Here is a 461,373-nt window from a genome sequence, read left to right on the forward strand (position 1 = left end):
GGGCTGTTCGCCCATTAAAGCGGTACGCGAGCTGGGTTCAGAACGTCGTGAGACAGTTCGGTCCCTATCTGTCGTGGGCGTAGGAAATTTGAGAGGAGCTGTCCTTAGTACGAGAGGACCGGGATGGACGTACCGCTGGTGCACCAGTTGTTCCGCCAGGAGCATGGCTGGGTAGCTACGTACGGACGGGATAAGCGCTGAAAGCATCTAAGCGTGAAGCCCCCCTCAAGATGAGATTTCCCAACTAGTAAGACCCCTTGAAGACGACGAGGTAGATAGGTTGGAGGTGGAAGTGCAGCAATGCATGGAGCTGACCAATACTAATCGGTCGAGGGCTTATCCAAATGACCCCAAAAAGTGAAGCGAAGCTTTGGAGCAACGCCGAATACTTTCCGGGGACCCCGATACCACATCGGGTAATGCTACGGATTCTAATCAACGCAAATTTCGTTTCGTATCTAGTTTTCAGGTGATCAAAACTGAATTGTAAGTGTACAAGCTATACTTGCAAGGAGGATGATCACGGCATTTGGCGATGCCGGATCCTGAATATACGTTTGGTGGCGATAGCGGAAGGGTTCCACGCGTACCCATACCGAACACGACCGTTAAGCCTTCCAGCGCCGATGGTACTTGGACCGAAGGGTCCCGGGAGAGTAGGACGTCGCCAAGCGGATACATATTCCCTGATAGCTCAGTTGGTAGAGCACTCGACTGTTAATCGAGTTGTCACAGGTTCGAGTCCTGTTCGGGGAGCCACTTATGGAGAGGTGTCCGAGTTGGCCGAAGGAGCACGATTGGAAATCGTGTAGGCGCCAAAAGCGTCTCGAGGGTTCGAATCCCTCTCTCTCCGCCAGCAAGGACTTCATATATGGCCCGTTGGTCAAGGGGTTAAGACACCTCCCTTTCACGGAGGTAACAGGGGTTCGAATCCCCTACGGGTCACCACTTTCTTAATTGCATCAGGGGATGAGAATCCCGTCGGTTCGTCGGAGGATATCTTCGTAAGCATTGACTTCGCAGTCTCGAACGAAGTGAGAGTATCCCCTACGGGTCACCACTTTCTTTTAAGATCAATCCAGACGGAGGCTTAGCTCAGCTGGGAGAGCATCTGCCTTACAAGCAGAGGGTCGGGGGTTCGATCCCCTCAGCCTCCACCATGATTTATCCTCAAAAAGTGAAGCACATGCTTCGTAGGTGATTCCGATTACTTTTCGGGGACCCCATACAAGCAACCCTTTATAATGACGCGGGGTGGAGCAGTTCGGTAGCTCGTCGGGCTCATAACCCGAAGGTCGTAGGTTCAAATCCTGCCCCCGCAACCAATTTATATCGCGATAGCGATAATGCCTCTTGGAACTGTGGTGTAGAGGCCTAACATGCCTGCCTGTCACGCAGGAGATCGCGGGTTCGAATCCCGTCAGTTCCGCCATTCTTATAAGCTTCAGGGATGAGAATCCATCATGGGTTCGTCGAAGCAGCATCTTCGTTAGTATAGACTTCGCAGTCTCGAACGAAGAGAGAGTATCCCGTAGTTCCGCCATTTACTCTTAGTAATAAGAGCCATTAGCTCAGTTGGTAGAGCACCTGACTTTTAATCAGGGTGTCGAAGGTTCGAGTCCTTCATGGCTCACCATCTTTACCAAGAGAGCATAAGACGGAATACATATTACATTGCGGACGTGGCTCAGCGGTAGAGCATCGCCTTGCCAAGGCGAGGGTCGCGGGTTCGATTCCCGTCGTCCGCTCCATTTTGCGCCCTTAGCTCAGCTGGATAGAGCGTTTGACTACGAATCAAAAGGTCGGGAGTTCGAATCTCTCAGGGCGTGCCATTTTTTAAACAATTACTTAACTCATTATGAAATTACATTGTGCCGGTGTGGCGGAATTGGCAGACGCGCGCGACTCAAAATCGTGAGGGAAACCGTGGGGGTTCGAGTCCCTTCACCGGCATTAAATAACGGGATGTAGCTCAGCTTGGTAGAGCACCTGGTTTGGGACCAGGGGGTCGCATGTTCAAATCGTGTCATCCCGATTCGATCGAAAGACTGCTTTCAGTGTAACTGAAGGCGGTCTTTCTTTGTTTTGGATTGAAAATGAGGCTGATGGCAAAAGCGGAACTGAATAATTTGGCAGCTTCCCGGTCACAATATGAAAAACATTGAATAGAAGGGGATAACCTTGAGTGTTTTTCATTTCTTTAAGAAGCTGTTCAGAAAACGCTGGAGACGCTGGAGACGCGCGATTTGGTCCTGTGCGATCCTATTGATCGCAGGTATCATGATATGGTCCGGCCAGAATATAAAGGATCAGATGAATAAGCTGCTCACTGCTGCATCCGACGATACGCCACTGGCCGTAGAAACGATGCATTACTTGCAGATTGAGGATGATAAGTTGGAAGAACGCCGGCAGGATCAGAGGGAATTCATGCAAAAGCTGAATACCTCGAAGGGAAAGAAGCATGTTCATGTTCGGATCACCTATGTATGTGGCATCGAAGAACAGGATATGGGAAAGCTTACGGCGGATGGTATTTATGAACTGATGAATAAAAATCCTTTATGGCAGGGACGATTGGATAACAAGGGTGAAGTCTGGCTGGAGCAAACCGTATCCGACCTTTCACCCACCTGTAAGAGGCAAGCCTATATGAGCATTGATTCCAACGGAAACTTAACCTTGTTTGATGGACCACCGGAGGAAGAGAAAGTGATGCGGACCTTCTTTCAGCTGGATGTCGGTTCGATGGAGTCGTCTTTGCCTAGAGATGTGATCCAGCAGCTTGAGGAAGGTATTCGAATTCAAGATATGGAAGAGTATAACAGTGTTCTGTCAACCTTTAGCGACTATGCCCGGGATATGGCTGAAAATGTCATGAACCCGACCCCATAGAACCTCCCAGCCTTGTCGCTTGGTGACCGAAAATGCTGCTGCCCGGAAATTTCCCGGGCAGTTTTTTGCGTTGCACAGGTATGTTAGCGGTCTCAATACAGAGGATACGTAACCGGTGCTTAAAGGATCAAAGTTTTTCCTCAACAGTGGTCGATCTTTTGTTATAATGAGAGAACGATACATATGTTCGCTTCATCAGAGGAGAGATTGGTTTGCGCATTTTAGGGATCGACCCCGGGATTGCGATTGTAGGTTTCGGGTTTGTAGATAAGGTTGGAAGTAAAGTCACGCCGGTACAGTATGGCTGTATCCAGACGGAAGCCCATACTCCGGATGAAGAGAGGCTGCACCACGTGTACGAGGGCATGGGGCAGCTTATTGATAAATATGAGCCTGAGGCCGTTGCTTTCGAGAAGTTATTTTTTAACCGGAATGTAACCACGGCGATGTCTGTATCACAGGCCAGAGGAGTGCTCATCCTGGCTGCGGTCCAGCGCGGGCTCCCGATTGCAGAATATACGCCGATGCAGGTGAAGCAGGCCATTGTCGGTTATGGAAAGGCCGAGAAAAAACAGGTGCAGGAGATGGTCAGGATGTTCCTGAAGCTGCAGAGCATTCCCAAACCTGATGATGTGGCGGATGCACTGGCTGTAGCGATCTGCCACGCTCATTCCTATACACTGAATTCCAAGTTAAATGAGGTATTGCGAAAATGATCGATTTTTTACGGGGACAGGTTGTCCATTTAGAGAGTGAATATATTGTATTGGATGTTCAAGGGGTAGGGTATCGGGTGTTCTGCCCGAATCCATATGCTTTTGCCAAAACCGAAGGAACTATTACGGTGTTTACCCATCATCATGTCCGTGAGGATGCCATCCTGCTGTTTGGATTTCCGACGCGGGAGGAACAGAAGCTGTTCCGTAAACTGATCGAAGTCTCGGGAATCGGCCCGCGTGTGGCGCTCGGCATATTGGGCGGGGGATCTCCGGACCATGTGGTTTCCGCGATCTACCAAGAGAATGTATCCTTCTTGATCAAGCTTCCGGGAATCGGTAAGAAAACAGCGCAGCGCATGATTCTGGATCTGAAGGACAAGCTCGAGGGATTCGGAAATGCGAGCATGATGACCGGTCTGTTTGCCATTCAGGAGCCTGAACCGGAAGCTGACGGCTCGGCGTGGTCTGAGGCACGTGAAGGACTGAAGGCTCTTGGTTATACGGATAGCGAGCTGGATAAGGTCTGGCTTAAGATTAAGGATTCTGCCGCAAGCGGTGAATCCGTTGACGTGCTGATGAAACGGGCACTGCAGCAGCTATACGCCGGCTAGAGGATCGCTGCAGGAGAGGAGTTTAATAGATGGATGATCGAATTATTTCCGCCAATCTGATGATGGACGAGCAGGCTGTCGAGCTTAGTCTTCGTCCACGTTATTTGGCTGAATATATAGGACAGAATCAAGTTAAGGAAAATCTCAAGGTATATATCGAAGCGGCAAAAATGCGTAACGAAGCGCTTGACCATGTGTTGTTGTACGGACCTCCAGGACTCGGAAAAACGACGCTGGCGAATATTATCGCCAACGAGCTTGGCGTTAATCTCCGTACGACTTCCGGTCCGGCCATTGAGCGTCCGGGAGATCTGGCTGCGCTTCTCACCAATCTGCAGGAAGGAGACGTCCTGTTTATTGACGAGATCCATCGCCTGCACCGGACGGTAGAGGAAGTGATGTATCCGGCGATGGAGGATTTTGCGCTGGATATTATGATCGGCAAAGGGCCAAGCGCACGCTCGGTTCGTCTAGATCTGCCACCGTTCACCTTAATTGGCGCCACCACCCGGGCTGGATTGCTCTCAGCGCCGCTAAGGGACCGATTTGGCGTGGTAAGCCGTCTGGAATTCTATACGGTCGACGAGTTGAGTTACATTGTGTCGCGCAATGCCGATCTTTTGGGGATCGAGATATTAGGAGAGGCAGCAGAAGAGATTGCCCTGAGATCGCGCGGGACGCCACGCATAGCCAACCGACTCTTGAAAAGGGTGCGTGATTACGCCCAGGTTCGAGGAGATGGCATGATCACGCCTAGCATCGCTCAGGAAGCGTTGAAGATGCTGCAGATCGACCCGATGGGTCTGGACTTTATCGATCATAAAATGCTGAATGCCATGATCAAAAGCTTCCGCGGGGGACCAGTAGGTCTCGATACCATTGCGGCAACCATTGGAGAAGAAAGCCAAACCATTGAAGATGTTTATGAACCGTATCTCCTACAGATCGGTTTCTTGCAGCGTACACCCCGGGGACGAGTTGTAACGCCCACAGCTTATCAACATTTAGGTATTCCCTTCCCTGAGGATCGTCGTTAGATTATAGAATCATTACATTCATACCAAATCCTAATAGCTACAGGAGGAAATACGTAAATGGATAGGAACTGGACGAAATCATTATTCGGTTGGACCACCAAAGGACTCTTGTCATTGGCTGTTGCCGGAACCTTATGGAGCGCGCCTGCGGTACATGCGGCCGCTCCTTCAATAGATACGATTCGTGTTGCGATGTTCCTGGATCTGGGAAGCCAGTATAAATCAATAACCAATGCCGTAACACTGAAATCCGCTGAGGCTCTGACGGCATCGCTGCTTGCATCCAGTGCACAGCAGGCTTTGATAAACATCCCAGCAAACCAGCAGGTCCGAATGAGTGTGGATACATACCGCGTCAAGGTGCTTGAGACCACGGATTGGAAAACGGCTTCGGAAGCAGCAAAAAAACTGCAAGCGACGAATGACAAACCGTTGCTGTTTGCGGACGGCAATGTTTACAAACTATATGCAGGTATGTACGAAACAGAGAAAGCGGCCTTGGACGGGGCTGCGCGAACGGCAAAGACGGCGGCTGCTCATCTGAATGGTCAAACGCCTTCGGTTAAAGGCGGGCTGCATCTGTCAGCAGGATCGTACGGATCGGAGGCTGAAGCCGAGTCTGTGCGTAAGACGTATGCGGATGCCGGCATGGATGCGTTTAATGTTGTGGTGCCCAGCGGAGGTGCATCCGCTTATGAGGTGTGGGTCGGCGAGGCAGCCAACACAGCCGATCTGGCTGCAGTCAAACAGGAAGCTTCTAAACTATCCGGCTCCCTCGTTGAACAGAATGCATCCGCTGCAGGTCTGATTATGAGACGAGATGTAAGTCTCAACCTGGCGACTCCTCAAGAGACACAGCATTATATGTTGTCGGGTGGTCAGTCCGTATTGCGGCTAGAAGGGACTTCAGGCGCCGGGACGAATGTGAAGGAACGATCGGATCGTTCGTATCGAGGCGTTTTGGAGATCGGACAAAAGAACGGTCAATTGTATCTTGTCAATGAGCTCCCGTTCCAGCAGTACCTGTATTCCGTCGTTGGAGCCGAGGTGCCGTCTACCTGGGGGACTGAAGCACTGAAAGCACAGGCTGTGGCAGCCCGCAGCTATGCGCTCTTCCAAGGTAATAAGTTCGAAGTAGCTCATGTCGTGGACACAACGTTAAGCCAGGCTTATTACGGGACCGCCTATGAGTATCCGAGCATTATTCAAGCAGTGGATGCAACCGACGGCGAAGTTGTCATGAAGGACGGTAAAATTGTGGAAACGGTCTTTTCATCCAATAGCGGAGGAATGACGGCAGATTCCACCGAGGTGTGGGGTAACCGTAACGATCTGTTTGCCGCGGTGGAAAGCCCTGGAGACTCCTCGTCCCAGGCAGCGCTTAAATCTTGGTATCATGTACTTCTTCCGAGTGGCGTTACAGGTTATGTACGTGAGGACAATGTGAAGGAAACCGGAAACAAAACATCGGCAGGACTCCTGTATATGACGGTTACCGCCAAGGATACGAACGTGCGTCCACTCCCATTGATCCAATCGAACGTTGAGCCTGTAGGCAAGATGAATCCGGGCGAAACGGCTGTCGTCCTAGAGAAAGTGGCGGAATCCAACAGCTATGACTGGGTTCGCGGTCCCTATACTTCGGATCAATTGCTTGCCTCTCTAAAAGGAAAAACCTCCAATAGCCTGCCTGCTTCCATTACTTCGCTGGATGTAACGGAGCGAGGCCCGTCTGGACGTGCCCTTGCGGTTAAAGCCAACGGTCAAGTGCTGGACGTGAAATATCCCGATATGTTCCGCTCGGCTTTTAACGGTTTGCCAAGCACATTGTTTGATATTGAATCAACCGGAAGTTATACTGTATTGAGCGCGAATGGTGCGGTATCAACGGTTTCAAGCGGCCAATCGGTGTCCGTCATCTCAGGGAGCGGCAACGGAAATGTCAAAGGTTCCGGCACCGTAGTGATGAATGGAACGGGGAAAGCGCGCGTGATTGAAAGCTCTCCCGGCTTTAAATTTACCGGCAAAGGCTTTGGTCATGGCCTGGGCATGTCTCAATGGGGTGCCAAGGGAATGGCAGACGAAGGGTATGATTACAAGCAGATACTCCAACACTATTACCGCAACACGACTATTACGAAGGACTGACCGACATGAATGTGGATTTGTATGATTTTGAATTACCCGAACATTTAATTGCGCAGACACCGCTGCTGGATCGAAGTTCCTCCAGGCTCCTCACGCTGGATAAACAGAGCGGAGATATACGCCATCAAACGTTTGCGGACATCATAGACTACCTGAATCCGGGAGATACGCTTGTATTAAACGATACCAAGGTAATCCCGGCCCGATTATTCGGTGCAAAGGAAGACACCGGTGCGAAGGCAGAGGTCCTTCTGCTGAAGAATATGGGGCAAGACCGGTGGGAAGCACTTGTAAAACCTGGCAAGAAGCTGAAAAAGGGAAACGTCATCTCCTTTGGCGACGGAAAATTAAAAGCGGTCATCGAGGAAGAAGGAGAGATGGGTGCCCGCACCTTATCCTTCTCGTATAAGGGGATTTTCCAAGAAATCCTCGATGAACTGGGGCAAATGCCGCTCCCGCCATATATTAAGGAAAAGCTGGATGACCGCGATCGTTATCAGACCGTATATGCGAAGCATGAGGGATCCGCAGCTGCACCGACGGCTGGCCTGCACTTCACGGAGGCTCTCCTGGAACAGATCCAGGCCAAGGGAGTGGACATCGCCTTCATCACCCTGCACGTCGGACTGGGGACATTTCGTCCGATGTCCGTGGATCAGGTTGAGGATCATGTCATGCATGAAGAGTACTATTCCCTCTCCCAGGAAACCGCTGAGCTGCTGAATGAGACGAAGCGGCGCGGCGGCCGGGTTATCGCTGTAGGAACCACTTCCTGCAGAACGCTGGAGACGGTTGGATCGGAGCGAAACGGCGAGCCTCTGCGAGAAAGCAGCGGCTGGACGAGCATTTTCATATATCCCGGTTATGCTTTTACCGTCGTGGATGCGCTGATCACGAATTTTCATCTGCCGAAATCCACGCTGGTTATGCTGGTTAGTGCGCTGGCCGGTCGCGAACACATTATGAAAGCGTACAAGGAGGCTGTTGAGAAGGAATACCGGTTCTTCAGCTTTGGCGACGCGATGTTTATCTATTAATTCGGAGGTTGGTTATCACCATGGCAGCAGCTGTTACTTATGAACATATTAAAACGTGCAAACAATCAGGTGCCAGGCTCGGCAGAGTGCACACCCCGCACGGCGTGATCGATACGCCGACATTCATGCCTGTCGGAACATTGGCAACCGTAAAAACCATGAGCCCGGAAGAGTTAAAAGCCATGGATGCCCATATTATTTTGAGCAACACCTATCACCTCTTCCTGCGTCCTGGACATGATATTGTGAAAGAAGCGGGCGGACTGCACAAATTCATGAACTGGGACCGTCCGATCCTGACCGATAGCGGCGGCTTCCAGGTATTCAGCTTGGCAGAAATGAGAAAAATATCGGAAGAAGGCGTACATTTCCGTTCCCACTTGAACGGAGATAAACTGTTTATCTCCCCGGAAGTTGCGATGGAGATTCAGAACGCGCTCGGATCTGATATTATGATGGCTTTTGATGAATGCCCGCCTTATCCTGCAGAGTATGAGTACGTTAAACAATCCACCGAGCGGACCTCTCGCTGGGCTGAACGCTGCCTGAAGAGTCATGCCAGACCGGAAGACCAAGCCCTATTCGCCATCGTTCAGGGAGGCATGCATGAGGATCTGCGCCGTCAGAGCGCCCGTGATTTGACTTCCATGGATTTCCCGGGTTATGCTATTGGTGGACTTAGTGTGGGAGAATCGAAGCAGCTTATGTATGAAGTGCTGGATTACACGGTGCCCCTGCTGCCGAACAATAAGCCTCGCTATTTGATGGGAGTCGGATCACCCGATGCGTTGATTGAGGGCTCGATTCGTGGTGTGGATATGTTCGATTGCGTGCTTCCGACGCGGATCGCTCGCAACGGGACAACGATGACAAGTCAAGGCCGTCTTGTCGTTCGAAATGCTCAATATGCCAGGGATTACGGACCGCTGGATCCGGAATGCGACTGCTACACTTGCCGTAACTACTCGCGTGCTTATCTGCGCCACCTGATCAAGAGTGATGAAACGTTTGGACTAAGATTGACGACGTATCATAACCTGCATTTCTTGATTAATTTGATGCGTAATGTGCGTCAGAGTATTATGGAAGATCGTCTGCTTGACTTCCGCGATGAGTTTTTTGATAAGTACGGCCTACATGATAATGAAAAAGGGTTCTAAAGCAAGCTCATGGCCATCATGATAAGTTTGTGAAAGGGGGGAAAGAAATGTTTGGAACTTCATTTGATCTCGCAGCAGGACAGACCCAAGGCGGCGGGGGCATTTTGGGATTGATTTTGCCGTTCGTGCTGATGTTTGTCATCTTTTATTTTCTGCTTATTCGTCCACAGCAGAAGAAACAGAAGACCAGAAACGCCATGCTTAGCGCCTTGTCCAAGGGCGACAAAGTGGTAACGATCGGAGGTCTTCACGGCACGATTGTGGAGATTACCGACGACATTGTGGTCTTGAAAGTGAACGATGTAACGAAGTTAACGTTCGACCGCAACTCGATAAGCCATAGTGTGAATGCGGATGCATAATGACGTATCACATACATATGGAATGTAATCGTTAAAACAAAGGCCGACTCCCTCATGGGAGCCGGCCTTTGTTTTATATGAGCGTGAAGAATGGGAAACAGAAGTCCTTAAGTAATGGAGGGCATTTGAGCCAGCGTTACTTTTTCAAATTGACCCCGAACATCCCCCCGATGGCGCCGCCAGCAAATACCGTAGCAATCAGCGTCAAATCTCCGAGAGACAAGGAGCTATCCAAAGCAAGAAAGCCAATGACGAGCAGTGTAACGCCGTATACCAGCCCTGTCAGACAGCCGTAATACCAACCTTTGTTTCCTGCGCGCTTGCCGCTCACACAACCTCCGATAAAGGCGGAGACGGCATGTACAAGAAACGTGTAGAACGATAAATCATCTTCGGCCAGCCCGCTGCCCCATAGAAGCAGGGATAACGCCAACGCGCCAAGAAACATCCAGAAAAAAGAATACAATAGTCCTGAAAGAATCGGATTGGTGATCCTGAAAGTGAAGACTCGCCGGATCGGTTCCATGAATCATCCCCCTTAACAAATCTTGATCATTAAATTGTATGGCCAAGCCTGTACATATAGTACAAACTGAATATTTTGCTGCCGGTTTAACATGATTTCCATTAATTAATCTGTTGTAATCGAATGGGAACAGCAGTAGCAGGCCAGAATAGCTGTACATGAGAATGTCAGGCAAGCTAGGAGGGATTGATTATGTCTCATATGACTATTCTGATTCTGCGGACCATTCTGATGTATGTGGTCATCTTTGTCACCATGAGAATCATGGGCAAACGGGAAATTGGAAAGCTATCCATCTTCGATTTGGTCATATCCATCATGATTGCAGAGATCGCCGTTTTTGTTCTTGAAGATATTAAAAAACCGATATGGGAGGGACTTGCTCCTATCGCCGTTTTGGTTGCCATTCAGGTAGGACTTGCTTATATCGGCTTAAAAAATCGAAATATACGGCTATTTGCTGACGGAAAGCCGAGCGTGTTGGTGTCCCGGGGCAGACTCCATCGCAAAGAGATGGCAAGGCTTCGCTATAATTTGGATGATCTGATGCAGCAGTTGAGAGGCAAAGACATTGACAGCCTCGCGGACGTCGAATTTGCGATACTCGAAACATCCGGCCAGCTTACCGTGATTCCGAAAGATACGGGCAGCAGCTCCGACAGCAGTTCGAATAGCTCTTCAAGTTCATCCAACACCTCAGGCGCCACCAACTCTTCATCCACTTCAAATCAATTCGAAAAAGAAAACCCTACAGTCGTAGATATTCCTTACGATAAAATTACGTATGAAGGACTGCCCATACCGCTTATATTGGATGGAAAGGTGCAGGACGAGAACCTTGAATTAATCCAAAAAACGCGGTTCTGGCTAAAGAACGAGATCCAGAATTTCGGTGCTAAGGATTTTAAGGATATTTTTCTATGCTCCATTGACCATAAAGGCCGGATTTACATTGACCGTAAAGACAGGATCTAACGACGGCTGAATTTATTGAACCAGGTGCCGACGACAGGCACACGTTCCAAATCTCGCGGTGTTACCAGCTTGGTCATAAAGATCATGATGAAATAGACCAGAATACCAGCTGCGATGGAAGCCCAAAATTGCAGCCATGGCGCGGTCGAAAACGGAAGATGTTTGTACCCATAGAGGACACAGGCACCCATAATGATCATAACCGCCCCGATTTTGACATAATCCAGCAGACGGAATCGAAAGCCGATCAGCCTCGATAGGCTGAAACCGTGGAGTAATGTAACGGCAATGCTGTTTACGATAATGGCAATGACGGCTCCTTTTATGCCAAAGGCGGGATTGGATGCCAAATACACAATGAGGCTCATTTTGATGATCGCCCCGAATAACGTATTCAGTAATGCCCGGCCTGGACGGTCCAGTGCTTGCAAGGCAGCTTGAAGCGGGGACTGCACATACAGGAACAAGGCAAACGGCGCCATGATTTTGAGCATATCGCTAATCTCCGCGTTGTTGTACAGGAGCAGGCATAATGGCTCAGCCAGGACAAACATAATGATGGCGAACGGAGCTCCGGAGACAAGCGCTAGCCGAAGGGATTGATTCATACGTTTATGGATCGTAGACCGGTCATTACGGGCGGCTGCTTCCGAGAGTGAAGGCACCAGAGAGATGGCCAGGGAAACCGTCAGTGCACCGGGCAGCAGCAGGAGCGGGATGATCATCCCTTGCAGTGCACCGTACTGGGCTGTGGCTACGGACGTCGCTATACCTGCCATGGCCAGGCTGCGATTAGTCAGAATCGTCTCCAGAAGGTAGGAAAAGGACCCTACCATCTTGCCCCCTGTAACAGGCAATGCAATACCGAGTAAACGTTTCAGAATGCCTTGATTCGACGGGGAGTCTTCTTCTGCTTTTTTTTCCGATACTGCTTCTTGGGGCTTGGGTAAAAGTTTACTCGTTCGTCGTCCCTCGCCGGAGTATTGCAGCAGCAGCGCGATCATGCCAATCAATTCTCCTACGGCTGTTCCGAGCATGGCACCCGCTGCCCCATAAGCAATGCCTTTGGGCATCAAGAGATGTGCAAACCACAGCATGCAAATAATGCGGACAATGGTCTCGATCACGGAAGAGCTTGCGGAGGGAATCATGTTCTGCTTGCCCTGGAAATATCCGCGGTAGACTGACGATACAGCAATGATGATCATCATGGGCGTCATACTGATAAAGGTCTGGTATACACGCTCGTCCGGCAAAAGCACGCCGGTTACCCAAGGGGCAAGGAGCAGACTGAGTCCCATAAAGAGAGTGCCTGCTGTAAGCGTCAGCATTAGACTGACATGCAGAATTTTTTGGGAAGCATCCCGCTTCCCCGCGCCTTCCGCTTCGGCAACCATTTTGGCAATGGCCAGCGGAATTCCGCCGGTAATGATGGTCACGAGCACGATAAAGAAGGGGTAGCCCAGTTGGTAAATTCCGACACCCTCGGGTCCGATGATCCGGGGGAGGGCGATCCGGGGAATAAAACCGAGTAGGCGGTTTAATATGCCGGCTGCAAGTAAAATCAGCGTTCCTTTAATAAATGATTGCTTGTTCACTGTCCATCCCACTCCCTGGTTAAGACTGAATACGATGACACGACATGGCTATTCTTATGGATATGCCCTACCTGTCCCATCTGATGACTTTACTTTTTTTTCAGGACATGGTAGGAATAGAAGGAAAGCAATGTATCATGTCGAATGTAACTTAGGGACAACAGGGAGTCAGTGAGGAGGCCATATGCATGGAACTCGAGCAAATGAGCGAGGAAGAATTGATGAGCACCATTGAAATGGTATGCTTGAGCAAGGTTGAGGAAATGCATTTGATTGGGTACGAGTATGTGACTAGCGACGATATATGGAACTGTGTCAGCAGCAAGTATGAAAAGGAAGGCGTTCCCTCCCTCCATAAACTGGTCAATGACATTCTGTCCTTGAAGGCGACAGCGTTAATGAACTATATGACAATATCAGCATATAAGGGATCTTCTTTCGATTAATCGAAGAGGTCCCTTTTGCCTTGCGGATATAAGGGTTCATTCATAAGCCCGACAAATTTTGATAAATTGACTGGGTTTTATGACATCGCTATAATAGGAATATTGAGTAAAAAGGGGGAACAAAGGACGGCATGAAGAGAATTATCAGTTTCGTCGGAACCGTACTCGTGATCACTGTATTAATGGCCGTTACAACTCCGGGCTTGCTGAAAGACGTCCGTCTAGGTTTGGATCTTAAGGGTGGATTCGAAATCCTATATGAAGCGGAGCCTTTGATGGAAGGGCAGCAAGTCACAAAAGAAGCACTGCAGGAAACCGCAAAGAGTTTGCAAAAGCGTGCGGATGCAATGGGAACATCAGAGCCTGAGGTTACGCCGGAAGGGACGAACCGGATCCGCTTAAAGGTGGCAGGCGTAACGGATGAGGCTGAAGTTCGAAAAACAATGAAAGAACCTGCAAACCTCACATTCCGAAGCAATGACGGCTGTAAAGAAGGCGAGGAGTTCTGTAAAATTGAGCTCCGCGGCGACGATTTCGTCGAGAACGGCGCATCGGTTGCCTATGATCAGCTTAATCAGCCTATGATAGATATTAAAGTGAAGGACAAGGGGAAGTTTGCTGAAATTACAGAACGTCTTCTCGGTCAAGAGCTGGCTATCTTCATGGACGACCAACTGCTGTCAGCTCCGACGGTGCGAGCCGTATTAACGGACGGTACCGCACAAATTACGGGGAATTATTCGCTGGATGAAGCAAAGCAGATCCGGGATACGATTAATCTCGGCGCCCTGCCGCTGAAACTGGTCGAGAAATACTCTCAGAGCGTAGGGGCTACGCTTGGCATGCAATCTCTTACAAAGACTTTACAAGCCGGTCTGATCGCTTCTGTTGCGATCCTGCTGTTCATGATTATCAGATATCGCGTACCGGGCTTGCTGGCAAGCTTTGCACTTATTTTGCATACATGGCTTCTGATCCTTGTTTTCGTATGGGCTGACTTTACGCTGACGCTCCCAGGTATTGCGGCATTTATATTAGGTATTGGTATGGCGGTTGATGCCAATATCATCACCTATGAGCGCATTCGGGAAGAGATCAGAACTGGCAAGAGTGTTCCATCCGCGGTCAAAGCAGGCGGTAAGTCATCCCTGCGAGCTATTATGGACTCCAACTTGACGACGATACTCGTTGCCGCTGTCATGTTCGGATTTGGTACCGGCGCGGTCAAAGGTTTTGCGCTTGTATTGATTCTGGAGATCATCGTGAGTATTGCCACGAATGTTTATTTCTCCCGTTTCTTGCTCAATCTGCTTGTGAATATTGGTTGGGCCCGCAAACCGAGCCATTATGGCGTAAAGGAGCGTGACATTCGTGAGCTTTAAGAACTTTGATTTCGTAGGCAAAAGCAGGTTTTTCTATATACTGTCCATTGCAATTACGATTCTGGGCTTGGTATTCCTCTTGACTCGTGGTCTTAACTACGGCGTTGATTTCCAATCCGGTTCGAACGTGGACATTTCCCTCTCCAAAACGCTGACTACGGAGCAGATTGATACCGTGTTAGAAGAGGCGGGAATCGGTGAAGATGCGAGCATTACACCTGGTAATGACCGCGTGAATATCCGATTCAGGGAGGTGCTGACCGAGGATCAGGATATGAAAATGCGTACCGGCATTGAGAAGCTGGATGAAAAGGCTACTTTCGAGGTCAACACGGTGGACCCCGAGATGGCAAAAGAGCTGGGCCGAAACGCAATTTATGCCGTATTGATCTCCTGTATCGGAATTATCATCTATGTCAGCATCCGCTTTGAATGGCGCTTTGCGATAGCAGCGATCGTAGCCCTTCTGCATGATGCATTCGTGGTTATCAGTATTTTCTCTATCCTCGGTCTTGAGGTAGACCTGACATTCATTATTGCTGTTCTGACGATTATCGGTTACTCAATTAACGATACGATCGTCATCTTTGACCGGATCAGGGAAAATCTAAGGTTTGCCAAGATCAAGCGGTACTCGGATCTTAAGGATCTGGTAAACAAAAGCTTATCTCAGACACTCGGCCGTTCGATATATACGGCACTGTCCGTGTTTATTGCAGCGTTCTTCATACTTCTGCTTGGCGGTGAGTCGATTCAGATGTTCTCGCTGGCGATTTGTATCGGGTTGTTATTCGGCGCGTACTCTTCGATCTTTATCGCGAGTCCGTTGTGGCTCCTCCTTAAAGGGCGCAATGTCAGCAATAAACCAAATTCGCCTAAGCCAAGCAAAGATAAGATTGAAATTTAATTCAGCCGCTGTTGGTGTAGCAGTCTAGATAGCAGAGGATCCTATACAAGTGGAAAGCCGCGTCGCTGGCGACGCGGCTTTCTAAAGTTAACAGCGTGATAAGCACAGGATCAATAGTGACATTGAGGGGGGCCTCAAGTGAGCAATGAACGTTTGAATCATACGGAGACTGTCCTTTGGACAGGCATTGTAGCGGATTTTGCATTGGCCTTGTGCAAAGGGATCGCCGGTTACTTATCCGGCAGTAAGGCTCTAATCGGAGATGCTCTGCATTCTGCCGCGAACGCCGTAACTTTACTGGTGGACCGTTTGCCAAGCCTCGGTATATTCGGCAATAAAAACTTAATTCGGGACAAACGGAACGTTTCGGGCACAACGGAGCCGGTGATCTCGATCCTATTTGCCGTTTTATTGATCATGGGTGGTATTCAAATTGCGGTATCCGCGATCCAAACCATGGCATCAGGCGACCTGGAGCCGCCGACCGAATCGGCATTGCTTGCAGTTTTTATATCACTCGCGGTGAATGAAGCCGTGTTTCAGTACCAATCCCGGCAGATAAAAAGAAACAATGACCCCAGGTACGAGGTGCTGTCCGCTGATCATCGATTTACCTTGTACTCTTCGCTAACGGTATTGATCGGCGTGTCACTAGCGATGGGCGGCTCCTACTTCGATTGGACACCCCTGCTCTATATGGATTCGGTTGCGGCTCTGATTGTGGCTTGTCTCGTGGTCCGCAAGGGGTATATATTAATCGTTCATTCCGTTTATGGTACCCTCGTGGAAGAGAAGCGGCATGAGCACGAAGCCGAATTCATGGATACGATTCAGCGGGTACATGGCGTGATCACGATCGAGGAACTGAAGGTTCAGGAATACGGGCAGATCCGTCATGTGAATATTGAAGTGAAAGTTACCGTGAATCCCCGGACGTCCGTGTTGGAGGCTCAAGAAATTGCCGAGCGCATCCGGAAGCTGTTAACTCATCGTTTTATTCAGGTTACGGATGCCAAAGTTCAAGTTGTACCCTATGAACCGGGTTATCCGTATAAATCGAACTTTGACTTGATGGACAACGATATGCCGACACTGCCGCAGTAGCGTCTGGAGCTAACAGGTATAAGACAGCAGGAAAAAGGCAGGAAAAGGAAGGTGAGTCCCTGTGCTGTATTCCAAATATGAATGGAGAATACGCTCGGCAGAGTCATCGATCACCGATAGGCTGGCCCAGGATCTGTCGTTGCCACCGATGGTGGCTTCGCTCATGGCGTCACGAGGGATACATTCAGCCGAGGATGGACGGAGATTTCTATATGGAACGTTTGAGCTGACGCATGACCCTTATCTCATGCAAGGGATGCAGGAGGCTGTACCGCGTATTCGTAAAGCGCTGGAGGATCGGGAGCATATTCTAATTTACGGCGATTATGATGCAGACGGTGTTTCCAGCACGTCATTGATGATTCATCTGATGCGTTACTTGGGCGCATCTTATGATATTTATATACCTCACCGATCCAATGAAGGTTATGGCTTACATAATCACGCGCTGGATTGGGCCCATCAGCAAGGGGTCAGTCTGGTCATTACCGTTGATACCGGGATTAGCGCAGTGGAGCAAATTGCGTATGCCAACAGCCTTGGCATCGACGTAATTGTCACGGACCATCATGAGCCGCCTGAGGTGCTGCCAGAAGCCTATGCGCTGATCAACCCGAAAATCCCTACATGTCCCTATCCCTTTAAGGGGCTGGCGGGCGTAGGCGTGGCTTACAAGCTGGCACAGGCTCTCGTTGGAGAACCGCCGGAGGAATGGCTTCAGATTGTATCTATCGGAACCATTGCTGACTTGATGCCGCTCACGGGGGAGAATCGGGTGCTTGTGAAGCACGGGATCGAATCGATGCGGAGTACGAAGTATGAAGGCATCCGCTGCTTGCTTGAGGTATCGGGAATTCATGTGGAGCAAGTGACAGCCGTTAATGTTGCATTCTCCATGGCACCACGGATTAATGCCAGTGGCCGTCTGGATCATGCAGGCCGTGCCGTTACGCTGCTTACAACAGAACACCGGGAAGAAGCGGAGCGGCTTGCCTGGGAATTGGATGGGCTGAACAAGGATCGGCAGCAAGTGGTCGAAAACATCGTCCAGGAAGCGCTGGGCATGGTTCAAAACCGCTGGAGAGGACAGGAGGTTCCTCCTGTAATCGTGTTGGCGGGTGAAGGCTGGAACGTTGGCGTAGTTGGCATCGTGGCCTCCAAAATACTGGAGCGATTCTACAGGCCTGTTGTTATTCTCGGGATTGATCCCGAGACGGGGAACTGTAAAGGTTCCGCCCGATCGATTCCGGGATTCGATATTTATGCGGCTCTGCATTCCTGCAAGGACGTCATGGACCACTTTGGGGGGCATCCATCCGCAGCGGGCATGAGCCTCCATCGGGACCGTTTGGAGGAATTTGAACAGGGACTTCATCGATATGCGGAAGAAGCGCTCGAAGAAGAGCATCTGATTGCAATCTGTGAAGCGGACCTGGAGGCTAGCTTGTCGGAGGTATCGGTGCCTGTTATTGAACAAATTGAACAATTAGGCCCGTTTGGCATGGCCAATGCTGTGCCGAAGATTGTCTTTCGGGATGTTGTCATCAAGGACGTCCGCAAAATCGGCAAAGAGGGGAAACATCTGAAGCTTCGTTTGCAGCAAAAGCGGGAGGTTATCGATGCAATCTCATTCGGCTGGGGACATCTAGCCGATATTTTGCCGGTGGGATCGGTTGTGGATGTGCTTGGCGAGCTTTCCGTGAATGAATGGAACGGGAGCCGTAAAGTACAGCTCATGATTCAGGATATCTGCGCCCCTTATCAACAGGTGTTTGACTACCGCGGGATCAAGGAGCCGATACAGGAAATTCAGAGGTGGAGAGCGGAGCTGGAGCCGCATCTGCGCTGCCCGGCAGTCCGTTCCGCAGTGGTGTACGCAAAAGATTCACATCCGGAAATAAAAAGTCAATTGTATGATATGTGCCTTTGGGTATATGATAGGAATGCTGGCATCATGCCGGATAATGATATTGCTGAGAACAGTCAAGAAGATATTTCCGTTTTGTTCGTACTGGATGTACCGGAGACGGCTGAACAATTGGATGCATTCATGTCAGCCTTCCATTCCGTTCCTAATATATTCATGCTGCATCCGACCCGGAACCTGCGCGAACGACTGCAAATTCCGGACCGCGAACAGTTTAAAAAGCTGTACGTTTCACTTGCCGGAATGACGTCCGCTCCCGTGTCGGAGAATGAGGTTGTAGGACGTCTGCAGAAGCAGACGTCCTTGTCCGAACGCATGCTGCTCAAAGTACTGGATGTGTTTGAGGAATTGGCGTTCATCCAGCGTGTTCAGGGACAGATTACCTTTATACCGAAGCCGGAGAAAAAACCGCTGGACGCTTCCCGTCACTTCCGTGAACTAAGCGATTTGGCAGATATGGAGCAGCATCTGCTGCATGCCGGTACGGAACAATTAACCCAATGGATGATGTCCCGCACAAAAGGCGTATCTTAACCGCAACTATACAGGAGGAGATTATTTTGGATTTTAAAGATTATATTCGTGTCATTCCCGATTTTCCGCAGGCGGGGATCAGCTTCAAAGATATTACTACACTGCTCAAGAATGGTGAGGTGTATCGCAAAGCCATCGAAGAATTGAAGGTCTTGGTATCCGATCTCAAAATTGATGTGATAGCTGGTCCCGAAGCCCGTGGATTTGTTGTAGGTGCACCGCTGGCTTATGCTCTTGGGGTAGGATTCGCGCCCATTCGCAAAAGCGGAAAGCTTCCCTACGAAACGATCGAAGTGGGATATGACCTCGAATATGGTAAAGATCGCTTGGCGATGCATACCGATGCAATCGAGAAGGGTCAAAATGTATTGATTGCGGATGATCTTCTTGCAACAGGCGGCACGATTGCGACTTCGGTTAACCTCATTCGTCAATTGGGCGGAAACGTTGTTGGAGCTGCATTCATGATCGAGCTGGCTGATCTCAATGGCCGTTCGAAGCTGGATGGAATCGATGTATTTACATTAATGCAATACGAGTAATCGACAACATTCTCCCTGATTTTCCCGGGAAATAATAAAATGCCCTGAGCAATCAGCTCAGGGCATTTTTCTATTTTGCAATCAAGTTGTCGTTTCAATCCGGCGTTTTTTCTACGAGCGGCTCATCATTTTTTTCATTGGAGAGGCCGGTAATCTCGAAGACTTTGAAGAGAAGGGCCATGAGAACACCTACGATGGTAGCCAGGGCCATACCCTTCAGCTCGATGGTAGTGTTAGGAATCTTCAATGTTACGCCGCTAATCCCTGTAACCAGGACCAGCGTAGCCAGGATCATGTTGCTTGCTTTGGAGAAATCGACCCTTTGCTCAACAAAGATCCGAAGACCGGAAGCTGCGATAACCCCGAACAGCAACAGAGATACGCCGCCCATTACAGGTGTAGGAATGTTCGCTACAACGGCGGAGAACGTACCGGAGAAGGAGAGCAGAATCGCAATAATGGCTGCTCCGGCAATTACGAATACCGAGTATACCTTTGTGAGTGCCATGACCCCGATATTTTCACCATAGGTGGTATTGGGTGTGGAGCCTACGAATCCTGACAGAATGGTGGATATACCGTTACCGAGAAGGGAGCGGTGCAGGCCAGGGTCTCTGGAGAGGTCTTTGCCCACGATATTGCTGGTGACCAGCAGGTGGCCGATGTGCTCAACGATCACAACGATTGCTACCGGTATGATGGACCAGATCGCTCCGTTATCGAAAACCGGGGTTGTCAGCTCCGGGGCCGACAGGAACTTCGCGTTCGCGATTTTTTCGGTGTCTACCACGCCTAGCGCGAAGGAGAGAGCATAACCGACAACAATTCCGATCAGGATGTGAATGATTTTGGCGAAGCCGCGGAACAGGATCGATCCGAGTACGGTGACGCCAAGTGTTACGAGTGAAATCGTAATGATTTTAGCATCAAGGGATTGTCCCTCTTCTGGTAAGAAGCCGGCCATACCTGCGGCAACCGGTACAAGCTCAAGCCCGATCATGGCAATAATGGCACCCATTACCGCTGGCGGGAATACAAAGTCGATCCATTTGGTTCCTGCATATTTAACGATAAGAGCTACCAGGGAGAAGATAATCCCTGTTACGATAAAGGCGCCCAGTGCCTTGCTATAGTTGGCTTCCGGATCGTCGGCGAGCACGAGCAGAACCGGCGAGATAAAGGCAAAGCTTGAGCCGAGGTAGGCCGGGATCTTCCCTTTACATAAAAAAATGTAGAGCAGTGTGCCGATGCCGTTCATCAGCAGGATCATGCCGGGATCCACGCCGAATAGGTTCGGTACAAGCACCGTACTTCCGAACATGGCGAACAAATGCTGCAGGCTCAGAAGAAAGCCTGGGCCAAACGGAAGTTTCTCATCTACTTGAATTTCTCGTTGCAAACCATTTCACTCCTCTTAGGACTTTAAATATAGGACCGTTCGCGTACGATCTTTAATAGATTAAATACAATCGTTCGTTTTTTCAACATTAATTTTTACAGTTCGTCAAAATATTCATTTCATGTCAAGTTTTGATGTCTCCGAGCCGGAAACGGGCATACTATAAGTGTCTGAACGCTCGACATGTTGACGTATAACGTCACAAGCGTCATAATGATAGGAAAACAATCACGAGGGAACCTGCACGTTTTGACAAGGGCGGGTTCCATTTTATATAGAAAGGGAAGAGAAGGACTCCAAAATGGGCATAGAGCGATTACTCGAAAAGGCCAGCGCCTATATAAAAGAACCCGATCTTCTCCGCATCCAGGAAGCTTATGAATTTGCGGAGCAAGCCCACCACGGACAAGTGCGGAAATCGGGAGAACCTTATATTCTTCATCCGCTTGCGGTTGCAGACATCGTGGTGAATATGCAGATGGACACGTTGTCTATTATTGCTGCGTTGCTTCATGATGTCGTTGAGGATACAACTGTATCGCTCGAGCAGATCCGTGAGCGCTTCGGGGATACCTGCGCACTGCTGGTGGATGGTTTAACGAAACTGGAACGTATCCAATTCCGATCCAAAGAAGAACAGCAGAACGAAAATTATCGTAAAATGTTTATCGCGATGGCCCGGGACATCCGGGTGATCGTGATCAAGCTGGCGGATCGGCTTCACAATATGCGCACGCTTAAGTATCAGTCCGAGGAAAGCCAGCGCCGTATTTCCTATGAAACGCTAGAGATCTTTTGTCCGATCGCTCATCGTCTAGGTATTTCCGCGATCAAGTGGGAGATGGAGGATATCGCGCTTCGTTACTTGAATCCGCAGCAGTATTACCGCATTGCGAATTTAATGCACAAGAAGCGGGCTGAACGTGAGCAGTATATCGACAATGTCATAGTCTGTATCCGTGAGAAGCTCGACGAGATGGGCATACAAGCCGACTTATCGGGCAGGCCGAAGCATATCTACAGCGTGTTTAAGAAAATGACGGTGAAGAACAAGCAATTCAACGAAATTTATGATCTTCTTGCAATCCGCATTATTGTGGACAATATCAAGGATTGTTATGCTACGCTTGGCATCATCCACACATTGTGGAAGCCGATGCCTGGCCGTTTCAAAGATTATATCGCCATGCCAAAAACGAATATGTATCAATCCCTTCATACGACGGTGGTCGGACCGAATGGGGAACCGACAGAGGTTCAGATCCGGACCTGGGAGATGCATCGTACGGCAGAGTACGGTATCGCGGCTCACTGGTCCTATAAAGAAGGTTCCGCAGGCAACGGAGGCAGCTTCGATAATAAGATGACGTTCTTCCGTGAAATATTGGAACTGCAGCATGAGACGAAGGATGCCTCGGAATTTGTAGAATCTCTGAAGATGGACTTTTTCTCCGATTTGGTTTTTGTGTTTACGCCAAAAGGCGAGGTGATCGAGCTGCCTTCAGGCTCCGTCCCTCTCGATTTTGCCTACCGAATTCATACTGAAGTAGGAAATCGAACGATTGGTGCCAAGGTCAACGGCAGAATCGTTCCGCTGGATCATCAACTCAAGACCGGCGATATCGTGGAAATTTTAACATCGAAACATTCGTACGGTCCGAGCCAGGACTGGTTGAAGATTGCCCAATCCTCCCATGCCCGCAGTAAGATCAAGCAGTGGTTCAAGAAAGAGAAGCGGGAAGAGAATGTGGAGAAGGGGCGCGATATGCTGGAGCGCGAAATCAAGCGCCTCGGTCTTGAGGTGTCCGAATGGACGACCGATGATAAATTAATGGAGGCGGCCAAGAAATTCGCCTTTAATGATATCGAGGATATGTTATCGGCGGTTGGCTTTGGCGGGATCACCGCCGCTCAAATCTGTACCAAAGTGACCGAGAAGCTCCGTAAGGAGCAGGAGGAAGCGAATCAGCTTGAATTGACCTCCGAGATGAAGGAAATCAAGCCGGCGGAGAAACGTAGCCGTCCGACTAACGGCGTGCGCGTGAAGGGGATTGATAATCTGCTGGTGCGCTTCGCGAGATGCTGCAATCCCGTACCCGGCGATGATATTGTCGGTTACGTTACCCGCGGACGCGGTGTATCGGTCCATCGTTCGGATTGTGCCAATCTGCCGTCCATGGGTGAAGGCGAGGATGCCGCGCGCGTCATCGAGGTGGAATGGGAAACGGCGGTTGAGGCTAACTACAGCGTCGATATCGAAGTGACGGGCCATGATCGCAACGGACTGTTAAATGAAGTTCTTCAGGCCGTTTCAGAGAGCAAAACGAATATTTCCGCTGTGACCGGCCGATCTGACAAGAACAAAATGGCGATGATTCACATGACGATTTTGATCCGCAATACGGATCACCTTCATTCCGTTGTGGAGCGAATCAAGCGGGTGAAGGATGTATATACCGTTCATCGAATCATGCAGTGACGCAAGTGATGGCACGGTAGCGTGGTTAACGGACTCCGGGGTTTCATGGACATGTACAGTCTCGGATGATTATACGAATGCGGTCTGTTATCCTGCGGGAGACAGGCCGTTTTATTTTTAAGATGTCAGTGTATAGACTTCGGAGGATCTGCTGCCTGATATCGCAAGAAAAACTACCGATAAACGCGGCCAGTCTTCTTAGAGAGCACATCGATAGACATTTTTCTTAAGATATCAGAGTATAAACTTCGGAGGATCTGTCTGCCTGATATCGCAAGAAAAACTACCGATAAACGCGGTCTGTCTTCTTAGAGAGTACATCGATAGACATTTTTCTTAAGATATCAGCGTATAAACTTCGGAGGATCTGTCTGCCTGATATCGCAAGAAAAACTACCGATAAACGCGGTCTGTCTTCTTAGAGAGTACATCGAAAGACATTTTTCTTATGGAAAAAAAGGAGCTAAACACAATGAGAGTGGTTATTCAAAGATGTAAGCATGCGCAAGTCACGGTTGACAATGAAATCGTTGGCCAGATTGAAGCGGGATTGATGGTGCTGGTCGGTGTGACGCACGAGGATGAAGAGAAGGATGCCAAATACCTTGCCGAGAAGGTTGCGGGGCTGCGCATTTTTGAGGACGAGGATGGAAAAATGAATTTTAGCGTCCAGGACGTGGGCGGAGCCATTCTGTCGGTATCCCAGTTTACACTTTATGGTGACACCCGCAAGGGAAAACGCCCGAATTTCATGGCCGCCGCCAAACCGGATGAAGCGAATGCATTGTATGAAGCGTTTAACCGCGAGCTCATAGCGAAGGGGTTGCAGGTTGAGACCGGGGTGTTCGGAGCAATGATGGACGTGTCGCTAACGAATTGGGGACCGGTAACCCTGATCATTGACAGCAGATCATAAGCGGCTAAAAAGACGGGCAGCATGCATCATATTGGAGAGATGGGGCATCCTGAGTGAACAAATGCTTGTGAGGCATTCACACAAAAAAAGGAGCCGTGTTTGCTATGCGCCAACCTCCCAAATTTTCGATATGGAGCAGTTTGCCCACGATGGTCGGGTCCGGAGACATTAGGGAAGCAGCGAGCACAGAGCGCATGGTTGCAGCTTCGGAAGATCCTGTACAGCTCATCAGCATAAAGGGACATATGCGGAAGCAGCTGCCGAGATCGTAGGACCCAATAGGATCGTGTGTCACTTCTGGTGACTTCATGAAAGAGCCTGAGAATATTCTCAGGCTCTTCTTCATAAGTTGTGAGTCCCACAGCCCCCCCTATCATGACCATGTACCTGAATGGTGCAGATCGCAGGGCTTCCGTCCATTCCGCTGTTATAATAAGGACATTCCAGGGTAATAACAAATCGAGGACAATCATGAAAGGAGACATGCCAGATGAGTAAAGTTGCATTTCTACTAGCTGACCAATTCGAAGATTCCGAGATGAAAACTCCTTATGATGCCGTGAAGGAAGCGGGGCATCAAGCTGATATTATTGGGTTGAAGCAAGGACAAGAGGTTAAGGGTAAACAAGGCAAGGCATCGTATACAACGGATAAAGCCATTGCCGACGTCAATATAAACGATTATGATGCGGTGGTTATTCCAGGCGGCTCTTCCCCGGAAAATTTGCGTCTGGATTCCCATATATTGCAGTTTGTTGCAGCAGCGGACAAGGCAGGCAAACCAATTGCCTCGATATGCCACGGGCCGCAAATTCTGGCAAGTGCCGACCTGCTGAAGGGACGCACGATCACTTCCTATCCTCCGCTTCAGGATGATATGGTGAATGCCGGCGCTAACTTTAAGGATGAGGAAGTCGTCGTGGATCGTAACTTGATTACGTCCCGGACGCCGAAAGACGAGCCGGCCTTTGTGCGTGAGCTGTTAAAGGCACTGTAAGAAGAAAGCAGCTGCATGCTGTATGGTTGTCCATGTTATACCGGTCTTTCAAACACTTGGGTTGAAAAAAAGGAGGAATGGACATGTCTAGACAAATTCAAGCTTATTTCAGAACGGAAGACGACGCTGAAGGCGCAAGGACGAGGCTGTTAACGTACAACACGGAGCAGCTGGAGGTGGGACAGCTTCAGGATTCGGTTCGAGGCGGAGGCAACATCCTCGTGCCGCTGGTGCCGTGGGGTAATTCCGGCACGGGTGGAGCGACTGCTGGGGCTACAACGATGGGAGCACCCGGCGGAGTCGTGGGGGCTCCCGGGGTCATCGTGGGCTCCCGTGACGCCAATGACAGCCGCGATATAGCGCAAGATCGGCCGCACGGCGATGACACACTGGGCGACACGTGGCGCGAAGCAGACGTAACGGACCGGGACTATGATGATCTGAGATATACGCTGTCCGTTAAGGTAAGGGACGAGGATTACGATCAGATCGTACATGATTTGCGGGCGAATAACGCTTATGTGGAGCGATTTGACTAATTAGCAAAGAAGCTAGCAGCGCGTTATTTCCCTTTTAGAAGATGGAAGATCATCATTCCCGGGGAGCTTACCTGGGAACGCAAAAGGGCTGTTCCGCTGATGGAGCAGCCTTTTTTGGTTATAATATTAAAAGCGCTTTCTTGCTTGTAACATAACTGTAATGTTTGTTCAATGTTTCTTTAATATTCCCTGTTTATAATAACAGCATGACCCCCTTTTTTATATAATATATGTTTTGGACCTACAACGTGGTTTGTAGGTTTTTTTCTTTTTTCGGGCAATTTCAACAAAGTTTCTTGACTTTAGTGTGGTAGTTCATTAGAATCTAAAAATATAATGTTTTGGGTATACTATATTTATCAATAACAGATTTCATGACGGGAACAAGTACTCCATCCCCACAAGACCAGAGAAGAATCCCTTGGCTGTAAGGATTCGCTTGATGAGTGGACGAATGACCTCCCCGAGAACAGACGGCGAAGCAAGCACCGGTTAACCGGTGGGATAGACAGTAGCCGAACTGCGCGGCCGGGCGTTATACGGATGAAGCGGATGATTGAACGCACTGATTAAAGGTGTGTCAACGCCGGAATGTGGGTGGTACCACGGGTGATTATATAACGATCTCTCGTCCCTGTTGTCTTAGGACAGCGGGGCGGGAGATTTTTTAGTTTTCACGGCTTATTGCGAAATGACTCCCCAGGAGTTTTTCCATAGTTAGTTCTAAGTTAGTTTCAAGAAGTGAACCAGATCAAGGCAATGGACATGTTCCAAGGGTGAAGATGTCATAGGACGTGGAGGGATGAAGATGGCAAACGAGAAGTTCGAGAAACCGACAGGCACGCAGGACATCCTGCCAGGTGCCGTCGAGAAATGGCAGTTTATCGAGGAGAAGGCACGCGATTTGTGCCGAAGATACAACTACCGCGAAATTCGCACACCGATCTTTGAGCAGACCGAGTTGTTCGAACGCGGGGTGGGCGAAACCACCGACATCGTAGAGAAGGAAATGTATACGTTCAAGGATAAAGGGGATCGCAGCATGACCCTACGTCCGGAAGGAACGGCAGGCGTCGTGCGGGCATATGTGCAAAACAAGCTGTATGGAGAGCCTGACGTCACGAAGCTGTATTACATGGGTCCCATGTTCCGCTACGAGCGTCCACAGGCGGGACGTTACCGTCAATTCCATCAGTTCGGCGTCGAGGTGTTCGGGACGGCAGATCCGGCTATCGATGCCGAGGTGATTGCGCTGGGATACAGCTTCTACAAGGAGCTTGGGCTGAACGGGGTAAAAGCAGAGATTAACTCTGTAGGGACGCCTGAGGTACGGGCGGCTTACCGCAGTGCGCTGCTAGCTTTCCTGGAACCGATGAAAGAGAACCTATGCTCGGATTGCCAGTCGCGCATGGAACGCAACCCGCTGCGCGTGTTGGACTGCAAGAAGGACCAAGGGAAGTTCGATGATGCGCCTTCGATTCTGGACAGCCTGGACGAGGAATGCAGCACGCACTTTGAGAAAGTGAAAGGGTACCTGGATGCGATGGGCATCGAGTATGAAATCAATCCAAGACTGGTTCGGGGATTGGACTATTATACGCATACCGCATTTGAATTCAAGGCCCAGGGCATCGGCGCGATTGATACGGTAGGCGGCGGAGGGCGGTTCAACGGACTGGTCGATCAGATCGGCGGACCGGATCAGCCTGGCATCGGGTTCGGGATTGGTCTTGAGCGAATCCAATTGATTCTGGAACACCAAGGGGTTAATCTGTCGGCAGCCAAGCCGCTGGATGTCTATCTGGTGGCGCTGGGTGAAGCTGCTGAGCAGGAAGTGGCCAAATTGATCTACGAACTGCGAAGCAAGGGCGTAGCTGCCGAACGTGATTACCTTGGCCGGAAAATGAAAGCCCAGATGAAGTCCGCCGACCGTTTGCAAGCTCGTTATACCGCCATTTTGGGTGAAGATGAACTGGCGCGCGGAGAGATTGCACTGAAGTCGATGGAGACCGGCGAGCAGCGTACGGTTAGATTGGACGCTCTGGTTCAAGAATTGGTTTAATCGTCGTATGAAGCGACTTAATTATAGTAAAGGGGAATGATAAACGATGAAAAGGACGCATCAATGCGGTCATCTGACAACCGCGAACATTGGAGAAACTGTAACACTGAACGGCTGGGTACAAACCCGCCGCGACTTGGGCGGCGTGCTGTTCATTGATCTTCGCGATCGGAGCGGCATCATGCAAATCGTATTTAACCCGGATTTCTCAGGCGAAGCTTTGGCTGTTGCCGATAAGGTCCGCAGCGAATTCGTAGTGGCCGTATCCGGTAAAGTCGTAAAGCGTGATCCAGAAACGTTCAACCCGAATTTGCCTACTGGCGAAATCGAAGTTCAAGTGACAAGCATTGAAGTGCTGAATGCAGCCAAAACGCCTCCGTTCTTTATCGAAGACGGCGTGGAAGTGGATGAGCAGCTTCGTTTGAAGTATCGCTATCTGGACCTTCGTCGTCCAGAGATGCAAAAAACGCTGATGCTGCGCTCCAAAGCGTCGAAAGTATTCCGCGACTTCCTCGATGACGAGGGCTTCGTGGACGTGGAGACGCCAATTCTGACCAAGAGCTCCCCGGAAGGCGCACGCGACTATCTCGTACCGAGCCGCGTACACGCAGGTGAATTCTTTGCGCTTCCGCAATCTCCACAAATTTATAAGCAGCTCCTTATGGTGAGCGGGCTTGAACGTTACTACCAAATTGCACGCTGCTTCCGTGACGAAGACTTGCGGGCTGACCGTCAGCCCGAATTTACCCAGGTCGACATCGAGACGTCCTTCATGGAGCGCGACGACCTGCTGAACATGATGGAGCAGCTGATGGTGAAGCTGTTCAAGGAAACCATCGGCGTTGAGCTTGCAACACCATTCCAGCGTATCAGTTATGCTGATGCGATGGGTAAATACGGCTCCGACAAGCCGGATCTCCGCTTCGGTATGGAATTGATCGAAATGAACGATATCGTTGCAAGCAGCGGCGTCAAAGTATTCTCTTCCGTCATTGAAAAAGGCGGCGAAGTCAAGTGTTTGAACGCTAAAGGCTGCGGGACTTGGACACGTAAGGAAATTGATGATCTGGGGCCATATGCAGCCCGTTACGGAGCGAAGGGTCTTGCTTGGATTCAAGTGAAAGAAGGCGAGTTCAAGGGGCCGATCGTGAAATTCTTCAGCGAGCAGGAAATTGAAGCGGTAAGGGAACGCACAGGAGCCGAAGACGGCGACTTGCTGCTGTTCTCCGCAGACAATAAAAAAGTGGTTGCCGACGTGCTTGGCGCGCTCCGCTTGAAAATCGGACGTCAGCTTGGCCTGATCAACGACAACGAGTACAAGTTTGCTTGGGTGCTGGACTTCCCGCTGTTCAGCTATGATGAAGAGGCGAAGCGTTATGTGGCCGAGCATCATCCGTTCACCCGTCCAAAAGACGAAGATCTGGAATTGATGGATACGGATCCGCTTGCCGTGCGCGCGGAAGCTTACGACATCGTTCTGAATGGATATGAAGTAGGCGGCGGTTCCATGCGGATATTCAAACGCGAGATCCAAGAGAAAATGTTTGCGGCTCTTGGTATGTCACCGGAAGTGGCGCACGACAAATTCGGTTATCTTATGGACGCCTTTGAATACGGTACTCCTCCACACGGCGGAATCGCCTTCGGGTTGGACCGTTTGGTGATGCTGCTTGCCGGACGCACGAACCTGCGTGAAACGATTGCGTTCCCGAAAACGGCAAGCGCAACGGATCTGTTGATGGACGCTCCTTCCCAGGTGGACGGAGGACAGCTGGAGCAGCTGCATATCAAACTCGCCAAGAAGCCGGGCGACGAGAAATAAGTCCGTTGTTCTTGATAAAGGAGGTTGCTTGAATTATGCTGCACCAATTTTCCCGTACGGAATTAGCCATTGGTCCTGAGGGCCTTGAAGTGATGAAGAACAGCACGGTAGCCGTGCTGGGTATCGGCGGCGTGGGGGGCATTGCGGTGGAAGCCCTCGCCCGTTCCGGGGTAGGCCGTATCATTCTGATCGACAAAGACGTGGTGGATATCACCAACATCAATCGGCAGATCCATGCCTTAACGACCACGGTAGGTCAGAAGAAAGCAGACCTGATGGTTGAACGTGTCAAATTGATCAATCCGGAATGTGAAGCGATCGCCCTGAACATGTTCTACACCGAAGAGACGTATGAAGAGTTGTTTAAATTCGATCTGGATTATGTGATTGATGCGTCGGATACGATTATTTATAAAGTACATCTGATCAAGGAATGCCTGCGGCGCGGTATTCCGATCATCTCCAGCATGGGGGCAGCCAACAAAATGGACCCCACGAAGTTCCAGGTAGCTGACATCTCCAAAACGTCCATGGATCCGATTGCCCGTATTGTACGCACCAAGCTGCGCAAAGACGGCATCAAGAGAGGGGTCAAGGTTGTTTTCTCACTAGAGGAGCCGATGAAGCCCCGCCAGGACGTTACGGAGAAGATTGTACCCGAGAATGCTCCTGAAATCCGGAAAGCGAAGCAGCCTCCGGCAAGCAATGCATTCGTTCCGCCTGTGGCCGGACTGATTATGGTGAGCGTAACGGTGAAAGAACTGCTTGAAAAAGGCGGCGTTTCGTTGTAACGAGGCATCCGGACAAAATTAAACTCGGCTCGAGAAAACGATAGATAAACGGAAGGCATGGAGTAAGAACAGCCTTTCGGCAAAGTTGAGCGTGGTTAACCAGACGCAGCGTCAAAGGACGCTGCGTTTTTTGCTGCCGTGGACGAAAGCGATCAGGACAACAAACCCAAACAATAAAATTCCTGTGACAGAGCTTTGCTAGTATATCCGGGCCAGTTGTGCTACAATGAAACTCCTTTTTGTGTCACGGCCCTTAAAGCCAGACTTCGATGCGAAAAAAATATGTTTCTTAGGAGGTAACTGAAAGTGTCAGAATCTTTTCAAAGTGCCTATCAAGAAGAAGAGTCAAGACTAAACGAGGTTATCGTTGAAATTGACCGTCAGCTTGAACGTTTGCGCGGCATTCCGGTATACACGGGCCATGATTTTACGGAGCAGGTGCTCGAAGCAGGACGGGAAGAGAAACGGCAGGCCCTCGCCAAAAGTTTGCCGGAGCCTTACTTCGGGAGGCTGGATTTTCAGGAGAGCGGAACGGGAGCGAAGAAACCGCTCTACATCGGGAAGATTGGCTTCGATAAGGAAGATGCCGGGGATCACCCGATGGTGATTGATTGGCGAGCTCCGGTCGCGAGTCTTTTTTATTCGTTTACCGGCGGTACCGACCCGGCTTTGTTCGAAGCACCCGAAGGAATCATCGAGGGGCTAGTCTATTTAAAACGCAACGTCGTGATCCGAAAGCAAATTTTGGAACGGGTATCGGATACGTACAATCGGGAAAGCGGCGGACCTGCCGTATCCGATGAGTTTTTGGTTTACCGTCTCGGGGAGAACAAGGATAACCGGCTGCGGGATATCGTATCCACGATTCAGGCCGAGCAGGACAAAATCATCCGGGCTGCCAAAAATACCGCACTTATCATCCAAGGGGTGGCGGGAAGCGGAAAAACGACGGTGGCGCTGCATCGGCTGGCATATTTGCTCTATCAGTACAAGGAGCAGGTAACCGCGGAGAAAATGATCATATTCGCACCCAACCTGATGTTTCTGGATTACATATCCGACGTGCTGCCTGAGCTCGGAGTCGGCGATATACAGCAGCGCACATTTGGCGATTGGGCAGCGGAGCTGCTCGATATTCAGCTCGCTTCGGATGATCATGCACAGACGCTTCATCGATGGTTCGAGACAGAGCCAGGTCAGGGTACCCCGGATATTGACGATAATGTCAGCGGGCGCTACAAAGGCTCATTGAGACTGATGGAGATCATCCGGCGCTGCGTGGAGTCCATCGAAACGGAGGCTCTTCCGGACGGGGACTTCTCTCCATGGGATGGGGCTGTACTGAAACAGGAGACGATCGCGGAATGGTTCTACCAGGAATATAAACCGTACCCGCTGGCCAAGCGGAAGGAACGGCTGCTGGCCAGGCTGCACCGCTGGGTCGAGATGGAGCTGAAGAAATCGCCATCAGCGGCCGTGATGAAAGAACGGAAGAAAAAAGCGGCTCAACGAGAAAAGGCTTATGGGAACCGATGGCCGAAATTTGAGCCGGTCTCATTATATAAACAATTGTTTGGGGCGGTTAAGGCAACCGGATCGTGGTTTGAAGAGCTATCCGCTCTGATTCCGTCCGAGGTGCTCGCCGCAACGCGTAAAGATCTGAAGAAAAACGTGGTCCGCGAAGAGGATTTGCCTGCCTTGCTGTATTTCCACTGTTTATTGAATGATATTACCGGAGAGCAGCGTTTTGACCATATCGTTATTGATGAGGCTCAGGATTTCTCGCCATTTCAGGTGGCTGTGCTGGACCTGTTCGTCAGAGGACATTCCTTCACCATATTAGGTGATTTGTCGCAGGGCATTCATGCCTATCGCGGCGTTCATGCGTGGGAAGAGATGAGCTCCCTGTTTAAGGAAGAGGAAACAGCCTATTTTGCCTTGACGCGCAGTTATCGCTCCACGATGGAGATCATCGAATTTGCGAACGGTATTTTGGAGAAGGGTGTCAGCAGTGATCTGCTTGCCGTTCCGGTATTCCGGAGCGGCGATACCGTTCGCCTGATTCCTTATGATTCGCCGAAATCCCGAACGAGAGATTTGGAACGGGCGATGGAGGCACTCATCGCTAAGGAATATCGGACGGTCGCTATACTCACTCGAACCTTGCGAGAAGCGCAAGAGCTGCATGAGCAATTCATTACTGCGTGGCCGATGCTGAATCTGATCGATGGCAGCAAAGGAACGTATCAGGGCGGTTATTCCGTGCTTCCTGTTTATTTGTCCAAGGGGCTTGAGTTCGATGCGGTGGTGGTGGCGGATGCAGATCGGGCGCATTACGCGGAAAAAGCATGGGATGCCAAGCTGATGTATGTGGGATGTACGCGGGCACTGCATGAGCTGTGGCTGCTGCATAATGAGCCGCTGCCAACGTATATCAGGACGGAGACTTCAGAAATTACTGCCAGCGGCTGGCCCGTGGAGTAAGGTGAGATTGTGTTACTAACGTTGTAATGCAGTGTGAAATGGAAAGATAGGAAGATGTCCCGTGGGGTGGCACATGTCTGCATGTGCTTTCTCTGCGGGACTTTTTTGTTCTGCTTTTTGCTTAACCAAGCATTTGGTAGGAAGAGCCCAGATTCTCGATATACCGGATTAAGGTCCAAACGGCGAGGATGAAAAGTGCAGCTGCCAAGATGATGAAGAGGGTCATTTTTCGCATAGGTTTTCGTTTCATTTCAAGAACCTCCCTTCGAGCTTTGGATGGTCTAGCGAGATTTCGTCTACCTCACTTCGGATACCCTGTATAATTTCTATATTATGTAACGCTCCGGAACGATAAAAGTTCGTTACCATGTTAAACGGGCGCGAATATCGATGGATTTCCGAATCACTAAAATGGATGTCATAGGGTTGCTACAGGCATGGCGAAACTGAATATGGTATGATAGAGTGTGACGGATTTGATTGAAACCGGCTTATCGTTACATTGATATCAGACAAGGAAGTGTAGCAATGGATTTATTCAGTATCGGGCGTGAAGGGGACCGGGATTCCCGGCTGCTGGCCGATCGGATGCGCCCTTCGTCGCTGGATGAATATATAGGACAAGAACATATTATCGGTCCGGGCAAACTGCTCAGACGGGCCATAGAGGCAGACCAGGTCTCTTCCATTTTATTGTACGGCCCGCCGGGATGCGGCAAAACGACGCTTGCGCATATTATCTCACAGCAAACGAAGGGGTACTTCGTTCGGCTGAATGCGGTGGAGGCCTCGGTTAAGGACGTCAGGGAGGTCATTGAGCAAGCCCAGAGCAACCGCAGTTTGTACGGCACCAAAACGATCCTGTTTCTGGATGAGGTCCACCGCTTTAACAGCTCAAGACAGGACGCGCTGCTGCCTGCCGTGGAGAACGGCACGATTATATTTATCGGCGCGACGACGGAGAACCCCTTTCATTACGTAAATGGGGCCTTGATGAGCCGTTCAACCTTGTTCCAGCTTGAGCCGCTGAATAAGAACCATTCCTTGATCGCGATGCAGCGCGCGCTATCCGATCCGGATAAAGGTCTTGGATTCATGGAGCTTCAGGCAGATGAGGAAGCATTGGAGCATATTGCAACGATGGCGAACGGCGACATCCGGCGTGCATTGAATGCGCTTGAGCTCGCTGCGATGACGACCCCGCCTGATGCAGGCGGCACGGTCCATATTACGCTGGATGTGGCCGAGGAATCGATCCGCAAGCCGCTCGTCAAGGCGGACGAGTCCACGCAGTATGACGTGCTGTCCGCCTTTCATAAAAGCATTCGGGGTTCCAGCGATGCGGCATTGTTCTGGTTCCTGTATGCGGTCGAAAAGCTGGGGATGGACCCGATGGTGTTCATCCGCCGCTTGATTGCTGCCAGCAGCGAGGATATCGGGCTGGCTAATCCGCAAGCGATGGTGCAGGCTGTAAGCGCACTGGACGCTTACCGGAATAACGGCTGGCCGGAAGCCAAGCTTAATATCGCCCAGGCTATCCTGTTTGCGGTGGAAAGTCCAAAATCCGATGGCGTTGTGACCGCCATATCACGGGCGATGTCCGCCATGGATGAAGTAAAGTCGGCGGAGGTCCCGCTTCATTTGCGTGATGCGCATTATTCGGGGGCGGTAAAGCTGGGGCATGTCGGCTATAAGTACCCCCATGATTATCCGGGTCATTACGTGAAGCAGGAATATTTGCCGAAGGAGCTTTCCCGCCGGGTGTTCTATCAGGCGACCGAGCAGGGGAACGAAGCCAAGATCGCTCACAACCAGCGATTACGACGCGAAGAATAAGGTCTTACTGCGATAACGGGATCTACGGCTGCTAGTATAGTTAAATGGAGGAAACGAATGATGAAAACAGGGAAACAACGGTTTGTCATCCTGCTGCTGTCCGTCGGTCTTATGCTGAGCGGCTGTTCGGGGAAAAGCGCCCAGGAACAGGTCGAAAGTGGACAAGCAACCGAGGCAGCGCATGAGCATGGACATCAGACGCAGCTGTCCAACGGGGATATCCAGGAGGCGACGGCTTCGATTGATGAGCTGCCTGCCTTTTTGAAGAGCCAGACCAGCGAGCTCCAAACGATCTATGCCTTGTCCGCGCAGGTCAGTGATGTCCTGAAATACATTCCTTGTTACTGCGGCTGTGGGGACAGTGCCGGTCATGAGAGCAACCTGAATTGTTTTATTGATGAGATCCAGGAGAACGGCACCGTGGTGTGGGATGATCATGGCACCCGCTGCGGGGTATGCCTGGACATTGCCGTGGAATCAGCTAAAATGAGCAGCGAGGGCAAAAGCCTGACGGATATTCGGACCGCAATCGACGAGAAATACAGCACAGGTTATGCTAAGCCGACACCAACCCCGCTGCCGCCTGCCGAAAGTTAATTCTACTGTGGTTAAACAAGAAGGTACCCGATGTGATCAATGGTCACTCGAGTGCCTTTTTTCTGTTGGGATTCATGTCCTTTAAGGACGTTATCAGGATTGGCTCATATGCTTCATAGGATCAGCAGACGTGATCTATCTCACAGCATCAAACTATATATGGATGTAAATTGATTAAACGAAACTATATATAGTGTATAAATGATCTGAGAAGAAGGAGTTGATTCGTTTCATGAAAGTCATGAAGAGAGACGGATGCCTGGTGAATTTTGAGATAAGCCGGATTGTGAAGGCAGTGGATAAAGCTTTTATAGCTGTTGAGGGGGTGTCCCGCAAGGAGGCTTCCCTGCAGCTTGGCGAGGAGGTTGCCCGCGTCACCGCGGGGATGGAGCAGGTGAGTGTGGAGGAAATTCAAGATATCGTCGTTGAACAATTGGAAAGCACAGGTTATGCAGCGACAGCGGCAGCTTATCAACATTACAGGGAGGCCCGTGATCTGGAGCGGATGCGGCGGGGAGAACTCTACAAGATCAGCAGGGATGTGATTGGGGTAACGAATCTGGATCTGCTGCGGGAGAATGCGAATCTGAACGGGGAATCCTTCAGTGGAAAAATGAGTCGGATCGGCTCTGAGTATGCCAAATGGATGGCAAGCAAATTTATCCTGCCCGGAGAGCTCATGAGAGCGGTCAGGGATGGTTATGTGTACGTGCACGACCTGGACCAGTATGCACTCGGTACGACGAACTGTATTTTCATCCCGTTTGACCGTCTATTGGCCAAAGGGTTCAATACCGGTAACGGATCGGTCAGGCCGCCGCAGAGCATCATGACCGCGATGGCGCTGGTGGCCATCATATTTCAATCTCAGCAGAACAGTCAATTCGGCGGCGTGTCCGGAAATAAAATCGATTGGGATCTGGCCCCGTATGTCGGCAAATCGTTTCGCCGGCATTTTCGGAAAGGGCTTGCCTACTTCGGAGAGGCGGAGCAGGGCAAGCATAGACCCAATGTACAAGTTCTTCCCGATAACGAATTATACATAGACAACAAGCAGTTGAAGGACTCTTATACGCGAATATATCATTACGCATATAACGAAACGGTGAATGAAGTAAAACAGGCCGCGGAATCCCTGATCCATAATTTAAACACGATGAGCAGCCGGGCCGGTGGACAGATCCCTTTTACATCGCTGAACTATGGCATGTGCACGTCAACGGAAGGAAGGCTGGTGTCCCATGCTCTATTGGATGCCACGATGAGAGGACTCGGCGGGGGAGAGACGCCGATATTTCCGCAGCATATTTTCCAGTGCAAGCAAGGGGTTAACCAGGCGGAAGGGGAGCCCAATTACGATCTGTTCCTGAAAGCCGTTGAGTGCTCAAGCCGCAGGCTCTACCCGAACTTTGTCAACGTGGATGCGTCGTTTAATCTGGTCTACTATAAGCCGGACGAGCCAGACACGATTATTGCCACCATGGGCTGCAGGACACGGACGATTTCAGACCGGTTCGGGCGAAACCGCCTAAGCGGAAAAGGCAACTTGTCCTTCAATACGATCAATCTGGTTCGTCTCGGCATCGAGCATGGCATCATCGAAGGCAAGCGGGATATGCCCGACCTGAGTCTCTTCTACGAGCAGCTGGATCAGTATATGACGATTGCGGTAGAGGGTTTGATTCACCGCTACGAGCTGCAGGCGGACCAACCGGCCAAAGCGTCCGATTTTATGATGCGGGAAGGCGTGTGGGAAGGCGGCGAAGACCTGGCCCCGGAGGACAAGGTACGCGAACTGATTAAGCACGGCACTCTGGCACTTGGATTCATTGGGCTTGCAGAATGCCTGAAGGCGTTGACCGGACTGCATCACGGAGAGGATGAGAACAGCCGCAGGCTGGGAATCGAAATCATCCGACATATGCGTCAATTCTGCGATGCGGTCAGTGAAAAATACAATCTGAACATTACGTTGTTTGCCACGCCGGCAGAAGGGCTGTCCGGAAAATTCACGAAGCTGGACCGGCAAACCTTCGGTGTGATCGAGGGTGTGACAGACCGTGAGTACTATACGAACTCGTTTCATGTTCCGGTGTACTATCCGATGGCCGCGTACCGCAAAATCCGTTCCGAAGCTCCTTTCCATGAGCTGTGTAATGCAGGAGCGATTTCATATGTGGAGCTCGACGGCAATGCCCGGCAGAATACGGCTGCTTTTCGGGACATCGTGCAGTTTGCCCTGATGCAGAACATTGGATATTTCTCCGTAAACCATCCTGTCGACCGTTGTCCGGCATGCAACTACGAAGGGATCATCGGAAGCTCTTGCCCAGGATGCGGCGCTACAGAAGACAATGGGAACTTCCAGCGGCTGCGGAGGGTGACGGGATACCTAACGGGCAATTATACGGAGCGCTTCAATTCGGCCAAGCAGGCTGAGGTCAGGGATCGGGTGAAGCATCTGTGAATGTGTGCGGATATATCCCCGAGAGCATTAATGAAGGCCCAGGACTTCGGGCAGTTCTATTCGTGAGCGGCTGCCGTCATGGCTGCGCCGGATGCTTTAATACGGATTCCTGGGACTTTGAAGCGGGGGAGCCGTTTACAGAAGAATTGTCCGCGTCCATACTGCAGGATATCGTCGACAACCCTTTGCTGGATGGCGTGACCTTATGCGGTGGAGACCCGTTCTTCTCGCCGGAGGAATGCGCGGCGTTTGTAAGCAAGCTCAGGACCCTCTGTCCCGGGAAAAGCATATGGGCCTACACGGGCTTCACCTTTGAAGCGCTGATGAGGCAGCCGAAGCTGCGCGAATTGGCAAAACAGTGCGACGTTATCGTGGATGGCAAATTCCAGTTGGAGCTAAGGGATGTCTCGCTTCCCTTCCGAGGCAGCTCGAATCAGCGTTTCATTGACGTATCCGCCAGCCTGGAACGCGGAGAAACGGTAGAATATGTTCTTCGCTAACATGTAAAAAAAAGCACACACTTTACGGAATCTTCCGTGTGAAGTGTGTGCTCTTTCGTTTAAGCCAGCGGATTAATAAGGAACTTTATCCGCCGTTTCGATCGTTCCGCCGCCAAGGCATTCGTCCCCTTGGTAGAAGACAACGGCTTGGCCCGGCGTGATTGCTTTTTGCGGCTTCGCAAACGCGACATGAACGGTTCCGTCTTCGCGCGGCGTTATCGTTACTTCCTGGTCCGGCTGACGGTAGCGGAATTTCGCGGTGCAGGTGTAGGCGTCTTTGGGCATAGCGTCTTGTCCTGCAATCCAGTTCATTCCGGAGGCAACGAGTCCGGTTGAATACAAACACGGATGATCGCCTTGAACAACGTACAAAATATTGTTAGTCAAATCCTTGTCGGCAACAAACCAAGGCTCTCCGGAGCCTGAGCCGCCAATGCCGAGACCTTGGCGTTGTCCCAGCGTGTAGTACATCAGGCCATCATGGCGGCCTTTCACCTCACCGGTGACAATGTCCACCATATCGCCGGATTGGGCGGGGAGGTATTGTCCAAGAAATTCTTTGAAATTCCGTTCGCCGATGAAACAAACGCCGGTGCTGTCTTTTTTCTTGGCTGTATACAGTCCGGCTTCTTCGGCGAGTCGGCGAACTTCCGGTTTCGGCAGATGCCCGATCGGGAACATCGCCTTGGAGAGCTGCTCTTGGCTCAGCGCATTGAGGAAGTAGGTTTGATCCTTGTTGCTGTCGACGCCGCGCAGCAGCCGGTACTGTCCGTCTTCTTCGATGACGCGGGCGTAATGGCCGGTAGCGACATAGTCGGCTCCCAGATCCATGGCCTTGTTCAGAAATTCGCCGAATTTGATTTCACGGTTGCACATGACATCGGGGTTCGGCGTTCTCCCAGCTTTATATTCATCGAGGAAATAGGTAAATACTTTATCGAAGTATTCCTTCTCGAAATTGACGGTATAGTAGGGAATGTCGAGCTGCTCGCACACGCGGCGCACGTCTTCAGCGTCCGCTTCAGCTGTGCAGTAGCCAAGCTCATCGGTATCATCCCAGTTTTTCATAAAGATGCCGATCACTTCATAGCCCTGCTGTTTGAGCAGGAGCGCTGTTACGGAGGAGTCGACTCCTCCCGACATGCCGACAACGATACGAGTGTTATGTTTTTCTTTTGACATCGTTATCACCATTTTCATATTGAATTGTGCCCATGGAGGTATTTTAACATATTGGAACAAGGTTCACACGTTTCATTTTGTCCACTCAGGGTGAACATTTTTCAATCTTTCCAGCTGGAATATTACCCATTGAGGTCCAGGATATGTTACCATAAGCTGAGGGTAATGATCGGAATACGGAGAAAAATACAGGATAAGCTGGTTCACACGTAGATTACGCCGTATTTATCGCTCACCCGCCACCTACAACTCATTACAGTATGGACATAATATACAATTACCGAAAGAGGTGTCACCTTTGAAGATATCAACAAAAGGAAGATACGGATTAACCATTATGATGGAGCTGGCCGCTAGGTTTGGTGAAGGGCCGACTTCGCTGAAGAGCATTGCCGAGAAGAACCAGCTGTCGGAACATTATCTTGAGCAGCTGATCGCACCGCTGCGGAATGCGGGGCTGGTCAAAAGCATCCGCGGCGCATACGGAGGCTATATCCTGTCCCGTGATCCGGCATCCATAACGGCCGGGGACGTCATCCGCGTACTGGAAGGACCGATATCCCCTGTGGACTTCACGGAAGAGGACGATCCGGCGAAGCGGGATCTGTGGCTGCGCATCCGCGACAGCATTGCTGAAGTGCTGGATTCCACGACGCTGGATTATCTGATCAACTATCAGGAACAGTCTGCTGCAGACAACTATATGTTCTATATTTGACAGGGATTAGACATCCCGAGTATTCAAAGGGATTGAGAGTTACTAAGGAAAAGCGTTACCCACAAGTTACCCACAGCACTTAATTGTTAATGGCCCATTCAAAATCGTCTGCAATTGTTAGCTGGCGATTTTGGGTGACGTGCAGATAAATAAGTGTTGTGGTTTTTGAGTCGCCTTTATGTCCTATTCTTGCTTGGATCTCCGGGAGGCTTACTTTTGGATTGGATGCCAGCAATGAGACGTGTGTATGTCTTAAACTATGAGGTGTGAGGCTGGTCAACAGATCAGCTTCTTTTAGTACGCGACGCATTATCTTAGGTATTGTGGTGATTGGGATCGGATATCCTGGAAACTCACTACTCCAAAAAACAAAATTATCATTTGGATTAAACTCTTTTGCGGATAGTTTCTCTGTTCGTTGCCAGCTTCTTAAAACTTCAAGGGCTTTGGCAACGGTATCCCCGTAACTTACCAATCGCTCGCTCTGATCATTCTTGGGCGGAGCGAATGAGTATTCTCTGACGTTGTCTCCTTCAAGCTGCTTGTTAATATCGATGGTACGGCGCTCAGCATCGATATCCTCCCACTGTAAGCCTGCTGCTTCGCTTATACGAAGCCCGGTATAGGCTAACACCAGAAACAACGCCCATAAATTTGGAGTTAGCATAAAACGGGCTACTTCTAAGAATTTTTTTAACTGGTTCTTCTCCAAAAACTTGGGGAGGACCTGTCTTTTTTCTCCTATTTTCCGAGGAGCCTTCTTTTCCTTTGGAATCACTGCGTCAGTGGTAGGATTCTCAGTAATTAATCTGATCCTTTTCGCATGCTTGAACATAAGACTGGCAACAGAGTGAATGGTGATAATTGTATTTCGTTTTTTTCCTTCCTCTTTAAGCTTATACAAAAAAGCCTGGTATTCGCTCATAGTTACATCCCGAAGCATGAAGGCGCCGAAGTTATCGAGAATTACGCCTAAAGCAAATTCTCTACTTTTAATAGTCTTTTTTCTCGGTTCTCGCTCGATGATGTATTCTTTCAACCATACTTTGCTCCATGCATTTACGGTCAAGTTCGCTTCGTATGTCAATGTTTTTTGGATTTTTCGAGCTTGAATAAGAATGCCAAAATCAACAGCTTCCTGAACAGTCTCAAAACGAGGCGACTCCATTTGCTTGGTTGTTTTTGTCTCCATACCGTTTATAACTTTTGTGGTTGGGACCCGGTAACGGTACGTGTATTTCCCGTCCTTTTCCCGGACATTTTTAGGTAAGCTGTCGTCTTTCTTTTTCTTAGCCACTGTGTACTCCTCCTTTCACAATAAGAACATATGTTCGGTTATTGGGTATATTGAAACAGCCCTGCGGCTGGAAAGCACAAAGATTAATAAAATTTATTCATTTCAGGAGGTATATTGTTTCTTCGTAGAAAATCCTCAATTGATTCGCCGCGCTCTATGTATTCTCTGGAAGTCAAAAGACGAATGGCAAACTTATTAGCTTGACGCTCAAACTTATCGGTGTTAAAAAAGGTTTTTTCATCAAGCCAAAAACGGTTTAAACCGGGATGAAGCCTATCGTGTCCTAGTTCGTGGGCGCACACAAAACGGCTCCAATGATAGTCAAGGTCCTTGTGGATGATAATATAACGTCTCTTTAATTTCTTAATATACAGCCCACGAGTGCCCTTGCCTAAGTCATGAAACCGTACCGAAATATTCAAGCGATCTGCAAGTTCAAAGGGATCGTTTGTTTTGTATTTTCGGACTAGTTTAAGTATGACGTTGTTCATTGCAAGCCTCCGCTATTCGTCGATGGGTTTTCTCTTGTTCTTCTTCTTAGCGTCCCAAAATACAGCTTCCATGACTTTCAACATCTTTTCTTTATCCTCATCATCTAGTGGTACTCCATCAAACATAATCGGTGCATCATCTTCTAGCATCTTCTTAAAATCCCGCTTGTCTTTTGCGGTAGCCCACTGAGGTGTCTTACTCTCTTCCTCTGTATCTGTAAAGTAATTTAGAGGTTTACCAAAATAATCGGCAATTAATTTAAGAGAATCTATTTGTGGGTGTTTGGTTTGGTTGTTTAGAATCTTAGATATTCCAGTATAGGAAACACCAGTTTCTTTTGCTAAACGATATTTTGATATACCCTTACTGTTCATTAGGGCTTGTAATTTTTCAGCTATACCCACAACGATACCTCCATATATTATATCTCAATTGAGTTATATCTTTATGGAGATATAATAAAACACAAAAGAGTGATACGTCAAGGAAAAAGGAGAAAAGAAAAGTAAAGTGTGGATTATATAACACTTTTGAGTTATAAATAGGTTTGAGTATAATTCTTTAGAGTTATATTATGTATTCAGGAGGTGGAAATACATGGGGTTAGCAATAGAAGAAAACATCCAGAAGATGATCGCCGAAAAGGGTTGGACTATTTATCGGTTAGCCAAAGAAAGTAACGTGGCTGTATCCGCATTGTACAACATGGGGAAGAAAAAACAAGGCCCAAACGCCGAAACGCTTGTTAAGCTTGCAAATGCTCTCGGGGTAACTGTTGATGAATTAGTCAGATAAAGATTCTAAAAAAATCTGAAAGGTGAAATCGAATGAGACTTGAAGCACACACAATCGAAAATCCTCTTTCTCGAAAAGTGGAATTAGGACCTACGCTTGATGTAATTGATGCAGCTAAATACCTCAATGTCAGTAAGTACACTGTCATTAATCGTATCAAGCAAGGGAAACTGAAGGCGTACAAACAGGGGATATACTGGAAAATCAAAAGAGAATGGTTGCTTGAGTACGAAGCAAGCTTGATCACCAATCATGACAATATGCTTGAGTTGGGGGTGTTTAAATGAGTAAGGTTTTAGACCTGGCTGCTGAAGAAATCATTGATTATTGCGCTAACGAGGCATGTGGCAAGGAAATCTACTTCGGGCAGCCAGTGACAAAGATCGGCCATGAACTGGTTTGTTCGGGTAAATGTCTGGTTGAGAAGATCGGCGCCGTAACTATTATCGCTGGGAGGGAGGTGAAACGGGAAGGTGAACAAGAGGTTACGGATCCGCAGCTGTAAAAACCTTATGGAGCTGATCGAGACAACAGAGTCTTCGTTGCTCCGGGAAGTGTATCGCCGGCAATACGTCAGCCTGGCTTCAAGGCTTAAAAAGAAAAATGCAGCTTGAACGGGGTAGGAGCCGTCAAACTGCACACAAATTCACTAAGTTAAGGCCAGTTTATCACTGGTTGAGAGGAGAAGCAAATGAAAATCTGTTACCGGGAAATCAACTTTCGCCCTAGCAGTCTTCAACTAATCGAACAAGTTAATGCCATTATCCATGAGTATCAAGAAATGGGCTACTCTCTAACTCTTCGTCAGGTGTACTACCAGCTGGTTGCCCGAGACGTTATCCCAAACAATGAAAGGTCCTATAAGAACCTCGGTAGTTTGATTTCAGATGGTCGAATGTCAGGGCTAATTGATTGGGAAGCGATCGAGGATCGGACAAGGAATCTTAAGAAGAATAGTCACTGGTCTTCACCGGGCTCAATTATTTATTCCGCTGCACGTTCGTTTGCTTATGACAAGTGGGAAGATCAAGACAATTACGTAGAGGTGTGGGTCGAAAAGGACGCGCTGGTGGGTATCGTCGGGCAAGTCTGTGATGAATTGGACATTCCATATTTCTCTTGTCGTGGTTACGTGAGCCAATCCGAAATGTGGGCAGCAGCTCAGCGGCTAGAAGATATAGCGGGTAACAAATATATTCACATTTTGCATTTAGGCGACCATGACCCGAGCGGTAAAGACATGAGTAGAGATATCTGTGATCGCTTAGAACTGTTTGGTGTATCTGTGGAATTTGATCGGATCGCCCTTAACTACGACCAGATCGAGGAGTACGGCCCGCCACCAAACCCCACGAAGCTATCTGATAGTCGTGCGACCGGCTACATAACAGAGTTTGGATATGAATGCTGGGAGCTTGATGCACTCCGTCCCGATGTCATTGACACACTTATCCGGGATAAAGTAACTGACCTATGTGATCTGGACTTGCTGCAAGCTGCAAGAGATCGAGAGGAAAAGTCCCGCGAAACCCTGAACTCAGTGGCCCGAAACTGGTCGGAAATTGAATCAAAGTATGGGGAGGAGTGATGCACTATGAGCACAATGAAAGCTACTGGAATTGTTCGTAGGATCGATGATCTAGGGCGCGTGGTGATCCCTAAAGAGCTACGCCGCACGTTTGGAATCGCGGAGGGAGATCCGATGGAGTTTTACACTGAGGGTGACAAGATCATTCTCATTAAATATGCTCCCGGCTGCTTCATTTGTGGGGAGTCAGAGCCTAAGAAGTTAAAAGATTTCCAATCCAAGTTAATCTGTACTGACTGCATTAAATCCGTCGTTGATCACTATAGTCAACAGCCGGCTAACAATTAATAATTCAATTCTCAGGAGGACTTATACATGCCCGTACAAATTACGATTAACGGCGATAACGCCGCACAAGCCATAGAGGAATTTGCTACATTGTCCGCTGCGTTCGGTGGGGCGGCTGCTCCGTCTGCTACCGTTACGGAAGAGCCTAAACAGCGCACTCGTAAAACCAACGAGGTAAAGAAAGAAGAGAAGAAGGAAACGCCGGTTAAGACTGCCTCCCAAGACGACGAAACCGGGACGGATGGCGACACCGAGGAAGTGGAGATTCCGACCGTTGTTGAGCTCCGGGCCAAAGCGCAGGAAGTCGGCAAAGATCCTAAGAAGAAGCCGGCCATCAAGGAGCTGCTGGGCAAGTTTGAAAGCGCGTCGATCTCGGATGTCCCAGAGGAGAGTCGCGTAGCGTTTATGGCTGAATTGGAGGCGCTATGACGCAGCCAGCACATGCCGAAAGGGCTCATGCCGTGCTCGGAGCTTCGGGCGCGGATCGGTGGATTAACTGTCCACCGAGTGCCCGGCTCCAGGAACACATTCCAGATAAAATTTCTGAATACGCCGATGAGGGAACAGCGGCCCACGAACTCTCTGAGCTGATTCTTCGCCGGAGGCTAACCCCCTGTAATGCAGCTGAACGCAAACGACTTGATAAGGCCGTGGAAGAATTCAAGAAAACCAACTCATATTACGGTCCGGAAATGGAAGACGCAGTGGCTGCCTATGTGGATGCTGTAGAGGAACGCTTCATGGCGGCCAAGGCTCGAACGAAGGATGCGGTGATACTTTTCGAAGAGCGTGTGGATTTCTCGGAATGGGTTCCGGATGGATACGGTACCGGTGACGTTGTGATTATCTCGGACTGGATGCTTGATGTCATTGACCTCAAATATGGTAAGGGCGTGCCGGTCAGTGCGATCGGTAACCCACAGCTCCGGTTGTACGGCCTGGGCGCCTGGTCGAATTGGAATTACCTTTATTCGATCAAAGAAGTCAGTATGACGATTGTTCAGCCGCGATTGGACAGCGTCAGTACCGATACCCTTCCACTTGGAGAGCTGATTGAATGGGCGGAGGTCGTTGTTAAGCCTGCAGCTGCACTGGCAGACGCTGGGGAAGGTGGATTCTTGCCAGGTAGTCATTGCCGTTGGTGCAAAGTGAAAGGGAACTGCCGTGCTCGGGCTGATGAGAATATGAAGGCCTTGGCGTATGAGTTTCAAGATCCGGCTCTTTTATCCATGGACGAAATCGGCTCGATTTTATTTGTAGCCGAGCAGTTGAAAGTGTGGGCCAAGGACGTCGAGGAATACGCTTTCGATCAGGCTAAAGCTGGTGCGAGGATCCCATCGTGGAAACTGGTGGAAGGGCGGAGCAATCGGACCATTACTGATAAGGCTGCCGCTCGTAAGGCCATGGAGACTGCTGAGCTTGAAGCGGATAAGTATCTCAAGCCGCAGGAGTTGCTTGGTATTGGGGATCTGGAGAAGAAGATCGGCAAAAAGGAGCTTGCTTCCTTGCTGGACGGTTTGATTGTGAAACCGCCAGGTAAACCGGTACTGGTCCCGGAGACAGACAAGCGGCCGGAGCTGAATAGCGTGGATCAGGACTTCGCTGGAGAGGAATTCGAGGTGTAGTCATGGGTGAAATAGCTGATTACCACATAGACCGAATGGCTTCCGGTGCTTGGTCAGTCGGAAGAACTAATTCAAATAAAAGGAGAAATGAACATATGGCAATCGATAATCAATCAACAAAGGTGATCACTGGAAAAGTACGTCTTAGTTACGCCAATGTATGGGAGCCTACTCCCGATGATAACGGAGTCCTCTGGTACAATTCGTCCATTTTGATTCCTAAAGATGATAAAGACACCCTACGAAAGATTAAAGCTGCGGTTGATGTCTTGAAGGAACAGGCGAAAGCTAAGTATGGCGGGAAGATCCCTCCTAAGTTCCATACCCCTCTCCGTGATGGCGATGAAGAGAGACCGGATGATGAAGCCTATGCAGATCACTATTTCTTTAATGCTAAAAGCAAAAATAGACCTGGTATCGCGAAGCCGATCGGTAAGGACAGCAGCGGAAAAACCAAATTTCAAGAGATCACAGACACAACCGAAGTATATTCCGGTTGCTATGCCAAAGTCAGCATTAACTTCTATCTATTTGACACGAAAGGAAACAAAGGTATTGCAGCCGGCCTCAATAACATCGTTAAAGTACAGGATGGTGACTTCCTGGGTGGCCGTAGCAGCCTGAACGACGATTTTGCTAGTGAAGACTTCGACGACATCGTAGATATGGGCGACGACGATTACTTGAACTAATCGATTTACTTCTGTGGAGGGGCTTGGCATACAGGCCCCTTTTTATAACCGCAAAATCGCAATTTGGAGGGGATTTCTTGAGTTTCCAGGTGAAATACCAGACTGAATATGGAAAATGGTTGTGTTATAAACATGCTGTAAAAAGAGCCCTAGCTGATGAAGATATTCACACTGTGGTTGATGAATTTGGATCTGAATATGACATGCGTAATACATGTTGCGTGGATTGTAACGAGGAGTGATTATACATGACGCTTCTCCAAATTGACCTTGAAACTTACAGCAGCGTGAACATTAAAGATTCAGGGGTTTACCCATACGTAGAATCCTCTGACTTTGAAATCCTGCTTTTCGGGTTTGCCTTCGATGATGATCCGGTGACCGTTATCGACCTTATGGATTATGAAGCCATACCTGGTGATGTAATTAAGGCACTCAAAATGGATGTTATCAAAACAGCCTTTAACGCTAATTTCGAACGCACGGCATTAGAGAAATACTTGGGTTATCCGATGCTACCAGAACAATGGCGCTGTTCAAGTGTTCATGCTCTTACCTTAGGGTTACCTGGAGATCTAGAAAGAGTTGCTAAGGTGCTGAAAGTGGATGAACAGAAAGATAGTGCCGGTAAGGCGCTGATTAAATACTTTTCAACGCCCTGCAAGCCAACCAAGGTCAACGGTGGGCGCACACGAAACCTTCCGTACCATGATCCGGAGAAGTGGCAGCAGTACAAGGATTACAACCGGCAGGACGTCGAGGCAGAACGGGCCGTTCGAAAGAAAATCGAGAAATACGAGATATCCGATTTTGAACATAAGCTCTGGGCTTTGGATCAAAAGATCAACGACAACGGGATTCTGCTTCATCCAGACTTACCAGCTCGGGCCATTGAGAGCGACAACGCTTTTAAGGAGCGAACGATCAAGGAGGCCAAGGAGTTAACTGGACTGGATAACCCCAACAGTGTTGCACAGCTGAAGGCCTGGGTGGAGGAAGAGGAAGGGATCCAGATCGACGGCTTAACCAAAGACACTATACCGGGGCTGATCAAGGAAGCGAAGAGCCAAAAAGTTAAAACGATGCTGAAGCTCCGTCAGCAGTTGTCCAAAACATCCGTGAAGAAGTTCGAAGCCATGCAGCGCGCACGCTGCCGAGACGGCCGGGTTAGGGGCCTGCTGCAATTCTACGGAGCAAACCGGACGGGGCGATGGGCGGGAAGGCTGGTACAGGTGCAGAATCTCCCGCAGAACAAACTGCCGGACTTGGACCTTGCAAGGGATCTCCTGCTAGCTGGAGATTATGAGATGCTGGAAATGTTGTTCGGTGCTCCGCCATTTGTCCTGTCTCAGCTGATCCGGACGGCCTTCATTCCTTCGCCGGGATGTCGCTTTATCGTTTCAGACTTCTCAGCGATCGAGGCGCGGGTGATAGCTTGGCTGGCGGGAGAGACCTGGAGGTTGGAGGTATTCAAGACTCATGGCAAGATTTACGAAGCCTCGGCTGCGCAGATGTTCCATTTGACCCTTGAAGAGATCACCAAGGACCTACGCCAAAAAGGAAAGATCGCGGAGCTTGCATTGGGTTATGGTGGCGCTGTTGGCGCTCTGGAGCAGATGGGGGCTCTTAAAATGGGGCTCACTCCGGATGAGCTGCCGCCACTCGTTAAAACATGGCGTGCAGCTAATAAGAAGATTACTCAGCTCTGGTGGGACGTGGACAGGGCCGCTATGACGGCAGTCCAAGAGCGAAGAATGATCAAGCTGCAGTATGGTCTGACATTTTACTGCGAAGGCGGCTATCTGTTTATCCGGCTGCCGTCCGGACGGCGTTTGTCCTACGTAAACCCTCGGGTCGTTGATGGGAAGTTTGATAAGCCGGCATTGATCTATGACGGCGTGGACCAGACAAAGAAGACATGGGGCAAGATTGACACTTACGGCCCAAAGCTGGTCGAGAACATCGTGCAGGCGATCAGCCGGGACTGTCTGGCCGTCAGTATGCTTCGATTGGACGCTGCAGGCTTTGAGACCCGGATGCATGTCCACGATGAGGTCATTGTCGATGAACCTTACGACAATGGCAGGGACTCTCAAAACGAGATTACCGAAATTATGGGGCAGCCGATCGAATGGGCGCCGGGGCTTCCGCTTCGTGCCGAAGCATTTGAGACGGACTTTTATAAGAAGGATTGATGGAATCATGTATGATTTTGATCCTTATTTTCAAGATATCCCTTGGGATTTGATATATGACGATAACGGTGAGCTGATCGGCGAGGTCTATATGGCCTTGCCGGTACCATCACCCAGGAGGTGTAAAGCGGTATGGGACACTACTTCTACATTACCCCTGAAGAATACGCCATTGCCGAAAAGAACGGGATAAGCTCCATGTTACTCGATTGGCGGCTTCGAACGGCAGGATGGCCGAAAGAAAGGGCTTTGTCAGAACCGCCTCGTAAGATGAACGTCCGTAAACACTGGATTGCCTTGGCAGAAAGTAACGGAATTAAGCGGCAGACTTTCAATAGGCGGCTTGAATACGGATGGGATCCTGAACGGGCGGCGACGGAGCCTGTTGCAGATAAATATACGCGTCAGAAGCTTTGTCTCTACGCTAAATCGTTTCAAGGCAAATACTCGGATGAAATCATAGCGACGGCAGCGAGTAACGGGATAAGCCGGGAGAACTTCTATGCGAGAGTACGCCGGGGCTGGACTGAGGAAGAGGCGGCTACAACGCCGCTTATCTCCTATGCAGATAATGGACGTCGGAGCATCCAGAAGATGAATGATCGTTATGGTGATATTAATAAATCTGTATTTCAGAAAAGAGGTTAATGGGATATGAATTACGTCGTGTGTCCAGAGTGTGGTAGCTACGAATATAGACATTCATACGCAGCTTGTAGTGGATGTAAGTCGGATGAAGATGAAGATACGGAGCATGAAGAATGACAAAGCCGAACCCTATGGACGAAATTCTGAAAATTTCACATCAGCTGCCTAGGGTTGTCCTGGAGGACATTAATAAGCGAATAGGCGACTGGCTGGCGATGGGCGGAGAGTCTACGGATCCATATATCGAACAGCAGCTAAGGTTTGCAAGACGATTTGTAAAGGAGACAACTCATGAATAACTTGAGCGATCATAAATTCCCGTCAATGTGCGACCTGTACAGCCGTAAGGCAGGAGCCAGATCATTTCAAATAGGGAATGGTGAAATATTCGTCAACTTCAATCGCCGGATGAAACCGTTCATTCGGGTTAACATCTACCCTGATAAATCGAAAACATTCCCATTCACGAAACGGGGGCACAAACAAGCATCTGGGTTCTTTCAAGGGGAGGTAACCCATGAATAACCAAGTAAAGCTAAACACAGCAATCGATGAATTGAAATTCGCTCTAGCAGCCACTGATAAAGATGTCCGTGACCACTATATTAACAATGCCATCAGATTCATTGAAGAAGCAAAGGTTCCACCAGTACCCACCATTAAGCCCGGAGACCTTGAACCTTAAAACGCAGGAGGAATGATCAATATGCCAATAATCAATCACAATGGAGCAATGCAAATAGAGATGGGTTCAGGAGACATCAAAGTGTCACCAGGATTACTACAGCTTGATTATCCTTGCGGTGTCGTGGTGTTTCAGGAATATGACGAAGCTCGGCCAATCGGGAAATGGGAGCCAAACGACAAGATCGTAGCGACTCCAGAAGAAACACCTCTCAGAATGACCTTTGATAAGCCAGAATCTATTGACGTAGTTATCTGGGCGCTCCAAGAAGCCAAACGGATGATGAAAGAGGACACCTGGGAGTCGTTACTTAATGATGATCGGCAAGCTAACCATTCAGAGAAAGTGAAATAGAACGTAATAGGGGTGGCATCATGCAGGAACTGGACATTAGCTTCGGCAAGCACCGGGCTGATACGAACTGGAAAACTGAATATTTGACTTGGGATGAGTTCGTGGACCGGCTGCGGAAGGTCCGGCGGACAGCAGAGACGATGGCCCAATACGACAAGATGAACACTACCGACCGTGGCAAGGCCAAGGACGGGTCCGCTTTTGTCGGCGGGCTTGTCCGCACGGGGCGCCGGAAAAAGGAGAATGTCGATAGCCGGAGCTTGATTACCTTGGATGTCGATCGCGGAGACGATGATTTTTTATTTTCGGCTGAGCTTGTGCTGGGAGGGACGGCCTACGTTATTTACTCCACACACAGTCACCGCCCGGAAAAGCCGAAATACCGCCTGATCATTCCAGCAGATCGGAACATGAGTCCGGACGAGTATGCAGCCGTTAGCCGTAAACTGTCGGAGCATATAGGTATGGAGTATTTCGACAAAACCACGTTCCAGGTTCACAGGCTCATGTTTTTACCTTCGTGCTCAAAAGATGCACCTGATCCGATCCTGGAAGTTTTCGAAGGTGATCCGCTTTCCGTGGATAGGATCCTGAGTGAGTATGTTGACTGGCATGACGTCAATTCCTGGCCGCGACATCCGGAAGATAAATCTCCTGCTCAGCTTGTAGCCAAGAGAGCGCAAGATCCTCGGGAGAAGTTCGGGACCATAGGCCTTTTCTGCCGAGCTTTCACTATTGAAGAAGGAATAGAAACCTTCTTATCTGATGTTTACGAAAAAGGCTCAATGCCAGATCGCTACACATATACCAAGGGGTCCAGCGGAAATGGTCTGGAAGTCTATCCGGATCAGGATCTTGCATTCTCCCATCAGGACAGTGATCCGATCGCAGACGGTCGCACTTATAATCTTTTTGACCTTGTACGAGTTCATAAATTCGGCCATCTGGACGAGCGAGTGAAAGATCATACGCCAGATGCGAAGAAGCCGAGTCACCTGGCTATGGAGCAGTGGGCGGCGCAGCGGCCGGAGGTAAAGAAGCTTGTCTTCGCAGAGCGCCAAGCGGATTTCGCTGAAATGGCAGACGAGTTTCCCGATGACGAGGACGACCCGGATGAATTGGATTGGGAGGATCAACTGGAGATTCATCATAAGACAGGGGAGCCACTGCCGACGGCGGGAAACGTAGAGCTCATGCTGTCGCATGGGCCGTGGAAGAACGTCCTGGCCTATGACGCTTTCGGGAATACAGAGGTGATCCGGAGGTCGCTGCCGTGGCGTGAACAGGAACGTCTTGGACGGTCATATGAACCTTGGCTGGGTGCAGATGATAAACGGCTCCAGCATTGGTTTGCCAAGGTACATGGCATCAATTCGGCCAAGACCATACAGAATGCCTTCACGGAGGTAGTCCATCGTAATACGTTCCATCCGATCAAGTCCTACGTCGAAAGCGCCGTATGGGACGGCCTGCCGCGTGCAGAACGGATATTTATCGATTACTTGGGTGCAGCAGACATCCATTACACCAAGCAGGCGACACGGAAGATGCTGCTGGCTGCTGTTGCAAGGCTATACCGTCCAGGATGTAAATTTGACCAGATGCTGGTTCTTGTCGGGCCGCAGGGGGCCGGGAAAAGCTCCCTGCTGGCGAAGCTTGGCCGTGAATGGTTCTCTGACTCCTTACGGACATTTGAGAATAAGGAAGCCGGTGAACACCTGCAGAGCGGATGGATCTTCGAGATCGGCGAGCTGTCGGCCATGAAAAAGACCGAGGTTGAAGAGGTCAAGGCGTTTTTATCCAAAACAGAGGACCGGTACCGGGTGGCCTATGACCGTCAGGTATCCGAGTTCCCGCGGAAATGCGTCTTTTTCGGGACGACAAATACCCGTGATTTTCTCCGGGATGCGACCGGGAACCGTCGTTTTTGGCCCATTGAGATATTCCCAGATCGGGCGACAAGAAGCCATTGGGAGGAATTAACCGAGGAAGAAGTGAGCCAAATATGGGCTGAGGTATTGAGCTGGTTTAAGGCGGGGGAAACCTTGGAGCTCGATCAGGAAGCCCGCATGGAGGCGGAACGACAACAAGCTGCACACATGGAGATGGATCCAAGAGAAGGCATTATTCAGGAATGGCTTGATATGCCGTTAGAGGACGACATGGGACGCCCTACTGATGACCTACGGGATCGAGTGTGTGCAGCTCAAATATGGACCGAATGCCTTGGTAAAAAGCGCGGCGATATGCGTACCTGGGAGTCAAAAGAGATTATGGACATAATGCGACGCTTCCCTGAATGGAAGGAGCGAAAAAGCAAAGCCAAAGTGCCTGGTTATGGGGTTCAAAGAGTGTTTGAACGAATCTAACCAATGGTTGCCTTGAAAGGTTGCCGTAAGATGATTTCACGGCAACCACGGCAACCGAAAAGTTGCCGCAATTGCCGAGAGGTTGCCGTGAAAATCGTTTTAAGGCAACCAGATAAAACCGCATAACATCAAGCCTTCACGTGTGCTGGTTGCCGTGGTTGCCGTAAAATCTACTATTTTAATAAAAATATAAATTAACCCGTATACGGGATACGCAAATATAACTTAAACGCGTAAAAACGCAGTACGTGCGCGTACAGGGCAAATCGGCAACCTGACGAAAGGAGCAAATATGAGAGAGTCTGCACTGGAGCGCCGTTTGGTCCGTGAAGTCAAACGGATCGGCGGGGAAGCGCCAAAATGGGTGAGCCCAGGAAATCGAGGAGTGCCTGATCGATTGGTACTTCTTCCTAACGGACAAACGATATATGTCGAGATGAAAGCACCGGGTAAGCAACTGGAGCCCTTACAGGAGCGTTGGAAGAGAAAGCTGCTTAGCATGGGGCACAGACATTATAAAATTGATTCAAACGAGGACATTGACCGGTTTATAGACGAGGTGAGAGCCAAATGAAGTTTAAACCGCATCAGTATCAGGAGTATGCTACCCAGCGGATCCTGGATACACCATACATTGCGCTGCTGCTTGAGATGGGATTAGGTAAAACAGTTAGTACCCTGACTGCCATGGATTTATTACTGAATGATTATTTCGAGGCTGGTCGTGTTTTGGTTATTGCACCCTTGCGGGTAGCAGATGACACTTGGGCCCGAGAGATTGAGAAGTGGGACCATCTGAGACATCTTCGGATCAGTAAGGTTTTAGGGAGTGCTGCGGTTCGACGCAAAGCCTTGAAAGCAGAGGCGGACATCTACGTGATCAATCGTGAAAATGTGGAATGGCTTGTCAGCGAGTACGGCAGCCAGTGGCCGTTTGATACCGTGGTGATCGATGAGCTTTCCAGCTTCAAAAATCCACAGGCAAAACGCTTCAAGGCCCTCCGCCGGGTCCGGCCAATGATGAAGCGTGTGATCGGCCTGACAGGTACGCCGGCACCAAACAGCCTTATGGATCTTTGGGCGCCGATGTATCTGATCGATCAAGGGGAACGATTAGGTAAGACAATAACCGGTTATCGCGATCGTTATTTTACACCAGGCAGCCGTAGCGGCCATGTGGTCTACGAATGGAAGGCCAAGCAGGAAGCAGAGGAACGGGTATACGAGGCCATTTCTGATATCGCCGTCAGTATGAAAGCCGAAGATTGGCTGGAACTGCCTGAACGGATTGATCGGACGATCCAGATCTCTTTAAGCCCGAAAGCGCAGGAGATGTACAAGAAACTGGAAAAGGAGCTGCTGCTTCCGTTTTTGGACGCTGATGTCGTGGCTAACACTGCGGCCGTCCTGTCTAATAAGCTTCTGCAGATGGCTAGCGGAGCGGTATACGACGAGGAAAAGGGCGTCAAGTTGATTCATGAAGCCAAGCTGGACGCCCTGGAGGACGTGATCGAGGCAGCCAACGGCAAGCCGGTTATGGTGTTCTACAATTTCAAGCATAGCCTGTCGCGGATCCAAGAGCGATTCCCACAAGCAAGAATCCTACGGAAAGGTAAAGACGGGAATGAGGATATCCGGGCTTGGAATAATGACGAGATCCCGCTGCTGCTTCTGCACCCGAAGTCAGCCGGACACGGCCTGAACCTCCAAGATTCAAGCTGCCGGACGGTTGTCTGGTTTGATCAGATATGGAGCCTGGAGGAAGACCAGCAGGCTAATGCAAGGGTCCACCGTCAAGGAGTACGGCACAACATCGTAGTAATCCGCTTGGTAGCCGAGGGGACAATGGATGAGGACGCCGTAGCAGCATTGGAGCGTAAGGCTGCCGGGCAAGATGCCTTGATGGAAGCCGTTAAAGCCAGAATAGAAAGGATGAAGGCATCATGACAATAGAACAACAGGTGATAGAGCAGCTTTCCCAATACCGTCAAAAGAAAGCCCGCATACAGGCACTATCGACGTATAGCGTGGGTGCCGGAATCACCGTATCCCGACTGAATGAGGATGACCAGCTGCAGGAGCTGCACCGCAAGTTGAGAGGGCTGCCATCATACATGTATCTCTCCAGATTTGAGCAGAAATTGGAGAGTGTAGCCCACGCTTATATGACCCGGTACCCTGCCGGTGTTAAAGCCCAGAAGCAAGCCATCCCGGTTCAAGTGATGGATCCAGAAGACACGGAGCTGCTTAAGGAGCTGCGGCGGAAGATTCAGAAGGTGATCGAGGCAAGAGGTTACGAGATCCGGGATAACGTGGAGGGGATCATAGAACGCCTGACGGAGCTGCAGGATCTACAGGCTGATCTTGAGCGGATGGATTTTATCCTATCGACCCTTGAAGAGTATAAACCCTATGCTGCTACGCTGCTGAGATGGATATACGTAGAGGGGATGGAGCTTAAGGAGCTTACTGAAAAACTTGAGTTATCTGAAAGCACAGTCAGACGGCGGATCCGAGTAGCTGAAAGGGAATACGCAAACTTGGCGCGATAATGACAGAAAATTGACCGCAAAATGACAAACATATGTTCTTGTTTTTCGTGTCAACCCCTGCTAAAATGATATTGTGCCCTTCATGTAAGGAGGCGGTCGTCAATGGACCAAACGAGCCGTTAGGCGGCCGTCTCTTTTTAAATTTTCACCGGTATAGCTCAACGGTAGAGCGCTGCGGGGCCCCTGTCAAAACAGAGAGCAGAGTGAGCAGGTTCAATTCCTGATGCCGGTGCCATCATTTCCGGATGTAGTGTAGCTGGGTAGCACGCTTGCCTTGGGAGTAAGTAGTGTGGGTTCAAATCCTGCCGTTCGGATTTTTCAAACCTTTTTACATCTCCCCTTCTTGCCGTCTCGGATCGAGGCGGTCTTTTATTAGGAGATGTTGACTTTGTTGTAGCGTCTCAAAAATTAATCTACGAAAATTATGACTGATTCTAAAGTAATAGGGAAATAGTAGTAGATTACGATGTTCACCTGGTATATTATTGGAATAAGTTAACACCATTAATATAAAAACCGGGGGTATAGTTTTGAGCAGAACAATTCACTTTTATAATTGTTTTATTAAATATAACGGCCGCAGAACGAATATTGACGTTACCAAGTTCATAGATAAAATTATGCTTCTTGACTCCGCAGGTAGGTACCGTTCAAAACTTAAAGGAGGAAGCATGTCAATGATTGACATGGCGCATCCTAACGTTTTAGATCCAACAACGGCACAAAATCGAAAAGTTGCGATTGGGAAGTATAGGGATAATAAACCTTATACAGGTCAACGAGGTACTGATACAGCTGATCGAATAGATAACGATGTGTTAGAAATTACTTCAGCCGTATTCATTCCACTTTCCAGGATGGTATTGATTGAATACAATCATTTTGGAGCTAGACCTGGGCATATTATTCAATATCTAAACACATTCTTACCTAACAGCGATGCTAATCGATGGGAGTTCGAATTGGTTGCGCAGGAACCCGATCGTGGAATTTCAGATGTTGAAGACTCAGATGATATTCGTTCTATAGAATTTAAACTTGATATCTCCCATGGGCCCATTCGAAATAAAGAAAAAAATGAGAAAAAGCGTGAAAGCCTTCTTATGGATATTATTGATGATTCGGTGAAGACACACGATGTTTTTGGAGCGAATGTTGCAACACTGGCATTTAGTAACGGTAGATCCAGAAAAGATAATGTGATTAAACCGGATCAACTTGTTGATCTTGTTAAAGAGTTGAACTTGGAAGATGAGCTTTTCGAATCCGTCAAAGTTCGATACAAGAGTCCTAAAACCGGTAATATTGAGAATATTGATCTTAAGAATGCTGGAATTCTCAAGAAGGTAATTATGAAAGATGAAGACGGGAATTCTGGATGGGAATTAGTTGCGGATGAAATGCAAATGGATTATTATGTAAACGGGAGAACGGGTGATTCCAAATACTTAGCACTGGGTCCTTTCGAGGTAAAGGCGCTTCCAGAGATCGTAACCGATTTTCCTGCAGACCAAGATAGCGAATGACTTGAAAAGGAGGAAGGAGATTGGATAAAAAAATTGACTTCCTTGAACGAAGGTTATTGAGCCTACTTACAGTAGGACTTTCTTTGATACTTATAGTAAATTTCTTGTTGGGTATCTACTATCCAGAAATTAGCCTTATTGGGTTAAATGAATTTCTGGCCACTAAAGTAAAAGATACATTAATTGCTAAGGAAGGGGTTCTAACAACTATTGCTGCTGTTTTTACAGGGATTTATTTTACGATCTTTACACTGTTTGGGAGCCTAAAGTTAGAATCGACTTTTGCTGCAATTTCACAGGCAAACTTCTTTAAATTAGTCAAATTTTTGTATCATGCGTTTGCAGGTTCTTTTGCTTATTTATTCTGGACTATTTTTGTCTCTTTCTTTTTGGAACCTCAGAAAAGCCACATGAATACATTACTGGTTATTACACTAATCATCTTTTTGTTTTACATGATGATGTCAGCCTTTAGATTCGGTGTCTATTGTTACTTAATTTATAAGAATGATTTGAAGAACTTGCACATCCAAATAGAACAAGAAAAATTGAAGAATTTTGAACGAGATGCTCTCTATGAGCGATTAAAGTTGTTTTTGGATGATTTCGATTATAGACAAAGTATTGAAAGAGCAGAACAAATGAAAGAGCATTTGGCAAACAGGAATAAAGATTAATTTGTGCTGTGATTATAATGATCACGGCCTTTTTTTATAGGGGGTGGAGTTGTGAAATTCCACAAAACCAACACAACGCCGGGGGTGGTGATCGTGTAAATGGCTGAATTGCATAAGCTGGCCGAGAAGGATTATCTGTCAGGCATGAAATATCAAGAGATTGCTGATAAACACGGCGTCTCGATTAACACCGTGAAAAGCTGGAAGCAACGGCATGGCTGGATCCGCGAAAAGGGTGCACACAAATCAAAAAGTGTGCACACAAACAAAGGCGGAGCGCCCAAGGGCAATAAGAACGCGGTGGGGAACCGTGGCGGTCCGGGCGGCCCTCCAGGAAACGATAAGGCCGTTACACATGGCTTCTTCCAGAAGTATCTGCCGGCTGATTCCCTGGAGATCATGGAACAGCTGCAGACGAAGGAGCCGCTAGACATTGTTTGGGATAACATCATGATCCAGTACACGGCTATCATCCGGGCGCAGCAAATTATGTACGTTAAGGATAGGGAAGACGTCACGACGACCAAGATCGAGGAGAAGGGCGGCAACGTTTGGGGTGAGCGCTGGGAGGTCCAGCAGGCTTGGGACAAGCAAGCCACATTCCTCCAGGCTCAAAGCCGGGCCATGGGTACGCTTCAAAGCCTAATCAAGCAATATGACGAGCTCCTGAAGACGGATCTGGCGACCGAAGAACAGGAGCTGCGGATCGCCAGGCTGAAAGGTGAAGTCGAGAAAATCAACAACGAATCGAATCCGGAAGTCGTTGTGTTTAAGGATGATCTGCATGAGTAGAGAAATCAGCTTACAGCAGACCGTCGGAAAAGGCTATGCCGAGTTCTGGCGCTACAAAGGGCGTTACCGGGTCGTTAAGGGTGGCCGCGGATCCAAGAAGAGCGTCACGAATGCATTATGGATCCCATACAACATGATGAAGATGCCGCTGGCGAATACGCTGGTCCTCCGGAAGACGTTCAATACTCATAAGGACAGCACATGGGCGCAGCTCAAATGGGCCGTTAACCGGCTAGGGGTAGCCCATCTATGGAATTTTAAGAAAAGCCCGCTGGAGGCTATATATAAGCCCACCGGTCAGAAGATTCTGTTCCGGGGCCTCGATGATCCGATGTCAATCACCTCTATCACGGTGGACACCGGCTATTTGTGCTGGGCTTGGTTCGAAGAAGCCTATCAAATCATGAACGAGGACGATTTCGACAAGGTGGATATGTCCATTCGGGGTGAGATGCCAGAAGGGTACTTTAAGCAGCTGACGCTGACATTTAACCCATGGAACGAAAAGCACTGGCTGAAATCCCGCTTCTTCGATAACTCGGATCCACACACGTTAGCCATGACGACAACGTACCGCTGCAATGAATTCCTGGGCGACGATGACCGTGAAAGATTCGCCTGGATGAAGAAGCATAAGCCGAAGCGTCACAGGGTTGAAGGTGACGGCGATTGGGGTATAGCAGAAGGCGCAATATTTGAAGATTGGCGAGAAGAGGAATTTGATTACCGGGCGATCGCTAAGCTTCCAGGATATCGCGCAGTGTTCGGCCTGGACTTTGGTTACACGAATGACCCGACGGCTCTCGTAGCTGCACTGGTGAACAAGGAAGAGAAGAAGCTTTATATCTTCGACGAGCATTATGAACACGGCATGATGAACGATGACATCGCGACCATGATCAAGTCCAAGGGGCATGCCAAGGAGCGAATTATCGCTGATTCCTCGGAGCCAAAGTCCATCGATGAGATTCGAGGGCTGGGCATAAGCCGGATCCGCGCTGCGGAAAAGGGTGGCGACAGCGTCAAGGTCGGCATTCAGTACCTGCAGCAGTACGAGATCATTGTCCATAAGTTCCGCTGCCCTAACGTCAGCATCGAGCTTTCGAGCTATGTTTGGGAGCAGAACAAAGCCGGCAAATTCCTGAATAAGCCGATAGATGACTTCAATCATACGATTGATGCGCTGCGGTACGCCATGGAGCAGATCCGGAAGCCAAGCAGTGTGTCATTCGACTAAGAAAGGAGGAAGCAAATGTTTTTTCATGGTCCTACTGCAACGGATTCGATACTGGCTAACCTCACACTTAACGCCCCGATGGGCATGGACCAGATTATCTACAACGCCGTAAAAGACTGGTTAAAATCAGATGAGCGTGCATGGATGATCACGGGAGAGCGGTATTATCGAGATTACCCGGATATTGTATTCCGCAAGAAATACACCATAGGCGCGGACGGTAAACCTGTAATCGTGGATAATGTAGCGAATAACAAGCTGGTCAACAACTTCACCAAAAAGTTAGTGGATCAAAAGGTGGGCTATCTTCTTTCTAAGCCTTTGACCGTTCAAACGGAAAATACACAGTATGAGGAGCTGCTGACCGACACTTTTTTCGAGAAGGAGTTTCAGCGATTACTGCAGCGTGTGGGTAAAGAGTCCATTCAAAAGGGGAAAGCCTGGATCCACGTTTATTATGATGAGAACGGGGAGTTCAAACTGAAGCGAATCCCAAGCCATGAAGTCATTCCGCTGTGGAAGGATGCGGACCATACGGAATTGGACGCGATCATACGGGTCTACTCATATACCACATATGAAGCCCAGAACCGTAAGGAAGTCACCAAAGTGGAATATTGGGACCAGTCAGGCGTCAAACGCCTCATCTATCAGGATGATCAAGTGGTGCCCGATATCGCAACATATGGCAATGGGTGGGCATCCGCACACTTTACGCTTATGAATCCGGACGAGACGGAGGCACCGTTTAACTGGACAAAGGTTCCGTTTATCTGCTTCAAGTACAACGCTGAAGAGCTTCCGCTGCTGCATCAGATTAAATCACTAGTCGATGACTATGATAAGCAGAAATCGGACAATTCGAACAACCTGGAAGATACGCCGAATAGCATTATGGTGCTGAAGAATTATGACGGGGTGGATCTGGGCGAGTTCCGGGAGAAGTTAACCCTTTACCGGGCGGTGAAGGTAACGGATGATGGGGGTGTGGATAAGCTTGATGTTACGATCAATACCGAAGCACACACTAAGCACCAGGACCAGAACCGCCGAGACATTTACGAGTTTGGCCGCGGCGTAGATACCCAGGCAAACAACTTCGGTGGAGATCCGTCAGGGATCGCGCTTAAGTTTCTGTACGCGGATCTGGACATGGACTGCAATCTGATCGAAACCGAATATCAATGGGCATTTGAGCAGTTGCTTTGGTTTATCGATGTCCATTTAGCCAATTCCGGACAGGGTGACTTCTCTAATGAGAAAGTCACTTTTATTTTTAACCGGGACATTGTGATTAACGAAACCGAAGCTGTTGAGAATGCACAGAAGAGCGTGGGGATTCTCTCGGATGAGACGGTTACGGCAAACCATCCATGGACGACAAATACCAAAGATGAGATGGACCGAAAGGCAAAAGAAGAGGCAGCTGCTCAAACGAAATTTGACCAGGGGCAATATGATGGGCTGCCTGATGAAGGTGGTGAAGATGATGATGTTGACGATGGAAACTAAACAAAAAGTCAATTTCTTGATTTGTGAGTTATCGACCCAACTTTATGAGCAGGTAAAAAAGGGAGTGGTGTGCTCTGAAGAGATTGTGGTGTTGGCTAGACTTGTTGAAGTAATGACTCCTATCGATGCTACTGATTCAGGCACCCCAGTGGTAGGATTCCACACCGGAAATCAAACGGCAGATGATGAAACGTCATGAAGTCGCAGGATTATTGGCGGAAGCGTGCTGAACAAGTTGCGAGCCGACAATTTCAGAAATCAGACCGATATGCTGCCGGTCTCAAGCGGCAATATAAACTAGCAGAGAAATCCATACAACGGGATCTGGAATCCTTTTACGCACGGTTCGCTGATAACAATGAGGTCAGTATGGCCGAGGCAAAGCGAATGTTGACAGCTGGTGAGCTGGCCGAGTTTAAAATGACGTTAAGCGAATTCCGGAAGAAGGCCAAGAACAATGCAGACGGCCAGTGGACCAAGGAGCTTGATAACGTCTATTACCGGACCCGTGTTACCCGTCTGGAGGCTCTGCAGCTTCAGGTGAGGCATCAGGTCGAAATGTTGGCCGCAAGCCAGCAGGCGGGCACAGGGAAGCTGCTGGGTGATATTTGCGAGGATACTTATCACCGAACCCTCTTCGAAATCAACAGGGGTGGTAAAGGGATCCTCGCTTCATTTGCTCGTGCCGATAAGGAAGCCGTGCAGGAAGTAATCAGCCGGCCATGGTATGGGAAGAACTACAGCTCCCGGATCTGGGACGACCGCGATAAGCTGCTTCGGGAGTTGCGGACCGCATTATCTCAATCCTTCATTCGTGGCGACAGTGCCAAAAAGGTCAGCGAGCTGCTGGCGAAGAGGATGGGCGTAGCGACTTCAACCGCTGAAAGGCTGGTCCAGACGGAGAGCGCCCACATTATCAACGAGGCAACGGCAGACGGGTACAAGAACAGCGGTGTCGTCGAGGAATATGAAATACTGGCTACTTTGGATAGTAAGACTAGTGAGACCTGCCGCGTCATGGACGGCAAGGTGTTCAAGTTGAGTGAGCGCGAAGTAAGCGTCAACTATCCACCGTTTCACGCCCGCTGCCGAACCACGGTTACTGCCTATTTTGATGACGAAGTGGATCCAGGCAAACGAATCGCCAAGGACCATACTGGCAAACGGATCTATATTCCAGCAGACATGAAGTATGAAGATTGGAAGAAGGAGTATATCGACTCGCCAAACACCCAGAAAAAGGATATACTCAAGGCAGATGACCAATTTAAGTCGATCATGGCCAGAACCGATGCAACGCCGGAATACAAGAAGGTTCTGACTGATCGGTTCAGCGCGGGTTCAGATGTAGCCAAGCGTGTTTTTACCGAATATGTTCTGGGTAACGTGATCAAGGACTCCCGCTTCAAGCAAGGAGCCCATTACTCGCCGGTTTCCCAGATCGTAAATATGGACTTTGCGGATGACTTAAAGAATCCTAGGGGAAGCGGAGCGACCTATTTTCATGAGCTGGGCCATTATGTTGATAATATGGCGGCGATCAAGCTAAAAGGTGCGACGTATGATGGCGTATCACATATAGACCTGAATGGTATTGAGGCGAAGGACTTCAAGAAGGCTGTTCTTCGAGACGTCCAGGATTATATGCAGAACTACACCAAAAATAAAGGCGTGGATTTGAGACAAGCACAGCTTGAGATTTCCATGATTCTAGGACAGGGCGATGGTGCGCTTCATTCAGCGATTTCGGATATTTACGGCGGGGTGACACGGAGAAGAGTCCAAGGGAAGTACGGTCACAGCCCGAAGTATTGGCAGCAGCTGCCTAACGCTATTGAAAAAGAGGCGTTTGCACACATGTTTGAAGCAAGTTTTGACCCTAGCGGTAAACGGGCAGCATTGATGAGGGAGTTTCTTCCGAAGTCATTTGCTCTATTTCAACAAATACTGGAGGAGATCTGATGGTCATTGTGACGGATGAGTTATGGGCCAAGATGCAGGAGTTTGAAAAGAAATTTCCAGACTCATGCGTACCGCTGGAGATGATTCCAGGTAGCGAGACGACGGAAGGTCTGATTCAGAAGATCGATAAGAGCCTGGATGCCGGCGAAGATCTGCTTCCAAAAGAATACGGATGGAAGTTTGATGGAAGCGAAATATATTGATTGGCACTCTCGAATTTATGAGAGTGCTTTTTTATGCCCAAAAACCATATTTAGGAGGCGTTCTGATGGGAGCTAAAGTATATGAGAAGCGTATTTCGGTGCAGGCCATTCAGTTTCAGGGGTTGGATTCAGCGCATATCACTGAAATCATTGCCTTTGTAGGCATGCCCATTTCGGTTGAATTCGGAACGTACGGTGTGCGCTTGCGTGTGATCCGTAGCAACTTTGACGTTATTGAAGCTTATCAAGGTGATTACATTGTCAAAGATACAGCGGGAGTTTTGAAACGAATGGACAAGGTAAGCTTTGAAGCTGAATACAAAGAGGTTACACCGTAGCAGGGCTGTGAATGAGACTTTCGCAGCCCTTTTGTATTGCCCACTTTAAAGGTTCGGGGTAAAACTGAACGCAAGCCGAGTGCTGGCGGGTTACCAGTCAAAAAACCTAATCGGGAGCGTGTTGAGAATGCCAGATTTGAAAGAAGTATTGGGAGAAGAGCTGTATAAACAGGTTGTTGAAAAGGCTGGGGATAAACATAAAATTGCTGTCGTTTCAGACGGCCAATGGTTCCCGAAGGAAAAGTTCGACGAGGCGAACACAGCAAAGAAAGCGGCAGAGGATGCCTTGAAGGATCGGGATACGCAGCTGGCCGAATTGAAGAAATCTGCAGGGGATAACGAAGCGCTCAAGGAGCAGATCAGCAAGCTTCAGAACGACAACAAGACGGCATCGGAGCAGTATGCCAAGGATATGGAGGATCTGAAGCTGGCGACAGCCTTGAAGCTGACGCTTGCCGGGGAGGCACATGACCCTGATCTGGTTGCTGGGCTTCTGGACAAAGACAAGATTGAACTGAATGAGGACGGCAGCATTAAAGGCGGCCTGGACGATCAACTTAAGGGTCTTCGTGAATCGAAGGCTTTTTTGTTTACCGAAAAGCCAAAGGGTCCGAAGTTCAAAGGTATCCAGCCACCAGAAGGCAGCGAGCCAAACCGGGAGCAATCGCCGCAGATGGCTGAGCTTACGGCACAATACCAAAAGGCGGTAGAGTCCAAAAATTTCACGCAACAAATCGCACTGAAAAATCAAATGTTCGAGCTGCAAAAAGCCGAAGAGAAAGGATGAATTTTAAATGCCAAACGTACCAGGGCAAGGTAATACTTTTAATCTTCCAAACTATGCGGGAGAGCTGTTCACAGCGGATGCGGAGAACACGCCGTTTCTTTCTGCTATTGGTGGTATGACCGGAGGTCTTCAAACTCAGAATTTCGAGTTTGCGACTTCTTCGCTGTACGAGTACCCAGCTGCTTCTCAGCCAGGGATTTCGGAGCAAGCTTCGGTGACAGCACCGCAAGCCATTTCCTATGTGCGGAATCAAAATACAAACGTAACGCAGATCTTTCACGAGAGCGTTTCTTTGACGTACGCAAAGCAATCTAATTCGGGTCGTTTGAGTGGTTTGAATACTCAAGGTCAAACCAACAATGCCCCGAGCGAAAAAGATTTCCAGATTGCCAGACAACTTGGAAAGATCGCCCGCGACGTTGAATGGTCGTTTATCAATGGGGAGTATCAAAAAGCCACAACAGCATCGGAAGCAAACAAAACTCGGGGGATGTATGAGGCTGCCGGCACAGCAATCGATGCTGCTGGTGCAGATCTGAAACGTGATATCCTTCAAAACCTGTGGAGAGAGATGTACACCAACGGTGCTGTATTCTCCAATGTGGTTTTGTGGACGAACGCTTATCTGAAACAGATCATCACGGACCTGTACTCGTATGCTCCTACTGATCGCAACGTGGGCGGTGTGAACATCAAACAGATTGAAACCGACTTTGGTAATATCGGTATTATGTTGAATCGCTTTAACCCTACTTCTGGCATTCTTGTTGCTGAGATGTCGGTGGTCGCGCCTGTATTCCAGCCGGTCCCTGGGAAGGGTAACTTCTTCTATGAGGAACTAAGCAAGAAAGGTGCAGCGGATGAAGGACAAATCTTCGGCCAGATCGGTCTGGATCATGGTCCGGCATTTATGCACGGCAAAATTGAAAATCTAGCGACAGCCTAATAAGGAGGACATGGAGCTATGGATTTAAAAGATGTAATTGCTCAAGCAGTCGGATTGCAACCTGAGTTGCGCCGGCTGCTTATTGATATTGTTGAAAATGCGGGGTCTGGAGGTCCGGTTACGGTAACCTGGGGAGACATAACGGGGAAACCGTCAACGTTTGCCCCAGCTGCACATACACATACGGCCGCTCAGATCAGCGATGCCTCAACTGTCGGACGACAGGTATTAACAGGAGCTGATGCTGCTGCTATCCGTTCAGCCCTAGCTATACCCGCAGCGCCTTCCAATGGAACCGCCGCTCAATTGGAGGCCGGAACAGACACGACTGGCCGTCTATTTTCGGCGAAGATGATACACGATGAAATTGCCCGGCAGATCGCTGCCAATACACCATAAAGGAGGATGAACATATATGAAATTCGTTGCGAAACCCAAATTGATCGTACTGGATAAAAAGAATGGTCAACCGATTGCGCGTTTTGATGATAAAGGGGTCTTTGAAACTAAAGATGCAGGCATCGCCAAAAAATTGAAGGCTGCAGGGTATCAAGGCGACGGCGAGGTTGACGAGAAGGAAGAAAATAAAGGCTTAGCTACACCTGGTAAAGACCCCTCTGCTTCCGACAATCCTAATAATCAGGTGAATCCTGATGATCCCAAGTAAACCTGAAGATCAACAAACCATATGGGCGATTATCAAGGAGCGTTTGCAGCTTCAGGATGACGCCCTTAAAGGGCTTGTCGTTTCCTATATTCGTGAAATCGGATATCGGATCATGCATTACTGCAATCTTGAGGAGATCCCCGAGGAATTATCCTTCACATGGGCAGCCATGTCGCTTGATGCCGCCAGGGTGGACTTGCCGAATGTGGATGAGATCAGCGACGGAGCAGGCGGGGGAGATAGCATCAAAATCGGGGATACTTCGATTTCACCGGCCAGTTCTTCTGCTGGTGTTAGCAACATGACCAAGTCATCCCTTGATCAAGTGGTTTTGAATTATCGCATGGATCTGAATCGGTACCGTAAATTGAGGTGGTAGGCTATGAACTTGCGGCAGTATCGCAGAAAGCTGGAGAAGACCTACACGGATCGGGCTGTCATCCAACGATATGAGGATTACGAAGAGGGTTCCGAAACCAAGCAGCGATTAATCACAAAATACCAGGATGTTCCTTGCCGGATCTCCCAGACAGGTCTAGCTCGCAATGGTCAAACTGAGGCCGAGAACCAGATCGATTATGACGCCAAGCTATTCATCGCACCGGAAGTCGAAATCCTTCAAGGCGACGAGCTGGAGGTTACTCGCAACGGCCGGAAGTATCACTTTACCGCCGGCGAACCGTTTCCGCCGTATTCGACCCATCAAGAAGTCAATCTAACCCGGAAGGATCGAGCCTAATGCCGAGATGGGGGAGCTTTGATTTTGACGATCTGGAACGCATGGCGAAGTCTTTCAAAAAGGCGCTGGATGAAAGGGTGATCGATCGCTTCATTCAGGACTTTTTGCTGGAGATGGCTTACCGTGCCGAGAGGAAGATCAAGAAGCGTACGCCAGTGGATTCAGGGGAGCTACGGAGGAATTGGCGAGTGGGCCGTGTAGAGCGGCGCGGCGATTCTTATGTTGTTGAGATATTCAATAATACCGAGTACGCCTCTTTTGTTGAAAACGGCCATCGGAACCGCGATAAAACCGAATGGGTGGAAGGACGGTTCATGATGAACATCTCCATGAAGCAGCTCGAAAAGGAGTTGCCGGTTTACCTGGAACGCAGGCAGGGGGAGCTGCTGAAACAAATTATGAACGGCCGCGGGCCAAGCCGGTGAGGTGATACTATGGATGCTGACCAATTGACACATGCCGTCATGAAAAAGCTGAAGGACACCTTTGGCTGGAAAGTATACGGGAAGAACAGGCAGGGCTTAACCGAGCCCTGCTTTATCGTGTTGCTTCTGAATGCAGACCATGGCCGGATCCAGGGACGGCGGTATGGACAAAACCACTATTTCAACGTGCATTACTTCTCAGCCACGAATGAGGATTTCATTTCGATCGCTAGCCAGCTGCTGGACGTCCTGGAGTGGATCGAGATCGACGGCATGAAGTTTAGGGGAACCGGCATGAACTTTGAGGTGATCGATGACGTGCTGCATTTCTTTGTAGATTACAACTATCACGTCATGAGGGTCAAAGAACCGGGAATCAAGATGAAACAAATGGAACAGGAGGGTCGCTTAAAATGAGTACAAAAGAGAGTAAGGCACAGACGCAACCAGCGCCACGTTATACGAAGGAGCAGCTGGTGGAAGCCAAACGGTTTACCACGTCAGAAAAAGACGTCCTGATGGGCCTGCTGTCGCCAGACAAGACGTATACGCTGGACGAGGCAACAACCGTAATCAAATCATTCAAAGAGAGGAAGGTGTAGAGCATGGCAGGAGGAACATGGAAAACGCAAAACAAGGACCGCGCCGGGGTGTATATCGTCTTTGAGACTACTGAGCAAACGATGGGTACCCTGGGTGAGCGCGGCGTCGCATCACTGCCGTTATCGCTGTCCTGGGGGCCGTCCAAACAAGTCATTACGGTAGAGGCTGGAGCGGATACGAAGGACGTTCTGGGTTACGATATTTCGGCTCCCGAGCTGTTACCGCTGCGAGAAGCTCTGAAGCGAGCCAGTAAAGTCTTGCTGTATCGTTTGAATGCCGGTACTGCTGCAACAGCCACGAATACAGGGCTGACAGTGACGGCAATACACGGAGGACTTCGCGGGAACGAAATCCGGATTATCGTACAGAACAATATCGACGACCCTGCGAAATTCGACGTCATTACACTGATTGCCGGAGAGGTGATGGATACCCAGATCGTGGCCGAGATCGAGGATCTGGTCGAAAACAATTGGGTTAAATTCAGCGGCACAGGCGCGCCGGACGTCACGGCAGGACTGAACTTGACCGGAGGCGCAGACGGTACTGTGACCAATGGGGACCACACGGATTATCTGACCAAGATCGAGGGCTATGATTTCAACACCATCGGTCTACTGAGTACCGACGCCACGCTGAAGCCGGTATACACGGCAGCCATCAAACGGATGCGGGATCAGGAAGGCAAAAAGGTGCAGGTGGTCATGGCCGACTATGCGGTAGCGGACTATGAGGGCGTCATTAGCGTCAAAAACGGCGTTATCCTCTCAGACGGTACCATCCTGGACAAAGTGAAGGCGGTCGCTTGGGTGGCCGGGGCTACCGCGGGAGCTGCTGCAGATGAGTCCCTGACATATTCCGCCTATGACGATGCTGTGGATGTGGATGTCCGCTACACGAACAGCGAGATCGAGGCAGCACTGCGAGGCGGCGAATTCCTATTTATCCACTCCTACGGCCGCGCTGTTGTCGAACAGGACATTAACACGTTCCGGAGCTTTACAGCGACGAAAGGCCGGGAGCGATCCAAAAACCGTGTGCTCCGCGTATTGGATAGCCTGGCGAATGATCTGAAACGAATCTTCGAGCAGTTCTACATCGGTAAGGTGGATAATAACGTGGATGGCCGGGCACTGTTCCGGAAGGAAATCGTTACGTATATCGATACGCTCGTGGGTATCGGTGCCGTGCAGAACTTTGATGCCCAGACAGACGTCACGGTACAGCAAGGAAAGACAGCTGACAGTGTGTATGTTGAACTCCGCGTGCAGCCGGTGGATGCGATCGAAAAAATCTATATGCGGGTATTTGTCCGATAAGGAGGGTTAAAGCATGGGAGGATTTTTGAAGGCCCAGGATACGATCTCCGGCCAGGAAGGCCGGGCCTACGCTACAATCGAGAACAGGGTTCATGAAATGTTCTACGTTAAGACGCTGGAGGCCACGGTAGAAAAGAATAAATCGGAAGTGAAGACATTGGGCCGCCGTGGAGTCCAACACAAAGCCACCGGGTGGAACGGCTCCGGGACAATGACGATTTTTTATATGACGACATTGTTTCGTCAACTCATGTACGATTACATGAAAACCGGACGGGATACCTTTTTCGATATCACAATTACCAACGAGGATCCATCGTCCTCCATTGGTGCTCAGACGGTAACACTCAAAGGCGTAAACCTGGACAGTGTGGTCATGGCATCACTTGATACAGAATCGGAGGCGCTGGAGGAAGAGGTTAGCTTTACGTTTGATGACGTTGATCTGGGTCAGTCGTTCCAGGAGCCAGTCCTGGGCACGTAATAATCTAAAAATCTAACGAATAGAAAAGGGGAATAACTATGTCTGATATGTCTATGTTTTTTGCGGATAATGCCGCATTGGAGGTAACGGAGGATTTCACTGTATCGGAGCGCTTTAAGGACGCGGAAGGAAAGCCGGTCAAATGGAAGCTTCGGAGTATCACAGAAGAGAAGAACGCCGAGATCCGAAAGGCAGCCACTCGGAAGGTAAAGGGTAAAAATGGGGTATACCTGCCGGAGATCGACCCGAACGATTACGTTGCAAGAGTAACAACCAGCTGCGTCGTCTTCCCGGATCTGCAGAACGCGGATCTGCAAAAGTCCTACAGCGTTACAGGCGCGGAGGCGCTGCTTCGTAAGATGCTGTTGCCTGGAGAATATGCTGCGCTGACCGAACGAGCTCAGGCAATGAACGGTTTTGACCGTGATGTTAACGAGCTGGTGGACGAGGTAAAAAACTAATCAAGGAGGGCGATGGTGACGCGAACTATGCGTACTATGCCCTCCATGAGTTGCACATCCTTCCACACCAACTTATGGCGATGTCAGTCCGGGAACGGGCTGCCATCTACGCTATGATTTCAATCCGGATCGAGAAGGAAAAGGAAGAGGCCAAAAAGCTCAAAGGTAAAAAGCGGTAGACCCAAGCCTGTAAAATTTGGTAGAATGATTGGGAAATATGACCTATTCAGGGGGACGAATTTATGAAAAAGTCATTGGGTTTATTTGCGGTACTCTTGTTGCTATTGGTTGCTGTCGTGGGATGTGGTTCGGCTGAGGCGGAGAATAAGGATCTGACGCTGGACAAATTTATCAAGGCTTATCAGGATGCAGGTATCGAGGTGGACTCTGATAAGAAGCCCATGTTCCAAATGATTGATGCAAAGGATGGCGTTATTTTTGATTTCGACAAGCAAAAAGTTGCAATCTATGAATACGAATCTAAGAAAGAAGCTGAAAAAGTTAAGTCTGAATCAGGTGATCTCATGAAGGACTGGCCTCAAAATGAGGCGTTTATTTTAGAGACAAGTAATGAAAAAGCTATTGAGATTTTTAATAGTGTAGAATGATAAATCGGCGCTCTCAGATTTGAGGGCGTCTTTTATTTTGCTTGAAAGGAGGTATGTCATGACGACGGTATCCTCTACGCTCAAGATGTTTGACTCAATGACCGGGCCTTTGAAGAACATTACGAATGCCCTTAACATCGTAATCAGCACGATGGAGCAAATGCAGCGGGCTACGAATCGGAACGCTAATATCGACCGTCAGCTGGCAGCTGCAAAAAACCAAATTGCATCTGCTGAAAGCCGGATTACTGAAGCGATCGAAGATTCTACAAGGCGGCAAGATCGATTTAATGATTCCGTGCGAAGGGGTCAAAGGGAGACAGGACGACTGGCCAGGACGATCAAGGGGGCTGTTGCTGCATATCTTACGTTTCATGGCGCTCAGCAACTCGGCGGCGCGACGATTGGCGGGGCGATGAAACAGCAAGAGATGCTGAACACCTTTACCTCCCGATCCGGCAACGAGAACTTAGGTAGAGCCATTTACAACCAAACCGTTCAACAGGCCCTCAAATACGGCCAAGACGTTGACGCGAGCTTGCTAGGGAGTATGTCATTTATGTCGGCAACGATGGATCCAAAGCAGTTAACGGACATTAATAAACTAGCTATGCGCCTTGCAAAGCTGAATCCGACTGAGGGTCTTGAAGGGGCGGCGTTTTCGCTGAAGGAACTCCTGAGTGGCGACTATACGTCCATCTCGGAACGCTTTAACATCAGTCGAAGCATGCTCAAAGACAGCGAAGCTCGGCTAGCCGGGATGAGGGGCGATGTTGACGGATTCATTAAAGGTATGGATAAAATGCTGGATCAGCAAAACCTGACCGAAGAAGCATTTGAGAAAATGCTGGATTCCCCTGCCGCAAAGTGGAATCGAATTCTCCAAACCTTCAAGTTTAACATGGCTTCCGCAGGTGAGGCCGGGCTACAGTCACTAGCTCCTCTATTCGACAAGATTAATGCCGGCTTTGAGTCTGGTGAATTCCAGAACACGTTTGATATGTTGTCATGGGCCATAGGGGGAGCAGTCCGGTCGCTCTTGTGGTTTTTAGATATGGCGACCCAGGTATTCTCTTTCATGAGGACCAACTGGCCGTTACTCCAGCCCATTGTCTACGGGGTGGTCGGTGCGTTAGGTGCTCTTGCATTGATCATGGCCGTGAACAAGATAGCCATGATTGTAGGCGCGGCTGCCACTGGCATACAGACGGCAGCGTTATTCATTCAAGCTGCAGCTGTCAATGGATTGCGTATAGCATGGGCAGGGCTAAACGCGACCATGAAAGCAAATGTGTTTATTTTACTCATTGCAGGTATCGTTGCGTTGGTTACTTGGCTCTATAACCTTTGGCAAACAAATGATCAATTTGCCGCTGGTTTCATGCGGGCCTGGAATGCGATCTTAAACTTCTTTGACCAGATACCTATTTTCTTTATGAAAATTGGAGTTGGGATCTCGAATGCTTTCCATGAAGCAAAAGTCGAAACGTTAAAAGCACTCGACCAGATGGTTAATGGTGCTATTGATAAAATTAACAGTTTGATAGAGAAACTTAGAAATATACCTGGTGTATCATTCGATTATATCGACGGCGTCACGTTTTCTGCAGAAGCTCAAATCCAAGCCGAAGCAGCACGCCAAGCAGGCGAAGCCAAGATAGCGGCAGCTCAACAGAAGGCTGAGGGGAAAGCAGCTGAACGAGAGGCTAAGGTCCAGAATTGGCTGGACGATCGCGCAGCCAAACGGGCTAAGGAGCAAGAAGAAGCAGAGAGGAAAAAGAAGGGTGCAGGCCAAGCCGGCGACTATGTAGTTCCAGAAATGAAGATGCCTAAATCGAATGACATTGATAAAGTCGGTAAGGTAAAGCAGGTTGATAAGGTTAAGGGTAAGGTGGACATCAGTAGCGAGGACCTGAAGATTATGCGAAATATCGCAGAGATGAAGAATATTCAAAACTTCATAACCCTGACACCTACCGTTAATCTGAAGACCGGGAATATCAACAACAGCGGCGATCTGGATTCGATTGTAACGAAACTGACAACTCGACTTGAGGACGAGGTCGCAGCTAGCGCCAAAGGGGTGTACAACTGATGGCGGATTACAGCATCGAGCTGAGCTTTAATAACCGAGCGGTGGTATTTCAAATTCCGGTCCTTCCGGAAGAAATCGAGATCGAGGGCGAAGGTGATGGGGAAGAGCACAACGTCGCCGGCCTTGGCTGGATCAATGCGATCGATGCGCCAAAGCTCAAGGAAATTACATTCAGCGGCGTGTTCCCCGCAGATATGTCAGACGCTATTCCATCTAAAGGGTTTGACGCCCCCGCTGACTACATTCGCCGGATTGAGGACTGGATGAACAAGAAGAAGCCGATCCGATTTATTTATATTAGCCAGGGTTTGAAGATCAACATACCGGTATCCATCGAGGAGTTCAACTATAAGGAAGTCGGCGGCGCGCCTGGAGACTTCGAATACACGTTGTCCCTTAAGGAATATGTGTTTTATTCGGCCAAAAAGGTGACGATCGCGAAGACGTCTGCCGCATCTCCCGGCAAGAAGAAGCAAGCCGCAGCCACTAAGCCAAAACGGCCAGACGAACGAGCCAAGCCAAAAACGGTCAAGGTTAAAAGCGGTGATTCGCTTTGGACGATCGCGAAGGCGAATCTTGGAGACGGCAGCCGGTACAAGGAACTCATGAAACTGAACAATATCACGGAAGCCCAGGCGAAAAAATTGAAGGTCGGAACCGTGATTAAGCTGCCGGGGTGATGAAATGAAAATCGTGATTGATAATAAGGATGGGAACGTTTGGGACGTATCGAATGTGGTTAAGGATATCCGTTATTCTACGTCCCGGATCGGGAAGGCTTCCTCTTTGGAGTTTACCCTTGTTGATAGCGGTATTTACCAGGATAAGAAATTTAATTACCAAAACGGGGATATCGTCCAATTTACCGACGGTACAAACAAAGTGTTCATGGGCTACATCTTCAAATTCGAGATGAGCAGGAACGGAGAGGCGAAGATACTGGCCTATGATCAGCTTCGCTACCTGAACGCGAATCATACTTATGTGCTGACAAACGTGACTGCGACCCAGATCATCCAGCGGATCGCCAAAGACTTCAACCTGAAGACCGGAAAGCTAGCCGATACCAAGTACAAGATCCCAAACTTCCTGCAGGATGATCAAACCCTCATGGATATGGTTTGTTGGGCTTTGGATACAACGCTGATTAAGTACAGCACCAATTTCGTGTTATATGACAACTTTGGGCAGCTGACTCTAGAAAACATTACACAGATGAAGTACGGCTTTGTCATAGGGGAAGGTAGCCTGATGACAGACTTCACCTATTCGAAATCCATCGACGAAGACACCTATAACCATATCGTACTCTATCGGGATAACGAGAAGTCTGGTAAACGGGAAACCTTCAAGATCGAGGACAGCAGCCGGATTAAAAAATGGGGGAAGCTTCAGCTGTATCAAAGCGTTAACGAGGACATGAACAAGGCTCAGATAAATGACCTTTTGACCCGCTTGATTACGGCCAAGAACCGGGAAACACGGAAGATGAAAATTGAGGCGATTGGCGACTTCCGGCTGCGTGCTGGAATGTACGTCAATATTCAGATTCAAAGCTTCGGGATAAATAAATTCTTTTTGGTTGATGAATGTACACACAGCGTATCTGGTGCAGTTCATACGATGACCCTTGATTTGAGGATGGTGTAAGTATGCTGGATATCATCAAAAAAGCGGCCGTTGAAGCGGTAGGCGCTGGTAATCCGGTCGCCATACAATTCGGAACCGTCATATCATTAAGCCCCTTGGAGGTTAGGCTGGATCAACGCCTGACACTCTCGGAGGCTTTTTTAATTGTACCGGAATCCTTGACCCGTTATGAGATCGATCTTCACCATACCCACGAATACACGGATGACTCCGGCACCGGATCTAGCACGAAGAAAACCGAGCCCGCTCTCCCAGTGAAGCCCATCGTCATACGTAAGGGACTGGCCGTGGGAGACGCTGTGATTCTGCTCCGTTTACAAGGCGGACAGAAATATTTAGTGCTAGATAAGGCGGTGAGTGAATGATACCTCAAAGCGATGTAGAAATGACCGAAGAGGAATTGGAGCCGGTCCCGTTACCAAGCAGAACCTACCGTTTCGATTGGAACAATGGCAGGGTTAGCAGCCGCAAAGTGGATGGGATAGAGGCAGTCAAGCAGACGGTGTTTAAGATCCTCTCGACCCGGCGTTTTGAACATCTCATATACAGCGGTGACTTTGGGAATGAGATGGACTTAAGCGCCGTTCGTGGCCGGGCGGTGTTTGAATCCGAGGTAGAACGTTGGGTGCGGGAAGCTTTAACACAGGATGATCGGATATCCGCCGTGACAGGGTTTAGCTTCAACTATCAACTGGATACCGCCTTGGTCCGCTTCACCGTTGAAACCGAGTTTGGGATGTACCAAGAGGAACGGGAGGTGTAACCATGTACGAACATCAAACATACGAAGCCATTTTAGAACGAATGCTGGACCGGGTGCCGGAAGGAATCGACAAGAGGGAAGGCAGCATTATTTATGACGCTTTGGCTCCGGCAGCCGCGGAGTTGGCACAAGTCTATATGGAGCTGGATCTTAACAATGCCTTATCCTATGCGGATACGGCTACAGGTGAGGATTTGGCCCGAAGAACAGCGGAGTTTGGCGTCAACCGGGAGCCAGCAACAAAGGCAAGGTGTGAGGGGAGATTTTACAATAATTCCAATCAATTGTTTGATATCCCCATCGGCAGCCGGTTTTCCATTGAGGATACCAATTATGTTGTGATCTCGAAAATTCGAACTGGCGTATTCTTGCTGGAATGTGAAACTGCGGGCGTGGTCGGTAATCAGAAGTTCGGTGCCATGCTGCCGGTAGACTACATTAACGGGCTTTCCCGGGCAGTCCTTGAAGAGATTCTTGTACCCGGCGCAGATGAGGAAACGGATGAAGATTTAAGGGCTAGATACTACCAAACGGTAAACGAACCGGATTTCGGCGGGAATGTCTCGGATTACAAGAAAACAATTAACGCGCTGGATGGTGTCGGAGCGACGAAGGTATCCCCGGTTTGGAAAGGCGGCGGTACCGTCAAATGTACGATCATTGGAGCGGATTGGAAAACGCCGTCCTCCGTGCTGTTGGAACAAGTGCAGACTACGGTTGATCCTATCGTTAATAGCGGCCTAGGATTCGGAACAGCCCCCATTGGGCACCGGGTGACAATTGTGGGAGTTACGACATCCCTTATTGACATTGTTACTACCGTCACTCTTGAGCCGGGTACGAGTCAGGGGCAGGTGCAGGGACCCATAGAAGAAGTCATTATGGATTATCTGATGGGTCAACGGAAAAGCTGGGCGACTCAAGATCAAATTATCATCCGGGTAGCTCTTATTGAGGCGGCCATCTTGACTGTGCCGGGTGTAATCGACATTGCCAACACAACCTTAAACGGTGCAGCTGCGAACATTACCTTGGGAGAAGAGGAAATCCCGGGTATAGGGACGGTGACAGTTCATGTCTGATCGGATTATGCCGTATCTTCCAGAGTATTATCAGGAATTTCTTGAATTCAAGGAGCTGGGCCAAACCGAAGATATAGAGCTGGATCAACTAGAAACGGCTGTTCAGCAGCTATTCGATGACCAGTTTGTCATGCTTTCAAGTCTTCAGGCGATTAAACGGCGGGAGCTGATGTTGGGTATTCAGGCCAATCCTACGACCGAGACATTAGACTTCCGGCGTCAAAGGATTCTGAACCGCTATCAGACCAAGCCTCCGTTCACCGTTCGATGGTTACAAGAGCAGCTTGATAGACTTGTGGGCCAAGGAATGACCATTGTATCCGTTGACGTGGATAACTTCATCCTGTACGTGACGACAAACATCGATAATGCCAACGTGTTCAGGGAAGTTCAACACACTATACAAACCATAAAGCCCGCGAACATGATCTATCAACAAAACACTTCCTTAAACGATGTCATTGACCTAAAAGAACGAATCGTTAAGCGGGATATCACATGGAATTATAAGCTGGATGGGTCGTGGAAACTAGGAGAAAAACCATTTGCTAATTTAGGCGCGGAGGTGTTACTTAAATGATCTCATCCCAAGTCTTAAACGATGTTGCTGAGTACGTCGATTCAAGAGTAAGCAAGGTGGTCCTTAACGGGACATACGAGATTACAGATTTTGAAGTTAAGCAGGTAACCGGATCAATGATGGCCCTTAACTATATCGTGCCAGCAAGTAGCATTTCCTTGGTAACTCAAATTGATTTAACGGGTGAAGCAGGGGAGCTCATCTCTTCTAATCCTGTTTACTTGCCGGTTTCATCAGACACACTCATATTACAAACAATAGAGGTTAAGGAGGGGAACTAACTGATGGCAAAAACAGACTGGACCATTCAAGATAGTGTACTTCCCAAGGATATGAATCAGATCGGACAGGAGATCAATGACTTGGGATTGAGTGCTACCGTTTGGCTTGGGACTACGGAGGGTTCCAATACGGCATACACCGTAACAAGCAGTAAGGTGTCAAGTTTATTTGAGGGGTTGCGTGTGTCATTTCGCGCCCACATAGCCAGTGGCACAAACCCCACACTGCAAATTAACAGCCTTGGTGCTGTACCCCTGAAAAAACCTAATGGTCGTGTGGCTAAACTTGATGCAGACGGAGTATACACGTTGGTTTATGACGGAACGGCTTTTATCTTACAGGGTGAAGGGGGTGAATACGGGAGTGCAACAGCCGCCGACGTATTAGCACCTAAAACGATAGGGACGGATAACGGGATAGTGACCGGAACAATTCCGACACAAGGAAATCAGTTTAAATCCGGATTATGGTCGAACCCAGACGGAGATGCCTATGTAGATACTTACGTCAATATAGACGGTGGTTATTACCCACCGGGAACGCAGGTGACAATACAGGCATACGATCCCAACCTTGTATCAAACAACATCCGGGCGGGGGCCAAAGTTTTGGGAGTGGACGGGGCCCCTAATGTAATTGATACTTATGACGATTATAATCCTGCGACTTCCGCCGACATAGTGAAACACAAGAGAGCGTTTGTGAATGGTCAATTTGTTTCGGGAGACATTGAAAATTACAAAGGCTTCGGGCTTACTGCTCAACTAGAACCTAAACCGGGTGCTTATGTTGGTGCCAAACCCCATCACTCGGGGCTGATGGACCAAACGACAGAATTTACAATTGGTATGCCTAACAAGTTGCCGGAAAACATCAGAAAGGGCGTGGATATCGGCGGGACGGTGGGAACGTTGGTAGAGGGTACGCCTTGGGCCACCGGTACTGCACCTGTAAGTAGTGGTCACCTTAGTTTTTGGGTTTCGGACACTCAAAGTCGAGATATGAACTATATACAAGTTTCCGGGTTGTCATTTCAACCGTCTGTTATAGTCGCTAAACAAGGTATAAATACAACAATCTTTAAACGTGGCTGGAACTTAACAGAATACAAGTATGACATACTCACGTTAGCTGTGTTTACAAATCCGATAGGTTCGTTTGCTGGCATGCCTGTTCAAAATCGGTCTCCAGTATCAATAACCAACGGTTCATTCTTGATTCCGATTCATGGTATTTATTCAGGAACGTTAGAATGGTGGGCATTTGCGTGAGATTGGTTAATGGTTTAACAGCATAACCGACACGTCGCAATAGTGAACGTGTCGGTTATGCCCCTGGGTGGTCCGGGGGCTATTTAATTTGTGGAGGGTGATACCATGTTATTTAATCAATTGAAGCTAATGGGGAGTACAGTGCTCTCGGCTGCAGCTGGCGCATCTGGTAAAGAGGCAGCAACAGGCGGTGTTGTAGCAGCGCTAGGATTGTTTGCAACGCTGCTTGGCGGTTGGGATAAGCCGCTTCAGTTCTTGATCGCATTAATGGTGGCTGATTACGTGACCGGCATTCTGGGGGCCATCAAGACGAAGAGCGTTAACAGCGAAGTCATGTTCTGGGGCGGCATTCGTAAGATCACGATTCTTTTCGTGGTCGGCCTGGCAGTGCTGATCGATGGTTGGGTTGGCGATGATTCGGCTGTGTTCCGCATATTGGCTGTTTATTTTTACGCTGGCCGTGAAGGTTTGTCAGTAATGGAGAATCTGGGGATACTTGGCGTGTACATCCCACCAAAAATTAAAGAGTTCCTGGAACAGCTTAATGAGAAGGGGGAGCAACAGAATGACAAAGCTAAATATCGTTGACCCTGGACTTAAATTTAAATATGCCTTAGATCCGCCGCCGTCAAAGGTGGTTTTTTTAGTTCAGCACCATATGGCTCATAAGACGTGGGGTATTCACGAGGTCCATGATTTTCATAAAAACTCCCGAGGTTGGAACGGGATCGGTTATAACTGGTGGATTGGGTTTGATGGAACGATCTATGAAGGGCGCGGCTTCCATTATGGGGCCGGGGTGTCAGGTCACAATCACGATTCACTCCATGTCGGGTATCAAGGCGATTTTACTCAGCAGCAGATGACCGACGCACAGCTTGCAGCGGGGATTGCGTTAAATGCATGGTTATTGGGAAAATACCCTTCGGCGAAAGTCGTCGGTCATAAGGAACTTGCTTCGACAGCTTGCCCAGGTCAATATTTCCGGATGGACGAACTCAAAAAAGGACTATCAAGAAAGGGAGCTGCCAACGTGAAACAAGATAGCGATAAAGTGAATGTCATTGTGAACGGGAAAAAGATCAAGGATGGAAAACTGATCGACGATGTGACCTATGTACCTCTTCGTGCAGTAGGCGAGGCGCTTAGAGCAAAGGTAGGCTTCGATAACAAGACCAAGACAGCCACGCTCGAGATGAAGGTATAAAGCATCATTAAGCGGCTATACTCATATTGAGTGATGTATTCCCTAATTCACTCTCCCTCTAATATGTCACGTTGGTTATAAGAGCAAAGACCCTACTGGCTTAGGCTGGCGGGGTTCTTTTTTGTTTATCCGAAAGTTTATTTATGCCACCACTTGATATATAATAATGGAAACAAACAGATCCTGAACAAGGAGGGAAATCTGGTGTCTAAGAAAATCCAGTATCTCGACTACGCCGTACAGGACAATGTTTTGGTACCACTGGTCTATCTTACTTCAGAACAGTTTGACCAGTTGATATTTGAATATGATTCCTTTAACCTAAAACAGGTACAGCGGCGTAAAAAAAGAGGGGCCTGATCTCGGCCCCTCTCCTGAAACTTATCCGCGACGCTTATGCTGCGTCATGCGGTGGTGCAGGTCATACGCCCGCTGTTCTGCATCCGTGAGGGCATACCGTCCAAGTATCTGTTCCTCACGATTTTTGAATTCCTCCTTGGTGATCCGTCCCAGTCCCATCTGGTCTCGGGTCACTCTAAGGAGGTGTTCTCGTTTTTGGAGCTTTTCAAAAGCATCCATTAGCAATTTTTCCATCCTTGTCTCTCACCTCCTTTCTGATTTAATTATATACGATATTCGTATAATTGTCAACGATATTCGTATAAAATATTCTATAATCGTTTACATTTAACGATAATCGTATATAATGAAAGTGAGGTGATCAGAATGTTCAAACTTAAGCTGGACAGAGTCCTATTTGAAAAAAGAATGAACGCGAATCAATTATCTGAATTGACCGGAATCCGCTATCCTACAATTCTTGACATGGTTAAGAACAAATCCAAAGCATGGTCTCCAGATAATTTAGATAAGGTATATAAGGCACTCGAATTAACTAGCGTTGCTGACTTAATTGAATATGTAGATGAAGAAGCCACCGAGGTATAGTGATCGGTGGCATTTTTTTGCATTGAAAAAGAACATTTGTTCCCATATAATACAAACAGATATTCTTGTTTACAGGAGGTATTCAACATGCTCCCGGACCCTGAACGTAAGCTATTACGGATATTGATCAATTACCCGAGCCCATTACATAAAAGCCGTATGCCTGATTTTAAACGCTTAGAGACGATGACCGGACGGAGGCGTCCAGATTTACTGAGTGGGCTCCAATACCTGGAAGATCAAGGCTTCATCGTGTGGCCTGATAAATCTGTGACAGACGGGATTCAGATCATCAAGACAGAAGAGCTGGGTAAATCACCGCCAAGGAAGGGGAACATGGATTACTGGACAAAATATTGAAGAAAAATAAAACCCTGCTGGCGTTTTGCTGGCGAGGTTTTTTAGTATGAAAAAGGACTCAGCAACTAAAGAGTTGGAGTCCTTTTTCAATGTGCGTTTGTGGATTTTCAGAACCCACACTTTACCCACAAAAAAGCCTGTAGGTTGTTGTTTTTCCTTGTAGGTTGTACTATGATGTAAGACGCTAAAATCTTGATTCTGAAAGGGTTGTTGTAGAATGAACTTTAATCTTGTACATCCTGTCAGATATATGTTCTATATTTAAGGGTGACGGATATGAGATCAGTATATTTGGATCATGCCGCATCAACCCCGGTTCATCCGGAGGTTGCCGAGCGGATGATGAAGGTGATGACAAGCCAATACGGCAATGCTTCAAGCGTTCATGCTTTTGGACGGGAAGCGAAGAAGATCGTGAATGGGGCGCGTGATCGAATTGCGTCCCTTTTAGGATGCCAATCGGACGAGCTGGTGTTCACGGCCGGCGGAACCGAGAGCGATAATCTGGCTATACTTGGATTGCTGGAGTCGCTAGGTGTGAAGGGCAAGCATGTGATTACGTCGGCGATTGAACACCATGCGGTGCTTCATACATGCCATGAGCTGGAACGGAGGGGCTGTGAGGTTACCTATGTCCCCGTCGACTCTACCGGGCGAGTCTCTGTGGAGGACATTGCGGGTGCAATTCAGGACAACACAGCGCTTGTCACCATTATGTATGGCAACAATGAAGTAGGCACCGTTCAGCCGATCAGCGAAATCGGCGAGCTCTGCCGCAGCCGGGGCATCGTGTTTCATACCGATGCTGTTCAGGCCTTGGGATCGGAAACGATCAACTGCCGCGAGCTTCCTGTGGATATGTGGAGTTTTTCTGCCCACAAAATCAACGGCCCCCAGGGCGTCGGAGCATTGGTTGTCCGCAGAGGTCTCAGCGTATCTCCGCGTCTGTTCGGAGGGCTGCAGGAGAAGAAGCGTCGCGCCGGAACAGAGAATATGGCTGGAATTGCCGGTTTTACAGCAGCAGTGGAATGGACCGTTCATAATATGGAGGCGCGTATCCGGCATTATCGCGAGCTGAGATCGACGCTGCTTGAAGGGCTTCGTCAGGAGATTGGCGAGGATGATTTTGTGATCAACGGAAATTCGGAACATTACCTACCTCACATCCTAAATATCAGCTTTCCCGGTGCCAACACGGAGACGATGCTGATGAACCTCGATATGGAAAGAATTGCGGCGGCAAGCGGCTCGGCTTGTACGTCGGGATCTCTGGAAATATCCCATGTACTCCAAGCAATGAAACTTTCTGATCCTGTTTTGCGCTCCGCGATTCGTTTTAGTTTCGGTTTGGGTAATACTACACAAGAAATGGAGTACACAGCCCAAAAAATTGGAACCATCCTTAATCGGTTACGTAAATAGATGTTAAGGGATTTCTCCTTCTAGGGAATAGGGGGTATGCGTTCGTCCATTTCATCCTTGGAAATGGCCCGTCAGGCTGACGAAATTTTGACCGGCGGCTGATTTCAAACCATGAAGGATGAGGAGGTGTCCACTGTATATGAAACTTCAAGAAATGATTGGACTGGCTGTATTCGACGTGGAGAACGGTAAGGAAATCGGCAAAATCCACGATTTTATACTAGATGAGAACTGGTTGATTACCGGGTTGGAGTTGGAAGGCAAGGCTTTGTTTTCCTCGCATGTGAAAAGCGTCTCATGGGAAGATATCGTAGCATACGGGGAAGATGCCGTCATGATCCGGAGCCAAGAGGCTGTCCGCAAGCTGGGCGCCAATGATATACCGCTTACGTACCTTTTGGGCAAGCGCAAACTGAAAGAGATGCAGGTCTTGACAGAGGATGGTATCCTGCTCGGGCGTATATCCGATGTTTATTTTGAGCAGGAACAGGGCAATACAATACTAGGGTTGGAAATATCCGATGGATTTGTCTCGGATTTGATCGAAGGTCGCAAATGGCTGCCTTGCACAGCGGAAATGGCTATCGGCGAAAGTGCCGTTATGGTACCCCCGATGAGCGAACAGCGTCTGGAAAAAGCCATTAATTCTGTGAACGGATAGGGTGAGGTAGGATGAAATGTCCAAACTGTAGTTCCAAAGATATTGGGAAAATCGGCTCCCACCAGTTTTATTGCTGGGGTTGCTTTATCGAATTGACAGTCAACGGAGAGAAAATGTCCGTATACCAGGTAGAAGAGGATGGGACGCTCAGCTCGCTGGATGATTTGTTCTTCGGTGATGAAATGCAGCCGGATTTCCCTCCTATGCACGCGTCTTCCTAAAGAACGCGTACATATTGTAAGATAACGACTCCTTGCTGAAGGCCTGTACGGCTGACGAAGCAGGAGTCTTTTTCACTTTGTCCGGCGGAAATGTTAGTTTATTTCTGGATGCTTGTACATATACTACAGGGTAGCTTTCGAAAAAGGAGGGTGCCTGTGTGGAACAGCTGACCGAGAACAAATGGTTTCGATTGTTGGTATGGTTAATGCTCGGACTCATCTCTCTTTACTTTGTCTGGCTGCTGCGTCCGCTGTTTCTGGATGTCTATCGATTTCTCAAAGCTGTCCTGGCGCCATTTCTGGTTGCCATGATCATATCTTATGTGCTCAATCCGGTTGTATGCATGCTCTCTGACCGCAAAGTTCCGCGGAGCATGGCGGTGCTGCTCATTTATGCCGTCTTTCTCACGTCGCTTGCCGTCATTCTGATGAACATGATTCCGATGCTGATTCGACAGCTGGAGGAGCTCAACGAGCACTTGCCTGAATTAACGATGAACGCCCAAAGCTTGATGACCAATCTGGACAGCAGGCTGCTGCCTCCGGGAGTAAGGACAGGCGTCAACAGCTGGTTCTTACAGATGGAATCGAGGCTGGCCGGAGGGATCTCGGATTTCATGGACAATATCGGCAACACGATTAATATCCTGTTTAACGTGTTAATTGTTCCATTCTTGATCTTTTACATATTAAAAGATTTTGAGGTGTTCCAGCGAACCGCAGTATCCTATCTGCCGCGGAGCCGCCGGAAGTCGATTGTTACGCTGCTTAAGGAAATCGACACGGCTCTTGGAAACTATGTTCGCGGACAATTCCTGGTATGCTTAATCATCGGCGTACTGGCTTATGTAGGCTATATGATCGTTGGTATGCCTTACGCACTGCTGCTGGCAAGCATCGTGGCGGTGTTTAACATCATTCCGTATTTGGGCCCTTTTCTCGGGGCGGCTCCTGCGCTTGTGATGGCGTCTACGATTTCCTGGAAGATGGTGCTGCTGGTGGTGGCCGTTAATATGATCTGCCAGACGCTGGAGAGCAACATCATTTCGCCCCAAGTGGTGGGGAAAAAGCTGCATATGCATCCGCTCCTGATCATTTTTGCGCTCCTTGTCGGCGGTCAAATCGCAGGAACCGTGGGCTTGATTTTGGCTGTTCCCGTCTTTGCCGTCATCAAAGTGCTGCTGCAGCATTTTTTCGCTTATTATGTCAGAAGGAAATCCGGCTGAAGACTCCAGTCTGTAGCGGCAATGTTCATGCATTGACAGATAGTTACGCCCTATATATACTTGAAATGATAAACCTATAAACGTACAAATCGATGAGAAAATCAAGTAGGCTTTGCGTACCTTGCCCAGAGAACAGGTTCCTGCCCGGAGAATTTCCGGCTGGCTGCGAGAACCTGGAAGCGAACCTAAGCCGAATGCTAATTTTTGAGTGTGATTCAAATTCACCGGGTGGCCCCCGTTATCCAGCCGTTACGAGGCGATCGTCACATATGTGATTCCAGGAGGACCCTGCTGGAGGATGAATGGACGATAACCAGGGTGGTACCGCGAGAACATCGTCCCTGAATTTAATTCAGGGGCGTTTTTTGTGTTCGGAACCAAGTGATCCGGACGCCATATTATGACTGGAGGAAGTGTAGAGATGAAAGCTAGTGAAATCCGTTCCAAATGGCTAGAGTTTTTTGCAGAGAAAGGCCACAATATCGAGCCAAGTGCATCGCTTGTTCCGCACAATGACCCGTCCTTGCTCTGGATTAATGCAGGCATGGCTCCGCTCAAGCCTTATTTTGACGGGCGTGTGAAGCCGGAGAATCCGAGAATTGCGAATTCGCAAAAATGTATTCGGACCAATGATATTGAGAATGTCGGCAAAACCCGTCGTCACCATACATTCTTCGAAATGTTGGGCAACTTCTCCATTGGGGATTATTTTAAAGAAGAGGTTATCACCTGGGCTTGGGAGTTCCTAACGGACAAGAAATGGATCGGCTTCGATCCGGAGAAACTGTCCGTTACCGTGTATCCGGAAGACGAGGAAGCCTTCAAATTGTGGAATGAAAAAATCGGACTGCCGAAGGAACGCATCATTAAGCTGCAGGATAACTTTTGGGATATCGGCGAAGGACCTTGCGGACCTTGTACCGAGATTTTCTATGATCGCGGTGAAGGATACGACACGGATGCTCCGGAATCCGAAATGTTCCCTGGCGGTGAGAATGAACGCTGGCTCGAAGTATGGAACCTCGTATTCTCCCAGTTCAACCACAACAAGGACGGCAGCTATACACCGCTTCCGAACAAGAACATTGATACGGGTGCGGGACTCGAGCGCTTTGCTTCCATCCTGCAAAACGTAGCGTCCAACTTCGATACCGACCTGTTCCAGCCGATCATCCAGAAGACGGCAGAGCTTGCCGGCGTTAAATACAATGAGAAGACGGAGTACGATATCGCGCTGAAGGTCATTGCAGACCATATCCGTACGGTTGCGTTCGCAGTAGGCGATGGCGTGCTGCCTTCCAACGAAGGCCGCGGTTATGTCATCCGTCGTTTGCTCCGTCGTGCGGTTCGTTACGGAAAGGTGCTCGGGCTGGACAAACCATTCATGTATACATTGACCGGTACCGTAGGCGATATTATGGGCGTATACTATCCAGAGGTCGTTGAGAAGCGCGCCTTTATCGAGAAGGTCATCGCAACGGAAGAAGAACAGTTCCACAAAACGCTCTCCGACGGCTTGAACATCCTGGCTGACGTTAGCGCCGAAGCGAAGAAGCAGGGCAAATCGGTCATCAGCGGCAGCGACGCGTTCAAATTGTATGATACGTATGGCTTCCCGTTTGATTTAACGGAGGATTATGCGTCCGAACACGGATTGACCGTGGACCGTGAAGGCTTTGATGCTGCAATGAAGGAACAGCGTGATCGTGCGCGTGCGGCCCGTCATGAAACGGAAAGCATGAAGATTCAAGGCGGTGTTCTTTCCGATTATACGGTTAAAAGTGAATTTGTTGGATATAATGACACCGTCAGCGAGGCGAAAGTGCTCGCCATTGTTTCCGGTGACAGCTTCGCAGACAGCGTCAGTGAAGGCGAGACCTGTCAGGTCATTCTGGACGTTACCCCGTTCTATGCCGAAAGCGGCGGTCAGGTCAGCGACCAGGGGATGATAGAAGGCGGATCCGTTCGTGCCCGAGTGGAAGGTCTTTTCAAGGCTCCGCATGGACAGCATGTGCATTTCGTAACCGTAGAGCTCGGCGAGCTTAAAGTGGGCGATACGGTCAAAGCGCAGGTGGACTCCGCTATGCGCAATGATATCGTCAAGAACCATACCGCCACACACCTTTTGCATAAAGCATTGAAGGAAGTGCTGGGCGATCATGTCAATCAGGCAGGTTCCCTTGTTGAACCGCAGCGTCTGCGCTTCGACTTCTCCCACTTCGGCAGCATTACGCCTGAGGAGCTGGCCGATATTGAGCGCCGCGTGAATGAACAGGTATGGAAGAGCATTCCGGTCGTTATCGAGCGCAAGGCGATTGATGAAGCGAAGGCGATGGGCGCTATGGCATTGTTCGGAGAGAAATACGGAGATATCGTCCGTGTCGTTCAGGTCGGAGATTACAGCATCGAGCTGTGCGGCGGATGCCATGTAGCCAACACCTCCCAGATCGGAATCTTCAAGCTGCTTGGCGAGAGCGGTATCGGCTCCGGCGTTCGCCGCATTGAAGCCGTAACGGGACGTTACGCTTATGAGCATCTGGAAGGCCAAATGGATCTGCTCAAGCAAGCCGCAGGTTTGTTGAAGAGCAATCTTGCGGACGTGCCGAAGCGGATTGAAGGCCTGAACCAGCAGGTGAAGGATCTTGCCCGGGAGAACGAGTCCCTGCAAGGCAAACTTGGAGCGATTGAGGCTAGCCAGTTGACCGATAAAGTGAAGCAGGTCGGGAACACGTCGCTGCTTGCAGCTGAAGTGCAGGCTGGCAGCATGGATGGACTCCGCGGCATTGCTGACGAATTGAAGGGCAAGCTGCCGGAGGCGATCCTCGTGCTCGGCTCCAAAGCAGGCGACAAGGTGAATTTCGTCGTAGCCGTTCCGCAGGATCTGGTGAAGCAGGGCTATCATGCCGGCAAGCTCGTTAAAGAAGTGGCTTCGATATGCGGCGGAGGCGGCGGAGGCCGTCCGGATATGGCGCAAGCCGGGGGCAAGGATGGTTCCAAACTGACCCAGGCGCTGCAGCACGCCGAGGATCTCATAGCCCGGGGCGTGTAACAGATTTGTCCAGATTGTGTACAGCTGGCAATCGTAAGCGGGATCCAACGTTTTGCTGTACACAATCCCGAATTTTTTGGAACACTCTCTAAATATTTCGCTTTCGATTTCCGTAGAGACTTAGGATTATGTTATGATATAACTAGATCAAGCTGGTAAATATTTATTCGACGAAGCATGGTAAACATGTTCTTTGAAGAAGCGAGGTGTGTCACACATGGACTCCATGGATAAGACTGTCAAGTTCAATGTAAAAGGTGATGAAAAGGAGGCTTCCGCCCAGGACATTCTACTTTCGGTGTACGATTCGCTGGTAGAGAAGGAGTACAATCCGATTAACCAAATCGTAGGGTATCTTTTGTCCGGGGATCCCGCTTATATACCTCGGCACAATAATGCCAGAAGTTTGATCCGGAAAAAAGAGCGAGATGAATTGATTGAAGAACTGGTCCGGTTCTATTTAGCCAGTCACCGTTAGGAGCACACAGGGATGAAGAAGATCATGGGATTGGATTACGGGGACCGCAGAATCGGTGTTGCCATAAGCGACGCGTTCGGATGGACGGCCCAAGGGGTTGAAGTTATCGAGCGCCGCCGTGATGAAGGCGAACTGGACAGAATTGCCGCACTCGTCAAAGATAACGAGGTCGGTGAAATCGTGGTCGGCTTGCCTAAAAATATGAACGGCACGATTGGTCCGCGGGGCGAAATCTGCATGGAATTCGCAAGCACATTGCGAGAGTCCCTATCCTTACCCGTTCACCTTTGGGATGAACGGCTATCAACAGTATCCGCTGAAAGGACATTGCTTGAAGCCGATGTCAGCCGAAAGAAGCGAAAACAGGTTGTAGATAAAATGGCGGCAAGCTTGATTTTGCAAAACTACTTGGATTCTAAAAGGTAAAGGTGAGGGTGATTACAATGGCTAATGAGCATATTGGTATGGAAGAAGAACCGGAAATTATTTATATTCCCGACGATGAAGGCAACGAGGAAGAATTCGAAGTCATCATGAAATTCGAAGTGGATGGCTCGGATGCTAAATATATGATGGTCGTACCAAGGGAGTCTGCCGACGAAGAGACAGACGAGGTCTACGCCTTCCGTTATGAGGAAGACGGAGACGACTTGAAATTGTTTATGATTGAAGACGATGAAGAATGGGCCATTGTTGAAGAAACCTTCAATACGCTCGTGGAAGAGCTGGACGGGAGAGACGAATGATGTCTGATTTTTCGGTTGAGAATATCGTATGGACCCAAGTACTTAAGGAAGCATTCGGTGAGAGTGTCGAGCTTGAGGACGATAAAGGCCATATCGAGGTTTATGATATTGCCGCCGAATTTGAAGTGGATGGTCAAGGGTATGCCATTCTGGTTCAGCCGGATCGAACCGATGAGGAGTACGAGGTGCTTCGTATCGTCAAGGGCGAGGACGGCGGATTGCAGCTGTCAACCATTGACGACGACGAGGAATGGGAGAATGTGTCAGAGCTCTATGATGAACTGACGTTTCCCGAAGGAGACGAGGATTAAGTTCCCTCCTGCAGGAGCACATGCTTAATTTTCAAATGAAAGTTCAGGAAGGGGCGGAGCTGTCCGCCCCTTTTGGTGTGAAGGGATGAGTAGATTGAAGAAACTGGCAATAGCAGTATTGGTCCTGATCCTCCTTGCGGGCGGGGCCGTATTTTACGTATGGAATGGTTTACAGCCCGTTCAAAGCTCGGAAACTCCCGTCGAATTCACCGTGGAGTCCGGCATGAGCACGTCCTCTATCGCCGATCTGCTTGAGGAAAAGGGACTGATCAAGAATGCCCTTATACTTAAAGGTTATTTAAAGCTTAGCGGGGAAGGAAGCCGTCTGATGGCAGGAACCTATGAGGCAACCCCAGGCACTCCGTTCAAGGAACTGTTATCAAAGATGAACAAAGGCGAAGTGAAGCCCGAGGAGATGGTTCGTTTCACGATCCCTGAGGGATATACGATCCTTCAAATGGCGGAGACCATCGCTCAAGAGAGCGGAATCGATGAGAAGGAATTCTTGAAAGTTGTGGATCAGCCGGCCGGCTGGGATGTTCCGATTGCTGGAGAAATTCCCCAGGAGGCAGGCCTCAGGCATCATCTCGAGGGATACTTGTTCCCTGCGACCTATAATCTGCCGAAAAAGGATATTACGGCAAAAGGTATTGTAGAAACCATGCTGAAAGAAACGGAGAAACGTTTGGCCGAAATTCCGGATTGGGAGAGTCAATTGGAGGCTCGCGGCGTAACGTTCCATGAACTCATGACCATCGCTTCGCTGGTGGAGCGGGAAGTGGTTGCAGATCAGGAGCGTGCCCTGGTGGCTGGCGTTATATATAATCGATTGGAAGAGGACATGAAGCTGGAAATCGATGCAACCGTGCAATATCTGTTGGATAAACCGAAGGAACGATTGCTTTATGCCGACCTTGAGGTTGAAAGCCCGTATAACACATATCGTCAAAAGGGTCTGCCGCCTGGCCCGATCTCGAGCCCGAGCCTGGAATCGATTCAGGCTGCTTTGAATCCGGAGAAATCCGATTATTTGTTCTATGTAACAAAGAAAGACGGTACACAAGAGCATCTGTTTGCCAAAACGTATAAAGAGCATTTGAAGAATATCGAGACCAGCAAGAAGATGGCACAACAATAATATTACGTGTTGAGCAAGTCCGCTGATACGCTGAGTGACAAGGAACAGATCCAGCTCGTACTCAGAAGAGTCTTGTTGAACAACCTCTAAGTAGGGAGGAATTTTTAAATGAGTATCAAACCTGAATTATTGGCAGCAGCCGGGTCTCTGGCTGATGCCGCTGCTTACCTGGAAGCGGGAGCCGACGCACTGCTCGTTGGCGAGGATCGATTCGGCATGAGACTGCCTGGCAGTCTGACATTGGACGAAATAATCCAAGTCGTACAGCTTGCTCATGAGCGAGGAAGCAAAGTGTACGTCAGCTTGAACAACTTGATGACAAATGATTTGCTGCCCGAGCTACCTGCCTATGTTAAGGCGCTCGGAGAAATCGGGGTAGACGCGGTGGAATTTAACGATCCATCCGTACTCACTACCGTAAAAGAGCTGGCTCCACAGGTAAAACTTCATTGGAACGCAGAAATGACCGCCACCAACTATTCAACGGCCAATTACTGGGGAAGCAAAGGCGCCTCCCGGGTTATTCTTGCGCGTGAATTAAATATGGACGAGGTAACCGACATGAAGCCGCAGCTTCAGCTGGAAGCACAGGTTCAGGTTCATGGCATGACCAACATCTATCATTCCAAGCGGCGCCTGGTGAACAGCTATATGCAGCAGCAGGGCAGACCGGTGCATGAAGGCAGCCTTGGCAAGGAGCGCGGTTTGTTTCTCATTGAAGCTGAGCGTCAAGAAGAGAAATATCCGATCTATGAAGATATCAACGGAACCCATATTATGAGTTCGGAGGATATTTGCATTCTGGAGGATTTGCATCTGTTAATGGCAGCAGGCATGGACAGCTTTAAGGTTGAGACGCTGCTGAAGCCGCGGCATTACAATGAGCTGGTGATTCGAACCTATCGCCAAGCGATTGATTTATATGCTGCAGATGCATCCACTTATGCTTTTCAGGAAGAGTGGATGGACGGAATTCGCGCGATTCAGGATCCGGAACGTGAATTGTCGTTTGGATTTTTCTATAAGGAACAAGTTTATTAAGGAGTGGACAGCATGGAAGCAATGGCACAGCCAAAGTACAAGGGCAAACGCTATCGCCTGGACAAGCCGGAATTGCTCGCCCCGGCGGGTAATCTGGAAAAACTGAAATTTGCGGTGCATTATGGCGCCGATGCGGTATACATTGGGGGCCAGAAATACGGGCTTCGTTCAAATGCGGACAATTTCAGTTTTGAAGAAATGAAAGAGGGCGTGGAGTTCGCCAAGAAATACGGCGCCAAAGTATTTGTGGCAACCAACATATATGCGCATAATGAGGACATTGAGGGAATTGAAGCCTACCTGCGAAGTTTGGAGGAAGCAGGCATTGCGGCAATCATCGCCGCAGATCCGGCAATTATTGAAGTGGCCAAACGTGCCGCGCCCAAGCTCGAAGTTCATCTGAGCACACAGCAATCCACGCTGAATTGGCAGGCCGTGAAGTTCTGGAAGGATGAAGGATTGCCGCGGGTTGTACTTGGACGCGAGGCGAGTCTGGAGGAAATCGCGGCGATTAAAGAGCATGTCGATATTGAGATTGAGGCCTTTATCCATGGCGCGATGTGCTCCTCGTTCTCCGGTCGCTGCGTGTTGTCCAATCATTTTACGGATCGTGATTCCAACCGGGGCGGATGCTGCCAATCCTGCCGTTGGAAATACGATTTGTTTGTGGATGGAAGAGAAGAGCAAGGCCAGTGGGTATCGGAAGAGCAGCAGTTGATGGAACAGCCGGCCCCTGCTCCGTCCCCATTCAAACCGGGCGTTACGCAGATCCCGTTGTTCCAGCCGGAAGACAACCAGTTTACGATGGGGTCGAAGGATCTCTGCATGCTCGAGCATATTCCGGATCTGATTGAGGTGGGAATCGACAGCTTCAAGATTGAAGGACGGATGAAGTCGATCCATTACGTAGCGACTGTGGTTAATGTATATCGACAGGCGATTGATTCCTATATGGCTGACCCTGATCATTATGTATTGAAGCCGGAATGGATCGAAGAAATTAATAAAGCGGCCAATCGACCGCTGAATACCGGGTTCTTCTATGATACACCGGACCATGAGGATCATATCTATGAACCCGAAGAGAAGGCGGTCCCTTATGACTTCGCCGGCCTGGTGATGGACTATGACGAGAAGTCGGGAACGGCTGTCGTTCAGCAGCGGAACCACTTTAAGCCAGGGGATGAAATCGAGTTTTTCGGACCGGAAGGAACCTTCTTTAAGCAGGCAGTTGGTCCTATTGAGGATGAGAACGGCAGTGAACTTGATGCAGCTCGCCATCCTTTGCAGCTCATTCGCATGAAGGTGGATCAGCCGGTGCGCCATTTTGATATGATGAGAAAGCGTAAAGGATAACAAAAAATAGATCTAAAGAACTACACAATTGAGAATCCGGGTCTGTGGATGGACCTTGGATTCTTTTTATTTGTAAAAAAATTAGGGATTAAGAATTATTTTTTTGCGAAAACCCAAAGGAAAACACCTCCAATTGTCGAAATAAAGAGTAACGAATACGTTACAAGGGATTGGACCGACGTATTAATAATATAAATTGTGGTAGGTGAACAGCTAATGTCAGAAGTTGAGCAGCATGATAAGAAGCCGAAAAAGGGCAAGAAGCCCGGGGGTATCAAAGAGAAAAAGGAAAAATCTTCGGCATCAACAGGGATACATACTGCCAAGTCGTTTTTTTCAAACGTGGGAACGGCTATAAGCCGGATGCCGATGAACCCGGCGAAATCCGTCGGAATCCGATTGTTCCTGATCTTTTTGTCAGCGATTGTATTTTTTGTGATCGTCTTGGGTTATCTGTCCTACGATAAGGCGAAGAGCACGATTGAGAAGAATGCTGCAAACGGCAATCAGCAGACGATCATTCAAACCTCTGAGAAAATCGACATCATTCTGGAGAAGTACGAGAATGCCGGTAGACAAATCTTCTATGACATTGAATTGCAGAAGTTGTTGTCTGAATACACGGATAAAAAGTTAAGCGATTACGACGCGTTTACGGTGGAGCGCAGCATTCGGGATAAACTATCCAATCAGATTACATCGGATTCGTCGATCCGAGCCATTTATTTGATTCCTACCAAGAGTGAGAAGATCATATCGGCAGGTCAAGCCTCAGAGTCTTCGAAAACCGTCCTTGAGCAAAGCTGGTATACCGAATTGAAGGAAGGCGACAAGAAGATTATGTGGCTGCCAACGATGCAGAACAGCGGGGCACCATATTTCACGATTGCCCGTTCTTTAGGGTCTATGAACGATCTGACTTCAACGTATGTGGTGATGTTTGAACTTAACGCCTCGGTACTGGATACGCAGCTGAAGGGAATCAACCTGGGCGAGAACGGCCAGCTGCAATTGATCAGTCCGGAAGGCATCGTTGTTTCCTCCAGCGAGTCCTCCATTGTAGGTTCGGAAACCGCTTGGACGTTTGCGAAGGAATTTCCGGCCGACACCAAAACGGATGACGTAAGAACGAAGGATGAGGAAGGAAGAAATGTACTGGCGGTTTATAATACGCTGAACACCAACGATTGGAAGCTCGTAGGATCTGTCCAAACCAGCGAGCTGACGAAGGATGCATCAAGCATACTGGTCATCACGCTTATCGTGGCTGCCATCGACGTTATTTTTGCTATTCTGATCGGGATTTGGATGGTAAGAATGATTGCCCGTCCATTAGGCAAGCTTAACCTGTTGATGAAGGAAGGCGCCAAAGGCAATTTGAATGTTCGCACAGACCATAAGAGCCAGGACGAAATCGGTCAGCTCTCCGCAAGCTTTAACGATATGATGGAGCAGATTACCGGACTCGTTCAGCAAACGAGCAATACCGCTCAGGAAGTGCTTAGAACGGCAACCGAGTTAAGTGATGCCTCGAAGAAGACGGCTATTTCCGCCAAAGAAATTGCCGTAGCGACCGAGGAAATTGCCAACGGTGCCAGCAGTCTGGCGGTTGAAGCCGAGCGCGGCAGCGATCTGACCAACAATATCTCGAAGCAGATGCAAATGGTCGTTTCAGCCAACGAAGAGATGGGCAAATCGGCCCGTCACGTGGAAAGCGCGAGTGAGCTTGGAACGAAGCATTTGAGCGACTTGCTGGATAAGACCCATCAGACTGAGGATATGACCCGTTCCATGATGCACAAGGTTGATGGCTTGAAGGAGACAACCTCCTCGGTTGTCAAAGTGCTGGACGTACTTCAGAATATTACAAAGCAAACGAATATCCTTTCATTGAATGCAACAATCGAGGCTGCCCGTGCTGGGGCGGCTGGTAAAGGCTTTATGGTCGTGGCCGATGAGATCCGCCAGCTGGCAGACCAATCCAGGCAGTCCATTGATATGGTGAGCCAGATTACAGACCGGATCATGACCGAGATGAATGAAACCGTCCAGGTATTGCTGGATGCGAATCCTCTCTTCAAAGGTCAGATGGACGCTGTTAAGGAAACAAATGATATCTTCGTATCCGTTCAGCAGCAGATGGTCGATTTTATCGAATCCTTGGATTCGGTAACGCATTCGATTGATGAACTGAATGAATCTCAGAATGTACTTTCGGAAGCGATGAGTAATGTGAGCGCGGTAGCGGAAGAATCCTCCGCAACTTCGGAAGAGGTAGCTTCTCTCTCTACAGAGCAGCAAAGCGTCAGCAGTCAGCTGGTTAATCTATCATCGCAGCTGGAGAATGTATCGAATGACCTGAAAGAGACCTTGTCTCGTTTTAGACTGTAAGATTGTTATAATTCAAAGGCTGCTCCATCCGTTTAAGCTGATGGGGCAGCATTTTTCATATTACTGAATTTATAAGTTTTCAGCGAAGCATATAAGCAACGAAGCATAGGCTCCACTTTGTGGGGCTATTTTTGATGCCGGATAAAAATAACTTTCAGAGGCAATGATAACGGAGAATATGGTTGAAGGAGTCGAGGTCACTTGAATACAAGGCAGCCTGGTCATACACCTGAATTCCTGTCAACGAATCTTAAGGAAAATCTGACAACATTTAGCTTGTTACTCAACGATCCTAGCGACCTTACCACGAAAGTGCTGCAGGTTGGAGGGAGCACTTATACCTCTGCCATTGTCAGCCTCGAAGGGTTATCTGATCAATTGTTGATTAAGGAGCAGATAATCCAGCCGATCCAGCAAAATCAGGAGCTTTCCCAGGAATCCATGATAAGTGCTCATATGATGCTGCACGAGATTGAGAATCGGATGATATCGCTGCAGATAACCAATCGTACAAGGCGATGGGATGAGGTGATTCCTATCATACTCTCGGGCGATACCGCTTTAATGCTGGAGGGGACGGATGAAGTCTTACTGATCAGAAGCCGGAAGTGGCCGGCACGCAGCATTGAGGAGCCTCAAACCGAAGCGTTGGTTCGCGGGCCGAGGGTGGGATTCACGGAGAGCATTTACACGAACATATCTCTATTGCGAAGACATATTCGGGAGCCTAATCTGACGATCGACACGCACATCATCGGCAGACGATCCAATCAATCCCTTGCGGTCATCTATATTAAAGGCCTGACGAATCCCGATCTAATCGAAGAAGTGAACCGCAGGCTGAAGTCACTGGATCTTGATTATGCTCCTGAATCCGGGACGGTAGAGCAGTGGATTGAAGACAGCTTTTTATCGCCGTTTCCGCAGATCCTGAATACCGAACGACCTGATAAAGTGACATCTGCCTTGCTGCAAGGAAAAGTAGCGGTTTTGCTGGATGGTACACCCTTTGTGCTGCTTCTACCGTTTACTTTCGTTTCTCTGTTGCATTCGCCAGAAGATTATTATGAACGATGGAGCATTGGCTCGCTTATACGCTTGCTGCGCCTGGCGGCTATCGGAATTACCTTGTTTCTACCCGCGCTGTATATTGCTATTCTGTCTTTCCATCCAGGGATGATTCCGTTTAAGCTCGTATTCTCGATTGCTGCCTCCCGGGAAGGCGTACCTTTCCCTGCTGTGATCGAAGCCTTACTGATGGAGGTTACACTGGAATTGCTGCGTGAAGCGGGAATCCGCCTACCGAAGCCGATAGGTCAGACGATTGGTATTGTCGGAGGACTTGTAATAGGGGAGGCTGCGGTTCAGGCTGGGATCGTGAGCCCGATTATGGTTATCATTGTGGCCCTGACAGCGATATCGTCTTTTGCCATTCCATCTTACAGCGCAGGCATATCTTTTCGAATGCTGCGCTTTGCAATCATGATTGCTGCAAGCTTTCTGGGACTGTACGGGATCGTGTTGACTTTTATCATGATCTGTATCCACTTGATGAGGCTGCACACTTTTGGAATCCCTTATCTCAGTCCCGTTGCACCCTCTATTCAGCATGATTGGAAGGATATGTTTATCCGCGTGCCGGTGACTTGGCTTACGCGCAGACCTTTATTTATGAAGCCCCAAGACATCCATCGGGCAAAAAAGCGGTGATTTGTAATGAACAATAACCAGTTAAGCAATCAATCGATTGGCAGTAAAGAGATTGTATATTCTGTTAGTAATATGTTGATAGGACTCGGAATCCTTACGCTCCCTAATACGATTGCAAGGAACACCCATTTTTCGGATGGCTGGATGTCGATCATGCTTGGGGGCATGATCGCTCTTGGATTTGCATGGGCGATCGGGGCGTTGGCTTCAAGGTTTCCCGGCAAAAATTATCATGCGATGGCAACAATCATCCTGAATCGAAAAGCAGCCCATGTGGTGACGCTGCTGATCAGTTTATACCTATTGTTGTTTGTCAGTTATCAAGTGCGCGGGGTTTCCACCATCACAAGACTATATCTATTTGATAACACGCCGGAGGAAATCATCGGTTTAGTTTACTTACTGGTGCTCATTTACGCAGCCGCAGGGCCGAGTATCGCTTTGGTACGCCTGAATCTGATTTTTTTCCCCATTGTCCTATCGATCATGCTGCTGATCGTAATTTTGAATCTCGGAAGTTTAAACATGCATTATCTGCTGCCTGTGTTGAAAACCGACTGGAGACGAATCGTTATCACTTCAAAGGATACGGTATTCTCCTATTTAGGGCTCGAAATTATGCTGTTCTATAACATTTACGTTGTCAGGAAAAGCAAGCTTCTCGGTTCCGTCTTCCGGGGGGTGTTAATACCCATCTTTATCTACTTCATTATTTTCGTTTTTGTCATTGGCGTTTTTGGACCGATCGTGGTCTCCAATACATTGTATCCGTTAGCGGAATTGGCTAAAGAGGTTGAGGTCCCTGGGGGTATATTTGAACGGTTTGAATTTTTCTTTTTTGTCATCTGGTTGATGACGTTATTCAGCACGAATGCGATGGCGTTTGATGTAGCTTTACTGGCACTGGAATCCGTTTTTCCGAAATATCGCAGATTTACGATGATCCTCATTCTGGCACCAATCCTGTTCATCCTCGGTTTATTGCCAAGCACGCTCCGGGAGCTTAACGTAGTTGCCGAATGGATCAGCTATATGGGTATCGGATTCGCATGGGTGCTTCCGGCTCTGCTGTTCTTGGTGGCCAAGATACGGGGGGTGAAGGGCAATGGCTAAAATGCTTCGGATGCTGATGTTATTCATGCTGGTATGGCCTTTGGCAGGCTGCTGGGACCGCATAGAAATCGAGGAGCGTGGATTTGTGGTAGGAACTGCCCTTGATGAGGCAGAGAATGGACAAATTAAGCTTACGTTTCAAATTGTCGTGCCTACACAGATGAAAGGGTCCAGCGGTCAGAAGAATGAGGGGGGGAGCCCTTTTATCAATCTATCCTCAACCGCGGACAGCGTATTCAAGGCTGCACGGAAGATGTCGAATGAGATCAGCCGCTCTCCTTATCTTGCCCATAACCAAGTGATCATCATCTCGGAGAAACTGGTTGAAACGGAGCACGTTGGGGATGTACTGGATTTATTCGTCAGGGATCCGGAGAACCGAAGAGCATCTAATATTATGGTCTCTCATGGAGAGGCGAGCAAGATACTGGAAACCCATTCGAAGATTGAAACCTTGCCTGCGCAATATATTCGTTCAACGCAAGAGAATAAGGATAAGAGCGAATCCATCACGCCTCCTACAAATATTGGTGAACTGCATCATTTTCTGCTATCCAAGTCCAGTTATGCCCTACCTAAGATTTCCATCACGGAGGATGACAGAATATCCACCAGTGGCGCCGCAGTGTTTAACGGTGAGAACTACGAGTTCAAGGGCTTTCTGGACCAGGATGAAACCACGGGCCGTAATATGATCCAGGGAACGGTCAAAACAGCATCATTGGAACTGGTTGTTCACGGCAAACAGCTTGTTTATGAAGTCAAGGAGTTCAACCGGATCATTCGCGTCCATCTGGACGATCGGGGACTTCCTGAATTTGATGTTGAGATTTCGGTCAGAGGAAATATTGGAGAATCGGAGCTGGATCAAGGCGAAAACATTCGTGAATTAAACGGAGAGATCAAACGCAAAGCCGAGCAACGGATCAAGCAAATTGCCATGGACGTTATTCTTAAGGCGCAGAACGAATATAAAACCGACTTCCTGGGGTTTTGGAAAAAATGCCAAGAAAGGGAATATCGCACATGGGTGCGTTACGAGAATGACTGGGACCGTGGCCAATCTATATTTTCGCAATGCAAGATTCATGTGAACGTTGACGCAAAAGTCAGAACCATTGGAACCGTTACCGGCACCGAATAAGAGAAGAGGGGAAATGATGGACCTTCGCTATGACCTTTTGTTAAATCCGCTTGTTGTGATATGCACACTCCTGCTCATCATTGTTCCGTTCACCCTATTCAAAATAAATCAGTATTTGCACAAATATGGTGACCCGCCCTGGAAGCAGCCAAAGAAACCGGATTAAGAGTCAACGTTTTAATCAGGAGGTGTCTTTTCTGGAGAGCTCATTTTGGTAGAGAAGCGAGGGTGATTGAGGCAGCTTCCATATGGAAATAATGATGAGACATCGACCATATTGGAGGAGCAAGACATGAGGCTTATCCGCAATAAGCGAATTACATACGGATGGCTGATACTCACGCTTTTAATCGCCGTATTGACGCTGCGCCTTGCATGGGTGCAGCTTGTGATGAAGCATCAGCGTGTTCCCGGCAGCCGGCATACGATGGTAGAGGCATCGCTGATCCAGAGGGAGCGGGGCCTTGTGCTGGATTCGGGTCGCGGTCATTTTACGGATCGGAACGGAAAACCGCTCACGGGCAAACTTATCTGGGCAGCCGTGATGTTTCCTGCTGGCGAGCAGGAACTAAAGAACTCCCATCATCAGTTAGTGAAGCTGGCCCGTATACTGGGAACAAATAAGGATCATTTGATACAGACCTGGGGTAAGTTAAAGGAACCAGAATTGTGGCATGGGGACAAATCCCTCATTCCTCGTTCCTTAACCAAAGATGAGATTGCGCAGATTCAAGAGCTTGAACTACCGAAACTCAAGGTTCTTCCCTATGAGCAGCGATATGGCAATCGCCAATCGGGAATGCAGTGGCTTGGTTTTGTGTCCGGTCAGCGTAAGGAAAGCCTGTTCTTTGACGATTATCCAGTGGTTACCGGAACCAGTGGATTGGAGAAAACGATGGATTCGTTGATACGGGGGGAAGGGCCGACCATTGTCTATTTTCCGGTTAACAGTACTAATGAAGTCATTCAGGATATCAAGCCCATGGTGAAGGCGCCTGACAATCGGTACTATCCATTACGGATATCCACCACGATTGATATCGATATTCAACAAGGGATTGAGGCTATAACGGAGAAAGCGGGCATGAAAGAAGGGGCGGTTGTTGTGCTGGATGCCCGCAATGCGGATATCGTGGCCATGGTTTCAAGACCATTCTACAATCCGGAGCAGATTCACCCGAAGGATGGTCAGTGGGAGAATCGCGGGTTGAAGGCAGCCACACCAGGGTCCATCTTCAAGCTGGTCACGGCTGCAGCCGTACTTGAGCATGGTTTAAGCTCTGAAGGAGAACATTTCCATTGTGATGGCGAATACGGTAAGTTCGGAATGTCCTGCTGGAAAAAAGGGGGGCATGGAACGATTGATCTTCGTGAAGGCTTCGCGGAATCATGCAACGTCGTATTTGCTACACTTGCAGAGAGACTGTCCGCTCAGCAAATGGCAGAGGCGGCCTCTGCACTGGGATTCGGGCAAACGGTAGGCTGGAAATCCCAGCAGTTTCTAGGGCTTCGTTCTTTTGCGCCGTTGGATCATGAAGAGAAGGGTACGGTATTTTCCAGCTTGGCGGACGCCTCTGATGCGGGTGTTAGAGTCCAGACAGGGATAGGCCAAAGGGACGCTGCCGTATCCCCGCTGCAAGCCGCCAATGCGATGGTAACGCTGCTACATGGCGGGGTGAAGACCCAGCCCCGTATTTTACAGCAGATCCGGTATGCTAACGGGCAATTGCTGCAAGATACGGACCCTTTAAAGGAACGAACATCTGGAAAAGGTATTTCCCGGGAAACCTCTTCCATTCTGCTCGAGTGGATGGAGGAGGTTGTCGAAGAGGGAACAGGCAGCTCATTAAAAAATCGCATATGGACTCTTGCAGGTAAATCCGGTACGGCCCAGGTAACAGTGAAAGGCCGTACCCGAAACAACCAGTGGTTTGTCGGGTACGGCCCAGTGGAGAAGCCACGTTATGCCGTGGCTGTATTGGTTGAGAATCGGAACCCGAACAGCAGCAATCAGGCAACCGACATATTCGGTCAGGTTTCCGATTTCTTGGCTTCGGTTGAATCGGCTTCCGGCTCTGCGTAAGAGCGGGACATGTCCCATGGAGACACATCGAATTCTTCACTCGGCAGCCGGATCCACTGCTTCAGATATCCCTGCGTAAGCAGTTCCTTGATGAGAATCAGCAGAATGGGCGCCAGGATCAAACCGGCAACTCCAAAAATGGACAGCGAGATCATCATAAAGGACAACATCAGAAACGCAGAGGATACCCCGATCGAGTTTCCTGTAATTTTAGGCTCGAGCAGCTGTCTGGAAATGACAACCACGGCAAGCAGCACGATCAAGCCAATGGCGAGTCCCGTGTTCCCGACGATGAACAAATAGGTAATCCACGGAATAAGAATAACGGGAACACCCAGCAGCGGCAATACATCGAACACGGCGCAGATGAGCGCAACGGACAGCGAATTCCCCGTACCTAATATCAGAAGTCCTATATATACAATAACAAAGGTAATGCTGACCAGCTTCATCTGAGCTTTTAAATAGGAGCCAATTGCCTTGAATACATTATCTTTGAGGAAAACAAAAGCCGTCTTGAGGGTTCTCGGCGTCTTGTCTTTGGCGATTCTCCGCCAGCTGCCGATCTCAGTGCTCAGGAAGAAGGCAAGGATAATCGCAACCCCGAAATTCGCGATGAACGAGGAGAATGACCCCATAAATCCGACGACATAATGGAAAAATGATTCTGCAGCACCTTGGGCAAAGGTAGTGATGTCCTGGAAATAACCGTTCAGACGTTCTGTCAGATCCGGTGGCAGGGCGTCGAGCCTGGTCTGCAGGAATATGAGGGTTTCCGAGAAATGTTTTTGGATCGTTTGGGTGTAAGCCGGCAAATTATCCTGCAGGTTCATGAACTGCGACACGATGAGAGCCCCTGCTCCGAACAGGACGCCCAGGATGACGAGCAGGAAGAGCAGAACGGATATAGCCGCGGCAAATGGTTTCGGGAGCCCCCTGCGGTGCAAAAATTTGGAGAAAGGCTCGATAATCAGGAAAACGAGGAAAGATAAAAACACCGGAGCCGCAATTTGGTACAGCTTGCTGAATATGAACATGATGAGGTAAACCGTAAGCACGATTAAACCTATATCAAAGGCGGTTCTCCAATATTTTTTATACAAGGGAAGCATAGTGGGATATCGGCTCCTTTATACTTTATTAATTGATATCATTGTACACGATTTGTGAAAAAAAAGCCTATTTCTTTAAGTGCTATGCTAAAATAATAATAGTGGGTTCATTAGAAAAAGAAATAAAAAGCGGGGAGTTAGCATGCAAACATTACTGCTATGGTTGTTTTACCTTTCATCTTTTTATGCATTTATTCCCGGCATCTTGACCCGGATATTTGGTTTCCGAGTATTTCGCAGGGGAACAGGTTCGAACGACTTTGCCTTAACCTTTGATGATGGTCCTGATCCGATCTATACACCAAGACTTCTGGATCTTTTGAAGCAGTATAATATGAAGGCGACGTTTTTCCTGGTGGGTTCCCATGCCGAGAAGCATCCAGAAGTTGTAAAACGCATTCATAGTGAAGGTCATCTGATCGGGATTCACAACTATGTTCACAAGAGCAATTGGTTCATGCGGCCGGTCACCGTCCGTAAACAAGTCAAGCGCACGGATGATATTATTTACTCTATCACCGGTGAACGATCGAGTTATTACAGACCGCCCTGGGGAATCGTGAATTTATTCGATTTTGCCAAGAATACCGGCTGCCGGATCATCCTATGGTCCTCAATGTTTAATGATTGGCGGAGCAAGATCGGCGCCGACAAGCTGACCCAGCGAATGCTTTCCAAGCTTAACGGTGGTGAGGTTATGCTCTTACATGACTGCGGTACGACGATGGGGGCGAATCCCGATGCACCGGAGCAAATGCTGATCGCGCTGGAACGTGTTCTGAAAGCCGCAGAGCAGAAGGGAATGAGAAGCATCCGAATCGACGATATGATGGCGAAGGAAAGCAAAGCGAAAGCGAAGAAGCTGTCTCCTCTGAAGCGTATGATCGTCTCGTTGTGGCTTCTGTGGGAAAAAGGATTTCATGCGGTATTTGCGCTCAAAACGGTCTCGCCGGCAGATCCGATGCTGCATTTCCGAAAGCGCGCTTTTACCGGCAAAACGGTCGTGATGGAAGATGGCAGCCAGCTTGAAAAGGGAGACCAGGTGCTGGAGCTCCATTTTGATAACAAAAAATTGTTTGAGATCGGCAGCCGCTCCCGTTCGGAAGTACAGCTCGCCATCAAAATGATTCGTGCCGTGCAGAAAGATCTGCCTTCTCTGGCTAATATGGTATTGGAACGGCCTGAGTACAAGGATATCAGGGGATTGTATGCTGTAACCATGATTTCACGGGGACCGGAGCAATTCGGATTTCATGTCATGGATTTACCGCGGGGACTGTTTGCAAGCTCGTCCAGACTGTATCTGAAGCTGCTGCTTAGCGTTATTCATCCGAAAGGGCAGGCCCGTCTTAAAGAGGGCAGTCAGATCATGGAGCCAAAAATGCTGATGATGCCGGTGGATGTTCTGATCGGGCGTTATGCTGAGAAGAGGGGTCAGGTTCAGCCTCCATCCGAGGAGCAGCAGGAAATAGAGCAGGAACATGTGGCTGACCTGGCGGTTGCCGGTGCATCGCAGGGCATGTAGTTCATCGAATCGATGGTTTACTGTCATTATGTATGGATTATCTCATAGATGTGATGTGGATATAAAAAAAGGGGTTATCCCCGCAGGCTTCAATGCCTGCGAGGGATAACCCCTTTGCTTTGTACGAATGATGAATTAGATTTTCAATACGCCGCCTGAGCTGGCGTTCGTAACAAGCTTCGAGTAGCGAGCAAGATAACCGGTCTTCACCTTCGGTTCGAAGTCAACCCATTTGCTGCGGCGTACAGCCATTTCCTCATCGGAAACGTCCAGCAATTGAATGGTCCGGTTATTCAGGTCAAGCTCGATGATATCACCGTCTTCAACGAAAGCGATAGGTCCGCCTTCCGCCGCTTCCGGCGAGATATGGCCGATGCTGATACCACGGGAAGCACCGGAGAAGCGTCCGTCTGTGATCAGACCGACTTTGGCTCCAAGCCCCATACCTGCGATCTGTGAGGTCGGCGCCAGCATTTCCGGCATACCCGGTCCGCCCTTAGGCCCTTCATAACGAATGACAACCACATGACCTTCCTTGACCTTGCCGTTGGCAATTCCGCTAAGCGCCTCGTCCTGAGAGTTAAAGCAGATAGCAGGCCCTTTATGGTATCCGCCAACCGATGGATCAACGGCACCGACTTTGATGATAGAACCTTCAGGAGCCAGATTGCCATACAGTACCGCGAGACCGCCGCGTTCGGAATACGGGGAATCGATCGGATGGATGACGTTCTCATCCTGGATTTCACAGCCCGCTACATTCTCGGCCAGCGTCTTGCCCGTTACGGTGATGCAATCCCCGTGTAGTGCGCCCGGCTTCTTGAGAAGCTCATGCAGAACCGCGCTCACACCGCCTGCCAAGTGTACATCTTCAATAAAGTAATCCGAAGCTGGAGCCAGCTTGGAGATGTGAGGAACGCGGTCAGCAACTTCGTTGATCCGCTCCAGCGGGTAATCGAGACCGGCTTCTTGTGCGAGAGCCAGCGTATGGAGCACGGTGTTGGTGGACCCGCCCATCGCCATATCCAGCGCAAACGCGTTGTCGATTGCTTCAACGGTTACGATATCACGCGGCTTGAGGTCCATTTTGACGAGTTCCATCAATTGTTTGGCGGATTGCTTGACGAATTCTTTACGCTCTTCGGCGATGGCAAGAATGGTACCATTACCCGGGAGAGCAAGACCCAGCGCTTCGGCTAGACAGTTCATGGAGTTAGCGGTGAACATGCCGGAGCAGGAACCGCAGGTTGGACAACCGAATTGTTCCAGTTCCAGGAGCTCATCATCATTGATTTTGCCGACCTGGTGAGCGCCGACGCCTTCAAATACGGAGGTCAGGGACAATTTGCGGCCTTTGCTGTCCACGCCGGCTTTCATCGGCCCGCCGCTGACAAACACCGTAGGGATATTGACGCGCAGGGCACCCATCAGCATGCCGGGCGTGATTTTGTCACAGTTCGGGATACACACCATGCCATCGAACCAGTGAGCCGATACGACGGTTTCTAGGGAATCCGCTATGATCTCGCGGCTTGGCAGCGAGTAGCGCATGCCGATATGACCCATGGCAATTCCGTCATCCACGCCGATGGTGTTGAACTCGAACGGAACGCCGCCAGCTTCACGGATCGCTTCCTTCACGATTTTACCGAATTCCTGAAGATGCACATGACCCGGAACGATGTCGATGTAAGAGTTACATACGGCGATGAACGGTTTGCCGAAATCCTCTTCCTTAACGCCTGCTGCACGCAGAAGGCTGCGGTGCGGCGCGCGGTCAAAGCCTTTTTTGATCATGTCTGAACGCATTTTTTTGGTTGTCATGATGTCGATTTCCCCCCAGATCTATTATAAAATTGTTACGCTTTAGCGCGGTCTTCCGGCAAAGCAGCCGGGTACCTGTAATCAGCGAATAGGTTTTAAATGAGTCTATCACAAAAAGGTAGGTTTTTCTACATGATATTAATAGGAAGCGATGGAAAGACGCCAGCTGTGATGGCATGCAAAGAGCCTGTTTCCCTAGGGTGGGATCAGGCTCCTTTTTGAGTGGTGATGCTATTTCTTGCCGCCTTTGCGGCCAATTTCCTGATAGAATTCACGATTATGATTCCGCGAGGTGGCTTCGCCGCCCTTTTGACCGATTTCCTGGTAAAACTCGCGGCTATGGTTCTTGGACGTCGCTTTGCCGCCTTTTTTACCGATTTCCTGGTAGAATTCTCGGCTGTGTTTTTTCGCGGTCGCTTCGCCGCCAAGACGTCCTGCTTCTTCGCGGGTCATCTTTCGATTGCTGCTTGTTGCCATCACAAATCACTCCTTTACCGTCGTATTTGCTATGCGTATATGTTACTTACCACGGCTTATTTGTCATGAATCACAACATTCGACTAAAGATTGGTAAATTTCCATTTTGGATCGATTTCAGAGTCCGGCGTTATTTCCGCTTAAATCAGAGTTTATTTCATGGTTTAATAAGAGTATGATCAAGAATAGGATAGGGAGGTTTTTTAACATTGCCGTTTGTTCAAGTGAAGGGACGAACCGTTCCCTGCAAAGGGATTTTGTTTGATAAAGACGGAACGCTGCTCCATTTCATGGCGCTGTGGGGAGGATGGGCCGATTATGTGCTCAAGTTCATGGAGGAACGGCTGGGATTAATGGGAGCCGGCTTCACGGTGCCGAAAGAGCACGTGCTGGGCACTAAGCATGATGCCAACAGTCGTGTGACGGGGTACGACATTCAGGGTCCTCTCGCCATGGGTACCGTGGAGGAGACGAACGGGCTGCTGGCTTGGCAGCTGTACGCTGCAGGAATGCCCTGGAACGAAGCGATTATGCAGGTCCATCAGATTACGAAAAACGCCATGTATGAGGTTCGTCAGCAGAAGCCGGCATTCCCGATGCCCGGGCTGGAGAATTTTCTGAAGAAATGCAGCTTGGCGTCCGTGAAGATGGCCGTGGTGACTTCGGACGACACCTCTAATGCCAAGGAACAGCTGGAGTGGATGGGGCTACACACTTCCTTTACAGCCATTTTGGGAAGAGATCAGGTTCGAAACGGCAAGCCGCACCCGGAAATGACGGAGACCGCTTGCCGCCTGCTTGGGATTATGCCCGAGGAAGCGGTGGTGATCGGTGACAGCAACGCGGATATGCAAATGGCGAAGCAAGCAGGCGCCGCTCTGGCTGTGGGTTTAATGACAGATGAAGGGGAACCTGTACATCTGACAGATGCCGATGTCGTCATATCCGATTATAATGAATTAGACGTGTACAGGTAGACGTGTTATTTTAAGGGCTGTACGGAGGTGTAAAAGAGTGGAGAACAGGGAAAAGATCGAGCAGTTGGCAACATGGATCGAAGCGAGCGACTACATTGTTTTTTTCGGGGGAGCCGGTACCTCCACGGAGAGCGGGATTCCTGACTTCCGTTCGGCAGCCGGATTATACCAGAGCGAGCACCAATCTCCGTATCCGCCGGAGGTCATGCTCAGCCACACTTTTTTCATGAACCATCCGGAAGTGTTTTACGACTTTTACCGAAGCAAGATGCTTCACCCGCAAGCGCAGCCGAACGGCTGTCACCGCTTGTTGTCGAGACTGGAGCATGACGGTAAGCTGAAGGCGGTAATCACGCAAAATATTGACGGTTTGCATCAGACCGCCGGATGCTCCGAGGTGCTGGAGCTTCATGGCTCTGTGCACCGCAATTATTGCATGGATTGCTCCCGGTTCTACAGCCTACAGGATATTCTGGACATCAAGGAAACCGTCCCGCGCTGCAAGGATTGCGGTGGACTGGTGCGTCCGGATGTCGTGCTGTATGAAGAGGAATTGGATCAGAACATCATCATGCGCTCGATCCAGGAAATATCGACGGCAGATTTGTTGATTATTGGCGGGACTTCCCTGACGGTACATCCCGCTGCGAGTTTGATATCCTATTTTCATGGGAGCAAGGTAGCTTTGTTGAATGCGGATCCAACCCCTTACGATCACCGTGCAGGCCTTTTGATTGCGGATCGGATCGGTCAGGTCATGACGCAGGTGGATAAGCTGATCAGCACGTAGGCTGCGACGGCGGCTGGGGCGCTGCTGCACCTATGACTGTAATCGTTTTCTTGTCAAAGGACGACCAAACACGATAAGATGGAATTTAGCAATGGACCTATCACTAGAGAGGCAGGGATTGCAAGTGACCTATGTGGCTAGCGAAGACCGCTATGAAGGAATGAAGTATAACCGCGTGGGGCGATCCGGATTGAAACTTCCGGCGATCTCCCTTGGATTATGGCATAATTTCGGTGGTGTCGACACGTATGAAAACGGGCGTAATATGATAACGCGCTCCTTCGATTTGGGCATTACCCACTTCGATCTGGCGAACAATTACGGACCGCCTGCAGGCTCTGCCGAAGAGACGTTCGGTAAGGTTCTCTCAAGGGATCTTAAGGCATACCGTGATGAGCTCGTCATTTCGTCCAAAGCGGGCTATCATATGTGGCCGGGACCTTACGGCGACTTCGGTTCGCGTAAATATTTGGTTGCAAGTCTCGATCAGAGCTTGAAACGTATGGGCCTGGACTATGTCGATATTTTCTATCATCATCGGATGGATCCGGAAACGCCGCTTGAGGAAACCATGGTAGCGCTGGACCATCTTGTTCGTTCAGGCAAGGCGCAATATGTCGGAGTCTCCAATTATTCGCCGGAGAAGACGCGGGAAGCGATCTCGATTCTGAAAAGCCTGGGAACTCCGCTGCTCATCCATCAACCAAGCTACTCCATGCTGGACCGCTGGGTGGAGAACGGGCTGCTCGATGTCCTGGAAGAGAACGGGGTCGGAAGCATCGCCTTCACTCCGCTGGCTCAAGGACTATTGACCAACAAATATTTGAATGGCGTGCCCGGCGATTCACGCGCCGCAAGCGCATCCGTATTCTTGAACGAAAGCAATATCACGCCAGAAGTGCTGCGCAAGATCAGAGCTTTGAATCAAATCGCTCAAGCGCGGAACCAGACTCTTGCCCAATTTGCTCTCGCTTGGGTCCTCCGCGGCGGCCGGGTGACATCTGCCCTGATTGGGGCAAGCAAGGTAAGTCAGATCGAAGACAATGTGGCTGCCTTGAACAACCTGGAGTTCTCGAAGGAAGAACTGGATCGCATTGAAGCGATTCTGAAAACGGAGAACGCCTCTTCTGCAGAGGGATAATGATTACCACTAAGGATTGCATGCTGAACACATAACATAGATACCAAGCTACATGAATGGAGCGCCTCAGGATGGATGACAGACCTGACAGGCGCTCCTTTTTCGTTCAGATATATCGGGCAAACAATATCGTTAAGAAAGTGTCGATGATGAGAGGATATCCTTGCGGTACCTTGTAGGGGATCGACCGACGAGACGCTTGAACTGACGCGAGAAATAGAGCGGATCGGTGAGTCCAACGGATGCGGAAACCTGCTCGATGGACAAATCGGGACGTTCGCGCAGCAGCCGCTTGGATTGGTCGATTCTTAATTTAAGCAGATACGTAATCGGAGTCATGCCCGTTTCCTGCTTGAAGATGCGCGACAGGTACGCGCGGTTGTAGCCCAGGCTTGCGCACATTTGTTCAATCGATACGGGATGGGCGTATTGAGAAGCCATATAACTGATCATCTGCTTCACCGTGCGCTGAACCTGCGGCTCAGCCAGCGTTAAACGGGACGGTCGGTCACTCCGATTCATGATCTCGGCCCAGATTAAATGCAGATAACCGATAGCGGCGATATGGGAGCTCTCCTCCCTGGATTGAAAATGGCTCTGAATGAGGGACACGTAGCCCGGAATCGGGTTGTTCTCCATGAGATGGAGGACAGGCTTTTCGGGGGTGAGTCCCGAACGGTGTACACCTTCGCCGGCGTGTTCTCCATCAAAGGCGACCCATCGGTAACGCCAGGGATGGCTCGCATCAGATACATAACTGACAATTTGACCGGGATGGATCAGGAAACAGTCGCCGGGGCCGAGCTGATAACTGTCGGTTTCGGTTCGAAATATGCCATGTCCCGACTCGATAATATGCAATAAGTAATGATCGTATATTTTCGGACCCAATGCATGCTCCGGCAGGGTCTGGCTCTCGCCGGCGAATCGGACGTGAAGCGAATCGCTGCCTTGCTGCGCAGGATTGGAAGCAACAGAATAGGTTGGTTTCATTATTCATTTTCCTTTACAATAAGTTTGGGAAAAAGAGGAACTGTGAAGACATCGTTGATTTCATGAATTAATTGTACCTCCAGAAGTCACATAAATCCATATGTAACGCACAAGATTTCATTATCGGTTAACGAGATTTCCATTATACTGAAGACAGTAAAACTACCATATGTACAGGATGGAGTGATGGGCAGTGACGACGGAACAGCTTATGGAAAGATTTATGGACAAGCACGGTGAGAGCCAGCATAAGGTTCGCATATTTAACGCGCCCGGCCGCGTGAATCTGATCGGGGAGCATTTGGATTATAACGGAGGCTACGTGCTCCCGGCTGCCTTGGAGTTTGGCACGACCTTGATTATAAGGCCTCGCGACGATAACAAGGTGAGCTTTTCATCCACCAATATCCCTTATGAATTAACGATCAGCCTGGATGAGGATTATGGCTACAAAAGCGATCAGTGGACAGATTATCCGATTGGCGTCATAACGGAGCTGAATAAAATCGGCTGTAACCTTAGCAGCGGTTACGACCTGCTCTACCATGGGGATATCCCGAACGGCGCGGGTCTCTCTTCCTCGGCTTCCATCGAAGTGGTCACGGCTTACGCCTTCTTGAAGATGGAAGGCAAGGAGACGGATACGGTGGAGATTGCGAAGCTCTCGCAGCGGGTGGAGAACCTGTTCGTCGGCGTCAACTCCGGCATTATGGATCAATTCGCCGTAGCCAACGGCAAGCAGGATCATGCCATTCTGTTGATGTGCGATACGCTCGAATATGAACTGGTGCCGTTCCGGACCGGAGCTTACAAAATCGTGATTTCAAATACCAACAAACGGCGCGGACTCGTGGATTCCAAATACAATGAACGCCGCAGCGAGTGTGACCGCGCATTGGAAATTTTGCAGAAGGAGCTGCCGGCGTTATCGTATCTCGCTCAGCTGAATCCGGATCAATTCGCCAGCCTACAGGACAGCATCCGGGATGAAACCGTCCGTAGACGTGCTCAGCATGTCGTTGAGGAAAACCAACGTGTGCATGATTCCGTGAAGGCCTTGAGGAACGGAGATCTGGAAGCATTCGGACAATTTATGAATCAGTCCCACGACTCCTTGCGTTATCTGTACGAAGTAACGGGCGACGAGCTGGATGCGCTGGTGGAAGAAGCACAGCGGATTCCGGGCACGCTGGGTTCCAGAATGACAGGAGCCGGCTTTGGAGGCTGTACGGTATCTCTCGTACACGAGGATGCGGTGGAGCGTTTCATTGCGGAGGTGGGGCAGCAGTACGAAGCCAGAACGGGACTGAAGCCGGACTTCTATGTATGCGGCGTAGGTCAAGGTGTGCATGAATTGAAGGAGGGCGAATAATATGGCTATTTTAGTGACTGGCGGTGCGGGTTATATCGGTTCTCATACCGTAGCGGAGCTGTTGGAGCAAGGGGAAGAAGTTGTTGTGATCGACAGCCTGGAGACGGGACATCGCGAAGCGCTGCTGGGTGGAAAGCTGTATGTCGGCGATCTGCGCGACAAGGCGCTGCTGAAGCAGTTGTTCTCGGAAAACGATATTGATGCCGTTATCCACTTTGCCGCGAATTCACTGGTTGGCGAGAGCATGAAGGATCCGGTGAAATATTACGATAACAACGTATACGGAACGCTGTGCCTGCTGGAAGCCATGAATGAAGCGGGTGTCCGGAAGATCGTCTTCTCGTCAACGGCAGCAACCTACGGCGAGCCTGAGAAGGTGCCGATCGAGGAAACGGACCGTACGCAGCCGACGAACGTGTACGGAGAAACCAAGCTGATGATGGAACGGATGATGTCCTGGTTTGATACCGTGCTTGGCGTGAAGTATGTGTCCCTTCGTTACTTCAATGCAGCCGGATCGCATGCCAGCGGAAAAATCGGCGAGGATCACCGTCCGGAGAGCCATCTGATCCCGCTTGTCCTGCAAACCGCTTTGAAACAGCGCCCAAGCATCTCGGTGTTTGGCGACGATTATTCAACACCTGACGGCACTTGTGTCCGTGACTACATTCACGTCAGCGATCTTGCGAACGCTCATCTGCGCGCGGTTGATTACCTCCGCCGCGGAGAGGCCAGCAATGTGTTTAACCTCGGCAATGGACTCGGATTCTCGGTTAAGGAGGTTATCGAGACCTCAAAGCAGGTGACGGGTGCTGACATTCCGGTTGTCATGGAGGCACGGCGTGCCGGTGACCCTGCCGTGTTGGTAGCATCTTCGGATAAAGCACGTACCGTTCTCGGATGGACCCCATCCAGAACGACGCTGGAAGAGATTATCGAGAGCGCATGGAAATGGCACAGCAGTCACCCGGACGGTTACGGTGACAATTAATCCAAGGGGGACGAGGACCATGAATGCAGCAACATCAGGAACTCCCGAATCCAAGCAGGTTCTTCATGCAATTGAAATGCTCGTGCGTTTTGCACTTCATAAAGGTCTTATCCAGGCAGCGGACGCGGATTACAGCCGCAATCTGCTGCTGGAGGATTTCGGGTTCAGCGAGCCGTACGGAGACGAAGTGAACGGCCCTGTACCGGATGGGCCGCAGGCCATGCTCGACGTAATGATCGATTACGGTGCAGCGCATGGAATGATTCCCGAGAATACCGATACGTATCGGGATTTGCTGGACGCTAAAATCATGGGTCGGCTCATGGCGAGACCTTCGGACGTAACGGCTCAGTTCCGGACGGTCCAGCAGGAGCAGGGGATCATTGCGGCAACCCGCCAATTTTACAATCTCTGCATCGACTCCAACTACATTCGCATGGATCGCGTAGCCAAAAATGAATACTGGCGGCACGCCAGCCCGTATGGCGATATTGAGATCACCATCAATCTCTCCAAGCCGGAGAAAAGCCCGAAGGAAATCGCCATGGCTAAACTGCTGCCTCCGCCGGTTTATCCGAAATGCCAGCTCTGCCGCGAGAATGTCGGTTATGCAGGAAGAGTCAACCACCCGGCACGGCAAAACCTGCGCATTATTCCGTTGGAGCTAAACGGGGAGCCGTGGTTCTTCCAATACTCGCCGTATGTTTACTATAATGAGCACTGCATTGTATTCCATCATGACCATGTGCCGATGAAGCTGACCAAAGCGACGCTTGCCCGCCTTTTGAGTTTTGTTGATGCTTATCCGCATTATTTTCTCGGATCGAACGCGGATCTCCCCATTGTCGGGGGCTCGATTCTCACGCATGATCATTTCCAGGGAGGACGGCATACCTTCCCGATCCAGAAAGCACCGAAGGTGGCCGGGTTTACGCACGCGGATTATCCAGACGTATCCGTGGCCATCGTGAAGTGGCCGATGTCGGTGATTCGACTATCCTCAAGCGATCGGAATTCGCTTCTTGAATGCGCAAACGGCATTTACGAGGCATGGAAAATTTACAGTGATCCTTCAGCGGACATTGAAGCGTTCAGCGAAGTGGACGGAGAGCGCGTCCGCCACAATACGGTTACTCCGATTGCCCGCCGAAATGACGAGGGCATCTACGAGATGGACCTGGTTCTGCGGAACAATCGCACGAATGAGCAATATCCGGAAGGGATTTTCCATCCTCATCGGGAGATGTTCCACATCAAGAAGGAAAACATCGGCTTGATCGAAGTGATGGGGCTGGCGATCCTGCCGGGCAGGCTTAAGGAAGAGCTCGATCAAATCGCCGACATCCTTGCAGGGAACGAGGAGCTGTACGCGGACAGCAAGGCTGCGGACCATCCGCTTGCCGTCCACGGGGACTGGATCGAGGAGCTGCGTGGACAGGAAACAGCAGCGCTGGATAAAGCCGGGGCGATCGAGCTGATTCGCCGGGAGGTCGGCCTCAAATTCACGACGATTTTGGAGCATGCCGGGGTATATAAACAGACGGCAGAAGGACAACAGGCATTTCAGCGATTCCTGAGCCATATGGGATACGTCCCAGGCAGCAAATAGACATTCATTTATGGATAAACGATGTATTGAAGTTAACGATACCTCTGATCATTATGCAAACAGCCGATCTTTCTGGAGAAGGACGGCTGTTTGTTTTGCATAAGGGGAATGGTATAGAATGAAAAAGCATGCAAGATAAAATATAGATGCGAACCAGATGCGATGGAGGTAATGTACATGAGACCTTTTGTCTTTCATAATCCGACTCAGTTGATTTTTGGTAAGGGCAAGCTGAGCGCTTTAAGTGGTGAAGTGGCTAAATACGGCCGGAACGTATTGCTTGTATATGGTGGCGGCAGCATCAAGCGCAGCGGGCTGTACGATCAGGTTATCGCGTTACTGAAGGAAGCGAATGCGGTGGTAACGGAGCTTGCCGGTGTGGAACCGAATCCGCGCCTGTCGACGGTCCACAAAGGCGTGGCATTGTGCCGGGAGCATAACATTGATCTTATACTGGCCGTTGGCGGTGGAAGCGTCCTTGACTGCTCCAAGGCCATTGCCGTAGGGGCCAAGTATGACGGAGATATGTGGGATTTCGTCGAACGCAAAGCCGTTCCGCAAGCGGGTCTCCCACTTGGAACCGTGCTTACGATGGCTGCAACCGGATCCGAGATGAACGGCGGCTCCGTTATCACCAATGAAGTAACCCAAGAGAAGATGGGCTGGGGTAGCCCTTATGCTTACCCTGCATTTTCCATTCTTGACCCTGTACATACGTTCTCCCTTCCGCGGGATCAGACGGTGTACGGTATCGTGGATATCATGTCTCACGTACTGGAGCACTATTTCCACCAGGATACCAATACGCCAGTGCAGGACGGCTTCTGCGAAACGATTCTTCGGACCGTTATCGATACGGCGCCGAAGCTGGTTGAGGACCTGGAGAACTATGAGCTCCGCGAGACGATCATGTACTGCGGTACGATGGCGCTGAACGGCATGATCAATATGGGGATGGCCGGCGACTGGGGAACCCATAATATCGAGCACGCGGTATCTGCCGTATACGACATTCCGCACGGCGGCGGCTTGGCGATCCTGTTCCCGAATTGGATGAAATATAATCGGAGTGCGGATCCTCAGCGCTTCAAGTCTCTTGCCGTGAACGTATTCGGAGTTGACCCGGCAGGAAAAACCGATGAAGCCATCGGATTGGAAGGGATCGAAGCGCTTCGCAGCTTCTGGACTTCCATCGGTGCGCCAAGCACGTTGGGGGCGTACGATATTGACGACAGCCAGATCGAGGCAATGGCCGATAAGGCGATGCGATTTGGTCCTTTTGGCAACTTCCGCAAGCTGCAGCGTGAAGACGTCGTGGAGATTTATCGGATGTCGCTATAAGGGTTGTCCTGTCGTTATATGACAAGGAATTGAAATGGTTTTATAGCCTGCCGGTTCATGCCGTGCAGGCTTTTTTGTGGGTGTGTCGAATATAGATATGAAGAGATTTCCATACGTTTGAGGGAAATAATTGAAACTTTAGCAAACATTTTGCCGTATTACTTGTTATACACAGTAAGGGATTTCAGAGGGGGCAATCAACATGGAAGCGTTATATTGGGGCTGTCTGATCGGAGGCGTGATATTTGCCATCGTAACCGTGGTGCTTGGCGACATACTTAGCTCGGCGCTTGACGGATTGTTGGACTTTTTGTCAGTGGATTTTTTCAATCCGGTTGTGATCGCTGGAGGAATCACCGTATTTGGCGGTACCGGAATCATGCTGACAAAATACACGGAATTGGCGGCAGGTGCCCATGTAACGCTGTCTATCTTAGCGGCTATCGTCATTTCGATTCTCGTCTATTTCGGGTACGTGAAACCGATGGAGAACAGCGAGAACTCGACGGGCTTCTCCATCAAGGAGCTGGCTGGGATGATCGGCGTTGTCACCGTACCGCTTCCTGCAGAAGGATTCGGTGAAGTGATGGTCAAGATTGGCGCAGGCAACACAACGCACATCGCGTCAAGCTTTGATCGCCAAAATCTTCCCGCAGGAGTCCGCGTGGTGGTTGTTGACGTTGTTGAGGGTGTCCTGAGAGTCTCCGAACTGGAAGAACGAAAAGGAGAGGATTGATTCAATGCCAGAATACTTAGTAATTCCGTCAATTGTTGTAGGTGTCATTGTTGTGTTAGGACTTGCGTTCTGGGCCCGTTACAAAACGGTGAGTCCGGATGAAGCGATGATCGTAACCGGTTCTTTTTTGGGAAGCAAAAATTTATCGGAGGATGAATCCGGCCGCAAAATCAAAATCGTTCGCGGCGGCGGCGCTTTTATACTCCCCGTATTTCAGCGCTCCGAATTTGTATCGCTTTTATCTCATAAACTGGATGTTATGACGCCTGAAGTGTACACGGAGCAAGGCGTTCCGGTTATGGCCGATGGGGTAGCCATCATAAAAGTGGGAAGCTCGATCGAAGACGTGGCAACGGCAGCCGAGCAATTCATGGGCAAGCCGATTGAAGCGCTGAAGGGCGAAGCCCAGGAAGTGCTGGAAGGCCATCTTCGTGCCATTCTCGGTTCCATGACGGTAGAGGAAGTATACCGTAACCGCGACAAGTTCGCGCAGGAAGTTCAAGGTGTCGCTGCAAGAGACCTCAAGAAGATGGGTCTGCAGATCGTATCCTTTACCATTAAGGACGTTCGCGACAAGCATGGATATCTGGAAGCGCTGGGTAAACCGCGGATCGCTACGGTAAAGCGGGATGCGGAGATTGCCGAAGCCGAAGCGATGCGCGACGCGCGGATTCAAAAAGCGCGTGCGGAAGAAGAAGGACAGAAGGCCGAGGTCGTACGCGATACCAATATCGCGGAAGCCGAGAAGGAACGGGAGCTGAAGGTTGCGTCCTTTAAGAAGGAGCAGGATACGGCGAAAGCTGAAGCGGACCAAGCTTATCATATCCAGGAAGCCCGCGCTAGACAAACGGTGGTCGAGGAGCAGATGAAGGTTGAGCTCGTTCGAAAGGAACGCGAAATCGACCTGCAGGAGAAAGAAATCATGGTTCGCGAGAAGCAGTATGACGCGGACGTGAAGAAGAAAGCCGAAGCGGATCGTTATGCCGTTGAGCAGGCCGCGGAAGCGGATAAAGCCCGGAAGATGCGCGAAGCAGATGCCGTGCAGTACTCCATCGAAACCCAGGCCAAAGCGTCTGCCGAACAGAAGCGCCTGGATGGTCTGGCCGTTGCGGATGCCGAGCGTGCCAAAGGTACGGCTGAAGCCGAAGTCATCCGCCTGCGCGGTATTGCCGAAGCCGATGCTAAGGAGAAACTTGCCGAAGCGTTCCAGAAGTTCGGAGAAGCTGCTGTGCTCGATATCATCGTAAAAATGCTGCCTGAGCTTGCCGGCAAAATTGCTCAGCCAATTTCGTCCATCGACAAGCTGACGGTTGTAGATACAGGCAAAGGCGAAGGTGCGGCTCGCGTGAGCAATTATGTGACTGAGCTGATGTCTACGGCGCCTGAAATGCTGAAGAATGTGTCCGGGATTGATGTGGAAGAACTGATAAAGGGATTGACCAAGAAGCCTGCCTCGGCTCAAAAGCCAGTAGCTGTGGAACAGGAACTTGTACCGGTACCTGTTGAGACAAGTGCTGCTAAGGAAGAGTAGAGCGAGCGGCAAGTAGGATTGGGATAGCGGTCACAGGCAGCGGTACGGCACTTTGGTGACTTTGGCAACCACATATGATTTTGCCGCGCACTTATATTTCTGATAAGATATCCGAGTATACGCGTATGAATCAAAAAGAGGTGCAAACGTGAGCAGCTTACAAGTGGCTAAAGTGTTGAACAATAATGTAATCATAGCGAAGCATCCTCAACATGGCGAGGTTGTTGTTATTGGCAAGGGAATAGGCTTTAACCGGAAGAATAAAGACCTTATCCCGGCCTCCGCTGCCGAGAAGATGTTCATTTTGACCAAACCGGAGGAGCAGGAGCAGTATAAGCAGCTGGTGCCTCATATCGATGAGAAGCTGATTGAGGCGATGAATGAGATTATTCTGAATGCTGCCAAAACCAGCGACGCTCCTCTGAATGAGCATATCCACATAGCGTTGACTGATCATATTGCATTTGCCATTAAACGTCATGCCCAAGGTCTCTATATCCATAATCCTTTTTTATACGAAACCAAAGAGATGTATCCTGAAGAGTACGAGATGGCGGAATACGCCGTCCGTACCATCCGGGAGAAGCTTGGGGTCGACTTGGGCCAAGAAGAAATCGGATTCATTGCCCTTCATTTTCACGGTGCCCTCACAAACCAGCACATTTCGGAGGTTCGCAAGCATTCGGAACTGATTGCGGATTTAGTACGTACCGTTGAACAGCAGCTGGATTATGCCATCCCGAGGGATTCCTTGGATTATTCCCGTCTGCTGACTCATCTCCGGTTTGCCTTGGAGCGGATTCGGCGGGGAGAAGCGGTGAACGAGACGAGTTCATTGGATGGTCTGCTGAAGCGCGAATATCCCGAAACGTATTCCTTGGCATGGAAACTGACGAAGATGATGGAGCAGCGGCTGAAAAAGCCCGTATATCCCGCCGAGGCCGGTTATTTGACCATTCATCTGGAGCGGCTGGTCCAGCGCAAAGAGCAGGGCGAGCAAATGTGAAGATTTTATTAAGTCCCTTACCATGTGGTTGCAACGAAAAATGAACGGTGTTACAATACGAACAGTTATGAAGCATAAAACTTCAAATCAAACGTGTAACTGATTCGATCAGGCATGAGTATTGCAGGAATTTGGTTGTTATTACCCATTTCTGGGTAATCTAATCCATGAGATTAGCCATCCATTTTCCCGTGGTTACTCATGCCTTTTTTTGATTTGGTTGTTTTATGATGCTCCACATTCAGCTTGTGACCACAACTAGATAGAGGGTGAAAATTTTCATGTTTAAGCGGCTTTTTGGCGTACTGCAAAGGGTCGGTAAAGCTCTGATGCTGCCCGTGGCCATATTGCCGGCGGCCGGACTTTTGCTCGGCCTTGGCAATATGCTGGTCAACCCCGATTTCCTGCAGTACGCACCATGGCTCGATGCGGCTTGGGTTCATTCAGCTGCCACCGTCATGATGAATGCGGGACAAATCGTGTTCACGAATTTATCCTTGCTGTTTGCAGTAGGGGTTGCCGTCGGCTTGGCCGGAGGCGAAGGTGTTGCCGGGCTTGCGGCTATCATCGGTTACCTCGTCATGAACGTTACCATGGGCAGCGTGATCGGCGTGACGCCATCGATGATTGGCACGAATTACGAATATGCCAGCGTGCTAGGCATTCCGACCTTAGCCACTGGGGTATTCGGCGGGATTATTGTAGGTATATTAGCGGCAAGCATGTACCGGAGATTTTTCAAAATAGAGCTTCCGTCCTATCTGGGCTTTTTTGCAGGAAAACGGTTTGTTCCGATTATGACGGCTGCAACTTCCGTTTTGCTTGGTCTGTTGATGGTCTTTATATGGCCTCCGATCCAGTCTGCGCTTAACACTGCATCCCATTTCATGCTGGAACAAAACCTGACGCTGTCCGCTTTTGTGTTCGGCGTTGTGGAACGCGGATTGATTCCGTTCGGTCTGCACCACATTTTCTATTCTCCCTTCTGGTTTGAGTTCGGGGAATATTTGAATCATGCAGGTCAAATGGTGCGCGGTGATCAAAATATATTCATGGCTCAGCTTCGGGATGGTGTCGAGTTCACGGCAGGCACCTTCATGACGGGTAAGTATCCCTTTATGATGTTTGGTCTTCCTGCGGCTGCGCTTGCCATCTATCATGAAGCGAGACCGGAGAACAAAAAGTTTGTCGCCGGTATTATGGGTTCGGCAGCGCTGACCTCCTTCTTGACAGGGATTACGGAACCGCTTGAGTTCTCCTTCCTGTTCGTCGCGCCGATCTTGTTCGCCGTACATGCACTGTTCGCAGGTCTGTCTTTCATGATCATGCATATTCTGGGTACCAAGATTGGCATGACCTTCTCTGGCGGTCTGATCGATTACATGATATTCGGTGTCATTCCGAACCGGACGCCATGGTGGAATGTACTCATTGTTGGTGCTATCATGGCAGTAATCTATTATTTCGGATTCCGGTTTGTCATTCGGAAATTCAATCTGAAGACGCCGGGCCGGGAAGAAGCTTCCGCAACGGAGCCGGAATCAGTTTCCCAGGGATCAGGCGGTAACAGTAAAAATGATCTGCCGCTTAACATTCTGACTGCGCTTGGCGGCCAGCCTAACATTGCGCATCTGGATGCCTGCATTACTCGGCTTCGGGTAGAGGTGAAAGACAAGGGTCATGTCGATAAGGCAAGGCTGAAACAGCTGGGTGCGTCAGGTGTGCTGGAGGTGGGGAATAATATCCAGGCGATATTCGGAACACGTTCCGATACCATCAAATCGCAAATCCAGGACATTATGTCGGGAATAACGCCGACAACTGCGCCTGAAACAGCGGATCCGAAGATGATGCCGACTGCTCAAGAGGAGCAGCAAGCTGGTCAGGACGGGGAAACGCTTGTCATGGAGGAAATCGTATCGCCAGTCGATGGAGAGCTAATGGATATTTCCCATGTGCCTGATCCTGTGTTTGCAGAACGAATGACGGGAGATGGATTTGCGGTATTACCTCATAACGGAACGATCGCTTCTCCTGTTAACGGAACCGTATTTAACGTATTCCCCAGCAAGCATGCGGTCGGCATTATGTCCGATGGCGGTAAGGAAGTGCTTGTCCATATCGGCGTCAATACCGTTAAGCTGAAGGGGCAGGGTTTTGAAGTTCTTGTACAAGAGGGGGATCTGGTATCCACTGGCCAACCGATCATGCAGGTGGATCTGGATTATGTGAAGGAGAATGCCAAATCGATTATTTCTCCTGTGATCTTCTCGAATTTGCCGGAGGGAGCTTCCGTGAAGCTGAACAAGACCGGGGAAGTAAAAAGCGGTGAAAAAGGGATCATCACGATATCAAAGCCTTAAACTCACGATGATCTCAAGGATTCAATAAAAATTAAAATATAGGAAAGTAGGATGATGAACATGCAACAAACATTCAAAATTATTGACGAAGATGGAATTCACGCACGTCCGGCAACAGCATTGGTAAATACGGCTAACAAATTCCAGGACACCAATTCATTTGCCGAAGCTAACGGCAAAAAAGTAACGCTGAAATCGATCCTGGGCGTTCTGTCCCTCGGATTGGAGCAAGGTGATACATTGACACTGATCACGGAAGGCGGCAATGAGAGCGAAGCGCTGACAGCACTGCAAGAAGTGATGGTGAACGAAGGGTTAGGCGAGCTTCATGAATAATTTGAAAGGAATCGCGGCTTCCGCGGGCATCGCGATTGCACGTGCTTTTACACTGGAGCATCCTGATTATTCTGTTACGGAAAAGCAAGTGGCAGACACGGATGCCGAGCTTTCGAAGCTGGATGCGGCGCTGGCTCAGTCCCAGGCTGAGCTTGAAGCGATCAAAGCCCGCACGCTTCAGGAACTCGGGGAGAAGAAGGCTGAGATTTTCGAATCTCACCTTCTCATCCTGAATGATCCGGAATTGATTGAACCAGTCAAAGCGAAAATCGTTTCGGATTCGGTTAATGCGGAGTATGCCTTAAATGAAACGGCAACCCAATTCATTCAAATGTTCGAGAACATGAAGAGTGCTTACTTGCAGGAGCGGGCAGCGGATATGCGCGACGTCACCAAACGTATTCTCAAGCATCTGCTCGGCCTGAATTATGTCAGTCCTTCAGAAATCAGCGAAGAAGTAATCGTGGTTGCAGAGGACTTGACTCCTTCGGATACAGCGCAGTTGAACCGCAACTACGTTAAAGGATTCACGACGAATATTGGCGGGCGCACCTCGCATTCTGCCATCATGGCCCGTTCGCTTGAAATTCCGGCTGTCGTCGGAACGAAAAACGTGCTCTCTTCGGTCCAAAACGGGGATTTGATCATCGTTGACGGACTGGAAGGGGATGTCATCATTAATCCTACGGAAGCCATCGTGGCACAATACCGTGCGAAGCAGGATGCCTACGCCAAACAGGTCGAGGAATGGAAGAAACTCCGCTCCGAACCAACGGTATCCAAGGACGGGATCCATGTGGAACTGGCCGCCAATATCGGGACACCGAACGATGTAACCGGCGTGCTGGAGAATGGCGGAGAAGCGGTAGGACTGTATCGTACGGAATTCCTGTACATGGGCAGAGATAAACTTCCTTCCGAAGAGATCCAGTATGTCGCCTATAAATCGGTACTGGAGAAAATGGAAGGCAAGCCGGTTGTTGTCCGCACGCTCGATATCGGCGGGGACAAGGAGCTGCCTTATCTGGATCTGCCAAAGGAAATGAATCCGTTCCTGGGCTTCCGGGCCGTTAGGCTGTGCCTGGATCGTCAGGATATTTTCAGAACCCAGCTTCGGGCACTGCTGCGCGCAAGCGTCCATGGCAATCTGCGAATCATGTTTCCCATGATCGCGACGCTCGGTGAATTCCGTGAAGCCAAAGCTCTTCTTCAGGAAGAGAAATCCAAGCTTGTAAGCGAAGGCATTCCGGTATCCGAGGACATCCAACTCGGGATCATGGTGGAGATTCCATCTACCGCGGTCCTGGCGGATCAGTTTGCCAAAGAGGTTGATTTCTTCAGTATCGGAACGAATGACCTTATCCAGTATACGATGGCCGCTGACCGCATGAATGAACGGGTTGCTTATTTGTATCAACCTTATAATCCGGCGATTCTGCGACTGGTTAAAATGGTCATCGATGCCGCTCATCGCGAAGGCCGCTGGGTTGGCATGTGCGGTGAAATGGCGGGTGACGCCACGGCGATTCCAATTCTCCTCGGTCTGGGGCTGGATGAGTTTAGCATGAGCGCTACATCCATTCTTCCGGCGCGCAGTCAGATCGGGAAGCTGTCCCGCAGTGATATGCAGGCACTCGCTGCCAAGGCGCTTGAAATGGGTACTGCAGAGGAAGTTGTGGCTCTGGTGGAATCCATAGAAACTGCAGCTGAGTAAGAAGGAAGACAACTTAACAACTTGATCGATCCATGTAGTCTCGTATTTCGTTTGTTTTTTGGGGACTCTACCAATCTTTTTCCACGATAGCTTTACATTGACAACATCTGTCCATTCGGGCAGATGTTTTTTTTGTCAAAAGAAAGACAGCTGGCATATTTGCTAGTATAATAGCCTAAATATATAGTTATTTGGCATCAAACCCAAACCAAATCAGGGCTTTTGGCATATCATAATATATGAAAGCGTTCTACATTCATGTGCTAGAGGTCTGTCTTATGATTCAGGCGCCCATACTAGGAAGTAAATCTACTTATAAGTGACGGTGATGATGACTATGGACATGATCAAGAGCTGCACAAGTGTTAAGCTGGGGGCAACCTGCCGAAGAGAGGGAACGACCTTTCAGGTGTGGGCTCCGGATGCGGTTCATGTGAAACTGGCTTTGTATGAAAGCCCGGGAGAGTATAACGAGCAAGGTCTCGTAACGGATCACGAGTGTGGCACATTATATTTGATGGAACGTAATGGCGACGGCATATGGTCGGCTGTCGTAAACAGGGATCTTCACGGAACCTATTATATGTATCAAATCGAGTCAGCGGACGGTGACGTGCATTATGCCGTAGACCCCTATGCAACAGCGGTGTCAGCCAACGGCTGCCGCGGAGTGGTTGTCGATCTGGCGAAGAGCAATCCGCCGGGGTGGGAGCAGGATGTTAGACCCAAGCTGCTGAAGCCTACGGATGCGGTGCTCTATGAGCTTCATGTACGCGATTTCTCGATTCATACCGATTCGGGAATGAAATATAGAGGTAAATATAAGGCATTCACAGAAGGTGGCCTGCGGGATTCCGAAGGGAATACCATTGGACTGGATCATCTCGAAGAATTAGGTGTGACCCATGTGCATCTGCTGCCGATATTTGATTTTCGAACGGTCAATGAGCTGGACGGATATAATGCCGGGAGCTTAAGCCGCGAGTATAACTGGGGGTATGATCCGCAGAATTACAATGTTCCTGAAGGTTCATACTCGACAGATCCTATGGATCCGATCCTGCGCATCCGGGAGCTGAAGGAGCTGATTCTGGCTCTGCATGCCAAGGGAATCCGTGTCGTCATGGACGTGGTTTACAACCATACGTATATGGTGGATGACGGTCCGTTTGAACGATTGGCGCCAGGGTATTTCTATCGCAAGGATGAATATGGACATTTATCGAACGGTTCAGGTGTAGGCAACGAGCTGGCTACGGAGAAGCCGATGGTACGCAAATATATCAAGGATTCCTTAAGGTACTGGGCCGAGGAGTATCATATCGACGGCTTTCGATTTGATCTGATGGCTCTGATCGATACAACAACGATGAAAGAGATTGTAAGCGAGCTGCGTCGTGAGGTCGATAGCTCTCTCTTGTTCTACGGTGAGCCCTGGACGGGAGGAATGAGTCCGCTGACGGAGCAAACCGTCAAAGGAAGCCAGAAGGGTCAAGGTTTCGCTGTATTCAATGATCATTTCCGGCATGCCATCAAGGGTGACAATGACGGGCGCGGCCGAGGCTTTGCTACGGGCGAAGCGTGGTACGAGGGCGCTGTCGTTGAAGGGATGATGGGCTCGATCCATGATTTTGCGCTTCATCCGGATGAGACGGTCAATTATGTCACTGTGCATGATAATTTGAATCTGTGGGACAAAATTTTAGTGGCGAGCGGGATGGAAGAACAGGCGGGTCTGCTTCGCATGACGGACGGGAAGCTGGTTAACGGCGGCGATGTATGGCAGGCAACGGCTGCTTCCACACCCTATGCCGGTATTCCTGATGAAGATGTAATGTCGGCAGCGGCTGTGCGCCGCAGCTTGCTGGCTAACGGGATTGTCCTGCTGTCTCAAGGGATTCCGCTGCTCCATGCCGGCGATGAGCTGCTTCGCACGAAATTTGGCGATCATAACAGCTACCGCAGCGGCGATGCCGTTAATGCGATCCGCTGGTCGAACAAGAAACGATTCAAACCCGTGTTTGACTATTACAAAGGCCTTATTGCCTTGCGCAAAGCTCATCCGGCATTTCGTATGGCAGCAAGAGAAGAGATCGAGGAACATATGGAAGTGCTGCGCAGTAGCGATCGGATTATCGCCTACCGATTAACGCATCATCCACAAGATAGCTGGGGCCAGATTGTAGTGATCGTGAACGGGAATGAGCATGAAATGACGGTTGATCTGCCGCCTACACCTTACCGCTGGAGTATCGTGGTGAATGATCGTCAGGCAGGTACGGATACGATCGAGACGTTGGACCAAGGAGCTATAGCGGTCCCAGGGCTTTCGCTGATGGTGTTGTACGAAGACCAGGCCCAGAAGAAGCAAGGCTTGACTACCGTTGAGATTGAATATGAAAGACGTGATCAAGCATATGATGGCTGGAACGTGTGGGTGTGGGGAACGGGCGTGGAGGATGGCAGCGTGCCATTCTCAAGAGTGGACGGCGGCAAAGCTCGAGCGGTCTTCTATGCAGCTCCCGGAACCAAGCGGGTCGGCTGTATCGTCAGGTTGAACGATTGGGAGGATCGGGAAGGCGAGAACGACTGGTTTATCGATATTCCGCCAGACGAAGCCAAGTTACGGATCTCGCTGCTAAGTGTCAAAGGCGACGGCTCTGAGGGCCAAGAGCAGCGGGATATGGCGAGTTGAGGAATGTATATAAGGGATTGTATATTAAAAAATCAGGAGCCCTCCGATTGTACTGAAAAGGGGGCTCCTATTATTTATATTTCAAAAGGGGTACCATTCATTACCCACAGGATTGAAATTTAAAACATCTGAAACTCATGATTAGTTAGCAGGTAAATAGGGTAATAATGAGATAGACTTTGTTTTCGATAAAGGAGGATGTCACTCATGTCAAAAGGAAACACAGTTCAACTCCAAGCAGATGTTCGTGATGAATTTACCCGGGCTTCTCGCCGAGTGCTTCGCGAAAATGGCGGAATCCCCGGCGTTGTATACGGCGCGGGCGAGGAAAGCATCCCCGTAGCTGTTAATTTCAAGGATACGGCCAAGCTGTTCCACACCGGACGTTCAGAGGTATTCCAGCTTGATATTCCAGGCTCCGGTAAAATTCCGGTTTTGATTAAGGACATTCAAAAGAGACGCGGCACTGTATCCCATGTGGACTTTCTGCGGATCTCCATGAACAAGCCGGTTCGTGTCAGCATACCGGTGGATTATCAAGGTACTGCTGCCGGAACGAAATCTGGCGGTATTCTGCAAACCCAGGTGACCGAAGTCGAAGTAGAAGGATTGCCAGGCGAGCTGCCTACTACCCTCGAAGCGGACGTATCCGCTCTGGAGATTGGCGACAAGCTTACGGTTGCAGATATTAAAGTACCGGAAGGTATTACATTGCACGCTTCGGATGAGGAGGTTCTCGCAACCGTCATCGTGCCACGCGCCGTTGAGGCTGCTGAGACGGTGGATGAAGCGGACGCTGAGGAAGCGGATGCGGGAGAGACAACCGAAGAATCATAATATGCACATTTAAAAAGGCGCTTGCTATGCTGGGAATCCAGCGGAGCAGGCGCCTTTTTGTCACGAATTTTTAAAGTTTATTTAACTTTTCGATCATGGATTCCTTTATAACTCATCGGTGCGTCTCCAAAGTATTTGTTCCAAATGGTCAAATACGTTCCGTCCTGCTGCATGGTAGCCAATGCATTATCAACGGCGGCCACGAGATCCGGATTCCCTTTTACAAAGGCTGCGGAAATCTCGGACACCTGATCGGCGGATTCGGCGGCAGCGACCGGCAGATCCGGGAACTGCTGCTTCAGGTTGGTTACGGATAATTGGTCCGAAATGACGGCATCCAGCTCTCCGTTTGCGAGCTTGTTAGCTGCGTCTGATATATATTTGATCGGGACAATTTCCGCTCCATGCTTCTTGGCCATATCCTTATAAATTCCGGTTGGGTTCAGGCCGACACGCTTATCCTTGATGTCCGAGAAGGTGCGAATCTGATCTTCACCCGAGGAACGCACAAGTAGAACCGGGGTTGAGGATAGATAAGCGACGGAAAAATCATAGAGGGCCCGCCGGTCCGGCTTGTCTTCAATCTGGTTGAAGACGGCGTCGTATTTGCCTTCCGTCAATCCTGGCAGCAGATTCTCCCACTCGGTTTCAACGAATTCTGCTCTTAGTTCCATATGACGGGCAACCTCTTCAGCGATTTCCACATCAAAACCTGTAAGTCTTCCGCCCGTTCCATGGTAACTGAAAGGGGGATAATCCCGTTCCGTTGCAATTCGCAGGGTCCCGCGCTCCACGGCATTCCGAAGCAGGAAGCCCGTGTTCACCCGGTAAGGATTTACGCCCATGTTGGGGGTCGGCACCCGGTCATTGCTGTTAGGCGTGCATCCGGTAAGTACAATTGAACCGATCAGTGTGAATAAACAGGCAAGACTGATCCAACGTATCGATTTTGTTCCGCGCATGATTCCAGAAACCATCCTTTCTTTATTCACGGTCCTTCGAGGCCCATTTCGTAAAGTTAGGATGTCCCAAAGGATGGTTCGTATATTCGTGAAATGTCGGTACACGGTAAGAACTTAGGGTCTCTAATCGGATTGGAGAGGAGAATGAAATAGGCTGTGCTATCTCCGCCTGCAGCAGCAGCGGATAAGCACAGCCTATTTTTGCTAGATAGAATTGAAGCTAGCGTTGATATGCTCTTAATACAGCGCTTTATGCTTCTTAACGGGCCATCCATCCGCCATCAACACAAAGCACATGTCCGTTCATATAATCCGAAGCGGCGGAAGCGAGGAATACGGCGGGTCCGCCAATATCCTCGGGTTTCCCCCAGCGTCCGGCAGGAATACGTTCCGTAATGGAAGTCCGTCGTTCCTCATCCTGACGGATGGCTGCCGTATTATCGGTTTCGATATAACCGGGAGCAATTCCGTTCACTTGGATGCCGCTGGCTGCCCATTCATTGGCCAAAGCTTTCGTAAGGCCGGCAACACCATGCTTGCTTGCCGTATATCCGGGCACGTTGATTCCGCCTTGGTAGGACAGCATGGAGCAAATGTTAATGATTTTGCCGCTGCCGCGTTCAATCATATGTCTTCCGGCAAGTTGGGACAGCAAAAATACGGTATTCAGATTCAAGTCAATCACGTCAAGCCAATCTTGAGTACCATGATCCTTGGCGGGCGTCCGGCGGATAATGCCGGCATTGTTTACGAGAATGTCCACATGCCCCGTCAGCTCCAGCGCTTGGTCAAAAGTTTGCTGGAGTTTGCTCTGGTCGCTTAGATCGACCTGAATTTCGGAAGCTTTTCTGCCGAGTGAAGTGATGGCTTCTATCGTTTCGGCGCTTGTATTCATGGACACGGCAACGATATCCGCTCCGGCTTCGGCTAGAGCTATCGCTATGCCTTGCCCTAGTCCTCTGGCGGAGCCGGTGACGATTGCGGTTTTGCCTGATAAGTCAAACCTGTTCATGCTCCAGTATCCCCTCTCATATGCTCTCTATTTAGTAATTATGAAGTTAGGCCGGTTTTGAGTTTTGATGCGGCGCTTACAGCATGGTAACGCCGGCACCTTCATATTGTTTGATCGTCTCGGGTGGCAGTCCCGCATCGGTAATGATACCGTTGATCTCCTGCAGGGATGAAAATGTCCTTAATGCCGTTTGACCAAATTTGTGATGATCGACAACGGCATATACCTCCAGCGAAGTTTCGATTAATGCCCGTTTGAAAGGGATCAAGTCCCCGGTATATATGGACAATCCATGATCAAGATGGACGCCCGTGGCGGATATGAAGGCTTTTTGAATGTTCAGCTGTGATACATACGATACGCCTTCAGGGCCTGCGAGCATATTTCGGACCCGGTAGCCCCCCGGAACGACCAATCGGATATGATTCTTGGTCGCCAATTCGCTGATGATATACACATCGTTCGTAATGACCGTCAGAGGCACATCCTCCAGCCTGCGGGCAATCTCCAGCGTGGTGCTGCCTCCGTCTAAGGCGATGATGTCATCGGTATTGATATGCTTCAGCGCTTTCAGCGCGATTTCGGTCTTTTCAGTCGGATGCTTGGCAAGCGGTTCTTTGGACGGCAGGATGCCGAATTGATCGCTGTGCGCAAGGACAGCTCCGCCATGCACACGAACGATTAGACCCTGTTCCTCCAGCTTGGTCAGATCCTCGCGTATGGTTTTTCCGGTTACTTGAAGCTGCTGGCTTAGGTCGGCGACAGTCACTTCTTTATGGGTTAGAAGGTACTCCATTATTTTTTCATAGCGTCGTAACGGGTTCATATGAATCTCAACTCTTCCGTGGGTTAATGGATAATCCCCTCTATTTTAAATCTTTTATGGACACCGGGTCCATATCATCATAACGTTTATTATCTCCGGCCATGCCCCAGATGAAGGTATAGTTGCTTGTGCCTACCCCGCTGTGGATCGACCAGCTTGGCGAAATCACGGCCTGCTCATTGCGCATGACGATGTGCCGCGTTTCATTGGGTTCACCCATCAGATGGATGACAACCGCTTCTTCCGGTAAATCAAAATAGAGATAAGCCTCCATCCGTCTTGGGTGGGTATGGGCAGGCATCGTGTTCCACATGTTTCCTTCTTTCAGCAGGGTCATACCCATGACAAGCTGGGCGCTCTCAATGCCTTTTTGATGGATGAAACGATAGATCACGCGATCATTGGAATTTTTGATATCGCCCAAAGCGCTGGAATCGGCTTCCTCCAGAGTGGCCTTGGCTGTCGGGAATGTTTGGTGCGCTGGCGCAGAATTCAAATAGAATTTGGCTGGGTTGGATGGATCCGTGCTTTTAAAAATAACCTCTTCCGTGCCCATGCCAACGTACAAGCATTCTTTGTTGTTCAGTTCATGCTCCGCACCGTCCACCAGTACGGTACCATGTCCGCCAATATTGATAATGCCAAGCTCACGGCGTTCCAGGAAAGAGGAAACACCCAGCTCTTTAAGGTCGGTTTCCAATTTGACTTGTTCTTGAACGGGAGCGGCGCCGCCGATAATCATACGATCTTCGTGCGTCAGGACAAGCTCCAGCTTGTCAGGCGTAAACAGGACGGGGATATGGAATTCCTTGCGGAGTCTTTCTGTGTCATATTGTTTCACTTCATTAGGGTGTGATGCATAACGTCTTTCCATGTTCGTTCATCTCCTCATCATTCTATTATAATGAATTCATAATGTTCATATAAGTACAAATTACTCCATTTATGTTCATATTACAAGAGCTAAATACAAAATGAACCATAATTAACACCTGGTGAACATCGAACCGACTTCATATATATCTGACTGAACTTGGAGCAGAAAGGGAAGAACTAGCATCAATGGGGATGGGCAGGCTGCCCTGAAATGTTCTTCAGCAAGGCTAGCTATGAAGTGAACAAGGTACGACTAGGAGATTGATAACCCGATGAAAAGAATGATTGTTATTCTAACAGCTGTGCTCGCAGTGGCCGGTTCTCAAAATAACGCTGATGTCCCGTATTATCCTTATCATCAAACTGGGGAACGGGAAGTATGGATGAGGTCGGAGAATGAGCGCGATCAGTCCTGGGTTAATATTGCCCATCGGGGGGCGTCGGGTTATGCCCCGGAAAATACGATGGCTTCTTTTGTTAAAGCATTTGATATGGGAGCGGATATGCTGGAATTGGATGTCCAATTGAGCAAGGATGGACAGGTCGTTGTGATTCATGATTCCACGGTTGAGCGAACCACCGATGGGCAGGGAGAAGTAGGCGATTTAACCTTTGAGGAGCTGCGTATGCTGGATGCAGGTTCATGGTACGATTCGGCGTTTAAAGGAGAAGTCATTCCCGCTTTGGCGGAGGTGCTTGAGCATTTCGCGGGGCGTATCGGGCTGTTGATCGAATTGAAATCTCCCTCCCGGTATCCGGGTATCGAGCAAAGGGTTGCAGACGAGTTGAAAAGGTATATCATCGGCGCTGATGGTGGTGAGAGGTATAAGGACCTGATCATCGTGCAGTCAGCAGATAAGGACTCTCTCCTTCGATTCCGGCAGCTGATGCCCGATATCCCGCTGGGCGTTGTTATCACCAGTGCGGGCGACTTATCCAAGCAGCAGCTGGAAGATATGAAGACCTATGCGGAGTATGTGAATGTATCGATGAGGCTGGTATCCAAAGGGCTGGTTCAAAAGATACATCAATCCGGGCTGAAAACGATGGTATGGACCATTCGGGATATGCTGCAGATTCCTTATGTGCTTCAAATTAACGTGGATGGGATTATTACGGATTACCCGGATCGGGTACCGATTTCAATTTCGAACAGGAAAATGATCAGATAAATGGCGTAACGGTGTTGACAACCTTTTGAGAAATCAAGGGTTGTCTTTTTTAATGTGTAAGTAAATATAACATATAAATAAAAATTAAGAGTAAATTGCATGGTTTATCTATCATTAATGTAATATAACATTACTTAAAGTGCGAAAAACAAAAAGAATTCTTAGTTATTTTCGAAAAAATAAATAAAATAATGTCATGATTATTGACATAGGAAATATAAGGCAACTATAATGTGGGATAACGAACAGAGAAGTCAGTTTGCAGATAGAATGTTCGGAAACGTAAAAAAGGGAGTTGGGAGCGAATGAAGAAACAAAGCGTGATCGTTAAAGGCTGGGCCTCATTTGTTTTATGTGCAATCTTGATGTCAGGCTGCGTGACGGAAAAGGAAGCCGCTCCAACCGCCGGAGCGGATAACGGGAGTCCGGCGGTAGAAGCCGCTGGCGATTCAATTAAGGTTGGCATTCTTCACTCACTCAGCGGAACGATGGCCATAAGCGAGGTATCCGTTAAGGATGCAGAGATGCTTGCCATCGAAGAAATCAATGCAGCTGGCGGCGTGCTTGGCAAGCAGATCGAACCCGTAATCGAGGACGGTGCCTCGGATTGGCCGACCTTCGCGGAGAAAGCGGGCAAATTGCTGCAGCAGGATAAGGTTGCCGCCGTATTCGGAGGCTGGACCTCTGCCAGCCGGAAAGCCATGCTCCCTGTTTTCGAACAGAACAACGGCCTTTTATTCTATCCGGTCCAATATGAAGGGCTGGAATCCTCACCTAACATTTTTTATACGGGCGCAACAACCAATCAGCAGATCGTACCCTCAGTGTCCTGGCTGCTGGAGAACCGCGGCAAAAAAATGTTCCTCCTCGGCTCCGATTACGTGTTTCCGAGAACGGCCAACAAGATCATCAAGGCACAGTTGACGGCAGAGGGCGGCGAACTGGCTGGGGAGGAATACACGCCGCTGGGTCATACCGATTTCAGCACGATTATAGCCAAGATCAAGGAGGCGAAGCCCGATATCGTCTATAACACGCTGAACGGCGACAGCAATGTGGCCTTCTTCAAGCAGCTGAAGGATGCGGGCATTACCTCCAAGGATATGACCACGCTGTCCGTCAGCGTGGCGGAGGAGGAGATCCGAGGCATCGGCGCAGATATACTGGAGGGTCATCTGGCAGCCTGGAACTATTATCAATCTACCGATACTCCGGAGAACAAGGCTTTTGTCGACAAATACAAAGCAAAATACGGCGCTGACCGCGTGACGGCTGACCCGATCGAAGCGGGATACACGGCGGTGTACTTATGGAAGGCCGCGGTAGAGAAGGCAGGAACAACGGAGGTGGCCAAGGTGAAGGAAGCGGCAAAAGGCATTGAGTTCGCCGCTCCGGAAGGGAAAGTAACCATTGATGGGGAGAATCAGCACATTCATAAAACGGTGCGCATCGGCGAGGTGCAGGCTGACGGACAATTTAAGGAGCTCTGGAATTCGGGAGAACCCGTTAAACCGGATCCCTATCTGAAAACCTATGATTGGGCGAAGGGATTAAGCGGAGAATAAAGCTTCATCTCATGCATGGATGGCCTACAGGTTATTTCGTGAAAGGAGGTACACCCGGATGGAAATGACGATCCTGCAAGTGTTTAACGGACTCAGCGTCAGCTCGATCCTATTATTGATTGCTCTTGGCTTAGCGGTGACGTTCGGCTTGATGAATGTCATTAATATGGCCCATGGCGAGCTGATCATGATCGGTGCTTACTCAACGTACGTCACGCAAGGTTTGTTTACCGCGTATATGCCGAAATCCTGGTTCGACACCTATTTCATCGCAGCTTTGCTTGTATCGTTCTTGGTTGCAGCCGCCGTCGGATGGCTGCTTGAAATGGTGCTCATCCGCCATCTGTACGGCAGGCCGCTGGATAGTCTGCTCGCTACATGGGGCGTCGGGATGATGCTCCAGCAAATCGCAAGATTCATCTTCGGCGCGCCGAATGTGGCTGTTACCAGCCCGTCCTGGCTAAACGGCGGGCTGGCGATCACTTCAAGCATCGTCCTTCCATACAAGCGGCTGTTCATCATCGTATTGGTGGCCGTCGTGCTGACAGCCATGTATCTCTATATTTATAGAACGGTCCAAGGCCGAAGAATGCGGGCGGTGATGCAAAATCGAAGCATGGCCGGGTGTCTCGGTATTTCAACCCGACGCGTGGACGGCCTGACGTTTGCGATCGGCTCGGGCATTGCCGGCATTGCCGGCTGCGCGTTAACATTGCTTGGCCCGATCGGTCCTTCGATCGGAACCTACTATATTGTCGATGCTTTCATGGTGGTGGTCCTTGGCGGCGTTGGGAAATTGATCGGCACGGTTGCCGGGGCGCTGGGCATTGGCGTGTTCAATACGCTGTTTGAGACCTACACTTCGGCATCCATCGGCAAAGTGCTGGTATTCGCCTGCATCGTGGCATTCCTGCAGTGGAAGCCACGCGGGCTCGTTGCACTACGAACACGCAGCCTGGATTAGAGAGGAGGGGATGGTATGGTGCTGAAATGGTTGACAGGAAACCCCGGCAGCCGATCGAAACGGATGATGTGGAGCGTGGTACTGCTCCTGATGTGTATGGCACCTTTGTTCACGACCCCTTTTCGCCTCGGTTTGTTAACGAAATTTCTGGCTTTGGCGATCCTGGCGGTCGGGCTTGATCTGATCTGGGGCTATGGCGGCATTTTAAGCCTTGGGCACGGCGTGTTCTTTGGATTAGGCGCTTATGCCATGGCCATGTATTTGAAGCTGGACGCCAGCGGCGCTTCCCTGCCTGATTTCATGGGATGGAGTGGGGTGACGGCGCTCCCATGGTTCTGGGAGCCGTTCCGATCGTTCCCCGCGGCCTTGCTACTGGGGATGCTGCTTCCGGCCCTGCTTGCGTTGATACTTGGATTCTTTACGTTTCGCAACCGGATCGTCGGCGTATATTTTACGATTCTGACGCAGGCTCTGGTTATGATTGTGGTTACGCTGTTTGTAGGCAAGCAGGAGTGGACAGGGGGCACGAACGGGCTTACGGGATACAATTCCATTTTGGGGTTTAATCTGAATGCGCCGTCAACGAAAATCGGGTTGTATTTTATTACGCTTGCCGCTTTGGCAGGAGCCTATATTCTGTGCCGAAGAATTGTGAACAGCAGGGTGGGCCAGGTGCTGGAAGCCTCAAGAGATGGGGAGAACCGGGTGCGGTTTCTGGGTTTTGACCCTTCCCGTTACAAGACCTTTGCCTTTGCCGTATCGGGCGGTCTGGCCGGGCTTGCAGGCATGCTGTTTGTCCTTCAGGTCGGCATTATTTCGCCGTCAATGATGGGCATCGTTCCATCCATTGAAATGGTGCTCTGGGTCGCTCTCGGCGGCAGGGGAACGCTGATCGGCGCTATTATTGGCGCCGTGCTGCTGAACGCGGCCAAGACCGGGATCAGCGAGGCTTATCCGGAAGGATGGCTGCTTGTATTGGGTGCATTATTTGTCATCGTTGTTGTGTTGATGCCAAAAGGATTGACCGGATTGTGGAGCAAGGTGGCTTCGTCATTATCTCGAAGAGGAGGGACTGTGCATGCAGCCGTACGCGAAGAGAGTTGATTTGCCGCTAGCTGTCCATGGTGAAGTCAGGGGTATCGGTATTTCCCCCATCGTGTTGTCCGCGGAGAACATTACGGTCACTTTTGGCGGGTTTGTGGCGGTAAACGGCATGAATCTGGCACTGCGTCAGCATGAGCTGCATTTTCTGATCGGCCCGAACGGCGCGGGAAAAACCACGATGCTGGACGTGATCTGCGGGAAAACAAAGCCTGCCGCAGGAAAGGTGCTGCTGGGGGACGGACTGGAAATCACCAGAAAGCGGGAGTATGAAATCGCCCGTCTCGGCGTGGGGCGAAAATTTCAAGCGCCGTCGGTATTTCCTAACCTGAGCGTCAAAGAAAACCTGGAGCTGACAGTCGATCCCGATCGAAGCGTGTTCCGTGCGCTGAAGGCCAGGAGAAATCGATGCACCACGTTCGAAATGAAGAAGGTTCTGGAGTTGATCGGGCTGCCCGATCGGATACACGTTCGGGCAGGCTCTCTGTCGCATGGAGAGAAGCAATGGCTGGAGATCGGCATGCTGCTGCTTCAGAAGCCGCGGCTTCTGCTGCTCGATGAGCCGGTGGCGGGGATGACGGACGAGGAGACGATGAAGACCGGCGCGCTCCTCCAGCGCATCGCCATGGAATGCTCCGTCGTTGTCGTTGAGCATGACATGGAGTTTGTGCGCTCTTTTGCCGCTAAGGTTACCGTGATGCATGAAGGGAAACTGCTGAAGGAAGGCTCCATGCAGGAGATTCAACGCGATCCGCTGGTAGCCGAGATTTATCTGGGAAAAAGGAGGGAGGCGAATGCTCAAGCTGCAGGGCATTGAATCGGGCTACGGGGAGAGCCCCGTCCTCCGCGGCGTATCCATGGTTGTCGACCCGGCGAAGGTCGTGTGTCTGGTAGGGCGCAACGGCGTCGGCAAAACCACGCTCATGCGGACCCTGATCGGGCAGTTGAAAATCCGGCAGGGACGGATGACTCTTGGCGAGCAGGAGGTTACCGGCTGGGATTCCGTAAAAAGAGCGAGAGGCGGCATCGGGTATGTTCCGCAAGGGCGCGAGATTTTTCCCCAGCTTACCGTGAAGGAAAATCTGCTGCTCGGACTTGAGCCAATCGTGCCGAGGAGGAAGGCATTCCCGGAGGATGTGTTAGCCCTGTTCCCAGTGCTGCCCCAAATGTACCACCGTCAAGGCGGTGATTTAAGCGGTGGTCAGCAGCAGCAGCTAGCCTTTGCGAGGGCGCTCGCTTCCAGACCCAAGGTGCTGCTGCTCGACGAGCCGACCGAGGGAATCCAGCCTTCCATCGTGGAGGAAATTCAAGACGTGATCCGGGGGATCAAAGCCAAAGGGGAAACGTCGGTCATTCTGGTGGAGCAGAGCATCGAGTTTGTTCGGAGCGTAGCCGACTATATTTATGTCATGGATAAAGGCACAATTGTTGCCGAAGGGGTACAGGATGCTATCGATATGGAGCAGTTCGAGCATTATTTGACGGTCTAAGGAAGAGTACTCATTCGAGTTCATTGGCGTTTTGGAGATAAATTATCATCATCATTTGAATAAATAGAAGGTTGTCTCTGTAAGGGTTCGTTTTTTCCACCTGCAGGGGCAGCTCTTTTTTTTATTTAGATCTTGCTATTTTTGAGATGCGGGGTTAGAATGTGAGTGATTCAACTTGTACGTACATTTATAAGTAGATCGATAATTATTGTATATAGGTATGTACAAGTTAGTGAGCAAGCATTCATACAGGAGGCGTTATTATTATGAAATTGAAACCGCATTCTTTTTGGTTCGTCACCGGAAGCCAGCACTTGTATGGTCCCGAAACGCTGGAGCAGGTAGCTGAGCATTCCCGCATCGTGGCAACGGAGTTTGATAAAGATCCTGTATTTTCCTACCCCATTGTGTTCAAGCCGATCGTAACGACACCCGATGAAATATACAACCTGATTCTTGAGGCTAACAACGATGAGTCCTGCGCAGGGATTATGACCTGGATGCATACCTTCTCCCCGGCCAAAATGTGGATTGCGGGGCTAGCCCAATTGCAGAAGCCGCTTCTTCATTTCCATACCCAATTCAACCGGGATATCCCTTGGGAAACGATTGATATGGACTTTATGAATTTGAACCAATCCGCTCACGGTGATCGCGAGTATGGTCATATCGGTGCCCGTCTCGGAATTGCCCGCAAGGTGGTTGTGGGCCATTGGGAAGACGGGGAGGTTCGTGACAGCATTGCCGGCTGGATGCGGACCGCCGCGGCCTATGCCGAAAGCCGCAGGCTGAAGGTGGCCCGCTTCGGCGATAATATGCGCCAGGTGGCAGTAACCGAAGGAGATAAAGTAGAAGCGCAAATCAAGCTTGGCTGGTCCGTGAACGGTTATGGCATCGGCGATCTTGTGCAGTCCATGAATGAAGTCGGCGATGATGAGGTAAAAGCCCTCTTGAATGAATATGCCGACTTGTATTCGATAACCAAGGAAGGGCTTAGCGATGGCCCTGTACGCGATTCCATTGCGTACCAAGCCCGGATCGAGATTGCGCTTCGTCGTTTCCTCGAGGAAGGCGGCTTTGGCGCATTCACGACGACCTTTGAGGATCTGCATGGAATGAAGCAGCTTCCGGGACTCGCCGTACAGCGTCTGATGGAGTCGGGTTACGGCTTCGGCGGGGAAGGGGATTGGAAAACAGCTGCCTTGACCCGTGTATTGAAGGTGCTTGCCGGCAATAAAAGCACTTCCTTCATGGAGGACTACACCTATCACTTCGAGCCGGGGAATCATATGATTCTTGGATCGCACATGCTGGAGGTATGTCCGACCATCGCATTGGATAAACCGACGCTGGAGGTTCATCCGCTCGGGATCGGGGGCAAGGGAGATCCGGCACGTCTCGTGTTTAACGGCCAGGACGGCCCAGCTGTGAATGCTTCCCTGGTTGATCTCGGACACCGTTTCAGACTGCTGGTGAATGTGGTGGATGGCGTCAAGGTTGAACAGCCGATGCCGAAGCTGCCGGTTGCCCGTGTGCTGTGGAAACCGCAGCCATCCCTTCGCGAGTCTGCGGAAGCGTGGATTTTGGCTGGCGGAGCGCACCATACCGTTCTATCTTATGCCATGACGGCAGAGCATTTGAGCGATTGGGCGGAGATGGTCGGCATTGAAGCGGTCATTATTGATAAGGATACAACGATACCTCGCTTCAAGAACGAGCTGCGTTGGAGTGAAGCCGCATACCGTCTGCGGTAACTGGTTCTGTCGGCATTCCCCTGGCCTGTGTTACAATAGCGAGATAACTTAGGATTGCAGGTGATCCTAACATAATGAGTGCGTGAGGCTAGAGGTGAATGATGAATAATAGACGGATACCCAAATATATTGTATTAAAAAACGAACTGCTCTCCTGGTTTGAATCCGGAAGGCTTCAAGCAGGCAAACAGGTTCCTTCGGAGCATGAAATCGCCGACCAGTTCGGCGTAAGCCGCCAGACGGTCCGCCAAACCTTCGGCGAGCTGGAGAAGGAGGGCTGGCTGGAACGGATTCAGGGAAAAGGGACGTTCGCCAGAAATCCCGACCGGCGGGAGAGTGAGCAGGTTAAGACGATCGGCATCATTACAACCTACATCTCGGATTATATCTTCCCGCATATCGTTCGGGGAGCGGAGGCGGAGCTGCGCAGCAAGGGATATCGCCTGCTGCTCTCTAGTACCGATAACAACAAGGTGAAGGAGATGGAGAGTCTTCAGCTCATGACCAGTCAGCCGCTCAGCGGGCTCATTATCGAGCCGACCAAGAGTGCGGAGGGCAACCCGAATTTGACGTATTTCCTGTCCCTGCAGGAGAAGGGAATTCCGTTTTTGATGATCAATGAGAAGTATCGGGAGCTGGAATGTCCTTGTCTGAAGCTTGATGATGAGCTTGGCGGTTACAAGGCCACACGTCATTTGATCGAGAACGGACACCAGGCGATAGCCGGATTCTTCAAGCGGGATGATCTTCAAGGCGTGAACCGGCTGAAAGGCTTCTTACGTGCACATCGCGAGGCTGGAATTCCCGTTTCACCGGAGCGGGTGGTTACGTATACAACGGAACAGAAGGGAAGTCTTCCGTATGATCAGGCCATCCAGTTGCTGAAGCAGCCGGAGGAGCAGCGACCGACGGGGTTTGTATGTTATAACGACGAGCTGGCTGTATCTTTAGCGGAGGCTGCCGGGCAATGCGGGCTGCATATTCCGCAGGATGTGTCCATGGTCGGCTTCGATGATTCGACGCTTGCCGTTGCTTCCGGCGTGAAGCTGACGACGATGACCCACCCGAAGACAGAGATGGGAATCATGGCGGCCAGACAATTAATTAGTATGATTGAGTTTCATACCGTTATAGAGGATACGGTGTTTCAGCCGGAGCTGGTGGAGAGAGAATCGGTGAAGAAACGGTAGAGATAAGGGAGTGCAAGGTCCGAGTTTCGGACTCTTGTTTGCCAACTTGTACGTACAACTATATTTTTCAAATATAGAGAGGAGCGGTTGTTCATGTTGGAGGATTTAAAGCAGCAGGTGCTGGAGGCGAATCTGGAGCTTCCGAAGCACGGACTCGTTACCTTTACATGGGGAAATGTCAGCGGCATCGACCGTGAACGTGGACTGTTTGTCATTAAGCCAAGCGGTGTGCCTTATGAGGATTTGAAAGCGGCCGACATGGTCGTTCTGGATTTGAAGGGAAATGTCGTTGAAGGGGATATGCGCCCCTCCTCCGATACCCCGACTCATCTGGTCCTATATCAGAACTTTAAAGAGATTGGCGGAATTGTGCATACCCACTCTCCGTGGGGAACGAGTTGGGCTCAAGCCGGACGTGCGCTTCCTGCCTACGGAACGACGCACGCCGACTATTTTTACGGAGAGATTCCGGTTACGCGGCCCATGACCCGCGAAGAAATTGAGGGAGCCTATGAGCTGGAGACGGGCAACGTTATTGTCGAGCGATTCGCGGACCTGGATCCGAACATGGTGCCCGGGGTGCTTGTCCATTCGCATGCGCCATTCGTGTGGGGCAAGGATCCGCATAATGCGGTGCATAACGCGGTAGTGTTAGAGGAATGCGCTAAAATTGCAGCCCGGATGCAGCAAATTAATCCGGAAACCGAACCGATGGATCAGACGCTGCTGGATCGCCATTTTTTGCGGAAGCATGGAGTTAATGCCTATTACGGTCAAAAGTAACTTGTATTCATCATTAATGATTTCATCTGTAGGAGGAAATAAGATGGGGAATAAATACACCATTGGTGTTGATTACGGAACACAGTCCGGGCGAGCGGTGTTGGTTAATTTGGCTGACGGGCAGGAAGTAGCGGATCATGTTACGCCTTACCGGCATCATGTCATCGATGAATTTTTGCCAGGTTCCGGTAAGAAGCTGGAGCACGATTGGGCGCTGCAGCATCCGGGGGATTATCTGGAGGTTCTGAAGGTATCCGTGCCTGCCGTTATTCAGCAATCCGGCATTGATCCGGCGGATGTGATCGGCATCGGCATTGATTTTACGGCTTGCACCATGCTGCCCGTTGACGAGCTTGGGGAGCCGCTCTGCTTCCAACCGGAGCTGGCCGACCAGCCGCACAGCTGGGTTAAGCTGTGGAAGCATCATGCCGCCCAGCCTGAAGCAGACAAGATCAACGCGATTGCCGCTGAGCGCGGAGAAGCCTTCTTGCCCCGCTATGGCGGGAAGATTTCTTCCGAATGGATGATTGCCAAGGTATGGCAAATTCTTGATGAGGCACCGGCGATCTATGAACGTGCGGACCGATTCCTGGAAGCGACCGATTGGGTCATTTCCCAAATGACCGGCCAGATTGTTCGCAACAGCTGTACGGCTGGTTACAAAGCGATATGGCATAAACAAGACGGATATCCAAGCAAGGAATATTTTAAGGCGCTGGATCCCCGGCTGGAGGATCTGACCGATACGAAGCTGCGCGGAGAGGTCCGTCCCCTCGGCAGCAGCGCAGGCGGTCTTACTGAGAAGATGGCGGAGATGATGGGCTTAACTCCAGGGATTGCCGTGGCCGTCGGCAACGTTGACGCTCATGCCGCGGTGCCTGCGGTCGGTGTCGTCACACCGGGCAAGCTGGTAATGGCGATGGGCACATCGATCTGCCATATGCTGCTCGGTACCGAAGAGAAGCAGGTTGAAGGGATGTGCGGTGTCGTCGAGGATGGCATCATTCCCGGATTATACGGTTATGAAGCCGGGCAATCGGCAGTAGGCGATATTTTTGAATGGTACGTCGAGGAAGCGCTTCCCGCGTATGTAAAAGAAGCTGCGTCCGAGGAAGGAATCGGCGTGCATCAATGGCTTGAGCGAGAAGCGGCTGCCTATAAGCCGGGTCAAACCGGATTGCTTGCACTGGATTGGTGGAACGGCAACCGTTCCGTGCTGGTGGATACGGATCTGACCGGGCTGATGTTAGGGATGACCCTGTTGACGAAGCCGCAGGAAATCTACCGCGCCTTGCTTGAGGCGACCGCATTCGGTACGCGCAAAATCGTGGACGCTTTTCACGAGAACGGTGTCGCGGTGGACGTCCTGTATGCTTGCGGCGGACTGCCTCAAAAGAACCGTCTCTTGATGCAGATTTATGCGGATGTGACGAATCGCGAAATTATGGTGGCTGATTCCAAACAGACGCCGGCGCTTGGCGCCGCGATGTTCGCTGCAGTCGCTGCGGGCGAGGCGCAGGGCGGGTATGATTCGATTATCGATGCCGCCGAGAAGATGGCACGGGTGAAGGAAGAGACCTTCAAGCCGATTCCGGAGCATGTGGAAGTGTATGAGCAGCTGTATCAGGAATACAGCAAGCTGCATGACTATTTTGGCCGGGGCGAAAACGACGTGATGAAGCGGCTGAAACGAATTAAGCAAACGGCTGAATAGGCCCTGTCAGACTAGAAGCCTGAATAAATACGGCAGGATGGGATGAAGGAGAGGAACGAACGTGACGGATTACTTGAACGATGCAAAAGGTTTAATGAACCGGATTAGGGAGCAGCAGCCGACGTTCCGCGGGCTAGAAACCATGGTGCTTGAGCCCGGCGCTGTGCAAGACGTGCCTTCGTATCTTAAACGGCAGGGCCTCAGTTCACCAATCGTTGTTGCAGATGCGAATACGTATGAAGCGGCGGGTAAAAAGCTGGTGCAGAGCCTGGAAGCCGATGGTCAGAAGCCCCGGCTGTGTCTGATTCAGCCAGATGAGCAAGGCGACGTTGTCGCGGATGAACGCTCCTTGATGCAGCTGTTTATCGAAGTGGAGCCTGAAGGGACAGGATGCCTGATCGCTGTGGGGTCCGGGACCATTCATGACATTACGCGCTTTGTGAGTCATCGGAGCGGCAAACCCTTCATCTCGGTGCCTACGGCACCTTCGGTCGACGGCTTTACTTCGGCGGGAGCGCCGATCGTGATCCGGGGAGTCAAGCAAACCTTTGCGGCCACGGCTCCGATCGCGATATTCGCCGATCCGGACATTCTTGTGAAGGCACCGCAGCCGCTGGTAGCGGCAGGCTTTGGCGATATGCTAGGCAAATATACATCGCTGCTGGATTGGAAATTCTCTTCGACCACGGCCGGCGAGCCCTATGATGAACAGGTGGCGGCCATTACGGAGAAGGCGCTTGAGGCTTGCATTCAGCATGTGGAGGCGATTGGCCAGCGCACGGAGGAAGGGATCCGCATTCTGATGACGGCTTTGATCGAGTCGGGTATCGCGATGCTGCTGTTCGGTCAGTCCCACCCTGCCTCCGGGGCGGAGCATCATCTGTCGCATTATTGGGAGATGGAGTACTTGCGCCGCGGCAACCGGGCCCTGCTGCATGGTGCCAAAGTGGGGGTGGCCTGCAGCGAAATATCGAGCCTTTATCACGACGCGGCCGATAAGGGCATGTATCCTCATGCCGAGCCTACACACTGGGCGACATATAGAGAGCAGGTTCGGGAGTGGCTGCGTAAGGTCCCTTCGAAGGAGGAGATCGCCGAGCTGCTGCGGCAAGCCGGAGGTCCGTCAACCCTGCAGGAGCTTGGCATTGATGACGAGCTGTTCCGGGAGAGTCTTCAGGAGGCGCACACGCTGCGCGACCGCCATACCATTTTGAGGGCATTGAACGAGGCCAAGGTTGGTTAGGAAAGACGGAGCAGTCCATGGAAGTGGATGAATCATGAACTGTAATCGTTCAATAAAACAGTGAAGTTATCATTCGTGTTCTTAACACAGGCATATGATGATATCTATGAAAAAGAGGCTCTTTATGATCGAATGATCATGGAGAGCCCCTTTTTGTTGAAATCCTTTGTGTCTCAAAGTATTCAAATAACGAAGATATCAGTATTTCCTTTTAATCTTCCTTCACATCATACAGCACGCGGGCCAACAGGTCCTGGCTGTAGTTGCCGAAATGCTTGCCGTAAATCGTTAAACCGCGTTTATTAACAGATCGCTCGTTAACGGCGATCCTGAAGGTGAGCTCGCTCTTGTAATCAAGCTGAATCTGGTTCAGACCGACATCCGAAATGCGGCATCCATCGATAAAGCTGCCTTCCTTGTTAATCCGGATCAGCTTCAACATGCCGTATTGGTTCAAATGCGGCGGCCACCATTCAGGGTTGAAGGTACCCCGTTTGTCCCCGAAATCTCCCGGACTTGTCCAACTGCCAATCTCGATCCCGTTAACGTAAAAGAAAATGTCCGACGGATAATTGTCGCAATATCCCGGCGCCTCGGAGCCAAGCTCTAGAGAGAATTGGATCTCGCGGAACGATTGGTTGGACTTCAAATAATTCGGAATCCGGTATTCCAGGAAACCTTCGGTAAGCCAGATGATCTCCGAGTTGATCCGCTCCGGATCGGCGAAATAACGCGGATCGTCAAAATCTCCGATAATGCTGTCCTTGGTCGCAAGCCCGCAGGTCGGGATAGCTTGATAATCGCTGTAATGGCCAACCTGAATCTCCACCTCGTACAAGTTATCAATGTCCTTGCTGCGAAGATCAACCATGAGGGTATCTTTGTTCAGGTAGCAGATTTTCTGAATGCCATGCTTCCCGCCAGTCGTATTGATTTCGATCAGGCCGCTATCTTCCAATTTCTTGATATGCATAGTAATAGCGCCATTGCTGAGATTCAGCTTGTTCGCGAGATCGTTCAGGTTCAAGCTTTGGTTCTTGGCCAGCAGTTCCAAAATTTGAATGCGAATTTCCGAGCTGAGCGCTTTAAAGATGTCAAGCCCGCTCATTAAATCTTTAATGTAGATCATCTTATCTCAAACCTTCTTCCGATTAAAGGATTATATAACGATGGTAAATAGGTAAAGTTGTTTATTTCAAATAATTATAAATCAATATGTGCGCTAAATAAAGATGCCATCTGATTCTGCGTGATTTTTATTGGAAAAACAAGAAATTGATCAGTGGAAACTCATTTTGTTTGAAATTATTATGAAAATAATAACTCGAAATACACGGGAAAATGGTGATTTTGAGCAGGATTAAACGATCTTTTAGGGATAAAAGCAATTCATTTCTAATTTATATAAATCATTTTATATTTCTATATTTACAGCTGACCTCTCATATGATATTTTATACTTGAAAACGAATTCATTCAATATTATTTGAATTGTTTCATAATTATATTAACGGAAGGTGAAGGACTTGGCAGCTGAGAAATTGAAAGCACGTATGATCGTGGATAAGTCGTTTCGGATCGCGCAAGTTGATAACCGTATTTATGGTTCGTTCATTGAACATCTAGGCCGTGCTGTATATGGTGGGATTTACGAACCCGGCCATGAAACCGCGGATGCAGGAGGTTTTCGTAACGACGTAAAGGAACTGATCAAGGAACTGGATGTCCCGATTATAAGATATCCCGGCGGGAATTTTGTATCGGGCTATAACTGGGAAGATGGCGTAGGTCCTGTTGCCGAACGGCCAAAGCGGCTGGAGCTGGCCTGGAGAACGCTGGAGCCGAACGATGTCGGCACGAACGAGTTTATATCCTGGGCCAAGGAAGTGGGTTCGGATGTCATGATGGCCGTGAACCTGGGTACTCGGGGGATCGATGCCGCCAGAAATCTGCTGGAATACACCAACCATCCCGGAGGCACATATTGGAGTGATCTAAGACGCAGTCATGGTTATGAACAGCCGCACAAGATCAAGACCTGGTGTCTTGGCAACGAGATGGATGGACCTTGGCAGATCGGACATAAGACCTCGACGGAATACGGCCGGCTTGCGCTGGAGACGGCAAAAGCCATGCGGCTTGTCGACCCGACCATTGAACTGGTTTCATGCGGAAGCTCGAGCACGGGGATGCCTACATTCCCTGAATGGGAAGCCGTGACGCTGGATCATACGTACGAGGCGGTTGATTACATATCGCTGCATCAATATTACGGTAACCGCGATAACGATACCGCCAACTATCTGGCCCTTTCCCTGGATATGGATCACTTTATTCATACGGTCAAATCCACCTGCGATTACATCAAGGCTAAGAAACGCAGCAAAAAGACAATGTATCTCAGCTTCGACGAGTGGAATGTCTGGTACCATTCCAATGACGCCGACAGGCAGATTGATCCATGGAGCATTGCTCCGCCGCAGCTGGAGGATGTGTATAATTTCGAAGATGCCATTCTTGTCGGCAGCATGCTGATCACCTTCCTGCGCCACGCAGACCGGGTGAAGATGGCTTGCCTGGCACAGCTCGTCAACGTAATCGCGCCGATTATGACCGAGAACGGCGGCCGTTCTTGGAAGCAGACGATCTTTTATCCGTATCTGCATGCTTCCAGATTTGGCCGGGGCGTATCGCTGCTGCCGATCGTTGAGTCACCGAAGTATGATTCCAAGGATTTTACCGATGTTCCGTATTTGGACAGTGCGGTTGTTCATAACGAAGAGGATGAAGAAATTACGATCTTTGCCGTGAATCGTCATCTGGAGGAAGCATTGGAGCTCGAATGTGATGTGCGCAGCTTTGAAGGCTACCGGCTGTTGGAGCATATCGTCATGGAGCATGAGGATCTGAAAGCGGTGAATACCGCATCCGAGGAAAGAGTCAAGCCTCATCACCAGGGTGGAGCTAAGCTTGATAATGGCATGGTTACCGCAAGGCTTGGCAAAGCATCATGGAACGTTATTCGCTTGAAAAAAGCTTAAGGAAATTCACGGGGCAGTTGAATCATGGGCTGCCCCATCTCCCAACTACTCATATCAAATTACACACATTATGAAAGCGCTTTATTTCTGGAGGAGAGCAGAAGTACGATTTTTGAAGTGTAGGTTTGTATGAACGAACATTAAGGGAGGTCCAGTAGGATGATGAAAAAATGGATGGTTGTATTCATGGTGTTATGTTTGACGCTGTTTCTGTGGGGGTGCGGTAAATCGAACAATGCCGGCGGCGAAACCTCGGTTCTGGATGGCGGGGCAGGGGAAAGCGCTACGGAGTTGTCTTATTGGACGTTTGTTGAGCTGCATGGACAGCATTTCGAGAAAATGCTGGGTAAATGGAACGCTGAGAATCCCGAACGCCAAATCAAGCTGAACGTGACGGTCATGCCGTATGACGACATGCATAACAAATTGTCTATTGCGGTTCAATCGGGGACAGGGGCACCCGACATTGCGGATATCGAGCTTGGGAAGTTTCCGGATTTCCTGTCCGGTACGCCGCAGCTGGAACCGCTCAATGACGTGATTGATCCATACCGGGATACCATCGTCAAATCCCGAATTGACTTATACAGCAAGGAAGATGTTAACTACGGCATCCCGACCCATGTTGGCGCATCCGTAGCCTTCTATAATACCGAGATTTTGGAGGAGGCCGGGGTCAACTTTGAGGATATCGTAACTTGGGAGGATTTCAAGCAGGCGGGTATCCAGGTGTATGAAAAAACGGGCAAGTACATGGGAACAGCCGATACAAGCGCAGCCTGGCAAGCTTCCATGCTATTGGCGCAGCAAGGCGCGGATCTGACGGACGATTCCGGCAATCCGATCGTGAACTCGGAAGCGATGGTGAAGGCCATGACACTTCTCAAGGACTTGCAGGATAACAATGTCATAGCGACCATTGCCGGCGGCCAGCCCGATACCGAGGAAGCCTATGGGGAGTTTAATGCAGGAAATTACGCTACGGCCTTTATGCCGCTGTGGCAAATGTCCAGATACACCAACTACATGTCCGACTTGTCCGGGAAAATAGCCATCGCGCCGATTCCGGTCATTGAAGAAGGAATGCCAAGATCGGTTGGCGGCGGCGGCACCGGCACGGTCGTTACCAAGACCGCAAAAGACGTACAGCTGGCGAAAGACTTTCTGGCATTCGCCAAGCTGTCCCTGGATGCCAATAAAGAGATCTGGAACACGCTTGGATTCGATCCGGTTAATATGGACGTTTGGGACATGAAGGATGTTACGCACAATGCCGAGAATCAGTTCGTGAAATATTTTGTCAATAACCCGTTTGATGTGTTGAATGAGATCCGGGATGAAATCCGGTTAATCAAATCGACCTCCGCATCGCCTACCATCAACAACGTCCTGTGCACCACGACCTTCAACGAGATTTTTGAGGATGGCAAGGACATTACCGAAGCACTGAATGATGCCCAAAAGCAAATTGAACAGGAATTGAAATGACACTCGCTCATACGGTACAAAAACGAAGAGCTGCTCATGGATTCGTCGGTGAGCGGCTCTCATTAAAGGAGTAGAATCATGATTAAAAAATTTCTGTACTCGCAAAAGGTTGCTCCTTACGTGTTTGTCCTGCCCTTTATTTTGGTATTCCTCATATTCTGGGTGTTTCCGCTGGGCAGCTCGTTTAGCATGAGCTTTCAGAAGACGCAGCTCGGGCAGGAGGCGGATTGGATCGGCTTGGCTAACTACGGGAAGCTGATGGGGGACGGCGTCTTTCTGAAGGCGGTGACGAACAGCGCGATATACATGATCCTGACGCTCCTTATCCTGATTCCGTTCCCCATGCTGTTTGCTGTGCTGATCAACAATAAGTTTATGTGGGGAAGAGAGTTTTTTAAGTCATCCTTTTTCTTCCCGGCACTGACGTCGGTTGTTGTAGCAGGCACCATTTTTCGGCTGATGTTCGGCGAGATGGAAGGGTCGCTCATTAACAGTATACTGGGGTGGTTCGGGATCGACCCGGTGAAGTTTCTGAAGGGACAGGTTACCGGTTTTATTGCTCTGGTGGCTCTTGCCACATGGCGGTGGACGGGAGTGAATATGCTCTATTTTTTATCTGGGCTTAAAAACATCCCGGGCGAATATTACGAGGCGGCATCCATCGATGGGGCTTCGGCCTTTCAGAAGTTTACCAAAATCACGATGCCTTTGTTGAAGCCGACCACGATTTATGTGTTAACGATCAGCATTTATGCGGGGCTTGCCATGTTTATCGAGAGCATGATGCTCTGGAACGGCAACAACTCCCCGAAAAATATCGGTCTCACGATCGTCGGTTATCTGTACCGTCAAGGCATTGAGAAGAACAATCTGGGTTATGCGGCCGCTGTAGGGATTGTGCTGCTGGCAATCACCATGCTCATTAACCTGACGCAGCTGAAGCTCTCCGGCATGTTCAAGAAGGAGGATTGAGGATGAGAAGAGAAACGCTGGTCAAAATAATCCTCTTCATTTTGTTCTCCATACTGTGCTTTCTAATCCTGGTCCCTTTCTATGCCGTCACCATTGCCTCGTTTAAACCCGGCGAGGATTTGATCCGGTATGGACTGAATCTGAAATTTGACCTGTCGGTGATGAGCCTGGACAATTTCACCTACCTGTTTACAGGGGATCACTCCTACTTCATGTGGTTTTTTAACTCCTTGCTCCTTACGGTGGTGCAGGTTACGTTAACCCTGCTGGTCAGTGCAACCGTTGCCTACGGGTTTGCAGCCTACGATTTCATCGGCAAGAACTTCTTGTTTATCTGCGTGCTTCTGATTATGATGGTTCCTTTTGAAATTCTTCTTCTTCCGCTATACTCCCTGACGTACAACCTGGGCCTAATGAATTCATATTCGGCGATAGTCCTGCCGGGGATCGCGAGCGCGGCCACGATTTTCTTCTTCAGGCAGTATTTAAGAGGGGTTCCAAAAGAAATGATTGCGGCAGGGCGGGTGGACGGCGCGACCGAATACGGAATCTATATGCGGCTGATCCTGCCTGTGATGAAGCCATCCTTCGCTGCTATGGCGATTCTGAACGGCATGAACAGCTGGAACAACTTTCTATGGCCGTTCATGGTGCTCAGCGACGATAGCAAGTATACCCTTCCGATCGGATTGAAGACGCTCTTGACCCCTTACGGGAACAACTATGATTTATTAATTGTCGGCTCCTTTTTCTCGATCATCCCGATCTTTATTTTATTCATGGCCTTCCAGAAGTATTTTATCGACGGAATGACGGCTGGGGCGGTGAAAGGATGATCGCTTGATTGACAGGAAGGACCCGACCTTGCAGGCGGCACCCAAATCCGCTATGATACAAGGAAACCTGCGTGCTTACGTGTTTGATTTGAAGAATGAGGTGACCGTACCCTTGCATCCTGTAACTCGGGCTCTATTATGGATAGGTGGCGCTCTAATTGTGATCGGGCTGCTGTGGCCTGTCATTGGACGATTTGTCGGCCGGCTGCCAGGTGACATCGTGGTGGATAAACCCCATGTCAAAATTTATTTTCCGATTGTAACCTGCCTCGTCATCAGCGTGGTGGGCTCGTTGATTCTGTTTCTGATCCAGCAGTTTCGTAAATAGCAGGGATATCATCAGAAAAACGTCTATCGACGTACTTACTTTAGAAGACAGACTGCGGTTAGGGATGTTTTTCTTGCGATATCAGGAAAGCCTAAGCTTCGGAGTTTATACTTTCTGATATCTTAAAAAACAGGCCGGCTAGGGCAACCCCTTAGCCGGCCTGTCTACGTGTTAGAGAGAAACTTACTTCTGAATGATGGTAATCTCGGCATTCGGATCCAGGCTTCTCACAATGGATTTGAACCTGGGCATCTCCAAAATGTGAACCCGATAGACCAGCTGCCTCGAACCGATGGTGTCACCATCATGCATAGCGTCATCTTTCGTGTCAGCAGCTTTGGAATCATACCCCATGATGGATTTCATGCTGTGTCTGATTTCCGCTTCGCTCACGCTTCGAATCCGGACCTCGCGTTTAAGCGGAAGGCTTGAAGTCGTAATACGTCCGGTCTCCAGCGCCATCAGGCAGGCGATCGCAGAGTACATCGCTCGTTCCCAGCCGAGCAGCAGTCCGGCCAATGACAGCACGAATGTATTGACCATGATATGGACGTACGGCAGCTTTAAACGGGTCAGCAGATGTGATATCTGCTGCGGCATCTTGGGCATTTGGAGTGTGTCCAGGACGACGCCGTAACGAAGGCCGAGACCGATGCCCAGCCCAAGGATAATGCCGCCGATGCCTGCGCTCCCGATCTTGCTGTCAATGAGGGCGGGAACCGGAAAAAACAGGATCGAGCATACGGAAAAAGTAAGCAGCCCGATGGTGGCAATGACGGCTCTTTCACGGTTGGACCTACGGTAGACCAGCAGGAGCAGAGGCAGGTTTAATGCAAACAGAAACATGCCTGTATGAAGTCCCGTCAGATGCGAAGCGAGGGCAGAGATTCCTGTGACGCCGCCCGCGATGATGCCGCTGGGAACAAGAAATAAATCTAAACCGAATGCCGCTATCAGTCCTCCGATGGCAGCCATGCTCATTCTTCTTCGTGTACTTGCCTTATTTACGGTCTTTTGCGGACCGTTCGTTACCCGAACCGGGGCTTGAACCATAGGCAATGTACCCTCCTTTATCCGCTAGCACTTTCATCCTTTAGCTTCGGTTTAACCGGTTTCTTCTCCTTATAGTCTTTAAATTTAATGATTTTGTTCAAAAAGTTATACACATGCTTGGACTCCTTGGTGAGCAGCGGTCCGAGTATCGCCAGTATCAGCACATACAGGGCTGCAAACGGCTGAATGAAGGTTGCAAGTCCGCCCGCTTTACCCATATTCGCGAGAATAATGGAGAATTCTCCGCGGGAAACGATGGTCAGACCGATATTGGAGGATGCTTTGGAGGACAATCCCGCACTGCGTCCTGCAAGCATGCCTGCAATAAAGTTACCAAGGAGCGTGATGATCACGGCGATCAGCGATAACCACACAGCTCCGCCAAGCTCGGAAGGTACAATCGTTAAACCGAAGCTAAAGAAGAATATGGCTCCAAAGAAATCACGGAATGGTAATATCAAATGCTCAATGCGTTCACGATGCTCTGTCTCAGCAAGGACAAGCCCGACGAGAAGAGCGCCGATGGCCTCGGCGACATGAATCGTCTCGGCGAATCCTGCGAGCAGGAACAATGCGCCAAAAACAACCAAGGCAAACAATTCGTTCGACCGTATATTTAATGCTTTATTCAGAAGCGGTACGGCTTTACGGCCAAGAATAAGGACAAGCAGCATAAATCCGAGGGCGATCACCGCAGATATCAATACTCCGCCAAGCGATGATGATCCGCTCAATACGAGTCCGGACAGAATAGAGATATATACAGCCAGGAAAACATCCTCGAACATGATAATACCAAGAATCATCTCGGTTTCGGGATTCGCCGTTCTTTTCAGGTCAACCAGCACCTTCGCTACGATCGCGCTTGAGGAGATGGTGGTTATTCCCGCAACAATGAGTGTTTCCGCCACGGGGAAACCGGAAAAGATCCCGATCATCAGTCCAAGCGTAAAGTTAATGGCAATATAGATGCTGCCGCCGACAACGATGGACTTCCCTGATTTGATTAACCGGCCGACCGAGAATTCAAGGCCAAGATAGAACAGAAGGAACAGTACACCGATACGACCCATAAAGTCGATGAACGGGGCACTTTCTATAAAACGAAAATCAAATGATCCAAAATGAAAAGCATGAGGCCCTACCGCCATCCCCACCAGAATGTAGAAAGGGACGACGGAAAACCGGAGTTTAGCGGATAGCAACCCCGCCAGGGCGATCAGGAAAATCGCCAGTCCAACTTCTAAAACCAAATGATCCATTCATCAACCACGTCCGTTCATCAAGATTTGTTTAAATAGCCGCTGTTGTTGACGTTCACCGACGACAACGAGTGTCGAGTCCGGCGTAATAATAACGTCAGGTCCGGGATTGATTTGTTTACTGTTTTTATCAACTGTCGCAATGATGGTTGCACCTGAGGCTTGGCGTACGCCCAAATCACCAATCGATTTGCCAGCCCCGTAATAATGGGGCTCGATGCGATACCATTCGATAATCAATTCGTCCAGCGCGATGTCGATCGTTTCCAGCGCTTTAGGTTTATAAGTGAGACCGCCAACGATGGCGGCAATTTGGCGAGCCTCATCATCATCCAGGGAAATCATGGAGATGCTTTCGTCTGGATCGTCATGCTCATAATGGTACATTTCACGGCGGCCGTCATCGTGGATGATAATGACCAGTTTATCGCCTCCGCGGGTATCAATTACGAACTTCTTACCAATTCCGGGCAAATCTGTTTCGCGAACATGCATAGGTTAAAATCCTCCTAAAAATACACTTTTTTAGTTTTTTGCAGACCGGTCACACGGATCTCAAAATATACGCAGCCAAATAAAACAATCCATTCAGGATGAAATTGCACAGTCTTTAATAAACCCATGTGCATACGTAAATCATCACAGGTTGATCGTAGGGTTGCCTGAGAAATGAGAAATTGGGCGAATTTAAGAAACCGCAGTCAGTTTGAATGCGAAAAAGGGGAGGATACTAAACGAACTTCGATGTGTATTTAATGGGGAATAATAATAAAAGCCGGAGTCGAAGCGGAATGATCGGCCGATAAGGCAGACGTGTTTTGGGAGCCTGCAGCATGAGAACGGCCGACATCAATAAGAACAGCGGCAAGGCATTGCCGGCTGCCTTAAGTTTGGAGAGAATTTGCGAGTGTTTCAGAACAGCCGCTTTCAGATGATGGTCATGCTTGTATACATACCGCTCATCATGGGCTTCGCTGCTGTAGTACTCCTGGACGGGAATGTAAAGGGCAAATGCCGTGACCAGAACAAGTACCAGCATCCAAAGAATTCTTGCTGTTTTTAAGAAACAGTTCACGGTTACTCCCCCTTCGTCCCAAGCTTCTATGTTAATCATAACATAAAAATAATCGTTCTCAAAATGAGAACGATAAATTATTTTTGAACACTTTAACAGATTGATTATATTTTTTACATTATATTGAAACGGGACTTGTTTTACTTTTTACGAAGTTTATCGTAATTTTCCGTATCGGGATCGATATCGATTTTCGATTCATCTTTGTCTTCCAAAACGCCAAGGACCAGATCGTCGAGTTTGTCGGTTGCGGCTTGATCCGGACGATCGGGCTCGGGAATAGGGTCAACGCCGGGGAACTGTCCATCATATTCAGGTTTCTTTTTATTCATCAGGGTCTCATTCCTTTCTGGCAATATTTTGGCACAAAAGGATCTGTTATATGTAACGAATAAACGCGGGGGTTGAGAATGAAACAAGGCAAGCGATCATCAGCATGCAATAGTCTTTCTTTTATATTATGTAGCCCTCTATATATCCATCTGCTATATAAGAGATATGCTAGAATGTAGTGGAGGAATATTATACCAGGGGGTAATGTTAGTTATGAAGAAAAAAATGCTGTGCTGCACCATCGCTTTATTGCTTGTGTCCGGTTCGGTTGTTTCTGCTCATCCGGGAAGAACGGATGCCAATGGCGGGCATACCTGCCGTACCAATTGCGAACGCTGGGGTCTGTCTTATGGCGAGTATCATTATCATAACGGCGGAGGGAGCTCTTCAGGCAGCACATCGCCTTCATCGACGCCTAAAGCCAAATCATCGAAGAACAGTACGACAAAATCCGCTGTGCCGAAGCCGGCAGCGCCTGCTTATGCCAAGTCGGGTCTTAAAGTTTTCGTGAACGGCAGCGTGGTGAAGTTTGGCAGTGAGCCGTTGGTGTATAACAACGTCAATTTGGTGCCGCTGCGGGAAATCGCTGAAGGAATGGGAGCTGAGGTTACCTGGAATCGCGAAGCGGCCAGCATTGGCGTGCAAAGAGGCAATCATAAAATAACACTTACGATTGGCAGCAAAACCGTCTTTTACAACGGCAAATCGGAATCCGTTACGGTCGCTCCAAAAGTGATCGACGGCGTGACGTACGTTCCGATTCAGGTGTTTGCAAGAGGCCTTGGTGCTGGCGTGAACTATACCGATCATGATAAAATTCTGAGAATCTCCTTGTAGGAATAAAAATAAATTCTGCTTCAAACGGGTGAATAGAGAGGGGAGAGCATACTTGAGTTTTTTTGATAAATTTAAGGCCGGTGTGTCCGACGCCGGAAACAAAGCCAAAACGTTGGTGGAGATCAATCGGTTAAAGCTGCAAAACAACGGTAAAAAAAGCGACATCGATGAACAGCTTCTGGAAATCGGCAAGGTTGTATTTGCTGCAACCGAAGCTGGGAAATGGCCGCCTGATCAGGAGAGTATTCAGAGCTACGTGGCCAAGATTCATCAATTGAATTTTGAAATCGAACAAAATCTGCTTCAAATCGCCAATCTTACGGATGAGAAGGTATGCAGAGGCTGTGGGAACAGCTCCGCTATGAACGCTAAGTTTTGTGCCCACTGTGGCCGTACGTTCGAAGTGATCCAAGTGCAATCGGAAGAGCAGCGTAAAGAAATTCCGCTTCTGGAAGACGGCAGCGAACAAGAGGAACCGAAATAATATTATGGGTCTAACTGTCCTCATTATTTTGGGCGGGCCGATCAATTGGAGCGGGAGCTTATTCTTGCATGTGTGTTGTGCCAAACAATAACACGAGCTGTAAAAAGGGACGTCATGGTCCTTGATGTCAGGATGAATGTTTTTGTTATAGATAGAGCCGCACCCTGGTTTGGGAAGACCGGGGACGGCTCTTTTCTTTTTGTCCGGGGTGAAGGAAGCTGCAAAACATTACAGAATGATTATAAAGGTGAGCTAACTCACCATAAAATCGTTATATAGTAATATTAGCTTACTAGCTGAGGGAGTGAGGACATATGCCGATGAACAAGGCCTGTAATGATGAGTTATTTCAACATGGGAATCGAAGGGTGTCAAGGCTGCTTAAAGGTAACGTTCTATTGCTTCCCGTCTGTGTATTTCTGATGCTCCTTGCTGCCGGGTGTAACAAGACGGACTCTGAGGGAGAACATCCGCCGGAGAATCAACCGAAGAGCGCATCCATCAGCATCGTTATTTCCAGTCTCGGGATGACGTTTCCTGCCGGCATGGACGAGAATGACAATCCGTATCTGAATTACATTGAAGAGCGCACGGGACTTGAAATCGGAGTTAATCTTCCGCCGCCTGAGGTATACAACGAGAAGCTGGATGTCATTATGTCCTCCGGCAACTTGCCGGATATGCTTCATACGTATGAACCGGTGTGGTTCGACAATTATGTCAAACAAAAGGCATTTATGCCGCTGGATGAGTTAATCGACAAGCATGGTCCCCATCTAAAAGAGAAAATTCCGCCGGAGGTCTGGGATCGGGTTCGATATGGCGGTAAAATCTATGCGGTGCCAAGCTTGAATGAGGTGACCGGGGCAGAGCTGATGTATGTCCGAAAGGATTGGCTTGATCGGCTTGGCCTGGAGCCGCCTGAAACACTGGAGGAATATTACGAAGTCATCCGTGCCTTCACGCTCGATGATCCGGACGGCAACGGCGTGCAGGATACGATCGGCCTTACGCTGACATCGAATTTGGGCAGGTCTTCCCCGTTCTTCGGCGCCTTTGGCACCCAGCGTAATATGTGGTTTGAACGGGACGGGCAGCTGGTGAACGGAAGCATTCTGCCTGAAACAAAGGAGACCCTCGCGTTTTTTGCCAAGCTGTATCAGGAGAATCTGCTTGATCGGGAATTTCCTCTTAACCTGCAAAATAATCTGTTCGAAAAAATAGAAAATGGCACGGTGGGCCTCTTCTCCGCAGCTTGGTACGACACGCGGGGACCGATTGCGGCCAATATGAGCAAGGATCCGGAGGCAAAGTGGATTCCGCTACCGTATCCCACGGGACCGGACGGACTCAAAGGGGTAGAGGGCAAGGATATTATCCGCGGCTACAATGTCATTCCCGCCGAATCGGAGAAAGCAGCCGAAGTGATTAAGTTTCTGGACTTTATTGCCAGTGACTATAAGACGCTGAAGCTCGGCTTCGAGAACGAAATCTGGCGTTGGGAGGACGGGGCGATCGTGACGGATTTTGCGCTTCACGACAAGCATTTGTACCGTGGAATTTATCAGTCGCTTGTTGATGTGCCGGACCAAATGCTGTTTAAGGAGCGGCTTGACTCACTAGGCGATTTCAACCTATACAACAACTTGCAGATGATTCATTCGCATATAACCCCGAATGCATTCTATGGCGTTCCCACACCTGCCATGACGAAGTACAGCAATAAGCTTAAAAATCTGGAGGACGTGTTTACGAAGATCATTATGGGGCTGGAACCGCTGGATGCCTTCGATGACTATGTGAAGAGGTGGAAGGAAGAAGGAGGAGATGAAATCACGAAGGAAGTGAATGAATGGTACTCCAAACAATGATGTCGGCCGCCAAAGGAGGGGGGACTCGAATGATGGCGTTGATTCGCTGGGTCCGGGATCGGTTTTCGCAAAATATTCAGACCCGCTTGACCGGTTATTTTCTGCTGATCCTGCTGCCGCTGGTCATCATCAGCCTGTTTGCGGTGGAACGGTCCCGGGATATTCTGTATGAACAGGCGGTCGAGCGGACGGAGATGGCGCTTTCGTCAGCGATGAATCATTTTGATCTGGCGCTGCAAAACGTGGAGGAGATATCCACCCTGATTGCAAGCGACCCTGGAATGAATGAGCTGCTGAACAAAAACAGCACCAACTTCTCTACTCAATCGATTGTGGATTTCAAGCATATTTTGGAACAGCTATCGAATTCCGTATCGGTGAACCGGTTTATATCCCAGATTACAGTGTATCATCGGGCTTCCAACAGGTTTATCTCTACCCATTACGGCGGCAAAGAGCTGAAGGGCGAGACGCAGCAGGAGTGGCTCGTCGAAGCTGCCCGGAGGAATGGAACGGGGATTTCCTACGTGATGTCGGAATCCCCAGTGGCGGAGGGTATCACTTTTGGCCAGATGACGAATACGGACAGCGTTTCTTTGATTCGTGCGATGGACCTGTACAACAGCGAGCGGCAGTCGAATCTGCTGGTGGTGTCCTTTAACAAGAGCAAGCTGTTAAATATCATCAAGACGCTGCTTCCCTCCGAGAACAGCCGTATCGCCCTGTTGAACGAAAAGGGACAAGTGGTGGTGGAGACAGGCAGAGTGCATGAGGATAACATTTCCGACAAGGATATGACCGTAGCGATTGACTCGGATTACTCCGCATGGCGCCTCGCGCTGGTTCAGCCGAAAAGCGAGCTGTACAAAGAGACTGATCAGCTGCGCCTGTTCACGGTTGCGATCATCGGGCTGAGCATCCTGCTGGCCATCATTATTTCATGGGTGGTTTACAGCGGAATTGCCTCCCCTGTGTTGAAGTTGTCGCGTGGGATGAAGCGGCTCAGCAGCGGGGAGCTGAATATTCATGTCGATACCAAGCGGAAGGACGAGTTCGGCTTTCTCATTCAGTCGTTTAACAAGATGGCCGTCGTACAGAAGCATCTGATCGAGGATCATTATGAGCAGCAGCTGCGATTAACGACTACCGAGCTGAAGTTTCTGCAATCCCAGATCAACCCGCATTTTCTATACAATACCCTCGATTCGATTTACTGGACGGCCAAAAACTACGATGCGGATGAGATCAGCGAGATGGTGATGAATCTGTCGAAGTTTTTTCGGCTGAGCCTAAATAAGGGCAGGCAGGTGTTCACGATTGAGGAGAGCATCACCCATCTGCACTACTATTTACGAATTCAGCAGCTTCGTTTCATGGACAATTTCACCGTGGATTATCACATTTCGAAAGAGAGTAAGGATGTTCCGCTCCTCAAGCTCCTGCTCCAGCCTTTGGTGGAAAATGCCATCATTCATGGCATGGAGGGTAAATCCTCCGGAGGGAGCCTGGTCATATCCAGCAGGATCGAAAAGGGGCAGACCGTGGTTATTAGCGTACAGGATAACGGGCCGGGGATTAAGGAAGAACGACTGCGTTATATCCAGCATGAGCTGGAGATGATGAGTTCGCGAAGCGTGCCGGCGTCTTCTCAGGATGAAGAGCATGTGAAGGATCTGTTCGGTCTTCGGAACGTGCTGAGCCGAATGAAGCTGTATTATGGCAAGGAAGCTCAACTCACGGTTCACAGTGTCTCAGGCGAAGGCACAACTGTCACGATCTCCATTCCACTGGATCGCTGCAAGGAAGTTAACCTGAAGTAGGTACTCATATATAGATCGCTCGAAAGGGAGGACCTGAATGAATCTCATGATTGTGGAAGACGAACCCCGGCTGCGTAATGCACTGGCTTACAATATCCCGTGGGACAAGCATGGAATTGAAGTGGTGGGTATGGCGTCCAACGGTGTCGAAGCCCTTGAGCTTGTAAGTCGGAAGAAACCGGATATAATGCTGATCGATGTGCAGATGCCTGAAATGGATGGATTGACGCTCCTTGGCGAGCTTCGAAGCCGGCAGGATATCAGCCGATTGACGAAAATGATCATTCTGAGCGGACATGACAACTTCGAGTTTGCGCAGCTGGCGCTGGAATACGGGGTGTCCAAATATTTATTGAAGCCCGCCGGCGAGGAGGATATTCTCGAAGCGGTCCTTGAAGCGAGGCAGCAGCTACGGGAGGATTTGGAGCAGTGGCAGCGCAAGGCGGCGTTGGAACAGAAATGGAAGGACAATCTTCCGCACTTGCAAAATCTCTTTTTTATTCAATGGGTCAGCGGTAAATATACAAAACCGGATGTTCTTAATAAGAGCAAGGAATTATATATTCCGTTGAAGGAGGACGACCGTATTGCGGTAGCTGTGGTGGACCTTGACCCGCTGCCGGAGTGTGAGACCCGGTTTCAACGGGGGGATGTCGAGCTGCTGCAGTTTACGATGCAGTGCCTGGCCAAGGAGCTGTTGTCCCATCCCTCTCTCTGGATCACGTCGGATTCCGGCAGTATGCTGCTGATGGTGTGGATCGTGGAGGAAAACCAAGACGCCAAGGAGGCTATGCTGCGGCTGAATGCGGATGTATCCAAGCTGCTCTCTCAGACGAGGGAAGTGCTGAAGTTAACGGCAAGCGCAGGCATCTGTGCATCCATCGGGACGATCGAGGAGATGAGTCTCTTGTATGCGCAGGCCTGCCGGGCGCTTCAGGAGCGCGTCGTGTATGGACACGACCTTGCGATTCCTTACCGGGAGCAGCTCCAGCGGGATATCCAGGGCGTGATCGTGCAGCAGAATCTGGAGAAGACGCTGGAGATCGCGCTGGAAACGGCCGACGAGACGAAAGCGCTGGAGGCGCTGAAGGGGTTATGGGAAGAAGCCTTCTCCAGATCCGAATCCTCGGACGAATTTCATGAGGCGGTTCTGTACATGAACAGCTTCTTTACCCGGATGATCCAGAAACAGGGCTGGACGGTAAAAAAAGTCGTCGGCGAGGATATCGAATATTTTCATAACGTCAAGCTGCTGAGCACCAAAATGCAAACCTGGTCGCTCTTGGAGCGCACGGTGAAGCATATCGTCTCCTTTATGAGCGAGCAGCGGAAAACGACGAGCAATCAGGTGGTGAAAGATATTCTGAACCTGCTTGAAGAGGAAATGGATCAGGAAATTACGCTGCATACGGTGGCGGACCGGCTTTATGTCAATTCTTCCTATCTTAGCCGGCTGTTCAAGCAGGAAATGGGGGTTGTCTTCTCGACCTATGTGCTGGAACGCAAAATGGAGCGTGCCAAGTCGCTGCTGCAGGAAGGACTTAAGGTGTACGATGCCGCCCGGCTGGTCGGGTACCGCGATGTCAGTTATTTCACCAAGGTGTTTCGGAAGTATTGGGGGGTGAATCCGGGGGAGTTTAAGGGGTAAGGGTGTGGGAGAGGCTGTACGGCACTATTGCACACATCTGAAAGTCCGCTGCGCGGTCGTATCGTTCTCCAATCTCTGTTGTCGCCGAATTTTCAGAATGATGATACAGCAGAAGAAATTCAGCTCCAGCCTATGCTTTCGATGCGAGTTTTTCGGTGGAAAATTTTCAGCCGACCGCTACGCTTTTTCGGAAACCGATACGCTCTCTCCGCTGGTCCGCGTGGGTCCACCCAAAAAGCCTCCCCCCTTGGTTTGGGGGAAGGTAGAGGTGTGAGAGCCCGCTCCGCGGTCGTATCGTTCCTCCAATCGCTGTTGTCGCCGAAATTCCTGGAATTATGATTACAGCGGAAGATTTTCGGCTCCAGCCTATGCTTTCGATGCGAGTTTTCCGGTGGAAAACTTTCAGCCGACCGCTATCGCTTTTCCGGAATCGATACGCCCTCTCCGCTAGTCCGCGAGGGTCCTAACCATCTAAAAGCCACCCCCCATGAGGGTGGGGGAGGGAGAGATGTGAAAGTCCGCTCCACGGTCGTATCGTTCCTCCAATCGCTGTTGTCGCCGAAATTCCTGGAATTATGATTACAGTGGAAGAATTTCGGCTCCAAAGGCGACCGCTACGCTTTTCCGGAATCGATACGCCCTCTCCGCTGGTCCGCGAGGGTCCCAACCATTTAAAAAGCCACCCCCCATGAGGGTAGGGGAGGGAAAGATGTGAAAGTCCGTTGCGCGGTCGTATCGTTCTCCAATCGCCGTTGTCGCCGAATTTCCAGAATGATGATACAGCAGAAGAAATTCAGCCTCCAGCCTATGCTTTCGATGCGAGTTTTCCGGTGGAAAACTTTCAGCCGACCGCTACGCTTTTCCGGAATCGATACGCCCTCTCCGCTGGTCCGCGAGGGTCCCAACCATCTAAAAAGCAACCTCCCATGAGGGTGGGGGAGGGAGAGATGTGAAAGTCCGCTGCGCGGTGGTATCGTTCTCCAATCTCTGTTGTCGCCGAATGTCGAGAATGATGATACAGCAGAAGAAATTCAGCCTCCAGCCTATGCTTTCGATGCGAGTTTTCCGGTGGAAAACTTTCAGCCGACCGCTACGCTTTTTCGGAAACCGACACTCCCTCTCCACTGGTCCGCGAGGGTCCACCCAAAAAGCCTCCCCCCTTGGTTTGGGGGAGAGGGGAAGCGCAGCGCAGCAGAGCGCGCGCAGTTTACATAAACAAAGCAAACGAGCCGTTCGGGGCATACATCCCGAACGGCTTGTTTGCTTTTACTCCCAGCCTTAACCATCGGCTGGGCGGAAGTAATCACCCGCGCAACATGGTTGAGGCTAGGTAGGCCAAGCTCGGAGCGGAGCAGCGTGGGCCTTGCTTGGCGATGAAGCACGGCAAAGCCGTGTGCTTCGAAATGCCAACTTCATTCTTGAGCAAGCTTCAACGGAGCAGGCGGAATTGTTCTGGAGAAGCGGCAGCGGTCCCCTTTATTCCCGGATTTCAACATGGTTTTATTCATTCAGAAGAAATCTGGGGGTAACAGGGATCGGAAGAACAATCCGCATGCGGAGTGATGAGCAAGCATCTTGATAATGAGTCAATGGTTTGTGCTGACTCATGTCCACGATTTTATGTTCTGATCGTCACAAGTTAACACCCCATGAAACACCTACCGCAACCTCATGGCATAATTACTGACGTCCATGCCCCAACACAACATCATATTACCATAAATAGTAATGATCCTCGCCTACTCAGTCGCTGCGCCGGGAATTACAATTTGTAGTAACCAAGGAGATTGAATCAATAGAAAGGGGGAGACGAGTCGATGAAACCCACGATAGAACCATCGCCGGCACCGTATAGAGAGATGAAGAAAAAACGAGGGTACTGGGGCCGTTTAGGGTCGGACATATGGAAAGAGTGGGATCTTTATTTGCTGCTCGTACCGGGCATCTTGTTCATTTTGCTGTTCAAGTACACGCCGATGTACGGCATAACGATTGCATTTAAGGATTTCAACATATTCACCGGATTTGCCGACAGCCCGTGGGTGGGATGGAAGCACTTCGAGAAGCTGTTCACGTCGCCGGATTTTGCTCAGGTATTCAAAAATACGGTCATCATCAGCTTCCTGAAAATCGTGATCTTGTTTCCGCTCCCCATCATTATCGCCCTGATGCTCAATGAGCTGAGGAATATGGTATTTAAGCGCACGGTGCAAACCGTCATCTATCTTCCGCATTTCTTGTCCTGGGTCATCGTCGGCGGATTGTTTATCGATATCCTCTCAACGAACGGAGGAATCGTCAATAAAGTTTTGGTATCGCTGGGGATGGAGCAGATTGCGTTTTTCCTGGATAACAGCGTGTTCCGAGGCGTGCTGATCACCTCGGCAGGCTGGAAGGAAACGGGCTGGAGCACCATCGTATACTTGGCAGCGTTTACAATGATCGACCCGATGCTGTATGAAGCCGCGAAGATCGACGGGGCCGGACGATGGAAGCAGCTGTGGCACATTACGCTCCCCGGGATCGCCCCGATTATTGTCCTGATGTTTATTCTGCGGCTCGGAAACGTGCTGGAAGCGGGAACGGAACAGATTCTCGTCATGTACAATCCGGTGGTGTACCAGGTATCGGATGTCATTGGAACCTATGTATACCGGCAGGGTCTCGGGAACCAGGATTACAGCTTCTCGACCGCGGTTGGCTTGTTCGAAGCCGTTATATCCTTCACATTGGTCATCATGGGCAATGCCATGAGCAGAAAATACTTACAGCGCGGGATCTGGTAAAGAAAGGGTGGCGCAAATGGATCACAAAAAAGCTTTGGAAGGAACAAACACCACCCGAGGTGTCATCCAAACGTCGTTTTCGGAAAAATGCTTCTCGGTATTCAATTATACGTTCTTCATCGTGATGGGCTTAACGACCCTGCTGCCTTTCATGAACCTGATCGCGAAATCCTTGAGCAGCGAGGGAGCCGTCATATCGGGTCAGGTTGGGCTGCTCCCGGTCGGGGTTCAATTCGAAACGTACAAGTACGTGCTGCAGGATTCCATGTTCTTGAATTCGCTCAAGGTATCCATTTTTCTGACGATCATCGGAACAGCTTGCAGCTTGTTTTTGACCACCCTGACGGCTTATCCGTTGTCCAAATACCGGCTGCGGGGACGGAAAGGCCTGCTGTTGATTTTCATATTCACGATGCTCTTCAGCGGCGGACTGATTCCGACGTACCTGCTCATGCAAAATTTGAATCTGGTGAACTCCTTCCCGGTGTTATTCCTCCCGGCGATGGTGAACGTGTACAACATGCTCATCATTAAAAACTATTTCGAGGGGCTTCCGGATGAGCTGGAGGAATCCGCCAAGCTGGACGGCGCAGGGAATATCCGCATCCTGGTTTCGGTCATTGTGCCGCTCTCGCTTCCCGTTATGGCAACGATCGGATTGTTCTTTGCGGTTGCTTTCTGGAATGACTATTTTGCGGCGATGATCTACATTACCGATCCGGCGATCAAGCCGATGCAGCTGTACCTGAAGGAGCTGCTGGTTTCGTCCAGCGGGGACTTCCTGAAGGATAATGTCGACGCCGCGATTAACGCAACACCTCAGTCCATACAAGCTTCCTCGATCCTGCTGGCAACGATCCCGATTTTGCTGGTGTATCCATTCCTGCAAAAGTATTTTGTTAAAGGCGTGCTGGTAGGTTCGGTTAAAGGCTAGATTCATCAGAGCTTACTTCATAAAGGTGGTGATGCACTTCGTATTGTCAGATGGCAGAATTCATTGAATTTCTCAATCACAAGGAGGGTTATCCATGATCAAGATTAAAAAATCCGCGGTACTGGCCGGGATTCTCGGATTCACGCTGGCGCTGTCCGGATGCGGCGGCGGGGGAGGCGGCACAACGGACACGCCGGCTGCTCAGCCGACGGATACACCGGCAACCACGCCAAAAGACGAGGGGAACGGTGGGACTACGGCCGAAAAACCGAGTCTGCGCATGATCATGCAATATGGATTGTTTGATCCGAAGACTGAATATGTGGCCAAGTACATCCAGGAAAGAACCGGATTCAATGTAGAATACGAACTGCTGCCGGCCGAGAACGCGGATGAGAAGCTGAACCTGCTCGTATCCAGCAAAGATAACTATGATTTTGTAAAATTGAATGCAGCGCAGTTCTACAATCTGGCCTCTGCGGGAGCGCTCGAGCCGCTTGATGAGCTGCTGGAATCCCACGGCAACTATATTAAGCAATCCATTAAGCAGGAATCCTTCGGCAGTGCCACCATCGACGGGAAGATTTACGGCATTCCCGAGACCGGAGCTGGCGTAAGCATCGGGGAGGAACTTGTGGTAAGACAGGATTGGATGGACGAATTGGGACTGTCCATGCCTACAACTGCCGATGAGCTTTACAATGTTCTCAAAACGATCAAAGAGAAGAAAAAGGTAATTCCGCTCACCATGAGCAAGGATTCCCTGTACGGAGACATTGCCACGACATTCGGCATTTTGACGGATTGGAAAGAGGTCGATGGCAAGCTGTTGCATCGTGCCGAGCAGCCGGAGATGAAAGAATACATTACCTTTATGAACAAACTGTATAAAGAAGGCCTACTGGACACCGAAACGCCGATCAATACCGCACAGAAGTCCATCGAGAAATTCTCGGGCGGCAATGCGGCCATGTATAAGCTGGCTTGGTGGAATGCGGGAACAACGATTGCTGCGCTGGAGAAAAACTTCCCGGAAGCCAAAACGTCCATTATTCCTTATCTGAAAGGCAAGGACGGCAAAGCGGTGGTCGGAGCCAAAGCGAACACCACTTGGTATGTAGCCATTCTGAAATCCTCGAAGAACAAGGAAGCCGCCATGGAATTCCTGAACGCGAAGTTGGAGCCGGAGACATTCAAAGGCATCGCGCTGGGTAAAGAAGGCGTCCATCATGAAGTGAAGGACGGAAAGTACTATCCGATTCTGCCGATCTTCAATGATGAATTGAATAATGCGAGCAGCTTCTTGACAGGGGTAGACGAAGAGAAGTACCCAATCTACTGGCAGGCACGAGTTCGTAAGGATCCGATTCTGCAAGCGCATTTCGAAGCTTTCCAGAAAAATGCCGAAGGCATCATCGTTGTAGATCCGATGTCAACGGCACCGCCAATTGAAGCTGTATCCAAAAACCTGCTGAAATTGACGACCCTGCTCGATGACAATGTGCTGCAATTCATTTCCGGAGCGAAGCCGATTGATGCTTACGATCAATTCCTGGCTCAATGGAGAGCCGAAGGTGGAGCCGATATGGTGGCTGCAGCCAATGAATGGTTTCAGTCCACGAAGTAAATGATTCATTTGAAAAAGCAGTCTGCGCTGGCGGCTGCTTTTTCAAAATTCGTAAAGGGGGTGACCGTTGAATTTCATATTCACGTGATCGTTCATTCTGAATAGGAGAAAGGTGGTAATCATTTGATGTATCGTTTATTTCGCAGGCGAATCGCGCTGTTTCTCAGTCTGTCACTGATCGTTTCTCTCATTGTTCCGGTTGGGTCTTCCGCGTTCGCGGATAACGAAATTCCTCCGGTTCAAAGCGCGGCTCCCGAACTGGTTACCCTGGTCTCCCAAGGCGGAGAGAGTCTGGAGTTCACGGATATCAACGTGGCTGGCGATACGGTGGAAGGGAAAAATGATTATTTGGCGCTGTATACCAGCGGCGCAACGGTTACGGGTTCCGTATATAAAGATGAGGTATGGGTGCCTACGCTTCATGTCGCGGTCTCTGTGGATGCGAGCGGCATTGTCCAGAATGTGGTTGGACCGAACGGCGATCCTCCGACTTCTTGGGATCCGGGAACATTGCTTCCAATTCCGGCCGGTGGTTACGTTGTAGTGGCTGGCGGCACCCATGCGTGGGATCAATCCGTTTTTCAGAAACCTCTCTTCAATCATAACAAAACGGGAGATACGGTAAAGCTGATGCGGGCGGGCGAAGAAGTGACAGCGGCTGATTTCCTGCCGGAGCAGCCGGGGCCGGGTCCAGGGCCGGATCCGCTGCCACCCGAGCTGCATCTGATTACGCAAACTGATACGACTGTGGATATTCCGGTCATTGAGATTGCGGGTTTTGTGGCGAATTATGCTGCGGATCAGGATTTAAGCGTAACGGTTAATGGCGATGAAACTGCGATTACGGCGGAAGGCATGTTTCGCACGAATGTTTATTTGGAGCCGGGCCCGAACAAGGCTGAGGTGAAACTGTTTAAGGGAGATGGCGAACTGGCAGTCCAAACACTGAATATCGTGTACGAACCGATCGAGAACCAGAATTATATTGAAGTCGAAGCGGCACCGAAGGATATTACGATCGACATTGAAGGTCCGCGGAAGAAGCTGGACTATGTCGACAAGGATGTCACGGGCGTGCCAAACATCGTGGCGATTTTTACAAGAGATTACGGCAATTCCATCACGATTCCTCAGACCAATGTCGCCGTGCAGGTGGATGCCAACAACCGCGTATTACGGGTGATCAATCCTTCGATCAACGGGAAGCCGCCTGTATGGACAGGGCCGACCGAGCTTGAAATTCCCGAAGGCGGTTATGTGCTGATGGCACAGGACAACAGCTATGCAGGCAATAACATCAAGCGCTATTTAGCCGAGAATTTTAAGGTCGGCGACATGATCAAGCTGCGGAAGAACGGGGAAGTGGTTCAGGTACGCGACATCATGAGCGGCAATGGCCTTATTGCACGGCTCACGCTGGATAACCAGATGATGTACACCGTAACGGAAGGCAGCACCGCCATCACGGGGCGCATCGACAACATGGACGACATTACCGCGATCAAACTTGTTGTGAACGGTAACGAGGTTCCTTTTGAAGCGGATGGCACCTTCACCCATAACTACACGTTAGCAAACGGCACCAATTATATCGAAGTCAAAGTGTTGAAAAATGACATTGAGCAGGATGTGCGTCATCTTGCGGTGTTTGCAAGACCTAATTTCTCCCCGGACAAAGAAGTCATTCTCTGGGTGGACCAGGCTTCCAATGCCAGAAAGTTTAAAACGAGCGAGGATGTTTTGGCATTCTTGCAAAAAGCCAAGGAAACGGGCGTTACCTCGGTGGCATTTGATGTGAAGGGCGTTGAAGGTTATGTCTCTTATAAGAAGAACGATTTGACGGGCAGACCTTATGTCAGCGAGATCAAGGCACCCGAAAAAGCAGGCGCAAGTCCGGATCTGGACTTATTGCAGGAGTTTATTGATCATGGTCATGCACTGGGATTAGAGATTCATGCGGCGATCAACGTATTTGCCGAAGGATCGATTGCCCATAACGAGTATGCGGTTCTGAACGATCACCTCGATTGGGAGGAACGTGTATATTTCGCGGAGAACAATGGCGAGATCAAGCGTCTGCGCGAGAGCAAAAAGCAGGGCCTGGTAGCCTTCGTCAACCCGTCCAATGACGAGGTTCGCAATTATCAGCTTCGAACATTCGAAGAAATCATTAAGAACTATGATGTGGACGGCGTTGTCCATGACCGGAGCCGATATGACAACGAGGGGGCCGACTTCAGCGACGAGACCCGCGTAAAGTTCGAGCAGTTTTTGCAGGCCCGAGACAAGCAGCTTAACCAATGGCCAAACGATATCTTTTACTATGAAAACAATGTTCGGGTATACGGCCCGCTGATTCAGGACTGGTGGGAATTCCGCTCAGGGACGATTCAGAGCTTCTTCGGCGAAGTGAAGGATCTGGTGGATTCCTATGAAGTTTCAACAGGCAGAAAGATCGAGGTATCCTCTTATGTTGGATCCTGGTATGAAACGTATTATTTGAACGGCGTGAACTGGGGCAGCAAGAACTTCCGGTTCAATCCCGCGCTCGGCATGCCGGACGAATCGGTGTATACGCCGGAATACTATCAAACCGGGTATATCGAGTATTTGGATTTTCTGATGATCGGGGCTTATCAAACCACCAGCCAGGAAATCCAGAAATATATTACGCTCGGCAATATCGTAACGAACGGTGAAATTCCGCTGTATGCAGGCATTGCCATGAACAATGTGCAGGCGCCGGCCGTACAGCGCGAAGTGTTCCAGGCGGGGCTGAAGTCCACGAACGGACTGATGCTGTTTGATGCATCCCAGGTCAACTGGCCGATCGCGGCGGCTGCTCTCCAAGATAAGGAGTGGGTGAAGGATTACCAGCTCGGGATGAGCTTGCCGGGAAGTCCGGAATCGTTCCTGGAAGGCAATTTCTATAATATCAACCGGATCGAGGGCAACGTCAACGTGATGACGGAAGCTTTCGGATACTCCACGGGCACGAACCGCTTTGGGGTTGAAGTGGTTGTGGATAACACGGGTCACGTGACGCGCGTAGTCAACCGGAACCAAGCGATCAACTGGAGCTGGGGAGCGCCGGAAGAGAATAACAGTGTTATACCGCAGGGAGGTTTTGTCATTTCCACCCTGGATCCGTCAGGTACAAGAACGCTTCGTCAGCTCGTGGCCAATGCTTACAATACGGGCGACCAGGTTCGTTCGGCCGTATTAAGCGGGCTGATGGATGACGAGGGCAAAGAGACGCGCGACAGTCAGCTTGCGTTGAAAGGGCTTGTGGAAGTTCTCGGACCCGGCCAAGCGACCGTGAAGGTGAATGGTGCCGATGCGACTCTGTCGGCGAAAGGTGAATTTACAGCTAATGTACCGCTGCAAACGGGCGTCAATTCGATTACGGTGGACGTGTTCGTTGACGAATTCAAAACCAACAGCAAGACGTTTGAGGTCATCCGGACTACTACAGGAGACGGCGGATCCGATCCGGGTACTCCGGGCGGAGGATCCGGTTCACCCGGTGGAGGATCGACAACACCACCTCCTAAACCGTCGGAGCCCGAGCGGTTGAGCATCAAGAAAGAGACGGCACCGGGCGGTGGGACGGTTATCGTAGCGGATGCGAGCGAGAAGGGCATGCTCAGCGACGTGCAACGGCTCAGCAAGCTGCCGGCGGCTTCACGCGTGCTTACGTATTCGGTGACCGACGCTTCGGATTCCGTCGTTCTTCACTTGCCTGTTCAGGGGTTGAGTGCTGCCGTGAAGGACCTGCCGGGGGGCTCCATCGTGTTGGAATCCTCCCAAGGCCGATTGGAAATTCCGCTGCATTCGCTGATGGAAACATTGCAACAACGGGGTACGGCGGAAAGTCTGCAAATTCGCGTTGGTTTAGCTTCAAAAGAAGAAGAGGATCGGGTAAAGGCAGCGTTGGAGGCAGGAGCCTCCAAGCTGGATGCGTCACTTTCCATAAACTTGGCTTGGAAACAGGGGGATACGTTATCTGCGTTGCCGGCGCTTAAGGGACCTTACGCTAAGTTTACCAAGGTTCTATCCAGTGTCGTCAGCCCATCCCAAACGACGGTGCTGCGGATGGATCCGGCATCCGGCAAGCTGGTCTTCGTACCGGCGCTCATTCGCACGTCGAAAGGCAAATCCGAAGCGGAGTTTAAGTGGAGGGAGAGCGGGGCCTATTCCGTAGTTTCCCATGTGAAGACGTTTGAGGATTTAAGCAGCCATTGGGCCCGCGAGGACATTACGCTGTTGGCCTCGAAACAATTGATCGAGGGATTAAGCGATACGCGTTTTGGTCCAAACGAGGCGATCACGAGAGCGCAGTTCACGGCGATGCTCGTCCGTGCGCTCGGATTGAAGGATCAGGGAGATCATGCGAGCTTCCAGGATGTGAAGGCAAACGATTGGTATGCAGCCGCAGTCGCTACGGCAGTGGAGCATGGGCTGATCGAAGGCTTCAGCAATGGTACGTTCCGTCCGAACGAGGAGATCACCCGTGAGCAGATGAGTGTCTTGCTGCTCCGTGCACTGAAGCTTGCCGGTACGGATCTGGAGACAGGAAATACGGACACCATTTTGGAAGGGTTCAAGGATCGCGAACGCATTGCGTCCTGGTCCGAAGAGGCCGTGTCGGCCATCGTCAAATCCGGGTTGATGGAAGGACGTTCTTCTGACCGGTTCGTTCCGGAAGCCCATTCTACCCGGGCTGAGGGAGCGGTCGTATTAACTCGAATGCTGCAAATGGCTGAATTCATTAACCGTTAAACGCAGAAGACCCGTTCGTTAATAACGAACGGGTCTTTGTTGTACGTAAGGCTTTTGAAGTAACGTAGCAGTGAACTTGAAGTGCTACCTTTTTTGAAGAAGTCGCACTGGTCGCCCTGGGGTAGGGGAAATCCTCATAACAGCTTCATGATCCATCGTGGAATGTAGAGAATAACATCAAATATGAGAGTAGTGGTTATCTCCATTCGCTCCAATTTTGTTCTTCCGGGCCAGTAAATCTTTTTCATATGATGAACCTCATTTCAAGTGGATTTGTTGGACTCGTATCGAATCAAATTCTTAAAGATAAATACGCAGGGATTAAATGGAAGTTCCAGTGAATAAGAGGTAGTATATGTACAAGCCAAGTGTGAATTTTGGAATGCGGAGTTCCCAGCAGAAGAAAGCGTGAGTGAAATGGAATTAGAAGTTCAGGAGGTAGCGGAATGAGTAGAGATTGGCATGAGGATATGGAGTACTGCAATAGGCTAGATGACAAAGGCCAGAGTTTTATTTCGCCGGAGGTTTTAAAATACTGGCTCCAGCAAGCAGAAGAAGAGAAAAAACGTGCAGATGAACTCAGTAAAGCAGTAGAAGAAGCCATCGAAATTTGTGAGCAGGTGGAGGACTCAAATGACCCGTTAGAGCTCCTTGAACAAGTGCTGATTCAATTGCAATTGGTGGCGTCCTTCCAAGGGAGGAAAAAGCATAATTAAAAAGTGCAATGATAGACGCCCAAACCCTTGGGCGGGGAGCGGTCCCCCGATAATTCAAACTGATAGGGATTGAGGGAATGGTGATGCATGAAAATGACATCCTTCTGCATTACGGGCTTACGGTGATAGATAAAGGCAATACCATTAAGATCATGCCCGATGGTTAAGGATTTTCAGGGCCATTTACAACGTAATTATCCTGGGATAAAAGAGAGGTCTTCAATATGAAAAATACATCAAGAATTACATATATAAGAAGACGGCTTATAGCTGATGTTATTTACTTGATTATTTGTATTGTAGGAGTAGTCCTAATTTCTTTAACTGGACATTATTGGTTTGTAATAGTTCCTATATTAGCTCTAATACTTGGAGTTTTCATTATTAGATATCATCTTAAAGAATACAAAGACCATTCTGGAAATGGATAATCTAAAAAAACGAGCCCAATTAAGGGCTCGTTTTTTCTTGTTGGAGGGGGTGATGGTGGTATGAGTAAGAGTGAAATCCTGACTGGGACTATGTCCGGCAAGTTGATCCCGCGCACTCCCTATTCCATTTCCCTTCGGATTTGCTCCAGCATATCGCCGGCAAACGCGATGAGTTCATCCGGTTCGGAATCCGCAGATTTCTGAGCTCCGCCGCTATATTGATGCAAGGCACGTTCTATAATCCGATGATACCTGGGAGGAAGGGTGCGCAGACCCCATTCACCGCCTTCTTGTTTAGAGGAAACCACGCCGGCCTTTAGATAGTACAGCACTCGGCACAGGTTTAGCGTGTAGTACATAGGAGAGTCAGTGATGTCTTGTACCGCACCCTCCACGTCATGGAGAATGGCTTGTATGTAATGCTGCCGGTCAACGTGGGTAAAGATCTCTTGAACGGGTTTGCCGTATAGGGCAATGCCCCGATGAAAAATCACAGTGTAATGGGCGGCCAGGTCGGCGTCTTGGAATCCGCCGCATAGGTAATCGTCATCGGTCAGGTATTTCTCGCGATGAAAGGCGGAATAGTGGAATTCAAATGGAGGCGGATAGACGAGCTCCTGCAGACTGGATTCGAGGACTAGGCTCAGCTCCAACCCCTGTCGATTGGGCATTCCATCGTGGAACGCTATGATTTTTTTGGCCAGCCGTCTCATATGATCCCGGGTAAGCTTGTCCGCTACCACGAGCAGCAGATCGATATCGCTTGTGTCCGGGTTGAAGCAGCCCATAGCTAACGAGCCATGTAAGTAAATGCCGACCAGATTGTCGCCGAGCTCCTCCTTAAACAAGTCGACCGCTTGATCCAAAACCCATTGCATGTCCACTCGCCCCCCACCTTTCACCCTGTAAGATATTTATCCATTATGTTCAGGAATTCTTTCCTTTGTCAATCTATTGATCCGTTCGTCCGTTTATAGTTGGAATTGGGGAGAGGGAGTCTAATAAAGCAAGCAGGGGATCTGAACGTACATATCGAAGTGAACACGTGACTATGTTTTATATTGAAAGGACGGAGTTATGAACATTTTTCATGCTGACCAACCAAGTCATATTGAAGTATATGCAATCAAGAATTCGGACCAAATTCACGATGAGACGTTCCGTGCCTTGTTCAAGACGTTATCGCCCGATCGACAGGATTATGTATCCAAATTCAGAAGAGCGAGCGATTATCAGCGATCAGTACTTGGTGATGCCATGGTCCATCGAATCCTTCGGGATAAGCTGGGACTTGATCCGATGCATATGGAAATCATAAGAAACGCATATGGCAAGCCGTTCTTAAAGGAGCATGACAACCTGCATTTTAACATCTCCCATTCCGGGCATTGGATTGTATGCGCCGTTAGCAGCACGCCGGTCGGGATTGACGTGGAGAAAATGGAGGCGATCGATATGGATATCGCCAAACGCTATTTTCATATAACCGAGTTTAACGCGCTGTTAGACTGTGATCCTTCCGTCCGGCTTTCCCGCTTCTTTGATCTATGGACGTTAAAGGAAAGCTATATCAAGGCCGTTGGCAAAGGCCTGCATTTGCCGTTGGATTCTTTTGCATTGGAGCTGCAAGGAAGCGGGTGGGCACCTGTGCTTGGCGAGGACGGAGAGACCTACTATTTTAAACAGTATGCGGTGGAAGAAGGTTACAAGCTGTCGGTGTGCGGCATTAGCCGTCATTTCCCTGAGGATGTCCAATTCGTAACCGCTGAGGAGTTATGAGTTACGAGATATAAGTTATGAACGGGACCGGGAAAAACCAGCCCAAGGACGATGCCCTTGAGCTGGTTTCTTGGCGTTCTATAATAGAGGTGGATCAGACAGGGCGCAGTGCCGGCCATGCCAGCTCGATGCCTTCACTGACGAGCTTTTGCTGGAAGCTGGCGAGTCTTTCTTCGTCGTTCCGGACTTCCGTCGGCAGAATATCATGGTCCAGGCAGTAGCTGAGACAATATCCGGCGGCCTCGCCGATGTTCCATTCTACGGGATGCAGCCGGTAGCAGCCATTGGTAATGTGGGTGACCCCGATGTTTTTGCTGGCAGCCAGCACATTCTTCATCCGTTTCGGAATTAAGCTGCCCAGCGGGATTTGGAACGGCAGGGACGAGATATCAATGTATGGGCGCTCGCCCGTGCTCGGATGCAGATCGATCCGGTAACAGCCGATGCCGACGGAATCGTGGAACGTTTCCGAAGCGCCGTCCGGCCGCGATTCGGTTGCCACATGCTGCTCCAGGACCGTGAACTCGGCCTGAATTCTTCTCGCCTCACGGATGTAAGGATACATGGCCATCCCGTCTTCCGTTCCGACCACATCGGGACGCAGGCGAAGTCCGGGATAACCCTTCCCGCCATCCGGCCGCGGCACCTCGGTCTGCAGCCAATACAGCAGGGACAAGCTAAGCTGTTTGGCTTGATAGATATGATGGTCGGCCTCTTCCTTCGGAACATCGATAATGGAGCCCAGCCAGTAGTCGTTTTGCGGCCAGTTCACAAGCGATACCGAGCTTTCGAACGTACCTTCCGCGAAATGTTTCGGGTCCAGGATTTGCCGGTATTGATAGAGCGGAAACTTACCGTGTCCCGGAAAGATCTCATACTCGACCGGCTCATTTGTGGACGGCTTGACGGCGGTCAGGCTTAACAGCTTATCCGGCCAGAAATCGGGTTTATATTCCCGCCAAAAATCGTAAAGGGCAGGCTTCTCGATCGTGTGGTCCTCCCCCTCCAGATAATCCACGGCAAAACAATACGTAAAGCCCTGCATGTCCTGCGGCAGCGGATCGCCGTCAACGGCATGCGGTTCCCCTGTTTGGGATTTGGACTCTGCGCCGGTAACATATTCGATGCCCGCCAGCGGAAGCAAATCGCCGAGCTCGGTGGCATCCACGAAGAACGGAGCGTGAAGCGTAATTTGATCCTGCGTCTCAAGATGACGAACGGTTACGTTGTTCACGCGATCCCCTGAAACGTCGGCAGACTCTGGCGCATATTGATAGAGGATCTTAAGCCGACCGCTGTGAATGTACGGGGCCAGCATTTGTTGCAGGACGGCGAGGGCCGTGCGCGGCTCATGGCACAGCCGGCTCACGATGCCGCTGCCGGGGTTTAATTGCACATTGGATCTTGCCTTGGGAGTCATGGGGAAGTAATCGCGATAGTACTGGCGGACGCCTTCGCGGAACTGCCGGTAGCTGCGCGTGCAACCAAAGGATTCAATCCACGGATGCTCGTCGGGCGGAACCGCCTGGCTGGTTAGCTGTCCCCCGATCCAAGTGGTCTCCTCGGTCATGATGACCGTCTTTCCTGATTTAGCGGCGGCAAGCGCAGCGGCTGTTCCCCCTGTCCCGCCTCCGAGAATGACGATATCGGCCTGCATTTCTCGTATCATTGACAGATTCTCCTTTTGGGATAGTTTCATAAATGATCCACAAGATAGCCCAACAAACAAGTGACTATTCTAATTGTAGATTCTCTCCTGCAGGAAAAGTACGGGACACAGGTGACCTTTTTTGGTAATCTGATGCCGTTTTTTAAGGCTTATTGTCCGGTTTTGTATTTGCTGCGATATTGTCCGGGCGTCATCCCCTCCAGCTTGCGGAAGGAGCGGATAAAGTTCTGCGAATTGTTGTAACTTAGCTTCTCCGCAATATCCTTAATGGGCATGTCGGTTTCAACAAGCCATTTCTTGGACATTTTGAAGCGGTACTGGGACAGGTATTCGCTGAAGGACATATTGGTTTCTTTTTTGAACACGCTGCTAAGATAAAAATTGTTGTAATGGAGGCGGGAAGCACATTCCTCGAGTGTAATATTGCGATCAAACTCATTGCGGATAATCTCGATCATCTGCTCGGAAAGATTCTGGTATTGAGAGTCCTGGCGATCCCGGAATACACAAACCATCGGCCGGATGATGCGTGATTTAAACCAGCTTTCGATATCGTGATTGGTGTAGAGCCGAAGAAGCTCCTCCACGAGAGAGCTGTCCCGGATGTCGAGCTGCTCGAGCATGATCCCGTTCTCCTGCATTACGATCATCAAATCATTTAACAGCCGGATGAGCGAGATTTGATAATCATGCGGGGTCCGATCCTTCCGAAACACTTCGAGCAGCCACTGCTTTAGAAGCTCCACTGCCCGATCTTCATCAGCCAGCTTGATGGCATCAATCAGCTCGTTCTCCACCTGCATCGGGTAGAAATAGACCCGAGTGTGCTTGCCCGAGTTCAGGCTGAAATAAGGGATAATGACACCGGTTCCCAGCTTGATGCGGTGTTTAAGGGCTTCGAGCCCTTCCTGGTACGCGCGTGCCGTTTTGGATAGGTTCTCGTAAGGCAGACTGATGCCGATGCTTACCTCCAGATCGAGAACACTGCGCGTCGTCTTCTGGATCTCCTCCGATAATGTGTAGATATAGTCATTGAATTCTTCCAGCGTGATGCCGCCTCGTCCGATGAGCGTAACCTGCGTGAGATCGATAATGACAGAGGGGAGGCGATGGGAGGAGGGGATCATCTCCTCGATAATATTGTTGATGGCAAACAGCAGCAGGTCACTATCCTTGCGCTCATAGCGGGTTTCGTCCAGCATGTCGATCTGGAGGGTGAATACCGCCAGATGCTCCCAAGCGGATATTTGCTCCTTGAAGCCAAACAGCTCGATCTGCTCCATGACTTCGGGCGGACTGCTCTTGCCCAAAAACAGCTTTTGGAGGAAAAAGGTGCGCACCTGCTGGCTCGTCTGCCGAAGCTCGCTGCGGAGCTTCGTGTTTGAATTGAACATATCCCGGATATGCTCATCGATGATTTGCAGCTCGCTCTTTTTGTTGGCTTGGATTTCCGGCAGACGCTCCACGATATTTTCAAAAATGTGCCGGATTGGCGTGTACATCTTCCGCGTTCCAAGCCATACCAGCAGAATGCTGAAACCGATCATCAGCATGCAGATATACAGCGTAAACCAGCCGATGGAGCGGGACTCCTTGGTAATGGCGGACATTTCGGTAAAGGAGGCATACAACCAGCCGTTAAAATCGGACCGGACGAACGTTACGGACACCGGCTTGTTGTCAATCTTCGTCTCGAACTGCCCCGATTTACTGTCAAAATGGTCCAGCTCCGTCTCCGTGTACCCGGTATCGGTCAGATATTGCCCGAGCTTTCCTTGCTCGGGATGTACAACGATCCGGTAATTATGGTCCAGAACCATCACCTCCCGGGTTTCGGAAGGGGTATCCATCATAGCCGCAAGACTGCAGCTGGGAATGGTGGCGAGTGCGACACCCCGGGCGCTGGAGGAGGAGAGCGGCATTTTCTTCACCAGCGCAATCGTGTAGGGGCAGGCATAACTGAGCGTATCGCTGGACCCGAGAGATTCCGTCTCGAGCATCACCCAATTGGAGTTCCCTTGAAGCTCCATGAGTGTCAACAGCGTATCCTTGGAAGCGTATTCATTAAATTTGTACATGCCCCGGTTATTGATCAGCCAGTTGGTTGTCGTGTTCGCAAGGATGACGTCTGTAACCTTGGTCTCCGGAGATTGCAGCAGACTCATCTCTTCTCTTAGTTTGTTATACAATTGGAAATCATAATAGGACAGGGGCCGATACAACGCGCTTTGCAGAATATTGGAATTAATGACGTAATTCAGTGTATAATCCACAGTCCGCAGCACCTGTTCGAGATTGCTGTTCGTTTGATTCATAATCTGGATATTGCTGCTGTTGACGTGATTTTGGACGGAGGTGGATGATTTCATGAACGAGAAGAAGCCGAGGGCCACGAGAGGAATGATGCTGATGAAACAGCCGTACAGGACCATTTTAGAATAAAAGCTACTTTTTGGATGCAATAGGTACACCTTCCTGTTTAACAAAGTGTATAATCATTGTATGGGCAACCCGGGTTACATTCAATAATCATTTCAAAAAGAATAATCACTGTATTTGATCATCACGGTTTGTCATGAAAAAAGATGTACATATGTTAGGATCATCCCAAACACACGGGATCCGCAAGAAACATGGGGGAACGGAGGTAGAACGGATTGATGACCCGTCTGTCAAACTATGTCATTCTTACGCTTGCTATCCTGATGGTGTCGGCCGCGTGCATCAGCATGGCACGATCATCGGGAGCGGATGGCGGAAGTACGTCTTCTGATCGCAAAACCAGCATTTCAATTATGGCCAACCTGCACACCACCGAGGTTCCCTCCGATCGGATCGAGAAATGGATCGAGGAAAAAACGGGCGTGCAGCTTAACATTCAGTGGGTACCCGACGGGAGTTACGATGAGAAGGTGTTTGCTTCGCTTGCAACAGGGACTTTGCCGCAAGCGCTGTATCTGAAGAATGCCGCATCCTTATCCTATTTCAGGGATGAGATTCGGAGCGGGCTATTCTGGGAAATCGGCCCGTATCTTAAGGACTATTCGAATTTGCAGAGATTGAAGCCCGAGGTTTTGAAGAATACGGCCATCGACGGTAAACTCTACAGCCTGTACCAGGAGCGAGCCTTAGCCCGTTCAGGCATCATTTACCGTAAGGACTGGGCAGATCGCCTTGGGCTATCGGCACCGGAAACGCTTGATGATTTATATGAAATGTTGAAAGGGTTTACATATAACGATCCGGACAATAACGGTATCGATGACACCATCGGTTTGACGGATCGCAACGATTTAATCTACGGGGCTTTCAAGACAATAAGCTCCTATTATGGAACACCGAACAATTGGGGATGGTATAACGATTCATTGCAGCCGGAATTCGTCTTTCCGAAATATATGGAAACGATGAAGTTCTTCAAGAAGCTTCATAACGAAGGACTGATCAATGAAGACTTCCCGATTACCAGCAAGACCGACCAGCTGGAGCTGTTCGTAACGGGAAAAGCCGGGGTTTATATCGGCGCGATGGGAGATGTCCTGTCCCTGGAGTCAAGGCTGCTGGCGAATGATCCCAAGGCAGTGCTGGACGTTCACAATCGGGTTCTCGGGCCGGAAGGGTACGGGATATGGGCTTCGCAGGGGTACGGGACGGTGATTCTGTTTCCGAAGTCCGCGATTGCTACGGAAGAGGAGTTGAAGAGCGTACTCTCCTTCTATGACGCGCTGATGAGTCCTGAACTTGCAAACCTGATGTATTGGGGAATCGAAGGGATCCATTATACCGTTCAGAATGGCAAAGCGATGGCGGTGGATGCCTTTGAATTAAGGGAAAAGGATGTAAAGCCCTATCAGGCTTTGATGACCGGAGGATTCAGCACCATACCGGGCATGCTGCAGCCGGTTAACACGAATCAGGTTAAGGATAAAGCCGAGCGGCTGATTTACGATAATGAGAGTTTCCTCATTTACGATCCCACCGCACCGCTGGAGTCTCCAATGTATAACGAAATCGGCGTCAGGTTGAATGAACGCATACGGGATGCCACCTATCAATTTATGTTAGGAATGATCGATGAGCAGGGTTTCGAAGCCGAGATCGACCGTTGGCTGGAAGAGGGGGGCAGGCAGATTATCGAGGAATATAATGCTTCCTACCGAAGCACGGTCGGACCCTATTTACATGATAAATACCGCTAGGGGATTAATTTCCCCGGCGGTATTTTTGTTTTGCAATGCGTGAGCGATCTCATTGACAACATAATCATTAGATTTGATTCCGCAGCATTAAATGTCGGGCGTGACCGAACTCTCCATATCCAATCTCAGGATTATATACGTACCGGGCTTCCCTCAACTAAGCTGTTTCTTGTCAGTCCCTATTCAAATTTAAAACGGAGGTCAGAAGATGAAGAAGAAGAAAGCCAGTACCATCCTGGCAATTGTAACCGCTTTATCCGTGTTGGCTGGCTGTGGCGGCAACTCCGCCCCTGCAGCAACCGGCAGCTCAAACGGAAGTTCGGCCCAAGGCGAGAACAAGAACGAACCGGTATCCATCTCGATTATGGCCAACCTCCATACCCCTGAAGTTCCCTCCGACATGATTGAGAAGCTGCTGGAAGAGAAAACGGGCACCAAGCTCGACATTCAGTGGGTGCCGGACGGCACTTATGATGAAAAGGTCAATGCCTCCTTTGCAACCGGAACGCTGCCGCAGGTGACGTATCTGAAGAATGCTGCTTCGCTTGTGAATATGCGTGATGCGATCCGTAACGGGCAATTTTGGGAAATCGGGCCATTGCTGGATCAGTATCCGAACCTCAGCAAGCTGAAACCTGAAGTGTTAAAGAACACGGCGGTGGACGGCAAAATCTATGCGCTTTACCGTGAAGTTCCTTTGTCACGCCAGGGCATCATTTACCGCAAGGATTGGGCCGACAAGCTTGGGCTCAGCGCCCCGACCAATGTGGACGAATTCTATAATATGCTGAAGCAGTTCAAGGAGAAGGATCCTGACGGCAACGGCAAAGATGACACCATCCCGCTGACGGATCGAAATGATCTGATTTATGGCGCATTCAAAACGATAAGCTCGTGGCTCGGCACGCCGAATAACTGGGGCGAGAAGGACGGCAAGCTGGCTCCCGAATTTATGTTCCCCGAATATATGGAGACGATGAAATTCTTCAAGAAGCTTCACCAGGAAGGCCTGATCAATCAGGATTTCCCGGTTACCAGCAAAACCGATCAACAAAATCTGTTCATTACCGGAAAGTCGGGCGTTTATATCGGAGCGATGGGGGACGTATCCAGCCTTCATCCCAAGGTCGTCGAAGTGAATCCGGATGCGGAGCTCGATGTTCAGAATAAAATCGAAGGTGGCCCAAATGGCTTCGGAATCTGGTCGGTTCCCGGCTATGGCTCGGTGATTCTCTTTCCGAAATCAGCTATCAAATCGGAAGAAGAGCTAAAGGATGTGCTTGCCTTCATGGATCAGTTGATGAGTCCGGAACTTGGCAACCTCATCTATTGGGGGGTTGAAGGACAGCATCACAAGCTGGAGGAAGGCAAGGTCATCCCTTCGGAAGACACGAAGCTGACTGATCGCGAAGTGAAGCCTTATCAAGCCATGCAGGTCGGCGGACCATTAACGATTGAAGGATTTTATGAGGCAAAGCATATGCTCCCGGTCAAAGCGAAATCCGAGGAAATGATTATGGAGAATAATGAATACCTCATAGAGGATCCTTCGGCTTCACTGGATTCCAAGACATTTAACGAAAAGGGCGTACAGCTGCAGGAGATGATTAAAGACGGCACGTATCGATTTATGCTTGGTGATATCGATGAGGCCGGATTCCAGGCTGTTGTGGATAACTGGCTTAAGAGCGGCGGTCAGCAAATCATCGATGAGTTCAACGTTTCCTACGAATCTTCCAAATAATGAACAAGCCAGCATCCCGAACGGCCGGAGACTGCAATGCTGCAGTCTCCGGCAGGCTTCGGGACAGAAAGGAAGTCTGAGATCATGAGCGAAACCGCAGTGAAGACCGGGTTGAGCAAGAGCGCCCGTAAAATACCGGAGACCGGTCGAATGAGAAGAATAATAAAAAACCGGGCGATCTACCTCATGATTCTGCCGGGATTTTTATACTTCCTGATCTTTAAATATATCCCGATGTCGGGATTGATCATTGCCTTCCAGGATTATCAGGCTTATCTCGGGGTTACGGGAAGCCCCTGGGTGGGGCTCAAGCATTTTGAACGGCTGTTTACCGAGCCGATGTTTTTCACGATTTTGGGCAACACGCTGCTGCTGTTTTTCTTGAACCTGGCATTCTATTTTCCGGTGCCGATCATTCTTGCCTTAATGCTCAACGAGGTTCGGCGCGAAGTGTTTAAACGATTTATCCAGACGCTGGTGTACATTCCCCACTTCATGTCTTGGGTTATCATCGTATCCATCTCGTTTGTCATGTTATCGATGGATCGCGGCATCATTAATGAATTGCTGGTTATGGCCGGATTCGAAAAAATCAATTTTCTGATGAGCAGCGAATGGTTCCGGCCGATGTATGTCCTGCAGATTATCTGGCGGGAGGCAGGCTGGGGGACAATCATCTATTTGGCTGCCATGGCGGCGATTGATCCCGGACTATACGAAGCGTCCCGGATTGACGGGGCCAGCCGCTTTCGGCAAATGTGGCATATTACGCTTCCTTCGATTCGAAGCGTGATCGTCGTTTTGTTGATTTTGAAAATCGGCGACGTGCTGGAACTTGGGTTCGAACATATCTATCTCCTCTTAAACTCGATGAACCGGGATGTGGCGGAGATATTCGATACGTATGTTTATACCGCAGGTCTTAAGCAAGGTCAGTTCAGCTTCAGTACGGCGGTCGGGTTCTTTAAATCGCTGATCGGTCTCATTCTGGTAATGCTGGCCAATTGGCTGGCCAAAAAAGCCGGAGAAGAAGGCATCTATTAACTACAGAAAGGTGGACCGCTATGGTACAAGATAAAACGATATCGAGCCGAATCTTCGATATCGTGAATTATACGCTGCTGTTGATCATTGGCCTGGTTACCATCCTGCCTTTCCTTCACGTCATCGCCGGATCCTTCACAACGGTGACGGAGCTGGCGCAGAAGCAGTTTGTCCTGTTTCCGACCGTTTGGTCCCTTGATGCTTACAAATATGTGTTTTCAACCAATACGGTATTTCGCTCGCTTGGCGTTTCCGTTGGAGTCACCTTCTTAGGCACCTTGTTCAGCATGCTGTTAACCTGCTTGATGGCCTACGGGCTGTCGCGCAGGGATCTGGATGGCCGAAATTTCATCATGTTCATGGTCTTGTTCACGATGCTGTTCAGCGGCGGAATGATCCCAACGTTTCTCGTGGTGAAGGAGATGGGGCTGATCGATACGTATGCGGCCCTGATTGTCCCGACGGCGATCAATGCCTTCAATCTTATCATCATGCGAAACTTCTTTCAGAACCTGCCTGAGGGACTGGAGGAATCCGCGAAGATCGACGGGGCCGGCGATTGGGGCATCCTGTTTCGAATCGTGATTCCGCTGTCGATGCCTGCCATTGCGACCATATCGCTCTTTTATGCGGTTACTTACTGGAACACGTATATGTCGGCGATTCTGTACCTGAATGATGCGGCCAAATGGCCGGTGCAGGTCATCCTGCGGCAGATCGTCATCCTGGCCAGCGGTTTGGCGGCGGACACCTCCGGCATGGACGAATTTGTCCGACCGCCGGAGCAGACGGTGAAGATGGCGGTCATCGTCATTGCTACGCTTCCGATTCTGTGTGTGTATCCGTTCCTGCAGAAGCATTTTGCGAAGGGTGCGCTGCTGGGTTCCATCAAGGGATAGAGAGGAGCGAAGGTTGGTGTTGGAAAAGAAACGATATGCGCCGATCATTGCCGGCAATTATGCGGACCCGTCGATCATCCGGGTCGGCGAGGATTATTACATGACGCATTCCTCCTACAAGCTGACGCCCGGGCTCGTCATCTGGCATTCGCGCGATTTGCTCAATTGGAGCCGAGTTGGGGCTGCGCTGCCCCACTACGAGGGAAATGTGTGGGCGCCGGATTTCGTAGTGCATAACGGGATGTATTATATTTATTATCCGGCTGGGCGGACGAACTGGGTCGTTACCGCGTCGAGCCCGGCGGGACCGTGGAGCAAACCGATCAATCTGGGGATCAAGGGAATTGATCCGGGGCATACGGCAGGACCGGACGGGAAGCGTTATTTGCATATGTCAGGCGGTGATTTTGTAGAGCTTACGGCGGACGGACTCGCGGTCGCGGGTGAAGTCAGACATGTGTATAACGGATGGCGGTATCCGGACGATTGGGTCGTGGAGGCGTACAGCCTGGAGGGACCGAAAATTACCGTTCACGATGGTTATTACTATCTGACGGCAGCCGTCGGAGGGACGGCCGGTCCGCCTACAAGCCATATGGCCGTATCGTCAAGATCCAGAACGCCATGGGGGCCCTGGGAACACTCTCCGTACAACCCGATTATCCATACGGAATCCAGGGATGAACGCTGGTGGTCCAAAGGACACGCCTCGTTGATCGACTTGCCGGATGGCCAGTGGTGGATGGTCTACCATGCTTATGCCAATGGGTTCCATTCACTGGGCAGACAGACCTTGCTTGAACCGATCGAATGGACTTCCGATGGATGGTTTCGTGCTGCGGGAGGCCGTGAGAGACTTATTGACCAGTACGATGATCGGCCGCATGATGAAGGAGAAACCAATGCTGGGAATCAGGGAGCCTCATTCAGGGATTCCTTTGACGGTCCTGAGCTGGGTTTGCACTGGCAGTGCGAAGGCGTGGAGCCTTCTGCACGGTTCCGTCCGGGGAATCATGAATTGGTAGCCGAGGCCGCCTCCGAGGAGGCAAAAGCTTCTCCGCTGCTCTATATGGCGGGCCATAAGCGTTATTCAGCAGAGGTTGAGATCATCGTGGAGGGTCCGGCAGAAGGCCGCCTGCTCCTCTATTATAACGATGCGGCATATCTTGGTATGGGAGTCAACGAGCATGGAGTGCGGCATTTCCGGTCATTCAAGGGCTACGGCACGATGCAGAACCATACTCGCAGGGCTTTTTTGCGGTTGGTTAACGATGCGCATATCGTTTCATTCTATTACAGCTTCGATGGGGTGGAATGGATCCGGTATGACAAAGTGGCGGATGTTTCAGGATTCCATCACAACACGTTTGGCGGGTTTCAGAGCCTCCGCATCGGACTGGATGCCGTCGGCAAAGGCACGGTGATTTTTCGTGATTTTTCATATAACGCCATCAGCAGCTGAAAGAAGGGATAGGCCATGACAAAGGGATTAGAGAACATTCTGGAGGGGGGCGATAGGCTGTTTGAAGGTTTCTTCGAATGGCTCGAAGGACAATATGACGCTGCTTCCGGCGGTTTTTATTACGCCCGCAGTTCCAGGGATTCCGATGCGTTCACGCCGGACATCGAATCGACGGCACAAGCATTGGGCATTATCGAGCGCTGCGGATTTCGGCAAAGGCTGACCGATGGCATCAAGGCGGATCTTGTGCGTTTTTTCCAGTCCAAGCAAGACCCTGGGACGGGGTATTTCTATGATGCTGATCCCAAGATGAGAAAAGACGATGTGATGGTGGGCCGTGCACTTGGCTACAGCGTAGGAGCACTCCGAACGTTGGGCGCATCCCCGTTGCATCCGCTGCCGGGCAATCGGAATAGGGCTCCGGCATACTGCCGTTCTCCTAAGGCTTATGCGGAGTGGCTGCGTTCCATCAGTCTTGCGAACAGCTGGCGCGGCTGCGACCGGCTGTGTAACTCAGCCCCCTATTTATATCAGATGACGCCGGGGGATCGGGAGTCGTTCTTATCTGAAGCCCTATCTTATTTTGCAAGTATACAAGACCCCGAAACCGGGTTGTGGGGTGAAGGCACTCCTTATGTGCGAATATCGGGAACCTTCAAGCTGTTGACGTTCTATAATCGGTTTCAGGTTCCTCTGCCACGGACGCCGGAAATATACCGATCCCTGCAGCACGCTTTGCGGAGCGAGAATGCCGTTGATATGTGTTATATTCGGAACCCGATCAGCCTTCTGACCTCGATGAAGCTGCGGATTCCGGAAGAGGACGTTCTGGAGATCGCGGAAATCACCTTGCGGAACATGGCGCGGCTCAAGCGGGCGGACGGCGGCTTTTCCAGGGAAATCGATCATTCCCCGCCGGCACCGAATGTGGCTCAAGTGAAGCAAGGTGAGTATTATCCTGACATGCCGGAGGCGGTTCCACTGGGCAAGGGTGAGGTTGAAGGGGACATGAATGCGGGAACACAGGCGATTCTTATCCGCTATTCGCTGCATGAGCTCGGGGGGCTGCAGGGACGAAAGCTGGATATTGCGGATTCTGTGTTCTCATCTCTACGAGCAGGTACGGGCAGATGATCTATGAGCCAGGACCTCTAGATGTATTGGATCAGTCAGCCGGGATGACGCTCTGAATTTTTATGACTTGGATAATAGGAATACATAGCCCCTTCGGCGAAGAAGTATAAAGGTTTTTTTTATTTAATGAATCGATGAACACGTAAATTCGGTACTTGGATTAGCAGAGGAGGAGGATCATGGCGGAAATCGGCGTTTGGGAACAAGCGGAGCCCGGGGTGACAAGGAAGGTGTTTCAACCCGGAACGGGGCTGATGATGATGGAGGTGCATTTTGAAGAAGGGGCGGAAGGTGCCTGGCATAGTCATCCCCATGAGCAGATGAGCTACTGCCTGAAGGGTGCCATTGAATTTTATATCAACGGTGAGACGACCCTGGTGCGGCAGGGTGATACCATCGTCATTCCCGGCGGGGCGGAGCATGGGGTAAAAGCTCTGGAACCTTCCGCTCTTTTGGATACGTTTACACCGCTGAGACTGGATTTGCTTGGTCTCTGAGTGCCTAAAGCTAAAAGAAATGTTGAAGAAATGAATGAATAGACGACTGGATATGAAGACAGAAAGGAATGGATATGATGAATCTTTGGGAACAGAATATTCCAGGACAAGAATCGGTGGAAGAGAAGTTCACACCCTACATGACACCTTATCTATTACAAAATGAAACCCCTCACGGAGCCGTGCTTGTGCTTCCGGGGGGCGGGTACGAGCGGCGCGCGGATCATGAGGGTGATCCGATTGCCATGTGGCTGAATTCAATTGGGCTATCTGCCTTTGTCGTTCATTACCGTGTGGCCCCTTATCGCCATCCCTATCCGCTGGGCGATGCCCAGCGTGCAGTCCGGCTTGTAAGGCATCACGCCAAGGAGTGGAACATCGATCCGGATCGTATCGGAATCCTTGGGTTCTCGGCAGGCGGACATCTCGCGGCGAGCGCCAGCACTCATTTCGACGAAGGAAACCCGGAGGCCGTGGATGCTGTGGACCGGCAGAGCTCCCGCCCGAACGCTTCCATCCTGTGTTACCCGGTCATTTCTTTTAAGGATTATTACCATGAGGGCTCCATGTCCAGGCTGTTGGGAGAGAACCCGCCGGAAGAGTTGAGAAATGCGTTGTCGCTTGAGCTTGCGGTGAAACCGGAGACCCCTCCTTCCTTTCTATGGCATACCGCTGACGACGGCGCGGTTCCCGTTGAGAACAGCCTCATGTATGCCAAAGCGCTAAGCGAGCAGCGCATCCCGTTTGAGCTTCATGTTTTTCCGGAGGGCCGGCATGGTCTTGGTCTTGCGGAAGAAGATGCCAGTGTTTCGCAATGGACGGGCCTGTGCGCGGGCTGGCTGCAGAAGATCGGATTCCTGTCGCAAGCGGTCGTGCAGGGAAGGTAGGACTGAGCAGCATAACTTGAGAACTCATGCAAAAAAACAAGCTCATCTGATAAATTCAGATGAGCTTGTTCGCATAACCTAAAAATCAGGACCGGCCTCTAATCTCCTGTCGGAGGAACAGGACGTAAGAGATGGCGAAGCAGATCAGCGTGGCTGCGGTCAGTCCGGTAATTTGCGGCCAGACGAGCAGCAGGCTTTGACCAAACGGCAGCGGACTAGCAATGGCACCGTACACCTGCTCCTGCGTGAGCGGTCCGAGATTGCGGATGGACGGCATCAGCAGAGTGCTCGTTGCTTCATTAAACAGGGTATATGGCGACAGCCGGCCAAGCCAGAGCATCAGATTCTGATAGCTCACGACATCATGGGCCGTGGCTGAGGCAGAGTCCGGAGCCAATCCCCGTGCCAGCAATTGCAGGATCATATCAAAAAAGAAGCTGAAGAACAGCCAGACCGCAATGCTTGACAGGGCGGAAGTCGCCGGCTGGCGGAATCTTACGGAGAACATAATGGACAGATTCAGCCAGAAGCCAACGTAAAAAATGGTCACGACCAGAAAGCTGATGGTTCTCAAAAATTCCTCGAAGGTTGGCGGTATGCCGATAATCAGGGTGCCCAGCGCCATGGTCAGCAGCCCGAGCGTGATAAACATGATGCTGATCACGATCAGGGAAGCGGCGAACTTCGCATTGAGCAGGTCGTCGCGGTGAATCGGCTGGGCCATGATTCGGCTGAGCGTCCCTTTGTTCCGTTCACTGTTGATGGCATCAAAGCCCATGCCGATTCCGAGCAATGGACCTAAGAAACCAACAAATCCGATGAAGGTCGGAAGGGTTCCGTCCGAGAGGGTGAACAGTTTCAGGATGACAAAATCATCGACCCCGTTCTCCGAGCCGAGAGCTTCCCGGATGCTGTTCATAGCCGTATAAAGCGAAGCCACGCAGGTTAAGGCAATGATGCCCAGCAGTAATATGAAGCGCCAGCTCCGGATATGGTCCGCGATCTCTTTGCGGACCAGCACGCCGAAAGCTGAAGGCGTGGTCGATTTGACTAATTCTCCTGTCGCTGATTGACCGGGCGTGTTGGTTCGCTTGGAAAATGTTTTTTTGAAGTTTTCAGAGTAGGACTGCAGCCGGCGGCCAATGTCAGCCAGCTTATCCTGTACGCTCGGCGCTCTTCGCTCTGCCATGCTCATCACCTCCTGCAAAATAACGGTGGTAGATTTCATCCAAACCGTACTGCTGGCGGTTCAGCGAGAATAGCTGGACACCTGCATTCACAACCGCTCGGGCAATTTCAGGGCTGCAATCCTTATCGGCCCGGATCAGAACCTTAGCTGGAAGGTCTCTGATCCGGGTGTCCGCATGCTTAGCCGGATCGCTTTCGACAGCCGGAACCTCGATCAGGTGAACCCCTTCGATAGCGCTGATCTCATCACGCAATTCGGGCCGCAGCTTTTCCAGCTCCACCGTGATCATAATCGGATCATCGGCGAACAGGGTCCGGGACAGCCCCTCGACATCCCCTTCGGCGAGAAGCCGTCCCCGCACGAACAGGCCGACGCGGTCGCAAATCTGCTGAACCTGGTGCAGCTGGTGGGACGATAGCAGTACGGTAAGGCCCTGCTCACGGCTTAGCTTCCGGATCAAACGCAGCAGCTCCTCCATTCCTGTTGGATCGATGCCCAAGGTCGGTTCATCGAGGATGATAATCTCCGGGGATTTCATCAAGACGTCCGCGAGTCCGAGCCGCTGTCGCATCCCGCGGGAATAGGCTCCTGTCTTCTTATGGGCTGCTTGCGTGAGCCCGACTTGCTCCAACAGCTCCAGTGCCCTTTCCCGGGCTTGGGAATCGGGGATTCGATTCAGCCGGGCCGTTAGCATCAGGTTCTCCAATCCAGTTCGGTCCTCGTAAAAGCCGACGTCATCAGGCAGGTATCCGACCCGCCGCTTGACCGGGATCGGTTCTCTTGTCGGATTGAGGCCGAGCACGTTAATCGTTCCTGAATCCGGTTCGCTGAGTCCGAGCAGCATCAGGATCGTGGTGGACTTGCCCGCACCGTTCGGGCCGAGCAGACCGAAGATCTCGCCGCGTTTAATTTGGAGGGATAAACGGTCTACCGCCTTCGTTTCGTTGTAGCTCTTCGTCAATTCGTGAATGTCAATGACCGTATCCATCAAGGTTATCTCCTTCCGTATTTACGAATGAGAACATAGATGCCTCCCAGAATAGCAACGATGACAAGCACGCCGATCCAGCCCCACAGCATAGAGCCTTTGACGGCTACGCGGAATTGGGCGTCGGAGCTTGCTTCAGCCGCGGCAGCCTTCAGGCTGGTGACATAATCACCCGCAATGGCTTTGTCGCTTGACGTCAGTTTGGCCTCAACCGTTGTGGATTTGCCTGCGGGCAGATTTTCGATCGTTTTCGGGTTGAAGCTTACTTCCCAGTCCACCGGCGTATCGGAGCTAAGATTAATATCCGAGAGAGGTGCGGTCCCCGTATTCTTGACCAGCAGCTCAATGGTTTTACTGCCGCCCGCATTGACGTTTGTACTGAGCAATCCGCTTGGTGTTGTAAGCTCCAGCCCATAAGATCCCGTAATGACGGCTTCCAGCGCAAGCTCGGAGGATGTCGATGAATTGGAGGCGCGGATCGGAATAGAGAAGGAGCCTTCCGTCACTTCGGCAGGCGGTTTGATATCGACGGTGATAGATTGGCTTGCACCCGCTTCGATTTCGACGGAGGATACCTGCTTGCCGCCTGAGGTGAATGTAACGTTCCAACCCGCCTGGGCATCGGCCTGGAGGGCATAGTTTTGCTTATTGGCGGTTCGGTTTTGCAGATTCACCGTGTAGGTAAACGTGGAGTCGGCATGCCCCTCCAGATTGGCTTGATCGGTTGTGAGCTCGGTTTGATAGGTTCCTTTTTCCGTGATATCCACGGTTAATGGCAGACTGGCCATGGAACCCGCCGTTACTTGAAACCGGTAGGAGCCTTTATCTACTTTGAGCGGCACGGTAACCTCCAAGGACACCGATTCCGTTTCGCCCGGCTTCACGGACACTTCTTTCAGCTGCCAGCCTCCGCCGTTAAGCTTGGTGCTCCAGCCGCTCGGCAGGCTGTTGATTTGGAGCGGGACCGTAATGACGCCGCTCGTATTGTTTTTGACTTCAAGGGGATAATTGATGACTTCCCCCGGTGGAACGGAAATCGAGGTGTAAGGTGTGTACAAGGTGATTTCCCCGGCGGCGAACGCGGTATTTCCTCCACTAAACAAGTAAGTACCCAGGATGAACAAGAGCAGCAGGTTCAGTTGCTTGGCTCTCTTTCTAAGCAATTTCATGACACTACCCCTCCTAATTTATTGATTCATAATGAGTACGTTGGAAGCACCGGGTTTGGATTTATCGGAAAGATTAAAATTACCTAAAAAATTCATTAAAGGAAGCTGAAAAGTGACCCGATTTATTCAAAACACAAGGAGCGTTTGCTAAAATATTGATCGAAAATGGCCGTGCGCAGGCAGGCCATCATGATGTGTGAGAGGAGAACAGGTTAGGGGGAGTTCGGGGATGAACGATCATTCTGCGATGTGGCTGGAGGAGATTGCAGAAGGTTCGGCCACAGCGTTCCGGCGCTTCTATGATACCCATGCCCGCCTGGTTTACCGGCTGGCTTTGCAGATGACCAAGGATCCGGCCGAGGCGGAGGAACTATGCCAGGATATCTTCATGGAAGTGCTGCATAAGGCGGATCAGTATGATCCCGCACGTGGCAGCGTTGAGGCTTGGCTGGCCGTGAGAACACGGTGCAGGGCGATGGATCGGCTGCGCAAACGGCAGCGTATGGCTGAAGCCGAATGGATGGAAGAGGCTCTGCCGGAAACGGTATGGAGCGAAGGTCAGGAATCGGTAGAGCTGGCCGCCTTGCGCCGGGTGGAGCTGGAGCAGGTAAAGGAGGCGCTTCAGGGGATTCCGCCCCTTCAGAGGATGGCGGTTTACGGGAGTTATGTCGAGCAGCGCTCCCACCGGGAAATGGCGGAATTGTTAAACCGGCCTGTCGGAACCGTCAAATCTTTAATCCGGTACGGCATTTACAATGTCAGGCGGCGGCTGGATGCGATGAGCGGGAAGGAAGGGGGGGGCTCGCAGCATGAAACATTCAAAGCAAGACCATGAGTTTCTCGCTCAAGACAACGTTGACTGCTCGTTATACCCCGAAGAAAAGCTTGTTGATTACGTTATGAAGCGATTGCCGTACGCGGAGGGTATGAATATCGAGCGACATCTTAAAGAATGTGAGATATGTTCCGGCACAGCGGCAGAATGGGCGAAGCTAATGGGGGCTGTAGATCTCGTCATGCCTTCTTATCCTGTCGATGATGAGTCACAGCTGGATCGAGGCTGTGATCATGGAGAACCGCTCGTCAGATCGACACAGCCGGCAGGCGCGGGAATGGCCATGGGTGAGTCAACGAATAAGAATAAATTCTCTGATGATCCTATGCCTCAAAGCCGGGTGCGCAGCAGGCTCATGTGTGCGGCTTATATACGGTCAATCCAAGGCCGGCTCCGAATCAAAAAGCACGTTGTCCTGCAGGCGTTGTCGGGAGCGCTGCTCATTCTGTTGATTGCGGGTTTATTCGTCATGAAGGGAAACGAGGGGCAGACTCATGCGGCCTTCGAACATGCGGTGAGCCAGCGCATTGCCGATATGCAAAGCGAGGATACCGAGCGGTATGTCATACAGCCGATTGAACCTTTCTACGGCAGCGGCTCAGTATGGTTGAAACGCGGCTCGGGAGAAATGCTGATCGTTGTCAATGGCCTGCATTCCTTGGAGGAGAAAGACTATCAGGTGTGGCTTCAGGATGAGGATCGGCTGTCGAGCGCGGGTTTTATGCTAGTACAGGGCCCGCAGGGAAAGAGCTATTATTACGGTTACGGAGCAGAGAAAGCGAAGCGGATTGTCGTCAGCATGGAGCCCAAAGGGGGAAGCCGGAGACCGACAGGGCCCGAAGCCGTCCTGGTGAATATGGGGCCTTGATGCCCAGATATACAGGTGAAATGCGTGATCTGATCCAGGGGAACACCTTGTCTAAAAACAGGGAGTAAATGGAAGGCGGTGAATACGGGATGTGGCGCGCGGATGCTTTGCTGGAATCCATGTATAACGAAGCAATGGGACGAACGAAAGACAGGCAGGTTTCCATGAGTGCTGAAGAGCGCAAGGGGCATTTGAAGCAGACGCTTCGGCAATTGATCGGCGAATTCGAAGCCAATGAAGGGCACAAACCTGTACTGCTTGAGCAGGAGCGGTGTGACGGATATATTCGGGAGAGGGTAGAGTTATCCGCCATACCGGGCGTGTCCTTTGCGGCATATGTATTAATTCCGGAAGGGGATCAGATGAAGCCGATGCCGGCAGCCGTCGCCGTTCATGGTCATGGCTATGGAAGCAGGGAAATTGTCGGGCTGAGGCAGGACGGATCAAGCGATCCCGATACATCTGGTATACATCGGCATTTTGCTGTCCAGTTGGTACGACGAGGCATGGTGGTGATCGCTCCGGATGTTGCCGGTTTCGGTGAGCGGCGCCTTGATGCGGATCTCGCGCGGAATCCGGATGCCCCGAACTCCTGCCACCGGCTGTCCACCGGGCTCATGATGCATGGCAAGACACTCGCCGGTCTCCGCGTAGCCGAGACGCTAAAGGCATTGGAGTATGTGGCCGAGCGTCCTGAGGTTCAGGCTGACCAAATTGGCATCATGGGTTTTTCGGGAGGCGGGCTAATCTCGTTTTTGAGCGCGGCGCTGGATGAACGAATACGGGCTGCCGTGCTTGCCGGGTACCCTAATACTTTTAAGGACAGCATTATGGCGATGCAGCACTGTGTATGCAATTACATCCCCGGCATCCTGAACCACGCCGAGCTGCCGGAATGGTTGGGACTGATCTGTCCCAGGCCCTTGTTTCTGGAGTCTGGAACCCATGATCGGATATTTCCTGCTGCTGGCTTTGAAGCAGCAGCTCATGAGCTCAGGGAAATATATCGGCGCACCGGTGCGGAGGAGAGGCTGCGAACCGATCTGTTCCCCGGAGCACACGAAATTAGCGGCCGGTATTCGTACGACTGGTTGTTTGAACGGCTAAGCAGCCCGGACTTGTGAAGGCTATCTAGTTTACCTAGCCCCTGCTTATCAGTACTACGTGTGACAGGCCTCGCGAGTATGGAACCGCAAGATATTATGGGTGCAGCTAACATATAAAAAAAGTGACTCCCAAATCATCAGGAGTCACTTTTTTTATATGTTAGCATGGTTGCGGCTTTAGCGTATTTTGTTTACTTCAAGCCAGCCTGCCAATCTTGGAGCAGGAACTCAGCATCGGTATTCAATGCTGTTTTGGCTTGATCACTGACGTTACGCCCCATCGCCTCCTTGTTCAGGTGCTTGGTGAAATTCAGCATATGCTTGACGGCCTGATCCCGTCTTCCCTTATCCAGATGATGCTGTACCTGGTTAAGTGCGTTGGTCAGCTGAGGAATGATCGCTCCGCGTACATCTCCTGAATCCACGAATCGGGCGATTAATTGCTTCATGGAATGCACGCTCGTGATGACTTGGAACTGGATTGTTTTCTGAAGCTTGTTACCGGACCGATCTTCAGTCGTAACGGTTGCTGTTATGTCGCCCAAATTCCCTGCCAGATCGATGTCGATGGCATCCTTGGTCAATGGATCCAGCGTATAGGCTTTGCCGTTGATGGTTATTTCGGCAAATCGAATGGCGGAAGTGTCCATGATTTTGAAGCTGAGGACCATGTAATCCTCCAAAGCATCGCCATCTTCCAAGCTCTTTCCATTGGCGGTCAGAGAGAAGGAAGGAGAATCGGTAACCTCGATGGTGACTCCCTGCGAAACATTCCCGGACCGATCAACGGACCGGATGAAGAGCGAGTAATCCTTGCCCGCCTCGATTCCCTGTATCACCGCTGTTTGAATTCCCCGATTCACCTCGATGACGTCGCCGACCTGCTGTCCATCGCTCCGCAGCGTAATTTGCACTTTTTGAGCATCGATATCATAGGGACCATCCCAAGACAGCGTGATGCTGCCCTCGCCGCGCTTCGCCTGAACATTCTCTACCTCCCCGGGAGCAATATGGTCCTCTTCTGGTATAGGAGGAGGTGGAGTCTCTGTAAATACGGCCGGATCGCCAAATGTGAATTTATCAAAATTATATAACCAGTCTCCGCCTTTAAAAGACAGGAATACAATATGTTTTCCCGTTACAGGGGCAGTAACATCCGTCGAGAAAACTTTGAAATTCTGCCAACCTCCGGTCCCTGAGACGGTGGCTGTTGCAATGACCGGACCGCCCAGACTGTCCAGTCTGACCTCGACCGTCCCGCCAGCCGTGGCGCTGGCTGCGTTGACATGGAATTGCGTAGGGCTTTCGCTGCCAAAATCGATATAGTTGTACATGGCATAAGGGTTATTCGGACCAAACATCCCCGCCAGGTAAGTTTCCCCGCCGCCGGTTTCTCTGCCGAAGCCTACCCCGTTCGTATAGTTTTCAGCTTCCAGCTTGCCGGAAGCATCCCTTGCTTTTCCTTTCATGGTGGTAAAGGTGAACCACTCCAGATTGAGAGGATAGTCGCTGCCGTTTGTTCCCTTGAAAACCAGGTATACGTCATGAACGCCTACAGCCAAGCTGTCATCGATATTCGCCATGATATCGACCCAGTTATCCCAGCTTCCCAGCGCTGGAATCTGAACGACACCTGCGGTAGGTCCATCCAGACTGTCCAATTTAACCTCGATCGTTCCGCCTTGATTGCCGCTCGCCACATGAACAGTGATACCAGCCGCGCCGGATCCAAAATCAATTCCTTCATAAGAGGCATAGGCATTGTGATGGATTCCGTCCAAATACCCGAATTCGGCATGCTTGCTAAGTCCTTCGCTGCTGTCATAATTTCCGGCCTTCAGTTTGGCATAGGCGTCAGTTTCCGTCGGATCCGTGGTCGTAAATTGAATCCAGTTTAAATTGAATAGATAATCGTCATTCGTCTTGGTGAAGACAAGATACAGATCATGGACGCCAGTAATGGTGCTTGGCGCTCCTTGGTCATCCTTAAGGAGGGTGACGGCATCGATATAACGATTCCAGTCGCCCGTTCCCTCTACGTTCAACGTCCCGACTTTGGGGCCGTCCTTGGAATCAAGCCGGATCTCGATGTTACCTCCGCCCGTTCCGCTGGACGCTCTGGCAATGAAGCCGATCGCGCCTTCTGATCCGAAATCCACATTTTTGTAAGCGGCATATGAGCCATGCTGGATTCCGCCTAATTGCAGCGAGCCTTCGAACGCACCTTCCAGAACGAATCCGGTCCCGATATTGTAGCGTTCCGCTTCGATTTTCTCGAAGGGGTTTTTAACGGCGTAACGAAGCTCCGCTTCCATTGGCTTGATCACGTTTAAAGCTTGAACGGCAGCGGCTGAGGACCAGGATTCATAGGTTCCGGATAGCAGTTGTCCCGCCCAGTTCCCATCCACGATATGATCCGAATTGCGGTGGCTCCAGGCCATCTCGACATTGAATGCAAGCCATTCGTCGAATTCAGCGCTGAATTCCGGGTATTGGCCGGTTTCATCCAGCGTCTTTTGCAGATGGGCCAGATTTCGCATCAGGATCGTTTTGCCGCCTTTCAGATCTCCGTTAGGTCCTTCGTAATTCAGCACCCCGTTTGAATCCACCAGATGGTTTTTGGTGAATTTAGCAGCCTTGACCGCGTCATCGAGGTAAACGGCATTTCCGGTCGCTTTATACAATCCGACGGCCGACCCGATGTATGTACCCTGATTGTAGTGGGTAGCATCCGGAACCGCGCCATGCTCAATTTCGATCCGGTCGAACACTTTTCCGTTTCCGTCCGTCAGCATCGTTTTGCCCCATCTGAATATTTTGGTTGCCGCGTTCAGATAATGTTCATCTTCCGTAATATCATAAAGATAAAGTGCAGCTTGCGCCGCCGGGAAATTAATGCATGCATTTTTGGTATTATGCTCGCTGTTCAGCCACCAAATGCCGCCGCTTGCGAACTCTTCATCCCACTGCGTATCGTACACAAAATCAAAATGATCTCTCGCGGCCTCCAAATATCTTGGATTCCCGGTGATTTGATAGGCTCTGGCGCTTCCCATCGCCCACCACATAATATCGTCATTGAACGGATTATTCGTCCAATCTTGTCCGTACTTCGCAACGGTGCCGTCATAAACATCGTCGATCTGCGTTTTAAGCTCGGCTTTCAAGGCGGGATCGGATGTATGCTGATACGCATCCATGACCAATTCCCACAGCTCTGCTTCCACCCAGAAGTCCTGATGCTTTTCGCGTTTGGAGTCCTTCCAGAACATCTTGGCGTTCGGATCCCAGAATGTATCGTTAAATGCTCTCATCGCTGTATCCCCATCCGATGCGGTATAGGCGTAGGCCTTGGACGATCCGATGCCGGGCATGGAGCCGAGCATGAGCGCGATAGCCAGAGGCACCGCCAGAAATTTGAATAGTTGACCTGATCTGAGTGACATGAATGTTCCTCCTTTATTTTCAAATCGAAGCCGATCCGTTCCATTCATGATCGGCTTCATGAGTTTAGCGATACCCGGTTACTACCTACTTGCCGGTCGTAATCACTTTATTGATTTTTTCGGCCATCACATCCAGTTCGGTGATCGGGGCTTTGCCCATCAGAATGTTTTTCCATGATGCTTCGATGAACGGGTACGCTTTGCCTGCCCATGTCGACAGGAAGCGAACCGGCTGCGTATTCTGGGATTTCAGGATATGATCAAGGCCTTCGCCCACTTCAGGATGTCCGGCCGTTTTCAGCGCTTCGTAATAAGCAGCGGAAGAGGCTTGATAGGCTGCAGGAGCCACCGGAGTTGAAGGGAGGACTTCCTCGTACATTTTGGAATCCAGGTACTTGAGCACTTTCCAGACCGCTTCCGGATTTTTGAGCGTTGCCGGACTGGACCAGCCTACGGCGTCATAAATCTCGGTCTGGCTGTTTACGACCGGCATCGGGACGTAGCCCCATTCCAATTCTTTCGGAGCCGTACGGATCAAGTCATCGGCTACCCACTGCCCCTGGAGGGTCATCGGGACTTTACCTTGTTTGAATGAACTCATGGCATTGGTTAAATCAAAGGTAGGGGGATTCATATAGCCATTTGCAATGGCTGACTTATATTTCTCGACGCCTTCCCTGAACGGGTCGCTGATCTCCACCTTCGTTGGATTAATGATGGCATCAGCGAAGGGAGCGCCGCCGGCGGAAACCGAATAGAGAGAGACGTGGAAAGGGTCAAGGGGGGCGTAATAACCGAATTGCTGCACACCGCCCTGATTGCTCGAAAGTTTCTCCATCGCCGTGAAGAATTCATCGTAGGTCCAGCCGATTTTCGGTTCCGGAAGGCCTGCATCCTGGAATGATTTTTTATTGTAAAAAATGCCGTAGGTGTTCAAGAGGCCTGGCAATCCGACCAGTTTGCCTTCATAGTACCAGCTGTCTACCACGCCGTCGTAAAAGCCCTCCATGAACGCTTTGTCCTGTGCTGCAAGCTCCGTCCAGTCATAGAGAAGTCCTTTGCCGGCATTATCGAGCAGCATGTCGTTACCGGTCATGAAGATGTCAGGCGCTTTCTTCGCCGTAATCATTCCGTTAATCTTGACACCGTAATTGTCCAATGGAGTAGGGATGAGTTTCACTTTGATGTCGGGGTTTTCCTCTTCGAATTTTTTCATGGATGCCATGATTTTTTCGTTCATGGCCGCCGACTCCCAGGTAATCATCGTGACTTCGACGGGTTTCTTGGACCCGGTGTTATCTTCCCCGGATGGCGTGTTTCCGGGGCTCGCCGGACTTGAGCTTCCGCCGCTGTTGCCGCCGCAAGCGGCTAGCAGACTTGAAAATAGCAGTAAAGCGATGATTCCACTGGCCCACCTTCTAACACCCTGTCTCATTGAAAGACCTCCCCAATGGTAATTTAATGAACTGAACATCCCATGTTTTTTACTTCAGTCAATCCCGGTCGGCATCACCTCCCAAATGGTCGGAAGCTTTACTTTAAACCCGCGGAATTCATGGAGCCGAGCCCCTGCATAAAAAACTTCTGGCCAAAGAAGAAGAGCAGCAGCATCGGCAGGATATAAATTAAATCCGCGGCCATGAACAGATTCCAGGCTGTCGCATAGGTGCCCGTATAGGTGGCCATCGCCAGCGACAACGTCCACTTGCTTGGATCGATAATATAGAGCAGAGGTTCCAAATATTGATTCCATGCCCCTTGGAATGCAAAGATCACCATGGTCATGATGACCGGCATGGACATCGGCACCAATACCTTGAGCAGCACATAAAGGTCCGATGCTCCGTCGATTTTGGCAGCCTCGTCAAATGAAACGGAGATCGTTTTGATATACTGGACAAACAGGAACGAGAACGTGGCGTTTCCAAAAAAGGCGGGCACGATAATCGGCAGCCAGGAATCGTACCATCCAATGCTGGTGTACAGGTTAAACATAGGGATCATGCCTACAAATCCGGGAAGCATAAGGCTCCCTACAAATAGCGAGAACCACAGTTTACGTCCTGGGAACTTGAGCCGTGCGAGCCCGTAGCCCACCAGTACCGAGCTTATAATCTGTCCGATTGTGCAGGTAATCGCGATAAACAGGGAGTTGCCAAACGTTTGCCAAAAGTTGATTTCTTTTGTTCCGGTTACAAAATTGGACCAATGAAATTCCCGCGGAAACCATTCGGGCGGAATTTTGAACACGTCATTGTTACTCTTCAGCGCAATGGTAACCATCCAGAAGAGGGGGAACAGCATCGCAATGGCGCCGATCGCCAATAAGATAAAACGAATGGCGTCTATCCAGTTCAACCGTACTCTTCGCTTTACGCGTATGTCCGCTGTATTCAAATTTCCTCGTTGTTTGGGCCGTACTTCCGCTTGCATCATTTCTTACCCCCTTATTTATCGCTTTCGTAATAAACGAACCGGTTGGAGTACCGATAAGAAATCACGGTAAAAATCATGATGATGACAAACAGTACCCACACCTCCGCGATGGCATAACCAAACATTCTACCATTGAAGGCGTCGGTATAGATTTTGTAATTCAGCAGGGAGGTGGAAAAGTTCGGGCCGCCTCCGGTCAGCACCTGAACCTGGTTAAACGCCTGGAATGCGCCGATGATGCCGAGTATAAGCTGCAGGAACAGGATCGGGGTGATCATGGGCAGCGTAATGTTTAGCGACATCCGCCACCTGGAGGCGCCGTCGACTTCCGCCGCTTCATACATTTCCTGGGGAACCGACTGCAGACCGCTCAGAAAAATGATGACACTGGATCCGACCTGCCATAAACCGATTAACACGATGGATGGAAGCGCTGTCGTTTCGCTGGTCAACCAAGTGCCCGGCGGCAGTCCGAACTCTCTTAGCAGCGAATTCGCCAGACCGTATTGCGGCTCATAAATAAATTGCCACAACGTGAGCGTGGCGATGGAGGGAACGACAACGGGAAGATAAAAGATCGTGCGGAACCATTTGATGCCGGTCAAGTTTTTGTTCAGCATCATGGCCAATAACAAACCTAGGATTAGCGATAAAGGAACACTTAGGATCACGAAGTAAAACGTTGCCCGGATCGAAGGCCAAAAAGCAGGATCCTCGGTGAAGAGGTATCTAAAGTTCTCAAAGCCGACAAAACGTGGGGAATCGTACCCGCTCCATTCTGTCAAAGCGTAATACATGGACGACAACAGGGGATAGGCGACAAAAACGCTGAAGCCGATAATGGACGGTAAAATGAACAGATATCCGATGACCCAGCCGCGAAGCTTCCTATTGGTTCCCATGGTGATCTCGATGACCTCCTCCAATATCATTCGCTTTGACTCGAATGCCGCAGTAATCCATGATCAGCTCGCAAAACATCATGTTAGCCCAGGAAAACCATGGGCGGGTATAACGTGCAGGGTCGTCGACCAGAAATCCTTCATGCATCATGCCGGTGCCTGCATCGGTATCCGCCATCAGCCGAATCAGCCGAAATTTCTCTTCCCGATCGGTAGTCGTCAAGCCTTGAATCGCCAGCGCAATCGGCCAGATATAACGATCAGGCGTATGGGGGCTTCCAACGCCCGCAGCGGCAGTGCCCTGATAATAGTACGGATTGGCGCGGCTCAGCACGAACCTGCGGGTATTTTGATAGACCGGGTCATCAGCGCTTGTATAGCCCAAATACGGAATGGACAAAAGGCTGGGAACGTTGGCATCATCCATCAGCAGATGGTTTCCCATCCCGTCCGTTTCATAGGCATAAATTTTTCCATATTCGGGGTGATCAACCACGCCGTATGACGCAATGCCATGACGGATCTCATCGGCTAGTTTCTCCGCCTCCGCTTCCAATTCGGAATCGCGCAGGACTTCACGGCAAATCTCCGCCAGATAACCAAGCACAACGACGGCGAACATATTGGACGGTATGAGGTATCCGTAGGCGCAGGCGTCGTCGCTTGGGCGGAATCCGGACCAGGTCATTCCCGTGTAAGCCACCTCAGCCCCTTTTCCGCCGCGAGGCAGCGTGTCGCTTGGAGGACAATCGAAGCGTTCGAAGTAATACGGCGATTTCGATTCATGATGCTGCTCGGTTCGCCAGATGTCCAGAATGACCCTGGCGGCTGCATGGAACGTTTGATCCAGATGCGAGGTCCTGCCGGTTTCTTTCCATAACAGGTAAGCAAGCTGGAGGGGATAGCATAACGAATCGATCTCATATTTGCGCTCCCATAGCCATGGATTCATGGCGGTGCGGTCGTGCTGGTGGCCTTGACCGGAAGGCGAATCATTGAATGCATTGGCGTATGGATCAAGCAGGATGAATTCTGTTTGCCTGCGTACAAGCCCCTCGATCAAATCGGCCAGCTTCTCGTCTTGGCCCGCCGGAACGAGGAAGGGGCGGATTTGCGCAGCCGAATCCCTTAGCCACATGGCCGGAATATCGCCGGTAATGACAAAGGTGGTACCATCGGGCTGTCGTTGAATGGTTGAACTTAGGGTATTGTCCAGCATGTTTCTAAACATATGTCCGAGCTTCGGATAAGCTGAGGTACCTTCGATGATCGTGCGGTTCAAATCATGTAATACAGAAAAATAGTCCAACGTATACATGGTAAGCTCTGCTCCCTTCCATTCTTCAGGGTTGTTAATCATTTTGTAGGTCGTTATATAAAACGCTTACATTCAATATAATTACATACCAATTTAATGTCAATATATTATTTTAATTAAAATTATGGCTGTTATATTATATGGATGCAATGAATATCTTGTCGGTCATGCTGCCGGTTCTTAATTGTATATTTGCCAAAAGTCAACTTCCCTCATTTTGATGTAGACATGCTGGATATTGAATGATTGATTTGAGAAAAAAGCATGAATTTATATTAGAAACATCCCGTGGCGGAAAAAGCAATTCATGGGGCGTTATGGCCTGATTCATAACATGATATATTAGTATGTATTGAAGGGGGTGACTCTTTGTCGCTGTTGTTCGCTGCTTGGTTGAGGAAACGGCAAACGTTTTTGCGAATCACTTTCCCGCGTACAGGCACTTCTGGGCCGTTGCCTACATACAATGAGAAGACCGAGAGACCGAGCGCGATAAGGGCCGGTTGCATTGTAACTTCGCAGGAGGTGTCCCAAAGTGCCTGGATTGTTTACCGCAATTGCTTTGTTCATAAAAGAGTTGACCCTGCTCGTTTCGTACGTGAAAAACAACGCGTTTCCCCAGCCTCTGACCGAGGAAGAGGAAGCTAAACATCTGCAGCAAATGGCCGAAGGCGATCCTCAGTCGCGGAATAAACTGATTGAGCATAATCTTCGGCTGGTCGCACACATCGTCAAAAAGTTTGATAACACCGGCGAGGATTTGGAAGATTTGATTTCCATCGGGACGATAGGACTCATCAAGGCGATTGAAAGCTTCAGGCCGAATAAAGGCACGAAGCTGGCGACATTTGCTGCCCGTTGCATAGAAAATGAAATACTGATGCATTTGCGTTCACTCAAGAAAACCCGCAAGGACGTATCCCTCCATGATCCGATCGGAACGGACAAAGAGGGGAACGAGATTACACTGATCGATATCCTCGGGACAGAAGCGGATGATATCGTGGACGCCGTGCAGTTAAAGATTGAGAAGAGTAAGATCTATCGGAACCTCGATATATTGGACGACCGGGAGAAGGAAGTCGTTATTGGTCGTTTTGGGCTGGAAGCGGGTGGAGAAGAACGGACGCAGCGGGAGATCGCCAAGGAACTCGGCATATCGCGCAGCTATGTGTCACGGATTGAGAAGCGGGCTTTGATGAAGCTGTATCATGAGTTTTACAAGCAGAAGCGGTAGGAAGAAGCGGCGTGTTGAAATACTTTCAAGAACGGTTAAGCCATGATGGCTCGTTGCATCTATCTAAAGCTTGGCTCTTCACGAGTTGTGCAGAGGATAGGTGCATTTTGTTGAGGCGTTATGGACAAGCGGTTTTCTTCCGCGGTGAGCATCATTTCAAACCTGCCCCAATCATTATCGCCGTTTTATGGACAGCGCCGGAGCATTTACATATGCGATAATTTACTTACAATGAAAATAAATCCTACAGATGATAAAGGGGGAATGCAAATGGGCTTAAGTCGGTTTAATTCCAAACTGTTGTACAAATACGTCGTTACGTATGTGGTCATATTGCTGCTTCCGGTCATGATGGTCGGTTTTTTTGTATACCAGTATTTCATTCAGCTGCTGGAAGACGAAGTAACCCGGGGCAATTTAAATCTGCTCTCCCAGGTGAAGGAGAATGTGGACGTCAAGATGACCGAGCTTAACAACATCGCCTTCCATATCTCGGGCAACACCCGCCTAACCCCTTACCAGGTGACGAAAAATCCGTTTACCGAACTTGACACCATCTCCCAGCTGCGAAATTATGTCAGCGCCAACACCTTCATCTCCAATTTCCTGTTATATTTCCATGGACATCATAAAGTATATTCCCCATACAGCACTTACGACGCAGCCGAATTCACGGACAAAATCTATACATTCGAAAACTGGGAGCCGGAGCAATTCTATCGGGACATTAACGAAGCAGCCGTTCCCCATGTACGGAAATCCGAAGATGTACGAACAGCGGTTGGTGGCCGTGAACGCTATATTACCTACGTGATGCCGATCGGCCCGAATCCATCCGATTCGTTTGGTACGGTTATATACTTGATCAACGAAAACCGGTTTAAGGAATTAATTAAAAAGAAGTTTGAGGATGCATGGAGCAACACGCTCATTTTGGACGAGAAGGGGGATCTGATCACCTCTTCCCAGAGCATGGATCCCGGCAAAGCCGAAATCCTGCTGGAACGTTTGCAAGCAAACAGCGAGGGTCAAGGCACGCTGAATTTTGAAGAGCGTGAATATTTCGTGTTTCAGGATGAATCCGCCAAGTTCGGCTGGACCTATATCGCGCTGGTGGACAAGGATACGGTCATGCTAAAGGTGGAGCAGGCCAAAAGCAGGACATTTTACGGGTTGCTGCTGCTTGTGCTGGTCGGAAGCATTCTTATTTTCTTTGCCACCCATATGAACTATAAGCCGATCCGGATGCTGAAGCGGCTTGCCGACAGTAAAGTGAACATTCCCCCGGGGAGTAGGCTTGGCGAGATTGAATCGATTCGATCAGCGCTGGATGTGATGTCGGAGAACAACGATGAATTGAACCGGAAAATTGAAAGAAGCCGTCCAGCGCTCAAGTATTATCTGATCCTGAACCTGCTTAAAGGCGAATACAAAAGCAAAGATGATCTGCGCGGAAAAGGAGAGCTGGCAGGGCTCCGATTAGAGAGCGTGTTTTATACCGTCATGGTGCTTCTTTTTCCGAAAAATCACGGACACCTGTCGGTTGCAGGACTGCCGGACGGATGGTGTGAAGCTCTCCCTCAGGGAACGGAGGTTTTCGGTATCGAGGGGCTCGAAGCCGAGCAGCTCGTATTGGTAATGGGAACAGACGAAGCTGTTGAAACGATGGAGATGCTGCTGAAGATTACCCATGAGACCCTTAGCCGTTCACTCGGCATGGACGTTACCATCGGGGTCGGTAACTCTTACGTAAAGCTGGAGGAGCTGGGCAAATCTTATATCGAAGCCTGCGGAGCGCTAAATTACAGACTGATTAAGGGGAAGGGAAGCCTGATTTTTTTCCGCGAAGCCGTTTCTGAAGCCGAGACGAACCGGAACGGTTATTCGAAGAGCCAATGGAACCGCCTGAAGCAGTTCATCTACCAAAGCGACACCAGCGGCATTGATGCGTTTCTTCGTCAACTGATCGATCGGATTCGTAAAGAGCAGCTTCCGTTATTTATGGTCAAGTGCATTTGTTTTGATCTGATCAACGTGATCCTGGCTATTCTGGAGGACATGGAACTTGATGAAGAGGCGCTGGCTGAGAGGTATCCGGATGTGGTGAAACTGACGGAATTTGAAACCGTGGATGACCTGATCGAATTGGTAAAGGACATCTCCGCGGATATCCGCCGAATTATAAGCGAACGAAAGGAGAGCGGAAATAGGGAACCAGTGGAGAAAATGAAGCAGTATATCGGGGATAATTTTGGATCTACGCAATTCTCGGTGCAAACTCTGGCGGATGAGCTGGGGATGTCCGCCTCGTATTTGAGCCGCTATTTCAAGGAACAGACAGGCTTCACCATCTCTCATTATGTGAACCGGCTGCGCATGGAAAAGGCGAAGGAGCTGTTAACGCATGGGGAAGGGAATCTGCAGGAACTGGTAGACCAAATTGGATACGGAAGCGTCTCCGGATTTATTAGAAAATTCAAGGAGCAGGAAGGCATGACGCCAGGCGATTACCGTACTATGAAGCATAAATAATTGTAAACGTTTGCATATGCAGGTCATATTTGATCAATGCCGTTCGTCAATCGGCGGCAGAAGCCGTCAACTCCGTTGTCACATCCCGTTTATCCTGTACATAAACGGTAAATTTACACCTCCCGCCGTTCCCTTTATGTTGTGTACAGAGAGGGGGTGATACGACGGATGAAGCTGTTTCTGCGAAAAATCAGAGTGCATTACCAGCTGTACCTATTGTTTTTACCTACGCTTGCGTACTTCGTGATTTTTCAATATATACCGATGTACGGCGTGCAGATCGCGTTTAAAGACTTTTTGGCGACAAGGGGAATTATCGGAAGTCCTTGGGTCGGTTTGGAACACTTCGAGCGTTTTTTTAATTCCTTCCAGTTCTGGACTTTAATCAAAAATACACTGGGCTTGAGTTTATACGGGTTGGCTCTAGGATTTCCGATACCAATCCTGCTTGCGCTTCTGCTCAACCAACTGTCCAGTCGCCGTTTTAAACGGTTTGTCCAGACCGTAACCTATGCGCCTCACTTTGTATCGACGGTTGTCATTGTGGGGATGCTGACGATTTTTCTGTCCCCGGGCAGCGGATTGATCAATCATCTTATCGTTGGTTTGGGAGGGGATCCTGTCTTTTTTCTCGGCTCGCCGGAATGGTTCAAGACACTGCATGTTCTTTCTGGCGTATGGCAGGGGGCAGGCTGGGGGGCGATCATCTATTTGGCTGCATTGGCAGGGGTGGATCCGGGGCTTCATGAAGCCGCCATCATCGATGGGGCGACTAAACTGCAGCGAATACGCTACATCGACATCCCCTCGATCCTGCCGACAATCATCATTGTACTCATCCTGCAGCTGGGTTCGATCATGACGGTCGGTTTCGAGAAGACCTTTTTGATGCAGAACTCCTTGAATCTGGACTCGTCGGAAGTGATATCGACCTATGTGTATAAGACAGGGCTGCTGGGTACCCAATACAGCTTCTCGGCGGCGGTAGGCTTGTTCGATTCCATCGTGAATTTTATCCTGCTCGTCACCGTCAACCGGATCGCCAAAAAACAGACCGAAACGAGTCTTTGGTAGAAAGGAGGAGCTCCGACATGCATTCCAGATCAAGGGCGGATAGAGTGTTCGATTTATTCAACTATGCGTTTCTTACGCTGCTGCTCATTGTGATCCTATATCCATTGTATTTTATTATCATCGCATCTGTAAGTGATCCGATTAGCGTAAGCGGGGGCAAGGTATGGCTGTTTCCTGTCGATTTTACCCTTGAGGGGTATCAGAGGATAATGGAGAACCAGACGATATGGGTCGGATACAAAAATACGCTCGTTTACATGACGGTCGGGACTGCGGTCAATGTAGCCATAACCGTTACGGGGGCTTACCCCCTGTCCCGCAAAGACATGTACGGCCGGAATCTGTTCATGTTTCTCATTACGTTCACCATGTTTTTCAGCGGAGGGCTTATTCCGACCTACCTGCTGGTTAAATCTTTGGGCTTGATGAATTCCATGTGGGCTTTGATATTACCAGGGGCCGTCAGTGTCTGGAATCTGATTATTACCCGTACCTTCTTCCAACACAACATTCCGGATGAACTCCGGGAGGCGGCAGCCATGGACGGCTGCTCGGATTTCAAGTTTTTTCTGCAAGTGGCGCTTCCATTATCAAAATCCATTCTGGCCGTTCTAGTCCTGTTTTACGGGGTAAGCCATTGGAATTCGTTCTTCAGCGCGCTGATCTATTTAAGGAATGAAGCTCAGTACCCGCTTCAGCTGGTCCTGCGGAACATACTCATCCAGAACGAGGTGCAGGAACTAATGAACCTGGATCTCGGTGCCAGCAACAGCTTGTCGGAATCCATCAAATACGGGGTCATCATCGTAGCCAGCATTCCTGTGCTCATCCTGTATCCGATGGTTCAGAAGTATTTTGTGAAAGGTGTCATGATTGGTTCTTTGAAAGGCTAATCCAAAGATCACGAAAGGGTGGTTATCTTGAAACGATGGATGGCGAGGTCTACGGCATACGCGGTGGCGGCGGCTCTTCTTCTGGCGGGCTGCAGCAGCGGAAATGAAGCAAAGGAAGGTGCACAGGCGCCAAGCACCGAAGCGAATTTCAACGAAACGGGACTTCCGGTCGTAAATGAAGAGATCCGCATCCGGATTCCGGTTGTCAAACAGCATTATCACAAGGATTATAACGAAATGGTGCTGGTGCAGGACCTGGAGGAAAAAACGAATATCGATGTCGAGTGGGAACAGATCCCGTCTGAGAGCTGGACCGAGAAGAAAAATTTAATTCTGGCCAGCGGAGAATTCCCGGACGCATTTTTCAACGGGCTGACGACACAGGATGTGGTGGATTACGGAACGGAGGGCGTTCTGATTCCCTTGGAGGATTTGATCGACAAATACGCGCCGAACATCAAGAAAATTTTGGATGAGAATCCGCAAGTACGGCGGATGGCTACGGCGCCGGACGGACACATATATTCCATCCCGTGGTTTGAAGATCAGGCCCATTTTCAATATCGGAACACATTTCTGTTGAATAAAACGTGGCTGGATAAACTCGGCCTTGAAGTGCCGACAACGCCGGATGAATTGATTGCAGTGCTAAAGGCGTTCAAAGAGCAAGATCCGAACGGGAACGGCGAAGCGGATGAAATCCCGTCAACCTTCCGTCACAACACGACGACGAATGGGTACTATGAGCTGTTTGGGGCGTTTGGGCTTGCCGATGCGCTTACCGGCTTCTCCGTCAAGGATAAAAAGGTGGTGTTCGAGCCGGCCATTCCGGAGTACAAGATGGCAATCGCGTTCCTGAACCGCTTATACGAGGAAGGGCTGTTGGATCAGGAATCCTTTACCCAGGATGCCAAACAGATGCTATCCAAGACGAAGGACGAAACGCCAAAGGTCGGTTTGATCGCCTCTTTTAACGGAACGTATGAGCTGGGGGGCAGAGTTCATGAATACGTGGCGATGCCTCCGCTGAAAGGACCGGAGGGTCACCAACTGTGGAGAAGGCAGGACAACCGGATCATTCTCAACTTCTTCTCGATTACGAAGAACAACCCGTACCCCGAAGCGACGATGCGTTTGGTGGACACATTGAACGATCCGAAATCGGCGATGCAGTTTAAATACGGTCCCTTTGGTACCCATCTGAAGGAGAAGTCGGACGGCAAGATTGAAATCGTGCCGCCTCAGGACGGAATGGATATCTCCACTTGGATCGGCAGCACGACGCCTTCGACGGCCTTCCCGCTTCTGGTCTCAAGCGAATGGCTGCAAAAGCTGGAGAAGAGCGAAAGCGATAAGCTGCGCAACGGATTTTATGAAATTTATAAGCCTTATATCGTTCCGGAGGATCGGACGTACCCTAATTTGTATATGACGGCGGAAGAGAACAAACGTCTTGGCGTACTGGCAACCGACATCATGACGTATGTCCGCAAAATGGAAGCTAAATGGATCGTGGAAGGCGGCATTGAAGCTGAATGGGACAAATACGTAGAAGATTTAAAGCGAATGGGATTGGATGAAATGATCGAAATCAAACAGCAGGCATATGACCGTTATATCCGTAGTTGACATCAAAGGGGGCGGCAGCGTGCGTTAAGCTACTGCCCCATATAACAACCGAATCGGGAGGGTAACCGCTTGAACATGGAAGAAACCGCGCACAGGATTAGGCCGTGTGCCGATGATTATGTCACCGTATTCGAGTCGCCGGATCCACAGTCCGTTTATTGTTACTCGCCTGCTATTATTAATCTGCCAGGCGGACGACTCGTATTAACAATGGATCTCGGAGGAAAGGGAGTCCCCGATCTTCCGGGGCCGAAAGGTTCACGCAAAGGGTTTATTACGCAAGGGAAAGTGTTTGTGTCGGACGACAAAGGGCGTACTTGGCAGCATACGCATGACTTCCCCTTTATGCATGCACGCCCCTTTCTGGCCGGAGGAGCACTTTACATTCTAGGGCACTGCGTCAATCTGATGATCATCCGATCCGATAACGGGGGGCTTACCTGGTCCGAGCCGGTCCAGCTGACCGATGAAGGGGATTGGCACCAGGCTCCTTGCAATGTCCATTATGCCAAGGGGAATGTATACCTGGTTATGGAGGATATTCGGCAGCATGACATGACGGTGTGGCCGGTTAGTGAAATCCAGCCGGTCCTCATGCGGGCACGGGAAGACGCAGACCTGCTGGAGCCGGTCAGTTGGACTTACGCTTCCCGCTTAACAGCCGTCGATGCCTTTCCGTCGGATCGTCTCGATTATTTTGGCGTCCCCTTTTTCACCGAAAATTCGGATTACCTCAAGGGTCAGTTGAATTGCCCGCCCGTCGGCTGGCTGGAAACGAACGTCGTTCAATTCACCGATCCTGACCATTACTGGTATGATCCCGAGGGCAGGACGTTTCATCTGTGGGCGAGAGCTCATACGGGAGGTACCGGTTTTGCCGCCATCGCCAAAGTAGTGGAGAACGACGACGGCACAATGACAACGATGCTGGAGACGACGCCTTCCGGCAAACGAGCAGTGTTTGTCCCGTGCCCCGGAGGGCAAATGAAGTTTCATCTGTTATTTGACGAGGTGAGCAGGTTGTATTGGCTGCTCAGCTCGCAGTCCACAGACAGCATGACGCGCAAGGAGCGCCTGCCGGCGGAGCGCTTCGATCTGCCGAACAACGAGCGGCACCGTCTTCAGCTCCATTACTCAACGAATTGCATCGACTGGTGTTTTGCGGCTATCGTGTCGATCGGAGCCTCGCCGAAGCAGTCGCGGCATTATGCCAGCATGGCCATCGACGGGGAAGATCTGCTCATTGCCAGCCGATCGGGCGATGCCAGAGCCAAGGATGCGCATAATGGGAACTTGATTACGTTCCACAACATTCGGAATTTTCGATCTCTCGTATATGGATAGGAGGATATGGGCTTTGACCAAAAAAGCGGAGTTAACCAAGAAGTTCGAGGGTGTCTTCTCCCTACTGCTAACCCCGTTTCACGAGGACGGAAGCATCGATTGGGAGGCTTATGAACGCTACGTGGAGTGGCAGCTGTCCTTCCGGCCCCAAGGCTTGTTTGCCGTATGCGGCAGCAGCGAAATGAAATGGCTGACATTAACGGAACGGTTGGAGCTGATGCGAAGGGCTGTGAAGCTGGCGGGGAACACCCCGGTTGTGGCTACGGGCAATCTTGAGGCTCCGAAGCTGCAGCAGGAAGAGCTGAAGCAAGTGATGGATACGGGGCTTGCGGGCGTCGTTCTTGTCCCCCCGGCCGGCATGGGGGTCGACCAAGGCAAGCTCGCGGATCACTTCGCGGGGCTGGCCGATATAGCGGAATGTCCGGTCATACTCTATGAGTGGCCCTTGGTGGAGCCCTATGCAATAGAACCCTGGGTCTATTCCAGGTTAACGGATACTGGCAGCGTGATCGGGATCAAGGACACAACCTGTACGATGGAAGGCATAATGGGTAAGATCGAGGTGGCTCAAGGTACGATTGTTTACCAGGCGAACACCCCGTTCATGCTGGAAGCCATTCGTCAAGGAGCTAAGGGTATCATGGCCATCGTTTCGGCTGCCGGAGCAGGCTCTGTTTTAGACTTCTGGAGGACGGCTTCGCTAGGATCGGCCCATGCGGAGAAGCTTCACAGGGAGCTTGTATATCTCGACGCGCTGCTCCGATTCGGTTACCCCTCCTCGGCGAAAATGCTGGCCGCTCTTCAAGGCGTGCCCATGGGATCGACGGTGAGATCCAGCGGCGTTACCACACTCGAGGCTAAAAAGGCGATGGAGGTTTGGCTGCAAACCGTCAAGGTTTAAGAAGATGAATGATGGGGGGATCGATGATGAGCATTCGACATGAAAGTGATGACGTCCAAGGTGAACGTACGCAGCAGCCGCTGATGGACCGTCCAATGAGCAGGCGCAGTATGCTGTCCGCCCTCGGATTTGCGGGGGCGGCATTGGCAGCTGAGCATTTTCTGAAAGGTCCATTGGCGAGAACGGCTTTTGGTCAAGGCGCTCCGGCTGTAACCGATGCCGTTTATGGAGACGATGACAAAAACAAACCACCATTGTTAATGAACATGAGTTATATCATTGCCGTTACCTTGGCTGAACTCCGGGGTATGGAGGAGCCGAGAGAGGATTTGATTTATTTCGTTACGGACCCGGGACAGGAGGGGCATTTCATATATGATCCTGCAGATAACACTTCTCCCGATAATACCGGAACGATTGTTGCATCCGTTGCCGGAGCCCGCTTTAAGCGACTGCATGACGGGAGCGTTAACGCTGCATGGTTTGGTGCAGTAGGCGACGGAATGTCCGACGATACGGAAGCGGTTCGTTCGGCTCTGGGAGCAGCCAGAGGAAAGAGTTTGTTTTTCCCGCCGGGGGTTTTTCGATTGACCGATACGCTGATCATCCCCCGTAATACGTTTGTCCGCGGAAGCGGTGCTTCCTCGTGGTATGCTTTTGGGCAAAGGCGCAATGAGGTCCCGGATAGCATCCTGGATATGGAGAACGGCACCGTCCTTATGTTTACGGGAAACGGTTCCCGGACGTATTCCAGTAACAGGGACGATTTTCGGGATTTCACCTGCGCGGTGAAGCTGGATGCCGATGCTGACGGTACCCAGCTGTCCGACCTTAAGATCCTGTCCGACTTCAAGATTCGCGACGCACTAGGGAACATTACGACCCAGCTTACGGATGAACATGCCATGTTCGATGTTGGGCTGTGGATTGATAATGCTACTCATGTGAAGCTGGATCGCGTCTCTGTTGTCGGCTACTGGCAGAAAGCGGGGGTGTTTCTGGATGCATCGGGGCGGTTATCTACAACCGCGGAATACGGCTCCATTGAATATGCCACCATTAAAGATTGCTTGTTTCAGGGTAAAATCGGGCTCGCCGTTCTGGGCGGTGACGAAGGCAATCCGCCGGATGTCGCAGGCTTTACCCCTCCCGTTGACGATGCCCGGACCGAGGGACAGTTCGGATTATCGCATTTGCTTGTGTCAGACTCCTTTTTTTCCGGTACGGATCATCATTCCAACGGGTTCGCCCCAGGCTGGGAGAGTCGAATCGAACCGGACAGCACACCGATTAAAATTGACGGCTTCATCGGAAGTGGTGTTCCTTACCGGATCAACCATCCGAGATTCGTGAACTGCTCCATCCAGACAAGGGAAAGTGCCTCCATCGTGCTGGATCGGGTCATCAGGCCGACTTTCATTAATTGCCGGGCGGAAAGCGGACCGGTAAGGGCAAGCCAATACACGGTTCTCCCCCGGCTCATTAACTGTGAGTTTCCATACAATCGCTCAAAAACGGAGTTTCAGGAAATGGAGCACTGCCAGGGTGCATGGATCGTTCCGGGAATGCGGAGGCTCGGGCATATCCATCTAAGGGAATACCATTTTCAAGTGGAGCTCCGAAATAATAACGGAGCCATCGAACATCGGCTGACAAAGGCGGGAGCGATGCAGCCTTCGACGGCACGCTCCTTCGATGTAGAGGCGCTCTTCCGCTACGCTGTTCAGGAGGCTTCATGGGATTACCGGTCCTGGACGCCCCTTCCGCTTCCCGGCGGAACGGGAAGCGACGATTTCTCCAAAGGGATGTTCTTGGGGGAGAAAGCATTCCAGAGCAAATATGCCTTGTTTACGGCTGCTGCCATCGACAATCACCCGGATTATCAGGAGGCGGAAGCCGCAGTAGCCTTGAACAGGACCTCGGATACCGCGCTTTGGATTCGGCCAGCCGCCTACACGTCTCAGAATGTTCCTTACCGGATGAAAAACTATTCCAATGTCCTCAAACTGGAGCTTCGGAGTGGGGACGGGCCAGCCGCGAGTTTACTTACCGCGCTTCCCGAGGAAAGCGGCGGATCGGCAAGCCTTGTCATTTCCGTCAGGGGCAAATTCTATGAACAGGCCTATGGGCTAGTGTGAAAAAAGAGGCTAAAGGAGACTGGATTCATGCCGTTGAATATCGGTTTTACAGGTTTAGCTGTATTGGTACTGATCGGTCTGTTGTTGTTCGGCCCGTCCAAGCTGCCCCGGTTGGCAAGGGCGTTCGGAACAACGATCAAGGAGTTCCGGAGAGGCAGCAAAGAAATGCTGGAAGAAGAGACGGCTGGTTCCGATGCTGATCCAAAGGCAGCCGCTGATGCCGTAGGGGGAGATGGCAAGCTGCAGCAGAACTTGTAAAGCGTGTTAATGTAGAAGGAACAAAAGTGCGAGCCTCTTCCGGGAAGAGGCTCGCTTCGGTTTAGGTGCCTGCCATTGGAGCACGGCCCGGATAGCCATGGGTGCCGCCATACTGCCGAGCATACCGAAGATGTCGGAATGCAGTCCCCTTTGACCGATGATGTAACCGCATGTCCCCCCAATGAATTCAATCGAGATGTAGCGTTTCATATTGGACAATGTTACCACATAAACGACAAAGTCATCTTTACGCTTCAGGCTAGGTATTCAGATCCCCTCCTACAAGGTGTCCACCTCGCCTCCCTTATTGGTAATTAGGCATACGGCCAAGAGTGAACGATATGTTGAGTGGAAACCTGATGCTGAAGTAAACCCGCCGTCATGGCGGAACCTCTTCAATCAAGGCACGTCGAATCAGGTTTTCTCATGCCATTTTATGTATGCTGAAGAGGTGGTATGCGTTTTTGCAGCGGCTGTTTTTGGCAAAAAATCCCCCTCCTTGTCCTATTAAAAGGACAAAGAGGGGGATTTAGCGACAAGAGCGGGTCAGGCTTTATCCTCGTCCAACTCGGTTTGTAAGATCTGGTCTTCCGAAGGATAATCTCGCTTCATCTCTTTGTGGAGACCTCTGTTTTCGTAATCGAAGGAGTTCGGTGGTCTTTGATCCGCTCTCCACGGACTGCTTTTACCAAGCGTTTCGGTCCGCAGGCTGGATCCGTAAGGTCCCTCCGGGAATTCCTCCGCGGTTAAATCGTTTCGCTGGGACTCCACGGTAGATAGATCCGTAAATTTATCCCGTTCCTCTTTCTCAAATCCGTTCATACCTGAAACCTCCCGAAAAGGTACTTAACCTACCATTTCAGTGTTTCCCTGTACAGGTGGAATCATTCCGTTATGTGGCCTGGATCCTCTACTACAGTCCTGCAGCACCGAATACGCTATCGAAGGCTCGCCGTGATTTAGCAACCAATTCTTCAGGGGTCCCGGTCGGCGTGGAAGGCGTCAATATTTCTTGTGTCACCGGGCCTGCATAGCCGATATAATTCAGAGCCTGAAGGAACCCAGGCAGATTTATTACGCCTTCACCGGGATAAAGCCGGTCGTTATCAAGCACATCTCCCACGGGTATGTTCTTGGCATCGTTAATATGGACATGAACGATTTGTTCAGCGCGCAGCTGCCGGATATCCGCGACCGTCATCTCATTGGTGTACCAGTGATATGCATCATACAGCAGCCCGACATTCGGCTCCCCGATGGCATCAATCCAATCCAAAGTTTCTTGTACCGTCCAGATGAACGGGTTCTTCCATTGGGTGCGCAGATGATGCGGTCCTACGAACTCCAAGGCTAATCGAATTCCGTATGCCCCCAAAATGTTGGCACATGCCCGCAGTCTGGTGGTGGCCAGCGCCATGAAATGAGCAGCGGGTGCATCGGTGGAAGGAAGAATGTATGTACAGCACCGTGTGCAGCCGAGAGCCTTGGCGGCTGCCGCAGCTGCTGGGAGTTTCTCGAGGCCGCTTAGGAACTGCTCGTCCGTTCCTCTCCATTCTACGGGAAGGCCAATGGCCCCGATCTCCAGTTGCCGGGATTTCAACATATCGGCTGCCGCCTCCACGCCAAGGCGGTCTACAAGACCTTTGGCATCGATATCGATGCATTGGAATTCGTATTTGGCCGCGAGTTCGATAAACTGTAAATCGCTTTCAAGTTTTCCGAGTCCTGCGCTTGTTAAACCTTGCAGCATATTCATCGTCTCCATTCGCTATTAGATGTCGTGTTGCTAGAGGCGGGTCTTCGTTTATATCAACCCATTGGTTTCATAGTTTCTATTATGATATGTTCCACTTTATAAATCTATGATCACTTTTAATATTTTTTGAGAAAGATAGCGATTGGAGCCACTGCCGATTCGTTATTGTTGAGAAGGGTTTTAATAAACCGGCATGAATTCCTACCGCTTCGAAGGGGATTACATATGTTTTGCCGAAATAACCATGTCATATGAACTTCCACTTTACTCGCGAAAAGGAGATTTAAACTCAGAATGAATACCATTGATCAGCGTAAGAACGAGCTTGGTAACTTGTATCCGGAGCCCACGATCGACGAGCAGGTTTTGAATCGATTTTGGGAGGAAATATTGAAGTCATATGGCAATAAGCCGCTCCACATGGTTAGTCAACCGGAAACGACGCCATATCCTTACATGGAAGTATCTAAGGTTACTTATCATGGTTATGATGATACGCCCATCCATGCTTGGTATATAACTCCCGCTAATCCTTCTGCGGACGAGAAGCCTCGAGGGTGTATCGTAACCTTCCCGGGTTATACCGGAGACCGTGGATTTCCGGAACGATATGCCCATTGGCTAATGCTCGGTTATGCGGTGTTTGCCGTGGACGTAAGGGGGCAGGGTGGCGAGACGGGGAATCTGCTTCCATTGGACAGCGGCGTGGTTAAGGGCTGGGTGACGCAGGGGCTTATGGATATTCGTCGCTCCTATTACATGGCAGTTGTAATGGATGCTGTGAGGGCAGTGGATGCGGCATCGGAGCAGCCTGGAGTGGATCCGAAAAAAATTGCCGTGGTTGGCGGCAGCCAGGGCGGCGGACTGGCACTGCTTGCAGGGGCTCTGAATCCGAAGGTCGCGGCCATTGTGGCGGACATTCCCAACATGTGCAGGATGGACTACGGGATTCTGCATTCGGCTAGCTCTTTGAACGAAATCGCCCAATACATAAAACGCTACCCGGAGCAATTGAATCAAATCCTGGAGCATCTCTCGTATTTCGACATGCTGAATCTGGCGCCGCGAATCCAGGTGCCGGTCATGGTATCCGTCGGTTGGAAGGATACGGTCTGCATGCCCGAAACCATATATGCCGCATACAACCGAATGAAAGCGGCAAAAGAAATAAGAGACTATCCGTTCTCTGGCCATGAAGTCAATGAGTACCAGAAGAGGGAGGGTGTCTTGTTCCTGGAACGGGTTTTTAACGGGAGATAGAACATGGAGACAGGAAGGGGGCAGCGCATGACGATTGCTCAGGACTGCTCTATATATAGCGTCAGTGGACAGAAGCAAACGAATCACATTTAAGTTTATGGTATATACATGTTATATAAAATGACACGAATCAAATATTTGTTATATTTTTTAACGTAGGTGTATTGACAATTACCCATATTCGCCTATAATTATACCCAAGGACTGAAAAAACTCGATAAACACCCTATACCTACCCCGGTCAATGTAATATTAATTTACACAAAGGGATGTTGAACCATGATGACAGCAGGCGAACTCAAACAGGATCTTTTGAGGGTTTACAACGCGATAAATAAGAAAATATTTAACGTGGGTGTAAAGCAGCAAAAAGTCGATTTCGTTGGCAACAAAATCATCATTGTATCGAGAAATAGTAGAGTCCCCGTCCTCAAACTGCTGGATGAGAATTACCCCCTCTCTACCCGGCAGTTGGACCACCTTTTATTCCAGGTGTTCAAGCAGGAGATTAAAGCTTCCCTGGAACAGCAGTTTCAATTTAAAATCATCTCCATTCTTAAAGACTATGATGCAGAGACCGAGTTTTCCGGTACCATCGTAATCTTGGAGAAGGAGGTCGAAGCATATCTGAACGACATGCCGGAACTCTTGTAGAGAGCGGGCCGATCGTCAGTTTAGTACCAAGGCACATACATGTGTGCGGCTTGGGGCTGGACTGGCGATTTTTTGTTACATCCGCTTTTGAAAATAAATGTCTGTTGTTTCTGAAAAAAATATGAAACTCAAAGGAGAGGGAGGAAGGGCCATGACTCACAAAATTGAAATTTCGGGTGTCAGCAAATGGTTTCGCCGAAACGGGGAAGAGATCCCGGCCATGCGGGAGACGAGTCTGGCGATTGAGGAGGGGCGTTTTGTCAGCATTATCGGTCCCAGCGGCTGCGGCAAGTCAACTTTGTTTAACATTATCGCCGGTTTGATGCCGCCCTCCACGGGCAAAGTGACGGCTGACGGAAAGGATATCGTCGGGACAACCGGTTATGTGGGCTATATGCTGCAAAAGGACATGCTTCTGCCTTGGCGCACCATCCTCGACAACATCATTCTGGGTATGGAGGTCCGGGGCGTACCCTACAAGGAAGCCGTGGAGAGGGCGCTGCCCCTGATGGATAAATACGGTCTGAAGGGCTTTGACAAGCATTATCCGAAGGAGCTTTCAGGAGGGATGAAACAGCGTGCCGCGCTGCTGCGGACGCTGCTCTACGACAGGGACATCATTTTGCTGGACGAGCCCTTCGGCGCATTGGATGCCCAGACTCGGCTGACCATGCAGAACTGGCTGCTGCAGATCTGGGAGGATTTTGGCAAGACGGTGCTGTTTGTCACCCACGACATTGACGAAGCGATTTATTTATCAGATGACATCTATGTATTCTCGTCCAGACCCGGGCGGATCAAGTCCAAAATTACCGTAACGATGGAGCGTCCCCGGAAAACGGAAGACATGACGTCTCCGGCCTTCATGGAGCTGAAGCATCATCTCATGGATTTACTGTCAGCTGGACAAGATGAAGAACAAATCTCTTAGGGAATAAAAAAATGAGGAGGGAACTGGAATGGAAACTGCACGCAAAGAGGCTTTTATCGTACATGCCGTGACGTCTGCGGAGCCCGCAGCGGGATCGTCCAAAAGGCCGGAGGTTGTGCCGTACATCTTGGATGAAGAGGCGCTGGAGCGCCGCAGAAGCCGGCGAATCGTTTGGGGGCGGGCCGCTGTGGCTGTTCTTGTTTTTCTGGTATGGGAGGTGTTCACCCGGATCGGCCTGCTGGATTCCTACTATTGGAGCAGCCCCAGCGCGATTCTTCGCACGACCTGGACCCAGATGACCGAAGGAACCCTTCTCCGGGACATTACGTATACATCCGGCTCGACGATTCTCGGTTTTGTGTTCGGAACCTTTCTCGGCGCACTGCTCGGACTGTCGTTCTGGTGGTCAAGATCGTATGCCGGCATCAGCGAGCCGTATCTGATCATTTTAAATGCGATGCCCAAGCTCGCACTGGCACCTGTACTCGTCATTCTGCTGGGAATCGGATTTTTTTCCAAGGTGGCGCTGGCTTTCTCTATGACGGTTGTCGTTTCGGCGCTTTCCGCATACAGCGGCGTGAAGAGTGTCGATCCGGATATGGAGAAACTGATGTATTCCCTGGGCGCCAAGCGGTATCAGGTTTTTACCAAGGTTGTCGTACCATGGTCCATGCCCTGGATCATCAGCAGCTTGCGGATTAATATTGCCCTTGCGCTGGCAGGTGCCATCGTGGGCGAGTTCATCGCTTCAAGCCAGGGCGTCGGCCGGATGATTATGTATGCAGGAACGATACTGGATATCAACCTCGTGTGGATAGGTGTCGTCGTCCTTTCGCTGCTGTCCATGGTGATGTACTGGGGCGTGGTGGTGCTGGAGAAGTGGTTATCCAAGGGATTGATCAAACAATAGACAGAATAACCGAACTCATTATTTCTATTAAAAGGGGGAATTCATATGAACCAAAAAATGAAGAAACGTTCACTGCTGTTCGCACTGCTCATGGTCACCGGTCTGCTTGGAGCTTGCGGCAATGAAAAAAACGATAATAGCACCGCGTCCGCTTCCGGTGACGGGAAACTGAAGAAAATCGTGATTGCCGAGCCGCTTCACTCCACGGGCTATCTGCCGCTGTACGTCGCGCAGCGGGAAGGCTTCTTTAAGAAAAGAGGGCTCGACGTTGAGGTCATCCAAGCGGCCGGAGGAGCGCACGTAACCGCCGTGGTCAGCGGGGATGCCTGGGGCGTGATCGGCGGGACGGAGTCCAATGCCTTGGCTAACAACAACAATTCCGATCCGATCATTTCGGTCGTGAATGTCGTCAACCGGGCGAACGTGTATTTAATGGCCAAGAAAGGCACCGCACCTGCGAGCAATTCCCCCGAAGACTTGAAGGCATTTTTACAAGGGAAAAAGATTAACGCCGGTCGCCACGGCGGTACGCCCAACCTTCTAACCCGCTATCTCCTGATACAGCTCGGACTCGATCCGGAGAAGGATGTGCAGCTGCTTGAACCGGCAGATGGCTCCACGGTGGTGACGATGGTCCAACAGGGCGCGGCTGACATTGCGAACGGAGCCGAGCCGCAGATTAGCGACGGGATATCAAAGAATGTATGGGAAGAGCCGTTTTACAAGTTTCATGATCTGGGGGATTTCTCGTACTCGGTTCTCAGCGTGAAGAAGTCAACCATCGAGAAGGACCCGGAAGCCGTTCAAAGTTTCACGGATGCCATGATCGAAGCGCTTGCAGTCGTGCAAACGGATAAGGAACTAGGCAAGAAGAATCTGATAGCCGAATTCCCGACGTTGTCCGATGATGCGATCCAAGCTGCCTTGGACCGGGCCTATGCCGACAATCTCTGGAGCTTGGACGGGATGATTTCGGAAGAGGCGTTGAAGCACGATATGGATGTCATGATCGAGACGGGGATATTTAAAGGGGACTATACCTATGATGCGCTGGTGGATATGCAGTTTGTAAACAATTCCAAGAAGTGATCGGAAGGTGCATGATGTACAAATACACGACCTGGAAGGGAGAGAGTCATGATGAAATCTTTAAATCAGCTGATGCTTGGCAGCAAAACGGCGGTTATGGTGGTCGATGTGCAAAATGATTATTGTCATCCCGAGGGGGCGCTGTCTCAAGCGGGCTGCGATGTTAGTGGGGTAGCGGAGATGATGCCGCAGCTCCATAAGCTGCTTCAGAGGGCCAGGGAGCTGAAGGTGCCCATCATTTTCATTCAGACGCTTCATGAGAAAGCGACGGATTCCGACGCTTGGACCACCAGGTCCTCGGGCCGATCGGCGAACGTATGCCGGAGAGGGAGCTGGGGCGCGGAATTTTACGAGGTATCGCCGAAGGAGGATGATATCATTGTCAATAAACACCGATACAGCGCTTTTGTAAATACTAGGCTGGATTCGGTATTAAAGACGCTGAAGATCGAGACCCTGATCATAACGGGAGTCAGCACCAATGTGTGCGTGGAATCGACGGCAAGGGACGGTTTTATGCTGGATTATCATATTGTGCTTGCAGCGGACGCTTGCGCATCGTATTCTCCAGCGGCGCATGACATGACGCTTGAGAATATTGAAGGCTATTTCGGGAAAGTTAGTGAAGTGGCGGAGCTTATCGATATTTGGATGGATCAAATGCCTGAGGAGCCGCTGCGATCGATATCGACCGCTCAGCCTGCCGTTGGCTAGTTTGTCAGAGCGTGGTTCAACTCATTGGGAAGCTCTCCGCATGCGGGAGCTTTTTCTATGAGCGGCACAGAAATTAATGAATAAAGCTGGTGAGTCCTGCATGAATAACAGATCAAGGATGATCGTCCAATATACCATTTGTTTAGGGGCATTTCTGTCCAATCTGTCGGCTGGCATGTTCAACATTGCGCTTGTTGATATCGCCAGAACGTTCGACTCCACCATCCCTACGGCCCAGTGGATCGTCACCGCTTATTTGCTTGTCATCTCCATATTGCTTCCTGTCATGGGAAAGCTGGGGGATATGCTGGGCCGGCGGAAAATACACAATATCGGCTATTTTGTGTTTATGGCAGGGGCGCTCTGCTGCGCCTTGTCACCTTCATTAAACGGACTGATATCTTCTCGAATTTTGCAAGGCGTAGGAGCGGCCTTGTATCAGGCCACCAATATGGCGCTGATCGTCTCCGTATTTCCTAAGGAGCAGCGCGGCAAAGCGCTTGGGCTCATCAGCACGTTTGTTGCCGCAGGCTCGATGGTCGGACCGAGCCTTGGGGGAATACTGATTCAGTGGTTTTCGTGGCGGAGCAATTTCTGGCTGCTGACGGCCATATCTTTGATTGCATGGTTGTTCGCCCAGCGCTTCATTCCGAAGGACGAACCTGAAAAAGTCGTAAGCCGATTGGATGTGCCGGGGGCTGCTTTTTTTGCGATATCGCTAACCGGACTGGTTACGGCCGTGAATTTGGGGGCTCAGTGGGGCTGGGGTTCATGGCAGGTTTCGGTGCTGTTCATCGTGTTCGGTGCGGGAGCTGTCGCATTCATCGGGTGGTGTCTTTCGTCGCGGTGGAAACGAGCAGGGGAAGGGAAACTCCCGTTTATGAAGCTGGACCTGTTTCGAGATGCAGGCGTTAGCGTGGGAATCATCATCACCATCATTACCTACATGGCGGCTTTCTCGGCTCAGCTTGTGCTGCCCGTGTTTTTGTTGAGCGAGCTTGGCGTTGAACCTGCTACGGCAGGGCTGATCATGATGGGATATCCGTTGTCGCTGATCATATTCTCGCCTCTGAGCGGGAGCCTGTCGGACAAGCTGGGGACATTCCCGTTATTGTCAGCCGGGCTGCTGCTCATGACAGCAGCGTTAACCGTGCTCGGTTTTGTATCGCCGGCATATCCGATCTTCTTTCTGATTGTGCTTATCGTCCTGCTCGGCGGTTCCATGGGCATCATTACGCCGCCGAACAATTCTCTGGTGATGGGCAGGACATCCAAAACGGACCTCGGCCTGATCAGCAGCATTTTGGCACTGTCGCGAAATCTGGGGATGATGTTTGGTACGGCGGCGGGAGGTGCCATGCTGGCGCTTCCAGCCCAAGGGGCAGGGGGGCTTACCGGATTTCGGATGATATTCGTACTGAATACGGCGCTGGTTGTCATCGTTTATGTAACGATGCTCATATCGTTTCGCTTTGGCAGGCATAAGGAGACGCTATCTTCTTAGAGGAAGGGAAAAGAGAAAAAGGGTATCCCGAGGTCTATTCCAGACCTGCAGGATACCCTTTTTTCATTTAGCTTACGCGCGGTCCAGAATCTTCTGAAGTGTCGTACGATCCAAACCTTTCACGAGCTTGATCAGAAGTTCTTTAGCAGCTTCGTAGTCGTCCGTGTGGATGATGGACGAAGATGTATGAATATAGCGGGAGCATATGCCGATGATGGTGGACGGAACGCCGATGCCGCTAAGATGCACTTGGCCTGCGTCCGTGCCGCCCGGCGAGACGAAGTATTGGTATTTGATTTTGTTGGTCTCCGCCGTATCTTGAACGTACTCTACCATGCCGCGGTGAGTCAGCATGGTCGGATCGAAGATGCGAAGCAGTGCGCCTTGACCCAATTGGCCGAACTGGCTCTTGTCACCCATCATGTCGTTCGCCGCGCTGGCATCCAGTCCGAAGAAAATATCCGGCTGAATCAGATTGGCTGAAGTACGTGCTCCGCGCAGTCCGAGCTCTTCTTGGACGGTTGCGCCGGCGTAAACGGTGTTAGGCAGCTTCTCGCCATGGAGCGCCTGTACAAGCTCGATCGCGAGGCCAACGCCATAACGGTTATCCCACGCTTTGGCCATGATTTTTTTCGGATTAGCGAGCGGCGTGAATTCACAGATCGGAACCACTTGCAATCCGGGACGAATGCCGAACGACTCTGCTTCCGCCTTGTTATCGGCGCCGATATCGATATACATGGTCTTGATGTCGACCGGCTTGCTGCGCTGCGCTTCATCCAGCAGGTGCGTCGGGATGGAGCCTACAACTCCGACGACAGGACCGTTGTCCGTGATGATTTGCAGGCGCTGAGCAAGCACGGCTTGGCTCCACCAACCGCCAAGCGGCTGGAAACGGACCATCCCCGCTTCGGTTATGCCGGTTACCATGAACCCGACTTCATCCATGTGACCGGCCACCATGACTTTTGGACCTTCATCGTTACCGCGAAGAACGGCGAACAGACTACCCAGCCGATCCTGCACGAACTCATCTGTATATGGCGAAAGGGCATTCTTCAACCAGGAACGAAGCTCCCTCTCAAAGCCCGGTGCAGCCGGGAATTCAGTCAAAGTACGAAATAATTCCAGTGTTGATTCATTCATTACGAAATCGCTCCTTTAGAAAAGGTATGTAAGAGTGTTTTCTTTTCTAGTATGCCCCTATACATCTGAAAAGTCTACAAAACCCGTGCCGCATAGGAGCACGTCATTTTAAAATAAATGAAACAAGCACCCTGCACCCGGGATAGGAATACGATATAGAAACGAAGTGGAATTTTTGTCGTCCGAGGGAAGGGGCAGAGTATGAAGCACCATGGGATAAACGTCTATCATGCCGAAGTCAGAGAACTTCTGCTCATTATGGTCCTGTTCATCCTCCTCGTCATTTTGCTGAAATACATTCTTATATAATGACCGGCTCCAGCAACGATGGCAGGCGAGTCTTACTTCAGCTTTCAGGGATTCCTGGAGGCTGATTTTCGTGCGGGGCGACTTTTATGTTAGGACAAGCTGTGGTTGCCAATTGAGAAGGATGATTTTCCAAACATAAAGGGAGTTCATTCAAAGCATAATGATATCGAGTGATATCCATAATGGCTCTTTAGCGTTTTTAAAGGATTCCATACTTAAATAAAAGCGGAGGTGTATTGAAATGTCAGGCTCTAACCAAAAGCCTAAGTCTGATATCACCACAATGAGCTCGGCAGAATATCAGGCGATTGCCAAAAAGCATGAACCTCCTCGCGCCGTACTTAAAAATTGTCTGCGCGCTTTTTTGATTGGAGGTCTCATCTGTGTGATCGGCCAATGCATTCAGCAGTTTTTTATGACCGTATTCGATATGAGCACCACCGAAGCGAGCAACCCGACAGTTGCCGTGCTGATTATACTCTCCGTCATTCTGACCTCCTTCGGCGTGTATGACAAAATCGCGCAATGGGCGGGAGCAGGCAGCGCCGTGCCGGTCACGGGGTTTGCGAATTCCATGTGCTCCGCTGCGCTCGAGCACCGCGCGGAGGGTTTGGTTCTTGGGGTCGGGGCCAGTATGTTTAAGCTGGCGGGATCTGTCATTGTATTTGGTACCGTGGCTGCGTTTATTATCGGTATCATTTACGCTATTTTTGGCATTGAGGGGAGGTAACGAGAGATGAAGGTGATCGGCCAAACCTGGCAGTTCGAGAACAAACCCGTCATTATCGGCACGGGGACGATTGTGGGACCTGAGGAAGGCGAAGGGCCACTCGCCGATGATTTCGACTATATCTACGACAATATTGAGATTAACGAAAAAACATGGGAAAAGGCGGAACGGAAACTGCTGGAGGATGCCTCGAGAAAAGCGGTTGAGAAGGCGGGCATCAAGGAAGACGAGCTGCAGTTTTTTGTAGGCGGGGACTTGATGAACCAGATCATCAGCAGTTCGTTTGCTGCAAGACAGTTGGGTGTGCCTTACATCGGCGTATTCGGTGCTTGCTCTACATCCATGGAGAGCCTCGCGGTGGCCTCCATGCTCGTGGATTCAGGAGGGGCCAAGTATGTCATGGCCGGTACGGCAAGCCACAACTGTACGGTTGAGAAGCAGTTTCGTTATCCGACGGAGTACGGATCGCAGAAGCCGCCGTATGCGCAATATACAATAACGGGAGCAGGCTGCTCCGTCATTTCGGACAAGGGAGACGGCCCTGCTGTCACGTATGCCACCATCGGCAAGGTGGTGGACCTGGGCATCAAGGATCCGTTCAATATGGGTGCGGCGATGGCTCCGGCGGCAGCCGATACGATAACAAAGCACTTCAAAGACACAGGCCGGCAAGCGAAGGATTATGATCTGATCGTGACCGGTGACCTGGCCTCCGTGGGGCTTCCAATCGCGAAGGATCTTTTGCAACAAAACGATGTCATCATGGACGGTACGGTGTTTGCAGACTGCGGGTTAATGATCTACGACCTGGAGACACAAAAATACGTCAATGCAGGGGGCAGCGGCTGTGGCTGCTCGGCTGTTGTTACTTATGGTCATATTTTAAAACGGATGCGAAAAGGCGAATTGAAAAAGGTGCTGGTCGTTGCTACCGGGGCTTTGCTGTCGCCTCTTTCTTACCAGCAGGGTGAGAGCATACCGTGCATCGCTCACGCTGTAGCCTTAGAGATGGGAGGATAACACAATGCAGTTTCTATGGGCATTTATTATTGGCGGTCTGATTTGCGTCATTGGGCAAATTATGATGGACGTTATTAAACTAACGCCGGCACATACGATGAGTACGTTAGTAGTCGCCGGAGCCATCGCCGACGGGTTCGGATTATATGAGCCGCTTGTCAAATTCGCGGGAGCGGGAGCCTCCGTGCCGATCACCAGCTTTGGTAATTCGCTTGTGCATGGCGCATTGACGGAACTGGGGAGGGACGGCTGGATCGGGGTCGTGACGGGGATATTCGAAGTCACCAGTGCAGGGATATCCTCAGCGATCATTTTCTCCTTCCTGGCCGCTCTGTTTGTTCGTCCGAAGGGATAACCATCATCAACAAGAAGAAAAAGACCCTGGCATGATGCCGGGTCTTTTTCTGTTTAGAGCGGCGATAAAAAGGTGAATACCCAAAATATCTCATCGAATGTACTCCGGGACCTCGATCATGTACAATAGTACTAAAATAAGTATTTATTCCCTTACAGGAGGTTAGTCATACATGCCCGTAAGCCAAGAATCCATGAAAATCATTACCTCGGTGCGAACCAATCTGGAGTCGTGCCTGTTAGGCAAAGAATTTGAGATCCAATTGCTCCTTACGGCGCTGCTCGCTGGCGGACATGTACTGATCGAGGATGTGCCTGGCACAGGAAAGACCCAACTGATCAAAGCATTAGCGAAATCCATGCAGGGAGACTATCGCCGCATTCAGTGTAACCCGGATATTCTCCCCAGCGATATAACGGGCGTGTCCGTGTTCCATCCTCGAGATGAAATGTTTTACTTCCGACCTGGTCCGGTCATGACCAACATATTGCTGGCGGATGAAATCAACCGGGCGACAACCAAGACGCAATCGGCCCTGCTTGAGGTCATGGAGGAGCGCAGCGTAACGGTGGATGGGGCTACTCACGAACTTCCGCATCCCTTCATGCTATGCGCGACCCAGAACCCGATCGATTTTGAAGGCACCTATATGCTCCCTGAAGCGCAGCTGGACCGGTTTATGCTGAAGCTGAGCCTGGGTTACCCTGATGCTGCTACGGAGAAGCAGCTGATGTACCGTTCACGCGACGGACAACTGGCGGATAAGATTCAGCCGGTGACGCATATGGATACCATTTCGGCTATTCAACGCGAGATTCGCGAGGTATTCATCGGTGACCCGGTCGCCGATTACTTGCTGAATATTACCCGGTCGACGCGCGAGCACCCTTCCGTTATGCTGGGCGCAAGTCCCCGTGCAACGCTGTCATTCATGAATGCCGTTAAAGCCTATGCCTTCTTGCAAGAGAGGGATTACGTTCTGCCAGATGATGTGAAGACGCTGGCACCATACGTGCTTTCGCACCGGATCATGCTGCGTCCGGAAGCCAGGCTCGACAATGCGAGTCCCGAATCGGTGCTTGAGTTTATACTGCGTCAGGTCAAAGTGCCTGTTCAGATGGGGAGATAGGCATGCGCCGCGCGGTATCGTTATTTTTGAATGGCATGCAGCCGTCTAGACTCGCAGCGGTATTGGCGGTATGGTGCCTATGTCTTTTGTACGTATTATTTCAGGGGGGCAAAACCTCGCTCATGCTATTCTCCATGGTCAGCCTTCTGACGATCTATTTGATCGGTGCTGGCTTTGGCGGAGTCAATCGTGTGAAAGCCCAGCGAAGGGTGCTGGGAGGAGCGGAGCATGGGGGTGAACAGCTTCATGCCGGTGAACAGGTCCGCGTGAAGCTGGAGGTCCATGTTCCTGGTTTGCTGCCGATGCCCTATATGATCGTTCGTGAAGTATTGCAAAGGCATAACGGCGACTCCTGGTCTTTTGAAGATAGCGTCATTCCGAACCTTCGCGGTGCGGGCAAGCTTGTATTTCAGACCCCTCCGCTTGAACGAGGGCGGTACGCTTTCTCAAAGACAGAATGCATTAGCGAGGATATATTCGGATTAATGGAGCACAAGGGACGCATTGAGGTTCAGACCGATTTCCGCGTTCTGCCGAGAACCATATATATTCCCAAATGGCAGCGAAACATACGGAATTCGAGATTGGGCGGTACACATACCACAATTTCGGCTTCCAGACGGGAAACCACACAGATCAACGGAGTCCGCGATTATGTGTACGGCGATCGGATCTCCCGGATACACTGGAATGCAACGGCGAAGACCGGCTCGTGGAAGTCGAAGGAATTTGAGCATGAATCCTTTCCCAGAACGATGATTGTGCTGGACTGTTCCGCGGACGGATATGCTCATGCCCAGCAGTTCGAGCTGGCCGTATCGGCAGCTGCATCGCTGATCGAATATGGTGCCAAGGAGCATGCGGGTACAGGCTTGTTCACGGCTACCCGAGAAGCTCAGATGTTCGCTCCCGCCGATCACGCTGGAGAGCGGATGCGCATGATTCAGCATTTGGTTGACGTGGATTATGACCGTAAAACCAAATTGATTGCTTCCCTGGAGAAATCCTATCGCCATTTTCCAAAAGGGGCCCTGTTCCTGCTGATCAGCCCGATGAGCGGCAAGGACGCTTCAGAGATCATGCGCTGGGTTGAAACCCGGGGAATGAACCCATGTTTCTTGCAAATAACCAATTCCAATGAAACGAAAAAACGCGATGATTCCATTTCGCTTCTGCAATCCCGGGGGATTTCCAGCTATTCGGTTTCTTCCCTTGACGAGCTGCCGGCTGCGCTGGGAGGTGGTGCATGATGAAGTTGTGGCTGGACAAACTATCTACTACCTTCTTCAGTACTTTAACGATGCTATGGATCTGGATCATCGGGATGCAGTGGGTATCCTTTACCGAGACGATATGGCTCTCGGAAACGACAGCCATCGTTATTGCAGCATTAACCATTACGGCGGTTACCGAAGCGCTGCTTCCGATCAAGCAAGGTTACCGGGTGCTTATCCAGTTTATTTTGATCTTGTATTGTGTATACAGTTTGCTGAAAACTCACGGTAATCCGGTTCCTGTCCTTGGCGCTGAAGGCGATCTGACCGAGGAACTCATGTATCTTTTTCCATATTTGTGGTTTGCTATCGCCGCTTGGGCCGCTTTTCTGTTCCTTGCTCGGTGGGCCAAAACCAAGGGGCGCGTGCTTTTTGTAGTCGGGATCAACGTCATCGGTTTTGCCGTGCTGGATTCCTTTACGAAAATCGTGCTGTGGGATGAAATCGCTTGGGTTGTCGGAGCGGGTATGGGCTGGCTCGTATCCAGCCATTTTAACCGGTTCCGCAGACGCTTTCCGCAGGGATGGGTCAATTTATCAAAGTATCCGTTCAAGATTGTTGCCAATATCCTGGTCATCTTCTCTTTGATCATTGTAGCCGGTGTGAATATGCCGCACGTGAAGCCCACGTTAACCGATCCTTACACGGCGTGGCGGGAGTGGAACGGGGTGCCGTTATCCGGCGGCAGTACAACCGGTACCGGAACCCTTATCGAGTCACCGTCTGAAAGCATGTCCGGATATGGACGGGAGGACAACGACCTTGGCGGCGGTTTTAACTTTGACTATTCACCGGTGATGTCGATTACCTCGGATGAACGCAGCTATTGGCGAGGGGAAACCAGAGCCGTATACTCGGGAACGGGTTGGGCGGACGGAGCCAGCAGCCGGCGTTCCGGCATGGGCGTGGACATCGGGGAGGAATTGCCGGGGGAAGCCAGCGGATCCGTACCTACCAAAACATTGGAGCAATCGGTAACGATGCTGAGTGATACGGTGTATCCGGTATTGTTCGGCGCCTACTCCGTTCGTCAGCTGGAGAGCCTGGATGAGGATATCGATTCGGATCGGCTTAGCTGGGTGACCGAAGGCGCGGAGATGCATCTGGACGACGCTCGTAATGCGGACTACCCGAAGAGTTATACCTTAACGTCGGAAGTGCCGGTGATTCCCATCGATGAGCTGAGCACCAGAACTTATGATGAACTATATTCCGGCTCGATTGACGATGCGTATATCCAGATGCCGAGAAACTTCCCTGACCGGGTGTCCGATCTGGCCGAAGAAATTGCCGCGGGCGGAGATACGCCGTATGAGAAGGTCATGCTCCTGCAACAATATTTAACGAGCAATTTCACCTATACCAATACGCCGGATCTTACACGCAAGAAGAGCGATGATTTTGTGGATGCGTTTCTGTTTGAAATCCAGGAAGGGTATTGCGATTATTTCTCGACCTCCCTGGTGATGATGACACGGTCGCTGGATATTCCTGCACGCTGGGTCAAAGGTTACGCGCCGGGAAGAATGACGGCATCGGAGTACGTTCCTCTCGAGGGTCAAACCTCGATTGAGCCCGGAAACTATACCGTTACGAATGCCGACGCTCATTCCTGGGTTGAAGTGTACTTCGGCGAATACGGCTGGGTACCGATTGAAGCAACACCGGGCTTTAGCATGCCGATTCTGACGGCTGACACAGACGCTGAGCCTGTCATTGAGGAAGAAGTTGAAGAAGAAGAGGCAGAGGACAAGGCTGCGCCAGCCGCTACCTCCGATCATCAGCAGCCCGGCTGGGTTAAAGTTGTTGTAACGGCCGCGGTGGTTGTTATCGTATTATGGATTCTGTACATCGTATGGCGAATGCGCATCAGCCTGCGTTTTGCCGGAGCGCGTATTCGGGCAGGCAAGCCGCTGACGGCCGCGGATAAAGTCATTGCCGAAACCGAACGATGGATACGTTCCGTACAGCGCAGAGGCTTGGTAAGGCAGGAACATGAAACCCTTCGTGAATCGGTAGGCCGCTGGGTAAGTGCACACCCTGAGCTGGGAGCGGAGCTGAGACCGCTGCTGCAGCAATTTGAAGCTGCCCGGTACAGCCCGGCTGAAGTGAAGGAAGAGCAATGGCGCTCCGTCCAACAGGATGCCCTGAAGCTGAAGAAGTCTATTAAGAAGGTTCGCATTGTATCCGAGAAACGGCTATCTACCTAATCCAAGAAGACAGACCGCGTGATGGTGGTTGTTCTTGCGTGTATCAGGATAACTCGGTATGAAACGTTCTGATATCGATGATTTCAAGACCGCCCGGTCCGCTTCCAAACAGCCGCCGGGTGGTCTTTTGCCGGTATAGGCAGCGACGCGGTATACGGGAAGAAAAAGGCTCGTGATTATTTTTACTAAGGAACCGGAATATGGTATAGTTTTTCGTATGAAATTGAGGTGACGAACTTGTTTGAAATGTTAATCCCAAAGCTCCGTGTGAATACGGTTTTTGATATTAACCTTGAGGAATTATATGAGCAGGGGTATCGCGGAATCATTACGGATTTGGACAATACCCTTGTAGGGGCCAAGGCGCCGCTTGCGACACCGGAACTGGTCGTTTGGTTCAAAAGGGTGAAGGAGATCGGTTTCCAGCTCATCATCGTCTCGAATAACCAGCTTGAACGCGTGTCTAAATTTGCGACGCCGCTGGATATCCAGTATGTGCATGAAGCCCGTAAACCAAGTAATACCCCGTTCCGCAAAGCGATGAAAATGATGGAGCTCACGCCGGAGAAAACGGTTGTGGTCGGCGACCAGATGCTGACCGACGTTTATGGCGGGAATCGGCTGGGCCTGTATACGGTGCTGGTTATGCCTATCGCCATCAACGATGAGGGATGGTTTACGCGCCTGGTCAATCGCCGGGTGGAGCGGATCGCATTGACCCGTTTGCGCAAGAAAGGATTATGGATGGAGGAGGAACCGAAATCATGACGTTGCCTACTGGCGGAGAAGACATCAAGAAGTGCAGCGGCTGCGGCATACCGCTTCAGAGTGAAGTACAGGACAAGCCGGGCTATTTGCCGGAGAAGGCCTGGGACCGCGACCCGGTTATTTGCCAGCGCTGTTTCCGGATCAAGAATTATAATGAAGCCTCCTCGGTTGCCGTAGACCAGGATGAATTTTTACGGCTGCTGGGACAGATTGGCGGCAAGAATGCGCTTGTCATTCATATCGTGGACCTCTTTGATTTTGAAGGGAGCCTGATTTCGGGGCTGCAGCGGTTTGTCGGCAACAATCCGGTTATTCTGGCCGTTAACAAGACCGATCTTCTGCCGAAGGTCACCAATTGGAACAAGGTACTCAATTGGGTACAGAAGCAGTGCAAGGAGCATGGACTGAGAACGGAAGACATCGTGCTCTGCAGCGCGAAGAAGAATCAAGGCTTTGAGCGGCTGCTGGAGACGGTTGCGCATTATCGAGGAGACCGGGACGTCTACGTGGTTGGCGCCACGAATGTGGGTAAATCCAGCTTGATCAATCGTCTGATCCGCGACTACAGCGATTTGGATCAGGAGCTGACCGTTTCCCGTTATCCTGGAACGACGCTGGATATGGTCAATATTCCGCTGGATGACGGCCGGTATATTATAGATACGCCGGGCATCGTATACCCATGGCGCTACAGCGAGCTTGTGAGCCGTGAGGATCTGGGGACGGTCATGCCGGAGAATCCGCTGAAGCCGATGGTATACCAGTTGAACGAAGGGCAGACTCTGTTCTTCGGAGGTTTTGGCCGCTTTGATTTTCTGCAAGGCGAGCACCAATCCTTTACTTGCTTTATCAGCGGCAGATTAGGGATTCATCGGACCAAGCTGGAGCGGGCGGATTCGTTATTTGCCGAACATGCCGGAGAGCTTCTTTCACCGCCGACCAAGGAACGGCTTGAAGAACTGCCGGAATGGACAAGACATGAAATCCGTATTCCTAAGGGAACCCGCCAAGACGTGTTTATCTCGGGGCTCGGCTGGATCAAGATCAATGGTGAACAGGGCGCGCTTGTGGCGGTTCATGTACCTAAAGGAATCAAAGTTCTGTCGCGTCCATCTTTGATATAAGAGATAAAATCGTTTTGGTAAAGCCCGCTTTATCATGGGAGAGATAGGGGAGAAATGAAAGTGAATCCAACGATCGAGCGTGATTATTTGCTCCTTGGCGTAATGGGGGACCCTATCGGTCACTCCAAATCACCGGCCATGCATGATGCGGCGATTACCGCCCTGGGATTGTCAGGGGCCTATGTGCCCCTTCATATACGTCCGGAGGGGCTTCGTGACGCTATCCAGGCTGTCAAAGCCCTGGGATTCCGCGGAGTGAATGTAACGATCCCGCACAAGGTGGAGGTTATGGAGTATCTGGATGTCGTCGATGAAGGGGCGCGGCGCATCGGTGCCGTGAATACCATCGTCAACGACAATGGCAAATTGACGGGTTATAATACGGATGGCATCGGATATGTTCGTTCATTAAAGGATGAAGCCTGTCCGAACCTTAAAGGGAAACGCATCGTTGTTTACGGCGCCGGCGGAGCGGCCAGGGGAATCATCTACGCCCTTACCGGGGAAGAGCCTGAGAAGATTTCCATTGTGAATCGGACATCCGACAAAGCGCTGGCATTGGCCGAGGAGTGGAGCTCGCTTGCTGACTTGAGGGGATACGGTGAGGATCATGCCACAGAGGCATTGTCAGATGCCGATGTCTTGATCAACACAACCTCGGTGGGCATGTTTCCCCGGGTTTCCGAACTTCCTGTTCCAGCGGAGTATATACCGGAAGGGATCGTTGTCAGCGATCTGATCTATAATCCGTTGAAGACCGAGCTGTTGCGGCAAAGCGAGCTGCGGCAATGCACGGTGCATGGCGGTCTCGGGATGTTCATCAACCAGGGGGCGTATGCATTTGAGTATTGGACAGGTCTGAGGGCGCCCGTACAGGCGATGAAGGATGCGGTTCTGACCAGCTTCCAATCCGAGGTTTAATCTTGTGTTTATTGATTAATGCTTACGCAGAAGCTACAATATAGCTTTCGACAAGCTGCAGGCCTTAAGAGGTTGTTCAAAAAGTCCGATTTTGATAAGAAAACCAATCGAGGCAAATTCAAGGCTGAGCGACCGCGATTCAGAAGTAGGTTTTCTTGCGATATAGAATTTCATCAACTCCGTTGATAACTTATAAATCCTATATCTAACACGAAGTGAATCAAGAAGCCACTCGGCATCGAATCTTGAATTCAGCCGGGCCTTCCGGTGCTCACGTACAAACAACGTACGCTCCGCTCCTGACGTCCCTAGCTTCATCCAACTGAAGCGTTTTGAAAAAACGCACATCGGAAGCATAAGCTTCGGTGCTGAAAATCGACCTTTTTGAACACGCACTTTAATAATTGAATATTTAAGGAGTAATGACCAAGCATGTTAACAGGAAAGCAAAAACGACATTTACGTTCGCTTGCGCATCATCTGGATCCGCTGTTCCAGGTAGGCAAGGGAGGAAGCAATGAGCATCTGATCCGGCATATTTCCGAGGCCATTGAGAAGCGGGAGCTCATGAAAATATCCGTGCTCAACAACTGTCTCGAAGATCCCCGCGAAATCGCCGAGGAGCTTGCTGAAGGTGCCGGGGCCGAGCTGGTACAGGTTATCGGCAAGACGATCGTGCTTTATAAAGAATCAAAAGACCACAAAACCATCGAGCTGCCGTAAGGGAGCCTTGATGGCATTAGCTTAATGAATATAGAATGACTCTCTTATTAGGGGAGGTGAACCCGGATGAAGATAGGGATAATGGGCGGAACCTTCGATCCCATTCATATCGGGCATATGCTCGCAGCCGAATCAGCCCGGGACGCTTACGGTCTGGAAGAGGTATGGTTTATGCCCAGCCACATTCCCCCGCACAAGGAAGATGCCGGCGTAACCGGCCTGATGAGGCTGGAGATGACCGCTGAGGCTGTAGCCGACCATCCATCTTTTCGTACATTGGATTGGGAAGTGAAACGCGGCGGCGTATCCTATACGGTAGACACGGTCAGAGAGCTGAGGGACACGTATCCCGAGCATGACTTCTCGTTCATTATCGGGGCGGATATGGTAGCGTATCTTCCCAAGTGGAATCGGATCGGGGAGCTGGCGGAAATGCTCACTTTTATTGGGCTTAACCGTCCCGGAACCAAGCTATCGGTGGATGATCTGCCTGATTTCCTGCAAAAGGTGGTAGTGACAGCGGAGATGCCGCTGATTGAAATATCGTCCACCATGATTCGGAGCAGAGCCGCATCGGGCTTGTCCATCCGTTATATGGTCCCGGACCGTGTATACGATTATATTGTTAGGAGCGGTATTTATGGAGTACAGCCGTGATGAACTCATTCAAGCGGTATCCTCACAGATGCCGGCCAAGCGCTGGGAGCATACAAAAGGCGTAATGGAAACCGCGGTCATCCTTGCCAATCGGTTCGGGGCCGACCCGGTCAAGGCAGAATTAGCCGCCATCCTGCATGACGTGGCCAAATATTGGCCCGTGCAAAAGCTTCAACAAATGATGGTGGAGCATGCGCTATCCGAAGAGCTGCTCCGTTACGACAAGCAGCTTTGGCATGCTGAGGTAGGCGCGTTCGTAGCAGAGCACGAATATGGCGTAACGGATACCGATGTGCTTAACGCCATCCGTTACCATACGTCGGGGCGCGTCGGCATGACACTGCTTGATAAGGTGGTCTGCCTTGCGGATTATATGGAACCGGGACGGGATTTCCCCGGCGTGAATAATATTCGCGAACTGGCCAACCATAGCCTTGAAGAGGCGCTTGCAGCCGGTTTTGATTCGACGATTGGACATCTGCTTTCGCGCAGACAAATCATTTTTCCGTTGACGGTACTAGCCCGCAACGATCTAATTAAGCAATTGGAGGCGAATTCATGACGTTGAAACCGAATGAATTGTTAAATGTGGCAGTGACTGCCGCTGAAGATAAAAAAGCGATGGATATCGTGGTCCTGGATCTTAGAGGAGTTTCCCTGATCGCAGACTATTTTGTCATTTGCCACGGTAACTCGGATACTCAGGTGCAGGCGATCGCAACTGAAATCCGTAAACAGGCTCATGATGCGGGAGTAGCTTTGCGCGGACTGGAGGGAATGGATGCAGCCCGCTGGGTGCTGATGGACCTCGGAGACGTGATCGTTCATATCTTCCATCGCGATGAGCGGGAATATTACAACATCGAGCGATTGTGGTCCGATGCTAAAGTGGTGGAGAACGTATGAGTCTGATTGCCGGCACATTAACGAAACTCGTCGTTTCCAGAGAAGTGTCCCCTTACGGTTATTTCCTGGATGGCGGAGATCGGGATGTGCTTCTTCACTATTCGGAGCTCACGGGTAAAATCGAACCGGGGGATACGGTCGAGGTCTTTATATTCTTCGATACGGAAGACCGCCTGGCCGCAACGATGAAGAAACCTTACCTTACGTTAGGTGAAACCGCTAAGCTTGAGGTGGCGGATGTTCACCCGCGCTTGGGATGTTTCCTCGAGATGGGGCTTGGCAGGCAGCTTCTGCTTCCGATCCGAGAATTGCCGGAGATGCGGGAGCTTCATCCTCAAGTGGGAGATCATGTATTTGTCATCATGGAGCATGATAAGCAAGGACGGCTCCGCGCGAAACTCGCCGGAGAACAAGAGCTTGCTCCGCTTGCGTTTCATGCGCCTGAATCGTGGAAGGGCCAGTGGTTCACTGCCCTGGTGTACAAACCGCTCCAGATGGGCACGTTTGTTATTATCGATGGCGGTGTGATCGGTTTCGGCGCCATTGGCATGATCCACTCCTCCGAACGGACGCGTATGCTGCGGCTTGGCGAAGAGGTGAAGGTTCGGGTAAGCCATATCCGGGAAGATGGCAGGGCTAACCTGTCGATGGTACCGCAAAAAGAGATTGGCCGGACGGATGATGCAGACCGACTGCTCGCTTTTCTGAAGGAGCGACCGGGCCATGCGATGCCGTATTCGGATGAAACGCCCCCCGACATCATCAAGCAGCGGTTCGGCATTAGCAAATCCGCCTTTAAACGCGCGCTTGGCAAGCTGATGAAGGACGGTTTGGTTACCCAAAAGGACAGCTGGACGTATATGGTCAATAAAGAGGAGAACTCCGGTTCAAACGAATAACCCGGCAAGGTAGGGGAAGCTTCTAAGGAAAGTGGTGTCATCATGTTGTCTTACCGCAAGTTTGCTTACGTATATGATCAACTCATGGAAGACATGCCGTACCCGGACTGGATTCGCTTTGCGAGAACGGCCTGGGATAAGCACGGAATGCCAAAAAGCGTCGTTGAGCTCGGATGCGGGACAGGCAGCATCACCATTCCGCTCGTAAACTCCGGTTTCGAGGTAACGGGAATCGATCTGTCGGCAGATATGCTCTCGGTTGCCAGACGCAAGCTGGAGGGTACACCCCAGGGGCATCGATTGTTCCGGGAAGGCAGCGTCCGCTGGGTCCAACAGGACATGCGTTCGTGGGAGCTGCCCGAGCAGGTGGATTCCGTCATTTCATTTTGTGATTGTGTGAACTACCTGCTGGAGGAAAAGGACATCCGTTCCGCTTTTACAAGGACCTACAACGGCCTCAAGGAAGGCGGCACGTTCCTGTTTGATGTGCATCACCCGAACACGCTCTTACGATATGACGCAGATCAGCCATTTGTGCTGGACGAAAGGGAAGTGTCCTACATTTGGACATGCGACATGGATGAACGCCGGATGGAGATCGAGCATCATCTTTCCATCTTTGCACGGGATGACCAGGATCCCACGGTCTACCGCCGCTTTGAGGAAACGCATGTGCAGCGGGGATATGACCCCGATTGGATGAAGGTCGAGCTGGTTAAGGCCGGATTCCGGGATGTGAAATGTTATGCCGATTTTGAGTGGGTGGAAGCGGGTCAGGATGCATCCCGGCTGTTCTACGTTGCCGTAAAATAAACGAATATCCTTTTACGAGAAGCACTTTCTTTTGTCGGTAGCGACGAGAGAAAGTGCTTTTTTATTGTCGAGCATGATTCATTATATTCAAAGACACTTCTTTTCTGATTTATTTGACTGTAGTTAAGGTTCGTTAGAAGGGATATGGGTTTGCTTCGGGGACTGTGCTACGATGAGGAATAGATAAGATGAACAGAAATGAGAGCGTTATCTTAAGGAATGATTCCAGGCATCCGGTACGCTCTGTATGACCGTATTTGAGTTCAACGATGGTCAAATGATGCATAAACTAATCTATTGGGACGAGAAAGGATGAATGAGCATGAAACTGTCCGTATTCACAGTCGCAACTCCTGACTTACAGCCTGAGGAATTGGCAAAAGCCGCGGCGGATGCCGGTATTGAAGGAATCGAATGGCGCTTTAAGGAGATTCCGGAAGAAGCTGCAGGGGAGAAGCCCTCGTTCTGGCGGCATAACCGCTGCTCCATGGATCCGAACGGCTCGCAGGAGGATTGGCTCGAGTTTCAGCAAGCGGCCGACAAGCATGGCAGGCGCAGTCTTGCGGTCGTTCCTTATTTGACATGCGGCGACGTGGAAGCGACGGAGAAGGTCATGCAAGCAGCCAAACTGATCGGAGCTTCATTTATTCGCGCGGGTATCCCGGGATATGACCGGAAGCGCAATTATAATGAGCTGTACGACCAGGCGGTTCGTTATCTCCATGAGGTGCAGGATCTCGCTGCGGCTTACGGGGTCAAAGCCGTGGTGGAAACGCACCATCTTACGATCGCCCCGAGCGCCGGACTGACGCACCGGCTTGTATCCCACTTTAATCCGCAGCATATCGGCGTGCTGTATGATCCGGGCAACATGGTCCATGAAGGTTACGAGAACTACCGGATGGGCTTGGAGCTTCTGGGTCCGTACCTGGCTCATGTCCATGTGAAAAACGGGGGTTATCGCAAAACGGCTGCCGAGGATGGTACCTCTGCGGCGTGGTCCGGGGAATGGGTTCCACTTGACCAGGGGGCCGTGCCATGGAAGCAGGTCATACAGGATCTGCAATCGGTTGGTTACGAAGGTTACTACGGAATCGAAGATTTTAGCGGAACGTTTGAGTCTAGGGAAATGCTTCTTCGTTTTGCCGAGCAGATGAAGCTGTGGTCAGAGCAGAAACAAAACGCGTAGGTCACTTTTGAAGGAGGCTATAGACATGGAACAGGTAAGAGTAGGGGTAATTGGACTGGGGATGGGGTTTTCGCATGCCAGGTCGCTGGCGTCCGGGCGGATCAAGGGAGCGCGGCTTAGCGCTATATGCGATCTGAATCCGGCCAAACAGGAAGAAGCAAGGGCAACGCTGCCCTCGGACGTGAAAATATGGAGTGATACGAAGGCTATGATCTCCTCGGGGGAGATCGATGCCGTGATCATTGCGACGCCTCATTATGCCCATCCTCAAGTGGCGATTGAGTGCCTGAATCATGGACTCCATGTCCTGATCGAGAAGCCGGCAGGCGTTTACACGAAGCAAGTGCGAGAAATGAACCGCGCGGCAGAAGCCAGCGGCAAGGTGTTCTCGATAATGTACAACCAGCGCTGTAATCCGCTCTACAAGAAGCTGAAAGAGCTCATAGAAGAAGGTGAACTCGGGGAGATCCGGCGGATGAACTGGATCATAACGAATTGGTACAGGTCCCAGAGCTATTATGATTCAGGCGGATGGCGGGCTACCTGGGCGGGAGAAGGCGGTGGGGTCCTGATTAACCAGTCCCCGCATCAGCTGGACCTCTGGCAGTGGACGACCGGCATGATGCCAAAGAGAATTCGTGCTTTTTGCGCTTTCGGCAAGTACCGGAACATCGAAGTTGAAGACGATGTGACGGCTTATGCGGAATACGAGAATGGGGCTACGGCCGTCTTCATTACGACAACGGGTGAAGCGCCCGGAACCAACCGATATGAAGTGACGGGGGACCGCGGAAAAATCGTCATCGAGGACGGCAAGCTTACCTTCTGGCGCCTCCGAGTCCCGGAGCCGGAATTCAATCGGCAGTATACCGGGGGATTCGGCGAACCGGAATGCTGGAAATGCGAGGTGCCGATCTCGGAGGATAATCCGCAGCATAGCGGCATTATCCAGAACTTTGCGGATGCTATTTTGCATGGAACGCCATTGATTGCCCCCGGTGAAGAGGGAATCCACGGATTGACGCTGTCGAATGCCATGCATCTGTCCACCTGGACCGATAATTGGGTTGATCTCCCTCTTAACGAGGACCTGTATCACGAAATGCTGCAGGAACGGATCACACAATCTTCCGCTCAGAAAACGGTCAAGGAGATCGGGCCGGTGGATATGAGCAAGACGTTTGGAACCTACTAAATCACAATCAGGAGGCACGTGGTATGGACCGCAGTAATGGAATGCTGTATGCGCCGGTGGGCAAGGCCCAGCCGGTATGCAAGCCCGGAGAGTTTGTTTTTGCCGCTATGTCGCTGGAGCATGGACATATATACGGTATGTGTAACGGATTGATCGAGGCAGGGGCGACGCTAAAGTGGGTGTATGACCCAGATCCCGCGAAGGTTGCGGCTTTTTGCAAGGCTTATCCAAGTGTAACCGTTGCCTCGTCCGAGTCACAGGTGCTTCAGGATGCGGAAGTGCGTCTGGTAGCGGCTGCCGCCATTCCTTCGGAACGATGCGAGCTTGGCCTGAAGGTCATGTCGCATGGCAAGGATTACTTTACGGATAAGACGCCTTTCACGACGCTGGAGCAGGTGAACGCTGCTCGCGCGAAAGCCGAGGAGACAGGCAAGAAGTACATGGTCTATTACAGTGAACGGCTGCATGTGGAGAGTGCCGTCCATGCCGGGAAGCTGATCCAGGACGGGGCGATCGGGCGAGTGGTGCAAGTGATGGGAACAGGGCCGCACCGTTTAAACGCATCCTCCCGTCCGGACTGGTTTTTCCGTCATCAACAGTACGGGGGGATTCTGTGTGACATCGGCTCCCACCAGATTGAACAATTTTTGTTTTTTGCGGGCTGCCGTGATGCCAAGGTGCTCAGCAGCAAGGTAGGGAATTACGCGAATCCGGATTACCCGGAGCTGGAGGATTTCGGAGATGCAACGCTTGTGGGAGACAACGGGGCCACGAATTATTTCCGAGTCGACTGGCTGACACCCGGGGGCCTTGGCACCTGGGGCGACGGAAGAACCTTTATTCTGGGGACGGAAGGATACATCGAGCTTCGCAAATACATCGATATCGCCAGGCATCCGCAGGGTGATCATCTGTACCTGGTTAATGGCGAGGGAGAATTTCATATGGAGCTTCAAGGCAAGGTGGGCTATCCATTCTTCGGGGAGCTTATCCTGGATTGTCTGGAACGCACGGAGCATGCCATGTCCCAGGAGCATGCCTTCAAAGCCGGAGAATTGTGCGTCATCGCCCAAAATGAGGCCGTGCGCATTCCATAAAATCATTTATAATAGAGAAAACCCCGTTACGTTGTGGGTTATATAACTCCAAAATCGCTAAAGGGGCGATTCTCTAGATGACCTCATCTGTCGATATGATGCCAGGCTTTGACCGCATGCAGCTGCAAGCGCCGTTTGATCTGACCTATTACAATGAACAGCCGCTGTCGGGAGGGCAGTTTCACTCGCATGCTTTTTATGAAATTTATTATTTCCATGAAGGACGCTGCACTTATTTGATCGGCGATTCCGTTTTCACCCTGAAACCGGGGGATCTGCTCCTGATGAACGGGCTTACGCTCCATTGTCCGAATGTTGAGCCCGATTCCAGATACGTCAGAAGCATTCTGCATTTCGATCCGGCCTGGATCTGCAAAGGGCTTTCGGAGACGGCCAAATCGATATTGCTGGATCCCTTCGAATCGCTGCGAAATCATCGCATGACACTGACAGGGGCCAATCGGGACGAATTCGAAGGCATGTTGGCCGATATACATCGCCTCTCGGCATCCACGGCCGGTTTTCGCCAGGAACGGATGACCTTGCGTATTCAGGAGATGATGTACGTCATCGCGGACTGGTGTCAGGACGCTGTGCAGGATCAGGACTCCATCTCCGAGAAAGAGCGGCATGTCCAGCATGTCGTATCGTTCGTCGAGGAACATTATATGCAGGATCTGACGCTGGAGCAAATTGCCCGCGATATGCATATTACGAAACACTATTTATCCTCCTTATTTAAGGAGGTTACCGGAACGACGGTGTTTAAATATTTGTATCACCGGCGGATTAACCAAGCTAAAATTTTGCTCAGGCTCCATCCGCATCTCAGCATCACGGAGATCAGCCAGGCGGCAGGTTTCAAGCATTTGGCTCATTTCAGCCGGATGTTCAAAGCCATGGTCGGGACGACGCCGGAATATTATCGCAGAAGCGGGGAAGAGCTTTCGTTGACTTGATCGGACTTTTTGGGTATAATAGCCACATTAAAACGGTAATATGAACGCGATGATGAGGATCAATCGTTCCACTTTCGATCATGCAGAGAGCCGGTGTCTGGTGAAAACCGGTTGACGATAGGAATGAACTCGCCTCGGAGCAATGGTGTTAACCCGGCCGCTGTATTTCGGCAGATTCGGCCGCTGAAGCATCGTCGTCTCATCCGCGATAAGGATGCAAAGGGAGTGAAAGGCAAAGCATGCCTTTGGCTAACTAGGGTGGTACCACGGGAATCAAACCTCTCGTCCCTAGCGATCAGCGCTATGGATGATGAGGTTTTTTTGTTTTTTTGGGCAACGGCACAGGCCTTGCCTCTTGACTGTGAAGGAGGAGCAATGGAGTATGACGGACAATCAACCAACCGGCCACGGCTATCAGCCGCAGGCCATCGAACCGAAGTGGCAGCAATACTGGGATGAGAACAAAACCTTTAAAACGGAAGATTCATCATCCAAACCGAAATTTTATGCGCTGGATATGTTTCCGTATCCATCAGGAGCAGGCCTGCACGTAGGGCATCCGGAGGGGTACACGGCGACTGACATCGTGTCCCGTTACAAGCGGATGCGCGGATACAACGTGCTTCATCCGATGGGATGGGACGCCTTCGGTCTGCCAGCGGAGCAGTATGCCATGGACACAGGCAAACATCCTCGCGAGTTTACCGTGCAGAATATCGATACGTTCCGCCGCCAGATCAAATCTCTGGGCTTCTCGTATGACTGGGACCGCGAGATCAGCACAACCGATCCGGAATATTATAAATGGACCCAGTGGATCTTTATCCAGCTTTATAAGCGCGGCCTTGCCTATGTGGCTGAAGTGCCGGTGAACTGGTGCGAAGCGCTCGGTACCGTGCTTGCGAACGAAGAGGTCATCGACGGCAAGAGCGAACGCGGGGGCCATCCGGTCGTACGTAAACCGATGCGCCAATGGATTCTGCGCATTACCGAATACGCGGATCGTCTCCTTGAAGATCTGGATGAACTGGACTGGAGCGAAAGCCTGAAGGATATGCAGCGCAACTGGATCGGCAAATCCACAGGCGCTGAGGTTCGTTTTGACGTCGAAGGTTACGATGGTCATCTGGAGGTGTTCACGACCCGTCCGGATACGCTGTTCGGGGCAACCTACTGCGTTCTGGCGCCGGAGCATGACCTCGTAGATAAGATTACGTCAGCCGATCAGCGTGAAGCCGTCAAGGCTTATCAAGATCAAGCAGCACGTAAAAGCGACCTGGAGCGGACGGATCTGGCCAAGGATAAAACCGGTGTATTCACGGGTGCATACGCCATTAATCCGGTAAACGGCGCTAAAGTGCCGATCTGGATCGCGGATTATGTGCTTGCCGGCTATGGAACGGGTGCCATTATGGCGGTTCCGGGTCATGACAGTCGTGACTGGGAGTTTGCGAAGCAATTCGGTCTTCCGATTATTGAAGTCGTTCAGGGTGGAAATGTCGAGGAGGAAGCATACAGCGGCAGTGGCGCGCATGTGAATTCCGGCTTCCTGAACGGGTTGGACAATGAAGAGGCTATCCAGGCGATGAATGAATGGCTGGAGCAAGAGGGCAAGGGCAAGAAGAAGGTAACTTACCGTCTGCGCGACTGGCTGTTCAGCCGTCAACGCTACTGGGGTGAGCCGATTCCGATTCTGCATCTGGAAGACGGAACGATGAAGACCGTGCCTGAGGATCAGCTTCCATTGCTGCTGCCGGATGTGGATCAGATTAAACCATCCGGTACCGGCGAATCACCGCTGGCTAACGTTACGGAGTGGGTGGAAACGGTAGATCCCGAAACCGGCATGAAAGCCCGCCGCGAGACGAATACGATGCCGCAATGGGCAGGCAGCTGCTGGTATTACCTGCGTTATATCGATCCACGCAATAATGATGAATTGTGCTCCAAGGAGAAGCAGAAGGAATGGCTGCCGGTTGACCTGTACATCGGTGGTGTGGAGCATGCGGTGCTTCATTTGCTGTATGCTCGCTTCTGGCACAAAGTATTGTATGACCTGGGTGTTGTCGATACGAAGGAGCCTTTCCAGAAGCTGGTCAATCAGGGTATGATCCTGGGCAACAATAATGAAAAAATGAGTAAATCCCGCGGCAATGTCATCAATCCGGATGATATTGTTAACGAATACGGAGCCGACACGCTGCGCGTGTACGAGATGTTCATGGGGCCGCTGGAAGCAACCAAGCCATGGAACACCAACGGCGTTGAAGGAACGTTTCGTTTCCTCTCCCGCGTATGGCGCCTGTTTATCGGGGACGACGGTCAATTGAACCCTAAAATCGTGGAAGGCGAGGGTACGGATGATTTCAGACGTACACTGCACAAAACGATTAAGAAAGTGACCGAAGACTTTGAACATATGCGCTTTAACACAGCGATCAGCCAGCTGATGGTATTCATCAACGAGGGATACAAGACGGAAGAGCTTCCGCGCAAAGCGATGGAGAACTTCGTGCAGCTGCTTTCCCCGCTGGCCCCTCACCTGGCTGAAGAGCTGTGGAGCCGTTTAGGCTACACGGAGAGCGTAACCTACGTGCCATGGCCGGAGTATGACGAGGCTTGGACTGTAGAGGCCGAAGTGGAGATTGTCGTTCAAGTTAACGGCAAAATCGTAGAACGTGCCAAAATCTCGAAAGACATGGACCAAGAAGCCATGCAACAACATAGCCTCTCCCTTCCGAATGTCAAGCAGGCGCTGGAAGGAAAGAGTATTCGCAAAGTCATTGCCGTACCGGGCAAACTGGTCAATATCGTGGCCGGTTAATCGTAAAACCGAAGGCAGCATCCAGTTTTGCCAAATCCTCCTCATACTTGTCGTGTGTGGTTTGGATCAATTGGTAGAACAATCCGTTCAGGTTAGAATCCAGCAGTGCCAAAGCCTGAGCCGTGATGCCTCCGGGAACCGCAACCCGCTCTTGCAGCTGTTCGGGGGAGAAGCCCTCCTCCGTTAACAGCTTGCCGGTGCCAAGCAGCATTTCTCCGGCTAATGCATTAAGGGTTCTGCGGTCGATTCCGGTCATTTCAACGGCAGCGTCGATCCATTTTTCCATGAATAAACTTAAAAAAGCAGGTCCGCAGCTGGAGAAATCGGAAGTGATTCGCGTGTGCGATTCCAGTATCTCGAGCGGCCTGCTGATATAAGACAGGAGGCTTTCTATAAGCTGCCTGTCTTCTTCTTTTATTCGGGAACCGTACATGCATAACGATGCTCCGCCTCCGGTTAGGTTGGTGATGCTCGGTATGATTTTCGCCACCTTGCAGGGCAGCGATGATTCCAGATGGATCAGTTGGACCGGACTCGTGATGGATATGGCGATTTGCCGGACTTCAAGCCGATCTTTGATTTCGCTGATGACAGATTTGAATTCAAGCGGCTTTATACATAGGAATAGCAGGTCGCTCTGAGAAGCCGTCTCCGTGTTACAGCTGCATACCGTCAGACCGGGATGACGTTTTGCCAGCTGCATCGGCTTTTCAGGACTTCGGTTGCTGACCCGAATCTGCTCAGGCAGGAGTGCGCCCGATTGAATGAAGGCATCGATCAACAGACTACCCATGCTGCCCGTACCGATAAAACCGACCTTCATGTGTATGTTCCCTCCTTTCGCGCTTTACGGCAGAAATGTACCGTCCTTACGTTTAATGTATGCGGGGAAGATGCCGATTCATGACGGTTTTTCCTGCGATTTCGGTGGGGAAACCGAAGAATATTCCTGAGTTTGTACAAAATGAACTTTAATGTTAAGGAGAGGTCAATCGATGAAAAGGATATCTTTAGGTTGGAGTCTTGCCGCAACGATTGCGGGCTGCGGGTTCATCTTGTTTGCCGGCGGTGTTGATCAGGGGATCGAGGGCTGGCAGCCGCTGAACGATCAGCTGGAGCAGGTGCTTGCGGCCGAAGAGAATGCGGGTGTGAAGACGTCCGGGGCTGATTCCCGGCAGAAGGATGTGGAACCGTCTGGAGCCGGAACGGATTCGAAGACTGCTGCAAAGAGCACGCAGGCGGGGCAGATCGAGCCTGCCAGTAATGTGAAGGACTCCATGCCAGACCAAGACCAAGGAGCGGCAGGGAGCGGTATAGCAGACCATACGGCATCGTCTTCGGCTTCTGGTCAACCTTCTTCGCCCCTTGTACCGCCTCAGGTTGAAGGTGTCACTCAGCATTTACAGCAACAAACTCCTGTTAACGGTGCAGCGCAGTCACCAGCAGCTACGGATCCATCCAGATTGATTAATGTCAACACGGCGGATGCTGCAACGCTTATGGAGCTGCCTGGCATTGGCGAAGCGAAGGCCAAGGCCATTATCGATTATCGGAATCAGTTCGGTCCATTTAAAAGTCAGGCCGACTTGATGAACGTAAAGGGCATCGGGCCCAAAATGCTGGAGAAGATGAAGCCTTACGTTGGACTTTAGCTATGTGCTACAATAAAGGCGATATTGATAAGGAACAGGTGACAGATGATGAGTGCAGATCAACGTAAAGATTGGGATACTTATTTCATGGATATTGCCTTTATGGTTTCAACCCGCTCCCAATGCCCGCGACGTCATGTCGGGGCGGTGCTGGTGCAGGGGAAGAAGCTGCTCGGGACGGCTTATAACGGCGCGCCGATGGGGGTGCCTGATTGCTCGGAAGCGGGCTGTATGATCGCCGAGGATTATGAACTGGTCGTGCAGGACGGCAAGGAGAGCATGGTGAAGAAACAGCGCTGCATCCGGACGATTCATGCCGAGCAGAATCTGCTGTTATTCACGGACCGGATCGATCGGGAAGGCAGCACGGTGTACGTGACGGATGAGCCCTGCTGGACCTGTGCGAATATGCTTGCCAACAGCGGCATTGTCGAGGTTGTGTTCCACCGTCCTTATCCGAAGGATTCGGGCAAGGTGTCCCGCATGATGGAACAGAAGGGGATTTTGTTCCGGCAGCTTGAAGCGTATGAGCCGCCGCGCGAAACCTTGATGACGGTAGCGGAATGATTCATGTATAAGGTTACGGAACAAAATGAATAGAAAGTCACAGAGGAAGGACCTTTGACTGCGATATGCAGGCAAGGGTCCTTTTTTATTTAATGATGAAGGGATTTGTTGGAATCATGAAGCGAAGGCCATTACTTGTGTTTACCGTGATGTGGGTAATCGGCAGCGGTGCTGCATGCCTGTACGACGGATGGAGGCTGGCCATGATTGCAGCCGGGCTGATTCTCATCCTGTTTGCTGTATGTCATTGGGCTGGGGCAGGGCGGCTTTTTACGCTCTGCATGCTGTTCTCCTTGTGCATGTCGGGTACTTACTGGGAATGGCATGACGCGGCCAATGTAAGTGATTTTGAGCCGGTCCTCTCAGGGGAGACATCGACGGACGCTGTTCCTGTTACTGCCTTTGGTGTAATCACAACCCCAATAGAAGTGGATGGCGACCGCGCGGATTTCAATGTTGCCCTACATCAAGCTGATCTCAAGCTAACAAAGCCTCCAGAGTCCCAAAAACAAGCGAATCCGGATAACGGCACCTTGCTGAAGACGGATGATATCGTCAGGGTTCAAGTGAAACTAATGGACAAAAAGGAGCTGGAGATAGTTCAGCGATGGCAGCGCGGGGACCGCATAGAGCTGACCGGAGAGCTGCAAAAACCTGGAGAAGCTCGCAATTTTGACGGATTTAATTATGCTCAATATTTGCGAACCCAGAAGATTCATTGGATGATCAAAGTGAAGGGCTCTGACCTAGCGAAGGTCACCTCGCCTGACAGCTGGAATGTAAGTCATATTCTAAGATGGACGGATGCCGTTCGGCATAAGCTCGGGGGCAAGCTGGATCAATTGTATGGCGGAATCCATGCAGGGTATATGAAGGGACTTGTGATTGGCAATCAGGATGATTTGGATCCCGATACGTTTATGGGGTTCTCGCGTTTGGGATTGACTCACATTCTTGCGATATCAGGCATGCATGTGGCAGTGATTGTGGGATGCCTCTTATTCGTATGCACAACCCTTCGAATGACGAGGGAGACCTCGCTGACTGTGGTTATGTGGCTGATTCCCGTTTATGTCCTGCTTACTGGGGCAAGTCCTTCTATTATCCGTGCCGGCATCATGGGGATGATCGGTTTGTATGCCGCACGGCGGCGACTTTTGAAGGATGGACTGCATATTCTTAGTGTTGCCGCGCTCGTCATGCTGCTGTGGAACCCGTATTTTCTCGTGAACGTCAGCTTTCAGCTGTCATTCATCGTAACGGCAGGCTTGATGATCTTCGTACCGAAGCTGATGCCGCTGCTGTCATTCTTGCCCCGCTGGCTTGCGGGAACCGTCGGAATTACGGTCGTAGCGCAGCTGATCTCCTTTCCCCTAACCATTTATTATTTTAACCAGGTGTCGCTGATATCCGTCTTCGCCAATTTGATCCTGGTTCCGGTGATTAGCCTTGTCGTTCTTCCGTTAGGAATGGTGTCTTTGCTGATGGGGTGGGTATGGATGCGCGGAGCTGGCTGGTTGGCAGCTGTGACCGAATGGTTAAACCAAATGACGTTCCGTGTCGTTGAATGGATGAATGGTTCATCCGCTTTGATGACGTTGTGGCCGTCCCCGTCGTTAGCCTGGATCTTATGTTATTTTGTTGTGCTGTATTCGCTGCTCTCCATTCTGAAGATGAGATCCGAAAATGGCGAAGGAGAGCGGATCGGATCGGACGATACCGTTCCATTGGAAGGACGCGTATCCTTGGATAGTAAAAGAGATTTGTCTGGGGCAACCGGCATGTTTCCGCTCGTGGATCAATGGGCCGGTGCGTTGCGATGGAGAGGTTTTTTTCGCGCCAGTGATTATATTGAACGCTATGCAGCGAGAGCCGCGATCGTCCTGCTGTCCGCAGCTTTGGTTTTTTTGCTGTACGGCGGCTATCAATCTCCATCGATGCACGGAGCGGGACTCGTGCAATTTCTGGATGTAGGACAAGGGGATTCGATCCTGGTAACAACACCTAAGGGCAAGCATATTCTCATTGACGGTGGTGGAACGGTGAATTTTCGTAAGGAAAAGGATGCTTGGAAGGAAAGGAAGGCCCCGTATGAGGTGGGAGCGAAGGTGGTGGTTCCGCTGTTGAAAAAAAGGGGCGTGCACCAGCTTGAGGCTGTCATCATGTCCCATGGAGATCAGGATCATATAGGCGGTCTTCAAGCTGTTTTGCAGGAAATCCCGGTAAAATCAGTTGTGTTTAACGGGACCTTGACTGACTCCGCTTCCTTCCGGAAGCTGATGTTAACCGCCGTACAGCAGCACATTCCCATATACGAGGCTGGAGTGGATCGGGAAGTATGGAAGCTTGACAGCCATACGGAAATCCAATTTCTAGCGCCTATTTTCCCAGAAAGTGGAGAAACCATAAAACCATTACCGTTGATTAAGGAGCAGAATCATGCTTCACTAGTATTTGTCCTTCAAATGAACGGCAGCCGGATCCTGTTTACGGGTGACACAGACCAAGCTGCCGAACATAAAATATTGTTGTATCTAGAGGAACGTTCTTCACAAGATGATATCATTTCACCGCTTGCTGCTGCCGGTGACCGCATCGATGTCATGAAGGTTGCCCATCACGGCAGCAAAACCTCGACATCCGCGCTATGGCTGAATGCATGGAAGCCGAAGGCAGCGGTTATTTCCGCTGGTGTCAACAATATGTACGGCCACCCTCATCCGGATGTGGTAGGGCGGTTGGAACGTTCCACGAATCTCATCTATCAGACCAATCTTCACGGTGAAATACAGATGAGGATCAAGGATGGACATATTGACACGCGCACGAAGCTTCCTTGAATAAACAGCCTGCTGTCCTTGGGACATCGATTCGTAGTATGATCTTTAATAGGAAAAATGCAGCGGTGACTATAATCTTTATATTTGGTATAGTTAGATGAAGTTTCCTAAAAAAATAATAGGTTACATACTGCAACATTTTTTTAATTTTATCCGTCTGTATGTATGCAGGGAGAGGGGGATCCACTGTGGTGGAGCAGGGACTCATAAGAGCCGCTCAATCGGGCGATCGCGACGCTCTAATCACCCTATTGCGAGAAATTGAGCAACATGTTTACCGAACTGCTTATTACATTTTAAACAATGAACAGGATGCTATGGATGCAGCCCAGGAAGCACTTATACGTGTATATACGAAGATTAACTCCTACGAGGAGAAGGCTCAGTTCAAAACTTGGGTCCAACGGATTGTCACCAACATATGCATTGATAAATTCCGCAGGACAAAGCCGACGGTTTCCATCGATGAACATGATCTGGTGTTTCGGGATAATCTCGATGTAGAACGGGAAGTGATGTCGGGATATCTGGCTCAGGATATTCAGGAAGCCATTAATCAACTGCCGGACCATCATCGTACGGTCATTGTCTTAAGGTATTTGCAGGATCTATCCTACAACGAAATTGCTGATTGTCTGAACCTCCCGCTCAATACGGTAAAATCCTATTTGTTCAGGGCCAGGCAGCAGCTGCAGAATATGCTCCAAGAGCATCAGAAAGGTGGTGTATCAGGATGAATTGCCAAGAGGTGGTGGAACGTATGCACCGGTATTTGGACCGGGATCTCACTTCGGAGGAGACGGCCCAAATGTATCAGCATATTGCCGTGTGCCCCATGTGTGCGGAGACCTTTAATATATTGAAATCATTGAACAGAGAGCTTGAGGATCTTCCGGCCGTAACCCCGCCTGTCAGTCTGGTAGACGCTATCATGCCTAGACTGGATGCCATTGACCGTGATCGCCAGAACCTTGTCGTACCTCCAGCACTGAAAAGCCAGGAGCCAGCCGAAATGATGCCGGAAATGCGGCGTCCGCGACGTGCGGGCAGCTGGTGGAGCACGATTGGCGGTAGAACTGCTATCGGGGCCGCCGCGGCTGTACTTATTCTCGGCGTAGCGATTTTTAATAATGAACCGAAGATGTTATCCGATGCGGAGCTTCCATACGAAGAGGCTAGCACGACCAGTGCCGGGGCGAATGACGAATCGGCTGCCACGCAGAATCAGGAAATGGCTCAGCCGTTTGCCGCCGAAGGCGGCACGGAGACGGGTGGCGAATCGAATGATGGGAACGATTCATCCGCAAGTCTGCGGAGTTCGCCATCGGAATCGTCACCGGAAGCCAATTCCGACCCTGCCTCGAATGATACGAAGGCAACACAGGAGCCATCGGATGCGGCTGATGGCACCAATAAAGATGTTACAGCACCCGATAAACCGGTTCAGATGAAAGATGTTGGGGAACCCCAAGCGCCAGACCAACCTGCGACGAGCAACAATGAGGTGCCAAAAACCGATACCGGAAGTCCGTCTGACCCTCCGGCGAATGAATCTGAGCAGGGTTCTGAAACCATGGATGTCCAGACGTCACCTACGGAACCGGATACCACGTCTGAGATGCTGCCTCCAATTAGCGATCCTGCCGGTGATGCGGTCATGGAAAGCGCCGAATCATCCGACAGGTCATCCGGATCGTACCAAGGACTGGCGATGGTGCCGGAACAGTGGTCGTCCCCGGATGGTCTCTACCGAGCCTCGCTCGAGGCCGATCATCTGATTATCTATCGTCTGCCATCGGGAAGCCAAACTTCGCCTGATGCGGTTGAAACGGTTGAAACAATTCCGCTCGGCGGAAGCTGGGTATCCGGTCAATGGTCCGAGGATGGCTTAACGTTCAAGTATAAGGTGCAGACCGATAACGAATTGGTTGAATCCGTCTATTCCATTGAGAAGTCCCAGCCACCGGCATCTACGGGGCAGAAGCAGCCTAAATCATAGAGATGTTCAGAGAAATGTTCAGAGATATATACAATCGGTGCACCAATGCCGGGAGATATGAATACACTATATATTAGAGAGAGCATGATACCAACTACCGTCGTATGACCGGCGGCGAGGTGTTTCTAGAGCATACTTGCCGGCGTTTATATAGATGTGTTGGGACGAAGGGACCTTGCCGCTGCCAAAGCCGAGGTCTCTTTGTTTTCGTGCGGACGATTGCATTTTTATCTTGTCGTCTCGCATTCAAGCACACTTTTTTGGTATAGTGTACAGAGTAGAAAGGGGGGACGCCGATGGATGCCAAAGCGGCGGCCAAGGCGGTTAAGCAGGGAGAGGTGTCTGCCGTCTATTTGTTGTATGGCAGCGAGAAATTTCAAATGAAGGAATTCGCCGAATTTCTGGAAGCCCAGCTAATCCCGAAAGAAGACCGTGATTTTGCCCTCGTTCATATGGATTTAGGGGAAGTTCCGATTCAAACCGTTATTGAAGAAGCGGAGACGGTTCCTTTTATGGTTCAAAAAAAACTGATCATGGTCAGGGATACGGCTTTTTTTACCGCAGCAAAAGATAACGGGAAAGTGGATCATCGTCCAGAGGCTTTGCTGGACTATTTGACCAATCCTGCTGATTATAGTGTGATTGTCTTTATGGTTGGACAAGAAAAGCTGGATGAACGGAAGAAGGTAGTCAAGGCAGTCAAGAAATCGGGGGTTGCTTTGTCCTTCATGCCTTTGGGCGGGGAGGATTTGCTTCGCTGGGTGGACAAGCAGGTAAAGAAAAGCGACTGCACGTTGCGGGAAGGTGCGGCGGAAGCGATCGTGCGAAATGCGGGAACCAGCCTTCAGGCATTATCAGGTGAGATCGAAAAGCTGTGCTTATATGCTGGCGCTGGCGGTGTGATTGATGTCGCAACCGTGGAAATGCTGGTGGCGCGCAGTACGGAACAGAATGTATTTGCGCTTGTAGAGGATATTGCGAATCTTCGATTGGACAAGGCGCTCGGAATTTATTACGAACTGCTGAAGCAGCGCGAAGAGCCGATCAAGATTGCTGCGCTGATTACCAGACAGTTCCGGATTATTCTGCAGGTGAAGACTTTATCCACCCAGAGCTACTCACAGCAGCAAATTGCTTCCCAGATCGGATTGCATCCCTATGCGGTGAAGATTGCGGGCGAGCAAGCCCGAAAGTTTGAGACAGCTCGCCTTGAAGGCATACTGAACCATCTGGCGAATCTGGATTACCAGATGAAGACCGGGGCCGTGGATAAGGTGCTGGGCATTGAATTGTTTTTGCTGCGGCTTGGGGCGTAAAGACCATCCGCAACAAGTTAAGAGCGTACGGCTGCAGGAGCAGTCAATACGCTCTTTTTCTTTAGAAATCCAAAAGCAAGGACAACAGAAGCTCGCCTTCCTGATCCCGCAAGAAACGTCCGCTATATAGCGGTCTGTCTACCGAGAAGAGCATGTCGATCAATGTACCACAAAAAGCCCTGAGCAGCGTGAACTGTTCAGGGCTTTTTCCATGTCGTATTCAACAAACGTTACTTACGCTTGGGACGTAAGAGCGTTCAGTCTTTTCGCCAGACGGGACTTTTTGCGGGCAGCTGCGTTCTTATGGATCAGGCCCTTCGTAACGGCTTTATCAAGCTTCTTGGAAGCAGCTTGGAAAGCAACTTTAGCAGCTTCGATTTCTGTACCGTTCAACGCTACGTCAGCAGTTTTAACAGCTGTGCGAAGCGCGGATTTTTGAGAAATGTTAAGCGCGTGGCGTTTGTCACTTGTCTTTACACGTTTAATCGCGGATTTGATGTTTGGCATTACATTCACCTCCTGTAAGGCATTTCAATAGAGCGAAATGATTCACAACTTAAAATATTTTAGCATGGGGGTGGACAAAAAGCAATACTCATTCGGACTTCTGCATAATCTCTCCCGTACTCTCGCACACTACTAGCAATATGAGGAGGAGTGTGAATTTAGATGGATCTGGATCTGCAAAAATATTCGGTCCGAACGGACCTGGCGGTGGAATCAAGAGAACTGGCAGGAGGAAAAGGCAATGCGCCCATTCCTGGTGTGATGGAGGATGTGGTGCAGGAGGACGGAATCAAGATTACAAGGCTGGACGTGGAGAACGAAGCAGCCTCTACGCAAATCGGCAGAGTGAAGGGCCATTACGTCACGTTGGAGGTGCCCGATCTTCGCAAGGGGGATACGGAGCTTCAAGATCAGGTGTCCGTTGTCTTCGCCCGTGAGTTCGAGGCATTCATGTCCCGGATCGGGATCGGACCCAAGGCAAGCGTGCTCATTGTCGGGCTTGGCAACTGGAATGTGACGCCGGATTCGCTGGGACCGCTTGTGGTGGAGAACGTGATGGTCACCCGTCAGTATTTCGAGCTTATGCCGGATCGGGTGGCGCCAGGTTATCGTCAGGTTAGTGCCGTAGCGCCTGGTGTGCTCGGTCTGACAGGGATTGAATCCAGCGAAACGGTTCAAGGGATCGTGGAACAAATCCGTCCTGACCTGATCATCGCCATTGATGCTCTGGCTTCGCGTTCGCTAGAGCGTGTGAATACGACCATCCAGATTGCGGATATCGGGATCCACCCCGGCTCTGGTGTCGGCAATAAACGCAAGGGATTGACGCAGGAGATTCTTGGAGTTCCCTGCATTGCCATCGGTGTTCCAACCGTCTGCTATGCTTCCACCATCGTTAATAACGCAATTGAGCTCATGAAGTCCCATTTTGGCGAAGGTGCGCCGGAGACGGGCAAAATTATGGGTATGATCCATGATATACCCGAAGGTGAGCGCCTCGCGCTGGTGAAGGAGGTGCTGGAGCCGCTGGGCCATGACCTTATCGTAACGCCTAAGGAGATTGACGAATTTATAGAGGACATCGCCAATATCGTCGCAACCGGCCTGAATGCAGCGCTGCATGAGGCTGTGGATCCCGGCAATGTAGGTGCATACACGCACTAACCCGGTATAAAAGCTCCGAATCTATCGGAGCTTTTATATTTTTCATGGATCTAGTTCTATCGATTCTCCCCGGTTCATAGATTTGAAATATAAGAGATTACGAAAGTCGCGGGAACGGCGGAATGATGGCCGGATAGGTCCCGGCGAACCGAGGAGGACATCGTTATGAACAATCGCAAGTTTCGCATCTGGAATATTGCCAGACTAAAACGGAAGGTCATGGAAGGTCTGAGCATGGGTCGAACGCTCATTATATTGATGCTTGGCTCTCTTATATTTTTTATTTTGCTAGGGCTTGGAGGGATGGCGGAACAGCGGATGAATTCCTCGCCCGTGTCGTCCATGAAAGGATTGGCCGCTTCGTTATCCAGCCATTTTTTCATCGATATGATCGGCATGGAGATGCCGCATATGACGGCTTCCAAAGAGACCTCAAGCTTCTCCGGCGAGAAAATGTCGACCTTCGTTTTTGAACTGCTCACGAGCGTGAACCCGAGGGACCCGAAAAGCCTGCTTGCGGGCGAATTGCCCGGCATGAAGGCAAATCAACCGGTGCAGCTGTCACATGGCTCCGGGAACGAGGATGGGGAAGCACCGGCGGATTACCGGCCGGATCCCGCCGAGGAACAGGCGGAAGGCGACCCTGCTGATGCCGGGGAAGAGCCGCCGCAAGGCGGTCGGGGAGATATCGGCGATGAAGGTAATGGCGAGGATGCCCCGAATCAGGGCGCGGAGGACGAGCCAGGCAGTAAGAATGACCCTGGAAGCACCTCCAAGGATGGAAAGTCTACGAATGGAAAGAAAGCCGTTCTCATCTATCATTCGCACCCACAGGAAGCATATAACCCGCTGCTAACGCATCCATCCGATAATCCGGGGGCTGTATCCCCAAGCAAGAACGTCATGCTGGTGGGCAGCTTTCTGAGTAAAAGACTTGAGGCCAACGGAATTGGGACCCTGCATGATAAAAGTGACTATCAATCTACCATTGAAGGATACAATTATAACTTTTCTTATAAATACTCGCGCCAGATGGTCATGGAGGCCATGTCCCAGAACGACGGCATTCATTACCTGATCGATATCCATCGGGATTCGCAGCGGTATAACAAAACGACGGCAACCGTAAACGGCGTTAACTACGCCAAGGTTTACTTCATCATCGGTCATGCGAACGAGAACTGGAGACAGAACGAGGCGTTTGCAAGCAAAATCAATGCCAAGCTGGAAAAATCCTATCCTGGGGTGTCTCGAGGCGTGTGGGGCAAATCAGCGGATCAAGGGAACGGGGAATATAATCAATCCCTGTCGCCAAACAGTATTCTGATCGAAATCGGCGGCATCGATAATACGAAGGAAGAATTGCAGCGGACAGCTGAAGCGTTGGCGGACATCATTGCAGATGTGTACTGGCAGGAGCAAGAGGCGGAGAAAGCCAGCGTGAAAAAAGACAACGATCAAACGAAGAAGCAGTCTGTTTCCGCGGGAACCAAGGGCGGAAGCAAAAAAGGAACAGAGGATCAAGCAGCCAAAGCAGGCTAACAGCTCGGCGGTAAGTGCAAGTGCGCCAAGTGTGAACGGGTAAATCGGGGAGGGACTCAGTGATGTCAAGAATGGGAAAACGGTTGGTGGCTCTTATCATATGGACAGGCATCGGCATATTGGTCGGCATGCAGCTTGGCGGGGCAAAAGCACCAGTACCGGTAGACGGTACCGGAGCCGTGCAAACTGTGCAGCAAAACCATGCTCAGGATCCGCAAGGCGGGGCTGCTCAAGGGAATGGATGGGGAGGGACACGCAAGACCCCTCCCGTATCAGAGTCCGCTGTTCTAGAAGAAGATGCTCGTAAGACCTTGCCCGAATATGAGCCGACGCCTAGCGACATCCTGCTTCCCGAGCGTTCGCAACCGCCTGCCGATGTGCTGGCCGATAAGACGGCAGGACTGCTTCAGCAGTTGTCTGACAAAAGCATACGCTGGGTCGTATCGATGTTCGGATCGATCACGGAATAAATTCACCTTTATTCTCAGCATTGCTGTGCATCCCCTCAACTGGTATAATAAGTTGATTCAAACATCTGGTTGTTGTTGGGGGTTAGGCATGACAGACGTACAAGCAAGACAACAAAAAATTCGTAATTTCTGTATCATTGCACATATAGACCATGGGAAATCGACGCTTGCTGACCGTATATTGGAATTTACGGGCGCATTAACTTCGCGTGAAATGCAAGAGCAGGTACTGGATCAGATGGATCTGGAGAGAGAACGCGGGATTACCATCAAGCTGCAGGCGGTTCGCCTGAATTACAAATCCGATGACGGCGAGGAGTATATATTGAATCTGATTGATACTCCAGGGCACGTCGACTTTACGTATGAGGTATCCCGAAGCCTGGCCGCTTGTGAAGGCGCGCTGCTCGTAGTTGATGCTGCACAGGGAATTGAAGCGCAGACATTGGCCAACGTATATCTGGCACTGGATAACAATCTTGAAATTCTGCCTGTCATTAACAAGATAGACTTGCCAAGCGCCGATCCTGAGCGGGTGAAACAGGAAGTTGAGGATGTCATCGGTCTGGATGCCAGCGATGCCGTATTAGCTTCTGCCAAGGCCGGCATCGGAATCAAGGAAATTCTGGAGCAGGTGGTTCAGAAAGTACCTGCCCCAACCGGCGATTCGGAAGAACCGCTGAAAGCGCTGATTTTCGACTCCCATTATGATCCTTACAAAGGCGTTATCGTATATGTGCGCGTTATTGACGGAAGCATTAAAGCCGGCTCCAAGATCAAAATGATGGCTACCGGCAAAACCTTCGAGGTCATTGAGGTGGGGGCGTTTAAGCCGCGCATGTCCATCGTGGACGAGCTTAACGTCGGCGATGTCGGTTTCATCGTGGCTGGTATCAAGAGCGTTGGCGATACGCAGGTCGGTGATACGGTAACGGATGCCAAGCGTCCGACGGCCCAGCCGCTTCCGGGTTACCGCAAAATCAACCCGATGGTATTCTGCGGACTGTATCCAATCGAAACGTCAGACTACAATGATCTGCGCGAGGCGCTCGAGAAGCTGCAGCTTAATGATGCATCGCTCAGCTTTGAGCCGGAGACATCCAGCGCGCTCGGATTCGGTTTCCGTTGCGGATTCCTTGGCCTGCTGCACATGGATGTCATCCAGGAGCGGATTGAACGAGAGTTTAACATACCGCTGATTACGACTGCGCCGAGCGTTATTTACCGCATTACGCTGACAAACGGAGAGCAGATCCAGATCGATAACCCGTCTCATTATCCTGAGGTGGGCAAGGTCGATTATGTCGAAGAGCCTTATGTTAAAGCAGGCATTATCGTTCCGAACGATTATGTCGGAGCGATCATGGAACTCTGCCAGAATAAACGCGGCGAATTCGTAAACATGGAATACCTGGACACAACGCGCGTTACCATTACCTATGAAATTCCGCTGTCGGAAATCGTGTATGATTTCTTCGACCAGTTGAAATCGAGCACCAAAGGATATGCTTCATTCGATTACGAGTTGTCCGGGTACCGTCGATCCAATCTGGTCAAAATGGACATTTTGCTCAATGCCGAGCAGGTGGATGCCTTGTCCTTTATCGTGCACAAGGACCGTGCTTATCACCGCGGACGGGCGATTTGCGAGAAGCTGCGTGAGCTGATTCCTCGTCAAATGTTCGAAGTGCCGATTCAAGCTTCTGTCGGTACCAAGGTTGTTGCCCGTGAAACGGTCAAAGCGATGCGCAAAAACGTTCTTGCCAAGTGTTACGGCGGTGACATCTCCCGTAAACGGAAACTCCTTGAGAAGCAGAAGGAAGGTAAGAAGCGGATGAAGCAAGTCGGCAGCGTTGAAGTGCCGCAGGAAGCCTTCATGGCGGTACTGAAAATCGACGACAAGTAAATTTTGCATAGGAATGCCAGCCCAAGAGTTAACAGGGTAGGCTGTCCTGCGTATATAGTCTTATGAAGTAAATGATGGGAAAGCCGATTCTCGGCTTTCCTTTCTTTCATTCCAAGAAGCATAGCGTTATAGTAGAGAAGGAACCTTCGAGAAGTTACTTAAAGTAAGTCATGCCAGAGGTGTACATGAGGGGGCAAGAAAAGAATGACGGAAAACGATCAACGGACGGAAGCGGTGTACATCCACATTCCGTTTTGTACCAATAAATGTTTTTACTGCGACTTCAATTCCTACGTGTTGAAAGATCAGCCGGTAATGGATTATCTGCGCGCGCTGGATAAGGAAATGGAGCTGACCGTTCAGGCTAACCCGCCTGGACGAATCAAAAGCATATTTGTAGGCGGCGGGACTCCAACGGTGCTGAAGCCGGATGAAATGGAATACTTCTTGCAGAGCGTGAAGCGCCATTTTCCGGAATGGTCCGATGACATTGAATTTTCGATGGAAGCCAATCCCGGCACTACGGATTTGGAGAAGCTGTCCGTCATGCGCGAGGGCGGCGTGAACCGCATCAGCTTCGGGGTGCAGGCCTTCCAGAACAGCTTGCTGACCGGCATCGGTCGGATTCATGATACGGATGATGTGTATCGAAGTCTCGAGAACGCCAGAAGAGCAGGCTTTGATAACATGTCCATCGATTTGATGTTCGGGCTCCCGAACCAAACCTTGGACATGCTTGCGGAAAGCGTGGATAAGGCGCTGGAGCTTGGACTCCCGCATTATTCAATCTACAGCCTGAAGGTTGAAGAAAACACGCTGTTCCATACGATGTACCAGCGAAACCAGCTGCCGCTTCCGGATGAGGAGGACGAGCTGAATATGTATCTTCTATTAATGGAGCGGATGCAGGCTGCCGGATATAAACAGTATGAGATCAGTAATTTTGCCAAACCCGGCTTTGAGAGCCGGCATAATATGACGTATTGGCGCAACGAGGATTATTATGGCTTGGGCGCGGGAGCGCACGGATACATTGGTCGTCAGCGCCATGTAAACATTAAAGGCGTCAACCCATATAATGAAGCAGCGAATCAAGGACTTCCGCGATTGGAGAGCTTTGAGGTATCAAGAGAAGAAGCGATGGAGGATTTCCTCATGGTTGGGCTCCGAGTCCTGGATGGCGTTTCGCGCAGCCGGTTCCGGCAGCAATTCGGGATTTCTATGGAAGAGGTATTCGCCGGCCCGCTGAATAAAATGGTAGGTGCGGGACTTCTCGATTCCACGGATGATGGATATAAACTGAGCAGTAAAGGCATTCTGTTCGGCAACGATGTGTTTGCCGAATTTATAGGCAGCTTGTCAACAAATTAATCTATTGAACTTATATGCGCTCTGTTGTATATTTATTCATAACATGACGGAGCGTGTAAAGGGGAGACGGACAACAATGTCGGCGGTATGCAGAAAGGCGAAGTTAGAAGATGTTGAGCCGCTGTATCAGATGATTCAGGGTTATGCGGAAAAGGGCATTATGCTGCCCCGGTCCAAAAAAGTGCTGGAGAAACAGATCGGGGAATTCGTTGTGGCCGAGTCTGAAGGGAACGTGATCGGCTGCGGTTCCTTGTGCCAGCTGGGAAATGATCTGGTAGAGATTCGTTCACTCGGCATCTCCGATGGTTATAAAGGGCAAGGAATCGGCTCCATGCTGGTGGATTCCCTTCTGGAAGAAGCGAAACGGCGCGAGCTTCCGAAAGTGATGGCCTTGACGTACGAGGTATCCTTTTTCATCAAAAACGGCTTTGCCGTCGTGGAAAAGGAGATTTTCCCGGAGAAAGTGTGGACCGACTGCATTCACTGCAAGAAGCAGCACGCTTGTGACGAAATAGCTGTTCTTAAAGTACTGAACTGACTTGACAATCCTCAGGTCGGTTTGGTATTTTTGTTATATCGGTTAGCACTCGATGGCGATGAGTGCTAACGAAAGTGAAATTAAGCAGTCAGCAAGGAGGGGAGCGACATATTAACAGATCGTCAACGCATGATTTTGAATGCCATTGTGGATGACTATATCCGTTCTGCCGAGCCGGTTGGTTCAAGAAGCATTTCCAAACGCGGGGATGTCGGATACAGTCCGGCAACCATTCGTAACGAGATGGCTGATCTGGAGGAACTCGGATTTCTGGAGCAGCCTCATACATCAGCTGGACGAATTCCGTCACATAAAGGATATCGTTATTATGTTGATCATCTCACGTCGTCGTTTTCCTTGAACCCTGCGGAACTGCATATGATGAAATCCTTTTTTGCAGAAAAGCTGAACGTGATGGAGCAGATGATACAGCATACAGCTGGCATTCTGTCTCAAATGACTAATTACACTTCCATCCTGCTGGGACCGGAAGTTTTTCATACGTCTTTGCGTCATTTCCAGCTTCTTCCTCTCCATGAGGATCAAGCGGTAGCCATCATCGTAACCAGCACAGGGCAAGTCGAGAACAAGATTGTTTCGATTCCGCAGGGTGTGTCCGTTTCCGATCTGGAGCAAGTGGTCAATCTTCTGAACAAGAAGCTGGTCAACGTGCCTCTATATAAACTCAAGACCCGTTTGTATACGGAGATTGGCGAGGAAATGCAGCGGCATATTTCACATTATGAAGACCTCATGAGTATGCTGGATATCGCCCTTAACAATGAACCGGACCATCGCGGCGTATATCTTAGCGGCACGACCCACATGCTGAATCAGCCGGAGTTCAAGGATGTGGATAAGGTAAGGGAGATTTTCGAGCTTCTGGAACAGACACCCGCACTGTTGAAACTCATGGCTCCTGCTCCCGGTGAGCATGGTGTCCAAGTGAAGATCGGTACGGAAAATACGCATGAAGCGATTTCCAATTGCAGTTTGATTACTGCGACTTATTCGATAGATGGAAAAGCGCTCGGTTCGATTGGTATTCTCGGTCCTACAAGAATGGAATATGCACGGGTGATCGGCATCTTGAATGTGTTATCCCATGATCTGACGAAGCTGCTGTCACACTGGTACAAATAAAGGAGTGAGACAGATGAGCCAAGGACAACATAGCCAAGTGGACGGAGATGAACGTTATTCTACGCTATTAAACAACAGTAATGCCGTCCGGGCCGTCACGTCCGCTGTAGAAGGCACGCTTGGACCGAAGGGGCTCGACGTGATGCTGGTAGGTCCCCGCGGCGAAGTGGTCATTACCAATGACGGGGTAACGATTCTGGATAAAATGGATGTCACCCACCCGGCTGCCCGCCTTCTCATTCAGGTGGCAAGAGCGCAGCAGGAGAAAATCGGCGACGGAACCACAACGGCTACCGTGCTTGCAGGCGCACTTGTGCAGGAAGGGGTTTCCCGCATCACCCGCGGGGTGCCTGCATCCAAGGTGGTGGAGGGGCTGCGTCAAGGAATCGAGAAGTCGATGGAGCTCCTAACCAAGCGGGTTCGGCTGATCGACGGATTGGATGATCCGCTGCTGGAACGGACGGTGTACGTTGCGGGGCGTGAACGGAAGGACATCGTGGAGCTGATTATGCAAGCTGCGAGGAAAGCCGGAATCACCCGTCTTCAGGATCCTTCCTACTCGCTCGCGGACAGTATAATTGCCCTGGAGAATGCCGAGAATGAAGTGTTTGAGGGGGTTCTGCTCCGGCAGCGACCGATCTTCGCCCGCGAGTCCAGGTCATATGACGATGCAAAAGTGTTGGTGCTGTTTGATTCCCTGGAGCCGGATGAGATCGATGAAGAGGCGCTCACAACCGAAGCCGGATTTGCGCAATATATGGATCTCCGAAAAGTGTTCGCTTCAGATTTGGAGAGATTGTCCGAGCTGTCCGTAAAACTCATCCTGCTTGAAAAAGGCATCCACCCGGATGCGGAGCAGTTTTGCCTGGATCACGGCATGATGGTTGTACCGCGTGTCTCCCGTGCGGATCTTCGCCGGGTAAGCGACATGACGGGAGCTACTCCCATACGCCGCAAGGCGTTACATAAAGACTCGAAGGAGCTTGCGGTCCTTCTGGGTGATACCCCGCGTGTCGCTTATGATGAAGGCATCGAGAAAATCCGGCTGTCCTGCGGCAGCCAAGACAAGGACCGTATCGTGACGGTCATTGTTGGGGCAAGCACTTCCGAGGTCGTAGGCGAAGCGGCCAGAATCGCTGGGGATGCGGCCTCGGCACTGCAGGCTGCCGTTTCCGGAGGGGTGCTTCCGGGCGGCGGGACAAGCGAACTCGCGGTGTCCTACGAGTTGGAACGGATCCGGGAGGCTCAGAAAGGCATGGAAGCCTTCGGCATGGAAGCCGTTTCGGCGGCTTTGCGCAAGCCGATGTCGCAGATACTTCTCAATGCCGGTTACAACCCGCTCGAGAAGATGGAAGAAGTGCGCGCTGCGCAAATCCGTGCAGACTCTGATTGCATGGGTATTGATTGCGACAGCGGCCGGGTTGTCGATTATGAGGAGCTGGGCGTGCTGGATCCGGCACCGGTTAAACTTCACGGCTTGCGGGCAGCCGGTGAAGTCGCAGCAGCCGTGCTGCGGATTCATCACGTCATCAAGATGAAAGAAATAGGCGAATAACGCTTAAGGTATAGAACAAATCACGGATAGACTGTTTTAGACTATGAAGGAGGTGAAGGCGTCTTGAATAAAGAGCATAAGGATGCCGTTCAAGATACAGTTACAGAAGAAATGATGGAAGAAACTTTGGAGAACACGCCAAATACGGGTGAGAGCGGGTCTGCAGAGGAAGCCGTAAATCCCGAACAGGAGATTCCTGTAACGGAATCGGCGGATGAAGCAGGTTCAGCAGAGCTTGAGAAGCTTCAGGCTGAGGTGCTGGAGCACCAGCAGCGTACCCTGCGAGTTCAAGCGGATTTTGACAACTTCCGTCGTCGCACCCAGAAGGAGAAAGAAGATCTGGGCAAATATGCATCTTCCAAACTGATTACGGAGCTTCTGCCCGTCATCGACAATTTTGAGCGTGCCCTTCAGGCATCCGAGGAGAACCCGGAGTTTGAATCCTTCTCCAAGGGAGTCAGCATGATCTTCCGCCAGTTGGAATCGGTCCTTGCTACCGAAGGCTTGACCGCGATGAAGAGTGTAGGCGAGCCGTTCAATCCGGAGTATCACCAAGCGATCATGCAGGTGGAAAGCGATGAATACGAGGAAGGCATCGTGGTTGAGGAAGTGCAGAAGGGGTATAAGCTTAAAGATAAAGTGTTAAGACCTGCGATGGTTAAAGTGAGCATGTAAGCGACTTTCGATAGTCGTTTATCATATAAAAAATTGATGAAGATCATGCGAGGATTCGTGTGAATGAATAAGGAGGAAATTTTTACATGAGCAAAGTTATTGGTATCGACTTAGGAACAACCAACTCCTGCGTAGCCGTAATGGAGGGTGGGGAAGCAGTAGTTATTCCGAATCCGGAGGGTGCTCGTACGACTCCATCCGTTGTCGGATTTAAGAAAGACGGCGAGCGTATCGTTGGGGATACAGCGAAACGTCAAGCGATCACCAACCCGGATCGTACCATTATCTCTATTAAGCGTCATATGGGTACAAATCACAAAGAATCCATCGACGGCAAAGACTACACGCCGCAAGAAATCTCTGCTATCATTCTGCAGAAGCTGAAATCCGATGCGGAAGCTTATCTGGGCCAACCAGTAACCCAGGCGGTTATTACGGTTCCAGCATACTTTAATGACAGCCAGCGTCAAGCGACCAAGGATGCCGGTAAAATCGCGGGTCTTGAAGTGCTGCGTATCGTCAACGAGCCGACCGCTGCTGCATTGGCTTACGGCATGGAGAAATCCGAAGACCAAACCATCCTGGTATATGACCTTGGCGGCGGTACATTCGACGTTTCCATTCTAGAACTGGGCGATGGCTTCTTCGAAGTAAAAGCAACCAGCGGGGACAACCAGCTTGGCGGCGACGACTTTGACCAAGTGATCATTGACTACCTGGTAGCCGAATTCAAGAAAGAGCAAGGCATCGATCTCAGCAAAGACAAAGCTGCTGTTCAACGTCTGAAAGACGCTGCGGAAAAAGCGAAAAAAGAATTGTCCGGCGTACTGACAACCACGATTTCGCTGCCGTTCATCACCGTTGCTGACGGCGTGCCTCAGCATCTTGAGATTAACCTGACTCGTGCTAAATTCGAAGAATTGTCTGCTTCCCTGGTAGAGCGTACGCTTGGCCCGACTCGTCAAGCGCTTAGCGATGCAGGTTTGACCGCTAACGATATTCACAAAATCGTCCTTGTCGGCGGTTCCACTCGTATTCCTGCCGTACAGGAAGCGATTAAGAAATTGACAGGAAAAGAGCCTCACAAAGGCGTAAACCCTGACGAAGTGGTTGCGCTTGGAGCAGCCGTTCAAGCCGGCGTATTGACAGGTGACGTTAAAGACGTTGTGTTGCTCGACGTAACTCCGTTGTCCCTCGGTATCGAAACCGCAGGCGGCGTATTCACCAAAATGATCGACCGGAACACGACGATTCCAACAAGCAAATCCCAAGTATTCTCCACGTATGCCGATAATCAGCCGAGCGTTGAAATTCACGTGCTGCAAGGTGAACGCGAAATGGCTGCCGGCAACAAAACGCTGGGACGCTTCATGCTTGGAGACATTCCTCCAGCACCGCGCGGCGTGCCGCAAATCGAAGTTACCTTTGACATCGATGCGAACGGTATCGTAAACGTATCGGCGACGGATAAAGGTACTGGCAAGAGCCAGAAGATCACGATCACGTCCTCCAGCGGCTTGAGCGATGCTGAAGTTGAGCAAATGATGAAGGACGCTGAGCTTCATGCTGAAGAAGACCGTAAACGCAAAGAGCTGGTAGAAGCTCGCAACAATGCGGACCAACTCGTATACACGACCGAGAAAACACTCAAGGATCTAGGCGACAAAGTCGACGCTTCCGAAGTGGAAAAAGCGAACGAAGCGAAAGACAAAGTGAAGAAGGCCCTTGAATCCGATAACCTCGAAGAGATTAACGCTTCGGTAGAGGAGTTGACTCAAATCGTACAGCAGCTGTCCGTAAAGCTGTATGAGCAAGCAGCACAACAGGAACAGCAAGGTGCTGAAGGTGCTGACGCCGGCGCTCCTAAGAAAGACAATGTCGTAGATGCAGATTACGAGGTTGTTGACGAAGATAAAAACAAAGGTTAATCTGAATAGATTGTATGGGAAGGTCAAAGCTGCGCATCTTCGCACTTTGGCTTTCCTTATGTAAAAGAGTAATAAAGAGATTGGGGTGAAACCGTGGCTGATAAGCGTGATTATTATGAGGTGCTCGGTGTCGGCAAGGATGCATCGGACGATGAAATCAAGAAGGCGTACCGCAAAATGGCTCGCCAATATCATCCGGACGTGAACAAAGCGGCTGACGCGGAAGCCAAATTCAAGGAAGTGAAAGAGGCTTACGATGTATTGAGCGATGGTCAGAAGCGTGCGCAATATGACCAGTATGGTCATATCGATCCGAACCAAGGTATGGGCGGAGGCGGTTTCTCCGGTGATTTCGGCGGTTTTGGAGATATATTCGATATGTTCTTTGGCGGTAATGGTCGCCGTGATCCGAATGCGCCTCAGCGGGGGAACGATCTGCAATATACGATGACGGTTGAATTTAAGGAAGCGGTATTCGGTAAGGAAACGGATATCACCATTCCGAGAACGGAGACATGCGATACATGTCACGGCTCCGGTGCGAAGCCGGGCACGCAGCCGCATACATGTTCGGTGTGTAACGGCAGCGGGCAGCAAGAAGTCGTGCAAAATACGCCGTTTGGACGTATGGTAAACCGTCGCGCTTGCTCGAACTGTAACGGAACAGGGAAAATCATCAAAGACCGCTGCTCGACTTGTAACGGCAACGGCAAAGTGAAGAAGCAGCGCAAGATTCATGTTCGCGTGCCTGCTGGTGTGGACGACGGAGCTCAGCTTCGCATGACAGGTGAAGGCGAAGGCGGCTTCCGCGGCGGTCCGGCCGGTGACTTGTATATCGTCATCCGCGTGAAGCCGCATGACTTCTTCGAACGCGAAGGGGACGACATTTATTGCGAAGTGCCGCTTACCTTTGCTCAGGCTGCGCTTGGCGACGAGATTGAGATCCCGACGCTGACGGAGAGAGTGAAGCTGAAGATTCCGGCCGGTACGCAGACGGGAACCTTCTTCCGCTTGAAAGGCAAAGGGGTGCCTCGGCTTCGCGGCATGGGACAGGGTGACCAGCACGTCAAGGTTGTGGTCGTTACGCCAAGCAAGCTGAGTGATGATCAGAAAGAGCTGCTTCGTCAGTTTGCTTCCCTTGATGGCGAACAGACCCATGAGCAGGAACAGTCTTTCTTTGACCGTGTTAAAAAAGCATTCCGCGGTGACTAATACAAACTTATGGGGTTACCCCCCCTCATAGCTTAAAGAACAGCAGCAGGCTTAAGGTGATCAACCTTCGGCCTGCTGTTTTTTTGTTTCTGGGGACGGAAGGGAGCTTTAGGTGGTCTGCCAGCTTAAACAGCCGATTCCTCAAGAATAAAACACTTGACGATGAAGCAACCTAGGGAAGTTCCATCTAGGAAGTTGCAATCTTGAATTAGGAAATGCAGGTGAAATGAAGTGGCAGAGAAAAATATTTTGGCGTATTTTAAAAGCCCGGAAGAAGCCCAGCATGCTGCCCGCAAATTGCAGTCGCTGCGCGTTGCCGATATGTCCATCGACCGGTTTAGCGCCGATCCCGGCGGGGAGCTCAACAATCCGATGAATCCGTTGACAGGCAACATTGCAAGCTTAACAACGCTGACCTTAAATGCGGATATTTCGGGGCCGGGAGCCGGAATTCTCGGGGCGGCGGATCCGTCCGCCAGCGGGATGAGCAGCGGCGGGGAGGACGGAACCGAAGGCCGGGATATTTTGCTGACGGTTGTATTGGACGAAGGCGTATTTCCGCAAGCCATGCGGTTAATCGAAGAATCCGGCGGCATGATTTAAGGTAAGGACGGCTCTGATCTTTTATTTTGGAAAGGAGAACGGCATTCATGATGAGACGCGTAAAAAAAGGGAAAATCTCGAGCAAAACCGAGAAAATGATTGCCCTTCAATCCGCTAAGGCGGAGGATGTTGAATTTTCGGCCATGGAAGCCGATCACGATGATGTGGAAGCGCTGCGCAGAAGCGAGGCGGCGGATGAACGCCAATTGAAGAAAATTCTCGATGAAACCAGTAAAAATGTAGATTAGTCGTTATGGCTTCAGCGTTTGAAAGAGCCCTCTTACCTTTCTTGTTACGGAGGTGGTAAGCAGGGCTTTTTTGTTGAAGAGATAAGAAAGTATAAACTTCGGAGGATAGCCATCCTTATTCCGCAAGTGAAACTTCCGCCATATGAGGTCTGTCTTCTGTGAAAGTACGCTGATAGACGTATTCCGCATTTGACCGATTTGTAAGTAAAGTCCTCATGGTATTTTAGTACAAACTTTGTATCCGGGGTCCTCAATATAGTACAATAATAACTATGTATGAATGAGGAGGAACAGTAGCACATGTTATGGCATGAATTAACGATACATACCACGGAGGAAGCCGTGGAGATGATTACGAATTTCCTGCATGAGGCGGGAGCCGGAGGCGTTTCGATCGAAGAATCCGGTACGACAAACAAGAAGCGGGACACATCCCTTGGACAGTGGTTTGATGAGATCGTTCCGTTTAACGATATTCCTGAAGGGCAAGCCGTAATCAAAGGGTACTTTGATGAGACGGTGACCTTGGAAGCGATCCGTGATGAGATAACGCCGCGCGTGAATGAACTGAAGGAATTTGGGATTGATACAGGTGAAGTCAGGTATGAGATGAAGACCGTCGATGAGAATGAATGGGCAACGGCCTGGAAGCAGTATTTCAAACCGATCCGTGTATCCGAGCGATTGACAATCAAGCCGACATGGGAAGAGTACACGCCGGAATCCGATCAAGAATCGATTATTGAGCTGGACCCGGGCATGGCATTCGGCACTGGAACGCATCCGACGACTTCGTTATGCTTGCGCACACTCGAGATGGTGATCAAGGGTGGAGAGGAAGTCATAGATGTCGGGACAGGCTCTGGCATACTTTCCATCGGCGCCGCGCATTTGGGAGCTTCACGGATACTGGCTCTCGATCTGGACCCGGTTGCTGTATCCAGCGCAATGGAGAATACCCGTCTTAACGGTTTGGAAGATCGGATTACGGTAAAGGAAAGCGATCTGCTCTCTGTAATCACCAATCAATCCGATTCATCCGATCTGGGCGTGACGCTTCCGGTACAAGTTGTAGTGGCTAACATTTTGGCTGAGGTCATCCTGTTGTTTGTAGACGATGTATACCAGGCTCTTCGGCCGGGAGGCGCTTATATCGCCTCGGGCATTTACAAGAACAAAGAAGAGATCGTAGAAAAGGCGCTGATTGCCTCCGGTTTCGAAATTGCCGACATCTGCCGCGAGGATGATTGGGTTGCGTTCGTGGCGAGGAAAAACTGATTATGGAGTTTTTGGACCAACTGTTATTTTATCCGCTGGAACAACTTCCTTTTTATCTGATTGCTTTAATTATTGCCTTTACCGTGCATGAATTCTCGCATGCCTATTTTGCGAATAAATTCGGAGACCCAACGGCCAAGCTGCTGGGAAGGGTTACACTGAATCCGGCGGTACATTTTGATTTTCTGGGGATTATTCTCTTGCTGATTGCAGGTTTTGGCTGGGCACGGCCGGTACCGATCAATCGCGAGAACTTCAGCAATCCGCGCCGAATGAGCATCATTGTGGCGGCGGTGGGTCCGCTGAGTAATCTTATGTTAGGTATACTTGGTGCGCTCATTTATGCTGTTCTGTACCAAACCGGGATTATTCCTCCAGAGGGAATTACCAAGACGGATCAAGCGGTGCATTTGTTCTTTAATATATTTATATTGCTCAACTTCTTTCTATGTCTGTTCAATCTTGTTCCATTGCCTCCGCTGGACGGCTACAGGGTTCTTGAGAATGCGTTGCCTCCGCGTCTCAGTGCGAGGATTCAGAAGTTTGAGCAATGGTCGATCCTTTTCTTCCTGTTGATCATATTGTTGCCCGTGTTCCAGGATTATACGATCAAGCCCCTGTATGATGCGGCACATGCGCTGTCTTCCAAATTTTTGGACATGTTCATTATGATGACCGGCGGTTACCGGCTCTGATTTACTCTGGTCAGTTAGCACGAAAAGTTGTATGATGGGGTTTGGCGATTTTGGAGTTAGGTGAGGTTAAAGATGCAGCGATATTTTGTCACTCCCGAACAATTCGAGGGAGACCGTGTTGAGATTACGGGCGATGACGCCCGTCATATTACCAAGGTCATGCGAGGCAGGCTTGGTGATAAATTGATTGTAAGCGATGGGGCATCCCGCGAAGCCATGGTGGAGATTGAAAGCATCGAGGCGGCCAGTGTCATTGCCGTTGTAATTGAACCCATGGAGATGACCCAGGAACCGCGTCTGCAAGTGAGCATCGCTCAAAGCTTGCCGAAAGGCGATAAGATGGAGACCGTCATCCAAAAGTGCACCGAGATCGGCGCGGTGTCCTTTGTGCCCTTTTTATCGGACAGAACGATTGTTCAGTACGATGCCAAGAAGGAAGGAAAGCGGCTGGAGCGCTGGCGCAAGATTGCGAAAGAGGCGGCTGAACAGGCGCATCGTAACCGGATACCGTCTGTTGAACAGCCTCTGCCTTGGAAAAATCTGCTTGCAGCGTTTTCCGGCTATGATGCCGTATATTTTTGTTATGAAAAAGAGCATGGCTCCCAGCTGAGGGACGTGCTGAAGCCTTTTGTAGAGCAGGCGCTGTCGAATTCGGCCGAGAAGGCGAGCTTGCTGCTGGTCGTTGGACCCGAGGGCGGCTTTACGGAAGAGGAATGCCTAGCCGCCGAAGATGCAGGAGCCGTATCCGTTGGACTTGGAAGACGGATCCTTCGCTGCGAGACTGCCGGTATGACGGCGCTTGCCTGCGCACTATATGAATCTGGAGAAATGGGGGGCGTTTGAACATGCCATCCGTAGCGTTTTATACGTTGGGTTGCAAAGTCAATTTTTACGATACCGAGGCCATCTGGCAATACTTCAAAAATGAAGGCTACGACCAGGTGGACTTCGAACAAACCGCAGATGTTTATTTGATTAACACCTGCCACGTTACCAATACAGGGGATAAGAAGAGCCGTCAGATGATCAGACGCGCGGTTCGCCGCAATCCCGAGGCCATCGTGGCTGTAACGGGCTGCTACGCCCAGACCTCGCCTGCAGAAATTCTGGATATACCGGGTGTGGATCTTGTGATCGGGAACCAGGATCGCGATAAAATCATGGATTTCATCCATGATATTGAAAAGACGCGTCAGCCGATTAATGCTGTTCGCAATATTATGAAGACCCGGGTATTTGAGGAAATGGACGTTCCGGATTTCGCGGAACGCACTCGTGCATTTCTGAAAATCCAGGACGGATGCAACAACTTCTGTACGTTCTGCATTATCCCTTGGTCCCGCGGTTTGTCACGCAGCCGTGATCCGAAGAGCATCATCAAACAGGCGCATCAACTGGTTGGAGCGGGTTATAAGGAAATCGTGCTGACCGGTATTCACACAGGCGGATACGGAGATGATCTTGAAGATTACAGATTGTCCGATTTGCTGTGGGATCTTGACCGGGTAGACGGTTTGGAACGGATCCGCATCAGCTCCATCGAAGCAAGCCAGATCGATGAGAAGATGCTGGATGTGCTGAACCGCTCCAGTAAAATGTGCCGCCACCTTCATATTCCGCTGCAAGCGGGGGATGATACGGTACTGAAACGGATGCGCCGTAAATATACAACCGAAGAGTTCTATAACAAGATGGGCTTGATTCGTCAAGCGATGCCCGATGTAGGCATTACGACGGACGTTATCGTTGGCTTCCCTGGCGAAACCGACGAGATGTTCCGTAACGGTTATGATCTGATGAAGGCAATTCAGTTCTCCGAGATGCATGTATTCCCGTATTCGAAGCGTACCGGCACGCCGGCGGCACGGATGGAGGATCAGGTGGACGAGGAAGTGAAGAATGCACGTGTGCATGATTTGATTGACTTGTCAGAGCAGTTGCAGCTTGCTTATGCTGAACGTTTTGTGGGTCAGATTCTGGAAGTGATACCGGAGCGCGAATACAAGGGAGCTCCTAACGGCGGAAAGATGCAGGGGTACAGCGATAATTACCTGCAGCTTGTATTCAACGGATCGCCTGATCTCGAAGGCAAACTGTGCCGCGTAAAAGTAACCAAAGCCGGTGTGAATGAATGCGAGGGTGAACTCCTCAGCGTCATGGATCATGGACTAAAGGCAGCTGCCCAGTAATTCCAATAGCGGCCATACCAGACAAGGATTTCATTTCCTGGCTACCGGAAGTGGAATCCTTGTTGTACATGAAGGAGGAATAGGACATGACATATACACAGATTTCCGCAGGCGGCGTGGTATACCGTCATCATGAAGGGGAGCTTCAGATCCAGCTTATTTTGGACCGTTATGGAAAAACCTCGCTTCCCAAAGGCAAGATGGAAGCCGGTGAAACCGTCGAGCAAACGGCACTTCGAGAGATTTGCGAGGAGACAGGTATAGTCGGATCCATCACCTCTCCAGTGGACATTATTGCATATAAATACCATCATCCCGAGTTCGGCCAGGTGGACAAGGAAGTTCATTACTATCTGGTTAAGGCAGAAAAAGGCAGCTTAAAACCCCAAATCGAGGAAATCAACGGGGTGGACTGGTTCGAGCCTTTGGCCGCATGGAGGAAGCAGCGCAGCAACGGATATAATAATAATGATATCATCCTGCGTAAAGCGCTAACGCTGCTCGAGGTTAGCGTTCCTGCGGATGAAGATATGAAATTTTAGGTCTGTGCCCGCTTGTTCCAGAAGGGCAGATAGCATAGTGGGAGCGCGATAAGCGAGCATACGATATTAAACAAGGTTTGCGCATGGGCGATTTGCCCGGCCGGATCCGCTGCTAAACATCCGGATACGGCAGTTAAGCCCGATATGAACGGGGTAAAGAGCAGGACTCCGCCGATATTCAGCCCCATATGGGACCATGCCACGAATCGCCCTGCTCGGGTACTGCCGATGGCTGCTATAAGCGCTGTGGCGCAGGTGCCGACATTGGAGCCAAGAACGATGGCAACGCCGATCTCCGGAGGCAGGGCGCCACTGGCTGCAAGCCCCATAGCCATAGCGATGACAGCCGCGCTGCTGTGCATCAGAGCAGTCAATATCGTTCCGGCTGCAATGCCCCAGAGGACGCTCCGCGAAGCGTGGTCCAGGAACCATTGGAACACACCGAGGCTTTGAAGGGTCGGGCCGATGGATTGCATGAATTGTATAGCAAGCAGCACCAGCGAGAATCCGGCGACAGCAAGGCATAAAAACTGGCTGCGGATCAAATTGTTTTTTAACTTGTCGTAGCTCGAAGGCACGCGCTCGCTGACGAGTACGGCGCCGACCCATAGCATTAGCGAGAGGACAAGCAGCGGCATGGCGGCTTGTCCGATCTGGAGGCTGATGAGCTCGGTGGTTACCGTTGTGCCGATGTTCGTGCCGAGAATAACGCCCAGGGTACCGGCGAGGCTTAACAATCCGGCATTGGCGAAACCGATTGCCAGCACGGTTACGGCGGTACTGCTTTGCAGCAGAGCCGTAACCGCCGTGCTGGCGATCATGCCCTTAAGGGGCGTAGATGTCGCTTTATGGAGCCACTTATGCAGCAGCGGACCGGCCCAGCGTTGAAGGGCAACCTCCATGACCTTCATGCCGAACAGGAACAGGACAAGACCATAACAGATGGGAAACCAGAGTGAGGATAGCATGATGTTCTCCTTTTTGTGAAATAAAGTGGGGATATGAAGCATCCGCTGCTGTGAAAGTCCGGCGATAAACTTTTTTTCTTAATTACGTATATGACCCTTGGCGGACATGCATGCCTATGGAAATGGCCAGGGATAACTTAAGGAGTGAAATACAGTGCCATCGGTAATTTTGGAGCGCAGTCGAAAAAAGAGACTGGAGCAGGGGCATCCCTGGGTTTATAAAAGCGAGATTGCCTCTGTTGAAGGTGAACCCAAGCCGGGGGATATCGTATCGGTACTAAACCATCAAGGCCGCTTTCTCGCCTCCGGTTATTACAACCCGCAATCGCAAATCACCGTACGTACCGTTTCGTACGAGCCCGTTAAGACGATGGACAAGGCTTTTTTCGCCGCCAGGTTTCAGGAATGCTTGAAACACCGGGAACGGTTTATCGAAGATGAGAACGCCTACCGGCTGGTATATGGCGAGGCGGATTTTCTGCCGGGGCTGATTGTGGACCGTTTTGATGACGTACTGGTCATGCAGCTGCTGACGCTGGGGATGGATCGCTGCCGTGAGGACATCGTGAACGCGCTTGTCGAGGTGGTCCAGCCGAAAGGAATCTATGAACGAAGCGACGTGTCCATCCGGGAACTGGAAGGGCTGGAGCAGCGCACGGGTATTCTATACGGGGAATGTCCTCGCCACGTCACGGTGACGGAGAACAGCCTAAAGATCAAGGTGGATATCGAAGAAGGCCAGAAGACGGGATATTTCTTTGATCAGCGCGAGAACCGGGCATCCATTAAACCGTTAATGAATGGTTGGGGAAGCCGCAGCGGGATCACGCTCCAGACGGTGGAACGAGACGGTGAGAAGAAGACCATACCAGTGAACAAAAGCGGAAAGGAAGTTACTTTTCCTTATTGGGATGGAGCCACGGTGCTGGAATGCTTTTCGCATACGGGCAGTTTCACGCTGCATGCCTGCCTTTATGGCGCCAAGAAAGTGACCTGCCTTGACATATCGGAGCATGCCATTGAAAGCGCCAAAGAGAATGTGGAATTGAACGGATTCCAGGATCGCGTGGAGTTTGTAGTGGACGATGCCTTCCAATATTTGCGCAATCAGGTAAAAGGGCTGGAGGAACGCGAGTTGCGTGCGCAAGGGGATCAGAAAGTGGATACCTCCAAACCGCTGACCGCAGGAGGCGGACGTTCATGGGATGTGGTTATTCTGGACCCGCCGGCTTTTGCCAAAACCAGGTCTGCCGTTAAAGGGGCTTGCCGCGGATATAAGGACATCAATCTTCATGGCATGAAACTGGTGAATGAGGGCGGTTATTTGGTTACGGCAAGCTGCTCGTACCATATGCGGCCGGATTTGTTCCTGGAGACCATTCAGGATGCGGCAAAAGACGCCGGAAAAATTCTGAGACTCGTGGAATGGCGTGCGGCTGGCAAGGATCATCCGCAAATTCTCGGGGTCGACGAGGGGCATTATTTGAAATTTGCCGTGTTTGAAGTGCGCAGCAAATCGAAACTTTAAAGTGCAGCAGGACGGTAGATGCGAAGGATTTTGCCATGGTGGGTGAACCACGATGGCAGGGTCCTTTTTTGTATGCCCGCAATAATTTGGAATGGGAATGAAATCCAAACGTATGTTCCATCAAACGATACTTATGCTATACTAGTAATCAGCATCTTTTTTGATAGAGAACGAACCAAGACAGGGATTTTATATGAATTTTGATGCATTTGACTAATAGATTCAAGGGCATGATTTCACCGGAAACGCAGCTTGTTTTGAAGGGTGAAGGAGTCCTTTTCGGAGACGATGTAAAGGAGGCATAGCATGAGCATTCAATTTGTTATCGGCAGGTCGGGCAGCGGCAAGAGCACGTCGATCCGCCAAGAGATGATCGAGCGATTGGAGCAAGATCCCAAGGGGAATCCGATGATACTGATCGTTCCCGAGCAAGGGTCCTATGAAGCGGAGCATGCACTCGTTAATGCGGGAGGCATTCGCGGGATGATGCGCGCGCAAGTGCTCAGTTTCCGCCGACTGGCTTACCGTGTCATGCAGGAAACCGGCGGGGCCGCGAAGGTGGCGATCAGCGAAGAAGGCAAGCGCATGCTGCTGTACAAAATTTTGCGGAGGCGCAAAGAAGAGCTTCAATTGTTCGGTGCTTCGGGAGAGCAGCATGGATTTGTCGGTAAGCTGAGCGAGCTGTATACAGAAATGAAGCGCTATTGCATTGATGCTGCCTGCGTGGAGGAGCAGCTGGGACAGATGCTGTCTGGCTCTGGGAATTCTCCGATGCTTCGGCGCAAGCTGGAGGACATCGTAACGGTTTTTCGCGATTTTGAGCTTGAGATTTCAAGGTTCTACATGGATGAGGAAGATACGCTGGCCTCATTGGCAGAGGGCGTGACCCAATCAGAGTATATCAAGCGCGCGGACATTTGGATCGATGGCTTCCATGGCTTTACGCCGCAGGAGTACCGGGTGCTCCGGGAAATTATGACGCATGCCAACCGCGTAACGATTGCGTTGACACTGGACAAGCCTTATACGAACGGGAATGTTCCGCATGAGCTGGATCTCTTTCATCCTACCGCGGTGACGTACATAAAGCTTGAAGGCATTGCCGATGAGATGGGGTTGGATATGGAGCAGCGTATTCTGCAACCCGATGTTCTTCCGCGGTTTCAAGAGTCCCCTCTGCTTGCCCATCTCGAGCGCGGTTATGATCGGAAGAAACGTTGGACGGAAGCTGCCCGTGACGGCGTTACAGTGAGCCATCCGGACGGCAGCAGGGCAGGTCTTCTTCTGCATGCTGCCAGTCACCGCCGGGCTGAAATTGAAGGGGCTGTACGCGAAATGGTGCGTCTCGCCCGAGAAGAAGGGGCAAGATACCGGGAAATGGCCGTGTTTGTCCGGAATATGGGAGAATATGAGCATCTGATAGGTCCTTTGTTCAGGGAACACGGCGTTCCTTATTTTCTGGATCAGAAGCGAAGCGAGCTCCATCATCCGCTGGTCGAATTTATTCGCTCTGCGCTGGATATCATCGGACGCCGTTGGCGTTATGAGGACGTATTCCGCTGTGTGAAGACGGATCTGCTGCTGCCGCTGGACGGATCGCTTACCCGTGAGGACATGGACCGTCTGGAAAACCATGTGCTGGCTTCCGGAATCCAGGGCACACGCTGGACGGATGGACGCCCTTGGAAGGGAATTCCAAGTCTCTCATTAGAAGACGGAGAGAGTGAGGTGCGAAATCCGCATGGGATGCAGGCGATTGAGTATGCCAGAAAGGTGATTACGGAGCCGCTGCATGCGTTTGAGAAGCGGATGAAGAAGGCAACGAATGCAATGGATCAGAGCACGGCAGTCTACCGGCTTCTGGAGGAAGCCGCTGTTCCTGAGAAGCTCGAGCTGTTAAGCCGCGCTGCCCTGGATGCCGGGCGTCCTGAGGAAGCCAGGGAGCATCGCCAGGTATGGGGGGCAGTGCTTGACCTGCTCGATCAGATTGTGGAGATGATGGGTACGGAGAAGCTCAGCACCGAATTGTTCACGGGCGTGCTGGGTACGGGACTTACGGAGATGAAAATGGCTCTGGTGCCACCTTCTCTGGATCAAGTGCTGATCGGCAGCATGGATCGGACACGGACGGGCGGGGTGAAATATGCTTTTCTGCTCGGCATTAATGATGGTGTTCTCCCAGCCCAGTTCCAGGACGATGGGATCCTGACAGAACCGGAGCGTGTTCAGCTCGAAGACCGCGGCTTGGAGCTTGCTCCAAGCATATCCCGCAGACTGCTGGATGAACGGTTCCTGATTTATAATGCTCTGACTTCGGCCAGTAATCAGCTGTGGGTCAGCTATCCTGCGGCGGACGATGAAGGCAAGACGTTGCTGCCATCCGAGGTCATCCGCCATTTGAAGCTGATGTTTCAGATGGAAGAGGTACCATTGTTTCCAAGACCGCATGCCGGGCAATCAGCCAGTGAGCAGGAGCATTATGCCGCCCGTCCGGATAAGACGCTTGCTTATTTAACGGGTCGGCTTCGTGACTGGAGGAATGGAGAGGAGATTCCGGACTTTTGGTGGCATGTGTACAACTGGTATGCGGAGCAGCCGGAATTAAGGCCGCGTCTTTCTTCGATGCTCTCGTCCTTGTCCTACCGGAATGAAGCCCGGCCGCTTAAGCAGGAAACCAGCAGGCAGTTGTACGGAACGAAGCTGCGGACAAGCGTATCCCGGATGGAGCGCTTTGTTGCGTGTCCGTTTTCTCATTTTGCCTCCCATGGTTTGAAGCTGAGAGAACGGCAGTTGTACCGTCTTCAAGCTCCTGACATCGGGCAGCTGTTTCATGCTGCCTTAAGCAGCATGGCCGTGAAGTTTCAATCACAGCATCGAAGCTGGGGAGACCTGACCGCGGAGGAATGCCTGCGCGAGGCGGAAGCAACGGTCGATCGGCTAGCTCCCATGCTGCAGGGTGAAATTCTATTGAGCTCCAAGCGATACGGATATATATCGCGCAAGCTGAAAAACATCGTGGGCAGAGCGTCCGTAATTTTGGGCGAACAAGCAAGGCGCGGCAAATTTGAGCCGATCGGTCTCGAGCTCGATTTCGGTCCCGGGAAGCCGCTGCCGCCGCTGACGTTTGAATTGCCGAACGGGGTCAAGATGGAGATTGTCGGGCGCATTGACCGGGTTGACATGGCACGCGGAGAGCATGGGATCATGCTTCGGGTCATTGATTATAAATCCAGCCAGAAGGATCTGCGGTTGCATGAGGTCTATTACGGGTTATCCTTGCAGATGCTGACCTATCTGGACGTGCTGCTGACGTTTGCGGAGGACTGGCTCGGCGAGCAGGCCTTGCCTGCGGGAACCTTGTATTTCCACGTTCATGATCCAATCCTGCAATCCGCAAACGGCATGACGCCGGAGCAGGCGGCAGAAGAGCTGCTCAAACGATACAAAATGAAGGGCCTGCTGCTGGCAGATCGCGAAGCGGTTTCCCTCATGGATTCGTTCCTTGAAAAAGGGCACTCGACCATTCTGCCCGTCGCCGTCAAAACGGACGGCAGCTTCTACAGCAGCGCGGCCGTGGCAACGCCTGACCAGTGGAAGACCTTGTTGTCCGCCGTGCGGGAGAACATGCTGAATATCGGCTCCAGAATTACGGGAGGCGATGTCGCGATTGTGCCGTACCGGATTCAGCAGGAGACGGCCTGCACGTACTGTTCCTTCCGGCCTGTATGCCAGTTCGACGACGCAATAGAGGGCAGCGAATATCAGCTGCTCGGTAAACCGGGTAAAGATCAGGTTTGGGAGATGCTTGGACATCCGAAGGGAGGAGGGAGCCGGTGAGAGAGATGATAGCAAAACCTGAGGGCAGCATGTGGAGTGACGACCAGTGGAAAGCCATCGCGCTCTCGGGCGATGACATGTTGGTTGCAGCTGCGGCTGGTTCAGGGAAGACCGCCGTGCTGGTTGAACGGATCATTCGCAAAATCCTCGACGATTCCGCGGGGTTCAGCGTTGACCGGCTTCTTGTGGCTACGTTTACCAAGGCAGCGGCTGCCGAAATGCGGGGACGGATCCGGGAAGCGCTTGACCGTGAGCTGGACCGGGATCCGGACAACGAGCATATTCGGCGCCAGCTCGCTTTGCTTGGCAGGGCGTCGATTACAACGCTGCACTCCTTTTGCATGGAAGTCATTCGGCGATATTATCAGTTAATACCTCTGGATCCGGGATTCCGCATTCTGAATGAACATGAGGCGGATATCATGCGGCAGGATTTGCTGGAGGAGCTGTTCGAAGAGAAATACGGCGAGGCCGAGGACGATTCGGAGAGCCGTTTTGTGCGATTGGCGGACTGGTTTAGCGGTGAGCGAACAGATGACGCGCTGTACCGTCTCGTGCAGCGCCTCTACGATTTCTCCCGCAGCCATTCGTGGCCGGCGCACTGGCTTAAGGAAACGGCTGCCGGCTTCCAGGTGCAAGATACGGAGGCCCTTGGGCAAACGCCATGGGTTCAAAGCATATTGGCGGATGCGCGCTTGGCCTTGAATGGAGCAGCCGGGTTGCTGCAGCAAGCCAGGGCGATTGCCATGCAGCCGGGAGGTCCTGCGCCGTATGTGGACAATCTGGATGACGACTTGCGGCTGGTCGCCTCCCTGCTTGAGGCCATCGATATTTCGCCGTGGGAATCGCTGTACGGCATTTTCCGCGAGGCGTCTTTCGGCAAGCTCAAATCCGTTCGGAAGGATGAGGTGCTGCCGGAGCTCCAGGAACAGGTTAAGGAACTGCGCGATAACGTGAAGAAAATTATCAACGAACTGAAAAGTGCATTGTTTGGCCGTCCGGCATCGGAGTTTTTACAGGAACTACACACGGCAGCGCCGCTGATGATGGAGCTGGCCGAGACGGTTATCGCTTTTGGCGAACGATACCGGGAGGCTAAGGCAGCTAAAGGCATGGTCGACTTTAACGACCTTGAGCATTATTGCCTCCATATTCTTCGCCACCCCGATTCCGTGCCGGGCCATATGATGCCTTCCGATGCGGCGATGGAATATCGCGAGCAGTTTGATGAAGTGCTGCTCGACGAATATCAGGATACGAATAGCGTACAGGAAGACATTGTACGATTGATCTCCCGGGAAATGCCGGGCAACCGGTTTATGGTCGGAGACGTGAAGCAGAGTATTTATCGGTTCCGCCTGGCGGAGCCGGGACTGTTTCTCGATAAATATAAGACGTTCTCTTCCGACGCGAGCACGGCTCAAGCCGGCATTCGGATTGATTTGGCCCGTAATTTCCGCAGCCGGATGGAAGTGGTGGATGCCGTCAATTTGCTGTTCCGGCAGATCATGAATGAATCCGTAGCCGAGATTGCCTATGATGCCCGGGCTGAGCTTGTATGCGGCGCTTCCTTTCCGGAGCAGGAGATTCAGGATGGGACGAACCCTTACATCCCTGAATTGCTACTGATTGACCGCCTTGGAAAAGGGGGGGAGGAGCAGTCCGAAGACTCGGCTTCCGAGGAAGACGGGGCTCATCTTGAGGTTGAGGCGCTTGAAATGGAAACCGCCCAGTTGGAGGCTCGCGCCATTGCCCGCAGAATCCGTGAGATGACAGGCGAAAGCGGGAAGCCGCTCATGGTGTACGATAAGGGACTGAAATCGATGCGGCCCGCAGGGTACGGGGACATGGTTATTTTGCTGCGCTCAGCCATGGTATGGGCACCGTTAATTATAGAGGAGCTGCGTCAGGAAGGAATTCCGGCGTTTGGCGAGCAGAACAAAGGATATTTTCAGGCGACGGAAGTGGAGATCATCTTATCGCTGCTGCAGGTGATTGATAATCCTCGGCAGGATATTCCCCTGGCTTCCGTATTGCGCTCGCCCATCCTCGGATTATCCGAGGAAGAGATGGCACAGGTGCGCCTGTGTGCCAAAGGGACTTATTACGATGCGCTTCAAGCGGCAGTCGCGTTAAGCAGCGTCCCGTCGGTCATGGATTCGGCGCGCCCTGTGGGCTTAGTGGATGGCAAATGGACCCCAGGCGTAGAACTGGAAGGCTTGGCCGAAGCGGCAGCAGGTCATGAGCTTGTGGTTGGCAGCCTTCTTTCGGATGCTCCGCCATCAGCGGAAGGTCAGAATATCGAGATATCCCCGGAGCTTGGCTCAAAGCTCGGATTGTTTATGGATCGGCTTCAGCGCTGGCGGCAGGAAGCCCGCCAAGGAAGTTTGAGCGATCTGATCTGGCGAATTTACAGTGAAACGGGCTATTTGGATTGGGTCGGCGGTCTGCCCGGCGGCAAGCAGCGTCAGGGCAATCTGACTGCTTTGTATGACCGGGCCGTGCAGTATGAACAGGATACAGCCTCCAGAGGGCTCTTCCGCTTCCTGACCTTTATCTCCCGGCTACGGGAGCGAGGCGGGGATCTCGGCACGGCCGGCGGTACGGAAAGTCAGGGCAACGCGGTGCGCCTGATGACCATCCACAAGAGTAAGGGGCTGGAGTTCCCGGTCGTTTTTGTAGCGGGATTATCCAAAAATTTCAACCAGCAGGATTTGAATTCCCCTTTCCTGATGCATAAGGAGCTAGGCTTTGGACCGAAGTTTGTGGATGAAGGCATGCGCGTTAGCTATCCGACGCTGCCTAATCTGGCGATCCGGCGCAGGTCACAGCTGGAGCTGCTGGCTGAGGAGATGCGTGTGCTTTACGTTGCCCTTACCCGGCCTAAAGAGAAAATGATCCTGGTCGGCACGGTGAAGGATTTGCCGAAAAAGGTAACTGTGTGGGCACAAGCCGACTTTAACCCGGAGCTTCTTCTGCCGGATTACGTCCTTGCCCGGGGCCGGAGTTACTTGGATTGGATCGGCCCGGCCGTGATTCGCCATCCATCCGCGGGTGTGCTCCGCGAAAAAGCGGGTTTATCCGGGGAGACAAGCTCACGCGTGTTGGGGGAAGATCGATCGCAATGGATATTTTCGATCGAGACGCCGGAATCCTTGGCGCAGGGCATGACCGGCATTGAGGAAGACACGCGGGCGGATAGCGACGATCGGATGAATAAGCTGAGTGCCCTGCGCAAGCTCGACCCGATTGTTCCGGTGGCTGGTATAGCCGAAGCGGAAGATAAAGGTGGAGAAGGTCAACGTGCAGGCATCTATGAGCGTTTGTCTTGGAGTTATCGATATGAAACGGTCAGTCAAATTTCTGCCAAAACGTCCGTAACAGAGATGAAGAAGCTGCTTGCCTTACAGGACAGCCCCTCCCTGGATCTGCTTCAGGAGCAGGCTGTACAACGTCAGAGCAAGGAAAATATCGGGGGAGACGCTTCCTTCACACTGAACTTGCGGCGGCCGAAATTTATGGAGTCAACGAAGCTGACACCCGCGGAACGGGGAACCGTGTATCATACGATCATGCAGCATGTGCCTCTTCAACGACTGGAGGGAGCTGCGGAACCGACGCCGGAGATCGAAGACACGATCCGCCATCTTGTAGAAAAAGAAATCATAACCGGTGAGCAGGCAACAGCGGTGGAAGCTCAGGAGATCAGCTGCCTTTTTGATTGCGAGGTAGGGAAGCAGCTGCTGAATGCAGAGGATGTCTGGCGCGAGATGCCGTTTTCATATGCACTCCCGGCAGCTGAAGCTTATCAAGGGCTCGCTTTCATGGACCAAATCTCGGACCAAGCGGGCCAAGCAGCCCCGGATGTGCAGCTCCTTCAGGACGAAACCGTCCTGATCCAAGGGGTTGTGGACTGCCTGTTCAGGCATAACGGAAGACTTGTGCTGCTGGATTATAAAACAGACCGGGTGCTGGAGCATCGCGGGGGCGTTACGGCCTTGGCCGAGCAGTATCGCTTTCAGCTGGATCTATATGCGAAGGCCTTGGAGGATATTTTAGGCGAGCCCATTCATGAAAAATGGCTGTACTTTTTTGATGGGGGACATGCCGTTCAACTATAGTCAATTCTATTGATTTGATATAGAAGTTTGAAGCGGGAGAGGAGATTAGCGATGCGTATTTTGCATACCGGAGACTGGCATCTGGGACGCACGCTCGAAGGCCGGAGCAGGCTTGCCGAGCAGGAGCGCTTTCTGGATGAGCTGGTTAAGCTGGCAGATGAAGAGCAGGCCGATCTGATCCTCATGGCGGGGGACGTCTATGATTCCGTAAATCCGCCTGCGGCAGCAGAGCAGTTGTTCTACGATGCGGCCGCCAGGCTTACGGAGGGGGGGCGCCCCATGGTGGTCATTGCAGGCAACCACGATCAACCGGAACGGGTTGCATCGATCACGCCGCTTGTTGCAACCAGAGGCATAACGCTGATCGGGACACCTGTTGCCGATGCGGTTACGGTTGCAGCGGCACGTACCGGAGAAACGGCCAAGATTGCGGCACTCCCTTATCCGTCGGAGGCCAGGCTCAATGAGCTGCTTTCGATCGATGGAGATGAGGATCAGCTCCGGCGTGCCTATAGCGAGAGAGTCGGACAACTGATGAGGAAGATGGCGAGGGATTTTTCTCCGCAGACGGTCAATCTGGCCATGAGCCATATCTATGTGCTTGGCGGCGTCGAGAGCGATTCCGAGCGACCGATTCAGGTCGGTGGAGCGTACACGGTTGACCCGTTGGCACTTTCTGTAGGTGCATCCTACACGGCCCTTGGCCACCTGCATCGTTCTCAGGCAGTAAAAGGGGAGGGGATCATCCGCTACAGCGGTTCACCGCTGGCCTATAGCTTCTCGGAAGCGGGACAGGCCAAATCGGTGACCCTGGTTGACGTATCGCCAGGAGGAGCCCCCGTGATCGAGGAGCTGTTTATTAGCAGCGGCCGCCCGCTTGTTCGCTGGAAGGCCAAAGGCGGCCTGGAAGAAGTATATCGGTGGCTGGATGAGGGGCGTGATCCTGAAGCATTCATAGATCTGGAGGTATCCCTAACGGAGGCCATGGGGCTTGCCGACATTCAGCGACTTCGAAAGAGCAGGGACGGCATTGTTCACATTCGTCCGGTTTACCCGGAGATGGAGGCGCTGGAGCTGGAGAGTGAGCGCTCCCGGCTGCCGCTGCCGGACCTGTTCCGAAAGTTCTACCAGCGGCAAACCGGCGGGGCGGAGCCCGAGGATCATCTGGTCGATTTGTTTCTGGAGCTTGTAGAGGAAGAGGAGCCTGGCGGGACGGAGGTGAAGTCGTAGATGAAACCGATCTTGTTGAAATTATCCGGACTGCAGAGTTATCGAGAACCGCAGGAGATTGATTTTGAGACGTTGTGCGAAACCGGACTCTTCGGTATTTTCGGACCGACGGGAAGCGGGAAATCCACACTGCTGGATGCTATTACTCTAGCCATGTACGGAAAGGTGGAGCGTGCGGTTAACGGAACCCAGGGCATCATGAACCATTCGGAGGACAGCTTGTCCGTCTCTTTTACGTTTGAGTTGTCCTCCGCTGCCGGACTGGAGCGATACCGGGTAGAGCGCCGATTCAAACGGGTCAATGAGCTCTCCATCAGCAATACGGTGAGTCGGTTTATCCAAGTTACCCCCGATGGGGATCAGGTGATGGCGGATAAACTGGCCGAAGTCACCCGCTGCGTAGAAGAGAAAATCGGACTTAAAATGGATGATTTCACCCGTGCAGTCGTTCTTCCTCAAGGTAAGTTTGCTGAATTCCTCTCCCTGAAGGGGAGTGAGCGTCGGCAGATGCTTCAGCGGCTGTTTCATTTGGAACGGTACGGAGACCTGCTTGCGATCAAGCTCAGCCGCCGCGTGAAGGATACAGAGGGTTCGCTGAAATCCGTCGAAGCTGAACAGCAAGGGCTGGGCAGTGCAGGCAAAGAAGCTCTGGCGGAAGCGACTACGGTGCTGGAGGATGCCAAGAAACACGCGGCGTCATCCCGGAATCTTCTCCAGGCCGCCATCGAAGCCCATGAAGCTATGGGGAAAATCCGTGAGTTGGATATGGAAAAACGGCGGCTCCAAGGGAAGCTGGATGAACTTGCCCTTCACGAGGAAGAGATGAAGCAGCTGGAACGACGGCTTGAGCTGACAGGGGCGGCAGCCGCTGTTCTTCCTGCGCTGGAAGCTTGGCGCGAATCCGGCAAGGTCTGGGATCATCGGAGGCAGATTGCCGAAGGACTCACCGCGCAAGCCGCATCCGCTCAGAACGCGGCGGAGCAAGCCGTCAAGGCGGATGAAGCTGCCCAGGCAGCTCTTCGGGCCGAGGAGCCGAAGCTGGTGCTTCGGGAGCAGCAGCTGGAGCAGGCTGTTTTATTGCAGCGGGAACGTGATGGATTACGGGAAGAACTGATTAGGCTGGATGCGCAGCGAGTGGACGCACGCAAAGAGCTTGATGGAGTAACTGCCCAACTGCAGAAGGAACAGGTGCTGCTCGAACGGGGGCAAAAGCGGCAGGAGGAGCTGCAGACCAAGCTGAAAGGGCTTGAGATCCGCTCTGGTGAGCGTCAAGCGCTTCATATGGCGATGCAGAAGGTCCAAGCCCTTGAGTCGGCCGGCAGACGGAAGCAAAAGGCTGAGCTCGAGTTAAAATCGCAGGAGAGCAAGCTGAAGGAGCAAGAAGCAAGCCTTATTGCCCTGCAGAAGCAGGAGCAAGAATTGCAGCGGCACTACATACAGCTCTCCGTGCAAGCTGACAGCTTGCAGCGTGATGCAGCCGAAGCCTCGTCGTTTGCCGACCGGATGGCGGCCGCGGCAGCTCAGGTAAACCAGGCGATGAGCGACTCGCTTCGCAACAAGCAGCTTCATGCGCTGTCCCTTTCGCTCGCCGCCGAGCTTCGGGAAGGAGCTCCTTGTCCGGTTTGCGGAAGTGAACATCATCCTCATCCTGCTGCCTCATCAGGGCACCCTGAAGATCATCTTGATGAGGCCATGAATCAGCTGGCACAGATCACTCATCAGATCCAGGAGGCCAGATTAACCCTGCGGGGGCAGCTTAACGAAGCGGAGGCGCTGGCAAGCCAAACGCGTTCGCAGATTGAGCCGTATGCAGATGACGAGCTGCTTGCCGTCAAACTAGCCGGGCAGGAGCAACAAGGATGGATGGAGGCAGCAGTGTCAACGATACCAGCCGCTGATCAACCGTACGATGTAGAAAAGCTGGCTTCAGACACGGCATGGCTCATAAAAGCAGCCGCAACCCAGGCTGCAGCCATCGGGCAATGCCGTACGGAAGCCTCCAAGGTACAGCAGAGCCTCTTCACATGCCAGCAGGAGCTTATGAAACAGAGCGCTGCGCTTGAGAATGGTCAAATGACTTGGAACCAACTTCGGGATCAGCTGGCAGGACTGGAAGCTGAAGCTGAAGGCATTTTAACCTCCTGGCAGGAAGTCAAGCCGGACTTCTCTCTGGAGGAGGCAGCCGGCCGTTTTCAGCTCATGCAAGAGAAGGATGCGGAAGCCGAGTCCATAAAGGAAGGGCTGGAGCGCAGCGTTCCATTTATTGAGGAGAAGAAGCAGGCCGTCCTTCGCTTGGAGCAGCAGCTTCGTGAGCTGGAGAAGCTGCTGATTCAATGGGATGCTCAGCGTGAGGGAAAGGCGGATGGACTGAAGGATAAGGAAGAGCGTCTCCGGGCATGGATCGGCGACCGGTCGGCTGAAGAGCTGCTCGGAGAATGCCGGTCCAGAATGACCCTGCTGAAGGAAGCTGCTGAACAAGCCAGAAGCGAGTGCAGGAAGGCAGAAGAAAAGGCTCAGCATGCAGCCAAGGAAGCGGCTCTTGCAGAACAGGCTGAGAGGTCTGCGCAGGAGCAGCACCAAGCTGCCAAGCTTGCCTGGGAGAACCAGCTGGCAGCCTCACCGTTCGCTACGGAGCTTGCCGTCCTGGAAGCCTGTCTAAGTGCGGAAGAAAGTGAACGATGCGCACAGTTAGTGAAAGCCCATCGGGAAGGACAGCGGGAATGGACGCTGAGGCTTCGCGACGTCGAGCAGAAGCTTGGTGCGAGCCCTTTTCATGAAGAGGAGTGGCAACGGTGCACAGCCGAGCTTCAGGCGGCCCGTACAGCCGATGAGGAGGCCCTTCAGGCGAGAGCCCGAGCCGAGCGTGACTTGGAGGACCTGAACAAACGTCACATCCGGTTTATGGAATTGGAAGAGCAGCGTCTTAACCTTCAACGAGAGAGCGAGCGCTTGTCCAAATTGCAGTCCTGCTTGCGTGGAAACGCATTTGTTGAATATATTGCGGAAGAACAGCTGATGCAGGTGAGTCAGTCGGCTTCCCAGCGTCTTCGTTATTTAACCAAGCAGCGCTATTCGCTTGAGGTGGATTCCGGTGGAGGCTTCGTCATTCGGGACGATGCCAACGGCGGCGTCCGGCGTCCGGTATCCACGTTATCGGGCGGCGAGACATTTCTGACCTCATTGGCCTTGGCTTTGGCACTCTCGGCACAGATTCAGCTGCGCGGGCAATATCCGCTGCAGTTCTTTTTCCTCGACGAAGGGTTCGGCACGCTGGATCCGGAGCTGCTGGAAACGGTCATCACCGCGCTTGAGCGGCTCCATACCGATAAGCTGACCGTTGGCATCATCAGTCATGTGCCCGAGCTTCGGGCGCGTCTGCCGCGGAAGCTGGTCGTACGGCCGGCGGAGCAAGCGGGAGCCGGATCGCAGCTTGCGATCGAATCGATGTAGCACGGTTGATGTGATCTACATCACGGAAACAGCTACATGGCGCTGTTATAGTACAGATAAGCCGACATAGTTAAGAAGCACCGGGCAGGCGCTTGATCATGAGAGATTCCAATCTTTTCCCTTGCTCTCGTGATGAAGCGCCTCCTTACTGGACAGCTGCGTTCCAGTGGTGCTTCTCTTTTTTTGTGTATGCCTTAATGTCATCTCATTGGACGCACTGCCTAATTTCTTATATGATAAAAGCATGTAAACGTATGAAAGGGGTAACCGTGATGGATTGTCTTTTTTGTAAAATCGTAGAAGGGGAGCTTCCTTCCACGAAAGTACTCGAGAATGATAAGGTGCTTGTATTTCAAAACATTAACCCGGAGGCGCCGGTTCATGTTCTGATTATTCCCAAGAAGCATATCGCATCCATGAACGATATTCAGGATGAAGATTTGCTGCTGATTGGCGAGATGCACAAAGCGGCGAAAGAAGCCGCTGCCAAGCTGGGCATTGCGGAAAGCGGTTATCGGTTAATTAACAACTGCGGACCTGATGGGGAACAATCGGTGTTTCATGTGCACTATCATCTGATGGGCGGTCGCCGTTTAGGCGCTTTAACAGGCATTTCGCCCGCGCATACATAACATCAGGCCAATGAAGAAATAGATCAGCCTCGCAGCGGAACGTCGCTGCGGGGTTGTTCCAATTCCTGAGACTATTGTAAAATAGACGCCTAAGGTTGACACCTTATTTCCGTTTGCCCTATAATGAAGTTTGATGAACCGTGTTAATGCTCTTGGACGGTCTGGTCGGAGGGAGGGAAAACTGGTGTCTGAAACTAAAGTTCGCAAAAACGAGACAATTGATGCTGCACTTCGTCGCTTCAAGCGTTCCATTGCTAAAGATGGCGTATTGGCTGAAGTGAAGAAACGCAAGCATTATGAAAAGCCAAGCGTAAAGCGCAAGAAAAAGTCCGAGGCTGCTCGTAAGAGAAAGTTTTAGGAGGATCTGAACTAGCATGAATCTTAGCGAACGATTGAACGAAGATATGAAGCAAGCGATGAAGAGTAAGGACAAGTTCAAACTCTCAACGATTCGAATGGTTCGTTCGACGATAAAAAATCTTGAAATAGATTTGAAACGAAGTTTGGATGACAACGAAGTGCTTGATATTTTTAGTCGTGAAATCAAACAGCGCAAAGATGCCCTCCAAGAATTTGAAAAAGCGGGACGCGACGATCTTGCCGCCGATGCAAAAGCAGAAATTGAGCTCCTAAGCGCCTACCTCCCGGAACAGCTTACTGAAGAAGAAATTAAAGTCATTGTACAGCAGACCATCCAGGAAACCGGTGCTTCTTCAAAAGCCGAGATGGGTAAAGTAATGAGCGCTCTCATGCCGAAAGTTAAAGGGCGTGCAGATGGAAAGCTTGTCAATCAAGTTGTTCAACAATTTCTGTAACAACATAAGTGAAACACCCCTTGTTTTCTCAAGGGGTGTTTTTTCTTTTTATCCGGGGGATGTATTCATGAACCGCCTCTTTGCGATGGTTTTTTCTAAGGATGGGCATACTTTTTGAAACGAAATCGTTTCTGATTCGTAGTAACTACCATATGAGGGCAGATAGATACATATGCTTATGCAAAAGGCAGGTCGCTGAACCCGTTTTGTCGAAGTATAGGGGTACAGATGGCTTAATACGTCGAAAAGGAGGGGAACAGATGAGCAGACCGTTATGGATCCGCAAATTCCTGACATTCACGGCAGCCGTCGTTATGATGCTGCTATCGATCGGTATGTATGTAGGTCCGATGAAATCCGCGGTGGCTGCTAACATCGGATCGGTGTATGTCATTCCGGTCAAGCAGCAGATCGAGCGCGGCTTAACCAGCTTCATGGAGCGTGGATTTAAGGAAGCCGAGAAGATGGGGGCCGGACTGATCATCCTGGAAATTGATACGCCGGGAGGCCTGGTCGACCAAGCGGGTAAAATTGCATCCTTGATGAAGGCCAGCGATATTCCGATTGTGGCTTACATCACGGGTGATGCCGCATCTGCTGGGAGTTACATTGCGCTGAACGCAGACAAGATTGCCATGGCGGAAGGCACCATGATTGGCGCGGCTTATATGGTGGATGCCAGGGGGAATCCGATCGAGGATGCCAAGATGGTTTCCTGGTGGAAAACAAGCATGGCGAGTGCCGCTGAAGCTTCAGGTCGAAATCCGGAGATTGCCAAGGGGATGGCTGATCTCAAGATGAAGATTGATCTACCTGACATCGGATTGACAAAGCAACCCGGGGAGATCATATCGTTGACGCATGATGAAGCGCTGAAGACGGGTTATGCGGATACGATTGCGAACAGCACAGAAGAAGTCATCACGTGGATGGACTACTCCACGCAGGACATATTTCGGATGGAGCAGACCTTCTCAGAGAAGCTGGCTACCTTCCTCACGCATCCCGGTGTCATGGCGCTCCTGCTCTTCATCGGTATTGCAGGTGTCATTATCGAAGTGATAGTTCCGGGTTTTGGTGTGCCGGGAATTCTAGGGGTGACCGCATTTGTGCTGTATTTCTTCGGTAACCAGGTCGCAGGATTTGCCGGTTGGGAGAACTGGCTGCTGTTTGTGATCGGTATCGTGATGCTGGCGATGGAGCTGTTTGTGCCAAGCTTCGGGATACTGGGCATCATAGGATCAGCCAGCTTGATTGCCGGCGTTGTTATGGCGGCCTACAGCACGTCTCATGTGGCTCTATCCCTAGGTATTGGGGCGGCTTGTGCTCTGGTGGCTATCATCGTGGTCGCTCTCGTATTTAAGGAACGGGGAATATGGCGGAAGTTCATACTCAGTGACAGCTTATCGAAGGAGCAGGGGTATGTTCCGAATGAAGACCGGGATGTACTTATCGGTCTGGTCGGCACATCGATCACGCCGCTGCGACCGGCTGGAACGATGGAGCTTGAGGGACGACGCCTTGATGTAGTTACCCTTGGAGGTTTTATCGATTCCGGTCGTCCGGTCCGTGTCATCAAGACGGACGGCACCAGAATTGTCGTAGAGGAAGAAAAAGGGTGAACCTCGTCACAGAATTGTGTAGTATTAAAAGGGCTAATGTTTAAGCGTTCAAGTGAGAAGCGTAAATATTTTAAAAATGGAGGGTGAAGTAAATATGGATGGTTCTTTGATACCAGTACTACTAATCGGGGTTGTCGCGATCATTGTGCTAAGCGTGTTTTTCAGTTTCTTTCCGTTAATGCTCTGGATCTCGGCGATCGCTTCCGGCGTTCGCATCGGGATTATTACGTTGGTGGCCATGCGACTGCGGCGCGTAACGCCGAGCCGGATCGTGAATCCGCTCATCAAGGCGACAAAAGCAGGTCTAGGCCTGAATATTAACCAACTCGAGAGTCACTATCTCGCTGGCGGTAACGTTGACCGGGTGGTTAATGCCTTGATTGCAGCCCAGCGTGCGAATATTCCGCTCGAATTCGAAAGAGCTGCTGCGATTGACCTGGCAGGACGCGATGTTCTGCAGGCTGTTCAGATGAGCGTTAACCCGCGTGTTATCGAGACACCGGTTGTAGCAGCTGTTGCTAGAGACGGTATTGAAGTGAAGGTTAAGGCTCGTGTTACCGTTCGTGCCAACATTGACCGTTTGGTCGGGGGTGCTGGCGAAGAGACGATTATTGCTCGTGTCGGCGAAGGGATCGTAACGACGGTAGGTTCCAGTAATTCGCATAAAGATGTTCTTGAAAATCCGGATCTGATTTCGAGAACGGTTTTGTCCAAGGGACTCGACGCGGGAACAGCATTTGAAATTCTGTCCATCGATATCGCGGACGTGGATGTAGGCAAAAACATCGGCGCGTACTTGCAGACCGAACAGGCGGAAGCCGATAAGCGTATTGCCCAGGCGAAGGCGGAAGAACGCCGCGCGATGGCGGTAGCCCAAGAGCAAGAGATGAAGGCTCGCGTCGTAGAGATGAGAGCACGCGTTGTGGAATCGGAATCCCAAGTTCCGCTGGCTATGGCTGAAGCGCTTCGCAGCGGCCAATTGGGCGTGATGGATTATATGAACCTGAAGAATATCGAAGCCGACACGCAGATGAGGGGTTCCTTCGGTAAGATGGGTGAGAATAATGACAATTCCGGAGACAACAAAACCAAGTAACGATGAGGTGAGCCTATAGTGAGCTGGTTAATCGAAAATTTTTACATTGTAGCTGTTATAGGCTTCTTCATCATCTCCGCCCTCGGAAGACGCGGGAAGAACCCTGAGGAGGGGAAGAATCCCCGTATGCCGTCCTTCGGCGGCGAAGGGGACCGTCCTGCAAGACCGGGGCAGCAGCGGCCTGAAGCAAGACGGGTACAGACGACTCCGCAAGTCTCCCGTCCGGCACCTGTTCAGGAAAGCACCCGGATCGAGCGGATGGATGAAGAAGAAATGGATACCGGCAACGGATATTCTCTTGAACATCAAGAGATTGACCGAGCCAGACGTGAGGAAGAGATGAGGTCTCGACCTGACAGCATAGATCATAGACTCGAGATGATGGAGAAGGATTTGAACCGAATTCACTCGAATTTGAACCGGATGACCATCGCATTGCCTGAAACTGTTGTCGAAAGCCGGGATGAAGATCATGAACAGTCCAGGGGCAGTGGATCGTTTCTTGCAGAGCAAGCTCGAAACGGCATTGTTTGGGCAGAAATTCTGGGAACTCCGCGTGCCAAGCGCCCCATGAATCCTCGTCGTTAATTTGGCGGATTCTTAAGGGACATTCGACCCGATTACTTGAATAAGGATATGCGAAAAAAATACAATTCATAGATTCATAGAAGCGGGAGACCGCCTTGTCGGATTTTTTTGACGGGGCGGTCTTTTTACTTTTGATCTCATAAAACGGCTTTCTGGGGCATAAGGTGTACAGTACAGGAAGGGGGAAAGTCTCCATATGTCCCGCATCAGCCGCAAGCTGCAGAAATGGACCCAAGAAATGCTTGATTTGCCACAGGACCTGTTATTTGATTTGCCGCGGTTGACCCTGATTGGCAATAAAGAGCTGCATATCGAAAATCATCGCGGAGTCCGGCATTTTTCCGAGGAACGACTTGTGTTGTCTTTAACGCAGGGGTCTTTGGAGATTTCGGGGACCGGACTTGCGATTCAGGCTATTCAAAGCCATGAAGTGACCATCATTGGCACCATTCATCATATTCAATACATAGGAACGGGGGAGAAACCGTGAAAATTCCGACGATGATCCATCTTCGAGGATATGTGAAGCTCGCTGTTCGCGGTGAGCATGTGGAAGCATTCATCAATTCATTGGCGGAGGCGGGGATTCCGGTTTGGGATGTAACACCGACAGGGGCCCACTCAGCAGAGCTTAAGCTGCTGCTGAAGGATTTCAAAGGGCTCCGTCCACTGTTAAAACGGACAGGCTGCCGTACGCGGATCAAGGGGCGTTACGGATACCCCTTCAAAGCCCGCCGCGTGTTGAAACGCAAAGCGTTTGTTATCGGCGTTGTTGCGTTTTTTATGATCCTGCTCACGCTTTCCTCGATGGTGTGGAACGTGGAAGTCGAGGGGAATGAAACGATCGCTTCGGAGGATGTGCTTGATGCGGCCAAGTTGGAAGGCATTTATCCGTTTCAATGGATATTCAAGCTGCAATCGATGGACAAGCTGTCCGGGAATATGACCGCCCGCCTCCCGGGGACTTCATGGGTAGGGGTGGAACGAAACGGGACGCGCATTCGCATACAGATCGTAGAGGCGGCCGTACCGGAGAAACCGCCGCTACAGAGTCCGAGGCATCTAATCAGTACGCAGGACGCTGTGATCACCCATATTTACGCCGAGAAGGGGGTCCCTAAAGTAGGGATTAACAGCCGGGTGAAGAAAGGCGACATTCTGATTTCCGGTGTCCTTGGGGACGAGGAAAATTCGGAACGAATTGTAGCCAAAGGGGAAGTGAAAGGCCTTGTATGGCATGAATACGATATCGAAATCCCATTGGTGAAGACCCATAAGGTGTATACGGGGGAAGGAAAGAAGCGTTCGTATATCGTATTTGGCGATCGGGCCGTCCAGCTGTGGGGATACGGGGATATTCCGTTTTCGCAGCAGGAGACCTTGACCTTCTATGATCCGCTTACGTGGAGGACGCGCGTGCTTCCGCTGGGCTGGATGACGGAAAAAATCATGGAGGTTACCGAGGTGCAGCGGACCATAAGCGAGGATGAAGCGAAAAAAGAGGGAATCGAGGGGGCACGCCGGGATATTTTGGCGAAATATGGGACCGATTCGAGATTTGTAAGCCAAAAAATTTTGCATGATAAGAAAGAGAATGGTAAAGTTTATATGAAAGTGCTTTTTGAGGTGGAAGAGACCATCGCGAAAGAACTTCCCATAGTATACGATCAAGGAGAATGAGGCTATTTGTCACAGCAAACGACCAGCATTCAAATTTTACTTCAAAGCGCGTCAGAAGGTCTGTCATTATTCGGACCACAAGATACATTTCTGAAATTAATCGAAAAAGAAATTCCTGCGACGATAGATTCACGGGAAGCGGTCATCACGATTCGTGGGCAACATCGGAATGTGGAGAGTCTTCAGCAGCTGTTTGAAGTGCTGCTCCAGCTTGTGCGCAACGGCTACATTTTGACCGAGCGTGATATCCTTTATGCTGTAGAACTCGCCAAGGATCTGAGAGCTGATCAATTGCTGGATCTGTACAAGGGCGAAATTACGACAACCTTCAAGGGCAAGCCTATTCGTGTAAAAACCATCGGTCAGAAGCACTATGTGACCACCATCAAAAAGCGGGATGTTGTATTCGGTATCGGTCCTGCCGGAACAGGGAAAACCTACTTGGCTGTCGTTCTGGCTGTTGCCGCGCTGAAGGAAGGATCCGTCAAAAGGATCATTCTGACAAGGCCGGCAGTAGAGGCTGGAGAGAGCCTGGGCTTCCTGCCGGGTGATCTGCAGGAGAAGGTTGATCCTTACCTCAGACCATTGTACGATGCCTTATACGATGTTATGGGCCCGGATCAAACGGCCAAGGCGCTGGAGCGTGGATTGATTGAAATTGCGCCGCTTGCTTACATGCGCGGGCGGACGCTGGATGATTCATTTATTATTTTGGATGAAGCACAGAACACCACGCCGGAACAGATGAAGATGTTTCTGACACGGCTTGGATTCGGCTCGAAGATGGTCATCACCGGGGACGTGACCCAGATTGACCTGCCGCGGGGCAAGAAATCAGGACTTATCGAAGCTAAAACGATATTAAGCGGAATTGAGGAAGTCGGATTCGTCTATTTTGCCGAACAGGATGTTGTACGTCACTCTTTAGTACAAAAAATCATCGTCGCTTATGATAAAGCAGCAGAAAACCAAGATTAAAGGGGATTGTCGCAATGGCCTCCAAAGAACCATCGACGGACAAGTCCATATGGGGTAAAAACAGCGGATGGAAATATAGCGTGGCAACACGCTATATTCTGTTTTTGCTGCTTGCTTTACTCTTTTATATCAGTCTAGCATCCAAGCTTTTGCCGGAACGCTATGACATACAGGTCAATACGAAAAGCGAAAAGAACATCGTAGCGCCCGTGCAGATAGAGGATAGCAAGGCAACGCTTAAGGCACAGGAGGCGGCGGCGGAGAACGTCCAGCCGATTTACCCTCTCGTTCCTCTGCGGAATGACGTCCTGGTCACGCAAATCCTTGACCGCATTGAACGTTTGAATCAGGACGTCGATATCAGCTCTGGCGAAAAGGTCGAAATTTATCGTAATGAAATTCCGAGGATGGCTCGAGAATTCGTGCAAAACTTCGTGTCGGCCAACAGCACGAATGAAGCTTATTCCAAAGAGCTGCTTCAGGAAATGCAGCGGGTCATCGAAGAACAAACCTATCGGATCCCCGAGGAAACGTTCATTAAGATACCGAGGCTGAATTCGGAAGATATTATTCAAATGAAGCCTGTAGCTCGCGAGATTGTATCCAGGCTGATGCTGAACGAAATCGTGGATGCCGATACGGCCCGTACCCGCGTGGCGGAACGAGTGAACACAAGCTCGTTGAATGATCGGACCGCCAGGGAAGTCGTTCAGGAATTGGCAAGTTTAACGATAACGGCCAATAAATTCTATGACGAGGTTGCCACCAAGAATGCAAAGGTTGAGGCCCGGGAGAATACTCCGCCCGTATTTATCAAACAAGGGGATATCCTCGTGGCGAAGGGTCAGCTTATCACGCCGGAGCTGTACGAGCTGCTTGGCAAAAATGGTCTGCTGAAGGACGACATTAACTACTGGCCGGAGCTGGGAGTTCTTCTCCTGTCTGTTCTGCTGTCGCTGGGCATACTGACTTTCATAAGACAGTCGGAACCTGGCAAATTTAAATACAACAACTCGCAGCTGTTAATGCTGGTCCTGGTGTATGTGATCACGCTGATTCCGATGCATTTGACCGCATTTTTGCAAAGCGATTCCCAGATGTACGTTGGATATCTTGCGCCTGTTGCGATTGGCGCGATTCTGGTTACCCTGCTGCTGGAAACCTCGCTTGCCTATTTCAGCGTCATCATTTTCAGCATCATGGCAAGCGTCATATTGAATGTCCAAGGCGAATTGTTTGACTTCAAATTCGGGTTATTTGCAGCCGTGACTTCCTGCGTGGCGATCTTCTCGATTCACCGCGCGAGCCAGCAGTCGACGATGCTGAAGGGCGGCATTATGGCTTCTCTCTTTGGCGCATTGATCGTGTTTATCATGCTGCTGCTCAATAACGATACGTGGACCACGAGTGAAACGCTGTATTCGATCGGTTTTGCGATTGCGGGCGGATTGCTAACGGCCATCCTGGTCATCGGATTAATGCCGTTCTTCGAAGTCACCTTCGGTATTTTGTCGGCACTGAAGCTGGTGGAATTATCGAACCCGAACCATCCGCTGCTCCGCAAACTGTTGACGGAGACGCCGGGCACTTATCATCACAGTGTCATGGTCGGAAACTTGTCCGAAGCGGCGGCGGAAGCGATTGGCGCCAACGGACTGCTGTGCCGCGTCGGATCCTACTATCATGATATTGGAAAAACCAAGCGTCCGATCTATTTTATCGAGAATCAGAACAATATGGAGAACCCGCATGACTCCATTGAACCGAAGCTGAGCAAATCCATTATCGTTGCACACGCAAGGGATGGCGTGGAAATGCTCAAGGAGTACAAGCTGCCTAAACCGATACGAGATATCGCAGAGCAGCATCATGGCACAACGTTTTTACACTATTTTTATCATAAAGCGGTTCGCCAGGCGGAGGAGCAGAGCATAGAACTGGATTTCACCGAAGATGATTTCCGTTATCCAGGGCCGAAGGCTCAATCCAAGGAATCCGCGATTGTCGGCATAGCCGACAGCGTGGAAGCGGCTGTTCGTTCATTGCGTAAACCGACGGTGGAACAGGTTGAATCGATGATCGAGAAGATCATCAAAGGCCGCCTGGATGACCACCAGTTTAATGATTGCGATTTAACGATGAAGGAACTGGACATTATCGCCAAGACGTTAAAGGAAACGGTGATGGGGATTTTCCATTCCCGGATCGAGTATCCTGAGGATGTGAAGCGTCCCAAGCCGACAGCGCCAAATGGTGATAACCCGACCGCTTCCGAGACATCGGCAACGAGTGAGGAACAGAGAAGGAGCGTATAAGAATGAGCCTGCAGCTGGCATGGAATAATGAACAAGAGGATTTTCAGATTAGCGAGGATTTGATCGCCTTGCTTGAAGTGATTCTTCAGAAGGCCGGAGAGGCTGAAGGCGTTACCGACGGCGAGGTTGATCTGACTTTCGTCGATGATAAACAGATCCATGAATTGAACCGGGAGTACCGGGGAATCGATCGTCCGACCGACGTCCTCTCCTTTGCGATGAATGAGATTACGAACGATGAGCTCGAGATCATTTATGAGCTTGAAGAAGGAGAAGAACTGGAGAGCGTGCCGGATGTTCTGGGTGATATCATTATCTCGGTCCCTCGGGCGAAGCTGCAAAGCGAAGAATACGGTCATTCCTTGGAACGGGAACTCGGTTTTCTGTTTGTTCACGGATTTCTGCATTTGCTCGGATATGATCATCAGGATGAGGCGAGCGAAGCGGAAATGATGGGCAAGCAGGAGGCTGTACTTGCAGAAGTAGGATTGACAAGATAGTGAAGCCGCACAGACAATCGTTATACAGGGCATTTGGGTGCGCGATCCGCGGCATCTTGACGGCTGTACAAACGGAACGCAATATGAAAATCCACATTGCTGCTGCCTTGATTGTATTCATCGCAGCAGCTTTGCTGCAATTGGACCGAATGAGCTGGTTGTTTTTGGTATTGGCGATTGCCCTCGTATTTATCGCGGAGCTGGTGAATACTGCGGTAGAGGCCATTATCGATCTGATCTCGCCAGAAGAACATGTTTTAGCTCGGGTGGCTAAGGACACAGCAGCCGGTGCAGCGTTAGTTGCAGCGGTGTTTGCCGTCGTAACTGGCATTCTGGTCTTCTATGAACCGGTATGGGAATGGATACAATCAATGACAAGTTGAACATTAGGAGGAACTGGATATGGATGCAGGATTGTTAATGCAGGAAGCGATTAAAGCACGTACGCGCGCTTACATACCCTATTCAACATTTGGTGTAGGGGCGGCTCTGCTCGATTCGCGCGGAGAGGTACATCTTGGGTGTAATGTTGAGAATGCCGCATACGGTCCTACCAATTGCGCTGAACGCACGGCATTGTTCCGTGCGATTGCCGATGGTCATGAAGCAGGGAGCTTCCAGGCGATTGCCATCGTTGCTGATACAGATGGCCCGTGCACGCCGTGTGGGGTATGCCGGCAAGTGCTGGTGGAGCTGTGTAAACCCGATATGAAGGTGATCATGGGGAATATGAAGGGTGACATCAAGGAAACGACCGTCAGTGAACTGCTGCCGGGCGCGTTTGGTCCTTGGGATTTAAACAAACAGTAAGTTTGCAATTGAACAGGATCGAACCAAGGTTTCAGAAACAACATGTAGATACAGGACAGTAGCGGAGGAATGGTATGCAAAAAAAACAATTTAAGTCCGGGTTTGTGGCTATTATCGGTAGACCGAATGTAGGGAAATCAACGCTGATGAACCAGGTGATCGGTCAAAAGATTGCCATCATGTCGGACAAACCGCAAACAACAAGAAATAAAATTCATGGCGTTTATACGACCAACGAATCCCAAGTGGTTTTTCTGGATACACCGGGCATTCATAAACGTCAATCCAAGCTTGGGGATTACATGAACCAGACCGCTTTAAGCACGCTGGGTGAGGTTGAAGCCGCGTTGTTTCTGGTAGACGCTTCCGAGGGCATCGGCGGGGGAGACCGTTACATCGCCGAGCAGCTGCAGAAGATCAAGACTCCGATCATCCTGGTCATGAACAAAATCGATAAGATTGAGCCGCCCGCTCTGCTCCCACTGATTGAGCAGTATCGGAAGCTGCATGATTTTGCAGAGATCGTCCCGATTTCCGCCAAGCTCGGCAACAATGTCGACACGCTTCTTGAACAAATTCAGAAGTACTTGCCTCCAGGCCCGCAGTATTATCCTGAAGACCAAGTGACGGATCATCCGGAGCAGTTCGTGTGCGCAGAGCTGATTCGCGAGAAAATTTTGCACATGACAAGAGAGGAAGTTCCTCACTCCATTGCGGTTACGATTGAGGATATGCGGGTGGAGGAGAACGGAACCGTATATATTTCAGCCGTGATTTTTGTGGAACGCGACTCCCAAAAGGGTATCATTATCGGCAAGCAGGGTGCTCTGTTAAAAGAGGTTGGCAGACAAGCCCGTCAGGACATTCAAAGACTGCTCGGGTCCAAGATTTTCTTGGAGCTCTGGGTTAAAGTTAAAAAAGATTGGCGTAACCAAGAACGCGTTCTTCGCGATCTCGGATTTCACCGCGGGGAATAATAGAGCCGCTGTGCAAATTCGAGGTAAATCATACACGGCAGTCGCCTGCCAACAATTGCATTTCATAAATCTGCTCTAGGCGCACATCCTAATTTTCGTAGATGCGAAACGCCATTTCCGAAGAGAGGATGAATACGAATGCGAGATTTTTCGTGGAAGTATTTTGCGATGACTGGAGATGTCGATGCGTATTTGCTGTATAAGGAAACCGAGGGTGAGTCGGTTCTTACAGCTGCATCCGTTGAAGATGAGGCGGCCCCGCATGAAGAAGACGAGTAATCATTGGTTGTTCCAGGAATGGTTGGGGGAAAGCGCATGCTATATCGGGCGGAAGGGATCGTCATCCGCAGCATGGACTACGGCGAAGGGAACAAAATCATTACACTTTGCACCAAAGAATCGGGCAAGGTAGGCGTGCTGGTCAGAGGAGCCAAGAAGGTGAAAAGCCGTCATGCTGCTCTGACGCAGCTGTTTACTTATGGAGAATATGTGTTCTTCCGGAATGGTACCGGGCTCGGCAATTTGAACGCCGGTGAGATTATGGAATCTCACCACGGGCTCAGGGAGGATCTTATCAAAGCCGCCTATGCTTCTTATGCCTGCGAGCTCTTGGATCGGGTGCTGCAGGATGAGGAGACGGGCGCTTTTTGGTTTCATCAGCTCAAAGCCTGCCTGGAAGCCCTTCAGGAGGATAAGGATCCCCAAATTATCATCAATCTGTATGAGATGAAAATTTTGCAAGCGGCAGGGTACGGGCCGGAGCTGGATGTTTGCATTTCATGCAATCAATCCAGAAAAGACGAGGATATGCTGGTGAGTCCCCGCCTTGGCGGCGTCCTGTGCCGTTACTGCAAACATCTGGATCCGCCGGCAATGGCGATCTCGCCCAGAACGCTGAAGCTGCTGCGCCTGTTTGGACGGCTGGATTTAAGACGGTTGGGCAATGTGGATGTGAAGGACGAAACGAAGGCCGAGCTCAAAAAGGTTATGCGAGCTTTGATGGATATGCAGCTTGGGCTGCGTTTGAAATCGCAAAATTTTTTGGATCAAATGGACAAGTATGATATTTGACGTAAGATATAGAATGAGGTATTATATTTATCAGTTTATTAGTTTTTTGAATACTGACATGCATTGAACGGGAAAGTAGTGAATAGTCGATCCGTGAAAGCGAGCCGGGGGTGGTGGAAGCCTGGTAGGAGATATTCATGAACAGGGCACCCGGGAGCATGATGAAACGATAAAGTGGGCTTTACTGATCGCTGAAGACTAAGATTATGTCTGCGACGCAGCAGGGCCAAGTAGGGTGGAACCGCGGGAAGCTACAGCTCTCGTCCCTATGTCTGTACAACAGGCGTAGGGCGAGAGCTTTTTGTTGTACAGAGAATCGATAGGCATGGTGGAATGAATTTGAAAAAGAATGTAAAGGAGCTAAAAATCATGAATTTCCAGCAGATGATTTTGACGCTGCAGCAATTTTGGGCGGAACAGAATTGTATCATCGTGCAGCCGTACGACACGGAAAAGGGTGCAGGTACAATGAATCCGATGACGTATTTGCGTTCGATCGGACCCGAGCCCTGGAATGTGGCTTATGTGGAGCCTTCCCGTCGCCCGGCTGACGGCCGTTATGGAGAGAATCCGAACCGTCTGTATCAGCATCACCAATTTCAGGTCATTTTGAAACCTTCACCGGACAATATTCAAGAGCTGTATTTGGAGAGCTTGAAGCGTCTTGGCATCAATCCGCTCGATCATGACATCCGTTTTGTTGAGGACAATTGGGAAGCGCCGACACTTGGTGCATGGGGCCTTGGCTGGGAAGTTTGGCTGGATGGTATGGAAATTACGCAGTTTACGTACTTCCAGCAGGTTGGCGGCATCGACGCAAGTCCAGTCGCTGTAGAGATTACCTATGGTATGGAGCGGCTTGCATCCTATATCCAGGATAAAGAGAATGTGTTTGATCTGGAATGGGTAGACGGCATCACCTATGGAGATGTATTCCATCAGCCGGAATTCGAGCATTCAAAATACACTTTTGAAGTGTCCGACGTTAAAATGCTGTTTACGCTGTTTAACATGTATGAAGAAGAAGCGAATAAAGCGATGAACCAAAATTTAGTATTCCCGGCGTACGACTACGTACTAAAATGCTCGCACACGTTTAACCTGCTGGATGCCAGAGGCGCGATCAGCGTAACGGAGAGAACGGGATACATTATGCGCGTGCGAAACCTGGCTCGTCAGGTTGCAGCCACGTATTTGGAAGAGCGCGAGAAGCTGGGCTTCCCGCTGATTAAGAAAGGGGGCGCAGACCATGTCTAAGGATTTATTGTTTGAAATCGGTCTGGAAGAAGTCCCGGCGAGATTTCTGCGCGCCGCGATGGAACAGCTTCAGGACAAATTGGTCAAATGGCTGGATGCTTCCAGAATCGGGCATGGAGAAGTAACGGCATATGCTACGCCGCGCCGCTTGGCGGTATGGGTACAGAACGTTGCGGATAAACAAGAAGACGTCAGCGAGGAAGTGAAGGGGCCTTCCCGCAAGATCGCGTTGGATGATAGCGGACAGTGGAGCAAGGCAGCGCTTGGTTTTGCAAAAAGCCAGGGCGTTGATCCTGAGAGTTTTACCTTTAAGGAGCTCGGCGGGGTAGAGTATATCTATGTGACGAAAAACAGCGTTGGCGTGGATACGAAGTCGATCCTGCCTGAAGGACTACTTGGCATTTTGACTTCGATGACCTTCCCGAAAAATATGCGCTGGGGCGCGCACGAATTTAAATTCGTTCGTCCGATTAAGTGGATGGTCGCTCTGCTCGGCAGTGAGACCATAGATCTGGAAATTACGGGCGTGAAAGCTGGGAACGTGACCCGTGGACATCGTTTCCTTGGCGGAGAGGCCGTTATTCCTGAGGCATCGGCTTATCGCGACGTATTGCGCGAACAGCATGTCATCGTGGACGTGAATGAACGCCAAGAGATGATTGTGTCGCAGATCCAGGCATTGGCCCAAGAGAAAGATTGGAATATCGCCATCAAGGACGATTTGCTTGAAGAGGTATTATTCCTTGTAGAGACGCCAACCGTGCTGTACGGATCATTCGACTCCTCATTCCTCCATATTCCGCAGGAAGTATTGATTACTTCCATGCGTGAGCATCAACGGTACTTCCCTGTGCTGGATAAGCAAGGACAATTGCTTCCGTTCTTTGTCACGGTGCGCAGCGGGGACAGCCGTTCCCTGGACGTTATCGCTAGAGGGAATGAGAAGGTGCTGCGAGCCCGTTTGTCGGACGCGAAATTCTTCTATGAGGAAGATCAGAAGCTTCAGATCAAAGACGCCCTATCGAAGCTGGAGAGCATCGTGTTCCATGAGGAACTGGGGACCATCGGCGATAAAGTCCGCAGAATCCGCCGGATTTCCGATCAGTTGTCCGCGAAGCTTAGCATTTCGGCTGACGAAGCAGATTCCGTGAGTCGTGCGGCCGATATTTGCAAATTCGATCTGGTGACCCAGATGGTTTACGAATTCCCTGAACTGCAGGGTGTAATGGGTGAGGATTACGCAAGAAAAGCCGGTGAGAAGGAGCAGGTGGCCAAAGCGGTGTTTGAGCATTACCAGCCTCGCTTCGCCGGTGACGCGGTGCCTTCCACCTCGGTCGGATCCATCGTGAGCATTGCGGATAAAATCGACACGATCGTGGGCTGCTTCTCCATCGGCATCATTCCGACAGGCTCCCAGGACCCTTACGCGCTGCGCCGTCAGGCGGCGGGCATCGTTCAGATTATCCTGGAGCACAAACTCCCGGTAACGTTATCGGATGTCTTCGGTGTGGCCCTGGAGGTTCACGAGAACATTCGCGTATTGAAACGCTCGACGGACGAAATCCGTAAGGACCTTAAAGAATTCTTCGGACTTCGCGTGAAGAAGCTTCTGTCCGAAGATCAGCGTTATGATGTGGTGGATGCCGTAATTACCGCAGGATTTGATCATGTGGTGTCGGTTGTATCCCGCGGTCATGCGCTGATGGATGCTGTCGATCATGTCCAAGACTTCAAAACGACGGTAGAATCCTTCAACCGGGTTAGCAATTTGGCTGCCAAGGCCGGCAAGGCTGCTGTCAATCCTGAATTGTTTACGGAAACGGAAGAAGGCAAGCTGTACGAAGCTTGGAACGCGATTCGCGACGATTATCATGCTGCGCTGCAAGCTGCTGACGGCGAACGTTCATTGTCCTTGCTGGGTGGACTCAAAGAACCGATTACCGGATTCTTCGACTCCGTAATGGTCATGGCAGAGGATGAAGCGGTTCGGGCCAATCGTCTTGCACTGCTCTCCGGTATCGATGGAGATTTGAAGCGATACGCCGATTTCACGAAATTGGTGTGGTAGTAGTGACAGCATGATTTTACTAATGGTATAATGCATTGTTCAGTGAAAGCGACAGCCCGCGGTTATGCACGGGATGGCGCTTTCGCTATGAACGGCCTGAATCAAGCAAGTGCTGGGTCATTGTTTATTTGAAGAGATAAGAAGGTATAAGCTTCAGAGGCTTACCATCCTTATCTCGCAAGAAAAACTTCCGCTATACGCGGTCTGTCTCCTGTGAAAGTACGACGATAGACGTTTTTCTTAGAAGAAGGATTTTAATCTGCCAAAGACGTATATAATAATATACAGCGTAAAGATGAATCCAAGATTAACGATAAGAGCCGGTGATGCGAATGAACGAAAGCAACTCCATTTCGATTGTGGTTGACGGTGATGCATGTCCAGTCAAGAAGGAAATCGCAGAGACAGCTCGTACATTTCGTGTGCCGGTACTGCTTGTTTCTTCCTATGATCATCTGCAGCAGGCAGAAGAAGGGGTTACGACGGTCCAGGTGGATCGGAGTGATCAAAGTGCGGACCTATACATCGCTAACCACATATCCAGGGGGGATATCGTGGTAACGCAGGATTATGGACTGGCTGCACTTGCGCTTGCCAAATCATGCCATGTGATATCCTTTCGTGGTCGTATTTTCCATAATGCGGATATCGATTTCATGCTGGATTCCCGTCACCATCTGGCTAAGGCGAGGAAGCAAGGAAAGTATGGCAAAGGGCCCAAAAAGCTGCTTGACGAAGACCGGAGTTTTTTTCAACATAAACTGACAAAACTTTTGCATGAATTGCAGGAGAATGTCCACCCGTAGCGAATACTATTTACGTGCCAAAAGAGATGAAGGTGGTTTGGATGAGTACCGGACAAGGTAATATTCCGGATGATGTCATTGAGGAAGTACTGGCCAAGAGCGATATTGTGGACACGGTCAGCAAATACGTGCATCTTACCAAACAGGGGAAATACCTGAAGGGCTTGTGCCCGTTTCACTCAGAGAAGACTCCTTCCTTTACGGTTACACCGGAACGCCAAATCTTTTACTGCTATGGTTGCGGTAAGGGCGGAAACGCCATTAAATTTAGAATGGAAATCGAAGGATTTTCTTTTCCCGAAGCCGTAAAGACAATGGCAGAAGAGAATGATATCTCGTTGCCGGAAGGTCAAGGAGTTCCCGTAATTCCTCGTAATCCGGAAAAAGAACGTTTGCTTGAAGCCTATGAGCTTAGCGCCAAGCTGTACCATTTCCTGCTTAAGAACACGGAGCATGGTACGGAAGCCATGAAGTATTTACGATCCCGCGGAATGAGCGACAAAATGATTGACCAGTTCCAAATCGGTTATGCTCCTGATCGTTGGGACACGCTTGTACAATTCCTGACGAAGCGATCCTTTGACTTGAAAGAGATGGAAAAGGGCGGTTTATTATCCGCAAGAAATGAACAGGAAGGCTATCTCGACCGTTTTCGCGGACGCATCATGTTTCCGATACATGACCGCAGCGGCAAGGTCATCGCGTTTGCTGGCAGAATACTGGGGGACGGTCAACCGAAGTACCTAAATTCCCCGGAGACACTTCTATTTAATAAGAGCCGCACACTGTACAACCTGCACCAGGCCAAAACATCCATACGCAAATTGCGTCAAGTTCTGTTATTCGAAGGTTACGGCGATGTGATTTCGTCATGGGAAGCAGGACTACAGAATGGTGTGGCAACCATGGGAACCTCTCTAACGGAAAACCAAGTGGCAATCATGAAATCGGTGGCTGAAGAAGTTGTTGTTGTCTATGACGGTGATAAAGCCGGCATGGCTGCTGCGTTAAAAGTCATTCCAATGCTGGAAGGCGTTGGTCTCAGAGTACGAATCGCTTTGGTGAACGAAGGAATGGACCCGGATGATTATATCCGCAAATTCGGTGCCGAGCGTTTCAGGCATGTAGTAGAAACAGCTGTTTCAACAACAAAATTTAAACTTATATATCTGAAGAAAAACCATATACTGCTAGAAGAAGATGGTAAGATTGCGTACGCCAAAGAGGCATTGCCCATTATCGCCGTACTGAATTCCTCGACTGAACGAGAAGTTTACTTGAGGGAGTTGTCCTCCGAGCTTCATCTTTCCTACGAGAGTCTTAAGCAGGATTGCAATCTGCTTCGGCAATCGATGCAAAAAAAGATGGGCGATGGGGATAATAAGGAAAAAAGGTGGAATAATGGTAGGCATAAAAAAGGGCGCCAGCCCGCCCCGGTACTTCTGCCTGCTTACCATGCTGCAGAGCGGCGGCTGCTGTCGCTGATGCTGCAGGATGCGGAGGCCGCGCGATACGTTGGCGATCGCCTGGGAGAAGCGTTTAATATTGAGGATCATGCGGCAATTGCTGCTTATCTATATGCTTTTTACGCACAGGGTAAATCTCCGGATATCAGCCGTTTCATGTCATCGCTCCACGACGATCGTTTGGAAATGACGGTCAGCTCGATCATGATGATGGAAGCACCAGCCGAGTGGAATGTTCAAGTGCTCGATGATTGCATACGTGAGGTGCTGAAATTTCCGCAGCAGAGAGAGATCGACCAGAAAAAAGAAGAGATGATTAAAGCGGAGCGCTCAGGAGATTTTTTGCGAGCCGCACAAATTGCAAGTGAGATTATCGCCCTAGAAAGACAATGAGGCCCCGCGCATTGCTGTTTCTAGGGAGGAGGGAGTCGAATGATGGCGAATGATCAGCATACTGAACTAGAAACGGAATTTACGCTGGATCAAGTCAAGGATCAGTTGATTGAACAGGGTAAAAAGAGATCCGTATTGAGCTATAAAGATATTATGGAGAAATTATCGCCATTTGATCAGGATACGGAGCAGATGGAAGAGTTCTATGAGCAGCTGGCCGACCTGGGTATCGATGTAGTTAATGAGAATGATGAAGAGGGTACTCACCGGCAAGCGGGAGATTCCGAATCCCATGATAATGAGGATTTTGGGTTTGACGACGATCTTTCGCTGCCTCCTGGGATCAAGATTAACGACCCGGTACGGATGTACTTGAAGGAAATTGGCCGGGTTCCGCTGTTGTCAGCAGATGATGAGATTGAACTTGCCAACCGGATTGAACAGGGAGATGAGGAAGCCAAGCGCCGTCTGGCTGAAGCCAACCTGCGTCTCGTTGTAAGTATCGCGAAGCGTTACGTCGGACGAGGAATGCTGTTCCTGGATTTGATTCAGGAGGGCAACATGGGCTTGATCAAAGCCGTGGAGAAGTTCGATTACAAAAAGGGTTTCAAATTCAGTACGTATGCGACTTGGTGGATTCGCCAAGCGATCACGCGCGCTATTGCTGACCAGGCCCGTACCATCCGAATTCCCGTGCATATGGTCGAGACCATCAACAAACTGATTCGTGTATCCAGACAGCTTCTGCAGGAGCTCGGACGTGAGCCTTCGCCGGAGGAAATTGCTGCCGAGATGGAACTCAGTGTTGAGAAAGTCCGGGAGATTATGAAAATCGCCCAGGAGCCGGTTTCGCTGGAAACGCCGATCGGTGAAGAAGATGATTCCCACCTCGGAGATTTCATCGAGGATCAGGAAGCACTCGCTCCTGCTGACGCAGCAGCTTACGAGCTTCTGAAGGAACAGCTCGAAGATGTGCTGGATACGCTGACAGAGCGCGAGGAGAATGTGCTTCGTCTTCGTTTCGGACTCGATGATGGCCGCACCAGAACACTGGAAGAGGTCGGCAAAGTGTTCGGTGTTACCCGCGAACGGATTCGACAGATTGAAGCGAAAGCGCTCCGTAAGCTTCGTCACCCGAGCCGCAGCAAACGGTTAAAGGATTTCCTCGAATAGCTTAATCCACGGACCTTCTGCAGTAACGGCAGCAGGTCCTTTTTTTCGAATTTATGCATGGCATGTATGAGTTTCTTGGTTATGGAATTTCTTCCTGCATTTGTTTTATTGGTCTTTATTTTAGCTCTTTTCCAGACCCATTGCAAATGAACAGGCACGATGTTTTTCAACCGGATTTACCGGTTTGCAGTTTGGTATCGTCTCTGTTAGGGTAAGGTATAGATCGTGATTTGGACGAAAATATGGAATGGTAAGGTGTATCGACCGTGAAATTATCAAGAAGATTAACGAAAATACTGGAGAAGATTCCACGCGGCAGCCGACTTGCTGATATCGGTTCCGACCATGCACTGCTGCCTGTGGCTGCCGTAGAGAGCGGAGCAGCCATTCAAGCGATCGCCGGTGAGGTCAATCCCGGCCCTTATGATGCTGCCGTCAAGCAGGTCATCGAATCAGGGATGACTGAGGTCATCAGCGTGCGAAGAGGAGACGGTTTGAACGTACTCTCAGCCGGTGAGGCCGACGTTATTACGATTGCCGGTATGGGTGGCAGCTTGATTGCAGCGATTTTGGACCGCGGCATCGATAAGCTGACAGGCGTCCGCAGGCTGGTCCTGCAGCCGAATGTGGGAGAAGATATCTTGCGCAAGTGGCTGTACTCCCATGGCTGGGTGCTGATTGAGGAATGGATCCTGGAGGAAGACGGCAAAATTTACGAAGTGCTGGTCGCCGAGCCTTCGCATACAACAGACCTGACGAATGAGCAGGTTTACAAGGATAGAGCGATTGGGGGCGGTCTCCGATTATCTACGGACTGGCTTTTCCGTATGGGACCTTGGCTCACGCAGTCCCCGAATCCGGTTTTCTATGATAAATGGAAATCGGAGATAGAGAAGATGGAGTATATTCTTCTATCGCTTTCGCGTTCAGATCTCACCACGGCAGCCGACAAGGCGAGTGAGATTCGTTCGGATATCGAGTTTATTCAGGAGGTGCTGGCATGCTTGCCAAAGGACAAACCGTAATTCAATATATGGAGCAATTGGCCCCGAAGCACGTGGCCGAACCCGATGACCGGATCGGACTCCAGCTTGGAACATTGCAAAAGGACATTCGCACCGTGCTGATTGCTTTGGATGTCAATGATGAAGTGGTGGATGAAGCCATTGAGATTGGGGCTGATCTGATTATCGCGCATCATGCGATTATATACCGTCCGCTGAAGCAGCTGCAGACGGATACACCGATGGGCAAGGTGTATGAAAAGCTGATCAAACACGATATCGCGGTATATATAAGTCATACCAATCTCGATGTAACCGAAGGCGGAATGAACGATTGGATGGCGGAGGCCTTGGGAATCGAGAATACGTCGCCTATCCATGACATGCATAATGAACAGTTATCCAAGCTGGTGGTATTTGTGCCGAAGAGTCATCATCAAGAGGTGCTCGATGCTGTGCTCGGCGCCGGTGCAGGCTGGATCGGAAATTACAGCCACTGCAGCTTTAACATTGAGGGTTTTGGCACCTATGTTCCGCGAGAAGGCAGCAACCCATTTCTAGGTCAGGAAGGCAAGATGGAACGTGCTAATGAGGTTCGGATCGAGACAATTGTTCCTCATGCCATCCGCAACAAAGTGATCCAGGCGATGCTGAAGGCGCATCCTTATGAAGAGGTTGCGTATGATCTGTATGCCATGGACCTTAAAGGGAGATCCCTTGGTCTTGGCCGGGTTGGTAAGCTAAAAGAGCCTATGACGTTGGCTGAGCTGGTAGACGTGGTCAAAGAAAAGCTGGAGGTTCCACATGTTCGTGTTGTAGGAGAGCTCGACCGCACCATCCGCAAGGCGGCCGTCATCGGGGGATCCGGAGGACGCTACATGATGAAGGCACTGTTCCGTGGAGCGGATGTGCTGGTAACCGGAGATGTTGATTATCATACGGCACAGGATGCGCTCGCAGCAGGACTTACCATCATTGATCCGGGTCATAATGCCGAGAAGATTATGAAGGTCAAGGTCGCCGAGTGGATGGAACAGAAACTGCAGGAACATAAGTATGAAACCCGAGTTGTTGCTTCCCGCATCAATACGGAGCCATTCCAGTTCGTGTAAGGAACAGAAATGTAAGGCAAGGAAAAGAGGCCTCATTCTGACACCGCCTGACAATGAAGAGTGCTTAGGCCAAGCTGGGAAAATAATCAGCTATTGTTAATGTTTAATGGGTTGTGTACCGCTTCAAATCACTGTATAATATGTAATGTTGTCCGGAAAGTTTGACAGACAATCGCTGGCGGCTCTAAGCCGCGAGAGGAAAGTCCGGGCTCCATAGGGCAGGGTGCTGGATAACGTCCAGTCAGCGCGAGTTGAAGGATAGTGCCACAGAAATGGACCGCCGATGGCCGCCTTAGGGTGGCACAGGCAAGGATGGAACCGAGGTGTAAGAGACCCCGAGGAACGCTGGTGACTTCGTTCCTGGTAAACCCCACCTGGAGCAAGACCTAATGGGACGCAGTCTCTTTCGAGGAGACAGCCTTAGCCCGAGGCGCGTCCGGGTTGGTCGCTTGAGTCGATTAGTAATGATCGGCCTAGATAGATGATTGTCGCTCATGGTGGCAGGGTAGTTCCCGTTATGACCACGAAGAGCACAGAACCCGGCTTACGGAAAGCTTTCCCAACTGAACAACATATTGCTTTACTAATACCGCTATGGTACAAACGCGTATTTTCTTTGGACTCCTCGTGAGGGGTCTACAGGAAATGCGCGTTTTTTCATGATATCAGAAGTTATAAACTTCGAAGCTTGGGCCTTCCTGATATCGCAAGAAAAACTTCCTCTAACCGCGGTCTGTCTTCTGAGAAAGTACGTCGATAGACGTTTTTCTTTAGGTTTCGCGAAAATATTGGCAGATCATGTGTCCTGTACGGATAATCGTCCATACCAAATAGCCCTTGGGATAATAAGCTATAATCATCAACGGAAAGGAGATGCAAAAAAACATGTCTTGTCATAAAGAAAATCCATGTCCTCCTGTGTCACCGATTGTGTGCGAGCCGATCGTTGTCGTTAGAGACCACTATGTACCGCAAATCGTACCCGTTATTCATCCGATTAAAGTGGTGGATAAGATTCACTGCGTACCTGTAGAAAAACATATATACACGTACAGCGAAGAAGAAGTCGTGAGCGACAATGCAGGCTATGGTGGAGTTACGGTCTCCGGTAAGCGTTCGAAGAAAGCTGCAGTACGTACTAGCCGTTCCCGCCGGAAGAAATAAATGTAAGTGCTCTTGCCTCCGATAGGAATAAAGCAGCTAACGCGATCGAGGCGGAAGCTGCTTTATTTCGTGTATTTTATTCGTTGGAGCCGTTTAATTTGCGAAGTTCCTGCTCCAGATTCTGAAGCGTTTGACCCGGCCACATTTGAAGAGGGACATCGGGGGCGCCAACTGCTTTCAAGGATTGGAAAATATCAATCTGACCATGACCGTAATATTTATCTTTTCCTTTATCGCCTAGATCGACCGTTTGGTTTATCATGACGTCCATGACTTCCTGATTGGTCAGATCAGGGTTAAGGGAACGAATGAGACCCGCCATGGCGGCTGCATGAGGGCTGGCCATGGAGGTTCCGGATAAAGCCGCATATTGATTCCCTGGAAACGTGCTTGCAATATTGGTCCCGGGAGCAGCCACATCGATATAATCGCCGTAGTTCGAGTATTCTGCCCGCTTCTGATTGGAATCCGTTGCGGCGACAGCCAGCACTTCCGGATAGGCGGCAGGATAACCAGGGCGCTCCGTGTTGTCATTGCCTGAGGCAGCAACAAGAACAACGTCGCGATCATAAGCATATTTCACGGCATCGTGCAGGAACTGGGAGTCCGCATAGTTGCCAAGACTCATATTGATCACCTTGGCTCCGTGATCCGTGGCCCAAATTATGCCTTCTGCGACGGCATAGGTTGTTCCTGATCCGGATCCGTCTAGTGCTTTGACCGGCATGATTTTGTTATACCAGCTTACCCCGGCAACACCTTCACCGTTGTTGACCAGGGCACCGATGATCCCGGCTACATGCGTCCCGTGACCCACATCATCCAGCGGCTGTTTGTCCTTCTCGACGATGTTGTATCCTTCCACCAACTGTCCATCCAAATCGGAATGCTGAAGATCCACACCAGTGTCAATTACGGCGATGATGACATCTTCACTGCCTTTGGACAGATCCCAGCCCCGGTTCGTCTCAATGACGGGCAGATTCCACTGATATTGAGAAAACAGCAAATCATTCGGGATATTGACTTGCTCATTCGCTCCATCCGGCAAGAAATCCGAGTTTATTCTGGATTGAGGGGGGCGATCATTGGTTAAATAGATGTAGTGAGGCTCAGTATACTTCGTTTTCCACTTCTGCTCGAAATAGGAGCGGAGTTTATGGTAGTCCATATCTTTGGAACGAAAAACATAGGCATAGCCAAGTTTCCTCGGAGTGTCACATGATATCTCCTTAGAGATGTTGAGGAGCTGCTGCTTAGACGGCTCATTCTGAAAGGACACCACAATTTCATTTTCGTAAAAGTGACTGGCCTTTTCATTATCGTGTCCCGTTTTGACGGTAATATCGGAGAGGGTATCCGCATGAATGGATTCGACCTTGAATTTACCTTCCTTCGGGTACGGAATTAAGCGAAGATTCCGTTTCTGGTGATTGCTTACTTCATGCAGTACGCCTTGATTAACCAAAGCGGCGGCGCCATATTTGCCATCCTTGGACGGCTCGGCAACAACAAAATAAGGCTGCCCCGCGACATTGAACTTGGGTGAATCGTAAGATTCTCCCCGTTTCAGCTTTTGCTGTGCCATTTGGAAATGATGAGTGATCAGATTCTTATCTTTTTTGTTCAGTTTGGGAAGCAGACCCTGTACATCCGTCATTTTGTTTTGCTTGAGGTTATACCACCGTACTTGCTGAAAATGCTTGTGCAGCTTTTGTTCTTTTTGCGTATAGGCTTTTATTTGACCCGAACTGCGCAAAGCGTTATTGTTCAGCATTTTGCGCAGATGACCTTTTGCATCAAGACGGTTGAGTTGATCCGTCGCATGGAGATCGCTTTGCATGGTAAAGTGTTTAGCCTTGTTCTCCTGCTGGGGCCTTAAAGGCTGTGTTGGTTCAGCCGTGGGAGCCGGCTGTTTTGAACCGGGGATGAACAGTAAGATCAGAAGCGCGCCAATAACTGACGCTGCACCTAAGATGCTCCATAGGGTACGGGATTTCACAAGTTTTCCTCCTCGCCGCATTCATGATTGAAGTAGTCTTAGCGTGGGGAGAGTGAATCCTTTTTATGCGTTCCATATCATGAGTAAAACGGATGGGAAGGCGCAAAATGAAAAGCACTAAAAATAACCTTGTAAGTGTATTCATGATAGGGATTTCGTTATCCCAAAATTTGTGTTAGGATAGTACATATTATAACGACCGCCAGGCTATATGACCTGTAGGGTCACGACCATTTAAGGGGGATCTATCGTAATGCCAGCAGACAATCTTCAGAATTTATGCTCGGAGTCCAGAGAAAAGTTGAAATCTGCTATTTCGATTATGGAAACGTTTTTGAATGAACATGCTTTATCTCAATTGGTAACGGAACAAGACGAGGAAACCGTTCATTTTTACAAAGGATTTCTGTCGGATGTTCGCCATTTGCTTGTGTTTTCTGAAGTTTCCTATGAGAAGCTTGGTGTTGTACAGCGTCGCCCTAATTTTGATATCGATTTTGCCGAGAAGGCTTTGTATAATTTGTATCACCGCTGTGTCAACAGCTTCTTCTATCCCAAAAATGAAAGTTATTCCGAAGATGGTCGTTACGCCTATACCGGACAGGATGCGATTCGTTTCCGGAAGAAGCCGGTTCGTCCTGCCCGTGATGTCATTATGAACATTACCAAGATTTATGAGGAGCTCCGCGATGATCTTGCTTACTACGAAAGCGACTATTTGACGGAACGCCGTATGCAATCAGAGAAAAGACACGCATAGCATAATAAGGAACATTCAAGAGATGCCAACCATTGGCATCTCTTTTTGCGTTTCGCTGCTTAGGCACCAACTGACAATCGTTCTTGTGCATACCGGCAGTAAACTAAGGAAAAAATGTTGACGAGGTGATGCCAAAATGGCCAACGAAGCCAAACCATTAGTGAAGTGTAGTGTCAGCAATTGCCATTACTGGGGAGAACAAAACCTATGTCATGCCGAGATGATCATGATTGAAATTGACCGTCATGCGAATGTAAAACTCAATGAAGAGTATGGAGCAGAGCCCTATGTAGACGACCATCAGGATGTTGCTGACAAGTCTTCCGAGACCTGCTGTTTGACCTTTAAGCCGAAGGGCTGACGGGAAATAAGCCGGATAAAGTCCGGGTGCCGGGCACTTTAGGATGATGGAAATGGAGGAAGCTAGTTTATGGATAAAAAACATCGCAAGCATAAAATGAAGGTTGTAGAAGGCAAGCGAAACCGGATAGACTTCCCGCGCAAAGATCACCGTGAAGAATATGCAGCCGAGGTGGCTCCCCCTGTGGATGCTTCGGCACGAAGAGTGGACGAGGATAAGGCAGACGTCTCTACCGGTCGTACCGTCGGATATGTGGGCTTGGTATTAGGCATCGCCTCCTTGTTCATGTGGTCGGTAATCCTGGGACCCATCGCTGCGGTTGTTGGATATTACGCCTACAGCAAAGGCAGCAAAACGACAGGCGCCTGGTCGATCGGACTCGGCATATTGGCAACGCTCAGTTATTTTATCTTGATTCCTTTCAGTAGATAATTCATTTGATTATGGTGAACATAGGGCGAATCAACCAGAACGGTTGATTCGCTTATTTTTTTGCCGAATAGGTATAGCAGATTGTTCCAGTTCCATGATAAAATAAAGGACAAGTTTGAAATTTCGCTGCAGAAAGTGAGTTAAACGATGCAAATAGATCCGATATCATGGAAGCAAATGACGGATATACCACAGATGAATACGAATTCCACCGAGTCGGCAACCGGATTTGTCAATGTGCTAAGCAGCCTGCTTACCGAAGATTCCACCTCCAAGCCGGTCGAACGTTCGATTACACAGCTTGCGCCTGGCGTAACCTTTAAGGATGGGCTGTTATGGCAGCAGCTAGGAGCTGTAGATGAATCTGCTTCGTCTTTACCAATGGAGGGGGTCGTCCATGACACAGGAGCAACAAAGCCAACGACCTTTGAGGATTTAATTACGGCGGCCGGGGAACGCTATGGCGTGCCGGTATCGCTGATCAAAGCGGTCATCGATTCGGAATCTTCCTTTAATCCAAACGCGGTGTCCTCTGCAGGCGCCAAGGGGCTGATGCAGCTGATGGATGGCACAGCAAGGGGACTTGGGGTAAGCAACCCTTTTGATCCGGCTCAGAATATCGAAGGTGGTACTAAATATCTGTCCAATCTGATTCAGCGGTTTGGCGGAGAAATGGCTATGGTACTTGCAGCGTATAATGCAGGTCCAACCCGTATCGCGAATTTGGGTGTATCCAGTGATGAAGAGCTGATGTCCGTTGCTCATGAATTACCCGAGGAAACCCAAGCATACATCGGTAAAGTCATGAATGCACAATCAAAATACATGTTATAAACCCGCACGGGGATAAATAGGAAGATGATAGAAGATCAAACGATACATGCCGCTTTCCGATCTAAAGATGGAGTGCGGCTTTACCGTTTGGTCTTTTTGTGTAAATATAAAGGTCTGGAATAATAAGTTTTACAACGTGCGATGCGTATGATGGAAAGGGGAAATTACCTTGATATATTGGGATCACGCTGCTACGACCCCTCCCTATGATGAAGTAGTGGACACGTTGGCAGAAGTCATGAAAATGCATTATGCGAATCCGTCAGCACTTCATCGTTCAGGCGAGGCTGCCGCTAAACTGTTGAAAAAGGCAAGAGAGGTATGTGCAGCCGCGCTGGACGTTCAGCCGACGGAGATCGTATTCACTTCCGGGGCAACTGAAGGCAATAACATGGCGATTAAAGGGGCTGCAATGCAGTACAGCAGCCGTGGCCGGCACATCATCACGACGGGAACAGAGCATCCTTCCGTATATGAAAGCTGCAAGCAGCTGGAAACGCTTGGATGGGAAGTGACTTATCTACCGGTAGATGCCGCCGGCGTGGTGGATCTGGCTGCCTTGACGGAAGCTGTGCGCAAAGATACCGTGCTCGTCAGCATCATGCATGTCAATAATGAGACCGGGGCCGTCCAGCCGCTGACTGAAGTGGGTCGTATCGTTAAGGAGCGAAATTCACGAACGCTGCTGCATATCGATGGGGTACAGGGATTTGGCAAATTGCCGGTGACACTCTCCCAGTGGCAGGCCGACTTATACAGCCTGTCTGCCCATAAATTCAACGGTCCGAGAGGAATGGGCGTGCTATATATTAGGCAAGGCGTGCAATTGTTCCCGCTGGTATCGGGCGGATCGCAGGAGAATGGACACCGGGCAGGAACGGAGAATGTTGCCGGAGCGGTAGCGATGTCGAAGGCCATGCGATTATCCAGAGAACGCCAGCCCGAGTTTTATGCAAGGATGACGGAAATAAGAGAACTTCTGGTTCAGGGCATCCGCAAAATCCCGGGATTGGTGTTAAACAGCAACGAACAAAATGCGCCTCATATCATTCATTTTTCGTATCCGGGACTAAAACCCGAGGTGATGGTCCATGCTCTGGAAGAGATGGGCATGCTCGTCTCAACCAAATCCGCTTGCTCCTCTAAATTAAGCGAGCCCAGCCGGGTCCTGTTAGCGATGGGGAAGGACATGGACGTTGCTTCCTCCGGAATTCGCATCAGTCTCGGCAAAGAGCATCAGCTCGGCGATGCAGCGCGGCTTGTCGAAGTCTTGGCAAAAGTTTGCGGGAACCTGCGTCCCGTTATAGAAAGAGAGGGTAACCGGAGATGACCTACGATAAACTGCTGCTTCGCTTTGGCGAATTTACTCTAAAAGGCAAAAACCGCAACCGATTCGAGAGATCGGTCTTGAATCATATTCGAAGCGTGCTCAAACCGTTTCCTGGAGCGAAAATCGTTAAGGAATACGGCCGTTTGTACGTCGAGCTTAACGGAGAATCTCCCGAGGCCTTGATCCATGTCCTTAAAAAAGTATTTGGCCTTGTATCCATCAGTCCAGTTCGTGTATGTCCTTCCGAGCTTGACCGTATTATCGAAACCGCGATTGACTTTGTGGGACAGAAGGCACTGGCTGACCCGTCGACCTTCAAAGTCAATGCGAGAAGGGTGTGGAAACAATTTCCTCATTCCTCGCAAGAGATGAATCATTTAGTCGGATCGCCCTTGCTGCGAACCTATCCACAGCTTAAAGTAAAGGTAAAGCAGCCCGATATGGAGCTTCGTGTGGAAATTCGGGAGAACGAGACGTATCTGTACTATGAAGTGATTCCCGGCGCCGGCGGATATCCGATTGGTACGAATGGGAAGGCCATGCTGCTTCTATCGGGGGGGATCGACAGTCCTGTAGCGGGCTGGTCAGCCATGCGCAGAGGACTTGAAATTGAGTGCGTACACTTCTACAGTTTTCCCTACACCAGCCAACTTGCGAAGGAAAAGGTAATGGAGTTAACAAGGCTGTTATCGGGCTACACCGGGAAAATCAAGCTGCACCTCGTTCCGTTCACGGATGTACAGACTTCGTTTGTCGGCATCGGCCAGGATAATCTGATCATTACGTTTATGCGCAGAGCGATGCTGCGGATTGCTTCCTCGCTTGCTGAGCGGGAAGGGGCATTGGCGATCGTGACGGGTGACAGTCTCGGACAAGTTGCCAGTCAGACGCTGCCCAGCATGAATGTGATCGGCAGAGCCACCGAGCTGCCGCTGCTGCGGCCGCTCGTTATGATGGATAAGAACGATATCATCAACACTGCAATGGACATTGGTACATTCGAGACATCGATATTGCCGTATGAGGATTGCTGTACGCTGTTTGTGCCTAAATCGCCCACCACCAATCCGAATTTGAAGATCATCGAGAAGGTGGAGGCTTCCATTCCCGAGCTGCCTGCACGGATTCAAGCAGCCATTGAAGGTACGGAGACGGTGGTTATTACCCCGGACAGTAACATCGGTGAGCTTGAAGAAAAGCATGCGGAGCCCGTCGTAAACGAAGACTGGTTTTAATCGAGTATCAAGCGAAGGTAACAAGGGTTGAGTAAACCGGACGAGTGTGCACAGGTTTAAACATAAACAACACCCCAAAGCTTCTTAGAAAGCCTTGGGGTGTTGTTTTTTTGTATGCGTATGGACTTTTAATTATGACTGGCTGGATGACTGACGGCGTGCGGCAGATCTTTTTTTCAGATGTCCTGCAGTCAGCACACCGACAATGATGGCAGCAATGAAGAGATATTTAATAATCTGGTGCGCTTCGAAATATCCCATAAAATGCTTCTCTTCGGTAATCATGGAGGACGCCGTGTACGCAAGTACCGCAGAACCTACATAGATAATCCATGGGAAACGGTTGATCAGTTTGATAAACAGCGTGCTGCCCCATACCACGATAGGTACGCTGATGAGCAGGCCCAGCGTTACAAGGATCATATTGTGTTTCGCAGCGCCGGCAACGGCAATGACATTGTCCAGGCCCATAGCGGCATCAGCTACAATGATCGTACGAATAGCAGCGCCAAGGCTTTTCCCGGCTTTGATATTGCCATGGTCATTATTGTCGTCGGTCATCAGCTTGTAGGCAATGCCAATCAGGAGCACGCCTCCCACAAGCAGTAACCAAGGAATGTTAAGCAGCCAGACAACGAGGATGGTGGCAATGATACGAAGAATAACAGCTCCGGCCGTGCCGTAGATAATTGCTTTTTTCTGGGTTTCCTTCGGAAGATTGCGTGCTGCAAGACCGATCACAATGGCATTGTCCCCGGCCAAGATCAGATCCAAAAATACAATGTTGATTAATGCAAGAAAAAATTCAGCGGCTGTGGTTTCCATGAATGTCACTCCTCTTAGAATACGGTCCCACCATTAAACAAAAGTGGATTTATTATAGGCCTATTTTTCCCGATGTGCAAGCATAGCCTGGACAATTTCCACATATGTGTAAAGTGGGGGGTGTTGTTTTAGTGGAGACGATTTTTTTGTTGGGACAGATATTGATGATCAATCTTGTACTCAGTGGCGACAATGCGCTGGTCATCGCGATGGCCAGCAAAGACCTTCCCGAAATACACCGCAGACGGGCGGTCTGGATCGGGACCGCAGGGGCTGTTCTCTTACGGTGTATTCTGACTTTTTTGGCGGTTTTGCTGCTGAAAATTCCATTTTTACAGGCTGGCGGCGCCTTATTGTTGATCTGGATCGCAGTCAAACTCATGATGCAGAAGGAGCATGACCATGCAAACTTGGCCAAAGCTTCAACGATATGGGCTGCAGTCAATACGATATTGATTGCCGATTTCGTGATGAGCCTGGATAATGTCTTGGCCATTGCGGGGCTTGCAAAAGGCGATCTCTCCTTGATTGTCATCGGAATATTATTAAGCATTCCCATCGTTGTATGGGGAAGCGGGATGATCGCAAGCCTGCTTCACAAGTTTCCCGTGCTGCTTTACATAGGTGCCGGTATTCTAGCTTTTACAGCAGGCGAAATGCTCATACAGGATTCCCGCGTAGGGCTGCTACTGGCTTACTGGATGCCTTATGCCCACAATCTGCTGCCGATTGTCATTGCAGGTGCCGTCGTTCTCATTGGCGGATTACAGACGGTGAGACGGCCCTTATAACGGGAGTTTATTTTAACAACCCTTTGGCGGCATATGAGGAAAGCATAGGAAAAATGGATGACTGCTCTTTGCAGTCGTCCATTTTTTGTTGGGTCAATACAGGTATATGGGACGGGGAAAGGATATTTCAAGTGGAACAAGCTCGGGATATGGTTTTTTTTGTCGGTTTGGGCTAAAATTAACGTAACAGCTTTTTTTAGAAACCGCTATTTTTGGTGATACATATATTGAAGAGAGGGTGATCAAATGTCCTCCAGAAAAGATTTGGCGCTGGGTATTTTCATCGTTGTTGCTGGAGTCGTTATTTTGCTCGGCAAGCTTGGTGTATTTGGATTTTTGGGAAGAACGTTATGGCCGCTCGTCCTGCTGCTGCCGGGTATTTTTTTGCATATCATGTTTTTTGGTCGCCGTGCCACTGCCGCGGTTCTGATTCCGGGCGGTATTCTGACGGTATATGGCCTTCTGTTCTTCATATGTATTATTGGGGGATGGGGACTGATGGCTTCATTATGGCCTGTGTTAATTCTCGGCGTGGCTGTCGGCTTGTATGAATATTATCTGTACGAGAGCCCGCGACCAGGCGCTGCGCTGCCGGTTGCGCTTGGACTGACAGTGCTTTCTGTTTTGATTTTCTTCTTCACCTGGCTTGAGACTGGAGCGTTCTACATTATTGCCCTGATCCTGATTGCAGCGGGCGTTTGGATGATCTTCGGGCGCAATCGTTCCGGGCGCAATAATAAATGGAGCAGAGGCTGGTAATTGGTAAGAGGTAAAAGTTGCTGGAAGTTTTCTGAAAAGACTTGATTTTCCCGCTCGTTTACCTATATTATAGGATGTATGTTGAAGCGTCGGCATGTCGTCCGGCGCTTTCTTTGTGGCTCATTCGAACAGAAGGGATTTGAGATATATTTATGCAATCAAGAGATCAGATTCGCAACATTGCCATTATTGCTCACGTTGACCATGGCAAAACAACACTTGTAGACCAACTGCTGCAGCAGTCCGGTATTTTCCGGGAGCATGAGACGCTGCAGGAACGCGCGATGGATTCCAATGATTTGGAGCGCGAACGCGGAATTACCATCCTAGCCAAGAATACGGCTATTACGTATAAAGATTTCTTGATTAACATCGTGGATACACCTGGACACGCCGATTTCGGTGGTGAAGTTGAGCGTATTATGAAAATGGTTGACGGCGTTCTGCTCGTTGTTGACGCTTATGAAGGATGTATGCCTCAGACCAAGTTTGTGTTAGGTAAAGCTCTTGCACATAACTTGACTCCAATCGTCGTTGTGAACAAGATTGACCGTCCAGCCGCCCGCCCAGCTGAAGTGATCGATGAAGTGCTGGATCTGTTCATTGAGCTTGGTGCGAATGACGACCAATTGGACTTCCCCGTTGTATATGCATCTGCCTTAAACGGTACTTCCAGTATGGATCCTGAGAAGCAAGATGATAACATGCTTGCTCTTTACGAGACCATTATTGATCATATCCCTTCCCCTACAGAGAAAGTGGACGAGCCTCTCCAGTTCCTCGTTACCTTGATGGATTACAATGAATATCTTGGACGTATCGCCGTCGGACGCGTGAACCGCGGTGTTATTAAGCAAGGCCAACCGGTTACCGTTATGCTTCGTGACGGCTCGACCAAGAATGCTCGTATCGAGAAGCTGTTCGGCTTCCAGGGATTGAAGCGGATCGAGGTTGCCGAAGCAGGCGCAGGCGACATCGTGGCGATTGCAGGGATCAAAGACATTAACATCGGAGAGACCATTGCAGATCCACAGCATCCGGAGGCATTGCCTGTCCTTAAAATTGATGAACCAACCCTGCAAATGACGTTCCTTGTTAACAACAGTCCTTTTGCCGGACGCGAAGGCAAATGGGTAACATCCCGTAAGCTGCGTGACCGCCTCTTTAAAGAACTGGAAACGGACGTAAGTTTGCGAGTGGATGAGACGGACAGCCCTGATGCTTATATCGTATCGGGACGCGGTGAGCTTCACCTCAGTATTTTGATTGAGAATATGCGCCGTGAAGGTTATGAGCTTCAAGTTTCCAAGCCTGAAGTTATCGTAAGAGAAATTGATGGCGTCAAAATGGAGCCGATCGAACGTTTGATGATCGATGTACCAGAAGAAAGCATGGGTTCCGTTATGGAAAGCCTTGGAACACGCAAGGCTGAAATGGTGAACATGGTGAATAACGGAAATGGCCAAGTGCGTCTGGAATTCTTGATTCCTGCTCGCGGACTTATCGGTTACCGCACCCATTTCCTGACCCTCACACGCGGTTATGGCATCATGAACCACGCATTCGACAGCTACGGTCCGCTTATCGGCGGTCAAGTGGGTGGACGTCACCAAGGTGTGCTGGTTTCAACGGAGAACGGATCTTCAACGTTCTACGGCATGATGTCGGTGGAAGATCGCGGTACCCTGTTCCTGGAACCGGGGACTGAGATTTATGAAGGTATGATCGTCGGGGAGCATACCCGCGATAACGATATCGTCGTTAATATTTGTAAAGAGAAGCAATTGACCAACGTTCGTTCGGCAACGAAGGATGACACGGTTAAATTGAAAACACCGGTTATTTTCTCACTGGAGCAGGCCCTTGAATACTTGAACGACGACGAGTATTGCGAGATTACGCCGAAGTCCGTTCGTCTTCGCAAGAAGATTTTGAACAAGAGTGAGCGCGAACGTGCAGAAAAACATCGTAAAATGGCGCAAGCAAATCTATAATAGATAGAGATTGACTTGTCCAAAAGGAGTGAACCTATCATGCAAGAATGGTTTGCCTCGCACCCACTCATCTCTTATATCGTGATTTTTGTGCTGATCACCTACGTTTACAACAAGGTATTCCGGGTGAAGCAGAAGCTCCCTCTGTTGAAGGAGATTCTCCTGTATATCTTGATGGCTTTGGGTTCGGCGATACTGCTTGTGTTTCAGATTGATAAGCTGCCGATTATCCAGTGCTTGTTAGTAGCAGTGGCATTGATGCTGATGGTGCGTATTCGATATTTTGTTGAAGATCGTCAGAAGAAGAAGGCTCAGACCGAACCAAAATCATAAGTTGATGTAGATTTTTATAAAAAGTGCCTGTATTTTGAATCCGGCAACTTTTTGTCAATCCCCTTCGTTTATAAGAGAGAGAAGTTAACCAAGGTCCGGTAAATGCTTCGTAAGTTGAAGCGTTTATCGGACATTCATCTAATTTGAATGAAATCAGGTGTTATGATATGAATCCTACTCATACCAATCTCCCTCCGAGAGCCAAAAGTGGGGGGAAGGGCAAGAAACAGCCAGTTCCAAAAAAGAAAAAAAGCGCATGGAAATCATTTTTTAAACTCATTCTTATCGTCTTGTTAATTGCAGTTCTGGCTGCAGCAGGTTATGCCGGATATTTGTACATCAAGGGCAATGAGATTATTGAAAAAAGCGGGATCGACAAACCAGTAGCTCCAGGGCAATCCGCTAAGGAAAAACCGATAACGGTGCTTCTCCTGGGAACGGATCATCGCCCGGAAACAGGGACTTACTTGACGGATGTGGTCATGGTCGCTACCATGCATCCGGAAACCAATACGTCGACGCTGGTTTCTCTGCCGCGGGATACGCTCATTGAACTCGATGGATATAAAGCGACGAAGCTGAACGCTTATTACCCAAGGTTTAAAGCGGCATACAATGCTGCGGAGAAAAAGGAACCCGGCAGCGGCATTCCGGCTGAAGAAGAAATGAAAGTCATGATGAGCAAGTATCTTGGCGTTAATATCGACTATGTAACGGTTATCGATTTCCAGGGATTCCGTGATGTGGTGGATACCTTTGGCGGCGTAGATGTCAACGTTCAATACAATATGTGTTACCGCGATACTGCAGACGGGACCGACATTAACCTTACGGTGGGTCCTCAGAAGCTGGATGGCAAGGAGGCGCTGGATTATGTTCGTTACCGTAAATCCAGTGACAGATGTTCGCCAAGAACGAAGGAGTCGAGCGATTTTGAGCGTAATGCCCGCCAAAGCGAAGTATTGCATTCCCTGCTCGATAAGATGAAATCGCTCGGAGGCGTTGCGAAGGTGGGCAATGCTCTGGATGCGGTCAGCGATAACATGACCACCGATTTCGAGCAGGAGCAGATCCGGAATTTGATTGCGACTTATTATGATATCGGAAAAGATGATGTGAAATTCATGCCGGTTACAGGCAATTGGAAGAGCCCTTATGTATATATAAGCAGCAGCGAGCTGGATGCAGCCAGACAAGCGCTGCAAGACGAGCTTGCCGGCAAGCATAACGCTGGCGAGCAGGGGACAGAAGCGGATTCTGCAACAACTCCGTGACAATTGAAGGCAAGTTTTATTGTATGCTATAATACAATGTATCAGATGGAGATCATTGTACAGGAGGCCGAAGGCATGTCCTACCTTATGATGCATACGACACACCCATTGATCTGTACTCGGCAGACGGATTACCCTGCCCATGGATTTGTGGTAGCAGATTCCATGTGGGGATGGGAGCCTTTCAAATGTCATCCTTCTGATTCCATGTCTTCTCAGGCGTGTTCATTCGACATGGGTGTCAATTCCACACCGAACAGGCTGCAAAACTCTGAATATGATACGGGTCACGACGCCTCTGGCGAAGCAGAAATGCTCGCTAAAGGCGTTGTTATGACCTTAAAAAAAGCCCAGTGAGCTTCACTGGGCTTTTTTGTATGAAATTTGGAGACAGGTGACGGACAAACTCGGGTTATGACAGGATTTGTCTTCTTGCCTATTTATTACGGTTCGGGTTGGCTGGTGCATTACCCCGATTATTCGGATTTACCGTTTGTGCACCGTTATCTTGTGCATTACGATCACGAGGTGTTACATCTTTAGGCAGCTGAGGAATGATGCGGCCTACGATGTCAGCGAGTTCACTGGCAAGTCCTGAAACCGGATTTCCCTCCTGAATATGCCGGCCAAGATCGGCAATCCGGTTTGTAACGTCTAAATCAGCCGTAACAAGTGCATTGGCACCTGCCGGATCGGATTGAAGGGCTTCCGCGACTGTGTATTTAATGGTTCCGACTTCTGCCCGATCTAAATTTCCATCTACATTAAGTCCAACAACAGCCGTATTTCCCATGACAACACAGTTTGCGTTTTTAACGCCGGGCACACTCTCTGCCAGTGATTTTAGGTGATTTGCGGTTGTAGCGTCAACTTGTCCGTTGTTATCATTTGCGTTGCCAACCTGTCCCGTATTCGTGTTATCCGGAGTCCAGCCGTCTACATTATTAGTGGTATAACCTCTGTTTTCATTCATATTCTGAACATTGTTAGCAGTGGTTCCATTGGTTTGATTACGAGGAGAGGGTGATGCATTGTTATTGGCGGTCCCGCAGCCTGCGAGCAACAACACCGCTAGCATGATGGATAGAGCAGCTCTCATGGATTGATCTGTCCTTTCGTAGTAGAGTTCGCTAAATTACACCAGTCGCTACGCTTATTATGTCCGGGACGGAAAGGTTTATGTGTGTACCTGATGAAGAAGCAGTGGAGGGATAAGATGAAAAAAATATTTGTGCTGGATACGAACGTATTGCTGCATGATCCTCAGTCGATCTATGCATTCGAGGAGCATGAAGTCATCATTCCTGCGGTGGTTCTTGAAGAAATTGATTCGAAGAAGCGTAACGCGGATGAAATTGGCCGAAATGCCCGCACGGTCTCCCGATTGCTCGATGGGCTAAGAGAACAAGGTCATCTTCATGACGGAGTTCTTCTGGAGAACGGCGGGACGTTGAAGGTTGAGCTGAATCATCGCAGCTTCGTCAAGGTACAGGAGTTATTTAGCGAAGCATCCAACGACAACCGAATTTTGGCTGTCGCGTTAAATTATAAATTGGAGGAGGAGCCGAAGGAGGACGGAAGACCCGTCGTTCTGGTCAGCAAGGATGTGCTTGTTCGAATTAAAGCGGATGTCCTCGGACTCACGACCCAGGATTATTTATCGGACCGTACAGCCGATCCAAGTGAATTGTATCCTGGATTCTCTACCTTAAAGGTACATCCTTCGGTGATCGATGAATTCTACAGCTATCGTTATTTGCCGATTAAACCTCTTCAATTGTCTTATCCGCTTTATCCTCATGAATTTGTTATTCTGAAGGATGAGATGGGGACTGGAAAGTCAGCTCTCCTTCATGTGAATGAGGATGCAACCAGATTGGAGCCGCTCCATTTAAGCAACGAACCTGTATGGGGCATCAGCGCCCGCAACGCCCAACAGCGTATGGCGATTGAGCTTCTTCTAAACGACGATATTCCGCTAGTCACCATTACCGGGAAAGCCGGAACGGGAAAAACCTTGTTGGCATTGGCAGCAGGCCTATCCAAGGTGGAGGATGAGCATAAATACAAAAAACTGCTCATTGCGCGTCCGGTCGTTCCGATGGGGAAGGATATCGGTTATTTGCCTGGCGAAAAAGAAGAGAAACTAAGACCATGGATGCAGCCGATATATGACAATCTGGAATATTTGTTCGACACCAAGAAATCGGGTGATATCGATAAAATATTGATGGGGCTCGGCAGCATCCAGGTGGAAGCACTGACTTATATCCGGGGCCGCTCGATACCAGGCCAGTTCATCATTGTGGATGAAGCCCAAAACTTATCCCGTCATGAAGTCAAAACGATTGTTTCCCGGGCGGGAGAAGGAAGTAAGGTGATCCTCATGGGAGATCCGGAGCAGATTGATCATCCCTACCTGGATGCTGTGAGTAATGGGTTGACCTATGTGGTTGAACGATTCAAGCAAGAAAATCTGAGCGGGCATATTACGCTGACTAAAGGGGAACGCTCCAAGCTGGCTCAGCTGGCTGCCGACTTGTTATAACCTTATATTTCCCGAGAAATGATTCCTTAAAATATCTTGTAGGTTTAAGACTGTTCCAGATTCATAGGACAGTCTTTTTTCCTTCCCATCGTAACTAGTAAAATCTGGACTGAATAATTAACAAAAAAGATAGGACAAGAGTACTAGAAGTTTGGTAAAATAAGGGCATGCGACTATTGAAGGAGTGAAGATGGGATATGAAGCGGAAGAAATATTGGTTCTTATTTGCCATTTTACTGTTGTCTTTATCCAGTTTATCTCCCAGCTTTGACTTCACTCATCACACTAGACGGGAGCCCCCGGGGGATGAGCCTAATCCTCCGCAGCAAAGACCGGAAGTACCGGAGACCGATATGGGTCCGATCAAGGTCGGTGTTCAGGTAAAGCCGGATGAACTGAGACAACTAAAAGCTCTTAATGAGCGTTTTATGGAAGAGACCGGTACTGATGTTGAAATCTTGCCCCTGGAAACGAGTGAAACAAGCAAAGAGTCGTTTCTGCTCGAGATGTCCCTTGGTGAAGGACCTGATATTGTATTAACGGATTCACACTTTATTAAAGCGCTTGCAATGAGTGGATGCCTACTGCCTGTTGATGCTTCTCAGGGCACGCTGCCGGGTGAAGACATCTTGAATGGCCTTCTGCCACCGCTGCAGTGGAACGGGTATCAATGGGGAATGCCGTTTGATATAGACCCCTATATTATGACCTGGCAGACCAAGGGGAAGGACGGAGAACCTTTTAAAATGCCACAGAGCCGTCAGGCATGGCAGGAATATTCGGAGCTGCATAAAGTAAGTCCTATCCTCTTATTTGATTCGAATGATCCTTACGCTTTCGGTGCGGCGGTTCATTTGCTCGAAGGTGATCCCTCCATGCCGGATCAAGAGGTTCTTCATATGCTGATTCGCAATCAGGGAAGATGGGCAGAATCAGAGCAAGGCGCCTTGGAAGCAGAGGTTAATGACCAAGCGTTGACCACCACCGCTATGACGGAAGCAGCCGTGGTCATCAGGCCGTATTCGAGCTTATCAGATCAAGATGACAACGGAATGTCGCATGCATTGGCAATGGGGAAGGCCCGTCTGGATACGCCGGTTGTCCGAACCCGAAGTTTTGCTGTAGCCGCACACACGGAATCATCGGCACTTGCCATGAAATGGATTACGTATATGACCGGCAAAGAGATGCAGCGTGAATGGAGCAAAGCGGCGGGAACGCTCCCCGTTATTTCGGAGCTGTATGTCACGGGTACAAACCTAAGTGATCGGGGCATTTGGCAAAAGGCGGCCGTTCCAGCCCAGGTGCTGCTCTCCAGGAATGAGCCGGCTGCTTTGGATTTTGGGGAGTCGGAAGATTTCCAAACGTATAGCGAAGCAGCCAATCGACTGCTGCTTGGCGAAATCACGATAGAAGAATATATGAAAATGTACACGCCTGCTCAACCATAAAAGAAAAAGCTGCCCAAGTGAACTGCACCCCCATTGTTAGACACATCTAACAGTTGGAGGTGCAGTTCAGCGAAGTGCAGCTTTTTTCTATAAATCCAGCTCCATTTTGACCACTAATCTTTGATCTTGGCTGGATACCTGCGTTGCTTTTAAGAAAGACACCAGCTGCTTGGGATAAAAGTTCATGTCGAATTCTTCCTGCAGTGCTTTGCGCGTGGTGTCAGGCAATTCCAGCCGATTGAACACAAGTTTGTCGACTTGGAACATGATGGCATTCTCCGGTTCGTTAATCACGGTGTATTTTCCTTCAATCAGAAGCGAGAGATTTCCGCTCTCACCCGAAGCAATTACTTTTCCATCGTCAAAATGGAAAGCAAAGCTGTTAAAGATTTCATCTTCGGATCTTAAAAATGCGTTGAGATCATCCTCATGGATATCGATGGTGTACTCCTTGCCGTTTGTTTTCAATATATTCTTGCTTCCCTGAACAAATTGCGGCAAATTCTCCATGGCGCTGGCTAAAGCCTGGAAGTGACGCTTTACCTCATACAGGCCCACGTTCTCCCAATAAAGGGTGAACTCCTCAATCAATTTCTTCATGGCATCCGGGTTGCCGCTGGCTGTCAGTGCTCCGTCAACCTGCTGTTCAAGCGCCACCACCCGTTCACGCTGCTTGACAAGGCTGTCCTTTACATCGACGAGCTGAGAAGCATTGCGTGCGGCTTCAGCCTGGGCGGAGGCAAGGGAGCGGTACTGAAGGTTATATTCCGCAAGTGTATCCCGATCATTTTGAATAATCATATCGTAAAAGTCCATGATCCGGAAAAAACCGGCTAAGTCTTTTGCAGACAACAGCATGAAGAATAGGTTATCCCGCTCACCCATGTAATATGACCGAAGGACGGCAGCCGCCCGATCTCGCCGGTCTTCGATTCGCAAGCCCATATCCTGAATTTTAATTTGCAGTTCGCTCTGGAGCTGCTGCAATTCGGCGATACGTTTGGTTATCCGTTCGATTTCATGGTCGATCTCCACAATGGAGAGGCTGTCCTCCAGAAGTTTGCGCGCCTCTTCCGAATCAGGCATAACCGGGCTTGCATCCTGCTCGGAATATACGGAAGCGGGAGCTCCTATGAAGCAGAACAACAGGGTTATACACAGCATGACCGGGAGGAGAGGTTGTTTTATTCGTACATTCAAACGGGAGTCCTCCTTGAATGGTTGTTAGTCGAAAGGAATCCAACCGCTGTTTGTCCCTTCATTTTAACCAATATATGACGTATACGACTCAATTATCAACCTTTGGGCATTAAAAAAGCGATCCGGCAGCTAAAGCACCTGATCGCTCTTTTAAGTACTCTCATTCTCTAATCGCAAGGAAAATCCACCAGCGTGCCCCAGTTTGTCCAGGTTGAGCGCAGGCGGATCACAAACATCGCTTGCATGGTTTACCTATTAGAGTGGTTTGCCCATAATGAAGACCGTCCAATAGCTAAAGCCTGTGAAGGTCACGATCATATAAGCCCAGAAGAGAAGAATATAGGTTCTCTCCGTGAATTTCAAATATCCCAGGATCACGAAAAATGCAGTCTGCAGGAAGAAAAGCAGTGCCATTTCAATATGATCTCCGGCAAAGGCCATCAACCCGATAGTCAGGGTGAAAAAGCCAAGGACTCGAAACATCCGTGCCACGATTATATCCTCCTCTCGTATGTACGCACATAATGCTGCTATGAACATTATAGCGTTATGGGAAAAACGTGTAAACGCCTAACTCAAGAAAACCCTTTATTTTTTATTATTAACCAGAAGCAGGACGTTGAATTCGTGAATAATTTGGACGAATCTTCCCTTTTGCCTTCGTAAGAGTATGATCTGTAATCAAAATGGAAATACATTTTAGTATCAAATAGATTCTATGAACTCTATGAGAGGCATAGAAATGAATTAAGCAGTTTTTATACCCTATTCAGCAGCCGATTTACGGTATTGAAGACGGTTATTTTAGGATGTCGTTAGGAGGGTTTTATGGTATGTCAGCAGTGAGACAGGATGCATGGAGTGCAGAGGACGACCTAATATTGGCGGAGGTGACCCTTCGTCATATTCGTGAGGGCAGCACCCAATTGGCTGCCTTTGAGGAAGTGGGAGAAAGAATCGGCCGGACATCGGCGGCTTGTGGATTTCGTTGGAACAGCTGCGTTCGCAAGAAATATGAGGATGCTATCAGCTTGGCGAAATCTCAGCGTCAAAAGAGAAGTTATTATAAAAAACAGCCTTCGGTAAGCGGACCGCAGGTTGCCGGTTTGGCTGCTCCGGAACTGGAGCACGATGTCTATAAGAATGATGGTGCAAGCGAAGAAACACTGTCCATCGATGCCGTTATCCGCTTCCTTCGTCAGTGGAAGGGCGGGCTTCAGGAAAGTTCACGTCAGTATAAATTGCTTGAGAAGAACTTGCGTGAGAAAGAGGAAGAGCTTTCAAGACTCCGCAGTGAGAATCAAAGGTTATTGAAGGAAGTCAGCGAAGTGAAAACGGACTATCATGTGGTCAATGACGATTATAAGGCACTGATTCAGATTATGGATCGGGCACGCAGACTTGCTTTCTTAAATGAAGAAGACGAGGAACTTAAGACACGCTTTAAAATGGACGCAAATGGTAACCTAGAACGAATTGAATAGGTAAAGATTAGCTTGCTCCAGCCGTAACCCGCATTAGTGCATTTCATGCGCTTGGCGGGTTATTTGTGCGTATAGGAGATTATTCTGATATATACTAGGACTAGTACTTTGTGGTTGATTACAATAATGGGGGATTATCATGAATATCCATATTATCGGAGCCGGCTCATTGGGGCTGTTATATGCGGGAAAACTTGCGGATACAGGCTGCCGTGTCACGCTATGGTGTCGAAGCGAGGAGCAGGCGGACAAGCTTCGGGCTTCCGGCATAACCATCGAGGAGCCGGGCCGGCACCAGGTCGTTGACGCCCATGCTTTCTCGGTCAGCTCATGGTCATCCTTTGCCGAGTCAAGTGGCGGGGCCGATGCGGATTATCTTTTCCTCATGCTGAAGCAGCAAGGGATCGAAGAGGTGGCAACGGAGATGCTGGCTCTATTTGGGCAAGATCACCGCAGACTCCTATGTTTTCAGAACGGTACAGGCCATTTGGAGCGGCTTCAGGACCTGCTGCCGATGTGGACGATCTACGCCGCCATTACGACGGAAGGGGCCAAGCGTACAAGCAGCGTCTCCGTTTTGCACGCCGGTCACGGAACGACGACAATCGGCAAAATGAAACCTGCCGGGAGCTCATTAGATGCCTTCTCTCAGGAAGATCATGAAATTAAGCTTGTTAAACAGCTGAATAGAGCAGGATTTGAAGCTTTTTTGTCGAATGAAATGGATGAGATGATTAATCGTAAACTGCTGATCAACGCGGTCATTAATCCTTTGACAGCATTGTGGCGGATTCCTAATGGAGAGCTGTTAACTTCCCCAGAACGAGTCAGGCTTATGGAGCAGTTATATAATGAAGGGATCGCCGTATATGAAGCGGCTGGAATTCCTTATGGAAGCGGGCTTTGGGAATGGATCCTATCCGTCTGCCAGTCGACTTCAGGTAACACGTCGTCCATGCTTAAGGATGTAATGGACGGCAGAACGACGGAGGTTGCCTGGATTAACGGTAGCATTGTCCGTTTGGGTCAAAAATATGGCATTTCTGTGCCAAAACACGAGCTGATCACACAGCTCATCGAGGGGATGAATACATAGGGGGTCTTTAGCATGGGTTTTTTGCAGGGGCTGTTTCACACATTAAGTCTTTTTCCGTTCATTCCGTTTTTACTGGTGTATTTCATTGTTTTGCAAAGAAATAAAAATCGAAAGCAAGCGCTGGAACTGGCCATGGATGTAACCACATTTTTCATGCTGTTTTCCGTCTCCGCCTTGTTTAATAATACATTCCAGTCCAAATTCGGGTTCTATCTCATTCTCCTCATGCTGCTCATTGCAGCGGGGCTGATCGGCAGTGCGCAGAACCGCTGGAAAGGCAAGGTTAACGGTAAGAGGCTGCTGCGCGCCGTGTGGCGTCTGGGTTTTGTCAGCATGAGTTTTGGTTATATAGTTTTTACATTTTTTGGTCTCCTCTCCTACATAATTAAGATGATGTAAGTACAATCTAATAACTAGTATTATATGATAAATCTGTTTGATCTCTGGGTCAGGCAGATTTTTCAATTTATTGATTTCTGGATTTTTTTGACCACTGGTTGTATAATCGATAAGCATATACCTAAAATCTATGAGGGGGATACCGCAAGATGAAGAAACAAAAGAAATTACTGCTTCTCATGACGCTAATTCTTGCTTTCAGCTCGGTTTTGGCAGCGTGTGGAGCTGACAAGAACGAAGGCGCTAATAACGGCGGAACGGCGGACAAGCCTAAAGAGCAAGTCTTCCGTATGAACCTTGCTTCCGACCCTCCTACATTGGATCCGGGCTTGGCTCAGGATAACACGTCGAATACGGTAATCAGTGCTGTATTTGAAGGTTTGGTTCGCAAGGGTGCAGATGGCTCTGAAGAGCCTGGCGTAGCCGAAAAATGGGATATTTCTGAAGATGGATTGAAATATGTCTTCACCCTTCGCAAAGATGCCAAATGGAGTAACGGCGATTCAGTAACAGCCAAAGATTTTGAGTATGCATGGAAACGCGTACTTGATCCGAACTTTACTCCTGCATCACCATATGCGTATCAGCTCTATTACATCAAAAACGCTGAAGCTTACAATCTTGGAGAGATCAAAGACGCCAATGAAGTCGGCGTAAAAGCAACCGATGACTATACGCTCGAAGTTACGCTGGCAAACCCAACGCCATACTTCCTCAGCTTGATGTCATTCCAAACCTACTTCCCGATTCACAGCTCTGTTGAAGGTAATGCTTCTTGGGCAACGAAACCGGAAACATTGATCGGTAATGGTCCGTTCAAAGTTTCACAAATGACCAAAGGTCAAAAGATCGAGCTTGTGAAGAACGACCAATATTGGGACAAGGATGGAATCAAACTTGAAAAAGTTCAAATGAGTATCGTGAACAGCTCGGCAACTGAACTTTCAAGCTATCGTAACGATGAATTGGATTATGCAGGACATCCAACAGGAAACATTCCGACGGATCAGCTCAATGCGATCAAGAAGGAATTGGGCGATGAACTGATGATCAAAGGGATTTCATCAACGTATTTCTATATCTTTAACACAACAGAAGAACCATTTGACAACGTGAACATCCGGAAAGCATTTGCCATGGCGATTGATCGTCAGGCGATCGTAGAGAAAATCACGCAAGGTGGACAACTTCCTGCACATGGTTTTGTTCCTCCTGGTATCAAAGGTGAGTCCGACGAGTACCGTAAAGAGGTGCCGGATACTTACTTCGATGAAAATCTTGAAGAAGCTAAGAAACTGCTCGAGCAAGGTATGAAGGAAAAAGGCTATACCACATTGCCGGAAGTTACTCTGATCCATAACTCCGATGACAACCACAAGAAAATTGCGCTTGCTATCGCAGATATGTGGAAGAATAACCTCGGTGTTACTGTGAAGGTACAAAACCAAGAGTGGGGCGTATTCCTGAAGAACCGTACGGATTTGAACTATCAAGTTGCCCGTTCCGGTTGGGGAGCAGATTATAACGACCCGATGACTTATATCGATATGTGGACATCCAACGGTGGTAACAACGATACTGGCTTCAAGAACGAAGAATATGACAAACTTGTGAAGGATGCTTATGCAACTAGCGATAACGCTAAACGCATGGAGCTGATGTCCAAAGCTGAGAAAATTCTCGTTGAAGAAAACCAAGTTGTAATGCCGATCTACTATTACTCCAGCGTGTCCCTGGTTAAACCATGGGTGAAGAATCTGCATCTGGATTATAAGGGTGATATCGATTTCACACGTGCATATATTGAGTAGTCTTTTGTAAAACCATTTATAAAAGGTTACGGTTCGGGATATATATGTGGGGCATTTAAACCTCATATATATCCCGATTTTTTTGTATGAGCGCAAGGTTTCCAAATCTTGTGTCCGTTGGTGAAAGTTAAGGGATGCCAGTTCCGTTCTAGAATAATACAATTATATAGACGGCTTGGTTTAGAACAACTGATCAGGAGGCTAGCGAAATGCTGAGGTATGTGGCGAGTAAGTTTTTTTATATGCTTGTATCGTTGTTCATACTGATCTCAGCCACTTTTTTTCTTATGAAAGCCATACCGGGCGATCCGTTTATGGGAGAGAAAAAGCCATCGCCTGAAATTTTGGCGAGGCTGATGGAGCAGTATGATTTAGATAAACCGGTATTTCAGCAATATACGAAATACTTGGGCAATATCGTTCAAGGTGACTTTGGTTTGTCTATGAAGAAACAGGGACAGTCCGTCACTGATATTATTGTTGACACATTTGGCCCTTCACTCCGGTTGGGTCTTATCGCGATCGTAGTATCCGTTATCGTGGGTGTCCTGCTAGGGATGCTTGCAGCTCTGTATCACCGCAAGCTGATTGACAACATCGCCATGATTATCTCGGTTCTCGGCATCGCAGTACCGAGTTTCGTACTTGCGTCATTGTTGCAATACGTTCTCGCAGAGAAAGCGGGCATTTTCAATGTTATGGGCTTTGAAGGTCCGCTCGACTACGTGCTCCCTGTTATGGCCCTGTCAGCTCAACCGATTGCGTTTATCGCACGATTAACGCGATCCAGCATGCTGGAAGTGCTGCATTCGGATTATATCAAGACGGCGAAGGCCAAGGGTCTCAACTGGTTCGCCATTATGTTCCGTCACGTCATCCGTAACGGCATCTTGCCAGTCGTAACGTACGTCGGGCCAATGACAGCGAACATCATTACCGGTTCGGTCGTTATTGAACAGATCTTCGGCATTGGCGGCATTGGCAAACAGTTTGTTGAAAGTATCACAAACCGCGATTATACAGTCATTATGGGGATTACCATATTCTACGGCATCTTGCTGATGCTGGCGCGTTTCGTTACAGATATCGTATATGTATTTGTGGATCCACGCATTAAATTGACCGGCGGAAAGGAGAGGTAGACATGGAGAAAGAACAAAGTATGCCTCATCCTGCGGCACTAAACTTAAAGCCTGAAGATTTTCAGAAAATTGGTCCTGATGAGAAACAATCCGAGGTAATACAGCGTGAAAGTTTGTCCTCCTGGAGAGATTCCTGGGAAAGATTGCGCAAGAACAAGCTTGCTATGACGGGCTTGGTTATTATGATCCTGATTGTCATCATGGCCATTATCGGCCCGATGATCTCGAACTATGATTATGAAACGAATGATTTGATGAATACGAATATGCCGCCTTCATCAGAACATTGGTTTGGAACCGACGATCTGGGCCGCGACGTTTTTGTTCGTACCTGGATGGGAGCTCGGATATCCTTGACCGTTGGTCTTGCAGCTGCTGCGATTGACTTGATGATTGGTGTAATATATGGCGGCATCATGGGTTATTTCGGTGGCCGTGTCGATGAGTTCATGAATAAGTTTGCAGAAATTTTGTATTCCATTCCGTATCTGCTCGTTACGATTTTGCTGCTGGTTGTATTCGAACCAAGTTTAGGAACGATCATACTCGCCTTAACCATCACCGGGTGGATTAACATGTCCTGGATTGTGCGGGGCGAGATTATGCAGCTTAAGAGCAGGGAATATGTCCTCGCCTCACGTTCGATGGGAGCTGGAACCGCGCGCCTGTTGTTCCGGCATTTGATTCCGAATGCGATGGGTCCGATTATCGTTACCTTGACCCTGTCGGTTCCAAGCGCGATCTTTGCCGAGGCATTCCTGAGCTTCCTGGGTCTTGGAGTTCAAGCACCGGTTGCTTCATGGGGCTCCATGATTAATGATGCCCTGTCCGGATGGATGTACTATCCATGGCGGATGTTGTTCCCTGCTCTATTTATCAGCTTGACGATGTTAGCATTTAACATTTTCGGTGATGGATTGCGTGATGCGCTTGATCCGAAATTGAAAAAATAGGAGGTGGGAAGGTATGGAACCGATCTTGCAGGTAAAGGACCTCAACGTATCGTTTCGTGTTCGCGGCGGTGAAGTAAAGGCAGTCCGCGGCATGAATTTTGAAGTCGGCAAGGGGGAGACGGTTGCCATCGTCGGTGAGTCCGGAAGCGGTAAAAGTGTTACCGCCCAGACCATTATGCGATTGATTCCGTCCCCGCCCTCAGAAATAAAAAAGGGTGAGGTCATTTTCCAAGGACAGGACCTTCTCAAAAAAACGAATAAACAAATGGAAGCGATTCGCGGCAAGGATATTGGAATGATCTTTCAGGATCCGATGACATCGCTGAATCCGACCATTAGAATAGGCAAACAAATCACAGAGGTGCTGATCAAGCACCAGGGAATGTCTTTCGCCGAAGCCAAAAAACACGCTATAGAAATGCTGAAGCTGGTGGGCATCAAAAATGCGGAGGAGCGCTTCAATCAGTATCCGCATGAGTTCTCCGGCGGTATGCGTCAGCGTGCAATGATCGCCATTGCGCTTGCATGTAAGCCGACCCTGCTGATTGCGGACGAACCGACAACGGCACTCGACGTGACCATTCAGGCACAGATTATGGACGTTATGAAGGAAATGCAGGAACGTTTGGGCACATCGATCATTCTGATCACGCATGACCTCGGCGTTGTTGCCGGCATGTGTGACCGTGTCATCGTCATGTATGCAGGTGAAGTGGTGGAAACGGGAACGAAATGGGAGATTTTCAAAAATCCGCAGCATCCTTACACCAAAGGGTTGCTTCGTTCCATGCCGCGTCTGGATCAGAAGAAAGACGAACCGCTCATTCCGATTATCGGAACACCGCCGGATCTGATTAAACCACCTGTAGGCTGTCCGTTCGCTGCTCGCTGTGACGAAGCTATGCGAATTTGTGAACGGGTGGATCCAGGCGCAACGGAATTCAGCGACACGCACACGGCGCGCTGCTGGAATCTGCATCCGATGGCGAAGGAGGCCCAAGGTTCATGAAGGATAACCACTTGATTGAGGTAAAAGGCCTGAAGAAGTATTTTAACGTGGGCAAAGGCCAGGTTCTTAAAGCGGTTGACGATCTGAATTTCTTTATTCGTGAAGGCGAAACGCTTGGTATGGTGGGAGAGTCGGGTTGCGGTAAATCCACTGCAGGACGGACGATTCTCCGCCTTTATGAGCCTACGGCCGGCAGCGTTAATTTTAACGGAACGGATATTTACAAGCTGTCTCCGGGCAAAATGAAGGCGATGCGCCGCGATATGCAGATGATCTTCCAGGATCCGTATGCCTCGCTGAACCCAAGATTCACAGTGTCGGATATTATCGGGGAAGCTCTGGATATTCACGGTATGGCCGGCAGCCGCGCCGAACGCAAGAAGCGGATTGAGGAGCTGCTGGATATGGTCGGCTTGAATAGTGACCACTCGACGCGCTACCCTCATGAATTCTCGGGCGGTCAGCGTCAACGGATCGGGATTGCCCGTGCTCTCGCGGTGAACCCTAAATTTATCATCTGTGACGAGCCGATCTCGGCGCTGGACGTTTCGATTCAGGCTCAGGTTGTTAACCTGCTTAAAGATTTGCAGGACCGACTTGGCCTGACCTATCTCTTCATTGCGCATGACCTGTCCATGGTTAAGCATATCAGTGACCGGGTAGCGGTTATGTATTTGGGTAAAATGGTGGAGCTGGCAGACAGTGAAGAGCTGTATGCAAATCCGATCCATCCATATACCAAAACCTTGTTGTCCGCGATTCCGATTCCGGATCCGGAAATTGAGGCAAACAAAAAGCGGCTCAAGCTGGAAGACGATATGCAGGGGCCGATTTCAGCTGCCAAAGGCGAAGACGGAACGGTTCAACTGGACGTGAAGGATTCGGAATTGGTTGAAGTGTCCAAAGGACACTGGGTTGCAAAAGCCTACGCTTGAATAAACGGACCTCAGTATGAGGAAGCAGCTTCAAGAATAGCCGCTGGCATCGTGCCGGCGGCTTATTCTTTTCCTTTGACGCAGAATGCCAACATTCGGTACAATCAAGAAAGGCAAAATAATATAGAAGAAATTAAATTTAAGCACAATCTAGATTTGGTTGCGACGTAGAATAGGAGGCATACCTCATGAATATCGTTCCGGAACCATTATCCCTCGCTTCGCGTCTCGCTCAGGATTATATTCATCATTTCGACCGGGTAAGCGGGTTCTACGGTGAAGATTACCGCGGCGAGCACAGCTTTGCAGAACGGGTACAATGGCTGGATCTTTCTGAAGACAAGCGAATTCAGCGTAAAGCGTTGGCGGATTGTCTTCGGACGTACAATAAGAAACACAATGATCATCCCGCTGTACATAAATCACTCCAACTTCTGGAGCGGCCAGGAACGGTTACGATGGTTGGCGGACAACAAAGCGGTTTGTTCACTGGATCTCTGCTTGTCATATATAAAGCAATTACCGTTATTCAAGCGGCCCGCGAGGCGGAAGAGCGCTTGAAACGTCCTGTCGTGCCTGTATTTTGGATCGCCGGGGAGGATCATGATTGGGATGAAGTAAATCATACGTACTTCCTGAATCAGGATCTGCAGCTTTCCAAGATCAAGCTTGATGCCAAGGACGGACTCAGGACGTCAGTTAGTTACACTGACGTTGCTGAGGAAGATTGGAATTCGATGCTGGCAGAGCTTCAGACTCAATTGGCAGACAGCGAATATAAGGCAGATCTGCTGAAGATGGCGAGGGAATCGCTGAACGGTTCGGCCGGGCTCAGCGAGGCATTCGCTAAACTGATCAGTTATCTGTTCGGCAAATATGGGCTGATACTCCTGGATTCGGCAGACCCGGGACTTCGGGCGTTGGAAGTACCCATATTCGAATCATTGATTACCCGCAACGAACAAATGGGACTTTCGTACCAGCAGGCTGCGAGGGATGTCGCGGGTCAGGGTTATGAAGTCCAGGCTGATGTATCCGAGAATGGGGCTAACTTGTTCTACTTGCATGAAGGCAGACGCTTGCTGCTTTACCGAGAAGGACGTGTATTCTCAGACCGGAAAGGCATCGTTTCGCTGACGGAAGATGAACTGCTTCGGGATTTGCATCAGCACCCTGAACGCTTCAGCAACAATGTGTTGACCCGTCCAATCATGCAGGATTCACTGCTGCCCGTGCTCGGGACGATACTCGGTCCAGGCGAGATTTCCTATTGGGCGATTACGCGTTATGCATTCTCCGACTTGGGTTTGCAGATGCCGCTGATCATCCCAAGAATGTCATTCTCCATCGTAGATGGAACTGTCCATAAGCTGATGGAGAAATACGGATTGTCCTTCGAGGATGTCCAGCTTCACTTGTCCGAGAAGCGTGAGGCTTGGCTTGCCAGCAAGGACGAGCTGAATTTGGAAGCACGATTCAGTCAAACCCGGGAACAATTTGAAGCATTATATCAGCCTTTAATAGAAGATCTTGGCAAAATGCAAAGTGGACTGTTAAAATTAGGTCTAACCAATAAAGATAAAATATTGGAGCAGATGGATTACCTGTTAAGTAAATCCCGGAATGCCTTGGAACAGCAGCATGAGGCCGCACTGGCACAGTGGAAGCGCATTGAACAGACGTTGTTGCCGGAAGGGAAACCTCAGGAGAGGGTATACAATATCCTGGAATACATGAATCGTTATGGATTGAATCTGGTGGATCGCCTGATGGAAATCCCATACGCTGCTTCGGGCATTCACAGGGTCGTTTACGTATAACGATCAGGAATTCAAACATCAGATCATAGGAGGCCGTTAAATGAGCTCATCATCCATACAAACCAGCAATATTACCGACTTGAAACTGGCACCGGAAGGTCATTTGAAAATCGATTGGGTGAAGGCGCATATGCCGGTATTGAACCGGGTGCGTGAACAATTCGAGAAAGAACAGCCATTCAAAGGGTTGAAAGTCGCCATCTCCTTGCATCTGGAAGCCAAGACCGCTTATCTGGCGAAAGTCATTCAGGCCGGCGGCGCTGAAGTGACGATTACGGGCAGTAATCCGCTGTCAACTCAAGATGATGTATGTGCCGCATTGGTAGAAGACGGGATCACGGTGTTTGCCAAGTATAACCCGGATCCTAAGGAATACAAGCAGCATCTCATTTCAACACTGGAGACCAGACCGGATCTGATCATCGACGATGGCGGGGATCTCGTTACGATCCTGCACTCCGAGCGTACCGATCTGCTTGAAGGAATTCGGGGCGGAGCGGAAGAGACAACGACAGGCATCCTGCGGCTGAAGTCTTTGGAGAAAGAAGGCTCTCTGAAATTTCCGATGGTTGCCGTGAATGATGCATACTGCAAATACTTGTTTGATAACCGTTACGGTACCGGACAATCGGTTTGGGACGGAATCAACCGGACGACCAACCTGGTGGTTGCAGGCAAGACGGTTGTTGTCGTAGGGTATGGCTGGTGCGGCAAGGGCGTGGCCATGCGTGCCAAAGGTCTTGGTGCCAACGTTATTGTGACCGAGATTGATGCGATTAAGGCCGTTGAGGCTTATATGGACGGCTTCCGCGTCATGCCAATGCGCGAAGCGGCCAAATTGGGAGACTTCTTTGTAACCGTCACGGGTAACCGCGATGTCATCAGCGGGGAAGACTTTGATGTCATGAAGGACGGTGCCATTTTATCCAATGCCGGTCACTTCGATGTGGAAGTCAATAAACCGGATTTGTCAGAACGGTCTCAATCGGTTCGGACGGTTCGGCGCAATATCGAAGAATATCACCTGAAAGATGGCCGTAAGATTTATTTGCTTGCCGAAGGCCGTTTGGTGAATCTGGCGGCAGGTGACGGACATCCGGCGGAAATTATGGATATGACGTTTGCGCTCCAGGCACTGTCGCTCAAACATGTGAATGATCACTACAAGAACATCGGTAACCGCGTTGTAAATGTTCCTTACGAATTGGATGAACAGGTTGCCTTGTATAAACTGGAAAGTCTAGGTATTACAATCGACAGCCTGAGCGCTGAGCAGAAGTCTTACTTGGACAGCTGGGCTCAGCACTAAACAGCAGCAGCTTTAGATCATTTGCAAACCTCCTTTCCATCCCCATGCGGGATGAAAGGAGGTTTTTTGTGCGAATGTTCTGAGAGAAAGTTCCAAAAAAACAAATGCTCGATAGAAGGTATTTGATTCTTGACGCCGAATCTATTATCCTAAAGTGGTGGAAAGTGGTGCAAAGTGGGGAATCGGGGTTAAGGGGTGGAGTGCCTGATGTTCATGGGGGAGTTTCAACATAGCATCGACGATAAGGGGAGAATCATTATCCCTGCTAAGTTTCGCGACCTCCTGGGCACCTCGTTTATCGTAACCCGCGGATTGGACAATTGCCTCTTTGTATACCCCAAAGATGAATGGGCCATCATGGAACAGAAGCTCAAATCCCTGCCGCTCATGAAGTCGGATGCACGCGCATTCACCCGGTTTTTTTTCTCCGGGGCGACGGAATGTGAATGGGATAAACAGGGAAGGGTAAATTTGCCGGGCAATTTGCGCGAGTTCGCCAAGCTCGAGAAGGAATGCGTCGTCATCGGCGTATCGAGCCGAGTGGAGATCTGGAGCAAGGAGCAGTGGCAGAATTACTATCAGCAATCGGAGGAAGCATTCAATGACATTGCTGAGAAGCTGGTAGATTTTGATTTTGATTTATAACCAGCTAGGAACATCGTATTGAAATGGACAAGTTACACTTAAAATCATGAATGAGACACAATGGAGGGCTGCAGCTTTGTTCCATCACATCACAGTGCTTAAGCAAGAAGCGACAGAAGGGCTGCGCATCAAACCAGACGGTATATATGTTGACTGTACGCTCGGGGGAGCAGGGCACAGCTCGCTGATTGCTTCCCAACTAAGTTCGAATGGTCGGTTAATCGCATTGGATCAGGACGATTGGGCTTTGAATAACGCCCGGGAAGTCATGAAGCCGTATGTGGACCGGATCACGCTCGTCAAAACCAATTTTCGTGATTTGGAGGAAGTGCTCCGTAACGAAGTGGAGGTTGACGAGAACGGGCAGCCGCAAGTTGACGGTATACTGTTCGATTTGGGCGTATCTTCTCCGCAGTTCGATGAAGGGGAGAGAGGGTTTAGTTACAATCATGATGCCCCGCTGGATATGCGGATGGATCAATCCGCCGAGCTTACCGCAGCCAAGATTGTAAACGAATGGCCGGAACAGGAAATTGCGCGAATATTGTATGAATACGGTGAAGAGAAATTTTCAAGGCGGATTGCCAAGGTCATTGTTGAAAGAAGGGCACAGAGCCCTATTCAGACAACCGGCGAGCTTGTCGAGATGATTAAGGAAGGGATTCCGGCCGCAGCTCGTAGAACAGGCGGCCACCCGGCCAAACGAAGCTTTCAAGCGTTTCGTATAGCGGTAAATGATGAGCTTGGCGCATTCAAAGTTGCGCTTCACCAAGCAGTGCGATGTCTTGCACCGGGAGGAAGAGTGTCGGTCATCACGTTTCACTCGCTCGAAGACCGGATATGCAAACAGATTTTTAACAGTTACATTCCCAAGTGTACATGCCCTCCAGATTTTCCGATGTGTGTATGCGGAGGTGGCCAAGGTGAGCTGAAGTTGGTGAACCGTAAACCGCTTATCCCCTCTGCGGAGGAGATTGAGAGTAATCCAAGGGCGCGTTCGGCGAAGCTGCGGATTGCGGAGAAACTGTAGAAACATAAAATCCCTGAAGAAGGAGAATCAGCCATGGCTTACACGCGCGGCAATTTAGCCGTACAGGAGAGACAGAAGGAAACGCAGCAGTCCGCTTATCTCGAGAAGACAAAAGTCGTCAAACGTCGTTCCCAGCTTCCGCAAAAAGAAAAGCTGCTGTATTTGTTATCCGTGGTATTTGTGGTTGCCGTCATGGGCGTCATTGGCATGAGTCATGTTCATTCCTATGACTTGAACCGGCAGATCCAGTCGACGGAGAACGACATACTCCAAGCGAAACGAGATATTAATCAGCTTCAGGTTGAGAAGCAAACACTGGAGACGCAAATATTGGACAAGGCCAAAGAGCTGGGCTATGTCCCTATTGATAACAATAATACGATCCATCTATCACCGGTCTCGGGGTCATCCGAGACACAGAATTCGGACTCGGGACAAAATGATTGAAGTGTGAGGTTTTGACCGATGATAAAAAAAATCAAACTGCGTACCGTGCTAATAGGGGGATGTATAACCCTCTTTTTTGCTTTATTGATTGGTCGGGTGTTTTGGCTGCAGGTGATCGATAACGACTTCTGGAAGGAACAAGCTTTATCGAAATGGTCGCGTAAACAGGATCTTCCAGCCACGCGAGGAACGATCACGGATCGGGACGGCGATATTCTTGCCATGGATGCGCCTGCCTTTACAGTTATTGTGAATCCTGCGGTCATTCAGGCTAATGGCATGGAGAATGAGGTCGTAAAAGGACTGCATGAGATTCTCGACAAGGATGAGGACGAACTCCGTGAACTGGTTAAAGCTAAAGACGATAAGGGCGAATACCTCAAGGGCCGCGAAGTCCGCAGCGAGGGATGGAAGATTGACCAGGAGAAGATGGAAGAGGTTAAAGCGTTTAGTGAAAGCTTGAATAAAAAATTAAAGGCAACCGGTAAAGTTCCCGATTCGGGCATCGGCTTTCAGCGAGAGTCAAAACGATTTTATCCACAAAAGACAGTGGCTGCACATATCTTGGGATATACCGATCACCAGGGCAAGGGTATCGGGGGCATTGAGCAATTTTATGACGACAAGCTGAAGGGAACCGATGGATTCGCTTCTTACAAGAGTGATAAGAAAGGGGTCAAGCTCCCGAGTGAAGACGATTTATACCAGCCTGCAATAAATGGGAATAATTTAGTACTGACGACAGACGATACAATCCAGTATTATATCGAGGAAGCGATGCGCGACACGTATAACCAATATAAACCAATCAGTATGACGGTCATCGCAGCGGATCCGAACACGATGGAAATACTGGGAATGGCCAATATGCCGACTTTTGATCCCAATACATATTCGAAATGGAATCAAAAGAATTTTATCAATCATGCCGTGCGGTCCATCTATGAGCCGGGATCAACTTTCAAAATTGTTACGCTTGCCAGCGCAGTGCAGGAAAAGCTGTTTAGCCCGGGTGCGATTTATCAATCCGGATCCATAAGAGCGGGTGGAAGAACCCACCGGGACATTAACAGCGTAGGCTGGGGCCCTATTACCTACCTCGAAGGCGTGAAAAGGTCGAGTAACGTGGCATTTGTAAAATTGGGTTACGAAATGCTCGGCAAGGAACGATTTACCAACTATATTCGGGATTTTGGGTTTACGCAGAAAACGGACATTGATCTTCCGGGGGAGATTCTCGGTACCTTAAATATGACTTATGACTCCGATATTTCAACCATGACCTACGGATACGCCGTATCCGTAACGCCTATTCAACAGATTGCGGCCATTTCAGCCGTTGCCAACGGAGGCAAGCTCATGCAGCCTCATATGGTCAAGCAGATCGAGGACCCCAACACGGGCAAGGTTGAGAAAATCGAACCGAAAGTCGTGCGCCAGGTCATATCTCCTGAGGCCGCAAGAGAGACAGGGACTTACCTTGAGCAAGTTGTAGCTGACCAGGTAAATGGTACAGGAAGGCTTGCATATATCGACGGCTACCGGGTTGCGGGCAAAACCGGTACCGCTATAAAATCCGGCGGCGGATATAAAGACCGTACGAAACAAGTCGTTTCATTCATCGGGTACGCTCCCGTCGAGAATCCGAAGATAGCCGTGCTGGTCATTATCGATGAACCTAACGTTGAAAAGGGCGGCGGTACGTTGGCGGCACCTATATTTAAAGAGATCGTATCCAAGACATTGAATTATTGGGGCGTTCCCAAATCGAATGTAAAGCAGGATAAAGAAAAAACGAATTCAGTAACATCGCTGAAGGATTCCCTGAAAGCACCGGATTTTACGGGGTTGAAGCTGAGTGACGTAAAAGCCAAGCTGTTGAAGGATGGCGTGGCGTTTGAGACCTTGGGCAACGGAAACACGGTGAAGGAGCAATACCCGCCTGCCAATGCGATCATTAGTGCAGGTCAACGGATCTATCTTCTTACAGAGGATAGTCCAACGATGAAAATACCGAATTTAGAGGGTGAATCGCTCAGGGACGCCATGGAAGTGCTCACTTTGATGAAAGTAAAGGTTAATGTTCAGGGTGAGGGCTACGTTGTTTCGCAATTGGAAGCCAAGGAGAATGGCCAGCGAATTGTGCAGTTAACGCTGAAGTCGGCTCAAGAGTTGATCACGGGAAGCAGCAGCTCTGATGAAACATCGTCCGATGGCAGCGAGGAATCCAGCGGTAAAGAATCCACCGATGAAGAAACAGAAGCAACAGGCAAGACAGAAGGGGAATAGCTTGTTCTAACCCGGGTTTGTCCCGAATACTCATGTGAAGAACGCATATCATGAGCTTTCGGGTTCAAACAGGGAGGGAAGCTTAGGTGAAAGTATCCAAGGTATCGCAGCGGAGAAGGCTGCTCTGGAGCCTGCTGCTGCTGCTCCTGCTGTTCTCAGCACTGATTATCAGACTGGCTTATGTACAGATTGGGAAAGGCGCGGAGCTGTCGGCGAAGGCGGAGGATCTCTGGCGCCGCGACATTCCGTTTGCGGCACAGCGTGGTGAAATTTTGGATCGCAACGGAACCGCATTGGTTACGAATATAACGACACCGACCATTTGGGCGATTCCTGTACAAATCAAAGATCCGGACCATACGGCCGAAACCTTGGCCGGGCTTATCAACATGGACAAAGCCGATATCAAGAAAATCATTACGAAACGTTCGAGGTTGGAACGGATAAATCCCGGTGGACGAAAAATTACGATGGAGCTGGCTCAGGAAATTCGTGATTTGAAGCTGCCGGGTATCGTTGTTGCTGAGGATAACAAACGGTATTATCCCTATGGCGATCTCGCAGCCCATATTTTGGGGTTCACGGGAGCCTACAGCCAGGGACTCACCGGGCTGGAAGCCATGCATGACGACAAGCTGAAGGGATTCGAAGGCGGAATATCCTATCTGTCCGATGCGGGCGGAAGAATCATGCCGGGCTCCTCGGAGAAATACGTAGAGCCCCGCGACGGTCTGAATCTGGAGCTGACGATCGATAAATCGATTCAGTCCATAATGGAGCGGGAGCTTGATCAAGCCATGGTGAAGTATCAGGCGAATGGGGCTTGGTCGATCGCCATGAATCCCAAGACGGGTGAGATTTTGGCAATGGCCAGCAGGCCAGGGTATTCTCCTGCCAATTACCAGGAGTTTTCAGCCGAGACGTACAACCGCAACCTGCCGATCTGGATGACCTATGAACCAGGCTCGACATTCAAGATTATAACGCTTGCCGCTGCCCTTGAAGAGGACAAGGTTGACCTGAAGAACGACCACTTCTTTGACAGTGGAGCGGTAGAGGTCGGTGGAGCGAGACTGCGCTGCTGGAAAAAAGGCGGCCATGGCAGTCAGACCTTCATGGAGGTTGTCCAGAACTCCTGCAACCCGGGCTTCGTGGCGTTAGGTCAGAAGCTGGGCAAGGAAAGCCTGTTTCAGTATATCCGCGATTTTGGCTTCGGGGCAAAGACGGGCATCGATTTGAATGGGGAAGAGAATGGCATCCTGTTCAAACTCGATAACGTCGGTCCCGTTGAGCTGGCGACAACGGCATTTGGGCAAGGGGTATCGGTTACGCCGATCCAGCAGGTTGCTGCAGTGTCCGCCGCCATTAACGGCGGCAAATTGTTTAAGCCGCATGTGGCCAAGGCGTGGGTCAATCCAGAAACGGGAGAGACGGTCGAGGAAATCAAGCCGGAGCTTGTCAGACAAGTGATCTCGGAGGAAACATCCAAGCAAGTCCGCGAGGCACTCGAGAGCGTCGTTGCTAAGGGGACCGGACGCCCTGCCTTCATCGACGGCTATCGAGTCGGAGGGAAGACGGGAACCGCCCAGAAGGTTATTAACGGCAGGTACTCATCGACCGAGCATATCGTATCGTTCATCGGATTCGCGCCTGCCGATGATCCTGAAATTGTGGTGTATACGGCGGTAGATAATCCGAAGGGCATTCAATTCGGTGGCGTCGTGGCTGCTCCGATCGTGCAGAACATCCTGGAGGATGCGCTGCATTATATGAATGTTCCGCCGCGTAAAGACCAGCTTGCCCGTGAATACAAGTATGGTGAGACGCCTACCGTGACTGTACCGAACCTGGTCGGAGCTACGGTTCAGGATCTGTATGAGGATCTGAATATGAATTTCATGCTGGCCAAGTCCGGGACCGGCAACACAGTGATTTCCCAGGCGCCGAAGCCGGGAAGTCGGGTAGAGCGAGGGTCTACCATCCGGATCTATATGGGTGAAGACCCCGAGGGAACCAAGCACGAACATTAAGGCATCATCCGATTCAGGAGCGAGGGCGGATGATGCAGATATATAGAGAGAGGGATAACAATGAAATTGAAGCAATTATCATCCGTATTGGCGGCTGCTGTTATCGAAGGATCCGGAGAAGTTGAAATCACGGGGATTGAAACAGACTCAAGACAAGTGAAAGCGGGGGATTTGTTCATTTGTCTGCCGGGCCATACGGTAGATGGACACCAGTTTGCAGCCCAGGCCGCTGACCAAGGCGCTGCGGCATTGGTTGTTGAGCGAAAGCTTGAGGTCGACCTTCCGCAAGTCATTGTGAGGGACAGCCGCTTTGCGATGGCGGGTTTGGCGAACGCCTTTTATAATCAGCCGAGCTCCCGCATGAAGATGATTGGCGTAACTGGAACGAACGGCAAGACAACGACAACGTATTTGATCGAGACGATCATGAATGATTACGGTTTGAAGACCGGATTGATCGGCACGATTCAGATGAAATACGATGGTCAGTCCTTCCCGATGCCAAGAACGACCCCAGAGGCGCTGGAGCTCCAGCGTTACTTGAACGATATGGCGAACGCAGGCACCGAGTGCTGCGTGATGGAGGTATCCTCGCATGCGCTCGAACAGGGACGGGTAAAGGGAACGGACTTCCGAACGGCTATATTCACAAACCTGACGCAGGATCATCTGGACTACCATCATACGATGGAAGAATACCGCGGGGCAAAAGGGTTATTTTTCTCCCGGCTGGGCAACGCTTTTGCCAAGGATGAACCATCACGCAAATATGCCGTCCTGAATGCGGATGATGAGGCTTCGGCTTATTTTGCCAAGCAGACGGCGGCGGAAGTGATTACCTATGGTTTGGGAGAAGATGCGGATATACGGGCAAGCAACATCTCAATCACCGCTCAAGGCACCTCGTTCCATGTGGATACCTTCCGCGGCAGTGCGGATATTGCGATTCGAATGGTAGGGAAATTCAACGTGTATAATGCCATGGCCGCGATCGCTGCCGCGCTTCTTGAGGGAATCCCTCTCGAGGATATCAAGAACAGCCTGGAGTCCGTGCCCGGCGTTGACGGCCGCGTTGAGGTCGTGGATGAAGGTCAGCCGTACGCCGTGATCGTTGATTATGCGCACACGCCGGACGGACTCGAAAATGTACTGCGTACCGTTAATGAATTCGCTGAGGGCCGAGTGCTTACGGTATTCGGCTGCGGCGGCGACCGGGATCGGACCAAACGGCCGATCATGGGTAAAATTGCTGCGAAATATAGCGATGTTGTATTGGTGACTTCCGATAATCCCCGCACGGAAGATCCGGATTTGATCCTGAAGGATATCGAAGCCGGCTTGATTGAGGACGGGGTGTCAACAGAAAGCTACAAACTCATCGTTGATCGCCGGAAAGCGATTGAAAAGGCTATTGAAATGGCAAGCCCGGGCGATGTAGTATTGATTGCGGGGAAAGGTCACGAGACCTACCAGCTGATTGCGGGCGAAGTGCTAGATTTTGACGACCGCATCGTAGCCAAAGACGCGATAAGGGGCAGACAATAGTGATCCATAAATCATTAAAGAGCATCGCCGACATGTGCGGCGGGACGCTCTCACGTAACCAAGATGACAATATTATCATTCAAGGGGTCGGTACCGACTCCCGAACCATACAGCCGGGAAATTTGTTTGTTCCGATTGTTGGCGAGAAATTTGACGGGCATGCGTTCGCGGAGAGTGTGCTCGCCAGCGGAGCCGGCGCAGTGCTCTGGCAGAGAGATCATCAACCGATTCCCGACCTGCCGCTCATTCTCGTGGAGGATACGTTAACGGCGCTCCAGACGCTTGCGGCGGCCTATTTGTCCGAGAGCAGCGCCAAGGTGGTGGGCATAACCGGCAGCAACGGGAAAACCACCGTGAAGGACATGGTGTCCGCACTGCTTGAAACCACGTTTAACGTTCACAAGACGCAAGGCAATTACAACAATCATATCGGTCTTCCGTTAACCGTCCTCGCGATGAAGGAAGACACCGATATTATCGTGCTTGAGATGGGCATGAGCGGACGTCACGAGATTGAACTCCTTTCGAACATTGCTCATCCGGATATGACGGTGATTACCAACGTGGGGGAAGCGCATCTGCTTCAGCTCGGTTCGCGCGAAGAAATCGCCCGCGCCAAGCTTGAAATTATTAGCGGCATGAAGCCGGGCGGCTTGCTGATCTACCATGGGGACGAACCGTTGATCCGCCAGGTGCTTGCTGAAGAAACTACGGTGAAGCCAGAAGGGCTTCGAACATTTACGTTTGGCAATCAAGAAACCAATGACGATTATCCGACGGGACTTATGTTCCATGCAAGAGGAATCATCTTCACTTCGAACCGGCATGCGGGCGAAGGCTTTAGCTTGCCGCTTCTCGGGCGTCATAACGTAGTCAACGCGCTTGCGGCGATGGCTGTAGCAGCCCATTTGGGAATTGGCGATGAAGCTATTCGCAGCGGGTTTGCCAATCTGAAACTGTCGAGCATGCGGATCGAAGCCGTGGAGACTGCTTTCGGGGTCACCGTGCTGAACGATGCTTATAATTCGAGTCCTACCGCGGTCAAGGCGGCATTGGACGTGCTTGGTGATATGAAAGGGTACCACCGGCGAATTGCCGTTCTCGGGGACATGCTGGAACTTGGTCAGCGTGAAGAAGAATTCCATGCCGAGATTGGAGATTACTTATCTCCGGACAACACGGATCTTGTGTTCACCTTCGGCCCATTGTCTCTTCACACGGCTATGAAAGCGAAAGACCGCTTTCCTGAAGGAGCAGTGCTTCCGTTTACGGATAAAGAAAAACTGATCGAAGCCTTGCTGGAGCGGGTAACGGAGAAGGATATCGTATTGGTGAAAGCCTCGCGCGGCATGAGGCTGGAACACGTAGTTGACGCGTTAAAGGCGCTGCCTGGCGGCAACAACGGAGTGAGGGGGTGAGCTGATGGACTTTCAATTGCTGTTATTAACAATCGGTGTAGCGTTTGTGCTTGCGGTGATATCGGCTCCGCTGCTCATTCCGCTGCTGCGGCGGATGAAGTTCGGCCAGCAGGTTAGGAACGACGGTCCGCAGAGCCACTTGAAAAAAGCCGGAACGCCAACGATGGGCGGCGTTGTGATTCTGCTTGCTTTTACACTGACTTATATTAAATTTTCTCCAGTCGATACTGATTTCTATGTGATGATCGTAGCGACGCTCGGCTTCGGTTTGATCGGCTTTCTTGACGACTATATTAAGATCGTATTTCGCAGATCATTAGGACTCACGGCCAGGCAGAAGCTGTTTGGACAGCTTCTGTTTTCCGGCATTATGTGCTGGCTGTTGATCTCCAACGGCCATAGCACGGCGATAAGCGTTCCAGGAATGGATTGGTCCTTTGATTGGGGGCCGTGGTTCTATTATCCGTTCATCGTGGTCATGATGCTTGCCATCAGCAACGCGGTGAATTTCACCGATGGAGTGGATGGTCTTCTGTCCGGTGTCAGTGCGATTGCCTTTGGCGCTTATGCCATTGTGGCGATCCAGTCTACGTCGTTCGCGGCGGCATTCTGCGCAGCGGCGATGATCGGTGCGGTACTCGGTTTTCTGGTATTTAACGCTCACCCTGCTAAAGTGTTCATGGGAGATACAGGGTCTTTAGGAATCGGGGGCGCTATTGGCGCCATAGCGATCGTAACCAAGAGCGAGCTGCTGTTCCTCATTATTGGCGGGGTATTCGTCATAGAAATGTTATCCGTTGTGCTTCAGGTGGTTTCCTTCAAAACCAGAGGCAAGCGAATATTCAAAATGAGCCCGATCCATCACCATTATGAATTATCCGGGTGGTCGGAGTGGCGCGTCGTCTTTACATTTTGGGCCGTGGGACTGATACTTGCGGGACTCGGACTTTATATCAACAAGGGGTTGTAACATATGAAGCAGCTAGAAGATTATCGGGATAAGCATATCGTCGTACTGGGACTGGCCAAAAGCGGAGTACAGGTAGCTAAAGTGCTGCATCAAGCCGGAGCCTCCGTCATTGTGAACGACAGAAAGGAAAGAGAACAGTGTCCTGAAGCTTCGGAGCTCGAGGCTTTGGGTATTTCTGTTATTTGCGGTGGACATCCCGATGATCTTATTCATCCCGGTGTAACGCTTCTTGTCAAAAATCCCGGAATTCCGTATTCCGCCCCGCCTGTTCAAAAGGCGCTGGAGCTTAAGATTCCTGTCGTGACCGAAGTTGAAATCGCCTATCACCTGTGTGAAGCACCGATCATCGGCATCACAGGCTCGAATGGCAAAACAACGACGACAACCTGGGTAGGCAAGCTGCTGGAAAACGCGGGTCTTTCCCCGATTGTAGCCGGTAATATCGGCACGCCACTATCCGAGGCTGCAGCAGAAGCAACTGAAAACAATTGGATGGTCGTTGAGCTGAGCAGCTTTCAATTAAAAGGAACAGAGGAGTTCAGGCCGCGTATTGCCTGCCTTCTCAACATTGCGGAAACGCATCTTGATTACCATGGCGGAATGGATGATTATGTTGCATCCAAAGCCAAGCTGTTCGCCAACCAGACTGCAGATGATACCGCTGTGCTCAATTGGGATGATCCCGTGTGCAGAAACCTTGTTCCGTATATCAAGGCGCGCATTGTGCCTTTTTCGATGAGTGAGAGCCTTCGTGAAGGGGTTCACGTAATGCCGCCATATGTTGCCGGTACCCCGGACTCGGACGACGACGATCAGGGGCGTACGCTGATTTATACAGATGGCGAAGGGTTTACGCATGAGATCATCCGTGTGGAGAACATCGGACTGCCCGGAAGATTTAATGTAGGGAATGCATTGGCTGCCTGTGCGATCGCCATAGCGGCCGGCGTTGCTCCCGATAAGCTGGAAGAAGCTTTATCCAGCTTCCGCGGTGTTGAGCATCGCCTGGAATACGTTGCCGAGCTTCAGGGCGTATCCTATTACAATAACTCGAAGGCAACGAACTCCAAGGCGACGCACATGGCATTGACTTCGTTCAAGGAGCCTATCATATTAATCGCGGGCGGGCTTGACCGCGGGTCGGATTATGAGGAATTGATTCCTTCCTTGCAAGGAAGGGTGAAAGCCGTCGTGCTTCTTGGCGAAACGAAGGAGAAAATCGCGAAGGCTGCTGCCAAAGCCGGATTAAAGGACATCTTCCTCGTCGATAATGGGAAGGACGCCGCCGCGACTTTGACCTCGGCTGTCCAGAAGGCTGCCGGGCTCGCAGAGAGCGGGGATATTGTTCTACTATCTCCCGCATGTGCGAGCTGGGACATGTTTCCTTCCTTCGAGGATCGAGGACGCATTTTTAAAGAGGCGGTGCATAACCTTTAAGTAGGGGGGTGGATAAGCCCCTACTAAGGATGTACGAGGTGGCCTTTCCATGAACAAGAACCGCCAGGCGCCCGATCTGTGGCTGCTTATCTGTATTTTGGCCCTGCTGGCCATCGGAATCGTCATGGTATACAGCGCAGGATCCGTCCTCGCATTTCATGACTATGGCGATAAGTTTTATTTTGTGAAGCGTCAGCTGTTTTTTGCCTGTTTGGGGCTTGCTGCCATGTACTTCACATCGAGGACCGACTATCGGGTTTGGAAGAAATACAGCAAGCTTGCATTGCTGGTCTGCTTTTTTATGCTGATTATCGTACTTATTCCAGGGGTCGGCGTTGTTCGCGGCGGAGCCAGAAGCTGGCTCGGCATTAGCTCGTTCGGAATTCAACCCTCCGAGTTTATGAAGCTGGGCATGATTCTGTTTCTATCACGCTGGCTCAGTAAGCAAGATTATGATATTACGTCTTTTACTAGGGGGCTTTTGCCGCCGCTTGGTTTAATCGGACTGGCATTCGGATTGATTATGCTGCAGCCTGATTTGGGTACGGGTGCCGTTATGCTTGGAGCTGCGATGATGATTGTTTTTACCGCAGGGGCACAGATGAAGCATCTGGGCTTTCTCGCATTAGGCGGGGTTGCCGGTTTCATTGGCTTGATTCTGACAGCCCCCTACCGGCTGAAGCGGATAACCGGGTTTCTCGATCCATGGTCCGATCCGCTTGGCGCAGGCTATCAGATCATCCAATCCCTCTATGCCATAGGGCCGGGTGGACTCGGCGGGCTCGGGCTTGGCATGAGTCGCCAGAAGTACGCCTATGTACCTGAGCCGCAGACTGATTTTATTTTTTCGATCTTGGCCGAAGAGCTTGGATTCATTGGCGGTTTGATTGTACTGCTCTTGTTCGCTGCCTTGGTGTGGCGGGGCATGAGAGTGGCCATGACGGTATCCGACGGCTTTGGAAGTCTGCTGGCTGTTGGGATCGTGGGCATGGTCGCCATACAGGTCGTTATCAATATCGGTGTCGTTATCGGTTTAATGCCGGTGACAGGGATTACGCTGCCGCTCATCAGTTACGGAGGCAGCTCATTGACGCTGATGCTGACGGCGCTGGGCATTCTATTAAATATTTCCCGTTATGCGAGGTGAAGGGTATGCGTGTCGTATTGACCGGCGGCGGAACGGGGGGGCATATTTACCCCGCCGTTGCCATTGCAAGACAATGTGAGAAGGAAGATCCGAAAACGGAGTTTTTATATATCGGAGGTACGCGGGGTCTCGAAAGCAAGCTGGTGCCCCAGGAGAAGCTGCCGTTTGAGAGCATCGATATCACGGGGTTCCGGCGCAAGCTGTCGCTGGATAACGTGAAGACGATCATGCGTTTTTTCAAAGGCGTGAAGCGATCGAAGGCCCTGCTGAAGGAATTTAAACCCGATGTCGTGATCGGTACCGGAGGTTATGTGTGCGGTCCGGTGGTTTATGCAGCGGCCAAGCTCGGGATACCAACCATGATTCATGAGCAGAATGCGATTCCCGGCCTAACCAACCAGTTCCTCAGCCGCTATGCGGATACGGTGGCGGTCAGCTTTGAGGGATCGGAGTCTTCCTTTCCTAAAGCCAAAAGAACGGTATATACAGGAAATCCACGTGCGACAACGGTATTATCCGCCAATCGTGAACGTGGATTTGCTACGCTCGGCATTCCGGTGGACAGCCAGGTCGTACTGATCGTCGGCGGAAGCCGGGGTGCCAAGGCGATCAATAACGCGATGATCGGGATGGCGCCGTTCATACAGAAACTGCCGGGTGTACATTTCGTGTTTGTTACGGGCGAAACTTATTTTGAGAACACGCGTGAATCCATTCTGTCCCAGCTCGGTACCATGCCGAATCAACTTCATATCGTGCCATACGTTCATAATATGCCGGAAGTGCTTGCGGCTACTTCGCTGATTGTAAACCGTGCGGGAGCTTCATTCCTGGCGGAGATTACATCGCTTGGCATTCCATCCGTACTTATCCCTTCACCTAACGTCACCAATAACCATCAGGAGGCAAATGCGAGGCAATTGGAGGAAGCGGGTGCGTCCAGCATGATTCTTGAAAAGGATTTGACGGCGGAATCGCTGTTCGCAAAGCTTGAGGAGATCATGACCAGTCGTACTTCCAGAGAGGCGATGTCCGCGGCTGCGAAAAAGCTCGGCAAACCGGATTCGGCATCCGTCATGGTTCAAGAAATCCGCCGGTTAACCGGCAAACGCTAAATCGGCTGGGCGATTGTCACACACCTATGGAGCCTGACATAAGATACTCTATAATCGTGACACACCCATGAGGCCGGCATTACTGACAGCGGCCATCTCTTCATCCAGTTGAAGGAATGGCCTTTTGGTTTTGAAAGTCAAGGGGAGGTTTATTTAAAATGCAGCAGTGGAAATCGCTACTATCAGAGGCCAATATCGGAACAGTGTTATGGAATGAACCGCTGGCAAAATATACGACGTGGAAAATAGGCGGACCAGCCGATTGCCTGATTATACCTGAGAACAAGGAACAGCTCAGGGAACTGGTCACCCTTCTCCATGCCCATCACATACCTTGGACACAATTGGGCCGCGGTTCAAACATGTTGGTTGCCGATAAAGGCATTCGGGGAGCGGTCATCAAGCTGGGCCAGGGATTTGAGGGGCTTCATTTTGACGGAGAGACGGTAAATGCAGGCGGCAGTCTGTCTTTTGTCAAGCTCAGTGTTCTGGCCGGAAAAGAAGGATTATCCGGTCTTGAATTTGCCGGAGGCATTCCTGGATCGGTCGGAGGGGCCGTCTATATGAATGCAGGTGCCCATGGGTCTGATGTGTCACGCATATTCAAGTCCGCTGACATTGTACTGGAGACAGGGGAATTGGTTACGTATGCTGCGAAAGATATGGCGTTTGATTACCGACACTCCATTCTGCATGAACGAAAAGGGATTGTGACTGAAGCGGTATTTGGGCTCCGTCAAGGAGACCGCAAAGAAATTTCAGCTGTTATGTCCTCCTACAAGGACCGTCGCCGGCGTACACAGCCGCTCCAATCCGCAACGGCAGGCAGTGTTTTTCGCAACCCGCCCGGTGACCATGCCGCGAGGTTGATCGAGGCTGCCGGTCTTAAGGGCCTGCGGATCGGGGGCGCAGAAGTTTCTTTACAGCATGCCAATTTCATTGAGAATACCGGTCAAGCGACAGCAGAGGACGTGCTCGCTTTGATGGAACGTATTAAGGAAACCATCTCGGAAAAGAACGGAATTCACATGGTGCCTGAGGTGTACGTTCTGGGCGAGCGGTAAACTCGGAGGTGATACATTGGACAAATTGGTGATTGAGGGTGGAAGGCCCCTATCTGGAACCATTCGTATCCATGGAGCAAAAAATGCAGCTTTACCTATTCTAGCAGCTAGTCTTCTGGCAGAAGGGACTGTAAGATTAAGCAATGTCCCGCACCTGCTGGATATTGAAGTGATGCTCAGCATTCTCAGCCGTCTTGGCTCCAAATGCAAGCATGAGCTGGAGACGGTTACCGTGGATACCTCGTCTGCCAATTCGTTTCATGTCCCGGAAGATTTAATGAAGCAGATGCGATCCTCCATCTTTTTGATGGGACCTCTGCTGGCCCGTTTTGGTGAAGTGACGATCTATCAGCCAGGGGGCTGCGCGATCGGAGAACGCAAGATCGACCTCCATCTTCAGGGATTGCAGGCGCTTGGTGCGGAAATCGAGGAGAGTAACGATAAGATCCATTGCAGGGCAAGCCGGCTGGTCGGAACGGATATTCATCTGGATTTTGCCAGCGTAGGGGCAACGGAGAATATCATGATGGCAGCAGCAACGGCGCTTGGCACAACGGTGCTCACCAATGCCGCCAGAGAGCCTGAAATTCAGGACCTTCAGCATTTCCTGAACAAGATGGGAGCGAACATTATCGGCGCAGGAACGGATACCATCACGATCCATGGCGTGGAGCGTCTGGAGCCTTGCGAGTACGAGATTATACCGGACCGGATCGTAGCCGGCACCGTCATGATCGCAGCAGCTGTCACCCGCGGTAGTGTAACGCTTACAAAGACCAATCCATCTCATTTAACTTCCCTTATACATGTGCTAAAGCGCGCCGGTGTTCAAACCAGTATATGCAATGATATAATAAACATAAGCTGTATGAGCCGTCCTAAAGCGGTGGAACGTATCGTGACTTCACCGTATCCTTCGTTCCCGACTGATTTGCAATCTCAGGTTATGGTCCTGCTGTCCTTGGCGGACGGATTTAGCGTGATGAAAGAGACGGTATTCGAAGGACGGTTCAAGCATGTGGAGGAACTCTCCCGTATGGGGGCGGACATTTCCACGGATCTGAACTACGCGTTTATACGCGGTGTTCAGAGAATTTATGGAGCTACGGTGGAGGCAACCGATCTTCGGGCTGGAGCGGCGCTCGTCATTGCCGGTTTGGCCGCGCAGGGAACGACCGTGGTGGAGCAAGTTCACCATATTGATCGCGGTTATGATCGTATTGAAAACATGTTCCAAGGTTTAGGCGCCCGGATCTATCGTCAATCTCCGGTGCCAAAACCGCTTGATTTAGCCAATTGAGGTCCTGGGCTTCCCCTCCGAACAAGGAGGGGATAACAGGTCTTTATGGAGAGAGTGGATATGTCCAAGACACATATGCCTGTCCTGAAGCAGGACAAGCCTAAACCGAAAACAGCCAAAAAAATCATATGGATACTTTTGCTGCTGTTCGTAGCCCTGCTGACGATTCTGTTTTTTCGGTCGTCAGTCAGCCAAGTTACCGAGATTCAATTTACAGGCAATACGTTTAATACCAATGAGCAGCTTATCAAGCAAAGCGGACTCCACATCGGAGACCAGTACTTTGGCGTTGAGCCGAAAGATGTGCAGGAACGGCTGATGAAGCTCGGAACGATTAAGTCGGCTGAAGTGGTCAAGAGCTTTCCGGGCGAAGTCAGCATCGTGGTAACGGAACATCCTACGGTGGCCTACGAGCTGTCCGACAGCGGGGAACTTCAAGCCATACTGGCAAGCGGTAACTCGGTTCCGGTTACAGCGAGCGGTATTGCCGTTGAGAAGCCTATTTTGACCAATTGGGATCCAGGCGACCCCAACAAGGCTGTGCTTAGCGAAGTGCTTGCGGAGATTTCGGGCAGCCTGACCTCCGATATCTCGGAAATCATGCCGTCACCGACGCTATCTTTTCCGGATCGGATCAAGATGTATACACGTTCCAAATTCGAAGTTATCACTTCGGTCTCCTTGCTCCGTGACAAAGTAGAATATCTGAATCAGGTTACCGAAATGGAGCGGCCGGGTGTGATTACGATGCTGGAAGCAGACTCTTACGTGCCGTTTATAGAAGAAGTTGGAGAAGACGCGGAAGAAGGGCAATAACCCCCTACTCAGGGATTGGAATAAATGGTACAATTGAAAGTATTGACAACTTGTTTCGGCTCTTCTTTTTTGAATGATTTTTACGGCCTGTTATAGCAAATGTTGGCAGTAAAAAAAATGTTGAAAAAAGAGGGAAAGACCCACGAGTGTTGAATAAGTAGAAATGTATTCTTTATAATCAAAATTAATTTGCTAAAAACAGGAGGTGCCAGGGCTTGAGCAACAATGACATCATTGTTAGTTTGGACATCGGTACATCCAAAGTTCGTGCTATTATTGGGGAAGTTAATAATGGAACCTTTAATATTATTGGAGTTGGATCTGCCGACTCGGAGGGAATTCGCAAAGGTGCAATTGTAGATATCGACCAGACCGTACAATCCATTCGCAGCGCTGTTGATCATGCGGAGCGTATGGTCGGTATTCAAATATCCGAAGTATATGTCGGCATTTCTGGAAATCATATCGGACTTCAATCCAGCCATGGAGTTGTGGCAGTATCGAACGAGGATCGCGAAATTGGTGAAGAGGACATCGACCGCGTGCTGAAAGCAGCGGAAGTCGTGGCGCTTCCTCCGGATCGTGAAATTATCGATGTGGTTGCTAAACAGTTTGTAGTTGACGGTTTGGAAGGAATCTCTGATCCGCGAGGAATGATCGGCGTAAGACTAGAAGTTGAAGCGACGATTATTACTGGCGCCAAAACGGCAATACATAACCTGTTACGTTGTGTGGAGAAATCAGGTCTGAAAGTGAAGGATCTGGTGCTGATTCCGCTTGGTGCCGGACAGCTGGCCTTGTCCAAGGATGAGAAAACGATGGGTTCGGTGCTGGTTGACGTCGGGGCGGGCTCAACCACGTTGGCTGTGTTCGAAGGAGGCAGCATTGCCGCAACTTCGACGCTTCCGGTTGGTGGAGATTTCGTGACAAATGACATTGCTTATGGCCTGCGAACGCTGACGGATCAAGCAGAAAAGGTTAAACTGAAGTACGGATGCGCGCTGATCGAGAGTGCCGCACACGAAGTAACGTTTAAGGTAACAAGAATTGGAAGCAATGTGGACAAGGAGTTCACTCAGGAAGATCTGGCAGCTATCATAGAACCTCGCGTTCAGGAAATTTTCCAATTGGTGCGCCAAGAAATTAAGCGCTTGGGTTACAGCGAGCTTCCTGGTGGTTATATACTTACTGGGGGCACTATGTCCATGCCTGGTGTGCTGCAGGTGGCACAAAATGAGCTGGCGACTTCCGTACGGATTGCGGTTCCCGATTTCATCGGTGTTCGTGATCCGGGATACTGCAGCGGAGTCGGCATCCTCCATAATGCAATCCGGAACGTACGTGTACGCAATACAGGAGGAAGCAACAACAGCAGCGGAAATAGCAAGAAACCGGTGAACCGCGCTAAGCAGCAAAGTCCTGTCGCAGCAACTCAGGAGACCAGCCAGAAGCCGGGATTTATTGAACGCTTGAAAAAGATGTTCAGCGAGTTTATATAGCGGATTCATTCGACTGTGGACGTGCCATCCACGCACATTGAGGGGGAGATGGATTAGATGTTGGAATTTGATTTTGAAATGGAGAGCTTAGCTCAAATAAAAGTAATCGGAGTAGGTGGCGGCGGCAGCAACGCCGTTAACCGAATGATTGAGAATGGTGTGCAGGGTGTTGAATTCATTACGGTCAATACGGATGCTCAGGCACTCCACCTTGCCAAATCCGAACATAAACTGCAAATCGGGGACAAGCTCACTCGCGGACTTGGTGCCGGCGCCAATCCTGACGTAGGCAAGAAGGCTGCGGAAGAATCCCGCGATTTGATCATGAACACCCTGAAGGGTGCCGATATGGTATTCGTTACGGCCGGTATGGGTGGCGGAACCGGAACGGGTGCTGCTCCTGTCATTGCTGAAATTGCTAAGGAGTGCGGAGCATTAACGGTTGGGGTTGTCACTCGTCCGTTTACGTTCGAAGGACGCAAGCGTGCTTCCCAAGCGGAGCTTGGCATTGAAGCATTGAAAGAGAAAGTGGACACACTCATCGTCATTCCGAATGATCGCTTGCTGGAGATCGTGGATAAGAAGACACCGATGCTGGAAGCGTTCCGAGAAGCTGATAACGTATTGCGTCAGGCCGTTCAGGGCATTTCTGATCTGATCCAAGTGCCGGGTCTGATCAACCTTGACTTTGCCGACGTGAAAACGATCATGACAGAACGCGGCTCGGCTCTGATGGGTATCGGACTGGCTACGGGTGAGAATCGAGCCTCCGAGGCTGCCCGCAAGGCGATCATGAGCCCGCTGCTTGAAACCTCTATCGAAGGTGCTCGCGGTGTGATCATGAATATTACGGGAGGGACCAATCTTTCCTTGTATGAAGTGAATGAAGCGGCCGAGATTGTAACATCTGCTTCTGATCCGGAAGTGAACATGATCTTCGGTGCGATCATTGAGGAAAGCATGAAGGATGAAATCAAAGTAACGGTTATCGCTACCGGCTTTGAGAGCAAGCCTGCTCAAATCCCGCCGGTACGTCGTCCTGGAATGCCACAAGGGGAACAACAGCAACAACAGCAGCCGGAAACGGACAAGAGTAATGTAAATCTGAAGCCGTTTGGCAATCAGAGCAGCAATGATCAGCTTGATATTCCTACTTTCCTTCGCAATCGTTCCCGCAATAATGATTAATAACGGTAAGCCTGTGCTTCGTCATCATGATGAAGACAGGCTTATTTTTATATCAACGCCTCGTCATCTTCCTTTTATTTCATTTATAAAGCCAACAGCTGATGCTGTCACACTTTCACGAATGAAAGTCCAATCAGCAATTACTGTGGAAATTAAGGATATTCCCCGAGCTTTCCTGCCAAGATAGAGATCGCCGATAACGCCAAGAGGCTGCTCCTGGTACAGGTCTCTAAAAACTGCCCTTCATCGACAAAAAAAGTCTGTAATCCGCCCACAGGTTTAGACAGACTTTGAATTCTATTCTTCTTATACTAGTAACATCTCCCGTTGCCCAGAAAACAACAGAAGGATAACCGAAGTGATTCTTCGACTAGGCAGGTGAACAACCTGGTTGTTTATATTGATCTCATATTTTTGGCAAACCTCGTCATTGACGGCATGTTGCTGGCTTTGACCGCCTGGATGCGCAGGGTCAAGCCAAGGTGGTGGAGACTTGTATTATCCTCTGTGGTAGGCGCACTGTATGTCGTCATGATGTTTGTCCCGCAACTTTCATTTTTGTTTACTTTTCTCATCAAATTTGGACTCTCCTTGATCATGTTATGGATTGCTTTCGGCTTTGCAAGCTTACAGAGTTATCTGCGAAATTTGGGAGCATTTTATATGGTGAATTTTGCGGCGGCCGGAGGCATTATCGGTGTTCATTACCTGGTCCAAAATTCGGGAGAACTGTTTAGCGGGATATGGTATACAACATCGGGAGGGCTATCGTTTGAATTGAAGGTAGGATTCTGGTTTGCGTGCATTACCTTTTTTGTAGTTGTATTCGCATTTAAAGCCGTTCAGACCACGAAACGTAAAACCGAGAACCGGGAGGCCTTATTGGGAGAGGTGTCGGTATGGATCGGCAGCGCCAAAATATCCTGTGCGGGGCTGCTCGATACAGGTAATCAATTGAGTGATCCCTTAACCCGCACGCCGGTTATGGTGATGGAAGCAGCACTGTGGGAAGCCCACCTGCCTCAGGGATGGAGCAAACAGTTGATGGAGGGGGAACCGGACAAATTAATCATGGGGCTCGCGGCAGAGGAATTTGAATGGCAAGACCGTCTGCGGCTTGTTCCCTATCGCGGAGTCAACCGGGGGGCAGCCTTCATGCTTGCGTTAAAGCCCGACATGGTACGGATCGAACTGGGAGGATTTGAATATTCGGCATCCAAGGTGTTAATTGGTCTTGATGGCGGGACGCTCTCAGGTGACAGGGCCTACAGGGCCATTATCCATCCGGCATTAACGGAAGGAGAAGGTACGCCGAAGATGAATGCCAATTCAAACAAGCCGGTGTCCGATGGAAGCTGCAAATCCGAGGTGGACGCTTCATCGCTCAATGGGGGGACCGGACCGGAATCAGGTGCAGCCAAGAACGCAGGATGATAACCATGAAGCCATTTTCATAGTGTTCGAGTTTGCCATTAATACGGCGGACTCATGAATAAGTCTTTGAAAACCTTTATGACATTTCCAGAGCATGCCGGACTAGAAGAATTGAAATTACGTTTATGAAGCCAGTTATCCCTACGGGAAAACGTTTAGGAGGATAAGAGATGCCCGTTAAATGGAGATTAGCATTGCAGCTGCAGTATTATCGCGTACTTTTTTTGCTAGGCCTGAAGAGTCAGGAAATCTACTATATCGGAGGAAGCGAGGCGCTCCCGCCGCCGCTTACGAAAGAGGAAGAGGAGTTCTTGCTCAAGAAGCTGCCTACCGGGGATGCAGCCACCCGTGCCATGCTTATCGAACGTAACCTGCGTCTGGTCGTTTACATTGCCCGCAAATTCGAGAACACCGGCATTAACATCGAGGATTTGGTATCGATTGGTGCCATCGGTTTGATTAAGGCGGTGAATACGTTTGACCCGGAGAAAAAAATCAAGCTGGCTACATACGCCTCGCGCTGTATTGAGAACGAAATTTTGATGTATTTGCGCCGGAATAACAAAACCCGCAGCGAGGTTTCTTTTGACGAACCGCTGAATATCGATTGGGACGGCAATGAATTGCTCTTGTCCGACGTTTTGGGTACTGAGAATGACACCATCTACCGTAATATCGAGGAGCAGGTCGACCGGAAGCTGCTGCAAAAAGCGCTGGATAAATTAAGCGACCGGGAACGCATGATTATGGAGCTTCGTTTTGGACTTCAGGACGGTGAGGAAAAGACGCAAAAAGACGTGGCAGATCTGCTTGGAATCTCACAATCCTACATTTCCCGATTGGAGAAGAGAATAATAAAGAGGCTCCGCAAAGAATTCAACAAGATGGTGTAACTGGAAATCGTAAGGAATAAAATAGCCCCCCTCGGAGATAATGTACAGTAATGTTTCTCCTTGGGAGGTTAGTCATCATGACGCGAAACAAAGTTGAAATTTGTGGTGTGGATACGTCAAAACTGCCTGTTCTGACGAATGTGGAAATGAGGGAACTGTTTCATAATCTGCAGCAGAACAATGAACGATCGGCTCGAGAAAAACTGGTGAACGGCAACCTGAGACTGGTGCTCAGCGTCATCCAAAGGTTTAACAATCGGGGAGAGTTTGTTGATGATCTGTTTCAGGTGGGCTGCATCGGATTGATGAAAGCCATCGACAATTTTGATTTATCGCAAAATGTTAAATTTTCCACTTATGCCGTACCGATGATTATCGGAGAAATACGTCGATATTTAAGGGACAATAACCCGATTCGCGTCTCCCGATCACTGCGTGATATTGCTTACAAAGCACTTCAGGTCAGGGATCAGCTGACAAATGCGAACTCGCGTGAACCGACGATTTTTGAAATTTCCGAAGCGCTGAACGTGCCCAAGGAAGACGTTGTTTTTGCACTAGATGCTATTCAAGATCCCGTTTCGCTGTTTGAGCCGATTTATCATGACGGTGGCGATCCGATTTATGTGATGGATCAAATCAGTGATGATAAGAACAAAGATGTGTCCTGGATTGAGGAAATTGCGCTCCGGGAAGCGATGCACAAGCTCGGACAACGCGAGAAAATGATTTTATCCATGCGGTTTTATGAAGGCAAGACCCAGATGGAGGTTGCGGATGAAATCGGCATCTCCCAAGCTCAAGTGTCCCGCCTGGAGAAGTCAGCGATCAAGCAGATGCAGAAGCACGTCAAAACGTAAGAAGACCAGCAATCAAACGAACAGATAACGATCCCGTTTATGGGATCGTTTTTTTAATTTTAGATAAGCTATTTTATCTAAGCGGCTCATATATTGAACAGAGGGATATGGATTGAAGATGGACGGACGGACGGCTGACCTTCAAATACATCTAAGGTGTGATGCTCATGATACCTGATAATCAAATGGTGGGGAAAAAGATGAAAATTTCCGATTTTCAAACGAAGGATGTTATTAATATCATTGATGGCAAACGGCTCGGACAGATCAGCGATCTGGAGCTGGACTTGCGGCAGGGCCGGATCGAAGCGATTGTGGTGCCAAGTTACGGTAAATTTATGGGGCTGTTCGGCGGCGGGAGCGACCTGATCATTCCGTGGCGGAATATCGTCAAGATTGGTTCGGATGTCGTCCTTGTCAAAATGGAGGAATTGCGAAGAACGCCCGATGATCAGGAATCGGTGGAATACCTGGACCGGCCGGACCGGCGATCCTTCTAAACAGAGGATCCGGTTAATGTGTCTCCGGCGTGGGTTTTCTGTTACACTGGTCATAGAGGTGGGATGCGCATGGAACCGTTTGTTAGACAAGATCAGCAGACACCGAGTCTGTTTGTGCTTGAAAAATGGAGTGGGGGATCAGGAAGCGCCGCACTCACGGCCGGCTTCACAGGCCGGCATGGCGGCGTAAGCCGAGCCCCCTATGATAGTTTGAATTTGGCCTTTCATGTCGGAGACGAGCCGGGTGACATTGTAGAGAACCGGAAACGAACCGCTGCGGCATTGGGTTTTTCTCTGGAAGACTGGACTTGCGGTGAACAGGTCCATGATGTTCAGATTGGCGTGGTTCATGATAAGGACAGGGGCAGAGGGAGTTTGGACCGAGCCTCTGCTTTTCAAAATACGGATGGACTTGTAACCGATGTTCCCGGCGTTTTATTGACGTCCTTCTACGCGGACTGCGTGCCGCTTTATTTTTGGGATCCGGTTACGGGTGCTGTCGGTTTGGCACACGCTGGCTGGAAGGGGACCGTGGGAAGCATCGCTGAGAAAATGGTCGACAGGATGGTTGTGGAATACGGAAGCCTGCCTCAGCACATTCACGCTGCGATTGGTCCATCCATAAGCGAGTGCTGTTACGAGGTGGATGATCGGGTCATGGATCGTGTCCGCGATATCGGAATCGAGGGAAACATATCCGAGAAAGTTACAAATTCAGCTTTTTATATCGACAAGGGACAAGGGAAATACATGCTGAACTTGAAAGAAATAAACAGACACATTATGATTAAAGCAGGAATATTGGCGGAACATATCGAATGTACATCATGGTGTACAAGCTGCAATCATGATCTGTTCTTCTCTTATCGTAAAGATGGGGGGACAACGGGTCGTATGGCAAGTTGGATCGGGATGAGAAAGAGGTGAGTCGTCCCTTGAGTTTGAAGGAACGTATCGATCGAGTGGAACAGCGAATCACGGAGGCTTGCGCAAGAAGCGGCAGGAACCGGAATGATGTAAATATCATTGCGGTTACTAAATATGTCTCCTTGGATATGACAGCTTCGGTACTGGATCAGGGACTGCAGCATATCGGCGAGAACCGCTGGCAGGATGCCCAGGCGAAATGGAACGCTCTTGGAAGCCGCGGCACATGGCATTTCATCGGCCATCTTCAGACCAATAAGGTTCGGGATGTCATTGATAAATTTCAATATATTCATTCGCTTGACCGCTTGTCTCTGGCCCATGAGCTGGAGAAGAGGGCTGCTGCGCTGAATCTGCAGGTATCCGCCTTTATGCAGGTCAATATCTCGGGCGAGGAATCCAAGTATGGTTTGCCTCCTGAGAAAGCAGCCGAGTTTTTGAAGGAAATCAACAGTCTTTCACACGTAAAGGTGACCGGACTCATGACCATGGCTCCATACGAATCGTCGGCGGAGCAGACGCGTCCTGTATTTCGTGGTTTAAGACAACTAAGAGATGAGCTGAACAAGCAGGCGCTTACGGCGGAGCCATTGACCGAATTGTCCATGGGCATGTCCAATGACTTTGAAGTAGCCATAGAGGAAGGGGCGACCTGGGTGCGTCTCGGCTCGATTTTAGTAGGGAAAGAGGAGGATTGACGATGGGCGTGATGAACCGGTTTATGAATTTCTTGGGACTGCAAGAGGAAGAAGAAGTTGTGGAACGCGAGGTCCTGGCCTCGCAGGAAGAGCCGGTGGAGGCAACGCCGTTTGATCATCGGAGGAACCAAAAAAGCGGCAATATCGTTAGCATTCATTCACAGAAGAACGTGAAGGTTGTATTAGTGGAGCCTCGTTCATATGATGAAGCACAGGAGATTGCAGATCATCTGCGGTCATTCCGAACGGTTGTGGTCAACCTGCAGCGTGTGAGGAATGATCAGGCGCTGCGCATTATCGATTTTCTCAGCGGAACCGTGTATGCGCTTAGCGGCGGAATCTCGAAGGTGGGCGGGAACATCTTCCTATGCACGCCGGATACCGTGGAGATCCAAGGTTCGATCTCGGAGATTCTCGCAGACGAGCATGAATATAACAGAATGAGGTGATTTAGGCTTTGACCTACGAAATTATTAGCGTTGTTAGCACGCTATTCCGTATTTACTTCTACATGATTTTAGTTTATGTTTTGATGTCGTGGCTTCCGAATGTGAGAGAAAGCTTTGTGGGCGAGCTGCTCGGCAAGCTGGTAGAGCCCTATCTGGCTCCTTTCCGCCGGTTCATCCCGCCGATTATGGGCATGATCGACATTTCACCAATTGTGGCATTGTTTGTGCTCCAGTTAGCGGAGCGAGGCGTATACGCGATTCTCGGCTATCTCTTGGGGTGAATGAGCGATGAAACTGGACATCTACGATCATTTTCACAAGGATGAACGGGAGTTTGTGGACCGGACTTGGGAGTGGGTTGTCAATGCCGGACAATATCATGAAGCGAAGCTGACGGATTTTCTGGATCCTCGTCAGCGATTCATTCTGGAATCGCTCGTGAATCGTCATCCGGATGTGCATGCCATGTTTGATGGTGGACATGCTGATGCAGAACGCGTTCGGGCGTGGATCGCTCCGGATTACCGAGCGCTTGAGGGCGAGGATTTCAAGATGAAGGTGCTCAGCATTTCTTCCGGAGATCAGAAGTTTCTGGAGCTGGAGCATGGCGACTACATGGGTTCGATTCTGGGTCTTGGCATTAAGAGATCGAAGATTGGTGACATCCATGTGCTCGCGGACGGCTGCCATGCGGTCGTAGCCGACGATATCAGCGCGTTTCTCCATCTGAATCTCAGCCAGGTCCACCGGGTGCATGTGATGACGGAACTGCTGCCAATGGACAAGCTTGAGGTTGCCCGCACGAATTTCGAAACGATGGATATTACGGTATCTTCCATGAGACTGGACGGAATCGCCAGCGATGCATATCGAATCAGCCGTACGAAAATCGTGGTGCCGATCAAGGCTGGCCGATGCCGCGTGAACTGGAAAGTGGAAGAGGACCCCTCAACGAATTTAAAAGAAGGCGATGTCGTTTCCATCCAAGGCTTTGGACGGTTTAAAGTTTTGGAGACAGGAAGCCTGACGAAAAAAGGGCGGTACCGTATCAAGGTTGGGAAATATGCCTGACCTTTGAAGGAATTGCCGTTTTTTTGTCGAATGAGTACAAAGTGTCATTCAAAATAACAATGGATTTACCGATAAATCGTAAATGACCGCTATTGTCTTCACGGACGGGTGGTTTGGCTAACACAGCGGATAAACCGTCCTGTAAGGCCCATATATTTAGGAGGTGCACACCATGCCATTGACGCCGCTTGATATACATAACAAGGAATTTGCTCGTCGAATTCGGGGTTATGATGAGGACGAGGTCAACGAGTTTTTGGATCAGATTATTAAGGATTATGAAAGTGTGATCCGGGAGAACAAAGAGTTGGGCAACCAGCTTATTGCGATGCAAGAAAGACTGGATCATTTTTCGAATATTGAGGAAACCTTGTCTAAGACCATCATTGTCGCTCAGGAGGCGGCGGATGAGCTGAAGAACAACGCGAAGAAGGAAGCCCAGCTGATCATTAAGGAATCCGAGAAGAATGCGGATCGGATCATTAATGATGCGCTCGGTAAATCCCGCAAAATCGCGCTTGAGGTTGAAGAACTGAAGAAGCAGGCTTCCATCTACCGCACCCGCTTCCGCTCCCTGGTTGAGGCGCAGCTGGAGCTGTTGAAACAAGAAGGCTGGGAGACGCTCGAGAACCGGGAACCGAGTCTTGAACCAAAAGAAGTATACTAGGCGGGTATCCGGTTGACTTTTTCCGCGAAAGAGTCTATAACTAATAACATATTGTTGATTCATACAACCATTCGTTGATGGGAATAGTACGCGAAGGATCTGTCCCTCAGAGAGCCGGCAGTTGCTGAAAGCCCGGCGTTCAGACCAAGCAGAAGATCATCCCGGAGAAGTGAAGCTGAAGCGTTTAACCGCGTGTGTAAGCTGAACCGTCAGCCGAACGTTATATCGGACCTTGCCTATTACGAACAGGCATGGACATTGAGGTGTCGCTTGGGCAGACTTCCATTTGAAGTCGGCCGTGCGAAATTAGGGTGGTATCGCGAGAACAGGTTCTCGTCCCTTGGGGGATGAGGCCTTTTTTTATTTTCACAGAACATTTACGAAGTGAAAGGAAGATCTGTATGAACAGAGTAGACGTCAAGGAGAAAGCGCGGGCCAGAGAGCTGCGCATCTTGAACAAATGGAACGAGGAGAACACGTTCAAGAAATCAATCGAGCTGCGGGCCGGCAAGCCGAATTATGTATTCTACGAAGGTCCGCCGACCGCTAACGGCGCACCGCACATCGGTCACGTGCTTGGCCGCGTCATCAAGGATTTTGTGGGCCGTTATCAGACGATGAAGGGCTACCATGTCGTTCGGAAAGCGGGCTGGGATACGCACGGGCTTCCGGTTGAGCTTGGCGTAGAGAAGCAGCTTGGCATCTCCGGCAAGCAGGAGATCGAGAATTATGGCGTTGAAGCTTTTATCAAAAAATGCAAAGCCAGCGTATTTGAATATGAGCACAAGTGGCGCGAGCTGACTGAGGCGATTGCTTATTGGACCGATCTGGATCATCCGTACATCACACTTGAGAACAACTATATCGAGAGTGTATGGAACATTTTGGCGACGATTCATGATAAAGGCCTTCTGTACCGCGGTCATCGCGTGAGCCCATACTGTCCTTGCTGTCAGACCACGCTCAGCTCCCACGAGGTGGCGCAAGGTTATGAGGATGTTAAAGACCTTAGCGCAACGGCTAAATTTAAGCTGCATGACAGCGGAGAGTATGTACTGGCATGGACAACGACGCCTTGGACGCTTCCATCCCACGTGGCACTGGCTGTGAATCCGGATATGGATTACGCCCGCGTCGAGCAGGAGGACGGCATCTATATCGTGGCTAAGAATCTGGTAGAGGATGTCATGAAGGGCGATTTTACCGTTCTGTCCACGCTGAAAGGTTCCGAGCTGGTCGGCAAGACTTACGATCCTCCGTTCCCGTTTGTAAAAGCGGAAAAAACGAATCTCATCGTCGGCGCTTCCTTTGTTACCGATGCAAGCGGTACGGGGATTGTGCATATGGCTCCTGCGCACGGTGAAGACGACTATCGCGTATGTCGCGAGAATGGCATCAGCTTCGTGAGTGTCGTGAATGGCCAAGGCCGTTATACCGATGAAGTGACGGATTTTGCCGGACGCTTCGTGAAGGATTGCGATCTGGACATCGTGAAGGCTTTGTCTGAAAAAGGACTTCTGTACAGCAAGGAGAAATACGAGCACAGCTATCCATTCTGCTGGCGCTGTAAATCCCCGCTGCTCTATTATGCGATGGAGAGCTGGTTTATCGAAACGACAGCGGTTAAGGATCAGTTGATCGCGAACAACAATGAGGTCACCTGGTATCCGGGCCATGTGCGCGAAGGCCGCTTCGGCAAGTTCCTTGAAGATCTGGTCGATTGGAATATTAGCCGGAACCGTTATTGGGGAACACCGCTTAACGTATGGGTCTGCGATTCTTGTGAAGGGCAATTCTCGCCGCACAGCATTGCGGAGCTTCGGGCTAACGCCGTAGGCGAGGTAGCGGAGGATCTGGAGCTGCATAAGCCGTATGTGGATGAAGTGAAAGTGAAATGCCCTCACTGTGAAGGCGGCGTCATGGAACGGACCTCGGAAGTCATCGACGTATGGTTTGACAGCGGATCGATGCCGTATGCACAATACCATTATCCATTCGAGGACAAGGAGAAATTCGAACAGCAGTATCCTGCCGATATGATCTGCGAAGGGATCGACCAGACGCGTGGATGGTTCTACAGCTTGCTTGCCGTATCGACCCTCTTCACGGGTAAAGCGCCTTATAAAGCAGTTATGGCCACAGGACATATTCTTGATGAAAACGGACAGAAGATGTCCAAATCCAAGGGCAACGTCATCGATCCTTGGGAAATCATCGAAGAGTACGGCACGGATGCGTTCCGTTGGGCGCTGCTCGCTGACAGTGCACCATGGAACAGCAAACGCTTTTCGAAAGGAATCGTCGGCGAAGCCAAATCCAAGGTTGTCGATACGCTGGTGAACACCCATGCGTTCCTGACATTGTATGCCGGCATCGATGGCTATGATCCGAAGGAGCATGACTTCAAGGGATCGAACCACAAGCTGGACCGCTGGATTCTGTCCCGACTGAACAGCTTGATTCAAGTGGTTGACAAGGGACTGGCCGTGAATGATTTCCTGAATGCGGCCAAAGCAATCGAAGCTTACGTGGATGAGCTGAGCAACTGGTATATCCGCCGCTCGCGCGACCGTTTCTGGGGCAGCGGACTCGGGGAAGATAAGCTGGCCGCATACGGGACGCTTACACACGTGCTGCTGACTCTCTCCAAGCTGATGGCACCATTCACGCCGATGCTGTCCGAAGATATCTTCGTCAACTTGGGCGGCGGTGAGAGCGTGCATCTGGCCGACTTCCCGCAAGCCGACGAGGCGTTGATCGACAAGGCTCTCGAGCAGGACATGGAGACGGCTAGACAGATCGTAGAGCTTGCGCGCAATGTCCGCAACGAGACCGGGATCAAAACGCGCCAGCCGCTGTCTGAGCTCATCGTATCCATGGATCGCGAGTTTGACCTTGCGGGATATGAAGACATCATCAAGGATGAGATCAACGTCAAAGCGATTGAGGTGGAGACCAGCGACAGTGGTTTCGTTGATTTCACGCTGAAAATGAACCTAAAGATTGCAGGCAAGAAATACGGCAAAAATATCGGCTTCCTGCAAGGGTTCCTGAAAGGCATGAGCAGTGACGAGACTCGCAAGGTAGTCCAAACGGGCGGCGTGAACGTGACATCGCCGGAAGGTGAAGAATTACAGATCACATCTGAAGAGCTGCTGGTGGAGAAGAAGGCGAAGGAAGGCTTCGCATCCGCTTCAGGTTATGGTTTAACCGTTGCGCTTAATACGGATATCACGCCGGAGCTCGAGCAGGAAGGCTGGGTTCGCGAAGTGGTGCGTGCCGTACAGGATACGCGGAAGAAGCTGGACCTGCCGATCGAGAAGCGGGTGAACTTGACCCTCGATACGGATGAAGAGCTTCAAGTTGCGATCGCCGCATTTGAAGATGTGCTGCGCGAGAATGTCCTAGTGAACGATTTGCAATTTGGACAAAGCGAAGACATGGAGCGGGTTGAGCTTGGCGGCAAAACCATCGGCATCCACATCGCCTAAGTTATAAATTGGTTATAAAACACTGCCCTTATCTACAGGGGCAGTGTTTTTTTGTATTCATAAAAAATATCGAATACTTAAGGGTGTTCTCACAAACGAATGAGATGCTTCCCATAGATGCATAATAATCAGCGAATTGATATGTAATGGTAAGCAGATTACGAGCATACAAGGTAATGTAGCTGCTCTGGGTCTATAATTTGAAGTCGATTAGTTTAGGCAAAGGGGCGGTAGAAATGGCGGAGAAGCCGGATGCTGGGGTGCCAACTGAACAAAAAAAATCACTTGAGAAAGAGCGGGACCAATTGAGCGCCATACACCGCATGACCACGGACATAGCACAGCAGCTGGAGAAGGCTCGGATCGCGGAGTATACCCAGCTGCTGAACCGCCCATGGAAGTTGATTTGGACCAATTTGCTGGCCGGGTCGGCCCGCGGTGTGGGAATCGCGATTGGCTTTACCTTTTTTGCGGCGACCATTATCTATGTCCTTCAGGCACTTGGTGCATTGAATTTGCCTATTATCGGCGACTACATTGCAGATATTGTCCGGATCGTTCAGCGTCAGCTTGAGCTGACGTGAGTGATCTATGTGAATATGTAATGCCCGGCAGCCGCTGAGATTTCATAATACGCTGCCGGTCGTAAACGCTTATTTAACTGAAGGATTCATTATCATCATCAGGATCGCCATGGGGATCAAGCAGGTAGCTTCCTTCGCCCCGGTTTAGGTAATCGACATATTGCGGGCTTCGTACGATAAACACCTCGGAGCCATCGATATTGGTTGCAACGAAATTTTCATACACTTCAACAAATCCGCCTTGATCATCGCCATTCTCGATATCCATCTCGTTATAACTGTCAATTTCGTTGCCTTCCGCCAGCGCAGGGGAGTTGGAGTTCCCCCAGCTTTCAACAATCTGCCAGGCGTCCTCGCCATCAAACGCAGCATAATCGTGCTCATCCATACTGGATTTTCCAAAAGCGGGGGCAAGGATTTCCTCCTCAACCGGACGATCGTGGGAGACTCGTTCGCGAGGCGTGTCCTTTACACAATATTGTGTGTCCGGGAGAACCTCCAACCGTTCGTATGGAATTGGCTGGCCGCAGGTAAGACACACGCCGTAACGGCCGTGATGAATCGCTTCAAGTGAAAAAATAACCCGCTGCAGCTCCTGATCCACCCTATCCTGGAGTGCAAGATCTTTTTCTCGTTCAAACATCTCACTTGCCAAGTCCCCGGGATGGTTATCAATATGGGACAGCTCGCCGGTCATATCTCGCTCTGATTCCCCCAGCCCATGCTGGTCGTTATATACCATGCGCCGTTCAAGCTCAACCTTTCGATCCATCAGCTTTTGTTGTAAATTATTGAGTTGCTCCTGAGTTAGATGCGACATGTCAGGCTCCTTTCATGGTCCGAAGTTGACCTTCTGGTTCATGTGTATAGAGTGCACCCATTGAGATGGTTTTACTGACGGAAAATGTTCTCGTGATTGGACAGGAATGGACGATTTCTGAGCCACTGTGCTACAATAAGACGAGTTACGGACCGATCAGCGAGGTGATCGTCTGATTGGAGAAGACAAGAACGGAGTGACATAAACAAGTGGTGTATTATTTGATTGCATTTGTTTTATTTCTTATCGATCAGGGAACCAAGTACTTGATTGCTTCGAACCTTGAGATGTATGAACAGATCCCTGTGATTGGGGACTTCTTCCTGATTACGTCCAGCCGAAACCGGGGAGCCGCGTTCGGCATACTGCAGGATCAATTATGGTTCTTCATTATTGTGACGCTAATCGTTGTGGGCGGAATTGTCTGGTATCTGCGGAAGGTATCGAAGGAAGGACGGAAGCTGCTGCCTACCGCTCTTGCGCTCGTGCTTGGCGGGGCACTCGGAAACTTCATCGATCGCTTGTTGACGGGGGAGGTTGTCGATTTCCTGCAATTTAATTTTGGCAGCTACACATTCCCGATTTTTAATATTGCCGATTCTTGTATCGTCATCGGTGTGGGATTGATCATATTGGACACGCTTCTGGAAGGAAGACGCGAGAAGATAAAGACAACAAGTGAAGTTTCTGGCACAGAAGGGAATGAATAATGTTGCAAGACGGTATGGATACAGGTCCGGAATGGACAGGTGAAACGGGGCACGAATCGGAAGCTTTCGAATGGTTGGTGGATGCCGAATCTGCCAAAACCCGTATCGATAAATACATAACGGAGAGCCTCGGTGAGGATGTCTCGCGCTCCCAGGTGCAGTTATGGATTACGGATGGACATGTTTTCGTGAATGAAGGTCCGGTTAAGTCCAATTACAAGGTGAGTCAGGGTGACCGCATCCTGCTGAAAATTCCTGAGCCATCGGCAGTAGAGATTATTCCGGAAGATATCCCGCTTGAGATCGCGTATGAAGATGCGGATGTCATTGTTGTGAATAAACCTCGAGGGATGGTGGTCCATCCGGCTCCGGGACATTCGTCAGGGACGCTTGTAAATGCGTTGATGTTTCACTGCAACGACTTATCGGGCATTAATGGGGAGCTTCGCCCCGGCATCGTCCATCGGATTGACAAGGATACGACCGGTCTGATTATGGCAGCGAAGAATGATAAAGCTCATGCTTCTCTTGCCGCCCAGCTGAAGGATCACAGCGTGAACCGCCGTTACTTGGCCTTGGTGCACGGCAACATCAGTCATGATCAAGGCACTATTGACGCTCCGATCGGCCGCGACGCGCAGGATCGTAAACTGTATACCGTCACAGACCGGAACAGCAAACATGCGGTGACTCATTTTACCGTAGTGGAACGGTTCGGGGATTACAGTCTTCTCGAGCTGAAGCTGGAGACGGGACGTACGCATCAAATCCGCGTGCATATGAAGTATATCGGCCATCCTCTCGTAGGTGATCCTGTATACGGCAAGAGCAAGGGGATTAAATTAAACGGTCAGGCGCTTCACGCCGCCATTTTGGGTTTTGTCCATCCCTCTACGGGGGAGTACATGGAGTTTTCGGCACCGATGCCGGATGATATGGAAGAACTGTTGACGATTTTAAGGGGCCGCTAGCGGTCCCTTTTTGCATTTATAGGTTTTGGGGTCCCCGCAAAGCATTTGGAATAAGCATCGAAGCATAGGCTCCACTTTGTGGGGCTATTTCTCTTGCCATCCAAACCATGGATATGTTATAGTGACGATAACTTTAATGAAGGAGGTGAGCAGGATGAATATCGTGATGGTTAACAACCGTATTAGCCAGCTGCCTATAGCTATGGCTGGCATTGTTCATGCATTTCTCTACAACGGGAGAGGTCTGTCCAATTTTAATGATACGGTTTGTACCATCGCGAGAAGTCACCTGCCTGCCTACACGGATTAAGCCTATTTAAGGCTTACTATTCTTAAGGGTCTGCGGAGCTTGCTCTGTGGGCCCTTTTTGCGTTTGCAGTCCGGTCTTCTCCTTAATTTATACGCTTTGCGAACGAGTTGAATTGTTTGCAGCAAACAGGAGGAAACCTAGAATGAATATGATCAATGTACAGAAACTGACGCAATACCACGGTGCTCATCTGGTACTGGACCAGATCTCGTTTGAAATACAGGAAGGCGAGAAGGTCGCGCTTATCGGAAGGAACGGCAGCGGAAAGTCGACGCTGATGCGCCTGCTAGCGGGTCTGGATCAGCCCAACGAAGGGCTGCTGGCCATCAAGAAGGGGGCAAAAATCGGATATTTGGAGCAAATCCCGAGCCATATGGATACCTGGACGGTGCAGGATGTACTGGCACAGGGGTTGCGTCACTTGAAGGATTACCGAGCGGAAATGACGGAGCTTGAGGAAAAAATGAGTGACCCGGACATCGCCGGAGATTCTGAGCTGCTCGATCGAGTGCTGCGGAAATACTCAGCGCTTCAGGAACGGTTTGAAACAGAGGGCGGCTATGAGCTGGAAGCAAGCATCGATAAAATCGCTACCGGGCTGCAAATACCCAAGAGTGAGTACGGATCGGCTTTTGGTTCGTTGTCGGGTGGAGAACAGACACGTGTCGTGCTGGCATCGCAGCTGATTGTACAGCCGGATTTGCTCCTGCTCGATGAACCAACCAACCATCTGGATTTAGCACGCACGGAATGGTTGGAGGAATTCTTGCGCGAATATTCGGGAACTTGCGTCATTATCTCTCACGACCGATATTTTCTGGACCGGGTGGTGTCCAAAACGATAGAGATTGAAGATGGCGAGGTTTTCACTGCTCATGGCGGCTATACTGCGTTCATGAAAGATAAGGAAGAGCGATTGCTGCAGCAGTTCGCCGAATATCAAGAGCAGCAGAAAGTTATCAAGAAGATGAAGGAATCCATCAAGCAGCTTGAAGAATTCGGCCGGATTGGCGGCAATGAGAAGTTTTTCAAGCGCGCGGCCTCCATGAGACGGGCATTAGAGCGGATGGAGCGGGTCAAGCGCCCCGTGCTGGAACGAAGACAGGCTGAGTTTGACCTGAATCCTCAGGATCGTTCCGGCCGCCGCGTGGCATACTTTGAACAAGTTGAGGTTTCCTATGGGAATCAGGCGGTGCTGAGGGGGGCATCCGGTCTAATCGAATTCGGCGAGAAAATCGCGCTGATGGGCTCGAACGGCAGCGGGAAAACAACGCTTTTTAAAGTGCTGTTGGGCGAGCTGACACCCGATTCCGGTTCGCTTGAATGGGGTTCGCGTGTCGATGTCGGTTACTTGGCTCAGCAGGAGGAACCGGACAATCCGAAGATAACGGTGCTCCAATATTTCCGGGAGAAGGCCGGAGTCGAAGAGGGAGAAGCCCGAGGGATATTGGCAAGGTATCTGTTCTATGGCGCGTCCGTATTCAGATCGGTGGGGCAGCTGTCCGGAGGGGAATGGACACGATTGAGACTCGCGCTGCTCATCCATCAGAAGCCGAACCTGCTGCTTCTGGATGAACCCACGAACCATCTGGATATTGCCTCCCGTGAAGCGTTGGAGGATGCATTGCAGGGTTATACGGGGACCATTCTTGCCATTTCCCATGACCGTTATTTCGTGAATCAAGTGTCTCGCAAAGTGTGGGATTTAAATCAAGGGAAGCTGACGGTCTATCATGGAAATTATGATGATTTCCGGGATAAGAAAGAACGGCTTGAAGCTGAACTACAGGCAAAGGATTTATCAGCAGGGAGAGAGGGTATCTCGAAACAGAAGGCGGAGCCGCAGCCCCAAGCGAAGGATAGCCCTGCTCTGCTTGCCAAGAACGTAAATGCGGATCGTTCTTCCGCCGAAAGGGCCAAATGGTTGGAGGAGGAAATTGCACGTATTGAGACCCGCATTCGGCAGCTTGACGGCTGGCTTGAGAGTGAAGGCGGCGATTTACACGAGGATACGGATCTGTCGCTGCTCGAGCAGCGCTGGAACGACCGAGAGCTGTTATCCGCGAGTCGTGATGAGCTCCTTGCGGAATGGCTGGATCTGACTTAAAGTACGAATTCGAATATGAACACCATATGATTTACCAGCTCCGACCAGCCGGAAAAGTACAAATCATTTGATATATAATGCATGGCTCCAGTTATGATTTTCCTGCATATTTAGGATGAGTATGAAAGCTAGAGTAGGAGATGAATACAAATCATGAGCATGGATAAATATCAGGAAACGTACATTCAACAGAACTTTGCCAACCGGATCGGTGGTGCTAATTATGGCAAAGATACAGCCATTTATAAATTCGAGAAGATCAAAAGAGCCAAGGCAGCGGCGAAGCAGGAGCATCCTGGCACGGAGCTGATCGATATGGGGGTTGGCGAGCCGGATGAGATGGCGGATGCAGGCATCGTGGCGAAGCTGGCAGAAGAAGCAGGGAAGCGGGAAAATCGCGGCTATGCGGATAACGGAATTCCCGAGTTCAAGGAAGCAGCCGTTCGCTACTTGAAGAATGTATTTGGCGTAGAAGGCATTGATGCCGCTACAGAGGTTCTTCATTCCATCGGTTCCAAGCCTGCATTGGCGATGCTGCCATCCTGCTTCATTAATCCTGGGGACATCACCATCATGACGGTACCCGGATATCCTGTACTCGGTACGCATACCAAGTATTTGGGCGGTGAAGTTTACAATGTGGAACTGAAAAAAGAGAACGGATTTCTGCCGGATCTCAGCTCGATCCCTGAGGACATTGCCCGTCGTGCCAAACTGCTCTACCTGAACTATCCGAACAACCCGACGGGTGCCAGCGCAACGGTCGAGTTTTTCACCGAGGTCGTTGAGTGGGCCCGCAAGTATGGTGTTGTAGTTGTCCATGACGCTCCTTATGCGGCGCTGACTTACGACGGCTTGAAGCCGCTCAGCTTTCTCTCCGTCCCCGGCGCGAAGGATGTTGGCGTGGAGCTTCATTCTCTGTCCAAATCTTACAACATGACGGGATGGCGCATTGGTTTCATCGCCGGTAATCCGCTAGTGGTTAAAGCGTTTGGCGATGTGAAGGACAACAACGATTCAGGACAATTCATCGCCATTCAAAAGGCTGCCGCATACGGTCTGGACAATCCGCAAATTACGGAGAAGATCGCTGAGAAGTATTCCCGCCGCCACAATATGCTGGTGGACGTGTTGAACGGGCTTGGTTTTACAGCCGAGAAGCCGAAGGGCTCCTTCTTCCTCTACGTTGAAGCTCCAAAAGGCGTTAAAGGCGGGCGCCGTTTTGAGTCCGGCGAGGATTTCTCCCAGTATCTGATACGCGAGAAATTGATCTCCACCGTACCTTGGGATGATGCGGGACATTTCGTGCGCTTCTCCGTTACCTTTATTGCTGACGGTGAGGAAGAAGAGAAACGCGTCATTTCCGAAATTCGCAGAAGACTTAGCGATGTTGAATTTGAATTTTAGTGATATGTTATAACTCCGCTTGGTACGCGACATCATACGACTTGAATACTGTTGACATCTCCTGTAGGGTCTGTCATAATGAATTCAATCGAATAGCACCTTTAAATCAGTCCCGTGAGGCTGGCAAGGTAACGTGAACCGAGGTTCATTAACAGAAGGCATAGCTCTGTCTGCGGATAGAAACTGCGCTTTCCACACTATCTCTATGAGATCAACTCCTTGTCCAGCCGGGCAAGGAGTTTTTTTGTGTGTAATGAACTCACGGATCGTCTGAACTACAAAGGGCTAATCAAACGTTTAGAAGGAGGACTTAAGGATGAGCAACGAACAGCATGTGATTATGGACGAGACGGCCATCCGCCGCGCCCTAACGAGAATTGCCCATGAAATATTGGAAAAGAATAAGGGGATTGAGGACTGCGTCCTGGTCGGCATTCGCACACGCGGCGTGTTCCTGGCTCAGAGAATCGCTGAGCGAATGAATGAGATTGAAGGCACGCCGATTCCATGGGGAGAGATCGATGTGACTTCCTACCGCGATGACCGAGACAGCAAAGAAGCGGCTGCAGAACGGGGAGCAGGAGCGAAGCTCAGCCTGGAACATCTGAACATTCATGACAAGAAGGTTATTTTGTTCGATGACGTGCTGTACACCGGACGGACGATTCGGGCTGCGATGGACGCCCTGATGGACTGCGGACGGCCTAGAATGATACAGCTGGCGGTTCTGGCAGACCGCGGGCATCGCGAACTGCCGATCCGGCCGGATTATATCGGCAAGAACGTTCCTACCTCCAAACATGAGGAAATTACGGTTGCATTAACCGAAATCGACGGCAAGGATGAAGTGACCATTAGCCAAAGAGAGGAACGATAATCATGACAACAGCCATTTCATTGAAAGAACGTAGCCTCTTAGGTTTGAAGGATATTAGCAGAGACGAGATTGGATCGATCCTGAGTCGGGCGTCATATTGGGAAGCACAGTCCGAGAAAGTGGTGCCGGTACTTAAATCGAAATTTGCGGTTAATATGTTCTTCGAGAACAGCACCAGAACGAGATTTTCGTTTGAAATGGCTGAGAAAAGACTCGGCGCCGAGGTGATGAACTTTGCAGCGGCAGCCTCCAGCGTTGAGAAGGGCGAGTCCATCTACGATACCGTGAGGACACTGGAATCCATGGGGATCGATGCGGGCGTCATCCGGCTGAAACCCTCCGGAGTACTGCAGGAGCTGGCCAAGCGGATCTCGATCCCGCTGGTCAATGCGGGGGACGGCAACAACGAACATCCTACCCAGGCGCTGCTGGATCTGTACACGATGAAGAAATGCTTCGGAGAGCTTAAAGGATTGACGGTATCCATTATCGGGGACATCAAGCATAGTCGGGTTGCACGATCAGACCTGTGGGCATTGCAGAAGTTCGGAGCTCATGTGCAATTCTGCGCACCGGAATCGATGCAGGCACCAGAGCTAGCCCAGTATGCACCCTATGTCTCGATGGAGAAGGCACTGAAGGCAGATGTAGTGATGATGCTGAGGGTTCAACTGGAACGCCATAACGAAGGTGTATTCAAATCCAGCGCGGAATACCGGCAGCAGTATGGTTTGACGGAAGAACGGGCGGCCAAGCTGCCCGGGCATACGATGATTATGCACCCGGCACCGGTGAACCGGAACGTTGAAATCGACGATGCGGTCGTGGAAAGTCCCAAATCGATGATATTCAAGCAGATGGCAAACGGTGTGCCGATTCGCATGGCGGTTATGGAACGGGCGATGGGCTGATTCGAAATGCGAAATACGGTGTACAGGATGAATGAATATTAATATTTATACACAAATATGAATTTTTATTATACAATATACAAAGAAGCGAACGGTGCTTCTACTGCGGAGGGGACCAAGATGCAAATGCAAGTGATAAAGAATGCCAAAGTGATCAATGAACAAGGACAGCTCGAAGATAAACATATCGTCATTGCAGACGGATTGATTCAGTCGGTTACGAGTGATCTCGCAGCTTTGCCGGAACTTGGCGAGAACGTTCAGATCATCGATGCCGAGGGCAAACTGGTCACACCGGGATTCATCGATATGCATGTGCACTTGAGAGAGCCGGGTTATGAGCACAAGGAAACGATCGAGAGCGGCAGCCGCTCGGCAGTGAAAGGCGGATTCACAACCATCGCCTGCATGCCGAACACAAGACCGGTGACCGATTCGCCGGAAACCGTGAAGCTTGTGCTGGATAAGGCTAGCGAAGCGGGGCTGGCCAAGGTGCTGCCTTACGCAGCCATTACGAAAAACGAGCTGGGCCGCGAACTGACGGATTTTGAGGCCTTGAAGGCAGCAGGAGCGATCGGGTTTACGGATGACGGCGTCGGTGTGCAGAACGCACAGATGATGAAAGATGCCATGAACCAAGCAAAAGCGCTGGGCATGCCGGTCATTGCACATTGTGAGGATGACTCGCTGGTCAAAGGGGCTTGCGTGACTGAAGGCAAGTTCGCTCAGAAGCACGGCCTGAAAGGAATCCCCAACGAGTCGGAAGCAATCCATGTCGGACGGGACATACTGCTGACAGAAGCCACCGGCGTACACTACCATGTATGCCATGTGAGCACAGAGCAGTCCGTACGCTTGATCCGCCAGGCAAAAGCGATTGGCATCTCGGTAACGGCCGAGGTATGTCCGCACCATCTGGTTCTCTCTGACGAGGATATTCCCGGCCTGGATGCCAACTGGAAGATGAACCCGCCGCTGCGCACCCCGCGTGATGTGGAGGCTTGTATAGAAGGTCTGCTGGATGGAACGCTCGATATGATCGTAACGGATCATGCGCCGCACAGCGCGGAAGAGAAGGCGAAAGGCATGGAGCTTGCACCATTCGGAATCGTGGGATTCGAAACAGCATTTCCGCTGCTGTATACCAAGTTCGTTGTCACAGGAAAATGGGATCTTAGCTTGCTGGTGAAGCGGATGACAAGCGATCCGGCAAGAGTATTCGGTCTTGAATCCGGCGTGCTGGAAGCCGGTAAAGCCGCGGACCTGACGATGATTGATCTCGAAGCCGAGAAAGAAGTGAACCCGGAAGAGTTCGCAACGAAAGGCCGCAACACGCCGTTTACTGGCTGGAAGCTGAAAGGCTGGCCCGTGATGACTTGGGTGGATGGCGAAGTGAAATGGTCTGAAAAGAGCGGGTTCTAAGTAACACTTAGGCAATTGACTAATAAAATAAATTACACATAGATGACAGGAGTGATCGGGATGCAGGCAAGATTGTTACTGGAGGACGGGACGCTGTTCAGCGGAAAATCCTTCGGCGCGGATGCTGAAATGACCGGAGAGGTTGTTTTCAATACAGGGATTACAGGATATCAAGAGGTGCTGAGCGACCCGTCTTACTGTGGACAGATCGTGACCATGACGTACCCTTTGATCGGGAACTACGGCATCACGCGGGATGACTTTGAATCCATTCGACCATTTGTCCACGGATTCGTTGTTCGTCGTCATGAGCCTGTTCCTAGCAACTGGCGTGCAGAGTACAGTGTTGACAGCTTATTAAAGGAATACGGTATTCCAGGGATCAGCGAGATTGATACGCGGATGCTGACCCGGATTATTCGTCACTACGGTACGATGAAAGGGATTCTGACCACTTCAAACAAACCGGTGGAAGAGCTCAAGGAAATGCTCGGCGATACGACGATCGCTGAACTCCGCAACCAGGTGGCAAAAACCTCTACGCCGCAAATGTTTACAAGTCCGGGCTCCAAGGAGCGGATCGTTCTGGTTGACTTCGGTGCAAAAAGCGGAATTCTGCGCGAACTGACTTCCCGCGGCTGCGATGTGATGGTCGTTCCGCATGACACAACGGCTGATGAAATCCGCAGACTTCACCCGGACGGCATTCAGTTGTCCAACGGCCCTGGGGACCCGAAAGACGTTCCATACGCGGTCGACATGGTTAAAGAACTGCTTGGCGAATATCCGATTTTCGGCATCTGCCTTGGCCACCAATTGTTTGCGCTGGCTGCGGGCGCCGATACCGAGAAGCTGAAATTCGGCCACCGCGGCGGGAACCATCCGGTAAAAGAGCTTGCCAGCGGACGCTGCTACATCACTTCCCAAAATCATGGATATACCGTAAACGAAGAATCCATCAAAGGGACGGATCTGGAAGTTACGCATATTAACAATAACGATAAAACGATCGAAGGCTTGAAACACACGAAATTCCCGGCCTTCTCCGTGCAATATCATCCTGAAGCTGCACCTGGTCCGCTCGACAGCAGCTATCTGTTCGATCAATTCCTTGAGATGATAAGAGACCATAAACAGAATGAAATCCGGAAACCGCGCCAGGCGGTTCTGGCCGCAGCCGTGAAAGGAGCTCATTAATATGCCTAAAAATGATACATTGAAAAAAATTCTCGTCATCGGCTCCGGTCCGATTGTCATCGGGCAAGCAGCGGAATTCGACTACGCTGGAACACAGGCTTGCCAAGCATTAAAAGAAGAAGGTATCGAGGTTGTGCTGATCAACAGCAACCCGGCGACCATCATGACCGACACAAACATGGCGGATAAAGTATATATCGAGCCGATTACGCTCGACTTTGTTACACAGATCATCCGTCAAGAGCGTCCGGACGGTTTGCTCCCGACGCTTGGAGGGCAAACGGGCCTGAACATGGCAGTTGAGCTTGCACGCGCCGGTATTCTGGAGCAGGAGAATGTGAAGCTGCTCGGAACGCAGCTGGAGTCCATCGAGAAAGCCGAAGACCGCGATCTGTTCCGTGATCTGATGCGCGAACTCGATCAGCCCGTACCGGAAAGCACCATCGTAACGACTCTGGAAGAAGCGCTTGATTTCGCGAATGAGATCGGTTATCCGGTGATCGTGCGTCCGGCATACACGCTCGGAGGCACCGGCGGCGGTATTTGCGCAACCGAAGAGGAACTGCGCGAAACGGTGAGCTCCGGACTTCGCTACAGCCCGATCACACAATGTTTGATCGAGAAGAGCATCGCGGGAATGAAAGAAGTCGAGTATGAGGTTATGCGCGACGCAAACGATAACTGCATCGTGGTATGTAACATGGAGAACTTTGATCCGGTCGGCGTTCATACCGGCGACAGCATCGTCGTGGCGCCAAGCCAAACGCTGTCCGATCGCGAGTATCAAATGCTCAGATCGGCATCGCTGAAAATCATCCGTGCCCTGAACATCGAGGGCGGATGTAACGTGCAATTCGCGCTGGATCCAAACAGCTATCAATATTATGTCATCGAGGTAAACCCTCGCGTCAGCCGCTCTTCTGCCCTTGCTTCCAAGGCAACGGGTTACCCGATCGCGAAGATGGCAGCAAAAATCGCGATGGGTTACACCTTGGACGAGATCGTCAACCCGGTAACGGGACAGACCTATGCTTGCTTTGAGCCTACGCTGGACTATATTGTTAGCAAAATTCCACGCTGGCCATTCGACAAGTTCATCCATGCTAACCGGAAGCTGGGAACTCAGATGAAGGCCACCGGCGAGGTGATGGCGATTGGCCGTACTTTCGAAGAGTCGATCCATAAAGCGGTTCGCTCTCTGGAGATCGGCGTGCACCGACTCTACTTGAAAGGCGCGAACGAGCTGAGTGATGAAATGCTCCAGCAGCGTCTGATTAAAGCCGACGATGAGCGGATGTTCTTGATCGCGGAAGCATTCCGCCGGGGGTATGGACTTCAGCAGATTCAGGACCTGACGAAGATCGACTGGTGGTTCCTGGACAAAATCGAACGCCTGATTAAGTATGAAGAGCACATTCGCAGCGAAGCGGCACTGACATACGAAACGCTGTACGAAGCGAAGCGACTCGGTTTTACGGATCGCGCTATAGCTGAGCTGCGCGCGGAAGGCAATGCCAGCACGCACACAACCGAGGAGTCGATCGGATTCCTGCGTCGCGAGCATGGATTGCGCCCGGTTTACAAAATGGTCGATACTTGCGCGGCGGAGTTTGAAGCAACGACACCGTACTACTACTCGACGTACGAAACCGAGAATGAAGTGATCGAATCCGCCAAGGAGAAGGTCATCGTACTGGGCTCCGGACCGATCCGGATCGGTCAGGGCATCGAGTTCGACTACTCCACGGTGCACGCTGTATGGGCGATCCAGAAGGCGGGATACGAAGCAGTTATCATTAACAACAACCCGGAGACCGTCTCCACTGACTTTAATACGTCGGACCGACTCTACTTCGAACCGCTCTTCCTCGAAGATGTCATGAACGTCATTGAGCAGGAGAAACCGATCGGTGTCATCGTACAGTTTGGCGGGCAGACAGCTATTAACCTCGCTGAGCCGCTGAGCAAGGCGGGCGTGAAGATTCTGGGTACCAGCTTGGAAAGCATTGACGAAGCCGAGGACCGTAAAAAATTCGAAGCGCTTCTGTCCAGACTGGAGATTGCTCAACCGAAAGGAAAAACGGTAACTTCGGTTGATGATGCTGTAGAAACCGCGCAATCGCTGGGATATCCTGTTCTGGTAAGACCATCTTATGTACTCGGTGGACGCGCCATGGAGATTGTATACTCCGACAGCGAGCTGCTGAGTTACATGAAAGAGGCGGTTAAGATCAACCCGGATCATCCGGTTCTGATCGACCGTTACATGATGGGTAAAGAAGTGGAAGTAGACGCGATCTGTGATGGCGAGACGGTGCTGATTCCAGGCATCATGGAGCATGTAGAACGCGCAGGCGTTCACTCCGGTGACTCGATTGCGGTATATCCTCCTCAGTACTTGTCCCAGGATCTGAAGGACAAGATTGCGGAAATTACGATCAAGATTGCCAAAGAGCTGAATACACGCGGACTTGTTAACATCCAGTTCGTTATCTATAAAAATGAAGTGTACGTAATCGAAGTAAATCCGCGTTCTTCCCGGACGGTTCCGTTCCTGAGCAAGGTCACAGGCATCCCGATGGCCAACCTGGCAACACAGGCGATCATGGGCGGCAAGCTGAAGGAGCTTGGATACGAGGAAGGCATGTGGCCGGAAAGCGAACATGTATCGGTTAAAGTACCGGTGTTCTCCTTTGCTAAACTTCGCCGCGTTGAGCCTACCCTTGGACCGGAAATGAAGTCTACCGGTGAGGTTATGGGCCGAGACGTGAAGTATGCCAAAGCGCTGTACAAAGGTCTGATCGGTGCAGGCATGAAAATTCCTTCAACAGGAGCGATCATCGCTACCATCGCAGATAAGGATAAAGCCGAAGCTGCAGCACTGCTGAAAGGCTTCCATAAGCTTGGCTATAAAATCATCGCAACAGGCGGCACGGCAGCAGCATTGAAGGAAGCGGGCCTTGATGTGACCACCATTCATAAGCTGTCCGAGGGAACGCCGAACATTCTGGATATGATCCGCACAGGTGAAGCCAACTTCGTCTTTAACACATTGACCAAAGGTAAAACGCCGCAGCGTGACGGATTCCGAATTCGCCGTGAAGCGGTTGAAAACGGTGTGGTATGTATGACCTCGCTCGATACGGTTCGTGAGCTTCTGACGATGCTGGAGACCATCAACTTCTCCTCTGAAGCAATGCCGGTTGTTTAATCGAGAAGGAGGGGTATAGATGAGCGCCAGCTACAATGAAATGGCGGGCCGCCTGATGGTGGCCCTGGATTACCCGGATGCCCAGCGCGCAAAAGCATTGGTGCAGCAGCTGGAGGGCATCCCGTGTTATATGAAGGTCGGCATGCAGCTGTTCTACGCAGCCGGTCCGGATTTTGTCAAGGAATTGAAAGCAAAAGGTTATTCCGTATTTTTGGATGTGAAGATGCATGATATTCCGAACACGGTAAAAGGCGGGGCGAACAGCGTAACGCGGCTGGGTGTGGACATGTTTAATGTCCATGCCGGCGGCGGGGCTCTCATGATGCAGGCGGCAAAAGCCGGGGCGGAGGCCGCAGTGGCGGACACCCCGGGTCTTGCCATGCCTACCATCATTGCGGTAACCCAGTTGACTAGTACGAGTCAGGATGTCATGAATAACGAAATCGGTATCCCGGGCTCGGTAGAAGATGCGGTCGTACGATATGCGAAGCTGGCTCAGCAAGCCGGGCTGCATGGCGTCGTCGCTTCATCGCTTGAAGTGGAGGCCATAACATCCGCATGCGGACAAGCGTTTAAGACCGTTATACCAGGTATTCGTCCGGCCGGTGCGGATATCGGAGACCAGGCACGGGTTCTTACACCAGGGGAAGCCATCCGCAAGGGCAGTCATTATCTGGTTGTCGGCCGCCCGATTACGGAATCCCCGAACCCGAGACAAGCAGCAGAACAGATTATTGAGGAGATGATTCAAGCATGAGTACACTCGCGAATATTCCACATCAGATCGCATCTTATTTGCTGAAGATTGAGGCCGTTTCCCTTAGGCCCCATCAGCCGTTTACATGGACGTCGGGAATTAAGTCCCCGATCTACTGTGATAATCGCTTGACGATGTCTTTTCCCGAGATTCGCGACTACATTGCTGAATCGTTCGCAGCCGTCATCCGGGAGCAATATCCGGAGGCCGAGGCCATTGCCGGTACGGCCACAGCCGGGATTCCGCATGCGGCCTTTGTATCCCAGAAGATGAATCTGCCAATGTCTTATATTCGGGACAAAGCAAAGGGCCATGGCAAGGAAAACCTGATCGAAGGCTTGATCAAGCCCGGTCAAAAGGTGGTTGTGATCGAGGATCTGATCTCCACGGGCGGCAGCTCGCTAAAAGCGGCGCAAGCGGTCAAGGATGCAGGAGCGGAGCCGCTGGCGGTATTGGCTATTTTCAGCTACCAGCTGGATAAAGCAGTGCAAGCCTTCGCCGAAGCTGGGATTCCGCTGCAGAGCTTGTCCAACTACGGAGCGCTGATTGAAGTTGCGCTATCCGAGAATCGGATTCAGGAACAGGATGTGGAGCTTCTTCAATCCTGGAGATCGAATCCTGCTTCCTTTGGTGTGTAAACAACGTATACAAGCTAGGATAATCCGGCTGTCGCCTTTGTGAGTTATCGCAGAGCGGCAGCTTTTTTATATTCCAAAGCCAAAGATAATCCCCGGATGATGCCGGGTTGACAGCGGATGGCTGGATCGTTACATTAGGACTGTACGCGGCTGCAGCCAGCTATCGGTGTCCTTATGCTTATATAGAAGGGATTTAGTCTAACAGATGAATGCAAAGAAAGAAGCAGTGCTTGAAGCCGGGAAGCGGTTGTTCATGGAGCAAGGGATTTTGCAGACGAGCATGGAGCAGATTGCCGAAGCGGTCCCCGTTTCCAAAATGACGATTTATAACTACTATCAGAGCAAAGAGGGCTTATTGGAGCATGTGGTGGACCGGATGGTCGAGGAGCTCATGGCGCTGTACCGTGATATTATGGATCAGGCAAAAGATCCGCTTGAGGCGTTAAAGGTCTTTTACAGGGATCAGGACAAATTTTCGGCGTTGGTATCCCAGAAATTTGTGGCGGATCTGGCCAAATTCCCGGAGCAGATGGACAAGCTGCTTCAATTCAACCAGAAATTCGTTGTTCCGGAATTCGAAATGCTGATCTTTAAAGGCCAGCAGCTTGGACAGATACGGAAAGATATCTCTCCCCAGGTACTGGTCGCATTCCTGACTTTCATCAAGGAATTTACGGCACGGACCGAATGGTACCATGGTTTGGGAAGCTTGAACGCGGTCAGTGAACAGCTGATGACGATTCTATATCACGGAATTATCCAGCAGGAAGATCCGACTAATCTAATATGAGTATAAGAACATTCCAGAGGTGATTTCGATCCGGGAATGTTTTTTTTATAATTTTATTGATGAATCGTTTGAAGATCGGCTGATTTGGGTATATGTTCCTATAAATTTAGGGCCACGACTTGGTAGAGGGGAAGGAGACGTCTCACCTATAATAGTAATGATAACCTCAGATTTAAACACAAAATAGGCGGGACTGACCGTAAGGAGGAGAGATCTTTGGAAGTTTCATCCAGGATCAAACTGACCGGCAAACAATTCTTTGTACTAACCGGCATCGTCGGTGCGCGGGCTGTCATTGGGTTAGAGGACCCTTTTCGCGGAACGCTGGCCGAGGAGATGCCTGTAGAGGTGGCCAAGATTGAGCAGGAGCTGCAGGAGAAAGGATTGATCGATACGGCGGGTAACGAGCCGGTTCTTGTGCAGGAACTGCTGGAATACATAGAAGTATGCAGCCGGACCCTGTTAACGATACATATGAGGGTGTCCGGTTCCGACGAAGCGCAGAAGGAGTGTTTCAATTATTACAGTTCAAGTCTGGTTGTAAAGGCCGATATTGAAAGCGGGCCTGACGGAGCGAGAGTCTATGTGCTGGAAGCGCTGGGAACCCCTTCGGAGGCTTGGCTTAAAATCATCAGTCACCTGCAGCTGGAGGATAGGAAGAACCGGGATACAGCTCCATTGGCTATGCCTAAAGGCTGGTTCCAGCAATGGATGAATGCCGAGCAAGGGGAGCAGGAGCCTCGGAAGTATTTGCTTGCACAAGGCTACCCGGAATCGGTCGTTTCCGCCTTGGCCGATAGCGTCAGCCATCCGGAGAGATATGCAACCTTCACAGCGTACTATTGCCCGGATCTGAACTGCAGAATACAGGGAATCGAACTGTTGAGAGGACAGCATTCCAACTGGCTGATTCGCAATGAAGGCGAAGAGGATCAAATTTGGGGCGCCACGGTAACGGAAATTATTCGGGAGCTTGGCGCGGTCATTGAGCGCATTAAGTGAGAAAGGGCTGCATCATGATCCTGTACTTTCAAGTTATACCTTCTCGATCAACGATATGGAGGATTAGTTATGACTAAAATACGTGTGGTACCTGACATGCTGAACCAGCAAGGAGCAGCGGTATCTGATATTGCACGAGAAGTTCAGCAGCTTCAGGAGCGCATGCAGCAGCGTATCCAGAGCATGTCCTGGGAGACGCGTCATCGTGCCCAGGTCGAACAGCGCCTGGCCCAATGCAGGGCCGCTTGCCAGTCGGTGGTTAGCCGTCTGGAGCAAAATCGAGGGCAACTGGTGAAAAAGGCGGGTGATTTTTCGCAGACGGATCAATCGCTCGGCAGCAATCTCAACTTCGGCAAGCAATCGGTTGCCCAGGTTAGTCCGCATCTGCTGCTTCAGGCGAGTCTGGCACAGAACGGGAACAAGAACACGCACCCGCCCGTGACGGCAGCGGGGGTTGAATTCAATGCGCTTGCGCCTTTCGGCGGAACGGCGGATCAATGGAAGAGTAATCCGCTAGCGGCCGCAGGGGTATTGTTCGGAACGGCAACGGCATCGGGTACGATGTACAAATACTGGGATATGTACCGGAACGGCTTTGGCGTGTGGCTTGAGAAAGACAAGCGCGGCAATATGAGAGCCAATGTGACGAACGGGATGCTGGCTAATATCCGCAAAAAATCCTATGCCGAATACAACTGGCGGAATCACCCCCGAATCCCGAAATACGTCCTACCCGGCGCGGCTGTTAAAGACTCGCTAAGCTGGAAGGGCGGTAAGCTTGGTTATGCAGGCATCGCCATGCAAACGGTGGGAAATCTGGTGACGAATATCAACGAGAACAAGAGCGGGGCAAAGATAGCCGGAGATGCTGTAGTTGATGTGGGTGTCGGTGTGGGTACCGTCGTAGCATCCGCTGCGGCTGGCGCTAAGGCAGGCGCGCTGATTGGGACAGCAGTGGGCGGTCCGATTGGCACCCTTGCGGGTGCGGCCATCGGTTTTGGCGTATCGGTGGGTGCTTCCTATGTTATGGACGGCATCAAGTTTACGGATTTTGACGGGGACGGGAAGAAAGATACCGTAACCGAAGGATTGAAAATGGGGGCGGAGAAGATAGGTTCAACGATTGCCGGATGGTTCAAATAAAGGGAGTGTCATGGATGAGCGCAAAGATTTCAGAGGAAGAACAGTTTCATTTCCGGCTGATCCCGGCCGAGCAGATACGGGGCGGCATCGTTTGTTTTTTATTCATTATGCTGATCCCTGCGCTGGTCACGCTAGCAGCGCCGATGATGTCGGTATATATGTATGTGGCTGCGGCGGTGTGGGTGGTTATGCTGCTATGGGGAATTGGCCTGAGTGCAAATCCGTACCGGTCTGAAGTCGGTTTTGTGCTGTATTTGGGAATATACGGACTGGCTCTGGCGGTCACTTGTCAGATCGCTATCCTCAAAATGATGTATGACATGGCCGGAGTTGAATCGATTCTGTATGGGCTTAGTTCGGCAGCGGTGATGCTTCTGCTTCTCCTTGTGTTTTATGTGCTGCATTTTAGAGCGCTGCAGCAAGGCACCTACCAGTCTATGGAGCGCAATGGCAGCGTCGGTAAAGCGGGCAAAGCGGCCTTACTGTTTGCGGCTATAGGTTATACGGCTTATTACGTCGTGGTGGCGGTAACCGGCGATCTCGGCGGATTTGTAATGGGCATGGCGGCTTTTTCCGTGTTGTTGATTCTCGGTCTGTACATGGCCGTTGTTTTCATTCATCGGTATTTGTTCATCCAGAACAACATGGATAAGCTAAAAGCTCATTATCCCGTATTGGGATTGCCGAAGGAGCAGCGGAACGCCGCGTTTCTGAATAAAATGAATCAGGGCCGTACGCCTGCGGCACCGCACCGGAAGAGCAAGAAAAGGAGAGGGTAGTTATGACGCAGCAGCTGCTGCCAAACGGATCGATAGTCATTTTGAAAGAAGGCGAGAAGAAGCTCGTGATCTATGGTCGAAAGCAAATTCTGGCGCTTGATCAGCCGCAGATGTTCGACTATTTAGCTTGTCCATATCCGGAAGGTTATGTCAGCCCGGAGTTTGCCTACGTCTTTAATCATGAGGATATCCAGGAGATTATATTTACCGGTTACCAGGACGAAGAGGAAGAACAGTTTCAGATCGTACTGGCTGAGACGAAGCCTACATAACAAACGAGAAGATATCTATAAAGGGAGGAGTGAGGTAGATCCATGTCAGGACGCATAGAGGTATCCCCCGAGGAGCTGCGCCGCGCTGCGGCAGACATTCGAAGCGGGAGTGACTACGGCGGAGAATTGGTCGCCCGATTGTCCCAGGTCATTGAAACGTTGAATGCCGAATGGGAGGGCGTTTCCCAGCAGCGGTTTCGTACGGAGGCCGAGGAGACAAAGGCGCAGCTGATGAATTTCATCCAGATGATGAATTCGATGGAGCAGGAGCTTATGAGCATTGCCGCCCGATTTGCGGAGGCTGACGGCCAATAGGCGCGGTTTACCTAAGGTGACAATCAATCGTATCCGTATCACGATGTGGTAAGGGTATGGCTGATTGTTTTTTTATCGGGAGATCGCGAAGAAGTTTGTTGATCTGTGTTTTTTTTGTGGAAGAATGGACATAATATGACAGCATTACATTATCATTCGGGTAAGGAGTCGCATAGGATGAATTGGGTATATTACGGAAAGCTGTATACAAGCAAATTTCAGGCAGGGTGCTTTGCGAAACGTTTGGAGCAGGATGGCTGGCTGTTCGGGTATCATGATCCGCGGATGGTGGAGGTTTACCGTTCCAAAAAGGGCCGTTATGGCGTGCGGTTTATGCCTTGAGGAAATTCCATTAAAACAGTACTTGACTTGATGTAGGGTTATGGTGTATATTTATTCTTGTCGCTGTTTGATACAGCATTGACGCGGGGTGGAGCAGTTCGGTAGCTCGTCGGGCTCATAACCCGAAGGCCGCAGGTTCAAATCCTGCCCCCGCAACCAAATTTTAAACGATGTATGTATGACGTCCTTATGTTTATGTGTACATGTATGTTCAGGGCCCTTAGCTCAGTTGGTTAGAGCGGTCGGCTCATAACCGACTGGTCGGGGGTTCGAGTCCCTCAGGGCCCACTTTATCGAAAACCCTTGCGATGCAAGGGTTTTTTGCTGTTTATAGGGCTGTTTAGTTGCATGAAAAACTCTGGTGAAGAAGTAGGGAACTTTGATTTGCTAACGGCAGCTATTTATCCACAGGATCCAGAGATTAAAATGACTTTTCCATTTAAAGCAGCGTTACCGAAATTTGGTGTTCCTAAGTAACAGTGATGAGTTGATCCCCCTGCTCTATCTCCAAATCCAAGAATAGCACATAAGAAAGGTGTTCTTGAATTACTAAGGAATGCTGCGAAAATGACACCTTATCTATCGTTAAAAAAATACTTTTAACCTAAGGGTCATTTTTTTGGCGCCGTTGAATGATTGCTTTTTCCCTCTTTCGTTTTCAAATTTATATAGAGAAGAATGCACCCAAAGAAAGATATTTCAACTGCACCAGTAAAAAACCGCATTAAATGTGTTTCTTTGAAATCAAATAAGATATGCCCCGTACAGTATAATGCCGAAAGAACCATAACCCATCGAAGTATTGCTTTTTTCATCAGTAGTCACCTCTTATTTAAGACAATTATACTTCAAGCAGTAGAACAACTGTCTTTTTATTTTATTAAATATTCTGGTTTGACAAGGACAATGAAGATATTCCAGGTATCAAACAAACTAAGCCATACTGATCATTTATCAGTATGGCGTTTTTTTATATTGAAAATCTTATACAATAAATCCAGTAAACACTGGCGTCCGAAACATCCCTGACGTCGTCCATTTTCAAAATTTAACCGCCCCCGGATTGTCGGATTGTCGGATTCAAATATTCAAAAGTTTTGTCCTCACCCGTTACAAGAGAGCGACTATGTGTATTAAAAACATACAGGATCAATTAGTGTTAATGTTTGATTTGGAGTAGGCCCTAAAAGGGCATTAATAACATATTGAGATATGTTAGAATATCAACTAGATTGGAGGGACTATCTATTTATGAAACAGAAAAAGATTTTGATTGTTTTTCTGTTACTTGTGCTGATTATTGTCGGTGTTTTTTATACTTACCTTCAAGTGAAATACAATTCTCTCGAAAGAAGTTTGAGAAATCATCTGATTAATGTTGAGGGATACTCTGATTCAGATATTATCAGTATTAAAGCAAAACTTAGTAAAATGCCTACATATCCCGTTTATGTTAGGTTTGCAGATGATCCAAATACAGATTATATCTTTACAGATGGAAATGCTGATACACCCATATGGCGCCAACTTGATCCTAAAAAGCCAATAAGATTATCTGGTCAGCGTGACTAGATGAAAATCTTGCTGTTTTGAAAAATGTATAAATCACCATTTAGAGGCTATAGTCAAATTGAGTGATGCTTCTCCCTGTTGAACTTTACTTGTCTCCACTTACTTATGAGAGTTAACGTGGGAAAGAACCCTGCTGGCTTTAGGCAGAGGGGGTTCTTTTTGGCGTTCTGGTTTTTAGCGGGGCCGTAAGACCAATATAATCAAAAATATCCTCAATGATTCCGCCCCTTCAATGTATTATTTTCCAGTCTATCAGATTTCTATAAATCTGGGCGCCCGATTGAATTCAAGACTTGCGCTAGGACTAAAGAACAAGCGCCAATTATCAGCAAGATAAGAACCATGATAATAACAAACTTCTTTCCGTTCATCATTTTCACCTCGGAAGGATTATACCAAATATTCAACACCCAATGGAACAAGATCCAGGACTACTACACCCTTATTTCTACAGACGAGTGCAAGATACAGCAAGCAGGAGATTATTCTCTCCACTGTATCGGACAACTGATTTTATTAGTAGCTGATTTGCTGTTCTTCCTCTTATTCGTTTGTCTTGACTAATCAAATTACTTTACTATATGGTCGAGATAATTTTGAATTCAACGATTTGCCTCCGGGAGATCGATGATTCGGCCAAGCGAGATTTGTAATCGGGGGCGACTTACGGTACATTTTAATGGAGTCGTAGGGGAACAGACTTATTTATACGGCTGCTGCTGGTTGGATGCAGCTCATTTTAGCATATAGGATGGGGGATGAAGGTGTCAGAGTGGGTATTAAATCAGTCCTGGGGACTTCCGGTGTTGCTCGCCTTCTTGGTGATCGTATTTGTATTTGAATCAAGGAAGGCTTTCAAGGCATATAAAGAAAAAAGACGGTTTGAGTTGGGATGGTCTCTATTGTTTGCCCTGGTGGCTTTATTGGCGATGATTGTCCTGGTGGCCTATTAAAAATACATAATCAAAAACAGGACCCCGCCCAGAAGCTTCCGGCGGGGTCTTGTTCAATGATTAGCTGTAAACGGTCAGGAAGTCGTTACCTTTCGTCACCGTTCATTCATGACGGCCTCTGTAGCGGTCCAGGCTCTGCCTGCACGCATGGCCAGGAAGAAGCAGAGGATGAGAACGATGGACGCGGAGATATAAGGAAAGTTGATGTCCAAATCAAACAGATATCCTGCAACCAGCGGCCCCGCAATATTTCCCAGACTGGTGTACGCCGAGTTCAGGCCGGCCACGTAGCCTTGCTGATCCTTCGCCAGCTTAGACATTTGCGTTCCGATAGCGGGACGCAAGATGTCGATCGACAGGAATACCAAGAAGGTTACAAGGAATATGAGCCAGTATTTATGCACGAACAGGGTTAACAGGATACAGATTCCCGCGGTAAGCAAACTGAGCGTAATGACTCGTTTCTCACCGAAGCGGTTCAGGATCCAACCGAATATCGTTGCTTGGACGACGGCACCCGCAATCGACCCAAACGTGATGATCATGGCAATATCTTTAGGGGTGAACCCGAATTTATGATCCACAAACAGGCCGAACACCGTTTCATAATTGGCAAGCCCGAACGATAGCACAAATACAATGATCAAACTTAGGAAGTAAGGTTCCTTAAAAGAACGCACCAGCTGAACGGCCAAGCTCTCTTTCTTCCGACCCAGCACGGTAGGTGCTTCCTGCTTGGCGGATGATTCCGGTAGCAGCAGCAGCGTTACCAGCGCGGCAATACCTCCCGCAACAGCCGCGGCGTAGAAAGGAACGCGAATGCCAAACTCGGCGATAAATCCTCCGATACCCGGTCCGATGATGAAGCCTGTCGTAATCGCAGCATTAATGAACCCCATGCCTCTGGCGCGTTCCTCATTCGAGGTCACGTCAGCCGTGTAGGCCATAACAGCGGGCATAATGAGTGCAGCGCCGATACCGCCCAGCATTCTTGAGGCAAACAGGAGCGGCGGTGTGCTGGCAGCTCCGAACAACCATTCCGATACGGCGAACACCATCATGCCGGAGATTATGATTTTTTTACGACCCATGGTGTCTGACAATCTTCCCGCAAGTGGGGAGAATAACAGCTGTGTTAATGAAAAAGCGGCAACGAGCATACCTACCGTGCTGCCGCTGATATGCAGTTCCGTCATATAGGTTGGCATAATAGGTATGACAAGCCCGATCCCGGTGAAGACTAGAAATATATTGAACATGAGGAGCAGAATGGCTCCATTGTTTCGCATGAGTAATGACATGATGATTCCTCCAAAAATAAAAGACGATTTAATAAAGACATATGATGAAATGATTGTAATTCGGTTACTTATATACTGAACGTTCGGTTTGTGATAGTGCATGAAAAAAAGTATTTATTTTTCATGATTTCTTCTCAATGCCATGCAGAAATACTTTGATGGCGGCATGATAAAGGGCAAGCGCGTTTTCAACCTTCGTTATACGCGACATCTGGCTTAAGCCAACAATGAGGCTCTCAAAGATAACGGACAGCTGCTCCACATTATGATTCTCAAACTCCCCGCGATCCATCCCTTGCTGCAGCACTTTCTGATTGAATTCCAAATGGCTCCTAATAATCTGGACGACTCTTTGTTCTACTTCTTCGCTAACATCACCATTGCTGTTTATAAATTCATCAAGCGCCTTAGAGAAGGGGTGGTTCAGATCATCAAACACCAATTGATCGGCTATTCCATACAGCTTGTCAACGGTGGTGGTGTAATGCTGCTCTTTGCTGTTCCATTTCTGTTCCCACTCGAGGTCCCATTCCTCAACCAGATACAGAAACAGCCCTTCCTTGCTCTTGAAATGATAATAGATATTCCCTTTGCTGCTGCCTGTGGCTTCAACGATTTCCTCTATTGACGTTGATTTGTAACCCTTCTGCATAAAAAGAGCCTTGGCGGCTTCCGCTATTCGTCGCTTGGTATCTTCGGTTTGTTGTTGTTTTTTATTCACGCATGCACCCCCTTATAGCCTTGAAAGCTATTCGAAATTTATATACTGAACGTTCGTTCTGTATCTTATCAAATGGAATTGATATATTCAAGAGGAAATTAGACTCTGTGTTTTTCCGATCCAACCGACTTCGAAAAAATACCCGTTACCATCAGAAGGCAGCGGTTATTCTAGAACGTTGTAGGTCATCCATTCCCTTAATGGTTTACTTCAATGAACTTACGCGTTTTCTCGTGATAGGAGAGCAGCTCCGAAACGGTCACAAACTCGTAGCCTCTCTTTTGCAGCTCCGGTAAAATCACTTTGAGAGCCTCTACCGTCTGTGTACTGCTTGGCACAAAGTCGTGCATCAGTACGATGTCTCCATTATGGGCATTATCCAGCACTTTTTTAACGATCCGGTTAACGCCGGGCTTTCGCCAGTCGAGCGTATCCTGATGCCATGACCATAATACGGTCAGCATACCGAAATCCTTGCTCGTGCGGACAATTGCTTCATTATAGCTGCCTCCCGGTGGACGAAACAGGACGGTTCGAATGCCGGTTGCCTGAAAGATCGCATCTTGCGTCTGGTTTAACTCGCTTGTTAACTTGCTGACATCAATATTGTGAAAAGGAGGATGGGAGTAAGAGTGATTGCCGATTTCATGGCCTTCCTGCAGCTCCCGCGCTACGATCTCGGGGTGCTTCTCCACCCGGCTGCCAACAACGAAGAAGGTGGCTTTTGCGTCATATTGCTTTAGCAGATCCAGAATTTGAACGGTGTTCTGCGCGTCCGGACCATCGTCAAAGGTAAGAGCAATTACTTTATTGTGAGTGGGGACTTCCCATACTATCTCGCCTCGTTCCTCATAATAACCCCTGCCCTTGGAAGCGGATGGCGCATGGCTGGCGTTGACAACATGTTGATGGCAAAGGGAGATGGAGAGAGCGATCCATATGACGGTTGAGAGTTTTTTCATGGTGAGCGGTATCCTTTTCTCTGTTGTTCTAGTCTTCGCATATGACATGACAGTGCAAGCATATTTATCATTTGGTGATTAAGGTAAAATTATTCTTTCCGGAAAATAGAAGGATTCGAACGGATGAGTTAGAGCGAAGGCTTGAAGCTATCGAGAATGAGGCGTTGGATAGGGTGATGCGAAAAATTATGAGTTTCATATATTGACATCATATGGTTGGACATGGTATTATCAATTTTGTCGCTAAGACGAAATGTGCACACCTAGATATCGGAATGAGATCGCAAAATATTGCGAATTCCACGCGTACCTTCGGTTATGTAAGTGAACGTGAACGACGCTAGGAACATGCGCGGATAAATATGCCGGGGTGGCGGAATTGGCAGACGCACAGGACTTAAAATCCTGCGGTAGGTGACTACCGTACGGGTTCGACCCCCGTCCTCGGCATTATAACAGCGTCTGGTAAGATGCAAAATAAGTCGGCCCCCGTATGGGTGCCGGCTTATTTTTTAAATCGACACAAGGTCAACACATGATGCGTGTTGTTATTTGATTCAAATTGAACGGAAGAAGTTGGTGTTCCGATTATAGAAATCGCATTCTTTTATGATTCCATGCTGGCCTGTGTGAGAGGAGAGAGGAGACATGCGGATGTTTAACAATGATTGGGACCTTATTCTGCAGGGAGAAATGGATAAGCCTTATTTTCAAGCGTTGATGGAACGGGTGGACGAGGAATACCGGCGCTGCACGGTGTATCCCCCCAAGGAAGATATATTTCGGGCTCTTCAGCAAACATCGTACCAATCGGCGAAAGTCGTTATTTTGGGACAAGACCCTTATCACGGTCGTAGACAGGCGCAGGGGCTGAGCTTTTCTGTCTCGCCCGGGGTTGCGATTCCTCCATCTTTACGAAATATACATAAGGAGCTTGCTTCGGATCTGGGAATCTCGATTCCCAATCACGGTTCCTTGCAATCGTGGGCGGATCAGGGGGTACTGCTGCTTAACGCCGTGCTTACGGTTCGCGAGGGCGAGCCGAACTCACACAAAGGGATCGGGTGGGAGAAATTCACCGATACGGTCATTACGAAACTGAATGAACGCGATCAGCCGATGGTTTTTATATTATGGGGAAGTTACGCACAGAAGAAAGGCTCCTTCATAGACCGAAGCCGGCATAAGGTGCTTGAGTCCAGTCATCCGAGTCCGTTTGCAGCGCATAAAGGATTCTTCGGTAGTCGTCCATTTTCAGCATCGAATGCTTTTTTAATGCAAAAGGGTATGGATCCGGTGAATTGGGACATCCCGAGCACGCCGGGCGATGGAGATGAATAATCCGCGAGAGGTGACCTTCATGAAACATTGGATTGGTCGTCATGTTGTCATTCAGCGTTTAGACGGGGCAAAAAGCACGGTTGAAGGTGTGTTGAAAGGATGGGACCCCGTTCAGGAAAAAGTGATTCTTGGGCCGGGTGAGCTTGTTATACCGTTTCGTGCCATTCATAGAATTATGCCGAGAAACGCATACCCGGCCTTGAACTCCATCGGTTATGTCGTGAACCATACCATTCAATTCGATAATGCCGTCTATTTCGGATCTTCCGTCATGATATGGAGGGGCAATCGACTGGTGTCATCACAAGCCATCCTGACTTCTCACGATGAGGATACCGTTACCCTGTCAAATGGCATGATATTGCGCAAGGACGAGCATTATTTTGTGGTTCGATCCTTGCGCGGCAATGCGTGATTCTTTAAATAAAGGATGTCCCCAGCAGCCATCGTGAAGTTGGCGGGGACGTCCTTTTTTGTGCAAATGGAAATGTATGTCTCCAGTAAGCCGAGTTCTTTATGCGTCTTCTACTTTTTCGGCAAGGAACAGTTCGTAAATCCGTACCACGATAATTTTGATGATCATGTAAGCCGGAATGGCGAGCAGGATGCCCAGCAGCCCGAAGAAATCGCCGCCTACAAGGATGAGGGCAATCGTGGTCAACGGGTGAATATCAAGCTGTTTCCCGTAGATGACCGGTGTCAGAATATTATCTTGGATCTGCTGTGCGATGACAATAACGACAACGGACCATATCGCAATGGAAGGAGATTCGATAAATCCGATAATGACGGCGGGAATGGTCGCCAGCAGCGCTCCGATATACGGGATGAAATTCAAGAAGAAGGAAATGACCGTCAAGAGCAAAGAATAGGGAAGCCCGATGATCAGAAATCCGATATAAATCATCATGCTAAGTATAAGATTCAGGATCACTTTGCCGATAATAAAATTGCTGAGTGCCGTATCGATCTCACCCAGCACCTCCTGGCCATCGCGGCGGTATCGTCTTGGCAGGACACTGAGCAGCCTGGGCGGAAGCTTGCCGCCTTCCTTCAGCATGTAGTACAGAATGATCGGAATCGTAGCAATAATAACGACAACGCTCGATACAACGGTAATCAGGTTGTTGATGGAGTTGCTGATCCAGGTAATGATCCGATTCATATACTCCGTCAGTGAGGTGGACAGCTCGGATTCCGTTGGAATATAGCGTGACCAGAATCGATTCTGCTGCAGCTGGTCAATCTGTTCCTGCACGCCCTCTACCAAAAAGGGGGTATTGCTGATAAAATTTTCGATTTGTTCGCGCAGTGTCGGCCACACCACAATGCCGAAGATGGCGCAGAGACCGGCAAACACGAAATACAGCATCAGGACGCCAATGGATCGTTTGATTTTCCGCCGCTCCAGGTAGTCTACGATCGGCCTGAGCAGATAATAGAAGAAGCCGGCCATCGCGACGGGAACGATCAGCATATTGAACATGGAGACGATTGGCCGGAACAAAAAGCTGATTTCGGAACCGAGATAAATGATCAAGAGCAGTGCGATTATGCCAAAGCATGTCCTGAAATATTTGCTCTGCATCATGGGCAAATCCCTCCATACAACGATTAGTAAATACATAGGTACTATGTAACATTTGTATTTAACCAATTTGGAGGGATTTGAAATCACCAGTTTATGTTATCAGTTTCGTATGGTGACCCGGGTATGGATGGGCACGAGGGAAGCCAGCTCCGTTACATCCTCGTTGTACATCCGAATACATCCAAGGGAAACGGAGCGTCCGATGGATGAAGGGTCGTTCGTTCCATGGATGCCGTAATGGGGTTTGGACAACCCTAACCAATAGGCTCCGAACGGTCCCCCGGGATTTGGCTGCTTGTTGATGATGGTGTAATTGCCTGGCGGCGTCTGTGTAGCCATTTTGCCGATGGCAACCGGGAACGTACGTACCACGATGTTGCCATCCAGCAGGTGCAGCTGATAATCGGATAAATCGACAATAATGCGGTATTGGGGCATTGTAAACCCTCTCCTTCCTGATTCATGCTATGAACCAGGGGGAATACCGGCCCCTAAATTGACCCAAAATAGGCAAATTACACCTTCATAACTTGGTAGAAATTTCATCCAATGGTGACGGTCTGCCGATGTTATATTTAATATGTTACGCAGTAACAACGTTTGCATCAGGAAGGGGAAACCGATGTCTCCTGCTAGGTTTTATCAAAAATATATCAAAAATAATATGTTTACCAAGATGCTGCTGTTAATCTCCCTGATTGCGGTGGTTACCATTGTCACCTTATCTTTTCTCATGTATTACTTCTTGTTTCAATCGGCCGTTCGCAGTGAACTGGACATTCAGCGAAGCGCGGTTGAGCGGGTGGAACGGCATGTGAATCAAAAATATGTGAATGCGCAGTCCTATGTGAATGAGCTGTATCGCAACACCTCTCTAGGCATTGACACTTCCTATTTCCTCATGAACTCGTTTAATGAGTACATGGCGAAGCGAATGAACCGGATTGCGGGCGGAGGGCAGTCCAATTCAGATAGCGTGGTTGCTTACTTTAAGCAGAGGCTGGACGATGATCCGGATATTGAGAATATTATGCTGTACAGTGCCGAGAAGCAGTATGTGTATGTTTACAAGCAGGGCAGCATGACAAGGCTCTATCAGGCGAATGCGACGCATTCTTACATCCCCGACGTGATGGCCCTCGAAAGCCAGAGTGTCACATTGCCGAATCTATGGGTGCGTAAGCTGGCCGGAGACGTGACATTACCGTTATTCTCGATCCGGAGCCCGATTAATGATATGACCACCTACAAGAATCTGGGGCAGCTGGTTATTTTATATCGAACGGAAGCACTGGATGCCGTCCTGAACAGTGGCAAAGATCCATTGAAGGGATCCGTAATGGTTTTATCCGGCGACGGCCGCGTGATGTTTGATTCCTCAGGCAAATATTACGGCGAGAAATACCCGTATGCCGACCGGCTGCTGAATTCCAAGGAAACCGTGAACCTCGATGAAGAATCGTATATTACAACGGCAGCGCACAATCAGGCAGGTTATACGGTGGTTGGCATTACGCCTAAACGTGAGATCGCTGAATCTTTCCATGGCGTGCAGAGCACCATCATGATTGCTGCCCTGCTGTGCATCGTGATTGCTGTGTCCATTCCTTCGCTGATGATCGTGAATTACTCCAAGCGGACAGATAACATTATCCGTTTTATGCGTAAGGTTGAGAAGGGAGAGTTCGTGGCGCGTATGCAGGATACCAAGGATGATCAGCTGGGGCAAATTGCGGGCAGCTTTAATGAAATGCTGGACGAGCTTTCCCGGTATATCGACAAGGTGTACAAGGCGGAAATTAACCAGAAGAACGCGGAGCTGTCTGCATTGCAAGCCAGAATTAATCCGCATTTTCTTTATAATACGCTCGAAGTGATTCGAATGAGAGCTCTCTCGCAAGGGGCGCAGGATGTTGGCGATATGATCTACAGCTTATCGATGCTGTTCAAGAATATCGTTCAGCACAAGTCCCACTATACGCTGAAGGATGAGCTGGAGGCATGCAGGCTCTATCTGGAACTGTTTCGCATTCGCTATAAGGACAAGTATATTTACAAAATGCACTGTGAGGAACAAATCAAGCATGTGCCGATGATGAAAATGTCACTGCAGCCACTGATTGAGAATTACATCGTTCATGGGCTGCGCAGCGACCAGGATGATAACTGGCTGACGATAAACGCGGCGCAGCAGGATGGGGATGTCGTGATCGAGATTAAGGATAACGGGAAAGGGATCGAGCCGGAGCAGCTAGAGGAGATCAAATCCCGGCTGGAGATGGCCGAGTCGAGTGAAGAATCGTTTGGTCTGCGGAGTGTGAATGAGCGGTTAAAGCTGACGTTTGGAAGTTCGTACGGAATGGACATCCAGAGTGAGCCGGGTAACGGTACGACGGTGACAGTCAAATTTCCGGTGGCAGAAGGGAAGCTGAATAACGATGTATAAAGTGTTTATCGTGGACGATGAGCCGTTCATTATAGAGGGATTATATGACGTCGTGGATTGGTCGAAGTATGGCATCGAGGTGGTCGGTCATGCAGAGAATGGGCGCAAGGCGCTGGAGAAGATGGCGGTCATTCCTGTTGATATTCTTATTACGGATATATCGATGCCTGTCATGACGGGACTTGAATTGATTGAAGGCGCACGTAAATTAAACCGTAATCTGAAGGTGATCATCCTGAGCGGTTTCGACGATTTTGCCTATTTGAAGGAAGGCATGCGTCTGGGGATCGAGAATTATTTGCTCAAGCCAATCAATCTGAAGGAACTGGAAGAAACGATTGCCAGCACAACGGATAAAATGAACAAATCCAGAAGGGAAATGAGACTGGACGAGTACGACATCAACATTTTGCGGAGCAATATTCTGTATCGCTGGATCACGGACCGGATTGAGCCGGAGGAGCTGGAGGAGCGGGCGACCCTTCTGGGGCTGAATCTGAATTTGCCTTACGTCATGGCGTCTATTCTGAGAGCCGATTTCACGCCGCTGGAGAGCTGTCTGTATCAATTAATGGATCAGGAGCCGGGTGTTCTGTATTTCCGGGACAACGACGGCGATCACGTGGTGATTTTTATGATGAAAGACCCGGACACGGAAAAAGCGAGAGCCATCCGGCTCCTGCAGCAGGTGCGCGAGTACTGCTATGAAGAAGAGTTGTCCATCTCGCTTGGCAGCGTGGAAAGCCTCGGCGGTAATTATAAGGACAGTTATCTTCACGCCAAGGAGGCACAGGAATACTATCTCGTTCTAGAGCAGCCCTCCTACGTGGATTATGTTGATGTTCAGGCCAAGAAGGGAGAAGCGGCGGAATCCTATTCCGTACAGTGGCCCGAATATGCCAAAGGCATCGCCGGAAGGGATAAACAGGTGCTGTTTGATTTGATTGACAGTGATTTTGATCGGCTTCGTCATACGCAGGGGATGATCCCAACGACACTCAAGAGCATCGCGGTCGAGATGGTCATTCGCCTGAAGCTGGAGCTGAACGATATCCAATACACGGCAGCCCCTGATTTTGTGAAAAATACGATTACCGATATTATGGATTCCGTATCGATCGACGATCTGATTACGGCCGTGAAGGAAGGAGTTGGCGGGCTGGTCGATTCGCTCAACAATGACGTGAAGAGTCCTGTCATCCAGCAGATTCTGCATCATATCCAGCACCATTATAACGAGGATTTGTCACTGAAGGTGTTAGGCGCCCAATATCATATTCATCCCGTCTACCTGGGGCATCTGTTCCATAAAGAGACAGGAGAGAACTTTACGGAGTATATTAACCGATACCGGATTGAACGTGCCAAGGAGCTGCTCCGAAACACTTCGACGAAAGTGCAGGATATTGCAAAAAATGTAGGTTATTGGGAAACCGGTTATTTCTATAAACAGTTCAAAAAATTCGTCGGCGTATCGCCGAGGGATTTTCGAGGAATGCTCTGATTAATTTAATCAGAGTTTTTTTCTTTATTTTCACCATAATACCTTTAATTTTTCGCCTATGTGAAACTGCTTTCATGGGATAACCTTATAAGTGTAGAGACACAAAGGATTCAAAAGGGAGGATAAACATGAGTAAATCGAAAAAGAAATGGCTCCTGCCGCTAACGCTGCTATTGTCTGCATCCATGCTGTTGTCGGCATGCGGAGGCAACAAAGAAGAGAGTGCAGGAAACGGTGGGGGAACTGCCGAGAAACCGGTTGAGCTGATCTGGTACACCATCGGAACACCTCAAAAGGATGTCGACAAGGTTGAAGAAGAAATCAATAAATACACTGCTGAGAAGATTGGTGTAACCGTTGACATGAAAATGATCGACTTCGGTGATTACAACCAGAAGATGCAAGTTATGGCAGCTTCCGGCGAACCGATGGATATCCTGTTCACCAGCTCATGGGCGTTTGACTATGTGCAAAATGCACGTAAAGGTGCATTCATGGAATTGGACGAGCTGATTGAAAGCCATGGAAAAGGCATTAAAGACGCGATTGACCCTGCGTTCCTGGAAGGTTCCAAGGTTGACGGTCACAACTATGCAATTCCGGCAAACAAAGAGCTTCCTGCTCAAGAAGCATGGCGCTTTAATAAAACGCTGCTTGATAAATACAATCTCGATATTTCGAACGTGAAATCGATGGAAAGTTTGGAGCCACTGCTTAAAACGATTAAGGAAAAAGAACCGAATGTCGTTCCTTTGGCTATCAGCAAAGACTTCGGTCCGTTGCTTCCATTTGACTACATCATCGAAAAAATGCCAATGGCCGTTTACCTGGATGACAAGGAAGAGCTGAAAGTTGTGAACTTCCTCGAAATGCCGGAAACGATGGACATGCTTAAATTGATGAACAAGTACTACAAAGCGGGATACATTTCCCCAGAAGCAGCGACAACAACTTCGACGCAAGATTTGATGACATCCGGCAACTGGTTCACGGACCGTGCGGCAACGCAGCCGTTCGCAGACAATCTGTGGAGCCAAAGCTACGGCTATCCGGTCGTTTCCACTCCGGCTGGCGACGCAACGATCTTCAACTGGTCGGTAATGGGTTCGATGCAAGCGATTTCTGCTAACTCGAAATACCCTGAGAAAGCCATGGAGTTCTTGAATCTCCTGAACACTGACGTATATCTTCGTAACCTGGTTGACTCCGGTATCGAAGGCGTGCACTACAAAAAGCTTAGCGAGAACGTAATGGAAAACTTGCCTGAATCGAAAAACTACGACATGCCTACCTTCGCGCTTGGTAATGTCATGCTGACTTACTTGAACCCTGAGGACCCTGAGAACAAATGGGAAGAGTTCAAGAAGTTTAACGAGTCCGGCCAGCCTGCTCCGCTTCTCGGTTTCAACTTCGATCCAACCAAAGTATCCACAGAGCTCGCAGCAGTCAACAACGTAAAAGAAGAGTTCTGGGCGCCGCTGATGACAGGTACCGTGAATCCTGAGGAGTTCCTGCCAAAAGCGAATGAAAAGCTGAAAGCTGCTGGTCTGGACAAGATCATCGCTGAAGCACAAAGCCAAATTGATGCTTGGAAAGCAAGCAAGTAATAACAATGCATGAAGCGGCCTGCCTGTCCTAAGGGACAGCAGTACCGCTGCAGCATGAACAAGGACGGGGCGGCGGATGTTCACCCGCCCTTCTTTTGTTCATTTCATGCACATCACGAGGAGGGGTAAGCGTGAGAGCGATCGGACAGTTTTTCAAAAATATTATGACGAATAAGGCCATGCTGTTCATGGTTTTGCCGGGGACCCTATGGTTTCTCTTATTCTCATATTTGCCCATGTTCGGGACCATTATTGCATTCAAGGAATACCGCTTTAGCCGTGACGGGTTCTGGGCAAGTATCGTTAATAGTGAATGGGTAGGATTCCAGAACTTTAAGTTCCTGTTCAGTACCAACGATGCTTACATCATTACGCGCAACACCGTTCTATATAATTTCGTGTTCATCATTTTAGGTCTCATTCTATCCGTAGCACTGGCTATCGTATTGTCTGAAATCGTGAACAAGAAATTGGCGAAAGTCTATCAAACCGGTATGTTCCTGCCGTATTTCCTGTCCTGGGTTATCGTAGGTTACTTCGCATTCAGTTTCCTGAGCATGGATAAAGGGATGCTGAATCAGATTCTGGGCTGGTTTGGCATGGAGCCGGTTCAATGGTACTCCGAGGCCAAGTATTGGCCAATATTCCTGACGTTAATCAGTTTGTGGAAATCCGTTGGTTATAACAGCGTCGTTTATTTGGCGGCGATTATGGGGATCGATAAATCCTTGTACGAAGCGGCCATGATTGACGGAGCGAACAAATGGCAGCAGATTAAAGCCATTACGCTTCCGATGCTCAAACCGCTGATGACTATTTTGACTCTTCTTGCGATCGGTAAAATCTTCTACGCTGACTTTGGTCTCTTCTATCAAGTGCCAAGGGATTCGGGAACCTTGTATTCCGTAACGAACGTCATTGATACCTATGTATATCGTGGTCTGAAGACAACGGGCGAGATCGGAATGAGTACCGCTGCGGGTCTGTACCAGTCGGTAGTCGGATTTATTCTGGTCATGGTATCGAACTATATCGTTCGTAAATATGACAAGGATAATGCATTGTTCTAATCGATCAATCTACCAAGAAGGGGGTATGTGATGTGTTCAAATCTAAAAGCAAGATGAAAGATTTTCATCAGCTTTCATCCGGGTGGAATGTCGTATTCAACCTGATTGCCGGTATTTTCTCGTTCTTATGTGTATTTCCGTTCCTGTTCGTCATGATCATTTCATTTACAGATGAAGGCTCACTGGCCCGCAACGGTTACCAAATCTGGCCGGAGAAATGGAGTCTTGAAGCTTACAAATATGTATTCCAGACAGGCGATACGCTACTTCGTTCTTATGGTGTTACGATCTTTGTAACGGTAGTGGGAACGTTGATCAGTTTGTTTATCATCTCGTTATATGCCTATGCAATCTCTCGAAAGGGTTTCAGATATCGGAATTTCTTCGCGTTCTTTGCATTTTTCACGATGCTGTTTAACGGGGGTCTGGTACCGACTTATATCGTTGCCACGCAATTGCTTGGTCTGAAAGATTCCATCTGGGCATTGATCCTGCCATTGGCGCTCAACGCCTTCTATATTATGATTCTTCGAACGTTCTACAGCACCAGCGTTCCGGATGCCATCATTGAATCCGGTAAAATCGACGGTGCAAGCGAGTTTAAAATTTTCTACAAGCTGGTATTGCCGCTATCCCTGCCGGGTCTGGCAACCATCGGGTTATTCAGCACCTTGGGATATTGGAACGACTGGTTCAACGCATTGCTCTACATTGATGATCCGAACCTGGTTCCGCTGCAATCCATGCTCATGCGGATTGAGACCAGCATGCAGTTCATCCTGCAGAACTCTCAGAATTCATCCCTTAGCATGGCCGCTCTGCAGAGCATGCCGCAGGATACGTCGCGGATGGCGATGGTCGTTCTGGCAACGGGGCCGATTATTCTGGCTTATCCGTTCTTCCAGCGCTATTTCATTCAAGGTCTGACCATCGGCGCGGTTAAAGAATAAATTCTTCATGTACCGGAGGGTATGAGATGACTTATAAAGATTCCAGTAAACCCATTACGGAAAGAGTTGAACATCTTCTTGGCCTGATGAACCTGAAGGAAAAGGTTGGGCAGCTAACCCAGCCGTTCGGCTGGAAGACCTATGAAGTAAATGAAGGTCGGGTTTCATTAACGGATTCATTTAAAGAGCAAGTGAAAAATGGCGGCGTCGGATCCCTTTACGGGACCCTTCGCGCCGATCCATGGACCGGTGTAACACTTGAGACCGGTCTTTCTCCGCGTGAAGGAGCAGAAGCCGTTAACTATATCCAGCGCTACGCCATTGAGGAATCGCGTCTGGGCATCCCGATCCTGATCGGGGAGGAATGCTCGCATGGGCATATGGCTATCGGCGGGACGGTCTTTCCGGTGCCGCTGTCCATCGGGAGCACATGGAACGTGGATTTGTACCGGGATATGTGCCGTGCCGTGGCGCTCGAAACGCGCAGCCAAGGCGGTGCCGTCACTTATTCCCCAGTCCTAGACGTCGTGCGCGACCCAAGATGGGGCCGTACCGAGGAATGCTTTGGCGAAGATCCATACCTGATCAGCGAATATGCGGTTGCATCGGTAGAGGGCCTTCAAGGTGATTCATTGGACAGCCCGAGCAGTGTTGCGGCGACGTTGAAGCATTTTGTAGGTTATGGCAGTTCCGAGGGCGGGAGAAATGCGGGGCCCGTGCATATGGGAACACGTGAATTGATGGAAGTGGACATGCTGCCGTTCAAGAAAGCCGTGGAGGCAGGAGCTGCATCCATTATGCCGGCTTATAACGAGATTGACGGCGTGCCTTGCACCGTTAATACGGAGCTGCTTGACGGGATTCTTCGCAAGGAGTGGGGCTTTGACGGCATGGTAATCACCGACTGCGGCGCCATTGATATGCTGGCCAGCGGCCATGATACCGCTGAAGACGGGATGGACGCCGCTGTTCAGGCACTTCGTGCCGGTATCGATATGGAGATGTCGGGCGAGATGTTCGGTAAGCATCTTGTGAAGGCTGTCGAGTCTAACAAGCTGGAAGTCTCCGTATTGGACGAGGCCGTACGCCGTGTATTGACGTTAAAATTCAAGCTTGGATTGTTCGAGAATCCTTACGTGGATCCCCAGGTAGCCGAGGAGGTTATCGGCAGCCAGCATCACGTCGAACTTGCCAGACAGCTTGCGGCGGAAGGCATCGTTCTGCTCAAGAATGAAAACAAGGCCCTGCCGTTATCCAAAGAAAGCGGCGTGATTGCCGTCATTGGACCTAACGCCGATCAGGGCTACAATCAGCTTGGGGATTATACGTCTCCTCAGCCGCCTGCAAGCGTGACCACCGTACTGGATGGAATCCGCGCAAAACTGGGTGATGAAGCGAATCGTGTATTGTATGCACCGGGCTGTCGCATTAAGGACGAATCCAGGGAAGGTTTTGAATTCGCGTTAACTTGCGCGAATCAGGCCGATACCGTGGTCATGGTACTTGGCGGTTCCAGCGCACGCGACTTTGGCGAAGGCACGATCGATCTGCGGACAGGGGCATCGAAGGTCACGGATGACGCTTTAAGCGACATGGATTGCGGTGAGGGCATCGACCGGATGACGCTGCAGTTATCCGGCGTTCAATTGGAATTGGCCCAGGAGATTCATAAGCTTGGCAAGCGGATGATCGTTGTGTATATCAACGGCCGGCCGATTGCGGAGCCGTGGATCGACGAGCATGCCGATGCCATTCTGGAAGCATGGTATCCGGGTCAGGAGGGCGGACATGCGGTAGCGGACATTTTGTTCGGCGATGTGAATCCGTCCGGCAAGCTGACGATGTCGATACCGAAGCATGTCGGACAGCTTCCGGTTTACTATAACGGCAAGCGGTCGCGCGGTAAGCGTTACCTCGAAGAGGATTCTCAGCCGCGTTATCCGTTTGGATACGGGCTTAGCTATACCGAGTTCCGTTATTCGGATATTCAAGTTACGCCAGAAGTGATCGGAACAGGCGAATCCGCCGTTGTTTCTGTGAATGTTACAAATAGTGGAGACCGGGAAGGGTCCGAGGTTGTACAATTGTATGTGAGCGATGTGGCCAGCAAATATACAAGACCGGCCCGTGAGCTGAAGGGCTTCCGCAAGATCTCTCTGCAGCCTGGAGAGCAGTGCAAGGTGGAATTTACCGTCGGACCGGAACAGCTTCAATATATCGGTCAAGATTACAAGCAGGTGGTTGAGCCTGGCTTGTTCCGTGTGATGGTAGGCAGACATGTGAACGATACGCTGAGTGCAGATTTGACTGTACAGGAGGGTTAATGAATGGAACGCATTCGACGCTTTATACGCGAACTGTCGGAGCGGCAGTGGCTCGAGTCGACGGAGCTTAGAGAGTGGGACATTACCCGAACCACTTACATGGTTCCGGGCGTGTATGAGGATACGGCTCCTTATACAGAGGGGCATGACTTCAACAGGTTTCCGAGCACGCAGGGAACAACCTATTTCTTTCGGAGGAACCTTGAATTGCCCACCCACTGGGTGGATGGATCGATCGGACTTGTATTCCACTCCGGGGGCGAGGGATTATTGCGCATAAACGGAGTATCTTATCAGGGCTTGGACCGCAATCATACTTTCGTCAAGCTTGATCCGAAACGCACCGGCTTGAACATGGAGCTTGAGATCGAGTTGTACGATCCGATTCCGGAGCCGGTAGACCCGCTGAATCAGCAGGCTGTCATCCAGCCTCCGATTACTAGGGTGCAAAGCTTGCTAGTCAACGTGAACGTACCCGTTCAGAGCCTGATGTACACCGCGACCGTGATCCGCGATTCGCTTATCCTGTTGCCGGATAGCGATATGCGGCGAATTCGCTTAATGGAGGCGCTGTATCAGGCGATGGACCGCTTTGTCAGCCTGGAGGATGCCGCCATTCGGGATGGCGCTCAGGTAACCGGGATTGAGCATGATCTGAAACAGGCGGTTACTGCCATTGGCGGCCACGCTGAAGGCACCGAGCATATGGTAGGCCAATCGCATATCGATATCGCCTGGCTGTGGCCCGTCAGGGAAACCGTGCGAAAAACAAGCCGGACCTTCTCCACCATGGATGCGCTAATGAATGAATATCCCGAATTTAAGTACGCGCAGAGCCAGCCTTTGTTGTACCAATTCCTGAAGGATCACGATCCTGAGCTGTACGAGAGAGTGAAGGCCAGAATCAAGGAAGGACGATGGGAGCTGGTCGGCGGGATGTGGGTCGAACCGGACCTGAACATCCCGAGCGGGGAGTCCCTCATGCGTCAAATGCTGTACGGGCAGCGCTTCTATCAAGAAGAGTTTGGTCTGACATCTCATATTGAGTGGCTGCCGGATACATTCGGTTATTGTGCATCGCTGCCTCAGATCCTGAAGCATGGCGGCATTCGTTATTTCATGACAACAAAACTTGGCTGGAACGATACGAATGTGTTCCCTTACGACCTGTTCCATTGGGTCGGGATCGATGGAACCCCGATGTTATCCTATCTCAATCACGGTGTGAATGAGAACACGCTGCCCAAAGATGTTCATGAGCACTGGCAGTCATACCGCCAAAGAGCCGTTCATCCGGAGCAGATGCTGCTGTATGGACATGGTGACGGCGGAGGCGGCGTAACCCGCGAAATGTTGGAATATATCGACCGCGCCGGGCTTATGGTGGGGCAACCGGCCAGCAAGTACAGTACGGCTGCCGAATTTTTCAGCGGGATCGAGGAAACACAGCCGAAGCTGCCGAAATGGCGCGGGGATTTGTATCTTGAGCTTCATCGCGGCACCTATACAACGCATGCGCGGAACAAGCGTCATAACCGGAAGGCGGAAATTCTGTACCGCGAGGCGGAGCTCTGGAATTCGGTGGCATTTTCGTCGATGGACAACGAGCAGAAGCAGGCAATTACGAGCGAGCTGCATGACGGTTGGAAATTGATTTTGCTGAATCAATTTCATGATATTATTCCGGGGTCTGCCATTACGGAGTCTTACGTCACCTCCGAGAAGGAATACGAAGAGGTATTCGAAAAAGGAAATCACAGCCTCCGTCTTGGACTTCAGGTATTGGCGGATCAGGCCGATACAGAAGGGGAAGGCATTCCGTATGTCATCTTCAACGGACTTGGATGGAGCAGAGATGCGGTCATTTCGATTGAAGGAGAGCAGGGCCTTGCGCCGTATGATTCGGATGGAGCGCTGCTGCAATACGATGTCCAAACCGATGAGAACGGTAAAACCTCTCACCGCTTGAATGTTCATGTTCAAGGCATCCCGGCTTTGGGATACAAGACCATTTGGTTGAAGCCGCCAGCAGGAAACCAGGTGGTGGCGGAGAAATCTACTACAGTGTTCGCAGATTCATGGGAAACGGATCATTATAAGGTCAGCTTTAATGAGCGCGGCGAAATCACGAGCCTGTGGGATAAAGAGGCTCAACGGGAAGTGGTCAAGCCGGGCGAAGCCGCGAACCGCTTCCACTTCTTCCATGACCGTCCGACGCTGTGGGACGCATGGGATATCGATACCCGTTACGAGGAGCAATTAGCCGGAGAGGCGGAGCTGATCGAGAAGAAGCTGGTGCATGCGGGTGAGGTACAGGATGTGCTGCGTTTCCGCTGGCGCATCCATAACTCGGAGATCATGCAGGACATGATTTTTTATCATCATGACCGGCGGATCGACTTCAAGACGTTTGTCAGTTGGAATGAATCACATAAACTGCTGAAAGTCGGCTTCCCGATCGGGGTCGTTGCCGATAAGGCTACTTATGAGATTCCGTTCGGAACCATCGAGAGACCGACCCATCGCAATACAAGCTGGGAGCAGGCGCAATATGAAGTCTGCGGCCACCGTTTTGCGGATGTGTCGGAGCATGGATACGGCGTCAGCCTCATCAACGACTGCAAGTACGGGTATGACATTCAGGATAGCACCATCCGGTTGTCCCTGCTGCGCGCGCCGAAGTGGCCCGATGTCACGGCAGACTTGGGTGAGCATGAGTTCACATATTCCCTATACCCGCATGAAGGAGACTGGAGAAGCGCTGGAATCGTCCGCAAAGCTGCCGAGCTCAATCATGAGCTTCCATACGTAAGAACAAGCTCGAACAAGGGGCCTCGGGCTGCTGTTCATTCGTTTATTCCATTCGAGAGCGATCATGTGATCCTGGATACTGTTAAACCAGCAGAAGACGGTTCAGGGTATATTCTTCGGATGTATGAATCCGCGGGAGGCCGAGACGAAGCAGTGCTGAGCTGGCCTTATCCTTATGAAAGCGTCCATGTATCCAACGCCCTGGAAGAAGAACTCGAACTACTGGATACTGCGGAAGGAAGGTTAGCCCTTCAATTCTTGCCGTATGAGATCAAAACCATCAAATTGACTACACATCATACTTAATCAAAGGAGCCAGAACAACCATGGAACAATTCAGACTCCCCAAAATACCAATGCCGGAGCTTGAGCTGCCGCAATCGATTCAGGCGGTTCTGCAAGAGGCTGAAGAAAAGCTTGCGCACCGTCCAAAGCTGCTTCAGCTGTTCAAGAACACTTTCCCGAACACGCTGGAGACAACAACCAAACTGATGGAGGATGGCACGACATTTGTGATTACCGGTGATATTCCGGCCATGTGGCTGCGCGATTCGGTAGAACAGGTGATCCATTACATTCCGTTTGCGAAGAATGATCCGCAGCTGCAGCGGATTTTAAGCGGATTGATCAAACGCCATTTTCAATATATTCATATCGATCCTTATGCCAATGCCTTTAATGAATCGGCGAATGACTGGCATTGGAATACAACCGACGAAACCGAAATGTCCCCATGGGTATGGGAGCGCAAGTTTGAGATTGATTCGCTATGCTTCTCCGTTCGTTTGGCCTACCTGTACTGGAAGGAAACCGGACTTACGGATGTGTTCGACGCCAACTTCAAGTCGGCTATGATCAAGATCATCGAGCTGTTTAAAACCGAGCAGCACCATTTCGAGAAATCGCCTTACCGTTTCACGCGGGATAACGGAATTCCAACGGATTCGTTGCGCAATAACGGGCTCGGCATGCCGGTGAATTATACGGGCATGATCTGGTCCGGCTTCCGTTCAAGCGATGACGCTTGCGACTTCCACTACAATATTCCGGGCAACATGTTCGCCGTTGTCGCCTTGCGTCAAATGCAGGAATTCGCGGAATGGGTATTCCGGGACATGAAGCTGCTCGATGAGCTGAAACGACTCGAAGCCGACGTGGATCACGGGATTCAGTTGTACGGCATCTACCGCCATCCGGAGTTTGGACCCATCTACGCCTATGAAACAGACGGTTACGGGAATTACTGCTTGATGGATGATGCGGGAACCCCTGGACTCATGTCCATCCCTTATCTGGGGTATTGCTCTGCAGATGATCCGATCTATCAAAATACCAGACGGTTTGCGCTCAGCAAAGAGAATCCTTTCTACTACGAGGGCGCTGTTGCCAAAGGAATCGGCAGTCCGCATACACCGCCGGATTACATCTGGCATATGGCCTTGTCCATGCAGGGAATAACGGCACAGACGGCCGAAGAGAAGCTGGAGATGATTGCGCTGCTGGAAGCGACCGATGCCGATACCGGCTTTATGCATGAAGGCTTCCATGCCGACGATCCAAAAGTCTTTACTAGATCTTGGTTTGCCTGGTCCAACAGCCTCTTCTCGCAATTGGTGTATCAGGCGATGAAAGCAGGTATTCTATGAGCGGGCGTCTGATTGTATTCTACGATCCGTCCTTTCCGGCAGCAGAAGCTGCCGGTTTGCCGGCTAGCGCGGCGGCCCTGCATGCATTCGATGTCGTGTGTCGTGCTGAGGATTTGGCTGAAGCGCTGGAATCTGCAGGTGGACAGGGCGCAAGCTTTGTCAATTTGCATGCGCCTTACTTCCCGAAAAGCGCCTGGAGAGCGATCCTGGGCTTTCTGAGAAATGGCGGCGGTCTTGTCAGCGTAGGCGGTGCCCCCTTCAAACGCCCTGTCCGTATGGAGGATGGCGCTTGGGTGGTGGAGCATGAACAGACGGCATACCACCAGCAGCTCCACATTCACGAGGTGCTGCCAGTAGACAGCGGACGCGTCGACCATTTAACTGCAAGTGATGTTATTCCGGTTATGGAGAACTGCCGTGAGCGGTTATCCGTCCGCGATACGTGGAACCTGGTTCCGCATGTCACCAAAAGCAGTGACCTGCCGCATCAGATGGGATCGGCCGGGCCGATGGATACACGGATTTATCCGCTTCTTAAGGGGACCACGGCGAAGGGACGAGAAGTCGCGGCTCCTGCCGTTCTGTGGGAAAACGTCGGCGGACCTTTCTTGGGCGGACGCTGGATGTTTGTGAATCAGCCTCTCTCAGCCTCTTTCTGGGAACAGGATGGAGGAGATGAGGTACGGCGCTGGGCGGCATTCTGCGCAAAGGGCATCACCGAGCTGTGGATCAAGCCGAATTATGCGGCCTACGAGTCCGGCGAGCGCGCGATTCTGACCCTGCAGGCACAACGTCTTGGCCGGAGCTTACCCGTACAAGAGCCGCAGAGCTGGACATTCCGCATCTCCGTCAAGCACGACCAAGATGAGTCCTTATCATGGCATCATTCCGAGACGGTGGATGTGACCGGACAATTTCATGTGCAGCGCATTCCGGTTTTGCTGGATATCAAGCCTGGATCCTATCGTGTCGTATGTGAAGCTGAAGGACCGGATGGAGAAATCCGCGTGCTGAGACAAGGGTTCTGGGGAACAGATTCCGAGCTTTTGCAGGCGGGAACGCCTGTAACCTGCAATCGGGATTACTTCATCAAGGATGGCCGCCCGCTGCCTGTTGTCGGGATGACTTACATGACCTCCGATGTAGCGCGTAAGTTCCTGTTCCTTCCGAACACGGATGTATGGGACCGCGATATGGCACAGATGCGTAATGCGAGCATCAACTGGATTCGTACCGGTATCTGGACCGCATACCGCAATATTATGCAGGTGGACGGTCATGCATCCGAAGAGGTTTTGCGTTCGATTGACGCCTTCCTGTTAACGGCGAAGAAGCATGATTTGCAGGTGACATTCACGTTCTTCTCCTTCACCCCGGAGACTTGGGAAGGTCAAAATCCTTACCTAGATCCGCGAAGTGTGGAAGCGCAGAAGCGTTTCATACGTTCCATCATTAGTAGACATAAAGATACGAAGAATGTGGACTGGGATCTGATTAACGAGCCATCCATGTTTGATCCGCCGCAGATTTTCTCGGACGGACCGCGTTCCGCAAAGGATCCATTCGAGAAACAAGCTTATATCGACTGGCTGAAGAAGCGCCATGGTTCGATTGAACGTCTGCAGGAACGCTGGAATATGACAGCCGATCAGCTGCCGGGTTTTGACTCCGTGGTTCCGCCGGAACCTCAAGTCATCAATTTTGACGTTCAAGACATGCATCAAGGGAAAAAAGGCACCCAATGGCTTGATTACGCACTGTTCTCCATGGACATGCATAACCGCTGGGCCAAGGAATTATATGACGATATCAAAGAAGTATGTCCGGATCATATGGTTACCGTTGGACAGGACGAGGCGCTTGGCGCACAGCGTCCATCTCCGTTCTTCTATGCCGAAGCCGTAGACTATACGACGGTCCACTCCTGGTGGTTCAACGACTATTTGATCTGGGACGGCATCTTTGCCAAAACGCCGGATAAACCGAACCTGATTCAGGAAACGGGCATCATGTACGTGGAGACACCGGATGGCCGGGCGAAGCGAAGCGAAGCCGAGCTGCGGAATTTGCTGGAGCGCAAGTATGCTTACGCCTTCTCAACAGGGGGCGCAGGAGCCATTCATTGGATCTGGAACACGAATTTCTACATGGACAATGCCAATGAATCGCATATTGGAGCTGTCCGAGCTGACGGCACGGAGAAACCGGAAGCGGATGTGTCGTATGATTTCGGCGCTTTCATGGAAGGCATCCGGGATATGTTTAAAGGCCGGAAGCTTGAAGAGACCGCGGTCATCTTCCCTTATTCGAACGATTTCTCGAACCGTAAGCTCGCTTTTGAAGCAACGACCAAGGCGACGCGCGCACTTGCTTACGAGCTGAACGTGCCATTCCGCGCTGTCGGGGAATATGATTTAAGCTCGCTGCGTAACCATCCAGTGAAGTTCGTCATTCTGCCGAGCGCGCACAATGTAGATGACCAGGCGTTTGCCGAGTTGATGGATATCGTGAAGGAAACGGGAGCTACGCTGCTTCTGACAGGTCCTATCAGTCTGGATGCATATTGGCATCAGGTCGATCGAATGACCGAGGAGCTGGGCGAGAGAAAGCTGGCGAATGTGCGCCGGGAAGAAAGCTTGCGCATTGGGGATACTACATGGTCTGCATCGTATGGCCATCGGAAGATTGCCGAGCTGAGCAAAGAAATTCCGGCAGGCAGCGGGGCGAAACCGGCTGATCTGGCCGGCGACTCTATCGTGGACGTGAAGCTTGGAGCAGGGCGTCTTCTCTGGAGCCCGCTTCCCGTAGAAATGAATGATCGAATCGACACTATTTCGGCTTTATATCGGTATGCATTGGAGCTGTCTGCTGCCGACACTGGACTGATCTGGCATCAAGGCGGAGAACATTCCGGCGTATATGGACGCAAGGTAACGTTCGAAGAAGGAGCTCTCTTCGTATTCGGCTCGGAGCAATCGTGGGACACGAACGTTGAGGTGAAGGATCCTTCCACAGGCCTCATCTATTCATTCGTGCTGGAAGCGGATCGTTCGGTCTTGTTTGCAGTTGATGCGAGCGGTGACCTGTTATCGGTGTACCGTCCGGATGAGGTCGAAATCACGGTATCGAAGGGCTAACATAAGGGGGACTAAGCAAACGATGGATCAATCCAGAAAAGCACATATTATTTCGCATACTCACTGGGACCGCGAGTGGTATTTACCGTATGAAAAGCACCATGTGCGGCTGATCGAGCTCATGGACAGCTTGCTTGAGACGATGGAGAAGGACTCGGAGTACCGCAGCTTTTTCCTTGATGGCCAGACGATTATTATCGAAGATTATTTGCAGGTGAGACCCGAGAAGAAGGAGCAGCTGGAGAAGCTGATCACGGATGGTCGCATTATGATCGGTCCATGGTACATTCTGCAGGATGCCTACCTGACAAGCAGTGAAGCCAACGTGAGAAATATGCAGATCGGACACCAGGATGCCGAGCGATACGGCACAGTTGCCAAAATCGGTTATTTTCCCGATACATTTGGACTTACAGGCCAAATACCGCAGTTGATGCTGCAGTCCGGCATCGATAATGCCTTTTTCGGCCGGGGCGTGAAGCCAACGGGCTTTAACAATACCGTCTCCGACAGCGGCTATGAGTCCTCATTCTCAGAGCTAATGTGGGAAGGTCCGGACGGCTCCAAGGTGCTGGGCATCCTGTTTGCCAACTGGTACAGTAACGGTAACGAGGTTCCCGTTGATGAAGGGGAAGCGAAGGCATTCTGGGACCGCAAGCTGGCGGATGCCGAGAAGTATGCTTCCACGCCTGAGCTGCTCTATATGAACGGGTGTGACCATCAGCCGATACAGACTGATCTTCCGGAAGGCATCCGTACAGCGAAGAAGCTGTATCCGGATACGGAGTTTATTCATTCCAATTTTGACGATTATCTGACAGCCGTGCGGAAGAAGCTGCCGCAGGATCTTTCCTCCGTAAAAGGAGAGCTGCGCAGTCAGCGTACCGATGGATGGGGAACGCTCGTGAATACCGCTTCGGCACGTGTGTACCTGAAGCAGATGAACCAGCGCGGCCAGACCTTACTCGAAAAAGTGGCCGAACCGCTTGCATCCTACGCGAGCCTGCTGGGCAAGGAGTATCCGCATCATCTGTTCACCTACGCATGGAAGACCTTGATGCAGAATCATCCGCATGACAGCATCTGCGGCTGCAGCGTGGACGAAGTTCACCGCGAAATGGTTACCCGCTTTGAGAAAAGCGCACATGTGGCTGAAAATATCGTGGACGACAGCGTTCGCGTCATTGCAGATGCCGTTGACACGAGCGCCTTCGAGCAGTGGGGATCCGATCCGCTGCCGCTTGTTGTATTCAATACGACGGGTTGGAGCCGCAGCGGTACGGTCAGCATCGAGCTGGACGCGAAACGGCTCTATTTCCGGGAAGGTTACTCCTTGGAGGAAACCAGCCGCCGGATGAAGGAAATCGACTTGTCCGGCCGCGTGCTGGTTAACGCTCAAGGACAAGCTGTGCCTTGCACCGTTGAGGATCTGGGTCTTCAGTTCGGGTACGATCTGCCGGACGACCGTTTCCGCCAGCCGTATATGTGCCGTCGTGTGAGACTCACCTTCGAGGCAAGCGCAATTCCGGCAATGGGATTGACTTCTTATGCTTGGGTGAAGAGTGAAGTGAAGCCTGCGGAGGTTGAATCCTTAATCAGCAATGCCAATGTGATGGAGAATGAGCTGATCAAGGTTGAGATCCAAGGGGACGGTTCCTTCGCCTTGACGGATAAAAAGAACGGACAAGTATACCGCGATCTGGGCGTCTATGAAAATACCGGAGATATCGGTAACGAATATATGTACAAACAGCCGGATGGCGAAGCGGCATTGACCACGAAAGGCCAAACCGCCCAAATTTCGGTTCTGGAAGATACGCCTTACCGCGCATCCATTGAAATCGTTCATAACTGGTCCATTCCGGCTATGGCCGACAGCAAGCTGGATGAAGAGCAGCATGAGCTTGTATATTATCCAAACCGCAAAGCGCAAAGATCGAGCGAGATGGTGCCCATGCGCATTCGTACCGTGGTCAGTCTGAACCGCAGCGGCAAAGGCGTGGAGATTGAAGCGACGATGGATAATCAGGCGAAGGATCATCGGGTGCGTGCATTGTTCCCAACGGATCTGCAGGCATCGTCACACAACGTGGATTCCATGTTTGAGGTGGCAACGCGGGGTAACGAACCTGCTGCCGAATGGGAGAACCCGAGTTATACGGCTCACCAACAGGCTTTCGTTGACGTTACGACGGCTACTGCAGGGTTGACGGTAGCTAACCAGGGATTGAATGAATATGAAGTCCTGCGTGACGGCCGGAATACCATCGCCGTTACATTGCTTCGTTCCGTAGGCGAGCTCGGTGATTGGGGGTACTTCCCTACACCTGAGGCTCAGTGCATCGGCGTTCATACCGTACGTATGGAGGTCATTCCGCATCAGGGAGACGGCATGAAGTCAGGCGCATACGCTGAGGCGTACCAGTTCCAAATTCCATGGACGGTTGCACAGACCGGAGTCCATGCCGGCGCCGTCGCATCGACTTCCGCACCGCTTGAATGGAGCCATGAAGAGCTTGCGTTCTCTTCCCTGAAAGTGAATCCGAAGACCGGGGATCTGATGCTGCGCTGGTTCAATATGGCGGGCACGGATACAGAGCTGAAGCTGAAATCTTCTCTACCTTCCCAGGGCGTTTATAAGAGCTCTATTCTGGAAGTTGAGGGAACGGTTCAAAGCTTTGATGATCAAGAAAGCTTCACGCTGCCGGTTAAGCCTCACGAAATCGTGACACTCGGCGTTAAAGTTTCGGTCAAGTAAACATTTATTAGTTACGGCTGGGAACATCACATCCCGGTCCAGCAAGGCCCGATTCCGAGTTACAAGGATCGGGCCTTGCTGTCTTGCATAATGAAAAGAAAAAGCTGCTCTTCCTAGGTCTTAATGGGGGTCAGTCCCCATGGACGGTTGGAGGGCAGCTCTTTATTTTACTCGGCTTGATTATTGATTCTTCTCTTGGGTATGGTCTTTCTCGTAAGCAATCAGGGTGATATCTTTGCCCGTAAGCTCGGCAATTTTGGTCTCAGCATCTTCAATCGCTTTCAAGGTACCTTCATTCCCATTGAGTGAGGCAATTTTATATTCCTCCGAATGGATGTCCATGGTTAACTCCCCCCTTAGATGGTTGATTCAAATATAATGTATAAGTTATCCTATACAAGATGGTTACATACCTTTATTCAAAGAAATGGAAGGAGAGTCTTGGAATGAAATACTTTTTGATGATTGTCACTGCAATGGTCGTTTCGATGACTTTGAATTCCACAGCAGTCGTGGAGAAGAGTGAGGTTAATGTAACTGGCTCATCGGAACAAATACAACCCGAGGAAAAAGCAGCAAATAGTAAGCCTGCGCAATGGAGCGAGGGATTTGTTGTATGGAGTGGTGGAAACTCTTACAAAGTATTGAGGCATGCCGTGCTTCCTTCTTTTAAAGCCGGAACCAAGCTTGGAGAAGTGAGCCGCGAGATCGATCATGCGGACGTTGCGGATCATCGTGCTCCAGAGGGAGTACGGTTGGAAGATGGAGATAGCAGTTTACCTGTCGGAACGGCCATCTATCAGTTGGCTGGGGCGCCTGCTGAGAAGGTGCTCTTGGTTGAAATGGATGGACAATATTATAAAGCTGTCAGACAATATGAACGATGATCGATTCCGTTTATGGGTGGGTGTGAATCATGATTCAATTTGAAAGACTGCACCATGTCAGCTTGGCCGTACGAAATTTGGAGACAGCGAAGGTGTTTTACTCGGAGGTGCTGAGGTTTCAGGAGCTGCCGCGACCGCCGTTTGCCTCCAAGGGTGTCTGGTACGCTGTCGGAGACCAGCAGCTTCATCTGCTGGAGCATCCCATCAGTGATACGCTGCGGGAGCGCGGAATCGATACGACGGACGGGCATTTCTCGATCTGGGTGAAAAGCTACCGCGAGACGAAGGAATGGCTGGACCGAATGAATGTCGAGTATGTGGCTAATCCCGACAGCGTTGCCGGCTTTGCCCAGATTTTCGTGCTGGATCCAGACCGCAATATCATTGAATTCGGAGCGGAGTATGGATCGTAAACGCTAAATTTTAAAAAAGCCAGACACATGAATGTGTTTGGCTTTTTTGCGCTCTTATTTTTGGATGAGGACGGGGGTATTCATTTTCACTTTGTCGTAGAGCCAGCGTACGTCTTTATTATGCATCCGTATACAACCTGCCGATACGTATTTTCCGATCGAGTTGGCGTTGTTGTTTCCATGAATGGCATAAGCGTAGCTGACTCTGCCGTTTACTTTCACATTAATGCCGAGCCAGCGATCCCCTAGCGGATTGCGGGGGTCTCCTCCCTTGATGCCTTCCTTGTAGTAAGGTCTGTTTTTCACTTTTTCGTGGATTTTGAACAGGCCTTCTGGCGTATAGGAGGGCTTTTTGCCTGTAGCGACGGGAAACGTTTTAATGACCTTGCCTTTTTCATAATACGTCAGTTTGTTGGTGGATTTATCAATAACGATAAACTGTGCGTACTTGCTGTACTTACTGTCCAGCTTCTGTCCGGAAGCGCCATGGGATACGACGGGGAAAAAGAAAACCAGCAGTAAGGTGAAGATCAGTATGCGGCTGATGCCCTTAATGATGTCCGATCACCTCTTTTCGTTCTCCCCCATATATATGCAGCTATTCGCGAATGTTGACGGAAATGTGCATAAGCGGAAAAATAGAACAAGTTGTTTTCAAAGAGAAATATAAGGAGGAGAGGGGATTTCTTCAAGAGGCTTTTCGTGTTGAACACAGATGCCGCTTGAAAACGACACCAGTGTCGTTTATGATAAAATAAGTTTAAAACGACACTGATGTCGTTTATGCAAAGGTGAAGTTCGTGGAATCGCTATTCATGTTAAAGGGCGGGAGAGTGATGACTCATGTGTCCACGGGTTAGTGAGGAATACAAACAGGAGAAGAAGCATGAAATATTGAGGGCGGCCAGGCGCGTTTTTATCAGAAAGGGCTATGCCCGCACCGTGATGCAGGACATTATGGATGAAGCGGGCATGTCCCGCGGAGCCGTGTATGCGTATTTTGATAATGTGGAGCATGTATTTATAGAGGTCCTGCGTTTTGACGACCAAGAGACGCTCCGTTTTTTTGAACCGGATCCGCAATATCCGATATGGAATCAGTTGATGGACTGGGTTCAGAAACAGCAGGGTGATCTATCGCTAATCCGGCATTCGCTTGTATTGGCCAGGGCAGAATTTTTCCTGTCTTCCTCTTATGTTCATGCCAGGAAGGATTATCCCTATATAACCGAACGATATCAACTGACTGTTGAGGCCATGGGACGGGTCTTTCGGAAAGGTCAGGAGCAAGGGGAGTTTCGGCCCCGATTGGAACCGGAAGCCATAGCGCGATATATGATCTCGTTTCTGAACGGACTTATGCTGGATACCTTCCAGCTCGGACCGACGATGACTTGCGTACCGGAGCAGCTGGAAACGTTCATCCAATCTCTCTGCGTAATGTTAGATCCGATATCAATAGAAACATGATTATGGAAAGGGTGCTTGTTGATGCTATTTAATTCTGCTAGATTGACATGTCGAAAAATGACGATGAATGACGCGGAGCTTTATCATACCTGGCGTAATGATCTCGAAGTGATGCAATCCACCAGTCCTTGCCTGGATGCTTATCAACTGGAGGAAACAAAGGACTTCGTTCAGCATGTGATCCTGGGCTCTTCCTCCTCGAAGAGCTATCTGATCCTGTTGAAGGATACCGGCAGACCGATCGGCATCATGTCATTGGTTCATATCGATACCAAGAACCGGAATGCGGAGTGCATCATCGACATTGGCGAAAAGACTTTTTGGGGCAAAGGGTACGGCTTTGAAGCGATGACGCTTTTGCTCGATTATGCTTTTTTGGAACTGAATCTGCACAGGGTAAGCTTGCGAGTATTTTCCTTCAACCATAAAGCGATCAAGCTGTATGAAAAAATCGGATTTGTCCACGAGGGCAGCTCCAGGCAGAGCTTGTACCGGAATGGCGTCTGGCATGACATCGTGCATATGGGGATACTGCAGAGTGAGTATGCGTCAAAAGGTTGATTTTCCCCTACTTCCATAATAAGGTAGGTATGTGAAGTCAATGAGGGAATGGAGAATCATATCATGTCCGAAAATGAAGTGTTATGGATTCAAGACCTGCGCATGAAATATGATAATCGTTATGTGCTGAACGGTATCGACTTGGAGGTACGCCGCGGCGAGATGATTGGATATATCGGTCCGAACGGAGCGGGGAAAAGCACGACGGTCAAGATCATGCTCGGGCTGGTTGAGGGGTACACGGGGACAGTCCGCATATTCGGTCAGGATATTTCCGATGGGAATATCGATTACAAACGGAGAATCGGATATGTCCCCGAGGTGGCCGAATTGTACGATCAGTTAACGGCTGCCGAGTATTTGACCTTTATAGGCGAGTTGTACGGACTTACATATGATGCAGCGGATGATAAGGCGAAGCAATTGATGGAATGTTTGGACATGGAAAAGGCCTATCACTCGCGGATCGCTACGTTTTCAAAAGGAATGCGGCAAAAGGTGCTGCTGATCTCGAGCCTGCTGCATGACCCTGATCTATTGTTTCTGGATGAGCCCTTAAGCGGGCTGGATGCGAACAGCGTGATGGTGGTCAAGGAAGTTTTGGCTCAACTCTCGGCCCAGGGCAAGACGATTTTTTATTCCTCACATATTATGGACGTCGTTGAGAAAATCAGCAGCCGGATCATCCTGCTTGCTGACAGCCGGGTAGTGGCAGACGGAACGTTCAAAGAATTACAACAGCATTCCCATGAGGGGTCCCTGGAAGAAGTGTTTAATCAGCTGACGGGGTTCCATGACCATGCCCGTATTGCGGAACGGTTCGTATCGATCGTTCGGGAGGGAAGTTGATATGGGGGGATTGGAATCATCGTTTCGAATGCTGAAGATACTGGATCGCTTTCAGGGAATTATTTCGAGAATGGGTGTCGACTATGCAACCCTGCGCAGGATCCTCCATGTCAAATTGCTGATGGATTCGAGGCGTGCACCTGTCATATTATCTTCAAGCAACAGGAAGAAAGAAGAAGAGCAGGACAAGAACCTGTTTGTCAGCTCCCTCTGGCTGTACGGCTTAATCGGGCTTGTCCTGACGCCGTTTGTGTTCTGGAGCGATCCGGAATATTTAATGCCGATGAGCATCCTGTCTGCGATCCTAATGTTCTTGATCATGAGCTCCATGATTTCAGATTTCTCTTCCGTGCTGCTTGATGTGCGCGACCGCAGCATTTTGATGACAAAGCCGATCGACGGTCGTACGGTCGGGTTGGCGAGATCGATTCATGCTGGAATTTACTTGCTGCTGCTTACCGGGGCACTCTCAGCAGGCTCTCTGGTCGTGGGATTGATCAAGCATGGCGTGCTGTTCTTTCTGATCTATATCCTGGAGTTAATTCTGATGAATATGCTCATTCTGGTGAGCACTTCCTTGGTTTATCTGTTGCTGCTTAAGTATTGGGATGGAGAGAAACTGAAGGATCTGATCAATTATGTACAGATTGGGCTTTCCGCCGCGCTGGCCATTGGCTATCAGTTTGTGATCCGTTCCTTTGATCTGATTGATTTCAATTTGGTATTTACGCCGGCCTGGTGGCAGATTCTGCTTCCGCCGGTGTGGTTTGCGGCTCCGTATGAGTGGCTGTTTGGCGAGGGGAGCGGATGGCTGACCGTTCTCTCGTTGCTGGCTGTATTGGTACCGATTGTGCTTATGATCGTTTATGTCCGTTATATTCCTTCTTTCGAGCAGCATCTGGAGAAGCTGGCTTACAGCGAAGCGGGAAAAGGGCGGGAGCGCGGGCGATTGGACAGATTCTTGGCCAAATTGGTATGCCGGTCGCGCACGGAGCAGGCTTGTTTCCGATTATCTGCCAGCATGCTGAAGAATGAGAGAGAATTTAAGCTTAAAGTGTATCCAACACTCGGATTGTCCGTGTTACTGCCTTATTTATTTTTTGTCTCCACAATCCGCAACTCCTCATTGACCGAAATCAGCCAGGGATCGTCGTACTATGTACTGCACACGATGCTTATTATGATTGTAACGGTCGTTATGATGCTGAAATTCTCAGGCAAGCCCAAAGCCTTCTGGCTGTTTGGCGCAGCCCCGATGCCAAGCATGAATCCATTATACCAAGGGGCGTTAAAGGCTTTTGCGGTCAAAATGTTCCTGCCGCTCTTCACTGTGAACGCGGTCATATTCCTGATTCTGTTCGGAAGCCGGATTATCCCGGATGTTCTCATCGTATTCCTTACCGGCTTGGTGTTGATTCCTTTATCAGCCAAGGCAGTTCTGCGCACTCCGCCGTTCTCTCAGGCGTTTAATATGGCTCAGCAGAAAGACGGCTGGTGGGTGCTGCTTTTCTTCATTGTAGTGGGCGGATTATGCGGTTTGCATTATGCAAGCAGCACGCTTCCCTATGGCATGTTAGCATATATCCTCGTGCTGCTCGTTGCGAATGGTTTGGCATGGACCAAGCTGTATAAGTGAATCGGGGAATGACAGGAAGAGGAGGGGAAGATGAAGCGGATTACGCTAAGAGGATAAAATACGGACCAGCTGCCGGGTAAAGAACCATACCGGGTGCAGGGTTATGTGAATTAGATCGGGCAGAGAGGAAGGATCAAGACTAATTCCCCAGTCTCCTTCGCTCCACCCGGATAGCATGGATGGAGGCCCGGGTGCTTCCAAATTATAGGTTTCCCGTAATCGATTTATTGTTTCTTGGTTGAGCGAGCTGTTGTCTTCCCCGTAGGTTGTATGTGGTCCGAATGTTAGTAAAAGAACGATTAGGCATAATAAAGTCTTGTTTCGCAATGTTATATTCTCCTTAGGAAGGGCACCAGAGATGGATGCCTCTTCTTTCATTTTTTAGATTGTAAATGCTTGAACAGGAACGTAGGTTCGTATATAATAGAGATATAGCAAATTAACTTCCTAATTCACTCTTCACTTCATAGATCCATGATGGATTCCCCCACTTATGTATTTAATTACCTGTTGTTATGCCTTCCGGGCCTTATATAATCAACTTAGATGATGTCAGGATGTTAATATAGAGGAACTGAGTATTCTGGCTTAGTCATTTTCGCAAGGTCGTGGATTCTTGATAACTAGTGCTTGATTTTCGTTTGGTATATGGATTGGACGGTGCAGCGATTTAATTTCGTATTGGTGTATAAGAAGTTCTAAGCTGTTCTTTTTTAGAATTTTTGGGCCAATCCGGAGACATACACGACGTTAATGTTTTTGCATTTTCCATCACAGTTTCCAGACATATAAGAAGTGGCAGGCGCCATCGGAATTGACCTCAAGAACACGCATCATTTAGGACGACTCGATAGAAACTGAGGGTCTGTTGTCGGTATACCGTTTATTTATGGACGTTATAACCATCAATGTAATCAGGATAAATCGAGAATTGGCGTAGTACACATTTTAACCATTTCTTATGGTGTAGGGAGGAAATCTTTGAATGGAAGTTATTTGGTTTATGTTGTTTTCAACATTTGAAACACTGGCTATTTATTCGCTAATCATGACATTGCTTAGATTCAAGACGACAGAGTACATATGGCAGGCGTTGATTGTCATGATCCTTGCCAACTTACAAAGTTTCATCATGCGCAACGAACTTCAATTGGATTTTCTAGCCCCTCTCATTACCGTGTTAATCTTCGTTTTCTTATTCTCAGCCATTATTAAGATCCCGGTTATCTGGTCGGCGATCTGCACCATTCTGGGTTATATGTTTTATGCGTTAATTCAAACGGCATATCTGACAACGATATTCGGATCGATCGACTCCATTCAGACCGATCATGCCAATGGTTATATTCTTCAAATCCTCTCAGGTGCGACAGGACTATTGATATCCTGGATTATGTACAGATTTGGTATTGGGTTTAAGTACGATCTGGAAAAGCTGCGCATTAAATTTGAACATGTTCTATTGATCACGTTGATTATCGTGGTGTTGATATTAATTGCAATTCTATTTTACCTTAATCGTTTATGGCTGCACCTTCTCTTCTTTGGAATAACATTTGGAATCTTCTTGTATTATGCCATCAATACAGAGGAGCGGGAATCTTATGATCATAGAAGGCTTGTCAAAGCGGATAGCGGAGGGGATCAAACGCCAGGTACCCGACCATAAGTCCTCTGTTTCTGTTCTGAAACATGCGATCACCATCATTTTAAACGTATTGTGTATTGTGGTCTTCACGCTGCTTATCTCCATATTTACGGGTAACGTGAAGCAGGCGGTTATTGCCTTGACAGGTTTTGCGGTACTACGGCAATTTTCGGGAGGATATCATCTTAAGACGGGGGCAGGCTGTATTGCATTCACGACAGCGCTATTCACTCTGGTGTCTTTTGCGGATATGGGGAATGCAAGCATTCTCGTAATTACTGCTCTCAGTCTGTTGCTGGTGATGCTGTTCGCTCCCAGCCGAATTGAGAAGCAGTCCCGTATACCGAGGAAACATTACGTAAAACTTCGCTTGATTAGCTGTTTCATCGTTATGTTTAACTTTGGACTCCAGTCCCCAACATTGGCTGTCATATTTTTGGTCCAGGCTATCAGTTTAATACGCTGGAAAGGAGGACAAGCTCATGTTATGGATCCATAGGATTAGACATCGGTTGTTTTCGTTTATCGCATCTGCTCTGACGTTGGTAGCTGTTTTTGTAGTTAATACTGCAAGTCCCGTTTTTGTATATAGCGGAGAGACGCCGGAAGAACTGTTAAAGTAAGTCTTGATCCTTCGAAAGGGGACTGGGGTACTTAAAAATGATGGTATAAATAAAGATGAATATGTAGGTTATGGTTTCCGGTGAAATTCAGCTAGCTAGTCTAGAGAAGGAAAAAAGAAAAAACCCTTGATGCCAATGGCATCAAGGGTTTTCGGTTATGATCTGTAGTGGGCTCGAACCACTGACCCCTACCCTGTCAAGATAGTGCTCTCCCAGCTGAGCTAACAGATCATGAAATATTTAAAAAGGTAATTCATATATTACCAGCAGACAATGAGACTGTCAATGGTTTTCTCGTTATAAAAAATCACATTCCGGTTCAGACTAAATACAGCATGATTTTGCTAGTGGAGGAGCGTGAATGGTATGGCAGGTGGGAAATCCCATCATTTCAAACGAGCCGGACTGGTGCTCTCGTTGCTGGGGGTAACTGTACTGGGCAGCGGTTGCAGTATCCCGGAGAGAACGTCGGTGCAGCTGGAGCCGCTCCATGGATCAGCAGCGCCCGTAATGCTCGATGTTTACGGCCGTTCTGTAGATCAGGACGTGTATTCCAAGCAGGGAAGCGGGGCACTGGAGCCGGTTCCGCCGATGGATTCGGTGGACACATTACGTGATCTCCAACCATAAAGGGGTGCAGCAACGATCCGTATCAGATCGGTCGTAAGAATGTCTGTATCCACTGCTCGAACAACGAGCAGAGCAAACCGTCGGCTGGCAGGCTGGCGGTTTGCTGTAAAACGGCCGATGTTATTCCTCATCCCATTTGCGGGAATAACCTTTTTTAATCGCCCAAAAGATAGGGTAGATGATAACGGCTGAGATGATTACAGCCCAAAATATCGTGGCTCCCATGCCCATAAAGGCCATGCTCCTTTCAAGAAAACGTTAGCTTATACTATACAGGAAAACGATTATTTTGTATAATATCTCGATCTGCGATATCACTTAGGAATTGATTCTACATAAAGAGGTGTTGAAATGGCAGCAGAAATCATAAATGTATCAACCGAAGAGCAACTGCAGCAGGCGTTGGATATCCGGAAGGATGTTTTCGTGCTTGAGCAGAAGGTGCCGATTGACCTGGAGATTGATGAGTACGATCGTCTGGACTCCGATGCGTTTCATGTCCTGATCAAATCGGAGGGACAGTACGCGGCAACCGGACGTATCACCTATTACAATAAAGATTCCGCCAAAATGCAGCGAATTGCGGTTCGTAAGCCCTTCCGTTCCAAAGGGATTGGCCGCGTGCTGATGATGGCATTGGAAGCGCAGGCGCGTGAATTGAAGCTGCAGTATTCTGTACTGGATGCACAGGTGCAAGCGGAGGCATTTTACCGCAAGCTTGGGTATGAGACCATTTCGGACGAGCCGTTTGATGATGCGGGTATTCCCCACGTTCGTATGAAAAAGGAACTGTAGGCTTCTTACCATATTAAGGTGCTAATGATCCTCACTGTTTAAAAAGAAAAGACCTCGAGTATAAACTCGAGGTCTTTTTAGTCATGATTTTAAAAGTTTGGCAAATTGTCCAGGTTGTTGCTGGGATCGCCATCCGCATTGGAGCGAAGATGTTCGTCACCGTCACGCCCACGGAATACGTTCAGGTTTTTGATCTCTTTATTCTTGGCCATTTGTTGTGCTGTCTTGTAGTCAACGACACTGCCGTTATCCAGCTTAAGTTCGATGATGTCGCCATCTCCGTTTTTACGGACGCCTACGACTTCTTGTTGTGTATTATCCATATGAATCGCCTCCCGGCATTAGTGTTCCCGGGAAACCTCATAAACTATTCATCTATACTGAACTACAATTCGTATACCCGCTGCTGCTCCACAAATTCCATGATGCCGGTCTTGCCAATAAAAGCTTCGACCTCATCGCTGTAATGCATGAGATAGGTGCGCTCCTGAATTTCTTGTGGTAGGCTAAGCAGCTCATCCAGTGTCGTATGAACCTCGCCGGGACCTTGCAGCTGACATTCATGCAGAATCACTTCACAATCCCGCTCATTCACTAATTGGTTGAGCAGTATAGGGTCGAATACCATGTCAGCACTGTAAAAAATCCGATCATTTAGATAAAGCGAATAGCTGTCCTTGCCGGGAATATGCTGCGTATGAATCAGTTCTACCGAGATGCCGGATGAAATATTGGTCTTCACTCCCGGTTTCAGAGGGTGTACGTCAAATACATCATGCAGGGAGGAGATATGTCCCTGTTGATATAAGCCGCCTTTGAGGGTGTGCTCCCATATCGGTTCCACCAGCGTCTCGGCAATATAGAGTGGGAGCTTACGGTTGTATTTCATTTTCATAATAAAAGCTAGCTCCTCAAGTCCGCCTACATGGTCAGCATGAATGTGAGTGATAAGCACAGCATCCATATCGTTAAACGTCTTATTCAGCTGATGAAGCGCCAGAGGAGCTGTAATGCCGCAGTCGATGAGAAGTGTGAAATTTCCGTCATGGATCAGTGCGTTATTGTTATAGTAGTTCTTGGCAAACGCACTGCCGGTGCCAAGCATTTGCAATTTTAGTGTCAATGGATGAAACCTCCTGATGATATGATGTGTAGTCCCCGTATGCTAATGTATATTTTAACGAATTCCACGTCGATTTACACGGATTATATGATCGAATCGGGGCTGGAATGCAGTATAATTCGTGATAAGCCCAGCTTAAAGCAAGAGGAAAAAATTTTACCACAAAGTGCAAAATTGTCCGCAACTTGTTTTTTGACATGTAGTATACACATATAACAACAAGATGAGCCAATGGAGGGAAATGATTATTATGAAATGGAAAAAAGTGATGGCATGTATGCTAGTGCTCTCTTTAATGGGTGGCAGCACCCTTTTGTTTGCAGATTCCGTCAATGAGCGTGTCCGTGTTTGGCTGAACGGTCATGAATTGAAGGATGGCGGATATTTAATTGATGGCAAAACGTATGTACCGGTTCGGGAATTTGATGGGGCTGTGGATTGGAATCCCGCGAATGGACAAGTTCAAGTCATCAAGCCGAACGTGCATATTTTTCTGTTTAAAGGAGATACTGTATTCGGCAACGTGAACAAGGGGAAGCTGAAATTCAATGTTTTTAGCCAGGTCGACAGCTTAAACACCGAAATTCATTCAGTGAAAGTAGCGATTGAGGATCCCTCGGGCAATATCAAGGATATTCAATCCGAGGTTGTGAAGGACCGTAAGGATAATTTTTGGTTCCGAACCTATGATTTCACGTACGATTTTAAAACAACAGGTAAGTATTCGGTTGGTTTTTACGTGAAAGTAAAAGCGGATTCGGATTTTGTGAAAATTGCCGAAAAGGTCATTACAACGCTCAATTGACAGGCCTTTTGGCGCCCTGGTAGAAATTGACCTGAGGAAGCTATCCGTGATACGATACGAAAGTATGATAATTTAACCGAAGTGAGGTTTTTTCAATGAGTGAACACAAACATGAACACGGAGATGCTTGCGGCTGCGGTCACGATCATGACCACGACCACGAACACGAAGAGTTTGTGCTGACATTGACGGATGAAGAAGGAAAAGAAGTAGAGATGGTTCTTGTGGAGACATTTGATGTCGGCGAGAAACTTTACGCGCTTTTGCTTGAACGTGAAAATCCGGAAGCGGACGGCGTCATTCTACGTATGGAAGAAGAGAACGAGGAAATGGTTCTTTACAATATTGAGGACGAAGAAGAATGGAATGAAGTAGAGGCGGTTTACAACGAACTGGTCGCTGCTGCAAACCAGGAATAAGACTCCAAAGCAATAAACCCGGTGCGAACCTCTCGCACCGGGTTTATTGTGTTTACAGCTGACATTTTAGAATATAGGGTCCGTTTCCACGATGACTTTAACATTTTGGATGCTGCGATCCTCGGGGCCTTTAACCGGAAGGCCTACTTCGACATGATCGATAATGTAATCGATGTTTTCCTGGGAAATGACTTCGCCCGGAAGCAGGATCGGAATCCCTGGCGGGTAGACATAAATGAATTCGGCAATAATGCGTCCTGCCGATTCCTTGAAAGGCACAACTTCCGTATCTCCGTAAAATGCATCGCGAGGGATCAGCGACAACTGCGGAATTTCCGGAGTTTTCACAACCAGCTCGTTAATCTCATTCACATGCATGTATTGATTGGAAAGCTCCCGGAGCGCTGTCAGCAAAATATCGATGGTCTCCCGATTGTCCCCCGGTGTAATGAGGCACAGAATATTGTACATATCACTGAGCTCCACCTCAATATTGTAGTGATCCCGCAGCCAGTTCTCGGTTTCATATCCCGTAATGCCGAGGTGGCGCACATGGATCGTCAATTTGGTTGGATCATAGGAGTGCGTCGCTTCCCCGCCTAATATTTCTTTTCCAAAGCTGTACAAACCTTCGATTTTGTTGACTTCATCACGTGCATATTGCGCCAACTCAATCGTCCTTGCAGCCATTTCGCGTCCATGGAGCGCCAAACTGCGGCGTGAAGTATCAAGCGATGCCAGCAGGATGTAAGAGGTGGAGGTTGTGGTCAGCATGCTGATAATCGTCTGTACGCGATAAGGATTGATGTATCCGTTCTTGGTATTCACGTTCAGCACGGAGCTCTGCGTCATCGAGCCGCCGAGTTTGTGGACGCTGGTCGCAGCCATATCGGCCCCCGCTTCCATGGCCGACATCGGGAGCTCTTCATGAAAATGGATCAATACACCGTGCGCCTCATCCACGAGAACGGGCACATTGTAGCTGTGAGCCAAATCCACGATTTCCTTCAGGTTGGCGCTTACCCCGAAATATGTCGGGTTAATGACCAGTACGGCTTTGGCGTCAGGGTGACGTTTTAATGCTTTCCGAACCGAGCTGATGGTGATTCCGTGATCGATTCCCACATTGGAATCCTGGGCAGGCGATACGAATACAGGCTTGGCCCCGGTGAAAATGATGGCGGAGAGCACGGATTTATGGACGTTGCGCGGTACGATGATTTTATCGCCAGGCGAACATACCGACATGATCATGGTCATGATCGCTCCGCTTGTCCCTTGGACACTGAAGTAGGTGTGATCGGCACCGAATGCGTCGGCGGCCAGCTTTTGGGCTTCCTCGATGACGCCTGTAGGCTGATGCAAATCATCCAGCGGCGCAATATTAATCAAATCTATAGAAAAGGCGTTATCCCCTATAAATTCCCGAAATTCGGCGTCGGTGCCGAGGCCCTTCTTATGTCCCGGAATGTGAAATTGCACGGGGTTTTTGGCCGCATGTTCTTTAAGTGCGGTGAAGAGCGGTGTACGACTATGGTCCATGGACGTTGTCACAACCTTTCCTTATGTTTATTTTGTTATGATTTGTTGATTTCTGTTTTTATATAAACAAAATTGAGTATAGCAAAATAGGGGGGGAATGCAAGGAGATTAAACGGCTTTTTTTGCTATGTCCCATAACGCTTCAAACTTTAGACATATTAAGGAGGAGCAACAAAGATCTTCATCGTTCCTTCATTAAAATATCTTCCATAAAAAAACGTCTATCGACGTACTTTCTCAGAAGACAGATCGCGGTTAAAGGAAGTTTTTCTTGCGATTATGGAATTGTTCAGCTTCGCTGAAAATTTATAAATTCTATAATCTTAAAAAAAGAGCTGCAACAGCAGCCCTTTACATCAATATATCATGCTCATTAAAACGCCATTTTATAAAGCGGCAGCAGCGCCTCAAACGTCTCCTGCACCTTTTGCACCAGCTTGTCCCCTTCAAGCTTGACGGCTTCCTCGCGCGGGATGCGCAGTCCGCACATGACCTCAGCCTTTTTCACCTGCTTCAGCTTCTCAATCAGGCGCGTGAAATCCTCCTCGCTCATATCCTGATGAGAGGTGCCAGACGGGTTCATGTGATCCATGGACCAGTAAAAATTTTTAGGCAGTGCTTTTGCTGTTTTCTTCAGCTTGGCTTCCAAGTTGCCGGCAAACACGGTCTTGTTGGGGCTTTCGTAAATAATCGCGAAGATGACAAACAGATGGGTTCCGAACATGCCCACCTCAAAATGAGGCAGTGCTTTGTAGCCGCGTTTGCTGGCAGCCCAAGCGACCCAGGTGTCAATGGGAGGATTGACAGTGCGTCTTGCATGCTTCGCCACATGCACAAACATTTCTTCCCCAGCCAATGCCGATACATAAGGTGCCAACTCAGCCCCTAACGCCTCCAGCTTGGGTCTTACCCGTTCAATGAGAACCTCCATACGGGCTTCAAGCCCGGGAACGGAGAATACGTCGAAGTCTTGATCTGTAAATCCGGTAACCGTCATGGATGTGATGGCCTCCCTGTTGTTGATGATATATTTACTAAACTCGGTTTTTGGATAACTTATTATACCATAAGGCGAATGGACATCACGCATTGCCCAGAAAAGCTTCACCGTATGTTCATGCGGGTTAAAAATAGTCAATAAACCAAGTTACCGTTACATAAGATGGAGTATAAGATATAGATAAGACAACATCAAAAGCAGCCATGGGGGAAATCTTCACCGCCGTTTAATGATCGGTAGTAAACCGGAGGAGGGAGTGCCGTGAATAAGAGCGAGGAAGTGGAGTATTGCAACCTGGAGCTCCGGTTTGATCGCCGGCATATCCAGGACCTAATCAAGGAATTGATCCAGGAAGGATATTCGCTTTATTGGAGCGAGAATGATACGCAGTTTGTCATTTCAATCCGAACAGGTCGCAAGCTGGTAAAGCTGCGGTTTCAACGAACAGGAAGCGGTTTTAAACTGGTAGGCGATTATATGATTCGTGATCCCAAACTCGCGGAATGGATGGAGAAATTGATTGAGAATACCCGTGGCCATGCTGTCGTCAAACGTTTCAAGGACCGGCAAATTTTGATCGAGAATATTTTGTTTGGTGAGGTCATAAGGCTCGTGGAAATATCCGGTTACCGGCAGCGGGTGCTGTTTCAGAAGGGGACGCCGATGACGGAGCAGGAAATGCTGCGGCTGTTTGAATCGGATGTAGGGGAACAGCGATTGCTGCTGTCGAGACTGGAAACCGATGATGAGCTTGAGAAGCTCCATGCGGCGCTGCAAGAGGGGGACGAAGACAAAATTTCGGCTTGCAAGCAAAGACTCCGTGAGCTTTCCTTGGAGCTGATGAGGCTGGAGTGGTAATGACTTCAACCCGGATACAAGTTTAAAGCACGAACAACACTCCGAAACAGAAGGGGTGTTTTCGCGCGTGTTCTGATTTTGTGACAGGGGTTCACTTGTCAAATGAAAAACGTTAATATAAGATTATTGCAAATCATCTCGGATAGGGATGGGTTGTTTAAAAATATATTGGAGCAAAGGATGGAGAACCAGATGTCAAAACAACAAATCGGTGTGATTGGCCTTGCTGTAATGGGAAAAAACCTGGCCCTGAACATCGAAAGCAAAGGCTTCACCGTTTCCGTATATAACCGCTCTCCGCAAAAAACGGAAGATATGCTGAAGGAAACCGAAGGCAAGCAAGTGAAGGGGACGTTCTCGATCGAAGAATTCGTGGATTCCCTTGAAACTCCTCGTAAAATCCTGATCATGGTACAAGCGGGACAAGCTACGGATGCTACGATTGAACAGCTGATTCCACATTTGGACAAAGGCGATATCATCATCGACGGCGGTAACGCTTATTTCCCTGATACACAGCGCCGCAGCAAAGAACTGGCTGAAAAAGGCTTTAATTTTATCGGTGCTGGGGTTTCCGGCGGCGAAGAAGGCGCATTGAAAGGTCCATCGATCATGCCTGGCGGACAAGAAAGTGCCTACAAGCTGGTTGAGCCTATTTTGACGGCTATTTCCGCTAAAGTTAACGAAGTGCCTTGCTGTACATATATCGGACCAGACGGTGCCGGCCATTATGTAAAAATGGTTCACAACGGTATCGAGTATGGCGATATGCAGCTTATTTGCGAAGCTTACCAATTGCTGAAGGACGTACTCGGCCTCGATGCGAAGGATCTGCACGGAATCTTCACAGAGTGGAACCAAGGCGAACTCGATAGCTACCTGATCGAGATTACGGCTGACATTTTCTCCAAATATGACGAAGAAACCGGCAAGCCGATGGTTGACGTGATTCTGGATACGGCGGGCCAAAAAGGAACAGGTAAATGGACAAGCCAAAGCTCCCTGGATCTGGGCGTGCCGCTGTCCATGATCACCGAATCCGTATTCTCCCGTTTCTTGTCCGCAATGAAAGAAGAGCGTGTGGCAGCAAGCAAAATCCTGAATGGTCCAAAAGCAGCTGCATTTGACGGCGACAAAGCCGAATTCATTGAAAATGTGCGCAAAGCGCTGTTTGCAAGCAAAATCGTATCCTATGCCCAAGGCTTTGCACAGCTTCGCGTGGCATCCGATGAGTACGGCTGGAACCTGCAATACGGCAACCTCGCTAAAATTTGGCGCGGCGGCTGCATTATCCGTTCCCGATTCTTGCAGAACATCACGGATGCCTATGAGAACAATCCTGAGCTGAAGAACCTGCTGCTGGATCCGTTCTTTACCGATATTATTGAATCCTATCAAGATGCATGGCGTAAGGTTGTTGCTTCCGCGGTATCCTTGGGCATCCCGGTTCCTGGGTTCTCCAGCGCGCTTGCATACTACGATAGCTATCGCACCGCAAACCTGCCGGCAAACCTGCTGCAGGCTCAGCGTGACTACTTTGGAGCTCACACGTTTAAACGCGTGGACAAAGAAGGCACCTTCCACTATAACTGGATGGATTAATTCTGCCTCTATGGCAGCATGAATGCCATCCTCCCTGGATGGATTAATTCTGCTTTTTCTAGCAGCATAAATGCCATCCTCCCTGGATGGATTAATTCTGCTCTCTATGGCAGCATGAATGCCATCCCTGATGGAGCCATTTCACTCTGGGGAGCTAGAATGATTTCCGTTCGCCGGGGGAGAGATCAGAGATTCAACCGTACGGGCTTGAGAAGGGGAGTGCGCCTCCGCCAGCTCAGGAAGTCCGTGCATGGCTTCTAAGAGACAGGTGCGGATGTCGTGGTTCTTTGTATGGATGTGGTTTCCGCTTCCGAGCAAGAGCAGCGCGGCTTCGCAGTAACTGTTGAAATTTTGCAGCAAACGTGGCTTTGAAAGATCCAGCAGTGCAGGATCCTTCAGAGCCACTTTTTTTTGGACAAAATGAAGCACCCAGATCACATCTTCGCGGCATAACGGGTAGGCGGGGTCGAGAATCCGGCGGATGCGCTTGGCAGCGGAAGAGAGACCGGTTGGACGAAAAGACATAATATATTCACTCCTTTCTTCTAATCTTGTATTCTTGTAATTAGTATATGACAATAGGGAACCAGATAGACTCGATAAAATTGGAGCTTTACTTGGGGGTTACTCGCATAAGAACAATTTAGAGAGTCAGGTCCATTGTCGAAAGATTTGGGGCTGTGGTATGATATGAGCAACCTTTACAGTGAAGCAGCAAATGGGGTGTCAAATTGGATAAGATAGGTAGGAACATCATTCTGATCGGGATGATGGGTACGGGCAAGTCAACCGTAGGGCGTCTCCTGGCAGACACGCTCGGCTACACCCTGATCGATCTGGATGCGGAAATTGAGAGGATGGAAGGCAGAACGATTTCCGAGATGTTTGAAGCGGATGGAGAGCCGTATTTCCGTGAGGCAGAATCTGTTGCACTGCGCAGCGTTTTAGAACGGAAAGGCATTGTCGTAGCGTCCGGCGGAGGAGCCGTGCTTCGGTCCGAGAACTGTGATGTAATGAAACGTGGTGGCTGGGTCGTTGCTCTTACAGCGGATGCTGCCAGCATTGTTGAACGGGTACGTGGTGATGCCAATCGGCCGCTGCTTGCGGGGGATGTCGAAGATAGAGTTCGGCGTATCCTGGATGAACGAAAGGACAAATACCTGTTTGCGGATGTCATAGTGGATACGGTTGGCCGATCCGCGGGGGAAGTAGCGACTGACATTTTAACGCATTACCGCGGCTAAGATGGCCAGCGAACGGCCTGAGGCGATGAGCATGAATCAGTTTCTATGGGTGACTCTGTAATTGTACTTGGGTCGGATCATGCAAAAAAAGGCGGGAATCACGATCATCCCGCACCTTCTTCATGGCCTGTCTATTCTTCATCGTCATGCCACTGAAGCATGCCGCCTTTCATGTTGATTACATTAGTCAAGCCCTGGTGATTCAAAAATTCGCATACGTGTTGACTGCGACCACCGCTGCGGCAGATGAAGACGACCTCCTGATCGCGCGGAATTTCGTCCAGACGATTCGGAATCTCGCCCATAGGGATATGCTTGGCACCGCTGATCATGCCGGCTGCAACTTCTTCATCCTCGCGGACATCAATCATGTACACATTTTCGCCGTTTTGAAGCCGGCTTCTAAGCTCCGATGTTTCCATTTGAGGGATCGGTTTCATCATATAGACCTCTTTTCTGATAATAAATGATTAAGATCGTAACGATCTGATTTTCCAGTTCACATGAACTATGATAACCAAGCGGTTCTTTCCCTGTCAATTTATACTAAGGGAGATTTCAAGGTTGGTTCATCATAACCTAATATATACAAGGAGAGATACATACGATGGATGTAATCGTCAAGCCTACGCCTATATTAAACGGAGAGATTGGAGCGTTATCCTCCAAGAACTATACAACTCGTTACTTGCTGGTAGCTGCACTTGCCGAAGGAACGAGCACGATCTATTACCCAGCTCATAGCGAGGATAGCGACGCCATGAGACGCTGTATCCGGGATCTCGGGGCCGTGATCGAGGAGGATGAGGAGAAGGCGGTCATTACGGGCTTTGGCAAATCGCCACGGGATGTGAAGGAACTGAACGTCGGTAACGCCGGCGCCGTTTTGCGCTTCCTCATGGGCGTCACGGCGTTGTCTAAAGAGGTTACCTTTGTCAATACCTATCCGGAATCACTGGGCAAACGTCCTCATGATGATCTCATTGAGACGCTTGGTCAATTGGGCGTGGAAGTGGAGCATAATGAAGGCAAACTGCCGATCACGATTCGTGGCGGTCAGCCGAAAGGCGGAAAGCTCACCGTATCTGGCGAAGTGAGTTCGCAGTACTTAAGCGCACTGTTGTTCTTAACGCCGCTGCTTGCCGAGGACAGCGAGATTACCGTTACCGGTGATTTGAAATCCAAGGTCGTTATCGGTCAGACCCTGGAAGTGCTGGAGCAAGCGGGCATTACGATTCACGCAGCGGATGATTATACATTCTTCCGGGTTCCTGGCGGTCAATCCTACGAAGCGAAGACCTATACCGTTCAAGGCGATTATCCGGGCTCTGCTGCCGTCCTGGCGGCGGCTGCGGTCACGCAGTCGGATGTAACCATCCGCAATCTGTCAGAGGACAGCAAGCAGGGAGAGCGGGCTATTATTGACGTCCTGCGGATGATGGAGGTTCCCCTCACGCACGAGGACGGAAATGTCCATGTCCAGGGCAACCGAACCCTGAAGGCTTTGGAATTCGACGGAGATGCAGCGACGGATGCGGTTCTTGCGATGGTAGCAGCAGCTGTGTTTGCGGAAGGAACCTCCCGATTCTACAATGTGGAGAATCTCCGCTATAAGGAATGCGACCGGATTACGGATTATTTGAACGAATTGCGCAAAGCCGGAGCCAACGTTGAGGAACGCCAGGCCGAGATCATCGTTCACGGCCGTCCGGAAGGCGTCGAGGGCGGCGTGGAGATCAATGCCCATTATGATCATCGGGTCATTATGGCCCTGACTGTGGTCGGACTTCGCGCACATCAGCCGATCCGGATTAAGGATGCGCATCATGTGGCCAAGTCGTACCCGCAATATTTCGATCACATGAAGGCGCTTGGAGCCAATGTAGAATGGGTAAAATAAAGGAATAGCCAAGCGGCTCGTCTATTACGAATGGAAAGGTGGTCATAAAGCATGGCATTTGAAAATCCTACGCGCGAAGAAATCGCGGATATTTTGCGAAACGCAGGCAATATCGCTGTTGTCGGTCTGTCTGACCGGCCGGATCGTACATCCCATATGGTTTCGGCTGCGATGCAAATGCGCGGATACCGGATTATCCCGGTTAATCCTGGTGCAACAGAAATACTTGGGGAGAAGAGTTATCCATCCCTGAAGGACATTCCGGAGCCGATCCATATCGTCAATGTGTTCAGACGCAGTGAATATTGTGCCGATGTGGCGCGGGAAGCTGCCGAGATTGGAGCTAAGGTGCTCTGGCTTCAGCAGGGCATTATCAGTGAAGAGGCGGCGGCCATCGCGGAGAAGAGCGGCATGATTGCCATCATGGACCGCTGCATCAAGGTGGAGGATTCCATCGCTTTGGGCGGGCGTTAAGATTTGAGTTGGTGAATCGGAATTAGGAGCAAGCCTTATGATGAAGCAGCCGCTGGCAGACTGGACACGATCCGGGCCTGCCGAGGCACTGCTCGTGAGGCTTGCTTTTCTATGTGGCATTTGCCCTGATTTCTTTTTGACAAAAACAGGCGCAGCGCTTACCATCAAGGATAGAAAGGAGGGCTCGCCTTGAATTGGTTGGGATCATTACAACAGCTGGGCAGAGCAGTTATGCTCCCTACAATGGCGCTTCCGGCGGCAGCTCTCCTGCTTAGCGTGGGGAGTCTGCCATGGTCGGCGTGGGGCTTCGGAACCTTGGGCGAGATTGCCCAGGCAGCGGGGCACGGCGTGTTTTATTATATGCCGTATTTATTTGCCATCGGTGTCGCATGGGGGCTCTCGAACCAGGGAGGACCCGCAGGGCTTGCCGCTCTGGCTGGCATGTTCATTTACGATCAGGTTATATCCCGTCTCGGAGACGGGAGTGTACAGCCCTCGACCTTGATTGGTATTATTTTTGGGGTAATGTCCGGTTACGTTTATAACCGGTTCAAACATATTAAGCTTCCAGAAGCTATACAGTTTTTTGGGGGCTCCCGATTTGTGCTTTTGTTCATGGGACTGTTCTCCACGATATTTGCATGGATCATGCTGGGGATGGCTCCCATGGTACAGCGCGGATTAGATGCTTTTTATGATCTGACCGTACATATGGGGGCATTCGGATTATTTCTCTACGGAATTTTGTACAGGGTACTGACGGCATTTGGTCTGCATCACTTGTTGAATAACGTCTATTGGTTTCAGCTGGGCTCGTACGAGACGGAAGACGGTACCGTCGTTCAGGGGGATTTGCCCCGATTCTTCGCGGGTGATCCGACAGCGGGCGACTTCATGGCCGGGTTGTTCCCGATTATGATGTTTGCCCTGCCGGCGATTGCATTTGCCATTATTCAAGAGGCGCGGGAAGATTTGAAGCCGAAGGTGAAAAAAACGTTTATGCGGTCCGCGCTCGTCTGTTTTTTGACCGGGGTATCGGAGCAGATCGAATTCGCGTTCTTATTCGCGTCTCCTTATCTGTATGTGCTCCACGCCCTGATGGCCGGTTTCGCGATGGTGCTTACCTATGCGTTTGATATCCACCACGGGTTTTCATACTCGGCTGGATTTATCGATTACGTACTCAATTTTCACTTGTCGCAGAACGCCTGGATCATCATACCGATCGGGGCCGTATACGGCATCGTTTACTATTTTTTGTTCCGCTGGGCCATTCGCACCTTCGAAATCCCGACACCCGGGCGTGAAGAAGGCTCGGCGCTGGAAGGCCGGGCAGGAGACATCCCCTATCAGGCACCGCTTATTCTGGAGGCGCTTGGTGGGAAAGACAACATCGTTCAGGTCCAATCCTGCATGACGCGTCTTCGACTGACCGTATACAATGACCGCCAGATTGATTCGGACGCACTGAAATTGCTCGGTTCAGCCGGCATCATCAAGCTGGGCGGCGGGAATGTCCAGGTGGTATTCGGGACGTATTCCGAGCTCATCCGCGAAGAGATAAATAAGCTGATGCAGCAAGATTTACCGCGCGTTCTGTTCAGCGCGCCCGTACAGGGACGCATGCTTCCGATTGATGAAGTACCGGATGATATTTTTGCCGCCAAGCTTGTCGGCAACGGCGTGGCGTTCATTCCGGAAAAAGGGGAACTTGTATCCCCGGTATACGGAACCGTGATGCATGTCTATCCGACAATGCATGCCATTGGCATTTCAACGCCGGATGGACTCGAGGTGTTGATTCATATCGGGATCGATACCTCTCAACTGAAAGGACCGTTTACAGCTGTGGTAAGCGAAGGGGATACTGTCGAGCCGGGGCAATTGCTGGTCAAGTTCGATCTGGCATATTTAAAGACACATGCCGCATCACTGGCCACACCGATGGTGATCACCAATCCCGATAAAGTAAGATCTTGGAGCTTTGCTCCATTCAAGTCCGTTAAGAGAGGACAGTCATCTGTCATGTCCGTCGTATTAACTGAGAGTAATGCTGGGGGTAGAGAATCATGATACAAGGCATTGGCGCAGCAACAGGCGTAGCGATCGGTAAGGCTTTCGTACTGCCGCATTGGGAGCTGGACCTTCCGGATTCCGAAATGGATGCTGTCGATTTAGCCAAAGAGTTCGAGCGCTTATATGAAGGCATACGAACCTCCAAGAATGAAATTGAATATATCAAGAACGAATTCAAGGAAATGGTGGGGCACGAGGAGTCGCAGATCTTTGATGCGCATCTGGCTATACTGGAGGATCCCGTATTCATGAACGAAATTCAAGGGATCATCGAGCGCCAGTACAAGGCTGCCGAAGTAGCAGTTAAAGAGGCGATCGATCATTTCGTATCCATGTTCGATTTGCTGGACGACGAGTATATGAAGGAGCGGGCACTGGATATTAAGGATGTTGGTAATCGGCTGCTCAAGCATCTTCTCGGTGCTCCGGAAGTCAAGCTTCCGGCTGATACGCAGCCTTATATTTTGGTTGCGAAGGAACTTTCTCCGTCTCAGCTTGTGCATCTTAACCCTTCCCACGTTCTTGGCATCGTGACGATGACGGGTGGCAAGACCTCTCACTCGGCAATTATGGCCCGCGCTCTCGGCATACCGCTTGTATCCGGGATTGAGAACAAGCTGGATCATCCGATCCAGACCGGACAGCATCTGGTTGTGGATGGGGATGAAGGCTTGCTGTATTTGGAGCCCGACACGCTGGTTGTAGAGCGTTACGAAGGGATCCGAGAGCAGCAACGGAAAAAGAAAGAGCAGCTGCAGCTCCTGGCAACCGTTGATGCGGTTACGAAGGATGGAACATATTTCAATCTGGCCGCGAATATGAACTCCGTTAAAGAAATGGAGATTGCGCTGAAGAACGGCGCACAGGGAGTCGGATTGTTCCGGACGGAATTTTTATATATGGATCGCCACAACTTTCCTTCGGAAGAAGAGCAATTTGAAGTGTATAAACTGGTTGCCGAGAACGCAGGTGAGTCCTCGGTCGTGATCCGTACGCTGGACATTGGCGGCGATAAACAGTTGGATTACTTCGGGCTGCCGGAAGAAGAGAACCCTTTCCTGGGTTATCGCGCCATTCGTATCAGCCTGGATCGCACAGAGCCGTTCCAGACCCAGCTGTCCGCCATTCTGAGGGCCAGCGCTTTTGGTAACGTCAAAATCATGTATCCGATGATATCCTCGATAGAGGAAGTCAAGCAGGCTAATGCCGTGCTGCGGCGTGCGATGGCCGATTTGGACCAACGCGGCATCGCATACGATCCCAACATTAAGGTCGGCATCATGATTGAGGTGCCCGCGGCAGTTACCATCTCGGATCTGTTGGCAGAGGAAGCCGATTTCTTCAGCATCGGGACGAACGATTTGGTTCAGTATGTGCTGGCGGTAGATCGGATGAACGAGCAGATCGCGCATATGTACCATCCATTTCATCCTGCGGTCTTGCGCATGCTTCGGACGACGGTGGAGGCTGCGCATGCGGCAGGCATACCGGTCAGCGTGTGCGGAGAAATGGCTGGGGACGAGCGGGCGATTCCGATATGGCTGGAGCTTGGCGTTAAGGATCTAAGCATGTCGCCGCAATCCTTGCTTCGCGTGAAGCATCGGATCTTGAATACCAATGCGGCAGAAGCGAAGGGGGAGGCAGCGGCTTGCTTCAAATTGCGTACCAGCTCCGCTGTCGAAGAGCGTCTAAGCGCGTTTGCCGAACGCAGCAGTTATCTGAACGGAACTAACGGTACGGACAGCACGGCCTCTTAAAAAGCCAACCTCAAGAAGAAGGATGTCGTTACAATTTTCATGTTTCTTTTTTGAGTGGACAAGCTAAGCTATACCCGCATGAAAAAAACAGCTGCCTATCTCACCAGGAATCCTTCTTGGTGAAATGAGCGGCTGTTTTTGTGTGGTGCAGGGGAGCTTTCAGCCTTGCTGTGCCAGAGCATCGCAAAAAGCTTTGCCGTACGGCGGCAGATCCGGTGGACGGCGGGCGGAAATAATATGACCGTCAGTCACGACGGCTTCATCCTTCCAGATTGCACCGGCATTTTCCATATCGTCGCGGATCCCCGGTGTGGAAGTAACCGTAACGCCGTCCAGGATTTTGGCAGAGATGAGTACCCATCCGGCGTGGCAGATCTGTCCGATCGGTTTTTTGTCCGCATTCATTTCTTTAACCAGTTGAAGGACTTTATCATAACGGCGCAGCTTGTCCGGCGCCCAGCCGCCCGGAACGAGAATTCCATCATAATCCTTGCTGTTCAGCTCTTCAAATGAATATTCGGCTTGAGCGGGAACACCATATTTGCCCGTGTAAGTTTTTCCTTTTTCCAACCCGGCAAGATGGACTTCCGCCCCTTCCTCACGGACCCGGTAAACGGGATACCATAGTTCCAGATCCTCAAATTCTTCGTCTACAAGCGCTATTACCTTTTTTCCAGCCAATCTCATGATTGATATAACCCCTTTCTCGCAGATTTCCTCATGTATCCGTATGACTGTTCTTATTGTAACAAATATGGAGGGCAGTTTCATAGGAACGAGCAAAGAACAAACATTTGGAAACATATCTGGTAAATAAAGCATTATCACAAATTAGCAGGATTCTTTGGTATGATAGTCGAATAGAACTAGTTTAGGTGACAGATTTGTGACATAGGCTGTTGGAATTAGATTACGTGATAGGATTTGGGGTGGGCATTTTGTTCAAAACCTGCAACTGTGGACAATGGATGAAGTTGGAATTAAGAAAGCTGATTCATGAAAGAAAGACTCGAATATATCATGTTCCTGTTTATGCCTGTCAGGCTTGCAAGAAGTATGAGCTTCTGCCTCTTATTAAACCGGATTTACTTCGCTATCTCGCATCGATTAGCAATGAGACTAGACGAATACACGTTTCGTTCGCAGATGTTAATGAGTCTGCATACGTACTTCGAGAAGTGTTCCGTACATACGATGATGATTCGTCGGTAGAATGGCAGACACGCTGTATGGAAGTTTTTGATGAGCGGATCAATATGCTGTTGGATCTATTCCGTTATGCCCAGAGCTTGGGCGACGGTGACTGGATGAGACAAATTGAGGGGCGGCTCGAGCAGTTAAGCACGATTAAATCTCTCGTTCCTGAAAATTCGGGAAATTATGCAAGATAATTTTCAGAAAATTTTCGCGGTTGTTGGATTTTTCACGCACTTTTTGTTAGGATAGAGGATAGGAACTTCAATACAATGAAGGGAATGTATATCCTATGGCGACGTTGACGAAAATGACTACTATAAAAGAGTTGCGCAGCACCCTTGAATCTTCGGAGCAGAGGCCCTTGCTGATGTTCAAACATAGTACCAGATGCCCAATTAGCGCCGGAGCCTATAAGGAAGTGCAAGCTTACCTGGAGGACCAGCCGAACGAGCGGATCGACTATGTATGGATTGATGTCATTGCCGACCGTCCGGTGTCGAGTCAAGCTGCGGAAACTCTAAGCATACAGCACGAATCGCCACAAGTTATTCTTGTAAAAGAAGGAGCGCCAGTCTGGCATACATCCCATTCCCATATTACGGCTGAAGCGCTGAAGGCTCAATTGGACGGCATCTAATGCCGTGTCGTTGCACAAAGCAGTAATTTGTCGTATCATAAATTCAATTGGTATTGAACGAATGAAAATCTATTGGCAATGGAGAGAAGGAATTTGACGGTAACCATTTACGATGTTGCGCGCGAAGCAGGCGTTTCCATGGCGACGGTATCACGGGTTGTAAACAATAACCCGAACGTTAAGCCTCAGACCCGGAAAAAAGTATACGAAGCGATTGAACGTTTAGGGTATCGTCCGAATGCGGTAGCCAGAGGTCTGGCCAGCAAGAAGACCACAACCGTCGGCGTTGTGATCCCTGACATTTCGAACTCGATCTTTGCGGAGATTGCCCGTGGTATTGAGGATATTGCTAACATGTACCACTATAATATAATTTTGTGTAATGCCGACAAACGTAAGGAAAAAGAAATCCGCGTTATCAACACATTGCTTGAGAAGCAAGTGGACGGTTTGTTGTTTATGGGTGGAACGGTGACGGACGAGCATATCCAGGCGTTCCAGACATCGGCTGTGCCGATTGTTCTTTGTGCGACAAGTGACGAGAGAGGTTCTTACCCTTCTGTTGACATTGATCATGAACAGGCTGCGTTTGATGCGGTAAACACTCTGATCCGGCACGGGCACCGTGAGATTGCCATGATCAGCGGCACGCTTCAGGATCCGGCGAACGGTTATGCACGTTTCCAAGGCTACAAGAAGGCGCTGGAAACTGCCGGCATCGAGTATCAAGAGGATCTGGTGCGTATTGGTAACTATCGCTATGAGTCCGGCGTGGAAGCGATGAAATACTTCCTGGGACTTAAGAAGAAACCGACAGCTATTTTTGCTGCTACCGATGAGATGGCAATTGGCGCTATTCATAGCATTCAGGATGAAGGCTACAAAGTGCCGGATGATTTCTCTATTATCAGCGTAGATAATATTCGGATGGCTTCGATGGTTCGTCCACAGCTGACAACGGTAGCTCAACCGATGTATGATTTGGGAGCCGTAGCTATGCGCTTGCTTACCAAGCTGATGAAGAAGGAGAATGTGGAGAATCCTCGCGTGATTCTGCCGCATGAAACGATTCTTCGGCTTTCGGTTAGTCATGTGAACGAGTAAGAAGTGTGAATGAAAGCAATTTAGACATCTATTGATTTGAAGAAAGCTCCTGGTTTTAAGGGGCTTTTTTCTGGTGGGATTATTTTGTGGTCTTGAATTCAGGAGGGATATCGGTATGACAACACAGGTTATTGGCCTAATCGGGGCCATGGACGAAGAAGTGGAAATGCTGCTCAGTCAACTGGAGAATAAAGAAATGGCAGTCCGTGCAGGGGTTACATATGCTTCGGGAACGATTCATGGCAAGCGCGTCGTTGTATGCAAGAGCGGAGTGGGTAAGGTGAATGCCGCGGTTACTACGCAAATCTTGATTGATACTTATGGCGTTTCCAAAATATTGTTTACCGGCGTAGCAGGCGCGCTGCATCCGGAGCTGAACATTGGCGATATCGTCATCTCTTCCTCCTGCATGCAGCACGATATGGACGTGACGCCGCTCGGCTTTGCGCGCGGCGTGATTCCGTATCAGGCAGTGTCTGATTTTCCTGCTGATCCCTCGTTGATCGAGCTAGCAGAGGAAGCGTGCAAAGAGCAGGCGGCGAATCATTACGTCATCGGAAAGGTTCTTTCGGGCGATCAGTTCATTGCCAGTCGTGATACAGTACGGACGCTTCACGAGGATCTGAACGGGGTTTGCGCGGAAATGGAAGGCTCTGCCGTTGCCCAGGTATGTTATATGAACGGTGTGCCTTATGTGGTAATCAGATCCATGTCGGATAAGGCTGACGGTTCTGCCCATATCAACTTCCCTGAGTTTACCGTGAAAGCTTCCAAGCGTTCACACGAAATCGTGAACTACATGCTGGGCAAACTCTAGTAAAAACTTTGTGTAAGTGGTAGGCATACATATCCAGTATGCATCTCTACAGACAAACTCCCCGAGGGCAAGCCCTTGGGGAGTTTGTTTTTTTATTTATTGGGTATCGACTTAATACATAAACCGCTGTCTGAAACGGATACGATCGAATTGTTCTTGTGATGAAAGCGGTACGTGCCGTCCGATTCTGACCATGAGACAGTTGGCAGGATGGGAGCAGATTTCCGGATCGTCGGTTGCGTACCACTCCATATCTACAATTTTCATTAACCGCTCCATCATTTTGCGGTAATCCCATACGTTAAGGCCGCTTCCTTTAAGATCCCAATGCCAGTAGTACTCGGTCGTAAACACGATGTAACGCTCCATCTGTTCTTCTTCAAATGCAGTCTTTATCATCTGCTGCCCAAGTCCCAGAGAACGGTAATCTTTCGCTACCTCGATGGCACCAAGTTCAATCAAATCTTCCATATTGCCCTCAGACCAGCGTTCCTGCTCATCCGGGTGATGAAACGTTACATATCCAACGATCATATCTTGGTCTCTCGTGATGATGATTCTGCCTTCGGGCAGGCCTGCAATTTCCACCAATGCCTCATGCTGCTCCGAAGGACGACGAAATGCCTTGAGATCAGGGTGCATGGTTAGCTCGGATAGTTGCTCGGGAGGTACAGGTCCTTCGATGATCAGGCGGCGGTCTTCAGGGAACAAAACATGAGACTGGTATACCTTGCAGTGTTCCATCCGTTACGCTCCTTTCAATTCCATACCCTACTTATAGCAAAAAAATAAAAAAATGAAAAGCAATGACAGGCAAACGAGAGCTATGATATAATCTTTTCGACATAAAATCTTCACATTTGTGTCGTACTTAACGATATGTTTCCTTGCGAATTCAGGGGTTAATGACTCGATGACTGCGACAACGTGACGACCCACCGCAATGTGTAAAATGTATGTTTCATTCAATCATTTTGTAAGCGCTGTCCACTATGAGGAGACCGATTTGAGAATGAGGAGGATGTTATCATGAATCAAACGCATAGCGAAATATTGCCAAGTGAAGTTTCACATTCCAATATGAAGAGTTACGAGCAGGCACGCTCCGAGTTTTCATGGGACGAAATCGAGAGACATTTTACTTGGTATGAGACGGGCAAAGTGAATATGGCCTATGAAGCTATAGATCGTCATGTGGCAGAGGGGCGAGGAGATAAGGTAGCTCTCTTGTATAGTGACGCCAATCGTGAGGAATCTATTACTTATGCGCAGTTGAAAGAAAAATCCGACAAGTTCGGTAATGTACTCCGTAAATATGGTGTTGGCAAAGGTGATCGGGTATTTATCTTTATGCCGCGCGGTCCTGAGCTCTATGCCGGTTTGCTGGGCATTCTGAAGGTTGGCGCCGTGGTCGGCCCATTGTTCGAGGCGTTTATGGAGACGGCTGTAAAGGATCGTCTGGAGGACAGTGGAGCGATTGCACTGATTACGACGCCTGCACTGTTGTCACGCGTGAAGCGAGACGAGTTGCCTGAACTGAAGCATATTTTTGTCGTGGGCGAGATTGAAGAGGAGGACCCGCGGCTAGTAAGCTACCACGAGGAAGTTGAAGCTGCATCAAGTGAGCTGGAGATTGAATGGCTTGAACGGGAAGATGGATTGATCATGCACTATACGTCAGGCTCTACCGGGAAACCGAAGGGCGTGTATCACGTGCAGAATGCCATGATTCAGCATTATTATACGGGCAAGGTTGTTTTGGATTTAAGGGAAGATGATATATATTGGTGCACGGCGGATCCGGGCTGGGTTACCGGTACGTCCTACGGTATTTTTGCACCATGGTTGAATGGAGTTACCAATGTCATTCGCGGAGGCCGTTTCAGTCCGCAGGATTGGTACAGCACTTTGGTGAACAATAAGGTAACGGTATGGTACAGTGCTCCCACCGCCTTCCGCATGTTAATGGGTGCCGGCTCCGAGCTTATCGACCAATATGATCTTAGCCATGTACGGCATATTTTATCCGTTGGTGAGCCGCTTAATCCCGAGGTGGTGCGTTGGGGACACAAGGCTTACAAGCAGCGTATCCATGACACATGGTGGATGACAGAGACTGGCGGACAGTTGATCTGTAATTACCCGGGCATGGCGATCAAGCCAGGATCCATGGGACGCCCGGTGCCGGGCATTACAGCGGCTATCCTGGACGATCAGGGGAAAGAAGTGGCTCCGTACACGATGGGGAACTTGGCAATCAAGACACCTTGGCCGTCCATGATGAGAAAAATTTGGAATAACGAGGCGAAGTATGAAGAATACTTCCGAATTCCGGGCTGGTACATTTCAGGTGATTCGGCATATATGGATGAAGAAGGATACTTCTGGTTCCAGGGCAGAATCGACGATGTGATTAATTCGTCCGGTGAGCGAATCGGACCGTTCGAAGTCGAGAGCAAGCTGGTTGAACATCCGGCTGTTGCTGAAGCAGGCGTGATCGGTAAGCCTGATGTTACTCGTGGTGAGATCATTAAAGCCTTTATCTCTTTACGTGAGGGGTATACACCTACTCAGGAGCTCAAGGATGAAATTTACCGTTTTGTGAAGGAAGGACTCTCCGCCCATGCCGCGCCTCGTGAAATTGAGTTTAAGGATAAACTTCCGAAGACGCGCTCCGGTAAGATTATGCGCCGCGTACTGAAAGCGTGGGAGCTGGATCTTCCGACAGGGGATCTGTCCACGATTGAAGATTAAAAGCGTGATCAAGACAGGGCTGACAATGAAGATGGTAACCACCATTTTCATTGTCAGTTTTTTTGAGACAGGCGCTTTTCCTTTTACCAAAAGAATGAACTAGACTAGAAGTTTTTGCTTAAGCCAAAATAAAACCAGCCTTTCCAACAGATGATCTCTGTAGAGGGGCTGGCTTTTTAATATTTCTGTCTATTTTTTCTCAAAATATACGGCCGGTGAAGCAGCAGATTCACCGATTGGATTTACGGCAGTTATTCTAAAGGTACCGCCGATTGGGTTACCGGAGGAGTAATAGAACTCCGTGCTCTTACTTGAGCCAAGAATCTGGTAATTGCCGTCACTATTTGGACTGATGTAGATGTTGTAGACCATAACCTCTTCCTCTGGAGCATTGCCGCTCCAGGTGGCCTGAAAGCCCTCAGGGGTAGCTACAAGGGTCGGCTGACCTGGTGCAGACGGTACGGTAGCAGCACCTTCATTCCCAAGTTCCAGATCGATATCGGGATCTCCCTCAGTCAAGCCGTCATCCGGATTATCGATGTCGTCATCCGGATTCGCATCGTTGTCGCCCGGTACTTCGAATCCAGGCGCTGTGCCGCCCACAATGGCGCTTGGCTCAGATACTTTGCCGGCAACGTCAACGGCGACAACGTAATAAGAAGTAAACATTCCGTCAGCTCCAAGTCCCGAGAAGACAAGACTCTCATCGCCAAGCACGACCTGCCCTTGATGTGTATACGGACTTCCGTTAACGGACTTAAAGAGCCGGTATCCGACAACATCAGGAGATCCGCTGGCATTAAAGCTGATCGAGCCGCTGCCCATCGAATAATGAACGTTTTTCGGTGGAGTAGGGGCTTTGCCATCATCCGTTCTAGGGTCGAGCCTGCTTGGCATCCCTTTCTTCGCGTCCTGCGGCAGGTAAGATTCCAGTGATCTCTTTTCACCTTTCATGACCTTCAGGGCGTTCTGCAGCTCTATAATCAGCTCATCGATGGGTTTCTCGCGCTTGATTACGATTTGTTCTCTCAACATATCCAGAGGCGTTGCTTCATGTGGAATGTAATTTACACCCCGATAGGTGATATATTTCGCTTTTGCGATGCCATCATCGCTTTCGGTAGGCACAAACTTCACATTAAACAGATCCGTTACGAATCTGTCCGTTAAGGCGGTCGGCAGTTTGCCGCTGTACGCCGAAACCGTTTTGGAGGTTATGCCTTCAGGCTTCTCAAACGTTTTGGTTGGGAACAGATCCGGCTTAACGTCGGTTGCTTCGTTCATGATTCTTGCCCAAATGGCCTGTGCGTGCTTGCGCTGGTCTCCAACGAGCGTATTTTTTTGTTCTTTATATCCGACCCATACGCCAAGCGTCACATCAGGCGAGTATCCCATGAACCAGACATCCCCGTAGTTCTGGGTAGATCCGGTTTTACCAACGACCGGAACCTCATTGAATTTCTTGTACGTGTCTCTGACCTTGCTGCCTGTTCCGTTCGTGATGACGGTTCGGAGCATATCCGTCATAAGATACGCTGTCTGCTCGGAGAACACCTGCTCCGGTTTTACTTCATGTTTATAGACAATATTGCCTTTGGAATCCACGATTTTCTCAATCATGAAAGCATCCGTGAATTTGCCTTGATTGCCGATGGAACTGTATGCATTGGTGAGTTCTTCTACGGTCACGCCGTAATGAAGCCCGCCGAGTACACCTGTTGAAGCATTATAATCGTCCTCCTCCAAGGTAGTGATACCCAGCTTCTTGGAAAACTCCCAAGCCTTCTCGATGCCGACCGTGTTGTTAAACAGTTTGAGGGCCACCGTATTGGTCGAATCGTTCAATGCCTGTCGTGCCGTCATCAATCCTCTGTACCCGGTGTACGAGTTTTTGGGAATATGGAACACTTTGCTGTAGTCCTTTAAGATGATGGGGGAATCGTCCACCACGCTGGCAGGTTGAATCCCTCCCGAATCGAGTGCCGGTAAATAGGCGGCAATAGGTTTCATGGCAGATCCAGGTTGTCGTTTCATTTGTGTAGCGTAGTTCATTTGTTCTGTGTTAAAATCCCTGCCCTCAATCATGCCGAGAATGGCGCCGGTTTTGTTGTCGATCATCATTGCGGCGGTCTGCTCCATTCCTTTTTCCTGGCTGTCAGGCAAGTAGTTGCTGTCATCCTCCGCGATGGATCGCATGGTCTTGTATAGTGTCCGGTCGATGGTGGTGTAAACACGGTAACCGCCGGTGCTGAGCTGGGCCCGGGAAGCATCCATCAGATCGGAGTTCGCTTGCGTGCCTTTTGCGTTCTCTTCCGCTTCCTCGCTCAGCTGCATCAGAATATTCGATGCTTGACGTTCTACTTCCATCATGAGATAAGGATAAGTCACATAGGCCTTCTGCGTGCGAGGAGCAAGCGATTTTTTGATATCGAATGCCTTGGCCTCTTCATATTCGGCTTGCGTTATTTTGCCTTCTTCCAGCATGCTTGCCAGCACGCGGTGTTGCCGGTTTACTGCCCGTTTAAATGCTTTCTCGTCAAATTCTCCTTTGCCGTTGAAGGCCGAGTAGGAGGATGGAAGCTGCGGCAGACCCGCCAAATATGCAGCTTGAGCCACGTTCAGATCATCCAGCTTGTTGATGTTGAATATTCCTTTTGCGGCAGCCTTGATCCCGAACAGCTGGTATCCGCTGGAACCATTCCCGTAAGGAACCTTGTTCAAGTAGGCTGTTAAGATTTGGTCTTTACTCAAAAAGCGTTCCATCCGCATGGCAAGCAGCATTTCTTTTACCTTGCGGTTATCGGTTTTGTCGCGACTTAAAAAAGTGAGCCTGGCCAGCTGTTGCGTCAACGTGCTGCCGCCGGTTTGAACCGGTTCGTTCAGGACGCGTTCTTTTACGGCGCGAGCGGTACCTTTTATGTCAACACCCTTATGTGTATAAAAACGGTTGTCTTCTATGGATACGACGGCATCCTTAACAAGCTGGGGAATATCCTTGAATTCCACAGGTCGTCTGTCTTCTTCGGTTCTAAGCTGCCCGATCGGTGAGCCATCCGCGAAGTAGGCGAAGCCCGTTATGGCATTGTCGTTCACCGTATTCTCGATGAGAGCTCTGGATCTTACCGGCTCATTCTCAACAATAGAGGTCACGTAGCCAGCTACGGCTCCTCCGGCGAACAAAACGCCCATCAGACCCACCACAAAGAGCCATCCGATGACGGATCCGAGCACCCGCAGAAAGGACCGTTTACGCGGTTTCTTCTGTTTTTCAGGCTCTTGTTTTTTCTCCTCAACCATGAATGTATACTCCTCCTTTTAACGCACCTATTATAGCATAAATCGAAGGTTTTGAATCATGTGTCCTTATATAGCGTGTCCTTTTTTGAGGAAGATTGACTTTTTCGGAAAGCATATGATACAAATAATGCAAAGTTCATATCGTGAAAAGCTTTGAAGGACCCCAGTAGAAGGCGGAGCCTTTCGTTTCCAGAGAGTCGGTGGGTGGTGCAAACCGATAACGAGCCCCTTTGAATTACCGTCCGGAGCTGACCGGGGGAAAAGGAGCCGTATACCTGTGCGGCTGTTACAGTAGTCCGGTTCCGGGATGACAACCCGTTATGGCAATGAAGTGAGAATTCGTTCCTTGTGGTAACGGATTCTAATTAGGGTGGTAACGCGAGCGCTCCTACTCGTCCCTTGGGATGAGTAGGAGCTTTTTTGCGTTCATAAATAGAGGGAGGCTTGCGGAAACATGAAATGGGATGGTATATCGAACGTTCAGCAGCAAGAGGTGGAACGGCAGATGGAGGTGATCTCCCGTGGAGCAGTGGAGATCATCCCGGAAGAAGCGATGAGGCAGAAGGTGATGAAATCGGTTGTAACCGGCGAGCCGCTGCGCGTGAAGCTGGGAATGGACCCGTCAGCGCCCGATCTTCACGTCGGGCATACCGTCGTGCTGCAGAAGCTGCGTCAGTTCCAGGAACTCGGACATGAAGTACAGCTCATCATTGGGGACTTTACCGGCAGAATCGGAGATCCGACAGGCAAATCCGATACGCGTAAGCAGCTGTCGGAAGAAGATGTTAGACGGCATGCGGAAACGTACAAAAAACAAATATACAAGGTATTGGATCCTGAAAAAACGAAGGTATATTACAACTCCGAGTGGCTTGCGCCGATGACTTTTGCCGATGTGGTCAGCTTATCGGCAAAGGTGACGGTGGCACGGATGCTCGAGCGCGATGATTTTACCAAACGGTATCAGAGCGGGCTTCCGATCAGCATCCATGAATTTTTTTACCCGTTGATGCAGGGGATGGATTCTGTGGCGCTTAAGACCGATGTCGAGCTTGGTGGGACGGATCAGAAGTTTAACTTGCTGATGGGACGCACCCTGCAGAAGGAGTATGGCTCAGAGCCTCAGGTTGCAATCACGATGCCGCTTATTGAAGGGCTCGACGGCGTACAGAAGATGAGTAAGAGCTTGGGCAATTACATCGGTATCGATGAAGAGCCGAATGAGATGTACGGTAAGTCCATGTCCGTTCCGGATGAGCTCATGCTCAAATACTTCAGCTTGGCCACGGATATGGCAAGTGAGGAGGTAACCAGCTTGGAGAAGGGGCTCCGGGACGGAGTTGTCCATCCCCGGGATGCCAAGATGAGTTTGGGGCACAGACTCGTTCGCATGTATCATGGGCGGGAGGCTGCGGATGCTGCACAGCAGCATTTTGTGACGGTATTCCAGCAGAAGGCACTTCCTGAAGACATTGAGGTTTACATGGTACCCGAAGGAGAATTGAAGGAAGGAAAGATTATGCTTATCAATCTACTGACACTGCTCGGTTTTGCCGCTTCCAATGGCGAGGCTAGACGGAGCATTCAGCAGGGGGCCGTAAAATGGAATGGGGAGAAATGCAGCGACATTTACGGTGAGATCGTGCCTCAGGATGGGGATGTGGTTCAAGTGGGCAGGCGTAAATTTGCCAGACTGAGGCTTTCTTAAGCTTATTGAACCTCGGGAGGATTCAATTAGACAGCAAAAACCCTGAAGGCCAAGGCCTTCAGGGTTTTTAGATTCCGAGTTAATTTTAACGGTTGTAGAATTCGACGATTTGTTTCTCATCGATATCTTGGGAAAGTTCGGAACGTTCTGGAAGACGGATGTATTTCCCTTCCATTGCTGCTTCATCAAATTCGAGGTAAGCTGGAAGATGTACACGGTTAGCCAAAGCTTCCTTGATGGAGGAAAGGCCGCGGCTTCTTTCACGAAGACCGATTACATCGCCAGTGCTTACAGCGTAAGAAGCGATATCGACTTTCTTGCCGTTCACAGTCACGTGACCGTGAGCTACCAATTGGCGAGCACCCGCACGGGAGTTGCTGAAGCCAAGACGGTAAACCAGGTTGTCCAGACGGCTCTCAAGCAGGAACATAAAGTTCTCACCAGCGATACCTTTCATGCCAGTTGCTTTGTTAAACAGGGTTTTAAATTGCTTCTCGCCCAAGCCGTACATATGACGCAGCTTTTGCTTTTCTTGAAGCTGCATACCATAGTTGCTGACTTTTCTCCGTTGGTTAGGACCATGCTGACCTGGAGGGAAAGGGCGTTTAGCCAATTCTTTACCTGTACCGCTTAGGGAGATTCCCAGACGACGGCTTAATTTAAATTTAGGACCGGTGTAACGTGCCATGTTATATAGACTCCTTTTTAATTAAAGTTTCATTAGGGCTCTATTTGCGCCGTATTTGTTTGCTCTACCGAAATCGCCGGAAGATCTGCCAGGAAAGTTCAGCCGCTGTCCTGTCAGTAACAAATAACGTGAGGGTGACACAACCCGCCCAAATTCATGGAATGCATTGCATTCTTACTCAACAATAAATATTATATGAAGTAATGATATAAAGTCAAGTTCAACCTGCAACTTACTATAACTTGGATTTTGTCTAATTTTGTCGATAGGTCCATGGACCTAAAAATATTGTGAAAAACGCATAAATTTTAATGCAAAAATGGGTAGAAAAGAGTAAGATGATATTGGATTAAGTAGTCTCATTTATCTAGTTACATATTGTAACATCTATCTGGTGTTTATGCAGCACCCTCCCAACATGTTGAACAGCTGGGTTACCGCCATTCATGCGGCAGCCAAATGGATCCTTACATTATGAATCGGAACGCCAGTCTTGGATAGGCCTTTTATAATGGTGCAAAGGAGCGCCCAATATGTCAGAAGATCAACGGAAAGTGTGTGAAAGCTCTCCCGGCTCTGCAGTTATGTTTCATGATGCCGGGCCAATTCCTGGAAACGAGCCTTGCTTTTGGCTTCAGAGCTTGGATATTACACCTCATGATTTCCCTTATATTCAGCCTCTCATATCAGACAGCTATCTGGAGTGGCTAAGAGAAAGCGCAGGCACACAGGCGATGAAGAAATTCAGCTGGGCCCTTCTTTCTCATGAGGGAGCTTGGCTGACAGGGGCTTCCGATATAACGGAATACCTTAATGTAAGTGAAGATGAGACATTATCGCTTGCTTTGAACACCAAGGAAGCGGCGCAAGGAATGGGAAAGGGTTCGTTTGAGGGAAGCGTGCTGTGCGCTGTCCCGCTCTTCACTCGCATTCATGGTGATGTATTTGCGGTGATGGTCAGTGTTTCCTCACAGGCAATGGAGCCGGAACAATCACTTATGCTGACAGAAACATACGCCTTATTGTTTCGTTCCTGCTTCTATCGGAAGCTGGAGTACGTGTTTGCTGATGATCTGGAGAAAGTCCACACCCAAGCTGAGCGTGAGGTGCACAGGCGTTCCATCATGTTTCAGTATGTCAAACGGATGCATGTCCAGATTGATGTGGACAGCGTGCTGGTGGAGGCTATCGACAGTGTCCTGGCGCTGTATCCCAAGGCCAAAGTCGAATTGTTTATGTCTCAGGACCATGAGAGTGGACATCCGCTTGTACGTCCTCTGCTGCTTCATCATTGGCAGAAAGAGGTTTATGTGCGGACATTTATGGAGGGTACCCTCACGATTGATGAACATGAGGAATCCGGTTCGATCGTGGAAATCGGGATTCCCATGGGAGGCAAGCAGGGCGTTTATGGCGTACTCCATGTGGAAGTGGACAAGTCCGAGCTGCCCGATATGGATTTGGAGCTGCTCGGGATGATGGCCGACGCTGCCGGCACCGCGTTTGAGAATGCCAAACTGTACGAGCAGTCCAATCTGATGATTCATGAGCTCCGTATGATTAATGAACTGACACAGCGGTTGAACAAAAGCCTGCATTTGGCGGAGATATTTCAATTTGCCAACCATGAGCTGCTAAAGATTCTTGAAGCCGATTACTGCTGCATTTTGATTTATAACGAGGAGCTTGGCGGTCTTGAAGTGGTATCCTGCAACGCCGAGTGGCTTGCCAAGGAGGTCTTTGAGAAGGATTATGGTTTGGGCGGCCTAGTCTATCATTCGAAGGAGCCCCTCATCCTGTCAGACTATCACGAAGAACGTCCGGCGGAATCCAGGCTAATGGAGAGCACTCATTCCAGCTCGATGATTGCTACTCCGCTAACCGTTAACGGTGAGGTACGGGGCGTTGTTCTTCTCACCCATGCGAAGCCGCATTATTTTTCCTATGACAGCTATCGGCTGCTTCAAGCTCTGACCAGCCATATTGGTCTGGCTATCGGCAATGCTTTTCTGCATGCGGAAGTGAGGAGAATGGCTAACCGGGATATGCTGACTGAACTGTATGCGAGACATTATCTTGACGAAATGATCCATGAATGTCAGAACCGTGATTTTTGCGGTTCTCTCATCGTTGTGGATATCGATGAATTCAAGCAGGTCAATGATACGTTCGGTCACCAGCGGGGGGACAAAATTCTGAAGCAGGTCAGCAGCATCGTGAAGACAACGATACGGCACAGCGATATTCCAGCCCGCTGGGGCGGTGAAGAGCTTGCCGTGTATTTGCCGGGACTCGGCATTCAACAGGCGATGCAGGTCGCCGAACGGATTCGCATAAGGGTATCGGAAGAGACCGATCCCCGCGTAACGGTGTCCTGCGGAATTTCCGAATGGAACTGGACCAATGACAAGATCAGCGTAGAGTCTCTCTTCTATCGAGCGGATATGGCCCTTTACGAAGCGAAGAATGGCGGCCGCAACCGGATTGTCGTGGAGAGGGCGGAAGCTGAAATCGGACTGGATTAAAAACCTTGCAGCTATTTAGTGGCTGCAGGGTTTTTTCTGTAATCTGCATAATGTAAGGGGCCGCGGATAGCCTAAGAGCAAGATCAACGAGAGGCTGATGATTATGAGAATGAGAAGATCACGGAGCGTCATCGGAATGGTTTTGTTTGTCTTTTGCCTAACCGGATGTGCCTGGCAGGAGCAGTTGTCGGCCGAAGAGTCGTTTAACCGTGCCCTGTCGGGGCTGTCGGGCGTTGATAATTTCTCTTTTCGGGGAGAAGCAGCGATTCGGACCGGAGAAAACGGACCGTTTCAGCAAAGTTTGGCATTTGAAGGCAATCTGCAGCATCATACGGATTTGACACTATCATCAAGGGACAAAGGGACAACAATACAGAAGGATAAGGTATCAGCGGATTCGGTATATAAATCAGATGGACTTACAGTGGCACTGAAGCGCAAAGAAGGCAAGTGGAGCACGCTGTCATCGGAACATGCCGAAGAAATGTGGATCACCCGCTTGAATCCGCTGGAACTGCTGGAGTATATCGGAAAGTCGGAGAAGACGGTGACCCAGGAGCTGGGGGCGGCAAGAG

General features: G+C 50.1%; 420 protein-coding genes, 17 tRNA genes, 2 rRNA genes, 1 other RNA gene, 1 pseudogene and 2 other annotated features (2 of these 443 running past the window's edge). Of the genes and pseudogenes, 375 read left to right on the plus strand and 66 right to left on the minus strand.

Going from position 1 to position 461,373, the window contains the following annotated elements; translation table 11 throughout:
* The 21 genes from MKY82_RS08080 to yajC form a co-directional block, all read left to right on the plus strand.
* Positions 1–344 (plus strand): 23S ribosomal RNA (locus MKY82_RS08080) (it extends 2,585 nt beyond the left edge of the window).
* Positions 345–556: 212 nt separating this feature from the next.
* Positions 557–673 (plus strand): 5S ribosomal RNA (rrf, locus tag MKY82_RS08085).
* Positions 674–683: 10 nt separating this feature from the next.
* A tRNA-Asn gene (locus MKY82_RS08090) sits at positions 684–759 on the plus strand.
* A gap of 5 nt (positions 760–764) precedes the next feature.
* A tRNA-Ser gene (locus MKY82_RS08095) sits at positions 765–856 on the plus strand.
* A gap of 17 nt (positions 857–873) precedes the next feature.
* Positions 874–948 (plus strand) — tRNA-Glu (locus MKY82_RS08100).
* A gap of 136 nt (positions 949–1,084) precedes the next feature.
* Positions 1,085–1,160, plus strand: a tRNA-Val gene (locus tag MKY82_RS08105).
* 88 nt (positions 1,161–1,248) lie between these two features.
* Positions 1,249–1,325: transfer RNA gene (locus MKY82_RS08110), tRNA-Met, on the plus strand.
* 30 nt (positions 1,326–1,355) lie between these two features.
* A tRNA-Asp gene (locus MKY82_RS08115) sits at positions 1,356–1,432 on the plus strand.
* A 128-nt stretch (positions 1,433–1,560) separates the two neighbouring features.
* A tRNA-Lys gene (locus tag MKY82_RS08120) sits at positions 1,561–1,636 on the plus strand.
* A 40-nt stretch (positions 1,637–1,676) separates the two neighbouring features.
* A tRNA-Gly gene (locus MKY82_RS08125) sits at positions 1,677–1,751 on the plus strand.
* A 4-nt stretch (positions 1,752–1,755) separates the two neighbouring features.
* Positions 1,756–1,832: transfer RNA gene (locus tag MKY82_RS08130), tRNA-Arg, on the plus strand.
* Positions 1,833–1,873: 41 nt separating this feature from the next.
* A tRNA-Leu gene (locus tag MKY82_RS08135) sits at positions 1,874–1,953 on the plus strand.
* Between the two features lie 8 nt (positions 1,954–1,961).
* Positions 1,962–2,035, plus strand: a tRNA-Pro gene (locus MKY82_RS08140).
* Positions 2,036–2,181: 146 nt separating this feature from the next.
* Positions 2,182–2,895 (plus strand): BofC C-terminal domain-containing protein, encoded by a 714-nt coding sequence (locus MKY82_RS08145; protein WP_071222745.1) that lies wholly within the window; start codon positions 2,182–2,184, stop codon positions 2,893–2,895.
* Positions 2,896–3,107: 212 nt separating this feature from the next.
* Entirely contained in the window at positions 3,108–3,611 is a 504-nt protein-coding gene (gene ruvC / locus MKY82_RS08150) for a crossover junction endodeoxyribonuclease RuvC (RefSeq protein ID WP_071222746.1), read from the plus strand.
* Positions 3,608–4,225, plus strand: coding sequence for a Holliday junction branch migration protein RuvA (ruvA, locus tag MKY82_RS08155; protein WP_127594677.1), 618 nt, complete (start codon positions 3,608–3,610; stop codon positions 4,223–4,225). Before ruvC ends, ruvA begins: the two co-directional genes overlap by 4 nt.
* A 29-nt stretch (positions 4,226–4,254) precedes the next feature.
* Complete coding sequence (ruvB, locus tag MKY82_RS08160) at positions 4,255–5,262, plus strand: Holliday junction branch migration DNA helicase RuvB (RefSeq protein ID WP_071222748.1); 1,008 nt, start codon at positions 4,255–4,257, stop codon at positions 5,260–5,262.
* Between the two features lie 57 nt (positions 5,263–5,319).
* Positions 5,320–7,410 (plus strand): SpoIID/LytB domain-containing protein, encoded by a 2,091-nt coding sequence (locus MKY82_RS08165; protein WP_339295878.1) that lies wholly within the window; start codon positions 5,320–5,322, stop codon positions 7,408–7,410.
* 5 nt (positions 7,411–7,415) lie between these two features.
* The gene (queA, locus tag MKY82_RS08170; RefSeq protein ID WP_071222750.1) at positions 7,416–8,447 is read left to right on the plus strand and encodes a tRNA preQ1(34) S-adenosylmethionine ribosyltransferase-isomerase QueA; all 1,032 of its coding nucleotides are present in this window, start codon (positions 7,416–7,418) and stop codon (positions 8,445–8,447) included.
* Between the two features lie 20 nt (positions 8,448–8,467).
* Positions 8,468–9,607: a tRNA guanosine(34) transglycosylase Tgt gene (gene tgt / locus MKY82_RS08175; protein ID WP_071222751.1), complete on the plus strand. Its 1,140-nt coding sequence runs from the start codon at positions 8,468–8,470 to the stop codon at positions 9,605–9,607.
* Between the two features lie 47 nt (positions 9,608–9,654).
* On the plus strand, positions 9,655–9,969 hold the full coding sequence (yajC, locus tag MKY82_RS08180; RefSeq protein WP_071222752.1) for a preprotein translocase subunit YajC: 315 nt from the start codon (positions 9,655–9,657) through the stop codon (positions 9,967–9,969).
* Positions 9,970–10,105: 136 nt separating this feature from the next.
* Here the strand turns inward: yajC and MKY82_RS08185 are convergent, their stop codons facing one another.
* Positions 10,106–10,495 (minus strand): TIGR04086 family membrane protein, encoded by a 390-nt coding sequence (locus MKY82_RS08185; protein ID WP_220686138.1) that lies wholly within the window; start codon positions 10,493–10,495, stop codon positions 10,106–10,108.
* Positions 10,496–10,687: 192 nt separating this feature from the next.
* On the opposite strand from MKY82_RS08185, the gene MKY82_RS08190 reads away from it, so the two are divergent.
* On the plus strand, positions 10,688–11,470 hold the full coding sequence (locus tag MKY82_RS08190) for a DUF421 domain-containing protein (protein WP_220686137.1): 783 nt from the start codon (positions 10,688–10,690) through the stop codon (positions 11,468–11,470).
* On the opposite strand, the gene spoVB is transcribed toward MKY82_RS08190, so the two are convergent.
* Positions 11,467–13,068, minus strand: coding sequence for a stage V sporulation protein B (spoVB, locus tag MKY82_RS08195; RefSeq protein WP_194541499.1), 1,602 nt, complete (start codon positions 13,066–13,068; stop codon positions 11,467–11,469). The genes MKY82_RS08190 and spoVB overlap by 4 nt on opposite strands.
* 188 nt (positions 13,069–13,256) lie before the next feature.
* Between spoVB and MKY82_RS08200 the strand changes: the two genes are divergently transcribed.
* The 6 genes from MKY82_RS08200 to MKY82_RS08225 all read left to right on the plus strand — a co-directional run bounded on the left by MKY82_RS08200 (position 13,257) and on the right by MKY82_RS08225 (position 19,910).
* On the plus strand, positions 13,257–13,514 hold the full coding sequence (locus tag MKY82_RS08200; RefSeq protein WP_006208841.1) for a post-transcriptional regulator: 258 nt from the start codon (positions 13,257–13,259) through the stop codon (positions 13,512–13,514).
* 131 nt (positions 13,515–13,645) lie between these two features.
* On the plus strand, positions 13,646–14,896 hold the full coding sequence (secD, locus tag MKY82_RS08205) for a protein translocase subunit SecD (protein ID WP_194541500.1): 1,251 nt from the start codon (positions 13,646–13,648) through the stop codon (positions 14,894–14,896).
* On the plus strand, positions 14,886–15,803 hold the full coding sequence (secF, locus tag MKY82_RS08210; protein WP_074961950.1) for a protein translocase subunit SecF: 918 nt from the start codon (positions 14,886–14,888) through the stop codon (positions 15,801–15,803). Before secD ends, secF begins: the two co-directional genes overlap by 11 nt.
* Positions 15,804–15,941: 138 nt before the next feature.
* On the plus strand, positions 15,942–16,907 hold the full coding sequence (locus MKY82_RS08215; RefSeq protein ID WP_339295879.1) for a cation diffusion facilitator family transporter: 966 nt from the start codon (positions 15,942–15,944) through the stop codon (positions 16,905–16,907).
* Between the two features lie 61 nt (positions 16,908–16,968).
* Positions 16,969–19,368, plus strand: coding sequence for a single-stranded-DNA-specific exonuclease RecJ (gene recJ, locus MKY82_RS08220; protein WP_194541502.1), 2,400 nt, complete (start codon positions 16,969–16,971; stop codon positions 19,366–19,368).
* Positions 19,369–19,394: 26 nt separating this feature from the next.
* Complete coding sequence (locus tag MKY82_RS08225; RefSeq protein ID WP_071222758.1) at positions 19,395–19,910, plus strand: adenine phosphoribosyltransferase; 516 nt, start codon at positions 19,395–19,397, stop codon at positions 19,908–19,910.
* Positions 19,911–20,004: 94 nt separating this feature from the next.
* Here MKY82_RS08225 and uraA read toward each other — a convergent pair whose 3' ends face one another.
* Positions 20,005–21,309 (minus strand): uracil permease, encoded by a 1,305-nt coding sequence (gene uraA / locus MKY82_RS08230; protein WP_339295880.1) that lies wholly within the window; start codon positions 21,307–21,309, stop codon positions 20,005–20,007.
* A 301-nt stretch (positions 21,310–21,610) separates the two neighbouring features.
* Between uraA and MKY82_RS08235 the strand changes: the two genes are divergently transcribed.
* From MKY82_RS08235 to MKY82_RS08275, 9 genes are all read left to right on the plus strand, one after another.
* Entirely contained in the window at positions 21,611–23,788 is a 2,178-nt protein-coding gene (locus tag MKY82_RS08235; RefSeq protein WP_071222760.1) for a bifunctional (p)ppGpp synthetase/guanosine-3',5'-bis(diphosphate) 3'-pyrophosphohydrolase, read from the plus strand.
* 472 nt (positions 23,789–24,260) lie between these two features.
* Positions 24,261–24,704, plus strand: a complete 444-nt coding sequence (dtd, locus tag MKY82_RS08240; protein WP_194541504.1) for a D-aminoacyl-tRNA deacylase — start codon at positions 24,261–24,263, stop codon at positions 24,702–24,704.
* Between the two features lie 104 nt (positions 24,705–24,808).
* Positions 24,809–24,976, plus strand: coding sequence for a hypothetical protein (locus MKY82_RS08245; RefSeq protein WP_194541505.1), 168 nt, complete (start codon positions 24,809–24,811; stop codon positions 24,974–24,976).
* 218 nt (positions 24,977–25,194) lie between these two features.
* On the plus strand, positions 25,195–25,701 hold the full coding sequence (locus MKY82_RS08250; protein WP_194541506.1) for a type 1 glutamine amidotransferase domain-containing protein: 507 nt from the start codon (positions 25,195–25,197) through the stop codon (positions 25,699–25,701).
* 83 nt (positions 25,702–25,784) lie between these two features.
* Positions 25,785–26,240: a hypothetical protein gene (locus tag MKY82_RS08255; RefSeq protein WP_194541507.1), complete on the plus strand. Its 456-nt coding sequence runs from the start codon at positions 25,785–25,787 to the stop codon at positions 26,238–26,240.
* Between the two features lie 808 nt (positions 26,241–27,048).
* Positions 27,049–28,302 carry a histidine--tRNA ligase gene (gene hisS / locus MKY82_RS08260; protein WP_220686131.1) on the plus strand — a complete coding sequence of 418 codons (1,254 nt, stop codon included), beginning with the start codon at positions 27,049–27,051 and terminating at the stop codon, positions 28,300–28,302.
* A 46-nt stretch (positions 28,303–28,348) separates the two neighbouring features.
* Complete coding sequence (gene aspS / locus MKY82_RS08265) at positions 28,349–30,124, plus strand: aspartate--tRNA ligase (protein ID WP_194541509.1); 1,776 nt, start codon at positions 28,349–28,351, stop codon at positions 30,122–30,124.
* A gap of 35 nt (positions 30,125–30,159) precedes the next feature.
* The gene (locus MKY82_RS08270; RefSeq protein WP_339295881.1) at positions 30,160–30,915 is read left to right on the plus strand and encodes a tRNA threonylcarbamoyladenosine dehydratase; all 756 of its coding nucleotides are present in this window, start codon (positions 30,160–30,162) and stop codon (positions 30,913–30,915) included.
* A gap of 306 nt (positions 30,916–31,221) precedes the next feature.
* Complete coding sequence (locus MKY82_RS08275; RefSeq protein WP_339295882.1) at positions 31,222–33,399, plus strand: UvrD-helicase domain-containing protein; 2,178 nt, start codon at positions 31,222–31,224, stop codon at positions 33,397–33,399.
* A 121-nt stretch (positions 33,400–33,520) separates the two neighbouring features.
* Here MKY82_RS08275 and MKY82_RS08280 read toward each other — a convergent pair whose 3' ends face one another.
* Positions 33,521–33,649, minus strand: coding sequence for a hypothetical protein (locus tag MKY82_RS08280; protein WP_267907843.1), 129 nt, complete (start codon positions 33,647–33,649; stop codon positions 33,521–33,523).
* 278 nt (positions 33,650–33,927) lie between these two features.
* Here MKY82_RS08280 and MKY82_RS08285 point away from each other — a divergent pair, with 278 nt between their 5' ends.
* The 4 genes from MKY82_RS08285 to nrdG all read left to right on the plus strand — a co-directional run bounded on the left by MKY82_RS08285 (position 33,928) and on the right by nrdG (position 38,799).
* Entirely contained in the window at positions 33,928–35,235 is a 1,308-nt protein-coding gene (locus MKY82_RS08285; protein WP_071222769.1) for a replication-associated recombination protein A, read from the plus strand.
* Positions 35,236–35,292: 57 nt separating this feature from the next.
* Entirely contained in the window at positions 35,293–35,832 is a 540-nt protein-coding gene (locus MKY82_RS08290) for a PCYCGC motif-containing (lipo)protein (protein ID WP_339295883.1), read from the plus strand.
* A gap of 232 nt (positions 35,833–36,064) precedes the next feature.
* Positions 36,065–38,299: an anaerobic ribonucleoside triphosphate reductase gene (locus MKY82_RS08295; protein WP_339295884.1), complete on the plus strand. Its 2,235-nt coding sequence runs from the start codon at positions 36,065–36,067 to the stop codon at positions 38,297–38,299.
* On the plus strand, positions 38,296–38,799 hold the full coding sequence (nrdG, locus tag MKY82_RS08300) for an anaerobic ribonucleoside-triphosphate reductase activating protein (protein WP_220686126.1): 504 nt from the start codon (positions 38,296–38,298) through the stop codon (positions 38,797–38,799). Before MKY82_RS08295 ends, nrdG begins: the two co-directional genes overlap by 4 nt.
* Positions 38,800–38,871: 72 nt before the next feature.
* Here nrdG and mnmA read toward each other — a convergent pair whose 3' ends face one another.
* Positions 38,872–39,981, minus strand: a complete 1,110-nt coding sequence (mnmA, locus tag MKY82_RS08305; protein ID WP_162487654.1) for a tRNA 2-thiouridine(34) synthase MnmA — start codon at positions 39,979–39,981, stop codon at positions 38,872–38,874.
* 298 nt (positions 39,982–40,279) lie between these two features.
* On the opposite strand from mnmA, the gene MKY82_RS08310 reads away from it, so the two are divergent.
* Entirely contained in the window at positions 40,280–40,699 is a 420-nt protein-coding gene (locus MKY82_RS08310) for an Rrf2 family transcriptional regulator (protein ID WP_071222772.1), read from the plus strand.
* A 79-nt stretch (positions 40,700–40,778) separates the two neighbouring features.
* Here the strand turns inward: MKY82_RS08310 and MKY82_RS08315 are convergent, their stop codons facing one another.
* From MKY82_RS08315 to MKY82_RS08325, 3 genes are all read right to left on the minus strand, one after another.
* The gene (locus tag MKY82_RS08315) at positions 40,779–41,996 is read right to left on the minus strand and encodes a tyrosine-type recombinase/integrase (RefSeq protein WP_339295885.1); all 1,218 of its coding nucleotides are present in this window, start codon (positions 41,994–41,996) and stop codon (positions 40,779–40,781) included.
* 83 nt (positions 41,997–42,079) lie between these two features.
* Positions 42,080–42,487 carry an ImmA/IrrE family metallo-endopeptidase gene (locus tag MKY82_RS08320; protein ID WP_339295886.1) on the minus strand — a complete coding sequence of 136 codons (408 nt, stop codon included), beginning with the start codon at positions 42,485–42,487 and terminating at the stop codon, positions 42,080–42,082.
* A 12-nt stretch (positions 42,488–42,499) separates the two neighbouring features.
* Complete coding sequence (locus MKY82_RS08325; RefSeq protein WP_339295887.1) at positions 42,500–42,892, minus strand: helix-turn-helix transcriptional regulator; 393 nt, start codon at positions 42,890–42,892, stop codon at positions 42,500–42,502.
* A gap of 193 nt (positions 42,893–43,085) precedes the next feature.
* On the opposite strand from MKY82_RS08325, the gene MKY82_RS08330 reads away from it, so the two are divergent.
* From MKY82_RS08330 to MKY82_RS08590, 53 genes are all read left to right on the plus strand, one after another.
* Positions 43,086–43,283 (plus strand): helix-turn-helix transcriptional regulator, encoded by a 198-nt coding sequence (locus tag MKY82_RS08330; protein WP_339295888.1) that lies wholly within the window; start codon positions 43,086–43,088, stop codon positions 43,281–43,283.
* Positions 43,284–43,315: 32 nt separating this feature from the next.
* Complete coding sequence (locus tag MKY82_RS08335; RefSeq protein ID WP_339295889.1) at positions 43,316–43,570, plus strand: helix-turn-helix domain-containing protein; 255 nt, start codon at positions 43,316–43,318, stop codon at positions 43,568–43,570.
* On the plus strand, positions 43,567–43,788 hold the full coding sequence (locus MKY82_RS08340; protein WP_339295890.1) for a hypothetical protein: 222 nt from the start codon (positions 43,567–43,569) through the stop codon (positions 43,786–43,788). The genes MKY82_RS08335 and MKY82_RS08340 overlap by 4 nt, the downstream gene beginning before the upstream one ends.
* A 186-nt stretch (positions 43,789–43,974) precedes the next feature.
* On the plus strand, positions 43,975–44,871 hold the full coding sequence (locus MKY82_RS08345) for a hypothetical protein (protein WP_339295891.1): 897 nt from the start codon (positions 43,975–43,977) through the stop codon (positions 44,869–44,871).
* A gap of 15 nt (positions 44,872–44,886) precedes the next feature.
* A complete protein-coding gene (locus MKY82_RS08350; protein WP_339296651.1) occupies positions 44,887–45,159 on the plus strand; it encodes an AbrB/MazE/SpoVT family DNA-binding domain-containing protein in 273 nt (90 codons plus the stop codon).
* A 27-nt stretch (positions 45,160–45,186) separates the two neighbouring features.
* Positions 45,187–45,588, plus strand: coding sequence for a hypothetical protein (locus MKY82_RS08355; RefSeq protein ID WP_339295892.1), 402 nt, complete (start codon positions 45,187–45,189; stop codon positions 45,586–45,588).
* Positions 45,585–46,784, plus strand: a complete 1,200-nt coding sequence (locus MKY82_RS08360; RefSeq protein WP_339295893.1) for a DUF2800 domain-containing protein — start codon at positions 45,585–45,587, stop codon at positions 46,782–46,784. The genes MKY82_RS08355 and MKY82_RS08360 overlap by 4 nt, the downstream gene beginning before the upstream one ends.
* Before the next feature lie 95 nt (positions 46,785–46,879).
* Positions 46,880–47,476: a DUF2815 family protein gene (locus MKY82_RS08365; RefSeq protein ID WP_339295894.1), complete on the plus strand. Its 597-nt coding sequence runs from the start codon at positions 46,880–46,882 to the stop codon at positions 47,474–47,476.
* A 248-nt stretch (positions 47,477–47,724) separates the two neighbouring features.
* The gene (locus MKY82_RS08370; RefSeq protein WP_339295895.1) at positions 47,725–49,671 is read left to right on the plus strand and encodes a DNA polymerase; all 1,947 of its coding nucleotides are present in this window, start codon (positions 47,725–47,727) and stop codon (positions 49,669–49,671) included.
* 132 nt (positions 49,672–49,803) lie between these two features.
* Complete coding sequence (locus tag MKY82_RS08375; protein WP_339295896.1) at positions 49,804–50,319, plus strand: hypothetical protein; 516 nt, start codon at positions 49,804–49,806, stop codon at positions 50,317–50,319.
* Between the two features lie 113 nt (positions 50,320–50,432).
* On the plus strand, positions 50,433–50,618 hold the full coding sequence (locus MKY82_RS08380) for a DUF6877 family protein (RefSeq protein ID WP_339295897.1): 186 nt from the start codon (positions 50,433–50,435) through the stop codon (positions 50,616–50,618).
* A gap of 218 nt (positions 50,619–50,836) precedes the next feature.
* The gene (locus tag MKY82_RS08385) at positions 50,837–51,004 is read left to right on the plus strand and encodes a hypothetical protein (protein WP_339295898.1); all 168 of its coding nucleotides are present in this window, start codon (positions 50,837–50,839) and stop codon (positions 51,002–51,004) included.
* Positions 51,005–51,025: 21 nt separating this feature from the next.
* Positions 51,026–51,358 carry a hypothetical protein gene (locus MKY82_RS08390; protein ID WP_339295899.1) on the plus strand — a complete coding sequence of 111 codons (333 nt, stop codon included), beginning with the start codon at positions 51,026–51,028 and terminating at the stop codon, positions 51,356–51,358.
* A 20-nt stretch (positions 51,359–51,378) separates the two neighbouring features.
* Positions 51,379–53,727, plus strand: a complete 2,349-nt coding sequence (locus MKY82_RS08395; protein WP_339295900.1) for a virulence-associated E family protein — start codon at positions 51,379–51,381, stop codon at positions 53,725–53,727.
* Positions 53,728–54,019: 292 nt separating this feature from the next.
* Entirely contained in the window at positions 54,020–54,301 is a 282-nt protein-coding gene (locus MKY82_RS08400) for a VRR-NUC domain-containing protein (protein WP_339295901.1), read from the plus strand.
* Positions 54,298–55,674: a DEAD/DEAH box helicase gene (locus MKY82_RS08405; RefSeq protein ID WP_339295902.1), complete on the plus strand. Its 1,377-nt coding sequence runs from the start codon at positions 54,298–54,300 to the stop codon at positions 55,672–55,674. The genes MKY82_RS08400 and MKY82_RS08405 overlap by 4 nt, the downstream gene beginning before the upstream one ends.
* A complete protein-coding gene (locus tag MKY82_RS08410; RefSeq protein ID WP_339295903.1) occupies positions 55,671–56,279 on the plus strand; it encodes an ECF-type sigma factor in 609 nt (202 codons plus the stop codon). Before MKY82_RS08405 ends, MKY82_RS08410 begins: the two co-directional genes overlap by 4 nt.
* Before the next feature lie 147 nt (positions 56,280–56,426).
* Positions 56,427–56,514: transfer RNA gene (locus tag MKY82_RS08415), tRNA-OTHER, on the plus strand.
* A 6-nt stretch (positions 56,515–56,520) separates the two neighbouring features.
* A tRNA-Pro gene (locus MKY82_RS08420) sits at positions 56,521–56,593 on the plus strand.
* A gap of 363 nt (positions 56,594–56,956) precedes the next feature.
* Positions 56,957–57,805 carry a DUF6731 family protein gene (locus tag MKY82_RS08425; RefSeq protein ID WP_339295904.1) on the plus strand — a complete coding sequence of 283 codons (849 nt, stop codon included), beginning with the start codon at positions 56,957–56,959 and terminating at the stop codon, positions 57,803–57,805.
* A 20-nt stretch (positions 57,806–57,825) separates the two neighbouring features.
* A complete protein-coding gene (locus MKY82_RS08430) occupies positions 57,826–58,482 on the plus strand; it encodes a hypothetical protein (protein WP_339295905.1) in 657 nt (218 codons plus the stop codon).
* Positions 58,483–58,581: 99 nt separating this feature from the next.
* Entirely contained in the window at positions 58,582–59,274 is a 693-nt protein-coding gene (gene terS / locus MKY82_RS08435) for a phage terminase small subunit (RefSeq protein ID WP_339295906.1), read from the plus strand.
* On the plus strand, positions 59,267–60,511 hold the full coding sequence (locus MKY82_RS08440; protein WP_339295907.1) for a PBSX family phage terminase large subunit: 1,245 nt from the start codon (positions 59,267–59,269) through the stop codon (positions 60,509–60,511). Before terS ends, MKY82_RS08440 begins: the two co-directional genes overlap by 8 nt.
* Before the next feature lie 15 nt (positions 60,512–60,526).
* Positions 60,527–62,023 (plus strand): phage portal protein, encoded by a 1,497-nt coding sequence (locus MKY82_RS08445; protein WP_339295908.1) that lies wholly within the window; start codon positions 60,527–60,529, stop codon positions 62,021–62,023.
* Entirely contained in the window at positions 61,998–62,222 is a 225-nt protein-coding gene (locus MKY82_RS08450) for a hypothetical protein (protein WP_339295909.1), read from the plus strand. Before MKY82_RS08445 ends, MKY82_RS08450 begins: the two co-directional genes overlap by 26 nt.
* The gene (locus MKY82_RS08455; protein ID WP_339295910.1) at positions 62,219–63,985 is read left to right on the plus strand and encodes a minor capsid protein; all 1,767 of its coding nucleotides are present in this window, start codon (positions 62,219–62,221) and stop codon (positions 63,983–63,985) included. The genes MKY82_RS08450 and MKY82_RS08455 overlap by 4 nt, the downstream gene beginning before the upstream one ends.
* Positions 63,985–64,188 (plus strand): hypothetical protein, encoded by a 204-nt coding sequence (locus tag MKY82_RS08460; RefSeq protein WP_339295911.1) that lies wholly within the window; start codon positions 63,985–63,987, stop codon positions 64,186–64,188. The genes MKY82_RS08455 and MKY82_RS08460 overlap by 1 nt, the downstream gene beginning before the upstream one ends.
* 65 nt (positions 64,189–64,253) lie before the next feature.
* A complete protein-coding gene (locus MKY82_RS08465) occupies positions 64,254–64,526 on the plus strand; it encodes a hypothetical protein (RefSeq protein WP_339295912.1) in 273 nt (90 codons plus the stop codon).
* 127 nt (positions 64,527–64,653) lie between these two features.
* Positions 64,654–65,313 (plus strand): phage scaffolding protein, encoded by a 660-nt coding sequence (locus MKY82_RS08470; protein ID WP_339295913.1) that lies wholly within the window; start codon positions 64,654–64,656, stop codon positions 65,311–65,313.
* A 7-nt stretch (positions 65,314–65,320) separates the two neighbouring features.
* On the plus strand, positions 65,321–66,259 hold the full coding sequence (locus MKY82_RS08475; RefSeq protein WP_339295914.1) for a DUF5309 family protein: 939 nt from the start codon (positions 65,321–65,323) through the stop codon (positions 66,257–66,259).
* An 18-nt stretch (positions 66,260–66,277) separates the two neighbouring features.
* Positions 66,278–66,658: a hypothetical protein gene (locus MKY82_RS08480; RefSeq protein WP_339295915.1), complete on the plus strand. Its 381-nt coding sequence runs from the start codon at positions 66,278–66,280 to the stop codon at positions 66,656–66,658.
* A 16-nt stretch (positions 66,659–66,674) separates the two neighbouring features.
* Positions 66,675–66,926, plus strand: coding sequence for a hypothetical protein (locus MKY82_RS08485; protein WP_339295916.1), 252 nt, complete (start codon positions 66,675–66,677; stop codon positions 66,924–66,926).
* Complete coding sequence (locus MKY82_RS08490) at positions 66,913–67,305, plus strand: DNA-packaging protein (protein ID WP_339295917.1); 393 nt, start codon at positions 66,913–66,915, stop codon at positions 67,303–67,305. Before MKY82_RS08485 ends, MKY82_RS08490 begins: the two co-directional genes overlap by 14 nt.
* A 3-nt stretch (positions 67,306–67,308) precedes the next feature.
* A complete protein-coding gene (locus MKY82_RS08495; protein WP_339295918.1) occupies positions 67,309–67,665 on the plus strand; it encodes an ABC transporter ATP-binding protein in 357 nt (118 codons plus the stop codon).
* Complete coding sequence (locus MKY82_RS08500) at positions 67,665–68,090, plus strand: HK97 gp10 family phage protein (RefSeq protein ID WP_339295919.1); 426 nt, start codon at positions 67,665–67,667, stop codon at positions 68,088–68,090. The genes MKY82_RS08495 and MKY82_RS08500 overlap by 1 nt, the downstream gene beginning before the upstream one ends.
* A 9-nt stretch (positions 68,091–68,099) precedes the next feature.
* The gene (locus MKY82_RS08505) at positions 68,100–68,507 is read left to right on the plus strand and encodes a DUF6838 family protein (protein WP_339295920.1); all 408 of its coding nucleotides are present in this window, start codon (positions 68,100–68,102) and stop codon (positions 68,505–68,507) included.
* Positions 68,504–68,692, plus strand: coding sequence for a hypothetical protein (locus MKY82_RS08510; RefSeq protein WP_339295921.1), 189 nt, complete (start codon positions 68,504–68,506; stop codon positions 68,690–68,692). Before MKY82_RS08505 ends, MKY82_RS08510 begins: the two co-directional genes overlap by 4 nt.
* Before the next feature lie 3 nt (positions 68,693–68,695).
* Positions 68,696–70,012 carry a phage tail sheath family protein gene (locus tag MKY82_RS08515; protein WP_339295922.1) on the plus strand — a complete coding sequence of 439 codons (1,317 nt, stop codon included), beginning with the start codon at positions 68,696–68,698 and terminating at the stop codon, positions 70,010–70,012.
* Between the two features lie 13 nt (positions 70,013–70,025).
* Positions 70,026–70,496, plus strand: coding sequence for a phage tail tube protein (locus tag MKY82_RS08520; RefSeq protein ID WP_339295923.1), 471 nt, complete (start codon positions 70,026–70,028; stop codon positions 70,494–70,496).
* Between the two features lie 38 nt (positions 70,497–70,534).
* On the plus strand, positions 70,535–70,957 hold the full coding sequence (locus tag MKY82_RS08525; protein ID WP_339295924.1) for a phage portal protein: 423 nt from the start codon (positions 70,535–70,537) through the stop codon (positions 70,955–70,957).
* A 242-nt stretch (positions 70,958–71,199) separates the two neighbouring features.
* Positions 71,200–71,565 (plus strand): hypothetical protein, encoded by a 366-nt coding sequence (locus MKY82_RS08530; RefSeq protein ID WP_339295925.1) that lies wholly within the window; start codon positions 71,200–71,202, stop codon positions 71,563–71,565.
* 58 nt (positions 71,566–71,623) lie between these two features.
* Complete coding sequence (locus MKY82_RS08535; protein ID WP_339295926.1) at positions 71,624–73,660, plus strand: hypothetical protein; 2,037 nt, start codon at positions 71,624–71,626, stop codon at positions 73,658–73,660.
* Entirely contained in the window at positions 73,660–74,340 is a 681-nt protein-coding gene (locus MKY82_RS08540) for a LysM peptidoglycan-binding domain-containing protein (protein ID WP_339295927.1), read from the plus strand. Before MKY82_RS08535 ends, MKY82_RS08540 begins: the two co-directional genes overlap by 1 nt.
* Before the next feature lie 4 nt (positions 74,341–74,344).
* The gene (locus MKY82_RS08545; protein WP_339295928.1) at positions 74,345–75,310 is read left to right on the plus strand and encodes a hypothetical protein; all 966 of its coding nucleotides are present in this window, start codon (positions 74,345–74,347) and stop codon (positions 75,308–75,310) included.
* A 2-nt stretch (positions 75,311–75,312) separates the two neighbouring features.
* A complete protein-coding gene (locus MKY82_RS08550) occupies positions 75,313–75,675 on the plus strand; it encodes a DUF2577 domain-containing protein (protein ID WP_339295929.1) in 363 nt (120 codons plus the stop codon).
* A complete protein-coding gene (locus MKY82_RS08555; RefSeq protein ID WP_339295930.1) occupies positions 75,672–76,073 on the plus strand; it encodes a DUF2634 domain-containing protein in 402 nt (133 codons plus the stop codon). The genes MKY82_RS08550 and MKY82_RS08555 overlap by 4 nt, the downstream gene beginning before the upstream one ends.
* A 2-nt stretch (positions 76,074–76,075) precedes the next feature.
* Complete coding sequence (locus tag MKY82_RS08560) at positions 76,076–77,155, plus strand: baseplate J/gp47 family protein (RefSeq protein WP_339295931.1); 1,080 nt, start codon at positions 76,076–76,078, stop codon at positions 77,153–77,155.
* Positions 77,148–77,735 carry a putative phage tail protein gene (locus MKY82_RS08565; RefSeq protein WP_339295932.1) on the plus strand — a complete coding sequence of 196 codons (588 nt, stop codon included), beginning with the start codon at positions 77,148–77,150 and terminating at the stop codon, positions 77,733–77,735. The genes MKY82_RS08560 and MKY82_RS08565 overlap by 8 nt, the downstream gene beginning before the upstream one ends.
* A complete protein-coding gene (locus tag MKY82_RS08570; protein WP_339295933.1) occupies positions 77,732–78,016 on the plus strand; it encodes a ketopantoate hydroxymethyltransferase in 285 nt (94 codons plus the stop codon). The genes MKY82_RS08565 and MKY82_RS08570 overlap by 4 nt, the downstream gene beginning before the upstream one ends.
* 3 nt (positions 78,017–78,019) lie before the next feature.
* Positions 78,020–79,288 (plus strand): hypothetical protein, encoded by a 1,269-nt coding sequence (locus MKY82_RS08575; protein WP_339295934.1) that lies wholly within the window; start codon positions 78,020–78,022, stop codon positions 79,286–79,288.
* 105 nt (positions 79,289–79,393) lie between these two features.
* Positions 79,394–79,876 (plus strand): phage holin family protein, encoded by a 483-nt coding sequence (locus tag MKY82_RS08580; protein ID WP_339295935.1) that lies wholly within the window; start codon positions 79,394–79,396, stop codon positions 79,874–79,876.
* Positions 79,854–80,495, plus strand: a complete 642-nt coding sequence (locus tag MKY82_RS08585; RefSeq protein WP_339295936.1) for an N-acetylmuramoyl-L-alanine amidase — start codon at positions 79,854–79,856, stop codon at positions 80,493–80,495. The genes MKY82_RS08580 and MKY82_RS08585 overlap by 23 nt, the downstream gene beginning before the upstream one ends.
* 204 nt (positions 80,496–80,699) lie before the next feature.
* Positions 80,700–80,855 carry a hypothetical protein gene (locus tag MKY82_RS08590; protein WP_339295937.1) on the plus strand — a complete coding sequence of 52 codons (156 nt, stop codon included), beginning with the start codon at positions 80,700–80,702 and terminating at the stop codon, positions 80,853–80,855.
* A 21-nt stretch (positions 80,856–80,876) separates the two neighbouring features.
* On the opposite strand, the gene MKY82_RS08595 is transcribed toward MKY82_RS08590, so the two are convergent.
* Positions 80,877–81,089, minus strand: a complete 213-nt coding sequence (locus MKY82_RS08595; RefSeq protein ID WP_339295938.1) for a hypothetical protein — start codon at positions 81,087–81,089, stop codon at positions 80,877–80,879.
* A gap of 132 nt (positions 81,090–81,221) precedes the next feature.
* Between MKY82_RS08595 and MKY82_RS08600 the strand changes: the two genes are divergently transcribed.
* The 19 genes from MKY82_RS08600 to MKY82_RS08690 all read left to right on the plus strand — a co-directional run bounded on the left by MKY82_RS08600 (position 81,222) and on the right by MKY82_RS08690 (position 101,893).
* The gene (locus MKY82_RS08600; RefSeq protein WP_339295939.1) at positions 81,222–81,443 is read left to right on the plus strand and encodes a helix-turn-helix transcriptional regulator; all 222 of its coding nucleotides are present in this window, start codon (positions 81,222–81,224) and stop codon (positions 81,441–81,443) included.
* A gap of 87 nt (positions 81,444–81,530) precedes the next feature.
* Positions 81,531–81,803 carry a hypothetical protein gene (locus tag MKY82_RS08605; RefSeq protein WP_339295940.1) on the plus strand — a complete coding sequence of 91 codons (273 nt, stop codon included), beginning with the start codon at positions 81,531–81,533 and terminating at the stop codon, positions 81,801–81,803.
* A gap of 276 nt (positions 81,804–82,079) precedes the next feature.
* Positions 82,080–83,225, plus strand: coding sequence for a cysteine desulfurase family protein (locus MKY82_RS08610; RefSeq protein WP_339295941.1), 1,146 nt, complete (start codon positions 82,080–82,082; stop codon positions 83,223–83,225).
* A gap of 139 nt (positions 83,226–83,364) precedes the next feature.
* Positions 83,365–83,886, plus strand: coding sequence for a PRC-barrel domain-containing protein (locus MKY82_RS08615; protein ID WP_071222774.1), 522 nt, complete (start codon positions 83,365–83,367; stop codon positions 83,884–83,886).
* 11 nt (positions 83,887–83,897) lie between these two features.
* Positions 83,898–84,107, plus strand: coding sequence for a hypothetical protein (locus MKY82_RS08620; RefSeq protein WP_071222775.1), 210 nt, complete (start codon positions 83,898–83,900; stop codon positions 84,105–84,107).
* Between the two features lie 158 nt (positions 84,108–84,265).
* Positions 84,266–85,333, plus strand: a complete 1,068-nt coding sequence (locus MKY82_RS08625; protein ID WP_071222776.1) for an AI-2E family transporter — start codon at positions 84,266–84,268, stop codon at positions 85,331–85,333.
* 421 nt (positions 85,334–85,754) lie between these two features.
* Positions 85,755–88,382, plus strand: coding sequence for an alanine--tRNA ligase (gene alaS, locus MKY82_RS08630; protein ID WP_339295942.1), 2,628 nt, complete (start codon positions 85,755–85,757; stop codon positions 88,380–88,382).
* A gap of 217 nt (positions 88,383–88,599) precedes the next feature.
* Positions 88,600–88,860, plus strand: a complete 261-nt coding sequence (locus tag MKY82_RS08635) for an IreB family regulatory phosphoprotein (protein WP_006208869.1) — start codon at positions 88,600–88,602, stop codon at positions 88,858–88,860.
* Positions 88,861–88,872: 12 nt separating this feature from the next.
* Positions 88,873–89,286 (plus strand): Holliday junction resolvase RuvX, encoded by a 414-nt coding sequence (ruvX, locus tag MKY82_RS08640; protein WP_194541519.1) that lies wholly within the window; start codon positions 88,873–88,875, stop codon positions 89,284–89,286.
* 17 nt (positions 89,287–89,303) lie between these two features.
* A complete protein-coding gene (locus tag MKY82_RS08645) occupies positions 89,304–89,606 on the plus strand; it encodes a DUF1292 domain-containing protein (RefSeq protein WP_071222779.1) in 303 nt (100 codons plus the stop codon).
* Positions 89,603–89,917 (plus strand): DUF1292 domain-containing protein, encoded by a 315-nt coding sequence (locus MKY82_RS08650; RefSeq protein ID WP_233354791.1) that lies wholly within the window; start codon positions 89,603–89,605, stop codon positions 89,915–89,917. The genes MKY82_RS08645 and MKY82_RS08650 overlap by 4 nt, the downstream gene beginning before the upstream one ends.
* A 94-nt stretch (positions 89,918–90,011) precedes the next feature.
* Positions 90,012–91,055 carry an endolytic transglycosylase MltG gene (gene mltG, locus MKY82_RS08655; RefSeq protein WP_339224363.1) on the plus strand — a complete coding sequence of 348 codons (1,044 nt, stop codon included), beginning with the start codon at positions 90,012–90,014 and terminating at the stop codon, positions 91,053–91,055.
* 108 nt (positions 91,056–91,163) lie between these two features.
* Positions 91,164–92,096: a peptidase U32 family protein gene (locus MKY82_RS08660; RefSeq protein ID WP_339295943.1), complete on the plus strand. Its 933-nt coding sequence runs from the start codon at positions 91,164–91,166 to the stop codon at positions 92,094–92,096.
* Between the two features lie 12 nt (positions 92,097–92,108).
* On the plus strand, positions 92,109–93,452 hold the full coding sequence (locus MKY82_RS08665) for a U32 family peptidase (protein ID WP_339295945.1): 1,344 nt from the start codon (positions 92,109–92,111) through the stop codon (positions 93,450–93,452).
* Between the two features lie 216 nt (positions 93,453–93,668).
* Complete coding sequence (locus MKY82_RS08670; protein ID WP_194541522.1) at positions 93,669–95,843, plus strand: methyl-accepting chemotaxis protein; 2,175 nt, start codon at positions 93,669–93,671, stop codon at positions 95,841–95,843.
* Positions 95,844–96,044: 201 nt separating this feature from the next.
* Positions 96,045–97,553: a spore germination protein gene (locus MKY82_RS08675; protein WP_339295946.1), complete on the plus strand. Its 1,509-nt coding sequence runs from the start codon at positions 96,045–96,047 to the stop codon at positions 97,551–97,553.
* A gap of 6 nt (positions 97,554–97,559) precedes the next feature.
* Complete coding sequence (locus MKY82_RS08680; protein ID WP_194541524.1) at positions 97,560–98,666, plus strand: endospore germination permease; 1,107 nt, start codon at positions 97,560–97,562, stop codon at positions 98,664–98,666.
* Entirely contained in the window at positions 98,659–99,810 is a 1,152-nt protein-coding gene (locus MKY82_RS08685; protein ID WP_339295947.1) for a Ger(x)C family spore germination protein, read from the plus strand. The genes MKY82_RS08680 and MKY82_RS08685 overlap by 8 nt, the downstream gene beginning before the upstream one ends.
* A gap of 292 nt (positions 99,811–100,102) precedes the next feature.
* Complete coding sequence (locus MKY82_RS08690) at positions 100,103–101,893, plus strand: penicillin-binding protein 2 (RefSeq protein WP_339295948.1); 1,791 nt, start codon at positions 100,103–100,105, stop codon at positions 101,891–101,893.
* Here MKY82_RS08690 and MKY82_RS08695 read toward each other — a convergent pair.
* Positions 101,842–103,005, minus strand: a complete 1,164-nt coding sequence (locus tag MKY82_RS08695) for an AI-2E family transporter (protein ID WP_194541527.1) — start codon at positions 103,003–103,005, stop codon at positions 101,842–101,844. The genes MKY82_RS08690 and MKY82_RS08695 overlap by 52 nt on opposite strands.
* 142 nt (positions 103,006–103,147) lie before the next feature.
* On the opposite strand from MKY82_RS08695, the gene MKY82_RS08700 reads away from it, so the two are divergent.
* Positions 103,148–104,530: a polysaccharide deacetylase family protein gene (locus MKY82_RS08700; protein ID WP_339295949.1), complete on the plus strand. Its 1,383-nt coding sequence runs from the start codon at positions 103,148–103,150 to the stop codon at positions 104,528–104,530.
* A gap of 135 nt (positions 104,531–104,665) precedes the next feature.
* On the opposite strand, the gene ilvD is transcribed toward MKY82_RS08700, so the two are convergent.
* Both ilvD and MKY82_RS08710 read right to left on the minus strand, forming a co-directional pair.
* Positions 104,666–106,354, minus strand: a complete 1,689-nt coding sequence (ilvD, locus tag MKY82_RS08705; RefSeq protein ID WP_194541529.1) for a dihydroxy-acid dehydratase — start codon at positions 106,352–106,354, stop codon at positions 104,666–104,668.
* Positions 106,355–106,591: 237 nt separating this feature from the next.
* A pseudogene (locus MKY82_RS08710) lies at positions 106,592–106,831 on the minus strand (general stress protein); the annotation flags it as partial.
* Positions 106,832–107,040: 209 nt separating this feature from the next.
* Between MKY82_RS08710 and MKY82_RS08715 the strand changes: the two are divergent.
* The 3 genes from MKY82_RS08715 (at position 107,041) to mgrA (ending at position 109,739) form a co-directional block, all read left to right on the plus strand.
* Entirely contained in the window at positions 107,041–107,808 is a 768-nt protein-coding gene (locus MKY82_RS08715) for an HAD family hydrolase (RefSeq protein WP_339295950.1), read from the plus strand.
* 37 nt (positions 107,809–107,845) lie between these two features.
* On the plus strand, positions 107,846–108,598 hold the full coding sequence (locus MKY82_RS08720) for an NAD-dependent protein deacylase (RefSeq protein WP_339222627.1): 753 nt from the start codon (positions 107,846–107,848) through the stop codon (positions 108,596–108,598).
* 124 nt (positions 108,599–108,722) lie between these two features.
* The gene (gene mgrA / locus MKY82_RS08725; RefSeq protein WP_194545089.1) at positions 108,723–109,739 is read left to right on the plus strand and encodes an L-glyceraldehyde 3-phosphate reductase; all 1,017 of its coding nucleotides are present in this window, start codon (positions 108,723–108,725) and stop codon (positions 109,737–109,739) included.
* Positions 109,740–109,871: 132 nt separating this feature from the next.
* Here the strand turns inward: mgrA and MKY82_RS08730 are convergent, their stop codons facing one another.
* Positions 109,872–110,732 (minus strand): AraC family transcriptional regulator, encoded by an 861-nt coding sequence (locus MKY82_RS08730; RefSeq protein WP_194541532.1) that lies wholly within the window; start codon positions 110,730–110,732, stop codon positions 109,872–109,874.
* A 193-nt stretch (positions 110,733–110,925) separates the two neighbouring features.
* On the opposite strand from MKY82_RS08730, the gene MKY82_RS08735 reads away from it, so the two are divergent.
* The 12 genes from MKY82_RS08735 (at position 110,926) to MKY82_RS08790 (ending at position 127,263) form a co-directional block, all read left to right on the plus strand.
* A complete protein-coding gene (locus MKY82_RS08735; protein ID WP_339295951.1) occupies positions 110,926–112,104 on the plus strand; it encodes a galactokinase in 1,179 nt (392 codons plus the stop codon).
* Position 112,105: 1 nt separating this feature from the next.
* Positions 112,106–113,095 carry a UDP-glucose 4-epimerase GalE gene (galE, locus tag MKY82_RS08740; protein WP_339295952.1) on the plus strand — a complete coding sequence of 330 codons (990 nt, stop codon included), beginning with the start codon at positions 112,106–112,108 and terminating at the stop codon, positions 113,093–113,095.
* Positions 113,096–113,114: 19 nt separating this feature from the next.
* The gene (locus MKY82_RS08745) at positions 113,115–114,704 is read left to right on the plus strand and encodes a UDP-glucose--hexose-1-phosphate uridylyltransferase (RefSeq protein WP_339222634.1); all 1,590 of its coding nucleotides are present in this window, start codon (positions 113,115–113,117) and stop codon (positions 114,702–114,704) included.
* A 177-nt stretch (positions 114,705–114,881) separates the two neighbouring features.
* On the plus strand, positions 114,882–116,045 hold the full coding sequence (locus MKY82_RS08750) for an iron-containing alcohol dehydrogenase (protein ID WP_339295953.1): 1,164 nt from the start codon (positions 114,882–114,884) through the stop codon (positions 116,043–116,045).
* Between the two features lie 202 nt (positions 116,046–116,247).
* On the plus strand, positions 116,248–116,781 hold the full coding sequence (locus MKY82_RS08755) for a protease (protein ID WP_194541537.1): 534 nt from the start codon (positions 116,248–116,250) through the stop codon (positions 116,779–116,781).
* A 4-nt stretch (positions 116,782–116,785) separates the two neighbouring features.
* The gene (locus tag MKY82_RS08760; RefSeq protein ID WP_339295954.1) at positions 116,786–118,312 is read left to right on the plus strand and encodes a flotillin family protein; all 1,527 of its coding nucleotides are present in this window, start codon (positions 116,786–116,788) and stop codon (positions 118,310–118,312) included.
* Positions 118,313–118,460: 148 nt separating this feature from the next.
* Positions 118,461–119,318, plus strand: coding sequence for a PRD domain-containing protein (locus MKY82_RS08765; protein ID WP_339295955.1), 858 nt, complete (start codon positions 118,461–118,463; stop codon positions 119,316–119,318).
* Between the two features lie 281 nt (positions 119,319–119,599).
* On the plus strand, positions 119,600–121,681 hold the full coding sequence (gene ptsG / locus MKY82_RS08770; RefSeq protein WP_339295956.1) for a glucose-specific PTS transporter subunit IIBC: 2,082 nt from the start codon (positions 119,600–119,602) through the stop codon (positions 121,679–121,681).
* A 60-nt stretch (positions 121,682–121,741) separates the two neighbouring features.
* Positions 121,742–122,017, plus strand: coding sequence for an HPr family phosphocarrier protein (locus MKY82_RS08775; protein ID WP_071222804.1), 276 nt, complete (start codon positions 121,742–121,744; stop codon positions 122,015–122,017).
* Positions 122,010–123,731 carry a phosphoenolpyruvate--protein phosphotransferase gene (ptsP, locus tag MKY82_RS08780; protein WP_220686111.1) on the plus strand — a complete coding sequence of 574 codons (1,722 nt, stop codon included), beginning with the start codon at positions 122,010–122,012 and terminating at the stop codon, positions 123,729–123,731. The genes MKY82_RS08775 and ptsP (MKY82_RS08780) overlap by 8 nt, the downstream gene beginning before the upstream one ends.
* A 337-nt stretch (positions 123,732–124,068) precedes the next feature.
* Positions 124,069–126,426, plus strand: a complete 2,358-nt coding sequence (gene pulA / locus MKY82_RS08785; protein WP_339295957.1) for a type I pullulanase — start codon at positions 124,069–124,071, stop codon at positions 126,424–126,426.
* A 207-nt stretch (positions 126,427–126,633) separates the two neighbouring features.
* Positions 126,634–127,263: a 50S ribosomal protein L25 gene (locus tag MKY82_RS08790; protein ID WP_194541542.1), complete on the plus strand. Its 630-nt coding sequence runs from the start codon at positions 126,634–126,636 to the stop codon at positions 127,261–127,263.
* Between the two features lie 77 nt (positions 127,264–127,340).
* On the opposite strand, the gene MKY82_RS08795 is transcribed toward MKY82_RS08790, so the two are convergent.
* The 4 genes from MKY82_RS08795 to kduI form a co-directional block, all read right to left on the minus strand.
* Complete coding sequence (locus MKY82_RS08795; protein ID WP_194541543.1) at positions 127,341–128,225, minus strand: transporter substrate-binding domain-containing protein; 885 nt, start codon at positions 128,223–128,225, stop codon at positions 127,341–127,343.
* Positions 128,226–128,484: 259 nt separating this feature from the next.
* Positions 128,485–129,237: a 2-dehydro-3-deoxy-D-gluconate 5-dehydrogenase KduD gene (kduD, locus tag MKY82_RS08800; RefSeq protein WP_194541544.1), complete on the minus strand. Its 753-nt coding sequence runs from the start codon at positions 129,235–129,237 to the stop codon at positions 128,485–128,487.
* 76 nt (positions 129,238–129,313) lie between these two features.
* Positions 129,314–130,063 (minus strand): DeoR/GlpR family DNA-binding transcription regulator, encoded by a 750-nt coding sequence (locus MKY82_RS08805; RefSeq protein ID WP_194541545.1) that lies wholly within the window; start codon positions 130,061–130,063, stop codon positions 129,314–129,316.
* A gap of 40 nt (positions 130,064–130,103) precedes the next feature.
* Complete coding sequence (kduI, locus tag MKY82_RS08810; RefSeq protein WP_194541546.1) at positions 130,104–130,937, minus strand: 5-dehydro-4-deoxy-D-glucuronate isomerase; 834 nt, start codon at positions 130,935–130,937, stop codon at positions 130,104–130,106.
* 274 nt (positions 130,938–131,211) lie between these two features.
* Here kduI and MKY82_RS08815 point away from each other — a divergent pair, with 274 nt between their 5' ends.
* From MKY82_RS08815 to MKY82_RS08865, 11 genes are all read left to right on the plus strand, one after another.
* Positions 131,212–132,111 carry a glycerophosphodiester phosphodiesterase family protein gene (locus MKY82_RS08815; RefSeq protein ID WP_339222653.1) on the plus strand — a complete coding sequence of 300 codons (900 nt, stop codon included), beginning with the start codon at positions 131,212–131,214 and terminating at the stop codon, positions 132,109–132,111.
* A gap of 305 nt (positions 132,112–132,416) precedes the next feature.
* A complete protein-coding gene (urtA, locus tag MKY82_RS08820) occupies positions 132,417–133,676 on the plus strand; it encodes an urea ABC transporter substrate-binding protein (RefSeq protein ID WP_194541548.1) in 1,260 nt (419 codons plus the stop codon).
* Positions 133,677–133,734: 58 nt separating this feature from the next.
* On the plus strand, positions 133,735–134,640 hold the full coding sequence (gene urtB, locus MKY82_RS08825) for an urea ABC transporter permease subunit UrtB (RefSeq protein WP_220686106.1): 906 nt from the start codon (positions 133,735–133,737) through the stop codon (positions 134,638–134,640).
* Between the two features lie 15 nt (positions 134,641–134,655).
* On the plus strand, positions 134,656–135,744 hold the full coding sequence (gene urtC, locus MKY82_RS08830; RefSeq protein ID WP_194541550.1) for an urea ABC transporter permease subunit UrtC: 1,089 nt from the start codon (positions 134,656–134,658) through the stop codon (positions 135,742–135,744).
* Complete coding sequence (gene urtD, locus MKY82_RS08835) at positions 135,719–136,558, plus strand: urea ABC transporter ATP-binding protein UrtD (protein WP_339295958.1); 840 nt, start codon at positions 135,719–135,721, stop codon at positions 136,556–136,558. The genes urtC and urtD overlap by 26 nt, the downstream gene beginning before the upstream one ends.
* A complete protein-coding gene (gene urtE, locus MKY82_RS08840) occupies positions 136,536–137,231 on the plus strand; it encodes an urea ABC transporter ATP-binding subunit UrtE (RefSeq protein ID WP_194541551.1) in 696 nt (231 codons plus the stop codon). Before urtD ends, urtE begins: the two co-directional genes overlap by 23 nt.
* 266 nt (positions 137,232–137,497) lie before the next feature.
* Positions 137,498–138,985 (plus strand): L-arabinose isomerase, encoded by a 1,488-nt coding sequence (gene araA / locus MKY82_RS08845; protein WP_194541552.1) that lies wholly within the window; start codon positions 137,498–137,500, stop codon positions 138,983–138,985.
* Positions 138,986–139,086: 101 nt separating this feature from the next.
* Positions 139,087–140,175, plus strand: a complete 1,089-nt coding sequence (locus tag MKY82_RS08850; RefSeq protein WP_220686104.1) for a GntR family transcriptional regulator — start codon at positions 139,087–139,089, stop codon at positions 140,173–140,175.
* Positions 140,176–140,268: 93 nt separating this feature from the next.
* A complete protein-coding gene (gene araD, locus MKY82_RS08855; RefSeq protein ID WP_071222819.1) occupies positions 140,269–140,958 on the plus strand; it encodes an L-ribulose-5-phosphate 4-epimerase in 690 nt (229 codons plus the stop codon).
* A 43-nt stretch (positions 140,959–141,001) separates the two neighbouring features.
* On the plus strand, positions 141,002–142,672 hold the full coding sequence (locus tag MKY82_RS08860) for a ribulokinase (RefSeq protein WP_339295959.1): 1,671 nt from the start codon (positions 141,002–141,004) through the stop codon (positions 142,670–142,672).
* A 61-nt stretch (positions 142,673–142,733) separates the two neighbouring features.
* Complete coding sequence (locus MKY82_RS08865) at positions 142,734–143,915, plus strand: sn-glycerol-1-phosphate dehydrogenase (protein ID WP_339295960.1); 1,182 nt, start codon at positions 142,734–142,736, stop codon at positions 143,913–143,915.
* 211 nt (positions 143,916–144,126) lie between these two features.
* Here the strand turns inward: MKY82_RS08865 and MKY82_RS08870 are convergent, their stop codons facing one another.
* Positions 144,127–145,044, minus strand: coding sequence for a winged helix-turn-helix transcriptional regulator (locus MKY82_RS08870; RefSeq protein WP_194541556.1), 918 nt, complete (start codon positions 145,042–145,044; stop codon positions 144,127–144,129).
* Between the two features lie 424 nt (positions 145,045–145,468).
* Between MKY82_RS08870 and MKY82_RS08875 the strand changes: the two genes are divergently transcribed.
* The 5 genes from MKY82_RS08875 to MKY82_RS08895 all read left to right on the plus strand — a co-directional run bounded on the left by MKY82_RS08875 (position 145,469) and on the right by MKY82_RS08895 (position 150,580).
* Positions 145,469–146,956, plus strand: a complete 1,488-nt coding sequence (locus tag MKY82_RS08875) for an alpha-N-arabinofuranosidase (protein WP_339224366.1) — start codon at positions 145,469–145,471, stop codon at positions 146,954–146,956.
* A gap of 159 nt (positions 146,957–147,115) precedes the next feature.
* A complete protein-coding gene (locus tag MKY82_RS08880) occupies positions 147,116–148,444 on the plus strand; it encodes an extracellular solute-binding protein (protein ID WP_194541557.1) in 1,329 nt (442 codons plus the stop codon).
* Positions 148,445–148,522: 78 nt separating this feature from the next.
* On the plus strand, positions 148,523–149,416 hold the full coding sequence (locus tag MKY82_RS08885) for a sugar ABC transporter permease (RefSeq protein WP_194541558.1): 894 nt from the start codon (positions 148,523–148,525) through the stop codon (positions 149,414–149,416).
* A gap of 2 nt (positions 149,417–149,418) precedes the next feature.
* A complete protein-coding gene (locus MKY82_RS08890) occupies positions 149,419–150,252 on the plus strand; it encodes a carbohydrate ABC transporter permease (protein ID WP_071222826.1) in 834 nt (277 codons plus the stop codon).
* A gap of 112 nt (positions 150,253–150,364) precedes the next feature.
* Entirely contained in the window at positions 150,365–150,580 is a 216-nt protein-coding gene (locus MKY82_RS08895) for a DUF2905 domain-containing protein (RefSeq protein ID WP_071223055.1), read from the plus strand.
* 183 nt (positions 150,581–150,763) lie between these two features.
* Here MKY82_RS08895 and MKY82_RS08900 read toward each other — a convergent pair whose 3' ends face one another.
* From MKY82_RS08900 to MKY82_RS08920, 5 genes are all read right to left on the minus strand, one after another.
* Positions 150,764–151,633 (minus strand): YitT family protein, encoded by an 870-nt coding sequence (locus MKY82_RS08900; RefSeq protein WP_339296652.1) that lies wholly within the window; start codon positions 151,631–151,633, stop codon positions 150,764–150,766.
* Between the two features lie 17 nt (positions 151,634–151,650).
* Positions 151,651–152,895 carry a cation:proton antiporter gene (locus tag MKY82_RS08905; protein WP_194541559.1) on the minus strand — a complete coding sequence of 415 codons (1,245 nt, stop codon included), beginning with the start codon at positions 152,893–152,895 and terminating at the stop codon, positions 151,651–151,653.
* Positions 152,896–152,898: 3 nt separating this feature from the next.
* On the minus strand, positions 152,899–153,390 hold the full coding sequence (locus MKY82_RS08910; protein ID WP_071222829.1) for a cation:proton antiporter regulatory subunit: 492 nt from the start codon (positions 153,388–153,390) through the stop codon (positions 152,899–152,901).
* A 235-nt stretch (positions 153,391–153,625) separates the two neighbouring features.
* On the minus strand, positions 153,626–153,970 hold the full coding sequence (locus tag MKY82_RS08915) for a hypothetical protein (RefSeq protein ID WP_339222667.1): 345 nt from the start codon (positions 153,968–153,970) through the stop codon (positions 153,626–153,628).
* Between the two features lie 140 nt (positions 153,971–154,110).
* Complete coding sequence (locus MKY82_RS08920) at positions 154,111–154,302, minus strand: hypothetical protein (RefSeq protein ID WP_071222831.1); 192 nt, start codon at positions 154,300–154,302, stop codon at positions 154,111–154,113.
* 214 nt (positions 154,303–154,516) lie between these two features.
* Between MKY82_RS08920 and MKY82_RS08925 the strand changes: the two genes are divergently transcribed.
* From MKY82_RS08925 to MKY82_RS08970, 10 genes are all read left to right on the plus strand, one after another.
* Positions 154,517–155,140, plus strand: coding sequence for a copper amine oxidase N-terminal domain-containing protein (locus MKY82_RS08925; protein ID WP_339222669.1), 624 nt, complete (start codon positions 154,517–154,519; stop codon positions 155,138–155,140).
* A gap of 52 nt (positions 155,141–155,192) precedes the next feature.
* Positions 155,193–155,624, plus strand: a complete 432-nt coding sequence (locus MKY82_RS08930; RefSeq protein WP_220686100.1) for a zinc ribbon domain-containing protein — start codon at positions 155,193–155,195, stop codon at positions 155,622–155,624.
* Positions 155,625–155,938: 314 nt separating this feature from the next.
* Positions 155,939–157,495 carry an extracellular solute-binding protein gene (locus MKY82_RS08935; protein WP_339295961.1) on the plus strand — a complete coding sequence of 519 codons (1,557 nt, stop codon included), beginning with the start codon at positions 155,939–155,941 and terminating at the stop codon, positions 157,493–157,495.
* Between the two features lie 29 nt (positions 157,496–157,524).
* Positions 157,525–159,315 (plus strand): sensor histidine kinase, encoded by a 1,791-nt coding sequence (locus tag MKY82_RS08940; RefSeq protein ID WP_339295962.1) that lies wholly within the window; start codon positions 157,525–157,527, stop codon positions 159,313–159,315.
* A gap of 37 nt (positions 159,316–159,352) precedes the next feature.
* Positions 159,353–160,963 (plus strand): response regulator, encoded by a 1,611-nt coding sequence (locus MKY82_RS08945; protein ID WP_194541565.1) that lies wholly within the window; start codon positions 159,353–159,355, stop codon positions 160,961–160,963.
* A gap of 1,817 nt (positions 160,964–162,780) precedes the next feature.
* Positions 162,781–163,749 carry an ABC transporter permease subunit gene (locus MKY82_RS08950; RefSeq protein ID WP_071222838.1) on the plus strand — a complete coding sequence of 323 codons (969 nt, stop codon included), beginning with the start codon at positions 162,781–162,783 and terminating at the stop codon, positions 163,747–163,749.
* A gap of 16 nt (positions 163,750–163,765) precedes the next feature.
* Complete coding sequence (locus MKY82_RS08955) at positions 163,766–164,683, plus strand: carbohydrate ABC transporter permease (protein ID WP_339295963.1); 918 nt, start codon at positions 163,766–163,768, stop codon at positions 164,681–164,683.
* A 94-nt stretch (positions 164,684–164,777) separates the two neighbouring features.
* Positions 164,778–166,310, plus strand: a complete 1,533-nt coding sequence (locus tag MKY82_RS08960; RefSeq protein ID WP_339295964.1) for an extracellular solute-binding protein — start codon at positions 164,778–164,780, stop codon at positions 166,308–166,310.
* A gap of 126 nt (positions 166,311–166,436) precedes the next feature.
* A complete protein-coding gene (locus MKY82_RS08965) occupies positions 166,437–171,092 on the plus strand; it encodes an S-layer homology domain-containing protein (RefSeq protein WP_339295965.1) in 4,656 nt (1,551 codons plus the stop codon).
* Between the two features lie 446 nt (positions 171,093–171,538).
* Positions 171,539–171,808: a hypothetical protein gene (locus MKY82_RS08970; protein WP_339295966.1), complete on the plus strand. Its 270-nt coding sequence runs from the start codon at positions 171,539–171,541 to the stop codon at positions 171,806–171,808.
* A 550-nt stretch (positions 171,809–172,358) separates the two neighbouring features.
* Here MKY82_RS08970 and MKY82_RS08975 read toward each other — a convergent pair.
* The gene (locus tag MKY82_RS08975) at positions 172,359–173,117 is read right to left on the minus strand and encodes an aminoglycoside adenylyltransferase domain-containing protein (RefSeq protein WP_339296653.1); all 759 of its coding nucleotides are present in this window, start codon (positions 173,115–173,117) and stop codon (positions 172,359–172,361) included.
* Between the two features lie 199 nt (positions 173,118–173,316).
* On the opposite strand from MKY82_RS08975, the gene MKY82_RS08980 reads away from it, so the two are divergent.
* Complete coding sequence (locus tag MKY82_RS08980) at positions 173,317–174,018, plus strand: 4'-phosphopantetheinyl transferase superfamily protein (protein WP_220686092.1); 702 nt, start codon at positions 173,317–173,319, stop codon at positions 174,016–174,018.
* Positions 174,019–174,112: 94 nt separating this feature from the next.
* Here MKY82_RS08980 and MKY82_RS08985 read toward each other — a convergent pair whose 3' ends face one another.
* Entirely contained in the window at positions 174,113–175,687 is a 1,575-nt protein-coding gene (locus MKY82_RS08985; protein WP_339295967.1) for an FAD-dependent oxidoreductase, read from the minus strand.
* A 149-nt stretch (positions 175,688–175,836) separates the two neighbouring features.
* Positions 175,837–178,149, minus strand: a complete 2,313-nt coding sequence (locus tag MKY82_RS08990; RefSeq protein WP_339295968.1) for an AraC family transcriptional regulator — start codon at positions 178,147–178,149, stop codon at positions 175,837–175,839.
* Positions 178,150–178,347: 198 nt separating this feature from the next.
* Between MKY82_RS08990 and MKY82_RS08995 the strand changes: the two genes are divergently transcribed.
* The 8 genes from MKY82_RS08995 to MKY82_RS09030 all read left to right on the plus strand — a co-directional run bounded on the left by MKY82_RS08995 (position 178,348) and on the right by MKY82_RS09030 (position 187,553).
* The gene (locus tag MKY82_RS08995; protein ID WP_220686089.1) at positions 178,348–179,886 is read left to right on the plus strand and encodes an extracellular solute-binding protein; all 1,539 of its coding nucleotides are present in this window, start codon (positions 178,348–178,350) and stop codon (positions 179,884–179,886) included.
* Between the two features lie 208 nt (positions 179,887–180,094).
* Positions 180,095–181,630: an extracellular solute-binding protein gene (locus MKY82_RS09000; RefSeq protein ID WP_220686088.1), complete on the plus strand. Its 1,536-nt coding sequence runs from the start codon at positions 180,095–180,097 to the stop codon at positions 181,628–181,630.
* A gap of 150 nt (positions 181,631–181,780) precedes the next feature.
* Positions 181,781–182,674, plus strand: a complete 894-nt coding sequence (locus MKY82_RS09005) for a sugar ABC transporter permease (protein WP_233355169.1) — start codon at positions 181,781–181,783, stop codon at positions 182,672–182,674.
* A 20-nt stretch (positions 182,675–182,694) separates the two neighbouring features.
* Positions 182,695–183,573, plus strand: a complete 879-nt coding sequence (locus MKY82_RS09010) for a carbohydrate ABC transporter permease (RefSeq protein ID WP_071222846.1) — start codon at positions 182,695–182,697, stop codon at positions 183,571–183,573.
* A gap of 16 nt (positions 183,574–183,589) precedes the next feature.
* A complete protein-coding gene (locus tag MKY82_RS09015; protein WP_339295969.1) occupies positions 183,590–185,035 on the plus strand; it encodes a family 43 glycosylhydrolase in 1,446 nt (481 codons plus the stop codon).
* 15 nt (positions 185,036–185,050) lie between these two features.
* Positions 185,051–186,169, plus strand: a complete 1,119-nt coding sequence (locus MKY82_RS09020; protein ID WP_339295970.1) for a hypothetical protein — start codon at positions 185,051–185,053, stop codon at positions 186,167–186,169.
* Positions 186,170–186,348: 179 nt separating this feature from the next.
* Positions 186,349–186,666, plus strand: a complete 318-nt coding sequence (locus MKY82_RS09025; RefSeq protein ID WP_194541578.1) for a cupin domain-containing protein — start codon at positions 186,349–186,351, stop codon at positions 186,664–186,666.
* Between the two features lie 77 nt (positions 186,667–186,743).
* Positions 186,744–187,553 carry an alpha/beta hydrolase gene (locus MKY82_RS09030; protein ID WP_194545097.1) on the plus strand — a complete coding sequence of 270 codons (810 nt, stop codon included), beginning with the start codon at positions 186,744–186,746 and terminating at the stop codon, positions 187,551–187,553.
* 85 nt (positions 187,554–187,638) lie between these two features.
* Here the strand turns inward: MKY82_RS09030 and MKY82_RS09035 are convergent, their stop codons facing one another.
* From MKY82_RS09035 to MKY82_RS09045, 3 genes are read right to left on the minus strand one after another with little or no spacing between them, the layout of a single operon-like run.
* Positions 187,639–188,742: an ABC transporter permease subunit gene (locus tag MKY82_RS09035; protein ID WP_339295971.1), complete on the minus strand. Its 1,104-nt coding sequence runs from the start codon at positions 188,740–188,742 to the stop codon at positions 187,639–187,641.
* A complete protein-coding gene (locus MKY82_RS09040; RefSeq protein ID WP_339295972.1) occupies positions 188,708–189,730 on the minus strand; it encodes an ABC transporter ATP-binding protein in 1,023 nt (340 codons plus the stop codon). The genes MKY82_RS09035 and MKY82_RS09040 overlap by 35 nt, the downstream gene beginning before the upstream one ends.
* A gap of 5 nt (positions 189,731–189,735) precedes the next feature.
* Positions 189,736–190,899 (minus strand): NEW3 domain-containing protein, encoded by a 1,164-nt coding sequence (locus MKY82_RS09045; RefSeq protein WP_339295973.1) that lies wholly within the window; start codon positions 190,897–190,899, stop codon positions 189,736–189,738.
* 229 nt (positions 190,900–191,128) lie between these two features.
* Here MKY82_RS09045 and MKY82_RS09050 point away from each other — a divergent pair, with 229 nt between their 5' ends.
* From MKY82_RS09050 to MKY82_RS09060, 3 genes are all read left to right on the plus strand, one after another.
* A complete protein-coding gene (locus tag MKY82_RS09050) occupies positions 191,129–191,734 on the plus strand; it encodes a sigma-70 family RNA polymerase sigma factor (protein ID WP_339295974.1) in 606 nt (201 codons plus the stop codon).
* Entirely contained in the window at positions 191,709–192,602 is an 894-nt protein-coding gene (locus MKY82_RS09055; RefSeq protein ID WP_339295975.1) for an anti-sigma factor, read from the plus strand. Before MKY82_RS09050 ends, MKY82_RS09055 begins: the two co-directional genes overlap by 26 nt.
* Positions 192,603–192,691: 89 nt before the next feature.
* Positions 192,692–193,726, plus strand: coding sequence for an alpha/beta hydrolase family protein (locus MKY82_RS09060; protein ID WP_194545099.1), 1,035 nt, complete (start codon positions 192,692–192,694; stop codon positions 193,724–193,726).
* Positions 193,727–193,899: 173 nt separating this feature from the next.
* Here the strand turns inward: MKY82_RS09060 and MKY82_RS09065 are convergent, their stop codons facing one another.
* The 5 genes from MKY82_RS09065 to MKY82_RS09085 all read right to left on the minus strand — a co-directional run bounded on the left by MKY82_RS09065 (position 193,900) and on the right by MKY82_RS09085 (position 201,810).
* A complete protein-coding gene (locus tag MKY82_RS09065) occupies positions 193,900–197,154 on the minus strand; it encodes a carbohydrate-binding protein (RefSeq protein WP_339295976.1) in 3,255 nt (1,084 codons plus the stop codon).
* Positions 197,155–197,239: 85 nt separating this feature from the next.
* A complete protein-coding gene (locus tag MKY82_RS09070) occupies positions 197,240–198,589 on the minus strand; it encodes a sugar ABC transporter substrate-binding protein (protein WP_339295977.1) in 1,350 nt (449 codons plus the stop codon).
* Between the two features lie 98 nt (positions 198,590–198,687).
* Entirely contained in the window at positions 198,688–199,590 is a 903-nt protein-coding gene (locus tag MKY82_RS09075) for a carbohydrate ABC transporter permease (protein WP_233354795.1), read from the minus strand.
* 11 nt (positions 199,591–199,601) lie between these two features.
* Positions 199,602–200,492: a sugar ABC transporter permease gene (locus tag MKY82_RS09080; protein ID WP_071222856.1), complete on the minus strand. Its 891-nt coding sequence runs from the start codon at positions 200,490–200,492 to the stop codon at positions 199,602–199,604.
* The gene (locus MKY82_RS09085) at positions 200,479–201,810 is read right to left on the minus strand and encodes a glycoside hydrolase family 125 protein (protein ID WP_339295978.1); all 1,332 of its coding nucleotides are present in this window, start codon (positions 201,808–201,810) and stop codon (positions 200,479–200,481) included. The genes MKY82_RS09080 and MKY82_RS09085 overlap by 14 nt, the downstream gene beginning before the upstream one ends.
* A 535-nt stretch (positions 201,811–202,345) precedes the next feature.
* Between MKY82_RS09085 and sigK the strand changes: the two genes are divergently transcribed.
* The 9 genes from sigK to MKY82_RS09130 all read left to right on the plus strand — a co-directional run bounded on the left by sigK (position 202,346) and on the right by MKY82_RS09130 (position 213,816).
* Entirely contained in the window at positions 202,346–203,047 is a 702-nt protein-coding gene (gene sigK, locus MKY82_RS09090; RefSeq protein WP_339295979.1) for an RNA polymerase sporulation sigma factor SigK, read from the plus strand.
* A 270-nt stretch (positions 203,048–203,317) separates the two neighbouring features.
* Positions 203,318–205,579: a helix-turn-helix domain-containing protein gene (locus MKY82_RS09095; protein WP_339295980.1), complete on the plus strand. Its 2,262-nt coding sequence runs from the start codon at positions 203,318–203,320 to the stop codon at positions 205,577–205,579.
* A 168-nt stretch (positions 205,580–205,747) separates the two neighbouring features.
* Positions 205,748–206,653: an ABC transporter permease subunit gene (locus MKY82_RS09100; protein WP_194541586.1), complete on the plus strand. Its 906-nt coding sequence runs from the start codon at positions 205,748–205,750 to the stop codon at positions 206,651–206,653.
* 17 nt (positions 206,654–206,670) lie between these two features.
* On the plus strand, positions 206,671–207,546 hold the full coding sequence (locus MKY82_RS09105) for a carbohydrate ABC transporter permease (protein ID WP_194541587.1): 876 nt from the start codon (positions 206,671–206,673) through the stop codon (positions 207,544–207,546).
* A gap of 27 nt (positions 207,547–207,573) precedes the next feature.
* Entirely contained in the window at positions 207,574–209,175 is a 1,602-nt protein-coding gene (locus tag MKY82_RS09110) for an extracellular solute-binding protein (RefSeq protein WP_339295981.1), read from the plus strand.
* A gap of 69 nt (positions 209,176–209,244) precedes the next feature.
* A complete protein-coding gene (locus tag MKY82_RS09115; protein WP_194541589.1) occupies positions 209,245–210,519 on the plus strand; it encodes a sialidase family protein in 1,275 nt (424 codons plus the stop codon).
* Between the two features lie 13 nt (positions 210,520–210,532).
* Positions 210,533–211,420 (plus strand): dihydrodipicolinate synthase family protein, encoded by an 888-nt coding sequence (locus tag MKY82_RS09120; protein WP_194541590.1) that lies wholly within the window; start codon positions 210,533–210,535, stop codon positions 211,418–211,420.
* 23 nt (positions 211,421–211,443) lie between these two features.
* Complete coding sequence (locus tag MKY82_RS09125; RefSeq protein WP_194541591.1) at positions 211,444–213,558, plus strand: glycosyl hydrolase family 28-related protein; 2,115 nt, start codon at positions 211,444–211,446, stop codon at positions 213,556–213,558.
* A 27-nt stretch (positions 213,559–213,585) separates the two neighbouring features.
* Complete coding sequence (locus MKY82_RS09130) at positions 213,586–213,816, plus strand: twin-arginine translocase TatA/TatE family subunit (RefSeq protein ID WP_339295982.1); 231 nt, start codon at positions 213,586–213,588, stop codon at positions 213,814–213,816.
* A 6-nt stretch (positions 213,817–213,822) separates the two neighbouring features.
* Here the strand turns inward: MKY82_RS09130 and MKY82_RS09135 are convergent, their stop codons facing one another.
* From MKY82_RS09135 to MKY82_RS09145, 3 genes are all read right to left on the minus strand, one after another.
* The gene (locus MKY82_RS09135) at positions 213,823–214,026 is read right to left on the minus strand and encodes a hypothetical protein (protein WP_233354796.1); all 204 of its coding nucleotides are present in this window, start codon (positions 214,024–214,026) and stop codon (positions 213,823–213,825) included.
* 336 nt (positions 214,027–214,362) lie between these two features.
* Positions 214,363–214,638 carry a hypothetical protein gene (locus MKY82_RS09140; RefSeq protein ID WP_194541593.1) on the minus strand — a complete coding sequence of 92 codons (276 nt, stop codon included), beginning with the start codon at positions 214,636–214,638 and terminating at the stop codon, positions 214,363–214,365.
* A gap of 91 nt (positions 214,639–214,729) precedes the next feature.
* Complete coding sequence (locus MKY82_RS09145; protein WP_339295983.1) at positions 214,730–215,566, minus strand: sugar phosphate isomerase/epimerase family protein; 837 nt, start codon at positions 215,564–215,566, stop codon at positions 214,730–214,732.
* A gap of 300 nt (positions 215,567–215,866) precedes the next feature.
* On the opposite strand from MKY82_RS09145, the gene MKY82_RS09150 reads away from it, so the two are divergent.
* From MKY82_RS09150 to MKY82_RS09180, 7 genes are all read left to right on the plus strand, one after another.
* A complete protein-coding gene (locus tag MKY82_RS09150; protein ID WP_339295984.1) occupies positions 215,867–216,832 on the plus strand; it encodes an alpha/beta fold hydrolase in 966 nt (321 codons plus the stop codon).
* A gap of 279 nt (positions 216,833–217,111) precedes the next feature.
* On the plus strand, positions 217,112–217,486 hold the full coding sequence (locus tag MKY82_RS09155) for a DUF2294 domain-containing protein (RefSeq protein ID WP_194541595.1): 375 nt from the start codon (positions 217,112–217,114) through the stop codon (positions 217,484–217,486).
* A gap of 151 nt (positions 217,487–217,637) precedes the next feature.
* Positions 217,638–218,417: an ABC transporter ATP-binding protein gene (locus MKY82_RS09160; protein WP_194541596.1), complete on the plus strand. Its 780-nt coding sequence runs from the start codon at positions 217,638–217,640 to the stop codon at positions 218,415–218,417.
* 28 nt (positions 218,418–218,445) lie between these two features.
* Positions 218,446–219,327 (plus strand): ABC transporter permease, encoded by an 882-nt coding sequence (locus MKY82_RS09165; protein ID WP_339295985.1) that lies wholly within the window; start codon positions 218,446–218,448, stop codon positions 219,325–219,327.
* A gap of 45 nt (positions 219,328–219,372) precedes the next feature.
* The gene (locus MKY82_RS09170; protein WP_339295986.1) at positions 219,373–220,416 is read left to right on the plus strand and encodes an ABC transporter substrate-binding protein; all 1,044 of its coding nucleotides are present in this window, start codon (positions 219,373–219,375) and stop codon (positions 220,414–220,416) included.
* Positions 220,417–220,467: 51 nt separating this feature from the next.
* Positions 220,468–221,130, plus strand: a complete 663-nt coding sequence (locus tag MKY82_RS09175) for a cysteine hydrolase (RefSeq protein ID WP_339296654.1) — start codon at positions 220,468–220,470, stop codon at positions 221,128–221,130.
* Positions 221,131–221,230: 100 nt separating this feature from the next.
* Positions 221,231–222,634 carry an MFS transporter gene (locus MKY82_RS09180; RefSeq protein ID WP_339295987.1) on the plus strand — a complete coding sequence of 468 codons (1,404 nt, stop codon included), beginning with the start codon at positions 221,231–221,233 and terminating at the stop codon, positions 222,632–222,634.
* A gap of 72 nt (positions 222,635–222,706) precedes the next feature.
* Here MKY82_RS09180 and MKY82_RS09185 read toward each other — a convergent pair whose 3' ends face one another.
* Entirely contained in the window at positions 222,707–223,780 is a 1,074-nt protein-coding gene (locus MKY82_RS09185; protein ID WP_339295988.1) for a M42 family metallopeptidase, read from the minus strand.
* 550 nt (positions 223,781–224,330) lie between these two features.
* Between MKY82_RS09185 and spoVAC the strand changes: the two genes are divergently transcribed.
* The 20 genes from spoVAC to leuS all read left to right on the plus strand — a co-directional run bounded on the left by spoVAC (position 224,331) and on the right by leuS (position 244,882).
* Positions 224,331–224,819: a stage V sporulation protein AC gene (spoVAC, locus tag MKY82_RS09190; RefSeq protein ID WP_071222874.1), complete on the plus strand. Its 489-nt coding sequence runs from the start codon at positions 224,331–224,333 to the stop codon at positions 224,817–224,819.
* Between the two features lie 6 nt (positions 224,820–224,825).
* Positions 224,826–225,839, plus strand: coding sequence for a stage V sporulation protein AD (gene spoVAD, locus MKY82_RS09195; protein ID WP_071222875.1), 1,014 nt, complete (start codon positions 224,826–224,828; stop codon positions 225,837–225,839).
* A gap of 4 nt (positions 225,840–225,843) precedes the next feature.
* Entirely contained in the window at positions 225,844–226,194 is a 351-nt protein-coding gene (gene spoVAE / locus MKY82_RS09200; RefSeq protein ID WP_015734153.1) for a stage V sporulation protein AE, read from the plus strand.
* Between the two features lie 172 nt (positions 226,195–226,366).
* Positions 226,367–227,323 carry a MoxR family ATPase gene (locus MKY82_RS09205; RefSeq protein ID WP_216533775.1) on the plus strand — a complete coding sequence of 319 codons (957 nt, stop codon included), beginning with the start codon at positions 226,367–226,369 and terminating at the stop codon, positions 227,321–227,323.
* Between the two features lie 2 nt (positions 227,324–227,325).
* A complete protein-coding gene (locus MKY82_RS09210) occupies positions 227,326–228,573 on the plus strand; it encodes a DUF58 domain-containing protein (protein WP_194541602.1) in 1,248 nt (415 codons plus the stop codon).
* Positions 228,570–230,807, plus strand: a complete 2,238-nt coding sequence (locus tag MKY82_RS09215; RefSeq protein ID WP_339295989.1) for a transglutaminase domain-containing protein — start codon at positions 228,570–228,572, stop codon at positions 230,805–230,807. The genes MKY82_RS09210 and MKY82_RS09215 overlap by 4 nt, the downstream gene beginning before the upstream one ends.
* A gap of 237 nt (positions 230,808–231,044) precedes the next feature.
* Complete coding sequence (locus MKY82_RS09220; protein WP_009592142.1) at positions 231,045–231,575, plus strand: YqeG family HAD IIIA-type phosphatase; 531 nt, start codon at positions 231,045–231,047, stop codon at positions 231,573–231,575.
* A complete protein-coding gene (gene yqeH / locus MKY82_RS09225; RefSeq protein WP_194541604.1) occupies positions 231,572–232,699 on the plus strand; it encodes a ribosome biogenesis GTPase YqeH in 1,128 nt (375 codons plus the stop codon). Before MKY82_RS09220 ends, yqeH begins: the two co-directional genes overlap by 4 nt.
* A gap of 54 nt (positions 232,700–232,753) precedes the next feature.
* Entirely contained in the window at positions 232,754–233,620 is an 867-nt protein-coding gene (locus MKY82_RS09230; protein ID WP_194541605.1) for a shikimate dehydrogenase, read from the plus strand.
* 432 nt (positions 233,621–234,052) lie between these two features.
* Positions 234,053–234,343: a ribosome assembly RNA-binding protein YhbY gene (yhbY, locus tag MKY82_RS09235; protein WP_071222881.1), complete on the plus strand. Its 291-nt coding sequence runs from the start codon at positions 234,053–234,055 to the stop codon at positions 234,341–234,343.
* A 66-nt stretch (positions 234,344–234,409) separates the two neighbouring features.
* Positions 234,410–235,000, plus strand: a complete 591-nt coding sequence (locus MKY82_RS09240; protein ID WP_071222882.1) for a nicotinate-nucleotide adenylyltransferase — start codon at positions 234,410–234,412, stop codon at positions 234,998–235,000.
* Positions 234,984–235,562: a bis(5'-nucleosyl)-tetraphosphatase (symmetrical) YqeK gene (yqeK, locus tag MKY82_RS09245; protein ID WP_194541607.1), complete on the plus strand. Its 579-nt coding sequence runs from the start codon at positions 234,984–234,986 to the stop codon at positions 235,560–235,562. The genes MKY82_RS09240 and yqeK overlap by 17 nt, the downstream gene beginning before the upstream one ends.
* A complete protein-coding gene (gene rsfS, locus MKY82_RS09250; RefSeq protein WP_339295990.1) occupies positions 235,559–235,906 on the plus strand; it encodes a ribosome silencing factor in 348 nt (115 codons plus the stop codon). The genes yqeK and rsfS overlap by 4 nt, the downstream gene beginning before the upstream one ends.
* The gene (locus MKY82_RS09255) at positions 235,903–236,805 is read left to right on the plus strand and encodes a S1-like domain-containing RNA-binding protein (protein ID WP_194541608.1); all 903 of its coding nucleotides are present in this window, start codon (positions 235,903–235,905) and stop codon (positions 236,803–236,805) included. The genes rsfS and MKY82_RS09255 overlap by 4 nt, the downstream gene beginning before the upstream one ends.
* Before the next feature lie 42 nt (positions 236,806–236,847).
* Entirely contained in the window at positions 236,848–237,618 is a 771-nt protein-coding gene (locus MKY82_RS09260; RefSeq protein WP_339295991.1) for a class I SAM-dependent methyltransferase, read from the plus strand.
* Positions 237,619–237,940: 322 nt separating this feature from the next.
* Positions 237,941–238,807 (plus strand): sugar phosphate isomerase/epimerase family protein, encoded by an 867-nt coding sequence (locus MKY82_RS09265; RefSeq protein ID WP_339295992.1) that lies wholly within the window; start codon positions 237,941–237,943, stop codon positions 238,805–238,807.
* Between the two features lie 25 nt (positions 238,808–238,832).
* Positions 238,833–240,002: a Gfo/Idh/MocA family oxidoreductase gene (locus tag MKY82_RS09270; RefSeq protein ID WP_339295993.1), complete on the plus strand. Its 1,170-nt coding sequence runs from the start codon at positions 238,833–238,835 to the stop codon at positions 240,000–240,002.
* Positions 240,003–240,025: 23 nt separating this feature from the next.
* Positions 240,026–241,099, plus strand: coding sequence for a Gfo/Idh/MocA family oxidoreductase (locus tag MKY82_RS09275; protein WP_339295994.1), 1,074 nt, complete (start codon positions 240,026–240,028; stop codon positions 241,097–241,099).
* 77 nt (positions 241,100–241,176) lie between these two features.
* Complete coding sequence (locus MKY82_RS09280) at positions 241,177–242,058, plus strand: AraC family transcriptional regulator (protein WP_216533798.1); 882 nt, start codon at positions 241,177–241,179, stop codon at positions 242,056–242,058.
* 40 nt (positions 242,059–242,098) lie between these two features.
* Positions 242,099–242,351 (plus strand) — a binding site (T-box leader).
* Positions 242,352–242,440: 89 nt separating this feature from the next.
* A complete protein-coding gene (gene leuS / locus MKY82_RS09285; protein WP_339295995.1) occupies positions 242,441–244,882 on the plus strand; it encodes a leucine--tRNA ligase in 2,442 nt (813 codons plus the stop codon).
* Here the strand turns inward: leuS and comER are convergent.
* Positions 244,863–245,705, minus strand: coding sequence for a late competence protein ComER (gene comER / locus MKY82_RS09290; RefSeq protein ID WP_071222895.1), 843 nt, complete (start codon positions 245,703–245,705; stop codon positions 244,863–244,865). The genes leuS and comER overlap by 20 nt on opposite strands.
* A gap of 172 nt (positions 245,706–245,877) precedes the next feature.
* On the opposite strand from comER, the gene MKY82_RS09295 reads away from it, so the two are divergent.
* The 6 genes from MKY82_RS09295 to holA all read left to right on the plus strand — a co-directional run bounded on the left by MKY82_RS09295 (position 245,878) and on the right by holA (position 253,256).
* Positions 245,878–246,534 (plus strand): ComEA family DNA-binding protein, encoded by a 657-nt coding sequence (locus MKY82_RS09295; RefSeq protein ID WP_194541615.1) that lies wholly within the window; start codon positions 245,878–245,880, stop codon positions 246,532–246,534.
* Positions 246,535–246,582: 48 nt separating this feature from the next.
* Positions 246,583–247,101, plus strand: coding sequence for a dCMP deaminase family protein (locus MKY82_RS09300; protein ID WP_100535884.1), 519 nt, complete (start codon positions 246,583–246,585; stop codon positions 247,099–247,101).
* Positions 247,102–247,217: 116 nt separating this feature from the next.
* On the plus strand, positions 247,218–249,941 hold the full coding sequence (locus MKY82_RS09305) for a ComEC/Rec2 family competence protein (protein WP_339295996.1): 2,724 nt from the start codon (positions 247,218–247,220) through the stop codon (positions 249,939–249,941).
* Positions 249,942–250,129: 188 nt separating this feature from the next.
* Positions 250,130–250,678, plus strand: a complete 549-nt coding sequence (locus tag MKY82_RS09310) for a sigma-70 family RNA polymerase sigma factor (protein WP_036644490.1) — start codon at positions 250,130–250,132, stop codon at positions 250,676–250,678.
* The gene (locus tag MKY82_RS09315; protein ID WP_339295997.1) at positions 250,675–251,940 is read left to right on the plus strand and encodes a zf-HC2 domain-containing protein; all 1,266 of its coding nucleotides are present in this window, start codon (positions 250,675–250,677) and stop codon (positions 251,938–251,940) included. The genes MKY82_RS09310 and MKY82_RS09315 overlap by 4 nt, the downstream gene beginning before the upstream one ends.
* 296 nt (positions 251,941–252,236) lie before the next feature.
* Positions 252,237–253,256, plus strand: a complete 1,020-nt coding sequence (holA, locus tag MKY82_RS09320; RefSeq protein WP_194541617.1) for a DNA polymerase III subunit delta — start codon at positions 252,237–252,239, stop codon at positions 253,254–253,256.
* A 234-nt stretch (positions 253,257–253,490) separates the two neighbouring features.
* On the opposite strand, the gene rpsT is transcribed toward holA, so the two are convergent.
* Positions 253,491–253,763 carry a 30S ribosomal protein S20 gene (gene rpsT, locus MKY82_RS09325; protein WP_053489175.1) on the minus strand — a complete coding sequence of 91 codons (273 nt, stop codon included), beginning with the start codon at positions 253,761–253,763 and terminating at the stop codon, positions 253,491–253,493.
* A 162-nt stretch (positions 253,764–253,925) separates the two neighbouring features.
* Between rpsT and gpr the strand changes: the two genes are divergently transcribed.
* The 18 genes from gpr to MKY82_RS09415 all read left to right on the plus strand — a co-directional run bounded on the left by gpr (position 253,926) and on the right by MKY82_RS09415 (position 272,822).
* On the plus strand, positions 253,926–254,927 hold the full coding sequence (gpr, locus tag MKY82_RS09330) for a GPR endopeptidase (protein ID WP_339295998.1): 1,002 nt from the start codon (positions 253,926–253,928) through the stop codon (positions 254,925–254,927).
* A gap of 165 nt (positions 254,928–255,092) precedes the next feature.
* The gene (locus tag MKY82_RS09335; protein ID WP_220686065.1) at positions 255,093–256,469 is read left to right on the plus strand and encodes a stage II sporulation protein P; all 1,377 of its coding nucleotides are present in this window, start codon (positions 255,093–255,095) and stop codon (positions 256,467–256,469) included.
* Between the two features lie 59 nt (positions 256,470–256,528).
* Positions 256,529–256,939, plus strand: a complete 411-nt coding sequence (locus MKY82_RS09340; protein ID WP_339295999.1) for a hypothetical protein — start codon at positions 256,529–256,531, stop codon at positions 256,937–256,939.
* Positions 256,940–257,027: 88 nt separating this feature from the next.
* Complete coding sequence (lepA, locus tag MKY82_RS09345; protein WP_194541621.1) at positions 257,028–258,845, plus strand: translation elongation factor 4; 1,818 nt, start codon at positions 257,028–257,030, stop codon at positions 258,843–258,845.
* 204 nt (positions 258,846–259,049) lie between these two features.
* Positions 259,050–260,216 (plus strand): radical SAM family heme chaperone HemW, encoded by a 1,167-nt coding sequence (gene hemW, locus MKY82_RS09350; RefSeq protein WP_220686064.1) that lies wholly within the window; start codon positions 259,050–259,052, stop codon positions 260,214–260,216.
* A gap of 76 nt (positions 260,217–260,292) precedes the next feature.
* Positions 260,293–260,754, plus strand: a complete 462-nt coding sequence (locus tag MKY82_RS09355; protein WP_100535892.1) for an N-acetyltransferase — start codon at positions 260,293–260,295, stop codon at positions 260,752–260,754.
* 108 nt (positions 260,755–260,862) lie between these two features.
* Positions 260,863–261,897, plus strand: coding sequence for a heat-inducible transcriptional repressor HrcA (gene hrcA / locus MKY82_RS09360; protein WP_071222916.1), 1,035 nt, complete (start codon positions 260,863–260,865; stop codon positions 261,895–261,897).
* 13 nt (positions 261,898–261,910) lie between these two features.
* The gene (locus MKY82_RS09365) at positions 261,911–263,452 is read left to right on the plus strand and encodes a TCP-1/cpn60 chaperonin family protein (RefSeq protein ID WP_194541623.1); all 1,542 of its coding nucleotides are present in this window, start codon (positions 261,911–261,913) and stop codon (positions 263,450–263,452) included.
* A gap of 63 nt (positions 263,453–263,515) precedes the next feature.
* Positions 263,516–264,127 (plus strand): nucleotide exchange factor GrpE, encoded by a 612-nt coding sequence (gene grpE, locus MKY82_RS09370; RefSeq protein ID WP_194541624.1) that lies wholly within the window; start codon positions 263,516–263,518, stop codon positions 264,125–264,127.
* Positions 264,128–264,213: 86 nt separating this feature from the next.
* A complete protein-coding gene (gene dnaK, locus MKY82_RS09375; RefSeq protein WP_194541625.1) occupies positions 264,214–266,055 on the plus strand; it encodes a molecular chaperone DnaK in 1,842 nt (613 codons plus the stop codon).
* A 93-nt stretch (positions 266,056–266,148) separates the two neighbouring features.
* Positions 266,149–267,267: a molecular chaperone DnaJ gene (gene dnaJ / locus MKY82_RS09380; protein ID WP_071222920.1), complete on the plus strand. Its 1,119-nt coding sequence runs from the start codon at positions 266,149–266,151 to the stop codon at positions 267,265–267,267.
* A gap of 231 nt (positions 267,268–267,498) precedes the next feature.
* On the plus strand, positions 267,499–267,870 hold the full coding sequence (locus tag MKY82_RS09385; RefSeq protein WP_113058333.1) for a hypothetical protein: 372 nt from the start codon (positions 267,499–267,501) through the stop codon (positions 267,868–267,870).
* Between the two features lie 47 nt (positions 267,871–267,917).
* Positions 267,918–268,118: a YfhD family protein gene (locus tag MKY82_RS09390; RefSeq protein WP_009590798.1), complete on the plus strand. Its 201-nt coding sequence runs from the start codon at positions 267,918–267,920 to the stop codon at positions 268,116–268,118.
* A gap of 300 nt (positions 268,119–268,418) precedes the next feature.
* Positions 268,419–269,396, plus strand: a complete 978-nt coding sequence (gene prmA, locus MKY82_RS09395) for a 50S ribosomal protein L11 methyltransferase (protein WP_194541626.1) — start codon at positions 268,419–268,421, stop codon at positions 269,394–269,396.
* A 2-nt stretch (positions 269,397–269,398) separates the two neighbouring features.
* The gene (locus MKY82_RS09400) at positions 269,399–270,091 is read left to right on the plus strand and encodes a site-2 protease family protein (protein WP_194541627.1); all 693 of its coding nucleotides are present in this window, start codon (positions 269,399–269,401) and stop codon (positions 270,089–270,091) included.
* A gap of 72 nt (positions 270,092–270,163) precedes the next feature.
* Positions 270,164–270,934 carry an RsmE family RNA methyltransferase gene (locus MKY82_RS09405; RefSeq protein ID WP_339296000.1) on the plus strand — a complete coding sequence of 257 codons (771 nt, stop codon included), beginning with the start codon at positions 270,164–270,166 and terminating at the stop codon, positions 270,932–270,934.
* A 2-nt stretch (positions 270,935–270,936) separates the two neighbouring features.
* Positions 270,937–272,280, plus strand: a complete 1,344-nt coding sequence (gene mtaB / locus MKY82_RS09410; RefSeq protein WP_194541629.1) for a tRNA (N(6)-L-threonylcarbamoyladenosine(37)-C(2))-methylthiotransferase MtaB — start codon at positions 270,937–270,939, stop codon at positions 272,278–272,280.
* 86 nt (positions 272,281–272,366) lie between these two features.
* Positions 272,367–272,822: an NUDIX domain-containing protein gene (locus tag MKY82_RS09415; protein WP_339296001.1), complete on the plus strand. Its 456-nt coding sequence runs from the start codon at positions 272,367–272,369 to the stop codon at positions 272,820–272,822.
* Here the strand turns inward: MKY82_RS09415 and MKY82_RS09420 are convergent.
* Positions 272,819–273,790: a Na/Pi symporter gene (locus tag MKY82_RS09420; RefSeq protein WP_339296002.1), complete on the minus strand. Its 972-nt coding sequence runs from the start codon at positions 273,788–273,790 to the stop codon at positions 272,819–272,821. The genes MKY82_RS09415 and MKY82_RS09420 overlap by 4 nt on opposite strands.
* Before the next feature lie 154 nt (positions 273,791–273,944).
* Here MKY82_RS09420 and MKY82_RS09425 point away from each other — a divergent pair, with 154 nt between their 5' ends.
* The 30 genes from MKY82_RS09425 to MKY82_RS09570 all read left to right on the plus strand — a co-directional run bounded on the left by MKY82_RS09425 (position 273,945) and on the right by MKY82_RS09570 (position 311,483).
* Complete coding sequence (locus MKY82_RS09425; RefSeq protein ID WP_339296003.1) at positions 273,945–275,318, plus strand: class I SAM-dependent rRNA methyltransferase; 1,374 nt, start codon at positions 273,945–273,947, stop codon at positions 275,316–275,318.
* Positions 275,319–275,624: 306 nt separating this feature from the next.
* Positions 275,625–279,155: a helicase-exonuclease AddAB subunit AddB gene (gene addB / locus MKY82_RS09430; protein WP_339296004.1), complete on the plus strand. Its 3,531-nt coding sequence runs from the start codon at positions 275,625–275,627 to the stop codon at positions 279,153–279,155.
* Positions 279,156–279,160: 5 nt separating this feature from the next.
* Positions 279,161–283,276, plus strand: coding sequence for a helicase-exonuclease AddAB subunit AddA (gene addA / locus MKY82_RS09435; protein ID WP_339296655.1), 4,116 nt, complete (start codon positions 279,161–279,163; stop codon positions 283,274–283,276).
* Between the two features lie 51 nt (positions 283,277–283,327).
* Positions 283,328–284,506 (plus strand): exonuclease SbcCD subunit D, encoded by a 1,179-nt coding sequence (locus tag MKY82_RS09440; RefSeq protein WP_339296005.1) that lies wholly within the window; start codon positions 283,328–283,330, stop codon positions 284,504–284,506.
* The gene (locus tag MKY82_RS09445; RefSeq protein WP_339296006.1) at positions 284,507–287,956 is read left to right on the plus strand and encodes an AAA family ATPase; all 3,450 of its coding nucleotides are present in this window, start codon (positions 284,507–284,509) and stop codon (positions 287,954–287,956) included.
* Positions 287,957–288,228: 272 nt separating this feature from the next.
* Positions 288,229–288,588, plus strand: a complete 360-nt coding sequence (locus MKY82_RS09450; protein WP_071222932.1) for a histidine triad nucleotide-binding protein — start codon at positions 288,229–288,231, stop codon at positions 288,586–288,588.
* Positions 288,589–288,772: 184 nt separating this feature from the next.
* Positions 288,773–288,946 carry a 30S ribosomal protein S21 gene (gene rpsU / locus MKY82_RS09455; protein ID WP_005547957.1) on the plus strand — a complete coding sequence of 58 codons (174 nt, stop codon included), beginning with the start codon at positions 288,773–288,775 and terminating at the stop codon, positions 288,944–288,946.
* A gap of 16 nt (positions 288,947–288,962) precedes the next feature.
* Complete coding sequence (locus MKY82_RS09460) at positions 288,963–289,403, plus strand: GatB/YqeY domain-containing protein (protein ID WP_006209020.1); 441 nt, start codon at positions 288,963–288,965, stop codon at positions 289,401–289,403.
* A gap of 260 nt (positions 289,404–289,663) precedes the next feature.
* The gene (locus tag MKY82_RS09465) at positions 289,664–291,025 is read left to right on the plus strand and encodes a nodulation protein NfeD (RefSeq protein WP_339296007.1); all 1,362 of its coding nucleotides are present in this window, start codon (positions 289,664–289,666) and stop codon (positions 291,023–291,025) included.
* Between the two features lie 94 nt (positions 291,026–291,119).
* Complete coding sequence (gene floA, locus MKY82_RS09470) at positions 291,120–292,121, plus strand: flotillin-like protein FloA (protein WP_071222934.1); 1,002 nt, start codon at positions 291,120–291,122, stop codon at positions 292,119–292,121.
* An 18-nt stretch (positions 292,122–292,139) separates the two neighbouring features.
* Positions 292,140–292,709 (plus strand): hypothetical protein, encoded by a 570-nt coding sequence (locus tag MKY82_RS09475; RefSeq protein WP_194541637.1) that lies wholly within the window; start codon positions 292,140–292,142, stop codon positions 292,707–292,709.
* A 196-nt stretch (positions 292,710–292,905) separates the two neighbouring features.
* Positions 292,906–293,199: a sporulation protein YqfC gene (gene yqfC / locus MKY82_RS09480; protein ID WP_071222936.1), complete on the plus strand. Its 294-nt coding sequence runs from the start codon at positions 292,906–292,908 to the stop codon at positions 293,197–293,199.
* Positions 293,196–294,389 (plus strand): sporulation protein YqfD, encoded by a 1,194-nt coding sequence (gene yqfD, locus MKY82_RS09485; protein ID WP_339222761.1) that lies wholly within the window; start codon positions 293,196–293,198, stop codon positions 294,387–294,389. Before yqfC ends, yqfD begins: the two co-directional genes overlap by 4 nt.
* 6 nt (positions 294,390–294,395) lie before the next feature.
* Positions 294,396–295,367: a PhoH family protein gene (locus MKY82_RS09490; protein ID WP_113060209.1), complete on the plus strand. Its 972-nt coding sequence runs from the start codon at positions 294,396–294,398 to the stop codon at positions 295,365–295,367.
* Positions 295,368–295,381: 14 nt separating this feature from the next.
* Positions 295,382–297,682: an HDIG domain-containing metalloprotein gene (locus MKY82_RS09495; protein ID WP_339296008.1), complete on the plus strand. Its 2,301-nt coding sequence runs from the start codon at positions 295,382–295,384 to the stop codon at positions 297,680–297,682.
* 2 nt (positions 297,683–297,684) lie between these two features.
* Positions 297,685–298,182 carry an rRNA maturation RNase YbeY gene (gene ybeY, locus MKY82_RS09500; RefSeq protein WP_194541640.1) on the plus strand — a complete coding sequence of 166 codons (498 nt, stop codon included), beginning with the start codon at positions 297,685–297,687 and terminating at the stop codon, positions 298,180–298,182.
* Positions 298,182–298,565 (plus strand): diacylglycerol kinase family protein, encoded by a 384-nt coding sequence (locus MKY82_RS09505; RefSeq protein WP_339222765.1) that lies wholly within the window; start codon positions 298,182–298,184, stop codon positions 298,563–298,565. The genes ybeY and MKY82_RS09505 overlap by 1 nt, the downstream gene beginning before the upstream one ends.
* 19 nt (positions 298,566–298,584) lie before the next feature.
* Positions 298,585–298,992 carry a cytidine deaminase gene (gene cdd, locus MKY82_RS09510; protein ID WP_071222942.1) on the plus strand — a complete coding sequence of 136 codons (408 nt, stop codon included), beginning with the start codon at positions 298,585–298,587 and terminating at the stop codon, positions 298,990–298,992.
* A 74-nt stretch (positions 298,993–299,066) separates the two neighbouring features.
* Positions 299,067–299,969: a GTPase Era gene (gene era, locus MKY82_RS09515; protein WP_071222943.1), complete on the plus strand. Its 903-nt coding sequence runs from the start codon at positions 299,067–299,069 to the stop codon at positions 299,967–299,969.
* Between the two features lie 138 nt (positions 299,970–300,107).
* Complete coding sequence (locus MKY82_RS09520; protein ID WP_074961956.1) at positions 300,108–300,248, plus strand: YqzL family protein; 141 nt, start codon at positions 300,108–300,110, stop codon at positions 300,246–300,248.
* Positions 300,249–300,284: 36 nt separating this feature from the next.
* Complete coding sequence (gene recO, locus MKY82_RS09525; protein WP_194541641.1) at positions 300,285–301,040, plus strand: DNA repair protein RecO; 756 nt, start codon at positions 300,285–300,287, stop codon at positions 301,038–301,040.
* 369 nt (positions 301,041–301,409) lie between these two features.
* Entirely contained in the window at positions 301,410–302,297 is an 888-nt protein-coding gene (gene glyQ / locus MKY82_RS09530; RefSeq protein WP_071223067.1) for a glycine--tRNA ligase subunit alpha, read from the plus strand.
* A complete protein-coding gene (gene glyS / locus MKY82_RS09535) occupies positions 302,290–304,365 on the plus strand; it encodes a glycine--tRNA ligase subunit beta (RefSeq protein ID WP_220686052.1) in 2,076 nt (691 codons plus the stop codon). Before glyQ ends, glyS begins: the two co-directional genes overlap by 8 nt.
* Before the next feature lie 326 nt (positions 304,366–304,691).
* Positions 304,692–305,171, plus strand: coding sequence for a YaiI/YqxD family protein (locus MKY82_RS09540; protein ID WP_194545106.1), 480 nt, complete (start codon positions 304,692–304,694; stop codon positions 305,169–305,171).
* Positions 305,172–305,212: 41 nt separating this feature from the next.
* Positions 305,213–307,030 carry a DNA primase gene (gene dnaG / locus MKY82_RS09545; protein WP_194541643.1) on the plus strand — a complete coding sequence of 606 codons (1,818 nt, stop codon included), beginning with the start codon at positions 305,213–305,215 and terminating at the stop codon, positions 307,028–307,030.
* 42 nt (positions 307,031–307,072) lie between these two features.
* Positions 307,073–308,203, plus strand: coding sequence for an RNA polymerase sigma factor RpoD (gene rpoD / locus MKY82_RS09550; protein WP_071223068.1), 1,131 nt, complete (start codon positions 307,073–307,075; stop codon positions 308,201–308,203).
* Between the two features lie 266 nt (positions 308,204–308,469).
* A complete protein-coding gene (locus MKY82_RS09555; RefSeq protein WP_194541644.1) occupies positions 308,470–309,228 on the plus strand; it encodes a tRNA (adenine(22)-N(1))-methyltransferase TrmK in 759 nt (252 codons plus the stop codon).
* Entirely contained in the window at positions 309,204–310,319 is a 1,116-nt protein-coding gene (locus MKY82_RS09560) for a Nif3-like dinuclear metal center hexameric protein (RefSeq protein WP_194541645.1), read from the plus strand. Before MKY82_RS09555 ends, MKY82_RS09560 begins: the two co-directional genes overlap by 25 nt.
* A gap of 156 nt (positions 310,320–310,475) precedes the next feature.
* An RNA gene (gene rnpB, locus MKY82_RS09565) (RNase P RNA component class A) lies at positions 310,476–310,881 on the plus strand.
* A 323-nt stretch (positions 310,882–311,204) separates the two neighbouring features.
* Positions 311,205–311,483 (plus strand): hypothetical protein, encoded by a 279-nt coding sequence (locus MKY82_RS09570; protein ID WP_194541646.1) that lies wholly within the window; start codon positions 311,205–311,207, stop codon positions 311,481–311,483.
* 76 nt (positions 311,484–311,559) lie between these two features.
* Here MKY82_RS09570 and MKY82_RS09575 read toward each other — a convergent pair whose 3' ends face one another.
* Positions 311,560–313,485, minus strand: coding sequence for a S8 family peptidase (locus MKY82_RS09575; protein WP_220686050.1), 1,926 nt, complete (start codon positions 313,483–313,485; stop codon positions 311,560–311,562).
* Between the two features lie 253 nt (positions 313,486–313,738).
* Between MKY82_RS09575 and MKY82_RS09580 the strand changes: the two genes are divergently transcribed.
* The 6 genes from MKY82_RS09580 to thiI all read left to right on the plus strand — a co-directional run bounded on the left by MKY82_RS09580 (position 313,739) and on the right by thiI (position 318,437).
* Positions 313,739–314,245, plus strand: coding sequence for a YpuI family protein (locus MKY82_RS09580; protein WP_071222952.1), 507 nt, complete (start codon positions 313,739–313,741; stop codon positions 314,243–314,245).
* Positions 314,246–314,381: 136 nt separating this feature from the next.
* Positions 314,382–314,606 (plus strand): DUF1540 domain-containing protein, encoded by a 225-nt coding sequence (locus tag MKY82_RS09585; RefSeq protein WP_006209042.1) that lies wholly within the window; start codon positions 314,382–314,384, stop codon positions 314,604–314,606.
* 69 nt (positions 314,607–314,675) lie between these two features.
* A complete protein-coding gene (locus tag MKY82_RS09590; RefSeq protein WP_194541648.1) occupies positions 314,676–315,038 on the plus strand; it encodes a hypothetical protein in 363 nt (120 codons plus the stop codon).
* 147 nt (positions 315,039–315,185) lie between these two features.
* Positions 315,186–315,872 (plus strand): lytic transglycosylase domain-containing protein, encoded by a 687-nt coding sequence (locus MKY82_RS09595; protein ID WP_339296009.1) that lies wholly within the window; start codon positions 315,186–315,188, stop codon positions 315,870–315,872.
* A gap of 169 nt (positions 315,873–316,041) precedes the next feature.
* Positions 316,042–317,202 (plus strand): cysteine desulfurase family protein, encoded by a 1,161-nt coding sequence (locus tag MKY82_RS09600; protein WP_339222773.1) that lies wholly within the window; start codon positions 316,042–316,044, stop codon positions 317,200–317,202.
* Complete coding sequence (gene thiI / locus MKY82_RS09605) at positions 317,199–318,437, plus strand: tRNA uracil 4-sulfurtransferase ThiI (protein WP_339296010.1); 1,239 nt, start codon at positions 317,199–317,201, stop codon at positions 318,435–318,437. The genes MKY82_RS09600 and thiI overlap by 4 nt, the downstream gene beginning before the upstream one ends.
* Positions 318,438–318,569: 132 nt before the next feature.
* Here thiI and MKY82_RS09610 read toward each other — a convergent pair whose 3' ends face one another.
* Complete coding sequence (locus MKY82_RS09610; protein WP_220686047.1) at positions 318,570–319,262, minus strand: TerC family protein; 693 nt, start codon at positions 319,260–319,262, stop codon at positions 318,570–318,572.
* 131 nt (positions 319,263–319,393) lie between these two features.
* On the opposite strand from MKY82_RS09610, the gene MKY82_RS09615 reads away from it, so the two are divergent.
* The 6 genes from MKY82_RS09615 (at position 319,394) to MKY82_RS09640 (ending at position 324,770) form a co-directional block, all read left to right on the plus strand.
* Positions 319,394–320,053, plus strand: coding sequence for a TerC family protein (locus MKY82_RS09615; protein WP_220686046.1), 660 nt, complete (start codon positions 319,394–319,396; stop codon positions 320,051–320,053).
* A gap of 246 nt (positions 320,054–320,299) precedes the next feature.
* Positions 320,300–320,812 (plus strand): hypothetical protein, encoded by a 513-nt coding sequence (locus MKY82_RS09620; RefSeq protein ID WP_071222959.1) that lies wholly within the window; start codon positions 320,300–320,302, stop codon positions 320,810–320,812.
* Between the two features lie 152 nt (positions 320,813–320,964).
* The gene (gene typA, locus MKY82_RS09625; protein ID WP_071222960.1) at positions 320,965–322,806 is read left to right on the plus strand and encodes a translational GTPase TypA; all 1,842 of its coding nucleotides are present in this window, start codon (positions 320,965–320,967) and stop codon (positions 322,804–322,806) included.
* 39 nt (positions 322,807–322,845) lie between these two features.
* On the plus strand, positions 322,846–323,139 hold the full coding sequence (locus MKY82_RS09630) for a YlaH-like family protein (protein WP_076320612.1): 294 nt from the start codon (positions 322,846–322,848) through the stop codon (positions 323,137–323,139).
* 167 nt (positions 323,140–323,306) lie between these two features.
* The gene (locus MKY82_RS09635; protein WP_339296011.1) at positions 323,307–324,413 is read left to right on the plus strand and encodes an LCP family protein; all 1,107 of its coding nucleotides are present in this window, start codon (positions 323,307–323,309) and stop codon (positions 324,411–324,413) included.
* Between the two features lie 75 nt (positions 324,414–324,488).
* Positions 324,489–324,770: a hypothetical protein gene (locus MKY82_RS09640; protein ID WP_194541652.1), complete on the plus strand. Its 282-nt coding sequence runs from the start codon at positions 324,489–324,491 to the stop codon at positions 324,768–324,770.
* Positions 324,771–324,849: 79 nt separating this feature from the next.
* Here MKY82_RS09640 and MKY82_RS09645 read toward each other — a convergent pair whose 3' ends face one another.
* A complete protein-coding gene (locus tag MKY82_RS09645) occupies positions 324,850–325,512 on the minus strand; it encodes a YhcN/YlaJ family sporulation lipoprotein (RefSeq protein ID WP_194541653.1) in 663 nt (220 codons plus the stop codon).
* A gap of 117 nt (positions 325,513–325,629) precedes the next feature.
* Here MKY82_RS09645 and MKY82_RS09650 point away from each other — a divergent pair, with 117 nt between their 5' ends.
* Together MKY82_RS09650 and MKY82_RS09655 are read left to right on the plus strand one after the other, a co-directional pair.
* Positions 325,630–326,961 carry a PhoH family protein gene (locus MKY82_RS09650; RefSeq protein WP_194541654.1) on the plus strand — a complete coding sequence of 444 codons (1,332 nt, stop codon included), beginning with the start codon at positions 325,630–325,632 and terminating at the stop codon, positions 326,959–326,961.
* 197 nt (positions 326,962–327,158) lie between these two features.
* The gene (locus MKY82_RS09655) at positions 327,159–328,412 is read left to right on the plus strand and encodes an extracellular solute-binding protein (RefSeq protein WP_339296012.1); all 1,254 of its coding nucleotides are present in this window, start codon (positions 327,159–327,161) and stop codon (positions 328,410–328,412) included.
* Positions 328,413–328,499: 87 nt separating this feature from the next.
* Here MKY82_RS09655 and MKY82_RS09660 read toward each other — a convergent pair whose 3' ends face one another.
* Together MKY82_RS09660 and MKY82_RS09665 are read right to left on the minus strand one after the other, a co-directional pair.
* Positions 328,500–329,612, minus strand: coding sequence for a hypothetical protein (locus MKY82_RS09660; protein ID WP_339296013.1), 1,113 nt, complete (start codon positions 329,610–329,612; stop codon positions 328,500–328,502).
* Positions 329,613–329,867: 255 nt separating this feature from the next.
* Positions 329,868–330,104 (minus strand): DUF2626 domain-containing protein, encoded by a 237-nt coding sequence (locus MKY82_RS09665; RefSeq protein ID WP_006209059.1) that lies wholly within the window; start codon positions 330,102–330,104, stop codon positions 329,868–329,870.
* A 341-nt stretch (positions 330,105–330,445) separates the two neighbouring features.
* On the opposite strand from MKY82_RS09665, the gene MKY82_RS09670 reads away from it, so the two are divergent.
* The 38 genes from MKY82_RS09670 (at position 330,446) to MKY82_RS09855 (ending at position 373,084) form a co-directional block, all read left to right on the plus strand.
* Positions 330,446–331,096, plus strand: a complete 651-nt coding sequence (locus MKY82_RS09670; protein WP_071222968.1) for an RsfA family transcriptional regulator — start codon at positions 330,446–330,448, stop codon at positions 331,094–331,096.
* A 139-nt stretch (positions 331,097–331,235) separates the two neighbouring features.
* Positions 331,236–332,192, plus strand: a complete 957-nt coding sequence (locus MKY82_RS09675) for a 2-dehydropantoate 2-reductase (protein ID WP_339296014.1) — start codon at positions 331,236–331,238, stop codon at positions 332,190–332,192.
* A gap of 12 nt (positions 332,193–332,204) precedes the next feature.
* Positions 332,205–332,591, plus strand: a complete 387-nt coding sequence (locus MKY82_RS09680; protein WP_194541658.1) for a DUF3397 domain-containing protein — start codon at positions 332,205–332,207, stop codon at positions 332,589–332,591.
* Between the two features lie 149 nt (positions 332,592–332,740).
* Positions 332,741–334,402, plus strand: a complete 1,662-nt coding sequence (locus MKY82_RS09685; RefSeq protein ID WP_194541659.1) for a peptide ABC transporter substrate-binding protein — start codon at positions 332,741–332,743, stop codon at positions 334,400–334,402.
* A gap of 209 nt (positions 334,403–334,611) precedes the next feature.
* Positions 334,612–335,544: an ABC transporter permease gene (locus MKY82_RS09690; RefSeq protein WP_071222972.1), complete on the plus strand. Its 933-nt coding sequence runs from the start codon at positions 334,612–334,614 to the stop codon at positions 335,542–335,544.
* A 2-nt stretch (positions 335,545–335,546) separates the two neighbouring features.
* Entirely contained in the window at positions 335,547–336,497 is a 951-nt protein-coding gene (locus tag MKY82_RS09695; protein WP_071222973.1) for an ABC transporter permease, read from the plus strand.
* Between the two features lie 13 nt (positions 336,498–336,510).
* The gene (locus MKY82_RS09700) at positions 336,511–337,506 is read left to right on the plus strand and encodes an ABC transporter ATP-binding protein (RefSeq protein ID WP_194541660.1); all 996 of its coding nucleotides are present in this window, start codon (positions 336,511–336,513) and stop codon (positions 337,504–337,506) included.
* Positions 337,503–338,441: an ATP-binding cassette domain-containing protein gene (locus tag MKY82_RS09705; protein WP_071222975.1), complete on the plus strand. Its 939-nt coding sequence runs from the start codon at positions 337,503–337,505 to the stop codon at positions 338,439–338,441. The genes MKY82_RS09700 and MKY82_RS09705 overlap by 4 nt, the downstream gene beginning before the upstream one ends.
* Before the next feature lie 188 nt (positions 338,442–338,629).
* Positions 338,630–340,261: a bacillithiol biosynthesis cysteine-adding enzyme BshC gene (gene bshC / locus MKY82_RS09710; RefSeq protein ID WP_339296015.1), complete on the plus strand. Its 1,632-nt coding sequence runs from the start codon at positions 338,630–338,632 to the stop codon at positions 340,259–340,261.
* Positions 340,262–340,301: 40 nt separating this feature from the next.
* Positions 340,302–341,570, plus strand: coding sequence for an adenosylhomocysteinase (locus MKY82_RS09715; protein WP_220686040.1), 1,269 nt, complete (start codon positions 340,302–340,304; stop codon positions 341,568–341,570).
* Positions 341,571–341,777: 207 nt separating this feature from the next.
* Positions 341,778–342,215 carry a division/cell wall cluster transcriptional repressor MraZ gene (gene mraZ / locus MKY82_RS09720; RefSeq protein ID WP_009590832.1) on the plus strand — a complete coding sequence of 146 codons (438 nt, stop codon included), beginning with the start codon at positions 341,778–341,780 and terminating at the stop codon, positions 342,213–342,215.
* Positions 342,216–342,291: 76 nt separating this feature from the next.
* Positions 342,292–343,245, plus strand: a complete 954-nt coding sequence (rsmH, locus tag MKY82_RS09725) for a 16S rRNA (cytosine(1402)-N(4))-methyltransferase RsmH (RefSeq protein WP_339296016.1) — start codon at positions 342,292–342,294, stop codon at positions 343,243–343,245.
* A gap of 33 nt (positions 343,246–343,278) precedes the next feature.
* Positions 343,279–343,692: a cell division protein FtsL gene (locus MKY82_RS09730; protein ID WP_220686039.1), complete on the plus strand. Its 414-nt coding sequence runs from the start codon at positions 343,279–343,281 to the stop codon at positions 343,690–343,692.
* An 18-nt stretch (positions 343,693–343,710) separates the two neighbouring features.
* Positions 343,711–345,981: a penicillin-binding transpeptidase domain-containing protein gene (locus tag MKY82_RS09735; protein WP_339296017.1), complete on the plus strand. Its 2,271-nt coding sequence runs from the start codon at positions 343,711–343,713 to the stop codon at positions 345,979–345,981.
* 86 nt (positions 345,982–346,067) lie between these two features.
* The gene (locus MKY82_RS09740) at positions 346,068–348,011 is read left to right on the plus strand and encodes a stage V sporulation protein D (protein WP_216533897.1); all 1,944 of its coding nucleotides are present in this window, start codon (positions 346,068–346,070) and stop codon (positions 348,009–348,011) included.
* Between the two features lie 60 nt (positions 348,012–348,071).
* On the plus strand, positions 348,072–349,556 hold the full coding sequence (locus tag MKY82_RS09745) for a UDP-N-acetylmuramoyl-L-alanyl-D-glutamate--2,6-diaminopimelate ligase (RefSeq protein ID WP_220686037.1): 1,485 nt from the start codon (positions 348,072–348,074) through the stop codon (positions 349,554–349,556).
* A complete protein-coding gene (murF, locus tag MKY82_RS09750; protein ID WP_339222800.1) occupies positions 349,556–350,974 on the plus strand; it encodes a UDP-N-acetylmuramoyl-tripeptide--D-alanyl-D-alanine ligase in 1,419 nt (472 codons plus the stop codon). Before MKY82_RS09745 ends, murF begins: the two co-directional genes overlap by 1 nt.
* 4 nt (positions 350,975–350,978) lie before the next feature.
* A complete protein-coding gene (gene mraY / locus MKY82_RS09755; protein ID WP_216533902.1) occupies positions 350,979–351,944 on the plus strand; it encodes a phospho-N-acetylmuramoyl-pentapeptide-transferase in 966 nt (321 codons plus the stop codon).
* A gap of 3 nt (positions 351,945–351,947) precedes the next feature.
* Positions 351,948–353,381 (plus strand): UDP-N-acetylmuramoyl-L-alanine--D-glutamate ligase, encoded by a 1,434-nt coding sequence (gene murD / locus MKY82_RS09760; RefSeq protein WP_194541667.1) that lies wholly within the window; start codon positions 351,948–351,950, stop codon positions 353,379–353,381.
* Positions 353,382–353,430: 49 nt separating this feature from the next.
* Positions 353,431–354,528: a stage V sporulation protein E gene (gene spoVE, locus MKY82_RS09765; protein WP_339296018.1), complete on the plus strand. Its 1,098-nt coding sequence runs from the start codon at positions 353,431–353,433 to the stop codon at positions 354,526–354,528.
* Between the two features lie 5 nt (positions 354,529–354,533).
* Entirely contained in the window at positions 354,534–355,643 is a 1,110-nt protein-coding gene (murG, locus tag MKY82_RS09770; RefSeq protein ID WP_216533906.1) for an undecaprenyldiphospho-muramoylpentapeptide beta-N-acetylglucosaminyltransferase, read from the plus strand.
* A gap of 158 nt (positions 355,644–355,801) precedes the next feature.
* The gene (gene murB / locus MKY82_RS09775; protein WP_339296019.1) at positions 355,802–356,707 is read left to right on the plus strand and encodes a UDP-N-acetylmuramate dehydrogenase; all 906 of its coding nucleotides are present in this window, start codon (positions 355,802–355,804) and stop codon (positions 356,705–356,707) included.
* Between the two features lie 16 nt (positions 356,708–356,723).
* Positions 356,724–358,007 (plus strand): UDP-N-acetylglucosamine 1-carboxyvinyltransferase, encoded by a 1,284-nt coding sequence (murA, locus tag MKY82_RS09780; protein ID WP_071222989.1) that lies wholly within the window; start codon positions 356,724–356,726, stop codon positions 358,005–358,007.
* 60 nt (positions 358,008–358,067) lie between these two features.
* Positions 358,068–358,823 (plus strand): FtsQ-type POTRA domain-containing protein, encoded by a 756-nt coding sequence (locus MKY82_RS09785; RefSeq protein ID WP_339296020.1) that lies wholly within the window; start codon positions 358,068–358,070, stop codon positions 358,821–358,823.
* A 215-nt stretch (positions 358,824–359,038) separates the two neighbouring features.
* Positions 359,039–360,322, plus strand: coding sequence for a cell division protein FtsA (gene ftsA, locus MKY82_RS09790; RefSeq protein ID WP_194541670.1), 1,284 nt, complete (start codon positions 359,039–359,041; stop codon positions 360,320–360,322).
* A 57-nt stretch (positions 360,323–360,379) separates the two neighbouring features.
* Positions 360,380–361,510: a cell division protein FtsZ gene (gene ftsZ / locus MKY82_RS09795; protein ID WP_194541671.1), complete on the plus strand. Its 1,131-nt coding sequence runs from the start codon at positions 360,380–360,382 to the stop codon at positions 361,508–361,510.
* Positions 361,511–361,897: 387 nt separating this feature from the next.
* Positions 361,898–362,944: a sigma-E processing peptidase SpoIIGA gene (gene spoIIGA, locus MKY82_RS09800; protein ID WP_233355170.1), complete on the plus strand. Its 1,047-nt coding sequence runs from the start codon at positions 361,898–361,900 to the stop codon at positions 362,942–362,944.
* Between the two features lie 170 nt (positions 362,945–363,114).
* Positions 363,115–363,837 carry an RNA polymerase sporulation sigma factor SigE gene (gene sigE / locus MKY82_RS09805; protein WP_071222992.1) on the plus strand — a complete coding sequence of 241 codons (723 nt, stop codon included), beginning with the start codon at positions 363,115–363,117 and terminating at the stop codon, positions 363,835–363,837.
* 77 nt (positions 363,838–363,914) lie between these two features.
* Positions 363,915–364,697: an RNA polymerase sporulation sigma factor SigG gene (gene sigG / locus MKY82_RS09810; RefSeq protein WP_006209087.1), complete on the plus strand. Its 783-nt coding sequence runs from the start codon at positions 363,915–363,917 to the stop codon at positions 364,695–364,697.
* A gap of 200 nt (positions 364,698–364,897) precedes the next feature.
* Positions 364,898–365,197 (plus strand): YlmC/YmxH family sporulation protein, encoded by a 300-nt coding sequence (locus MKY82_RS09815; RefSeq protein WP_233354800.1) that lies wholly within the window; start codon positions 364,898–364,900, stop codon positions 365,195–365,197.
* A gap of 69 nt (positions 365,198–365,266) precedes the next feature.
* Positions 365,267–366,124: a peptidoglycan editing factor PgeF gene (gene pgeF, locus MKY82_RS09820; protein WP_339296021.1), complete on the plus strand. Its 858-nt coding sequence runs from the start codon at positions 365,267–365,269 to the stop codon at positions 366,122–366,124.
* Positions 366,125–366,132: 8 nt separating this feature from the next.
* The gene (locus tag MKY82_RS09825) at positions 366,133–366,822 is read left to right on the plus strand and encodes a YggS family pyridoxal phosphate-dependent enzyme (protein WP_339296022.1); all 690 of its coding nucleotides are present in this window, start codon (positions 366,133–366,135) and stop codon (positions 366,820–366,822) included.
* A gap of 2 nt (positions 366,823–366,824) precedes the next feature.
* Positions 366,825–367,271: a cell division protein SepF gene (locus MKY82_RS09830; RefSeq protein WP_339296023.1), complete on the plus strand. Its 447-nt coding sequence runs from the start codon at positions 366,825–366,827 to the stop codon at positions 367,269–367,271.
* 8 nt (positions 367,272–367,279) lie between these two features.
* On the plus strand, positions 367,280–367,552 hold the full coding sequence (locus MKY82_RS09835; RefSeq protein ID WP_220686033.1) for a YggT family protein: 273 nt from the start codon (positions 367,280–367,282) through the stop codon (positions 367,550–367,552).
* A 7-nt stretch (positions 367,553–367,559) separates the two neighbouring features.
* On the plus strand, positions 367,560–368,342 hold the full coding sequence (locus MKY82_RS09840; RefSeq protein WP_339296024.1) for a YlmH/Sll1252 family protein: 783 nt from the start codon (positions 367,560–367,562) through the stop codon (positions 368,340–368,342).
* A 172-nt stretch (positions 368,343–368,514) separates the two neighbouring features.
* Positions 368,515–369,009: a DivIVA domain-containing protein gene (locus MKY82_RS09845; protein WP_071222998.1), complete on the plus strand. Its 495-nt coding sequence runs from the start codon at positions 368,515–368,517 to the stop codon at positions 369,007–369,009.
* 401 nt (positions 369,010–369,410) lie between these two features.
* On the plus strand, positions 369,411–372,500 hold the full coding sequence (ileS, locus tag MKY82_RS09850) for an isoleucine--tRNA ligase (RefSeq protein ID WP_339296025.1): 3,090 nt from the start codon (positions 369,411–369,413) through the stop codon (positions 372,498–372,500).
* Between the two features lie 236 nt (positions 372,501–372,736).
* Entirely contained in the window at positions 372,737–373,084 is a 348-nt protein-coding gene (locus MKY82_RS09855) for a DUF5665 domain-containing protein (RefSeq protein ID WP_339296026.1), read from the plus strand.
* A gap of 73 nt (positions 373,085–373,157) precedes the next feature.
* Here the strand turns inward: MKY82_RS09855 and MKY82_RS09860 are convergent, their stop codons facing one another.
* The gene (locus MKY82_RS09860) at positions 373,158–373,904 is read right to left on the minus strand and encodes a TraR/DksA C4-type zinc finger protein (protein WP_339296027.1); all 747 of its coding nucleotides are present in this window, start codon (positions 373,902–373,904) and stop codon (positions 373,158–373,160) included.
* 209 nt (positions 373,905–374,113) lie between these two features.
* Between MKY82_RS09860 and lspA the strand changes: the two genes are divergently transcribed.
* From lspA to MKY82_RS09970, 22 genes are all read left to right on the plus strand, one after another.
* Positions 374,114–374,614: a signal peptidase II gene (gene lspA, locus MKY82_RS09865; RefSeq protein WP_194541678.1), complete on the plus strand. Its 501-nt coding sequence runs from the start codon at positions 374,114–374,116 to the stop codon at positions 374,612–374,614.
* A gap of 14 nt (positions 374,615–374,628) precedes the next feature.
* Positions 374,629–375,585, plus strand: a complete 957-nt coding sequence (locus tag MKY82_RS09870; RefSeq protein WP_339296656.1) for an RluA family pseudouridine synthase — start codon at positions 374,629–374,631, stop codon at positions 375,583–375,585.
* Positions 375,586–375,739: 154 nt separating this feature from the next.
* The gene (locus MKY82_RS09875) at positions 375,740–375,895 is read left to right on the plus strand and encodes a hypothetical protein (RefSeq protein WP_194541680.1); all 156 of its coding nucleotides are present in this window, start codon (positions 375,740–375,742) and stop codon (positions 375,893–375,895) included.
* A gap of 142 nt (positions 375,896–376,037) precedes the next feature.
* Positions 376,038–378,002 carry an ABC-F family ATP-binding cassette domain-containing protein gene (locus MKY82_RS09880; protein ID WP_339296028.1) on the plus strand — a complete coding sequence of 655 codons (1,965 nt, stop codon included), beginning with the start codon at positions 376,038–376,040 and terminating at the stop codon, positions 378,000–378,002.
* 153 nt (positions 378,003–378,155) lie between these two features.
* Positions 378,156–379,409, plus strand: a complete 1,254-nt coding sequence (locus MKY82_RS09885; RefSeq protein WP_194541682.1) for an LL-diaminopimelate aminotransferase — start codon at positions 378,156–378,158, stop codon at positions 379,407–379,409.
* Between the two features lie 316 nt (positions 379,410–379,725).
* Positions 379,726–380,286, plus strand: coding sequence for a bifunctional pyr operon transcriptional regulator/uracil phosphoribosyltransferase PyrR (gene pyrR / locus MKY82_RS09890; protein ID WP_113057195.1), 561 nt, complete (start codon positions 379,726–379,728; stop codon positions 380,284–380,286).
* The gene (locus MKY82_RS09895; protein WP_194545108.1) at positions 380,286–381,197 is read left to right on the plus strand and encodes an aspartate carbamoyltransferase catalytic subunit; all 912 of its coding nucleotides are present in this window, start codon (positions 380,286–380,288) and stop codon (positions 381,195–381,197) included. Before pyrR ends, MKY82_RS09895 begins: the two co-directional genes overlap by 1 nt.
* Positions 381,198–381,317: 120 nt before the next feature.
* Entirely contained in the window at positions 381,318–382,619 is a 1,302-nt protein-coding gene (locus tag MKY82_RS09900; RefSeq protein ID WP_339296029.1) for a dihydroorotase, read from the plus strand.
* A 60-nt stretch (positions 382,620–382,679) separates the two neighbouring features.
* Complete coding sequence (locus tag MKY82_RS09905) at positions 382,680–383,816, plus strand: carbamoyl phosphate synthase small subunit (protein ID WP_339296030.1); 1,137 nt, start codon at positions 382,680–382,682, stop codon at positions 383,814–383,816.
* A gap of 1 nt (position 383,817) precedes the next feature.
* On the plus strand, positions 383,818–387,027 hold the full coding sequence (carB, locus tag MKY82_RS09910) for a carbamoyl-phosphate synthase large subunit (protein ID WP_339296031.1): 3,210 nt from the start codon (positions 383,818–383,820) through the stop codon (positions 387,025–387,027).
* A gap of 19 nt (positions 387,028–387,046) precedes the next feature.
* Positions 387,047–387,784 (plus strand): orotidine-5'-phosphate decarboxylase, encoded by a 738-nt coding sequence (pyrF, locus tag MKY82_RS09915; protein WP_220686025.1) that lies wholly within the window; start codon positions 387,047–387,049, stop codon positions 387,782–387,784.
* Positions 387,781–388,422: an orotate phosphoribosyltransferase gene (gene pyrE / locus MKY82_RS09920; protein ID WP_194541687.1), complete on the plus strand. Its 642-nt coding sequence runs from the start codon at positions 387,781–387,783 to the stop codon at positions 388,420–388,422. The genes pyrF and pyrE overlap by 4 nt, the downstream gene beginning before the upstream one ends.
* Before the next feature lie 205 nt (positions 388,423–388,627).
* Positions 388,628–389,212 (plus strand): TetR/AcrR family transcriptional regulator, encoded by a 585-nt coding sequence (locus MKY82_RS09925; RefSeq protein WP_220686024.1) that lies wholly within the window; start codon positions 388,628–388,630, stop codon positions 389,210–389,212.
* 216 nt (positions 389,213–389,428) lie between these two features.
* The gene (locus MKY82_RS09930) at positions 389,429–390,214 is read left to right on the plus strand and encodes a hypothetical protein (RefSeq protein ID WP_339296032.1); all 786 of its coding nucleotides are present in this window, start codon (positions 389,429–389,431) and stop codon (positions 390,212–390,214) included.
* 69 nt (positions 390,215–390,283) lie between these two features.
* Positions 390,284–391,357 carry a WXG100 family type VII secretion target gene (locus MKY82_RS09935; protein ID WP_194541690.1) on the plus strand — a complete coding sequence of 358 codons (1,074 nt, stop codon included), beginning with the start codon at positions 390,284–390,286 and terminating at the stop codon, positions 391,355–391,357.
* A 14-nt stretch (positions 391,358–391,371) separates the two neighbouring features.
* Entirely contained in the window at positions 391,372–392,136 is a 765-nt protein-coding gene (locus MKY82_RS09940; protein ID WP_339296033.1) for a hypothetical protein, read from the plus strand.
* A gap of 2 nt (positions 392,137–392,138) precedes the next feature.
* Complete coding sequence (locus MKY82_RS09945; protein ID WP_194541692.1) at positions 392,139–392,408, plus strand: DUF4176 domain-containing protein; 270 nt, start codon at positions 392,139–392,141, stop codon at positions 392,406–392,408.
* 42 nt (positions 392,409–392,450) lie between these two features.
* The gene (locus MKY82_RS09950) at positions 392,451–392,723 is read left to right on the plus strand and encodes a WXG100 family type VII secretion target (RefSeq protein WP_071223018.1); all 273 of its coding nucleotides are present in this window, start codon (positions 392,451–392,453) and stop codon (positions 392,721–392,723) included.
* Between the two features lie 177 nt (positions 392,724–392,900).
* Positions 392,901–393,065 carry a hypothetical protein gene (locus tag MKY82_RS09955; protein WP_164817394.1) on the plus strand — a complete coding sequence of 55 codons (165 nt, stop codon included), beginning with the start codon at positions 392,901–392,903 and terminating at the stop codon, positions 393,063–393,065.
* 82 nt (positions 393,066–393,147) lie between these two features.
* Positions 393,148–393,224, plus strand: a tRNA-Met gene (locus MKY82_RS09960).
* Positions 393,225–393,279: 55 nt separating this feature from the next.
* A tRNA-Ile gene (locus tag MKY82_RS09965) sits at positions 393,280–393,353 on the plus strand.
* Positions 393,354–393,413: 60 nt separating this feature from the next.
* On the plus strand, positions 393,414–393,542 hold the full coding sequence (locus MKY82_RS09970; protein ID WP_267907844.1) for a hypothetical protein: 129 nt from the start codon (positions 393,414–393,416) through the stop codon (positions 393,540–393,542).
* 134 nt (positions 393,543–393,676) lie between these two features.
* On the opposite strand, the gene MKY82_RS09975 is transcribed toward MKY82_RS09970, so the two are convergent.
* Positions 393,677–393,880 (minus strand): hypothetical protein, encoded by a 204-nt coding sequence (locus MKY82_RS09975; RefSeq protein ID WP_339296034.1) that lies wholly within the window; start codon positions 393,878–393,880, stop codon positions 393,677–393,679.
* Between the two features lie 436 nt (positions 393,881–394,316).
* On the opposite strand from MKY82_RS09975, the gene MKY82_RS09980 reads away from it, so the two are divergent.
* Both MKY82_RS09980 and MKY82_RS09985 read left to right on the plus strand, forming a co-directional pair.
* On the plus strand, positions 394,317–394,637 hold the full coding sequence (locus MKY82_RS09980) for a DUF3139 domain-containing protein (RefSeq protein ID WP_194541694.1): 321 nt from the start codon (positions 394,317–394,319) through the stop codon (positions 394,635–394,637).
* Between the two features lie 758 nt (positions 394,638–395,395).
* Positions 395,396–395,590, plus strand: coding sequence for a hypothetical protein (locus MKY82_RS09985; protein WP_162487659.1), 195 nt, complete (start codon positions 395,396–395,398; stop codon positions 395,588–395,590).
* 95 nt (positions 395,591–395,685) lie between these two features.
* On the opposite strand, the gene MKY82_RS09990 is transcribed toward MKY82_RS09985, so the two are convergent.
* The 3 genes from MKY82_RS09990 to MKY82_RS10000 form a co-directional block, all read right to left on the minus strand.
* Positions 395,686–396,891, minus strand: coding sequence for an MFS transporter (locus tag MKY82_RS09990; protein ID WP_194541695.1), 1,206 nt, complete (start codon positions 396,889–396,891; stop codon positions 395,686–395,688).
* A gap of 121 nt (positions 396,892–397,012) precedes the next feature.
* Positions 397,013–397,612, minus strand: coding sequence for a TetR/AcrR family transcriptional regulator (locus MKY82_RS09995; protein WP_194541696.1), 600 nt, complete (start codon positions 397,610–397,612; stop codon positions 397,013–397,015).
* A 197-nt stretch (positions 397,613–397,809) separates the two neighbouring features.
* Positions 397,810–398,574, minus strand: a complete 765-nt coding sequence (locus tag MKY82_RS10000; protein ID WP_339296035.1) for a polysaccharide deacetylase family protein — start codon at positions 398,572–398,574, stop codon at positions 397,810–397,812.
* Between the two features lie 364 nt (positions 398,575–398,938).
* Here MKY82_RS10000 and MKY82_RS10005 point away from each other — a divergent pair.
* The 3 genes from MKY82_RS10005 to MKY82_RS10015 all read left to right on the plus strand — a co-directional run bounded on the left by MKY82_RS10005 (position 398,939) and on the right by MKY82_RS10015 (position 400,330).
* Positions 398,939–399,024, plus strand: a tRNA-Leu gene (locus MKY82_RS10005).
* 204 nt (positions 399,025–399,228) lie between these two features.
* Entirely contained in the window at positions 399,229–399,915 is a 687-nt protein-coding gene (locus MKY82_RS10010) for a uracil-DNA glycosylase (protein WP_220686018.1), read from the plus strand.
* 19 nt (positions 399,916–399,934) lie between these two features.
* A complete protein-coding gene (locus MKY82_RS10015; protein ID WP_194545109.1) occupies positions 399,935–400,330 on the plus strand; it encodes a hypothetical protein in 396 nt (131 codons plus the stop codon).
* Positions 400,331–400,429: 99 nt separating this feature from the next.
* On the opposite strand, the gene MKY82_RS10020 is transcribed toward MKY82_RS10015, so the two are convergent.
* Positions 400,430–401,506 (minus strand): AI-2E family transporter, encoded by a 1,077-nt coding sequence (locus tag MKY82_RS10020; RefSeq protein ID WP_194541699.1) that lies wholly within the window; start codon positions 401,504–401,506, stop codon positions 400,430–400,432.
* Positions 401,507–401,605: 99 nt separating this feature from the next.
* Positions 401,606–401,944, minus strand: coding sequence for a L,D-transpeptidase (locus tag MKY82_RS10025; RefSeq protein WP_194541700.1), 339 nt, complete (start codon positions 401,942–401,944; stop codon positions 401,606–401,608).
* A 184-nt stretch (positions 401,945–402,128) separates the two neighbouring features.
* Here MKY82_RS10025 and MKY82_RS10030 point away from each other — a divergent pair, with 184 nt between their 5' ends.
* From MKY82_RS10030 to MKY82_RS10075, 10 genes are all read left to right on the plus strand, one after another.
* Positions 402,129–403,952, plus strand: coding sequence for a sensor histidine kinase (locus MKY82_RS10030; protein WP_339296036.1), 1,824 nt, complete (start codon positions 402,129–402,131; stop codon positions 403,950–403,952).
* Positions 403,945–405,456, plus strand: coding sequence for a response regulator transcription factor (locus MKY82_RS10035; RefSeq protein ID WP_194541702.1), 1,512 nt, complete (start codon positions 403,945–403,947; stop codon positions 405,454–405,456). The genes MKY82_RS10030 and MKY82_RS10035 overlap by 8 nt, the downstream gene beginning before the upstream one ends.
* 128 nt (positions 405,457–405,584) lie before the next feature.
* Entirely contained in the window at positions 405,585–407,063 is a 1,479-nt protein-coding gene (locus MKY82_RS10040) for an ABC transporter substrate-binding protein (RefSeq protein WP_071223031.1), read from the plus strand.
* A gap of 140 nt (positions 407,064–407,203) precedes the next feature.
* Positions 407,204–408,133: an ABC transporter permease subunit gene (locus MKY82_RS10045; protein ID WP_175320733.1), complete on the plus strand. Its 930-nt coding sequence runs from the start codon at positions 407,204–407,206 to the stop codon at positions 408,131–408,133.
* Between the two features lie 53 nt (positions 408,134–408,186).
* Positions 408,187–409,083, plus strand: a complete 897-nt coding sequence (locus MKY82_RS10050) for a carbohydrate ABC transporter permease (protein WP_071223071.1) — start codon at positions 408,187–408,189, stop codon at positions 409,081–409,083.
* 26 nt (positions 409,084–409,109) lie between these two features.
* Positions 409,110–411,407, plus strand: coding sequence for a glycoside hydrolase family 3 N-terminal domain-containing protein (locus tag MKY82_RS10055; protein WP_339296037.1), 2,298 nt, complete (start codon positions 409,110–409,112; stop codon positions 411,405–411,407).
* 3 nt (positions 411,408–411,410) lie between these two features.
* On the plus strand, positions 411,411–414,524 hold the full coding sequence (locus tag MKY82_RS10060) for an alpha-mannosidase (protein ID WP_339296038.1): 3,114 nt from the start codon (positions 411,411–411,413) through the stop codon (positions 414,522–414,524).
* 20 nt (positions 414,525–414,544) lie between these two features.
* On the plus strand, positions 414,545–415,864 hold the full coding sequence (locus tag MKY82_RS10065) for a glycoside hydrolase family 125 protein (RefSeq protein ID WP_194541705.1): 1,320 nt from the start codon (positions 414,545–414,547) through the stop codon (positions 415,862–415,864).
* Positions 415,861–419,001: an alpha-amylase family protein gene (locus MKY82_RS10070; RefSeq protein ID WP_339296039.1), complete on the plus strand. Its 3,141-nt coding sequence runs from the start codon at positions 415,861–415,863 to the stop codon at positions 418,999–419,001. Before MKY82_RS10065 ends, MKY82_RS10070 begins: the two co-directional genes overlap by 4 nt.
* Before the next feature lie 22 nt (positions 419,002–419,023).
* Positions 419,024–421,759, plus strand: coding sequence for an alpha-mannosidase (locus MKY82_RS10075; protein ID WP_339296040.1), 2,736 nt, complete (start codon positions 419,024–419,026; stop codon positions 421,757–421,759).
* A 180-nt stretch (positions 421,760–421,939) separates the two neighbouring features.
* Here the strand turns inward: MKY82_RS10075 and MKY82_RS10080 are convergent, their stop codons facing one another.
* The gene (locus MKY82_RS10080) at positions 421,940–422,101 is read right to left on the minus strand and encodes a hypothetical protein (protein ID WP_194541708.1); all 162 of its coding nucleotides are present in this window, start codon (positions 422,099–422,101) and stop codon (positions 421,940–421,942) included.
* A 104-nt stretch (positions 422,102–422,205) separates the two neighbouring features.
* Between MKY82_RS10080 and MKY82_RS10085 the strand changes: the two genes are divergently transcribed.
* Both MKY82_RS10085 and MKY82_RS10090 read left to right on the plus strand, forming a co-directional pair.
* Positions 422,206–422,646, plus strand: a complete 441-nt coding sequence (locus MKY82_RS10085) for a hypothetical protein (RefSeq protein ID WP_339296041.1) — start codon at positions 422,206–422,208, stop codon at positions 422,644–422,646.
* A gap of 29 nt (positions 422,647–422,675) precedes the next feature.
* On the plus strand, positions 422,676–423,059 hold the full coding sequence (locus MKY82_RS10090) for a VOC family protein (protein WP_194541710.1): 384 nt from the start codon (positions 422,676–422,678) through the stop codon (positions 423,057–423,059).
* A gap of 54 nt (positions 423,060–423,113) precedes the next feature.
* Here MKY82_RS10090 and MKY82_RS10095 read toward each other — a convergent pair whose 3' ends face one another.
* A complete protein-coding gene (locus MKY82_RS10095; protein ID WP_339296657.1) occupies positions 423,114–423,617 on the minus strand; it encodes a L,D-transpeptidase in 504 nt (167 codons plus the stop codon).
* A gap of 285 nt (positions 423,618–423,902) precedes the next feature.
* Here MKY82_RS10095 and MKY82_RS10100 point away from each other — a divergent pair, with 285 nt between their 5' ends.
* From MKY82_RS10100 to MKY82_RS10130, 7 genes are all read left to right on the plus strand, one after another.
* Entirely contained in the window at positions 423,903–424,529 is a 627-nt protein-coding gene (locus tag MKY82_RS10100) for a TetR family transcriptional regulator (RefSeq protein WP_194541711.1), read from the plus strand.
* A 21-nt stretch (positions 424,530–424,550) separates the two neighbouring features.
* Complete coding sequence (locus tag MKY82_RS10105) at positions 424,551–425,090, plus strand: GNAT family protein (RefSeq protein WP_194541712.1); 540 nt, start codon at positions 424,551–424,553, stop codon at positions 425,088–425,090.
* A gap of 63 nt (positions 425,091–425,153) precedes the next feature.
* Positions 425,154–425,939 (plus strand): ABC transporter ATP-binding protein, encoded by a 786-nt coding sequence (locus MKY82_RS10110; RefSeq protein WP_220686008.1) that lies wholly within the window; start codon positions 425,154–425,156, stop codon positions 425,937–425,939.
* A 1-nt stretch (position 425,940) separates the two neighbouring features.
* Positions 425,941–427,575 (plus strand): hypothetical protein, encoded by a 1,635-nt coding sequence (locus MKY82_RS10115; RefSeq protein ID WP_339296042.1) that lies wholly within the window; start codon positions 425,941–425,943, stop codon positions 427,573–427,575.
* A 985-nt stretch (positions 427,576–428,560) separates the two neighbouring features.
* Positions 428,561–429,244, plus strand: coding sequence for a hypothetical protein (locus MKY82_RS10120; protein ID WP_220686006.1), 684 nt, complete (start codon positions 428,561–428,563; stop codon positions 429,242–429,244).
* The gene (locus MKY82_RS10125; protein WP_220686005.1) at positions 429,180–429,722 is read left to right on the plus strand and encodes an accessory gene regulator B family protein; all 543 of its coding nucleotides are present in this window, start codon (positions 429,180–429,182) and stop codon (positions 429,720–429,722) included. The genes MKY82_RS10120 and MKY82_RS10125 overlap by 65 nt, the downstream gene beginning before the upstream one ends.
* Positions 429,706–429,846 (plus strand): cyclic lactone autoinducer peptide, encoded by a 141-nt coding sequence (locus MKY82_RS10130; RefSeq protein WP_074961962.1) that lies wholly within the window; start codon positions 429,706–429,708, stop codon positions 429,844–429,846. The genes MKY82_RS10125 and MKY82_RS10130 overlap by 17 nt, the downstream gene beginning before the upstream one ends.
* A 158-nt stretch (positions 429,847–430,004) precedes the next feature.
* On the opposite strand, the gene MKY82_RS10135 is transcribed toward MKY82_RS10130, so the two are convergent.
* Positions 430,005–430,077 (minus strand) — tRNA-Val (locus tag MKY82_RS10135).
* Positions 430,078–430,212: 135 nt separating this feature from the next.
* Between MKY82_RS10135 and MKY82_RS10140 the strand changes: the two genes are divergently transcribed.
* On the plus strand, positions 430,213–430,476 hold the full coding sequence (locus MKY82_RS10140; protein WP_071223045.1) for a hypothetical protein: 264 nt from the start codon (positions 430,213–430,215) through the stop codon (positions 430,474–430,476).
* 351 nt (positions 430,477–430,827) lie between these two features.
* Positions 430,828–431,271, plus strand: coding sequence for a GNAT family N-acetyltransferase (locus MKY82_RS10145; protein WP_194541718.1), 444 nt, complete (start codon positions 430,828–430,830; stop codon positions 431,269–431,271).
* 89 nt (positions 431,272–431,360) lie between these two features.
* On the opposite strand, the gene MKY82_RS10150 is transcribed toward MKY82_RS10145, so the two are convergent.
* On the minus strand, positions 431,361–431,594 hold the full coding sequence (locus tag MKY82_RS10150; RefSeq protein ID WP_071223047.1) for a DUF3892 domain-containing protein: 234 nt from the start codon (positions 431,592–431,594) through the stop codon (positions 431,361–431,363).
* 62 nt (positions 431,595–431,656) lie between these two features.
* A complete protein-coding gene (locus MKY82_RS10155) occupies positions 431,657–432,394 on the minus strand; it encodes an MBL fold metallo-hydrolase (RefSeq protein ID WP_194541720.1) in 738 nt (245 codons plus the stop codon).
* A 250-nt stretch (positions 432,395–432,644) separates the two neighbouring features.
* Between MKY82_RS10155 and MKY82_RS10160 the strand changes: the two genes are divergently transcribed.
* Positions 432,645–433,199, plus strand: a complete 555-nt coding sequence (locus tag MKY82_RS10160; RefSeq protein ID WP_194541721.1) for a copper amine oxidase — start codon at positions 432,645–432,647, stop codon at positions 433,197–433,199.
* 95 nt (positions 433,200–433,294) lie between these two features.
* The gene (locus tag MKY82_RS10165; protein WP_071223049.1) at positions 433,295–433,618 is read left to right on the plus strand and encodes a DUF1292 domain-containing protein; all 324 of its coding nucleotides are present in this window, start codon (positions 433,295–433,297) and stop codon (positions 433,616–433,618) included.
* A 66-nt stretch (positions 433,619–433,684) separates the two neighbouring features.
* Here the strand turns inward: MKY82_RS10165 and MKY82_RS10170 are convergent, their stop codons facing one another.
* Together MKY82_RS10170 and MKY82_RS10175 are read right to left on the minus strand one after the other, a co-directional pair.
* Positions 433,685–435,160: an aminotransferase class I/II-fold pyridoxal phosphate-dependent enzyme gene (locus MKY82_RS10170; protein ID WP_194541722.1), complete on the minus strand. Its 1,476-nt coding sequence runs from the start codon at positions 435,158–435,160 to the stop codon at positions 433,685–433,687.
* 373 nt (positions 435,161–435,533) lie between these two features.
* Complete coding sequence (locus MKY82_RS10175) at positions 435,534–436,157, minus strand: DUF1054 domain-containing protein (RefSeq protein ID WP_220686003.1); 624 nt, start codon at positions 436,155–436,157, stop codon at positions 435,534–435,536.
* A gap of 264 nt (positions 436,158–436,421) precedes the next feature.
* Between MKY82_RS10175 and MKY82_RS10180 the strand changes: the two genes are divergently transcribed.
* Positions 436,422–437,018, plus strand: coding sequence for a hypothetical protein (locus MKY82_RS10180; RefSeq protein WP_100536070.1), 597 nt, complete (start codon positions 436,422–436,424; stop codon positions 437,016–437,018).
* 192 nt (positions 437,019–437,210) lie between these two features.
* Positions 437,211–438,620, plus strand: a complete 1,410-nt coding sequence (gene gndA, locus MKY82_RS10185; protein WP_339296043.1) for an NADP-dependent phosphogluconate dehydrogenase — start codon at positions 437,211–437,213, stop codon at positions 438,618–438,620.
* 141 nt (positions 438,621–438,761) lie between these two features.
* On the opposite strand, the gene MKY82_RS10190 is transcribed toward gndA, so the two are convergent.
* Positions 438,762–439,145, minus strand: a complete 384-nt coding sequence (locus MKY82_RS10190; RefSeq protein WP_201259450.1) for a hypothetical protein — start codon at positions 439,143–439,145, stop codon at positions 438,762–438,764.
* A 242-nt stretch (positions 439,146–439,387) separates the two neighbouring features.
* On the opposite strand from MKY82_RS10190, the gene MKY82_RS10195 reads away from it, so the two are divergent.
* A complete protein-coding gene (locus MKY82_RS10195; RefSeq protein ID WP_194545110.1) occupies positions 439,388–439,864 on the plus strand; it encodes a shikimate kinase in 477 nt (158 codons plus the stop codon).
* A gap of 131 nt (positions 439,865–439,995) precedes the next feature.
* Here MKY82_RS10195 and MKY82_RS10200 read toward each other — a convergent pair whose 3' ends face one another.
* The gene (locus tag MKY82_RS10200; protein ID WP_174819205.1) at positions 439,996–440,304 is read right to left on the minus strand and encodes a rhodanese-like domain-containing protein; all 309 of its coding nucleotides are present in this window, start codon (positions 440,302–440,304) and stop codon (positions 439,996–439,998) included.
* Between the two features lie 167 nt (positions 440,305–440,471).
* Here MKY82_RS10200 and aroA point away from each other — a divergent pair, with 167 nt between their 5' ends.
* The 4 genes from aroA (at position 440,472) to ptsP (MKY82_RS10220) (ending at position 446,071) form a co-directional block, all read left to right on the plus strand.
* Positions 440,472–441,764, plus strand: a complete 1,293-nt coding sequence (gene aroA, locus MKY82_RS10205) for a 3-phosphoshikimate 1-carboxyvinyltransferase (protein WP_339296044.1) — start codon at positions 440,472–440,474, stop codon at positions 441,762–441,764.
* Between the two features lie 51 nt (positions 441,765–441,815).
* Positions 441,816–442,238, plus strand: coding sequence for a CoA-binding protein (locus MKY82_RS10210; protein ID WP_071223669.1), 423 nt, complete (start codon positions 441,816–441,818; stop codon positions 442,236–442,238).
* 189 nt (positions 442,239–442,427) lie between these two features.
* Positions 442,428–444,311 (plus strand): glucose PTS transporter subunit IIA, encoded by a 1,884-nt coding sequence (locus MKY82_RS10215; RefSeq protein ID WP_339296045.1) that lies wholly within the window; start codon positions 442,428–442,430, stop codon positions 444,309–444,311.
* Positions 444,308–446,071: a phosphoenolpyruvate--protein phosphotransferase gene (ptsP, locus tag MKY82_RS10220; protein ID WP_194541727.1), complete on the plus strand. Its 1,764-nt coding sequence runs from the start codon at positions 444,308–444,310 to the stop codon at positions 446,069–446,071. Before MKY82_RS10215 ends, ptsP (MKY82_RS10220) begins: the two co-directional genes overlap by 4 nt.
* A gap of 159 nt (positions 446,072–446,230) precedes the next feature.
* On the opposite strand, the gene MKY82_RS10225 is transcribed toward ptsP (MKY82_RS10220), so the two are convergent.
* The gene (locus tag MKY82_RS10225) at positions 446,231–446,758 is read right to left on the minus strand and encodes a type 1 glutamine amidotransferase domain-containing protein (RefSeq protein WP_220686001.1); all 528 of its coding nucleotides are present in this window, start codon (positions 446,756–446,758) and stop codon (positions 446,231–446,233) included.
* Positions 446,759–447,300: 542 nt separating this feature from the next.
* Between MKY82_RS10225 and MKY82_RS10230 the strand changes: the two genes are divergently transcribed.
* The 4 genes from MKY82_RS10230 to MKY82_RS10245 all read left to right on the plus strand — a co-directional run bounded on the left by MKY82_RS10230 (position 447,301) and on the right by MKY82_RS10245 (position 449,826).
* Positions 447,301–447,462, plus strand: a complete 162-nt coding sequence (locus MKY82_RS10230; protein ID WP_233354805.1) for a hypothetical protein — start codon at positions 447,301–447,303, stop codon at positions 447,460–447,462.
* 95 nt (positions 447,463–447,557) lie between these two features.
* On the plus strand, positions 447,558–447,905 hold the full coding sequence (gene ytxJ / locus MKY82_RS10235; protein WP_339222869.1) for a bacillithiol system redox-active protein YtxJ: 348 nt from the start codon (positions 447,558–447,560) through the stop codon (positions 447,903–447,905).
* A 93-nt stretch (positions 447,906–447,998) separates the two neighbouring features.
* Complete coding sequence (gene ccpA / locus MKY82_RS10240) at positions 447,999–449,009, plus strand: catabolite control protein A (RefSeq protein ID WP_071223674.1); 1,011 nt, start codon at positions 447,999–448,001, stop codon at positions 449,007–449,009.
* A 115-nt stretch (positions 449,010–449,124) separates the two neighbouring features.
* Positions 449,125–449,826, plus strand: a complete 702-nt coding sequence (locus MKY82_RS10245) for a 5'-methylthioadenosine/adenosylhomocysteine nucleosidase (RefSeq protein ID WP_220686000.1) — start codon at positions 449,125–449,127, stop codon at positions 449,824–449,826.
* Between the two features lie 111 nt (positions 449,827–449,937).
* Here the strand turns inward: MKY82_RS10245 and MKY82_RS10250 are convergent, their stop codons facing one another.
* Positions 449,938–450,570, minus strand: coding sequence for a GNAT family N-acetyltransferase (locus MKY82_RS10250; protein WP_339296046.1), 633 nt, complete (start codon positions 450,568–450,570; stop codon positions 449,938–449,940).
* A gap of 285 nt (positions 450,571–450,855) precedes the next feature.
* On the opposite strand from MKY82_RS10250, the gene acsA reads away from it, so the two are divergent.
* Positions 450,856–452,580 (plus strand): acetate--CoA ligase, encoded by a 1,725-nt coding sequence (gene acsA / locus MKY82_RS10255; protein WP_071223677.1) that lies wholly within the window; start codon positions 450,856–450,858, stop codon positions 452,578–452,580.
* 189 nt (positions 452,581–452,769) lie between these two features.
* Here acsA and MKY82_RS10260 read toward each other — a convergent pair whose 3' ends face one another.
* On the minus strand, positions 452,770–455,877 hold the full coding sequence (locus MKY82_RS10260) for a transglycosylase domain-containing protein (protein WP_339296047.1): 3,108 nt from the start codon (positions 455,875–455,877) through the stop codon (positions 452,770–452,772).
* A gap of 144 nt (positions 455,878–456,021) precedes the next feature.
* Positions 456,022–456,280: a binding site (T-box leader), on the plus strand.
* 51 nt (positions 456,281–456,331) lie between these two features.
* Between MKY82_RS10260 and tyrS the strand changes: the two genes are divergently transcribed.
* Entirely contained in the window at positions 456,332–457,585 is a 1,254-nt protein-coding gene (tyrS, locus tag MKY82_RS10265) for a tyrosine--tRNA ligase (protein ID WP_339296048.1), read from the plus strand.
* An 85-nt stretch (positions 457,586–457,670) separates the two neighbouring features.
* Here tyrS and rpsD read toward each other — a convergent pair whose 3' ends face one another.
* Positions 457,671–458,273 (minus strand): 30S ribosomal protein S4, encoded by a 603-nt coding sequence (gene rpsD / locus MKY82_RS10270; RefSeq protein WP_071223680.1) that lies wholly within the window; start codon positions 458,271–458,273, stop codon positions 457,671–457,673.
* Positions 458,274–458,806: 533 nt separating this feature from the next.
* On the opposite strand from rpsD, the gene MKY82_RS10275 reads away from it, so the two are divergent.
* Together MKY82_RS10275 and MKY82_RS10280 are read left to right on the plus strand one after the other, a co-directional pair.
* Positions 458,807–460,798: a sensor domain-containing diguanylate cyclase gene (locus MKY82_RS10275; protein ID WP_339296049.1), complete on the plus strand. Its 1,992-nt coding sequence runs from the start codon at positions 458,807–458,809 to the stop codon at positions 460,796–460,798.
* 103 nt (positions 460,799–460,901) lie between these two features.
* Positions 460,902–461,373: the 5' portion of a hypothetical protein gene (locus MKY82_RS10280; RefSeq protein ID WP_194541736.1), read on the plus strand. It continues 356 nt past the right edge of the window; the window shows 472 of its 828 coding nt (coding positions 1–472); its start codon is at positions 460,902–460,904; its stop codon lies beyond the right edge, outside the window.

The organism is Paenibacillus sp. FSL W7-1279 (genome assembly GCF_037969845.1).
Classification (GTDB): domain Bacteria; phylum Bacillota; class Bacilli; order Paenibacillales; family Paenibacillaceae; genus Paenibacillus_AQ.

What these genes read in the sequence shown, in the direction of transcription:
- MKY82_RS08525 (WP_339295924.1), top strand. Translation starts at nt 70,535, where the DNA reads ATGTCTGATATGTCTATGTTTTTTGCGGATAATGCCGCATTGGAGGTA.
- MKY82_RS09175 (WP_339296654.1), top strand. Translation starts at nt 220,468, where the DNA reads ATGAAATCTTTAAATCAGCTGATGCTTGGCAGCAAAACGGCGGTTATG.
- MKY82_RS09880 (WP_339296028.1), top strand. Translation starts at nt 376,038, where the DNA reads ATGAATATGATCAATGTACAGAAACTGACGCAATACCACGGTGCTCAT.
- MKY82_RS08665 (WP_339295945.1), top strand. Translation starts at nt 92,109, where the DNA reads ATGGAAGCAATGGCACAGCCAAAGTACAAGGGCAAACGCTATCGCCTG.
- ytxJ (WP_339222869.1), top strand. Translation starts at nt 447,558, where the DNA reads ATGGCGACGTTGACGAAAATGACTACTATAAAAGAGTTGCGCAGCACC.
- MKY82_RS09595 (WP_339296009.1), top strand. Translation starts at nt 315,186, where the DNA reads ATGCAAATAGATCCGATATCATGGAAGCAAATGACGGATATACCACAG.
- MKY82_RS09855 (WP_339296026.1), top strand. Translation starts at nt 372,737, where the DNA reads ATGGCGGAGAAGCCGGATGCTGGGGTGCCAACTGAACAAAAAAAATCA.
- floA (WP_071222934.1), top strand. Translation starts at nt 291,120, where the DNA reads ATGGATGGTTCTTTGATACCAGTACTACTAATCGGGGTTGTCGCGATC.
- MKY82_RS09645 (WP_194541653.1), bottom strand. Translation starts at nt 325,512, where the DNA reads ATGAGAGCTGCTCTATCCATCATGCTAGCGGTGTTGTTGCTCGCAGGC.
- pulA (WP_339295957.1), top strand. Translation starts at nt 124,069, where the DNA reads ATGGACATGATCAAGAGCTGCACAAGTGTTAAGCTGGGGGCAACCTGC.
- MKY82_RS08775 (WP_071222804.1), top strand. Translation starts at nt 121,742, where the DNA reads ATGCAACAAACATTCAAAATTATTGACGAAGATGGAATTCACGCACGT.
- MKY82_RS09830 (WP_339296023.1), top strand. Translation starts at nt 366,825, where the DNA reads ATGGGCGTGATGAACCGGTTTATGAATTTCTTGGGACTGCAAGAGGAA.
- pgeF (WP_339296021.1), top strand. Translation starts at nt 365,267, where the DNA reads ATGGAACCGTTTGTTAGACAAGATCAGCAGACACCGAGTCTGTTTGTG.
- secD (WP_194541500.1), top strand. Translation starts at nt 13,646, where the DNA reads ATGAAGAGAATTATCAGTTTCGTCGGAACCGTACTCGTGATCACTGTA.
- MKY82_RS09630 (WP_076320612.1), top strand. Translation starts at nt 322,846, where the DNA reads ATGCAAGAATGGTTTGCCTCGCACCCACTCATCTCTTATATCGTGATT.
- yqeK (WP_194541607.1), top strand. Translation starts at nt 234,984, where the DNA reads ATGGAGTACAGCCGTGATGAACTCATTCAAGCGGTATCCTCACAGATG.
- cdd (WP_071222942.1), top strand. Translation starts at nt 298,585, where the DNA reads ATGGATGCAGGATTGTTAATGCAGGAAGCGATTAAAGCACGTACGCGC.
- MKY82_RS09255 (WP_194541608.1), top strand. Translation starts at nt 235,903, where the DNA reads ATGAGTCTGATTGCCGGCACATTAACGAAACTCGTCGTTTCCAGAGAA.
- urtC (WP_194541550.1), top strand. Translation starts at nt 134,656, where the DNA reads ATGGTGCTGAAATGGTTGACAGGAAACCCCGGCAGCCGATCGAAACGG.
- carB (WP_339296031.1), top strand. Translation starts at nt 383,818, where the DNA reads ATGCCTAAAAATGATACATTGAAAAAAATTCTCGTCATCGGCTCCGGT.
- MKY82_RS10165 (WP_071223049.1), top strand. Translation starts at nt 433,295, where the DNA reads ATGAGTGAACACAAACATGAACACGGAGATGCTTGCGGCTGCGGTCAC.
- MKY82_RS09060 (WP_194545099.1), top strand. Translation starts at nt 192,692, where the DNA reads ATGTGGCGCGCGGATGCTTTGCTGGAATCCATGTATAACGAAGCAATG.
- MKY82_RS08940 (WP_339295962.1), top strand. Translation starts at nt 157,525, where the DNA reads ATGATGGCGTTGATTCGCTGGGTCCGGGATCGGTTTTCGCAAAATATT.
- MKY82_RS10075 (WP_339296040.1), top strand. Translation starts at nt 419,024, where the DNA reads ATGGATCAATCCAGAAAAGCACATATTATTTCGCATACTCACTGGGAC.
- MKY82_RS09100 (WP_194541586.1), top strand. Translation starts at nt 205,748, where the DNA reads ATGAAGCTGTTTCTGCGAAAAATCAGAGTGCATTACCAGCTGTACCTA.
- MKY82_RS08945 (WP_194541565.1), top strand. Translation starts at nt 159,353, where the DNA reads ATGAATCTCATGATTGTGGAAGACGAACCCCGGCTGCGTAATGCACTG.
- MKY82_RS08410 (WP_339295903.1), top strand. Translation starts at nt 55,671, where the DNA reads ATGACAATAGAACAACAGGTGATAGAGCAGCTTTCCCAATACCGTCAA.
- MKY82_RS08575 (WP_339295934.1), top strand. Translation starts at nt 78,020, where the DNA reads ATGGCAAAAACAGACTGGACCATTCAAGATAGTGTACTTCCCAAGGAT.
- MKY82_RS09620 (WP_071222959.1), top strand. Translation starts at nt 320,300, where the DNA reads ATGTCCTCCAGAAAAGATTTGGCGCTGGGTATTTTCATCGTTGTTGCT.
- MKY82_RS09160 (WP_194541596.1), top strand. Translation starts at nt 217,638, where the DNA reads ATGACTCACAAAATTGAAATTTCGGGTGTCAGCAAATGGTTTCGCCGA.
- MKY82_RS10070 (WP_339296039.1), top strand. Translation starts at nt 415,861, where the DNA reads ATGAGCGGGCGTCTGATTGTATTCTACGATCCGTCCTTTCCGGCAGCA.
- MKY82_RS09210 (WP_194541602.1), top strand. Translation starts at nt 227,326, where the DNA reads ATGCGCCGCGCGGTATCGTTATTTTTGAATGGCATGCAGCCGTCTAGA.
- MKY82_RS10250 (WP_339296046.1), bottom strand. Translation starts at nt 450,570, where the DNA reads ATGGAACACTGCAAGGTATACCAGTCTCATGTTTTGTTCCCTGAAGAC.
- MKY82_RS09520 (WP_074961956.1), top strand. Translation starts at nt 300,108, where the DNA reads ATGCGAGATTTTTCGTGGAAGTATTTTGCGATGACTGGAGATGTCGAT.
- MKY82_RS10200 (WP_174819205.1), bottom strand. Translation starts at nt 440,304, where the DNA reads ATGAAACCGATCCCTCAAATGGAAACATCGGAGCTTAGAAGCCGGCTT.
- comER (WP_071222895.1), bottom strand. Translation starts at nt 245,705, where the DNA reads ATGAAGGTCGGTTTTATCGGTACGGGCAGCATGGGTAGTCTGTTGATC.
- MKY82_RS08530 (WP_339295925.1), top strand. Translation starts at nt 71,200, where the DNA reads ATGAAAAAGTCATTGGGTTTATTTGCGGTACTCTTGTTGCTATTGGTT.
- araA (WP_194541552.1), top strand. Translation starts at nt 137,498, where the DNA reads ATGAAATTGAAACCGCATTCTTTTTGGTTCGTCACCGGAAGCCAGCAC.
- MKY82_RS08695 (WP_194541527.1), bottom strand. Translation starts at nt 103,005, where the DNA reads ATGCTTCCCTTGTATAAAAAATATTGGAGAACCGCCTTTGATATAGGT.
- MKY82_RS08385 (WP_339295898.1), top strand. Translation starts at nt 50,837, where the DNA reads ATGAATAACCAAGTAAAGCTAAACACAGCAATCGATGAATTGAAATTC.
- aspS (WP_194541509.1), top strand. Translation starts at nt 28,349, where the DNA reads ATGAAAAGGACGCATCAATGCGGTCATCTGACAACCGCGAACATTGGA.
- MKY82_RS08860 (WP_339295959.1), top strand. Translation starts at nt 141,002, where the DNA reads ATGGGGAATAAATACACCATTGGTGTTGATTACGGAACACAGTCCGGG.
- MKY82_RS08970 (WP_339295966.1), top strand. Translation starts at nt 171,539, where the DNA reads ATGAGTAGAGATTGGCATGAGGATATGGAGTACTGCAATAGGCTAGAT.
- MKY82_RS08975 (WP_339296653.1), bottom strand. Translation starts at nt 173,117, where the DNA reads ATGCAATGGGTTTTGGATCAAGCGGTCGACTTGTTTAAGGAGGAGCTC.
- MKY82_RS08445 (WP_339295908.1), top strand. Translation starts at nt 60,527, where the DNA reads ATGTTTTTTCATGGTCCTACTGCAACGGATTCGATACTGGCTAACCTC.
- MKY82_RS10065 (WP_194541705.1), top strand. Translation starts at nt 414,545, where the DNA reads ATGGAACAATTCAGACTCCCCAAAATACCAATGCCGGAGCTTGAGCTG.
- MKY82_RS10020 (WP_194541699.1), bottom strand. Translation starts at nt 401,506, where the DNA reads ATGATGCAGAGCAAATATTTCAGGACATGCTTTGGCATAATCGCACTG.
- MKY82_RS08380 (WP_339295897.1), top strand. Translation starts at nt 50,433, where the DNA reads ATGACAAAGCCGAACCCTATGGACGAAATTCTGAAAATTTCACATCAG.
- MKY82_RS09980 (WP_194541694.1), top strand. Translation starts at nt 394,317, where the DNA reads ATGAAACAGAAAAAGATTTTGATTGTTTTTCTGTTACTTGTGCTGATT.
- MKY82_RS08790 (WP_194541542.1), top strand. Translation starts at nt 126,634, where the DNA reads ATGTCAAAAGGAAACACAGTTCAACTCCAAGCAGATGTTCGTGATGAA.
- MKY82_RS08335 (WP_339295889.1), top strand. Translation starts at nt 43,316, where the DNA reads ATGAGACTTGAAGCACACACAATCGAAAATCCTCTTTCTCGAAAAGTG.
- MKY82_RS08475 (WP_339295914.1), top strand. Translation starts at nt 65,321, where the DNA reads ATGCCAAACGTACCAGGGCAAGGTAATACTTTTAATCTTCCAAACTAT.
- MKY82_RS09145 (WP_339295983.1), bottom strand. Translation starts at nt 215,566, where the DNA reads ATGCTGCAAGGTTTAACAAGCGCAGGACTCGGAAAACTTGAAAGCGAT.
- MKY82_RS08925 (WP_339222669.1), top strand. Translation starts at nt 154,517, where the DNA reads ATGAAGAAAAAAATGCTGTGCTGCACCATCGCTTTATTGCTTGTGTCC.
- MKY82_RS08585 (WP_339295936.1), top strand. Translation starts at nt 79,854, where the DNA reads ATGACAAAGCTAAATATCGTTGACCCTGGACTTAAATTTAAATATGCC.
- MKY82_RS08595 (WP_339295938.1), bottom strand. Translation starts at nt 81,089, where the DNA reads ATGGAAAAATTGCTAATGGATGCTTTTGAAAAGCTCCAAAAACGAGAA.
- MKY82_RS08685 (WP_339295947.1), top strand. Translation starts at nt 98,659, where the DNA reads ATGGCTAAAATGCTTCGGATGCTGATGTTATTCATGCTGGTATGGCCT.
- MKY82_RS08680 (WP_194541524.1), top strand. Translation starts at nt 97,560, where the DNA reads ATGAACAATAACCAGTTAAGCAATCAATCGATTGGCAGTAAAGAGATT.
- MKY82_RS09000 (WP_220686088.1), top strand. Translation starts at nt 180,095, where the DNA reads ATGAAGAAGAAGAAAGCCAGTACCATCCTGGCAATTGTAACCGCTTTA.
- MKY82_RS10115 (WP_339296042.1), top strand. Translation starts at nt 425,941, where the DNA reads ATGGGGGGATTGGAATCATCGTTTCGAATGCTGAAGATACTGGATCGC.
- MKY82_RS08395 (WP_339295900.1), top strand. Translation starts at nt 51,379, where the DNA reads ATGCAGGAACTGGACATTAGCTTCGGCAAGCACCGGGCTGATACGAAC.
- MKY82_RS09655 (WP_339296012.1), top strand. Translation starts at nt 327,159, where the DNA reads ATGAAGCGGAAGAAATATTGGTTCTTATTTGCCATTTTACTGTTGTCT.
- MKY82_RS09045 (WP_339295973.1), bottom strand. Translation starts at nt 190,899, where the DNA reads ATGAAATTGCTTAGAAAGAGAGCCAAGCAACTGAACCTGCTGCTCTTG.
- MKY82_RS10225 (WP_220686001.1), bottom strand. Translation starts at nt 446,758, where the DNA reads ATGAGATTGGCTGGAAAAAAGGTAATAGCGCTTGTAGACGAAGAATTT.
- glyS (WP_220686052.1), top strand. Translation starts at nt 302,290, where the DNA reads ATGTCTAAGGATTTATTGTTTGAAATCGGTCTGGAAGAAGTCCCGGCG.
- MKY82_RS08635 (WP_006208869.1), top strand. Translation starts at nt 88,600, where the DNA reads ATGGACTCCATGGATAAGACTGTCAAGTTCAATGTAAAAGGTGATGAA.
- MKY82_RS09705 (WP_071222975.1), top strand. Translation starts at nt 337,503, where the DNA reads ATGAAGGATAACCACTTGATTGAGGTAAAAGGCCTGAAGAAGTATTTT.
- MKY82_RS09275 (WP_339295994.1), top strand. Translation starts at nt 240,026, where the DNA reads ATGGACCGCAGTAATGGAATGCTGTATGCGCCGGTGGGCAAGGCCCAG.
- MKY82_RS09675 (WP_339296014.1), top strand. Translation starts at nt 331,236, where the DNA reads ATGAATATCCATATTATCGGAGCCGGCTCATTGGGGCTGTTATATGCG.
- MKY82_RS10230 (WP_233354805.1), top strand. Translation starts at nt 447,301, where the DNA reads ATGGAAGTTTTTGATGAGCGGATCAATATGCTGTTGGATCTATTCCGT.
- dnaG (WP_194541643.1), top strand. Translation starts at nt 305,213, where the DNA reads ATGAGTACCGGACAAGGTAATATTCCGGATGATGTCATTGAGGAAGTA.
- addA (WP_339296655.1), top strand. Translation starts at nt 279,161, where the DNA reads ATGATAGCAAAACCTGAGGGCAGCATGTGGAGTGACGACCAGTGGAAA.
- MKY82_RS10085 (WP_339296041.1), top strand. Translation starts at nt 422,206, where the DNA reads ATGAAATACTTTTTGATGATTGTCACTGCAATGGTCGTTTCGATGACT.
- MKY82_RS08875 (WP_339224366.1), top strand. Translation starts at nt 145,469, where the DNA reads ATGATCGTGGATAAGTCGTTTCGGATCGCGCAAGTTGATAACCGTATT.
- MKY82_RS09840 (WP_339296024.1), top strand. Translation starts at nt 367,560, where the DNA reads ATGAAACTGGACATCTACGATCATTTTCACAAGGATGAACGGGAGTTT.
- MKY82_RS09205 (WP_216533775.1), top strand. Translation starts at nt 226,367, where the DNA reads ATGCCCGTAAGCCAAGAATCCATGAAAATCATTACCTCGGTGCGAACC.
- kduD (WP_194541544.1), bottom strand. Translation starts at nt 129,237, where the DNA reads ATGAACAGGTTTGACTTATCAGGCAAAACCGCAATCGTCACCGGCTCC.
- MKY82_RS08540 (WP_339295927.1), top strand. Translation starts at nt 73,660, where the DNA reads ATGGCGGATTACAGCATCGAGCTGAGCTTTAATAACCGAGCGGTGGTA.
- MKY82_RS08375 (WP_339295896.1), top strand. Translation starts at nt 49,804, where the DNA reads ATGGGACACTACTTCTACATTACCCCTGAAGAATACGCCATTGCCGAA.
- MKY82_RS10130 (WP_074961962.1), top strand. Translation starts at nt 429,706, where the DNA reads ATGTTATGGATCCATAGGATTAGACATCGGTTGTTTTCGTTTATCGCA.
- MKY82_RS08535 (WP_339295926.1), top strand. Translation starts at nt 71,624, where the DNA reads ATGACGACGGTATCCTCTACGCTCAAGATGTTTGACTCAATGACCGGG.
- MKY82_RS09055 (WP_339295975.1), top strand. Translation starts at nt 191,709, where the DNA reads ATGAAACATTCAAAGCAAGACCATGAGTTTCTCGCTCAAGACAACGTT.
- MKY82_RS09005 (WP_233355169.1), top strand. Translation starts at nt 181,781, where the DNA reads ATGAGAAGAATAATAAAAAACCGGGCGATCTACCTCATGATTCTGCCG.
- MKY82_RS09905 (WP_339296030.1), top strand. Translation starts at nt 382,680, where the DNA reads ATGCAGGCAAGATTGTTACTGGAGGACGGGACGCTGTTCAGCGGAAAA.
- MKY82_RS08580 (WP_339295935.1), top strand. Translation starts at nt 79,394, where the DNA reads ATGTTATTTAATCAATTGAAGCTAATGGGGAGTACAGTGCTCTCGGCT.
- urtE (WP_194541551.1), top strand. Translation starts at nt 136,536, where the DNA reads ATGCTCAAGCTGCAGGGCATTGAATCGGGCTACGGGGAGAGCCCCGTC.
- galE (WP_339295952.1), top strand. Translation starts at nt 112,106, where the DNA reads ATGGCTATTTTAGTGACTGGCGGTGCGGGTTATATCGGTTCTCATACC.
- araD (WP_071222819.1), top strand. Translation starts at nt 140,269, where the DNA reads ATGTTGGAGGATTTAAAGCAGCAGGTGCTGGAGGCGAATCTGGAGCTT.
- MKY82_RS08480 (WP_339295915.1), top strand. Translation starts at nt 66,278, where the DNA reads ATGGATTTAAAAGATGTAATTGCTCAAGCAGTCGGATTGCAACCTGAG.
- MKY82_RS09730 (WP_220686039.1), top strand. Translation starts at nt 343,279, where the DNA reads ATGGCTTACACGCGCGGCAATTTAGCCGTACAGGAGAGACAGAAGGAA.
- MKY82_RS09040 (WP_339295972.1), bottom strand. Translation starts at nt 189,730, where the DNA reads ATGGATACGGTCATTGACATTCACGAATTGACGAAGAGCTACAACGAA.
- MKY82_RS08190 (WP_220686137.1), top strand. Translation starts at nt 10,688, where the DNA reads ATGTCTCATATGACTATTCTGATTCTGCGGACCATTCTGATGTATGTG.
- hisS (WP_220686131.1), top strand. Translation starts at nt 27,049, where the DNA reads ATGGCAAACGAGAAGTTCGAGAAACCGACAGGCACGCAGGACATCCTG.
- ruvA (WP_127594677.1), top strand. Translation starts at nt 3,608, where the DNA reads ATGATCGATTTTTTACGGGGACAGGTTGTCCATTTAGAGAGTGAATAT.
- MKY82_RS09405 (WP_339296000.1), top strand. Translation starts at nt 270,164, where the DNA reads ATGCAGCGATATTTTGTCACTCCCGAACAATTCGAGGGAGACCGTGTT.
- MKY82_RS10025 (WP_194541700.1), bottom strand. Translation starts at nt 401,944, where the DNA reads ATGCCCCAATACCGCATTATTGTCGATTTATCCGATTATCAGCTGCAC.
- MKY82_RS08920 (WP_071222831.1), bottom strand. Translation starts at nt 154,302, where the DNA reads ATGAATAAAAAGAAACCTGAATATGATGGACAGTTCCCCGGCGTTGAC.
- MKY82_RS09230 (WP_194541605.1), top strand. Translation starts at nt 232,754, where the DNA reads ATGAAAGTGAATCCAACGATCGAGCGTGATTATTTGCTCCTTGGCGTA.
- MKY82_RS10260 (WP_339296047.1), bottom strand. Translation starts at nt 455,877, where the DNA reads ATGGTTGAGGAGAAAAAACAAGAGCCTGAAAAACAGAAGAAACCGCGT.
- ptsG (WP_339295956.1), top strand. Translation starts at nt 119,600, where the DNA reads ATGTTTAAGCGGCTTTTTGGCGTACTGCAAAGGGTCGGTAAAGCTCTG.
- MKY82_RS10030 (WP_339296036.1), top strand. Translation starts at nt 402,129, where the DNA reads ATGTCTCCTGCTAGGTTTTATCAAAAATATATCAAAAATAATATGTTT.
- MKY82_RS08890 (WP_071222826.1), top strand. Translation starts at nt 149,419, where the DNA reads ATGAGAAGAGAAACGCTGGTCAAAATAATCCTCTTCATTTTGTTCTCC.
- MKY82_RS08600 (WP_339295939.1), top strand. Translation starts at nt 81,222, where the DNA reads ATGTTCAAACTTAAGCTGGACAGAGTCCTATTTGAAAAAAGAATGAAC.
- thiI (WP_339296010.1), top strand. Translation starts at nt 317,199, where the DNA reads ATGACCTACGATAAACTGCTGCTTCGCTTTGGCGAATTTACTCTAAAA.
- yqfC (WP_071222936.1), top strand. Translation starts at nt 292,906, where the DNA reads ATGTCCCGCATCAGCCGCAAGCTGCAGAAATGGACCCAAGAAATGCTT.
- queA (WP_071222750.1), top strand. Translation starts at nt 7,416, where the DNA reads ATGAATGTGGATTTGTATGATTTTGAATTACCCGAACATTTAATTGCG.
- MKY82_RS08610 (WP_339295941.1), top strand. Translation starts at nt 82,080, where the DNA reads ATGAGATCAGTATATTTGGATCATGCCGCATCAACCCCGGTTCATCCG.
- murD (WP_194541667.1), top strand. Translation starts at nt 351,948, where the DNA reads ATGAAGCAGCTAGAAGATTATCGGGATAAGCATATCGTCGTACTGGGA.
- ileS (WP_339296025.1), top strand. Translation starts at nt 369,411, where the DNA reads ATGAACAGAGTAGACGTCAAGGAGAAAGCGCGGGCCAGAGAGCTGCGC.
- MKY82_RS09610 (WP_220686047.1), bottom strand. Translation starts at nt 319,262, where the DNA reads ATGGAAACCACAGCCGCTGAATTTTTTCTTGCATTAATCAACATTGTA.
- MKY82_RS08465 (WP_339295912.1), top strand. Translation starts at nt 64,254, where the DNA reads ATGGGAGCTAAAGTATATGAGAAGCGTATTTCGGTGCAGGCCATTCAG.
- terS (WP_339295906.1), top strand. Translation starts at nt 58,582, where the DNA reads ATGGCTGAATTGCATAAGCTGGCCGAGAAGGATTATCTGTCAGGCATG.
- MKY82_RS09050 (WP_339295974.1), top strand. Translation starts at nt 191,129, where the DNA reads ATGAACGATCATTCTGCGATGTGGCTGGAGGAGATTGCAGAAGGTTCG.
- MKY82_RS10060 (WP_339296038.1), top strand. Translation starts at nt 411,411, where the DNA reads ATGGAACGCATTCGACGCTTTATACGCGAACTGTCGGAGCGGCAGTGG.
- MKY82_RS08995 (WP_220686089.1), top strand. Translation starts at nt 178,348, where the DNA reads ATGACCCGTCTGTCAAACTATGTCATTCTTACGCTTGCTATCCTGATG.
- MKY82_RS08880 (WP_194541557.1), top strand. Translation starts at nt 147,116, where the DNA reads ATGATGAAAAAATGGATGGTTGTATTCATGGTGTTATGTTTGACGCTG.
- MKY82_RS08505 (WP_339295920.1), top strand. Translation starts at nt 68,100, where the DNA reads ATGGATGCTGACCAATTGACACATGCCGTCATGAAAAAGCTGAAGGAC.
- MKY82_RS09955 (WP_164817394.1), top strand. Translation starts at nt 392,901, where the DNA reads ATGAATTGGGTATATTACGGAAAGCTGTATACAAGCAAATTTCAGGCA.
- MKY82_RS09150 (WP_339295984.1), top strand. Translation starts at nt 215,867, where the DNA reads ATGAATACCATTGATCAGCGTAAGAACGAGCTTGGTAACTTGTATCCG.
- MKY82_RS09065 (WP_339295976.1), bottom strand. Translation starts at nt 197,154, where the DNA reads ATGTCACTCAGATCAGGTCAACTATTCAAATTTCTGGCGGTGCCTCTG.
- spoVAD (WP_071222875.1), top strand. Translation starts at nt 224,826, where the DNA reads ATGAAGGTGATCGGCCAAACCTGGCAGTTCGAGAACAAACCCGTCATT.
- MKY82_RS10150 (WP_071223047.1), bottom strand. Translation starts at nt 431,594, where the DNA reads ATGGATAATACACAACAAGAAGTCGTAGGCGTCCGTAAAAACGGAGAT.
- MKY82_RS08570 (WP_339295933.1), top strand. Translation starts at nt 77,732, where the DNA reads ATGATCTCATCCCAAGTCTTAAACGATGTTGCTGAGTACGTCGATTCA.
- MKY82_RS10160 (WP_194541721.1), top strand. Translation starts at nt 432,645, where the DNA reads ATGAAATGGAAAAAAGTGATGGCATGTATGCTAGTGCTCTCTTTAATG.
- spoVE (WP_339296018.1), top strand. Translation starts at nt 353,431, where the DNA reads ATGAACAAGAACCGCCAGGCGCCCGATCTGTGGCTGCTTATCTGTATT.
- MKY82_RS08545 (WP_339295928.1), top strand. Translation starts at nt 74,345, where the DNA reads ATGAAAATCGTGATTGATAATAAGGATGGGAACGTTTGGGACGTATCG.
- rpsT (WP_053489175.1), bottom strand. Translation starts at nt 253,763, where the DNA reads ATGCCAAACATCAAATCCGCGATTAAACGTGTAAAGACAAGTGACAAA.
- MKY82_RS09280 (WP_216533798.1), top strand. Translation starts at nt 241,177, where the DNA reads ATGACCTCATCTGTCGATATGATGCCAGGCTTTGACCGCATGCAGCTG.
- MKY82_RS10080 (WP_194541708.1), bottom strand. Translation starts at nt 422,101, where the DNA reads ATGGACATCCATTCGGAGGAATATAAAATTGCCTCACTCAATGGGAAT.
- MKY82_RS09295 (WP_194541615.1), top strand. Translation starts at nt 245,878, where the DNA reads ATGAAAAGGATATCTTTAGGTTGGAGTCTTGCCGCAACGATTGCGGGC.
- MKY82_RS09260 (WP_339295991.1), top strand. Translation starts at nt 236,848, where the DNA reads ATGTTGTCTTACCGCAAGTTTGCTTACGTATATGATCAACTCATGGAA.
- MKY82_RS10050 (WP_071223071.1), top strand. Translation starts at nt 408,187, where the DNA reads ATGAAAGATTTTCATCAGCTTTCATCCGGGTGGAATGTCGTATTCAAC.
- MKY82_RS08280 (WP_267907843.1), bottom strand. Translation starts at nt 33,649, where the DNA reads ATGAAACGAAAACCTATGCGAAAAATGACCCTCTTCATCATCTTGGCA.
- MKY82_RS08960 (WP_339295964.1), top strand. Translation starts at nt 164,778, where the DNA reads ATGATCAAGATTAAAAAATCCGCGGTACTGGCCGGGATTCTCGGATTC.
- MKY82_RS09870 (WP_339296656.1), top strand. Translation starts at nt 374,629, where the DNA reads ATGGATACAGGTCCGGAATGGACAGGTGAAACGGGGCACGAATCGGAA.
- MKY82_RS08405 (WP_339295902.1), top strand. Translation starts at nt 54,298, where the DNA reads ATGAAGTTTAAACCGCATCAGTATCAGGAGTATGCTACCCAGCGGATC.
- MKY82_RS09570 (WP_194541646.1), top strand. Translation starts at nt 311,205, where the DNA reads ATGTCTTGTCATAAAGAAAATCCATGTCCTCCTGTGTCACCGATTGTG.
- mraY (WP_216533902.1), top strand. Translation starts at nt 350,979, where the DNA reads ATGGACTTTCAATTGCTGTTATTAACAATCGGTGTAGCGTTTGTGCTT.
- MKY82_RS08390 (WP_339295899.1), top strand. Translation starts at nt 51,026, where the DNA reads ATGCCAATAATCAATCACAATGGAGCAATGCAAATAGAGATGGGTTCA.
- mraZ (WP_009590832.1), top strand. Translation starts at nt 341,778, where the DNA reads ATGTTCATGGGGGAGTTTCAACATAGCATCGACGATAAGGGGAGAATC.
- yajC (WP_071222752.1), top strand. Translation starts at nt 9,655, where the DNA reads ATGTTTGGAACTTCATTTGATCTCGCAGCAGGACAGACCCAAGGCGGC.
- MKY82_RS09170 (WP_339295986.1), top strand. Translation starts at nt 219,373, where the DNA reads ATGAACCAAAAAATGAAGAAACGTTCACTGCTGTTCGCACTGCTCATG.
- MKY82_RS08755 (WP_194541537.1), top strand. Translation starts at nt 116,248, where the DNA reads ATGGAAGCGTTATATTGGGGCTGTCTGATCGGAGGCGTGATATTTGCC.
- MKY82_RS10195 (WP_194545110.1), top strand. Translation starts at nt 439,388, where the DNA reads ATGATGGGTACGGGCAAGTCAACCGTAGGGCGTCTCCTGGCAGACACG.
- kduI (WP_194541546.1), bottom strand. Translation starts at nt 130,937, where the DNA reads ATGGAAAGACGTTATGCATCACACCCTAATGAAGTGAAACAATATGAC.
- MKY82_RS10175 (WP_220686003.1), bottom strand. Translation starts at nt 436,157, where the DNA reads ATGACGGTTACCGGATTTACAGATCAAGACTTCGACGTATTCTCCGTT.
- MKY82_RS08910 (WP_071222829.1), bottom strand. Translation starts at nt 153,390, where the DNA reads ATGCATGTTCGCGAAACAGATTTGCCCGGAATTGGTAAGAAGTTCGTA.
- MKY82_RS09860 (WP_339296027.1), bottom strand. Translation starts at nt 373,904, where the DNA reads ATGTCGCATCTAACTCAGGAGCAACTCAATAATTTACAACAAAAGCTG.
- MKY82_RS09635 (WP_339296011.1), top strand. Translation starts at nt 323,307, where the DNA reads ATGAATCCTACTCATACCAATCTCCCTCCGAGAGCCAAAAGTGGGGGG.
- MKY82_RS09700 (WP_194541660.1), top strand. Translation starts at nt 336,511, where the DNA reads ATGGAACCGATCTTGCAGGTAAAGGACCTCAACGTATCGTTTCGTGTT.
- ybeY (WP_194541640.1), top strand. Translation starts at nt 297,685, where the DNA reads ATGAGCCTGCAGCTGGCATGGAATAATGAACAAGAGGATTTTCAGATT.
- bshC (WP_339296015.1), top strand. Translation starts at nt 338,630, where the DNA reads ATGAATATCGTTCCGGAACCATTATCCCTCGCTTCGCGTCTCGCTCAG.
- spoVAE (WP_015734153.1), top strand. Translation starts at nt 225,844, where the DNA reads ATGCAGTTTCTATGGGCATTTATTATTGGCGGTCTGATTTGCGTCATT.
- MKY82_RS08440 (WP_339295907.1), top strand. Translation starts at nt 59,267, where the DNA reads ATGAGTAGAGAAATCAGCTTACAGCAGACCGTCGGAAAAGGCTATGCC.
- MKY82_RS08270 (WP_339295881.1), top strand. Translation starts at nt 30,160, where the DNA reads ATGCTGCACCAATTTTCCCGTACGGAATTAGCCATTGGTCCTGAGGGC.
- MKY82_RS08520 (WP_339295923.1), top strand. Translation starts at nt 70,026, where the DNA reads ATGGGAGGATTTTTGAAGGCCCAGGATACGATCTCCGGCCAGGAAGGC.
- MKY82_RS09985 (WP_162487659.1), top strand. Translation starts at nt 395,396, where the DNA reads ATGAAGGTGTCAGAGTGGGTATTAAATCAGTCCTGGGGACTTCCGGTG.
- recO (WP_194541641.1), top strand. Translation starts at nt 300,285, where the DNA reads ATGCTATATCGGGCGGAAGGGATCGTCATCCGCAGCATGGACTACGGC.
- MKY82_RS08885 (WP_194541558.1), top strand. Translation starts at nt 148,523, where the DNA reads ATGATTAAAAAATTTCTGTACTCGCAAAAGGTTGCTCCTTACGTGTTT.
- MKY82_RS09685 (WP_194541659.1), top strand. Translation starts at nt 332,741, where the DNA reads ATGAAGAAACAAAAGAAATTACTGCTTCTCATGACGCTAATTCTTGCT.
- MKY82_RS09925 (WP_220686024.1), top strand. Translation starts at nt 388,628, where the DNA reads ATGAATGCAAAGAAAGAAGCAGTGCTTGAAGCCGGGAAGCGGTTGTTC.
- MKY82_RS09680 (WP_194541658.1), top strand. Translation starts at nt 332,205, where the DNA reads ATGGGTTTTTTGCAGGGGCTGTTTCACACATTAAGTCTTTTTCCGTTC.
- MKY82_RS09305 (WP_339295996.1), top strand. Translation starts at nt 247,218, where the DNA reads ATGAAGCGAAGGCCATTACTTGTGTTTACCGTGATGTGGGTAATCGGC.
- MKY82_RS08805 (WP_194541545.1), bottom strand. Translation starts at nt 130,063, where the DNA reads ATGAACCCGTTACGACGCTATGAAAAAATAATGGAGTACCTTCTAACC.
- MKY82_RS09540 (WP_194545106.1), top strand. Translation starts at nt 304,692, where the DNA reads ATGCGAATGAACGAAAGCAACTCCATTTCGATTGTGGTTGACGGTGAT.
- MKY82_RS09900 (WP_339296029.1), top strand. Translation starts at nt 381,318, where the DNA reads ATGCAAATGCAAGTGATAAAGAATGCCAAAGTGATCAATGAACAAGGA.
- MKY82_RS09240 (WP_071222882.1), top strand. Translation starts at nt 234,410, where the DNA reads ATGAAGATAGGGATAATGGGCGGAACCTTCGATCCCATTCATATCGGG.
- MKY82_RS09025 (WP_194541578.1), top strand. Translation starts at nt 186,349, where the DNA reads ATGGCGGAAATCGGCGTTTGGGAACAAGCGGAGCCCGGGGTGACAAGG.
- MKY82_RS08455 (WP_339295910.1), top strand. Translation starts at nt 62,219, where the DNA reads ATGAAGTCGCAGGATTATTGGCGGAAGCGTGCTGAACAAGTTGCGAGC.
- MKY82_RS09465 (WP_339296007.1), top strand. Translation starts at nt 289,664, where the DNA reads ATGAGCAGACCGTTATGGATCCGCAAATTCCTGACATTCACGGCAGCC.
- MKY82_RS08250 (WP_194541506.1), top strand. Translation starts at nt 25,195, where the DNA reads ATGAGTAAAGTTGCATTTCTACTAGCTGACCAATTCGAAGATTCCGAG.
- MKY82_RS09135 (WP_233354796.1), bottom strand. Translation starts at nt 214,026, where the DNA reads ATGAAACGCTACATCTCGATTGAATTCATTGGGGGGACATGCGGTTAC.
- MKY82_RS09130 (WP_339295982.1), top strand. Translation starts at nt 213,586, where the DNA reads ATGCCGTTGAATATCGGTTTTACAGGTTTAGCTGTATTGGTACTGATC.
- MKY82_RS09745 (WP_220686037.1), top strand. Translation starts at nt 348,072, where the DNA reads ATGAAATTGAAGCAATTATCATCCGTATTGGCGGCTGCTGTTATCGAA.
- MKY82_RS09180 (WP_339295987.1), top strand. Translation starts at nt 221,231, where the DNA reads ATGAATAACAGATCAAGGATGATCGTCCAATATACCATTTGTTTAGGG.
- sigG (WP_006209087.1), top strand. Translation starts at nt 363,915, where the DNA reads ATGACGCGAAACAAAGTTGAAATTTGTGGTGTGGATACGTCAAAACTG.
- MKY82_RS08365 (WP_339295894.1), top strand. Translation starts at nt 46,880, where the DNA reads ATGGCAATCGATAATCAATCAACAAAGGTGATCACTGGAAAAGTACGT.
- MKY82_RS09650 (WP_194541654.1), top strand. Translation starts at nt 325,630, where the DNA reads ATGAAAAAAATATTTGTGCTGGATACGAACGTATTGCTGCATGATCCT.
- MKY82_RS09935 (WP_194541690.1), top strand. Translation starts at nt 390,284, where the DNA reads ATGACTAAAATACGTGTGGTACCTGACATGCTGAACCAGCAAGGAGCA.
- MKY82_RS10100 (WP_194541711.1), top strand. Translation starts at nt 423,903, where the DNA reads ATGTGTCCACGGGTTAGTGAGGAATACAAACAGGAGAAGAAGCATGAA.
- aroA (WP_339296044.1), top strand. Translation starts at nt 440,472, where the DNA reads ATGGATGTAATCGTCAAGCCTACGCCTATATTAAACGGAGAGATTGGA.
- MKY82_RS08935 (WP_339295961.1), top strand. Translation starts at nt 155,939, where the DNA reads ATGCCGATGAACAAGGCCTGTAATGATGAGTTATTTCAACATGGGAAT.
- mnmA (WP_162487654.1), bottom strand. Translation starts at nt 39,981, where the DNA reads ATGTCAAAAGAAAAACATAACACTCGTATCGTTGTCGGCATGTCGGGA.
- MKY82_RS08620 (WP_071222775.1), top strand. Translation starts at nt 83,898, where the DNA reads ATGAAATGTCCAAACTGTAGTTCCAAAGATATTGGGAAAATCGGCTCC.
- ilvD (WP_194541529.1), bottom strand. Translation starts at nt 106,354, where the DNA reads ATGACAACCAAAAAAATGCGTTCAGACATGATCAAAAAAGGCTTTGAC.
- MKY82_RS08350 (WP_339296651.1), top strand. Translation starts at nt 44,887, where the DNA reads ATGAAAGCTACTGGAATTGTTCGTAGGATCGATGATCTAGGGCGCGTG.
- MKY82_RS08345 (WP_339295891.1), top strand. Translation starts at nt 43,975, where the DNA reads ATGAAAATCTGTTACCGGGAAATCAACTTTCGCCCTAGCAGTCTTCAA.
- MKY82_RS09590 (WP_194541648.1), top strand. Translation starts at nt 314,676, where the DNA reads ATGGATAAAAAACATCGCAAGCATAAAATGAAGGTTGTAGAAGGCAAG.
- MKY82_RS09560 (WP_194541645.1), top strand. Translation starts at nt 309,204, where the DNA reads ATGCTTGCCAAAGGACAAACCGTAATTCAATATATGGAGCAATTGGCC.
- MKY82_RS08760 (WP_339295954.1), top strand. Translation starts at nt 116,786, where the DNA reads ATGCCAGAATACTTAGTAATTCCGTCAATTGTTGTAGGTGTCATTGTT.
- MKY82_RS09265 (WP_339295992.1), top strand. Translation starts at nt 237,941, where the DNA reads ATGAAACTGTCCGTATTCACAGTCGCAACTCCTGACTTACAGCCTGAG.
- ftsZ (WP_194541671.1), top strand. Translation starts at nt 360,380, where the DNA reads ATGTTGGAATTTGATTTTGAAATGGAGAGCTTAGCTCAAATAAAAGTA.
- MKY82_RS10125 (WP_220686005.1), top strand. Translation starts at nt 429,180, where the DNA reads ATGATCATAGAAGGCTTGTCAAAGCGGATAGCGGAGGGGATCAAACGC.
- MKY82_RS09990 (WP_194541695.1), bottom strand. Translation starts at nt 396,891, where the DNA reads ATGTCATTACTCATGCGAAACAATGGAGCCATTCTGCTCCTCATGTTC.
- MKY82_RS09495 (WP_339296008.1), top strand. Translation starts at nt 295,382, where the DNA reads ATGGCCTCCAAAGAACCATCGACGGACAAGTCCATATGGGGTAAAAAC.
- MKY82_RS09950 (WP_071223018.1), top strand. Translation starts at nt 392,451, where the DNA reads ATGTCAGGACGCATAGAGGTATCCCCCGAGGAGCTGCGCCGCGCTGCG.
- MKY82_RS09300 (WP_100535884.1), top strand. Translation starts at nt 246,583, where the DNA reads ATGAGTGCAGATCAACGTAAAGATTGGGATACTTATTTCATGGATATT.
- dtd (WP_194541504.1), top strand. Translation starts at nt 24,261, where the DNA reads ATGAGAGTGGTTATTCAAAGATGTAAGCATGCGCAAGTCACGGTTGAC.
- MKY82_RS10145 (WP_194541718.1), top strand. Translation starts at nt 430,828, where the DNA reads ATGGCAGCAGAAATCATAAATGTATCAACCGAAGAGCAACTGCAGCAG.
- MKY82_RS09845 (WP_071222998.1), top strand. Translation starts at nt 368,515, where the DNA reads ATGCCATTGACGCCGCTTGATATACATAACAAGGAATTTGCTCGTCGA.
- pyrR (WP_113057195.1), top strand. Translation starts at nt 379,726, where the DNA reads ATGAGCAACGAACAGCATGTGATTATGGACGAGACGGCCATCCGCCGC.
- acsA (WP_071223677.1), top strand. Translation starts at nt 450,856, where the DNA reads ATGAATCAAACGCATAGCGAAATATTGCCAAGTGAAGTTTCACATTCC.
- urtD (WP_339295958.1), top strand. Translation starts at nt 135,719, where the DNA reads ATGCAGCCGTACGCGAAGAGAGTTGATTTGCCGCTAGCTGTCCATGGT.
- MKY82_RS08470 (WP_339295913.1), top strand. Translation starts at nt 64,654, where the DNA reads ATGCCAGATTTGAAAGAAGTATTGGGAGAAGAGCTGTATAAACAGGTT.
- gndA (WP_339296043.1), top strand. Translation starts at nt 437,211, where the DNA reads ATGTCAAAACAACAAATCGGTGTGATTGGCCTTGCTGTAATGGGAAAA.
- rpsD (WP_071223680.1), bottom strand. Translation starts at nt 458,273, where the DNA reads ATGGCACGTTACACCGGTCCTAAATTTAAATTAAGCCGTCGTCTGGGA.
- MKY82_RS09365 (WP_194541623.1), top strand. Translation starts at nt 261,911, where the DNA reads ATGAGCCAAGGACAACATAGCCAAGTGGACGGAGATGAACGTTATTCT.
- MKY82_RS08670 (WP_194541522.1), top strand. Translation starts at nt 93,669, where the DNA reads ATGTCAGAAGTTGAGCAGCATGATAAGAAGCCGAAAAAGGGCAAGAAG.
- MKY82_RS08870 (WP_194541556.1), bottom strand. Translation starts at nt 145,044, where the DNA reads ATGATCTACATTAAAGATTTAATGAGCGGGCTTGACATCTTTAAAGCG.
- rsfS (WP_339295990.1), top strand. Translation starts at nt 235,559, where the DNA reads ATGACGTTGAAACCGAATGAATTGTTAAATGTGGCAGTGACTGCCGCT.
- lepA (WP_194541621.1), top strand. Translation starts at nt 257,028, where the DNA reads ATGACAGACGTACAAGCAAGACAACAAAAAATTCGTAATTTCTGTATC.
- yqeH (WP_194541604.1), top strand. Translation starts at nt 231,572, where the DNA reads ATGACGTTGCCTACTGGCGGAGAAGACATCAAGAAGTGCAGCGGCTGC.
- MKY82_RS08645 (WP_071222779.1), top strand. Translation starts at nt 89,304, where the DNA reads ATGGCTAATGAGCATATTGGTATGGAAGAAGAACCGGAAATTATTTAT.
- MKY82_RS08985 (WP_339295967.1), bottom strand. Translation starts at nt 175,687, where the DNA reads ATGATACGAGAAATGCAGGCCGATATCGTCATTCTCGGAGGCGGGACA.
- MKY82_RS08905 (WP_194541559.1), bottom strand. Translation starts at nt 152,895, where the DNA reads ATGGATCATTTGGTTTTAGAAGTTGGACTGGCGATTTTCCTGATCGCC.
- MKY82_RS10190 (WP_201259450.1), bottom strand. Translation starts at nt 439,145, where the DNA reads ATGTCTTTTCGTCCAACCGGTCTCTCTTCCGCTGCCAAGCGCATCCGC.
- era (WP_071222943.1), top strand. Translation starts at nt 299,067, where the DNA reads ATGCAAAAAAAACAATTTAAGTCCGGGTTTGTGGCTATTATCGGTAGA.
- prmA (WP_194541626.1), top strand. Translation starts at nt 268,419, where the DNA reads ATGTTATGGCATGAATTAACGATACATACCACGGAGGAAGCCGTGGAG.
- MKY82_RS09815 (WP_233354800.1), top strand. Translation starts at nt 364,898, where the DNA reads ATGAAAATTTCCGATTTTCAAACGAAGGATGTTATTAATATCATTGAT.
- MKY82_RS08980 (WP_220686092.1), top strand. Translation starts at nt 173,317, where the DNA reads ATGAACATTTTTCATGCTGACCAACCAAGTCATATTGAAGTATATGCA.
- MKY82_RS08730 (WP_194541532.1), bottom strand. Translation starts at nt 110,732, where the DNA reads ATGAAACCAACCTATTCTGTTGCTTCCAATCCTGCGCAGCAAGGCAGC.
- MKY82_RS09695 (WP_071222973.1), top strand. Translation starts at nt 335,547, where the DNA reads ATGGAGAAAGAACAAAGTATGCCTCATCCTGCGGCACTAAACTTAAAG.
- MKY82_RS08850 (WP_220686104.1), top strand. Translation starts at nt 139,087, where the DNA reads ATGAATAATAGACGGATACCCAAATATATTGTATTAAAAAACGAACTG.
- MKY82_RS08235 (WP_071222760.1), top strand. Translation starts at nt 21,611, where the DNA reads ATGGGCATAGAGCGATTACTCGAAAAGGCCAGCGCCTATATAAAAGAA.
- glyQ (WP_071223067.1), top strand. Translation starts at nt 301,410, where the DNA reads ATGAATTTCCAGCAGATGATTTTGACGCTGCAGCAATTTTGGGCGGAA.
- MKY82_RS08320 (WP_339295886.1), bottom strand. Translation starts at nt 42,487, where the DNA reads ATGAACAACGTCATACTTAAACTAGTCCGAAAATACAAAACAAACGAT.
- MKY82_RS08400 (WP_339295901.1), top strand. Translation starts at nt 54,020, where the DNA reads ATGAGAGAGTCTGCACTGGAGCGCCGTTTGGTCCGTGAAGTCAAACGG.
- MKY82_RS08745 (WP_339222634.1), top strand. Translation starts at nt 113,115, where the DNA reads ATGAATGCAGCAACATCAGGAACTCCCGAATCCAAGCAGGTTCTTCAT.
- MKY82_RS10245 (WP_220686000.1), top strand. Translation starts at nt 449,125, where the DNA reads ATGACAACACAGGTTATTGGCCTAATCGGGGCCATGGACGAAGAAGTG.
- addB (WP_339296004.1), top strand. Translation starts at nt 275,625, where the DNA reads ATGAGCATTCAATTTGTTATCGGCAGGTCGGGCAGCGGCAAGAGCACG.
- MKY82_RS09875 (WP_194541680.1), top strand. Translation starts at nt 375,740, where the DNA reads ATGAATATCGTGATGGTTAACAACCGTATTAGCCAGCTGCCTATAGCT.
- yhbY (WP_071222881.1), top strand. Translation starts at nt 234,053, where the DNA reads ATGTTAACAGGAAAGCAAAAACGACATTTACGTTCGCTTGCGCATCAT.
- ptsP (WP_220686111.1), top strand. Translation starts at nt 122,010, where the DNA reads ATGAATAATTTGAAAGGAATCGCGGCTTCCGCGGGCATCGCGATTGCA.
- MKY82_RS10120 (WP_220686006.1), top strand. Translation starts at nt 428,561, where the DNA reads ATGGAAGTTATTTGGTTTATGTTGTTTTCAACATTTGAAACACTGGCT.
- MKY82_RS09030 (WP_194545097.1), top strand. Translation starts at nt 186,744, where the DNA reads ATGAATCTTTGGGAACAGAATATTCCAGGACAAGAATCGGTGGAAGAG.
- dnaK (WP_194541625.1), top strand. Translation starts at nt 264,214, where the DNA reads ATGAGCAAAGTTATTGGTATCGACTTAGGAACAACCAACTCCTGCGTA.
- pyrE (WP_194541687.1), top strand. Translation starts at nt 387,781, where the DNA reads ATGAGTACACTCGCGAATATTCCACATCAGATCGCATCTTATTTGCTG.
- MKY82_RS09020 (WP_339295970.1), top strand. Translation starts at nt 185,051, where the DNA reads ATGACAAAGGGATTAGAGAACATTCTGGAGGGGGGCGATAGGCTGTTT.
- ruvX (WP_194541519.1), top strand. Translation starts at nt 88,873, where the DNA reads ATGAAGAAGATCATGGGATTGGATTACGGGGACCGCAGAATCGGTGTT.
- MKY82_RS09270 (WP_339295993.1), top strand. Translation starts at nt 238,833, where the DNA reads ATGGAACAGGTAAGAGTAGGGGTAATTGGACTGGGGATGGGGTTTTCG.
- MKY82_RS08550 (WP_339295929.1), top strand. Translation starts at nt 75,313, where the DNA reads ATGCTGGATATCATCAAAAAAGCGGCCGTTGAAGCGGTAGGCGCTGGT.
- gpr (WP_339295998.1), top strand. Translation starts at nt 253,926, where the DNA reads ATGGATCTGGATCTGCAAAAATATTCGGTCCGAACGGACCTGGCGGTG.
- MKY82_RS09450 (WP_071222932.1), top strand. Translation starts at nt 288,229, where the DNA reads ATGGATTGTCTTTTTTGTAAAATCGTAGAAGGGGAGCTTCCTTCCACG.
- urtB (WP_220686106.1), top strand. Translation starts at nt 133,735, where the DNA reads ATGGAAATGACGATCCTGCAAGTGTTTAACGGACTCAGCGTCAGCTCG.
- MKY82_RS10105 (WP_194541712.1), top strand. Translation starts at nt 424,551, where the DNA reads ATGCTATTTAATTCTGCTAGATTGACATGTCGAAAAATGACGATGAAT.
- MKY82_RS08340 (WP_339295890.1), top strand. Translation starts at nt 43,567, where the DNA reads ATGAGTAAGGTTTTAGACCTGGCTGCTGAAGAAATCATTGATTATTGC.
- MKY82_RS10210 (WP_071223669.1), top strand. Translation starts at nt 441,816, where the DNA reads ATGGCATTTGAAAATCCTACGCGCGAAGAAATCGCGGATATTTTGCGA.
- MKY82_RS08510 (WP_339295921.1), top strand. Translation starts at nt 68,504, where the DNA reads ATGAGTACAAAAGAGAGTAAGGCACAGACGCAACCAGCGCCACGTTAT.
- MKY82_RS08330 (WP_339295888.1), top strand. Translation starts at nt 43,086, where the DNA reads ATGGGGTTAGCAATAGAAGAAAACATCCAGAAGATGATCGCCGAAAAG.
- MKY82_RS09670 (WP_071222968.1), top strand. Translation starts at nt 330,446, where the DNA reads ATGTCAGCAGTGAGACAGGATGCATGGAGTGCAGAGGACGACCTAATA.
- MKY82_RS08950 (WP_071222838.1), top strand. Translation starts at nt 162,781, where the DNA reads ATGAAACCCACGATAGAACCATCGCCGGCACCGTATAGAGAGATGAAG.
- rpoD (WP_071223068.1), top strand. Translation starts at nt 307,073, where the DNA reads ATGGCGAATGATCAGCATACTGAACTAGAAACGGAATTTACGCTGGAT.
- MKY82_RS09885 (WP_194541682.1), top strand. Translation starts at nt 378,156, where the DNA reads ATGAGCATGGATAAATATCAGGAAACGTACATTCAACAGAACTTTGCC.
- MKY82_RS08460 (WP_339295911.1), top strand. Translation starts at nt 63,985, where the DNA reads ATGGTCATTGTGACGGATGAGTTATGGGCCAAGATGCAGGAGTTTGAA.
- MKY82_RS09445 (WP_339296006.1), top strand. Translation starts at nt 284,507, where the DNA reads ATGAAACCGATCTTGTTGAAATTATCCGGACTGCAGAGTTATCGAGAA.
- MKY82_RS08495 (WP_339295918.1), top strand. Translation starts at nt 67,309, where the DNA reads ATGAACTTGCGGCAGTATCGCAGAAAGCTGGAGAAGACCTACACGGAT.
- MKY82_RS10035 (WP_194541702.1), top strand. Translation starts at nt 403,945, where the DNA reads ATGTATAAAGTGTTTATCGTGGACGATGAGCCGTTCATTATAGAGGGA.
- MKY82_RS09415 (WP_339296001.1), top strand. Translation starts at nt 272,367, where the DNA reads ATGACATATACACAGATTTCCGCAGGCGGCGTGGTATACCGTCATCAT.
- MKY82_RS08650 (WP_233354791.1), top strand. Translation starts at nt 89,603, where the DNA reads ATGATGTCTGATTTTTCGGTTGAGAATATCGTATGGACCCAAGTACTT.
- MKY82_RS08290 (WP_339295883.1), top strand. Translation starts at nt 35,293, where the DNA reads ATGATGAAAACAGGGAAACAACGGTTTGTCATCCTGCTGCTGTCCGTC.
- MKY82_RS08165 (WP_339295878.1), top strand. Translation starts at nt 5,320, where the DNA reads ATGGATAGGAACTGGACGAAATCATTATTCGGTTGGACCACCAAAGGA.
- alaS (WP_339295942.1), top strand. Translation starts at nt 85,755, where the DNA reads ATGAAAGCTAGTGAAATCCGTTCCAAATGGCTAGAGTTTTTTGCAGAG.
- MKY82_RS08615 (WP_071222774.1), top strand. Translation starts at nt 83,365, where the DNA reads ATGAAACTTCAAGAAATGATTGGACTGGCTGTATTCGACGTGGAGAAC.
- MKY82_RS08565 (WP_339295932.1), top strand. Translation starts at nt 77,148, where the DNA reads ATGTCTGATCGGATTATGCCGTATCTTCCAGAGTATTATCAGGAATTT.
- MKY82_RS08255 (WP_194541507.1), top strand. Translation starts at nt 25,785, where the DNA reads ATGTCTAGACAAATTCAAGCTTATTTCAGAACGGAAGACGACGCTGAA.
- MKY82_RS08955 (WP_339295963.1), top strand. Translation starts at nt 163,766, where the DNA reads ATGGATCACAAAAAAGCTTTGGAAGGAACAAACACCACCCGAGGTGTC.
- MKY82_RS10090 (WP_194541710.1), top strand. Translation starts at nt 422,676, where the DNA reads ATGATTCAATTTGAAAGACTGCACCATGTCAGCTTGGCCGTACGAAAT.
- holA (WP_194541617.1), top strand. Translation starts at nt 252,237, where the DNA reads ATGGATGCCAAAGCGGCGGCCAAGGCGGTTAAGCAGGGAGAGGTGTCT.
- MKY82_RS09035 (WP_339295971.1), bottom strand. Translation starts at nt 188,742, where the DNA reads ATGGCAGAGCGAAGAGCGCCGAGCGTACAGGATAAGCTGGCTGACATT.
- MKY82_RS09215 (WP_339295989.1), top strand. Translation starts at nt 228,570, where the DNA reads ATGATGAAGTTGTGGCTGGACAAACTATCTACTACCTTCTTCAGTACT.
- MKY82_RS09355 (WP_100535892.1), top strand. Translation starts at nt 260,293, where the DNA reads ATGTCGGCGGTATGCAGAAAGGCGAAGTTAGAAGATGTTGAGCCGCTG.
- MKY82_RS08965 (WP_339295965.1), top strand. Translation starts at nt 166,437, where the DNA reads ATGTATCGTTTATTTCGCAGGCGAATCGCGCTGTTTCTCAGTCTGTCA.
- mtaB (WP_194541629.1), top strand. Translation starts at nt 270,937, where the DNA reads ATGCCATCCGTAGCGTTTTATACGTTGGGTTGCAAAGTCAATTTTTAC.
- MKY82_RS09070 (WP_339295977.1), bottom strand. Translation starts at nt 198,589, where the DNA reads ATGAGACAGGGTGTTAGAAGGTGGGCCAGTGGAATCATCGCTTTACTG.
- hemW (WP_220686064.1), top strand. Translation starts at nt 259,050, where the DNA reads ATGACGGAAAACGATCAACGGACGGAAGCGGTGTACATCCACATTCCG.
- MKY82_RS09095 (WP_339295980.1), top strand. Translation starts at nt 203,318, where the DNA reads ATGGGCTTAAGTCGGTTTAATTCCAAACTGTTGTACAAATACGTCGTT.
- MKY82_RS09715 (WP_220686040.1), top strand. Translation starts at nt 340,302, where the DNA reads ATGAGCTCATCATCCATACAAACCAGCAATATTACCGACTTGAAACTG.
- MKY82_RS10000 (WP_339296035.1), bottom strand. Translation starts at nt 398,574, where the DNA reads ATGAAAAAACTCTCAACCGTCATATGGATCGCTCTCTCCATCTCCCTT.
- MKY82_RS08185 (WP_220686138.1), bottom strand. Translation starts at nt 10,495, where the DNA reads ATGGAACCGATCCGGCGAGTCTTCACTTTCAGGATCACCAATCCGATT.
- MKY82_RS09785 (WP_339296020.1), top strand. Translation starts at nt 358,068, where the DNA reads ATGTCCAAGACACATATGCCTGTCCTGAAGCAGGACAAGCCTAAACCG.
- MKY82_RS09690 (WP_071222972.1), top strand. Translation starts at nt 334,612, where the DNA reads ATGCTGAGGTATGTGGCGAGTAAGTTTTTTTATATGCTTGTATCGTTG.
- MKY82_RS10040 (WP_071223031.1), top strand. Translation starts at nt 405,585, where the DNA reads ATGAGTAAATCGAAAAAGAAATGGCTCCTGCCGCTAACGCTGCTATTG.
- MKY82_RS09735 (WP_339296017.1), top strand. Translation starts at nt 343,711, where the DNA reads ATGATAAAAAAAATCAAACTGCGTACCGTGCTAATAGGGGGATGTATA.
- MKY82_RS08750 (WP_339295953.1), top strand. Translation starts at nt 114,882, where the DNA reads ATGAGACCTTTTGTCTTTCATAATCCGACTCAGTTGATTTTTGGTAAG.
- tgt (WP_071222751.1), top strand. Translation starts at nt 8,468, where the DNA reads ATGGCAGCAGCTGTTACTTATGAACATATTAAAACGTGCAAACAATCA.
- sigE (WP_071222992.1), top strand. Translation starts at nt 363,115, where the DNA reads ATGCCCGTTAAATGGAGATTAGCATTGCAGCTGCAGTATTATCGCGTA.
- MKY82_RS09140 (WP_194541593.1), bottom strand. Translation starts at nt 214,638, where the DNA reads ATGAACGGATTTGAGAAAGAGGAACGGGATAAATTTACGGATCTATCT.
- MKY82_RS08200 (WP_006208841.1), top strand. Translation starts at nt 13,257, where the DNA reads ATGGAACTCGAGCAAATGAGCGAGGAAGAATTGATGAGCACCATTGAA.
- MKY82_RS10110 (WP_220686008.1), top strand. Translation starts at nt 425,154, where the DNA reads ATGTCCGAAAATGAAGTGTTATGGATTCAAGACCTGCGCATGAAATAT.
- MKY82_RS09010 (WP_071222846.1), top strand. Translation starts at nt 182,695, where the DNA reads ATGGTACAAGATAAAACGATATCGAGCCGAATCTTCGATATCGTGAAT.
- MKY82_RS10010 (WP_220686018.1), top strand. Translation starts at nt 399,229, where the DNA reads ATGTTTAACAATGATTGGGACCTTATTCTGCAGGGAGAAATGGATAAG.
- leuS (WP_339295995.1), top strand. Translation starts at nt 242,441, where the DNA reads ATGACGGACAATCAACCAACCGGCCACGGCTATCAGCCGCAGGCCATC.
- MKY82_RS08700 (WP_339295949.1), top strand. Translation starts at nt 103,148, where the DNA reads ATGCAAACATTACTGCTATGGTTGTTTTACCTTTCATCTTTTTATGCA.
- MKY82_RS08690 (WP_339295948.1), top strand. Translation starts at nt 100,103, where the DNA reads ATGAGGCTTATCCGCAATAAGCGAATTACATACGGATGGCTGATACTC.
- MKY82_RS09185 (WP_339295988.1), bottom strand. Translation starts at nt 223,780, where the DNA reads ATGAATGAATCAACACTGGAATTATTTCGTACTTTGACTGAATTCCCG.
- MKY82_RS10015 (WP_194545109.1), top strand. Translation starts at nt 399,935, where the DNA reads ATGAAACATTGGATTGGTCGTCATGTTGTCATTCAGCGTTTAGACGGG.
- MKY82_RS10275 (WP_339296049.1), top strand. Translation starts at nt 458,807, where the DNA reads ATGTCAGAAGATCAACGGAAAGTGTGTGAAAGCTCTCCCGGCTCTGCA.
- MKY82_RS09945 (WP_194541692.1), top strand. Translation starts at nt 392,139, where the DNA reads ATGACGCAGCAGCTGCTGCCAAACGGATCGATAGTCATTTTGAAAGAA.
- MKY82_RS09440 (WP_339296005.1), top strand. Translation starts at nt 283,328, where the DNA reads ATGCGTATTTTGCATACCGGAGACTGGCATCTGGGACGCACGCTCGAA.
- MKY82_RS09400 (WP_194541627.1), top strand. Translation starts at nt 269,399, where the DNA reads ATGGAGTTTTTGGACCAACTGTTATTTTATCCGCTGGAACAACTTCCT.
- MKY82_RS08515 (WP_339295922.1), top strand. Translation starts at nt 68,696, where the DNA reads ATGGCAGGAGGAACATGGAAAACGCAAAACAAGGACCGCGCCGGGGTG.
- MKY82_RS08295 (WP_339295884.1), top strand. Translation starts at nt 36,065, where the DNA reads ATGAAAGTCATGAAGAGAGACGGATGCCTGGTGAATTTTGAGATAAGC.
- pyrF (WP_220686025.1), top strand. Translation starts at nt 387,047, where the DNA reads ATGAGCGCCAGCTACAATGAAATGGCGGGCCGCCTGATGGTGGCCCTG.
- MKY82_RS09585 (WP_006209042.1), top strand. Translation starts at nt 314,382, where the DNA reads ATGGCCAACGAAGCCAAACCATTAGTGAAGTGTAGTGTCAGCAATTGC.
- MKY82_RS10055 (WP_339296037.1), top strand. Translation starts at nt 409,110, where the DNA reads ATGACTTATAAAGATTCCAGTAAACCCATTACGGAAAGAGTTGAACAT.
- MKY82_RS08425 (WP_339295904.1), top strand. Translation starts at nt 56,957, where the DNA reads ATGATTGACATGGCGCATCCTAACGTTTTAGATCCAACAACGGCACAA.
- MKY82_RS08355 (WP_339295892.1), top strand. Translation starts at nt 45,187, where the DNA reads ATGCCCGTACAAATTACGATTAACGGCGATAACGCCGCACAAGCCATA.
- MKY82_RS08285 (WP_071222769.1), top strand. Translation starts at nt 33,928, where the DNA reads ATGGATTTATTCAGTATCGGGCGTGAAGGGGACCGGGATTCCCGGCTG.
- MKY82_RS08560 (WP_339295931.1), top strand. Translation starts at nt 76,076, where the DNA reads ATGTACGAACATCAAACATACGAAGCCATTTTAGAACGAATGCTGGAC.
- MKY82_RS08555 (WP_339295930.1), top strand. Translation starts at nt 75,672, where the DNA reads ATGATACCTCAAAGCGATGTAGAAATGACCGAAGAGGAATTGGAGCCG.
- MKY82_RS08605 (WP_339295940.1), top strand. Translation starts at nt 81,531, where the DNA reads ATGCTCCCGGACCCTGAACGTAAGCTATTACGGATATTGATCAATTAC.
- murG (WP_216533906.1), top strand. Translation starts at nt 354,534, where the DNA reads ATGCGTGTCGTATTGACCGGCGGCGGAACGGGGGGGCATATTTACCCC.
- MKY82_RS09640 (WP_194541652.1), top strand. Translation starts at nt 324,489, where the DNA reads ATGTCCTACCTTATGATGCATACGACACACCCATTGATCTGTACTCGG.
- murB (WP_339296019.1), top strand. Translation starts at nt 355,802, where the DNA reads ATGCAGCAGTGGAAATCGCTACTATCAGAGGCCAATATCGGAACAGTG.
- MKY82_RS09970 (WP_267907844.1), top strand. Translation starts at nt 393,414, where the DNA reads ATGAAAAACTCTGGTGAAGAAGTAGGGAACTTTGATTTGCTAACGGCA.
- MKY82_RS09390 (WP_009590798.1), top strand. Translation starts at nt 267,918, where the DNA reads ATGATGAGACGCGTAAAAAAAGGGAAAATCTCGAGCAAAACCGAGAAA.
- MKY82_RS09165 (WP_339295985.1), top strand. Translation starts at nt 218,446, where the DNA reads ATGGAAACTGCACGCAAAGAGGCTTTTATCGTACATGCCGTGACGTCT.
- MKY82_RS08490 (WP_339295917.1), top strand. Translation starts at nt 66,913, where the DNA reads ATGATCCCAAGTAAACCTGAAGATCAACAAACCATATGGGCGATTATC.
- typA (WP_071222960.1), top strand. Translation starts at nt 320,965, where the DNA reads ATGCAATCAAGAGATCAGATTCGCAACATTGCCATTATTGCTCACGTT.
- MKY82_RS09125 (WP_194541591.1), top strand. Translation starts at nt 211,444, where the DNA reads ATGATGAGCATTCGACATGAAAGTGATGACGTCCAAGGTGAACGTACG.
- MKY82_RS09580 (WP_071222952.1), top strand. Translation starts at nt 313,739, where the DNA reads ATGCCAGCAGACAATCTTCAGAATTTATGCTCGGAGTCCAGAGAAAAG.
- MKY82_RS09105 (WP_194541587.1), top strand. Translation starts at nt 206,671, where the DNA reads ATGCATTCCAGATCAAGGGCGGATAGAGTGTTCGATTTATTCAACTAT.
- urtA (WP_194541548.1), top strand. Translation starts at nt 132,417, where the DNA reads ATGAAGAAACAAAGCGTGATCGTTAAAGGCTGGGCCTCATTTGTTTTA.
- MKY82_RS09975 (WP_339296034.1), bottom strand. Translation starts at nt 393,880, where the DNA reads ATGAAAAAAGCAATACTTCGATGGGTTATGGTTCTTTCGGCATTATAC.
- MKY82_RS08500 (WP_339295919.1), top strand. Translation starts at nt 67,665, where the DNA reads ATGCCGAGATGGGGGAGCTTTGATTTTGACGATCTGGAACGCATGGCG.
- MKY82_RS09460 (WP_006209020.1), top strand. Translation starts at nt 288,963, where the DNA reads ATGAATCTTAGCGAACGATTGAACGAAGATATGAAGCAAGCGATGAAG.
- MKY82_RS09080 (WP_071222856.1), bottom strand. Translation starts at nt 200,492, where the DNA reads ATGGGAACCAATAGGAAGCTTCGCGGCTGGGTCATCGGATATCTGTTC.
- MKY82_RS10170 (WP_194541722.1), bottom strand. Translation starts at nt 435,160, where the DNA reads ATGGACCATAGTCGTACACCGCTCTTCACCGCACTTAAAGAACATGCG.
- MKY82_RS08245 (WP_194541505.1), top strand. Translation starts at nt 24,809, where the DNA reads ATGCGCCAACCTCCCAAATTTTCGATATGGAGCAGTTTGCCCACGATG.
- MKY82_RS08815 (WP_339222653.1), top strand. Translation starts at nt 131,212, where the DNA reads ATGAAAAGAATGATTGTTATTCTAACAGCTGTGCTCGCAGTGGCCGGT.
- MKY82_RS09315 (WP_339295997.1), top strand. Translation starts at nt 250,675, where the DNA reads ATGAATTGCCAAGAGGTGGTGGAACGTATGCACCGGTATTTGGACCGG.
- MKY82_RS08900 (WP_339296652.1), bottom strand. Translation starts at nt 151,633, where the DNA reads ATGGTTCAAGCCCCGGTTCGGGTAACGAACGGTCCGCAAAAGACCGTA.
- ptsP (WP_194541727.1), top strand. Translation starts at nt 444,308, where the DNA reads ATGATACAAGGCATTGGCGCAGCAACAGGCGTAGCGATCGGTAAGGCT.
- ruvB (WP_071222748.1), top strand. Translation starts at nt 4,255, where the DNA reads ATGGATGATCGAATTATTTCCGCCAATCTGATGATGGACGAGCAGGCT.
- MKY82_RS08485 (WP_339295916.1), top strand. Translation starts at nt 66,675, where the DNA reads ATGAAATTCGTTGCGAAACCCAAATTGATCGTACTGGATAAAAAGAAT.
- MKY82_RS08370 (WP_339295895.1), top strand. Translation starts at nt 47,725, where the DNA reads ATGACGCTTCTCCAAATTGACCTTGAAACTTACAGCAGCGTGAACATT.
- MKY82_RS09155 (WP_194541595.1), top strand. Translation starts at nt 217,112, where the DNA reads ATGATGACAGCAGGCGAACTCAAACAGGATCTTTTGAGGGTTTACAAC.
- MKY82_RS08360 (WP_339295893.1), top strand. Translation starts at nt 45,585, where the DNA reads ATGACGCAGCCAGCACATGCCGAAAGGGCTCATGCCGTGCTCGGAGCT.
- MKY82_RS08660 (WP_339295943.1), top strand. Translation starts at nt 91,164, where the DNA reads ATGAGTATCAAACCTGAATTATTGGCAGCAGCCGGGTCTCTGGCTGAT.
- MKY82_RS08795 (WP_194541543.1), bottom strand. Translation starts at nt 128,225, where the DNA reads ATGCGCGGAACAAAATCGATACGTTGGATCAGTCTTGCCTGTTTATTC.
- MKY82_RS10140 (WP_071223045.1), top strand. Translation starts at nt 430,213, where the DNA reads ATGGCAGGTGGGAAATCCCATCATTTCAAACGAGCCGGACTGGTGCTC.
- tyrS (WP_339296048.1), top strand. Translation starts at nt 456,332, where the DNA reads ATGAAATGGGATGGTATATCGAACGTTCAGCAGCAAGAGGTGGAACGG.
- MKY82_RS09420 (WP_339296002.1), bottom strand. Translation starts at nt 273,790, where the DNA reads ATGCTATCCTCACTCTGGTTTCCCATCTGTTATGGTCTTGTCCTGTTC.
- MKY82_RS09335 (WP_220686065.1), top strand. Translation starts at nt 255,093, where the DNA reads ATGAACAATCGCAAGTTTCGCATCTGGAATATTGCCAGACTAAAACGG.
- MKY82_RS09085 (WP_339295978.1), bottom strand. Translation starts at nt 201,810, where the DNA reads ATGTATACGTTGGACTATTTTTCTGTATTACATGATTTGAACCGCACG.
- spoVAC (WP_071222874.1), top strand. Translation starts at nt 224,331, where the DNA reads ATGTCAGGCTCTAACCAAAAGCCTAAGTCTGATATCACCACAATGAGC.
- MKY82_RS08450 (WP_339295909.1), top strand. Translation starts at nt 61,998, where the DNA reads ATGATGATGTTGACGATGGAAACTAAACAAAAAGTCAATTTCTTGATT.
- MKY82_RS09940 (WP_339296033.1), top strand. Translation starts at nt 391,372, where the DNA reads ATGAGCGCAAAGATTTCAGAGGAAGAACAGTTTCATTTCCGGCTGATC.
- MKY82_RS09075 (WP_233354795.1), bottom strand. Translation starts at nt 199,590, where the DNA reads ATGATGCAAGCGGAAGTACGGCCCAAACAACGAGGAAATTTGAATACA.